The organism is Salinibacterium sp. SWN167 (assembly GCF_015864665.1).
In the GTDB taxonomy this organism is placed as follows: Bacteria; Actinomycetota; Actinomycetes; order Actinomycetales; family Microbacteriaceae; genus Rhodoglobus.
Genome location: NZ_JADYWU010000001.1, coordinates 1,254,890 through 1,716,262 on the forward strand (window position 1 = coordinate 1,254,890; position 461,373 = coordinate 1,716,262).

General features: G+C 60.6%; 430 protein-coding genes, 12 tRNA genes, 1 other RNA gene, 2 pseudogenes and 1 riboswitch (2 of these 446 only partly in view). Of the genes and pseudogenes, 282 read left to right on the top strand and 163 right to left on the bottom strand.

The window, feature by feature from the left end:
- Positions 1-123 carry the start of a 16S rRNA (guanine(966)-N(2))-methyltransferase RsmD gene (gene rsmD / locus I6E60_RS05975; RefSeq protein WP_197179286.1) on the bottom strand. Its footprint begins 450 nt before the window's first position, so 123 of the gene's 573 nt are visible here — the first part of the coding sequence; its start codon is at positions 121-123; its stop codon lies beyond the left edge, outside the window.
- Positions 124-239: 116 nt separating this feature from the next.
- Between rsmD and I6E60_RS05980 the strand changes: the two genes are divergently transcribed.
- The 3 genes from I6E60_RS05980 to fgd all read left to right on the top strand — a co-directional run bounded on the left by I6E60_RS05980 (position 240) and on the right by fgd (position 4,021).
- Positions 240-2,354, top strand: a complete 2,115-nt coding sequence (locus tag I6E60_RS05980) for an ATP-dependent DNA helicase RecG (RefSeq protein WP_231601352.1) — start codon at positions 240-242, stop codon at positions 2,352-2,354.
- 143 nt (positions 2,355-2,497) lie between these two features.
- Positions 2,498-2,986 carry a pantetheine-phosphate adenylyltransferase gene (coaD, locus tag I6E60_RS05985; protein ID WP_197123952.1) on the top strand — a complete coding sequence of 163 codons (489 nt, stop codon included), beginning with the start codon at positions 2,498-2,500 and terminating at the stop codon, positions 2,984-2,986.
- Positions 2,987-3,004: 18 nt separating this feature from the next.
- Positions 3,005-4,021, top strand: coding sequence for a glucose-6-phosphate dehydrogenase (coenzyme-F420) (fgd, locus tag I6E60_RS05990; protein ID WP_197179288.1), 1,017 nt, complete (start codon positions 3,005-3,007; stop codon positions 4,019-4,021).
- Between the two features lie 138 nt (positions 4,022-4,159).
- On the opposite strand, the gene I6E60_RS05995 is transcribed toward fgd, so the two are convergent.
- The 3 genes from I6E60_RS05995 to I6E60_RS06005 form a co-directional block, all read right to left on the bottom strand.
- Positions 4,160-4,600, bottom strand: a complete 441-nt coding sequence (locus I6E60_RS05995; RefSeq protein WP_197123956.1) for an Hsp20/alpha crystallin family protein — start codon at positions 4,598-4,600, stop codon at positions 4,160-4,162.
- A 153-nt stretch (positions 4,601-4,753) separates the two neighbouring features.
- A complete protein-coding gene (locus I6E60_RS06000; protein WP_197123958.1) occupies positions 4,754-5,032 on the bottom strand; it encodes a hypothetical protein in 279 nt (92 codons plus the stop codon).
- Positions 5,033-5,420: 388 nt separating this feature from the next.
- Positions 5,421-6,209 (bottom strand): alpha/beta hydrolase, encoded by a 789-nt coding sequence (locus tag I6E60_RS06005; RefSeq protein WP_307841784.1) that lies wholly within the window; start codon positions 6,207-6,209, stop codon positions 5,421-5,423.
- Between the two features lie 110 nt (positions 6,210-6,319).
- On the opposite strand from I6E60_RS06005, the gene I6E60_RS06010 reads away from it, so the two are divergent.
- The 6 genes from I6E60_RS06010 to I6E60_RS06035 are packed head-to-tail and all read left to right on the top strand — an operon-like array spanning position 6,320 to position 13,168.
- Positions 6,320-7,333, top strand: a complete 1,014-nt coding sequence (locus I6E60_RS06010) for a TIGR03557 family F420-dependent LLM class oxidoreductase (protein ID WP_197123959.1) — start codon at positions 6,320-6,322, stop codon at positions 7,331-7,333.
- A 38-nt stretch (positions 7,334-7,371) separates the two neighbouring features.
- A complete protein-coding gene (cofE, locus tag I6E60_RS06015; protein ID WP_197179290.1) occupies positions 7,372-8,160 on the top strand; it encodes a coenzyme F420-0:L-glutamate ligase in 789 nt (262 codons plus the stop codon).
- Positions 8,161-8,198: 38 nt separating this feature from the next.
- Entirely contained in the window at positions 8,199-8,558 is a 360-nt protein-coding gene (locus I6E60_RS06020; protein ID WP_197179292.1) for a PLD nuclease N-terminal domain-containing protein, read from the top strand.
- 26 nt (positions 8,559-8,584) lie between these two features.
- A complete protein-coding gene (locus I6E60_RS06025; protein WP_197123962.1) occupies positions 8,585-9,580 on the top strand; it encodes a MoxR family ATPase in 996 nt (331 codons plus the stop codon).
- A gap of 11 nt (positions 9,581-9,591) precedes the next feature.
- A complete protein-coding gene (locus I6E60_RS06030; protein ID WP_197179294.1) occupies positions 9,592-10,962 on the top strand; it encodes a DUF58 domain-containing protein in 1,371 nt (456 codons plus the stop codon).
- Positions 10,949-13,168 carry a DUF3488 and transglutaminase-like domain-containing protein gene (locus tag I6E60_RS06035; RefSeq protein WP_197179295.1) on the top strand — a complete coding sequence of 740 codons (2,220 nt, stop codon included), beginning with the start codon at positions 10,949-10,951 and terminating at the stop codon, positions 13,166-13,168. Before I6E60_RS06030 ends, I6E60_RS06035 begins: the two co-directional genes overlap by 14 nt.
- Positions 13,169-13,202: 34 nt before the next feature.
- Here I6E60_RS06035 and I6E60_RS06040 read toward each other — a convergent pair whose 3' ends face one another.
- Genes I6E60_RS06040 through I6E60_RS06050 form a run of 3 tightly spaced genes read right to left on the bottom strand, consistent with a single transcriptional unit; the run spans position 13,203 to position 15,992 of the window.
- Positions 13,203-13,988 carry an ABC transporter ATP-binding protein gene (locus I6E60_RS06040; RefSeq protein ID WP_197179296.1) on the bottom strand — a complete coding sequence of 262 codons (786 nt, stop codon included), beginning with the start codon at positions 13,986-13,988 and terminating at the stop codon, positions 13,203-13,205.
- On the bottom strand, positions 13,985-14,995 hold the full coding sequence (locus I6E60_RS06045) for a putative F420-0 ABC transporter permease subunit (protein WP_197123967.1): 1,011 nt from the start codon (positions 14,993-14,995) through the stop codon (positions 13,985-13,987). Before I6E60_RS06045 ends, I6E60_RS06040 begins: the two co-directional genes overlap by 4 nt.
- A complete protein-coding gene (locus I6E60_RS06050) occupies positions 14,988-15,992 on the bottom strand; it encodes a putative F420-0 ABC transporter substrate-binding protein (protein ID WP_197123969.1) in 1,005 nt (334 codons plus the stop codon). The genes I6E60_RS06045 and I6E60_RS06050 overlap by 8 nt, the downstream gene beginning before the upstream one ends.
- Positions 15,993-16,256: 264 nt before the next feature.
- On the opposite strand from I6E60_RS06050, the gene I6E60_RS06055 reads away from it, so the two are divergent.
- The 7 genes from I6E60_RS06055 to I6E60_RS06085 all read left to right on the top strand — a co-directional run bounded on the left by I6E60_RS06055 (position 16,257) and on the right by I6E60_RS06085 (position 24,895).
- A complete protein-coding gene (locus I6E60_RS06055) occupies positions 16,257-16,844 on the top strand; it encodes a YceD family protein (RefSeq protein WP_307841785.1) in 588 nt (195 codons plus the stop codon).
- A gap of 2 nt (positions 16,845-16,846) precedes the next feature.
- The gene (gene rpmF, locus I6E60_RS06060) at positions 16,847-17,050 is read left to right on the top strand and encodes a 50S ribosomal protein L32 (protein ID WP_009772721.1); all 204 of its coding nucleotides are present in this window, start codon (positions 16,847-16,849) and stop codon (positions 17,048-17,050) included.
- Between the two features lie 25 nt (positions 17,051-17,075).
- Complete coding sequence (gene rnc / locus I6E60_RS06065; protein WP_197123971.1) at positions 17,076-17,777, top strand: ribonuclease III; 702 nt, start codon at positions 17,076-17,078, stop codon at positions 17,775-17,777.
- A gap of 5 nt (positions 17,778-17,782) precedes the next feature.
- Positions 17,783-18,676, top strand: coding sequence for a bifunctional DNA-formamidopyrimidine glycosylase/DNA-(apurinic or apyrimidinic site) lyase (gene mutM / locus I6E60_RS06070; RefSeq protein ID WP_197179298.1), 894 nt, complete (start codon positions 17,783-17,785; stop codon positions 18,674-18,676).
- Between the two features lie 191 nt (positions 18,677-18,867).
- Positions 18,868-22,143: a type I restriction-modification system endonuclease gene (gene hsdR, locus I6E60_RS06075; RefSeq protein ID WP_197179299.1), complete on the top strand. Its 3,276-nt coding sequence runs from the start codon at positions 18,868-18,870 to the stop codon at positions 22,141-22,143.
- A complete protein-coding gene (locus I6E60_RS06080) occupies positions 22,143-23,564 on the top strand; it encodes an N-6 DNA methylase (RefSeq protein WP_197179300.1) in 1,422 nt (473 codons plus the stop codon). The genes hsdR and I6E60_RS06080 overlap by 1 nt, the downstream gene beginning before the upstream one ends.
- 2 nt (positions 23,565-23,566) lie before the next feature.
- Positions 23,567-24,895, top strand: coding sequence for a restriction endonuclease subunit S (locus I6E60_RS06085; RefSeq protein WP_197179301.1), 1,329 nt, complete (start codon positions 23,567-23,569; stop codon positions 24,893-24,895).
- A gap of 268 nt (positions 24,896-25,163) precedes the next feature.
- On the opposite strand, the gene I6E60_RS06090 is transcribed toward I6E60_RS06085, so the two are convergent.
- The 5 genes from I6E60_RS06090 to I6E60_RS06110 form a co-directional block, all read right to left on the bottom strand.
- On the bottom strand, positions 25,164-25,895 hold the full coding sequence (locus I6E60_RS06090; protein ID WP_197179302.1) for a hypothetical protein: 732 nt from the start codon (positions 25,893-25,895) through the stop codon (positions 25,164-25,166).
- Positions 25,896-25,926: 31 nt separating this feature from the next.
- Complete coding sequence (locus I6E60_RS06095; protein WP_197179304.1) at positions 25,927-26,916, bottom strand: relaxase/mobilization nuclease domain-containing protein; 990 nt, start codon at positions 26,914-26,916, stop codon at positions 25,927-25,929.
- A complete protein-coding gene (locus tag I6E60_RS06100) occupies positions 26,913-27,587 on the bottom strand; it encodes a hypothetical protein (RefSeq protein WP_197179306.1) in 675 nt (224 codons plus the stop codon). The genes I6E60_RS06095 and I6E60_RS06100 overlap by 4 nt, the downstream gene beginning before the upstream one ends.
- Positions 27,584-27,940, bottom strand: a complete 357-nt coding sequence (locus I6E60_RS06105) for a hypothetical protein (protein ID WP_197179308.1) — start codon at positions 27,938-27,940, stop codon at positions 27,584-27,586. The genes I6E60_RS06100 and I6E60_RS06105 overlap by 4 nt, the downstream gene beginning before the upstream one ends.
- A gap of 214 nt (positions 27,941-28,154) precedes the next feature.
- Complete coding sequence (locus tag I6E60_RS06110; RefSeq protein ID WP_197179310.1) at positions 28,155-29,630, bottom strand: recombinase family protein; 1,476 nt, start codon at positions 29,628-29,630, stop codon at positions 28,155-28,157.
- A 41-nt stretch (positions 29,631-29,671) separates the two neighbouring features.
- Here I6E60_RS06110 and I6E60_RS06115 point away from each other — a divergent pair.
- From I6E60_RS06115 to I6E60_RS06130, 4 genes and pseudogenes are all read left to right on the top strand, one after another.
- Positions 29,672-29,809: pseudogene (locus tag I6E60_RS06115) on the top strand (zinc finger domain-containing protein); the annotation flags it as partial.
- Positions 29,810-30,894: 1,085 nt separating this feature from the next.
- A complete protein-coding gene (locus tag I6E60_RS06120; protein WP_307841786.1) occupies positions 30,895-34,857 on the top strand; it encodes an RHS repeat-associated core domain-containing protein in 3,963 nt (1,320 codons plus the stop codon).
- Positions 34,854-35,291, top strand: coding sequence for a hypothetical protein (locus I6E60_RS06125; protein ID WP_197123976.1), 438 nt, complete (start codon positions 34,854-34,856; stop codon positions 35,289-35,291). Before I6E60_RS06120 ends, I6E60_RS06125 begins: the two co-directional genes overlap by 4 nt.
- Positions 35,292-35,316: 25 nt before the next feature.
- On the top strand, positions 35,317-35,640 hold the full coding sequence (locus I6E60_RS06130) for a hypothetical protein (protein WP_197123978.1): 324 nt from the start codon (positions 35,317-35,319) through the stop codon (positions 35,638-35,640).
- Positions 35,641-35,763: 123 nt separating this feature from the next.
- Here the strand turns inward: I6E60_RS06130 and I6E60_RS06135 are convergent, their stop codons facing one another.
- Positions 35,764-36,612 carry a hypothetical protein gene (locus tag I6E60_RS06135; RefSeq protein ID WP_231601137.1) on the bottom strand — a complete coding sequence of 283 codons (849 nt, stop codon included), beginning with the start codon at positions 36,610-36,612 and terminating at the stop codon, positions 35,764-35,766.
- 50 nt (positions 36,613-36,662) lie between these two features.
- The gene (locus tag I6E60_RS06140) at positions 36,663-37,733 is read right to left on the bottom strand and encodes a GNAT family N-acetyltransferase (RefSeq protein WP_197179315.1); all 1,071 of its coding nucleotides are present in this window, start codon (positions 37,731-37,733) and stop codon (positions 36,663-36,665) included.
- A gap of 242 nt (positions 37,734-37,975) precedes the next feature.
- Between I6E60_RS06140 and smc the strand changes: the two genes are divergently transcribed.
- Positions 37,976-41,608: a chromosome segregation protein SMC gene (gene smc, locus I6E60_RS06145; protein WP_197179317.1), complete on the top strand. Its 3,633-nt coding sequence runs from the start codon at positions 37,976-37,978 to the stop codon at positions 41,606-41,608.
- A gap of 64 nt (positions 41,609-41,672) precedes the next feature.
- On the opposite strand, the gene I6E60_RS06150 is transcribed toward smc, so the two are convergent.
- A complete protein-coding gene (locus I6E60_RS06150) occupies positions 41,673-42,236 on the bottom strand; it encodes a histidine phosphatase family protein (RefSeq protein WP_197123984.1) in 564 nt (187 codons plus the stop codon).
- A gap of 55 nt (positions 42,237-42,291) precedes the next feature.
- Here I6E60_RS06150 and ftsY point away from each other — a divergent pair, with 55 nt between their 5' ends.
- Positions 42,292-43,161: a signal recognition particle-docking protein FtsY gene (ftsY, locus tag I6E60_RS06155; protein ID WP_197179319.1), complete on the top strand. Its 870-nt coding sequence runs from the start codon at positions 42,292-42,294 to the stop codon at positions 43,159-43,161.
- A gap of 59 nt (positions 43,162-43,220) precedes the next feature.
- On the opposite strand, the gene I6E60_RS06160 is transcribed toward ftsY, so the two are convergent.
- Together I6E60_RS06160 and I6E60_RS06165 are read right to left on the bottom strand one after the other, a co-directional pair.
- Positions 43,221-43,742, bottom strand: coding sequence for a gamma carbonic anhydrase family protein (locus I6E60_RS06160; protein ID WP_197179321.1), 522 nt, complete (start codon positions 43,740-43,742; stop codon positions 43,221-43,223).
- A 56-nt stretch (positions 43,743-43,798) separates the two neighbouring features.
- On the bottom strand, positions 43,799-44,680 hold the full coding sequence (locus I6E60_RS06165) for an LLM class flavin-dependent oxidoreductase (protein WP_197179323.1): 882 nt from the start codon (positions 44,678-44,680) through the stop codon (positions 43,799-43,801).
- Between the two features lie 77 nt (positions 44,681-44,757).
- Between I6E60_RS06165 and ffh the strand changes: the two genes are divergently transcribed.
- The 7 genes from ffh (at position 44,758) to I6E60_RS06200 (ending at position 50,089) form a co-directional block, all read left to right on the top strand.
- Positions 44,758-46,326, top strand: coding sequence for a signal recognition particle protein (gene ffh / locus I6E60_RS06170; RefSeq protein WP_197179325.1), 1,569 nt, complete (start codon positions 44,758-44,760; stop codon positions 46,324-46,326).
- Between the two features lie 80 nt (positions 46,327-46,406).
- Positions 46,407-47,189, top strand: coding sequence for an LLM class F420-dependent oxidoreductase (locus I6E60_RS06175; RefSeq protein ID WP_197179326.1), 783 nt, complete (start codon positions 46,407-46,409; stop codon positions 47,187-47,189).
- A 194-nt stretch (positions 47,190-47,383) separates the two neighbouring features.
- Positions 47,384-47,833 carry a 30S ribosomal protein S16 gene (gene rpsP, locus I6E60_RS06180; RefSeq protein WP_197123996.1) on the top strand — a complete coding sequence of 150 codons (450 nt, stop codon included), beginning with the start codon at positions 47,384-47,386 and terminating at the stop codon, positions 47,831-47,833.
- A gap of 3 nt (positions 47,834-47,836) precedes the next feature.
- On the top strand, positions 47,837-48,073 hold the full coding sequence (locus tag I6E60_RS06185; protein ID WP_010203243.1) for an RNA-binding protein: 237 nt from the start codon (positions 47,837-47,839) through the stop codon (positions 48,071-48,073).
- Positions 48,074-48,121: 48 nt separating this feature from the next.
- Complete coding sequence (gene rimM / locus I6E60_RS06190) at positions 48,122-48,730, top strand: ribosome maturation factor RimM (RefSeq protein WP_197123998.1); 609 nt, start codon at positions 48,122-48,124, stop codon at positions 48,728-48,730.
- A 16-nt stretch (positions 48,731-48,746) separates the two neighbouring features.
- Positions 48,747-49,433, top strand: coding sequence for a tRNA (guanosine(37)-N1)-methyltransferase TrmD (gene trmD / locus I6E60_RS06195; RefSeq protein WP_197124000.1), 687 nt, complete (start codon positions 48,747-48,749; stop codon positions 49,431-49,433).
- Positions 49,434-49,477: 44 nt separating this feature from the next.
- Positions 49,478-50,089: a hypothetical protein gene (locus I6E60_RS06200; RefSeq protein WP_197179328.1), complete on the top strand. Its 612-nt coding sequence runs from the start codon at positions 49,478-49,480 to the stop codon at positions 50,087-50,089.
- Between the two features lie 67 nt (positions 50,090-50,156).
- Here the strand turns inward: I6E60_RS06200 and map (I6E60_RS06205) are convergent, their stop codons facing one another.
- A complete protein-coding gene (gene map / locus I6E60_RS06205) occupies positions 50,157-50,924 on the bottom strand; it encodes a type I methionyl aminopeptidase (protein WP_197124004.1) in 768 nt (255 codons plus the stop codon).
- Positions 50,921-51,586 (bottom strand): TetR/AcrR family transcriptional regulator, encoded by a 666-nt coding sequence (locus I6E60_RS06210; RefSeq protein ID WP_231601138.1) that lies wholly within the window; start codon positions 51,584-51,586, stop codon positions 50,921-50,923. Before I6E60_RS06210 ends, map (I6E60_RS06205) begins: the two co-directional genes overlap by 4 nt.
- 31 nt (positions 51,587-51,617) lie before the next feature.
- Here I6E60_RS06210 and I6E60_RS06215 point away from each other — a divergent pair, with 31 nt between their 5' ends.
- The 5 genes from I6E60_RS06215 to I6E60_RS06235 all read left to right on the top strand — a co-directional run bounded on the left by I6E60_RS06215 (position 51,618) and on the right by I6E60_RS06235 (position 54,388).
- Positions 51,618-52,103, top strand: a complete 486-nt coding sequence (locus I6E60_RS06215; protein WP_197124006.1) for an MFS transporter — start codon at positions 51,618-51,620, stop codon at positions 52,101-52,103.
- Positions 52,104-52,233: 130 nt separating this feature from the next.
- Positions 52,234-52,581: a 50S ribosomal protein L19 gene (gene rplS / locus I6E60_RS06220; RefSeq protein ID WP_197124008.1), complete on the top strand. Its 348-nt coding sequence runs from the start codon at positions 52,234-52,236 to the stop codon at positions 52,579-52,581.
- 66 nt (positions 52,582-52,647) lie between these two features.
- The gene (gene lepB, locus I6E60_RS06225) at positions 52,648-53,403 is read left to right on the top strand and encodes a signal peptidase I (RefSeq protein WP_197124010.1); all 756 of its coding nucleotides are present in this window, start codon (positions 52,648-52,650) and stop codon (positions 53,401-53,403) included.
- A gap of 3 nt (positions 53,404-53,406) precedes the next feature.
- Positions 53,407-54,042 (top strand): ribonuclease HII, encoded by a 636-nt coding sequence (locus tag I6E60_RS06230; protein WP_197124012.1) that lies wholly within the window; start codon positions 53,407-53,409, stop codon positions 54,040-54,042.
- A 22-nt stretch (positions 54,043-54,064) separates the two neighbouring features.
- Positions 54,065-54,388: a DUF2469 domain-containing protein gene (locus tag I6E60_RS06235; RefSeq protein WP_009772690.1), complete on the top strand. Its 324-nt coding sequence runs from the start codon at positions 54,065-54,067 to the stop codon at positions 54,386-54,388.
- A gap of 59 nt (positions 54,389-54,447) precedes the next feature.
- On the opposite strand, the gene I6E60_RS06240 is transcribed toward I6E60_RS06235, so the two are convergent.
- Positions 54,448-57,378 carry an FAD-binding and (Fe-S)-binding domain-containing protein gene (locus I6E60_RS06240; RefSeq protein WP_197179330.1) on the bottom strand — a complete coding sequence of 977 codons (2,931 nt, stop codon included), beginning with the start codon at positions 57,376-57,378 and terminating at the stop codon, positions 54,448-54,450.
- A gap of 28 nt (positions 57,379-57,406) precedes the next feature.
- On the opposite strand from I6E60_RS06240, the gene I6E60_RS06245 reads away from it, so the two are divergent.
- Entirely contained in the window at positions 57,407-58,021 is a 615-nt protein-coding gene (locus I6E60_RS06245; protein ID WP_197124016.1) for a LysE/ArgO family amino acid transporter, read from the top strand.
- On the opposite strand, the gene I6E60_RS06250 is transcribed toward I6E60_RS06245, so the two are convergent.
- Positions 57,981-58,529, bottom strand: coding sequence for a GNAT family N-acetyltransferase (locus I6E60_RS06250; protein WP_197124018.1), 549 nt, complete (start codon positions 58,527-58,529; stop codon positions 57,981-57,983). The genes I6E60_RS06245 and I6E60_RS06250 overlap by 41 nt on opposite strands.
- Before the next feature lie 102 nt (positions 58,530-58,631).
- Between I6E60_RS06250 and I6E60_RS06255 the strand changes: the two genes are divergently transcribed.
- The 4 genes from I6E60_RS06255 to dprA all read left to right on the top strand — a co-directional run bounded on the left by I6E60_RS06255 (position 58,632) and on the right by dprA (position 62,398).
- The gene (locus I6E60_RS06255; RefSeq protein WP_197124020.1) at positions 58,632-59,138 is read left to right on the top strand and encodes a hypothetical protein; all 507 of its coding nucleotides are present in this window, start codon (positions 58,632-58,634) and stop codon (positions 59,136-59,138) included.
- A 94-nt stretch (positions 59,139-59,232) separates the two neighbouring features.
- The gene (locus I6E60_RS06260; protein ID WP_197179332.1) at positions 59,233-59,589 is read left to right on the top strand and encodes a YraN family protein; all 357 of its coding nucleotides are present in this window, start codon (positions 59,233-59,235) and stop codon (positions 59,587-59,589) included.
- On the top strand, positions 59,586-61,118 hold the full coding sequence (locus I6E60_RS06265; protein ID WP_197179334.1) for a YifB family Mg chelatase-like AAA ATPase: 1,533 nt from the start codon (positions 59,586-59,588) through the stop codon (positions 61,116-61,118). The genes I6E60_RS06260 and I6E60_RS06265 overlap by 4 nt, the downstream gene beginning before the upstream one ends.
- A gap of 2 nt (positions 61,119-61,120) precedes the next feature.
- Entirely contained in the window at positions 61,121-62,398 is a 1,278-nt protein-coding gene (dprA, locus tag I6E60_RS06270) for a DNA-processing protein DprA (RefSeq protein WP_231601360.1), read from the top strand.
- A 50-nt stretch (positions 62,399-62,448) separates the two neighbouring features.
- Here dprA and I6E60_RS06275 read toward each other — a convergent pair whose 3' ends face one another.
- The 3 genes from I6E60_RS06275 to I6E60_RS06285 are packed head-to-tail and all read right to left on the bottom strand — an operon-like array spanning position 62,449 to position 65,233.
- On the bottom strand, positions 62,449-63,285 hold the full coding sequence (locus I6E60_RS06275) for an alpha/beta fold hydrolase (RefSeq protein ID WP_197179339.1): 837 nt from the start codon (positions 63,283-63,285) through the stop codon (positions 62,449-62,451).
- A gap of 14 nt (positions 63,286-63,299) precedes the next feature.
- On the bottom strand, positions 63,300-64,112 hold the full coding sequence (locus I6E60_RS06280; RefSeq protein WP_197179341.1) for an alpha/beta fold hydrolase: 813 nt from the start codon (positions 64,110-64,112) through the stop codon (positions 63,300-63,302).
- Between the two features lie 2 nt (positions 64,113-64,114).
- The gene (locus tag I6E60_RS06285; RefSeq protein ID WP_197179343.1) at positions 64,115-65,233 is read right to left on the bottom strand and encodes an alcohol dehydrogenase catalytic domain-containing protein; all 1,119 of its coding nucleotides are present in this window, start codon (positions 65,231-65,233) and stop codon (positions 64,115-64,117) included.
- A 94-nt stretch (positions 65,234-65,327) separates the two neighbouring features.
- Here I6E60_RS06285 and I6E60_RS06290 point away from each other — a divergent pair, with 94 nt between their 5' ends.
- From I6E60_RS06290 to I6E60_RS06305, 4 genes are all read left to right on the top strand, one after another.
- Positions 65,328-66,902, top strand: coding sequence for a helix-turn-helix domain-containing protein (locus I6E60_RS06290; protein ID WP_197179345.1), 1,575 nt, complete (start codon positions 65,328-65,330; stop codon positions 66,900-66,902).
- Positions 66,903-67,216: 314 nt separating this feature from the next.
- Positions 67,217-68,737 carry a sodium/proline symporter PutP gene (gene putP / locus I6E60_RS06295; protein WP_197124062.1) on the top strand — a complete coding sequence of 507 codons (1,521 nt, stop codon included), beginning with the start codon at positions 67,217-67,219 and terminating at the stop codon, positions 68,735-68,737.
- Between the two features lie 252 nt (positions 68,738-68,989).
- The gene (locus I6E60_RS06300) at positions 68,990-69,919 is read left to right on the top strand and encodes a phosphodiesterase (protein WP_197179348.1); all 930 of its coding nucleotides are present in this window, start codon (positions 68,990-68,992) and stop codon (positions 69,917-69,919) included.
- A 75-nt stretch (positions 69,920-69,994) separates the two neighbouring features.
- Entirely contained in the window at positions 69,995-70,867 is an 873-nt protein-coding gene (locus I6E60_RS06305; protein ID WP_197179349.1) for an NADPH-dependent oxidoreductase, read from the top strand.
- On the opposite strand, the gene I6E60_RS06310 is transcribed toward I6E60_RS06305, so the two are convergent.
- Positions 70,854-71,672: an SDR family oxidoreductase gene (locus tag I6E60_RS06310; protein ID WP_197179350.1), complete on the bottom strand. Its 819-nt coding sequence runs from the start codon at positions 71,670-71,672 to the stop codon at positions 70,854-70,856. The genes I6E60_RS06305 and I6E60_RS06310 overlap by 14 nt on opposite strands.
- A gap of 38 nt (positions 71,673-71,710) precedes the next feature.
- Here I6E60_RS06310 and I6E60_RS06315 point away from each other — a divergent pair, with 38 nt between their 5' ends.
- Positions 71,711-72,637: a tyrosine recombinase XerC gene (locus I6E60_RS06315; protein WP_197179351.1), complete on the top strand. Its 927-nt coding sequence runs from the start codon at positions 71,711-71,713 to the stop codon at positions 72,635-72,637.
- 41 nt (positions 72,638-72,678) lie between these two features.
- Here I6E60_RS06315 and I6E60_RS06320 read toward each other — a convergent pair whose 3' ends face one another.
- A complete protein-coding gene (locus tag I6E60_RS06320) occupies positions 72,679-73,257 on the bottom strand; it encodes a MarR family winged helix-turn-helix transcriptional regulator (protein ID WP_197124072.1) in 579 nt (192 codons plus the stop codon).
- Between the two features lie 77 nt (positions 73,258-73,334).
- Between I6E60_RS06320 and I6E60_RS06325 the strand changes: the two genes are divergently transcribed.
- Positions 73,335-75,506, top strand: coding sequence for an MMPL family transporter (locus tag I6E60_RS06325; RefSeq protein WP_231601140.1), 2,172 nt, complete (start codon positions 73,335-73,337; stop codon positions 75,504-75,506).
- A 62-nt stretch (positions 75,507-75,568) separates the two neighbouring features.
- Here I6E60_RS06325 and I6E60_RS06330 read toward each other — a convergent pair whose 3' ends face one another.
- Entirely contained in the window at positions 75,569-76,060 is a 492-nt protein-coding gene (locus tag I6E60_RS06330; RefSeq protein ID WP_197179352.1) for a M23 family metallopeptidase, read from the bottom strand.
- A gap of 321 nt (positions 76,061-76,381) precedes the next feature.
- On the opposite strand from I6E60_RS06330, the gene rpsB reads away from it, so the two are divergent.
- The 9 genes from rpsB to I6E60_RS06375 all read left to right on the top strand — a co-directional run bounded on the left by rpsB (position 76,382) and on the right by I6E60_RS06375 (position 82,966).
- Positions 76,382-77,359, top strand: coding sequence for a 30S ribosomal protein S2 (rpsB, locus tag I6E60_RS06335; RefSeq protein WP_197124076.1), 978 nt, complete (start codon positions 76,382-76,384; stop codon positions 77,357-77,359).
- A gap of 11 nt (positions 77,360-77,370) precedes the next feature.
- Positions 77,371-78,198: a translation elongation factor Ts gene (tsf, locus tag I6E60_RS06340; RefSeq protein WP_197124078.1), complete on the top strand. Its 828-nt coding sequence runs from the start codon at positions 77,371-77,373 to the stop codon at positions 78,196-78,198.
- A 167-nt stretch (positions 78,199-78,365) separates the two neighbouring features.
- Positions 78,366-79,079, top strand: a complete 714-nt coding sequence (gene pyrH / locus I6E60_RS06345; RefSeq protein ID WP_197124080.1) for a UMP kinase — start codon at positions 78,366-78,368, stop codon at positions 79,077-79,079.
- Between the two features lie 108 nt (positions 79,080-79,187).
- On the top strand, positions 79,188-79,739 hold the full coding sequence (frr, locus tag I6E60_RS06350; protein ID WP_197124082.1) for a ribosome recycling factor: 552 nt from the start codon (positions 79,188-79,190) through the stop codon (positions 79,737-79,739).
- On the top strand, positions 79,739-80,617 hold the full coding sequence (locus I6E60_RS06355) for a phosphatidate cytidylyltransferase (RefSeq protein WP_197124084.1): 879 nt from the start codon (positions 79,739-79,741) through the stop codon (positions 80,615-80,617). The genes frr and I6E60_RS06355 overlap by 1 nt, the downstream gene beginning before the upstream one ends.
- 14 nt (positions 80,618-80,631) lie before the next feature.
- On the top strand, positions 80,632-81,183 hold the full coding sequence (locus I6E60_RS06360) for a DivIVA domain-containing protein (protein WP_197179353.1): 552 nt from the start codon (positions 80,632-80,634) through the stop codon (positions 81,181-81,183).
- 43 nt (positions 81,184-81,226) lie between these two features.
- The gene (locus tag I6E60_RS06365; RefSeq protein ID WP_231601141.1) at positions 81,227-81,874 is read left to right on the top strand and encodes a transglycosylase SLT domain-containing protein; all 648 of its coding nucleotides are present in this window, start codon (positions 81,227-81,229) and stop codon (positions 81,872-81,874) included.
- Between the two features lie 31 nt (positions 81,875-81,905).
- Positions 81,906-82,205, top strand: a complete 300-nt coding sequence (locus I6E60_RS06370) for a hypothetical protein (protein WP_197179354.1) — start codon at positions 81,906-81,908, stop codon at positions 82,203-82,205.
- Between the two features lie 11 nt (positions 82,206-82,216).
- Complete coding sequence (locus I6E60_RS06375) at positions 82,217-82,966, top strand: alpha/beta hydrolase (protein WP_197124089.1); 750 nt, start codon at positions 82,217-82,219, stop codon at positions 82,964-82,966.
- A gap of 10 nt (positions 82,967-82,976) precedes the next feature.
- Here I6E60_RS06375 and I6E60_RS06380 read toward each other — a convergent pair whose 3' ends face one another.
- Together I6E60_RS06380 and I6E60_RS06385 are read right to left on the bottom strand one after the other, a co-directional pair.
- Positions 82,977-84,038: an AI-2E family transporter gene (locus I6E60_RS06380; RefSeq protein ID WP_197124092.1), complete on the bottom strand. Its 1,062-nt coding sequence runs from the start codon at positions 84,036-84,038 to the stop codon at positions 82,977-82,979.
- A gap of 71 nt (positions 84,039-84,109) precedes the next feature.
- The gene (locus I6E60_RS06385) at positions 84,110-86,449 is read right to left on the bottom strand and encodes a hypothetical protein (RefSeq protein ID WP_197179355.1); all 2,340 of its coding nucleotides are present in this window, start codon (positions 86,447-86,449) and stop codon (positions 84,110-84,112) included.
- Positions 86,450-86,731: 282 nt separating this feature from the next.
- On the opposite strand from I6E60_RS06385, the gene I6E60_RS06390 reads away from it, so the two are divergent.
- Together I6E60_RS06390 and I6E60_RS06395 are read left to right on the top strand one after the other, a co-directional pair.
- The gene (locus I6E60_RS06390) at positions 86,732-88,480 is read left to right on the top strand and encodes a hypothetical protein (protein WP_307841788.1); all 1,749 of its coding nucleotides are present in this window, start codon (positions 86,732-86,734) and stop codon (positions 88,478-88,480) included.
- Positions 88,477-89,421, top strand: coding sequence for a tetratricopeptide repeat protein (locus tag I6E60_RS06395; protein WP_197179359.1), 945 nt, complete (start codon positions 88,477-88,479; stop codon positions 89,419-89,421). The genes I6E60_RS06390 and I6E60_RS06395 overlap by 4 nt, the downstream gene beginning before the upstream one ends.
- Here the strand turns inward: I6E60_RS06395 and ybaK are convergent.
- Complete coding sequence (gene ybaK, locus I6E60_RS06400) at positions 89,418-89,894, bottom strand: Cys-tRNA(Pro) deacylase (RefSeq protein WP_197179361.1); 477 nt, start codon at positions 89,892-89,894, stop codon at positions 89,418-89,420. The two genes, I6E60_RS06395 and ybaK, sit on opposite strands and share 4 nt — an antisense overlap.
- Before the next feature lie 116 nt (positions 89,895-90,010).
- Here ybaK and I6E60_RS06405 point away from each other — a divergent pair, with 116 nt between their 5' ends.
- The 9 genes from I6E60_RS06405 to gatA all read left to right on the top strand — a co-directional run bounded on the left by I6E60_RS06405 (position 90,011) and on the right by gatA (position 99,873).
- Complete coding sequence (locus tag I6E60_RS06405; RefSeq protein ID WP_197124102.1) at positions 90,011-91,189, top strand: cysteine desulfurase family protein; 1,179 nt, start codon at positions 90,011-90,013, stop codon at positions 91,187-91,189.
- A gap of 93 nt (positions 91,190-91,282) precedes the next feature.
- Entirely contained in the window at positions 91,283-91,651 is a 369-nt protein-coding gene (locus tag I6E60_RS06410) for a winged helix-turn-helix domain-containing protein (RefSeq protein WP_307784404.1), read from the top strand.
- Positions 91,651-91,905 (top strand): hypothetical protein, encoded by a 255-nt coding sequence (locus I6E60_RS06415; RefSeq protein WP_197124104.1) that lies wholly within the window; start codon positions 91,651-91,653, stop codon positions 91,903-91,905. The genes I6E60_RS06410 and I6E60_RS06415 overlap by 1 nt, the downstream gene beginning before the upstream one ends.
- A gap of 36 nt (positions 91,906-91,941) precedes the next feature.
- Positions 91,942-93,105: a tRNA 2-thiouridine(34) synthase MnmA gene (gene mnmA / locus I6E60_RS06420; protein ID WP_197124106.1), complete on the top strand. Its 1,164-nt coding sequence runs from the start codon at positions 91,942-91,944 to the stop codon at positions 93,103-93,105.
- Positions 93,106-93,187: 82 nt separating this feature from the next.
- The gene (ligA, locus tag I6E60_RS06425) at positions 93,188-95,503 is read left to right on the top strand and encodes an NAD-dependent DNA ligase LigA (protein WP_374189216.1); all 2,316 of its coding nucleotides are present in this window, start codon (positions 93,188-93,190) and stop codon (positions 95,501-95,503) included.
- Between the two features lie 128 nt (positions 95,504-95,631).
- Positions 95,632-96,999, top strand: a complete 1,368-nt coding sequence (locus I6E60_RS06430; protein ID WP_197179364.1) for an alpha/beta hydrolase — start codon at positions 95,632-95,634, stop codon at positions 96,997-96,999.
- The gene (locus I6E60_RS06435) at positions 96,999-97,994 is read left to right on the top strand and encodes a serine hydrolase (protein WP_197179365.1); all 996 of its coding nucleotides are present in this window, start codon (positions 96,999-97,001) and stop codon (positions 97,992-97,994) included. The genes I6E60_RS06430 and I6E60_RS06435 overlap by 1 nt, the downstream gene beginning before the upstream one ends.
- Positions 97,995-98,044: 50 nt before the next feature.
- Positions 98,045-98,359 (top strand): Asp-tRNA(Asn)/Glu-tRNA(Gln) amidotransferase subunit GatC, encoded by a 315-nt coding sequence (gene gatC, locus I6E60_RS06440; protein WP_197124114.1) that lies wholly within the window; start codon positions 98,045-98,047, stop codon positions 98,357-98,359.
- The gene (gatA, locus tag I6E60_RS06445; protein WP_231601142.1) at positions 98,359-99,873 is read left to right on the top strand and encodes an Asp-tRNA(Asn)/Glu-tRNA(Gln) amidotransferase subunit GatA; all 1,515 of its coding nucleotides are present in this window, start codon (positions 98,359-98,361) and stop codon (positions 99,871-99,873) included. The genes gatC and gatA overlap by 1 nt, the downstream gene beginning before the upstream one ends.
- Here the strand turns inward: gatA and I6E60_RS06450 are convergent.
- Positions 99,870-100,424, bottom strand: coding sequence for a CGNR zinc finger domain-containing protein (locus I6E60_RS06450; protein WP_197124115.1), 555 nt, complete (start codon positions 100,422-100,424; stop codon positions 99,870-99,872). The genes gatA and I6E60_RS06450 overlap by 4 nt on opposite strands.
- Positions 100,425-100,495: 71 nt before the next feature.
- Between I6E60_RS06450 and I6E60_RS06455 the strand changes: the two genes are divergently transcribed.
- The 6 genes from I6E60_RS06455 (at position 100,496) to I6E60_RS06480 (ending at position 106,026) form a co-directional block, all read left to right on the top strand.
- Entirely contained in the window at positions 100,496-101,539 is a 1,044-nt protein-coding gene (locus tag I6E60_RS06455; protein ID WP_197124117.1) for a DMT family transporter, read from the top strand.
- Positions 101,532-103,049: an Asp-tRNA(Asn)/Glu-tRNA(Gln) amidotransferase subunit GatB gene (gene gatB, locus I6E60_RS06460; protein WP_197124119.1), complete on the top strand. Its 1,518-nt coding sequence runs from the start codon at positions 101,532-101,534 to the stop codon at positions 103,047-103,049. Before I6E60_RS06455 ends, gatB begins: the two co-directional genes overlap by 8 nt.
- A 42-nt stretch (positions 103,050-103,091) precedes the next feature.
- Positions 103,092-103,424, top strand: coding sequence for a glutamyl-tRNA amidotransferase (locus tag I6E60_RS06465; RefSeq protein ID WP_231599668.1), 333 nt, complete (start codon positions 103,092-103,094; stop codon positions 103,422-103,424).
- Positions 103,425-103,591: 167 nt separating this feature from the next.
- A complete protein-coding gene (locus tag I6E60_RS06470) occupies positions 103,592-104,977 on the top strand; it encodes an MFS transporter (RefSeq protein ID WP_197179366.1) in 1,386 nt (461 codons plus the stop codon).
- An 80-nt stretch (positions 104,978-105,057) separates the two neighbouring features.
- Complete coding sequence (locus I6E60_RS06475) at positions 105,058-105,609, top strand: OsmC family protein (protein WP_197124123.1); 552 nt, start codon at positions 105,058-105,060, stop codon at positions 105,607-105,609.
- A gap of 120 nt (positions 105,610-105,729) precedes the next feature.
- Entirely contained in the window at positions 105,730-106,026 is a 297-nt protein-coding gene (locus tag I6E60_RS06480; protein WP_197124125.1) for a DUF1905 domain-containing protein, read from the top strand.
- A gap of 62 nt (positions 106,027-106,088) precedes the next feature.
- On the opposite strand, the gene I6E60_RS06485 is transcribed toward I6E60_RS06480, so the two are convergent.
- The 4 genes from I6E60_RS06485 to I6E60_RS06500 are packed head-to-tail and all read right to left on the bottom strand — an operon-like array spanning position 106,089 to position 108,311.
- On the bottom strand, positions 106,089-106,508 hold the full coding sequence (locus tag I6E60_RS06485; protein ID WP_197124127.1) for a DUF1761 domain-containing protein: 420 nt from the start codon (positions 106,506-106,508) through the stop codon (positions 106,089-106,091).
- Between the two features lie 47 nt (positions 106,509-106,555).
- Positions 106,556-107,305, bottom strand: a complete 750-nt coding sequence (locus tag I6E60_RS06490) for a cytochrome c biogenesis CcdA family protein (protein WP_197123936.1) — start codon at positions 107,303-107,305, stop codon at positions 106,556-106,558.
- Between the two features lie 6 nt (positions 107,306-107,311).
- The gene (locus I6E60_RS06495) at positions 107,312-107,812 is read right to left on the bottom strand and encodes a thioredoxin family protein (protein ID WP_197124129.1); all 501 of its coding nucleotides are present in this window, start codon (positions 107,810-107,812) and stop codon (positions 107,312-107,314) included.
- A gap of 58 nt (positions 107,813-107,870) precedes the next feature.
- A complete protein-coding gene (locus I6E60_RS06500) occupies positions 107,871-108,311 on the bottom strand; it encodes a hypothetical protein (protein WP_197124131.1) in 441 nt (146 codons plus the stop codon).
- A gap of 146 nt (positions 108,312-108,457) precedes the next feature.
- On the opposite strand from I6E60_RS06500, the gene I6E60_RS06505 reads away from it, so the two are divergent.
- From I6E60_RS06505 to I6E60_RS06525, 5 genes are all read left to right on the top strand, one after another.
- Complete coding sequence (locus tag I6E60_RS06505; protein WP_197124133.1) at positions 108,458-109,084, top strand: hypothetical protein; 627 nt, start codon at positions 108,458-108,460, stop codon at positions 109,082-109,084.
- Positions 109,085-109,116: 32 nt separating this feature from the next.
- Positions 109,117-110,484: a glucose-6-phosphate dehydrogenase gene (locus tag I6E60_RS06510; protein WP_307841789.1), complete on the top strand. Its 1,368-nt coding sequence runs from the start codon at positions 109,117-109,119 to the stop codon at positions 110,482-110,484.
- Positions 110,481-110,975, top strand: a complete 495-nt coding sequence (locus tag I6E60_RS06515) for an SRPBCC family protein (RefSeq protein ID WP_197124135.1) — start codon at positions 110,481-110,483, stop codon at positions 110,973-110,975. The genes I6E60_RS06510 and I6E60_RS06515 overlap by 4 nt, the downstream gene beginning before the upstream one ends.
- Positions 110,976-111,077: 102 nt before the next feature.
- The gene (locus I6E60_RS06520; protein WP_197124137.1) at positions 111,078-111,521 is read left to right on the top strand and encodes a VanZ family protein; all 444 of its coding nucleotides are present in this window, start codon (positions 111,078-111,080) and stop codon (positions 111,519-111,521) included.
- Positions 111,518-112,363: a DUF3097 domain-containing protein gene (locus I6E60_RS06525; protein ID WP_197179367.1), complete on the top strand. Its 846-nt coding sequence runs from the start codon at positions 111,518-111,520 to the stop codon at positions 112,361-112,363. The genes I6E60_RS06520 and I6E60_RS06525 overlap by 4 nt, the downstream gene beginning before the upstream one ends.
- 12 nt (positions 112,364-112,375) lie before the next feature.
- Here the strand turns inward: I6E60_RS06525 and I6E60_RS06530 are convergent, their stop codons facing one another.
- On the bottom strand, positions 112,376-113,302 hold the full coding sequence (locus I6E60_RS06530; RefSeq protein WP_197179368.1) for an LLM class F420-dependent oxidoreductase: 927 nt from the start codon (positions 113,300-113,302) through the stop codon (positions 112,376-112,378).
- A gap of 26 nt (positions 113,303-113,328) precedes the next feature.
- Positions 113,329-113,437: riboswitch (TPP riboswitch) on the top strand.
- 33 nt (positions 113,438-113,470) lie between these two features.
- Between I6E60_RS06530 and I6E60_RS06535 the strand changes: the two genes are divergently transcribed.
- The 4 genes from I6E60_RS06535 to I6E60_RS06550 all read left to right on the top strand — a co-directional run bounded on the left by I6E60_RS06535 (position 113,471) and on the right by I6E60_RS06550 (position 116,805).
- Positions 113,471-114,097 carry an ECF transporter S component gene (locus I6E60_RS06535; RefSeq protein WP_197179369.1) on the top strand — a complete coding sequence of 209 codons (627 nt, stop codon included), beginning with the start codon at positions 113,471-113,473 and terminating at the stop codon, positions 114,095-114,097.
- 71 nt (positions 114,098-114,168) lie between these two features.
- Entirely contained in the window at positions 114,169-115,533 is a 1,365-nt protein-coding gene (locus I6E60_RS06540; protein ID WP_197179371.1) for an ABC transporter ATP-binding protein, read from the top strand.
- The gene (locus I6E60_RS06545; RefSeq protein ID WP_197179373.1) at positions 115,530-116,285 is read left to right on the top strand and encodes an energy-coupling factor transporter transmembrane protein EcfT; all 756 of its coding nucleotides are present in this window, start codon (positions 115,530-115,532) and stop codon (positions 116,283-116,285) included. Before I6E60_RS06540 ends, I6E60_RS06545 begins: the two co-directional genes overlap by 4 nt.
- A complete protein-coding gene (locus I6E60_RS06550; protein ID WP_231601143.1) occupies positions 116,278-116,805 on the top strand; it encodes an ATP-binding protein in 528 nt (175 codons plus the stop codon). Before I6E60_RS06545 ends, I6E60_RS06550 begins: the two co-directional genes overlap by 8 nt.
- Here I6E60_RS06550 and I6E60_RS06555 read toward each other — a convergent pair.
- Both I6E60_RS06555 and I6E60_RS06560 read right to left on the bottom strand, forming a co-directional pair.
- The gene (locus tag I6E60_RS06555) at positions 116,802-117,416 is read right to left on the bottom strand and encodes a hypothetical protein (RefSeq protein WP_307784406.1); all 615 of its coding nucleotides are present in this window, start codon (positions 117,414-117,416) and stop codon (positions 116,802-116,804) included. The two genes, I6E60_RS06550 and I6E60_RS06555, sit on opposite strands and share 4 nt — an antisense overlap.
- 46 nt (positions 117,417-117,462) lie before the next feature.
- Positions 117,463-117,813 carry a metallopeptidase family protein gene (locus tag I6E60_RS06560; protein WP_197124144.1) on the bottom strand — a complete coding sequence of 117 codons (351 nt, stop codon included), beginning with the start codon at positions 117,811-117,813 and terminating at the stop codon, positions 117,463-117,465.
- 107 nt (positions 117,814-117,920) lie between these two features.
- Here I6E60_RS06560 and I6E60_RS06565 point away from each other — a divergent pair, with 107 nt between their 5' ends.
- A complete protein-coding gene (locus I6E60_RS06565; RefSeq protein ID WP_197179376.1) occupies positions 117,921-119,414 on the top strand; it encodes a CotH kinase family protein in 1,494 nt (497 codons plus the stop codon).
- 100 nt (positions 119,415-119,514) lie between these two features.
- On the opposite strand, the gene I6E60_RS06570 is transcribed toward I6E60_RS06565, so the two are convergent.
- Both I6E60_RS06570 and orn read right to left on the bottom strand, forming a co-directional pair.
- Positions 119,515-119,590, bottom strand: a tRNA-His gene (locus tag I6E60_RS06570).
- 46 nt (positions 119,591-119,636) lie between these two features.
- The gene (gene orn, locus I6E60_RS06575) at positions 119,637-120,257 is read right to left on the bottom strand and encodes an oligoribonuclease (protein WP_197124146.1); all 621 of its coding nucleotides are present in this window, start codon (positions 120,255-120,257) and stop codon (positions 119,637-119,639) included.
- Positions 120,258-120,324: 67 nt separating this feature from the next.
- Here orn and I6E60_RS06580 point away from each other — a divergent pair, with 67 nt between their 5' ends.
- From I6E60_RS06580 to I6E60_RS06600, 5 genes are all read left to right on the top strand, one after another.
- Positions 120,325-120,603: an oligoribonuclease gene (locus I6E60_RS06580; RefSeq protein ID WP_197105993.1), complete on the top strand. Its 279-nt coding sequence runs from the start codon at positions 120,325-120,327 to the stop codon at positions 120,601-120,603.
- Positions 120,581-120,883 (top strand): co-chaperone YbbN, encoded by a 303-nt coding sequence (locus I6E60_RS06585; RefSeq protein WP_197179378.1) that lies wholly within the window; start codon positions 120,581-120,583, stop codon positions 120,881-120,883. Before I6E60_RS06580 ends, I6E60_RS06585 begins: the two co-directional genes overlap by 23 nt.
- Positions 120,884-120,974: 91 nt before the next feature.
- Positions 120,975-121,047 (top strand) — tRNA-Arg (locus I6E60_RS06590).
- A 25-nt stretch (positions 121,048-121,072) separates the two neighbouring features.
- Complete coding sequence (locus I6E60_RS06595) at positions 121,073-121,510, top strand: DUF1801 domain-containing protein (RefSeq protein ID WP_197124147.1); 438 nt, start codon at positions 121,073-121,075, stop codon at positions 121,508-121,510.
- A 9-nt stretch (positions 121,511-121,519) separates the two neighbouring features.
- Entirely contained in the window at positions 121,520-121,924 is a 405-nt protein-coding gene (locus I6E60_RS06600; protein WP_307784407.1) for a hypothetical protein, read from the top strand.
- Between the two features lie 21 nt (positions 121,925-121,945).
- Here the strand turns inward: I6E60_RS06600 and I6E60_RS06605 are convergent, their stop codons facing one another.
- The 3 genes from I6E60_RS06605 to I6E60_RS06615 form a co-directional block, all read right to left on the bottom strand.
- The gene (locus I6E60_RS06605) at positions 121,946-122,614 is read right to left on the bottom strand and encodes a hypothetical protein (RefSeq protein WP_197124149.1); all 669 of its coding nucleotides are present in this window, start codon (positions 122,612-122,614) and stop codon (positions 121,946-121,948) included.
- Positions 122,615-122,669: 55 nt separating this feature from the next.
- The gene (locus tag I6E60_RS06610; RefSeq protein WP_197124150.1) at positions 122,670-122,918 is read right to left on the bottom strand and encodes a hypothetical protein; all 249 of its coding nucleotides are present in this window, start codon (positions 122,916-122,918) and stop codon (positions 122,670-122,672) included.
- A 100-nt stretch (positions 122,919-123,018) separates the two neighbouring features.
- Positions 123,019-124,026, bottom strand: coding sequence for an aldo/keto reductase (locus tag I6E60_RS06615; RefSeq protein ID WP_197179381.1), 1,008 nt, complete (start codon positions 124,024-124,026; stop codon positions 123,019-123,021).
- Positions 124,027-124,116: 90 nt separating this feature from the next.
- On the opposite strand from I6E60_RS06615, the gene msrA reads away from it, so the two are divergent.
- The 6 genes from msrA to I6E60_RS06645 all read left to right on the top strand — a co-directional run bounded on the left by msrA (position 124,117) and on the right by I6E60_RS06645 (position 128,431).
- A complete protein-coding gene (gene msrA, locus I6E60_RS06620; RefSeq protein WP_197179383.1) occupies positions 124,117-124,638 on the top strand; it encodes a peptide-methionine (S)-S-oxide reductase MsrA in 522 nt (173 codons plus the stop codon).
- A 127-nt stretch (positions 124,639-124,765) separates the two neighbouring features.
- Positions 124,766-124,978, top strand: coding sequence for a methyltransferase (locus I6E60_RS06625; protein WP_197105985.1), 213 nt, complete (start codon positions 124,766-124,768; stop codon positions 124,976-124,978).
- Between the two features lie 202 nt (positions 124,979-125,180).
- A complete protein-coding gene (locus tag I6E60_RS06630; protein WP_231601144.1) occupies positions 125,181-125,681 on the top strand; it encodes a single-stranded DNA-binding protein in 501 nt (166 codons plus the stop codon).
- Between the two features lie 70 nt (positions 125,682-125,751).
- Positions 125,752-126,231: a hypothetical protein gene (locus I6E60_RS06635; protein ID WP_197179385.1), complete on the top strand. Its 480-nt coding sequence runs from the start codon at positions 125,752-125,754 to the stop codon at positions 126,229-126,231.
- Between the two features lie 47 nt (positions 126,232-126,278).
- Positions 126,279-127,961 carry an energy-dependent translational throttle protein EttA gene (gene ettA, locus I6E60_RS06640; RefSeq protein WP_197124158.1) on the top strand — a complete coding sequence of 561 codons (1,683 nt, stop codon included), beginning with the start codon at positions 126,279-126,281 and terminating at the stop codon, positions 127,959-127,961.
- A 2-nt stretch (positions 127,962-127,963) separates the two neighbouring features.
- On the top strand, positions 127,964-128,431 hold the full coding sequence (locus I6E60_RS06645; protein ID WP_197124160.1) for a thioesterase family protein: 468 nt from the start codon (positions 127,964-127,966) through the stop codon (positions 128,429-128,431).
- Positions 128,432-128,496: 65 nt separating this feature from the next.
- Here I6E60_RS06645 and I6E60_RS06650 read toward each other — a convergent pair whose 3' ends face one another.
- The 5 genes from I6E60_RS06650 to I6E60_RS06670 form a co-directional block, all read right to left on the bottom strand.
- The gene (locus I6E60_RS06650; protein ID WP_197179387.1) at positions 128,497-129,732 is read right to left on the bottom strand and encodes a glycerate kinase; all 1,236 of its coding nucleotides are present in this window, start codon (positions 129,730-129,732) and stop codon (positions 128,497-128,499) included.
- A gap of 111 nt (positions 129,733-129,843) precedes the next feature.
- Complete coding sequence (locus tag I6E60_RS06655; protein WP_197179389.1) at positions 129,844-130,737, bottom strand: glycine betaine ABC transporter substrate-binding protein; 894 nt, start codon at positions 130,735-130,737, stop codon at positions 129,844-129,846.
- A gap of 102 nt (positions 130,738-130,839) precedes the next feature.
- Positions 130,840-131,799 carry a proline/glycine betaine ABC transporter permease gene (locus tag I6E60_RS06660; RefSeq protein WP_197179391.1) on the bottom strand — a complete coding sequence of 320 codons (960 nt, stop codon included), beginning with the start codon at positions 131,797-131,799 and terminating at the stop codon, positions 130,840-130,842.
- Positions 131,796-133,094, bottom strand: a complete 1,299-nt coding sequence (locus I6E60_RS06665) for a glycine betaine/L-proline ABC transporter ATP-binding protein (protein WP_197179393.1) — start codon at positions 133,092-133,094, stop codon at positions 131,796-131,798. The genes I6E60_RS06660 and I6E60_RS06665 overlap by 4 nt, the downstream gene beginning before the upstream one ends.
- A 423-nt stretch (positions 133,095-133,517) precedes the next feature.
- Positions 133,518-134,384: an acyl-CoA thioesterase II gene (locus tag I6E60_RS06670; RefSeq protein WP_197124168.1), complete on the bottom strand. Its 867-nt coding sequence runs from the start codon at positions 134,382-134,384 to the stop codon at positions 133,518-133,520.
- Positions 134,385-134,403: 19 nt separating this feature from the next.
- Between I6E60_RS06670 and I6E60_RS06675 the strand changes: the two genes are divergently transcribed.
- Positions 134,404-135,084 (top strand): hypothetical protein, encoded by a 681-nt coding sequence (locus I6E60_RS06675; RefSeq protein ID WP_197124170.1) that lies wholly within the window; start codon positions 134,404-134,406, stop codon positions 135,082-135,084.
- Here I6E60_RS06675 and I6E60_RS06680 read toward each other — a convergent pair.
- The gene (locus I6E60_RS06680; RefSeq protein ID WP_197179395.1) at positions 135,081-135,887 is read right to left on the bottom strand and encodes a hypothetical protein; all 807 of its coding nucleotides are present in this window, start codon (positions 135,885-135,887) and stop codon (positions 135,081-135,083) included. The two genes, I6E60_RS06675 and I6E60_RS06680, sit on opposite strands and share 4 nt — an antisense overlap.
- Before the next feature lie 38 nt (positions 135,888-135,925).
- A pseudogene (locus I6E60_RS06685) lies at positions 135,926-137,600 on the bottom strand (FAD-binding dehydrogenase).
- A 241-nt stretch (positions 137,601-137,841) separates the two neighbouring features.
- Between I6E60_RS06685 and pdhA the strand changes: the two are divergent.
- The 5 genes from pdhA to I6E60_RS06710 are packed head-to-tail and all read left to right on the top strand — an operon-like array spanning position 137,842 to position 142,814.
- On the top strand, positions 137,842-138,960 hold the full coding sequence (gene pdhA, locus I6E60_RS06690; RefSeq protein ID WP_197179397.1) for a pyruvate dehydrogenase (acetyl-transferring) E1 component subunit alpha: 1,119 nt from the start codon (positions 137,842-137,844) through the stop codon (positions 138,958-138,960).
- Complete coding sequence (locus tag I6E60_RS06695; RefSeq protein ID WP_197179399.1) at positions 138,957-139,958, top strand: alpha-ketoacid dehydrogenase subunit beta; 1,002 nt, start codon at positions 138,957-138,959, stop codon at positions 139,956-139,958. Before pdhA ends, I6E60_RS06695 begins: the two co-directional genes overlap by 4 nt.
- A complete protein-coding gene (locus I6E60_RS06700; RefSeq protein ID WP_197179400.1) occupies positions 139,958-141,427 on the top strand; it encodes a dihydrolipoamide acetyltransferase family protein in 1,470 nt (489 codons plus the stop codon). Before I6E60_RS06695 ends, I6E60_RS06700 begins: the two co-directional genes overlap by 1 nt.
- 35 nt (positions 141,428-141,462) lie before the next feature.
- Positions 141,463-142,035 carry a signal peptidase II gene (locus I6E60_RS06705; RefSeq protein WP_231601145.1) on the top strand — a complete coding sequence of 191 codons (573 nt, stop codon included), beginning with the start codon at positions 141,463-141,465 and terminating at the stop codon, positions 142,033-142,035.
- On the top strand, positions 142,032-142,814 hold the full coding sequence (locus I6E60_RS06710; protein WP_197179402.1) for a hypothetical protein: 783 nt from the start codon (positions 142,032-142,034) through the stop codon (positions 142,812-142,814). The genes I6E60_RS06705 and I6E60_RS06710 overlap by 4 nt, the downstream gene beginning before the upstream one ends.
- Positions 142,815-142,823: 9 nt before the next feature.
- Here the strand turns inward: I6E60_RS06710 and I6E60_RS06715 are convergent, their stop codons facing one another.
- The 6 genes from I6E60_RS06715 to I6E60_RS06740 form a co-directional block, all read right to left on the bottom strand.
- Positions 142,824-143,768, bottom strand: coding sequence for a cation diffusion facilitator family transporter (locus I6E60_RS06715; RefSeq protein ID WP_197179404.1), 945 nt, complete (start codon positions 143,766-143,768; stop codon positions 142,824-142,826).
- 2 nt (positions 143,769-143,770) lie between these two features.
- The gene (locus I6E60_RS06720; RefSeq protein WP_197179406.1) at positions 143,771-144,889 is read right to left on the bottom strand and encodes a bifunctional glycosyltransferase family 2/GtrA family protein; all 1,119 of its coding nucleotides are present in this window, start codon (positions 144,887-144,889) and stop codon (positions 143,771-143,773) included.
- A complete protein-coding gene (locus I6E60_RS06725) occupies positions 144,886-145,845 on the bottom strand; it encodes a phosphodiester glycosidase family protein (protein ID WP_197179408.1) in 960 nt (319 codons plus the stop codon). Before I6E60_RS06725 ends, I6E60_RS06720 begins: the two co-directional genes overlap by 4 nt.
- A gap of 106 nt (positions 145,846-145,951) precedes the next feature.
- Positions 145,952-146,284, bottom strand: coding sequence for a YrhK family protein (locus tag I6E60_RS06730; RefSeq protein WP_197124190.1), 333 nt, complete (start codon positions 146,282-146,284; stop codon positions 145,952-145,954).
- A 199-nt stretch (positions 146,285-146,483) separates the two neighbouring features.
- Complete coding sequence (locus I6E60_RS06735) at positions 146,484-147,074, bottom strand: hypothetical protein (protein ID WP_197179410.1); 591 nt, start codon at positions 147,072-147,074, stop codon at positions 146,484-146,486.
- A gap of 204 nt (positions 147,075-147,278) precedes the next feature.
- A complete protein-coding gene (locus I6E60_RS06740) occupies positions 147,279-147,854 on the bottom strand; it encodes a TetR/AcrR family transcriptional regulator (protein ID WP_197124194.1) in 576 nt (191 codons plus the stop codon).
- Positions 147,855-147,953: 99 nt separating this feature from the next.
- Here I6E60_RS06740 and I6E60_RS06745 point away from each other — a divergent pair, with 99 nt between their 5' ends.
- The 5 genes from I6E60_RS06745 to I6E60_RS06765 are packed head-to-tail and all read left to right on the top strand — an operon-like array spanning position 147,954 to position 154,006.
- Complete coding sequence (locus tag I6E60_RS06745; protein ID WP_197179412.1) at positions 147,954-149,555, top strand: carboxyl transferase domain-containing protein; 1,602 nt, start codon at positions 147,954-147,956, stop codon at positions 149,553-149,555.
- On the top strand, positions 149,555-151,534 hold the full coding sequence (locus I6E60_RS06750) for a biotin carboxylase N-terminal domain-containing protein (protein ID WP_197124198.1): 1,980 nt from the start codon (positions 149,555-149,557) through the stop codon (positions 151,532-151,534). Before I6E60_RS06745 ends, I6E60_RS06750 begins: the two co-directional genes overlap by 1 nt.
- Positions 151,531-152,718 (top strand): acyl-CoA dehydrogenase family protein, encoded by a 1,188-nt coding sequence (locus I6E60_RS06755; RefSeq protein WP_197124200.1) that lies wholly within the window; start codon positions 151,531-151,533, stop codon positions 152,716-152,718. Before I6E60_RS06750 ends, I6E60_RS06755 begins: the two co-directional genes overlap by 4 nt.
- Positions 152,715-153,194 carry a MaoC family dehydratase gene (locus tag I6E60_RS06760; protein WP_100388689.1) on the top strand — a complete coding sequence of 160 codons (480 nt, stop codon included), beginning with the start codon at positions 152,715-152,717 and terminating at the stop codon, positions 153,192-153,194. Before I6E60_RS06755 ends, I6E60_RS06760 begins: the two co-directional genes overlap by 4 nt.
- A complete protein-coding gene (locus I6E60_RS06765; protein WP_197179414.1) occupies positions 153,191-154,006 on the top strand; it encodes a CoA ester lyase in 816 nt (271 codons plus the stop codon). Before I6E60_RS06760 ends, I6E60_RS06765 begins: the two co-directional genes overlap by 4 nt.
- A gap of 125 nt (positions 154,007-154,131) precedes the next feature.
- Here the strand turns inward: I6E60_RS06765 and I6E60_RS06770 are convergent, their stop codons facing one another.
- A complete protein-coding gene (locus I6E60_RS06770) occupies positions 154,132-155,925 on the bottom strand; it encodes a UvrD-helicase domain-containing protein (RefSeq protein ID WP_197179416.1) in 1,794 nt (597 codons plus the stop codon).
- Positions 155,922-158,015: an ATP-dependent endonuclease gene (locus I6E60_RS06775; protein WP_197179417.1), complete on the bottom strand. Its 2,094-nt coding sequence runs from the start codon at positions 158,013-158,015 to the stop codon at positions 155,922-155,924. Before I6E60_RS06775 ends, I6E60_RS06770 begins: the two co-directional genes overlap by 4 nt.
- Before the next feature lie 74 nt (positions 158,016-158,089).
- On the opposite strand from I6E60_RS06775, the gene I6E60_RS06780 reads away from it, so the two are divergent.
- The gene (locus I6E60_RS06780; protein WP_197179418.1) at positions 158,090-158,458 is read left to right on the top strand and encodes a GNAT family N-acetyltransferase; all 369 of its coding nucleotides are present in this window, start codon (positions 158,090-158,092) and stop codon (positions 158,456-158,458) included.
- 20 nt (positions 158,459-158,478) lie between these two features.
- On the opposite strand, the gene I6E60_RS06785 is transcribed toward I6E60_RS06780, so the two are convergent.
- Positions 158,479-158,778 (bottom strand): thioredoxin family protein, encoded by a 300-nt coding sequence (locus I6E60_RS06785; RefSeq protein ID WP_197180041.1) that lies wholly within the window; start codon positions 158,776-158,778, stop codon positions 158,479-158,481.
- 392 nt (positions 158,779-159,170) lie between these two features.
- On the opposite strand from I6E60_RS06785, the gene I6E60_RS06790 reads away from it, so the two are divergent.
- Both I6E60_RS06790 and I6E60_RS06795 read left to right on the top strand, forming a co-directional pair.
- On the top strand, positions 159,171-160,169 hold the full coding sequence (locus tag I6E60_RS06790; RefSeq protein WP_231601147.1) for a hypothetical protein: 999 nt from the start codon (positions 159,171-159,173) through the stop codon (positions 160,167-160,169).
- Complete coding sequence (locus tag I6E60_RS06795; RefSeq protein ID WP_197179420.1) at positions 160,169-160,546, top strand: GntR family transcriptional regulator; 378 nt, start codon at positions 160,169-160,171, stop codon at positions 160,544-160,546. The genes I6E60_RS06790 and I6E60_RS06795 overlap by 1 nt, the downstream gene beginning before the upstream one ends.
- Before the next feature lie 64 nt (positions 160,547-160,610).
- On the opposite strand, the gene I6E60_RS06800 is transcribed toward I6E60_RS06795, so the two are convergent.
- Positions 160,611-161,090 carry a hypothetical protein gene (locus tag I6E60_RS06800; protein WP_197179421.1) on the bottom strand — a complete coding sequence of 160 codons (480 nt, stop codon included), beginning with the start codon at positions 161,088-161,090 and terminating at the stop codon, positions 160,611-160,613.
- 135 nt (positions 161,091-161,225) lie between these two features.
- Between I6E60_RS06800 and I6E60_RS06805 the strand changes: the two genes are divergently transcribed.
- The 4 genes from I6E60_RS06805 (at position 161,226) to I6E60_RS06820 (ending at position 163,737) form a co-directional block, all read left to right on the top strand.
- Entirely contained in the window at positions 161,226-161,396 is a 171-nt protein-coding gene (locus I6E60_RS06805; RefSeq protein WP_197179422.1) for a hypothetical protein, read from the top strand.
- A 42-nt stretch (positions 161,397-161,438) separates the two neighbouring features.
- Positions 161,439-161,885 carry a hypothetical protein gene (locus I6E60_RS06810; RefSeq protein ID WP_197179424.1) on the top strand — a complete coding sequence of 149 codons (447 nt, stop codon included), beginning with the start codon at positions 161,439-161,441 and terminating at the stop codon, positions 161,883-161,885.
- 13 nt (positions 161,886-161,898) lie between these two features.
- A complete protein-coding gene (locus I6E60_RS06815; protein ID WP_197179426.1) occupies positions 161,899-162,960 on the top strand; it encodes a hypothetical protein in 1,062 nt (353 codons plus the stop codon).
- Positions 162,961-163,104: 144 nt separating this feature from the next.
- On the top strand, positions 163,105-163,737 hold the full coding sequence (locus tag I6E60_RS06820; protein ID WP_197179428.1) for a hypothetical protein: 633 nt from the start codon (positions 163,105-163,107) through the stop codon (positions 163,735-163,737).
- A gap of 14 nt (positions 163,738-163,751) precedes the next feature.
- On the opposite strand, the gene I6E60_RS06825 is transcribed toward I6E60_RS06820, so the two are convergent.
- The 3 genes from I6E60_RS06825 to pepN all read right to left on the bottom strand — a co-directional run bounded on the left by I6E60_RS06825 (position 163,752) and on the right by pepN (position 167,883).
- Complete coding sequence (locus tag I6E60_RS06825; RefSeq protein ID WP_197180042.1) at positions 163,752-164,123, bottom strand: globin; 372 nt, start codon at positions 164,121-164,123, stop codon at positions 163,752-163,754.
- Positions 164,124-164,275: 152 nt separating this feature from the next.
- Positions 164,276-165,265, bottom strand: coding sequence for a mechanosensitive ion channel family protein (locus I6E60_RS06830; RefSeq protein WP_197179430.1), 990 nt, complete (start codon positions 165,263-165,265; stop codon positions 164,276-164,278).
- Between the two features lie 77 nt (positions 165,266-165,342).
- Complete coding sequence (pepN, locus tag I6E60_RS06835) at positions 165,343-167,883, bottom strand: aminopeptidase N (protein ID WP_197179432.1); 2,541 nt, start codon at positions 167,881-167,883, stop codon at positions 165,343-165,345.
- Between the two features lie 106 nt (positions 167,884-167,989).
- On the opposite strand from pepN, the gene I6E60_RS06840 reads away from it, so the two are divergent.
- From I6E60_RS06840 to I6E60_RS06850, 3 genes are all read left to right on the top strand, one after another.
- Positions 167,990-168,478 carry a ribose-5-phosphate isomerase gene (locus I6E60_RS06840; protein ID WP_197124219.1) on the top strand — a complete coding sequence of 163 codons (489 nt, stop codon included), beginning with the start codon at positions 167,990-167,992 and terminating at the stop codon, positions 168,476-168,478.
- On the top strand, positions 168,478-169,545 hold the full coding sequence (locus tag I6E60_RS06845) for an Fpg/Nei family DNA glycosylase (protein ID WP_197179434.1): 1,068 nt from the start codon (positions 168,478-168,480) through the stop codon (positions 169,543-169,545). Before I6E60_RS06840 ends, I6E60_RS06845 begins: the two co-directional genes overlap by 1 nt.
- Before the next feature lie 74 nt (positions 169,546-169,619).
- On the top strand, positions 169,620-171,110 hold the full coding sequence (locus I6E60_RS06850) for an amidohydrolase (protein ID WP_197179436.1): 1,491 nt from the start codon (positions 169,620-169,622) through the stop codon (positions 171,108-171,110).
- A 53-nt stretch (positions 171,111-171,163) separates the two neighbouring features.
- Here I6E60_RS06850 and I6E60_RS06855 read toward each other — a convergent pair whose 3' ends face one another.
- Complete coding sequence (locus tag I6E60_RS06855) at positions 171,164-171,652, bottom strand: Dps family protein (protein WP_197179438.1); 489 nt, start codon at positions 171,650-171,652, stop codon at positions 171,164-171,166.
- A 264-nt stretch (positions 171,653-171,916) separates the two neighbouring features.
- On the opposite strand from I6E60_RS06855, the gene I6E60_RS06860 reads away from it, so the two are divergent.
- The gene (locus tag I6E60_RS06860; protein ID WP_197179441.1) at positions 171,917-173,287 is read left to right on the top strand and encodes a sensor histidine kinase; all 1,371 of its coding nucleotides are present in this window, start codon (positions 171,917-171,919) and stop codon (positions 173,285-173,287) included.
- Positions 173,288-173,297: 10 nt separating this feature from the next.
- The gene (locus I6E60_RS06865) at positions 173,298-173,945 is read left to right on the top strand and encodes a response regulator transcription factor (protein WP_231601149.1); all 648 of its coding nucleotides are present in this window, start codon (positions 173,298-173,300) and stop codon (positions 173,943-173,945) included.
- A 17-nt stretch (positions 173,946-173,962) separates the two neighbouring features.
- On the opposite strand, the gene I6E60_RS06870 is transcribed toward I6E60_RS06865, so the two are convergent.
- Both I6E60_RS06870 and I6E60_RS06875 read right to left on the bottom strand, forming a co-directional pair.
- On the bottom strand, positions 173,963-179,401 hold the full coding sequence (locus I6E60_RS06870) for an SCO7613 C-terminal domain-containing membrane protein (RefSeq protein WP_197179443.1): 5,439 nt from the start codon (positions 179,399-179,401) through the stop codon (positions 173,963-173,965).
- Positions 179,402-179,453: 52 nt separating this feature from the next.
- On the bottom strand, positions 179,454-179,639 hold the full coding sequence (locus I6E60_RS06875) for a DUF2510 domain-containing protein (protein ID WP_197105935.1): 186 nt from the start codon (positions 179,637-179,639) through the stop codon (positions 179,454-179,456).
- Positions 179,640-179,826: 187 nt separating this feature from the next.
- Here I6E60_RS06875 and I6E60_RS06880 point away from each other — a divergent pair, with 187 nt between their 5' ends.
- Both I6E60_RS06880 and I6E60_RS06885 read left to right on the top strand, forming a co-directional pair.
- Complete coding sequence (locus I6E60_RS06880; protein ID WP_197124231.1) at positions 179,827-180,000, top strand: hypothetical protein; 174 nt, start codon at positions 179,827-179,829, stop codon at positions 179,998-180,000.
- Positions 180,001-180,066: 66 nt separating this feature from the next.
- Positions 180,067-180,918: an alpha/beta hydrolase fold domain-containing protein gene (locus I6E60_RS06885; RefSeq protein WP_231601150.1), complete on the top strand. Its 852-nt coding sequence runs from the start codon at positions 180,067-180,069 to the stop codon at positions 180,916-180,918.
- Positions 180,919-181,027: 109 nt separating this feature from the next.
- Here the strand turns inward: I6E60_RS06885 and I6E60_RS06890 are convergent.
- Positions 181,028-181,101 (bottom strand) — tRNA-Gly (locus I6E60_RS06890).
- 257 nt (positions 181,102-181,358) lie between these two features.
- Here I6E60_RS06890 and I6E60_RS06895 point away from each other — a divergent pair.
- Both I6E60_RS06895 and tig read left to right on the top strand, forming a co-directional pair.
- Positions 181,359-181,432, top strand: a tRNA-Pro gene (locus tag I6E60_RS06895).
- A 35-nt stretch (positions 181,433-181,467) separates the two neighbouring features.
- Positions 181,468-182,799 (top strand): trigger factor, encoded by a 1,332-nt coding sequence (tig, locus tag I6E60_RS06900; RefSeq protein WP_197124234.1) that lies wholly within the window; start codon positions 181,468-181,470, stop codon positions 182,797-182,799.
- A 108-nt stretch (positions 182,800-182,907) separates the two neighbouring features.
- Here the strand turns inward: tig and I6E60_RS06905 are convergent, their stop codons facing one another.
- Positions 182,908-183,864 carry a nucleoside hydrolase gene (locus tag I6E60_RS06905; RefSeq protein WP_231601151.1) on the bottom strand — a complete coding sequence of 319 codons (957 nt, stop codon included), beginning with the start codon at positions 183,862-183,864 and terminating at the stop codon, positions 182,908-182,910.
- A 95-nt stretch (positions 183,865-183,959) separates the two neighbouring features.
- Positions 183,960-184,448 (bottom strand): tetratricopeptide repeat protein, encoded by a 489-nt coding sequence (locus tag I6E60_RS06910; protein WP_197179445.1) that lies wholly within the window; start codon positions 184,446-184,448, stop codon positions 183,960-183,962.
- 119 nt (positions 184,449-184,567) lie between these two features.
- On the opposite strand from I6E60_RS06910, the gene I6E60_RS06915 reads away from it, so the two are divergent.
- Both I6E60_RS06915 and I6E60_RS06920 read left to right on the top strand, forming a co-directional pair.
- Entirely contained in the window at positions 184,568-185,173 is a 606-nt protein-coding gene (locus I6E60_RS06915; protein WP_197124238.1) for an ATP-dependent Clp protease proteolytic subunit, read from the top strand.
- 2 nt (positions 185,174-185,175) lie between these two features.
- Complete coding sequence (locus I6E60_RS06920; protein WP_129071683.1) at positions 185,176-185,850, top strand: ATP-dependent Clp protease proteolytic subunit; 675 nt, start codon at positions 185,176-185,178, stop codon at positions 185,848-185,850.
- 56 nt (positions 185,851-185,906) lie between these two features.
- Here the strand turns inward: I6E60_RS06920 and I6E60_RS06925 are convergent, their stop codons facing one another.
- From I6E60_RS06925 to I6E60_RS06995, 15 genes are all read right to left on the bottom strand, one after another.
- On the bottom strand, positions 185,907-186,629 hold the full coding sequence (locus I6E60_RS06925) for an urease accessory protein UreD (RefSeq protein ID WP_197179446.1): 723 nt from the start codon (positions 186,627-186,629) through the stop codon (positions 185,907-185,909).
- A 9-nt stretch (positions 186,630-186,638) separates the two neighbouring features.
- The gene (gene ureG, locus I6E60_RS06930) at positions 186,639-187,406 is read right to left on the bottom strand and encodes an urease accessory protein UreG (protein WP_197179447.1); all 768 of its coding nucleotides are present in this window, start codon (positions 187,404-187,406) and stop codon (positions 186,639-186,641) included.
- A complete protein-coding gene (locus tag I6E60_RS06935) occupies positions 187,399-188,073 on the bottom strand; it encodes an urease accessory protein UreF (RefSeq protein WP_197179448.1) in 675 nt (224 codons plus the stop codon). Before I6E60_RS06935 ends, ureG begins: the two co-directional genes overlap by 8 nt.
- Complete coding sequence (locus I6E60_RS06940; RefSeq protein WP_197179449.1) at positions 188,073-189,776, bottom strand: urease subunit alpha; 1,704 nt, start codon at positions 189,774-189,776, stop codon at positions 188,073-188,075. The genes I6E60_RS06935 and I6E60_RS06940 overlap by 1 nt, the downstream gene beginning before the upstream one ends.
- Complete coding sequence (gene ureB, locus I6E60_RS06945; protein ID WP_197179450.1) at positions 189,763-190,113, bottom strand: urease subunit beta; 351 nt, start codon at positions 190,111-190,113, stop codon at positions 189,763-189,765. The genes I6E60_RS06940 and ureB overlap by 14 nt, the downstream gene beginning before the upstream one ends.
- A 14-nt stretch (positions 190,114-190,127) precedes the next feature.
- Positions 190,128-190,430, bottom strand: coding sequence for an urease subunit gamma (locus I6E60_RS06950; protein ID WP_197105924.1), 303 nt, complete (start codon positions 190,428-190,430; stop codon positions 190,128-190,130).
- Complete coding sequence (locus tag I6E60_RS06955; RefSeq protein WP_197179452.1) at positions 190,430-191,482, bottom strand: HoxN/HupN/NixA family nickel/cobalt transporter; 1,053 nt, start codon at positions 191,480-191,482, stop codon at positions 190,430-190,432. The genes I6E60_RS06950 and I6E60_RS06955 overlap by 1 nt, the downstream gene beginning before the upstream one ends.
- Before the next feature lie 3 nt (positions 191,483-191,485).
- Positions 191,486-192,382 carry a 2-hydroxy-3-oxopropionate reductase gene (locus tag I6E60_RS06960; protein WP_197105922.1) on the bottom strand — a complete coding sequence of 299 codons (897 nt, stop codon included), beginning with the start codon at positions 192,380-192,382 and terminating at the stop codon, positions 191,486-191,488.
- Positions 192,379-193,230, bottom strand: a complete 852-nt coding sequence (locus I6E60_RS06965; protein WP_197179453.1) for a hydroxypyruvate isomerase family protein — start codon at positions 193,228-193,230, stop codon at positions 192,379-192,381. The genes I6E60_RS06960 and I6E60_RS06965 overlap by 4 nt, the downstream gene beginning before the upstream one ends.
- A gap of 9 nt (positions 193,231-193,239) precedes the next feature.
- Complete coding sequence (locus I6E60_RS06970) at positions 193,240-194,118, bottom strand: carbohydrate ABC transporter permease (protein WP_197105920.1); 879 nt, start codon at positions 194,116-194,118, stop codon at positions 193,240-193,242.
- 9 nt (positions 194,119-194,127) lie between these two features.
- Entirely contained in the window at positions 194,128-194,994 is an 867-nt protein-coding gene (locus I6E60_RS06975) for a carbohydrate ABC transporter permease (RefSeq protein WP_197109780.1), read from the bottom strand.
- Positions 194,995-195,103: 109 nt separating this feature from the next.
- Entirely contained in the window at positions 195,104-196,426 is a 1,323-nt protein-coding gene (locus I6E60_RS06980) for an ABC transporter substrate-binding protein (protein ID WP_197109781.1), read from the bottom strand.
- 52 nt (positions 196,427-196,478) lie between these two features.
- Complete coding sequence (locus tag I6E60_RS06985) at positions 196,479-197,438, bottom strand: nucleoside hydrolase (RefSeq protein ID WP_197179454.1); 960 nt, start codon at positions 197,436-197,438, stop codon at positions 196,479-196,481.
- 35 nt (positions 197,439-197,473) lie between these two features.
- Positions 197,474-198,916 carry a dihydroorotase family protein gene (locus I6E60_RS06990; protein WP_231601152.1) on the bottom strand — a complete coding sequence of 481 codons (1,443 nt, stop codon included), beginning with the start codon at positions 198,914-198,916 and terminating at the stop codon, positions 197,474-197,476.
- Entirely contained in the window at positions 198,901-199,728 is an 828-nt protein-coding gene (locus I6E60_RS06995; RefSeq protein ID WP_197179456.1) for a hypothetical protein, read from the bottom strand. The genes I6E60_RS06990 and I6E60_RS06995 overlap by 16 nt, the downstream gene beginning before the upstream one ends.
- 353 nt (positions 199,729-200,081) lie before the next feature.
- On the opposite strand from I6E60_RS06995, the gene I6E60_RS07000 reads away from it, so the two are divergent.
- Complete coding sequence (locus I6E60_RS07000; protein WP_197109784.1) at positions 200,082-201,098, top strand: LacI family DNA-binding transcriptional regulator; 1,017 nt, start codon at positions 200,082-200,084, stop codon at positions 201,096-201,098.
- A 16-nt stretch (positions 201,099-201,114) separates the two neighbouring features.
- Here I6E60_RS07000 and I6E60_RS07005 read toward each other — a convergent pair whose 3' ends face one another.
- The 3 genes from I6E60_RS07005 to I6E60_RS07015 form a co-directional block, all read right to left on the bottom strand.
- Positions 201,115-201,750, bottom strand: coding sequence for a copper resistance CopC family protein (locus I6E60_RS07005; RefSeq protein ID WP_197179457.1), 636 nt, complete (start codon positions 201,748-201,750; stop codon positions 201,115-201,117).
- 8 nt (positions 201,751-201,758) lie between these two features.
- Positions 201,759-202,478 (bottom strand): YcnI family protein, encoded by a 720-nt coding sequence (locus I6E60_RS07010; protein ID WP_197179458.1) that lies wholly within the window; start codon positions 202,476-202,478, stop codon positions 201,759-201,761.
- Between the two features lie 65 nt (positions 202,479-202,543).
- The gene (locus tag I6E60_RS07015; protein ID WP_197179460.1) at positions 202,544-203,122 is read right to left on the bottom strand and encodes a hypothetical protein; all 579 of its coding nucleotides are present in this window, start codon (positions 203,120-203,122) and stop codon (positions 202,544-202,546) included.
- A gap of 189 nt (positions 203,123-203,311) precedes the next feature.
- Between I6E60_RS07015 and clpX the strand changes: the two genes are divergently transcribed.
- From clpX to I6E60_RS07045, 7 genes are all read left to right on the top strand, one after another.
- On the top strand, positions 203,312-204,589 hold the full coding sequence (clpX, locus tag I6E60_RS07020) for an ATP-dependent Clp protease ATP-binding subunit ClpX (RefSeq protein WP_197124245.1): 1,278 nt from the start codon (positions 203,312-203,314) through the stop codon (positions 204,587-204,589).
- Between the two features lie 202 nt (positions 204,590-204,791).
- Positions 204,792-206,009, top strand: coding sequence for an ROK family transcriptional regulator (locus I6E60_RS07025; RefSeq protein WP_197179462.1), 1,218 nt, complete (start codon positions 204,792-204,794; stop codon positions 206,007-206,009).
- A 92-nt stretch (positions 206,010-206,101) separates the two neighbouring features.
- Positions 206,102-206,956, top strand: coding sequence for a sugar ABC transporter permease (locus I6E60_RS07030; protein WP_307784410.1), 855 nt, complete (start codon positions 206,102-206,104; stop codon positions 206,954-206,956).
- Entirely contained in the window at positions 206,949-207,776 is an 828-nt protein-coding gene (locus I6E60_RS07035; protein WP_197124248.1) for a carbohydrate ABC transporter permease, read from the top strand. Before I6E60_RS07030 ends, I6E60_RS07035 begins: the two co-directional genes overlap by 8 nt.
- Positions 207,777-207,831: 55 nt before the next feature.
- Entirely contained in the window at positions 207,832-209,073 is a 1,242-nt protein-coding gene (locus tag I6E60_RS07040) for a sugar ABC transporter substrate-binding protein (RefSeq protein ID WP_197179464.1), read from the top strand.
- A 74-nt stretch (positions 209,074-209,147) separates the two neighbouring features.
- Complete coding sequence (locus I6E60_RS14375; protein ID WP_231601153.1) at positions 209,148-210,329, top strand: glycoside hydrolase family 15 protein; 1,182 nt, start codon at positions 209,148-209,150, stop codon at positions 210,327-210,329.
- Positions 210,329-212,563, top strand: coding sequence for a TIM-barrel domain-containing protein (locus tag I6E60_RS07045; RefSeq protein WP_307841791.1), 2,235 nt, complete (start codon positions 210,329-210,331; stop codon positions 212,561-212,563). The genes I6E60_RS14375 and I6E60_RS07045 overlap by 1 nt, the downstream gene beginning before the upstream one ends.
- Before the next feature lie 371 nt (positions 212,564-212,934).
- On the opposite strand, the gene I6E60_RS07050 is transcribed toward I6E60_RS07045, so the two are convergent.
- Positions 212,935-214,959 carry a M3 family metallopeptidase gene (locus I6E60_RS07050; protein ID WP_197179468.1) on the bottom strand — a complete coding sequence of 675 codons (2,025 nt, stop codon included), beginning with the start codon at positions 214,957-214,959 and terminating at the stop codon, positions 212,935-212,937.
- 23 nt (positions 214,960-214,982) lie between these two features.
- Between I6E60_RS07050 and I6E60_RS07055 the strand changes: the two genes are divergently transcribed.
- Positions 214,983-215,774, top strand: coding sequence for a class I SAM-dependent methyltransferase (locus I6E60_RS07055; RefSeq protein WP_197179470.1), 792 nt, complete (start codon positions 214,983-214,985; stop codon positions 215,772-215,774).
- 18 nt (positions 215,775-215,792) lie between these two features.
- Here I6E60_RS07055 and I6E60_RS07060 read toward each other — a convergent pair whose 3' ends face one another.
- The 13 genes from I6E60_RS07060 to I6E60_RS07120 all read right to left on the bottom strand — a co-directional run bounded on the left by I6E60_RS07060 (position 215,793) and on the right by I6E60_RS07120 (position 229,429).
- Positions 215,793-216,536, bottom strand: coding sequence for a PKD domain-containing protein (locus tag I6E60_RS07060; protein WP_231601154.1), 744 nt, complete (start codon positions 216,534-216,536; stop codon positions 215,793-215,795).
- A gap of 89 nt (positions 216,537-216,625) precedes the next feature.
- Entirely contained in the window at positions 216,626-217,177 is a 552-nt protein-coding gene (locus tag I6E60_RS07065) for a hypothetical protein (protein ID WP_197179472.1), read from the bottom strand.
- Between the two features lie 61 nt (positions 217,178-217,238).
- Positions 217,239-217,469 (bottom strand): hypothetical protein, encoded by a 231-nt coding sequence (locus tag I6E60_RS07070; protein ID WP_197179475.1) that lies wholly within the window; start codon positions 217,467-217,469, stop codon positions 217,239-217,241.
- Positions 217,469-217,948: a GNAT family N-acetyltransferase gene (locus tag I6E60_RS07075; RefSeq protein ID WP_197124097.1), complete on the bottom strand. Its 480-nt coding sequence runs from the start codon at positions 217,946-217,948 to the stop codon at positions 217,469-217,471. The genes I6E60_RS07070 and I6E60_RS07075 overlap by 1 nt, the downstream gene beginning before the upstream one ends.
- 64 nt (positions 217,949-218,012) lie before the next feature.
- Entirely contained in the window at positions 218,013-220,610 is a 2,598-nt protein-coding gene (gene valS, locus I6E60_RS07080) for a valine--tRNA ligase (RefSeq protein ID WP_197124257.1), read from the bottom strand.
- Positions 220,611-220,724: 114 nt separating this feature from the next.
- Positions 220,725-221,375, bottom strand: a complete 651-nt coding sequence (locus tag I6E60_RS07085) for a hypothetical protein (RefSeq protein ID WP_197124259.1) — start codon at positions 221,373-221,375, stop codon at positions 220,725-220,727.
- Between the two features lie 100 nt (positions 221,376-221,475).
- On the bottom strand, positions 221,476-222,090 hold the full coding sequence (locus tag I6E60_RS07090; protein ID WP_197124261.1) for a TetR/AcrR family transcriptional regulator: 615 nt from the start codon (positions 222,088-222,090) through the stop codon (positions 221,476-221,478).
- Positions 222,091-222,094: 4 nt separating this feature from the next.
- A complete protein-coding gene (gene nikE / locus I6E60_RS07095) occupies positions 222,095-223,768 on the bottom strand; it encodes an ABC transporter ATP-binding protein (protein ID WP_197179477.1) in 1,674 nt (557 codons plus the stop codon).
- Complete coding sequence (locus I6E60_RS07100) at positions 223,765-224,646, bottom strand: ABC transporter permease (RefSeq protein WP_197179479.1); 882 nt, start codon at positions 224,644-224,646, stop codon at positions 223,765-223,767. The genes nikE and I6E60_RS07100 overlap by 4 nt, the downstream gene beginning before the upstream one ends.
- Positions 224,643-225,641, bottom strand: a complete 999-nt coding sequence (locus tag I6E60_RS07105; protein WP_197124267.1) for an ABC transporter permease — start codon at positions 225,639-225,641, stop codon at positions 224,643-224,645. The genes I6E60_RS07100 and I6E60_RS07105 overlap by 4 nt, the downstream gene beginning before the upstream one ends.
- A gap of 13 nt (positions 225,642-225,654) precedes the next feature.
- Entirely contained in the window at positions 225,655-227,289 is a 1,635-nt protein-coding gene (locus tag I6E60_RS07110) for an ABC transporter substrate-binding protein (RefSeq protein WP_197179481.1), read from the bottom strand.
- Positions 227,290-227,447: 158 nt separating this feature from the next.
- Positions 227,448-228,047: a biotin transporter BioY gene (locus tag I6E60_RS07115; protein WP_197179483.1), complete on the bottom strand. Its 600-nt coding sequence runs from the start codon at positions 228,045-228,047 to the stop codon at positions 227,448-227,450.
- A gap of 152 nt (positions 228,048-228,199) precedes the next feature.
- Positions 228,200-229,429: a TDT family transporter gene (locus tag I6E60_RS07120; RefSeq protein ID WP_197179485.1), complete on the bottom strand. Its 1,230-nt coding sequence runs from the start codon at positions 229,427-229,429 to the stop codon at positions 228,200-228,202.
- Positions 229,430-229,589: 160 nt separating this feature from the next.
- On the opposite strand from I6E60_RS07120, the gene I6E60_RS07125 reads away from it, so the two are divergent.
- From I6E60_RS07125 to ndk, 7 genes are all read left to right on the top strand, one after another.
- A complete protein-coding gene (locus tag I6E60_RS07125) occupies positions 229,590-230,843 on the top strand; it encodes a sodium:proton antiporter (RefSeq protein WP_197179486.1) in 1,254 nt (417 codons plus the stop codon).
- Positions 230,844-230,907: 64 nt separating this feature from the next.
- Complete coding sequence (locus tag I6E60_RS07130) at positions 230,908-231,258, top strand: GntR family transcriptional regulator (RefSeq protein WP_197179487.1); 351 nt, start codon at positions 230,908-230,910, stop codon at positions 231,256-231,258.
- The gene (locus I6E60_RS07135; protein ID WP_197179488.1) at positions 231,255-232,259 is read left to right on the top strand and encodes a DUF1648 domain-containing protein; all 1,005 of its coding nucleotides are present in this window, start codon (positions 231,255-231,257) and stop codon (positions 232,257-232,259) included. The genes I6E60_RS07130 and I6E60_RS07135 overlap by 4 nt, the downstream gene beginning before the upstream one ends.
- Positions 232,260-232,520: 261 nt before the next feature.
- Complete coding sequence (gene ileS, locus I6E60_RS07140; RefSeq protein WP_197179489.1) at positions 232,521-235,811, top strand: isoleucine--tRNA ligase; 3,291 nt, start codon at positions 232,521-232,523, stop codon at positions 235,809-235,811.
- A complete protein-coding gene (locus I6E60_RS07145; protein WP_197124283.1) occupies positions 235,804-237,336 on the top strand; it encodes a folylpolyglutamate synthase/dihydrofolate synthase family protein in 1,533 nt (510 codons plus the stop codon). The genes ileS and I6E60_RS07145 overlap by 8 nt, the downstream gene beginning before the upstream one ends.
- Complete coding sequence (locus I6E60_RS07150) at positions 237,333-237,734, top strand: DUF4233 domain-containing protein (protein WP_197124285.1); 402 nt, start codon at positions 237,333-237,335, stop codon at positions 237,732-237,734. Before I6E60_RS07145 ends, I6E60_RS07150 begins: the two co-directional genes overlap by 4 nt.
- Complete coding sequence (gene ndk / locus I6E60_RS07155) at positions 237,731-238,147, top strand: nucleoside-diphosphate kinase (RefSeq protein ID WP_197154698.1); 417 nt, start codon at positions 237,731-237,733, stop codon at positions 238,145-238,147. The genes I6E60_RS07150 and ndk overlap by 4 nt, the downstream gene beginning before the upstream one ends.
- Positions 238,148-238,290: 143 nt before the next feature.
- On the opposite strand, the gene I6E60_RS07160 is transcribed toward ndk, so the two are convergent.
- Positions 238,291-238,890: a vitamin K epoxide reductase family protein gene (locus I6E60_RS07160; protein ID WP_197124289.1), complete on the bottom strand. Its 600-nt coding sequence runs from the start codon at positions 238,888-238,890 to the stop codon at positions 238,291-238,293.
- Between the two features lie 329 nt (positions 238,891-239,219).
- Here I6E60_RS07160 and I6E60_RS07165 point away from each other — a divergent pair, with 329 nt between their 5' ends.
- From I6E60_RS07165 to I6E60_RS07185, 5 genes are all read left to right on the top strand, one after another.
- Positions 239,220-242,030 carry an Rne/Rng family ribonuclease gene (locus tag I6E60_RS07165; protein WP_197179490.1) on the top strand — a complete coding sequence of 937 codons (2,811 nt, stop codon included), beginning with the start codon at positions 239,220-239,222 and terminating at the stop codon, positions 242,028-242,030.
- Between the two features lie 136 nt (positions 242,031-242,166).
- Positions 242,167-243,129: a permease gene (locus I6E60_RS07170; protein WP_197125222.1), complete on the top strand. Its 963-nt coding sequence runs from the start codon at positions 242,167-242,169 to the stop codon at positions 243,127-243,129.
- The gene (locus tag I6E60_RS07175; protein WP_197179491.1) at positions 243,119-243,868 is read left to right on the top strand and encodes a TIGR03943 family protein; all 750 of its coding nucleotides are present in this window, start codon (positions 243,119-243,121) and stop codon (positions 243,866-243,868) included. Before I6E60_RS07170 ends, I6E60_RS07175 begins: the two co-directional genes overlap by 11 nt.
- Positions 243,849-245,252, top strand: coding sequence for an Ig-like domain-containing protein (locus tag I6E60_RS07180; protein WP_307841792.1), 1,404 nt, complete (start codon positions 243,849-243,851; stop codon positions 245,250-245,252). The genes I6E60_RS07175 and I6E60_RS07180 overlap by 20 nt, the downstream gene beginning before the upstream one ends.
- Before the next feature lie 9 nt (positions 245,253-245,261).
- Positions 245,262-245,663 carry an ACT domain-containing protein gene (locus tag I6E60_RS07185; RefSeq protein ID WP_197179493.1) on the top strand — a complete coding sequence of 134 codons (402 nt, stop codon included), beginning with the start codon at positions 245,262-245,264 and terminating at the stop codon, positions 245,661-245,663.
- A gap of 43 nt (positions 245,664-245,706) precedes the next feature.
- Here I6E60_RS07185 and I6E60_RS07190 read toward each other — a convergent pair whose 3' ends face one another.
- Positions 245,707-245,979 (bottom strand): DUF4031 domain-containing protein, encoded by a 273-nt coding sequence (locus I6E60_RS07190; RefSeq protein WP_197124297.1) that lies wholly within the window; start codon positions 245,977-245,979, stop codon positions 245,707-245,709.
- A gap of 315 nt (positions 245,980-246,294) precedes the next feature.
- On the opposite strand from I6E60_RS07190, the gene rplU reads away from it, so the two are divergent.
- The 14 genes from rplU (at position 246,295) to I6E60_RS07260 (ending at position 258,329) form a co-directional block, all read left to right on the top strand.
- Entirely contained in the window at positions 246,295-246,603 is a 309-nt protein-coding gene (rplU, locus tag I6E60_RS07195; protein WP_009772527.1) for a 50S ribosomal protein L21, read from the top strand.
- A 31-nt stretch (positions 246,604-246,634) separates the two neighbouring features.
- Complete coding sequence (rpmA, locus tag I6E60_RS07200) at positions 246,635-246,886, top strand: 50S ribosomal protein L27 (RefSeq protein WP_197105879.1); 252 nt, start codon at positions 246,635-246,637, stop codon at positions 246,884-246,886.
- 131 nt (positions 246,887-247,017) lie between these two features.
- The gene (gene obgE, locus I6E60_RS07205; RefSeq protein WP_197179495.1) at positions 247,018-248,562 is read left to right on the top strand and encodes a GTPase ObgE; all 1,545 of its coding nucleotides are present in this window, start codon (positions 247,018-247,020) and stop codon (positions 248,560-248,562) included.
- A complete protein-coding gene (proB, locus tag I6E60_RS07210; protein ID WP_307841793.1) occupies positions 248,555-249,352 on the top strand; it encodes a glutamate 5-kinase in 798 nt (265 codons plus the stop codon). Before obgE ends, proB begins: the two co-directional genes overlap by 8 nt.
- 39 nt (positions 249,353-249,391) lie before the next feature.
- On the top strand, positions 249,392-250,660 hold the full coding sequence (locus I6E60_RS07215) for a glutamate-5-semialdehyde dehydrogenase (protein ID WP_197179497.1): 1,269 nt from the start codon (positions 249,392-249,394) through the stop codon (positions 250,658-250,660).
- Positions 250,661-250,690: 30 nt separating this feature from the next.
- The gene (locus tag I6E60_RS07220; RefSeq protein WP_197105876.1) at positions 250,691-250,885 is read left to right on the top strand and encodes a hypothetical protein; all 195 of its coding nucleotides are present in this window, start codon (positions 250,691-250,693) and stop codon (positions 250,883-250,885) included.
- Positions 250,886-250,894: 9 nt separating this feature from the next.
- Positions 250,895-251,500 (top strand): nicotinate-nucleotide adenylyltransferase, encoded by a 606-nt coding sequence (nadD, locus tag I6E60_RS07225; RefSeq protein WP_197124303.1) that lies wholly within the window; start codon positions 250,895-250,897, stop codon positions 251,498-251,500.
- On the top strand, positions 251,497-253,293 hold the full coding sequence (locus tag I6E60_RS07230) for a hypothetical protein (RefSeq protein WP_197179499.1): 1,797 nt from the start codon (positions 251,497-251,499) through the stop codon (positions 253,291-253,293). Before nadD ends, I6E60_RS07230 begins: the two co-directional genes overlap by 4 nt.
- Before the next feature lie 42 nt (positions 253,294-253,335).
- A complete protein-coding gene (gene rsfS, locus I6E60_RS07235; RefSeq protein WP_197154682.1) occupies positions 253,336-253,728 on the top strand; it encodes a ribosome silencing factor in 393 nt (130 codons plus the stop codon).
- Positions 253,729-253,847: 119 nt separating this feature from the next.
- Positions 253,848-254,837, top strand: a complete 990-nt coding sequence (locus I6E60_RS07240) for a methionine ABC transporter ATP-binding protein (protein WP_197179506.1) — start codon at positions 253,848-253,850, stop codon at positions 254,835-254,837.
- Complete coding sequence (locus tag I6E60_RS07245) at positions 254,834-255,535, top strand: methionine ABC transporter permease (RefSeq protein WP_197179508.1); 702 nt, start codon at positions 254,834-254,836, stop codon at positions 255,533-255,535. Before I6E60_RS07240 ends, I6E60_RS07245 begins: the two co-directional genes overlap by 4 nt.
- A gap of 72 nt (positions 255,536-255,607) precedes the next feature.
- A complete protein-coding gene (locus I6E60_RS07250; RefSeq protein WP_197179510.1) occupies positions 255,608-256,435 on the top strand; it encodes a MetQ/NlpA family ABC transporter substrate-binding protein in 828 nt (275 codons plus the stop codon).
- A 198-nt stretch (positions 256,436-256,633) separates the two neighbouring features.
- A tRNA-Ala gene (locus I6E60_RS07255) sits at positions 256,634-256,710 on the top strand.
- Positions 256,711-256,931: 221 nt separating this feature from the next.
- A complete protein-coding gene (locus I6E60_RS07260; RefSeq protein ID WP_197180051.1) occupies positions 256,932-258,329 on the top strand; it encodes a DUF2130 domain-containing protein in 1,398 nt (465 codons plus the stop codon).
- Positions 258,330-258,390: 61 nt separating this feature from the next.
- On the opposite strand, the gene I6E60_RS07265 is transcribed toward I6E60_RS07260, so the two are convergent.
- From I6E60_RS07265 to I6E60_RS07280, 4 genes are all read right to left on the bottom strand, one after another.
- Positions 258,391-259,590, bottom strand: a complete 1,200-nt coding sequence (locus I6E60_RS07265) for a cation:proton antiporter (protein ID WP_197124309.1) — start codon at positions 259,588-259,590, stop codon at positions 258,391-258,393.
- Positions 259,591-259,599: 9 nt separating this feature from the next.
- Positions 259,600-260,094 (bottom strand): cation:proton antiporter regulatory subunit, encoded by a 495-nt coding sequence (locus tag I6E60_RS14655; RefSeq protein ID WP_197124311.1) that lies wholly within the window; start codon positions 260,092-260,094, stop codon positions 259,600-259,602.
- A gap of 73 nt (positions 260,095-260,167) precedes the next feature.
- Entirely contained in the window at positions 260,168-260,407 is a 240-nt protein-coding gene (locus tag I6E60_RS07275; RefSeq protein ID WP_197124313.1) for a hypothetical protein, read from the bottom strand.
- A gap of 5 nt (positions 260,408-260,412) precedes the next feature.
- Positions 260,413-261,891, bottom strand: a complete 1,479-nt coding sequence (locus I6E60_RS07280) for an SDR family oxidoreductase (protein WP_197179512.1) — start codon at positions 261,889-261,891, stop codon at positions 260,413-260,415.
- Between the two features lie 69 nt (positions 261,892-261,960).
- Between I6E60_RS07280 and I6E60_RS07285 the strand changes: the two genes are divergently transcribed.
- From I6E60_RS07285 to I6E60_RS07295, 3 genes are read left to right on the top strand one after another with little or no spacing between them, the layout of a single operon-like run.
- Positions 261,961-262,854: an EamA family transporter gene (locus I6E60_RS07285; protein ID WP_197179514.1), complete on the top strand. Its 894-nt coding sequence runs from the start codon at positions 261,961-261,963 to the stop codon at positions 262,852-262,854.
- A gap of 38 nt (positions 262,855-262,892) precedes the next feature.
- Entirely contained in the window at positions 262,893-265,442 is a 2,550-nt protein-coding gene (locus I6E60_RS07290; protein WP_197179515.1) for an RNA helicase, read from the top strand.
- Positions 265,443-265,487: 45 nt separating this feature from the next.
- The gene (locus I6E60_RS07295; RefSeq protein WP_197179517.1) at positions 265,488-266,873 is read left to right on the top strand and encodes an MFS transporter; all 1,386 of its coding nucleotides are present in this window, start codon (positions 265,488-265,490) and stop codon (positions 266,871-266,873) included.
- A 38-nt stretch (positions 266,874-266,911) separates the two neighbouring features.
- Here the strand turns inward: I6E60_RS07295 and I6E60_RS07300 are convergent, their stop codons facing one another.
- A complete protein-coding gene (locus tag I6E60_RS07300) occupies positions 266,912-267,733 on the bottom strand; it encodes a UbiA family prenyltransferase (protein ID WP_231601155.1) in 822 nt (273 codons plus the stop codon).
- A gap of 67 nt (positions 267,734-267,800) precedes the next feature.
- On the opposite strand from I6E60_RS07300, the gene I6E60_RS07305 reads away from it, so the two are divergent.
- Positions 267,801-268,271, top strand: a complete 471-nt coding sequence (locus tag I6E60_RS07305; RefSeq protein WP_307784417.1) for a hypothetical protein — start codon at positions 267,801-267,803, stop codon at positions 268,269-268,271.
- 33 nt (positions 268,272-268,304) lie between these two features.
- Positions 268,305-269,495 (top strand): glycoside hydrolase family 3 N-terminal domain-containing protein, encoded by a 1,191-nt coding sequence (locus I6E60_RS07310; protein WP_197179518.1) that lies wholly within the window; start codon positions 268,305-268,307, stop codon positions 269,493-269,495.
- A gap of 25 nt (positions 269,496-269,520) precedes the next feature.
- Here I6E60_RS07310 and I6E60_RS07315 read toward each other — a convergent pair whose 3' ends face one another.
- From I6E60_RS07315 to I6E60_RS07330, 4 genes are all read right to left on the bottom strand, one after another.
- Complete coding sequence (locus tag I6E60_RS07315) at positions 269,521-270,564, bottom strand: FUSC family protein (protein ID WP_197124327.1); 1,044 nt, start codon at positions 270,562-270,564, stop codon at positions 269,521-269,523.
- Positions 270,561-272,357: a glycoside hydrolase family 15 protein gene (locus I6E60_RS07320; protein ID WP_197179519.1), complete on the bottom strand. Its 1,797-nt coding sequence runs from the start codon at positions 272,355-272,357 to the stop codon at positions 270,561-270,563. The genes I6E60_RS07315 and I6E60_RS07320 overlap by 4 nt, the downstream gene beginning before the upstream one ends.
- Before the next feature lie 79 nt (positions 272,358-272,436).
- Complete coding sequence (locus tag I6E60_RS07325) at positions 272,437-273,489, bottom strand: App1 family protein (protein WP_197179520.1); 1,053 nt, start codon at positions 273,487-273,489, stop codon at positions 272,437-272,439.
- A 59-nt stretch (positions 273,490-273,548) separates the two neighbouring features.
- The gene (locus tag I6E60_RS07330) at positions 273,549-274,232 is read right to left on the bottom strand and encodes an SOS response-associated peptidase (RefSeq protein ID WP_197179521.1); all 684 of its coding nucleotides are present in this window, start codon (positions 274,230-274,232) and stop codon (positions 273,549-273,551) included.
- 103 nt (positions 274,233-274,335) lie between these two features.
- Between I6E60_RS07330 and I6E60_RS14660 the strand changes: the two genes are divergently transcribed.
- The 5 genes from I6E60_RS14660 (at position 274,336) to I6E60_RS07355 (ending at position 278,286) form a co-directional block, all read left to right on the top strand.
- Positions 274,336-274,986, top strand: a complete 651-nt coding sequence (locus I6E60_RS14660) for a TetR/AcrR family transcriptional regulator (RefSeq protein WP_197154646.1) — start codon at positions 274,336-274,338, stop codon at positions 274,984-274,986.
- Between the two features lie 129 nt (positions 274,987-275,115).
- Positions 275,116-275,943 carry an ABC transporter ATP-binding protein gene (locus tag I6E60_RS07340; RefSeq protein WP_197124337.1) on the top strand — a complete coding sequence of 276 codons (828 nt, stop codon included), beginning with the start codon at positions 275,116-275,118 and terminating at the stop codon, positions 275,941-275,943.
- Entirely contained in the window at positions 275,940-276,623 is a 684-nt protein-coding gene (locus tag I6E60_RS07345) for an ABC transporter permease (RefSeq protein WP_197124339.1), read from the top strand. Before I6E60_RS07340 ends, I6E60_RS07345 begins: the two co-directional genes overlap by 4 nt.
- On the top strand, positions 276,620-277,372 hold the full coding sequence (locus tag I6E60_RS07350; RefSeq protein ID WP_197124341.1) for an ABC transporter permease: 753 nt from the start codon (positions 276,620-276,622) through the stop codon (positions 277,370-277,372). Before I6E60_RS07345 ends, I6E60_RS07350 begins: the two co-directional genes overlap by 4 nt.
- Positions 277,373-277,374: 2 nt before the next feature.
- Complete coding sequence (locus tag I6E60_RS07355; protein WP_197124343.1) at positions 277,375-278,286, top strand: ABC transporter substrate-binding protein; 912 nt, start codon at positions 277,375-277,377, stop codon at positions 278,284-278,286.
- Positions 278,287-278,387: 101 nt separating this feature from the next.
- Here the strand turns inward: I6E60_RS07355 and I6E60_RS07360 are convergent, their stop codons facing one another.
- Together I6E60_RS07360 and I6E60_RS07365 are read right to left on the bottom strand one after the other, a co-directional pair.
- Positions 278,388-279,050, bottom strand: a complete 663-nt coding sequence (locus I6E60_RS07360; RefSeq protein ID WP_197125227.1) for a DedA family protein — start codon at positions 279,048-279,050, stop codon at positions 278,388-278,390.
- Positions 279,051-279,141: 91 nt separating this feature from the next.
- Positions 279,142-279,906 (bottom strand): aminotransferase class IV, encoded by a 765-nt coding sequence (locus tag I6E60_RS07365; protein WP_197179522.1) that lies wholly within the window; start codon positions 279,904-279,906, stop codon positions 279,142-279,144.
- A gap of 11 nt (positions 279,907-279,917) precedes the next feature.
- Between I6E60_RS07365 and I6E60_RS07370 the strand changes: the two genes are divergently transcribed.
- From I6E60_RS07370 to holA, 6 genes are all read left to right on the top strand, one after another.
- Entirely contained in the window at positions 279,918-281,315 is a 1,398-nt protein-coding gene (locus I6E60_RS07370) for an anthranilate synthase component I family protein (RefSeq protein ID WP_197179523.1), read from the top strand.
- 175 nt (positions 281,316-281,490) lie between these two features.
- The gene (leuS, locus tag I6E60_RS07375) at positions 281,491-284,097 is read left to right on the top strand and encodes a leucine--tRNA ligase (protein WP_197179525.1); all 2,607 of its coding nucleotides are present in this window, start codon (positions 281,491-281,493) and stop codon (positions 284,095-284,097) included.
- Between the two features lie 204 nt (positions 284,098-284,301).
- Positions 284,302-285,624: a hypothetical protein gene (locus tag I6E60_RS07380; protein WP_197179527.1), complete on the top strand. Its 1,323-nt coding sequence runs from the start codon at positions 284,302-284,304 to the stop codon at positions 285,622-285,624.
- Positions 285,625-285,718: 94 nt separating this feature from the next.
- Complete coding sequence (locus I6E60_RS07385; RefSeq protein WP_307841794.1) at positions 285,719-286,309, top strand: ComEA family DNA-binding protein; 591 nt, start codon at positions 285,719-285,721, stop codon at positions 286,307-286,309.
- Positions 286,306-288,678 (top strand): ComEC/Rec2 family competence protein, encoded by a 2,373-nt coding sequence (locus I6E60_RS07390; protein ID WP_197179529.1) that lies wholly within the window; start codon positions 286,306-286,308, stop codon positions 288,676-288,678. Before I6E60_RS07385 ends, I6E60_RS07390 begins: the two co-directional genes overlap by 4 nt.
- A 31-nt stretch (positions 288,679-288,709) precedes the next feature.
- The gene (gene holA / locus I6E60_RS07395; protein WP_197179531.1) at positions 288,710-289,738 is read left to right on the top strand and encodes a DNA polymerase III subunit delta; all 1,029 of its coding nucleotides are present in this window, start codon (positions 288,710-288,712) and stop codon (positions 289,736-289,738) included.
- Between the two features lie 148 nt (positions 289,739-289,886).
- Here the strand turns inward: holA and rpsT are convergent, their stop codons facing one another.
- Positions 289,887-290,147 carry a 30S ribosomal protein S20 gene (gene rpsT, locus I6E60_RS07400; protein ID WP_197124355.1) on the bottom strand — a complete coding sequence of 87 codons (261 nt, stop codon included), beginning with the start codon at positions 290,145-290,147 and terminating at the stop codon, positions 289,887-289,889.
- 481 nt (positions 290,148-290,628) lie between these two features.
- Here rpsT and I6E60_RS07405 point away from each other — a divergent pair, with 481 nt between their 5' ends.
- The 3 genes from I6E60_RS07405 to I6E60_RS07415 all read left to right on the top strand — a co-directional run bounded on the left by I6E60_RS07405 (position 290,629) and on the right by I6E60_RS07415 (position 293,624).
- Positions 290,629-291,012, top strand: a complete 384-nt coding sequence (locus I6E60_RS07405) for a DUF4190 domain-containing protein (RefSeq protein WP_197179533.1) — start codon at positions 290,629-290,631, stop codon at positions 291,010-291,012.
- 100 nt (positions 291,013-291,112) lie between these two features.
- Entirely contained in the window at positions 291,113-292,981 is a 1,869-nt protein-coding gene (gene lepA, locus I6E60_RS07410; RefSeq protein ID WP_197124359.1) for a translation elongation factor 4, read from the top strand.
- A gap of 4 nt (positions 292,982-292,985) precedes the next feature.
- Positions 292,986-293,624 carry a DUF1990 family protein gene (locus tag I6E60_RS07415; RefSeq protein ID WP_197124361.1) on the top strand — a complete coding sequence of 213 codons (639 nt, stop codon included), beginning with the start codon at positions 292,986-292,988 and terminating at the stop codon, positions 293,622-293,624.
- A 48-nt stretch (positions 293,625-293,672) separates the two neighbouring features.
- On the opposite strand, the gene I6E60_RS07420 is transcribed toward I6E60_RS07415, so the two are convergent.
- Complete coding sequence (locus I6E60_RS07420) at positions 293,673-294,344, bottom strand: HAD family hydrolase (RefSeq protein WP_231601398.1); 672 nt, start codon at positions 294,342-294,344, stop codon at positions 293,673-293,675.
- A gap of 104 nt (positions 294,345-294,448) precedes the next feature.
- On the opposite strand from I6E60_RS07420, the gene hemW reads away from it, so the two are divergent.
- Positions 294,449-295,699, top strand: a complete 1,251-nt coding sequence (gene hemW / locus I6E60_RS07425; protein ID WP_197179537.1) for a radical SAM family heme chaperone HemW — start codon at positions 294,449-294,451, stop codon at positions 295,697-295,699.
- A 31-nt stretch (positions 295,700-295,730) separates the two neighbouring features.
- Here the strand turns inward: hemW and I6E60_RS07430 are convergent, their stop codons facing one another.
- Both I6E60_RS07430 and I6E60_RS07435 read right to left on the bottom strand, forming a co-directional pair.
- Positions 295,731-296,105 carry a DUF4870 domain-containing protein gene (locus I6E60_RS07430; protein WP_231601157.1) on the bottom strand — a complete coding sequence of 125 codons (375 nt, stop codon included), beginning with the start codon at positions 296,103-296,105 and terminating at the stop codon, positions 295,731-295,733.
- Between the two features lie 126 nt (positions 296,106-296,231).
- A complete protein-coding gene (locus tag I6E60_RS07435) occupies positions 296,232-296,600 on the bottom strand; it encodes a DUF4870 domain-containing protein (RefSeq protein ID WP_197124367.1) in 369 nt (122 codons plus the stop codon).
- A 211-nt stretch (positions 296,601-296,811) separates the two neighbouring features.
- Between I6E60_RS07435 and hrcA the strand changes: the two genes are divergently transcribed.
- From hrcA to leuA, 9 genes are all read left to right on the top strand, one after another.
- Positions 296,812-297,834: a heat-inducible transcriptional repressor HrcA gene (gene hrcA / locus I6E60_RS07440; protein WP_197124369.1), complete on the top strand. Its 1,023-nt coding sequence runs from the start codon at positions 296,812-296,814 to the stop codon at positions 297,832-297,834.
- Positions 297,835-297,857: 23 nt separating this feature from the next.
- Positions 297,858-298,958 (top strand): molecular chaperone DnaJ, encoded by a 1,101-nt coding sequence (gene dnaJ, locus I6E60_RS07445; RefSeq protein ID WP_197124371.1) that lies wholly within the window; start codon positions 297,858-297,860, stop codon positions 298,956-298,958.
- A gap of 6 nt (positions 298,959-298,964) precedes the next feature.
- The gene (locus I6E60_RS07450; protein WP_197124373.1) at positions 298,965-299,696 is read left to right on the top strand and encodes a 16S rRNA (uracil(1498)-N(3))-methyltransferase; all 732 of its coding nucleotides are present in this window, start codon (positions 298,965-298,967) and stop codon (positions 299,694-299,696) included.
- Between the two features lie 17 nt (positions 299,697-299,713).
- Positions 299,714-300,064, top strand: a complete 351-nt coding sequence (locus I6E60_RS07455) for a histidine triad nucleotide-binding protein (RefSeq protein ID WP_197124375.1) — start codon at positions 299,714-299,716, stop codon at positions 300,062-300,064.
- Positions 300,054-301,103, top strand: a complete 1,050-nt coding sequence (locus tag I6E60_RS07460; RefSeq protein WP_197124377.1) for a PhoH family protein — start codon at positions 300,054-300,056, stop codon at positions 301,101-301,103. The genes I6E60_RS07455 and I6E60_RS07460 overlap by 11 nt, the downstream gene beginning before the upstream one ends.
- Position 301,104: 1 nt before the next feature.
- A complete protein-coding gene (ybeY, locus tag I6E60_RS07465) occupies positions 301,105-301,566 on the top strand; it encodes an rRNA maturation RNase YbeY (protein ID WP_197124379.1) in 462 nt (153 codons plus the stop codon).
- A 6-nt stretch (positions 301,567-301,572) separates the two neighbouring features.
- Positions 301,573-302,883 carry a hemolysin family protein gene (locus tag I6E60_RS07470; protein WP_197179540.1) on the top strand — a complete coding sequence of 437 codons (1,311 nt, stop codon included), beginning with the start codon at positions 301,573-301,575 and terminating at the stop codon, positions 302,881-302,883.
- Complete coding sequence (gene era / locus I6E60_RS07475; RefSeq protein WP_197105828.1) at positions 302,880-303,779, top strand: GTPase Era; 900 nt, start codon at positions 302,880-302,882, stop codon at positions 303,777-303,779. The genes I6E60_RS07470 and era overlap by 4 nt, the downstream gene beginning before the upstream one ends.
- A 190-nt stretch (positions 303,780-303,969) precedes the next feature.
- Positions 303,970-305,748 carry a 2-isopropylmalate synthase gene (gene leuA, locus I6E60_RS07480; RefSeq protein ID WP_197124386.1) on the top strand — a complete coding sequence of 593 codons (1,779 nt, stop codon included), beginning with the start codon at positions 303,970-303,972 and terminating at the stop codon, positions 305,746-305,748.
- A 139-nt stretch (positions 305,749-305,887) separates the two neighbouring features.
- Here leuA and I6E60_RS07485 read toward each other — a convergent pair whose 3' ends face one another.
- Positions 305,888-306,550, bottom strand: coding sequence for a trimeric intracellular cation channel family protein (locus I6E60_RS07485; RefSeq protein ID WP_197179542.1), 663 nt, complete (start codon positions 306,548-306,550; stop codon positions 305,888-305,890).
- Between the two features lie 556 nt (positions 306,551-307,106).
- On the opposite strand from I6E60_RS07485, the gene recO reads away from it, so the two are divergent.
- The 7 genes from recO (at position 307,107) to I6E60_RS07520 (ending at position 314,355) form a co-directional block, all read left to right on the top strand.
- Entirely contained in the window at positions 307,107-307,835 is a 729-nt protein-coding gene (gene recO, locus I6E60_RS07490; protein ID WP_197105824.1) for a DNA repair protein RecO, read from the top strand.
- A complete protein-coding gene (locus I6E60_RS07495) occupies positions 307,832-308,644 on the top strand; it encodes an isoprenyl transferase (RefSeq protein WP_197124392.1) in 813 nt (270 codons plus the stop codon). The genes recO and I6E60_RS07495 overlap by 4 nt, the downstream gene beginning before the upstream one ends.
- 130 nt (positions 308,645-308,774) lie before the next feature.
- Complete coding sequence (locus I6E60_RS07500; RefSeq protein WP_197179544.1) at positions 308,775-309,491, top strand: NUDIX domain-containing protein; 717 nt, start codon at positions 308,775-308,777, stop codon at positions 309,489-309,491.
- On the top strand, positions 309,478-310,767 hold the full coding sequence (nadA, locus tag I6E60_RS07505) for a quinolinate synthase NadA (RefSeq protein WP_197179546.1): 1,290 nt from the start codon (positions 309,478-309,480) through the stop codon (positions 310,765-310,767). The genes I6E60_RS07500 and nadA overlap by 14 nt, the downstream gene beginning before the upstream one ends.
- Before the next feature lie 2 nt (positions 310,768-310,769).
- Entirely contained in the window at positions 310,770-312,335 is a 1,566-nt protein-coding gene (gene nadB / locus I6E60_RS07510; RefSeq protein WP_197179549.1) for an L-aspartate oxidase, read from the top strand.
- On the top strand, positions 312,332-313,192 hold the full coding sequence (gene nadC, locus I6E60_RS07515) for a carboxylating nicotinate-nucleotide diphosphorylase (RefSeq protein WP_197179551.1): 861 nt from the start codon (positions 312,332-312,334) through the stop codon (positions 313,190-313,192). The genes nadB and nadC overlap by 4 nt, the downstream gene beginning before the upstream one ends.
- On the top strand, positions 313,189-314,355 hold the full coding sequence (locus I6E60_RS07520; protein ID WP_197179553.1) for a cysteine desulfurase family protein: 1,167 nt from the start codon (positions 313,189-313,191) through the stop codon (positions 314,353-314,355). The genes nadC and I6E60_RS07520 overlap by 4 nt, the downstream gene beginning before the upstream one ends.
- Here I6E60_RS07520 and I6E60_RS07525 read toward each other — a convergent pair.
- On the bottom strand, positions 314,325-315,287 hold the full coding sequence (locus tag I6E60_RS07525; RefSeq protein ID WP_197124404.1) for a LysR family transcriptional regulator: 963 nt from the start codon (positions 315,285-315,287) through the stop codon (positions 314,325-314,327). The genes I6E60_RS07520 and I6E60_RS07525 overlap by 31 nt on opposite strands.
- 81 nt (positions 315,288-315,368) lie before the next feature.
- Here I6E60_RS07525 and I6E60_RS07530 point away from each other — a divergent pair, with 81 nt between their 5' ends.
- Together I6E60_RS07530 and I6E60_RS07535 are read left to right on the top strand one after the other, a co-directional pair.
- Positions 315,369-316,415 (top strand): aminotransferase class V-fold PLP-dependent enzyme, encoded by a 1,047-nt coding sequence (locus I6E60_RS07530; RefSeq protein WP_197179554.1) that lies wholly within the window; start codon positions 315,369-315,371, stop codon positions 316,413-316,415.
- 55 nt (positions 316,416-316,470) lie between these two features.
- The gene (locus tag I6E60_RS07535; RefSeq protein WP_197124408.1) at positions 316,471-317,856 is read left to right on the top strand and encodes a glycine--tRNA ligase; all 1,386 of its coding nucleotides are present in this window, start codon (positions 316,471-316,473) and stop codon (positions 317,854-317,856) included.
- 233 nt (positions 317,857-318,089) lie between these two features.
- Here I6E60_RS07535 and I6E60_RS07540 read toward each other — a convergent pair whose 3' ends face one another.
- Positions 318,090-318,260, bottom strand: coding sequence for a hypothetical protein (locus I6E60_RS07540; protein ID WP_197124409.1), 171 nt, complete (start codon positions 318,258-318,260; stop codon positions 318,090-318,092).
- 20 nt (positions 318,261-318,280) lie between these two features.
- Here I6E60_RS07540 and I6E60_RS07545 point away from each other — a divergent pair, with 20 nt between their 5' ends.
- From I6E60_RS07545 to I6E60_RS07555, 3 genes are all read left to right on the top strand, one after another.
- The gene (locus tag I6E60_RS07545) at positions 318,281-319,228 is read left to right on the top strand and encodes a hypothetical protein (RefSeq protein WP_197179557.1); all 948 of its coding nucleotides are present in this window, start codon (positions 318,281-318,283) and stop codon (positions 319,226-319,228) included.
- Positions 319,229-319,312: 84 nt separating this feature from the next.
- Positions 319,313-319,978: a DsbA family oxidoreductase gene (locus I6E60_RS07550; RefSeq protein WP_307841795.1), complete on the top strand. Its 666-nt coding sequence runs from the start codon at positions 319,313-319,315 to the stop codon at positions 319,976-319,978.
- Positions 319,979-319,981: 3 nt separating this feature from the next.
- On the top strand, positions 319,982-320,134 hold the full coding sequence (locus I6E60_RS07555; RefSeq protein WP_197124411.1) for a hypothetical protein: 153 nt from the start codon (positions 319,982-319,984) through the stop codon (positions 320,132-320,134).
- Between the two features lie 22 nt (positions 320,135-320,156).
- Here the strand turns inward: I6E60_RS07555 and I6E60_RS07560 are convergent, their stop codons facing one another.
- Positions 320,157-320,597, bottom strand: coding sequence for a hypothetical protein (locus I6E60_RS07560; protein ID WP_197179559.1), 441 nt, complete (start codon positions 320,595-320,597; stop codon positions 320,157-320,159).
- A complete protein-coding gene (locus I6E60_RS07565) occupies positions 320,597-321,076 on the bottom strand; it encodes an aminoacyl-tRNA deacylase (protein WP_197124413.1) in 480 nt (159 codons plus the stop codon). The genes I6E60_RS07560 and I6E60_RS07565 overlap by 1 nt, the downstream gene beginning before the upstream one ends.
- A gap of 15 nt (positions 321,077-321,091) precedes the next feature.
- On the opposite strand from I6E60_RS07565, the gene dusB reads away from it, so the two are divergent.
- The 14 genes from dusB (at position 321,092) to I6E60_RS07635 (ending at position 336,388) form a co-directional block, all read left to right on the top strand.
- Positions 321,092-322,300 carry a tRNA dihydrouridine synthase DusB gene (dusB, locus tag I6E60_RS07570; RefSeq protein ID WP_231601158.1) on the top strand — a complete coding sequence of 403 codons (1,209 nt, stop codon included), beginning with the start codon at positions 321,092-321,094 and terminating at the stop codon, positions 322,298-322,300.
- On the top strand, positions 322,290-323,534 hold the full coding sequence (locus I6E60_RS07575; RefSeq protein ID WP_197124415.1) for a deoxyguanosinetriphosphate triphosphohydrolase: 1,245 nt from the start codon (positions 322,290-322,292) through the stop codon (positions 323,532-323,534). The genes dusB and I6E60_RS07575 overlap by 11 nt, the downstream gene beginning before the upstream one ends.
- 32 nt (positions 323,535-323,566) lie before the next feature.
- The gene (gene dnaG / locus I6E60_RS07580; RefSeq protein WP_197124416.1) at positions 323,567-325,474 is read left to right on the top strand and encodes a DNA primase; all 1,908 of its coding nucleotides are present in this window, start codon (positions 323,567-323,569) and stop codon (positions 325,472-325,474) included.
- A 160-nt stretch (positions 325,475-325,634) separates the two neighbouring features.
- Positions 325,635-327,257, top strand: a complete 1,623-nt coding sequence (locus tag I6E60_RS07585) for an ABC transporter substrate-binding protein (RefSeq protein ID WP_197179561.1) — start codon at positions 325,635-325,637, stop codon at positions 327,255-327,257.
- Positions 327,258-327,365: 108 nt separating this feature from the next.
- The gene (locus tag I6E60_RS07590; RefSeq protein ID WP_197124420.1) at positions 327,366-328,460 is read left to right on the top strand and encodes an ABC transporter permease; all 1,095 of its coding nucleotides are present in this window, start codon (positions 327,366-327,368) and stop codon (positions 328,458-328,460) included.
- A 2-nt stretch (positions 328,461-328,462) separates the two neighbouring features.
- Positions 328,463-329,491, top strand: a complete 1,029-nt coding sequence (locus I6E60_RS07595; protein ID WP_197179563.1) for an ABC transporter permease — start codon at positions 328,463-328,465, stop codon at positions 329,489-329,491.
- Positions 329,488-331,167, top strand: coding sequence for an ABC transporter ATP-binding protein (locus I6E60_RS07600; RefSeq protein WP_197124424.1), 1,680 nt, complete (start codon positions 329,488-329,490; stop codon positions 331,165-331,167). Before I6E60_RS07595 ends, I6E60_RS07600 begins: the two co-directional genes overlap by 4 nt.
- A 1-nt stretch (position 331,168) precedes the next feature.
- Positions 331,169-331,990 carry an ABC transporter ATP-binding protein gene (locus I6E60_RS07605; RefSeq protein WP_307841796.1) on the top strand — a complete coding sequence of 274 codons (822 nt, stop codon included), beginning with the start codon at positions 331,169-331,171 and terminating at the stop codon, positions 331,988-331,990.
- Positions 331,977-333,014, top strand: a complete 1,038-nt coding sequence (locus I6E60_RS07610; protein WP_307841797.1) for a beta-propeller fold lactonase family protein — start codon at positions 331,977-331,979, stop codon at positions 333,012-333,014. The genes I6E60_RS07605 and I6E60_RS07610 overlap by 14 nt, the downstream gene beginning before the upstream one ends.
- A 51-nt stretch (positions 333,015-333,065) precedes the next feature.
- Positions 333,066-333,138: transfer RNA gene (locus tag I6E60_RS07615), tRNA-Asn, on the top strand.
- A 199-nt stretch (positions 333,139-333,337) separates the two neighbouring features.
- Entirely contained in the window at positions 333,338-334,642 is a 1,305-nt protein-coding gene (locus I6E60_RS07620; RefSeq protein ID WP_197179565.1) for a sensor histidine kinase, read from the top strand.
- Complete coding sequence (locus tag I6E60_RS07625; RefSeq protein ID WP_197179567.1) at positions 334,639-335,304, top strand: response regulator transcription factor; 666 nt, start codon at positions 334,639-334,641, stop codon at positions 335,302-335,304. Before I6E60_RS07620 ends, I6E60_RS07625 begins: the two co-directional genes overlap by 4 nt.
- Positions 335,305-335,312: 8 nt before the next feature.
- Complete coding sequence (locus I6E60_RS07630) at positions 335,313-336,086, top strand: AzlC family ABC transporter permease (RefSeq protein WP_231601159.1); 774 nt, start codon at positions 335,313-335,315, stop codon at positions 336,084-336,086.
- Entirely contained in the window at positions 336,083-336,388 is a 306-nt protein-coding gene (locus I6E60_RS07635; protein ID WP_197124430.1) for an AzlD domain-containing protein, read from the top strand. The genes I6E60_RS07630 and I6E60_RS07635 overlap by 4 nt, the downstream gene beginning before the upstream one ends.
- A gap of 30 nt (positions 336,389-336,418) precedes the next feature.
- On the opposite strand, the gene def is transcribed toward I6E60_RS07635, so the two are convergent.
- Entirely contained in the window at positions 336,419-336,982 is a 564-nt protein-coding gene (def, locus tag I6E60_RS07640) for a peptide deformylase (protein WP_197179569.1), read from the bottom strand.
- 40 nt (positions 336,983-337,022) lie between these two features.
- Here def and I6E60_RS07645 point away from each other — a divergent pair, with 40 nt between their 5' ends.
- Both I6E60_RS07645 and I6E60_RS07650 read left to right on the top strand, forming a co-directional pair.
- Positions 337,023-337,964 carry a multidrug DMT transporter permease gene (locus I6E60_RS07645; RefSeq protein WP_197124434.1) on the top strand — a complete coding sequence of 314 codons (942 nt, stop codon included), beginning with the start codon at positions 337,023-337,025 and terminating at the stop codon, positions 337,962-337,964.
- A gap of 130 nt (positions 337,965-338,094) precedes the next feature.
- Positions 338,095-339,339, top strand: coding sequence for a glycosyltransferase (locus I6E60_RS07650; RefSeq protein ID WP_197179571.1), 1,245 nt, complete (start codon positions 338,095-338,097; stop codon positions 339,337-339,339).
- A gap of 56 nt (positions 339,340-339,395) precedes the next feature.
- Here the strand turns inward: I6E60_RS07650 and I6E60_RS07655 are convergent, their stop codons facing one another.
- Positions 339,396-339,938, bottom strand: coding sequence for a Dps family protein (locus I6E60_RS07655; protein ID WP_197124438.1), 543 nt, complete (start codon positions 339,936-339,938; stop codon positions 339,396-339,398).
- Between the two features lie 166 nt (positions 339,939-340,104).
- Here I6E60_RS07655 and I6E60_RS07660 point away from each other — a divergent pair.
- Positions 340,105-340,178, top strand: a tRNA-Ile gene (locus I6E60_RS07660).
- Between the two features lie 1,024 nt (positions 340,179-341,202).
- Here I6E60_RS07660 and I6E60_RS07665 read toward each other — a convergent pair.
- Both I6E60_RS07665 and I6E60_RS07670 read right to left on the bottom strand, forming a co-directional pair.
- Positions 341,203-341,589 (bottom strand): hypothetical protein, encoded by a 387-nt coding sequence (locus tag I6E60_RS07665; protein ID WP_197179573.1) that lies wholly within the window; start codon positions 341,587-341,589, stop codon positions 341,203-341,205.
- A gap of 134 nt (positions 341,590-341,723) precedes the next feature.
- Complete coding sequence (locus tag I6E60_RS07670) at positions 341,724-343,178, bottom strand: competence protein CoiA family protein (RefSeq protein ID WP_197179575.1); 1,455 nt, start codon at positions 343,176-343,178, stop codon at positions 341,724-341,726.
- Positions 343,179-343,559: 381 nt separating this feature from the next.
- On the opposite strand from I6E60_RS07670, the gene I6E60_RS07675 reads away from it, so the two are divergent.
- Both I6E60_RS07675 and I6E60_RS07680 read left to right on the top strand, forming a co-directional pair.
- Positions 343,560-344,591, top strand: coding sequence for a hypothetical protein (locus tag I6E60_RS07675; protein WP_197179577.1), 1,032 nt, complete (start codon positions 343,560-343,562; stop codon positions 344,589-344,591).
- On the top strand, positions 344,588-345,058 hold the full coding sequence (locus I6E60_RS07680; RefSeq protein WP_197179579.1) for a hypothetical protein: 471 nt from the start codon (positions 344,588-344,590) through the stop codon (positions 345,056-345,058). The genes I6E60_RS07675 and I6E60_RS07680 overlap by 4 nt, the downstream gene beginning before the upstream one ends.
- A 410-nt stretch (positions 345,059-345,468) precedes the next feature.
- Here the strand turns inward: I6E60_RS07680 and I6E60_RS07685 are convergent, their stop codons facing one another.
- A complete protein-coding gene (locus tag I6E60_RS07685) occupies positions 345,469-346,146 on the bottom strand; it encodes a haloacid dehalogenase type II (protein ID WP_197179582.1) in 678 nt (225 codons plus the stop codon).
- Positions 346,147-346,663: 517 nt separating this feature from the next.
- A complete protein-coding gene (locus tag I6E60_RS07690) occupies positions 346,664-346,852 on the bottom strand; it encodes a PLDc N-terminal domain-containing protein (RefSeq protein WP_197124441.1) in 189 nt (62 codons plus the stop codon).
- A 34-nt stretch (positions 346,853-346,886) separates the two neighbouring features.
- On the opposite strand from I6E60_RS07690, the gene I6E60_RS07695 reads away from it, so the two are divergent.
- Positions 346,887-348,254: a CoA transferase gene (locus I6E60_RS07695; RefSeq protein ID WP_197179584.1), complete on the top strand. Its 1,368-nt coding sequence runs from the start codon at positions 346,887-346,889 to the stop codon at positions 348,252-348,254.
- Between the two features lie 90 nt (positions 348,255-348,344).
- Positions 348,345-349,172: a DUF1684 domain-containing protein gene (locus I6E60_RS07700; RefSeq protein WP_197124444.1), complete on the top strand. Its 828-nt coding sequence runs from the start codon at positions 348,345-348,347 to the stop codon at positions 349,170-349,172.
- Here the strand turns inward: I6E60_RS07700 and I6E60_RS07705 are convergent.
- The gene (locus tag I6E60_RS07705) at positions 349,169-350,638 is read right to left on the bottom strand and encodes a helix-turn-helix transcriptional regulator (protein WP_197154521.1); all 1,470 of its coding nucleotides are present in this window, start codon (positions 350,636-350,638) and stop codon (positions 349,169-349,171) included. The genes I6E60_RS07700 and I6E60_RS07705 overlap by 4 nt on opposite strands.
- 142 nt (positions 350,639-350,780) lie before the next feature.
- Between I6E60_RS07705 and aceA the strand changes: the two genes are divergently transcribed.
- The 6 genes from aceA to I6E60_RS07735 all read left to right on the top strand — a co-directional run bounded on the left by aceA (position 350,781) and on the right by I6E60_RS07735 (position 358,987).
- A complete protein-coding gene (gene aceA, locus I6E60_RS07710; protein WP_197124446.1) occupies positions 350,781-352,082 on the top strand; it encodes an isocitrate lyase in 1,302 nt (433 codons plus the stop codon).
- A gap of 63 nt (positions 352,083-352,145) precedes the next feature.
- Positions 352,146-353,765: a malate synthase A gene (gene aceB, locus I6E60_RS07715; protein ID WP_231601160.1), complete on the top strand. Its 1,620-nt coding sequence runs from the start codon at positions 352,146-352,148 to the stop codon at positions 353,763-353,765.
- A 60-nt stretch (positions 353,766-353,825) separates the two neighbouring features.
- Entirely contained in the window at positions 353,826-355,118 is a 1,293-nt protein-coding gene (locus I6E60_RS07720) for a helix-turn-helix domain-containing protein (protein WP_197179586.1), read from the top strand.
- 135 nt (positions 355,119-355,253) lie between these two features.
- Entirely contained in the window at positions 355,254-356,777 is a 1,524-nt protein-coding gene (locus tag I6E60_RS07725; RefSeq protein WP_197179588.1) for an aldehyde dehydrogenase family protein, read from the top strand.
- An 83-nt stretch (positions 356,778-356,860) separates the two neighbouring features.
- On the top strand, positions 356,861-357,268 hold the full coding sequence (locus I6E60_RS07730) for a DUF779 domain-containing protein (protein WP_197179590.1): 408 nt from the start codon (positions 356,861-356,863) through the stop codon (positions 357,266-357,268).
- Between the two features lie 36 nt (positions 357,269-357,304).
- On the top strand, positions 357,305-358,987 hold the full coding sequence (locus I6E60_RS07735) for a bifunctional 3'-5' exonuclease/DNA polymerase (protein ID WP_197179592.1): 1,683 nt from the start codon (positions 357,305-357,307) through the stop codon (positions 358,985-358,987).
- 50 nt (positions 358,988-359,037) lie between these two features.
- Here the strand turns inward: I6E60_RS07735 and I6E60_RS07740 are convergent, their stop codons facing one another.
- On the bottom strand, positions 359,038-359,676 hold the full coding sequence (locus I6E60_RS07740; protein WP_197179594.1) for a PadR family transcriptional regulator: 639 nt from the start codon (positions 359,674-359,676) through the stop codon (positions 359,038-359,040).
- A 273-nt stretch (positions 359,677-359,949) separates the two neighbouring features.
- Between I6E60_RS07740 and I6E60_RS07745 the strand changes: the two genes are divergently transcribed.
- Positions 359,950-360,699 (top strand): hypothetical protein, encoded by a 750-nt coding sequence (locus I6E60_RS07745; RefSeq protein ID WP_197179596.1) that lies wholly within the window; start codon positions 359,950-359,952, stop codon positions 360,697-360,699.
- Positions 360,700-360,702: 3 nt separating this feature from the next.
- Here the strand turns inward: I6E60_RS07745 and I6E60_RS07750 are convergent, their stop codons facing one another.
- On the bottom strand, positions 360,703-361,311 hold the full coding sequence (locus I6E60_RS07750) for an Lrp/AsnC family transcriptional regulator (protein WP_307841798.1): 609 nt from the start codon (positions 361,309-361,311) through the stop codon (positions 360,703-360,705).
- 113 nt (positions 361,312-361,424) lie between these two features.
- Here I6E60_RS07750 and I6E60_RS07755 point away from each other — a divergent pair, with 113 nt between their 5' ends.
- From I6E60_RS07755 to I6E60_RS07790, 8 genes are all read left to right on the top strand, one after another.
- Positions 361,425-362,987 carry an ABC transporter substrate-binding protein gene (locus tag I6E60_RS07755; protein WP_197179598.1) on the top strand — a complete coding sequence of 521 codons (1,563 nt, stop codon included), beginning with the start codon at positions 361,425-361,427 and terminating at the stop codon, positions 362,985-362,987.
- Between the two features lie 14 nt (positions 362,988-363,001).
- Positions 363,002-364,063 (top strand): ABC transporter permease, encoded by a 1,062-nt coding sequence (locus I6E60_RS07760; RefSeq protein WP_197124461.1) that lies wholly within the window; start codon positions 363,002-363,004, stop codon positions 364,061-364,063.
- The gene (locus I6E60_RS07765; protein WP_197179600.1) at positions 364,060-364,914 is read left to right on the top strand and encodes an ABC transporter permease; all 855 of its coding nucleotides are present in this window, start codon (positions 364,060-364,062) and stop codon (positions 364,912-364,914) included. Before I6E60_RS07760 ends, I6E60_RS07765 begins: the two co-directional genes overlap by 4 nt.
- Positions 364,911-365,765, top strand: a complete 855-nt coding sequence (locus I6E60_RS07770; RefSeq protein ID WP_197179602.1) for an ABC transporter ATP-binding protein — start codon at positions 364,911-364,913, stop codon at positions 365,763-365,765. The genes I6E60_RS07765 and I6E60_RS07770 overlap by 4 nt, the downstream gene beginning before the upstream one ends.
- A complete protein-coding gene (locus tag I6E60_RS07775; RefSeq protein ID WP_197124466.1) occupies positions 365,762-366,604 on the top strand; it encodes an ABC transporter ATP-binding protein in 843 nt (280 codons plus the stop codon). The genes I6E60_RS07770 and I6E60_RS07775 overlap by 4 nt, the downstream gene beginning before the upstream one ends.
- Before the next feature lie 195 nt (positions 366,605-366,799).
- On the top strand, positions 366,800-367,303 hold the full coding sequence (locus I6E60_RS07780) for a DUF3145 domain-containing protein (protein WP_197124467.1): 504 nt from the start codon (positions 366,800-366,802) through the stop codon (positions 367,301-367,303).
- 2 nt (positions 367,304-367,305) lie between these two features.
- A complete protein-coding gene (locus I6E60_RS07785) occupies positions 367,306-367,461 on the top strand; it encodes a hypothetical protein (RefSeq protein WP_197124468.1) in 156 nt (51 codons plus the stop codon).
- A 194-nt stretch (positions 367,462-367,655) separates the two neighbouring features.
- The gene (locus I6E60_RS07790) at positions 367,656-368,393 is read left to right on the top strand and encodes an SDR family oxidoreductase (RefSeq protein ID WP_197124469.1); all 738 of its coding nucleotides are present in this window, start codon (positions 367,656-367,658) and stop codon (positions 368,391-368,393) included.
- Positions 368,394-368,523: 130 nt separating this feature from the next.
- Here I6E60_RS07790 and I6E60_RS07795 read toward each other — a convergent pair whose 3' ends face one another.
- The 6 genes from I6E60_RS07795 to aceE all read right to left on the bottom strand — a co-directional run bounded on the left by I6E60_RS07795 (position 368,524) and on the right by aceE (position 376,129).
- The gene (locus tag I6E60_RS07795; protein ID WP_197124470.1) at positions 368,524-369,759 is read right to left on the bottom strand and encodes a beta-ketoacyl synthase; all 1,236 of its coding nucleotides are present in this window, start codon (positions 369,757-369,759) and stop codon (positions 368,524-368,526) included.
- A gap of 113 nt (positions 369,760-369,872) precedes the next feature.
- Positions 369,873-370,121: an acyl carrier protein gene (locus tag I6E60_RS07800; RefSeq protein ID WP_197124471.1), complete on the bottom strand. Its 249-nt coding sequence runs from the start codon at positions 370,119-370,121 to the stop codon at positions 369,873-369,875.
- Positions 370,122-370,188: 67 nt separating this feature from the next.
- On the bottom strand, positions 370,189-371,193 hold the full coding sequence (locus I6E60_RS07805) for a beta-ketoacyl-ACP synthase III (RefSeq protein WP_197179604.1): 1,005 nt from the start codon (positions 371,191-371,193) through the stop codon (positions 370,189-370,191).
- The gene (locus I6E60_RS07810) at positions 371,190-372,110 is read right to left on the bottom strand and encodes an ACP S-malonyltransferase (protein ID WP_197124474.1); all 921 of its coding nucleotides are present in this window, start codon (positions 372,108-372,110) and stop codon (positions 371,190-371,192) included. Before I6E60_RS07810 ends, I6E60_RS07805 begins: the two co-directional genes overlap by 4 nt.
- 92 nt (positions 372,111-372,202) lie before the next feature.
- Positions 372,203-373,276, bottom strand: a complete 1,074-nt coding sequence (locus I6E60_RS07815; protein WP_231601162.1) for a CdaR family transcriptional regulator — start codon at positions 373,274-373,276, stop codon at positions 372,203-372,205.
- Positions 373,277-373,402: 126 nt separating this feature from the next.
- On the bottom strand, positions 373,403-376,129 hold the full coding sequence (gene aceE, locus I6E60_RS07820; RefSeq protein WP_197124475.1) for a pyruvate dehydrogenase (acetyl-transferring), homodimeric type: 2,727 nt from the start codon (positions 376,127-376,129) through the stop codon (positions 373,403-373,405).
- A 178-nt stretch (positions 376,130-376,307) separates the two neighbouring features.
- Here aceE and I6E60_RS07825 point away from each other — a divergent pair, with 178 nt between their 5' ends.
- From I6E60_RS07825 to rnpB, 7 genes are all read left to right on the top strand, one after another.
- On the top strand, positions 376,308-376,784 hold the full coding sequence (locus I6E60_RS07825) for a redoxin domain-containing protein (RefSeq protein ID WP_197124476.1): 477 nt from the start codon (positions 376,308-376,310) through the stop codon (positions 376,782-376,784).
- A gap of 75 nt (positions 376,785-376,859) precedes the next feature.
- Positions 376,860-376,932, top strand: a tRNA-Val gene (locus tag I6E60_RS07830).
- Between the two features lie 126 nt (positions 376,933-377,058).
- Complete coding sequence (locus I6E60_RS07835) at positions 377,059-378,447, top strand: pyridoxal-dependent decarboxylase (RefSeq protein WP_197179606.1); 1,389 nt, start codon at positions 377,059-377,061, stop codon at positions 378,445-378,447.
- 208 nt (positions 378,448-378,655) lie between these two features.
- The gene (locus I6E60_RS07840; protein WP_197179608.1) at positions 378,656-384,670 is read left to right on the top strand and encodes a cytosine permease; all 6,015 of its coding nucleotides are present in this window, start codon (positions 378,656-378,658) and stop codon (positions 384,668-384,670) included.
- Between the two features lie 9 nt (positions 384,671-384,679).
- Positions 384,680-385,498 (top strand): Nif3-like dinuclear metal center hexameric protein, encoded by an 819-nt coding sequence (locus tag I6E60_RS07845; protein ID WP_197179610.1) that lies wholly within the window; start codon positions 384,680-384,682, stop codon positions 385,496-385,498.
- Positions 385,499-385,528: 30 nt separating this feature from the next.
- On the top strand, positions 385,529-386,269 hold the full coding sequence (locus tag I6E60_RS07850; protein ID WP_197125241.1) for a zinc ribbon domain-containing protein: 741 nt from the start codon (positions 385,529-385,531) through the stop codon (positions 386,267-386,269).
- A 31-nt stretch (positions 386,270-386,300) separates the two neighbouring features.
- Positions 386,301-386,671: RNase P RNA component class A (rnpB, locus tag I6E60_RS07855), an RNA gene on the top strand.
- A gap of 64 nt (positions 386,672-386,735) precedes the next feature.
- On the opposite strand, the gene I6E60_RS07860 is transcribed toward rnpB, so the two are convergent.
- Genes I6E60_RS07860 through map (I6E60_RS07870) form a run of 3 tightly spaced genes read right to left on the bottom strand, consistent with a single transcriptional unit; the run spans position 386,736 to position 389,099 of the window.
- Positions 386,736-387,446 carry a VIT family protein gene (locus I6E60_RS07860; protein WP_197124480.1) on the bottom strand — a complete coding sequence of 237 codons (711 nt, stop codon included), beginning with the start codon at positions 387,444-387,446 and terminating at the stop codon, positions 386,736-386,738.
- A 2-nt stretch (positions 387,447-387,448) separates the two neighbouring features.
- Entirely contained in the window at positions 387,449-388,195 is a 747-nt protein-coding gene (ppgK, locus tag I6E60_RS07865) for a polyphosphate--glucose phosphotransferase (RefSeq protein ID WP_197179612.1), read from the bottom strand.
- A 37-nt stretch (positions 388,196-388,232) separates the two neighbouring features.
- On the bottom strand, positions 388,233-389,099 hold the full coding sequence (gene map, locus I6E60_RS07870) for a type I methionyl aminopeptidase (protein WP_197179614.1): 867 nt from the start codon (positions 389,097-389,099) through the stop codon (positions 388,233-388,235).
- A gap of 49 nt (positions 389,100-389,148) precedes the next feature.
- Between map (I6E60_RS07870) and I6E60_RS07875 the strand changes: the two genes are divergently transcribed.
- Positions 389,149-389,316 carry a methionine aminopeptidase gene (locus tag I6E60_RS07875; protein WP_197105765.1) on the top strand — a complete coding sequence of 56 codons (168 nt, stop codon included), beginning with the start codon at positions 389,149-389,151 and terminating at the stop codon, positions 389,314-389,316.
- Between the two features lie 42 nt (positions 389,317-389,358).
- Here the strand turns inward: I6E60_RS07875 and panB are convergent, their stop codons facing one another.
- Positions 389,359-390,189, bottom strand: coding sequence for a 3-methyl-2-oxobutanoate hydroxymethyltransferase (gene panB, locus I6E60_RS07880; protein WP_197109873.1), 831 nt, complete (start codon positions 390,187-390,189; stop codon positions 389,359-389,361).
- Between the two features lie 152 nt (positions 390,190-390,341).
- Between panB and I6E60_RS07885 the strand changes: the two genes are divergently transcribed.
- From I6E60_RS07885 to I6E60_RS07905, 5 genes are all read left to right on the top strand, one after another.
- Positions 390,342-391,679, top strand: coding sequence for a glutamine synthetase family protein (locus I6E60_RS07885; RefSeq protein WP_197125243.1), 1,338 nt, complete (start codon positions 390,342-390,344; stop codon positions 391,677-391,679).
- A gap of 13 nt (positions 391,680-391,692) precedes the next feature.
- Positions 391,693-394,626, top strand: coding sequence for a bifunctional [glutamine synthetase] adenylyltransferase/[glutamine synthetase]-adenylyl-L-tyrosine phosphorylase (locus I6E60_RS07890; protein ID WP_197179616.1), 2,934 nt, complete (start codon positions 391,693-391,695; stop codon positions 394,624-394,626).
- Positions 394,627-395,171: 545 nt separating this feature from the next.
- The gene (locus I6E60_RS07895; protein WP_197125245.1) at positions 395,172-396,665 is read left to right on the top strand and encodes a glycosyltransferase family 2 protein; all 1,494 of its coding nucleotides are present in this window, start codon (positions 395,172-395,174) and stop codon (positions 396,663-396,665) included.
- Positions 396,649-398,115, top strand: coding sequence for a glycoside hydrolase family 26 protein (locus I6E60_RS07900; RefSeq protein ID WP_197179618.1), 1,467 nt, complete (start codon positions 396,649-396,651; stop codon positions 398,113-398,115). The genes I6E60_RS07895 and I6E60_RS07900 overlap by 17 nt, the downstream gene beginning before the upstream one ends.
- 22 nt (positions 398,116-398,137) lie before the next feature.
- On the top strand, positions 398,138-399,586 hold the full coding sequence (locus tag I6E60_RS07905; RefSeq protein WP_197124489.1) for a UDP-glucose/GDP-mannose dehydrogenase family protein: 1,449 nt from the start codon (positions 398,138-398,140) through the stop codon (positions 399,584-399,586).
- 69 nt (positions 399,587-399,655) lie between these two features.
- On the opposite strand, the gene glnA is transcribed toward I6E60_RS07905, so the two are convergent.
- Positions 399,656-401,092 (bottom strand): type I glutamate--ammonia ligase, encoded by a 1,437-nt coding sequence (gene glnA / locus I6E60_RS07910; RefSeq protein ID WP_197124491.1) that lies wholly within the window; start codon positions 401,090-401,092, stop codon positions 399,656-399,658.
- Positions 401,093-401,229: 137 nt separating this feature from the next.
- Between glnA and I6E60_RS07915 the strand changes: the two genes are divergently transcribed.
- The gene (locus I6E60_RS07915; RefSeq protein WP_197124493.1) at positions 401,230-401,634 is read left to right on the top strand and encodes an RDD family protein; all 405 of its coding nucleotides are present in this window, start codon (positions 401,230-401,232) and stop codon (positions 401,632-401,634) included.
- 77 nt (positions 401,635-401,711) lie between these two features.
- Here I6E60_RS07915 and I6E60_RS07920 read toward each other — a convergent pair whose 3' ends face one another.
- Positions 401,712-402,428, bottom strand: a complete 717-nt coding sequence (locus I6E60_RS07920) for a DUF4191 domain-containing protein (RefSeq protein WP_197124495.1) — start codon at positions 402,426-402,428, stop codon at positions 401,712-401,714.
- A gap of 177 nt (positions 402,429-402,605) precedes the next feature.
- Between I6E60_RS07920 and I6E60_RS07925 the strand changes: the two genes are divergently transcribed.
- Positions 402,606-404,099, top strand: coding sequence for a hypothetical protein (locus tag I6E60_RS07925; protein WP_197179620.1), 1,494 nt, complete (start codon positions 402,606-402,608; stop codon positions 404,097-404,099).
- 11 nt (positions 404,100-404,110) lie between these two features.
- On the opposite strand, the gene sucB is transcribed toward I6E60_RS07925, so the two are convergent.
- The 3 genes from sucB to I6E60_RS07940 form a co-directional block, all read right to left on the bottom strand.
- Entirely contained in the window at positions 404,111-405,670 is a 1,560-nt protein-coding gene (gene sucB / locus I6E60_RS07930; RefSeq protein WP_197179622.1) for a 2-oxoglutarate dehydrogenase, E2 component, dihydrolipoamide succinyltransferase, read from the bottom strand.
- A 59-nt stretch (positions 405,671-405,729) separates the two neighbouring features.
- Complete coding sequence (lpdA, locus tag I6E60_RS07935; protein WP_197124501.1) at positions 405,730-407,103, bottom strand: dihydrolipoyl dehydrogenase; 1,374 nt, start codon at positions 407,101-407,103, stop codon at positions 405,730-405,732.
- Positions 407,104-407,202: 99 nt separating this feature from the next.
- A complete protein-coding gene (locus I6E60_RS07940; protein ID WP_197179624.1) occupies positions 407,203-408,690 on the bottom strand; it encodes a leucyl aminopeptidase in 1,488 nt (495 codons plus the stop codon).
- A 101-nt stretch (positions 408,691-408,791) separates the two neighbouring features.
- On the opposite strand from I6E60_RS07940, the gene I6E60_RS07945 reads away from it, so the two are divergent.
- From I6E60_RS07945 to I6E60_RS07955, 3 genes are all read left to right on the top strand, one after another.
- Positions 408,792-409,727, top strand: coding sequence for a proteasome assembly chaperone family protein (locus I6E60_RS07945; RefSeq protein ID WP_197124505.1), 936 nt, complete (start codon positions 408,792-408,794; stop codon positions 409,725-409,727).
- Between the two features lie 213 nt (positions 409,728-409,940).
- The gene (locus I6E60_RS07950) at positions 409,941-411,281 is read left to right on the top strand and encodes an RNA polymerase sigma factor (RefSeq protein WP_197124508.1); all 1,341 of its coding nucleotides are present in this window, start codon (positions 409,941-409,943) and stop codon (positions 411,279-411,281) included.
- A 7-nt stretch (positions 411,282-411,288) separates the two neighbouring features.
- Positions 411,289-411,987: a coenzyme F420-0:L-glutamate ligase gene (locus I6E60_RS07955; protein WP_197124510.1), complete on the top strand. Its 699-nt coding sequence runs from the start codon at positions 411,289-411,291 to the stop codon at positions 411,985-411,987.
- Positions 411,988-412,043: 56 nt separating this feature from the next.
- Here I6E60_RS07955 and I6E60_RS07960 read toward each other — a convergent pair whose 3' ends face one another.
- The gene (locus tag I6E60_RS07960) at positions 412,044-413,045 is read right to left on the bottom strand and encodes a sugar-transfer associated ATP-grasp domain-containing protein (protein ID WP_197179626.1); all 1,002 of its coding nucleotides are present in this window, start codon (positions 413,043-413,045) and stop codon (positions 412,044-412,046) included.
- A 73-nt stretch (positions 413,046-413,118) separates the two neighbouring features.
- Complete coding sequence (locus tag I6E60_RS07965; RefSeq protein ID WP_197105747.1) at positions 413,119-413,337, bottom strand: hypothetical protein; 219 nt, start codon at positions 413,335-413,337, stop codon at positions 413,119-413,121.
- A gap of 215 nt (positions 413,338-413,552) precedes the next feature.
- Between I6E60_RS07965 and I6E60_RS07970 the strand changes: the two genes are divergently transcribed.
- Complete coding sequence (locus I6E60_RS07970; RefSeq protein ID WP_197124514.1) at positions 413,553-415,631, top strand: type IIA DNA topoisomerase subunit B; 2,079 nt, start codon at positions 413,553-413,555, stop codon at positions 415,629-415,631.
- A 140-nt stretch (positions 415,632-415,771) separates the two neighbouring features.
- On the opposite strand, the gene I6E60_RS07975 is transcribed toward I6E60_RS07970, so the two are convergent.
- The gene (locus I6E60_RS07975; protein ID WP_197179628.1) at positions 415,772-418,231 is read right to left on the bottom strand and encodes a DNA topoisomerase (ATP-hydrolyzing) subunit A; all 2,460 of its coding nucleotides are present in this window, start codon (positions 418,229-418,231) and stop codon (positions 415,772-415,774) included.
- 54 nt (positions 418,232-418,285) lie between these two features.
- Here I6E60_RS07975 and I6E60_RS07980 point away from each other — a divergent pair, with 54 nt between their 5' ends.
- A complete protein-coding gene (locus tag I6E60_RS07980) occupies positions 418,286-419,383 on the top strand; it encodes an alkaline phosphatase family protein (RefSeq protein WP_307784425.1) in 1,098 nt (365 codons plus the stop codon).
- On the opposite strand, the gene sepH is transcribed toward I6E60_RS07980, so the two are convergent.
- Positions 419,380-420,390, bottom strand: coding sequence for a septation protein SepH (gene sepH / locus I6E60_RS07985; RefSeq protein ID WP_197124520.1), 1,011 nt, complete (start codon positions 420,388-420,390; stop codon positions 419,380-419,382). The genes I6E60_RS07980 and sepH overlap by 4 nt on opposite strands.
- 199 nt (positions 420,391-420,589) lie before the next feature.
- Between sepH and I6E60_RS07990 the strand changes: the two genes are divergently transcribed.
- Positions 420,590-420,883: a DUF4193 domain-containing protein gene (locus I6E60_RS07990; RefSeq protein ID WP_100389298.1), complete on the top strand. Its 294-nt coding sequence runs from the start codon at positions 420,590-420,592 to the stop codon at positions 420,881-420,883.
- Here I6E60_RS07990 and I6E60_RS07995 read toward each other — a convergent pair.
- On the bottom strand, positions 420,858-421,313 hold the full coding sequence (locus I6E60_RS07995; RefSeq protein WP_197124522.1) for a DUF3093 domain-containing protein: 456 nt from the start codon (positions 421,311-421,313) through the stop codon (positions 420,858-420,860). The two genes, I6E60_RS07990 and I6E60_RS07995, sit on opposite strands and share 26 nt — an antisense overlap.
- Before the next feature lie 69 nt (positions 421,314-421,382).
- Between I6E60_RS07995 and dut the strand changes: the two genes are divergently transcribed.
- The 5 genes from dut (at position 421,383) to dxs (ending at position 428,266) form a co-directional block, all read left to right on the top strand.
- Positions 421,383-421,847, top strand: coding sequence for a dUTP diphosphatase (gene dut, locus I6E60_RS08000; RefSeq protein ID WP_197179630.1), 465 nt, complete (start codon positions 421,383-421,385; stop codon positions 421,845-421,847).
- Positions 421,844-422,452, top strand: a complete 609-nt coding sequence (locus I6E60_RS08005; protein ID WP_197124526.1) for a DUF3710 domain-containing protein — start codon at positions 421,844-421,846, stop codon at positions 422,450-422,452. Before dut ends, I6E60_RS08005 begins: the two co-directional genes overlap by 4 nt.
- Entirely contained in the window at positions 422,449-423,180 is a 732-nt protein-coding gene (locus I6E60_RS08010; protein WP_197179632.1) for a DUF3159 domain-containing protein, read from the top strand. The genes I6E60_RS08005 and I6E60_RS08010 overlap by 4 nt, the downstream gene beginning before the upstream one ends.
- A 181-nt stretch (positions 423,181-423,361) precedes the next feature.
- Complete coding sequence (gene acnA, locus I6E60_RS08015) at positions 423,362-426,178, top strand: aconitate hydratase AcnA (RefSeq protein ID WP_307841813.1); 2,817 nt, start codon at positions 423,362-423,364, stop codon at positions 426,176-426,178.
- Between the two features lie 141 nt (positions 426,179-426,319).
- Positions 426,320-428,266: a 1-deoxy-D-xylulose-5-phosphate synthase gene (dxs, locus tag I6E60_RS08020; RefSeq protein WP_197179636.1), complete on the top strand. Its 1,947-nt coding sequence runs from the start codon at positions 426,320-426,322 to the stop codon at positions 428,264-428,266.
- A gap of 126 nt (positions 428,267-428,392) precedes the next feature.
- On the opposite strand, the gene I6E60_RS08025 is transcribed toward dxs, so the two are convergent.
- The 4 genes from I6E60_RS08025 to I6E60_RS08040 form a co-directional block, all read right to left on the bottom strand.
- On the bottom strand, positions 428,393-430,516 hold the full coding sequence (locus I6E60_RS08025) for a 3-hydroxyacyl-CoA dehydrogenase NAD-binding domain-containing protein (RefSeq protein ID WP_197179638.1): 2,124 nt from the start codon (positions 430,514-430,516) through the stop codon (positions 428,393-428,395).
- Positions 430,517-430,518: 2 nt separating this feature from the next.
- Positions 430,519-431,715, bottom strand: a complete 1,197-nt coding sequence (locus tag I6E60_RS08030; RefSeq protein ID WP_197154456.1) for a thiolase family protein — start codon at positions 431,713-431,715, stop codon at positions 430,519-430,521.
- A gap of 77 nt (positions 431,716-431,792) precedes the next feature.
- Positions 431,793-433,049, bottom strand: coding sequence for an HRDC domain-containing protein (locus I6E60_RS08035; RefSeq protein WP_307784428.1), 1,257 nt, complete (start codon positions 433,047-433,049; stop codon positions 431,793-431,795).
- On the bottom strand, positions 433,042-433,638 hold the full coding sequence (locus I6E60_RS08040) for a DUF3000 domain-containing protein (protein WP_197124539.1): 597 nt from the start codon (positions 433,636-433,638) through the stop codon (positions 433,042-433,044). The genes I6E60_RS08035 and I6E60_RS08040 overlap by 8 nt, the downstream gene beginning before the upstream one ends.
- Before the next feature lie 79 nt (positions 433,639-433,717).
- Between I6E60_RS08040 and I6E60_RS08045 the strand changes: the two genes are divergently transcribed.
- A complete protein-coding gene (locus I6E60_RS08045) occupies positions 433,718-434,926 on the top strand; it encodes a S9 family peptidase (RefSeq protein ID WP_197179640.1) in 1,209 nt (402 codons plus the stop codon).
- Between the two features lie 62 nt (positions 434,927-434,988).
- On the opposite strand, the gene I6E60_RS08050 is transcribed toward I6E60_RS08045, so the two are convergent.
- The gene (locus I6E60_RS08050) at positions 434,989-435,426 is read right to left on the bottom strand and encodes a SufE family protein (RefSeq protein ID WP_197124543.1); all 438 of its coding nucleotides are present in this window, start codon (positions 435,424-435,426) and stop codon (positions 434,989-434,991) included.
- Between the two features lie 9 nt (positions 435,427-435,435).
- A complete protein-coding gene (locus tag I6E60_RS08055; RefSeq protein WP_197124545.1) occupies positions 435,436-436,335 on the bottom strand; it encodes a sulfurtransferase in 900 nt (299 codons plus the stop codon).
- A 138-nt stretch (positions 436,336-436,473) separates the two neighbouring features.
- Here I6E60_RS08055 and zapE point away from each other — a divergent pair, with 138 nt between their 5' ends.
- Positions 436,474-437,484 (top strand): cell division protein ZapE, encoded by a 1,011-nt coding sequence (zapE, locus tag I6E60_RS08060; RefSeq protein ID WP_197124547.1) that lies wholly within the window; start codon positions 436,474-436,476, stop codon positions 437,482-437,484.
- Between the two features lie 87 nt (positions 437,485-437,571).
- On the top strand, positions 437,572-438,651 hold the full coding sequence (locus I6E60_RS08065; RefSeq protein ID WP_197179642.1) for an ammonium transporter: 1,080 nt from the start codon (positions 437,572-437,574) through the stop codon (positions 438,649-438,651).
- Here I6E60_RS08065 and I6E60_RS08070 read toward each other — a convergent pair.
- Positions 438,592-439,404 (bottom strand): EI24 domain-containing protein, encoded by an 813-nt coding sequence (locus tag I6E60_RS08070; protein ID WP_197179644.1) that lies wholly within the window; start codon positions 439,402-439,404, stop codon positions 438,592-438,594. The two genes, I6E60_RS08065 and I6E60_RS08070, sit on opposite strands and share 60 nt — an antisense overlap.
- Before the next feature lie 80 nt (positions 439,405-439,484).
- A tRNA-Val gene (locus I6E60_RS08075) sits at positions 439,485-439,557 on the bottom strand.
- A gap of 115 nt (positions 439,558-439,672) precedes the next feature.
- On the opposite strand from I6E60_RS08075, the gene I6E60_RS08080 reads away from it, so the two are divergent.
- The 18 genes from I6E60_RS08080 to I6E60_RS08165 all read left to right on the top strand — a co-directional run bounded on the left by I6E60_RS08080 (position 439,673) and on the right by I6E60_RS08165 (position 456,624).
- Positions 439,673-439,744, top strand: a tRNA-Gly gene (locus tag I6E60_RS08080).
- 40 nt (positions 439,745-439,784) lie between these two features.
- Positions 439,785-439,855 (top strand) — tRNA-Cys (locus tag I6E60_RS08085).
- 32 nt (positions 439,856-439,887) lie between these two features.
- Positions 439,888-439,959: transfer RNA gene (locus I6E60_RS08090), tRNA-Val, on the top strand.
- Positions 439,960-440,064: 105 nt separating this feature from the next.
- Positions 440,065-441,924: a glycosyltransferase gene (locus I6E60_RS08095; protein ID WP_231601165.1), complete on the top strand. Its 1,860-nt coding sequence runs from the start codon at positions 440,065-440,067 to the stop codon at positions 441,922-441,924.
- Positions 441,917-443,071: a hypothetical protein gene (locus I6E60_RS08100; RefSeq protein ID WP_197124554.1), complete on the top strand. Its 1,155-nt coding sequence runs from the start codon at positions 441,917-441,919 to the stop codon at positions 443,069-443,071. The genes I6E60_RS08095 and I6E60_RS08100 overlap by 8 nt, the downstream gene beginning before the upstream one ends.
- A 95-nt stretch (positions 443,072-443,166) precedes the next feature.
- Positions 443,167-445,080, top strand: a complete 1,914-nt coding sequence (gene thrS, locus I6E60_RS08105) for a threonine--tRNA ligase (protein WP_231601417.1) — start codon at positions 443,167-443,169, stop codon at positions 445,078-445,080.
- A gap of 3 nt (positions 445,081-445,083) precedes the next feature.
- Complete coding sequence (locus tag I6E60_RS08110) at positions 445,084-445,647, top strand: HIT domain-containing protein (RefSeq protein ID WP_197179646.1); 564 nt, start codon at positions 445,084-445,086, stop codon at positions 445,645-445,647.
- Between the two features lie 50 nt (positions 445,648-445,697).
- The gene (pdxS, locus tag I6E60_RS08115; protein ID WP_197154443.1) at positions 445,698-446,600 is read left to right on the top strand and encodes a pyridoxal 5'-phosphate synthase lyase subunit PdxS; all 903 of its coding nucleotides are present in this window, start codon (positions 445,698-445,700) and stop codon (positions 446,598-446,600) included.
- Positions 446,590-447,201 (top strand): pyridoxal 5'-phosphate synthase glutaminase subunit PdxT, encoded by a 612-nt coding sequence (pdxT, locus tag I6E60_RS08120; protein WP_307841799.1) that lies wholly within the window; start codon positions 446,590-446,592, stop codon positions 447,199-447,201. The genes pdxS and pdxT overlap by 11 nt, the downstream gene beginning before the upstream one ends.
- Before the next feature lie 18 nt (positions 447,202-447,219).
- Positions 447,220-447,834 (top strand): hypothetical protein, encoded by a 615-nt coding sequence (locus I6E60_RS08125; RefSeq protein WP_197124563.1) that lies wholly within the window; start codon positions 447,220-447,222, stop codon positions 447,832-447,834.
- A 51-nt stretch (positions 447,835-447,885) separates the two neighbouring features.
- Positions 447,886-448,644: a YebC/PmpR family DNA-binding transcriptional regulator gene (locus I6E60_RS08130; RefSeq protein ID WP_197124565.1), complete on the top strand. Its 759-nt coding sequence runs from the start codon at positions 447,886-447,888 to the stop codon at positions 448,642-448,644.
- A 9-nt stretch (positions 448,645-448,653) separates the two neighbouring features.
- The gene (gene ruvC / locus I6E60_RS08135) at positions 448,654-449,271 is read left to right on the top strand and encodes a crossover junction endodeoxyribonuclease RuvC (RefSeq protein WP_197125249.1); all 618 of its coding nucleotides are present in this window, start codon (positions 448,654-448,656) and stop codon (positions 449,269-449,271) included.
- A complete protein-coding gene (ruvA, locus tag I6E60_RS08140) occupies positions 449,268-449,885 on the top strand; it encodes a Holliday junction branch migration protein RuvA (RefSeq protein ID WP_197179648.1) in 618 nt (205 codons plus the stop codon). The genes ruvC and ruvA overlap by 4 nt, the downstream gene beginning before the upstream one ends.
- Positions 449,885-450,913: a Holliday junction branch migration DNA helicase RuvB gene (ruvB, locus tag I6E60_RS08145; RefSeq protein ID WP_197124569.1), complete on the top strand. Its 1,029-nt coding sequence runs from the start codon at positions 449,885-449,887 to the stop codon at positions 450,911-450,913. The genes ruvA and ruvB overlap by 1 nt, the downstream gene beginning before the upstream one ends.
- A gap of 64 nt (positions 450,914-450,977) precedes the next feature.
- Complete coding sequence (gene yajC, locus I6E60_RS08150; RefSeq protein WP_197124571.1) at positions 450,978-451,397, top strand: preprotein translocase subunit YajC; 420 nt, start codon at positions 450,978-450,980, stop codon at positions 451,395-451,397.
- Positions 451,398-451,506: 109 nt separating this feature from the next.
- Entirely contained in the window at positions 451,507-453,249 is a 1,743-nt protein-coding gene (gene secD, locus I6E60_RS08155; protein WP_197124572.1) for a protein translocase subunit SecD, read from the top strand.
- Positions 453,249-454,265, top strand: coding sequence for a protein translocase subunit SecF (secF, locus tag I6E60_RS08160; protein WP_197124573.1), 1,017 nt, complete (start codon positions 453,249-453,251; stop codon positions 454,263-454,265). Before secD ends, secF begins: the two co-directional genes overlap by 1 nt.
- Positions 454,266-454,377: 112 nt before the next feature.
- Positions 454,378-456,624 (top strand): bifunctional (p)ppGpp synthetase/guanosine-3',5'-bis(diphosphate) 3'-pyrophosphohydrolase, encoded by a 2,247-nt coding sequence (locus tag I6E60_RS08165; protein ID WP_197124574.1) that lies wholly within the window; start codon positions 454,378-454,380, stop codon positions 456,622-456,624.
- Here the strand turns inward: I6E60_RS08165 and I6E60_RS08170 are convergent.
- The 3 genes from I6E60_RS08170 to I6E60_RS08180 all read right to left on the bottom strand — a co-directional run bounded on the left by I6E60_RS08170 (position 456,621) and on the right by I6E60_RS08180 (position 459,383).
- Complete coding sequence (locus I6E60_RS08170; RefSeq protein WP_197124575.1) at positions 456,621-457,193, bottom strand: hypothetical protein; 573 nt, start codon at positions 457,191-457,193, stop codon at positions 456,621-456,623. The two genes, I6E60_RS08165 and I6E60_RS08170, sit on opposite strands and share 4 nt — an antisense overlap.
- An 82-nt stretch (positions 457,194-457,275) precedes the next feature.
- On the bottom strand, positions 457,276-458,505 hold the full coding sequence (locus tag I6E60_RS08175) for a DUF349 domain-containing protein (RefSeq protein ID WP_197124576.1): 1,230 nt from the start codon (positions 458,503-458,505) through the stop codon (positions 457,276-457,278).
- An 83-nt stretch (positions 458,506-458,588) separates the two neighbouring features.
- Entirely contained in the window at positions 458,589-459,383 is a 795-nt protein-coding gene (locus tag I6E60_RS08180) for a peptidylprolyl isomerase (RefSeq protein ID WP_197124577.1), read from the bottom strand.
- Positions 459,384-459,535: 152 nt separating this feature from the next.
- Between I6E60_RS08180 and I6E60_RS08185 the strand changes: the two genes are divergently transcribed.
- Positions 459,536-460,867 (top strand): replication-associated recombination protein A, encoded by a 1,332-nt coding sequence (locus I6E60_RS08185; protein ID WP_197124578.1) that lies wholly within the window; start codon positions 459,536-459,538, stop codon positions 460,865-460,867.
- A gap of 252 nt (positions 460,868-461,119) precedes the next feature.
- Positions 461,120-461,373 carry the 5' end (the start) of a 30S ribosomal protein S4 gene (gene rpsD / locus I6E60_RS08190; protein WP_010202678.1) on the top strand. The gene runs 376 nt beyond the window's last position, so only the first 254 of its 630 coding nucleotides appear in the window; its start codon is at positions 461,120-461,122; its stop codon lies beyond the right edge, outside the window.

Consider the following 461,373-nt stretch of genomic DNA (forward strand, 5'->3'; position numbering starts at 1 on the left):
GGCGTCGCGGGCTTCGAGCGCCGAGAAGATCGCTTCGCGCAGGCGGTCGCTGGTGGGCCGTGTGCCCGCGCTCGGGACGGCAATGGTGAGGGAGCCGGCGTATCCGGCGATGATGCGTGTCATAGCATTCCGAGCCTAGCCGTCTGAAGAACGCCAGTGGTCCCCGGTACTCTTCTAGGGTGACCTCGCCCCTTGACCAGAAGCTCAGCGCCGTCTTGGGCGGGCGCACCGCTACTTCGATGCAGCGCGGTCTTGGCCTGCTCACGGTCGGCGATCTGATGACCCACTATCCGCGGCGGTACGCGAGACGGGGCGAACTCACTGCGCTGGCTCAATTGCCGTTGGATGAGGCAGTGACGATCGTGGCCGAAGTGCGCGAAGTGCGCAATCGTCCGATGCGCAACAAGCGCGGCTCGATTCTTGAGGTGTCGATCAGCGACGGCACGGGCATCCTGACTCTCACGTTCTTCAATCAGGCTTGGCGTGCCAATGAGTTGACGCCGGGGGTGCGCGGAATCTTTGCGGGCAAGGTCGGCCAATATCGCGGCACACGTCAGCTCGCGCACCCCGACTACGAACTCTTCGACCGGGATGCTCTTGAGCTCAAGAAGCCCGAGCAGGCCAAGTCGTGGGCCGAGCAGCCGATCCCCATTTATCCGGCGACGTCCACGGTCGCGAGTTGGCAAATTCAGAAAGCCGTCGAGGTTGTGCTCGATACGCTTGGCCCGCTTGATGACCCGGTTCCGGATGCCGTTCGTCGCGAACGCGAGTTACTTCCGTTTGCGAAGGCGCTTGAGCAGGTGCACCGCCCGAAGGTTGACTCGGACTGGCGGGCAGCTCGCGACACCCTGCGTTTTCAGGAAGCATTCGTTCTGCAGTCGGCGCTTCTGCAACAGCGTCAGAAGCAGCGCGAATCTGAAGCCATCGCACGCACGGCCGGCCCACTGCTCGAAGGCTTCGACGCAGCGTTGCCGTTCACTCTCACGGGTGATCAGCACACCGTGGGGGAGGAAATCTTCCACGACATGGCGCAGCCGGTTCCGATGAATCGACTCGTGCAGGGTGAGGTGGGTTCCGGTAAGACTCTGGTCGCGCTGCGGGCGATGCTCGCGGTCGCGCAGTCGGGTGGGCAATCAGCGTTGCTGGCTCCCACTGAGGTTTTGGCGCATCAACATTTCCGTTCGATCATCCGCACGCTGGGCCCCGATCTCGCGGCCGAACTGCGCCCGACCCTCATCACGGGCCAGCTGCCGACAGCAGAGCGCAAGAAGGCGCTGCTGGCGACCGTGTCGGGGGCGTCTCGCATCGTGATCGGCACGCACGCCCTCCTGGGCGACGCGGTCACGTTTGTCGATCTCGGTCTCGTCGTCGTTGATGAGCAGCACCGTTTTGGCGTCGACCAGCGCGAAGCGCTACGGCTCAAGGGCGCGAAGCCTCCCCACGTTCTCGTGCTCACGGCAACGCCCATCCCGCGTACGGTCGCGATGACCGTGTTCGGTGACCTCGATATTTCGTCGATCGCTGAGTTGCCCGCTGGCCGTCAGCCCATCAGCAGCCACGTCGTGCCGCTCGCCGAGAAACCGGGCTGGGTGTCGCGCGTCTGGCAACGGCTGGCAGAAGAACTCGCCATCGGTCGCCAGGGCTTCGTCGTGTGCCCCGCCATCGACGCCAAGACTGAAGAGCCCGGCAGCGAGCCGACGCCCGCTGTCTCCGATGACCCGGATGCCGGACCACCGCGCCCGATCGCCAACGTGACCGAGGTGCTGGCGTCGCTCCGCAGCAACGAGGTTCTCGCGGGCAAACGGATTGAGGCGCTCCACGGCAAGCTCTCGAGCGAGGAGAAAGACGAGCTCATGCGCGCCTTCGCCGCGGGCGACATCGATGTGCTCGTGGCGACAACAGTCATCGAGGTTGGTGTCGACGTACCCAACGCCTCGGTGATGGTGGTGCTCGACGCTGATCGTTTCGGGGTCTCTCAGTTGCACCAGTTGCGCGGCCGGGTTGGTCGAGGTGGCGTTCCGGGGCTGTGCCTGTTCGTCACGGCAGCCGAGGTGGAGTCGTTGGCACGCGAACGCGTCGAGGCTGTGGCATCCACTCTCGATGGTTTCGAACTCGCCAACAAAGACCTCGAACTGCGCCGCGAAGGCGATGTGCTTGGCGGCGTGCAGTCGGGTGGGCGTTCGAGCCTCAAGCTGCTGCGAGTTGCCAACGATGGTCAACTCATCACCGAAGCGCGCGAGGCGGCTCAGGCGCTGTTGGTCGCAGACCCGACCTTGGCGGAGCATCCGGCGCTCGCCGAAGCACTCAAGCGTCGTCTTGACGAAAGTGCCGAAGCGTTCCTCGGCAAGAACTAGCGCTTCCGCTCGCAAGCTTGCGCGCTCGAACGCCGGCCCGCGGCAGGCAGCGCTCCCACCGCGCACTTTGCTGTGTTGCGCCAGATTTCCCCACACAGCGAACTCCCACGCGCCAATGAGCACCGAGCGGCTATCGTGGGAGCATGAGTCGGATCGCTGTTGTTCCTGGGTCGTTTGACCCTGTCACCCTTGGCCACCTCGATGTGATTGAGCGGGCAGCGAAAACCTTTGACGAAGTGCACGTTCTGGTCGTGCACAACCCGGGCAAGACCGCGCTTTTGCCGATTGCGCAACGCGTCTCGCTCATCGAGCAGGCCGTTGCCGACGCCCACCTCGAGGGCAACATCCTTGTAACTAGCTGGAGTATGGGCCTTCTTGTGGACTATTGCACCGATGTCGGGGCGAGTGTCATCATCAAGGGCATCCGTTCTCAAGTGGATGTCGCGTACGAAACTCCTATGGCGATCGTCAACCGCGATCTCGCCGGGGTAGAGACGATTTTCATGCTGCCGAACCCCGCTCATGCGCACGTGTCTAGTTCGCTCGTGCGCCAGGTTGCCGCGCTCGGCGGAGACGTCGCGCCCTATGTTCCGCGTTCGGTTTCTGAGTTTTTGCAAGCGCCGCGCGACTAACACCGGCACAATGGGTTTATGACACTCACCCTCGGATACAAAGCGTCAGCAGAACAATTTGCCCCGCGTGAACTCGTTGAGATCGCAGTGGCCGCAGAAGCACACGGCATGGAGAGTGTTGCGGTTAGCGACCACTTCCAGCCGTGGCGTCACGAAGGCGGACATGCTCCGTTCTCGCTGACCTGGATGGCCGCGGTGGGGGAGCGCACCAGCACGATCCGGATCGGCACGAGCGTGATGACGCCGACGTTCCGTTACAACCCGGCTGTGCTTGCTCAAGCGTTCGCGACGATGGGTTGCCTCTACCCGGGGCGCATCATGTTGGGTGTTGGTTCTGGTGAGGCTCTCAATGAGATTGCCACCGGATTCCGTGGTGCCGGTGAGCAGGAGTGGCCCGAGTTCAAAGAGCGTTTCGCTCGCTTGCGCGAATCAGTCCGTCTCATGCGAGCGCTCTGGACCGAAGATCGCGTCTCCTTCGATGGCGAGTACTACTCCACCCACGACGCGAGCATTTATGACCGCCCTGACCAGCCCATCCCGATCTATATCGCTGCCGGTGGGCCGATGGTTGCACGCTACGCGGGCCGTGCCGGCGACGGTTTTATCTGCACCTCGGGTAAGGGCATGGAGCTCTACAACGACAAGCTGATTCCCGGTGTGAAGGAGGGCGCGGCCAAGATGGACCGCAAGTTCGAAGACATCGACCGGATGATCGAAATCAAGCTCTCCTACGACACCGATGCCGACGTTGCTCTCGAGAACACGCGTTTCTGGGCGCCACTTGCTCTCTCGAAGGATCAGAAGCACGACATCACTGACCCCATCGAGATGGAGCGTGCTGCTGATGCTCTGCCGATCGAGCAAATCGCTTCGCGGTGGATCGTGGGCAATGATCCCGACAAGATTGTGGAAGAGATTCGTCCCTACGTGGATGCGGGCCTCAACCACCTCGTCTTCCACGCGCCCGGCGACGATCAGCGCCGTTTCCTTGAGCTCTTCGAGCGCGACATTGCACCGCGATTGCGGGCGCTGTAACTCGCGTTCTGACCGCAGCGGGTCGCGCGAGAGCACGGTCCTAGTGCGACAGGCTTAACCAACGATGGGCGGATGCGTGAAGCATCCGCCCATCGTTGTTGTGCGCCACCGTTGAACGCGGCGACGTTCCGGTGTCGGCTAGCTCGTGACGGCGACTTTTTCGCTTGAACGAGCCTGGTTCGCCGAGTTGGTGCTGACCTCAATCTTTCGAGGTTTTGCCTTCTCGGAGACCGGAATAATGACGCTCAAGACGCCATTGTCGTAGCTGGCGCTGATGTTGTCGCGGTCGATGCCGGCGCCAATGCTGAACTGGCGCAAGTAAGAACCGTAACGACGTTCCTGAGAGAGCCACTTGGCTCCCTCGCGTTCGCCAGCGGTGCGTTCGGCGCGAATGGTGAGCAACTGGCCATCAACGTCGACGTCAACGGAGCCCGGATCGATGCCCGGGAGGTCGGCGGTGAGGACGTACTCGTCGGCCTGGCGGTACAGATCGACCGGCATCGGCTGGGCGCCGACGCGGGACTGGGCTGCTGCGGTGAGCCGGTCGAGTTCGGCAAAAGGATCAAATGACAGTGTCATGGGGAACCCCTTTCTCAAAGTTGAGTCACGGTGACTCAACAATCAAAAAATTAGCATTCTCGACCTGAGAGTGCCAAGAAATTTCGCTTCCTATTCGCTGAGAACGAAACGACCGCCGCCGGAGCGATCCAGCGGCGGTCGAGTGCGGCGAATTCAGCGGATGATGAACCGCGGATAGTTCTGCTCGGCGCGAGCTCTGGCGTGAGCCAGGCGCTCATCACGGAGCTGGTGTGCGGCCAGCAGCTCGGCCGACGCGATCAGTCGCGCACGGTGGGGCCGGCGGCTCCACGTGATGAGTGCGACGCCGAGATGCAGCGCAAGCCGGTCGATGACTCCCACGCGACGTGCTGCCGCTGGGCGCGGCTTCTCGACGGGGTCAGGTTCGGGCGGATGGGCGTGGCGGTCTTTCGAGGCCGCCAGTAGTTTGTTCATGATGGAAACTTTCGTGACAGAGAGAGGTTGCGGATGGCGCGCCAGAGCGCGCTGTTTCAGGTGGCGACCCAACGGCATCCTTCAGCGATCGCGAGTCGCCAGAGAAGGGGTGATCATCACTGTGAGTGCTGCGCAACCCTGGTGAGGGCGTGCCGACTCGTCAGTCGAACGCGGTCTCGTGATGATCGAGTTGGGTCGTGTGCTCCGTGAGCGCCGCCACCGTCAGAATCGGTGAGCGGAGAACGCTAACCGGTTAGGCGGTGAGGGCGCCGACGGAGCCGGCGGTAGTGGGGTTCTTGGTCGTAATGAACATAAACACGTCAGGCTCCTTTCAATAGTTGGCGTTTGCTCAGTGTAGGACGGGCGCTCGTAGAGGACAAGACCCTATTTAGCTGCGATGCACAGCCGTGATGATTGCTTCGGCAAGTTCAGCTGGCTTCGTGAACTGCGGCCAGTGCCCGGTGGGCAGGTCAACGAGCTCGAGGTCGTCGAGGCGTGCAAGCTCTGAGGCGAATGGCTCAGAGTCGTGCATCCATGACCGCAATTGTTCGCTCGTGAACTCACAACAAATCACTGTGGCGGGAACGCTAAACCGTGCCGGAGTCGACAGATTTTGCGGGTCGCTTGCCACGCGAGCGGGCTGCGGAATCGCCATCTCCCGAAATGTGGCCCGCAGCTCAGCGGTGAGATCAACAAGGTCTTCGTCGTCGAATACCGCCCAGGCGGGCAGCGGAATCTCACCATCGATTGTCGGAAGGTCGGCGTTGATCGGCATCCCGTGGGGGAGCGGCACCGTGTCGACGTGAACGATGCGCGCAAGGCAAGTGGGGCGAGCATCCGCAACAGCGTGGGCGATGGGGCCGCCACCGCTGTGGGCCACGAGCACAATGTGAGGCGCTGTTTGGTCGTGCGCTGCGTCATCCTCGCAGTCATAGTCGCGAGTGAGGCTATCGACGACGTCAACCACCGCGGCAACGTGGTTGGCCAGAGTGATGGTTGCTCGGTCGGTGTCGTTGCGGTGAAGACCGGGAAGCGTCAACGGGTGAACAGTGTAGCCAGCAGCGCGCAGCGACTGAGTGATGGGGGCCCACGACGCTTCGTCGAGCCAGAACCCTGGAATGAGGATGACGTGCATGAGCGGACTAGCGGTGCTGGTGGAAAACGCGCCCAGATTCATGCCGACTCCTCAGTGAGTAGGTCGCCCATTATCCGCTCGTCGCGACGGCAATTCAATACTCGGTAACCCTGGTGCAGCACGACGAGCGCAATGCACGCCACAATAGACGGATGCCCGTGACAGTTGCTGCACCCCACATCGGCTACGCCGCCATGCTCGAACGGTTTCATCCGCGCGATGTGATGGCGTTCGCGCAGCATGCCGAAGCGCAGGGATTTCGCGGCGTAATGGCCGCCGACCATTACCAGCCGTGGGTTCCCCAGCAGGGACAGGCGTCGTTCGTGTGGAACGTGCTGAGCGCTCTGGGTGAGACCACGACCGGCGATCTCGGCACGGGCGTCACGGCGCCGACATTCCGATGGCACCCCGCAATGGTCGCTCAAGCTTCCGCTACTTTGGCCGCCATGAACCCAGGCCGGCACTGGCTCGGGCTCGGCAGCGGCGAAGCCATTAACGAACACATCGTCGGCCAGTACTGGCCAGAAGCCCCCGAACGCATTAATCGCATGTTTGAAGCGGTCGAGATCATCAAGAAACTGTTTGCATCGGGTCTCGGCAACAAAGATGTGCGCCACGAAGGCCAGTTCTATCGGCTCGAATCGACACGCCTCTGGACAATGCCCGAAGTCGCGCCCGAGATCCTCGTTGCGACAGCAGGCCCCGTCGCCGCCAAGCGTGCGGGCAAAACCGTCGACGGTCTCATCACCGAAGCAGCACCCCTCGAGAAAGTCGACATGCTGCTCAAGCGATTCGCTGAAGGAGCACGCGAAGCAGGCCGCAAACCCGAAACTCAGAGCCGCGTACTGCGGTTGCACTTGAGCTGGGCCGAAACAGATGAGCAGGCCATGCGCAACGCGCTCACCGAATGGCCGAACGGCGGTTTGCGGTTTGCGAAGAACGACATCCGCTCACCGTTTGAGCTCGAACAGCTCGCCCGCATGGTCCGACCAGAAGACTTTGAGGGGCGGATGCCCGTGAGCGCCGATCCGGACGTGCACCGTGCCTACATCCAGAGCTACCTCGATCTCGGATTCGACCGTATCTACCTCCACAACGTTGGACGCAATCAGCGCGAGTTCCTCGACGTCTTCGGGCGCGACGTGCTGCCGGCTCTGCGCAAGTAGTGACCGCTCCCGAAATGCCGCAGACTAGACGCGTGAGAATGAGCGCATGGGCTGTGCCCGGCATCCCCGAAATTCAGTCCGGCGACAACCTTCTTGAGGCGATTGCGGCGGCTCTCGTTGCCGACTCTGACGACGTGAACTCTGGCGGGCTTGTCGACGGCGACATCCTCACTGTGACCTCCAAGATCGTCAGCAAGGCTGAGGGGCGTTCGGTGGAAGCCGCTGATCGCGAGCAAGCCATCACCAACGAAACCGTGCGGATCGTGGCATCCCGCGAGCACCCCAACGGCGTCACTCGCATTGTGGAGAACCGTCTCGGTCTCGTGATGGCGGCGGCGGGCGTCGACTCCAGCAATACCCCCGACGGCATCGTTTTGTTGCTCCCGCTCGATCCCGATGCGACGGCTCATGAGCTCTGCGCCGGGCTCCGCGAGCGATTCGGGGTGACGGTCGGCATCGTTATCACCGACACCGTGGGCAGGCCCTGGCGCAAGGGGCAGGCCGACATTGCAATTGGTGCGGCGGGCATCCACGTTCTTGATGATTTGCGTGGCACCGCGGATGCTTCGGGTCGTCCGCTTGCGGTGAGCGTCACGGCGCTCGCCGATGAAGTTGCTGCCGCGACAGATTTGGTCAAAGGCAAGGCCGGGGGATTACCCGTTGCGGTCCTTCGCGGGCTTGGCCAGCACGTCGCTGATCTTGACGCTCCCGGTGCGCGATCCCTCGTTCGGTCGGGCCCAGAGGACATGTTCAGTCTGGGCACAAAAGAAGCTTGGATGGCCGGCTTCGATGAGGCGCACACCTCAGCGGAATCTAAAGAGGACTAATACTCGACTGTACGTGAGATTACCTCTACGATGAGCGGATGGGGAGTCTCATTTCGCTCGCGTATTTCGCGTTGCTCATCTCGGTCCTGATCGACATCATCCTGATCGATGAATCGCGCATCAAGCATCTCGGCAAGGTCACCTGGATCTTTCTCGTGATCTTCATGCCTTTCATCGGCAGCATTCTCTGGTTTGCTATCGGCCGCGAGCACCAGTCCACCGCGCCGAGCTCTCTGCCCTTTGGCGCCCCCGAGCGTCGCGCACCCCTGCCATCACAGGAGGTGAGCACGACCGAAGCGGAGATAGCGAAGCTCGATGCGGAGATCGAATACTTTCAGCGCCAAGAAAAGATCCGTGCCCTTGAAGACGAACTGCGCAAGCGTAAGCAATTGCCGTAGTGGAAGACCGGTGTAAGACTCGAGACATGGATGCCCCTACCTCCGGGTCACTACCCGACGACGTGTTCCACGATCACTGTGACGCCATTGTGCGCAGTATTTCGACCGTGATCGATGGCAAGACGGAGGCTGTGCGCTTGGCACTCACTGTGCTCTTGGCGGAGGGTCATCTCCTCATCGAGGATGTGCCTGGTGTCGGAAAGACCATGCTGGCGCGAGCGCTGGCACGAACGGTCGACAGCACCGTTTCGCGCGTGCAATTCACCCCAGACTTGCTGCCGGCAGACATCACTGGTGTCTCGGTCTATAACCAAAACACCCGCGAGTTTGAATTCAAGAAGGGCCCTGTTTTCGCCAACATTGTGATTGGTGATGAAATCAATCGTGCGAGTCCCAAGACGCAGTCGGCGCTGCTCGAGTGCATGGCCGAGTCGAGTGTCACCGTCGATGGCACGACCTACGAACTTGAAAGCCCGTTCATTGTGGTGGCGACGCAGAACCCCATCGAGATGGAGGGCACCTATCCCTTGCCCGAAGCGCAGCGTGACCGGTTCATGGCCCGAATTTCGATGGGCTATCCGGATGCCGCAGCCGAGCTGGCCATGCTGCGGTCACGGGAGCTGACAAGTCCGCTGGATGCTCTCACCCCGGTGGTCTCGGTGTCGCAGTTGCGCGAGCTCATCGCGACCGTACGCCGCGTCTTCGTGAGCACTGCCGTGGAGGAATATGCGGTGGCGATCGCTCAAGCCACCCGCCGCGACCGTGAAGTGCGGGTGGGTGCGAGTCCCCGCGCGACGCTGCATTTGGTGCGCGCAGCGAAGGCGCGAGCCGCGATTGACGGCCGCGACTTTGTTCTTCCGGATGACATTGATGCGCTCGCTGTGACGGTGCTGGCCCATCGGATGATTCCTGCTCGTCACACCGGTGATACGTCAGCGCTGCTCTCCGGGCACTCAATCGCGGATGTCATCGAGCGCATCGTGGCCGAGATTCCGGTGCCGGTGCACGCGGCCGCATCCTAGAGACAGCTGTCATGGCCCGCGATATGATGCTGCGATCTATTCGTATTGTGATGGGTGGTGCCCGACTGACAAATCGCGGCGCGACCTTCTTGGTGGCGGGCGGAGTTGCACTGGGTGTGGGCTTTGGTGCCGGTATGCCGGTTTTGTTATATGTCGGATCTTTTGCTCTGGCTTTGCCGATGGTGGCGGCGTTTTTCGTGCGTAGGCACGCGGCGGCGATGACGGTTACTCGTCGTTTTTCGTTCCCGGTGGTCGAAGCGGCAAGCACGACCGCTGTGACGCTGCGCGTCGATAATCAATTGCGGCGTGCGACGGCCGCGATGCGGTGGCGCGATGGTCTTCCGTGGCACCCGTGGGTGACCGAGAGCGGTTGGCTTCCGCGGTTGTCGGTGAAGACGGGGGCGGGCAATGATCGCAGCGCTGCGCAATTGAGTTACACCCTCACCCCGACCGCCCGCGGAGTCTTCGATGTCGGGCCGCTCGTGGTCGAAGCGTCCGATCCTCTTCAACTGGCGTGGGGTGCGTGGAGCGTGGGCGCTGCAACACCGCTCATCGTGACGCCGCAAGTGGTGCAGTTCGCGCCGACAGCGCTGTTGGCGCAGTCCGGAGATGGCGAAGCGCGGGTCGTACAACGTCGTGCCGCCGGTGACGACGATGACGCGATGACGCGCGAGTATCGTCGGGGAGATGCCATGCGTCGCGTGCACTGGAAAGCATCCGCTCGCCACGGCAGTCTCATGGTGCGTCAAGAAGAGCAGCACAGTTATCCGCAGGCCCGCATCATTGTGGATACTCGGCTGGTCGGCTACCCCGATGCCAGCCGCGCCGCCGCGATTCGCACGCCTTCCGGTTCCGCTGTTGCACCAGCGCACAGTCCTCGATTCGAGTGGGTAGTGAGCATGCTCGCGTCGGCTGCCGTGCAGCTACGTCGCGAGGGTTTTCTCGTGAGCATTGTTGAAACGGGGCAGTCCCAACTGACGGATGCGGCTGTCTTGCACCGCAGGTCGGCGGCGGAGCAGGAGCTGCTGACTCGGCTCGCGGCGATAGCGCCCATCGATTCTCCCGCCGCGTGGTGGACAGATTCTGCAGCGCGCGCTGCTACGTCGGTGCCCACGATCGCCTTGGTCGCGAATCCTGATGCTGAGACCATTGACTTTCTCGCAGCGCAGACAACTGGCGCCGGGCTTGCCGTTGCGTTCGTAGTGGAATCTTCGTCCAGTTTCGGTGACCGTGAGCGTGGGGGCACCGAGAAACGTGCGCCGGTTACTGATCAGTTGAGCACCGCAGGGTGGAAGGTCATTTCTGTTCGTTCTTACGACGATGTCGCCGACGCCTGGAACCTGTTGGTTTCGGAATCTAAGGTGCTCCGTGAGCACGACTGAGGCGGCGAGGGTCGCGAGCGTAGCGAGGCACGATCGCCGAGTGCGACTGTGGTCGATTGCGGGCGTTCTAGCCTTAGCGACGGGCGTCGCGGCGAGCAGTCTCGGGGCAGTGCTGACCGAGGGTGCCTGGTGGTTCCCCTTGATGGCCGTGGTGGTTGCGGTTCTGGCGTCGGGCGCCGCCTTCCGCAGCGTGAACTCGCGAGCGTGGCTTGGCTCGGTGGTCGCGGCCGCCGGTGGGCTGGTCTCGCTCGTGCTGATGTTCGCGCCTCAGACGGCCATCCTTGGCATCATTCCGACAGCAGACACGGTCTCGCGGTTTGGTCAACTGGTGACGCAGGGGCAAGCCTCCATCGCGGTGCAGAGTTTTCCGGCTGATGCGTTTGTGGGGATCGTCTTCCTGATCTGTCTCGGTGCGGCGGCCGTGGCCGTGGCAATGGACGTCGCGGCGTTCGTGCTGCAGAAACCAGCGTTGACCGCCATCCCGCTCACTATTCTTCTTCTGGTGCCGAGCTTTGTGCGCACCGAATTGCACGATGCGTTTGTCTTCGCCGCAACCGCGATTGCCTATGTTGCGGTGCTTTTGGTGGCATCTCCGCAGAAGAGCACTCGCTCGGCGTGGCCGCTGATTTCGGCCGCCCTAGTGCTGTCTCTCATCGTGCCGGTGGTGCTGCCGAGCGTTGAACCAGCGGAGCAATTGGGGAGCGGGCAGGGTCTCATCTCCACCGGGGTGAACCCGATCATCAACCTCAGCACTGACCTCCGCCGAGGCGTACCGTTGCGAGCATTGACGTATGCCTCTGAAAGCGGCGGGGAATACCTTCGAGTGGCCGCGCTTGACGTGTTTTCCGAAGACACCTGGGAGCCATCGCAAAACGAGCCAACAGCCGCTGGCAGCGTCACCGAGTTTCCGATCGCACCCGGTCTGAGCGACGAAGTGCCGCGGGAGGAGAAAGTGCTGCAGGTCGAGATTGACCGCATCCGGGGAAAGCTCTTGCCCGTGCCTTATGCGACGGCCAACATTAGCGGGCTTGAGGGCGACTGGTCGTGGGAGCCAGACGGGCTCACGGTATCGACCGACGACTCGAACTCTCGTGGCCAAAACTACGAAGTCGCGTTCGTTTCGCCCGCGCCCTCGGTCGAGCAACTGGAGGCCGCCCCGACGACGCTGCCCGATAGTTTCGAGCGTTATCTTGAGCTGCCGGAGACCCTTCCGAGCATCGTGACCGAGACAGCCCACGCTGTGGCGGGCGGCGAAACGACTCGCTTCGATCAGGCGTTGGCGCTGCAATCCTTCTTTGCCGACGGTGACTTCACCTATTCAGAAGATGCACCCGTCGCCGAGGAATATGACGGTTCGGGCGCCGGTGTTCTTGGCGAGTTTCTCGCGGCGAAGAGCGGTTACTGCGTCCACTTCGCTTCTGCGATGGCCGCGATGGCGCGAAGCCTTGAGATCCCGTCGCGAGTGGTGGTCGGGTTCACGCCCGGTGAACGAATTGCGGATGACTCGGACGAGCGACGCTTCCTTGTGTCCACCGATAACTTGCACGCATGGCCGGAGCTCTATTTTCCGACCATCGGGTGGATCCGTTTCGAACCGACCGTCTCGGTGGGAAGCGCTCCACGGTTCGCCCAAAGTGTTGAAGACGACCCCAGCACCCCGGATGTCGATGAGTCGCAACCTGAGCCCGTTGCAACTCCAACTTCGACCTCTCCAGCGACGCCTGGTGCCCGCCCCGATCTGCCCCTCGATGAAGACTCGTCCGCGGCAACGCCCAACGGCGTCGAGATCTCACCGTGGTGGTGGCTCGTGCTCGCCTTGCCGGTGCTTCTGCTCATCCCTGCCCTCGTGCGGGTCACCCGTCGTGCTCTACGATTGGCCGCCGTGAGGCAAGGAGAGACCGGTGCGGCTTGGCGTGAAGTGCGCGACACCGCAATCGATCTCGGCTATCCGGTGAGCGCGACAGCAACCCCGCGGCAACAGTTCGAGCACCTCACCGAGCACCTCGGTGACTCCGGAACATCCGCGCTCAGCTCCTTGCTTGGCCAGGTTGAGGCGAGCGCTTTCAGCACGCGACCCGAAACCGTGCGTGTGGGAGCCGTGACGAATGTGCTCGCCGCGCTGCGAGCATCCGTTGGCTGGCGGGGGCGACTTCGGGCTGCACTGGCTCCGCGCACGGCGTTTAGCCCCCGAGACCGTCGTGGCTAGATCTCGGGTTGTCTAGATCTCTGGTGGGCTGGGGCTACGCCGGGCTGAACCCGATGACAGGCTTGCCCGTGACCGGATTGCGCAGAATGGATGCGGTCACTCCATACACGTCAGCGATCAGCTGTTCGGTCAGCACCGTTTCAGTCGCGCCCGCTGCCACGACGCGGCCCTGGGACAGCACGATGATGTGGTCGCAGTAGCTCGCCGCGAGGGAGAGGTCGTGCAGCGCGGCCAGCACCGTCACGCCCGTGGTGCGCAGGCTCGACAGCAGTTCGAGCACGGCGAGTTGGGCCGCGATGTCGAGGTGGTTGGTCGGTTCGTCGAGGGTGAGCAGTTGCGGTTCTTGGGCGAGGGCACGGGCGAGCATGACGCGTTGCTTCTCGCCACCAGAGAGGCTCTGGAATTCGCGTTCGCGGAACGCGGTCATTTCCACGGTCTCGAGGCTTGCCGTCACTACGGCAGCGGATTCGGGGGAGTCGGCCTCCCACAGCGATTGGTGCGGCAGGCGCCCGAGCTTCACGACCATGTCAACGGTGAGGGAGGAGTCGGTGGTGGCGTCTTGCTCCACAAACGCGGCGAGGCGCGCGCGTTGGCGACGCGGCATCCCGAGCAGGTCGGCGTTGCCGAACGTGACGGTTCCGGATGCCGGAGCCTGCACGGCGGTCAGTGCTCGCAGCAGGGTGGATTTTCCGGCACCGTTTGGGCCGACGAGCGCGCTGAGGGAGCCTCGCGCTACTGTGCAGTCGACGTTGTCGATGAGCAGGGTGCCGTCGATAGTGACCCGGATTCGTTCGGCGACAAGGCCGGTGTCGTCACTCATGTTGAGCTCTTTCGCCGGGTGAGGAGGAACGCGAAGATGGGGGCACCGATCATGGCGGTGACGATACCGACGGGAATCTCGCGCGGGTCAAAGAGTGTGCGCGCAAGGGTGTCGGCCCAAACGAGAAAGACGGCGCCGAGGAGGGCGCTCAGGGGGAGCAGGGCGCGGTTCCCGGGCCCGACGAGCAGTCGAACAGCATGCGGCAGGATGAGCCCGACGAAGCCGATCGATCCACTTACCGAGACCATGGCGCCGGTGACGAGGGCGGATGCCGCCAGTAGTCCCCAGCGGGTGGCACTGACGTTCACCCCGAGCGACGCTGCCTGCACGTCGCCGAAGGCAAAGGAATCGAGCAGTCGTCCCGTGAGCATCACGGGGATGCCGATCACGATGATGGCAACCATGGTGATGCCGACCGCGGGCCAGCGGGCTCCGCTGAGGGAGCCGAGCAGCCACGACAACACTTCCCGGTAGGAGTCGCCGTCGACGCTCCAGAAAATGACAAAGCTTGTGATTGCCGAGGCAAGCGCCGAGACGGCGATTCCCGCGAGCACCGTGCGCGACGGGGTGATCGCGCCGAGGGATCCCGCCAACAGCAACGTGAGGGTCAACGCGAGCAACGCTCCCACAAAGGCAGCCAACGGCAGCAATACGGCGGCGCCAAGCACGATCACAGACACAGCGCCCAACGCCGCGCCCGATGACAGCCCGAGCAAATACGGGTCGGCGAGCGGGTTGCGCGTAATCGCCTGCATCACCGCACCGCTCAGCGCGAGCCCTGCACCCACCGCCGCAGCGGTGAGCACTCGAGGCAAGCGCAACTGCCACACAATGCCATCCCGCAATTCCGTGAGCGGGCTCACTCCGATGCCGAGGTGGCTCCCAATCGAGCGCCACACCTCATCGAAGCGGATGTCGGCAGGGCCAATCGTCACCGCGATGGTGATCGACACGAGAAGTGCGATCCCCAGCGCGGTGCCGAAGGCGAGCGGAGAAACTTTAGCCATCGAGCTCCGCAATCTGGGCCGACAAGCTTTCGGCAGCTTCAACACTGCGCACGCCGGCCTCGCTCGCCGCGAACGGCACCACGAGGTAACGGCCAGCCTTCACAGCACTGAGGTTAGCGGTTGCGGGATTGGTCTCGAGAATGTCGATTTTGCCCTCGGCTGTGTTCCAGGCGGCATCCACGAGCACAATGAAGTCGGGGTCGGCGTCAACGACGGCTTCCCAGTTGAAGGGAGCCCACGTGGAGTCGATGTCGGCCGCGATGTTGGTCAGCCCGACGGTATCGAGCAACAGTTGCGGTGCTCCGATGCCGGCGCCCACATACGGGGTGTCGGACCCTGAAGAGAACCACAGAGCGGTGCGGGAGTCACCATTGGCATCGATCGCGGCCAGTTGTGCTCGCTGTTCATCGACGATCTCGGTGGCATCCACGCGGAAGATCGAGGCAACCGTCTCGATGTCGCTGAAGACGTTGTCGAAGCTGAGCTGTTCAGGCTGTTCTGCGCTTTGGCAGGCGGAGGGAGCCACGAAGGTGTTGATGCCGAGAGAAGTGAGGTCGGCGCGCTCGCCGGCGCCGTCAGCGCTGAACGTTGATTCCCACCCGGCAAAGACAAGGTCGGGCTCGAGATCGAGAACGGCTTCTTCGCTCGGCACGCGCTCAGCAATCGAGGTCAGGCCCGCAGCATCGGATGCCCACTGTTCGGGCACCGGGCCGTCCTGAAACGCGGTTCCAATGATGCGATCGCCGAGGCCGAGCGCCAGAAGCATCTCGGTTGTTGACGACTTGATCGTGATGACGCGCTCGGGGGCCGAGTCGAAGGTGACATCGAAGCCACAGTTGCTGAGTTCAACCGATTGCGTCGCAGCATCGGGCGACGTGGCGTCGGTCTCGTCAGCGGCAGCAGCGCATCCGCTCAACGCAAGAACAGAGACGCCTGCCAGCAGCGCGGTGCGGGAGAACGCGGAACGGGACAAAACGGAACGAGACAGTGCAGACATGGAGCCTTCCAAGAAACGGGTGAATGGGCGCGAGAATGCGCCACAAAGAACGAAAAGTGTTTCGAGAAGACCGGCAGCCCAATCCTGGGCAAACCAACCACGCCATACCAAGCGCACGGGTCTGTCGCACCAGTCTAGAGAGGTACAAAGCCTCATGCCTACACCGACCCACGCGGTCTGGCGTGCTCATCCGTGGGTTAGCTGACTGAGCGATTGCTGACCGGGGGCGACAGGGGAGCCGTTGCGGGGGTAGAATCGACGATCGTGTCTAGAATCAACGAGAGTCCGTATGCCGTGTTGGTGCGCGATCTCATTCACCGCCCCGGCGAGATGAGAGAGCACTCCATTCAGGTCGTCGTACCCGAAACCTTTGGTACCGCTGTTATTGGGGTAGAAAAGGGTTCGACACTGTCCGTCAAGGGCCGTTTTGAGTCACTCCACGACGGCATTCTTGTGGATGCTGTGGTGTCGGGCAAAGCCCAAGCGGAGTGCGTTCGCTGCCTCATTGACGTCACCCTGCCTGTCCGAGTCGAGTTTCAAGAACTTTTCGCGTATTCTGAGGACGAAGCTTTCGACTACACGGTTATCGACGAATACATCGATCTAGAACCTGTAGTGCGGGATTCGGTAGTGTTGTCACTGCCGTTCCAGCCGGTCTGTCAAAAGGATTGTCTTGGCCTGTGCCCCGAGTGTGGGGTTCGGTTGCTCGATAATCCAGGACACGAACACGAAGCGCCCATCGATGCTCGCTGGGCAGCGTTGGCCGGCCTCCAAGATTTCACGCAAAACTCGCATGACCAGAACTCGCACGACGCGAACGATTCACCTGAGACCCAAGAAGAAAAGAGTTAGCCATGGCAGTACCGAAGCGCAAGATGTCGCGGGCCAGCACCCGCATGCGCCGCGCCCAGTGGAAGGCAACCCCTCCCACCCTCGTCAAGACCGTTGAAAACGGCAAGACTGTTTACAGCCTGCCGCACCGCGCCAAGGTAGTCGAAGACTCCGCTGGCACGCCCCTGTACATGGAGTACAAGGGCCGCAAGGTCGCTGACGTTTAACTAGTCTTCACATTCTCGAGTCGAAATGGCGATGACGGGCTCTGCCTCACCGGTTGAGCTCTCCGCTGTGCTCGGGGTCGCTATTGACCCCGAGTTGCTCACGCTTGCGTTGACACACCGCTCTTTCGCGTACGAAAACGGCGGAATCGCGCACAACGAGCGACTCGAATTTCTTGGTGACTCAATTCTTGGCCAAGCAGTAACGGTCAAGCTGTATCGCGATAACCCGGAGCTTGACGAGGGAGACCTTGCCAAGCGTCGGGCTAGTCTCGTTTCTTCTGTAGCTCTTGCTGAAATTGCGCGCCTGATCGGCCTTGGCGCGTTCATTCGCCTCGGCAAGGGAGAAGAGCAGACGGGCGGCCGCGAAAAGCCGTCCATTTTGGCGGACACCGTTGAGGCAATCATCGGTGCCGCCTACCTCGACCTCGGCGGGGACGAAGCCACCGCGCTCGTCCTTCGCCTCGTCGCCCCGTTGCTTGCCGACCCTGAGCGGTTTGGCGCAGCGATGGATCCCAAGACGAGCCTTCAAGAACTCGCCGCCCAGATCGGGCGTGGGGCTCCTGACTATCGCATTCAAGATAGCGGCCCCGATCACTCCAAGCGTTTTCATGCGAGTGTCTGCCTCGACGATGAAGTTATCGCGACAGGTATCGGCTCCAGCAAGAAGCAGGCCGAAATGGCCGCAGCGCTCGAGGCCTGGACTAGCCTCCAAGCCGCAGCGAAGTAACTGGCGTGCCCGAACTTCCCGAGGTTGAAGTTGTGCGCGCGGGGCTCGAACCGGCCGTTACCGGCGCGACTGCGGCATCCGTCACCGTCTTCGACGAGCGCTCTCTGCGTCGCCATGAGGGGCCGAGTGAAGATTTTATCGACCGTCTGACCGGTCGCACGTTCCTCACCCCTCAACGCCGGGGCAAGTTCATGTGGCTTCCCCTCGCCGACAGCGACGCGGCTGACAGCGCGGAGGCTCACGGTGAAGCGCTCGTCACGCATCTTGGGATGAGCGGGCAAGTGCTTTTGCGCGATCGGAGCACGGATGACCGGCTCACGCGCATCCGCATCGAACTTGAACATCCTGACCACGGCGCACTGCGACTCAACTTCGTCGACCAACGTATCTTCGGCTCGATGGCGATCGACAGCATGCTGCCCACCGTTGATCAGCCCGCATTCGCGGTGCCGAGCCAAGTGGCGCACATCGCGCGTGACCCGCTCGACCCCTTCTTCGACGATGCCAAGTTCTTACGGTCGCTCAAAGCCAAGCGCACCACCGTGAAGCGGGCGCTGCTCGATCAGACCCTGATCAGCGGGGTCGGCAATATCTACGCCGACGAAGCGCTCTGGGCCGCGCGGGTGCACTACAACCAGCCCACCGAAACCCTCAGCCGCGCAAAAGCGGTGCAGTTGCTCGCTGAAGTGCGGGCGGTGTTCTCCAAGGCCCTCGCCGAAGGCGGCACCAGCTTCGATACGCAGTACCTCAACGTGAACGGTGAGTCCGGCTACTTCAGCAGATATCTACATTCATACGGCCGAACTGGTGAACCGTGTGACCGGTGCGGCACACCGATTTGTCGCGAGGCGTTCATGAATCGGTCGTCACACTTTTGCCCGAGATGCCAGCGTCTCTGATGAGAATCCCTTCACTTTCACGGTACTCTCGGCGAAGGCGTCATTCTCTGGGGGTATGACGGCTTTCGCAGAACGAGCTCGGGCGCAGCAAGATATTAAGTACGGAGCGCTCGCGCGGACCTGCTAAGTGTGGAGTAAGCAGCTCCATGAAGTCTAAGAACTAGGGTCGAACAAGAAAGCAGGAGCGCGGCATGGGATCGAACTTTGACTACTTGGAAGACGCTTTCCCATCGTTGGCGAATTTGGGGCGGCTAGCCGAGGCTTACCGGCAGTCAGATCCGAACTCGTCACTCCTCAAACAGGGGATGATCGGCGAGTCCATCGTGTCTATGATGTTCAAATTCGACAGCGTCACGAAACCTTACGATGACAGAGCGATCACACGGATCGACTCGCTCCAGAGCGAGGGCTTGCTGCCCAAAGATGTTTTGGACATTTTGCACCTGCTTAGAAAAGCTCGAAACCGAGCTGCGCACGATGGGTGGGGCGACGAAGAAACAGCGACCCAGTTCCTTTCGCCAATTCACTCAGTCACTGGCTGGTTCGCGACAACGTATGGCCCGGTAGATCTCACCATACCTACCTTCGTTCTTCAGACATCCGATACCGTCGCGGAGAATACGCAATCGCTGGAGCAAGATCAGCTGACGCTGATTGAAGCTGATGAAAAGAAAGCTGAGACGGCTCCAGCTGTGACGAAGTCAGTGCGCCGGGACCGCGCTGACAAGGCCGCGAACCAGCGCCCCCACACCGAAGCTGAAACTCGACTGCTTATCGATGAGCAACTGCGGCAAGTGGGTTGGGAGGCTGACAGTCAGGTGCTGCGCTACTCCAAAGGCGCACGGCCTGAAGCCTCAAGGAACTTGGCCATTGCTGAATGGCCAACCAACTCGGCGCTGCCTAACGGGGGTACGCGCGGTTTCGCCGATTACGCCCTCTTCGTCGGCAAGAAACTCGTTGCAGTAGTTGAAGCGAAAGCATCGCACAAAGACGTGCCTTCAGTCTTGGACTACCAGGCCAAGGATTATGCCCAGACGATTAGATCCGATCATCACGATCTGACGCTGGGCACCTGGGGCGTATATCGGGCGCCATTTATATTCGCTACCAACGGCCGCCCCTACCTTGACCAGTACAAAACGAAGTCGGGTGTGTGGTTCAGAGACGTGCGGAGTGCTGACAACATCCCGCGAGCTCTGCAAGGTTGGCACAGCCCCGGGGGTTTGATTGAACTTTTCGAATCCGACCCCGACAAGGCGGACAACGCACTTGCGAGTCTCAGCGATGATCTGCTTACCAATCCAAACGGCCTGAATCTTCGTAGCTACCAGATCGACGCAATCCACGCCGCCGAGGATGCGGTCACTGGCGGCAAAACACACGCTCTGCTCGCGATGGCAACCGGCACAGGCAAAACGCGCACTGTGCTTGGCATGATCTACCGATTTCTAAAAACCGATAGGTTCCGCAGAGTCCTGTTTCTGGTGGACCGCACCAGCCTGGGGGATCAGGCGGAAGACACGTTTAAAGATGTCAAACTCGAAGAACTGATGACTCTGAACGAGCTATACACGATCCAAGGCCTCGAAGACACAGAGATTGATCCGGACCTTCGCGTGCAGGTCTCGACCGTGCAGGGAATGGTCAAACGCCTTTTCCGTCCCGAAGGCGACACGAAACCCGCCGTGTCAGACTTCGATCTCATCATCATCGACGAAGCCCACCGAGGCTACTTACTCGACAAAGAGATGACCGACGACGAAGTACAGTACCGCGACCAATTCGACTATCAATCAGCCTATCGAAGCGCGATCGACTATTTCGATGCCGCGAAGATAGCGATAACGGCGACGCCTGCACTTCACACGACACAGATATTCGGGCAGCCGGTTTACACCTACACCTACCGTGAGGCCGTGATCGATGGATGGCTCGTGGACCATGACGCACCGCACCGTCTCACGACGAGACTGTCCAGTGACGGCATCAAATTCGCCAAGGGCGAAACCATACCGATCTATGATCCCGAAACGGGAGAAATTGCTAACAGCGCCGAGCTTGAAGATGAAGTCACCTTCGAGGTCGATCAGTTCAACCGAAAGGTGATCACCGAAGACTTCAATCGTGCGGTACTCGCCGAAATCGCCCAAGGCATTGACCCAACTTCGCCGGAGGAGTACGGCAAAACCTTGATCTATGCGGTCGATGACGCTCACGCTGACATGATCGTGAATCTGCTCAAAGGAATCTACGCAGAGTCCGGAGTAGATACCGATGCGATTATGAAGATCACCGGTAGCGTGGCTGGCGGCAACAAGAAAAAGATCAAAGAAGCGATCAAGCGGTTCAAAAACGAACGTTTCCCGTCAATCGTGGTCACCGTCGATCTGCTGACTACGGGAATTGATATACCCGAGCTGACTTCACTCGTATTCTTGCGCCGGGTTCGCTCTCGCATTTTGTTCGAGCAGATGCTCGGACGTGCGACCAGGCTTTGCCCTGAGATTGGTAAAGAGAAATTCGACATTTATGACCCGGTCGGCGTGTATGAGGCACTTGACCTCGTCAGCACGATGAAACCGCTCGCTGCGAACCCAAACACCTCTTTCGCGGATCTCCTCGAAGGCATCAACTTCACCGAGGAAGTCCCTGATAGCGAAGGTGACTCGTTGGCAGGAGTGATCACGCAGATCATAGCGAAGCTGCAACGCCGTGCTCACCGAGTGAAAGGCCAAGCCGCCGAACATGCGAACGACCTTGCTGGCGGGAAGGGTCTCAAGGGAGTCGCGGAAACTTTGAAGAACCTCAGCTCCGAAGACGCCGCCGAATGGGTCAAAGATCACGTCCATCTATTTGCCTACCTTGACGACAACACGTTTGATGGCCCCAGATCGCTCGTCATCTCCGACAAGTCAGACGAATTATTAACTCACACGAGAGATTATGGCGACACGAAACGCCCTGAGGACTACCTCGACGAGTTCACGACCTACCTGAAAACCAACCGAGATGAGATCGCAGCGCTCACCATTATCTGTACCAAACCTTCGGACCTCACGCGGGAACAGCTCAAGTCGCTTAAACTGGTCTTGGATCGCGCAGGGTTTACCCAGCAGAGACTTTCAAGCGCTGTCTCTGAGATGACCAATACCGATATCACTGCTGACATCATCTCCCTGATCCGCAGGTACACCATCGGTTCGCCCTTGCTCAGCCATGAAGAACGAGTAGAGCTAGCGGTGCAAAAGATCGAAAGCAAGTACGAGTTCAACAGGATGGAACAGAATTGGCTCAGACGAATTCAGGACTTCCTCGCCAACGAAGAGTTGATAAGTCAAGATACGTTTGACGAAGACGTCCGCTTCCGAAACAAGGGTGGGTTCGCGCAAATCGATAAGGCATTTCGAGGTCGCCTCAGCTCAGTCATCAATGACATCAACACCTACATGTACGAGGAAGCAGCTTAATGAACAACCAAGACATCGTCGCAAAACTGTGGAGACTTTCCGACGTTCTGCGTGATGACGGCATCACCTACCACCAGTACGTGACCGAACTGACATATATTCTCTTCCTCAAGATGGCCAAGGAGACTGGCACTGAAGGTCAGATCCCACGGGAGTACCGGTGGGACGTGCTGCGCACCAAATCCGGCATCGAGCTGAAGCGATACTACCGAGACCTGTTGCAACACCTCGGGGAGGCAGCCGCCGGACGCGTCCAAGAGATCTACGCTGGTGCGTCGACCAATATCGATGAGCCAGCCAACCTCAAGAAGATCATTTCTTCAATCGATGCCCTCGACTGGTTCTCAGCTCGAGAAGAAGGGCTCGGAAACCTCTACGAGGGGCTTCTTGAAAAGAACGCGAACGAGAAGAAGTCTGGGGCTGGGCAGTACTTTACCCCTCGTGTACTGATCGATGTGATGGTCAGAGTCATGGACCCCCAGCCGGGCGAGCGATGCAACGACCCCGCTTGCGGCACCTTTGGCTTCATGATCGCCGCGAACAAACATGTGCTTGAAGCAACGGACGACTTGTTCACCCTCGATCAAGACCAAGCAAAATTCCAAGTCAAACAGGCGTTCACCGGAGTCGAGTTGGTTCACGACACCCATCGACTCGCGCTCATGAACGCAATGTTGCACGGCATCGAGGCCCCGATCACGCTCGGTGACACTCTCTCGCCACTCGGCAAGAACCTGCGCGGGTATGACCTCGTGCTAACGAACCCGCCGTTCGGTACGAAAAAGGGTGGCGAACGCGCCAGCCGCGACGATCTCACATTCCCCTCCTCAAACAAACAGCTGAATTTTCTGCAGCACATCTACCGCAGCCTTAAACCCGGGGGACGCGCCGCCGTCGTGCTGCCAGACAACGTGCTCTTCGCCGACGGAGATGGCAAACGCATTCGTGAAGACCTCATGGATAAGTGCGACCTTCACACCATCCTTCGCCTGCCTACCGGCATCTTCTACGCGCAAGGTGTCAAAACCAACGTGCTCTTCTTCGAGCGCGGCGCGACTGACAAAAGCAACACCGGCGGAGTCTGGTTCTACGACCTGCGCAGTGGCATGCCGTCGTTCGGCAAGCGTACGCCCCTCACCACCCGTCACTTTGCTGAGTTCGAGGACGCGTACACGGCACCGGATCGAGTTGCGATCGAGGATGAGCGATGGAGCTATCTCACGCGCGAAGAGATCGCAGACAAAAATAATTCGCTCGACCGAGGCCTCATTCGTAGCACTGACGATGGGCAAGACCTCGTCAACCTAGACCCAGCTAGATTGGCAGCCGACGCGGCTGACTTGCTTGAAGAAGCAGTCGACTTGCTACGCTCCCTCTCAGCTGAACTAGGTTCCGAAGTCGTCCCAGACGAGGTCCGCTAGAGATGGCACGCAAACGCGCGACACCCCTCATCACTGACATCGAGGACATCCCCGACGAATTGCTGGTTCCCGAAGGCGAGCAGCCGTACGATATTCCGAACCACTGGACCTGGGTCCGGCTCAGTGCTATCTGTCTGGTGAACCCGCCGAAACCAGATGTCGAAGGAATCACCGACGACCGCGACGTGACATTTATCCCTATGTCTGCCATTTCCGAGACCACTGGGACTGTCATCGCGCCTGAAACTCGAGCTCTCGGAGCGGTAAAAGCAGGCTACACAGCGTTCCGTGCCGGGGACGTGCTCTTCGCCAAAATCACTCCATGCATGGAGAACGGAAAGGTCGCAGTAGTCGAATCGGATGCCGCCGGGCTTGCATACGGCTCTACAGAATTCCTAGTTCTGCGACCTAGCCCCCTACTCGATGAGAACTTCTTGCACACTTTCTTGCGCCAAGAGAGTTTTCGTGCTGAGGCTAAAGCTGTTATGTCTGGTGCAGTTGGGCAGCAGCGTGTTCCGCGTGGTTTTATCGAGACTCTAGCGTTTCCCCTGCCGCCGCTTGATGAGCAGCAAGCCATTGTCAAGAAAGTTCAGCAGACTATCCGAAGGCTAGACGACGTTCTCGAGCGCCTCGACCAGCTCCTCGACCAAGCGCCCGGACAGCGCGCCGCAATCCTTCAATCTGCAGTGACCGGGGCCCTCACTAAGTCGTGGCGAGTACGAAATAACACCACCTGGCCAGAACAGAGAAGCGGAGAGCTTTTCGACTTCGTCACAAGTGGCTCTCGTGGCTGGTCAAAGTACTACAAGGATGAGGGAACGGTGTTTCTGCGGATGGGCAACCTGACGCGCGATTCGATTGACTTCGATCTCTCTGATCTCCAGAGGGTTGCATTGCCGGATGAGGTCGAAGGCCGGAGAAGCCAGGTGTCCGACGGGGATCTGCTCATAACAATCACGGCTGACGTCGGGCACGTCGCACTCGTTCGTAATTTCATCGAAGACGCGTATATTAATCAGCACTTAGCTCTAGCCCGACCAGCCGGCCATGTGGTGCCAGAGTTCTTGGCCTGGTATCTCAGATCGCCAGTCGGCGCGGAGAACATTCGAGCTAAACAACGCGGAGCTACGAAGTCCGGGCTTGGACTGGACGACATAAGGTCGCTTGCGATTGTGTTGCCGCAGCCGGAAGAGCAGTTTGAGATTGTCCGTCGGCTGACGGTCGAACTTGAATGGCTCGATCGGGTACTCGCGCGCGTGCGGGACGCCAGAGACCAACTCGTTAGTGCGAGGAAAGTGGTTCGCAGTCAAGCAGTCCGTGGCGCGGCTTAGGCCCGGAACGTTAACCCGTCACTCCTATTCAGCGTCCGCCGAGCGGCGCTCCGGGCTCTGTCGTGACCTGCCCTGCGATATTTTGACGCAGGCGCAAGTCAGCGGGCGCAGCTAGTCTCGCGTGTGCCCAGCGAGCCCGAAATCGGATCAAAGTGAACTTATCAGTGTGAAAAATGAGCAAATAGTTTGCTGGGCAAGGTAAATGCGGGCGCCTTTTCAGGTGTGCCCCGCGATGATAGCCTCGCGGGGCACTGCCTTGTGCCGCACGCTATTCGAGTGCGCGGGCGCTCGCTTCCTTCGTCGGGACCTTATCCGGCGATGAGGAAGGTGAGTCCTGTTTCAGCGCCTCGCGCTCCTGAATGCGCGCTGCCTGATCGATGACCCGCTGCGCCTTCTTCGCAAGGTGGAGCAATTGCCGTGCGTCGAGTTTGGCTTTATCGCGGGCGCTCTCAGCCTCCGTCTTGCGAGTGAGGAGCTCGCGGAGACGGTTCTGCTCGAACGCGTTCTGCTCATGCAGCTCCTCGATGCGCTCGTGGGCCTCGTTCTTCTGGCGTTCTAGGTCACCGATTGAGACGCTGCGCTCGGCGAGCCCGCTGGCAGGGTTGTAGCGGTACGAAGGCTCGCGCCCGCCGTCACCGGCCTTGTGCAGGGCAACGAGATCGGCATGGTCGGCGAGCATCACAGCCAAATTCGCTGCGATCACGCGCTCGATTACCGCCTCAGTGAACTGCGCGCCGAGATCATCCTCGTGGATCGGCGAACCCAGCGACGAACCGTCAACGTCTAGCAGGGCATAGCTGGCACGACGCTTAAGGCCAGCGCGGAGCCGAAACTTCCGAGGCTTCAGGGCAAAACCGGACATGAAAGCGTGGCTGCGCTGGATGTTGAACTTCGCGAGCGTGGGGTCGATCAGCGTGGCGTCGTGAAGCAACTTGACTTCGCCGAGGCTCTGCTCAATGTAAGCAACGGTGAGGTCGTGGATCGTTTTGGTTGTATTCATAATGAGAGTCCTTTCTTGACTCATAGTTGGGTCAGTCGCCGTACTCGCGCTCTCGCTGAGGTTGACGCTGATTCCCGCGCATGAACCGTTCGCGCGCGGGAGTTTGGGGAGTTTTTGAGGTCATACGGTGCTTGAGACGCAGCGCAATCTGCTCGAACTCGTCGGGCTCAAGTTCGAGCCCGGCCATCGGCCGCGGAGCGGGCGCGATACCCGCGACTCGCTGCCGAAATAATTCGTTCACCGGCTCGGCCGTGAAGTCGGGAGTCAAAGCAGAGGCCTTCTTGCGCCCGATTCTGCCGTTATCGGTGCGGCGCATTTTGAAGGACCACCCGTCTCGGTGCGTTACCGCGAGGGTAACGCCCTGCTCGCCGAGCACCGTTTCGAACGAAGGCTGATCGATAGCACGAGGATCCTGCAGCGCGTCGAACACGGTATCGCCGAGGGTTTGCTCGAACCCCCGCGGTGCGAACGCCTCACGCCGCTGCTCCCAGCCCGGTTTTGGCTGCGCAGGATCGGGCAGCACTCGCAAGCCTTCATCACGCATCAAATCATCATTGAGCTGGTGCAGGCCGTGCCGCCAAGACGTGAACCGTTGCAAGCTCTTGCCCGTGAGGTTGTCATGGTTCAGCACAAGGATGTGAGCGTGACCATGCCCTCCTGCCGCGTCAGAGTGCACGACCACGAGATGATCAGCGCTGTGCATCCGTTCGACGAGTGCAGAGGCTATGTCGCGGATGCGCTCCATGTTCGCCCGCGAGGTCACATCGAACTCGTCGGGGTGAAAAGCGAGAACATACGAATATAGTTCGTTGCTGCGACCTGTGTTCTTCGCGAGGCGTTGGGCGCGAGCGACGAAATCGGCGGGAGAAGTGCTGCCGTTCGCCATCGAAACCATGAGGGCAGCGGCGCGGGTCTGACCTCGAGAACGCAGCCGCTCTCGGATCTTCTTGTCGTTGCCATACAGGACGTATGCAACCGAGGCAGCGGCATCCTTTGAGGGTTGAACATTGATCGTGCTCATGCGGATGTCCGATCTCCGAGGGCAGCGCGGACTTCACCCACTGCGGCGATCACCGCGCGTAGCGAATCGCCATCTACCGTCTGCCCCTTGCGAAGCGCCTGGTTGAGATTCACGCCGACGCGGCGCAACTGCTCGACCGCCCGGGCGAGCTCTAGGTCGGGTTTCTCGTGCGCGGTCTGTTGCATCGCGGTTTCGTGGGTTCCGCGAACATCGAGCGCGTCGCTCATCACCGCCCGCGCCCACGCCGACGGCTTCACCCCGAGCACCCGAGCACGGGCGCGGATCGCTTCGCGCTCTGTGTTCGTGAGCCGGACATCAAGCGACACATCGCGCCGCGCACGAGAGCTGACGCGGCGGACATGGCCACCGGTCGGCTCCATTACTTTTGCCGGAACTACGGCAAAAGTTTCGTCGCGCGGCTGCACGGATACCGGGGCACTACCCGGCACCGCTCCGCCGTGACCTACAACGCCCCGAGCCACAGAGCCACTGCGCTGCGACTCCCTCGGGGTGTTGTCGGTCTGGCCAGCAGGGTAACCGTCGGACAAAGCGCTGACGCGCTTTGTCTCCGGTTCTCGCTGGCCCGAGTCCTCGCGCGCTTCGCGCACTGCGGGCTGGGGTGGCCCGAGCACCCGACGGGGTGCCCGTGGCTGGGGGCTGATCGCGTTCACGCTCCTACCCCCTCACCGGCAGCAACCGCCATCGCGGCGGTCACGCCCGGTAGCGCCGGTGAGGGGGCAGTAGAAGTGAACACAGCGGCGATCCGCGAGCGCTGGGCCTCACTGAAGCGCGGCGCAGTGGCGATCAGATCGGCGATTATCCGGTCGGCCTCGTGCTCGGCGCGCTGCGGCGTGGTCAGGCCCTCAAGGCCCGCAGCAGTGAACAGCAGGCGACCGCGTAACTTTGCCGCGGACAAGTGGCCAGAATCGACGAGACGGCGCAAATGACGCTCGGAGTAGCCGCTGACGTCTACGGCGGCGGAGAGGGGGACAGAGTATTCAGAAGTAGGGGCAGAAATCACCATGACGGGGTCCAAACAGCAGTTACCTGCTGTCCTGACGCCAGTCGCCCGAGGGACAGATTTCTCGGACGCGTGGATGATTTCTAAGAAACCGAGGAGCGTAGACCCGGTGCCCTGATCGACTCGCCGTGCCGATCCTGAACTGGGGAGAAGGAACCAGGTTGCGATCTCCTGGCTGGACGGCTCCCCGTCGATTTTATTCTGTTATAACGTCAGCTTAGCCGATTTTCTCCGCCGATGTCCGGTCGCCTTTCAATTCAATCCTGACGAGCTCCGGGTCGAACCCCTTCGCTCCGCGTCTTGAAGGCAGCAATGTCACGGTCATCACCTCGGCTAAGATCAGCCGCCGGCGGGGGATGTCAAGACCTCGCCAGGCGGCTGCCACGTCAGTGGCATCAACCACTTGCAGCCCAGGGTTCGAGGGTGGGGGAGTGAGCAGCCCGTCGATCTCGTTCAAGCGGCCACGGAGGCGTGCGGATTGCTCGCGTACACCGTCGCCGTCGAGCACTCCGTCGGCGAACAGCGAGGCCAGGCCGTCGAGCCGATCTAGTACGGCGACCCGCTCGATCCGGAGTTCAGCACGGTCGACGCCGCGATCTTCTGGGCGCGCAAAGAGGTCGCGGGCATCGTCCCCCATGAGCCGTGCGAGCAGGGCACCCTCGACGAAGTCGTCGACGGGCCCAGCGTTTCGTGACAGGTGCTTGTGCGCGATGCACGCGTACAGACGTTTGGGCTCGTACTCGCGCCACTCACCGCTCTTGAGAGCGCCGGGGGCTCGCTGGTAGTAGCTCGTGTAGACCTTCGTCTCTCCGTCGTCGCAACGCCCGCACAGTGCAAGCCCGGTGAGTAGGTAACGGGGCTCGGTGCCCCATGCGCGCCGCCGGTCTGGAGCATGGAGCTTGGTCTGCACTGCATCGAACACGTCGGGCGACACGATGGCCTCGAACGCTCCGGGGTACTCCTGAGGTGACATCTTCGACAGCTTTCGCTTCTCAGGGTCTGGCTCCCACTTCGTGAGCACGCCCTTGTATCGCGCGTTGCTGAGCAGCGAGCGGATGTTCTCGTTCGACCACTCCCTGCTCCTCGTAGTCGTGAAGCCCAGCCGGGTCAGCTCTCGCGCTATGTGCGTGATCTTGACTCCGGCAAGGAAGTCCTCGAACGCCTTCTTTACCGCGTCGGCCTCGTCGTTGATCTGAGTGACGCCGTCCTCGTCGTAGCCAAGTATGCGACCCCTCATAATCGGAACGCCCTTGCGCCGCCGAGTTTCGTTCGCGCCGATGGCGCGCTCCGACTTTCGGCGGATCTCGAACCGGGCCACAGCCGCCAGCATCGTCGCGCGGAACTCACCGTCGGCGGTAGTGAGATCGATCTCGCCGTCCACAGTGGCGACCTTCGCGCCGAGGTCGATCAATTTCACGAGGTCTTGCAGCGTGCGGAGCAGTCGGTCGAGGTCGCGGGCGACGATCACATCGAATCGACCGGTGTCGACATGCGAGAGCATTCGAGCCCACTCGGTCTTGATGTCGCGGGCCTTCGTCGCCGAGACGCCCTCGTCGATGTACTCGGGGCCGTAATCCCATCCGCGTGCCTCGCACAGGGCGGAGATGCGCCGTCGCTGGGTTTCCAGAGTGAGCGACTCATCGTCGGTGTCGTCGGACTTCGAGACGCGGAGGTATACAGCTGCAACGGTCATAGTCGGATGCTATCGGACATCAACGTTAGAAAGTGTGGTTGTCGGGCTACTTCGCGCACTCGCTCAACGTCTACGGCCAGCAGGGGCGGGCGTGTCCGCGCTGCGGTCGTGAAGTCGTGCGCGAGAACTTTATGAACCGCGGCTCGCACTTCTGTAAGTTCTGCCAGCGTATTCGTTGAAGGTTGTTCGCGATCTATCGCGCTTGATTAGTGGCAGATATCACTGTCAGTTATGACTGACTGCTGAAGATTCCGGCGGCGTTGACCCCTGTAGTGGGGCAGAATAATCGATCCACAGCTATGTTGCAGAAGAAACTATTCTTGTATTTTTCTCATGTCGGGTGTTCGTATTCCCACAGACAGAGGGTTGAGCGAATACGCTGATGCGTCCGATAGTTCTCGCCACGGCGTTCTTACTTGTCATTGGTCAACTTGCCTTTGGGCTTACTGTGCCCGCACACGCAATTGCTACAGGCACCATCTCCGGGCATGTACTTATCGATGGGGCCCCGAACGTGTACCCGGGGAAACCAAACACCGTATCGCTGTATCAAGTGGTCGGAGTCGAAGACGTAGTGCCGGTGTACCGAACAGTTTCGCTGGACGTGAGCGGTAATTACGCAATTACTGGAATCTCACCCGGCACGTACACATTGGCCTTCCACTTTGGTTACGACTCGAGCAATGTCGGCGAAACGTACGCGCGGACCCAGTTTCTTGGTGGGGGCGCCGCTCCGCTTACTGGCACGAGATTCGCCCTGGCGGAAGGCCAGAACCTCGTACTGGACGACGAAGACGTGAGTCCATCTGGCGCAATAACTGGTCGAATGACAGACACCGCGGGAACGCCCCTCGCCGGATACGCCGTGCTGTACCAATCGGGCAATCGTGACAGCGAAAGTAGCTTAGTCGCAAGCGCTCGCATCTCCGCAGATGGAACTTGGGCCGCACGTGAACTTGTGACTGGCCCTTATTTCGTCGCCTTTACAACTTATGAGACACGCGGAGGCACGTACTCATATCGCGGATACAACGGCGTAGTAGCTCCGTCGACTCCCTTCCAAACCCAGTGGTGGGAAGAGGCCGATTCGATTCGGGCGTCAACTCCCGTCTCGTTGACATTCCAAGGGCAGACGATCAACGGGATCTCTGCGAAACTCGCGATACCCGGACCTCCGCGGGAACCTCAATGGGCAGGCGAAAAAGTTGGGGGGAACAATCCAGCTCAGAGTTCTTGAAGCCAGGCGTGCGGACAAGCTGACCCCGTGAATACGTCCAATGGTGAGTATTACGAGACCTTGACCGACCTTGCGATAAGCGGCATAGGGCCGGGGGTCGTCGTGGGTCGCAATTACTCATCGACGTTAGCAGCTGTTTCAAGCCCGTTCGGGTTCGGTTGGAATGCAAGCTTCTCAGCGCATCTGGTTGCAAGTTCTGAAAAGGCGTCGAACGGCCGGCCTGTTGCGGTGGATGTTATTCAGGAGAACGGTTCGATCGTCAAGTTTGCTCTCGATAGCACCAATTCTTACGTTGCTCCTGCTCGGATCAACGCTTCGTTGCTCTATAGCTTTGGCGATTGGGTCTATACACGCAATCAGAACGAAATTATCAACTTTGGCCCTGACGGTCTACTCGTGAATGTCAGCGACAGGCGAGGCAACACCGTTAGCTTTGAGCATGATCAGAATGGCGTTCTGACATCTCTGGTCGGCTCAGGAGATCGCCGGATTGACATCGGATGGTCTGGCTCGCGCGTGGCCAGTCTGACCGACCATGCGGGCAGGCAAGTTCAATACGGGTACGACATCGCGGGAAACCTCGTATCAGTCACGAGTATGGACGGCAGCGAGACCCACTACGTATATGACGGCGCGCATCGCTTGACTCAAGTCATCAAGCCCGGGGGTGCCACTACAACGAACACCTACGATACCAATTCACGCGTTGTGTCACAGAGTGACCCTGTCGGCAGAGTCACCACATTCGAATACACGCCTCCGACAACAACGGTTCAACATCCTGACGGATCCCTGACCGTCGATGAGTACTCGGAGGGCCTCCTCGTCGCGCAGACACTGGCCGCGGGGACGCCTGAAAGCGCTACCACCCGGATGTCATACAACAATGAAAACCGCCTGATCCGGCAGTCCGATGCACTGGGACGAGTCTCGTCGTACACGTACGACGAGCGCGGGAATCAGACGTCCATTAAGGATCCTCGCGGAGCCGTGGTTACGAGATGGTTTAGCTTCAATAGCGAGTTGATAAGTCAGCGAGATCAGCTGGGGAGGGAGGCCAGTTGGTCGTATGACGCAAACGGTGGAGTTGTAAGCGCTTCTAGCCCGAGCGGAAGAACCCAAAGTTGGACGCGCAATTCTGATGGTTCGATCGCGTCTTGGACAGACGCGAATGGAAATGTTTCGACGTACCTCTACGACGATGCAGGTCGCGTCGTTTCCGCGACAGATGCCAACTCGCATACTGAGGCGACCGCATATGATCTCGCCGGGCGAGTGGTGTCGACGGCAAACGGGCTCGACGAGTCCGTCACGTATACACGCGATGCGATGGACCGAGTTTTATCCATCACAGACCCCATCAATCGAACTACCGCATTCACCTATGATCAGCGTGGCAATTTAGTTTCAACGCTCGATGCAAAGCAGCAGGTGACGGGGACGATTTACAACCTTGCTGATGAGGCAGTCGCAGTAACCAATGCGCGGGGAAAGACCACCACCCTCCTGTACACCCCTCGTGGACAGGTTGCGTCTGTTGTGGACTCACTTAGTCGAACGACTAGTTTTGGCTACAACCTCAGAGGAGAGTTGGTCTCCACAACCGACCCCCTGGGGCGCACTGCAATCAACGCATACGATGCAGCTGGTCAACAGGTGTCCACTACGTCGCCTAGCGGCGCGATAACATCCCGCACGTTCGACCCGAACGGCAATATTGCCACGCAAACTGACGCCAACAGCAAAACAACGTTGCAAATATGGAACGCCGACGGAACACTTGAGTCTGTAACTGATCCGCTCGGTCGTTACACGGCCATGCGCTACACGCCTGACGGCGAACTCGCTGCGATTGAGTACCCCAATAACGCCTCCGAAACGTACACCTACGATTCTGCCGGGAATCGAATCTTGCTCATCAATGCTGATGGGGAACAGACTTCCTACGCCTATGACTCCGCGAATCTCATGGTTAGTCGCACAGAGCCTGGCGGGCTAGTCACTGGCTACGAATATGACGCCGCCAATCGCCCGTCGCGTGTGACTTCGCCTGATTCGTCTTCCATTACCTACACCTACGATGACGCCGGGCAGCGTACGCGAACACAGTTCAGCGAGACTGGATCAACTGATGTTGTTGTTGCCTACGACGAGCTTGGGCGCCGAACAAGCATGGTCGATGAGTCAGGAACTTCCACCTACGTTTACGACTCGTCGGGAAACCTCACCGAATACACCGCAGCAGGTAGATCGCTCAGCTATGCCTACGACGACGCAGATCAACTGAGCGCCCTCACCTATCCAGGGGTGAAGACTGTCGACTACACGTGGGACGCCGGTGGACAAATGTCCTCGATGACTGACTGGGAGAACAGAACAACTACGTTCGGTTGGTCGGCTGATTCACAACTCACCAGTCAGGCTCTTCCCAATGCTGTCACCGAATCACGAATATACGACCCTGCGGGCCAGACCAAAACGATTAAGACTGCAACCCCGTTAAAGACGTTGGGGACTTATACCTACAACTACGATGCTGCTGGGCAAATCACCTCGGATGTCAGCGCCGATGCGATTAAAGCGTCGCTAACTCGGGTATTCACCTACGATCCGATCTCTCAGCTCGCTTCCTCCAAGTCCGGCACCGCAGCGAAACTCACTTACACTGCCACTCCAGGAAAGAACCTCACCAAGGTCGCCGACGGTACCAAGTTCACCTATAACGCCGCTCAGCAAGTTATCGCTCAGAAGCCGGTCAGCGGTGCGAGCACCGCGTTCGCATATGACGCAAACGGAGCTCGAACATCCGCCATTGTTGCAGCTTCAGGCAGCACGCCTGCGCAGACGACGGGCTACGCATACAACGCGGCCGATGCGCTCGATTCTGTGACGTTGCCGGGCTCGGCAACGGCGGTCACTTACACGGCCGATGGGGACAATCTCCGACAGTCGCGTACGAAGGGTGCGGCGACTACACGATACCTGTGGGATGTCAGCGGCAGTCTGCCGCTCTTGGTCGAAGCAGGCTCGACTAGCTATCTGTACGGGCCATCGCACACTCCGCTCGCGCAGATTGATAGTGCTGGCGATATTGACTATTTGCATGCGGACCTTATCGGTTCGACCCGGATGACATCTAGTGGCTCGGGCGTGGTCACCTCGACTAATGCTTATGACCCGTTCGGTAAACGAACGCATACTGGAACTAGGGACTCAGCATTCGGGTTTTCCGGTAATTTGACCGATGTCGACACTGGTCTGATCTACATGCGCGCGAGGGACTATGACCCGAGGACGGGCCAGTTCCTTACAGTCGACCCCGCTCTGTACTTCACAGGTGACCCGTACGCGTATGTCTCGAATAATCCGCTGTTGAGAATTGATCCCACCGGTCTGTGGGACTTTGTGTCGGATGTCGTTGATCCTCTCGCGGTGAGCATGATGCGAGGCAGTCTGGCAGGCGCCACGAGCGCAATAGTGGGATTCGGGGATGGTGCAAGCCTTGGGTTCACCGACCTGTTCAGGGAATCCGTTGGGCTGAATTGCGTGGTCGATAAAGGCAGTTGGTACTTCGGTGGAAGCTTGGCAGGTTCGCTCGCGACCGATGTCGCGTTGGGCGCGGGTGTCGCGACCGCAGCAGCAAGAATCGGCAGAGTGGACAATATCCTTTCGATAGGAAACACAGCGGTGCGGTACGAAAGACTTTCCACTCGGCCCGTGGTGGTCAATTCGAAGCTTGACAACATCGTTGAAAACCTCTATTCAGCGAAACGAAATCCGCTAAGCGTGGGGAATGGGACGACGGCAGATGCGATTCGTAGCGAGGCGCTGACGGGGCTCGCCACTCAAGGGCGATTTCATAATTACAAGGGACAGGTTAGTCTCAACGGGCTCAATAACCTTATTGCGGGAGGTAATCTGAGCAGTTCTGACTACAGGGTCGCTACGATGCTGCGAAACGAGCTTCTCGATGTCCTAGTGGGGAAATGATGTTGTCAGACGATTCGATGAAGTGCGCTACTGCTGAGATCGCACCCTTTATCCACGAGCTCGTTCACGATGTTCCAGCCCTGCAAGCGGTCTTAGATCAGCACCTTCAGGATTTCGGTGAGTTGCTTACTCATCTTTTCATGGGCGACGTAGCGCGGTGGGCTGCGGCTCGAGCCGAAATTTCGTTGGACGACAAAGAGATCGACAAACTCCTGAGTTTTTTTGAGAGCCGTTACGCGACATCGAATATCTGGGTGAAAAACTTGATCAACGTGTCTTTCATAGAGTATCTCGGGTACGAATCTCCGCTTGCAACGCGGTTCGGGCCTCAAATGCGCGAGGCTTACGTCGAATTGTGGGAGTACTTGTCGCGTCTGGCAGTCGCCGCTAACGATGCAACTGTCCCGAGAAAGAAACCGTGGTGGCGAAAATAAATGGTAGTTGGAGGAAGAGTTCCTGGTGCGAGGCATCGACGACTGGGTGCACGCCGCTGAGGTAATCAGTTTCGTGGGGCGCTCGGGCGTTCATCTAGCTGAAGATCGTCGCGATCTTGCCCTAGGCCTCATCGCGCGCTTGATTCTTGCAGGATTGATAGTTCCGGGAGATATCGTTGGACAAAGCCACAGGCCTTGGACGTGCTCGCCTATCGAGTCAATTGGACGCATCACTCAGGAGTGGAGTGCCAAACCCGATCCATTCGTAATGCCAGGCGAGATTGTCTGGTTTGACCTGTCTCCCGAGGGAAAAATTGTCGGCGACGCCGTCTTGCGGAGGATCGGCTAGCACATCACCATTCCAAACCAAGTCGCTTTTCGAGAGTCTTCAGTGCGGCAGCAAACAAGCACGACACCATAATCGTGGTGCAGCTCGCTAGATCGCCAATGCCGGCAATCTAGCGAGCGCGTTTTAGCCCCAGGTGCGCGCGTCGCCGTTCTGGCGGTAGTCGGGCCAGGGGAGATCGATCGGCGGCTGGAAGTCCACCGGAAGCAGGGCGGGCATCGGTTCGTCAGCGACGCGCTGGTCGAACTCGCTCTTCGCTTCGGCGAGAAGCGCCGGGTCAACCAGCAGATCGATGAACGTTCCGGCGACGGTCTTGCCCGCGGTCTCGATGGTGGGGTCGATTGTCTCGGGGATGCCGCCGAGAGCGTTCATGACCCAGCCAGGGTAGGCGCCCTTGCCGGGGGCAGGCTTGAGAGCGGGGCGTGAGACGTAGAAGCGCACGGTCGGCGCGTAGTGCGTCATCTCGACGTAGTCGTCGCTCGTCCAGTTCTGCTGCCACGGAGCGAGGTGTTCCCGCAGTGCCTTCTCGGCATCCTGCGGGGTGATGAGCTGTTCGCACTCGTCAAGGAACGGCTTCTCCATGGCGTCGAGTCCAAGGTTGCGCTGAATCTCTTGTGCCACAGCGATCGCGTCAGCGCCGTAGCGGGGGGCGCCCACCGCTTCGAGGTTGTTGTAGAGAACGGTCGACATCGCATGGTTGGTGCGACCGGGGCGGCTACGAGCCACCCAGGTCGTCTCCACGTCGCAGTGCGCCATAGCGCCAGCGTGCTCAGCGTTACGGTCGAGCACAGCGAGCACGTGCTCCGCCATCTCGATGTTCGGCGTGCGCCACGAATACTGGATGCGGGCAACGCGCGCCGGCAGATTGTCGGCGGTCGCTTGACCGTCGAGCAAGATGGCGTCGCTGAGACTCCACCCTCCAAAGCTCGGGAGCATGGCATCCTGCATGATGCGTGACGAGGTGTACATCGACATCACTGCGGTCGCCGCGCCCTAAGCCTGAAGGCCGTTGGCGCTGCACCGCGCTAGCGCAACTCTTTCTTCCACGCGCCTTCGTACCCAATCGGCACGAAGCCGACGGCTTCGTTGACCGACAGCATGTGACGGTTCTCTTCGGCGTTGTAGGTGATGACCGAGGGATGCCCGGGAGCGACCCGTTCGAGGTGCGCCAAGTTCAGAACCTTCAGAAGGGTGCCAAGGCGGTGACCGCGGTGCTCGCTGAGTACAATCGTGGCGTCTTGGAGTACCGCGCGCTCGGTCTGCTCGGGCGCGGTGAGCGCGGTGTACGCCACTAGCTCTCCCGACGCGACGTGTTCGATCGCGGCATAGACGCCCGTCACCCCGCTCGCGAGCTCACGCTCGTCGTGGTCGACCACTCGTTCTGCGGTCCAGATATCTTCGGGAGGCTCAAGCCCCGCGCTGGGTTCGTCGGTACTCATGCGTGTGTAGAGGAGCGCGAGGTCGTCGCGCCACGGTTCTGGGCACAGCCCCACCCACTCGTGCACGGCATAGTCGCGGCTACACCGCGTGATGGCGTCGTCGACGAGGGAGTGCAGCCCAGGGACGGGGAGGGGGAGCCGGCTCACGCGCTCAACCTGCTCGAAGCTGTACTGCTGCGACTGCAGAAACTGGGTGCCGTCACCGTCGCGAGGAACGGCGCCAAAGCCGGTGGGGGAGTCCAGTAGCGCGCCATCAGTGGGCACGCTTGAGACGTAGACGTGAACTTTGCGCTTGCCCGCATCCGCCGCAATCGTTTCAAGCTCGGCGAGAAGGCGGGCCCCAATACCGCGGCGCCGATAGTCCGGATGCACGTACGCTTCGATCCACGCTGTGTCTGCCTCCTCGCCGACGTTGGTGCTGTAGTCGCCGCGGCCCACGATGCGTCCGCGATCGCGGGCGACGAGCATCCGCCGGTCTTCGAAGGCGCTGGGCTGCCAGGCTGCGAGGGAGACATGCGGGTCGTGCGCCAGCTCGGGGTAACGCTGCAATATCTCGTCGGTCTCATTGCGCAACGCGGTTGCCGCGGTGAAGTCATCCGACCCATCGAGGGAGAGGGCGAGGGGAATCTCGAGGGTCGTAATCTCAATCTCTGACATGAGCGCACCAATCTGCGGGGGTAAGCGCTACGGAGGTAGCCGACCAGAATACGCCGCGAGTTCGTAGCGCGCTAGAGGCGTGGCCAGTGTGCGCCTAGTGACATCGACGGCCGGGCGCAGCGCGACACCTGCGCGGCAGAACGGTGCAACCCCGCGCATCCGGTACCGTATAGCAAGGTTCTGACCAGCAACTTGGTCAGAGATTTGACCAACGCTGAGACCAGCAACGACCGGGCGGTGACGTGTACCTCAAGAGTTTGACCCTCAAAGGGTTCAAGTCGTTCGCTCAACCGACCACTTTTGCGTTCGAACAGGGCGTGACGTGTGTCGTCGGCCCCAACGGTTCGGGCAAGTCGAATGTGGTGGATGCTCTCGCGTGGGTCATGGGGGAGCAGGGTGCCAAAACCTTGCGCGGCGGCAAGATGGAAGACGTCATCTTTGCCGGAACCGCCACTAAGGGGCCGCTGGGTCGTGCCGAGGTTATTCTCACGATCGATAACGCGGATGGCGCGCTGCCGATTGAATACAGCGAAGTCACTATCAGCCGCACCCTGTTCCGCAATGGCGGCAGCGAGTACGCGATCAACGGCACTTCGTGCCGCCTGCTCGACGTTCAAGAACTCCTGAGCGACTCCGGTCTGGGCCGCGAAATGCACGTCATCGTTGGCCAGGGTCAGCTGGATGCGGTGCTGCATGCCAGCCCCGAAGACCGTCGCGGCTTCATCGAAGAAGCGGCCGGCATCCTCAAGCACCGTCGACGCAAAGAGAAGACGCTGCGCAAGCTCGACGCGATGCAAGCGAACCTCACGCGCCTTTCAGACTTGGCGGGGGAGATCCGTCGTCAGCTCAAGCCTCTCGGCCAGCAGGCTGAGATCGCGAAAGAAGCGGCCTCGATTGCCTCGATCGTGCGGGATGCCCGCGCCCGCCTCCTTGCCGACGAGGTTGTTGAACTGCGCTCGAGCATCAACGACTTCAGCCGCAGCGAGAGCGAACGCAAGACGCAGCGCATCGTGCTACAAGAGCAGCTCGACCAGAACAAGTTGCGCGAAGCCCGCCTCGAACAAGCCCAAGTCGGTGGCGAAGTAGACGAAGCCCGCCGCGTAGCTTTCGGCCTCGAGTCGGTGCAAGAACGTCTGCGCAGTCTCTACACGCTCGCGAACCAGCGACTGTCGTTGCTCGGCCAGCAGAGCGATGCGCCCGTCTCCAGCAATAGCGTCAGCCAAACTCTTGTCGACGAAGTTAAGGCCGGCGCTGATGAACTTGCGACCGGTGTTGAGGATGCGGAGAAGGCCGTCGCCGCAGCCGCTGCCGCAACCGCGACAGCGAAGGCCGCGCTCGACTCGCTCGACGAAGAAATTGCCGCGCAGAGCGCGCTCGTTTCCCGTCACGAGTTGGAGAGCGCTGGGCTCACCGCTCGCGTTGAAGTCGCCACCTCCACTCTGACCGCAGCCCAGGGCGAACTTGTTCGTCAGCAGCAGGCGCTCGCCGAAGCCCAGTCGCGTCGCGAAGCAGCCCAGGTTGAATTCGAAGCGCTCGAGACCCAGGCCAGCAATTCGACTGTCGAAAGCGACGGCTCGCTCGACACCGCCTATGAGGCCGCCGAAGCCACGGTTTCGAGCGTTCAGGCGGAGATCGAAGCCCTGCGCGAAGCCCTTCACACCTCCGAGCGCGAGCGCGATGCTTTGGCCGCCCGCAACTCGGCGCTATCCCTCGCGGTCGACCAGAAGGACGGCTCCAGCGCTCTCGTCGCGGCCAAGCTTTCGGGCATCCGCGGTCTCGTTGCCGAGCATGTAAAGATCACGCCCGGCTACGAAGCGGCCATCGCAGCCGCTCTCGGCACCCTTGCGGATGCCGTGCTTGCCGATGACCGCGATTCGGCCATTGATGCGCTGGCCGAGTCTGCTTCGCGCGATTTCGGTCGCGTCGAAGTGGTTGTCGCGAACGCCGCCAAGCAGTCGGTCTCGCTCGGAACGGCGCCCGGAACGGTTCCCGCCACCGACGTCGTCACGGCCCCCGACGGAGTGCACGGTCTCCTCACCCATGTGCTCATCGCCGACGACCTCGAGGCTGCGCGCGCCGCTTACGGCTCACTCGCGAACGCGGTCGATCTCACGTTCGTGACGCGCGACGGCGACGTGCTCACACAGTTCGTGCTGCGCGGCGGTTCGGGCGCCAAGCGTTCGCGCCTCGAGCTCGTTGCAGAGCGGGATGCCGCCGCTGACAAACTCGGCGTCGTCACCACGCAGATCGAGCGCACGAGCTTCGAACTCGACGAGAAGCGCCGCGAGTTGACCTCCGCGAAGACGGATGCTGAACAAGCCCTCGTGACTCTGCGCGAATACGACGCCCAGCTTGCCGCGCAATCCGAGTTGCTCGGTCGCCACCGCATCCAAGCCGAAGCGGCGCAAGCCGAGTGCGACCGTCTGGCCCGCGCCGTCGATGTTGCCGAAGAAGCCGTGGCCGACGCCACCACCGAAGTGACGCGCGCCCAGACTGCCGCCGACAAGTACCAGGCGGCTCCGCGCCCCATGCTCGACGTCTCCGAACGCGAACCGATGCTGGCCGAAGTGGATGCCGCGCGGGCCCATGAAGTTGAGCTGCGTATCCAAATGGAGACCATCCGCGAGCGAGTGCGCGCCGAGCGTGCCCGCGCCGAACAGCTGGCAGCCCAGCTGGTGCGCGAGCGCGAAGCAGCCCAAGAGCAGGCGCGACTGGCCGTTATTCGTCAACGTCAGATCGCCTCGGCGACCAAGGTCGTAGAGATGCTTCCCGCGGTGCTCGACTCGGTTGATCGTTCGCTCTCTGAGGCGCGCGTTGTTCTCGCCTCGAAGGAAGCGGCGCGCTCAGCCCAGAACGAAGAACTCTCCACCCTGCGCCGCGAAGAATCGGCACTGCGTGAACGCCTCTCGGTGGTCAGCGAAAGCGTCCACGGTCTCGAAATGCAGATTTACGAAAAGAAGCTGCATCTCTCCAGTCTCCTCGAACGCTCGGGCGAAGAACTCGGACTCGTCGAAGATGTACTCGTGGCGGAATATGGGCCCGCGGTGCCCGTTCCCGACGACCGCGTGAACGACGACGCGTCGGAGGACGCCGCAGTGGCGCAGGCCGGAGAGAACACGGCCGCCACCGAAGCCGACTCGAGCCCCGCAGCACCTGAGTCAGACGACAACGCTGAGCCCGTGGCATCCGGCCGACCGTTCGTGCGTGCCGAGCAAGAGGTTCGGCTGCAGAAGGCCGAACGCAAACTGGCGCGCCTTGGCCGGGTCAACCCGCTCGCTCTCGAAGAGTTCGATGCGCTCGAGCAGCGCCACAAGTTCTTGACCGAGCAGCTCACCGACCTCACGAACACCCGCAAGGACCTGCTGACGATCATCGAAGAACTCGATGGCAAGATGCAGACGATCTTCGCTAGTGCCTTCGAGGACACCAAAAACGCGTTCAACGATGTCTTCCCCGTGCTGTTCCCGGGCGGCACCGGCAGCATTTTCCTGACTAACCCGGATGACCTGCTCACCACTGGTATCGAAGTCACGGTCAAGCCTGCCGGTAAGAAGATCGAACGGCTGTCGCTGCTGAGCGGTGGTGAGCGATCGCTGGCCGCTGTCGCGCTGCTCATCGCGATCTTCAAGGCACGCCCCAGCCCTTTCTACATCATGGATGAGGTCGAGGCGGCGCTCGACGATGCCAACCTCGGGCGCTTGCTCGCGATCTTCGAAGACCTGCGTCAAACCAGTCAGCTCATCGTGATCACGCACCAAAAGCGCACGATGGAAATTGCGGATGCTCTCTACGGCGTCAGCATGCGTGCCGACGGTATTAGCGCCGTGGTCGGCCAGCGCGTCGCCAAGGAGACGGCGACGGCCGACGCGAGTTAGCAGCCGGCACTAGCGGTCGCGACTCCTGGCGTCGGGTCTTGGCCTGCGGCCGAACAGCCGCGACCTAGTCGATGCGCTTGAGCGGCTCGCCGTTCACCGTGTGCACGCACCAGCCGCTGTGCAGCTTTTCGACGGTGGAAACGGAACCGTTGACGATCTGATCGAAGTCACGCCCGGCCAGCTCAGACAGTGTGTAGCGAATGATCGTGCCGTGGCAGACGATGATTACTTTCTTACCGGGGTAGTCGAGCGTGACCTCGTTGAGGGCAGCGATGCCGCGCTCCACCACGTTGTGCAGTGATTCCAGACCGGGGTACACAGGACTGTTGGGCCAGCGCTCATCGATTTCGGCTTTGGTGAGGCCTTCACCTTCACCATAGTTGCGCTCGATGAGCAGGTCGTAGCTGCGACCGAGCTCGAGGCCCAAACCGTCGGCGATGATCTGGGCAGTTTCGCGAGCACGCTGCAGGGGAGAGCTGACGATGACGTCCCACTCGGAGCCCCGCAATACCTCGACGGCCTCTCGCGCCTGCTCGCGACCGGTGTCGTTGAGGGGAATGTCGCTGGAACCTTGCATGCGTCCGGCAGCGTTCCAGTCGGTTTGGCCATGGCGAATCAATGAGAGCATTCAAAAACCCTAGCGCGGTTAGGGAAGCAGCATGAACCTGCCTTAACCTGTAGTCATGGCAGCATCCTGGTCGCTCTCGGGCGCACTCAAATCTATGTTCGCGCGCGACACGATCGACGCCGAGACGTGGAGCGATCTCGAAGACGCAATGATCTCGGCCGACTTCGGCCCCGACATCACCGAGTCGGTCATCGACGAGCTACGGGCAAGTGTCGCGCGTTTTAAAACTGACGACCCTACAGACCTGAAGCGGATGTTGCGCGAAACCCTCGAGGAACGTCTCGCTCGCCTCGACCCGACTCTCACTCTCAGCGCCCGCCCCGCGGTCGTGCTCGTTGTGGGCGTCAATGGCGTCGGAAAGACCACCACGATTGGCAAGTTCACCAAGTTCCTCGTGGGCCATGGCCGCACGGTGGTCGTGGGCGCGGCTGACACGTTCCGTGCTGCTGCCGTTGAGCAGCTGGCGACGTGGGCCGAGCGTGGCGGAGCATCGATCGTGCGCCCGCAGCAGCAGGGCCAAGATCCGGCATCCGTCGCCTTCCAGACGGTCGAGCGCGCTCAGCGCGAGGGCATCGACATCGCGATCATCGACACCGCTGGTCGTTTGCAAACCAAGAGCGGTCTGATGGATGAGCTTGGCAAGATCCGTCGCGTTGTCGAAAAGCAGACGGAGATCGCTGAAGTGTTGCTCGTGCTTGACGCGACAACCGGCCAAAACGGTGTCGCTCAAGCAGAAGCGTTTATTCAGCACGCCGGGGTCACCGGCCTCGTCATTACGAAACTTGACGGCTCAGCCAAGGGTGGCTTCGTGCTCGCCGTTCAGGAGCGCACGGGCATCCCGATCAAGCTCGTTGGGCAGGGCGAGGGCATCAATGACCTCACCGGTTTCACGCCCCACGTATTCGTGCAGGGCCTCGTTGGCTAGCTGCTAGTTGCTGGTTGCTCGTTGCCGGCCGCCCAGGCTCGACGGGTAGGCGCCTCGCGCTAGTTGCTGGCCGCTTTGTGCGCCGCAGAGAGCTCGAGGTAGTGAGCGGCATTCTCGCGAACGCCCGCCTTCTCTTCGTCGCTGAGTTCGCGACGAACCTTGGCGGGCACTCCGGCCACGAGCGAGCCGGGCGGGATGATGGTGCCTTCGAGAACGACGGCGCCAGCGGCAACGAGCGATCCGGTTCCGATCACCGCACCGTTGAGCACGGTCGCGCTCATGCCGATGAGGCAGTCGTCTTCGACGGTGCAGCCGTGCAGCACAGCGCCGTGACCGACGCTCACTCCGGAACCGACGGTCGTCGGGATGCCCTCATCACAGTGCACGGAGACGTTGTCTTGCAGGTTCGACCCCTCGCCGATCGTGATGGCGTCGGTGTCGCCGCGCAGTACTGCACCGTAAAAGATGCCAACGCCCTCGGCGAGCGTGACCCGCCCGATGAGAGTGGCGTTGGGCGCTACGAAAGCGCTGTCGGCAACCTGGGGCGTGTGTCCGGCGAGAGTCACGATAAGAGCAGTCATGCCTCTAAGTTAGCGCGAGAGAAGCCGCAGCGAGAAGCAACCGGCGAGAGAAGCTGTTAGCGCGAGAAGCGCGAAGCGATCTCGACCATGACACTTTCGTCGCCGGCGTAGATGCCGTCGGCGCGGGGCCAGTGCCCGATCACGTCGGTGAAGCCGAGCGCGTCGGCGCGACCGACAGCGTCTTCCCACGTGTCGACGCTCTCCAGACTGAACTGGGGTGCGCCATCCAAGTTGAGGTAGCGATCAATGCTGCCGGATGCTCGGCCCACCTTCTCGAGGGCCTCCTCCATGCGCGCGGCAGTGTCAGCGACGATCTGCCACCACTCGTCGAGGGTGTCGGCGGTGCGACCGAGGGTGAGCCAGCCATCGGCGAGTTCGGCGGTGAGCCGGAGGCCGCGAGGGCCTTCGGCGGCGACCACGAAGGGCATGCGCGGTCGTTGGGCGGGGGCCCCGACCATCCGAGCGTTGACGGCCGTGAACCAGTCACCGCTAAAGCTGATGCCGCCGCTGCCGGGATCCTCGAAGCGCAGTAACTCGTCGAGCCCTCGCACAAATTCTTCGAAGCGAGCATGACGCTCGCGCGGAGTGAGCTCGTCTTGGCCGAGCACGGTCGCGTCAAAGCCGGTGCCACCCGAGCCGACGCCGAGCAGAAAGCGGCCAGCGCTCACGTCGTCGAGCGTTGCGAGTTCTTTGGCGAACGGAACCGGATGCCGGTAGTTGGGTGAGGCGACAAAGGTACCGAGCCCGATGCGGCTCGTGACGCTCGCGGCGGCCGTGAGCGTGGGAATGGTGGCGTACCACCGCTCGTCGGCGAGGGACCGCCACGACAGGTGGTCGTAAATCCACGCATGATCGAAGCCGAGTTCCTCTGCCTGAATCCAGCGATGCTTGGCTTCAGCCCAAGGCTGTTGGGGGAGTATGACGATGCCGTGTCTCACGTTCTCACCCTACTCGGAGCCTCTGTCGGCGTTGTGGGGTCGCAGCACGGCCAAAGACACCTTAAACTGGTGGCATCATGGCCACTTTTGGAAATCTCACCGACCGCCTCGCGGATACCTTCAAAAACCTGCGCGGCAAGGGCAAGCTCAGCGAGGCGGATGTCGATGGCACCGTTCGCGAGATTCGCCGTGCCCTCCTCGATGCTGACGTCGCGCTCGAGGTCGTCAAGGAGTTCACGGGTCGCGTTCGCGAACGTGCGCTCGGTCACGAGGTTTCTGCGGCGTTGAATCCGGCCCAGCAGGTGGTACAGATCGTCAACGACGAGCTCGTCACGATTCTGGGTGGCGAGGCTCGCCGCATCGAGTTCGCGAAGAACCCGCCGACGGTCATCATGCTCGCGGGTCTGCAGGGTGCCGGTAAGACGACCCTCGCCGGAAAGCTCGCGAAGTGGCTCGCAGCTGACGGCCACACGCCGCTGTTGGTCGCCGCTGACCTCCAGCGCCCGAACGCTGTCACCCAGTTGCAGGTTGTTGCCGAGCAGGCTGGCGTCGCCGTCTTCGCTCCCGAACCGGGCAATGGCAAGGGTGACCCGGTCAAGGTCTCCAAGCAAGCGATGAAGTTTGCCAAAGACAAGCAGCACGATGTTGTGATCATTGACACCGCTGGTCGTTTGGGTGTGGATGCCGAGCTGATGAAGCAGGCAGCGAACATCCGCAAGGCTGTCGACCCTGACGAAGTGCTCTTCGTTATTGACGCGATGATCGGTCAAGACGCCGTCAAGACCGCTCGCGCCTTCCAAGAGGCCGTGGACTTCACGGGTGTAGTGCTCACCAAGCTCGATGGTGACGCTCGCGGTGGTGCAGCGCTGTCCGTTGCCTCCATCACCGGTCGTCCGATCATGTTTGCGTCGACGGGTGAAGGTCTTGGCGACTTCGAGCCGTTCCACCCCGACCGCATGGCGAGCCGCATCCTTGACCTGGGTGACATCCTCACCCTCATCGAGACGGCGCAGAAAACCTTCGACGAAGAAGAGTCGCGCAAGGTTGCCGAAAAGTTTGCGACAGACACATTCACTCTTGATGACTTTCTGCAGCAGATGCAGCAGCTCAAGAACATGGGCTCGATCAAGAGCATGCTTGGCATGCTTCCCGGTGCGAAGGGCATGCGCGAGCAGCTCGACAACTTCGATGAGTCGGAGATCACGCGCACTGAGGCCATCATCCAGTCGATGACAAAGCAGGAGCGCACCACACCGAAGCTCCTCAATGGTTCGCGTCGCGTGCGTATTGCGCGTGGTTCGGGAACGACTGTCACCGAGGTGAACGCGCTCGTGAATCGCTTCGAGCAGGCCGCGAAGATGATGAAGACTGTCGCCAAGGGTGGCACGCCTCAGATTCCCGGCATGGGCCCAATCCCCGGCGGACATGGCGGCAAGTCAGCCAATGCGCGAAAGAACCAGAAGAAAAAGGGTTCCAAGTCTGGCAACCCCGCCAAGCGTGCTGCTGAGGATGCGGCGCGCGCTCAGGGCGCTGTCGAACCGTCAGCACCGTCCGGTTCCGGGTTCGGCCTTGGTGGATCAAAGCCTGCCGCTGGTGGGCCCTCACCTGAAGAGCTGGAGAGCCTGCAGAAGTTTCTCGGGCGCTAGTCCGCGATAGTTGTTGAGGCCTCCGGCGTCGGTGGCGAACCACTCTTCTGGGTGTGTGCGGGAGGGGATATTGTGGAGCTATGACACAGAGCCGCCCCGTTCGTATTGCCGTTCAGCTTCAACCTCAGCACGCCGAATATTCGGTCATTCGTGACCGCGTAAAAGAGCTTGAACAGCTGGGTGTTGACGTTCTCTTCAACTGGGATCACTTCTTCCCGCTCTACGGCGAGCCCGACGGGCTGCACTTTGAAGCGTGGACCGAGCTGGCATCGTGGGCTGAGATGACGAGCCGCGTCGAATTCGGCACGCTCGTGAACTGCAATAGCTACCGCAACCCCGATCTGCAGGCCGACATGGCTCGCACCCTCGACCACATCAGTGGTGGCCGCTTCATCTTCGGTACAGGCTCTGGCTGGTTCGAGCGCGACTACCAGGAGTACGGCTACGAGTTCGGCACGGCCGGCTCGCGGTTGGATGCTCTTGCTGAAGCACTGCCGCGCATCGAGTCGCGCTGGCAGAAGCTCAACCCGCCGCCCACGCGCAAGATCCCTGTTCTTATCGGTGGTGGGGGAGTGAAGAAGACTCTCAAGCTTGTCGCCAAGCACGCCGACATCTGGCACAGCTTCGCCACGGGCGAGGAGTTGGTGCACAAGCTCGAGGTGCTTGCCGGCCACTGCGAAACCGTCGGCCGCGACATCAACGAGATTGAGCTCTCGAATGAGTTGCGCGAGAAGAGCGTTGAAGATGCTGACAGCATGCGCGAGCAGGGCATCACCCTCTTCACGCTCGGTATTACCGGACCTGATTACGACCTCACGACCACCAAGCAGTGGCTTGCGTGGCGTGACTCTCAGAACGGCTAAAGGCACCTCTTTGGGGCTTTATTGGCGATCGGTTCCCCAAGCCATCAAAACTCTGGCAGAATAGGCGGTTGAGTCCTCCGTAGCCCGACCCTCTAATCAGGCCCGGATGGAATCCACTAGAGCTTTTCTGCCGAGTGTGCCCCCACGCTCACGGCTAGCGGTTCGCCACCAATAACATTTAAATCAGGAGAATTGTGGCTGTAAAGATTCGTTTGAAGCGCATGGGCAAGATCCGTGCACCCTACTACCGCATCGTCGTTGCCGACGCGCGCAAGAAGCGCGATGGTCGTGTCATCGAAGAAATCGGAAAGTACCACCCCACCGAGGAGCCCTCGTTCATCGAGGTCGAGTCCGAGCGTGCACAGTACTGGTTGAGCGTTGGCGCGCAGCCTAGCCCGCAGGTTGAGGCAATCCTCAAGCTGACCGGCGACTGGGGCCAGTTCAAGGGTGACAAGAACGCTGTAAGCACCGTCAAGGTCAAGGAAGCCAAGGCAGAGTTCCAGGCTGACGAGAAGAAGAAGCCTGTTCTCAAGCCCAAGGCTGAGAAGGCTGAGCCTAAGGCTGAAGAGGCACCTGCTGCCGAAGCTCCCGTCGCTGACGAGGCTCCTGCTGAAGCACCTGCCGCTGACGCAGACAAGGCTTAGCAATTGCTCGCTCCCGCGCTCGAACACCTCGTTAAAGGCATCGTCGATCACCCCGAAGACGTTCAGGTCGTTGCAAAGAACACGCAACGCGGCGAACTCCTCGAGGTTCGCGTGCACCCAGAAGATCTTGGCCGCGTAATCGGTCGCTCTGGTCGCACCGCGAAAGCACTGCGAACGCTGATCACGGCACTTGCCGATGGTCGCAAGGTTCGTGTCGACGTCGTCGACACTGACTTCTAAGCAGTGGGCGAAGTAAAGATTCCCCGAGAAGGTCGCACACAGCTGCGAGTGGGGCGTCTGACGAAGGCTCACGGGCTTAAGGGAGCCGTCAAAGTAGAGATGTACACGGATGCCCCGGAACGTCGTTTCGTTCCGGGCGCCGTGTTTTCTCTGCAAGTGCCGACAAGTTCGGCCTGGCATGGCAAGACACTGGAGCTCATTGAGCTCAAGTGGTTCAACGCACAACCGGTCGCGTTCTTTAAGGGCGTTCCTGACCGCAGTGCCGCTGAGAAGCTCGTTAAGGCAATTCTGTGGATCGATCACGATCCCAACGAAGCGCCAGAAGAAGACGCGTGGTTCAACCACCAGCTGATCGGCCTCACCGTTATCCGTGACGGTAAAAAGGTCGGCACTCTCGCTCAGGTAGATCATTTCCCCGGGCAAGACCTGCTGACGGTCACTACCGACAACGGTGACGTTCTGGTTCCCTTCGTGAAGTCCATCGTGGCTAGCGTCGACATTGACGCGGGCGAGATGGTGGTTACTCCACCTCCCGGACTCTTCGAGGAGATTGCGGAAGACGCATCCGAAGAGCCCACAGAAGCGGTCGCAGAAACGGTCGAAAAAGAGACGCCGAGCGCAGCTTCTGACGAGGCTGACGCGCCCGAGTGCGACTAGTAGCGAAGGTCACCGCGTGCGCATCGACATCGTGACGATCTTCCCCGATTTCTTCGGGGTGCTCGATATTTCTCTCCTGGGCAAGGCTCGCGAGCGGGGAATCATCGAGTTGGGTGTGCACGACCTGCGCGACTACACCCACGATCGTCATCGCACTGTCGATGACACTCCGTACGGTGGTGGCGCTGGCATGGTCATGCGCCCCGAGCCGTGGGGAGAAGCGCTGGATGCCGTTCTCACGCCCGAAACGGTAGTGATCGTTCCCACGCCTGCCGGCGTTCCGTTCACGCAGGCTGCAGCCCGCGAGTTGGCGCTCGAGAAGCATCTCGTCTTCACGTGCGGTCGCTATGAGGGCATCGATCAGCGAGTGATCGACTACGCGGCATCCACTGTTCGGGTTCGTGAGATAAGTCTCGGCGATTACGTGCTCAATGGCGGAGAAGTTGCCACGATGGCGATGATCGAGGCGATTGGCCGTCTCGTGCCAGGCGTGATCGGTAACCCTGAAAGTCTGACGGAGGAGAGCCACGAACAGGGCCTCCTCGAATACCCCAGCTACACCAAGCCATCGACGTGGCGTGAGCGTGCTGTACCTCCCGTGTTGCTCAGCGGCAACCACAAGGCAATTGCCGATTGGCGTCATGCGCAGCAGGTTGAGCGCACCAAGCGCGTTCGCCCCGATCTCTTGCCCGACGCGGAGTAGTACAACTTTCGTCGCGTCTCAGCCCCCTGTGTAAGCATGGAGCCATGACGCTCAGACTGATGCCCGGCTCCTTTTTCGCAGCGATTGCCGCAGTTGCTTTGCTGGCTGGCTGCACCGCGACTGACGTTGATTCTTCAGACTCGTCGTCGGCGGATGCCGCGACGCCAGCACCAGCATCAACGGCGAGCTCCGAAGGCGGCGCCGGTGAATCGAGCGACTCGACACTCACCACCCGACGGATGACCGTCGACGAGGTCACGATCGCCGATCTCAACGCGAGCCCGCTCCCGGATGGTTACGCGCAGTCGGCGGTGTCGGTGGATGCGTGGCCGGCCGTTGACGTGCTTGTCGACGCCACTGACGCCGAAGTCGTGCAGGCTCGGGGCGAGTTGGCGGCGACGCTCGGCGGAGCAGACATCGTCATCACTGCTGAGGTGGCGTCGTGCGAACTCATCGCCGTCTGGGTGCTCCCGCAGCCCGATAGCCTGCGCGTCGGCCATGAAACCAACCCGTCAGCGGTCGGATGCTCGGCTCCGACCACTTACGACGTGCTGTTTGCTATTCCGAAGGCAGGAACCAACAGCGAGGGCAGCTGGGACTACACCAGCACGGTTGCGCCGATTCAGCTCGAGCGTCGCGTCGGCACCCAAAGCTAGGGCTGCCGGCTAGCGAGAACGCTGGGGTGCGGTCTCGACGCGGTGAGGTTGAACGCGCGGACTGCCCCTACTTGCGAGCGGTAAGGACGAGCGGGCCGTCTGCGGTCACGGCAACGGTGTGCTCGAAGTGAGCCGCGCGCGAGCCGTCAGCACTGCGCAGCGTCCAGCCATCGTCATCCGTGTAAATGTCGTCGGTGCCGATCATGAGCCACGGCTCGATGGCAAAGACGAGACCTGGCTTGAGCGGCATTCCACGACGGGCTTTTCCATCGTTGGGGATGTGTGGGTCGCCGTGCATTTCGCGGCCAACGCCGTGCCCGCCAAAGTCCAAGTTCACTTCGTAGCCGGCACCGTAGGCGACGTCTCCGATAGCGGCCGAGATGGCACCGATGCGGTTGCCGACGACTGCGGCGGCGATTCCGGCGTCTAGGGCGCGCGACGTGGCATCCATGAGTTTGAGATCTTCGTCGCGGGGTGTGCCCACAGCGAAGGTGATTGCTGAGTCCGCGACCCAGCCATCAACTGCGACCGCAAAGTCGAGGCTCACGAGGTCGCCATCCTTCAGCGTGTAGTCGTGGGGAAGTCCGTGCAGAGCGGCATCGTTGACCGACGTGCAGATGACCTTGCCGAACGGTGAAGCGCCGAACGAGGGGTGGTAGTCGATGTAGCAGCTCTCGGCGCCGCGTTCGCGGATCATGCTGTGGGCGAGGGCATCGATCTCGAGCAGGTTGGTGCCCACCTTGGTTGCTGCCTGTGTAGCGGTCAGCACGCTGGCCACAAACTCGCCAGCGGCCTTCATCTCATTGATTTCGGCGGGGGTTCTCAACTCGATCATGCGGTAGCTGCCTCTTTCGTGTGCGGTGCCAGGAGTTGCGCAATGAACTCTCGGAGCTTGTCGATAAACGGTTCTTCACCGCGCGGGTCATACAAGAATGCACGCTCTAACAGCGAATCGGCGATTTCTACCGTCACTTCGATATCGAAAGCGAGCGCATCCGAGGCGGGAACCTTGTAGGTAGTGACAAGGAGATCGGTCAAAATCTCTGCCAACGCCGTGTTGTTGCTCTTGCGATCAACGTTGAAACGGCGGTCGATGATGTTGCCGAACGACAGCACTCGAAAACCTGGTTCGGTGCGGCAAAATTCAACGTAGAGATCGATGGCGGCGTTGAGGGCTTCGAGGCCCGTAGTGGCACGCTTCGCGAGGGTTGCCGAAAGCCCGGCGCGATACTTATCGAAGTTTCGCGACGCGAGGCCACGAAGAAGCGACTGGATGTTGGGAAAGTAGCGATAGATCACGCCAACCGAGGAGCGTGACCGCTTTGCGACTTCACTCGTGGTGAGGGCATCAATGCCTATTTCGTCGAGCAGTACAGCGGCCGCATCGAGGAGGACGTTGATTCGTTCTGCGCTTCGCTGCTGCACTGGTTCGGTGCGAACGATCGCGGTGTTGGGCACGGGGGACACCAAGTCTTTCGGTTCGATGCTTCTCAGCATTCCTGATCACATCGAAGATACCCTGAGAAGCATGATGATCAGGCGTGCGTTTTATTACTGGCAGTTCATCGCGGTACTGGTGTTGCCCGTGTGGGTGCTGATTGCGCGCGGAATCTACGGGTCGAGCGTGGGCTGGGACTTCGTTCTGTTCCTCATTCTGTGCCCGATATTGGCTTTCGCGCTGCTCGCCATCGCCGGTTTGACGGTCGCCCGCAAGAGTGTTCGCGACTCGAAGAGCGTCTCGTGGATTGATGCCGGGCTGCTCACGGTCTGGCATGCGGCCATCATCATCTATGGCTTTGTGGATGCCTCGTTCCCGGCCGCCCTCATTGTGATCGTCGCGATTGCGGCGTTCTGGATCGCCCTCTGGCAGCTGGTTACCGAGACGCGCAACCGCTTCACGAGCCTTGTTGAGGGCTTCGAGCGCGATGCTCAACGGCCGACCTACCCGGGGGAGAAGCTCGACAATGGACGCGTGATCATCCTCGAACCGGATGAGAATGGTAATTTCGACTAAATCTGTGGCAGAATTATCGATTGTGCTCGCGCACGACTCTGCCATGAGGGCGTCGTAACCGCTTGAAGCACAAACTTTCTTATCTAACTAAGTGCGTTCGACTCATGGCGGGCGCAGAGAGCGATCACTAATGCATATTCTCGATGACGTCGACAAGGCGTCTCTCAAAGACAACATTCCTGATTTCCGTGCCGGCGATAACGTCAAGGTTCACGTAAACATCATCGAAGGTACGCGCTCGCGTATTCAGGTGTTCCAGGGCGTAGTTATCGGTCGTTCGGGCCACGGCGTTCGCGAGACCTTCACGGTCCGCAAGATCAGCTTCCAGGTCGGCGTAGAGCGTACCTTCCCGGTTCACTCGCCTGTCATCGACCACATTGAGGTTGTATCGCGCGGACTCGTCCGTCGCGCCAAGCTGTACTACTTGCGCGATCTTCGCGGCAAGAAGGCAAAGATCAAAGAGAAGCGCGACAACTAACACGACTCGCAATTCACAAACCAACGGCTCCCAGCGGCATATGCTTGCTGGGAGCTTTGGGGTTAAATGACAAACGAAACTGTTGAAAACACGCTGCCGGGCAGCCGTGGCGGTACTCGCCATGCAGCCAAGAAGACCGGCGGGTGGAAGCTTTTCCTTCGCGACTTAGTCATCATCTTTGTTGCGGCAATTCTGATCTCCTTTCTGATCAAGACGTATTTGGTGCGGTCGTTCTACATTCCGTCGTCGTCGATGGAAAATACGCTCCAGATCGATGACCGCATCTTGGTCAACCAGCTTGAGCCTGACCTTTTCGCGATTGAGCACGGAGACGTCGTTGTCTTCACTGATCCCGGCGGCTGGCTCCCCGCTATCTCCACCGAACCGCAGAACTGGTTTGTCGGCGCAGTGGATGGCGTTCTCGCCTTCGTCGGCCTGAGCGCTCCCGACAGCAGCAATCACCTCATCAAGCGCGTCATCGGGCTCCCGGGCGACACCGTCGAATGCTGCAACGAATTTGGGCAAATTGTTGTCAACGGCATCCCGCTGGAAGAGCCGTACATCAAGCTTCCCGATGCGGTTACTAAGGCCACTCAAGAAGATTTCTCTGTCACCGTTCCCGATGACTCCATTTGGGTGATGGGTGACAATCGCTATAACTCTGCTGACTCCGCCTTTCACAAAGACGATCCCACTGGCGGTTTCGTGAAGATCGATTCTGTTGTCGGACGCGCCATGCTCATCAGCTGGCCGACCGAACGGTGGAGTGTCCTCGATAACTACTCCACGACATTCCAGCGGGTCACGCAGAACGCCGAGTAGACGATGGCGGTAGCAGACCCGAATAGCGACGTTGAGCTCGAACTCTTTCGGGCGGGCGCGCTGGCGGTTATTGGCTGCGACGAGGTAGGGCGCGGCGCGATTGCGGGCCCCGTCGGCGTCGGTATGACCGCCATGACGCCCGCACACGGCGTCTGGCCTGTGGGATTGCGTGATTCCAAGATGCTCAGCCAGAAACGTCGCGAACTCCTCGAGCCACTCACGCTCGAGTGGGCGCCGCTCTCCGCCGTGGGCTATGCGGATGCCACCGAGATCGATGCCATCGGCATCACCGCTGCCCTCGGGCTCGCCGGCAAGCGCGCGCTTATCCAGCTCCACGAAGCGGGGCTCGACATCATGGCGTCTATAGTCCTGTTGGACGGCAGCACCGACTGGCTCAGCGGCGCCCTGACTGTTGCGCCGCGAGTGCACACTCGCGTCAAGGCCGACCGTGATTGTGTATCGGTGGCTGCGGCATCCGTGGTGGCTAAAGTGCAACGCGACAAACTCATGATTGAGGCCGACGGGGAGTACCCCGGCTATGGCTGGCCGAGTAACAAAGGCTACGGTTCGGCGGCGCACTTCGAGGCAGTGCGAAGTTTGGGCGCGACCGAGCTTCATCGGCACACATGGTTGCGGTAGTGCGGCCTACAATAAAGGCAGCATGGATGAAGACGAGTTTGAAGACTACGACCGCGAGGTCGAGCTTGCGCTGTATCGCGAATACCGCGATGTAGTGAGCCAGTTCCGTTTTGTCATTGAAACGGAACGGCGGTTTTACCTCGCCAATGAGGTCGATTTGGTGCGCCGCGATACGGAGCACGACTTCTACTTTGAACTTTCGATGACCGATGTGTGGGTGTGGGATGTGTACCGTTCCGACCGCTTCGTGAAGAGCGTTCGCGTGCTCACGTTCAAAGACGTCAACATCGAAGAACTCAGCGCCAAGGATCTCGAACTGCCGAAGGAACTCGCGCTCGACGAATAGCGCGTGTCGCTGGTTGGCCCGCTGACACGTCGGTCGGGTGGCTGGCGTTCGCTGAACTTTTAGAGCTCGGGCAGCGCGGCGGCAAGTACCTCCGCGAGATGCTTGCCCTCGGTGTTCGCGAGTTGTGACGCTTGAGTGCGACACGAGAAGCCGTCCGCCACGAGCGTGCTGTCGGATGCCGCAGCCCGCAAGGCTGGCAAGATGCCGTTCTCGGCCACCGCGACAGAAACGTCGTAGTGGCCTTTCTCCATACCGAAGTTTCCGGCTAGCCCACAGCATCCGCTGATCTCGGTGACGGTGGCTCCCGTGGCGGCGAGCAGTGCGCGGTCGGCGTCGAAACCCATCACGGCGTGCTGGTGACAGTGCGGTTGAACGACGAAGGTCTGGTCGGTGAGGACCGGCGGTCGCCAGTCGGTCGGCCCTAGCGGCGCCGGCGCGGTGAGCAGCTCAGAGAGTGTGAACGTCGAACGAACGACGGCTGCGGCCGCAGGGTCGTCGGGCAGCAACTCAGTCAGGTCTGAGCGCAGCACCGCCGTGCACGACGGCTCGATGCCGACGATCGGGATGCCGCGGTCGACATAGCCGGAGAAATCGCTGACCAAGGCGGTGAGCTTTTGGCGCGCGCCCGCCAACTGCCCGGTCGTGATCCAGGTGAGGCCGCAACACACATCGCGCTCGGGAAGCAGAATCTCGTAGCCGGCCGCATCGAGCACACGAATCGTGGCGCGGGCGATGTCCGGCGCGAAGTTGTCGGTGAACGAATCGGCCCAGAGGAGGACTTGGGGGCGCGGGGTTGAGTCGCAGTCCGCGACGCGGTCGCGATCAGCGGGTGCTGTCACGGAGACGGCGGTGGCGTCCCGTCCTGCGGTGGCTGCCTCGGCCGGGGGTGCCGCGCGCAGGGCGCGAGCCTCGGAGCTCGAACGGAAGGGGTGACGGGCGAAGGCGGGGAGCGTGCGCCGAGCATCCATTCCTCCAGTCCAGAGGACGATGCGTCGCAGGGGCGGCACGCGCAGCAGGGCATTGGCGAGCGGGGCGATGGGCGACACAAGTCGTGCCCAGCGCGGTAGTTGGCCGAGCAGATAATGGCTGCGCGGGCGGAGCTTGCCCTCGTAGCGGCGGTGCAACACTTCGGCTTTGAGCGTGGCCATGTCGACGCCGGCGGGGCAGTCGCTGGCGCAGGCTTTGCAGGAGAGGCAGAGGTCGAGGGCGTCGTGCACTTCTGGCGAGTTCACGCCGCCCGTCACGAGGGTGCCGTTGGCCATTTCTTGCAGCACGCGGGCGCGACCGCGAGTGGAATCTTTCTCGTCGCCGGTCGCCAAGAACGAGGGGCACATGACGCCGTGGCTGGCTGAGTTGTCGGCGCGACATTTGCCGACTCCGACGCAGCGGTGGCTGGCCGTGGTGAGATCGCCATCGTTATCGCTGAACGCAAAACCGTTGACCTTGATCAGCGGGAGCGCGGCCGGCCGGCGCAGAGCAGCGTCGACCGGGGCCGGGTCAACGACGATGCCCGGGTTCAGCAGATTGTTCGGATCGAAGAGTCGCTTGAACTGCCCGAACAGGTCAATCGCGGCCGGCGAATACATGCGCGGCAGCAGTTCGCTGCGCGCCCGGCCGTCGCCGTGTTCGCCCGACAGCGAGCCGCCATGGGACGCGACAAGGGTGGCGGCGTCATCCACGAAGGCTCGCAGAACGGCGCCATCCGTCGCGAGGGGAATATCGAGACGAACATGAACGCAACCGTCGCCGAAATGGCCGTACGGCATCCCCTCAAGGTTGTAGTCGGCCAGCAGAGCATCGAAGTCGCGCAGGTAGGCGCCGAGGCGCTCGGGCGGCACGGCGGCGTCTTCAAAACCGGGCCACGCCTGTTTTCCGGATGCCGTGCGCCCGGCGAGCCCGGCACCATCTTCACGGATGCGCCACAGTTGCTTCGTGGCCGCCGCATCGGTGATGACGCGGGACTCGATTGCCCCAGCATCGGCGGCAAGACGGTTCGCGCGCTGGAGAGTCTCTGCGGGGTCGTTACCAGTGACCTCGACGAGCAGCCAGCCGGCGCCTGCGGGCAGGGCGGCAACGGCGCGGGCTCCGCGGGTGCGGCTGACGGCATCCACAATGCGAGCATCGAGACCCTCGATCGCGCTGGGATGGTGGGCGAGCAGAGCGGGCACGGCGTCGGCGGCGGTCGCCATGTCGGGATAGCCGAGAGCGACGAGCAGCGGATGTTGGGGCTCGGCCACCAGAGCAACGGTCGCCTCGAGCACCGTGACGAGACTGCCTTCGGTGCCCACGAGACTGCGGGCGAGGTTATTGCCGTGCTCCGGCAGCAGGTGTTCGAGACTGTAGCCCGACACCTGACGGCCGAAGCGCCCGAGCTCGGTGCGGATCGTCGCGAGGTTGCCGCTGACGAGGGCGGGGAGACCGTCAACGATGCTCGGGTCGTTAGCGGCGGTGAATCGCCGCCCGAGGCCATCGACCACGTCAAGGCTCTTCACGTTGTCGGCGGTTTTGCCGAACTGCAGGGAATGAGCTCCGCAGGCGTTGTTGCCAATCATGCCTCCGACGGTGCAGCGCGACCACGTAGAGGGATCGGGGCCGAAGCGCAGACCATGAGGCTGCGCGGCGGATTGGAGAGCCGCCAAGACGGTGCCGGGCTGCACGCGGGCGGTGCGAGCATCCGCGTCGATTTCAAGAACGTGGTTCAGATGGCGGGAGAAATCGAGCACGACGCCGGTGCCGATGGCGTTGCCCGCGACTGAGGTGCCGCCTCCGCGCGAGGTAAGGGGAGTGCCGCTGTCGCGAGAGACCGAGAGCGCCGCCAGCACGTCGTCGGTGTCACGCGGAAACACGACCACTTGCGGCACGACGCGATAGTTCGACGCATCGCTCGAGTATTCGGCACGGCGGCGCGTGGAGTCATCGACTTCGCCACCGACGGCGGATCGGAGCGCGTGAACGACTTCGCTGCGATGGTGCAGAGACGTGTCCGGCATCTTCCTATTGTGCCTCTAGAGTCATTTCATGCCCCTGATTGCCACCATCGTGCTTGCCGGATTCGGCTTTGGGCTCTCGCTGATCATCGCCATTGGTGCGCAGAACGCCTTCGTTCTGCGGCAAGGATTGCGCCGCGAACACGTCACCGCAGTGGTGCTGGTGTGCACGCTTTCTGACATCGTGCTGATCATCGCCGGTGTCGCGGGACTCGGCGCCCTCATCGAGCAAGCGGGGTGGCTGCTCGTGATCGCCCGCGTCGGTGGTGCGCTCTTCCTCCTCGTCTACGCGTTCTTGTCGCTTCGCCGGGCGGCCCGACCGCAAGCACTCACCGCAACAGCATCCGGGGCGGGGATGACGCTCGCTGCAGCCCTCTCGACAGCGCTCGCGCTCACCTGGCTCAACCCGCACGTGTATATCGATACCGTGCTGCTGCTCGGCTCCATCGGCGGCACCTATGGCGACAACCGGTGGTGGTTTGCCCTCGGAGCGTGTCTCGGCAGCGTGATCTGGTTCACGGCGATCGGCTACGGCAGCCGGTATCTACGACCGCTCTTCGCCAAGCCGGTGGCATGGCGGGTGCTCGACATCCTGATCGCCGTCATCATGGTTGTGCTGGCAGCGAGTTTGCTCGCCGGGCTGTGAGGTCGAACATCCACTCATTGACTCGAATGGGATGCCCCTTCGGATACTCGAAGTCAGCTTCGCCCACGAGCGTGAAACCAGTGCGGGCACACAGAGCATTGGATGCCGCGTTGTCGGTGCGAGGAAACGCAAAAACCTGATCCCGTTCGCCATGGTCTGCCGCGTGCTGCAGGCATTCGGAGAGGGCGGTGGACGCTATGCCGTGGCCCTGATGGGCGGAGTGCACGCTCCACCCGGTTTCGTAGACATCGCGGTCGCGCCACCGCTTCTTCCAGTACCCCACAGAACCCACCGGCTCTGGCGCCGAGGATGACCGGATGCGGAACATGCGCGCGTCGCCCGTCTCCCACAGATGCAAAAACTGGGCATGTCTGGTGACGATCTGTTGATCGCTTTCGGGCCCGCCGAGATAGACGGTCATCTCGGGAGTGTTGCTGCGTTCGAGCACGGGAAGATCGTCGACCTGCCACCGCTCAAGCCATACGTTGCGCTCCGAATCGCTCGTCATACCGGCACGATACCCCGAGTGCGGTGTCATCATCCATGAAGCTTTAATGAAAATTTATTACCTTCTCTGGGCAGTGGGGTCGCGGCGTGCTAGAAATCAACTATGCGCAGTTGTGAAGTCGCTCTTATCGGTATCGCGGTGGTGTTCGGCCTTGCCGGGTGCGTGTCAGCTGAGCCCCACGCAGCCGAATCATCGGGGCAGTCGGGCGAGTCTGGCGTCGTGACAGAGGGGAGCAAGTGGGAAATGCCACTGCTCAGCGCTGACTCTAACTTTCTGAACCCTGACTCTCCGTACTCGGTGCTCTTCGAGCAAGTGGATTCCGGCTCACACGAATACTCACTGCCTCCTCTCGGTGACTCCGTCGACCAACTCTTTCTCGCGATTGGCTGCGACAGGAGCACCCCGTATGAAGTGGCGTTGGTTTCTGGTGAAACGGTCGTGGATAGCACGTGGGCGAGTAACTGCGCCAGTGAGCGGGGCACACCAGCATCGACCTATCTCACTTCGTCTCTCGAGGGTGACCTGTCGACGTTGACGCTGAGGGTTACCGTTGACGACGGTGCTCGGTTCAGCGTCTCGGTGTTCGAAGCGGCGAGTGCTGCCGATTAGGTAACTAGTCCTCCCCAGTTCGTCACGCGGGGAAGTCTTCTCCCATTCGTGCTGGGCCACGTTCTTGGGCATGCTCAGGCGCGACTCTTGAGCCATGGCAGCAAAAGACGAACTAGGCGCGCACGGCGAGACCCTCGCCGCCGACCACCTCATCAGTGCAGGGCTCGAGATCCTCGATCGCAATTGGCGGTGCTCACAGGGCGAACTCGACATTGTGGCGCGCGAGCGCAACGAGCTCGTGTTCGTCGAGGTCAAGACTCGTTCGAGTGTGCTGTTCGGGCATCCGTTCGAATCGATCACTGCCACGAAACTCGCACGTCTGCGACGACTTGCTGCGGCTTGGTGTGACGATCATCCGGGATCTGGTACTTCCGTGCGCATCGATGCCGTTGCGGTGATTCTGCCCTCGCGCGGAGTCGTGGAGATCGAACACTTGAAGCGCATCTCGTGATCGGCAGAACCTACGCCGTCTCCCTACTCGGCCTCGAGGGTGCGATCGTCGAGATAGAAGCAGACCTCTCCAACAACCTTCCCGGATTCGTGCTCATCGGCTTGCCCGATACTGCGCTGGGCGAAGCGAAAGACCGCGTGCGGGCCGCAGCGACGAACTCCGGCTGCGGGCTGCCCAACCGCAAAATCACCGTCAACCTGTCGCCGGCTGCGTTGCCCAAACACGGCTCCGGTTTCGACCTGGGGATAGCCGTCGCGGCGCTCGCCGCCTCCGGAACTATCTCTGCAGAATCGATCGACCGGGTGCTTCATATTGGGGAGCTCGGTCTTGACGGGCGCTTGCGTCCAGTGAACGGTGTGCTGCCCGCAGTGCTCGCCGCATCGCGGGCCGGATTCACCACAGTGATGGTGCCGAGCGGTAATGCCGATGAAGCGTCGCTCGTGCCAGACATGCGAGTGATCGCAATGCCGTCACTGCGGGATGCCGCCATTTGGCATGGCGGAGAATTCGAGCCTGAGCCCGTTGAGGTGATTACACGACCCACCCCCGAGGCGGCCCCGGACACCGGTGGCGACCTTGCCGACATGATCGGCAGTAGCGATGCGATCGACGCAATGCTCGTCGCCGCCGCCGGTGGCCACCACGTGTTCCTGCTCGGCCCTCCCGGGGCTGGCAAAACCATGCTTGCCGCGCGACTGCCCGGGCTCTTGCCCGACCTCGACCCCCAAGCAGCTCTCGAAGTCTCCTCCATTCGCTCGTTAGCCGGGTTGCCGGTGGGGAGCAGCCTCACCACCCGACCACCCCTCGAAGCACCCCATCACACGGCGACGGCCGCGGCGCTCGTGGGAGGCGGCAGCTCGCAGATTCGTCCGGGGGCTGCCGCCCGAGCCTCCGACGGAGTGCTCTTTCTCGATGAAGCGCCCGAGTTTGCCCCGGCAGCGTTGGACGCGCTTCGGCAACCGCTCGAATCGGGGGTCATCAGCATCCATCGGGCCAATGCCATTGCCCACTTCCCCGGCCGCTTCCAGCTCGTGATGGCGGCCAACCCCTGCCCCTGCGGGCAGTGGGGTGCGCGCGACAGCGAATGCACGTGCCCGCCGAACAGTCGTCGCCGATACCTTGCCCGCCTGTCGGGTCCGCTTCTCGATCGCATCGACATTCAGTTCCGGGTTGAGCGAATCACCAGTGCTCAGCTGCGGCTAGCGGGAGAGCGGCCGTCTCTCTCGACGGCGGATGCTCGAGCCCGCGTCACAGTGGCCCGCCAGCGTGCAGCCGCTCGCCTCGAGACCACGCCGTGGCGGCTCAACTCGCACGTGCCGGGCTCCTATTTGCGCGGTCGCGAATTGCGACTGGCTCCCAAGGTCACAGCAGGGCTTGACCGTGCTCTTGAACGTGGAGGCATCACTATGCGTGGCTATGACCGTGTTCTGCGCGTCGCCTGGTCACTCGCTGACCTCGCCGACGTTTCCCGACCCGACGACACCCACGTCGGGCAAGCGCTTTACCTCAGAAAGGCCATGGCACAGTGAGCATGTTTGGACTCAAAGAATCAGAAGTTGCGACCCTCGTGAAAGCGGTCAGCGTCGACGGCGGTGTCGATCTCGATCGTGACGCGATCGAAGAAGGTTTCGCGCGAGCAACGTGGAGTGGCCTTGCGGAACCCGGCGATCGTCTTGCGGGTCGCGCCATTCAGCAACTCGGCGCTGTACGAGCGCTCGCCGGCGTTGTCGAACGGTGGGACCCGGAACGCTTCGCTGCTGCTCTGTCAACGGGGGGCGACACGGTGGCTGACGACGACATGGCCCAGGCAATCGATCGCTGGATGCCGCGGCTCAAGTCCAACACCGCGCTCATCGCTCTGAGGCAAGCCGCCCGTTTCGGCGCGCGACTGCTCACGCCCAGCGACCCCCTGTGGCCGTCGCGGCTCAATGATCTTGACTGGCACGCGCCCTCGGCGCTGTGGGTTCGCGGAACCGACGAAGCTCTCGCCGGAATCGATCGCGGCATCGCCCTCGTCGGTGCGCGCGCGGCTACCGGCTATGGCGAACACATCACGATGGAAGCTTCCGCCGGTCTCGTCGATCGTGGCTACACGATCGTGTCCGGTGCCGCCTACGGAATCGACGGCATGGCCCACCGCGCTGCTCTCGCCAGCCAAGGACTCACTGTCGCCTTTCTCGCCGGGGGAGTGGACCGTTTTTACCCGAGTGGCCACGACGCGCTGCTTGGTCGCATCGTCGAAAACGGCGTGGTGATCTCGGAGTTGCCGTGCGGCTCACCACCCACCAAGTGGAGATTTTTGCAGCGCAACAGGCTCATAGCTGCAGCGAGCATGGCGACGGTCGTTCTTGAGGCGGGCTGGCGTTCGGGGTCGCTCAACACGGCAGGTCATGCCGCTGCCCTTGGGCGCCCGCTCGGCGCAGTGCCCGGGCCGGTCACGAGCGCTGCCTCAGCAGGCTGCCACCGCCTCATCCGTGACTACGACGCCGTGTGCGTCACCAACCCCGACCAAATGGCTGAGCTCGCACCCCTCGAGCAAGCGCTCCTGCCGGTCGACGAGGCGACAGACTCCGGGGGCACTACAAGAACGCAGAGTGAGCATCCGGATGCTGGCAGCCCAGCCAACACCGAGACCACTCGCCTTCTCGACGCCCTCAGCGCTCGCAGCGCCCGCACCACCGATGACATTGCCGCGCGCAGCGGCCTCGCGATCTCCACGGTCCGCGCCCAGCTCGGGCTGCTCGAACTCGACGGTCGCGTCACCGAGACGGAGCGCGGGTGGAAACGCGCAGCGAAGAGCCGCGGCTAGCGGCGCTGAGTTACGCGGTAACCGCGCAGCCCAGCACCGAGCCAACTGACTTACTCTGCCGGCGCTACAGCCCCGGTCGATTCGGTGGGCGCACGCCCCTCGAGGATGTCGACGAGCGTTGCATTCCATTCGATCCGGTTCTCGATGAACGCCACGTGTCCGCTGTTTTCGAAATACGTCAACGTCGAGGTGGGGATCAAGCGGTGCGCTTCTTCGCTCCACCGCGGGTCCCAAATAGCGTCGTGCCGCCCCGAGAAAATGTGCACCGGAGTCTGCACCGAAGGGAGCACTCCACGCAGATCGTTGTCGAGCAGAGCCTGGAAGCTCGATACGCCAACGAATGCCGGAACCTTCCAACCTGTCTGAACGAACCAATCCCGAGTCGCCGTGAGATCAGTGCGGTGGAAGTTGTTTCCGTAAAGACCAGCGATGGTTTCGATGGGAGCGATCTTGATGGCATCCACAAGCCCCTGAACTTCGCCATCGGGCGTGCCGTAGGGGGCATCCTCCGTGCCAGAGAATCGCGGGCCACTTCCAGTGACAACCACACGCGCAAGCTTTTCAGGATGCTCATGAGCAAATTTGAGCGCAATATGCCCGCCCATCGACCATCCGACGAGGGTTACGCGCTCGAGGCCTAGTTCAGAAACGAGGACATTGAGATCACGAACGAAGAGATCGTAGTTGTAGTCTCCCCACGGTTTGTCAGAGCTGCCGTGTCCGCGGAGATCCACAGTGATGCAACGGTACGACGGGGCGAGATCTAAGACCTGCAGGTCCCACGCATCTCCACTACCTCCCCAGCCGTGAACGAAAACGATTACTTCACCGGTTCCACGGTCTTCGTAATGCATGGTGATTCCGGGCTCAACCTCGATGTAGGGCATGATTATTTCCTTTCTTAGTGCAGCTGATTGGTGATGAAAGCGGTGATCAGATCGGCGATGAGCTGTGGCTGCTCCAGCTGGAGCAAATGCCCCGCCTCCGAGATTTCGTGATACCCGGCTTGAGGCAGCTGACGGGCCAAGTGTCGCCCGTTGGCAACCGGCACAATGCGGTCGGCAGCGCCGTGAATAATCACCGTGGGAGAAACGAAGTCACACGGAGATCCGGTCGCCATGAACTGTTGCGCAGCATTGAACTGCCTCTGCCACACCGACGCACTGGTTGGGTGCACGGCTCGCTCGCTCAGGATTCTCTCGAACTCGTCAGGATGCTGGTCGGGCCAGTCTTCGCTGAACGACAGCGGCATGGTGCGCCTGGCGTACTCGGCGGGCGCGAGTCCGCGGGCGCTAGCCCACGCATCCACCGTCGATTCAGGAACCGGATCAGCGCCAGGGCCCCCGCAACTGGTACTGACGAGAACCAGACCGCGGACGAGATCCGGGCGAGACCGTGCAAGAGTCTGGGCGATGTAGCCCCCCATGGAATGGCCGACGATGATGAGCGGTCCGCCCAGAGACTCCACTGCCAGAGCAGCATCGGCTGCGAGGTCCGCGATTGATGTCGACGCCTCAGTGTTCTCAGAGACGCCCGTGCCGCGATTATCGAGACTCCAGAGCCCGAAGTCCTGGCCCAAAGCGGCCCGCAATCGCTGGGCTTCCCAGCTCGCGTACCCGAGCCCGTGGATAATGAGAATTCTCGGTGTCCCGGTGCCTTCGAGGTGAAGTTTCACATCGTCGGCGGTCTGTACCGAACGCGTGAGCAAGCTCACGGTCACACGCTCACTTCGGGAAACTCGATTATCTGCCGCACAGCATCGCCGTTCGCGAGAGTCTCGAATCCTTCATTAATATCTTTCAATTCGATGCGAGCGGTGATGAGGTTCTCAATAGGAAGCAGTCCCTGACGCCACAGATTTTCGTAGTAGGGAATGTCGCGTGACGGCACCGCTGAACCGAGGTAGCTGCCGACGATCTCGCGAGCTTCCGCTACGAGTTGCAGTGGTGAGATGCGCACTTCCGCTTCGGGCCCGGGCAGGCCGACGCTCACAGTGCGTCCACCGGGTGCGGTGAGCGCGACAGCGGTTTCGAACGCTCGCGCGACGCCCGCGCACTCAATGACGACGTCTGCGGTGAAACCAGCATCGACAGCTTGTTCGGGGGTGAACGTTGCGGAAGCACCGAGTTCCAGGCCCAAGCCGAGCTTGCCCACATTCGCATCGATGCCAACGACTGTCACCTCAGGAACGGATGCGGCAACCAGCAGCGCAGCCATGCCGACGCCGCCAAGCCCGACGACAGCGACGGTCTGTCCGGCAGTCGGCCGACCAGCATTGAGCACAGCGCCGCCTCCCGTAAGCACGGCGCAGCCCAAGACGGCCGCAATATCCGGGGGCACATCCGCTCCGACAGCGACGAGTGATCGCGCATCCATGACCGCATAAGTGGCGAATGCTGACACGCCAAGGTGATGAGCGACGGACTCATCGCCGGCGTGCAAGCGCCTGCCTCCGTCAAGAAGGGTTCCTTCGCCGTTCGCGTGTGACCCAGGCGTGCAGGGAAGGCGACCGCCGGTCTGACAAGCCGCGCACGTGCCGCAGCGGGGGAGGAATGCGGCAACAACACGTTGCCCGATAGAGAGGCCGGCGACAGCGGAACCGATTTCTTCGACGATCCCTGCGGCTTCGTGCCCCAGCAGCATAGGCAATGGCCGAAGGCGGGAGCCGTTGACGACGGAAAGGTCAGAGTGACAGATCCCTGCCGCTTCTATCCGGACCAGAACTTCGTGGGGGCCAGGCGGATCCAATTCGAGCTGCTCGATCGTGAGAGGGCTCGACGTTGAGTAGGGGCGAAGAGCATCGGATGTTCTCAACACTGCACCGAGGATTCTCATTTACCGGGTTCTCCCTTGAACATGTAGCAATTGTGCTGCCCTCGCCTGTGGCCTTCTATGTACTCAGAACACAAGTTGATGAAATAATATGTAAATGGCTCCACAAATTGGTTCGGAAGCTCCCTTACTGCGAGAAGTGGCGGAAGACATTTCTGCGCTTCATGACCCTGACTTGATTCTCACGGGACTTGTTCGACGGGTGCGTTCTGCGGTTGGCTGCGAACTCGCGTATCTCAGCTTGAACGAGAGCGCGACCCGCACTACTGAGATTCAGTTCTCCGATGGCATCCTGACGCCTGAATACGCTGCGATCCGTATGCCCATCGGCACGGGAGTGCTCGGGATGGCGGCGGCCGGCTTCATGACCGAGTCTGCCGATTATTTGCGCGATGTTTCAAGGCTGCACATCGAGTCAGTGGATGAGGCCGTGACGTCCGAAGGTGTGCGGGCAATCTTGAGTACGCCGCTTCGTGCCGGCGGCGATGTGGTTGGTGCGCTCACCGTCGCGAATCGTACCGCTGGAGCCTTCACGCAACGTCAAAAAGAGACCCTTGTCGAGGCCGCACTGATCGGCTCGATCGCGGTCGATGTTTATAACCTTCGGAGGCGGCTGAAAACCCAGACCGAAGTATCGAAGCGCGAGATTGACAATCTCATGTCGAGCTCTGAAGTCGAGGCCATCCAACTTCGGGCATCCGATCAGTTCTCGGCGGCGCTCGCTGCTGGCCAGGGCACGGTTGAGCTGCTCGAGATCGCGTCAACGGCGGTGAGAGGGCGCGTCACGATTGGCGACAGCGACGAAGGTTCCAGCCCGGCTGATAGTGCTAATTCGATCCCTCTCGATGCGGGAGGCGTAATCCAGGTGTCCGATGCTGATCCGCGGCTTGTTCAGGCGCTCGCACCGACCATGGCAACGTTTATCTCGATCGCGCTGTTGTACGAACGAGCGATCGAGGATGCGCGGCACTTCAGGGAATCCGAAGTGGTCGAACGTGTGATCGAACCAGCTCGTGACGGTTCTGGGCCTTCTGTGCGTTTAGGGCTGCAGGGAACAGGGAGTGTGGAGGTCACGGTCGTCGAGATCGAAGACCCGAATGCGCGTCGCGCGGCACTGGCGTCGCTGCGCAAAGGTATGGGAAGGGATGCGATCGCGGCCGAGCGGCGGGGATCGATCATCGTCATCGTTCGTAGTTTTCCGTCGATCGCGGAACACCTGTCCGAATGCATCGGTTCGTTCATCTATTTCGGGGGAATCGCAGCGGCGGTATCCGAAGCTGAGATTCCTACCGCGTACGCCGAGGCCGCGCGCTTGGCCAGATCAATGCGCGCTTTGCATCGGCCACGAGAACTGGCGGCAAAAGCATCTCTTGGTGTGGTCGCGTTTGCAGTCGAAGGCTCAGGAGACTCTGCGGAACTCTACGTCGCTGCTCAGTTGGGGCCGCTAATGGGTGGCACGTCCCGGGACCAGCGCTTGTTGGAAACCGCCTTGCGCTATCTCGACAGTCAGGGTTCCGTATCCGGCGTCGCTTCGAGTCTTTCTATTCACGAGAACACCGTGCGCCAAAGGCTGGAGAGGCTCGATCAGTTGCTCCCCGGATGGCGTGAAGGGTCTCGAAGTCTGGATGTGCACATCGCGTTGCGGACGCACGCAGTGTTGGAAGCCGAATAAGCGCTGTCCGCGAAGTGGGTATCGGGGGCCCGAGCACCCCCATCACACGCCCAAGCCACCCCAAGCATGCTGCCGATCGAAAAGAATAAGAATGGTATTCGGCGAAGCAGCACAAGGGGCGAAAGCTGTGAATGTCGCGCACGCCACGCAAGACTCCTGTGCACACGTGAGAATTGTGCGGCATCGCTGCGTTCTGATCAGTAATCATTAGATTTCATTACGCTTTATGTGTGACATTTTGGATTGTTACTAATCCTTATCTCTGCGAGGGTAGACAGGCTTAACCCACGCACATGCATGAGAAAGGCAACACTGTGAACGATCTAACCTTCCAAATTATTGCGATGGTCATTTATATGGCCGCGATGCTTGGCATTGGATGGTGGGCGTACAAGCGAACCACTGACCTTGACGACTACATGCTCGCTGGCCGCAAGCTCAGCCCCGGCGTCGCAGCCCTCAGCGCCGGCGCATCCGACATGTCCGGCTGGCTACTCCTCGGACTCCCGGGAGCGTTCTACGTCGGCGGCCTCGTCGAAGGCTGGATCGCCATCGGCCTCACGATCGGCGCTTGGCTCAACTGGAAGTTTGTCGCACCGCGCTTGCGCGCATATACCGAAGTTTCCAAAAACTCGATTACGGTGCCGAGCTTCTTCGAGAATCGCCTTCGCGATAAGTCTCACATTCTGCGCGTGACCGCCGGTGTCATCATCCTCGTCTTCTTCACTTTCTACGTTTCCTCCGGCATGGTCGCTGGCGGAAAGTTCTTCGAGAGCGCATTCAACTCTGAATACCTCATCGGCATGCTCCTCGTGGGTGGTGTCACTGTGCTGTACACCCTCTTTGGAGGCTTTATCGGCGCGACGTACACCGACGTGGTGCAGGGAATCATGATCTTCCTCGCCCTGATTTTTGTTCCCATCATCGGTATCTCGCAGGTCGGTGGCGTTGACGGCGCCATGGAATCGATCCGTGCGGTGAGTAGCGAAGAAGTCGACATGCTCAACCTCTTCGGTGGTTCTGCTATCGCTGCGATCTCTGCTGCCGCTTGGGGACTCGGTTATTTCGGTCAGCCGCACATTCTCGTGCGCTTCATGGCGCTTCGCTCGCCGGGAGACGCTGTAGCCGGTCGCCGTATCGGAATCAGCTGGATGGTTATTTCTGTTCTTGGTGCCATGGCATCCGCCCTCATCGGTGTCGCGTACTTCCAGCAGAACCCGGATCTCACGCTCGACGACCCGGAGAAGGTGTTCCTTGAGTTGTCTCAGGTCTTCTTCCACCCGTTGATTGCTGGCTTCGTTCTTGCCGCGGTGCTTGCTGCTGTGATGAGTACGATTTCTTCCCAGCTGATCGTGTCATCTTCGGCTCTCGTCGAAGACCTCTTCAAGATCGTTGCCAAGAAGGAAGCGACGCCCAAGGCTCAGGTCGTTCTTGGACGCATGGGTGTCTTGGTGGTCTCGATCATCGCCATCCTGCTCGCTCTGAACCCTGAATCATCGGTACTCGAACTGGTGTCGTATGCATGGGCCGGTTTCGGTGCAGCGTTCGGCCCGATCGTGCTTCTGTCTCTCTTCTGGCGCAAACTCACGGCGCCGGGAGCGATCGCCGGCATGATCGCGGGTGCCGTCACTGTGGTTATCTGGGGCAACGTCGACGCGCTCTCGGGAGTTATGTACGAAATCGTGCCCGGTTTCGCGCTCAACCTGATCGTCGCTGTAGTCGTGAGCTTGCTCACCTTCAAGCACAGCGACAACATCGTTACCGAGTTCGACTCTGCAGTCGAGGGTGTTCGCACCGGAACGGTCACGTTGCCCGTCTTCGACAAGGAGGACTAAAGCGGTGGCCTAGCGGCCCACGCTAGCTAGGTCGACAACATGAAATGCCCGCTCCCACAATTGTGGGAGCGGGCATTTTTCGTTAACGCTGCCGGAGTGACCCTCAGTCCGGGGCCGGGCGGATCGCGCGCGACGAGATCAGATCCCCACCGTCGGAGCTTCGTCAGGCTCAGTGCTCGGCCTGCAGGAGCGCGTCCCGCAAATTTCCAAGAATTCACGGCGGATGACAGGGGCGCGCCCTAGGCTTGGCTTGTGATTCAACTCGGCCAATATCCTGCCCCCAGCCACGTCATCGCGCATGTCAGCGACACTCATCTGCTCGCCGGCGGTCGACCGCTGTATGGCGCGGTCAATACGATCGCTCACCTCGAGCAGGCACTTGCTCAACTTGAGCGCTCAACCGCGAATCCTCAAGCCATCGTGTTCACGGGAGACCTCGCCGATCTGGGCGAGCCCGACGCTTACGTGCGTTTGCGTGCAATCGTCGAGCCGGCAGCGAAACGCATGAACGCCGAGATCATTTGGGTGATGGGTAATCACGACGAGCGCGCCCAGTACTCATCGCTGCTGTTCGACGAAAAATCGGATGCCCCACAAGACCGGGTCTACATGATTGACGGATTGCGCATCATCTCTTTCGACACCACGGTGCCGGGCTACCACCACGGCGAGATCGGCGACGAACAGCTGGACTGGCTGCGCAACGAACTGGCCACCCCGGCACCGCATGGCACGCTTTTGGCGGTGCATCATCCGCCCATCCCTACCCCGATGTTGGAGGCGATGGGGATGCTTGAGCTGCAGGGTCAAGACCGGCTCGCGGAGGTGCTGCAGGGCAGCGACGTTCGCGCGATTTTAGGCGGCCATTTGCACTATTCGACGCATTCGACTTTCGCTGGCATCCCTGTTTCCGTCGCGTCGGCGACGTGTTACACCCTCGACCTCAGTGCCCATGAACGACTGCTTTCCGGAGTCGACTACGGGCAGTCGGTCAACGTTGTGCACGTTTACGAGAAGCAGACCGTGCACTCGATCATTCCGGTCGGCGACACCACGGAGATCACGGGCCACTCTGCTGAAGCCTGGGCGCAAGTCGAAGCGATGACGCCAGAGCAGCGCCTCGAGACGTTCTCAGCCAAAAACTCTACGTTCAATGCGGTAGAAGTGGCGGCCTCCGACTAGCTCGGGTTTGCTGCACGCTTCTCGCTCGCGTCGCGTGTGCACGAAGCATCCAGTGCGCCGTGAAATCATTGAACTATGACTTTGGGCTCAACAAACACCGCACCCACATCTCGAATCGAACAAGAGCAGCGGGAGATTTCCCCCGAGTTCATCACGGACACGATTCGGGTGCTCACGAGCCACGAGTCGATTCGCAGCTTTGAGTCGACGCCGATTGCGGCGAAAGCGCTGGAAGCAATCTTGGTGTCTGCCCGCAGCGCCCCGACATCATCTAACTTGCAGGCGTTCAGCATCATCGTCGTTGAGGATGCAGAGCGCCGTGCTCGCCTGGCTCACCTAGTTGGCGACCAGCGCTACGTCGCTGAAGCCCCTGTCATGCTGATCTTCTGCGCCGATGTGTCCCGTTTTCACTACCTAGCCGAGCGACAGGGGCACACATTCGATGCTGACAACCTCGAAATGTTCCTCATGGCATCCGTCGATGCCGCTCTCGCGCTTGAGAACGCGCTAGTCGCCGCCGAGTCGCTCGGGCTTGGCGCTGTTCCTATCGGTTCGGTGCGCAATCAGCCTTCGGCGATTGCCGACGAGTTGGGCCTGCCCCAGGGAGTCTTTGCCGTCGCTGGTCTCACTCTCGGTCATCCGCGGGAGGGAGTGCGTCGGGGAACAAAGCCGCGTTTGTCGAGCGAGGCCGTTGTGCACCGGGAACAGTATTCAGGTGACGACATCGAGAAGCACGTCAGCGACTACGACGACGTCATGATTGCTAACGGTCTCTACTCGGGCCGTCAGGTCACCAGCGCAGGCGTGCAGATTCCTGACTCGGAATATGGTTGGGCCGAGCACACAGCCCGCCGCACCAGCAAGCCGGAGGGCGTAACGAGGCCGTCGGTTGCGATGCGCGACCACCTCAAAGACGAAGTCGAAGCGCGCGGTTTCAGGATCCGTTAGCGCTAGCGGCACGACTTGCGCGCGCGACGAAGACCATGATTAGTGGTTGCGTGACCTTCATCAGAGCCCAGATGAGTTTGTAGCGCACGCTAGGCACAGAGACGGCGCGACCGCGTGCCGCTGAGCGCAGGGCGGAGCGAACCACGAAGCTCGCATCGAGCCACATCCACTTCGGGGCCATGTCGGCGCGCTCAATGCCGAGTCGAGCATGGAATTCGGTGCGGACAAAACCCGGGGCCACTGCGGTGAATGTCAGCCCGCGATGGCGGTACTGGGCGTTCGCCCACCGGCTGAAGCTCAGTGGCCACGTCTTCGCCGCGCTATAGAGCCCGAGCGGGGCGCCCGCAGCGATGCTGGCGACAGTAAGTACGGTGCCGGATCCTCGGCTGAGCATGCCGCCGAGCACTGCGTGGCTGAGGCGGAGGGGCACGGTGGCGAGGATCTCCAGCATCCGCTCTTCGTCGTCGATGGAGTTCGATTCAAACTCTTGCGCTAATCCGTAGCCGGCGTTGTTCACCAGATAGCTGATGGGGGCATCCGCCGAGTGCAAACGCTGCTCGACAATCGCCCTCTCATCGACATTGGTGAGATCGGCCTTCAGCACTTCGGCGGTGACGCCATAGCGTGAGCGCAGGTCGGCTGCGACAGCCTCAAGCCTGGCTAGATCTCGCGCCACCAGAACAATGTTGTACCCACCAGAAGCGAGTTGATGGGCGAACTCCGCCCCGAGGCCGGAGGTCGCTCCTGTGACGAGTGCGGTGCCGCGGGCCGTGCTGGCAGAGGAGCGTGAAGGCTGAATGGTCATCCCGAAACGCTATCGCGTCGAGCCCCATTGTCGTCAGCATGCCGCACGATAGAGGGGTGAACCTGCCCCGCCTTGTGGATACGTTCGTCGAGTACCTCTCGGCAGACCGTGGCTTCAGCGTGCACACGATTCGTTCCTACCGTTCTGATCTCACTAACCTCGTCACCTTCGCGGCAGACCGGTTGGTGACAGAGCCCGCTGATCTCGATCTCGAACTCTTGCGCGAGTGGTTGTGGCAGTCCTCCCAAGAGGGGCTCGCAAAAGCTACGTTGGCGCGCCGGGCGGCAGCCTCGCGGGCGTTCAGCGCGTGGTTGGCCCAGAATAATTACACCGAGTTGGATGCCGCGGCTCGTCTTAAAGCGCCGAAGGCCGACCGGCACTTGCCTCGGGTTCTCAATCGCGATCAGATGTCCGAGATGTTGCAGAGTGTTGAGTCGCGGGCGTCCACGGCGGATCCAGTAGCGCTGCGGGACAGGGCCATTGTCGAGCTCCTCTATGCCTCGGCGTTGCGGGTGAGTGAGCTTGTGGGGCTCAGTGCGAATGACGTGGATGATTCCCGGCTCACGGTGCGCGTGATGGGTAAAGGATCGAAGGAGCGGGTGGTTCCGTTTGGAATTCCGGCTCAACGCGCGATCGCCGATTATCTCGAGCGTGGCCGACCTCAGCTCACCGCCGAAATCGGGGGAGCGGCACCGCTATTTGTGGGTGCCCGTGGCAAACGTGTCAGTGGGCGCACGGTGTACGAAGTGATCGCCCATTTGCTCGCCGACGTTCCTGGTTCGGGCGGATCCGGGCCGCACACGTTGAGACATACCGCTGCAACTCACCTCTTGGATGGCGGCGCCGATCTACGGGCGGTGCAGGAGCTTTTGGGGCATGCCAGTCTGGGCACTACCCAGCTGTACACCCATGTCTCGACGGAGCGTTTGCGCGAAAGCTACCGCACCGCGCATCCCCGCGCCTAAGCATTCGGCTCAACGGTCAGCGGCTAGGCTTCTGGTATCTCTCAGCCCATGAGCGGGCTGTCGCCCACGTGGGTTTCTGGTTTCCACGACGTGCGGCGCGGGCCTGGCGGGTCAATCTTGGGTGGCGCGACTGCTGGCTTGGGGGAGGGAACGTCAGTGGGCTCCGGGAGCTGCGCGCGATAGATAGAGACGACCTGATCGAGGTATCGCTCGATGACGTCTTTCTCGTTGTCGTCGAAGTTATCGAGCACGCGGTCAATGCCCATAATCATGGGCATTAGCGTGGCCATTGCTGTCGCGACCGAACTCGGGTTGGGCACAACAACGACGCTTCTGCGGTCGGTGGGATGTTGTTCCCGCGTCACATGGCCGACGTTGATGAGTCGGTCGATAGAGGCGGTCACGGCTGGCGTCGAGATATTGAGGCGACGAGACAGCTCAGTCGGTGGCAGCGGCCCGCTCATGATCAGGTGGTTCATCGCTTCGAGGTCGGTCGGGTTGACCGAGAGGGTTCGGCCGACGTGTTCCTCGAACTCTTCACTGATATCGAGGATGTCGCGCAACAGCTGGGTGGGGCGTCGCGCGTCGGGACGCTCCGGAGGGGATTCGGTGTGTTGCATGCCGCTCACTTTACCGCTATGTTTCTAACTTGTCTAATATCTAGTTAATCGAAGTACTTTTCTTCAGAAGGAGAGCGATGTCTCGCCTCAGGACATTCATCACCGCCCGGCGCACTTCGTGGATCGTATTGGTCGCCGCCTTTCTCGCGGCGGGCGCAATATTCGCTGCAGGTTCGGGCAACGAAGAGGGCGCCCTTCCCGGCGTCGGTCTTCCGGAGTCAGCCGAATCGGCACAGGCCGCCGCTGCAGCAGAAGACCTCCCTGGGGCTGACTCCACGGTTGCTCTTCTCGTCTTCACGCGTGACGGTGATGCACTCACCGACGGCGACACCGCTGCCATCACCGAGGCGGCTGGCACGCTGAGCGACCTCTCGGCCGAGGGATTCGTTCCACCACCAACATTCTCCGACGACGGCACGACCGCGATCGTCACGGTTCCGCTCGATTCCCTCTCCGAAGCTGGCGAACAAGCCGAGCGCGCGGATGAGATTCGCGAGGAAGTCAACGCTGACCTTCCGAGTGGCCTCACTGCATTGCTCAGTGGTCCCGAAGGATTTGCGGTCGACATCGCCGCCGTCTTTGAAGGTGCTGACTTCACCCTTCTCATCACCACCGTGATTGTTGTCGCAGTGCTCCTGCTCGTGACGTACCGCAGCCCCTGGTTGTGGCTTGTCCCGCTCATTGTCGTCGGTACTGCCGACGGTCTTGCCGGAATCGTCGCGGCTCGTGTCGCCGCGCTCGCTGGCATCCCCTTGGATGCCTCGGTCACGGGAATTCTCTCGGTGCTGGTCTTCGGTGCCGGAACCAACTACGCGCTGCTGCTCATCGCCCGTTACCGTGACGAATTACGCTTGGAAGAAGATCGTCGCGAGGCGATGTCGCGAGCACTGCGCGGAGCGGGCCCGGCGATCATCGCCAGCGGCAGCACAGTGGTGCTCGCCCTCCTCACGCTGGTATTCGCTGAGCTGCAGGGCAACCGTGCGCTCGGCATCGCGTGTGCCACGGGTGTCGTTATCGCCATGATCTTCGCGCTCGTCGTCTTGCCGGCGGCTCTCGTCTTGTTCGGTCGCGGTCTCTTCTGGCCGTACATCCCCAAGTTCGGCACTGAAGGCAGCGCAGAACGCGGTGTCTGGCACAAGCTGGGCGTTTTGGTCTCCAAGAAGCCCGTTGCCGTTGCCATTCTGGGCGCGATCGTGCTTGGCGCGCTCTCCTTGGGCGTTCCGCAAATCAAGATTGGTCTCTCCCAGACCGAGAGCTTTACGCAGGTTCCCGAAGCGGTTCAGGGCCAAGAACTTATTGCTGACGCCTTTCCTGCTGGCAGCGGTTCTCCGGCATCCGTCATTGTGAACTCTGACTATGCCGCTGAGGCTGCCCAAGCGGCCGAGGGCGTCGAGGGCGTGGACGCGGTCAGCATCGGCGAAAGCACGTCGACGATTACGCAGATCAGTGTGGTGTTGGATGACGCAGCCGAAACTGAGGGCTCGTTCGCCGCTATTGAGGCTCTCCGCGCTGAACTGTCCAGCATCGACGGTGCTGATGCGCTCGTCGGCGGGTTGGATGCGCAGGCTCTCGACGTGCAGCGCGCCCAACAGCATGACCAAGATCTGGTGATCCCGCTTATCTTGGGCCTGGTCTTCATCGTGTTGGTGCTGCTCTTGCGTTCGCTTGTTGCTCCGATTCTGTTGCTGCTCACGGTGCTTGCTTCGTTCTTTGCGAGTTTGGGTGCCAGTTGGTTGCTATTCCAGTCGGTCTTCGGATTCCCGGCTATCGACACCAATGTGGTGCTGTTTAGCTTCCTCTTCCTCGTGGCGCTAGGTGTGGATTACAACATCTTCTTGGTCACCCGGGCTCGAGAAGAAGCGGTCGAACACGGCACACGCCAGGGGATGATTCGCGCGCTCTCCTCGACCGGCGGCGTCATCACTAGTGCGGGTATTTTGCTCGCCGCCGTGTTCGCGGTACTGGGTGTTTTGCCGCTCATCACGCTCACGCAGATCGGAATCATCGTCTGCATCGGTGTGCTGCTCGACACGCTGCTGGTTCGCACCGTGATCGTGCCGTCGCTCGCGTTCATGCTTGGCGAGAAGTTCTGGTGGCCGGGTCGCGTGATTTCGGTTGGTGCAGAAGTTCGCACCCCGAAGCGTGGCGCTGCCGAGCACGTGCGCGAGCACGCTCCCGCTCACGCCGAAGATCACGCTCCGAAGCACGCGGAGGATGAGCGCTCACCGAAACACAGCATCGACGCTTAGTCGACGCCCAACTCGGATGCTCGCCCTAGTCGAGCCCGCAGGCGCTCTGCGCTCGGGCTCGACTAGGGCTTTCGTGTGGGCAGCAGTATCGCCCGCGGTATCGCTCCGAGGTAATTGAGCGGCGACACGTACTCGCCATCGAGCCGCACGCCAAAGTGGATGCACGCGACCGAACAGTGTCCGGGCTTCAGCTCGCCAATCACCTCTCCCTGCTGCACGGAGTCACCGCGGGCCAGCGTGGTGGTGACGGGCTCGTAGCTTGTGATGAGTCCGCCAGGGTGGCGCAGCGACAACACCGGGCGGTCCACCACGACTCCGGCGAAGTGCACGACACCCGCGGAGGGAGCTCGCACCTCAGTCGTGGTGCCAGCGCCAATGTCGATTCCACGATGTCCCGCCGAATACGCCGTCTCCGGCGCGATATAGGGGCGGATGATCGGATGCGGTATCGCCACTGGCCAGTCCCACTCGGTGGTCGTGGTCGCGTGTGCGCTCGCGCCGGTGACCGCCACCACGAGGAGCGCAAGAATCATGGATGCAGGGGTTCGAAACATCTATTCAGAGTGCTCGTCTGACCTTCCTTATTGCGGCCGAAATAGACATCAGGGGAAAACTGTTCCCTGTGATGCTGTTGTGGGGGAGCGATGGTATGATTTTGGCAGCACCGCGTGTATTCGCGGTGACTACGCGTGCCCCGTTGCAGTACAACTACCGCAGCACACGGCCGCTACCTCCACTCAGTCCCCTCTCGTGCACCATTGCGCTGGGGGCGGAGGTATGCCCGGGCACTAGGATTCGCGCCAACCGGTCGCGAGTATTAACTGAGAAGGCCATTGCCGCCACGCGCGCCAGTGAGCCAGAAAAGGAGAACGGCCATGGCCGTCGTAACCATCCGCCAGCTGCTCGACAGCGGCGTACACTTCGGACACCAGACTCGTCGTTGGAACCCGAAAATGAAGCGCTTTATTCTGACCGAGCGCTCGGGCAGCCACATCATCGACTTGCAGCAGTCGCTTGGTTACATCGACGCTGTCTATGACTACGTCAAGGAGACGGTCGCCCACGGCGGAACCATCCTCTTCGTCGGTACCAAGAAGCAGGCACAGGGAACGATCGCTGAGCAGGCACTGCGCGTAGGCCAGCCCTACGTCAACCAGCGCTGGCTCGGTGGACTCCTCACCAACTTCCAGACGGTTTCCAAGCGTCTTGCGCGCATGAAGGAACTCGAAGAGGTCGACTTCGATGACACCACACGTGGTTTCACCAAGAAGGAACTGCTCATTCAGAAGCGCGAGCTTGTGAAACTGCAGAAGAGCCTCGGCGGTATCCGTAACCTCACGAAGACCCCTTCGGCCATCTGGATCGTTGACACCAAGAAGGAGCACCTCGCCATTGACGAGGCTCACAAGCTTGGTATCCCCGTCATCGCCATCCTCGACACCAACTGCGACCCCGACGACGTTGCGTACCCGATCCCGGGTAACGACGACGCCATCCGCTCGGTTGGTCTCCTCACGCGCATCGTTGCTGACGCTGCTGCTGAGGGCCTCATTCAGCGTCACCAGAAGCCAGAAGAGGGCAAAGAAGTAGAGCCCATGGCTGCCTGGGAAGCTGAGCTTCTCGGCCAGGCTGACGCGGATGCCGCTGCAGCTAAGACCGAAGAGCCCAAGGCCGAAGAGCCCAAGGCTGAAGAGCCCAAGGCTGAAGAAGCTAAGGCTGAAGAGCCCAAGGCTGAAGAAGCTAAGGCTGAAGAGCCTGCCAAGGCAGAGGCAAAGGCTGAGAAGGCCGCCGCTAAGCCCGCAGCAAAGAAGACCCCCGCGAAGGCTGCAGACGCAGCTGACGACAAGAAGTAAGGATTCGAACAATGGCAGACTTCAGCCTCGAAGACCTCAAGACCCTGCGCGAGCGCCTCGGCACCGGCATGGTTGAAACCAAGAACGCTCTCGTTGAGGCGGGCGGTGACCTCGAAAAGGCCACCGAGCTCCTGCGTCTGCGCGGTGCCAAGAGCAACGCAAAGCGTTCTGACCGTTCCACCAGCGAAGGCCTCATCGCCGCGAAGACCGCTGGCGGAGCAACCACCATCATCGAGCTCGCCTGCGAGACCGACTTCGTTGCAAAGGGTGACAAGTTCGTTGCTCTCGGCGAGGCCGTTGCTACCGCAGTTGCTGAGTCCGGCGCGTCGACCGTGGAAGAGGGCCTCGCGGCCCCCGCTGGGTCGTCGACTGTCGAACAGCTCATCAACGATGAGGCTGCGATTCTCGGTGAGAAGTTCGAACTGCGTCGCCTGACCAAGGTAGAGGGTGACTCGTTCGAGGTCTACATGCACCGCACCAACAAGGACCTGCCTCCGCAGGTCGGCGTTGTTGTCGCATACACGGGTGACGATGCAGAGACCGCTCGCGGAATCGCGCAGCACATCTCGTTCGCTGCTCCGACCTACCTTTCGCGTGAAGACGTTCCGGCAGATGATGTCGAGAATGAGCGTCGTATCGTTGAAGAGATCAGTCGCGGAGAGGGCAAGCCTGACGCTGCTCTGCCCAAGATCGTTGAAGGCCGTCTCGGCGCGTTCTTCAAGCAGGTTGCCCTGCTTGACCAGGACTACGCTCGTGACAACAAGGTTTCGGTCGCCAAGGTTGCCGCTGACGCGGGCATCACCATCACTGGTTTTGCACGCTTCAAGGTAGGCGCCTAACACGCATATCGATGAAGGCCCGAGGCTCTATTGCCTCGGGCCTTTGTTGTGTGCCGCCGCGGATCAGGCGGCCCGGCACGGTCATTGCGGCGAATGTGCTGTGCGCCCGTGCTGAACTCTCCGCAACGCAATACCCTGTAATAGAGAACCGCTAGGGAAAGAAGACGATGACAATTCAACGCAAACGCCGAGTGCTGCTAAAACTGTCGGGAGAAGCATTCGGTGGTGGGCAGTTGGGCGTTAACCCCGATGTTGTCTCGGCCCTCGCTAAAGAAATTGCTGCTGCTGCGGCTGACGTGGAGATCGCTATCGTCGTTGGTGGCGGCAACTTCTTCCGCGGTGCTGAGCTCAGCCAGCGTGGAATGGATCGTGGCCGCGCCGACTACATGGGCATGTTGGGCACCGTCATGAATGCCCTTGCCCTTCAAGACTTCCTCGAGCAGGCCGGTACGGCTACGCGCGTGCAGTCCGCTATCGCTATGACGCAGGTCGCAGAACCCTATATTCCGTTGCGCGCTGAACGTCATCTCGAGAAGGGCCGAGTTGTTATCTTCGGTGCCGGTGCAGGCTTGCCGTACTTCTCCACCGACACTGTTGCAGCTCAGCGTGCCCTCGAGATCGGCGCCGAAGAAGTGCTCGTTGCTAAGAACGGCGTTGACGGCGTGTACGACGCTGACCCCCGCAGCAATCCGGATGCACGCAAGCTTGAATCAATCAGCTTTCAGGATGCGCTCGTGCAGGGCCTCAAGGTCGTCGATTCGACCGCGTTTAGCCTGTGCATGGACAATGCGATGCCGATGCTCGTGTTCGGCATGGAGCCAGCAGGAAACCTCACGCGCGCTATCGTGGGAGAGCAAATCGGCACTCGCGTGCACGGATAGCGTTCAGCGCACCAATTCCCGCCCCACCCAAACGATTTCCGAGTGCCGCACCGCAGTTGTTCATGCCTCTGCACGCTAAACTCGGGTGAGACCCAGAGGAGTGCCCCCGTGATCAGTGATGTTCTAGCCGAGGCTAGCGAAAAGATGAACAAGGCAGTAGAAGCTGCCAAAGATGACTTCGGCACGGTTCGTACCGGCCGCGCTAACCCGGCGTTGTTCCAAAAGGTCCTTGTGGACTACTACGGAACCCCCACACCGTTGCAGCAGCTTGCGTCCATGGTGAACCAAGAGGCTCGTACTCTCTTGATCACCCCGTTCGACAAGTCCGCGCTCAAAGACATTGAGAAGGCAATCGCAGGCGCTCACCACCTCGGTGCCAGCGTCGGCAACGATGGCAATGTCATCCGTGCCACGCTGCCGGAACTTACCGAAGAACGCCGCAAGGAGTTCGTCAAGGTTGTGCGCGACAAGGCTGAGCAGGCTCGTGTCTCGCTTCGCAACGTGCGCCGTAAGGCGAAAGACGACCTTGAAGCACTGACTGAGGTCGGCGAAGATGAGGTCGCGCGCGCTGAGAAAGAACTAGAAGCGAGCACGAAGGCTCACGTCGACACAATCGACGACGCCCTCAAGCGTAAAGAAGCTGAACTGCTCGAGGTCTAATGGTCTCCGAATTCGAAGCTCACGTTAGAGCTACAAACGACAAGATTAACGCCCGCACGGGGCGTCCTTTGGCGATGGCTCTCACTGTGGGGCTGGGCCTTGGTCTTGCATTGTTGTTCAGCCTGATCTTTGTCAAAGAGCTGTACATGCTCTTTGCCGGCGTGCTGGTTGCCTTCACGGCGTTCGAGCTTGCCAGCGCGCTTCGTTTTGCGGGCCTCAAGATTCCGCGAGTGGCAGCCGTCATCGCGGCGGTTGCTGTTGTTCCCGCGTCGTTCTATTGGCAGGCTGAAGGCCAGTGGTTTGTCACGCTCGGTGGCATTGTGTTCGTGTGGCTGTGGCGACTCGTTGAAGTAGTCGTGATGCCGAGTCACCGTGGCTCGGTGCGGTCGATCATGCGCGACCTTGGCGCCGGCGTCTTCGTGATGTTGTACGTCGCGTTCTTGGCAAGCTTCACGGTGCTGCTAACTGCTCAAGACGGCGGTCAGTGGTGGACGCTTGCAATGTTGATCGTTGTTGTTGTCAGTGACATCGGGGCGTATGCGAGCGGGCTTTCGTTTGGCAAACATAAGATGGCTCCCACCATCAGCCCCGGAAAAACCTGGGAAGGGTTTGCCGGAGCAGCGCTTTCGGCGATCACCGCTGGCATTCTGCTTGCCCTCTTCATGATCGATCAGCCCTGGTGGGTTGGACTCATCTTTGGTCTCGTTATCTTGGGTACCGCCACCATGGGAGATCTGGCGGAGTCACTCATCAAGCGTGACCTCGGGATCAAAGACATTAGTACCTGGCTTCCGGGCCACGGCGGCTTCTTGGATCGTGTAGATTCGTCGCTTTTGTCCGCCGCGGCGGGCTATGCACTCTTTCTTATCTTCTCGTAAGGCACAATAGAACCGTGAGCACCACATTTCCTCGTAGCCGAAAGTCAAAGCTCGGGTACAACGTCGACCAGGTCGAGGACTTCCTCGAGGAGGCGCGTCGTGCCTACACCGCCGATCGCGGTGACTCGTCTGTCGTGTCGTCTCGCACCATCCGCAAGCTAGCTTTTGCGATGCAAAAGGGTGGATATTCGCCGGTACACGTTGACTCCGCGTTGGAGCGCCTTGAAGACGCTTTTGCCGCTCGCGAGCGTGACCGTGCGATTGCAGAGCTGGGGGAGACCGCCTGGTACGCCAAGGCTCGCTCTGAGGCCCAAGAGATTCTCAATCGTCTTGCCCGACGGGATGGCAAGAAGTTTGCCCGCACAAGTTCGTTCACGATCGGCTACTCGATCAAAGATGTGGATGCCTTCGCCCAAGAGCTTGCGGACTACTTCCAGCACGGTGCCCCGCTCACGATCGATCGCGTGCGCACGGCGGCATTCCGAAGCGCCAAGGGCGGCTACCGCGAAGCACAGGTCGACTACTTGATCGACTCTGTTATCGACGTCATGCTTGCCGTTCGATAATTCCCTCTGTTTTTTCAGGTCTGTCCGTTAGCATCGGTTTACTTTGTTTATTAAATCTCATGCGGCAATCCTCCGCGCTCAGGCCAAGAGTCAGGGCGCGGATCTTTCTGGGCGCCACACCCGTGTCTCTTGGAGCCTGCCTATCTTTGCTTCTACCGTGAGCTTGGGCTTCATCGCGACGCTCATGATGGCCGTGCCCACTCCTGCCAGCACTGTCTCGGCGGCGCAGGTTCCTCTGAGCACCGTGCAGCGCGCAGAAGTGCAGTCGATCACGGTTGCCGAGGGTTTTGTTAATGAAGTCGAGCGCGACAAACTCACGATCAAGGAGCTCGTCGTTGAGCCTGTCGTGGTCGCCGCTCCCGCAGCACCGGCAGTGGGAACGCCTGACCCCGGCACAGCGCAGGCTGTTGCCTTGTCCATGCTGACAGCCCGTGGTTTGGGCTCGGGGGAGTACAGCTGCCTCGTCAGCCTGTGGAACCGTGAATCTGGCTGGAATGTGTACGCGCAGAATGCCTCTAGTGGTGCCTATGGCATCCCGCAGGCGCTTCCCGGTAGCAAGATGGCTACTGCCGGTGCCGACTGGGCTACAAACCCGGCAACTCAGATTTCCTGGGGTTTGAGCTACATCGAGGGCCGTTACGGAACCCCGTGTGGCGCGTGGGCTTATTCAGAGTCCAATGGCTGGTACTAGACCGCCTCGCATCTCCGCATAAGCTTGAGCTATGCCTCGTTCTAATCGCCCCCGCGGGCGGCGTCGCCCCGACGATGACGACAATGGCGACCTCAGGCAGGCACTGTTCGGCTCTCGCCGCACCGAAGTGAAGCGTGACGGCGAGTGGAACGTTCAGCCTGTATCGCCCGCTAACGCCCTCAAGAACTACACCTGCCCCGGATGCTCGCAAACGATCACTTCGGGCACTGCGCACACCGTCACGTGGCGCGCTGACGGCATCATGGGATCGGCAGACGACCTCGCCGCGCGCCGCCACTGGCATCAGCACTGCTGGAAGATCAGATTGTGAGTCAAACCTCCGTGAACACCACCCCCGCAAGCGAACCCATTCGAGGTGCCACCGAGCTCCCGGCGGTGCGTGAGAACATCGAGTTGCACACTGACGACGGTTTCACTTTGGTGGGGGAGTTGTCTTTGCCCGAGTCGGGCCATATCGCTGCCACCCTGGTCACGCTTCACCCCTTGCCGACGGCCGGTGGGTTCATGGATTCCCACATCATCCGCAAGGCTGCCGCTCGATTGCCGGCGCTGGCCGACATCGCAGTGCTGCGCTTTAACTTTCGCGGCGTGACCTCTCCACGGGGAACTTCGGAGGGATCATTCGGCGAGGGCGAACTCGAAGCGCATGACCTCGCCGCGGCTATGGACTTCGTGCGCGAGCGTGGGCTTCCCAACGTGTGGCTGCTCGGATGGTCGTTTGGCACCGAAGTCACGCTCAAGTATGGGTTGCAGCATCCGATTACGGGCGCCATTTTGCTTTCCCCGCCGCTGCATCGAGCGACGGCGGATGATGTAGCCGCGTGGGCAGCAACTGAGCGTCGCTTGGTCGCGGTGATTCCCGAACTCGATGACTACTTGCGGCCCGAAGAAGCCGCGCAGCGTTTTGCCTCGGTGCCGGAGCTGGAGTTCGTCGCCGTCGAGGGTGGCAAGCACCTGTGGGTGGGGGAGACACAGACCTATCGCGTGCTCAGCGAGGTTGTGGCGCGTCTCAACCCTGTGGCGCTTCCCTTGCCGCGCACGTGGCCGCCCGAGGCCACACCGGCGCTGTGACGCCTCGTCGCTAGAGGTCTGCTTGGCGTGGCACGACAACTTGCTGAACAATCAGCAGAATTGCGGCGGCCACGGGGATGGCGATAAGCGCCCCCAAGATACCGAGCAGTGTTCCGCCGGCGAGAGCTGCAATCACCACGAGGGCACCGGGAATCTTGACGGCTTTGTTCATGATGCGAGGGTTGAGCAGATAGGCCTCAACCTGCATGTAGATCAGGTAGTAGATTCCGACGGCGATCACGCTGGGCGGGCCGTTGAACAGCAGCACGAGCAAGGTGATCACGATGGAGCCGCTGAGCGTTCCTACCAGAGGGATGAGCGACCCGACGAAGGCGATGAAGGCCAGCAACGCTGAGTACTTCACGGGAAGCCCGAATGCCGGGAAAATCAGAGTCAGGACGAGGAACGAGAGCACGCCGTTGACGAGTGCGAGTGAGCCCTGGCCGATGACGTAGCGACCAACTGCAGCGCTGACTTGTTCAGCGAGGTCGATGAACTTCGCGCGCTTTGTCGCGGGCACGAGTTGGTACAGGCCGCCCTTGATGTTGTTGAGCGACGATACGAAGTAAATCGTGAGAATAAGCACGATGATGGCGCCGGTAATCCCCGTGGCGATACCGATTCCGACGGCAAATACTCCGCCACCGATCGTGGTGAAGTCGAGGTCTGCGATCCAGACGTTGAAGCCGTCAAGCAGATCTTGCACGTTGAGCCACGGGAACGCTGTCTCAACGCTCTCTCGAACGGTTCCGTCGAAGAAGGCTGTGACGAGTCGCGGAATGGCCTCCGATGCATTTCTGACCTGCTCGGCAATAACGGGAACGATCGCAAAAATGAGACCCGTGAAAACGCCGAGTACACCCACCAGCACCGTAAGGATGGCGGTCCACCGTGGAAACTTCTTAGTCTCGAGCCACGTGACGACCGGATCGAGGCCGAGCGCTAGAAAGAGTGCAGCCCCCACGTAGGTGAGGATCGTCGCGAGCGAAATGACTGTCTGGCCGATTCCGACCGCGACAAGAACCCCTAGACCGCCGAGAAGTCCGAGGCGGAATGGATTGAGGATCTTCATTGCATGGCTCCGTTCGGCCTAACGCAACTGTGTCAGGCTGAGCGTAATTCTAGGTGCCGTGCTGGCTGTTGCTAGCTAACTTCCTCGGCTTGGTTCAGAACTCCGCGAAGGTTTTCGAAGTATCCGGCAACGGTTTCGCGTTCTGCCTTGATCTTGGCGAGGCGATCTTCGGCCTCGCTGATGAGATCGTGAGAGCGCTTCTCGGCATCGGAGAGCAGCGCCTTGGCGCGCTCTTCGGCATCCGCGACTTCGTCAGTGGCGCGGGCGGAGGCATCGGCGAGCAGTGCCTTCGCTTCGGCTTGCGAGCTCTTGGTGAGTTCCTCTGCTTCGTTACGTTTGGCGTTGGCCTCACGCACGGCTTCGGCCAGTTGGGCTTGGGCTTCCTCGAGGTAGTTCTGTGTTTGAGCTGTTGCCTCTTTGTGCTGCGCCAAGAATTCCTTCTCGGCGTCATCGCGGCGTGCCGCAATCTCTTGCTCAAGTGAGATGCGAGCGTGTTCGGCCTCGCGTTCGATCGTGGTGCGAGTCTCCTCAAGCTGGTGCTTGATGGTGGCCCGCGTTGACTCAACCTCGTTGGCTAGCTCTGCGCGTTGGCGTGAAACATCCCGGTCGAGGTCGGTGGTCTGCTTTTCGACATCGTGAGCGAGAGTGGAACGGGTTTCTGACACGTAGCTTTCGAGTTCGGTGCGCTTGCTATCGATTTCGGCATCCAACTCTGCGTGGCGGCGAGCCATTTCTTCTTCGAGGCCGGCCGTTGCCGAGTTGATTTCGGCTTCCAGTTCGTTGCGACGGGTGCTCATTTCGGCCTCGAACTCGGCGCGAGCAGTGGTGCTCTCCTGTTCGAACGCGGCACGTGCACCCGTGATTTCTGCTTCGAGACCGGCCTGCGTGGTCTCTACATCGCTCTCCAAAGCAGCTCGGGTTGTCGAGACTTCCTTGGCAAGCGCCTTCTTGGTCGAAGTGACTTCTTTATTGAGCGCCTTTTTCTGGGCGGCGACATCGGCGGTGAGCTCGTTTCGAGTGGCCTTGACGTGAGCCTCGAGCTCAGCTCGGGTCGTGGTGACTTCGTCTTCGAGGGCAGCCTTTGCGGTTGCAACCTCTTTTTCGAGTCCCGCGCGAGTGGTCGTAACCTCTTGTTCGAGTGAAGCTTGGGTAACCTTCACCTCTTGCTCGAGTGCCGTCTTGGTGCTGGTCACTTCCTGTTCGAGCGCTGCCTTGGTGCTGGTAACTTCGTGCTCAAGCGCAGCCTTCGTTGTGGTCACTTCATCGTCGAGTGCCGCGCGAGTGGTTGTCACGTCGCTCTCAAGCAGCTGACGGGCTTCGCGCTCGTCGTTCTCCCACAGCTCGCGGGCTTCGGAGAGTTCGGCCTCGAGGGACGCCTGCGTCGAGAGAACGGTCTTCTCAAGTTCCGCGAGAGTGTTCGCTGCTTCTGTGGCGGCCGCGGTGCGAGTGGCTTCGGCTTCGGCCTCGAGAGTGGCGTAGGCGGCGTCGAGCTCTGCTTGGTGCTTGGCTTGGGCTGCCTTCGTTTCGTTAGCCAGCTTGGTGTGGGCTGCCTTCGTTTCGTTGGTGAGCTTGGTGTGGGCTGCCTTGGTCTCATTGGTGAGAGTTTCGCGCGCGGTCGTTGTCTCGGCTTCGAGCTCGGCGCGTGCCGTCTCAATCTCACGAGCAAGGTCGGTGCGGGCCTGTTCGATATCGCGCTGCAAATCCTCGCGCTGCTTCGTGTTCTCCGCCTCGAACGTCGCGCGGCCGAGCTCGGCATCGCGAGCCAAGGACTCTGCAGCTTCGCGGGCTTCAGCAACCTCGCTTGCGGTGCTGGCACGCAGCTCCGTCATGGCGCGTTCAGTCTCGGCACGCAGTGCTGCAGACTCACGCTTGGCGGAGGTGCGCGCATCCGCAGCTTCCGTGGCGACGGCACCGCGGATGGTGGCGGCTTCGCGGGAAGCATCGGCGACGAGCTGAGATGCTTCGTCTTTCGCGCGAGCGATCAGGGTGTCGGCTTCGTTGCGGGAAGATTTGGCGAGCGCAGCGGCTTCACTGTTTGTTTCAGCAAGGATGCGTTCTGATTCGCTCGCAGTGTCGGCGCGCAGCGCGGCGGTTTCAGACTGCACGGCCTTGCGCATTTTCTCGGCGTCGATATCAGCTTGGCTGATGAGCTGGGTGGAGTGCTCTTCAGCAACACGCAGCATGCTTTCGAGTTTGGAGCCGAGTCCGCTGTAGGTGGGGCTTCCCGATTCGTCGAGTTCAGCCTGAAGATCTTCGTTTACGGCGAGGAGTCGCTTGACCTCTTTAGTGGAGGCAGTGCGGTCTGCTTTGGCGGCTACAAGTTCACGACGAAGTTCGCCGATCAGTTTGTCGACGTCGTCTTTTTTGTAACCGCGCATCTCTGTGCCGAAATCGGTATCGTTCGCGGCCAAGATTTCTCCTCGATGTCAGCGGAATGAACCCTCTGAGTTTAGTGGGATGAAGAGGCCTCCTGTCATTTTGGTCTCATCCCCAATCTGGGGCGTTCACTCATCTCCCAGAGACTTCCCAGAAGAGTAACTAGGTCGGTAGAACACGATCGGCTATTCTTGAACGTCTTTGTTGTTGCCTACCCGCGTGGATGCGGCCCTTACCTCTAGTCCGACCGAGGTTCAGCCAGTGTGGCTAGGGCCCTCGCACGGCGAGTAATCCTGGGCAACACGAAAGGAGAGATAGTGAGATTCGTTCTCGCCATAGTTAGCTTCATGCTCGCAGCCGGACTCATCGGCTACGGCATTGCACAGCAGACCATTCTTGCGACCCCAGACGAAGTCTCGGTTTCCGCAGAAACGAGCGGCGCCGCGCCCCTCACCGTGATCAGCGGCGAAGCGTTCAATGCGTACTCGGGCAACCAAACCATTCGAATCGAGGGCGACCGCCGTGTCGTGGCCGCCTACGGTCGCACGACAGATGTGCTCGCGTGGGTCGGTGACGCCAGTTACAACATGGTCACTCTCGATCCTGAAACGGGCGACCTCGCCACTGAGAGTATTAGTGGCACAGAACAAGAGGTTCCGGACCCCTACAACTCCGACCTGTGGCTCGAAAGCTATGAAGCTGAGGACGAACTCGCCCTCACGGTGAAGATTCCGAGCGATGTGTCATTCATCGTCGCCGCTGACGGCATCGAAGCCGCTCCCAACGCGGTATCGATTTCGTGGCCGCTCGACAACACCACGCCGTGGGCCGGTCCGCTCATCCTTGGCGGAGCTGCTGTGCTGTTGCTCGGGCTCATTTTCTTGATGTGGGCTGTTCATCACATGCGACGCGCTGGTGGCCCTCGCCGCAAGCCGCAAAAGATGCCCAAGGTTCCCAAGAAGGCTCGCTACAAGCCTGCTAAGCGTGGTTCCAAGGCGAGCGAAAGCACCACTTTGCGTACGACCGTTCGGTTCGCCGTCCCAACCGTGCTGGTCAGCGTGCTCGTTCTGAGCGGATGCACGACCTCAACTTCACCCAATTCCGCTGCAGATGACGGTGTGCCGAGCCCCACTGCTACCTCCACCTCTGCGGCCGGTGCTGCTGCAGCTCCCGCGGTGGCCGTGCGTCAGATTGAGAAGATCGTTGCGCAAATCAGCGCCGTCTCTCAAGAAGCGGATGAGGAGCGCGACACCGATCTCATCAAAACGCGCTTTGCGGAGGCTGCGCTCGAATACCGTCTTGCGAACTACACGATGCGCGATGCAGACGATTCAATCGCTGCCCCTGCGGATATTCCCGATGGCCCGGTCCAGCTGACGTTGCCCCAACAGACGGAATCATGGCCGCGCACGGTGTTCACGATCATCCTCGACGAGACTGATTCGACCGTCGCTCCGATTGCGCTGTTCCTTGAGCAGGCAACCCCGCGCGATAACTACAAGGTCAGCTACGCGATGAACCTAGAGCCTTCTGTGGTATTCCCGGATGTTGCCGCAGCAAGCGTGGGAACATCACGTCTTCCTGCCGACAGCGGTCTTCTGCGTTCCTCGCCAACCGAGGTTGCTCTCAACTACGCAGAAATTCTTGAACAGGATGTCGAGAGCGATTCCTATCTTGACTTTGAGGCTGAGGGCGACAGCCTTCGCGTGAGCGTCGGTCTTGCCGTGAAGAAGAAGGAAAAGGCTGCGCTCTCCAGCACTGCCACGTTGACCTACGGTCACGACCTTGGCTCGGCCGATCCGATCGCAATGGCGACTATTGATGCGGGTGCGATTGTTGCCGTGCATCTCTATGAGACCAAGGTCGCTGCTCCTAAGGAAGAAGGCTCTGCCGTCACCTTTAGTGGTCAGACCAAGGCCCTTTCGGGAATCTCTATTACTGAAGAGGGCATCAAATCGACCTACGGCGATCAGCTACTCTTTTATGTCCCAGCAGCAGGCAGCGATGAGAAAATCGTCTTGCTTGGCTACACCCAAGGACTCGTCGCAGCATCGGAGTTGAAATGACTAACGCCCCCCTGAATGCCGCTAGCCTTCGTGGCGCAGTAGATCTCTCATCCCTCGTTCGCCAGCACAACACGCCTGCCCCTGCGGCCGGTGACGGTGCCGGTGCGACCCCTCCGGGAGAAGCACCGAAGCCCAGTGGTTTTGCCACCAGTGCGAATGATGCGTCGTTCACGCAGGTGCTTGAGCTGTCGAACACGGTTCCCGTTATCGTCGAGTTTTATGGGCAGGGCATCGAGCCAGCCCTTGAGCCAACGATCGCGCAGTACAAAGGCCGTTTTGCCCTGGTTGTGGTGGATGCCACGAGCAATCCGCAGCTGGTGCAGGCGTTCCAAGTGCAAGAGGTTCCGACCGTTGCCGCCGTTATTGGTGGGCGACCCGTGCAGCTCTTCAGCGGCATCATGCCCGAGAACGACCTCAAAGAGGTGCTTGAGCAGGTGTTGCAATTGGCGGCACAGAACAAAGTAACGGGCACGCTGCCGGCGCCGGAAGACGCTGACGAGGGCGACACAGAGCCCGTGGAAGAGCCGTTGCCGCCGTTGCATCAAGAAGCTTTCGACGCTATCTCGGCTGGCGACTATCCCGCGGCTATTGCTGCGTACCAGTCAGCCATCACCCAAAACCCGCGCGACCAGCAGGCAGTGGCCGGGCTCGCTCAGGTGTCGCTGCTTTCGCGCTTGGAAGGTCACACAGTCGATGCTGTGCGCAGCGCAGCGGCCCAAGAACCTCTCAGCGTAGACGCGCAGTTAGCGGTCGCCGATCTTGATGTGTCCGGTGGTCACCTCGGTGATGCCTTCGATCGTTTGCTTGAACTGTTTCCGTCGACCGATGCTGACGGCAAGAGCGCCATCCGCACCCGACTTCTTGAGTACTTCGAAATCGCCGGTGCTGAAGATCCTCGTGTTGCCGATGCTCGTCGTCGATTGACACTGCTGCTCTACTAGTCACGCGCAATCGGGGCAGTAATTGCCTCGGCAGCGCGAATGAGATCACGGGGCATCAGCTCGATGTCGAAGCCGCGCGTGCCGCCGCTGACAAAGACGGTGTCGAAGAGCTCGACAGTTTCGTCGATTACGGTGCGATGAGCTGTTCTCTGCCCGAGCGGACTGATTCCTCCCAGCACGTAGCCGGTGCGCCGTTGTGCGACTGCGGGATCAGCCATGCTGGCTTTTTTGCCTCCAACAGCGGAGGCCAACGCTTTGAGATCTAGTTTTCCGGAGACAGGCACCACGGCAACGACCATCTCGTCATCCACCATCGTCATCAATGTCTTGAAAACCTGTTCGGGATCAACCCCAAGAACGGTCGCCGCCTCACGACCGTATTCACTCGTGCCCGCATCGTGAGCGTAGGGGTGCGGGGTGAACGAGATACCGAGCGCGTCCAGCGCCACTGTCGCCGGAGTTCCGAGCGCCATCAGCGCGCTCCGGCGTTCGTGCGAATGAAGACGGGGTCGAAGCAACAGTGCATGCGATCTAGAGTAATGACACACAGGCATCCGATTGGATTCTGTGGGGGAGTAGCGGAGTTACGGTGACGATCTATCTTGACCATGCGGCAACAACGCCCATGCGCCCGTCGGTGGTGCAGGCATTCGCAGAAGCGTTGCCGGTCGTCGGTAATCCCTCGTCGATCCACTCTCAGGGGCAAGCAGCCAAGCGAATGCTCGAGGAAGCGCGCGAAGCCGTGGCAGCGAGTGTTGGCGCCGATTCGGTCGAGATCACTTTCACTTCTGGCGGCACCGAAGCGATCAATCTTGGCATCAAGGGTCTGTATTGGGCTCGCAATTCGTCTGGAGTGGAACGCCGCCGTATCGTGGTTGCGCAAGCTGAGCATCACGCCACTATTGACGCGGTCGAGTGGATGCGCACCCACGAGGGTGCAGTGCTTGATTGGATTCCCGTCGACGCTCTCGGTCGCATTGACGTGGACTATGTTCGTGAGGCGCTCGCCGACGATGTTGCGCTCGTCTCGATGCTGTGGGCCAACAATGAGGTCGGCACCCTCCAGCCCGTTTCCGAAGTCGCGGCGCTCGCGCAGGCTCAGGGCGTTCCGGTGCATGTCGACGCGGTATCCGCTCTCGGCTATGTGCCCATCGACTTCCATGCCGCGGGGGTGGCCGCGCTCAGCGTTTCGGCTCACAAAATTGGGGGACCGGTCGGAGTGGGCGCCCTCGTGATCGCACGTTCGGCATCCGTGACTCCGCTTATTCATGGGGGAAGCCAACAGCGGGCGCGCTCGGGAACGATGGATGCCCCCGGTGCTGTCGCTTTTGCGGCGGCAGCACGCGAAGCCACGGTTGCGCTCGCGGAGGAGGCTGCACGGCTCACTGTTCTGCGCGATGAGTTGATCGCGGGAGTGCAGGCGGCGGTTCCCGAAGCTGTCCTGCGGGGTGACGCCGAAGATCGTCTCCCGGGCAACGCGCATTTCACCTTCCCCGGTTGTGAGGGTGACTCTCTGTTGTTCTTGTTGGATGTCGCGGGCTTCAGCGTTTCAACCGGTTCTGCTTGTCAGGCTGGGGTGCCCGAAGCAAGCCATGTGCTGCTCGCGATGGGTCTCGACGAGCCCACTGCGCGCGGAGCGTTGCGAATCTCGCTCGGAGAGTCCACGACTGCCGACGAGGTTGCTCAGTTTGTGGCGGCGCTGCCGGGTGCGGTCGAGCAGGCTCGAGCCGCTGGCTATTCGGATCGCGTGACAGTCCTGGGACACTAGGACGTTTTTCTTCTCCCGCGTTGCCGGTTAACGCGGGGCTTGACGCTGCCGTCACCTATGTGTAAGTTTTTTATTACAGGTGAAAGGATTCTCGTGAATTCAGAAGAGCTCGGAGCGTGGTTGGCTGCAGTGGCTAACCCGCAGCGCATGCGCATTTTGGCCGAACTATCGACCGGCCAGAAGCACGTGAGCGAGCTCGCTCGTCGCGTCGGAATGTCCCGCCCGTTGCTCTACATGCACCTCGCCAAGCTTGAAGAAGCGGGCTTTGTTGCCGGGCATCACGAACTGAGCGACGACGGCAAAGCTCTGAAGCTCTTCGAGGTAGTTCCTTTTCGCGTCACGGTGACCCCCGCTCTCCTGGCGAGAGCGGTCGCGAAGTCGGCGGCAGCTACTGCGGCTCCTGAAATCGCCGATGGCGACGCTCACCCATCCCACAACAGCAACTCTCACGAAGGAAAATAATGGAAATCTTCTATACCCTCTGGTTTTGGCTCGCCACGGTTGCCGTAGTGGGCATCATCGCCGGCGTCATTACAAACGCCGTCAACAAGAAGGCCGAAACGGCAAAGCACGTTGCGGATGCGCAAGCGGGCGGCGATTATCGGGCGCTTGCCGAGCAGACGCTCGAAGCCAACCAGATGCTCATTCAGCGACTGGATGCCATTGAACTTCGGCTCGCTGGCGTCGAGAAGACGCTCACTGACATCCCGCAGTAAGAACTTGCCCAGCAACTCGTCTCGTACACTTGGGTGATGAAGGTTTTAGCGGCGATGAGTGGCGGAGTGGACTCCGCGGTTGCTGCCGCGCGTGCAGTCGAGGCGGGGCATGAGGTTGTTGGGGTGCATTTGGCGCTGAGCCGTCAGCCTGGAACCCTGCGCACTGGTGCTCGCGGTTGCTGCACGATTGAAGATTCTATGGATGCCCAACGGGCGGCCAATATGATTGGCATCCCGTATTACGTCTGGGACTTCTCCGAGCGTTTCAAGCTCGATGTCGTGGATGATTTCATTGCCGAGTATTCGGCTGGGCGCACCCCGAACCCCTGCATGCGTTGCAATGAGCGCATCAAGTTTGCGGCTCTCCTTGAGAAGGCGGTTGCTCTCGGGTTCGATGCGGTTGCGACAGGTCACTACGCCAACATCGTTGAAGATGAGAATGGCAATCGTGAGCTTCACCGTGCTGCGGCCTGGGCGAAAGACCAGTCCTATGTTCTTGGCGTGCTCACGACGGAGCAACTTGCGCACAGTATGTTCCCGCTTGGGTCTACGCCGTCGAAGGCAGAGATTCGTGCTGAGGCCGCAGAGCGTGGTTTCTCGGTAGCGAACAAGCCTGATTCTCACGACATTTGCTTTATCCCTGATGGCAACACTCGCGGCTGGTTGGCCGACAAAGTTGGTGCAGAGCAGGGCGAAATTCTTGACCGCAATGGCGAGGTTCTCGGCAAGCACGAGGGTGCTGTCGCGTTCACGATTGGCCAGCGCAAGGGCCTCAACGTTGGTTATCCCACGGATGACGGCAAGCCCCGTTTCGTGTTGGAGATTCGTCCCAAGACCAACGAGGTCGTTGTCGGCCCCCGCGAAGCTCTTGCCCTCTCCGAAGTCGCTGGCACCAAGTTTTCGTGGGCGGGGCTCGATCCGCTCGCCTCTGGCTTCATCAGCGAGCCCGGTGCAAGCTTTGAGTGCCACGTTCAAGTGCGCGCACACTCCGATCCGATGCCCGCTACCGCTCGCATTGCTCCGGCAACAGAGGGTGTCGACAACGTCGGCGATGCGAAGGGCCCCGAGCTCATCGTGCGGCCCCACGAGCCGCTCATTGGTGTCTCACCCGGCCAGACTGCGGTTCTTTACGTAGGCACACGAGTGCTCGGCCAGTGCACGATTGCACGCACGGTGTCTGCGGTTCCCGTCGGGGTCTAAACACCTCGCTCGACGCGTGCGCTTCGTTGGCGCATTTGCACACTCAGAAGTCAGTGCCGCTGTTTACACTTGACGAGTGGCTATTAGCACCGAGAACTCACGTTCCTCCCACTCGTCCGACGGTCAGGTCGCCGAGACCGTCGACCCGTCGCTTGCCGAGGCACGCGATGAGGCCGAAAGCCTCACCACGCGCATTCTTGAACTGCGCGATGCGTACTACGTGCGCGACGAAGTGTTGGTTGACGATGCCGAGTACGACCGCCTGCTTCAGCGCTTAGAGCAGCTGGAGGCGCTGCATCCAGAGCTCCAGGGCCAAGACAGCCCCACGCAGCGCGTTGGCGGCAAAGCGGCAACGCTCTTTGACCCCGTCGAGCACGCGGAACGAATGCTCAGCCTCGACAATGTGTTCTCCCTAGAAGAATTCGCTGAATGGGCGGCGAAGGTGCAGCGAGATTCAGCGCGCCACGTCGATTTCCTGTGCGAACTCAAGATCGACGGGCTTGCAATCAACTTGCGCTACCTCGATGGTGTGCTCGTCAGCGCTGCCACTCGCGGCGATGGGCGCGTCGGCGAAGACGTGACCGAAAATATCGTGCGTGTGGAAGGTATTCCGCAGCGGCTGGCCGGCAGCGGGCATCCGCCCATCGTTGAAGTGCGTGGAGAGGTGTTCATCCCACTTGAGCTGTTCCGCGAACTGAACGCTGAACAGGCCCGCATCGGCGAGAAGGTTTTTGCGAACCCACGCAACGCTGCGGCAGGGTCGCTTCGCCAAAAGTCTGAGGGCAAATCTGAAGAGAAACTTGCCCACATGCGTCGGCGATTGTCATCGCTGCGCATGCTCGTGCACGGCATCGGCGCGTGGAATGGGGAGCGCGAGGGGCACGAGCCCATTCGCACTCAGAGTGAGATCTACGGCGCACTGGCCAGCTGGGGTCTGCCCACGAGCAAGTACTTCCGGGTGGTGCCTACAGCGGGCGAGGTCGAAGAATTCATTCGCTACTACGGCGAACACCGTGACAGCGTCGAGCACGAGATCGACGGCATTGTGATCAAGGTCGATGAGCTCGCGCTTCACGACGAGCTCGGTGCCACTTCTCGGGCTCCGCGATGGGCTATCGCCTACAAATATCCGCCTGAGCAGGTCAACACAAAACTGCTCGACATCGTGGTCGGGGTCGGGCGCACAGGTCGAGCAACCCCCTATGCGGTCATGGAACCAGCGCTAGTCGCCGGGTCAGTTGTGCGGCAGGCGACTCTGCACAATCAGGATGTCGTCAAGCGCAAAGGCGTACTCATCGGCGACACCGTGGTGCTGCGCAAGGCGGGCGATGTGATTCCCGAAATTCTGGGCCCGGTCGAAGAGTTGCGCGACGGCAGCGAGTACGCGTTTGTGATGCCCACGAATTGCCCAGAATGTGGAACACCGCTGCGGGCGATGAAAGAGGGCGACATCGATCTGCGGTGTCCGAATGCCCGCAGTTGCCCCGCTCAAGTGCGCGGTCGTATCGAACATGCCGGCAGCCGCGGCGGTCTCGATATTGAGGTGCTTGGCGAAGTAATTGCCCGCGCTCTCACTCAACCTCGCGAACCCGAGGTGCCCCCGTTGATCAACGAGGCGGGGCTGTTCGATCTCACGGTGAAAGATATTTTCCCGATTGTCGTTGCGGTTCGTGACTCCGAGACGGGGGAGGTGCTCGTTAACGATGATGGCACCGAGCGACTCGTCACTCCGTTCCGCCGGGCCCGCAAGTTCACGGGCAAAGATGCTGACCCCGAGTTCGATGCCGACGCGACCGAGTTTGCGGGAACCCCCGACTGGGTGCCCTCGAGCAACGCCATTAAGCTCATCGCCAACCTTCAGGAAGCGAAAACCAAACCCCTCTGGCGACTTCTCGTGAGTTTGAGCATCCGCCACGTTGGGCCTGTCGCTGCGCGCGCTCTTGCGGACTATTTTGGTTCGCTCGCTGCTATTCGGGAGGCGACGCGAGAAGAGCTCGCTGCCGTGGATGGCGTTGGCGGAATCATCGCCGACTCTGTCGCTGACTGGTTCGAGGTGGATTGGCACCAGGAGATTGTTCAGCGCTGGACAGAGGCGGGCGTGCAGTGGTCAACTCCCGGTCACGCTGGCCCCGGTGCGGCTCAAGCCAGCGACGGAATTCTCGCTGGTTTGACGATTGTCGCCACCGGAAGCCTTGAGGGATTCACTCGCGAAGGGGCACAAGAGGCGATCATCGCGGCGGGTGCTAAAGCAGCCTCCAGCGTGAGCAAAAAGACCGACTACGTTGCCGCAGGGCCCGGTGCCGGTTCCAAACTCACCAAAGCGGAACAATTGGGCATCCCTGTACTCGACGCGGCACAATTTGCGCGTCTGCTCGACGGTGGCCCTGAAGCTATTTAAAACTATGCAAAACCACCGTATTGCCTTCGGTTTACCCCCGAACAGGGCGATACTGCCTTAGGATTAGCTGAACGTGTTCGTGTGCGGGGATGGCGCACGGTCAATGTTCCTGAGGGGAATACCCGTCGTTGCTGATTGAAATTGCACTCGTTTTAGCTACCTCGGTCGTCGGCTTACCCGCCACCGAGGCCTCTGGCGCGCCCGAAGTGCAGTTCAGTTCGATCGTCACGAGCGATGCGCCAGCCCCCTTCGTGGGCCCCGTTGTCGATACCACCGGTGCGGTGAGCGGTTCTGCAGTCGGCACTTCCACCTTCAGCGGTCGCACTCTGACAGCGCTCGCGAGCATTCCCGCCGGCGGCATTTCGGAGTACCTCGCAGCTCGCCCGGGCGCCGTCGAGCAAATTCTCCTTTCGCAACCGCCCGCGCAAGAAGTGGCATTGTGGTGGGGCGATTTGGCTACCGATCGCCGCGCCGCGCTCGAAGTGGCGAGTCCGCAACTGCTCGGCAACCTTGAGGGCGTGCCCTACACGATTCGCGACGTCAGCAACCGCACAGTGCTTGATGAGACGATCGCGGAACTTTCTTCGGTTGTAGATTCGGATGCCGGTCGTGCGGTGCAGCAGAGCGCACGCCAGCAACTCAGCATGTTGTCCTCCATTTCGGAGGCTCTCGTTTTCGATAGTGCGAGCCCTGAGCGCACTCTGGTCACCTTGGACGTCACCGGGCAGGGCCGCGCTGCCATCGTGCTGGGCGATCTGAACGATGCCGATTACGTGAGTTTCTTGGTGCCGGGCATGTTCTTCACCATCGAGGGTCAGATGTCGTATTGGGCGGATGCCGCCAACACGCTCTACACCGAGCAACAGGCGTGGCTTGAATACTTTGATTCTCAGTCGGTCTTCACGAGCAACGAGACGGTCGCGACGGTCGCGTGGATCGGCTACGACACCCCCAATCTCACTAACGTGGGGGCGATCGATAACGCCGTGCAAGGCCGTGACACCTTGGCAAATGCCATTCTCGGTCTGCAGGCGCAGCGAGGTGCCGATCAGCCCTATATTTCGGTAGTGGCCCATTCCTATGGAACAACGGCGGCAATGATGGCGTTGTCGGAGTACGACTTCCAGATCGATGCTTTGGCGATGGTGGGTTCGCCCGGCAGTCCCGCAGAGTCGGTCGCTGATTTGAATGTGCGCAACGGCAACGTGTTTGTGGGGGAGGCCGCGTGGGATCCGATTCCCAACAGCTCCTACTTTGGTGCAGATCCTGGCACCGCATCCTTCGGCGCTCAGTCGCTCGGAGTGAGCGGCAGCTTCGACGTGATTCAGAAGCAAGAACTCGCCGGTTCTATTGGTCACAACGAATACTTCACTCCTGGCACCGAAGCAATGCGCAACTTCGCTTTGATGTGCATCGGTCGCGGCGACCTCGTTATCCCTGAAGGTATCCCGGTTATCGAGCGGGCCTACGGCTCAACGACACACAATCAGAGTTGATGGCGCGACGCCCCAAGCACCAGCTCCGGCTGGCGGAGCCGATAGCTGGCGACCGTAAGCTGATCGAACTCGTTCAGCACCGCGTGCGCCCCCGAGGTCACAATGTGATGAGTGTGGCGTTGTGGAATGCGGGGCAGTGGCGCACTGCTCAGTTCGGTGCGGAGGACGAGCGCACTTTCGAAATCGGCTCCGTCACTAAAACCATCACGGCGTCGCTGTTCGCACTCGCGCTCGAGAACGGTGAAGTAACCACCGAAACGACCGCGGGCGAACTGCTGGAGCTGGGAGAATGCCCCGCAGCCGCTGTCACCTTAGAAAACATCGCTACTCAGCACAGCGGGCTACCGCGGCTGCCGGTGAGCTTCGCCGAGTTCCGTCGGGGCAACCGGGCGGTGAAGGCTGGCCGTGACCCGTATACGGCATCCGTTGCTGAGCTCGTCAGCCAGACAGCTGCCACTCCGCTAGGAAAGCCGGGAGTTTTTTCGTATTCGAATCTGGGGTTCGCTCTGCTGGGTCAGGCTCTTGCCGTAGCTGCCGGCCGGGTCTATTCCGAGCTCGTTGCCGAGCGCATAGCCGCTCCGTTGAGGCTCGCGCACACGGCTTCGTTCGCGACCGCCGCCGAACTTCCCATCGAAGCGCCAACGGGTTTCGACGCACGGGGCAGAGCCAGCGACGCGTGGACGATGAATGCGTATGGGCCGGCGGGCAACATCCGCTCTACCCTGCCCGACATGATGCGATACGTCGAGGCGCAACTCGACAGCAGTGCGCCTGGCGTCGCCGCTACAACCCCACGCATCGCCGTGCCGCGGCAGGGACGAATCGGCTACGCCTGGCTCACGAACCCCGACGGGATCACGTGGCACAACGGTATGACCGGCGGCTTCGCGAGCTTTGTCGGGTTCGAACGAGAGCGCTCGCGGGCAGTTGTCGTACTGAGTAATACGGCCGTGAGTGTCGATGCTCTCGCCCTGTCGCTCCTCGCCGCTCGCTAAGCCGAATACACTTATACGGTTCCCTGTCTGTTTCCCATCTTCGGAGCTCCATGACTGACACCAATCCTGGTGCGATCACCAGCGAGGTCGTTTCGCACCTCGCCTCGCTCGCCCGTATCGCCCTCACCACTGATGAAATCGAGAAGCTCACTGGCGAGCTCGGCGCAATCGTCAATTCTGTGGCCAAGGTCAGCGAAGTCGCTACCGATGATGTTCCGGCAACGAGTCATCCGATTCCGTTGAGCAATGTTTTCCGCGCCGATGTTCCCGGAGTCACGCTCACTACTGAGCAGGCGCTGGCAGGAGCACCCGAGCACGATGGTTCACGTTTTGCGGTTAGCGCGATTCTGGGAGAAGAGCAGTAATGGCAGATCTGAACGACCTCACCCGCCTGTCGGCATCCGAGCTGGCTACCAAGCTGAGCTCAGGCGAAGTCTCGTCCGTTGAAGCAACTCAAGCGCACCTCGACCGTATTGCTGCCGTCGATGACAAGGTTCACGCGTTCTTGCACGTATCAGCGGATGCTCTGGCCAACGCCAAGCGCATCGACGAGCGTCGTGCGGCAGGGGAGTCGCTGGGCGAGCTCGCCGGTGTGCCCGTTGCCGTCAAAGATGTGCTCTGCACGATCGATATGCCCACCACCGCTGGGTCCAAAATTCTTGAAGGCTGGGTTCCGCCCTACGACGCCACTCCCGTGGCGAAGCTGCGTGCGGCCGGCCTGATTCCGCTCGGCAAGACCAACATGGATGAGTTCGCCATGGGGTCGTCAACCGAGCACTCGGCGTATGGTCCGACTCATAACCCGTGGGATCTCGACCGGATCCCCGGTGGGTCCGGTGGTGGCTCGGCCGCGGCAGTGTCCGCGTTTGAAGCTCCGCTCGCCCTCGGTTCTGACACCGGTGGATCGATCCGTCAGCCGGCATCCGTCACGGGTTCTGTTGGTGTCAAGCCCACCTACGGTGGCGTATCGCGCTACGGTGCGATCGCGTTGGCGTCGTCGCTCGACCAGGTTGGCCCCGTTTCGCGCACCGTTCTCGACTCGGCGTTGCTGCACGATGTCATTGGTGGCTGGGACCCGCGCGACTCCACGTCGCTCAACGAGCAGTGGCCGTCGTTTGCTGCTGCCGCTCGTGCCGGTGCCGCCGCCGAAAGCCTCAAGGGCCTGCGCGTTGGTGTCATCAAGCAGCTCGACAGCCCCGGCTTCCAGGCCGGTGTCTCGCAACGCTTCCACGAAGCACTGCAGCTGCTCACCGATTTCGGTGCCGAGATCGTTGAAGTGGATGCTCCGCACTTTGAGTACGCCGTCGAGGCGTACTACCTCATCCTCCCCGCCGAGGCGTCGAGTAACCTCGCCAAATTTGACTCGGTGCGCTTCGGCCTCCGCGTCACGCCCGAAGGCGGCGGAACCGTCGAAGACGTGATGGCAGCGACCCGCGAAGCCGGTTTCGGTGATGAGGTCAAGCGCCGCATCATCCTCGGCACGTATGCGCTCAGTGCCGGCTATTACGACGCCTACTACGGCAGCGCGCAGAAGGTGCGCACGCTCATTCAGCGCGACTTTGCTGCAGCGTTCGAGAAGGCTGACGTTCTCGTCTCGCCCTCGGCGCCGACGACCGCGTTCAAGCTCGGTGAGAAGCTCGAAGACCCGATGGCGATGTACCTCAACGACGTCACGACGATTCCGGCTAACCTTGCGGGCATCCCCGGTATGGGTCTTCCGATGGGGCTCGCTCCCGAGGATGGTCTTCCCACTGGCTTCCAGATCATGGCTCCGGCTCGCGGCGATGCTCGTCTCTACGAGGTTGGCGCGACGCTCGAGCGCTTGCTGGAGCAGCAGTGGGGCCACACCCTGCCGAGTCAGGCTCCGTCGCTCGGCTAGTTGCCTTCTGCTTGCCGTTCGCGGTAGGCGATTTGATTCATCCGGTTTCCGCAACGGATGCTGCAGAAGCGGCGTGAGCCGTTGCGTGACAGGTCGGCCATGAGGCCTTCGCAATCGGGTGCTTGGCAGCGCCGCAAGCGCCACATGGCGTCGGAGCGCACGACGTCGACGAGGGCTAGGCCCACTTCTGCTTGAATACGCTCGGCAAGTGGGGCTTCGGGGTCATTGGCGTGCAGATGCCAGTCGAAGTCGCCGTGTCGTGCCAAGAAGGGGAGCGCTTTCGCTTCGGCGAGCATGGCATTGATTTCTGTAGCGGCATCGTCGCGCGTGAGCTTCCAGACGCCGCGGATGCGGTCGCGAACCGCCCGAACTTCGGCGGCCTCGTTGTCGTCGCGGTCGATCCGACCGCTGAAGCGGAACTGCATCACGAGGGAGTGCACTTGGTCGGTGGTTACGAGCTCATCAACACCGGATCTGCTCGCTAATTCGTGACTGTTGCCGAGCAATACGGCAAACTCGAGACTCTCCACCGTGTCAGGGGCAAATTGCAATTTGACTCCTTATTTGTTTCGAGACTAGCGTCAGCAGAAATACTCGTCAATCTCGTTCAAAGCAGTCGCCCATGAAACGTTCATCCACCACCCTCGGCATGCTCATTGCGCTAGTTGCCGCAGCTAGTTTCGGGCTCTCCGGAGCACTCGTGAAGCCCGTGCTCGAAGCCGGCTGGAGCCCAGCGGCTGCCGTGACACTTCGAGTGCTTATTGGTGGTGCGGTGCTGGCGCCGTTCGCGATTATCGCTCTCAAAGGTCGCTGGTTCGCACTCTGGTACGCGCGCAGTCGCATCCTTCTCATGGCGATCATTGGCGTGTCAGGAACCCAGTTGGTGTACTTCGCGGCGATCGAACGCATTCCGGTCGGCATCGCGATCCTTTTGGAATACATGGCGCCGCTGTTGCTCGTCGCGTTCGCGTGGGTGACGTCACGACGCACGCCCAAGGCCGTTGTTCTTATCGGCTCCGTTGTCGCCCTTGGTGGACTCATCCTGGTCGTCTCTCCCGAGGGGTCCGGCGCCCTCGATCCGCTCGGAATTATCTTTGGAGCGTGTGCCGCTGTCGGTGCGGCTGTGTATTACGTGGTTGCGGCGCGCACGAGCGAAGGGCTTCCGGCCGTCGCGCTGGCATCGGCTGGCCTGCTGCTCGGCGGGCTCATTCTCGGTCTTGTCGGTCTCGTGGGCATTGTGCCGTTCGATATGCCGATGGTGGATGTCACGGTGCTCGGCATCGTGGCTCCGTGGTGGGTTCCGCTGCTCATCGTGGGTATCGTCGCGACCGGTATCGCGTATTCGACGAGCATCATGGCGAGCGAAATGCTCGGTTCTCGTCTCGCGTCGTTCGTCGGATTGCTCGAGGTCGTCACGGCGGCGATTTACGCCTGGCTGTTGATCGGCGAGAACCTGTCGATCATGCAATTCATCGGGGGAGCCCTGATTTTGGCCGGGATCGCCTTCGTTCGCTCCGAGAAGTCTGAAGAGTTCAGCGACTTCACGATTGAGGCTGAAGCTATTCCGAGCGACGATGATGAACCAATTTTGGCCCCAGCATCCGCGCCGCTCGAACCGGGTACCGATACGGTGCCGCTGCGCCACGTACAATCATCTGGTGGCTAAAGCTGAATTGATGGACTACGACAAAGCACTCGAACTATTTGAGCCGACGCTCGGTTTCGAGGTGCACGTCGAGTTGAATACCCAGACCAAGATGTTCTCGGATGCGCCGAACCCGGCAGCATCCGGTGCTGAGCACGGCGAACCGAACACCATGATCACTCCGGTAGATCTCGGTTTGCCCGGCAGCTTGCCTGTCGTCAACGAAGAGGCGATCAAGTATTCGATCTCTCTCGGTCTGGCGCTCGGCTGCCAGATTGCGCCGAGTTCGCGCTTTGCCCGCAAGAACTATTTCTACCCCGACCTAGCGAAGAACTACCAGATCAGCCAGTTCGATGAGCCGATTGCATTCGAGGGTTCTGTCGACATTGAGCTCGAGAGCGGTCGCACGATCACGATTCCAATCGAGCGCGCGCACATGGAAGAAGATGCGGGCAAGCTTACGCACGTGGGTGGCGCTACCGGTCGTATCCAGGGTGCCGAGTATTCGCTCGTCGATTACAACCGTGCTGGCGTTCCCCTCGTCGAGATCGTCACGCACATGATCACGGGCGCCGAAGCGGATGCTCCCGAGGTTGGCAAGGCTTACGTCTCGGCTATTCGTGACATCGTTCGTTCGCTCGGTATTTCTGAAGCCCGCATGGAGCGCGGCAACTTGCGCTGTGACGCGAACATTTCGTTGAGCCCGCGGGGTTCTGGAAAGCTCGGCACGCGCACGGAGACCAAGAACGTGAACTCAATGCGCAGCGTTGAGCGCGCGGTTCGCTACGAAATTCAACGTCAGGCGGCCATTCTTCAGAAGGGTGGCACGATCACTCAGGAGACCCGCCACTGGCACGAAGACACCGGTGTTACCAGTGCTGGTCGCCCCAAGAGCGACGCTGATGACTACCGCTACTTCCCGGAGCCCGACCTTCTTCCGGTCGAACCTTCGCTTGAGCTTATTGAAGAGCTGCGTGCAGCGCTTCCCGAGCCTCCGGCCGAGCGTCGCAAGCGCCTGAAGGCCGCGTGGGGCTTCACTGACCTTGAATTCCGTGACGTCAACAACGCTGGGCTCTTCAGCGAGATTGAAGCGACGGTTGAGGCCGGAACGACGCCAGCTCAAGCGCGCAAGTGGTGGACGGGGGAGATCGCTCGCCTCGCCAACCTCCAGGGTGCTGACGCCAGCTCGTTGATTAGCCCCGCGGATGTCGCGGCTCTCGTTGCGCTCATGAACGACGGTGTTCTCAACGACAGTCTGGCCCGCCAGGTCCTCGAGGGTGTTGTCGCTGGCGAGGGTTCGCCCGCCGATGTTGTCGAGAGTCGTGGACTCAAGCTGGTGTCGGATGACGGCCCGCTCATTGCGGCGATCGATGAGGCACTTGCTGCTCAGCCTGACGTTCTTGCGAAGATTCGCGATGGCAAGGTTCAGGCTGCCGGTGCGGTTATTGGTGCGGTCATGAAGGCAATGAAGGGTCAGGCTGACGCCGCTCGCGTGCGTGAACTTGTCTTGGAGCGCGCTTCCGCCGAATAGGGCGAGCAGCACTTGTCGGCTGCAGGCAGTACCGTTGTGGTCATGTCTGATTCTGCTGAACTCGTTGTCGAAATCCACGTACCGCTTACCCCCGACGCCAATGCGGCCGAGGGCGAGTCGCGGTTCCCGTGGATCGAATCGCTCGTGGAGTTCACGAACGAGCTCGAAGAGGGCGGCGAGATTTTTGTTGTCGAAGAGGGCGACGTGTTCAACGACGCTTATGTCATCGTGATCACTGGTGCCGACGAGTCGACGCTCACCGGCGTGGCCAATCGTGTTGCGAACCTTCCCGGCATCCCGACCGGCGTTTTTGCTGTGGTCACGGATGCCGATGCCGACGAGTTGGGGCAGGGCACGGTCGTCGAGATTTCGTAGTCGCGCCAGCATCCAAACTTAGTCAAATTTGTTTGTTTTGGAGAGCGGGCGGCATACACTTGAATGGCACCGCAGCCGCCAGTGTGAGCGCGTGATCACCCGCCGCACCGACGAGGAACCATCCGTTCCGTCTGCAGTAGCTTCGCACTACTGAAGAGCTCAACACCATGACAAGCAACATCCCCGTGGGCGCAACCACCGGCCCCATCCCTATTCCGACGAGCATTTTTTCGGCCCACCTACTGTGGACAACGATCGGGGCCTTTGCTCTGATCTTTTTGGGCGCTTTTGAGACGCTCGCAGTCACCACGATCATGCCGACGATTAGTCGTGATCTCGACGGTCACGCGCTCTATTCGGTCGCGTTCTCGAGCACTCTTGCGGCGAGCGTGATCGGAATGGTTCTTGCCGGTCAGTGGTCAGACCGCACCGGGCCGGCCAAGCCGCTGATCGCGGCCATGGCAGTCTTCACGCTCGGTCTTCTGGCGGCGGGTTTCGCCGGCACGATGGGTATTTTCATCGCGGGCCGCTTTCTGCAGGGGCTTGGTTCCGGAGGGCTCATTGTCGCGCTGTATGTGGTTGTCGCGCGCCTCTATCCGGCGGCGTTGCATCCGAAAATCTTTGGGCTCTTCGCCTCGGCGTGGGTATTGCCCTCGCTGATCGGTCCGCCTCTTGCTGGCGTCGTTGCCGAACAGATCAGCTGGCACTGGGTTTTCTTCGGCGTCGTGTTTCTGGTGCTGGCGGCGGCATTCGCGATCCTGCCTGCTATTCGCATCTTGGTGAGTCAGCCGGTGGTGCCTGCCGAGAAGTCATCGGGCAGCCGCGCTGTGGTTTGGGCGATCATTGCCGCGCTGGCAGTGATGGGCATCAGCCTCGGTGGTGAACGAGAAGGTGCGCTGGCCTGGCCTCTCGCCGGGGGAGCGTTCGTGGTCGTCATCATTGCGCTGCGGCCGTTGCTGCCAACCGGTTCGTTGAGCGTTCGCCGCGGGCTGCCCGCCACGATCGTGTTGCGCGGTTTCTTTGCCGCCGCCTTCTTCTCGACCGAGGTCTATCTGCCGTACTTGCTGAACGAACGTTACGGTCTGCCCGCCTGGGCTGCGGGTCTCATCCTCACGGTCGGCGCCGTCTCGTGGGCGGTGGGCTCAGCGCTGCAGGGCCGCCTTCCGGAATCTGTTTCTCACGGGCGCGTGGTGGTTGCGGGCGCACTCTTGCTCAGCGTGGGAATCGCCACTCAGCTGATCACCGCGTATTTCATGCTCTCGTTGTGGGTCGCCGCGATCGGCTGGCTCGTCGCTGGCGCCGGCATGGGCATCACCTTTCCGCGGCTCTCGACCCTCGTGCTCAGTCATTCCAGCGCTCGAGACCAAGGTTTCAATAGTGCTGCGCTCTCGATTTCGGATGCCGCTGGTGGCGCCATAGCGATCGCCTTCAGCGGTCTTGTTTTCGCTGCCGTCGGCGGCCTCGCGGATGGGGTCGGTTTCGTAGCAGCACTCGGTCTGGCGACGGTTGTGGCAATCGCATCCGTGCCGGTCGCACTGCGAGTTCGCACGTAATAAATCTCTTTGTTAAGCACTATTTCGGTCTGTTACGGCGTGCTCTCGCGACCGCGGTGGAATGCGATTACCTTCGCCGCATGACACTTCTCACGAACGAAACCACGACCATTGATCTCGCTGCCGACCGTGCAGCCCGACTCACCGCTGCCGGCGCTGCCTGGAACTCGCGAATTGCCGCCAAGCCCGCCGCGGCCGAACTCACGTACGCCGTCACCGGTAAGGGCGTTGGCTCTGTCGGCACCGTACTCAAGGCGGGAAAGCACGTTTTCCACATCGACGAGCCCGAGGGACTCGCCGGTGATGACGTTGCCGCGAGCCCCGTCGAGATTGCTCTTGGCGCGCTGATCGCGTGTCAGGTAGTCGTCTTCCGTCTCTATGCCCAGGCGCTCGACATTCAGGTCGATGACATCTCGGTCAAAGCCGAGGGCGACCTCGACGTTCGCGGCCTCTTCGGAATCGACGAGACCGTGCGCAATGGCTTCGGCGCCATCCGCCTCTTCGCGACCATCACCGGTCCAGAGTCACAGGAACGCTACGACGAGTTGCGCGACGCCGTCGACGCCCACTGCCCCGTACTCGACCTGTTCGCGAACCCCACCTCGATCACCACTCAGGTGGTCAAAGGCTAAGGGCACCCCATGATGATGCCCTCTGACATGCTCGACCGGTAGCCCAGGCTACCGGTCGAGTTTTTTAACCGCAGTATTTGGCCAGCGCAGCCGCAGCCAGTGCCGGACTACGCTCAACGTATGAAACCCGAGTTCGAGTTCACGTCTGAGATCACGCCGTGGTCGTCGAAGCCGAGCGTCTATTTTGTGCAGGTGCCACCGGATGTCGGAGCCGACGTTAAAGAGATCCCGTCACCGCCGCGGGGGTTCGGTGCCGTCGCGGTAGAAGTCACTATTGGCTCCACCACGTGGACGACGTCGATCTTTCCTAACAGCAGCGTGGAGGACAGCTTCTTTCTCCCCGTCAAGGCCGCTGTGCGCCGCGCTGAGGGTTTAGAGCTCGGTGACACGGTGCAGGTGTCGATCCAGCTCATTTAACGGACTGCAGCGCGCGTGGGGCGGCTGCAGGGCTTTGGGACTGCCGCCGGTCCAGAGCGCAGTTACGCCGGCCACACCCCGATGATGATCGCCATCACCACAATCGTCACGAACTCGTGGCTCACGTTCAACACGGTGAGGCCGTTCGGGCGCCCATCGAATTGGTCGTGAGTAATGAAGCGGGCCGCGGTGAAGCCACCCCACAACACGATGCTTGTCAAGACCGTGTTGAGAAAGAAGCTTCCGCCATAAAAGTCAGAGGCGATGAAGGCGGCGCCGGCAAGAATCCAGGCCGTGAAGAAACTCACGATGACGGTGATCACAATGGGGCGAACGGCATCCGCAGTGTTGCCGCTAGGGGTGACGTTGGCTGCCTTCATCCAGTAGTTGCCAAATACGCGCGGGGAATACCAGATGGTGCCGACGATCATGCTCGATAGCGTCGCCAAGATGACGGCGATGTAGTTAATTTCGGGAACCATGACAACCTCCGGTCGATAACGGTCACCGAAGCCTACTCTCAGAGCGACTAGCCGGTAATGCTCTCTTCGAACCGTTGAATCGGGTCATACCAGCCCTGCTCGAGCACGTAGCTCTGGAACTGCTTATCGAGACCGAGGATGACGGCGAGACCCACGACCAACAGAATGATGCCGATCACGCGCTTGAAGACGCCGTTGGGGTTAGCGAGCCAGCCGAGTTTGCGAGCGAATGCCTGACCGAGAAACGCGATCATGAGCAGCGCGACGGCGAGACCGATGGCGTACACAACGATGTAGAGCAGTCCCTCGGCAAACGAGACAGGCAAGACGGTGGCCAAGATGAGTGCATAGGTGGGGGAGCAACTGCTGAAGGTCGGGCCGAGCGCGGCACCGAGCATTACATCGCCGCCAAGGCCGCCACGTGAATACGAGCGGTTCATTACGGCGTTTGCCCGATTTTGGATGCCCGTGGCGAGCATAAAGCGCTCCCAGAGCGCGGGGAATACCAGCGTGAGGCCGAAGATGATCAGGATGCCGCCGGCAATAATCTGCCACACCAGCTGCGGGATCCCCAGCAGGGCTGTCGTTGCTTTGAGCAGCAGGGTGAAGATGATCACTGACCCTGCGAGGCTCACCGCGATAACCACAGGGCGGAACCACTGGCGTTCAGCCACCGTGGAGTCACTACTGGTGCGCGCGATCGAGCCGCCAACGATGACCGGCAACAGCGGCAGCACGCAGGGCGCAGCAACCGTCAGAACTCCCGCCACAAACGAGAGCAGAATCAGGCTGAGCATCGGGGCTTAACCGAGGGCGGTGAGAACCGCATTCAACGTGGGTTCGACGGTCGCAACAAAGTTGTCTTGTACCTTTTCGCCGTTGGAATCGACCTCAACGAACGTCGTCTGCTGAGTAACACCGTATTCGGCCCGCAGGTCCTGATTGGTGTCGTAGTCGACCTTCACGATCGTGATGCCCGACGGAACTCCCGACGCCGTGATGTCACCATCGGCCGACACGCACTGGGGGCACCAAGTGGCGTGGAAGAACAGGATGACGCGACCATCGGCATCCGCAACAGCCGAGGGGCTGTAGTCGACGTAGGAGCCGCCACCGTCGTTCTCGACAGCAACAACGTCCTCGGCTTCGGCGCCGGAGTCGCTCGAGCTCTCAGCGCTCTGAGACGTGCTGTCGGTGGCCGTCGACTCGTCAGAGCTGTTCGGGTTCTGGGCTGCGACGATCGAGACTGCTGCAATAACAACGACGGCAAGAGCAACAATGACCGCGAGAATTCGCTTGTTCATGCCACCTAGTAACGCACGGAGCGTCTCAAAACTTCCGCGCTCGGCGAAATTTCTCTGGCTATACCCAGACTTCAGCGGTGTGCGAATACAGCTTGAGATCGCCGAAAGTTAGGGCACCCGTGAATCTGGCTCGCGTATACGGGAGCAAAACCATGAGTGCTGCGCCCGCTTTATGCTCGATTCGCACTTCGATCGCGTCGGACTTGAGCGACGCCACTCTCGTGTTCGAGACGATGGCACTGCAGCGAGAAATTGCGGCCATTTGGCGCAACTGAGTCACGGTTTGCGCGATAAGTTTTTCGGCATCCAAGTGCTTCTTCTTCAGCGCTTCGTCAGCGGTCATTTCAAGCACCCGGCCGCTGCCATCCGTCATGAGCGCGAACGTCATGAACTCACTCGCATGTCCCAAATGGCTTCGTGCCACATTGAGCGCAGAGTCGAGAATTCGATCAACGTCAGCCTGCTGCTCGGCGTTGAGCGCGTCCCTCCACGATTTCATATTCCAAACCGTAGCGACTCTCACCCCCGATTGTCGTGCAAAGCGCCCAAATCACCCGCGTTTTGGTGTCAAGACTGATTCTCACGTTGTGTCGTCGATTACGCGGATTCTCCACGTTCGTCGTACCGCTGCGCTAACGTCGAACCATGCAAAAAGCGCAGCTAACCAGTGCACAGCGGGGCCATTCTCTTGTTGCGGGAGCGGTATCGCACGCCTTCTTCTCTATCGGCTGGCTCATGTTGGGCTTCGTCGCCCTCGGTGGCGGGCTCACCTTGCTCGTAGGCGGCACCGCCTCCGGCGTCAGCGGTCTCTTCGGCGACGTTCCGGCGGTGCGCGATTTCGTGAGCGGCGCAGGCAGCGTGATCGGCACCGTGATCATCGTCGTCGGCATCGTCGCGGTGCTCCTAGTGGCGCTCGCCGCTTTCGCGAGCGTGTTCTTGCTCAAGCGTGGTTCTGTGCGCAAGCCGTGGCAGGTCACCTTCCAATCCCTCGGCATTGTCGCCCTGCTTGATGTTCCGCTCTTTGTGGCCTACCTCACGTTCGCCGCGAACGTCACAGACTCTGCTGTCGGTGGCACTGTTCTTCTCGGCCCCGTCGTCGGCATCCTTGGCTCCGCCGTCGTCGGCGCAATCGTCTGGTGGTGGATGACATGGTCGCGTCGCGGATCAGCGTCCACATTCGCTGGCGTCACGGCCACCGCATCCGCAACTGCTGTTCCGACTCAGCAACCGCCGAGCGTCGATAGTGATACTGGCAGTAGCGAAACGAAGTAGCACGACCTTCAGCAGTATCGAGCAGAGAGTGCATGATGACGGCACGGATTGAAACACTGATCATCTTGGGTGCCGGCGGCGACCTCACCTCCCGCCTGCTACTGCCTGGCCTCGCGTCGTATCTGGCCAGTGACGAAGCTGAAGAGCTCACTGTTATTGGCGTGGATCGTCAAGAAATGGATGACGCAGCCTGGCAGAAGCGCGTCTCGGCCTCCTTCGCTGCACACGCTTCGCCCACGTCTGATGCCGTTGCTGGTGCAGCGCACTACGTGCAGGCCGACGTCACCAACGCGCAGCAAGTGCGCCAGGTGATCGAATCGGCTACCGGCCGCGTCGCCTTGTATTTTGCGTTGCCTCCCGCGATCGCCCAACAGGTTGTTTCGGTGTTGGCGACATTCGATTTGCCCGCCGGGATCGTGCTTGCCCTCGAGAAGCCGTTCGGAAGCGATGAGGCTAGCGCCCGCGATTTGAACCGGGTGTTGCAGGCGATCGTGCCCGAGGAACAGGTCTTTCGTGTTGACCATTTCTTGGGCAAGTCGACGGTGCTGAACCTTATCGGATTGCGATTCGCGAACCGCATTTTTGAGCCACTGTTGGGGGCTCCGAACGTGGCGAAGGTTGAGCTCATTTTTGATGAGGCCCTCGCTCTCGAAGGTCGTGCCGGTTATTACGATCGCGCTGGCGCTGTTGTCGACATGATCCAAAGCCATTTGCTGCTGGTCTTGGCACTGACGGCAATGGAACCCCCGGCGAGTGTGAGCTCAGAGGATTTGCGGGGGTCGATGGCCCAGGTGCTTCGTGCAACGCGGGTGCAAACGCTCGACGGCACGTGCGCTCGGCGTGCACGCTACACGGCGGGCACCATCGGCGACCGCGAGCTTCCGGCCTACGTTGACGAAGATGGTGTGAATCCTGATTTCAGCACAGAGACTTTGGCTGAAGTGACGTTCGAGATCGATAACTGGCGCTGGGCTGGTGTGCCGTTTGTGTTGCGTTCAGGCAAGGCTCTGGGCAAAGCTCGCCAAGACATCGTGATCACGTTTGCGCCGGTGCCGCATCTTCCTTATGGCCTCACGGGCAGCGAAGATCCGGCGAAACTTACTATTTCGATCAAGCCAGCGACTCTCGAACTCGACCTCATCGTGAATGGTGCCGGCGACCCCTTCTCGCTCGACCGCACTCAACTGACGACAACCCTTGGCGATCCGGCCATGAGCGCCTATGGCGAGGTGATCGCCTCTCTCGTTGATGGGGATCCCGTGCTGTCGGTGCGCGGTGATATTGCCGAGCAGTGCTGGCGAATAGTCGCTCCCGTACTCGACGCTTTCCGCAACAATCAGGTTCCGCTTGAGGAGTATCCGGCAGGCTCGCCCGGCCCCGAATCGTGGGAATCCGAATGACTCGCGCCGGCCAGCGGGGAGTCACGGCGACCGCGCACGCCCGCACGCGAGCGAGTGCTCAGCAGGCTTACGATTTCTCGGGGCCGCTTGACCCTGCACAGTTCTATCCTCGCTTCGGCCCCTTGCCCGCCGTCGTCACGGTGCTCGAGCAGTCCGGAACGTGGGATGCCGTCGGTCACACCCGACGCCTCGTGCTCTCCGATGGCGGCCACGTGATCGAGACGATCACCGACGCCGCTGCGCCCGAATTGTTTGCTTACGAGCTCAGTGAATTTCAGAAACTCTTTGGGCTGCTCGTTTCTGGTGCCCGAGCCGAGTGGCGGTTCGACGACCGCACCACCGGTTCGCGCATCCGCTGGAGTTATACCTTCTTCGCTAAGCCGGCCCGCGGCTGGATCGTGTGGTTGATTATTCGACTGTGGTGGGGGCGTTACATGCGTCGTGTGCTGCCGCCGATCGCACGTGAAGTGGAGCGGCTGGCAGCCAACTAGGGGAGCGCAGTTATCGAATCGTTGCCATAAAAGGCGCTGTTCACATCCCGCTTCCACCCTTCTCACAACTTGCGCAAAGATGCGCTTGTGACAATGGCTGGTATGTTCCGATCGAGATTTGCCGTTGCGTTAGCCGCAGCGCTCTACTTCGCCGCCTTGGCGAGTCTCGCTTTCGTGATCGCTCCGGGCAGCAACGGTCGCTTTTGGATCTGGACCACCGTTGCGTTTATCCCCGTTGGCATTTTCTTGGTTGGCATGTTCGGTCGCCGCCGCTGGTGGGCAGCACTCGCCTTCAGCATCGTTGCCGCAGCATGGCTCGAAGCCGCCCAGACGGTGTGGATGCCCGTCGGCTACGCCGATGTCGTTGACATTCTGCTCTCGGCTATCGGTTCCGGAATTGGTGTTTCGGCCGCCGTGGGCGTCGCGCTCTGGCGGGAGCATGCTCAACGTCCGGCAGTCGCATTCGCTCAACCGTCGACGAACCTTGCGAGCTCTCGTCGCGCCTCCGCTAGCAACTCGGCGGCACCGCTTAACCTCGATCGGTGACTGACGACCGCTATTCCCACGACGTTCTCGCTGATTTCTCTATCAAGCGCGGGCCAGCAGTGCTCCCGAAAGTGCCCATCGAATCCGGGATGGTCGTCGAAGTCATCGCGGACGGCTACGTTGGTGCCCTGGTAGGTTTCGCCAACGGGCTCATGGAACTCGAAGACCGCCGGGGCTCCGCTCGCGCGTTCCCTCTCGGCAGCGGTTATCTCATCGACGGTGTGCCGGTAGAGCTCGTCAAGCCCGCGCCGAAAGCTGCTGCTGCCCGCAAAACCGCCTCCGGGTCGTTTGCTGCCCCCGAGCAGCGTGCCCGCACAGCGCTCGCGAGTCGCATCTATGTTGAAGGTCGCCATGACGCGGAACTCGTCGAAAAAGTGTGGGGTGATGACCTACGCGCCGAAGGTGTCGTCGTCGAGTTTCTAGGCGGAATTGACGATCTCGAGAAGATCGTCGCAGACTTTGCCCCCACCTCTGACCGCAAGTTGGGAATCTTGGTAGATCACCTTGTTCCCGGCTCGAAGGAGAGCCGAATTGCGGATGCCGTGGGGCGCGGCAAGTACGGCAAGCATGCGCTTGTGGTTGGTCATCCATTCGTCGATGTCTGGCAGGCCGTGAAGCCGCAAAGCCTCGGAATTGCTGCCTGGCCTACGGTGCCGCGCACGATCGAGTGGAAGCACGGCATCTGTGAAGCATTCGGCTGGCCGCATGAAGACCAAGCCGATATCGCCCGCGCGTGGCAGTTCATTCTGTCGAAGGTCACCAACTTCGGTGACCTTGAGCCAGCGCTCTTGGGGCGCGTTGAGCACCTCATCGACTTTGTCACGGTCGATCAGGATGCCTAGCGCCGAGCGCGCTTAGTCGAGTTGCGGCACGACCTCACGAGCGAGGAAGTCGAGCTGGTCGAGATCGTGGAAGTTCATGATCTGGAAGTACACGCGAGTGAATCCGAGGGCCTGCAGCTCTGAAATCTTGTCGACGACCTCGCTGGCAGTTCCCGCGAAGCCGCCAAGACGCAGGTCGGCGGAAGTTGAGTTGGCTGCGGTAGCACGCGCTTCGATCTGAGATTCGGTGGCGCCGACAGCGGTCGTGCCGGCGATGGAAAGCACGAGTGTGGCGGGGTCGCGGTCGAAGTGCTCGCACGCGGCACGCACGCGGTTGATGCGCTCCTTCAGCGGTGCGATGGTTGCGAAGCCCGCGTTGTATTCGGCGGCGAACTGAGCGGTGAGCGCCGGCGTACGGCTTGGACCGCTGCCGCCGATGATGATCGGTAACGGGTTCTGCACGGGCTTCGGCAGCGCGGGAGACTGGCTCAGCTGGTAGTGCTTGCCCTCATACGAGAAGGTCTTTCCCAGCTCCGTTGCCCAGATGCCGGTGATCACGTCGAGCTGCTCCTCGAGCATCCCGAACCGCTTCGCAGGAAAAGGGATGCCGTACGCAGCATGTTCACGTTCGAACCAGCCGGTGCCGAGCCCGAGCTCCACGCGGCCGCCCGACATGTCGTCGACTTGAGCTACCTGAATGGCCAAAACTCCCGGATGCCGAAACGTCGCCGAGGAGACGAGGGTCCCGAGTCGAATGGTCGAAGTCTCGCGCGCAAGCCCGGCCAGCGTCGTCCACGAATCGGTGGGGCCGGGCAGTCCGCCGTTGCGGTCATCCATCGTCACATAGTGGTCGGAGCGAAAGTAGCCATCGAAACCGAGCTTCTCTGCCGCTTGCGCCAGCACGAGCTGATCGGTGTAGCTGGCGCCGTTCTGAGGTTCGGTGAAAATGCGGAAGTCCATACCCCGAGCCTATTGATGATTAGACTGGGTGGCGAACACGGGAGTCCGGTGAGCCGGGCTGAGAGGGAGCTTCTCCAAGCTTCGACCGTCGAACCTGATCTGGATCATGCCAGCGCAGGGAGCAGACACTCTTGAAACCCGTGCCATTCACTAGTGAAAGGCACGAAAGTGACCACAACAGCACCATCCTCTTCCACGGCCGCACCGCTACGTTCACGTTTTCAGTGGCGGGTGATCGACATCGTCGTCGCGAGCGTTATCGGCGTCGCGAGCGGTTTGATCTTCGTCGTCTGGAACGTGGCCTCCACTCCAGCCTTGGCTCCGTTCGCGGCGCTCCTGCCTGGCCTGCAAGCCGTCGGTGGCGGGTTCTGGCTGTTCGCCGGTGTGCTTACGGCGCTCGTCATCCGCAAGCCTGGCGCTGCCATTTATGGTGAGATGGTCGCGGCGTCCGTCTCAGCGCTCATCGGTAACCAGTGGGGTGTACTCACCCTCGTGAGCGGGTTCACTCAGGGCATTGGCGCCGAGATCGTGTTCGCGGCCTTCCTCTACGCCAATTGGCGTGCCAGCGGTGCGATTCTTGCGGGCGCCGGTGCCGGCCTCGCGATGGCCATCACTGACCTGCTGCTCTGGTACCCCGGCTCCGCGCTTCCCTTCATCGTGATCTACACGATTGCCGCCATCGTCGGCGGAATGCTCATTGCCGGCCTCCTCTCGTGGCTCGCGACGCGCGGTATTGCCGCAACGGGAGCGCTCAACCGGTTCGGCGCTGGCCGCGAGATTGCGAAGCGGGTCTGACCCCCACCACGCCTGCTGGTGTCACTGTCGACGGATGGGGGTGGCGCCATTCCAGCAGGCTCGCCTGGGCGGTGCGTGGTCTCGACCTGCGCATTGACCCCGGCGAACGTGTATTGCTCCTCGGCGAATCCGGGGCGGGAAAGTCGACGTTTCTGCATGCCCTCGCCGGAGTAGTTGGCGACGACGAAGGCGAAACAGAGGGTTCGCTTCTCGTCGATGGCGAACATCCGGCCGCTCATCGTGGCCGCACGGGGTTGGTGATTCAAGACCCCGACAGTCAAGTGATCTTGGAGCGCGTCGGAGATGATGTTGCTTTCGGTTGCGAAAACTTGGGTGTACCGCGCGACGAGATCTGGTTGCGCGTGCGCGATAGTCTCGCTGCGGTCGGTCTCGACGTGTCCCTCGATCGCAACACCAGCGCTCTGTCAGGTGGTCAGAAACAACGGCTCGCGCTCGCCGGAGTGCTGGCTATGAGGCCCGGCCTGATTGTGCTCGACGAACCGACGGCGAACCTTGACCCTGAGGGGGTGACCGAGGTTCGGGATGCCGTCATCCGGGTCGCAGAATCGACCGGCGCCACGATCGTGGTTGTCGAACATCGCGTCTCCGTGTGGAGCGACGTTGTTGACCGCATCGTGGTACTCGCCGCCGGCGGGGGAGTCATCGCCGATGGCGCACCCGCCGACGTTCTCGCACGGCAGGGCAAGGAGCTCGCCGCTCGGGGCGTCTGGATCCCGCAGTATCCGCCGCCGCGCCCGGTGAGGGCAGAGCGGGGCCCGCAACACACTCTGCTCAGTGCTCGCCAGCTGACCGTTGGCCGGAGCAATCACGCGCTCGGCGCTCCTCTCGACCTGGAGATTCTGAGCAGCCATGCTCTTGCCATCACCGGTCCTAACGGGGTTGGAAAGTCCACACTCGCCCTCACCCTGGGTGGGCTCTTGCCACCCGTCGGTGGTGCCGTTGTGGCGAGCCCGGCGCTCGCCACTGGTGCGGGGGAGCATCCGATCCGCTGGAAGTCCCGCAAGCTGTTGACCCGCATCGGAACTGTCTTTCAGGACCCGGAACATCAATTGCTGACGAGCACGGTGCGTGCTGAGCTCGAAGTCGGACCGCGGGCGTTAAAACTTCCGGACTCTGAAGTGGATGCTCGCGTTGAGGAGTTGCTCACGAGACTCCGCCTAGACCGGTTAGCCGAAGCCAATCCGTTCACGCTCTCGGGGGGCGAAAAGCGTCGTCTGAGCGTCGCCACAGCCCTTGCTACGCGGCCGCAGGTGCTCGTGCTCGACGAACCCACGTTCGGGCAAGATTCGCGCACCTGGAGCGAACTGCTGGCTCTGCTGGCACGGCTCGTGGATGACGGCAGCAGCGTCATCGCTGTGAGCCACGATCTAGATTTCGTCGCTGCACTCGCCGACTCAACAGTGGTGCTCGAATGATCCCTATCGCGTCGGTGAATCCCGTGGCCAAACTTGGAGCGGGGCTCATCGTGAGCCTGTTCTTGCTCGCCACGATCGATTGGGTATCGGCGACGACCGCGCTGGTGCTCGAGCTTGCCATCATCGCGTTCTTCGGGATTGAGCCGAAACGCTTCTGGCTGCGCACCTTGCCGGTGTGGCTGGCCGCGCCGCTGACCGCTCTCACGATCCTGCTCTACGGCCGCTACGACGGCACCGTGTACTTCGAGTTCCTGTTGATAAGAATCAGCGATGGTTCGATCGAGCTCGCTCTAGCAACCTTCTTGCGCGTGCTCGCGATCGGCCTTCCCGCAGTTGTGCTGTTCATCTCGATCGATCCCACTGACTTTGCAGACGGTCTTGCCCAGCGACTCCGGTTGCCCGACCGCTTCGTTATTGGCGCTCTCGCCGCCGTGCGGATGGTTGGCCTCTTTCTTGAGGACTGGCGCTCGCTCGAACTCGCGCGTCGCGCTCGCGGTGTGGCAGACCGTGGCCGTGTGCGCCGCATTGCCGGTCAAGGTTTTGCGCTTCTCGTGCTCTCGATCCGTAGAGGCAGCAAGCTGTCTATCGCGATGGAAGCCCGCGGGTTTGGCGGCGATACTCCCCGCACCTGGGCCCGTAAGTCTCCGTGGGGGCGGGCCGAGTGGCTCACGCTGCTTGTGGGCCTTCTCATCGGCGTCACCGCTACAGTCGTTGCTGTGCTCACCGGAAGTTGGAATCTGATTGTTGGCTAACTCTCAGCAGCCTCCGCCTCTGCCTGCTCCGCGCTGGCGGTGCCTCATCGACGGCCGCTCAGGGTCGGGCAAGACAGAGTTGGGCCGCGCCATGGCCGCAGCCTGGCCAGAGGTGCAGCTGGTGAAGCTCGATGATTTCTATCCCGGCTGGGATGGGTTGGATGCCGCTAGCGCGCTCGTTCCCCGCATCCTCACCGAACTGCGGTGGCAAGAATGGAACTGGCTCACCGATTCGCCGGGGCCCTGGCGCGAACTCGACGGTGATCGGCCCATCATCCTCGAAGGAATCGGAGCGCTGAGTCGCGCATCCGCCCCTCTTGTCGACCACGGCATTTGGGTCGAGCTAGATGACGCCTCACGCAAGAAGCGGGCACTGGACCGTGACGGAGACTCCTACGCGCCGCACTGGGAGCGCTGGGCCCGCCAAGAACTTCGTTTTATGGCGCGCGAAAAACCTCAAGAACTGGCGGATGAGCTACTCGACGGCGCCGATATCTCCCGCTGGTTCGACAAGCGCTAGTTAGCTTTGTTCCAGACCTGAACGAGATCGGTTCCGCGTGGGTTGACCGTCATGACGTCAGCCTCACACGTGACCACGAGACCGAGCATGTCATCGAAGTCGCTGCGCGGAATCGTGTACGTCAGCTCTTCGACAGGCTCATCGGCGAGCGTGGCCGAGGTGTCAACGGTGTATTCCGACACATCCCAATCGCGAGGGATTGCGACATCCACATTGATCAGAGCCTTGCCCTTTACGGTGCCGGTGTAGGACTGCGTGATCGTCATGATCTGGTCCTTTTTCGGCTCCGCCGTGATCGTGAACACGAGGTCGGAATCAATCGTGACGGCGCCATCGCTGCCCCACGTGAGGGTCTGGCCACCGCTGGGCTCAACCGCCTTGGCAGGAACGTCTTCGGAGGGGAGCTCTGCGAGCAACTTCTCCGAGAGATCGACGGTGTCGAGCGTCCACGTGTGACCCATCGCGCACAATTCCATGGCCGTCGGCGGCTCGCTGGTATCGGCGGGTTCGATCAGTGCGCAACCAGACAGCACCAGCAGCACTGCGGGGGCCATCAACAACGCACTCGCGCGCTTGCTCGAAATCATCAATCCTCCTGAGGTTCGTGACACTCACGAAATCCTACGCGGTCATCGACCCTTGTCGGCTCAACGACGGTTAGGCCCAGCCGAGTTCGTGCAAATGTTGGTCATCGATGCCGTAGTAGTGCCCGATTTCATGAATCAGCGTGATGTTGATCTGCCTCTTCAAATCGTCGAGCGTCGGGCACATCGCTAGTAGTGGCTCGCGATAGAGAACAATGCGATCGGGCAGCTCGCCATAGCCATATTGGCCGCGACTGGTGATCGCGACCCCGTTGTAGAGGCCCAGAACGTTGAGGGAGCCGTCTTCTGGGCGATCCTCGGTGACAAACACCACATTCTCAAGACCATCGACAATTTCGTCGTCCAGCGCATCGAGCCCTTCGACCACAAGCGCTTCGAACTGTTTCTGGTCGAGATTTTCCATAGAGCCAGCTTGTCAGTGTCTGCTGGGAAGAATGAGAGTGCGGGTTCCCGAGGAACTCCCGTGGTGGTCTTAGCAAACCGATAGAAACTTTCTTTAGCGTCGCACTCATGCAAAGAAAAAAGTTATGGGGCGTAGTCAGCACTACCGTCGTTCTCACTCTCACTCTCACACTCGCGAGCTGCTCCGTGGGTTCGACGGACACCGCGGGCAGTACAGGGACCACCGACTTTGTGAACGTGAGTCTCACGACTGAAGCGGACTCGTTTTTCGACTCTGCTGTTGTCCACTCGATCGAAATTGACGTCGATAGCGACGAGGTTCTAGCGATGGTCGAGACGTATCTCGATTCCGGCGATAAGGAGTGGCTGGAAGCGACCGTGGTTATCGACGGCACGACCTACGAGCAGGTGGGAATCAAGCTCAAAGGAAACTCGAGTTTGCTTGGAGTAACCGCGGACACTCCCATTGAAGAATTGCCCTGGAGAATTCGTCTCGATAAGTATGTTGACGGACAAAGCATCGAGGGGGTCACCGATGTTGTGGTGCGCTCGAACAACACTGAGACCTCACTGAACGAGGCTGTTGCTCTTGAGACGTTGAGCGCTGCTGGGTTGGCGAGCGAAGAATCAGTTGCGACACGGTTCTCCGTGAACGGCAGCGAAGAGACGTTGCTTCTCACTGTCGCGGTGCCGAACCAATCGTGGATAGAACGAAACTACGAGGCGGGATTGCTGCCCTCGGATGATGGCATCCTGTGGAAGGCAGAGAGCGAAGGCGATTACTCCTGGTTAGGTGACGACCCGGAGCTCTACACGGACGTGTTTGATCGCGAGGCCGGAGATGATGACTACGAGCCCCTCGTCGACTTTCTCGATGTCGTAAACAACACGACAGACGAAGAGTTTGTCGCTCAACTTCCCGAGGTTCTCGACGTGGAATCCTTCGCGCGATACCTCGCGGTTGAAGATCTTATTGATAACTTTGACGACATTGATGGGCCTGGTAACAACTCGTACCTCTATTACGACCCAGATTCTGGGCTCATGTCAGTCCTCGCCTGGGACCATAACTTGGCGTTCGGCACGGTAAACGAAGCCGGCGGAGGCGCGGCGGGCGACGCAGCGCCAGAAGGTGCGCGTCCCGGCGGCGAGCTTCCCGAAGGCGAGCTTCCCGAAGGCGAGCTTCCCGAAGGTGCGCTTCCCGGCGACGACCTCCCCGAGGGCGAGCGTCCGAGCGGCGCCCCTGAGGGTGCTGCTCCCGGAGGCTTGCCTGCCGAAGGCGGCGGGGATGCCGCCGGCGGTGGACAGTCTCAGCAAGGCAACAACATTCTGACAACACGGTTCACAGAAACTCCGGAGTTTGCTGCGATGTACGAGGATGCGCTCGAAGAGTTGCAGGAGGAGATTTTCGAGAGCGGGCAATTTGCCAGCATCGTGGAGTCGCGCTCCGAAACGCTTGCTGATGAGGCAGCTGATCTCGTCGACAGCGCAGTGCTGGAATCCGAAACGGAAACGATACTTGCCTACTCATCCGGGGAAGTGCAAGAAACCACGGCAGGGCAAGGCGGTGCTCAAGAAGGCACACGACCGGGCGGTCGATGATTCGTAGGTCGCTCGCTGCAGGGCGCCGGCAAAAACAAAAATGAGGCCCAACCCCTCGAGACAAACATGATGTCTCGCGAGGGGTTGGGCCTCATTATCTTGGGGTGAACGACGGGGCTCGAACCCGCGACTTCCGGCTCCACAAGCCAGCGCTCTACCAACTGAGCTACGCCCACCAAGGTTGATTTTCGCCCTGCGACGATAAGCAACTGTATAAGTGTATTACAACCGCGGAGCGAATCCAGCCACTACGTCCGCAGAAATTGACTGAACCTGTTCTGTCGTCGGTCCTGGCTCGCCCACAAAGACCGCTTTGCGGTAGTAATCGAGTTCACGAATCGATTCGAGAATGTCGGCAAGAGCCCGGTGTCCGCCGTTTTTATCCGGCGCATTGAAGTACACGCGCGGGAACCAACGCTTCGAAAGCTCTTTGATCGACGACACATCGACGCTGCGGTAATGCAGGTGAGTGTCGACACGTGGCATGTACTTGGCCAAGAAGGTGCGGTCGGTGCCAATGGTGTTACCGGCCATGGGGGCGGTGCGGGCGTTCGGCACGTAGCGCACGATGTATTCGTTCACGGCGAACTCGGCATCCGCAAGAGAAACACCGTTGGGCATCTCTTCGATGAGTCCGCTCGAGGTGTGCATGGCGGTGACGAACTCGCCCATATTTTCGAGAGCGGCCTCACTGGGCTTGATGACAATCGTCATCCCCTCATCGACGGGAACGAGGTCGTAGTCGGTGATCACCACCGCAACTTCGACGAGTTCGTCGATTTCGACATCCAATCCCGTCATCTCGCAGTCGATCCAAACCAGATAATCAGCGTGTGATGCCATGTGCTGATTCTACCGCTCCCGAAATGTCACCAGCGTTCGCCCACTCTTGTCTGGTAAACCTATGGTCATGAGCGAATCAACCCCCACTCTCGCGCACGGCGACGAGTACATCGTGTTTTTTGTCGGCGGCCCGTACAACGGCCAGAACGATACGCGTATTGCAACCGAGGAGGGATGGGATGATTATGTGACCCTGATCGCTGCAGACGCTGTAGGTTCCGAGACGCAATTGCGGTACGAATCTCCGGTAGCGAAGCAGGTCGGCGACAAAGTCCACGTGACGTACACGTGGGATCAGGCCGATAGCGACCCTCTGGAAGACCTTGACGAACGAAACGACCTCTAACAGCAACACCTCTGAGCAGCCAACGGTGCTGTTCTTTTCGTCTGCATTCTGTGACCCGTGTGCGACGGCGCGCCGAACCCTCGACGAGGTGGCGCGCCTCGTACCAGCCGTGACCTATGCAGAATTGGATGTCGCACGTGAGGCAGAGCGTGCCGAGCAGGCTGGCATCACCTCGACTCCGACCATCGTGATTGTGTCTGCGCAGGGTGAAGAAGTTTTTCGCGCCCAGGGTGCGCCAACACTGAACCAGATGCTGGTAGCGCTCGCGAAAGCCGTATAGCGGCTGCTAGGCGATGGTCGCGCTGATAGGCCAGCGTGCGGCTGATACGTCATCGTGCGACTAACGCGCTATCGTTTAACACGTATACCCCGCCCTCGTAGCTCAGGGGATAGAGCAGGAGCCTTCTAATCTCTTGGCCGCAGGTTCGAATCCTGCCGAGGGCACCGCATCGAAGGGGACGGTCCTGACGTGAACACACCGAACAAAACGGCCCCCACCACGGTCACCGTTGCCGAGTTCATCGACTCCGTGCCGACCGAACGCCGGCGGGATGAGGCGCAGACTCTTCTGGACATCTTCGGGCGTGCCTCTGGCCAGCCTGCAGTGATGTGGGGCATCTCCATCATTGGGTTCGGCTCTAGTCACTATCGGTATGCCACCGGTCGTGAGGGCGATACGGCCACGATTGGTTTCTCTCCGCGCAAGGCCACAATCTCGCTGTACACGGCTCGCAATTTTCGGGAGTTCCCGGAGCTGCTGGAGCGACTGGGCACCCATGAACTGGCGGTGGGCTGTCTTTATATCAAGAAGTTGGCGGATGTCGATCTTGCGGTTCTTGAGGAGCTGTTGACGCGCAGCTATGAGGTCGCCCGTTTCGACTACGACGCCCTCGCCGAGAATGACTGAGGCTGCGGCGTGAGATATCGGCCTGTTCTCGCGGCGATTGTGATGGTGGGGGCGACCTCGATGGCGCTTTCGGGCTGCATTGCAGGGCCCGAGCCGACGGTCGCTGTTTTCGAGGTTTCCAGCGGTGGTCAGTTCACGATCGAGTTGGCAACCCCGGAACTCGTTGAGCACGCTCAAGCGCTGCTGGCGGGGGAGAACCTGGCCGCGGTGCCTCAGGGAGTCGTCGTGCGGGAAGCGTCGTCGGTAAACACACCGTGGTCGTGGCACATCGACCCTGCCACGCTTGAGTTCACGAACATCACGACCGAGGCATGCGATGGTATTCCGCAGTATGTCGAAGATGAGATTCTGACCTCAGACACTTTTTGTCCGTGGTCTGCCCGTGTTGTTGCGGTTGAAGGACCTGACGCCTAAGGCGTGTGGCGGTCCACTTCGTTAGTCCCGGTCGGGAGTGATGACGACGGTCGGGGTCGGCTCCGAGCCTGACGCGGTAGCGGAAGACGGCGGAGTGGACGAAGCCGTAGACGGTGTCGAGCTGCCTTCGGCGGCTTGACGCGACGCCCATTCTTGCTGCTTGACGACGAGTTCGTCTTCAGCTTCGCCGGTCTCGTACTTCCAGCTGGCGAGGTCTTGGGCGAAGAGCTTCTTGGCGCGGCCGGGACGGGCTTGCCAGTCGATGAGGCCGTCTTGAAGCTCTGCGAGGTCTTGTTCGGCTTGGAAGCTGTAATTGACGGAGTTCTTCTTCATAGCCGCGAGCTTGTGAGAAGCCCAGTCGGCGGCGATGTTTGCGCCCTTGAGGGGGAGAAGGCGCACTCGAACTTCGGCTTCGCTTGCCTGGTAGTCGACGTGCTCTTTTTCGCCAGCGGAGAGAGTGCTCCAGGCGGCAGCGCGACGGCCAGATGAAATGAGGGCAGCGACAGCGGCAGCCTTGGCTTGGCGGTCTTGGTGGCTGATGAGGCGACGCAGCGATGAGCGCGCAATGAGACCAACAATGATGCCTCCGACAACAATCGCGAGGAAGGGCACCAGAGCGTTCGTGATAAACGTCCAGCCCGCATCGGAGTTGAACCAGTCGACGATGTCGTTCCACCACTCAAGAATCATGTTGGCACTGTAACCCGGCTAGCGCGCGTGACCTGATAGCGACAGGCGCGTCACATCAAAACCGGAAGATATCGAGAGCATCGTCGATGGTCCAGAAATCTCCGAGAGGCAAGAAACGACGTTGGCGTTGCAGCATGCGCTTGGCTTGAAAGCGAAAACCTGCGGCGGATTGCCAGCGGTGCACATAGCCCAACACTTCGCCATCCTGGCGCGTAATGCGCCAGAGATCGTCGTTGAGTTGAACAGTCACAACGCTTGAGCGAATCGAGCGCGTGGTGCCAGCGAAATCGAGAGTGGTGGTCATGGGTGCTCCTGACAAATATCGAACGCAAATGTGTGTTGTTCGAATATATGTTCGAACACTGACATTCGTGCGTCAGGAGCACCTCAATGACGAGGTTGGGTTAGCGCAAAGCTGTACCGTCGACTGCGAGAGGCTCGATGGCGGCCAGTTCGGCATCCGTCAATGCTGGGCCTTCGAGGGCGGCAAAGTTGTTCTCCAATTGCGAGACGCTGCTGGCTCCGACGAGAGCTGACGTGATCTGCGGATGCCGCAGCACCCACGTCAGCGCGAGCTGAGCAAGGCTTTGTCCGCGGTTCTGGGCAATCTCATTGAGAGCGCGAACGCGCTGTAGGTACGTGTCGCTGAGGGGGCCGGGCTGAAGCCAGCGGCCCTCAGAAGCCCGGGATCCCTCGGGGATCGTGCCATCCATGTAGCGGTCGGTCAGTAGGCCCTGAGCAAGCGGCGAGAACACGATGCTGCCAGCACCGATCTGGTCGAGCACGGGGAACAGCCCGTCTTCGATATGGCGGTCAAACATGTTGTAGCGCGGCTGGTGAATCGTGAGAGGGATGCCGTATTCGGCGAGTGCTTCCTGGGCGGCGAGGGTCTGTTCGGGGCTGTAGCTAGAGACGCCGACGTAGAGCGCTTTGCCCGAGTTCACGGCAGTCGCGAGGGCGCCCATGGTTTCTTCGATGGGGGTCTCGGGGTCGGGGCGGTGGTGGTAGTAAATGTCGACGTAGTCGAGACCCATGCGGTCGAGGCTGGCGTCGAGCGAGGAGATCAAGTACTTGCGCGAACCGAAGTCTTGGTACGGGCCCGGGCCCATGTCGAAGCCGGCCTTCGTCGAGACGATCATTTCGTCGCGGTAGGGCGCAAAGTCGTCGGCGAAAATCTCGCCAAAGTTGCGCTCGGCGGCGCCGATTTCGGGGCCGTAGTTATTGGCCAGATCGAAGTGAGTGATGCCGAGATCGAAAGCGCGGCGAAGAATGGCGCGCTGTGTTGCGCGAGGGCGATCGTCACCAAAGTTGTTCCACAGTCCCAGTGAGATTGCGGGGAGCTTGAGGCCGCTATGGCCTACGCGGTGGTATTCGGCGGTGTCATATCTGGCGGGGGAGGCGTCGTAAGGCATTCGTTCAGCATATGCCCAGTGATTGAGGGAACACAGTACGTGCAGTGTGCGTTGTATGAGACATCCAGCCCAAGAAAGTAGGCTCAACTTATGCACACATTTCATCTCGCAGGCGGCTGTTTCTGGTGCCTCGACGCGGTTTATCGCACCCTCAACGGCGTGACCGATGTTGTCTCCGGCTACACCGGCGGCCACGTCGCGAACCCCAGCTATGAGCTGGTCTGCACTGAGACCACGGGCCACGCTGAAGCGGTTGCGGTCACCTTTGATCCTGAGGTTATCCCCGACGAAGTAATTCTTGACGTGTACTTCACGCTGCACGACCCGCGTCAGCTCAATCGTCAAGGCAACGACGTCGGCTCGTCGTACCGTTCGGCGATGTTTTACGAGGATGACGAGCAAAAGGCACTCTTCGAAGCGGCTCGCGATCGCGCATCCGGATATTGGGATGGTGGCATCGTGACCACGATCGAGCCGCTCAACACCTACTACAACGCCGAGGACTACCATCAGGACTTCTTCGCAAAGAACCCCGGTCAGGGTTATTGCATGGCGGTTGCATTGCCCAAGGTCAATAAAATTCGTTCATCGTTCTCGAGCTACATCAAGTAGTCCTCGGCAGCAACACAATCTGTGCGCCGTCTCGCACGAAGGTCTTTATCTTCGTCGCGAGGCGGCGTACGGTCGTTAACAAGCGACAGTGGCGTCGCTTTCTCACTAATTCGAAGGAGGTTCGGAAATGACAAACCACACTCTGACCGGACAAACCTGGGTGGCATTCACTCAGGCAGGGGCAGTTGGCTCGGTGCACCGGGTAACAGACGGGTTCACCTTCAAGTTATTGAAAGACGAAGATTATCGAGCGGTCTATCCGACTCTGGATGCCGCGAAGGCTGCCCTGCACGCAAACCTGCTTCCCGGCACGGCGTGGCCTGAGTTCCGCGAGCACTAGGCTGACCGCTCACTTCTCCTGATTGCGGGCGCGGTGTGTCCGGCATCCACAGATGCTGAGACGCAGCTCGCTCACTGTGGCGTGCTGACGAACACTGGTGTCAGACGGATGCCGGGTCGGCTTCCCGGCACGAGTGTCGGCCCGCATCTGTCTCCCACATCGGCCGCGTTGTTCGCTTCGTGGCCCAGACCAAGGAGCAGATATGTCAGACACCATTACCGTTTCGGGGCTCGTCGCGACGACCCCACGGCACATCGTCACGAGTGAAGGTTTGCCCATTACGTCATTCCGGCTCGCGTCTACGCAGCGTCGGTTTGACCGCAGCAATCAGCGGTGGATTGATGGCGAAACTAACTGGTACACGATCACGTCGTTCCGCCAGCTAGCGATCAACAGTGCTGCGTCGATCGGCAAGGGCGACCGTGTCGTGCTCAGCGGGCGGCTGAAGATTCGCGAATGGGAGAACGCTGACCGCAGCGGCACCAATATCGAAATCGAAGCTGACTCGCTCGGTCACGACCTTATGTGGGGAACGGCCCAGTTCTCCCGCACCATCTCCAGCGTGAGCTCAGCGAGTCACCAGGCCGAGAGCGACGATACGTTCCCCGCAGCTGACGCTGAAACTGAAACTGAAACTGAAACTGACGCCGCTGAAGAAGGCGAGCTCATTGCGGCAGGAAGCAGCGCAGTCACGCCCTTCTGAGCGGATCGTGCGCGCAAGCAATCTAGACTTGATGCGGCCCTGAAGTCTCGTGGCCGATGAAGGGAATGCAATGCGCGTACGACCCACTCGCCGACTCGGCGCAGTTCTTGCCCTCACCTTGGCGGCAGCAGTCGCGCTCAGCGGTTGCGTAGCGGAAACGCCAGAACCGACAGCAACCCCCACGGCATCAACGACGCCGGCTCCCGAAGCCAGCGAGACTGCCCCCATGTTGCGCCCCGGCGAGAATGCCGTCGCTAACCGTCAATTCTTCGACCAGATCAACACCGAATACTTCGAAGCAAATGGTCGCGGAGATGGTCGCACCATCGTTGACAACCTCATCGACAATGGCTTCGAGAAGCAAGACATGGAAATCACCGCCGACACCACCGCAATTGGCCTTGCCGCCGACTCCATCGTGGTCTCCGTGCGCATCAAGGGGGAGTGCCTACTCGGTCAGTTTGCTCCCGATAATTACGCCTCATCCATCGAACCGCTTTTGGGCACCGGTGGCTGTCTTGTCGGAAAGACCCGCGCAATCGACTGGTAGTCGCCAATCGGGTTCGACTCACGCCCGGCGCTCCGTAGAATGGTCACATGGCCGAATTCATTTATTCCATGGTGCGCGCGCGAAAAGCGGTCGGCGACAAACTCATTCTTGACGACGTCACGATGTCGTTCTATCCCGGCGCAAAGATCGGTGTGGTTGGCCCCAACGGTGCCGGTAAGTCCACCATCCTCAAGATCATGGCCGGGCTCGACACCCCGAGCAACGGTGAAGCTCGGCTGAGCCCCGGCTACAGCGTCGGCATCCTCATGCAGGAACCCGAGCTCGATGAGAGCAAGACTGTTCTCGAAAACGTGCAAGAAGGCGTTGGGCCGATCAAGGCCAAAGTCGACCGTCACGCGGCTATCGGCCTCGAGATGGCCGAACCTGACGCAGACTTTGACGCCCTTCTGGCCGAAATGGGCACGCTTCAAGAGGAGATCGACGCCGCCGACGCGTGGGACCTCGACTCCCAGCTCGAACAGGCAATGGATGCTCTTCGCACTCCTCCCGGAGACTGGCCCGTCAACAAACTTTCCGGTGGAGAAAAGCGCCGCGTTGCGCTCACCAAGCTGCTCCTTCAGAAGCCCGACCTGCTGCTTCTCGATGAGCCCACTAACCACCTCGACGCCGAAAGTGTTCTCTGGCTCGAGCAGCACCTCTCCAAGTACCCGGGCGCCGTACTGGCCGTAACCCACGATAGGTACTTCCTCGACCACGTCGCCGAGTGGATTGCTGAAGTTGACCGCGGCCACCTCTACCCCTACGAGGGCAACTACTCGACCTACCTCGAGAAGAAGCAAGAGCGTCTTCAAGTGCAGGGCAAGAAAGATGCCAAGCTCGCCAAGCGACTCTCGAGCGAACTCGAATGGGTGCGCTCAAACTCCAAAGGCCGCCAGACCAAGTCGAAGGCCCGCCTCGCACGCTACGAAGAAATGGCGAACGAGGCAGAGAAGACCAGAAAGTTGGACTTCGAGGAGATCGTTATCCCCATGGGTCCGCGTCTGGGTTCACAGGTTATCGATGCCAAGAACCTCAAGAAGGGCTTCGACGAGCGCATTCTCATCGACGGGCTGAGCTTCACTCTTCCGCGAAACGGAATCGTCGGCGTCATCGGCCCCAACGGTGTCGGAAAGACCACTCTCTTCAAGACCATCGTTGGTCTTGAGCCCCTCGACTCAGGAGATCTCAAGGTCGGCGAGACCGTCGACATCTCCTACGTCGACCAAAGCCGCGGCGGAATCGACCCCAATAAAACACTGTGGGAAGTTGTCTCCGACGGCCAGGACTACATCCAGGTCGGCAAGACTGAAATTCCGTCGCGCGGGTACGTGTCGCAGTTCGGCTTCAAGGGACCAGACCAGCAGAAGAAGGCTGGCGTTCTTTCCGGTGGTGAGCGCAACCGTTTGAACCTCGCGCTCACGCTCAAGCAGGGCGGAAACCTCTTGCTGCTCGACGAACCGACTAACGACCTCGACGTTGAAACTCTCGGAAGCCTCGAGAACGCATTGCTCGAATTCCCCGGCTGTGCTGTGGTGATCACTCACGATAGGTGGTTCCTCGACCGCATCGCGACCCACATCCTCGCCTACGAAGGCACGGAAGCGAACCCGGGCTACTGGCACTGGTTCGAGGGAAACTTCGACGCTTACGAAGAAAACAAGATCGAGCGCCTTGGACCCGACGCGGCCAAGCCTCACCGCAGCGCTTACCGCAAGCTCACGCGCGACTAGCCATGAGGTTGCACATTCCGCTCCCGCTGCGCTGGTCAGATGTAGACGCGTACCAACACGTCAACAACGCCGAAGTGTTTCGCCTGCTCGAAGAGGCGCGCATTCACGCATTCTGGCCAGTAGCGGGAGCGGATGCGCCCCTCACCGCCGTGCTCGATGGTCGCCCCGGCGGCGACACCATGACGCTCATTGCGCGGCAAGAAATCGAGTACCTGCTGCCGATCCCGTACATGCGCGAACCCATCGACATCCAGATGTGGATCGGGCGCGTCGGGGGAGCAAGCCTCGAAGTTTGCTACGAGATTTACAGCCCGGAGGGCGCTGAACCGCAGCTGCTTTTCGTTCGAGCATCCACGACATTGGTGCTTGTTGATGCTGCAACCTCACGGCCCATGCGCATCAGCCAAGCGCAACGGGCTGTATTCAACGACTACGCCGAAGAACCGCTTCAATTCGCCAAGCGGCGTTAGTTGCACGCGCTAATTCCCAGGTGCTAGCTGTCAGACGCTAGTTGCCACGCACTAGCTGCCAGACGCTAGTTGCCGAGCCTCGCGTCGTCGTCGCCCTCTTCGTCTCTGAATTCGGCGTCAAGGTCGGTGGGTTCGAACCATTCGGCAATCGCGTGAGCGCCCCGCGCCTCTAGTAGTGGAGCCGCCAGTTGAAAGAGCTCTTTGCGGCTCTCGATGCCTGAGCCCAGCGGAAGGGCTACGTCGATGCCGGCAGCCTTCGCCTCACTCGGGCTCATTCCCACGCTGCCTGCAATAACCGCAAGCCACCCGCTCGGGCCTTTAGCGCCGCGCAGGTAATCGACAACTTTGCCGTCGAGCGACTGCGAATCGAAGCGGCCCTCGCCGGTGAGAATAATGTCGGCGCTGGCGACGACCTTGCTCAGGCCAATGGCATCCGCCACAAGCTGGGCGCCGGGAACGAGCTCGGCACCGAATAGTGCCACGAGGGGAGCGGCCATTCCGCCGCCGGCACCGATGCCGGGCAACGCGCAGATTCCGGCGGCAGAGAAGCCGCGCTCGACAGCCAGCGGCGTCTCTGCCAGCACTTCGGCTAGGCGGGTGAGCCCGGCATCCAAGACAGCGACATCGGATGCCGAAGCCCCCTTCTGAGGCCCGAAGACGTGGGCTGCGCCCTGTTCTCCCACCAGTGGGTTGGTCACATCGACGGCGATGCGCCACTGCGTCTCCAGTGCGCCGGCAATGAGACCGCTGAGGTCGATCGTTGAGAGGGAGGCTAGCGCGCCCCCTCCGGGTGCCAGTTCGTCGCCCTCGGCGTCGAGGAATCGCGCACCGAGTGCGCGGAGGATGCCTGTGCCGCCGTCGGTGGTTGCTGAGCCGCCGAGAAAGAGCGTCACGTCGCGCGCGCCATTTTCAATGAGGCGTGCGGCGATGACGCCGACGCCGTAGCTGTCGGCGCGCAGTGCTTGCAGCGGAACATCGCTGACGTGGGGGAGCCCGTTGGACTGTGCTGCTTCAATGATCGCCCGGCGACCTTCGCTGTCGAGTCCGTAGCTGGCTTCGCGTTTGCGACCGATGGCATCGGTCGTCGTCATCGTGAGCGCTGGTTGGAGCCAGGCGGCCAGTACGGCGTCGAGGGAACCTTCTCCGCCGTCAGCCATGGGGAATGTGAGCACGGTGGCTGACTCGGGAAGCATTTCGCGGACTCCACGTTCGAGAGCCGCCGCGGCATCCGCAGCGCTCAGGCTGCCTTTGAACGAATCGGGAGCGATGACGACGACAGGATTATCAATTGCTGGCACCATTCGACCCTAGCGTGACACTGGATGGTTGCCGTGCGCACGCAAAAAGGGGCCGCCCGAAGGCGACCCCTTTTCGTGAGTTACAGCACCGAAGTGCTGAAAGCTACAACAGTATTAGCTGGTGAGGCCGTCTACGTAGTCCTGGTTCGCTGCAATCCAGTCAGCAACGATGGGCTCGAAGTCGGTTCCTTCGTACTCGTTGTACATGACGTTCTCGAGCGAGTAAAGAAGCTCGGAGTCCATCTTGAAGCTAGAGATCCACTCAGTGACCTCAGGCATGTCGTCGCTCAGGGTGTCGCGTGCGAAGGAGTGAATTTCTTCAACGTCTCCGAGCGTTCCCTCGGGGTCAGCAAGGTCCTTGATGTCGAATGCATCGTAGGCCCAGTGCGGACGCCAGAGAGTAACGGCAATGTTCTCGCCGTTATCGAGTGCAGCCTGCAGTTCAGCAAGCATGGCGGGTGTCGACGAGGTGAGAAGTTCCATGTCGTCGAGGCCGTAGGTCGGCATGGTGTTGTTCAGGACTGCTTCAGTGAGTCCTGCACCAGGCTCGATGCCCACGATGCGGTTGCCGAAAGCGTCAGCGTTAGCTGCAAGCTCGTCGAGCGAGTCGATCGGTGCGTCAGCGTTTACAGCGACGGTCAGTCCCGCTTCGCTGTTCCAAGCGCCGAGGTCCTCGATCGTGTCGCCGTATTCTTCCATCAGGCTGGCGTGAGTGATGGGGAGCCATCCGTCAAGCGCGATGTCGTAGTCACCGGTGCTGAGTCCCGAGAAGATCGGGGTTACGTCAGCGTATTCGAGCTCTACGTTGTAGCCCTTTTCCTCAAGGATTGCCTTCCAGAGGTACGAAACTGCTTCGCCCTCGGGCCATCCGTTGAATACGGCAATGCTGAGATCCTTGCTCTCAGCAGCGTCTCCGCTAGCCGTGTCGTCTCCGCCTGCAGCGCAAGCTGAGAGACCGAGGAGCGCAGCGGCTCCGATTGCAATTGCAGCGCGTGTCTGCTTCTTCATGGTGTCGTCCTTTTCTGTCGGCGCTAAAGCGCGACGATGTTGACGTCGATGCACACAGGGTTCTCTGCATGCGGGAAACGAGCGCGGGTGGGCGCCCGAAAATTAGCGAACGGGAGGAGTGTGTTCGGCTGGTTCGGTCGTTGCCGGTGCGGTGTCTGCGGTGGCGTTAGCCTCTGCAGATTCTTCACGACGGCTGCGAACCTTGAAGGACTCGATAATGAACTGGAAGTAACCCTTGCCCGATCCGAAGGATGCCGTGAGGCGGTCCAGGAAGATGGCCAAGATAACTACAGACAGTCCAGCCTCGAAGCCGAGTGCGACATCCGCTCGGCTCAAGCTCTGGATAACGGGCTGGCCGAGGCCGCCGGCACCAACCATGGACGCGATAACGACCATGGAGAGCGAGAGCATGATGACCTGGTTGATACCGGCCATGATTGACGGCAGAGCCAGCGGAAGCTGAATCTGACGAAGGATGCGGCCGGGCGATGCGCCGAAAGCCTGTCCGGCTTCAACAACTTCGCTATCCACACCGCGAATTCCGAGTTCAGTGAGGCGAACACCGGGTGCAAGAGCGAAGAGCACAGTTGCCACGATTCCGGGAACATCACCAATGCGGAACAGGATGAGCGCAGGAATCAGATAAACGAAGGCGGGCATCGTCTGCAGGAAGTCCAAGATCGGCTTCACGATGGTCGAGACCGTTCGGTATTTAGCCGCCAGAATTCCTAACGGAACACTGATAATGATGGCGAGGAAGGCCGCGACGAGCACGAGCGCCATGGTGTCCATCGCGTTTTCCCACTGGTCAAGCGTGAGAATGAGCAGAAAACCAAGGATGCTTCCTACCGAGAACATCCAACCGCGAGCCACAAAAGCAATGACGGCGAAGATGATCAGGATCACCCAGAAGGGTGGGGAGGTGAAGAGGAAGTTCATTCCGTCGGAGATCGACGCAATGATGAACTTGATGACGTCGAAGAACGCGCCAAAAGTGTCGGTGATGTAGTCAATGCCGTCTTCGACCCATTGGCCGAGGGGAATTCTGAGGAAGTCGTTCATCGTGCGTCCTCCTTCGCGTCGGAATTCGTATCGCTGGCGTCAAGGGCATCGGTAATAACCGAGGTCGAGACGGTAAGCGGGGGTTCGATGACCTGAAGTTCACCGGTGTCTGTGGTGACGTTGCCGAGAGCGGCAAGCAGAGTGACGCGAGGAACGACACCCTTCAAACGACCACGCTCGTCGATGACGGCCAGCGGTAGCGGGCTTTCCACCGAGGGAACGAAGAGCTCCGACAGGTAGGTGTCTTCGGTCACGGCGCTGTATTCGTCGCTCAGGATCGAGGTCATGTCGCTGATGCCCTTACGGACGAGCTTCATGGCATCGGCGTCACGAACAACACCCTGAAGGGTGCGGTCGCGGCTGATGACGAATGCGGTCGACGTCTGAAGGTCACGCATGATCTTCAGCGCTGCACGCGGTCCGCCGCTAGCGAAGACTGTCGCCCGGACAGGCTCCATCACGCTGGCTGCGGTGAGAACGCGAGAGCGGTCAACATCCTGAACAAACTGAGCAACGTAGTCGTTGGCCGGGTCGGTGAGGATGTCTTCTGGCGTGCCGATCTGAACGATGCGGCCATCGCGCATCACTGCGATGCGATCTCCGAGGAACATTGCCTCGTTGAGGTCGTGAGTGATGAAGATGATGGTCTTGCCGAGTTCGGTCTGAAGCTCAAGCAGTTGCTCCTGCATTTCACGACGAATCAGCGGGTCGAGAGCGCTGAACGCCTCGTCCATGAGGAGGATGTCGGTGTCGGCAGCGAGGGCGCGGGCGAGACCGACGCGCTGCTGCATTCCACCGGAAAGCTCGGAGGGCATCTTGGAGCCCCAACCCTTAAGACCAACGAGGTCGATGGTCTTCTGGGCGCGAGCGAGACGCTCAGCCTTCGGCATTCCCTGAACTTCAAGGGCGTAGGCGGCGTTCTCAAGAACGGTGCGGTGCGGGAACAGAGCGAAGTGCTGAAAGACCATTGAGATGTGGCGGCGGCGAACATCGCGAAGCTTGGGGCCAGAAATACCCGTGATCAGGTCGCCACCGACGGTGACGCTGCCCGAAGTGGTTTCCCAGAGGCCATTAAGCATGCGGATGAGGGTGGACTTTCCTGATCCGGAAAGGCCCATCACTACGAAAATTTCGCCCGGGAGAACATCGAAGCTTGCGTCGATGACAGCAGCAGTTCCGAGCTCTTTGATCTCATCGCGGGAGGCGCCGTGCTGGAGCCTCTCAACGGCTTCCTGGGGGCGGCGGCCGAACACCTTATAGATGTTCTTCGCGCTGACAGCAAATTTCTCGGTCACGTTCTCCTGATTACTCGGCACCTTTAGGGCTTCGCTTCTCTCGGTTACGGTCCGGGTTGAACGCAGGGCTCTGTCGAATCCGGAGTAGTTCTGATGGGAATCGATAGGGGAGCGCTTTCGGAGCAACTCCACTGCGAATCAACCGTACGAACGACATCCCAGTGACGGGGTGGCGCGCGCGGCCTGATTTCGTAGCACCTTGCCTACAGGGCCCAAAAAGGGGCACACTGGCAGCAAGGCCGATATCAACGGTAACGTTTTTTGGGTTTTTCCGCAGTTTCAGGTCCACCAGAGTGGGGACATCCAGTGACGGCGACCGGGCTCGATCCGCGGCACAGTAGGGATCGAGCGGGGTCATCTTTGTTACTTGTTCGTTACCTATCGGAACTAAAAGAGCCGTCCAATTTGACGAATCGAGGCCTGTCAGCGGGGAGGGCGCACCATTCCCTCTTGCGCAACGCTCGCGATCAAGCGGCCAGCGCGGTCGTAGATGCGGCCAAGCGAGAGGCCACGGCCACCGATCGCGTTGGGGGACTCTTGCACATAGAGGAGCCACTCATCGACACGGGCCTCTCGATGCCACCACATGGCGTGGTCGAGACTCGCCACCTTGATTCCGGGAGTGACCCACGCGAGGTCGTGGCGTCGCATGATCGATTCCAGAATCGAGTAGTCGCTAGCGTAGGCCAGTGCGGCCCGGTGCAGGTTCATATCGTCGGGCATGGGGCCGACCGACTTGAGCCACACTGCTTGATGGGGCACATTGCCGCCATCGACGCTCATAAAGATGGGCGAGGTTACGTACCTCATGTCGAACGGGCGTTGCGATGACCAATAACGGGCTACCGGATGATCGACGCTCGCCAGTGACTCAGCAGTCGTCGGCAGGGACTCCGGGTCAGGAAGGTCGGCGGGCATATCAATCTGGTGGTCGAGTCCTTCATCGTCATCCTGGAATGAGGCGATTGCCGACAAGATGGGCACGCCATCTTGATAGGCCTGAGTACGTCGCGTCGAGAACGAGCGACCATCGTGGATGCGGTCGACCGAGAACGTGATCGGAAGGTTCACGTCGCCCGGGCGCAAGAAATATCCATGCATCGAATGCACGACGCGATCCTCGGCGAGAGTGCGCTGCGCGGCAACGAGAGCCTGCGCTAACACTTGCCCGCCGAAGACGCGGCCCTGCGGCATCCACTGGCTGGGACCAGTAAAAATGTCTTCGCTTGTTCGCGCGCCGGTGTCGGTCAGATCGAGGGCAGTTAGAAGCCCAGCCATAGGGTCGCTCATGCCTGTAGTTTAGAGGCCTATGACTGGATCGTTTACTTTGGTGGATTCCCTCGCGCTGGGAGATCTACAGGTTTTCTTGGGCCGAGCTGCCCGAGTCGATGAGGGCTCTGTGCGACTCATCGGTGGCGCCGGCGTTCTCGCCGTCTATGTGTCTGTTCTTCACCCCGCCGGGCTCCTCGACCAGAGCCCCACCGTGCTTGGACTGCGCACCTTCGCTTTGTCATCAACGGATGACTTCGATGCCGTCGTTCCGGTTCGCTCCCTGCTTGGCCGCATTGAGAGCGCCGTCGAGGCTTCAGCCGCTAGCTTTTCTGAGCCGGTTGCCGTCAACTTGCCGATGAGCGTCAACACCGTCACGTGGGCCGCGATTTCGCCACCGCGCGGGGGATGGGTCGCGATCGATTCTGTTCCGAGTGCTGTGCTTGAAGAAGCAGCGCGGGCAGGAATCGAAGAAGTCGCCGCAGCTATTCCCACCGGAACCGGCGAAGCGATCGTGCACAAAGTGCGCACCGAAGTATGGGGGCGTCCGCTGGACGAACCCGACTACGTGCCGGCCGGTGCAGGGTTCGCCGCCGTTAGCTTGGGTTTTCTCGCCGACGATGAGGCGGCATCCGTCTTTGAATCTGGAGCGTGGACGCGACTATCGACCAAGCGTGGTCACATTCTCGTGAAGCGCCGCGCCTGGTCAGTGGCGCGCTAGAGGGTTTCTACTGCTCGGCTAAACAACATGCCCATGAACACGACCGTCGTCGCAAACATGATGGCCATGACGCCGAGCGCTGCCCACATCGGCGCTAGTCCTTGACCGGTGCGCTTCTTGACCACAACACAACGGCCGATGACGTAGATCAGCCAACCGAGGAAGATGAACGCCCAGTGGAAGGGGCGGTCAATGCCTCGATTATCAAGTTCGCGTCGGTCAAAAATCGCCAAGGGAATGTTGACCAAGAACAACAGCCAACCGGAAAGCATCATCCACAGGTAGCCGGGGTCAACGAGCAGACGTAGTTGGGCGTCGGTCGGAGTGTCGGTTGGGCGCGGCACAAGCGCATCAAGGTCGATGGCGAAAAGCCCGGGAAGCGAAATCAACGGCAAGAGTACGAATACCCAGATTTGCCAGGTGTTCGTTCCGGTATCGCTGACGTCGCTGGGGGCCGCGTAGGTGTAGTTGGCCGCAGGATTTACTGCTGACGGGGCGGCAACCGGTGTTGCTGCCGGTGCCGTTACTGCAGCGGGCGAAGCGGGGGTGATCGGCGGCACCGAATTGGCCGCTGCCGGCGCTGCTGCTGGCGCTGGCGCAGCCGGTGCCACTGGCGGTGTCGGCGCGGCTGGCGGTGTCGCCGGAGCTGCGGCGGCAGGAGCAGGAGTCGGCAACGGGGTCGCATCGGCGGGAACCGTGTTAGCGGCCGCCCAGGCCGTTCCGCTCCACCAGCGGGGTGCTGCTCCTCCGGCGGGATCGCGGTACCAACCGGCGGGAGGAAGGGGAGTCGATGCGTCGTTCACGCTGCGATTCTACTGGCGGTGCGGCACAAATCTGACACTTACTCGCTCGCGACACTCCGCCCCGCAACGCTTCGCCCGGCGGAGCGCCCGCTGAACAAGCACCCACCGAGGAAGGTGCCTTCGAGGGCGCGGTAGCCGTGCATGCCGCCGCCTCCGAATCCGCTAGCTTCGCCGGCTGCCCAGAGACCGGGAACGACCGTCCCCTCGGCATCCAGCGCACGCCCCGAGAGATCGGTCTGGATGCCGCCCAAACTTTTGCGCGTCAGAATGTTGAGCTTGACCGCAATCAGCGGTCCCGCTTTGGGATCGAGGATGCGGTGGGGCTTCGCCACGCGAATCAGCTTGTCTCCGAGATAGTGGCGCGCCTGGCGCAGCGCAGTGATTTGGGAATCCTTGGTGAATTTATTGGTGAGTTCGCGATCCCGAGCTTCGATCTCGCGGCGCACGTGAGCGGCGTCGATCGCAATGTCGGGGGGTGAGGTTCTGCATGCCGTCGAGTAGCTCGTCGAGAGTGTCAGCCACCACGAAGTCAGCGCCGTGCTTCTTGAACGCTTCGACGGGACCGGTGGCGCCCGTGCTGAGCCGTTGCTTGAGCAACTCGCGCATGCTTTTGCCCGTGAGGTCGGGGTTCTGCTCGCTGCCCGAGAGGGCGAACTCCTTCTCGATGATCGACTGTGTGAGCACGAACCAGGAGTGGTCGTAGCCGGTGGAGACGATGTGCTCGAGCGTTCCGAGGGTGTCGAAGCCGGGAAACAGGGGAGCGGGCAAGCGGTGACCGGTGGCATCGAGCCACACGCTCGAGGGGCCGGGCAAGATGCGGATGCCATGCTTCGGCCACACCGGATCCCAGTTCTGGATGCCCTCGACGTAGTGCCACATGCGGTCGCCGTTGATGAGGCGAGCTCCGGCGTTTTCGGCGATGCCGAGCATCCGGCCGTCGACGTGAGCGGGAACCCCGCTGAGAAGGTTCTGGGGCGCTGCGCCCATTCTGGCGGGCCACTGGGCGCGCACGAGATCGTGGTTGCCCCCGATTCCGCCCGAGGTCACGATGGTGGCGGGAGCACGGAGTTCGAAGTCGCCGACTACGGTGCGGTTGCTGGCCGCACCGCGGGCTGCGTCATCCGGGGCTAGCGTTACCCCGCGCACTCCGACAACCGTGCCGTTCTCCGTGACAAGCTCATCGACGCGGTGGCGCACATGCAATGTCGCGAGCCCCTCATCGATGCCGCGGCGGAGGGCCGCAACGAAAGGCTCAATGACGGCGGGGCCAGTGCCCCACGTGATGTGGAACCGCGGCACCGAGTTGCCGTGGCCCAGAGCGGTATAGCCGCCACGCTCGGCCCAGCCGACGACGGGGAAGAAACCAACACCGCGTTCGCGCAGCCATTCCCTCTTCTCCCCGGCAGCGAACTGGAGATAGGCCTCCGCCCACCGACGCGGCCATTCATCTTCGGCGCGGTCGAAACCAGCGGTGCCGAACCAATCTTGGCGGGCCAACTCAAGCGAATCTTTGATGCTGATGCGGCGCTGTTCGGGGGAGTCAATGAGGAAAAGGCCACCGAAAGACCACCACGCTTGGCCACCGAGACTCGCTTCGGGCTCCTGCTCAACAATCGCAACGCGCTTGCCGGCGTCAATCAATTCGGCGGCAGCGACGAGGCCAGACAGGCCAGCTCCGACAACGATGGCATCCAACTCGCGTGACTGCGGCATCCGTGACTCCTTCGACACTCGGTGCCGCCGACATTGGCGACCCCTGCGCTGACAGTATGCCGGTCATCCTCACAATCTGACGCAACTTTGGCGTGGAACCTTGTGCCCCGCCCACGGGGTGGGTACCGTCTGATTAACTCCCAGCGACGAGGCTCGGGTCAACCTGTGATTTACCAATCGCGGTTGTGAGGATCGCTAGAGCGCAGCACATCAGCAGGCGCAAAGGCGGATCGGAGAAACGATGAGTACCACCGTGCCCGTGAAAGCCCCGATGTCTGGAGCGAAGAAGCAAACTCCTGAGTTTGTGCAACTTCTTGACCCAGACGGAAAACGGTTAAGCGACGAACTCTACGACCCTTGGGTGTCAGACGTCACCGGTGATCAGCTCGCGAGTCTCTATGAAGACCTCATCATCGTGCGCCGTATCGATACGGAAGCAACCGCTCTGCAACGTCAGGGCGAACTCGGCCTCTGGCCACCACTCCTCGGGCAAGAAGCTGCGCAGGTCGGCTCTGCTCGCACGCTGCGCCCCGATGACTTTGTGTTCTCCAGCTATCGCGAAAATGCCGTGGCCTACTGCCGCGGTGTGAAGCTGCCCGACCTCGTGCGGGTCTGGCGCGGAACAGCGGCTTCAGGCTGGGACCCCTTCGAGATCGGCATGGCAACGCCCGCCGTCATCATCGGCGCCCAAACGCTGCATGCCACCGGCTATGCCGTCGGGTGCACATTTGATGGCGTCGACAGCGTCTCGGTGGCCTACTTTGGCGACGGCGCCACGAGCGAGGGGGATGTCAACGAGGCGATGGTTTTTGCTGCCTCCTTCAACGCTCCCGTAATTTTCTTCTGCCAGAACAACCAGTGGGCGATTTCTGAGCCCGTGGGGCTTCAAGCTCAGCGGCCGATTGCCGATCGTGCTCCGGGGTTCGGGATTCCGAGCATCCGAGTTGATGGCAACGACGTGCTGGCCGTCATGGCAGCAACACGAAGCGCCCTCGACCGCGCGCGCACCGGCGGCGGCCCGACCTTCATCGAGGCCGTCACGTATCGTCGCGGGCCCCACACCACCTCGGACGACCCGAGCCGCTATGTCGACCCGGTGGTCGCGAAAGAATGGGAAGCCAAAGACCCTATTGCGCGCGTGGAAGCGTTTTTGCGCAGCGAAGGGGTGCTGACCGACGAACTGGCGGCATCCATTCAGGCGCGAGCAGACGAGGTGGCGGCAGAATTCCGCGCCGGATGCTTGGCGCTCAAGAACCCCGAACCGCTCAGTGTGTTCGACAACGTCTATGCGACCGAGCACTCGGGGCTCGCGCGTCAAAGGAGCCAGTACACGGCCTACCTCGAGGGATTCGACAAATGACTGAACTCACTCTGGCGAAAGCTCTCGGCTCTGGGCTGCGTCGCGCCCTCAGCGACGACGACAAAGTGGTCTTGCTCGGTGAAGACATCGGAACTCTCGGTGGCGTTTTCCGCGTCACCGATGGCCTGCAGCGCGACTTCGGCAAGGACCGCGTGATCGACACCCCGCTCGCCGAGGCCGGCATCATCGGCATGGCAGTGGGCCTCGCGTTCCGTGGCTACCGCCCGGTCTGCGAAATTCAGTTCGACGGCTTTATCTACCCGGGCTTCGACCAGATCGTCGCCCAGGTCGCCAAGCTGCACTATCGCACCGGCGGAAATGTGCGGATGCCGCTGACGATTCGGGTTCCCTATGGTGGAGGTATCGGCGCGGTGGAGCACCACTCGGAGTCGCCCGAGGCGTACTTCGCCCATACTGCCGGCCTGCGCGTAGTCACGTGCTCGACCCCGCAAGATGCCCACAGCATGCTGCGCGAAGCGATCGCGAGCGATGACCCGGTGTTGTTCTTCGAACCCAAGCGGCGCTACTGGACCAAGGGCGAGGTCGACGAAGATGCCACCGGTCTGCCCATGGGTAAAGCCCGGGTGGTGACCGAGGGAACCGACGTCACGCTCGTGACCTACGGCCCGCTCGTCGCGACGGCTCTGGATGCCGCAGTCGCCGCCGCCGATGACGGAATTTCTATCGAGGTGATCGATCTTCGCTCGCTCTCGCCGGTCGACTTCGACACCGTGTCGGCGAGCGTGCAGAAGACGGGGCGGCTTGTGATTACCCACGAAGCCTCGGAGTCTGGCGGCCTCGGTGCCGAGATCGCTGCGACGCTCACCGATCGTTGTTTTTACTACTTGGAGGCAGCGCCAGTGCGCATCACGGGCTTCGATGTGCCGTACCCGGCCGCAAAGTTGGAGGACCACTTCTTGCCTGACCTTGACCGCATCCTTGACGGTGTTGACCGTGCGCTGGGTCGCGTGAATTCACTCACCGGTTGGAGCGCGTAATGGCTGTCAAAGAGTTTGCTCTGCCCGATTTGGGTGAGGGTCTGACCGAGTCTGAGATCGTTGAATGGCATGTTGCTGTTGGCGATCTCGTCACGCTCAACCAACCCATTGCTGAGGTCGAAACGGCGAAGGCCATTGTGTCGTTGCCGTCTCCTGTTGCGGGCATTATCTCGGCGCTGCACGCTGAGCCTGGCTCCACCGTGCAGGTCGGCACCCGCATTGTGACGTTCGAATTGGATGGTGGCGCTGGCGCCGAGAGTGGGCCGGAGGCCAGCAGCGCGTCAGCTGATGCTGGTACTGACGCCGGGGACGCAAACGCCAATGCTGGGGGAGCAAAGGATAGCGACGGTGTCGCTACGACCGTCGCTGAGGCTGCCCCCGAACGCAACGCGGTGCTCGTCGGCTACGGTCCTGCCGTGGAGAGCGGCAAGCGCCCCACGCGCAAGCCTCGTTCAGCAGCAGCAACGACTCCGTCGGCTGCTCTGGCAGCGACTCCGGCGGCGGACGCAGAAGTGGTCGCCGCCGCCCCAGAGCCCGCGTCCGAGCCTGCCGTCACACCCACCGACGCCCGCACCAAGACGACTCCGCCGGTGCGCAAGCTCGCGGCCGATCGCGGCGTCGATCTGACGCAACTGAGCGGCACAGGCCCCGAGGGCATCATCACGCGCGACGATGTGTTGAGCGCGGCAGAACAGTCGCCCGACGACACGCAGTCAGGCGAAGACGCTGCGGCGGGAGCATCCGCACCGCAGACGGCGGGAGCCTTCGCGGGCACACGTCCGCGCGAGACCCGCACGCCGATCAAGTCGGTGCGTAAGGCAACCGCGGCCGCGATGGTGGCGAGTGCGTTCACGGCCCCCCATGTCACCGAGTTCTTGACGATCGATGTGACGCGCACGGTGGAGCTAGTAGCGAAGCTGAAGGCGAAAGGCACCGCAGCATCCGTTCTCTCCGTTGTCGCGAAGGCGCTGTGCATCGGAGTGGCGCGTCATCCGTCACTGAATTCGCGGTGGGATGCCGAAGCTAATGAAATCGTCGAGTTCGGCTACATCAACCTCGGTATCGCGGTTGCGACGCCACGGGGCCTGATGGTGCCGAACCTCAAGGATGCCGGCACCATGAGCCTCGCCGAGCTCACCGACGCGATCGGTGACTTGGCGCGCAATGCACGAGCGAGCAAAGCAACTCCGGCATCGCTCAATGGGGGAACTATTTCGATCACCAACGTGGGCGTCTTCGGCATAGACGCGGGCACCCCCATCCTGAACCCGGGAGAAGCCGCGATTTTGGCGATGGGTGCTGTTCGCAGGATGCCGTGGGAACACCACGGCGACATCGCCCTGCGCGACGTCATGACCTTGAGCCTGTCGTTCGATCATCGCCTTGTTGACGGTGAGCAAGGGGCGCGTTTCTTGACCGATGTTGGTTCGATTCTGAACGACCCCGGCACCGTTTTGACGATGGTGTGAAAGCAGCGGTGGCCGCAACAGGTAAGAATGGTCTTATGACCGAGAATCTCGACCCTGCTGCGGCCACCACTTCTTCACGCGCTCCGCGTCGTTTGTTGGTTGGTGTTTTCGCGCTCGCTGCTTTTGTGATCGCGGCAGACCAGCTGAGCAAGTGGTGGGCTGAAACCAATCTCGGTGGCGGCATCAACATCCCGATCATTGGTGATCTGCTGTCGTTCCAGCTCGTCTACAACCCCGGCGCTGCCTTCTCGCTTGCCGAGGAATACACCTGGGTGCTCACGATCATTGCGGCGCTCGCCGTAGTCGCGATCACGTGGTACGCGTGGACGGTTCAGTCGCGCGCCTGGGCCATCGCGCTCGGCATGCTCCTCGGTGGTGCGATCACTCACCTTGGTGATCGCCTGTTCCGTGACCCCGGTTTTGCGCGCGGTCACGTCGTCGACTTCATTAACTACAACGGCTACTTCATCGGCAACATCGCCGACATTGCCCTTGTGGGCGGCGCGATCATGATCGTCATCATCTCTCTCATGGGAATCGCCGCTAAGCCCGAACCCGTCACGAGCAGCGACGCGGATGCTCCGGCGGAAGCAACGACCACCGAATGACCGACCTCAGCCTGCGCATGCCCAACACGCGATTGCGGGCAGTGCTCAACCTCGGAACGCAGCGCTCGCCGGCGCTCGACCTCCCGCCGGCGCTGAAAGCTCCCGAGCTCTTTGGCGACTGGGACGACGAAGCCCAGCTGAGTGATCTCTACGTCGAATATCCCGACGGGCAACTGCATTTCGAGACAACGAGCGCGGGCAGCGACCACCACTTCCACACTCCGGCCGGCGACCATCGCGGCTCGAGCCCGTGGTCGGCTAACGACACCCGCGTGCTCCTGCAGTGGGCAACGCAGCTTGCCAGCGCCTATCACGCTCTGCTGCCGAAGCTGCTCGACGACATCACCCAGGCTGCGGCTTGGCACGATGCGGGGCTGGATCTCTACATTTGCGAGGTCGAAGAGCCAGTGCAGCTCGATCTGCTCGAGATCGAGGTCGAGGGTGAGTTGCTCACGCTGCCCTGGCTCGGTGCGGGCACGGTGAGTCACGACCACATCGAGGGCGAGAATCATCCGATTGCGCTGTTGTGGGGTGCCGGTGAGTCAGAACCCGATCAGCCGATTGCTCAAGCGTGGACTGATCCGCGCACGGGGGAGCCGCGTTCTCAAGCGGTGCCCGGTATTGACTGGAACGTCATCGGGCTTGCTGCCGAAGAAGTGTTGCCGTGGCTTGAGGGCATTTACCTCAACCACCATGTGATTCCGGATGCTGCAGGAACGCTCCTGAGCGCTGTGCTGCGCCGCCTCGGCGGTCTGTCTTCAGACCGCGCCTCGTCGTAGCGCTCGTAGCTAGTCGAAGCTGATCGACGGCTCGTCGCTGACCGAGAGCGTAAGCACGGCCTTCTTGATCAGGTCGTTACCCTCGATCGAGCGTTCGAGCTCACGCAGCTGACGTGCGACTTCTTCTTCGCGGTGGTTGCCCTCCAGGTCGATGGCGGCCACGACGAACAGTTGTGACGGGCCCACGAATTCGAGGTGCAGATAGGTGACGCGACTGATTTCGGGATGCTCGGCGAGAGCCCGCCCCGCTACAGCGCGAGCAGCATCACCCGGCGTCTGACCGACGAGGAACCGACGATTGCGGTTGATGAGAACGATCGCAACCACACCGAGAAGGAGGCCGATCGCTAGCGAACCAACGGCATCCCACACTGAATTGCCCGTGAGCTGGTGCAGCAGGATGCCGAAGAAGGCGATGGTGAGGCCGATCAGGGCGGCAGCATCTTCGGCCAGCACCGCACGAAGGGTGGTGTTGGAACTGTTGAGCGCATATTCGAGGGTGCGGCGGCCGAAGCGCGCAGCTCCCTTTTTGGCTTGAACCATCGACTGCACGAAGGACACGCCTTCGAGCACAGCAGCGATCGCGAGCACGAGGTAGGCGATTCCGAAGTCACTGGCGGGTTCTGGGTCGATGAGCTCGGAGATTCCGTGCTGCACCGAGACCACAGCGCCCGCGGTGAACAAACCAACGGCCGCGAAGAGTGACCAGACGTAGGTCTCACGCCCGAATCCCAGTGGATGGCTCGCGTCGGCAGGTTGTACCGAGCGGCGTTCGGCAATGAGGAGAAAGATCTCATTGCCGGCGTCGGCCCACGAGTGTGCGGATTCGGCGAGCATCGAAGCCGAACCGGTGATCAATGCTGCGATCGATTTTGCAATTGCTACGAGAAGGTTGGCAACGAAGGCGACCACGACGGTGCGCACTTGTGCCGTTTTCTTGGGAGCGTCACTCATAGTTACACGCTAGTACCGTGGCTCCTAGCCGCGGTACGCAGGGCTGGTCGATCAGCACCGAGCGCTGCGTCAGTCTCCGACTGCACCGGTGATCCTGGTGTCGCCCCGGACTTGAAAACGAAGCGTCGCTGCACCTGGAAGCTGATGATGTACAGCGTGACGTCGGAGAAGACCTTGGCAATGACGAGCGGAACGCCCCAGTCGACGAGCACCGAGAGCCACACGTAACTGGAGGCGACGAGCGCGAGCGCGAGAATGACGTAGCGCAGTGCGTCCCGGGCCACATGGTCACGATTGTTGGCGTTGAACACGAGGTGGCGGTTGATGAGGAAGTTCACGGAGGCGCTCACGAGCCGTGCGCCGACGACTGACACGAGCAGCGACTGCGTGAAGGCAAAGAGGATGAAGAGGCCGATCGCGTCGATCAGGAATGCGGCCAGCGATGAGGAGATATAGCGCAGCAGTGGCGCAAACACTTTCACCGAATCGACGATCGGGCGAAAGTGTGAGGAGGCATTGTGCTGCAAGTAGACCGTCTCAATCTCGATTTCTTCGATCCGGATGCCGGCCGAGCGCGACCCGAGCAACACGTTCAGCTCGTACTGAAACCGTTCGCCCTTGATGCTCAGTAACCAGTCGAGCATCGAAGCGGGATAGCCGCGCAGCCCGGTTTGAGTATCGCGCACGGCAACACCGGTCGCGAACTTGAAAGCTGCGCGTGAGACGGCGTTGCCGAAACGGCTGCGGGTGGGAACATCGCCCGCAAAGGCGCGACCGCCGAGAACCATGGCGCCGTCGGACGCCTGCAGTTGGGCAACCACCCGCAGGATGTCTCCCACTGTGTGTTGTCCGTCGCTGTCAGCGCAGACAACGGCCTCACCGGCGTGATTTGTGCGGATGGAGCGAAAGCCGAATTTGAGAGCGTGACCTTTGCCGTGGTTGTCGTTGTAGCCGATCACGTCGGCGCCAACGCGCTGCACAGCAGCGAACAGGTCGGCATAGGCCGGGCCGCTGCCGTCATCCACGATGACGACGCGGAGCAGGGGTGCCGTCGCGCGCAGATCGCACACGAGTTGCACAAGGCGGTCATCCGGTTCGAAAGAGGGGATGAGGATGATCATGATGCGGCTCCCACGTAGAGGATGTCTGAGGTTTCGCGTTCTCCGCCGTTGGATGGTTGGTTGATGACGGTGCCGTTGAAGTACATGGTCGATGAGCCTCCACCGTCGAGGTTGTAGGCGGTGGTGGCGCCGAGATCTTGCATGATGACCGCGAGGTCGGGCAGAGTCACGCCAGAGCTGTAGCCGGGGTCGCGGCCGTCGACGACGACGAAGACGAGATGGTTGTCGTCGATCACCCCGACAGCGGTACGGGGTTGTTCGCCCTGAATGGAGTGGTTGCCAAAGTTGGTGTCGATCTCGACGTTTTCAATACCGGCAACAACGTCGCCGTCTTCGACGATTGCAGGCCCGAAAGAGAGCGTGTTCCAGACGCCGTCGGCGATCAGCTCGTCGGCAGAGGTGGTGGTTTCGTCATAGACCTCGACGCTGCCGTCGAGATAGAACGCGAGCCCATCGCGGGCAGGTTCGTCGCGGTAGGTGACGCCGTTGCGGATGACGATGCCGGTGTCTCGAAAGCCGTAGTAGTCGCCGTTGATGGCGAAGATCGCGTTGTGCTCGGCCGCGATTGACGAGGTGAGATCGATGATGTTCTCGCCGAAGCTGTTCTGGGCAAACGCCGACCGCAGGGCAGTGGCATCCGTCAGTTCGACGTCCGCGACGTAGTAGGTGACGGTTTCAGCACCGCTGCCGGTGACGACCGTGGAGATTGTGACGTTGGCGTCGTCGGAGGTATAGCTGGTGTCGGTAAGAACGGGCTCGGTCGTCGCTGCGGCAGTCGGCTCGGTACTCGTGGTGCTGGTGCTGTTGTCGGCTTCGTACTGGGCTACATCCGAAATCTCGACGTGCTCAATGACGAATCGATCGAGAGCCCACGCAGCGGTGCTGCCCAGACCGAGCACGAGCACCAGCACGGAGCCGATGACGATGTGCCGTTTTCGAAGAGGTTTCTTTCGCATACCTCAAGAAATACGCGCGGCAGCTATCACTCTCAAATGGGGACGCTGTGAGGTTGCCATGACGTTTGAGGGAGTCTTCGGTGAGCGCGCGCCGGGTGAGTGGCCGCTAAAAGTCGCGGCTGCTGGCGGGGTCTGTCGCTGACTGCGACGAGTACCGGCTGAGATGCACGCGCCGGGAGAAGCGAATGATCGGGCGAATAAGCATCTCAACACTGCCCAGAACGAAGAGCCACGTGCCAGCGTGGGTGAGTTCGGGCGTGAAAAAGAAGATGCTGCCCACGAGAAAGAGCAGCCCGATCAGGATGTCGTTGACGATGCTGATGACCTCGTAGCGTTGGCGAATCACCAGCTCTTCGCGCCCGACCCGCACGACAAGCGGGTGGGAGGTGCTGTCGCCGTTGCTCGTGCTGCTGTCAGTAGCGGGAGGGGAGTCGCCCATGCGTTTCATCCTTCGGTTGGTCAACGCGCGTGGCCCACAGTTTCGCAGTCTCAGTGATTCGATGCCACACGGGATGCATCACTGGGCGCCGCACGGGCCGCCTCGCCCACTGCCGCACAGCGACCTGGAGCGCACACGGAAGGGCCTGCGACCGATCGGTCGCAGGCCCTTCGTCCTCGGGGGAGGTGCTGGGTGGTGGTTAGTCGTCGGTAGGCGCTTCTTCGACGGCCTCAGCGTCACCATCACGGTTGGGTCGATCTGCGACGTCGCCGCGATCGCCGTGGCCTGCGCGGGCGCCCGGCGTGCCTTCGCCCTTGCCAGCGCCGACACGTTCGTCACCCGCAGCCTCCCTGGCAGCTTCGAGGTCGGTTCGAATGTCAGCAAGTGCGGTGGTTACCGCATCTTCGTCAACGTTGAGTTCGGCAGCGAGAGCCGTCACGAACGCAGCCTGGCGGGCATCCTTGGCGGCCATCTTTTCATCGGCGGTCGCGTCTTTATCGAGCTTTGTTTCGGATGGTTCGGTTGCGTCGCGCACGGCGGTCACCGCGTCGGAGACTTCGGTTTCGGTGAGTCCGAGTGCGGTCGCGAGAGTTGCAGCATCAATGTGGGCACCACCCTGGCCGTGACCACGGGGAGTGCGGTCGTCGGTGGCGGAAGTGCCCGATTCAGAGGCGCTTGAGCTGGAGGTGGCGGTTGTGAGCGTCTCGGCCTGAGCGGGCAGGGCCACTGCAAGTCCGACGCAGGAGGCCAAAACTACTCCGGCCGCTCCTGCAATCAGTGTCTTCTTCATGGTTGATCCTTTTCGTCATTTCCGGAATCTCCGGGGTGTGAAGACAACACTGCGGGCCGGGTCTATCAAGGCACTGTGCTGGCGCTGCACGCCCCGTGGGGAAGTGCTGATGTAACCCAATGAGGCGGCTATGCGCGGCGTTGAGTTCGGCCGCGGGATGCCGGCGGCTGGCGGCGAGCGAGTGATTAGGCGTTGAGCGCGCGGCTACGCGTCGAGGGCGGCCAGCGCCATCCGCTCGAGCACGTCGCGAGTCGCGCCCGCGCGCCCACTGTGGGGAGTGGAGTTGATGAGCCCGAAGGTGGCGTGGGCACGGGTGCGCAGCTCGGTGGTCGCGGCATCCGGATGAAGGCGAGCCAGCGTGGCAACCCACTGCTCGACGTAGCTGCGCTGCAGGGCGCGCACCTCGTGGCGGTCGTCGTCGGTGAGGCTGTCGAGGTCGCGATCTTGTACGCGGATGACGTTGGCATTGCGGAGCGCAAATTCAACGTGAAACTGAACAAGGTTTTCGAGCGCGGCTCGCGCTGTGGGGGCGTGTTCGATCACGGTTTGGGCTCCGGCGCACAGGCTGGAGCTGGCATCCACGAGTATCGCGGCGAGCACGTCTTGTTTGCCGTCGAAGTGGCGGTAGACGGCGGGGCCGCTCACGCCGGCGGCGGCTCCGAGTTCTTCGAGCGAGACGCGCGTGAAGCCGCGCTCGGCGAAGAGGCTGGCGGCGGCGTCGAGGAGCGCCTCGCGGCGGTCGGCCTTCGCTTGGCTTCGCAGAGTTGGCGTCTCGTTCATGTTCTGAGTCTAGACAGTTCGGTTAATGCTCGCTAACCTAAATTGAGTTAGTAGCGACTAACCCAAGTGGCCACAAGCTGCGCTGAACGAAGGTGTTCGATGGAGAAGATTTCCTCGGCCGCTCAACCGTCCCACCCGACGTTTGTGGCCAACGAAGAGTCAATGCGCGGCCTTGTCGAGCAATTGCGCGAACGACTCGCGACGACAGCCCTCGGTGGCTCAGAGAAATCTCGCGAACGCCACGTCTCCCGCGGCAAGCTGCTGCCTCGCGACCGAGTCGACGAACTGCTCGACGAGGGCAGCCCTTTCATCGAGATCGCCCCGCTCGCCGCGAATGGAATCTACGACGACCAGGCTCCCGGCGCTGGCGTTATTGCCGGTATTGGCCTCATCCACTCTCGCCCCGTGCTCGTGATCTCGAACGACGCGACGGTCAAGGGCGGCACCTACTTTCCCCTCACGGTCAAAAAGCACTTGCGGGCGCAAGAGATTGCGTTCGAGAACAAACTGCCGTGCGTCTACCTCGTGGACTCGGGCGGCGCGTTCTTGCCGATGCAGGATGAAGTCTTTCCCGACCGCGACCACTTCGGGCGCATCTTCTACAACCAGGCTCGGCTCTCGGCGGCCGGCATCCCGCAGATCGCGTCGGTCATGGGCTCGTGCACCGCGGGTGGCGCTTACGTTCCCGCAATGAGCGACGAGACGATCATCGTGCGCAATCAGGGCACGATATTCTTGGGCGGCCCGCCCCTCGTCAAGGCTGCTATCGGCGAGATCGTCACGGCCGAAGAACTCGGCGGGGGAGACGTGCACGCGCGCACCTCTGGCGTCACCGACCACCTGGCCGACGACGACCGCCATGCGCTCGAAATTGTGCGGGACATCATCAAGACAATCCCCAAGCCTGCGGCTCCCGCGTGGGATGTTGTCGCCTCGCGGCCTCCCGTAGTGAACCCCGACGAGCTCTACGGCGTCGTGCCCACCGACGTGCAGAGCCCGTACGAAGTGCGCGAAGTAATCGCGCGGATCGTCGATGGCAGTGAGTTCCACGAGTTCAAGAAGGAATACGGCACGACGCTCATCACCGGCTTCGCGACGCTGCACGGGCATCCGGTCGGCATCGTTGCCAACGCCGGGGTGCTGTTCAGCGAATCGGCGCTCAAGGGCGCTCACTTCATCGAACTGTGCGATCAGCGCGGCATCCCGCTGCTGTTCCTGCAGAACATTTCGGGCTTCATGGTCGGCAAGGAATATGAGGCCGGTGGCATCGCCAAGAACGGCGCCAAGATGGTCACTGCGGTGGCGACAACGCGCGTTCCTAAGTTCACGGTCGTGATCGGCGGCTCGTTCGGCGCCGGCAATTATTCGATGTGTGGCCGCTCGTATTCGCCACGTTTCTTGTGGATGTGGCCCAACGCCCGCATCTCGGTTATGGGTGGCCCGCAGGCTGCTGCCGTGCTCTCCACGGTGCGCCGCGATCAACTCGGCGAAGACGCCTTCACCGACGACGACAAGGTCGAGTTCGAAAAGCCCATCCGCGAGCAGTATGAACGCCAGGGCAGCCCCTACTATTCGACAGCTCGCCTCTGGGATGACGGAATCATTGACCCCAAGGACACGAGAGACGTGCTCGGCATGGCCCTCGATATCGCCGCGGCCACCCCGCTGCCCGACCCGGCCTTCGGCCTCTTCCGGATGTGATGGCGATGTTTTCTGCTGTTCTGGTCGCCAATCGTGGCGAAATTTCCTGTCGCATCACACGCACCCTGCACTCGATGGGCATCCGTTCGATCGCGGTCTACACCGAGCACGATCGGGACGCGAAGCACGTCCGAGTAGCGGATGCCGCGGTACTGATCGACAGCTACCTCTCGGTCGAATCGATCGTTGCTGCCGCTCATGCCGTTTCGGGCATGAATGCTGACGGGATCCACCCGGGCTATGGCTTCCTCTCCGAAAACGCGTCCCTCGCCGAGGCCTGTGCCGCCGGCGGAATCACGTTTATCGGCCCCGGCGTCGAAGCGCTTGAGATCATGGGCGACAAGATCGCGTCGAAGAAGCACGTGACCGAGCGCGGTGTCGCGGTGATCCCCGGAATCGCTGAACCGGGCATGACCAACGATGATCTGGTGGCCGCTGCGGCCGAGGTTGGGTTCCCCTTGCTGATCAAGCCGTCGGCCGGTGGTGGTGGCAAGGGCATGACGATCGTGCGCGAACCCGATGCCGTTGCCGGTGCGCTCGACTCTGCTCGTCGTGTGGCCAGTGCCGCGTTCGGCGATGACACTCTCTTTCTCGAGCGCCTCGTGGAGAAGCCGCGCCACATCGAGGTGCAGGTGTTGGCCGATAGCCACGGCACGACGATTCATCTGGGAGAGCGCGAATGTTCGCTGCAGCGTCGCCACCAGAAGATCATCGAAGAAGCACCATCGCCGCTGCTCGATGAGGCAACTCGTCAACGCATTGGTGAAGCAGCCTGCGAGGTCGCCCGCAGCGTGAACTACGTCGGTGCCGGAACTGTCGAGTTCCTCGTCTCCGACAATGCCCCCGACGAGTTCTTTTTCATGGAGATGAATACCCGCCTGCAAGTGGAGCACCCGGTCACCGAAATGGTCACCGGCATCGACCTCGTGGAGTGGCAAGTGCGAATTGCTGCCGGCGAGAAGCTCACGGTGGAGACTCCGGTGCTTACCGGCCATTCGGTCGAGGCTCGCATCTACTCCGAAGATCCCGCGAACGACTTCCTGCCCTCCGCCGGTCAGATCGTCGCGCTCCACGAAGCGAACGATGTGCGCGTCGACAGCTCGCTAGTCGAAGGCGGCACGGTCTCCGCCAACTACGACCCCATGCTCGCCAAGGTCATCTCTCACGCGGCGACCCGCGACGAAGCCCTCACGAAACTCGACCGTGCCCTCGCTGACACCGTCATCCTGGGCGTCACGACGAACATCGAATTCTTGCGAGCTCTTCTCAACCGCGATGACGTGCGTGCGGGCGACCTCGATACGGGCCTCATCGAGCGGGCTCTCGCCGAGATCGAGTTCGCCGCGCCAACTCCGGCGGTGCTCGCAGCGGCGGCTTTGAGCATCCATTCCGAGCGGTGGATGCCGGGCTCACCCTGGCAGCGCCCCTCCGGTTGGCGCGTGGGCCAGCATCGCCCGGCCCGCTACCGTCTCGCGTGTGCGGGGCAGGTGCACGAGGTTTTGGTGGCCGGCCCGCCCAGCGCAGCGGAAGTCACGATAGACGGCACGACAACCCCGGCTCGCCTGACGAGCACCGGTATCGAGTGGGGCACGCAGACCATCCGCCTCACTATCGAAACGGCCGACGCCACGGTGTGGATTGGGCAGGAGGGCACTTCCTGGGCTCTCACTGCGCAGTCCCGCGCCGAGTCGCTTGCGGCTCACCGCGCCACTCTCGCAAGAGTCGCTGGCGTTATCGATCCCGAACTGCGTTCGCCCATGCCCGGCACCGTCGTCGCGGTCGCCGTCGCCCACGGAGACGCCGTCACTGCAGGTCAGACGGTGCTCACGATTGAAGCCATGAAGATGGAACACCCCGTTGTCGCGACCCTCGATGGGGTTGTCGACATCAGCTTGAAGCCTGGCGATCTGGTCACACGCGATCAGATCGTTGCCCGAATCGAATCGCCACAAGCGAGCACTGAAGGAGAAACCTCATGAGTCACGACGCTACCCGCGGCGAAATCACCCACCTCGGCCTCACCGATGAGCAGCTGAAGTTGAGCGCTGACGTGCGCGATTTCGCGGACAAGGTTGTTGCTCCGGCAGCGTATGAGTACGACACGAAGCGTGAACTGCCCTACGGCATCATCGCTCAGATGGGGGAGATGGGGCTCTTCGGTTTGCCGTTCCCCACGGAGTTCGGCGGGCAGGGCAAGGATTACGTTTCGCTGTGTCTCGCCATTGAGCAGCTTGCTCGCGTTGACCAGTCGATCGCGGTGACGCTCGAGGCCGGTATCGGCCTTGGCGCAATGCCGATCTTCAAGCACGGTAGCGAAGAGCAGAAGCAGCAGTGGGTTCCGATGCTCGCGCGCGGTGAAGCTCTCGCCGGATTCGGGCTGACCGAAGCGGATGCCGGCTCCGATGCTGCGGGAACCAAGACCACTGCCGAGCTCGTCGATGGCGAATGGGTCATCAACGGCACGAAGCAGTTCATCACTAACTCGGGCAGTGAGATCACGAAGGTCGTGACGGTCACGGCGGTCACGGGGCGTCGCGAGAATGGCCGGCCTGAGTTGAGCGCCATCCTCGTTCCGAACGGTACGCCGGGCTTCACAGTGCACCCGCCCTACGACAAGGTCGGCTGGCACACGTCTGACACGCATCCGCTGTCGTTCGACAACGTGCGCGTTCCCGAAGCGAACCTGATGGGGGAGCGCGGCCGTGGTTTCGCGAACTTCATTGAGGCTTTGGATGAGGGTCGCGTCGCGTTCTCGGCACTCTGCACGGGTGCGGCTCAGGGTTGCCTCGAGGAGTCGATCCGCTACGCCAACGAGCGTCACGTCTTCGGCCGTTCGATCGGCTCGAACCAGCACATTGCGTTCAAGATTGCGCGGATGCAGGCCCGAGTTCACTCGGCACGCTTGGCAACGTACGACGCAGCCCGCAAACTGGTTGCCGGAGTTCCTTTCAAGATGGAGGCGAGCTTGGCGAAAATGATCAGCAGCGAGGCGGCCATGGATAACGCTCGGGATGCCACCCAAATCTTTGGTGGCTATGGCTTCATGAACGAGAACCCTGTCGCTCGCCACTACCGCGATTCCAAGGTGTTGGAACTCGGTGAGGGCACCACTGAGGTGCAGATGATGGTCATCGCTCGTGAGCTGGGATTCGCGACCCTATGACCGGCAAACGTATTCAGCAACGCGGCCTGTGGTTCGACGAGTTCGAGGAGGGCGCTGTCTATCTGCACGCGCCTGGCCGCACCGTCACTGAGGCCGACAACGTTCTCTTCACGACGATGACGATGAACACGCAGTCGTTGCATTTGGATGCCGCGTGGTCGGAGCAGCAGCCTTTTGGGCAGCGCTTGGTGAACTCGATGTTCACGCTTTCGACGATGGTGGGAGCATCCGTGGCTCAACTGACGCAGGGCACGATTGTGGCGAACTTGGGCTTCACAGAGGTCAACTTTCCGCATCCGCTGTATCACGGTGACACGATGTATTCCGAGAGTGAGGTGCTGGAAAAGCGACTCTCGAAGTCGCGGCCCGGCCAGGGAATCATTTCGTTGCGGCACACGGCCAAGAACCAGGATGGTGTTGTGGTGGCTGTCGCGACGCGTTCGGTGATGGTCTGGACTGAGGAGGGCGCACCGTGAGCTTCACGTTAGGGCCGTCGATTCTGTTTGTTCCGGGCGATCGCCCCGACCGTTATGCCAAGGCGCTGGAGCGCGCGGATGCCATCCTCATCGACCTTGAGGATGCTGTTGCCAGCGTTGATAAGGCCGCGGCCCGCGCTGCCCTGATCGCGAATCCGATGGATCCGGCCCGCACGATCGTGCGCCTGAATCCGGCGGGCACCGAGGATCACGATAGTGACCTCGAGGCGTTGGAGCAGACGGAGTACCGCACGGTGATGCTCTCGAAGTCGGAGTCGGTTGCTGACTTCGATGCGCTCACTGACCTTGACGTGATCGCCCTGTGCGAGACGGCGCGGGGTGTGCTGGCGGCCACAAGTTTGGCGGCGCTGGAGTGCGTGGTTGCCCTCATGTGGGGTGCCGAAGATTTGGTGGCATCGCTTGGCGGCTCGTCGTCGCGCGAAGATTCCGGCCCCTACCGTGGTGTCGCGTTGCATGCGCGGTCGTCGGTGCTGCTCGCGGCCGGTGCCTATTCGAAGGCGGTGATCGATGCGGTGCATCTCGACATTGCCGACACTGATGGTTTGGCTGCTGAAGCTCGGGATGCCGCAGCACTCGGGTTCACGGCAACGGCCTGCATCCATCCCTCTCAGGTCGCCATCGTGCGCGAAAGTTATGCGCCCACGGTCGAGCAAATCGCCTCAGCCCGGGCACTGCTCGCCGCAGCGGAATCGCAGCCCGGAGTCTTCAGCTTCGAGGGTCGCATGGTCGACGGCCCCATCCTGCGGCACGCGGAGCGCGTGGTCGCGCGGGCGGGGTTGCGCGAGGGTTAGTCCGACCTTTCTCGCCCGAAAGTGGTTTGACTATGGTGTTCCCCGTCGGTAGTTAAAAGACGGGTTTGATGGGCCGAAGCCCGCATTGCGCCTGATCGTCGAAAAGCTGGTCAGGATCACCTGGTTTAGTCTTCGATATGCGGTGAGTTCGAGTCCTCGAAGGTAATTCCTATGACGTTTTCGTCTCCCGCCCACTCGCGAAGACATATCAGAGCACTGGAATCTAGCTCTTGTGTGAATACCAGCACCAGATTGTGCTTAGCGCGCGACGCTGCGACGTAGAAGAGGTTGCGGGATTTTCTATAGCTAGACGTCTCCTTCTCATCCAGTTGAGATCGACGTGGGTGGACGGACAACATCTTTGCGTAATCGTAGGCAGTCCAGCCTCGCCCTAGAACAACAACGACATTGTCGAATTCGGCGCCTTTCACATTGTGCTTGGTCGAAAACACCGTCTTTTCGGCCACGTATCTGCTCAGCGCGATAATTTCGGTGTAATCGACGCGGCGAAGTTTCTCGAATTCCGAAGTGCGCCTAGCTATAGCGCTCGTGTCACCAGAATTCACAAGTCTTGTTGCCTCATCAAGGTCGCTTTGCCTCTTCACCACTCGGCTCGGAACGGAGAAAAGTTTCTGTCCGAAGACACGATCGAGCACATCGCCAACAGTTGCCCCTGTGCGCTTTGATTCAAGGTCGTCAAAGAACTTGGCCCACATAACCTTGTCGTTGTGACAACGGATCAGGGGCTTCGAACGTCCGAGGACATCGAATAGAGCACCGTAGCGTTTCGTCCTAAACGCCTCTGCTGCTGGCTCGAGAACGTCCAACAAGAAAGCGATCACTTCGTCTTCCTTCTTAGCAAACGCGTCGTTGTACTTAAAGACGCTTAGGAGCGAGCCGTAGCCTAGTTCGAGAGCGAGAGCTGAATGAGTCAGCATTAACGTCTTCGTGTCGTTGGTCGGGTTAGGCCATACGTTCTGCTTCGTATGTTCGGTTACAACCCGTAGGGCTTCTCCCGCCGCCTCGTGGGAGATGTCTCCTTTCCACGAGTGAGTCAGGCGGACTCCTGGCCACGCATTTGCGTGGTAAACCTTTACCGTTCCTTCCCCGGCTCCGACTGCGGGAGATTGGGGGAGCTCCGGGCGAAGCTTATTTAGGAAGTTGACAATCGAAGTGTCTGATCTGAAATTCGCATTCTTAGGAATTGCTCTAACGCTTGGGTGAACGATTGAACCAGATGATTTCTCATAAATTTGTTGCCAGTGGTCGCCGAAGAAGCCGAGTAAGGGGCCAACTTCGGCAGCGTTATCTGGGAGGAGGGCTTCGACCAGGCCCTTTGGGGTGTCCTGATATTCGTCGATGAAGATGATCGGGAAACGGTCCGTAATGAGCGAGCGGAATTTCGGAAGCTTCAGAAGTCCTATGGCCAACTGCGGTACATCGTCGTGGTGAAGACGAATAGCGGTTTCAGAGAGGCCTCGAATGCCGAGATCGTATTCGACGGATAGACCATCGAGGGAAGTCGCACCGTCCAAGGTTCCCGTCCACGATTCAAGTCCAAGCACCTCCCGCGTCAAAGCTCGTTGGTACGGCGAGATCATCTCCCATAGGAAACCGTGGATCGTGTCCGCGTAAACGCGCGGGCTGGAATCAGTACGCCGGATAATCTCGTCGCGGGCGACTTTCGTGTAGGTCAGGCACGCAACCTGCTGATCACCTCGGGGCAGATATTTTTCGGGCTGTTCAAGGATGTGCCTTAGCGCGGCGATCAATGAGTAGGTCTTTCCTGCTCCGGCTCCCGCCTCGAGGAGAAAATTCTGTCGATCATCTAGTGCCTCGAATACAGCGCTCAGAGCGGTATCGCTCTCCTGCTCAGCAGTTCGCGGTTCGCCTTCGCGTGATGGCTCCGTGATTGTCACTTGACCGCGGCCTTTGGCTCCGCGGCGGGCGCCCCTACCGATTTGATCGTGGGATTCGAAAGGAGCCACTCGAGACCGCGAGCTATGTAACGAGGGGTATCCCAATCGGTTTTCGAGATCGAGTAGGTGAGTGCAAATTCGCTCTTCTTCTGAGCTTTCGCGAGGTCAGCTGCCTTATTCTCCGTTTCGACGTCCCCGCTACTCGGAACGAATTCGAACATTGTCTGATTCGCGAGGATGAACGCATCTTCGAACGTGCGGCCGCATGCACTTTCCGATTCCTCAGGAACTTGATAAGCCAGATATCGGTTGCCTCTTACTATTTGATCAGTCTTAGCGAGTTCGATGAGTTCCGAAGGCGTCACGTCCTTGTTCGCAAACCAATTCTTGATAGTTGCGTTGCTCGTGCGGTCCCCAACATGTACCGGAGACGACGAGCGCGTGCCTTTGACTGCGGGCCCGACGCTGTCAATGTCAGTGATTACTAGGCTCGGCAGCCCGATGAAATCTAACAGTGGAAAGAAGAGGTGAGCATACGCTCCGCCAACTTCTAGAATCGTGACGTACTGGCTAGACGCGCTGGCTTCACCCTCGGCTGGCTCGGTCTTTTCGACGGCCCTTGGCACGATCAGTCGTTCGCTAGTACCTTCCACCAATATTGCTTTGTCCGCGAAAAAGAGATCTGACCTCGTGAGAGTGAGGTACTGATGCAGGAACTCGGCGTCCATGTCTTTTGCTTTGCTCAGGTCAAGTACGTCTGTGTGTCGCGCCGTCGATGCCTCAGCGCCACTATCAAGGCGAAAGTACCGGATCGCCGAGAAAGGAGCTCTGTTCGCAACATGCGATGAATGAGTGGACACCACGAACTGTGCAGCCCATTGCTCTTCTATGCGGTCGATCTCAGGGAAAAGTTTCTTAAGCGCCGAAAGCTGGTGAATGAACACTTCCTGCATTTGGGGGTGTAAATGAGCCTCGGGTTCTTCGACAAAGATCAGGTGGACGCCGGGCGCGCCGGCTCGCAAAGTGAATGCGCGGTAATAGCTGAGGAGGGTAAGCAAGATCAGAAGAAGATTTCTCGAGCCGAGTCCGCTATACGACTCCGGTAGCGAGATGCCAGCGACCCCTTCATAGTGGACGCTGGTGTAATTTGAGAGAATTTTCTCGATATCGAGCTTTGTTTGGGTTGCTAGGTTTTGGCTGCCTAAGCCGGGGTACCCGAATTCTTGCAGGGTCGGGATCACACCAGCGACCATGGTCTCGATCTCATCTCCAAGTCTCGACTCGATTTCGGAGACTGCACTTCGAAGGTTTTCAGCGGTATCACGACGTTCCGTTGACGCGTCTGCTTTGGAAGCTGCTGTGAAAAGCGACTCGAACAATGAGCCGATCAAATCCGTAGGGCGCTCCTTCTCATCGTCTAACCCACGTTGGGCATTCAGTAAGTCGACACTAATTAGACTTCGGACTGCGTCTAGAGAAACTGGGCGAGTATTCGTGGGGTCTGTTGGATCGACGGCGCTGATCGAGCGTTCGAACATCCCTGGTATCCGCGCACCGACCACACTGAGTAATTCAGTGATCGTGGGCGTCTTACCGTCTCCAAGAGGGGCGGTGTCGGCGAAGAAATCTGCAAGTAACCCTCCCTTTAGCTTGTAAGTAAACTCGACGATCGCAGTCGAAACAGTAGGGTCGAGATCCACAATCAGGGCGGCGAGAGGCCCAAATTCTTTTTGTTCGCGGCTATATGCGACCGTGATCGACAAGCGGATCGAAGGCAGAGCGTCCCTCGCTGCCGCTTCATCTTTGGCTATGAAGTGCCCATACGCTTCCAAGAAGCTGTCGTAAATCTCGGATGAAAAGTCTGCGATCGAGAGCCTCAGGTCTTTGGGGCTGAAGAATCGCGAGAGAACTTCGGCCAGCGATGTCTTGCCGGTATTGTTGCGGCCGACGAGCACGGTGGTGGTGTCATCGAGAGCGACTGAGACATTGCTTAGGAGCCGAAAATTCTCTACTTCTACTCGACTGACTCGCATTGGAGCAGGGACGGGCACGTCAGTGGATTCCTCGGTTGCTGCGGAACGGTCGACCATGGGGGCTGCCAATCTCGGTACGGGTCCAGAAAATGAGAGAACACCTCAAGAGTGCTTCAGCTGCTATCCATTGAATGGGCGACACGCGGGTGCCTCTATTCACCGAGCGTGGCCCGTCAGATGGCACCGATCATGCCGTTGGCCACATCGGGATGTTTTTCGTAGCGGGAGCAGGTGCGCGCGCCAGCATCGGGTATTGGGTGGTGCCCTCCGAGCGGCGCAAGGGTTACGCCGCAGAAGCACTCCGGGTGCTCACGGCGTGGGCGGTGAACCACGCCGATGTCGACCGGATCGAGCTATACGTTGAGCCGTGGAACGAGGGGTCATGGCGAGCGGCAGAGAGCGCTGGCTATGAGCGGGAAGGTCTGCTTCGGGCTTGGGAGCGAATAGACGGAGAGCCGCGCGACATGTTCATGTATGCCCGATTGACAGCTCGGGCATAAATCTTACGGAGCGCTGCGAGCTACAGACTGTTCAACTTCTCTCGCAGCTGGTCAACAGTCGGCGCGCCGGCAAAGCCATCCGGGGTTATGTAGCGACGGCAGGCGAGCCCGACCGGGGCATCCGGCTGGGCAAAGGGATCCACGCCATCGAAGAGGATGCTCGGTGACCCGCGGAACCCCACGCGCTCAGCTTCTTCGACCGTGTCGACCAGGTGTCGCGACACCGTGATCTGCGGGAACTCTTGTACGAGTTCGGTGATGTGCTGATCGGCAACCTTCCAGTTGGGGCAGCCCTCGAAGTATTGCAGCGTGATCTCCATGCCCTCACGGTAACCCCTGAAGTGCGCGAGAAGCTGAAGCACGGAAGCGATCAACATCGAGCCGGATGATCGAGCTGTCGCAGAGGCGCGGGCAGTGCGTCATCGTCGGGCTCAGGGGCGGACGCAAATTTTATGGAACCGTGCCACCGAGTTCCCGATGAACAACAGACCTGTCGCTGACGGCGTTGAGGGCTTGAACGGCAGGCGCCGCAGGATCGCAGTGCGTGCTGTGCACGGGGTGGTTCGGCGCCTAGCTTCCCTTCAACCGCAGTGTCAGCCCAAAACTTAGTTGTGCTACCGTTTTGCTACAAGTTGTACTAGATTGATGGAACAAGATAAGACAACGGAAAGAGGGCATCGTGTTTTGGGACCGATTGGATTCATTCAACATCATGGAAAACTTAGGCATGCTGTCGACAATGCCACTACTTGCCCCCATCCTGACAGTGCTGCTGCTCGTGGCGTACGGCCTGTTTCGTCGCTTCAGCCGAGGCAAAGGACAACTAGGTTCTCGCACAGATCACGCCCTCACCAGCCCGGCGGAATATGGCTTTGAGCGCCGCACCCTCGGCATCGGTGCGATCGCCGTTATCGTCCTTTATTTCGTCGAATTCGTGGTGCGCGGTTATGTGTTCAACTTCTATAACACCGTCGACTGGTGGCGCTACGCCACCCCGCTCATTGCCGCCGGCCTCACCCTCGGGGTGCTGCTGCTCCAGATCGCTTCGCGCAAAACCGTCGCTCCCGCTCGCCCGGTCGTCGCGACGGCCCGCCGAACGTGGCTGAGCTTCGGCCCTCGGGCAGGAATCGCCGGCACCGGCGTGCTCGTGGCGGCATTCGTCGCAACAACCCTCGCAGCGGGGGCGGCATCGTCGCCAGACGATCGCGGACGATACATCTACATCGAGTTGGCCGCGGCGAATACAACGATCGATCCATTGCGCTTCTGGTTCTATGGATGGGCCTACGGCATCCCGGTCATCATCTGCGTTGGCGTACTAGCCATAATGGCGTGGTTGACGCTTCGCGCGAATGCTCTACGCCCGTTTCGGGTGCCAGAAAACGCAGGCACGGAGCGACGTGCCCGTGGAGAAATCGCTGCTGGCATCACCAGTATCTCGAGTGCGGCGATGCTGCTCGCGTTAGGCGGTGCATTCCGGCTGATCAACAATGCCCGAGGTCCCTGGGGGCTCACGATCGATGGCGACCCTCGCAGCGAACCGTATGAAATGACGTGGCACTACGCCAACCTCGCTGCTGCGGCAGGGTGGCTAGCGCCGCTGCTCGAAGTCGCAGCGTTTATGCTCCTCCTTATTGCTGCGCGTCGGCTGCTTCCGGCTCACCAGCGTCGGCAACCGAGCGAGAACACCGTAACTGCCGAGGTGGTGTGATGGGCGAGCAGGCTGGCGCAGTGCCCGCCGATGAGGGCAGCCCTGCGCAGGAAATCTACCGGCAATTTCGCGGGCTAATCACCTCAGGCCAGCTCGGTTCCGGAGAACGCCTGCCCACCGTGCGCCAAACCGCGAATGATTTTGGGGTTGCTCCCGGCACTGCGGCAAAAGCCTACAAATTTCTCGAGCGCGACCAACTTGTCGTCACGCGCACCGCGGCAGGCACACGAGTCTCGGAAACAGCAGCAGTGCTGCCGGCATCCGTAGTTCGTCGCATTCGTGATCTCACCGTCGAAGCCGAAGCAGTAGGTTCCGACTTGGCCGACGTGATCGGCGTGCTCCGCGTCATCTGGAACAAAGAGGTTGACGTTTTGTGAACGGCGTCCAGCGGTAATCCCCGCGCCAGCGGTCAGGTGATGGTGCGCACCGCAGAAACAGCGCTCAGAACTCGTAAATCTCGGTGAGTTCATCCGACAGCAGTACCGTGTGGGGAAGTTCGCGCAGATCGTCGGCGTCGACAGAGATGCCTCGGAGCTGTGCGACCTCGGCATACGCTTCCCACGGGAAGGAATCGGGATTCTCGCGGTCGTCGTTGCGCACTAGAGCGAGAACCTCAGCGATCACGTCGGCTGCGGGCTGTTTCCACGACACCGCACCGCGGCGCCCATGATGAAAGCCAGTTACGCCGCGATCCATATCGAGCCGGATCATCGACTCATCCGACAGCCGCAGATACTGCGTCATCTTCATGCTCATGTGCGGCCGCGTGCTTTCTAGAACCGGATGATCGAGTTCACAGATAATGACGAGACCGGTCACCGTCAGCGTCGAGAGGTCGAAGGGGAGGCGCTGCGGCTGTTCGTTGAGTGACACGCCCTGATTGATTGGCGCATAGCTTCCTTGCTCATCGCTAACTGACATGGTGTGAAGTTTAGATCTTCGCCGTTGCGGACCGGGGCTGTTCGCTTTCGCGGCTGCCGACAGTCCCCAAACTGGTTAACCGCCGCCGCCCGAGAGTAGTGGAGTTTCTCTTACTTTTTCCGTAGGGTTGGGCACATGATGAGTTCAATCGGCGCGTTCGCAATGCTTCTCAATCTGCTCTTCGCCGCCGCGGTGATCGTCCTCTTTGTCTTACTTGTCTGGGCTCTGATCCTGTCGATCAAAGCGCTGCGAAAGTACCTCGGGCAACCGGGGTCGTCCGGCGCGAATGTGCACGGAAGTGAGTGAGCGGAATAGGTTCTCGCGGACACTCCTCGATTCGAAGAACGCATGAGTTCTCCCGCTAAGAACACCGCTGGGGCCGGCATTGCCAAACCCAGCGTGCTCGCACCCAGTGGCGGCTGGCGCTCAGGTGCCGGGCAACTCGCGTTCTGGCTTATCGCCGCTGTCGGAACGATCGTGCTCTGTGTCGCGTGGTTCTGGTACGGGTTGTCGTTCTCTGAAGAGATGACCGAGCAGTGCAAGTCGGTCGCGGCGAATTCATCCATGGCCGGGTTCGGACTAGCCTTCGGCGGAATCCCGCTCGTCATCATCCATGTTCTGATGCTGGTGCCCATGCTGGTGATCGGCGCGATGTACTACTCGAAACGAACTAGCGGCGTCGTGCTCGCCGTGGTGGTTGTTGTGGCCGCGAGTGGGTTCGGGATCGTCGTGAACGAACTGCTCTGGGAAGGGCAACTCTTCACCATGTCTGCGGCGAGTTCCGGATGCTTGTAAAGGGGGAGTGAACGTGGGGTTTAGTGAATTGAGCGCCGCTGATGCGGAGCTGTATCGGACGGTTCTCGAAGAGGACGGCCCGATTCGGCTGACCGAACTCGCGCAGTTGCTCCAGAGGGATGGCCAGGACCTCGTTCAGTTCGATGGCTCAGTCGACAGTCTTGTTCCGCTGTGGAGGTGGTTCATTTCATTTGCGCGCGCTGACTTTCCTGGAGTGCCACCGGATGCACGGTCACGGCGGGAGGCTGTCGAAGAGATCATCCCCGGATCATCGAGGCAAGATTATGCGTCTGAATTTCTCGTGCACTATCTATTTGAGGTTGCTAAGCGCGAACTGCGGGATGTTGTTTGGGCCTTGGATACTTGGAAGCCGGGCATGAGCTTTCAACGAACTGTGATGCAAAGTATTAACGATCGCGAAACCCAGATTCCCTACTCGCTGGACTCGTTCTGCTGGGGGCTCGTGCACCTCTTGACGTCCGGCAGGGGAGGAGCAGAGGCTCCTGAGAACTTGCTTCATCGCACCCTGCGGTCGATGCTCAACTTGCCACAAACCGCAGTCGCGGATGCCCTCACAAGGCAGCGCTCTGGAGACTCAATCCTTGAAGGTTCAGACGAGCCCGCTCCGCGTCGACCACCGTTATTGTTCGCGCCCGCTGCCGAACACTCGGTGTCGGACAGTTCTGAACCTGAGGACGACGAGCCTGTCGGCGATGAGCTCATTCTGGCGGCGCCCGATACTGATGTGGAGAATCTGGAAGACGCTCGTCCGCTCGACGCCGAGACGGTCGCCCAGACGCTGGCGCGTTTGGGATTCGTTTCTAGCGAGGGAGAACCGGTCACCGCGGCGGTCATCCTCGCTGAGGGGATGACCGAGTTCATGCGTACGGATCATGAGGTTGCCGTGATCGCTACCGCTGCGTACGGCGGCAGACTACGGGCCGTTCACGTCGACTCGATCAACCCCACAAAAGCTCAGTGGCAAGAAGTCATGACCGCACTGCAGACGCTCGCATCATCGCTCGACGCACGATTTGCGCGCGAAGACGAATTCGATTTCTTCGAAGAAGAGTAGACGGGGCGGGTAGCCGCACGGCTAATCCTCAAAGGTGTTGACCATGGCGTGCGCGGCACGGTCGAGGTACGCCCAGATCTCGGCGTCGTAGAGCGGCGGTAATTCGACCTAAGGTTGCGCTGTCGCCACGGTATCGTGCTCAGCATGAGAACCCTGCCGAAAACGGTCAGCACCGAGCATGGGCCGAGCGTCGAAGGTGCCGGGCCCGAACTCCTCACCGAATTGCTCGCAGAATTCGAGAGAGAACTGCGCGTAGTAGGTGCGCCAACGAGTCTTTTCAACCCCGGGTTAAATCCGGGCGACGTCGAACGGCAGTTTGAATCTCGGGTTCGGGCTGTCCCTCCAGAGCTACTTACCTGGTTCGAGTGGCACAACGGGGAACACCCCAGCTCGCCTGACACCGCACCGCAGGTTTTTTGGAGTGGACACACTTTCTGGGATATCGCGGGAGTCGTTCGCTTGCAAGATCTGGACATTGATGAAATCGCAGGCAACGAGCTGGATTGGGATCCCAACTGGCTTAGGCTCACCGGGCGTTGGGATAACGGCATTGCAATTCAGTGCTCAGACGCTGAGGCGTTGCCGTTGGTCAGGAAGGTCGCATTCGATACGAGAACCAATCCGGCTGATACTGACACCCAGCTCGTTTCGCTCTGCACGCCTATCGCATGGTGGATAGACGCTGTACGAAGTGGTCACTACCGCTGGAGCGATGCCGGGTGGACCCGCTACTTCGAACTGATCCCGCGTGAGAGGTCGTTCACCGGCTGGGTGTGAAGCGTACTCGCCAACTAATCCTCAAACGTATTAACCATGGCGTGCGCGGCACGATCGAGGTACGCCCAGATTTCGGCGTCGTAGAGCGGCGGCAACTCGAGAGTGTCGAGGGCGTTGCGCATGTGGTGCAACCAGCGGTCGCGAGCATCCGGGTTCACCTTGAAAGGCATGTGGCGTTGGCGTAGGCGGGGGTGCCCGCGTTCCTGGCTGTAGGTGTTCGGACCTCCCCAATACTGTTCCAAGAAACCCGTCAGGCGCTGGATGGCACCCTCAAGGTTGGGCTGCTCCGGGTACATCGGCAGCAAAACCTCATCCGTCGCTACGCCAACATAGAACTCGCGCACAAGCTTCTCGAACGTGTCGCGACCGCCGATGAGTTCCCACATCGAATCGGCCGGAGCATCCGGAGTCACCGCCGGCTTCGCGATGATGCGAATCTTCGGGCGCTTCGTGGGATCAGCCGTGTTCGCTGTCTCGGCAGCGTTCTCGGCACCAGCACCGGTCGCGCTCTCAGGGCCAGCCACGTTCTCAGGGTCGGTCATTTCTTGGGCTTCTCCTCGCCAAAGTTCACGGGCACCGGGCGCGTGCGGGGCGGTCGTGCACCGCGCACACTCGCAGCACCCTCAAAGCCACTCAACACGATCGAGTTCAATGCGGGAAGTTTGACACCCATCTCGTCCAAATCCTTCTTCAAACGGGCCCGCAGCTCGCGAGCAACATCATCCTTCGTCGCGGATGCCGTCTTCACCACCAGACGAACAACCACCGCCTCCGAGGAAATAGATTCAATGCCCCAAATCTCGGGCTGCTCCAAGATGCGAGTCGTCCATTTGGGAGTCTTATAGAGGTCAACGGCGGTCTTCAAGATGCGCTCCTGCACGGCATCCACATCAGAGTCATACGGCACAGCAAGATCGATGATCACGCGTGCCCAGCCCTGCGACATATTGCCCACCCTGGTGATCTCACCGTTGCGCACAAACCACAGGGTGCCGTTGACATCGCGAACCTGTGTGGTGCGGATGTCGACCGACTCGACAACACCAACAGCCGGCCCGAGGTCAACAATGTCGCCCACGCCCAGCTGGTCCTCGGCCACCATAAAGAGACCGTTCAGTACGTCTTTGACCACGTTTTGGGCACCGAAACCAAGACCAGCACCGGTGGCGGCGGTGATGAGCGCGAAGGCGCCCGTGGCATTCGGCGCGAAGAGATCGAATAGCAACAGCAGCACGACGATCACGATGGCGACCGTGACCAGACTAGAGAGAACCCCGCCGAGAGTGCGGGTGCGCTGAACAACACGCACAGCTGCCAGCGGAGAGGTCAGAAGAACTTGAGTGTCGTGGATGTTCTCCTTGTGCTTCACGCCGTTCACCACGCGGTCAACGACGCGCTTGATGACGAACAACAGAATGAAGCGAAGAACCCAGGCGCCGGCAATGATCACGGCACCTTGAAGAAGCGTCGAGTTCTCGTAAAACGCTCGCACCGCAGCCCAGAGGCCGCCGATCGTGAAATCTTCCATGCTCGGAGCCTAGCGAGTGACTTCTGTGTAGTCACCGCTAGGCCCCAGCATGCCCGCCGTGAGGCGGCTGAAAGGGGTTAGGAGTTGTCGCGAGCCTGCACGATCAGTGCACGCTCAACACCCGCAAGGTTTTCCACGATGATGCGGCGCAGCGCCGGCACATCGGGGTTCGCCTCGAGCCAGGCGTTCGTGGCATCCACGAGTTCCTGGCTAGCCAGCGGTGCCGGGTAGAGGCCACGGAGAACCGTCTCGGCAATCGCGTAGCTGCGGTTCGTCCACACATCGTTGATCGCCTCAAAGTACGGAGCCACAAAAGCTTCCAGCACAGCGGGGTCGTTCACGTGGGTGTAGCCCATGGTCACGTTGCGCACGATCGCGTTCGGAGCCTTGTCGCTCTTCACGAGGGAATCGAAGGCGGCCTGCTTGCCCGCCTCCGTGGTGATCGTGGCGCGAGCGCGGGCCGCGGCCTGCTGGCCGTTCGCCGTCTTGTCCTTGGCGAGAGCCTCATCCACTTCAGCATCACCGGCAGCACCGTTGAGCACGAGGCCCTCCAGAAGCTCCCAGCTCAGGTCAGTGTCAATTTCGAGACCGTCGAGCGTGGTCGAACCGCTGAGCAGAGCGTGCAGCACCGTGACATGCTGTTCGGTCGATGCCACATTCGCGAAGTACTTCACGAACTGGAACTGAGCATCCGATCCAGCCTCAGCACTCTGAGCGAGACCCCAGAGGGTGTCGCCGATCTTCTCGATCGTGGCCGCACGACGCTCCGGAGCAACGTACTGCTTAGCCACCAGAACCAGCTGCGCGAGCGTGGTGCGGATGGTGGTCGACTCGGTCTCCGACGCAATGTTGCCGAGAACCAGAGCGACATAATCGCTGGCCGGAGTCTCAGCATCACGAGCAGCATCCCACGCGGCACCCCACACGATGGCGCGAGCCAGCGGGTCAGTGATGTCAGAGAGATGCTTCATCGCGACAGCAAGCGACGAGTCATCGAGACGGATCTTCGCGTACGCGAGGTCGTCATCGTTGATCAGGATGAGGTCGGGGCGCGTGGTGCCGACGAGCTCGGGAACCTCGGTGCGCTCGCCCACAACATCGATCTCGATGCGGTGGTGGCGAACAAGCTTGCCGTCCTCCAGCGAGTAGTAACCGATAGCCAGACGGTGCGGGCGAATCGTGGGGTAGTCCTCGGTGGCGGTCTGAACGATCGCGAAGCTTTCGACGGTTCCGTCTTCGGCAGTCACGACATCCGGGCGCAGCGTGTTCACGCCAGCGGTCTCCAGCCAGAGCTTGCTCCACTCCATGAGCTCGCGGCCACTGGTCTTCTCCAGCTCGACCAGCAGATCCTTGAGCTCGGAGTTGCCGTAGGCGTGCTTCTTGAAGTACGCCGCAACGCCGGCCATGAACGCTTCGAGGCCAACCCAGGCAACGAGTTGCTTGAGAATCGAACCACCCTTGGCGTAGGTGATGCCGTCGAAGTTGACGAGAACATCATCGAGGTCGTTGATCGAGGCGTAGACGGGGTGCGTCGAGGGGAGCTGGTCCTGCTTGTAGGCCCAGCTCTTCTCCATGGCCGCGAACGTGGTCCACGCTTCGGTCCACTCGGTAGCTTCAGCGGTGGCGATAGTCGATGCCCATTCGGCGAATGACTCGTTGAGCCACAGGTCGTTCCACCACTTCATGGTGACGAGGTCGCCGAACCACATGTGAGCCAGCTCGTGCAGAATCGTGACAACGCGACGTTCCTTGATGGCGTCGGTCACCTTCGAACGGAACACATACGTCTCGGTGAACGTGACAGCGCCCGCGTTCTCCATGGCACCCGCGTTGAACTCGGGTACGAACATCTGGTCGTACTTCTCGAAGGGGTACGGGTACTGAAAGTGCTTCTCGAAGTACTCGAAGCCCTGCTTGGTCTTCTCGAAAATGTAGTCAGCATCGAGGTACTCGCTCAGCGAGGCACGCGTGAAGATTCCGAGGGGGATGACACGGCCATCGCTCGAGGTGAGCTCGTCGCGAACCTCGGCATACGGGCCCGCCACGATCGCGGTGATGTAGCTCGACATGATCTGAGTGGGCGGGAACTCCCACGTGGCGTTCTCGCCATCCACTACCGGAGTGGGCGTTGGCGAGTTGCTGATCAGAGCCCAGCGTGCCGGTGCCGTCACCGTGAACTGGAACGTGGCCTTGAGGTCAGGCTGCTCGAACACAGCGAAGACGCGACGCGAATCGGGCACCTCGAACTGCGAGTAGAGGTACACCTCGTCGTCAACGGGGTCAACGAAGCGGTGCAGGCCCTCACCGGTGTTGGTGTATTCGGCATCCGCTACAACTTCAAGAACGTTGTTCTCAGCAAGGTTGTCGAGCTGGATGCGCACACCATCGTTCACGGCAGCAACATCCAGTGCGGTGCCGTTGAGCGTGACCGAATCAACCGTGCGGGTGATCGAATCAATGAAAGTGGATGCGCCAGCAGTGGCAGTAAAGCGAACAGTCGTGCTGCTCTTAAACGTCTCAGGACCCGTAGTGAGGTCAAGCGCAATCTCATAGCTGTCAACGTTGACAATCGCTTTGCGTTCTTGCGCTTCAACTCGGGTGAGGTTCTCTCCGGGCACGTACAACTCCTTCGTGTTGGGGCGGTTTGTGACCGCACCTATCTACCTTATGCCGCGACCCCTCAAAGTAGGCACTAGCGGATGCTCGCGACCCTAGACTGGAGGAATGCGCATCCATATCGCCACCGATCACGCCGGCCTCGAGTTCAGTGCCACCCTGCAGCAGCACCTCATCGATGCTGGCCACGACGTGATCGATCACGGCCCCGTTGCCTACGACGCTCTCGACGATTACCCCGGGTTCTGCATCGCCGCAGCCCGTGGTGTTGCCGCCGACCAGGCTGCCGGTGTTGACGCCCTCGGTGTTGTGTTCGGCGGCTCGGGCAACGGTGAGCAAATGGCCGCCAACAAGGTCGTGGGCATCCGCGCCGCCCTCGTCTGGAACGACTCGACCGCCGTTCTGGCCCGCCAACACAACGACGCCAACGTCATCTCTATTGGTGCCCGCCAGCACACCGTCGACGAAGCCACGCGCTTTATCGACCTCTTCATTGCGGAGCCCTTCTCGGGCGACGAGCGTCACTCTCGCCGCATCGCCCAGCTTGCCGAATACGAAACCACCGGCGCCATCGCAGCGCACCCCTTCGCGCTCTAATGCCTGAGGGGCATTCCGTACATCGCATCGCGCGCCAGTTCGCGTTGCACTTCGTCGGCAAAACCGTCGCAGTGTCGTCTCCGCAAGGCCGCTTCGCCGCGGGAGCCGAACGCCTCGATGGACTTCGGATGCTCAGCGCCAAAGCCGTGGGCAAGCAGATGTTCCTCGAGTTTGAGCACGACCGCTGGTTGCGCGTGCACCTCGGGCTCTACGGAGCCTGGGACTTCGCGGGCAACTTCACCGCCGACGCGACGACGGCATCGGCCGCCGGTCGCATGGGGCAGACCAACCAGCACGGCACGTTTGTGGATGGTGCAGATGCTGACGGCTCGGGCGAGCTGAGCAGTGCCGCCGCTGGCGCGGGTAACTCGGTCGTCGGCGAGCACGAAGACTCGCTCGCGAGCATTGGTGCCCCGCGCCGCACTCGCTTGCGCATGTCGGAGCAAGAGAAAGCCTCCGACGACGTCTCAGACTTTCCGCCCGAGCCCATTGGTGCCGTGCGAGTGCGGCTCCTCACCACCGATACCTGCGCCGACTTGCGCGGGCCCACCGCGTGCGAAGTGCTGAATCCCGACGAGGTGCAGGTCGCGCTCAACAAGCTCGGGCCCGACCCTCTCGTCGACGACAATGGCGAAGGCGAAGAACGTTTTGTGGCGACCGTTCGAAAGAAGCAGACACCGATAGGCGTGCTGCTCATGGATCAGTCGGTCGTCAGCGGCATCGGCAACGTCTACCGCGCCGAGATTTTGTTCCGTGCTCGCCTCGACCCGCATACGCCGGGCAAGCTCATCCCTGAAGAGTTGCTGCGAGAACTCTGGCGCGACTGGGCCCACTTGCTCGAAACCGGTGTGCGTACCGGCCAGATGATGACGATGGATGGGCTCACTGGCGACGACTACACGGCGGCGCTCGCCAGCCGGGATGACCGCCACTGGGTGTATCACCGCGAAGGACTGCCGTGCCGCGTGTGTGGCACGAACATCGTCATGGAGATCGCTGCGGGTCGCAAGCTGTATTGGTGCCCCAGCTGCCAAGCACCGCTCGGCACGCGCCCGCGAAAAGGTTGACGTGCGTTACACGCCCCCGAACAACGCGTACGCTAGCTCAGAACTAGCCGCAGAAATGACAAGGGCACTGCCGAGTGAAACTGACTAACGCGCGCATCGTCGGCGACGATGCCTCTGCCCTGGTCGATGTCACCCTCGCCGAGGGACGCATCGTCGCTATCGAGCCGCACCGCGCGCCCGCGGCCGCTGACACCGCTCCCGGCGCGGACGCCGACTCCGCTCCCGACGCCGACCCCGAAACCGAAACCGTCGACCTCGACGGCCGCTGGATCATGCCCGGTCTCTGGGATCAGCACGTGCATTCCAGTATGTGGGCGCAGCAGTCGCAGCGTCTCGACCTCAGCCACACGACATCAGCAACCGAAGTCGCCGTCACTCTTGCGACCTCAGTTCTTCCCGAATCCGACGGCATCATCGTCGGTCAAGGTTTCCGCGATGCTCTCTGGCCCGACCAACCCACCCGCGAACTGCTTGACTCCGCGGTCTCCGACATCGCCGTCGTGCTCGTCAGCGGCGACCTGCACTCCTGCTGGCTCAACAGCCTCGCCCTCGAACGCTTCGGTTTTTACGACCACCCCACCGGGTTCCTGCGCGAAGAAGAAGCCTTCGCTGTCGGAAGCGCGCTCAGCCGAGTGGAACCCGACATTCTTGATGGCTGGATCCGTGACGGGGCTGCGGAAGCGGCATCCCGCGGTGTCGTTGGCATTGTCGACCTCGAAATGACGTGGGAGTTCGAGAACTGGCAGCGCCGTATGCTCGAAGGGTTCGACCTGTTTCGGGTGCGCGTCGGCGTCTACCCGCGCTTTCTCGAACGCGCCATCTTCGAAGGCCTCACCACCGGTCAACAGCTGGCACCGCTGCTCGAAGTGGGCCCATTCAAGATCATCACCGACGGGTCGCTCAACACCCGCACCGCGTACTGCGTCGAGCACTACCCGGGCGAACCACACAACAGGGGAGTGCTCAACATCCCCGCTGACGAACTCGTCGAGTGGATCCGCACTGCCAGTGGCGCTGGCCTCTCGCCCGCCGTGCACGCTATCGGCGATGACGCGAACACTCTTGCCCTCAATGCTTTTGAAATTGTCGGATGCCGTGGCCGCATCGAGCACGCGCAGTCGCTTTCTGAGTCGGACCTGCCTCGCTTCGCGGCTCTCGGCATTGCCGCGAGCGTGCAACCCGAACACGCCATGGACGACCGTGATGTAGCGGACGCTCTCTGGCCCGGACGCAACCACCGCACGATCGCGCTGCGCTCCATGCTCGACGCTGGCATCGAACTGCTGATGGGATCGGATGCTCCGGTTGCTCCGCTTGACCCGTGGGCAGCGATCGCGTCGGCTGTGAGTCGCAGTCGCGATGGGCGGGAGCCGTGGTATCCCGAACAGCGCATCACTGTAGCCGAAGCCCTCACGGCGTCAGCCCAGTCGACCATCGCCGTCGGCGAAGTGGCCGACATTGTCGTGACACGCAAAAACCCGCTCGACTGCAGCGGTGAAGAACTGCGGGCGATGCGGGTTGACGCGACAATCCTGGCCGGGCGCTTCACTCACAACCAGTTGTAGCTACGACGAATCGTAGGCGCAACTAGTGGCAGGCAAAGCGACCGCCAGAGACGTTACTTGGTGGCGAGGTGAGCGAAGAGGAACCAGCGGTCCTTCTCCAACCCACGAGCGATCTCAATTGCGACGTCTTCGCTGACCTTGTCGAGCTCACCGAGCTCATCAACCGCGGTGCGGACGGTCACGAGAGTGGCATCGATCGCAGCGATTACTTCAGCGATAACGTCATCAGCTTGCTGGAAGCCAGCGGTCATGCTGGGCGTGGTCGCGTTGGCGCCAACGGTCTGCGTGCGAGCGTCGATCGGGAGTCCGAGAGCAACAACGCGCTCTGCGGCTGTGTCAGCCCAGTCGCGGGCATGGTCGACGATGTCGTCGAGAAGTTCGTGGATGGCTTGGAAGTTCGCGCCGCGAACGTGCCAGTGTGCCTGCTTGCCGTCAATCGACAGCGCCGTGAGATCGGTGACCACGGGGGCCAAGAACTGGGCAACACCCGAGGTGACATCAGGGTCTGCTGAGGTCTGCGGAACTGCTTTAATTTCGGTCATTGTGTGCTCCTTCGTTGTTCTACAAAGACAACGCTACGCAGCCTCAAAAATTTCACAAGCAAGCTGAGGCAACGCTAACCCGCCGCAAAGCGGGGTTTCTGGCAGCGCCTAATGGATGCCAGCCCGCAACGCAGAGCACGCTCACGGGGGATATCCCCACCGCCGGTTTGTGTGCATCCACGCTGGGGAGTGTGTCTCGATTCCGCGATTCTGTAGGAGACGAACATCCGCCCCGCCAATGCGCGAGACTAAAGCGAGAGACCAATGACTACAGACACAGTGACGAAGCCCCACAATCCCTATTGGCAGCTCTGGCGCACCACGCCCAAAGAGCTGCTGTACCTGATCGTCGGCTTCCCGATTGCGATGACCGGATTCGGCGTGACAATCTCTCTCGTCGCCACCGGCATCGGCACGCTCGCGGTCTTCCTCATCGGCTTCTTCGTCATGATTCTGGCGTTGTATGTCGGCCGCGGCTTCGGGCTGGCTCACGTCAACCTCTTGGAATGGACTGGTCGTGCTCGGCTAGAGCGTCCCGACTGGCAAGACGATCGTGCCGCTACCGGATTCGGCGGCTGGCTCAGCGCCACCCTCGGCAACGCGCACTACTGGCTCTACCTGCTGCACACCACAATTCTTGGCTTCATTCTCACCATCATCACCTGGACGATCTCCTTCGTATGGCTCACCGTCGGACTCACTGGAATCTTCTCCTGGTTCCTCGACGGCGAAGTGCAAACCGGCGACCCCGACTGGTCACTCGGAGAGTGGTTCTTCGGACTCGTTGGCGTCAACACCACCGGCTGGAACCTCGAGATTGCCGACAACATTGTTGCTTTCGTTGTTGGCCTGATCTTCATCGCAACCCTCCCTTTCGTAACCCGCGGCCTTGTCATGACGCAGTGGTGGCTGGCTCGCGGCACCCTCACTGCATTCAAATCGGATGGCCTGCGCCGCGAAGTGCAGTCACTTGAGGAGTCGCGCGGCGCCGCTCTCTCGGCGGAAGGCCACTCGCTTCGTCGGCTCGAGCGCGACATCCACGATGGCCCGCAGCAGCGTCTAGTGCGACTGCAAATGGATCTTGCGGCCGCCGAGCGCCAGCTCGATACCAATCCAGACAAGGCTCGCCAGTTGCTCGCGGAAGCCCAAGCGCAGTCGGCTGAAGCGCTCGAAGAACTGCGGGCGCTGTCTCGCGGGTTCGCACCGCCACTTTTGCTCGACCGTGGCCTTGTGGCAGCCCTTGAATCAGTAGCGGCGCGCGCAGCTGTGCCAACGACGCTCACCTCCGAGCTTCCGACCCCGCTCGTTCTTCCAGGCGAAGTCGAGCGTGCGTCGTACTTCGTTGTCGCTGAATTGCTCACCAACGTCGCCAAGCACGCTCACGCTGGCCATGCCTCCGTTCAGCTTCTCACCGAGCAATCGGATGGCCGTCCCTGGCTCCTCGTTCAGGTCACGGATGATGGCCAGGGCGGCGCCGCGGTGCTCGCCGACCACGGTCTTGCTGGCATCGAAGAGCGTGTTCGCGGTGTCGGCGGACGCCTCGAGATCGAGAGCCCCGCTGGCGGACCAACGACGGTAACGGCGCGGCTGCCTTTGCCCAAGCTGAGTGCAGATCGGGCGCCCGTTGACCTCTAGTCTTAAGCGCATGAGCCCTTTGCGCGTCGCTGTTGCTGATGATTCGGTACTGCTGCGCGAAGGGCTCGTGCGTGTGCTCGTCGAAGCCGGCTTCGATGTTGTCGGTGCGTTCGGGGATGCGGATGAACTGCTCGCGAACCTCGATGACTGTGCTCCCGATCTTGTGGTGCTCGATGTGCGCATGCCGCCCACATTTCGGGATGAGGGAGTGCGCGCTGCTATTCGCTTGCGTGAATTGCGGCCCCAGCTCGGCATCCTCCTTCTCTCGCAGTATGTCGAGGTTGTGTACGCGCAAGAACTCTTGTCGTCAGGTCGCGGCGGGGTTGGCTACCTCTTGAAGGACCGCGTCGCGTCGCTGGATGAGCTGCAGGATGCGGTGGAGCGGATTTCTGCCGGTAGCACGGTGCTTGATCCCGAAGTTGTGGCCCAGCTAGTTGGCCGTCGGCAGGATCCGTTGATGTCATTGACGCCGCGGGAGCATGAGGTCATGACACTGGTGGCGGAGGGCCGCACGAATACGGCTATCGCCAAACAGCTCGTCATCGGTGTTGGCGCGGTCGAAAAGAACGTGACGGCAATTTTTCAGAAGCTGAATCTCGAAGATTCGGGCAGCGACCACCGCCGCGTTCTCGCGGTGCTCACCTGGCTCCAGCGCTAGCGTCGCCTTCTTCTTGCTTAGCGAAGGGCGCTGAACTTGGTGTTGAGCGTCTTGAGATCGCGGATGCGCCGCTCGAGCGTAATGCCGAGGAACAACACGATCGCGCCACCGACCACAGCCCACAGCCACCACGAGGTCAGCTGGTAGAAGCTGATGAGCGCGGGAGCAAAAGTGTGCGACGCGTGAATGAGAACGACAACGGTGGCAATGATGAGGGGCGCTTTGAGCTTCAGCCATGCTCCGAGCACGATGATCGTCACGGCGACGATACCGAGAGCAACAATGCGCCACTGAGTTCCCGCGCTATCGGTGTCAACAAACGTCGCGATGAGACTGGGGGCCAGCAGCACAACGAGGCCGCCGCTGAGCCACTGCATGCTGCGCGCATCCGGGTCGCTCACCATCCGCAGCCCTCCGTGGGCAAGCAGAGCCACCCCGAGAAGCGCGGACACCCACTCGAGTGGCTCCACGAGCGTTCCGAAATACCCGATCACACCAAGGATGCTGGCGAGAGTGAAAGCGAGGTAGCTCATGCGGTGGGTAAGCGGTCGTGTAGAGGCACGAGCCGCGAGCACGAGAAGAACGCTGCCGAGTGCCACCAGGCCAATGATGCGAACGGCGTCGACCGACGCGTTTCGCTGGTCTGTGCCGAGCAACGCCAGAATTTCTATTCCGTAGAGCAACACGAGGGCACTGCCGAGCAGCACTTCGCTCATGGCTGCCCATCCCGGGCGGTTTTCGTCACGAGAGAATCCACTGGCAGCGGCACCGAAGCTGGCGAGAGCCAGCAGCGCAACTGCGACCAGCAGACCGGAGTCGAGTTCGGGCAACAGTCCTCTATTTTCAGACAGCAGGATGAACGCCCGTGACGCGGTCGCGAGAATGAGCCCGGATGCGGACGCAATGATTGCGACGCCCCAGAAGTCGATGAGCTCGCTGCGTGGTTCTACGAAAGCGGCAGCGACTAAGAGAGCTCCGCAGAGCCCGGCAATGATGAGAGTGCGGAGTCCGTTGCCGTCCGCAGCATTGAGTGCGAGGGGAAGCGCTGCAATGAGGAGGCCGACGAGAGCGATCGCCGGTGCGGAAGCTAGCCGCGCCGCTCTCAGCTCTGCGCGTGCAATCAGTATCGAGAGGGCGATCACGACGGCGCTGAGAGGCAAAACGTACGCTTCAAGAGCGTCGACGCGGGCCTGATCGAGTCGAAGCCACAGTGCCCACGTGCCGAACGCCACCGCAGCCCACACCATGTGGCGGCGAAGCGATACCGACCCGAACACTCCGTCAGTCGAAATGGAACTGAGAAGCAGTGCGACCGACACAAACAATACGATCAGCCATGGTGTGCTCTGTGGCTCGATCACCGCACTCACCGTCGCGATTGCGGCAACCGTAAGGGCACTGATCTCGCTTGCTCGACGAACGGAACTACGGTGATCCCGCAGTCGCAGAATCATGCTGAATGCTGCCACGAGCACGGCTGCGGTTGCTGGAGCTAGTTCGATCACGACCACCGAGAGCTCGAGTAATCTACCGGTGCTATCGAACAGCCAGGCGGTCGCTGGGGCGAGAGCTGCCGCTGCGGCAACGTTCTCGGGCACAAACGTGTGTGCGCCTCGCGCGAAAATGGTGAAGCTCAACGCCACGACGAGGAGCGCGGCACCCAGGGTGTTGATGACGGCTACATCGAGCATGAAAGGAGCTGTGACTCCTGATCCGCCGACGACGTTTGCGTTCCAGAAGTGTGCTCCGGCGAATGCGGTCGCGCCGAAGCCCGTCCACCAGAGTGCTTGCGGTTCGAGCATCGCGACCTCACGCGATCGAATAATCAGTGCTCGTGCGATCATCCCGTAGCCAAGGATGGCGGCGATCAGCCAGAACTCGAGGTACTGCACAACGCCCAAGGCGTAGGTAGCGAGTGTGATGAACGACGCGAGAGCGAACGCAAGGTAGGTCACGTGGGGAGTGAGAGGCGGAGTCGTGAAGCGTGCGCCCACCACGAGAAGCACTGCGCCGAGAGCAACTAAGGCAAGCACCCGGATGTCAGTGAGCGGTGTCGACGAAGTGGACGGGTCGATCACGATGATGCCTTCAACCACATACAGCAGTGTCACGGCGGCGCCGAGCAGCACGGGCCCCGACCGCTGCCACAGGGTGGAGTGCGAGACACGCGCGAAACCAGCGGAGGCGAGCCCGAAACTCGCGATCGTCATGAGGGCTACAGCGCCGATGAGCCACACTTCAGCTTCGGGCAGCGCACTCGGTGCGGCGGTCACGGAATAGAGAACGCGCGCTGCTGTTGCGGTGATGAGTCCCGTGGCTGAGGCGACAACGGCGATTCCCCAGAAACTGAGCAACGACTCGCGCGGCGCAATGAACGACGCGGCCATCAGGAGCGCCGCACACAGGGCGGAGATGACGAGGGTGCTGGTGCCTGAGCCACTTGCGGAGTTCAGCGCGAGCGGCACAACGGCAATAAGGAGTCCAGCGAGAGCGATGAACGCGCCAGAACGCAGGCGGGATTCGCGTAGTTCTGCTCTGGCCGTAAAGATCGAGATTGCCACCACAACCGTGGCAAGCGGCAGCACATAGGCCTCGAGAGCTTCGACCCGATATTGCTCAAGGCGCAACCACAAGGCCCACGTGGAGAACGCGACCGCACCCCAGATAACAAAGCGCCGTGGCGAAGCTGAGCCTACGATTCCGTCGGCGGAGATCGATGCCAGCAGAAGGGTGATCGACACGAGAAGCGCGATCAGCCAGTGTGTCTCGTGGGGCTGAAGAATTGCACTCGCTGTGGTGAACAGTGCAACGGTGAGCGCGCTGAGTTCAGCGATACGTCGCACGAATGTGTGGCGGCCCCGCACACGCAGGGTCATCGTGAGCGCTCCGACGAGAACGGATGCCGTGGCCGGCGCTAACTCGATCGCTATAGCGCCGAGACCAGCCGTACGGCTCGCACTATCGAGTGCCCACACCAGCGCGGGCGCGAGCGCCGCAGCGGCAACGAAACTTTCGATAGAGCGCCCTGTCAGTGCACTCGTTCCGCTCGCAGCGTTCGTAGCACCCGTATTTGCTGATGCTCGGGCAAGCAGCGCGGTGTTATTCAGCATGGTGACGATAAGCACAGTGACAAACAGCACAGAGACGAGCAGGCTGATAGAGGTGAGGCTCAGGGCGAGTGGTGCGTTCGCGAAAGGGGCCCCGCTGCCTGTTGCTACCCAGAGAATGGTGCCCGCAACTGCGGTGCCGACAAACCCTATCCACCACAGAACCTGTCGTTCGAGGGCGGTCACTTCGCGGGTGCGGGGCCAGAGCGATCGCGCGCTGATGACGACGGCAAGAACGGAGACGGTCATCCAGGATTCGAGCGGATGGGGATCGAGGGGAGTGAGCGCAAACTGCAGCTGTTCTCCCACGCCCGCAGCCGCGAGCAACAGCACAAGCGTCGTTAAGGCCAGCATCGTCGTGCGAACTGAAACAACGGTCACGAGGTAGCGGGCAGCAAAGAGCACGGCCGCTGTGCCGAGGCTGGCGAGAAGCCACGTTCCGTAGCTCGACCATCCTGAACCGAAGGCAAGCGCTAAGGGTGTGAAGCCGCCCAGCGCAAGAATGGCTGTGCTGAGGCGCAGTCCGGGGCGGTGGCGTTGGCTCACACCGATCGCCACGACAGCCAGTACAGCTAGCGCAAGCCACACCGCGACAGCGAGCAGCAGTGTTCCGGCCAGCGGCGCTGCCAGGGCAAGCGCGGCACCTGCGCTCGCGAGCAGTAAAGAAAGCCGACCGCGGAGTTGGCGCGTGGCCCACCACGCCAACGCCATAATCGCTGGAACGCTGAGGATGGCAAGCTGAGGCCAGCCGTCGTCACTGATGGCGAACGGAGCGCTCGCCGCGGTAGTGCGGCGCAGTGACGTCTGAGAGAAATACTGCAGCGCTACAGAGAGCGACTCGCTGAGGGGCGCGATCAGCGCAATCGCGGTAATCGTCCACACGCCGAGCGATGCCCACAGGGTGGTACTCCGGCTTGTCGCGCCGTAGTGTCGCCCGCTCGCCTCGCTCAGCACCGCAAGGGTGGTGAGTGCAGCGACAATGGAGAACACCGCGATAGGGGAGTCGTTCGATAAGAGAGTCGACACTGCTGTCGCAATCGTGAGACCCGCGATCATTGCGAAGGTGTTGCGGATGATCGGATCGAAGGCCGCACGATGAGCCGCGACGCTGTGGATTGCCGCTACCGTGCCTAAGACGAGGAGCCAGATTCCCGTCGAGCGATTGCCAGCGGATTCTGACAAGACGAACAGAGAGATAATTGCGCTGAAGAACCCGATCGAGAGCCCCAAGTAGGCGAAAACGATCATGGTCGTGCGCTCTACTCGCCCCGAGTATTCTCCGTGCGCAGCCACGAGGTAGATCAGCGTTGCGGTGGTGAACGCCACCATAGGGAGCAGCACATTAGCCTCGTGGAAGCGTCCGTCGGCCACGCCGGCGACGACGAGGGCAGCTGCGGGCGGGAAAGCCACGAACGCCACCACATTGACGAGCCTGATTGTGCTTGCCCGATGCCACCATATGAATCCCAGCGCAGCGGCGATCATCGCTGAGCCCCAGTACGTGCGGCCGGCAGAGTCGCCGACGACAAGTAGTTCATTAGCGCGCACAGCGTAGATATCGAGCCCGACAAGCACGACGGCAAGCGCGGATAGCGCTTCAGCGGTAGCAGTGAGCCCACGCTTCTTCACCATGGTTGCGCCGACGATGCTGGCGATAGTGATGGTTGCGATGATCGCTGACCGCCAAATGAGCCCAAAGCTAATGAAGGCGTAGATAAGGAAGAAGATTGCGCCGACTGAGAGCAGCGACACTCCCACGATCAGCAGGATGACTTGGATGCCCGCGTGGGAGCGAGCAGCGGGGGCGTCGATCGTTGTCGGAGCTGTGGCTTCAGCATCGTGTGGAGCTGAAACGGGAGTCAGCGTCGCCGAAGCGGCCGGCGTGGATACTTGCGGCGCGGGAGCAGCGCTGGGCGTGGGCTGCGGGAACTGCGGATGCGCCGGAGCCTCGATCGGAGCCGGCGTTTCTTGGTCCGCAACGGTGTGATCGTTGGATTGCAACATGGCGGCCGCGCGGGCTGCGCGTTGTGCTGTCGCAGCTTCGAGCGCAGCGTATTCGGCATCCCGAGCTTCGTCACGAACGCGTTTGCGTTCGGCTGCGGTCTCGAAACGAATCTTGCCGATGAGCTCGAGCCGGGACTCGAGCAGTGCTGCGACGTCGAGCGATTCTTCGCGGAGAAGGGCGGCATCCGGGTGATTGAGATCAAGCCCACATTGCGAGCAAACTGCGGAAGGCGGGAGCGCGACAAAGCACGCCGGGCATCGCGAAGTATCTGTGAGGTCGAGCGGTCCACGAGGAAAAAGAACGTGACCGACGTGCTCTATGAACGAACGCGGTGCATCAACCATGTACTCGGGACTTCCTTTCGGGAGGAAGCCCCAGAGTATCGCTGACTAAAGCTTAAGAAGCGATAAGGCGCGAAAGTGTGGACTGATTGTGGTTGTAACCATTCGCAGCCTGGATCTCGGGACGAGGCTTTTCGAGACGGTTAGTCCACGCCTTGCCATCCCACCAGCGCAGCATGTGGCTGCCTGCGGGGTCCGGGTACCAGCCGAAGGGAGGAAGTTGGGTTGCAGTGTTAGACATCGGGGGAGTCCAAAGTTGCCCTGCCACGAGGGGCGATACGGGTGTGGCGTTCGATCCAGCCGCGGAGGATCAGTTCGGGGGTAACGGCTATCCCCAGTATAGGGGGCACGCGCGAGCCATGACAAGAGGTCACTTTCGGCGGCGCGGGCGACTTCGGAGTTCCGCCCCACATGAGTAAGATGGAGGCGTGAACATCTTCGGTTTCGTAATCTCCTTCGTGCTCTTTGTGGGCGGCATCTACATGATGGGCGAAGCTTTCTACGTGGAGGGCCTTGAGTCAGTCGTATTCATCGGCGGCCTGCTTGTTACCACGCTGGGCGTCTTCATCCCCATTCACGTCATGAAGCGCGTCGATAGCTAGCTCACCATGGCGAGCCTTCTTAGTCGGCTCGCTCCACTTGCGTTAACCCTGCGAGGGTCAAAACGCATGTTCAGCGATCCAGAGCGCACTCTTGCGCGGATCGATGAGCTTCGAAAGAACCCAGTTTCGTTCGAGCCTCCCGCATCGATTTCTCGGCACGTGAACGTGTCGTCCCGCGAAGTTGGCGGCTGGCCTGTGTTTACGATCGCGCCGAAGACGCCAACGAATGCCGGCCACGTCGTCTACCTTCACGGTGGGTCGTATGTATTTCAGATCAATCCGTTGCACTGGAAATTCATTGCCCGCCTCGTGCGTGCCACCGGAACAACGTTCGCGGTACCGATCATGCCGCTCGCGCCAGAAGGGCGTGCTGCCGTGATCGTCGATCGCGCAGCAACGATCGTTCAGTCGATTGTCCAAGACGTCGGTGCCGAGAACGTCAGCATCATGGGTGATTCCTCGGGCGGAGGGATGACGATGGCGGTGTCAATGGAGCTGCGAGACCGCAAGCTTCCGCCGCTCCACGCGATAGTGCTCATCGCACCCTGGCTCGACATCAGCGGCACGGATCCGATGCTCGCAGAGATTGCGCCGCGCGACCCTTGGCTTGCGGTTCCCGGCACTCATGCGGCTGGCGCCCTATATCGTGGCGAACTCGACGAGAGCGATTGGCGCGTCAGCCCCATCCATGGTGATCTCACCGGCCTCGGGCCGATCACCCTTTTCACGGGCACACGTGACCTTGTACACGCGGATGCGTTGCGCCTGCGTGAGCGCGCACAGCACGAAGGCATCGCCCTCGACTTCCACGTTGGCGAGGGCATGATTCACGATTACCCACTCCTGCCGATCCCTGAAGCTGCGCACGCCCGCACGATCGTTGAACGAGCAATCGTGTGCGGTGGCTCTGCGGTGTGACGAGCTAAGACCACCACGCTACGCATCCGGTCAAGGATGGCGCGGCCTGATGCTGTGGATCAGTTAACGAACGAAGGCCACCTCAACCGAGGTGGCCTTCGTTCTGTAGTGGAGGGGATACGGAGAATCGAACTCCGGTCATCAGTTTGGAAGACTGAGGCTTTACCATTAAGCTACATCCCCACTTGGCACCCGATCGTGCTGTGTACCGAGGATTACTGTACCCGAAACCTCGCAAAGTACGAAGTCGAGATCGCTGCCCGCGTAATCCGCCCCATATTTGCTGGGTTCTGGCCCGGTAAATGCTGTAAGCGCGGCCCGAAAAACATTGATCTTGGTATCTCGTCAACATTCGGTGCGCGCTCAGGCTAGACTTGCCGAGGTCAAATTTGTACCGGCATTTCTACGTGATGCCATGGCCGTAAGACAGCACGGCGCCCCGGGGCGTAGCTCAGCTTGGTAGAGCGCTCGGTTTGGGACCGAGAGGTCGCAGGTTCGAATCCTGTCGCCCCGACGAAATACACCATCGAATTACAGGAGATCCACGACGTGAAGACAACCGTTGAGAAACTGAGCCCGACCCGCGTCAAGCTCAACATCTCGGTCACCCCCGAAGAACTCAAGCCGAGCATCGATCACGCGTATGGCCACATCGCCTCGCAGATCAACATCCCCGGCTTCCGCAAGGGAAAGGTTCCGCCGCAGCTGGTTGACCAGCGTGTCGGTCGCGAAGAGATCCTGAACCACGCGGTCAGCGACGGACTTGACGGTTTCTACCGCCAGGCAGTCACCGAAGAAGAAATTCGCGTTCTCGGTCGCCCCGAGGCAGACATTGTCACGTGGCCCGAGGTCAAAGACTTCAGCGGAGACCTCGTTCTCGCTATTGAGGTAGACGTTCGCCCCGAGTTCGACATGCCCGCCTACGACGAGCTCACCCTCACGGTTGAAGAAGTCAAGGTTTCGGCAGACGATGTCAAGGACGAGCTCGACACCTTGCGTGCCCGCTTCGGCACGCTCGTTACCGTCGAACGCCCCGCCACGAAGGGCGACTTCGCTCAGCTCGACCTCGTCGCCAAGATCGGCGAGACCGAGGTTGACTCCGCAACCAGCATTTCCTACGAGCTCGGCTCGGGTGAACTGATCGAAGGCATCGACGAGGCACTTGACTCGCTCAGCGCCGGCGAATCGACCACCTTCGAGTCCGTACTGCTCGGTGGCGACCACGAGGGTGAAACCGCTGTAATCAGCGTTTCGCTCCTCACTGTCAAGGAGCGCGAGCTTCCTGAGGCAGACGACGACTTCGCTCAGATGGCTAGCGAGTTCGACACCATCAAGGAACTCAAGGCAGACCTCAAGGAGCAGATCAAGCGCTCCAAGTCGTTCGGCCAGGGTGCAGAAGCTCGCGACCAGATCGTTGACGAACTGCTCAAGAGCGTTGAGATTCCCGTTCCCGAGAAGCTCGTCGAAGACGAAGTTCACCGTCACCTCGAGAACGAGAACCGCCTCGAAGACGACGAGCACCGCGCCGAGGTCGTTATCGCAAGCGAGAAGACCTTCCGTTCGCAGATTCTGCTCGACTCCATTGTTGAGTCCGAAGAGATCAAGGTCAGCCAAGAAGAGCTCACCTCGTACCTCGTGCAGGGCGCACAGCAGTACGGCATGGAGCCCGGCGAGTTCATCCAGATCCTGGACAAGAACGGCCAGATCCCGGCCATGGTTGCTGAGGTCGCTCGCAGCAAGGCTCTCGCAGTCGTGCTCAGCAAGGCCAAGGTCGTTGACACCAAGGGCAAGGCGGTAGACGTTTCGGCATTCACGGCGATCGCTAACCCCGAAGCCGCTGAAGAAGTCGTTGTAGAAGACGACGCCAGCGACGAGTCCTAAACCACTTCGCTTTACCCTCACGGCCGACTAGTTATCTAGTTGGCCGTGAGGTCGTTAACGGGCTGTTTCGCTCGAGTTACCGAGTTACCGAGTTACCGAGTTACCGAGTTACCGAGTGATCGTGTCGAGGAACAGCTTCGCGTAACGAGCACTATCGATGCCAAGTGCCACATCAATTCGGCGGAAAAGGGGATCTCCTGCTCCGGCCTGTTCGTGGCCAGCCGTGCGATGATCCACGACCGTTTGCCCGCGAGTGAGAGGATCAGCCAGGCTTACTCGCACCGGCAGGTTTGTGGTGCTGAGTCCATCCGGATCGATCGCAGCACACACCGCGCCCGCATCGCCAATATCGCCGTGTCCATCACCGGCGACGCGCACCTCGCTGCCTTTTACCGTGACAATGTGCTGCAGAAGGCGCCCAGCGAGCTGCGTGCCGGGTTCGGAACTGGAGGCGAGCCGAACGATGTCCTCAGGCGGGATTGTCACGGCATAGAACACATCTAAGCCATACATGGTGATGGGGGCGCCAGAGGTCAACACGATTTCGGCGGCCTCGGGATCGTGCCACGTATTGAACTCGGCAACCGCAGTGGCATTGCCGACGGAGGCTGAACCTCCCATGAAGACGATTCGCTCCACGTTGTCTAATACTTCTGGGTACAGGCGCACGAGAAGTGCGATGTTGGTCATGGGGGCAAGCGGCACGAGCGTTACCGGCGTCGGGCTCGCCAGAATTTCTCGACGCAGCAATTCGACGGCGTGCAGTGGCACCACAGTGCGCGACGACTCGGGCAGACCGATGTCACCAAGACCGTCAGCTCCGTGCACGTGAGCGGCCGAATGAGCCTCCGAGAGCAACGGACGCTGAGCGCCAGCGGCAACCGGGATGTCGCCCGCCCCGGCAGCATCCAAGACTGTCAGAGTGTTGCGCACTACCTGCTCGAGACTCGCATTGCCAGCGACGCACGTGACAGCCCGCAGGTTGACTCCCGGATGCCGCACCGCCAACAGGAGCGCGAGCGCGTCATCAATGCCGGTGTCAACGTCGAGAATCATTTGCTGCATTCGGCAATGCTAATGGTCAGGGGGAGCCTGCCGACACCGAGGCGACTGAGGGGAGTGGGGCGCCATAGTGCTGCAGTGGCAAGCGGTGGGTGACGCTACTCGGCCACAAGCTCCGCTGCGTAGCCGCGCACCGAACGCTGATAAATCGGCAAATAGTTCGCCAACGCCATCAGCGCGACCGAGGCCCCCAGGGTGGGATCGCCGCGAGTGGTGAGGGCAAGGGCGAGAAATGCGGCGGTTGGACCTGTCCACTCATCGTCGGGATGCTCGTGCAACTGCTGCTCGAGCAAAGCAATCGACTCATCGACGCGATTGAGATTGCGCAGCGTGCTGGCCAACTGGATGATCGCGCGTGGCCGCAGGGCGGCATCCAACCCATTGTTAAGAGCACTGCGGTATAGCGGCTCAGCCTCAGTCTCGCGGCCCGCATAGTCGCGCGCGCCGGCTGCCTCGAACAACGCTTCGGCGTCATCAGGGGCACGTTCAGCGACGAGCTCATCAATTGCGGCGACAACATCTCCCTCGGCCATTGTCGCGGCGTGGGCCCAAATATCTGCGATTCGATCGCGCCAAGTCTGCTCCATTTGGCGAGCCTACAAGCAGCCTCTGGCGACGCGGTACTTTGCCTAGGGCGAACACGCCAGAATAGCGGCGCGTACTCGGATAGATTCGTATCACGCGATAACTGAAATGGAGCGCAACAATGGCCCAACCGGCATTGGTCTCGAGCATCTTCGACCAACTCCTCAAGGACCGCATCATCTGGCTCGGCTCAGAGGTGCGCGACGCAAACGCGAACGAGATCTGCGCAAAGATCTTGCTGCTCGCCGCAGAGGATCCCAAGCGCGACATCTACCTTTACATCAACTCACCCGGTGGATCCATCACCGCGGGAATGGCGATCTACGACACGATGAAGTTCGTGCCGAACGACATCGTCACCGTCGGCATTGGCCTTGCCGCCTCGATGGGGCAGTTCCTGCTCTCCTCGGGCACCAAGGGCAAGCGCTACATCACCCCCAACGCGCGCGTGCTCCTGCACCAGCCGTCGGGTGGATTCGGTGGAACGTCTGCTGACATCCAGACTCAGGCTGGCGTCATCCTCGATATGAAGAAGCGCATGGCCGAGCTCACCGCCGAGCAGACAGGCAAGAGCGTCGAGCAGGTTCTCATCGACAACGACCGTGACAACTGGTTCACGGCCAAAGAAGCCCTCGAATATGGCTTCGTCGATCACCTCCGCGAATTCGCCTCCGACGTAGTTGGCGGCGGCGGAACTGAAGACAACGCAACCGGCAAGAAGGACTAATTATGGAGAACTTTAACCTCGGAGCACAGGCTCCCGCCGGCATTGGTCGTCCGGATGCTGACGCTCGCTACATCTTGCCGACGTTCGAAGAGCGCACGGCCTATGGCTACAAGCGCCAAGACCCTTACGCCAAGCTGTTCGAAGACCGCATCATCTTCTTGGGCGTGCAGATCGACGACGCATCCGCTGACGACGTGATGGCTCAGCTTCTCGTTCTCGAGAGCCAGGACCCTGACCGCGACATCGTGATGTACATCAACTCACCCGGTGGATCGTTCACCGCAATGACGGCGATCTACGACACGATGCAGTACATTCGTCCGCAGATTCAGACCGTTGTTCTCGGCCAGGCTGCATCAGCGGCTGCCGTGATCACCGCCGGTGGAACCAAGGGAAAGCGTTTGGCTCTGCCCAACGCTCGCATCCTCATCCACCAGCCCAGCGGTGGGTCGGAAGGCTCGAGCCAGGCATCGGACATCGAGATTCAGGCACGCGAGATTCTTCGCATGCGTGGCTGGCTCGAAGAGACGCTGTCGCACCACTCGAACCGCACCCCAGAGCAGATCAACAAGGACATCGAGCGCGACAAGATCCTGAGCGCAGCTGAGGCAATGGAGTACGGTCTCATCGACCAAGTGCTCACGAGCCGCAAGACGCTGCCGGCGATCACGAGCTAGCACTCGCTTTCACGTAACTGAGGCGGTCACCCCGATGGGGTGACCGCCTCAACTCGTTACGCCAAGGCCCATTCTTGCCATACGGCGTCGAGCGGCGAGAGGTGGGTCTCTCTCCCCAGCCATCGCGCCAGACCACCCGGTTGTTCGAAATTGAGTACGACCGCACCACGGTCGGCGGACGACGCAGGTGCCCGAGCCCCCGCGAGTAAAACAGTATCCATCACCCGTTCGGTACCAAGGTGACCCCAGATCGGTGAGCCTCCGTCAAAGTCCTGCTGCTCGACCAACACAGGGACAGATTTGGATGAGACACAGGTGCGGGTGACGACCCGGCCGCCGCTTTCCCCTTCGCGCCCTAAGACGAGCGTTTCCCGGATCAGAGCGACAGCGCCGTCGTCCAAAGTGACGTCGAGAACTCGCTCGACGTGTGCGCCATCGGCGATGACGAACGGGAGCGTAGCCCACGACAGTTGCGCTCCAGCCTGCAGTCGGATCTGAATTCTCATGGAGGCGGACTGCCCCTCACCGTCGTATGCAACCATTCCGCCAATATCCTCGAGCGCGAGGCGGCAACCGGCACCGACCGTGATTTCGATGTTGATCGAGTCGCCGCCGAGTAACAGCGCGCCCCCGGCGACGAGCGCGACATCCGCCGACTGGTCCGTGCATGAGATGAGTCGCGGTATGAGTATTCCTGCCCTCAACTCCACGCGCGCGTTCCCGGACGCGTTCGCGTTTACCGAGACTCGCGTGACTCGCGACGCGGCGTTGGACTGCATACGTGCGCCTTATGCTCTCACTGGGTGGTCGTGGTCGTGGTCGTGGTCGTGCTCTGAACTGGGACTGTGGGTGTGAACCACAGCTTGGCCGCCCTCATCGAGGTGACTATGCGGCGCCATCGGACCGGGGTCTTGGGGGCTGTGGGTTCCGGAGCGATAGGCGGCGAGCATTTCGAGCACCCATAGCCGTAGCTGGGCAATCGAATTGTCATCCGTTCGCGACAGGGCAACAACAGGCCGACCTTCGCGCGCGTGAGTCGCGTCTGAGACCATCGTCTCCACATCAACGCCGACGTAGGGGGCGAGGTCTGTCTTGTTCACCACGAGTAGATCGGCGCGGGAGATGCCCGGGCCACCCTTGCGCGCGACGTCGCCGCCGCCGGCGACATCAAGCACGAAAATTTGCGCGTCGACGAGCGCAGGAGAGAACGTCGCGGTTAAGTTGTCACCGCCGGACTCGATGATGACGATGTCGAGGGGAGCGAAGTCGGCTTCAAGGTCTTCGGCAGCCAGCAGGTTCGCCGTCACGTCATCACGGATCGCTGTGTGTGGGCACGCGCCCGTCTCCACTGCGCGGATCCGTTCGGGATCCAGCACTCCAGCGGACCGTAGGAAGCGCGCATCCTCATCCGTGTAGATGTCGTTGGTGATGACACCGAGTCGCAGTTCCTCACCCAGAGAACGACACAGAAGTGCGATGAGCGACGACTTTCCGGTTCCCACGGGACCGGCTATTCCCAGGCGTAGAGCGCGGGAGGGGGCGTTGTTTTCAAGCACGGAACAACCTCTTCTTCATAACAGCGTGGGCCTCGGCCCACCCTTCGGCTTGCGGAGCGCCCAAGGCGGGGATCGCCTCAGGCGTGGTGATGAGCGAAAGCTGGTCGATAAACGGTTCGGCTGCCTCGCAGGCATTGAGCACCCATGTGACCACTGTGGCGGGGTCGATCGGGTCGAGCTTCAGCACAGCGGATGCCGCATTCTGAACCTCTTCGTAGACGACAAGACGAACCAGGTCGGCTGGCTTCATCTGGGTAGTTGCCGCGATCGCCCCGAGAACCACAGCCCGGGGCGGTTGCTTCAGCTGAGCGCAGAACGCAATCGACGCGCTGTGCGGCCACACGGTGCGGCCAATCCTTGTGTAGCCGCGTCCGAGGAGTCTGGACGCGTCGCGCAACGCCGGGCTCGGGGTTCTCGCCGCCCAGGCTGCGATTAGTGCGTCGATCTCCGACGGCGAGGCTTCGCTGATGAACTGATGCCGTGCCACCACCGCCGTTCCGGCTTCGACGAGTGTGGTCGACCGTGTTTTGCCGGCGAGGAACGAGGGGATGTCGTCTCGCTGAAGCCCGCCAAGCAAAGCAGGCTCCATTCCCGCCGAGTGAGTGTGCCCGCCGGTGGGCAGGCGCGCATCAGCGAGGAGCATCGCAAGCGTCCCCGAGTCGACCATTAGAACATCGTGTAGAGCTGAGCGAGAGGCAGAGTATCGACGGGAGCAGGCACGACAAGTTCGTCATCGATAGAAATCGCGAAGGTGTCTGGACGAATATCGATCTTCGGGAGCGTGTCATTGTTCTTCAGATCATGCTTGGTCACTTCCCGAGTGGACTGCACGGCGACAACGGTGCGCCCGAGGCCCATTCGTTCCTCAAAGCCGTCATCAATCGCAGCCTGCGCGAGGAACGAGAGTGAGAGCCGGTCTCCAATGGCATCCGCGAATGACGGTCGCATGAGCACCGGTTGCGGGGTGGGGATAGAGGCGTTGGGATCGCCGAGAGCGCCCCACGCTAAGCCGCCTCCCTTGATGACAACTTCGGGCCTAATGCCGAAGTATCGCGGATCCCACAGCACCAAGTCGGCCAGCTTGCCCGGCTCAATGCTCCCTACTTCTTTATCGATTCCGTGACCGATGGCGGGGTTGATTGTGTATTTAGCGATGTAGCGCCGTGCGCGCTCGTTGTCGGCCGGGTGCGCGGCGCCCAATGACCCACGCCGTGCCTTCATGACGTGGGCAACCTGCCACGTGCGGGAAACAACTTCACCGATTCGCCCCATTGCTTGGGAGTCAGACGACGTGATCGACAGTGCTCCGATGTCGTGGAGGATGTCTTCTGCCGCGATCGTTGTGGCACGGATTCTGGACTCCGCGAAAGCGAGATCCTCCGGAACCGACGCGTTCAAGTGATGGCACACCATCAGCATGTCGAGGTGTTCCGCCACAGTATTCGTGGTGTGGGGGAGCGTCGGGTTCGTTGATCCGGGGATGACATTGGGCAGAGAGGCGATCGACAAAATGTCCGGGGCGTGACCACCGCCAGCACCTTCAACATGAAAAGCATGGATGCCACGCCCGGCGATCGCATCGATCGTGGACTGAACATAGCCCGCTTCGTTGAGGGAATCGGAGTGCAGCGCGACCTGAAGACCGAAGGTATCGGCCGCCTCCAGAGCCGCATTGATCGCTGCAGGCGTTGCGCCCCAATCCTCATGAATCTTGAAACCACCAGCCCCGGCAAGGGCCTGTTCCTTGAGCGCCTCGGCTGAGACGGTGTTGCCTTTGCCCAATAGGAGCAAGTTGACTGGCAATCGATCCATTGCACGGTGCATGGTCTCGAGGTGCCACGCCCCCGGCGTGACAGTGGTTGCCTTTGATCCCTCGGACGGGCCCGTGCCACCGCCGACCACAGTGGTGATTCCGGTGGCGAGCGCTTCATGAATCTGAGAAGGGGAGATGAGGTGAACATGCGAATCAATACCGCCGGCGGTAAGGATGCGACCTTCTCCCGAGATCACGTCGGTCGACGGACCGATCACGAGAAGGGGATGGACACCGTCGGCGATGTCAGGATTTCCTGCACGACCAAGCGCGACGATCCGTCCATTCCTGATGCCGACATCCGCCCGCTGAATACCCCACCAGTCGAGCACGATGGCATTTGTGATCACGGTGTCTAGCGCACCCTCTGCACGAGTGCGCATGCCTTGAGCCATCGACTCACGAATCGATTTGCCGCCGCCGAATACCGCTTCTTCTCCGCCAACGGTCAGGTCTCGCTCGATTTCGATCCAGAGGTCGGTGTCGCCGAGGCGTATCTGGTCACCCGCAGTGGGACCATAGATTGCTGCGTAGCGCTGTCGGTCAATGGATACCATCGAGTTGCTCCTTGCCTGCATGCGAAATCTGGAGGCCGGGAATACGCCTCGCTCCTTGAATTGCCACCGCGTCGAGCTCTCGGGACGCGCCTGGTTCGAATCGTTGCGATGTGCCCGAGGGGATATCGAGCCGAAAGCCGTAGGCTGCGTCGCGGTCGAAGTGGAGGGCAGCATTGGCATCCGGCAGATGGAGATGAGATCCGATCTGGATTGGGCGATCGCCAGAATTGAGAAAGACAACGCGAATACGTTCCGCGTCCGTGCGGTCGGCGTTCAGCTCGATGCTTCCTGGGCGGACTCTAAAGGCGCCTGGCCCCTCGGAGCTTGCACTAGCCATGATTTATCTCCCTCTTACTGGATGGGGTGATGCAAGGTGACGAGCTTGCGACCGTCGGGAAAAGTTGCTTCGACTTGAACGTCGCGGATCATGTCGGCGACACCGGGCATCACTTGGGCGCGCGTGAGCACCTCCCGGCCTTCGTCCATGAGGTCGGCGACGAGCGCGCCGTCGCGGGCGCGTTCGATTACCCAGCTACTGAGCAACGCAATGCTCTCCGGGTAATTAAGGATGACCCCGCGGTCGAGTCGCTCCCGAGCGACCATCGCCGCAACGCTGAGCAATAGTTTTTCGGTATCGGCAGGTGTGAGATGCATCAGACGCCTTCTTTCATCATCGGCTGAGGAGTAACGAATGCAGAGGTGCGATCGCTGTGTGATCGTCCGATTGCCAGCACAACAAGCCAGCCAACAAGGATGAGCCCCGCTAGTACGAAGCCAAGAGATGACACTTCGGCACCCGAGATCCAATTCAGTACACCCGCAGTTCCTCCGGATGCAGTAACCGCCGAAGCGAGCTGCACGACACCGACAACAACCGCGACGGTGACAGCGACGACAGTCATTCCGACGCTGAAGGCTCGTTGGACGCGTGAGGAGCGCGAGCCTGGTCGGTAAACGCGGCTCGCCATGAGGCCTTGAAGGGTATCCATCGCGGTCATTCCTGCTGCGAACAGAATGGGAAGCGCGAGCACAGCCCACAGCGAAGTAGACGAGAGAGCGGCTGCGCCCAACAGGACGAGAAGCCAGATCTCTGTGGCGGTATCGAGGCCGAGTCCGAACAACAGACCGACTACGTACATTCGACTTGATCGATCCACAGCCTTATCGAAACGTCCGAGTAGCCAAGTGACGGGGCCACGAACTCCGTGACTATGGGAACGGGTGAGCGCAATAATGTTGGCAGCGGCGATGACGAGCAGGAAGACTCCTGAGATCGTGGGGCCGTAGACAGTCGTGGTGAACTGAACCGCTGAGCCGTCAGCTGCCATGGCGGTTTCCAGTGCCTGCCCGAATGCCATAAGAAGCACGCACAGGACCGTGACGATCGTCGAATGCCCCAGCGCGAACCAAAAACCGACGGTGCCGCGCGCTTCGCGGGGCGACGTCGCGAGTCGTCGGGTCGTGTTGTCGATGGCGGCGATGTGATCGGCATCAAAAGCGTGACGAACTCCCAACGCGTAGGCGGTGAGCCCGATTCCGAGAGCGACGGCCAACCCGCTCGCTGCGCCCGAGGAGTCCGCTGCTGACGGCGCGCTCGCGAGAACGAGCGCGCCGAACCCGACGACGTGGAGCGCAACGATGGCACCGAGAACGCCCCAGGGGCGGTTCATGCGTGTGGTCGTGGCAGACCGTGACGGCAGGCTCACGACTTATCCCTCGGTCTGATCGTCACTGCGACCGGAGAGTTCACTGACGAGGGTAAACAATGCCGAATGATCGAGGTCGCCGTCGCCGCGGGCTTTGAGCGAACCCATGAGCTGCGCCACCACGGCTCCGAGAGGAATAGCGACCCCCGCCTCCCGTGCCGCAGCCGTAACGATTCCCAAGTCTTTGTCGTGCAAGGTCACACGGAAGCCCGGTGCGAAGTTTCTGGAGAGCATGTTCGGAGCTTTCCGCGAGAGAACTGTGCTGCCGGCAAGACCTCCCGAAAGCACCTTCACTGCGGACTCCATGTCTACTCCGTGGGCTTCGAGGAAGACGAGAGCTTCGGCGACGAGTTCCATCGTGCCGGCCACGATGAGCTGATTTGCAGCCTTTACCGTCTGACCAGAACCTGACGGGCCCACGTGAACGATCGTTGATCCAACAGCGTCGAAGACGGTGGAAGCCTGAGCGAAAGCCTCGGCTGATCCTCCGACCATGACGGATAGTGCACCCTCCACAGCTCCCGCCTCACCACCCGAGACCGGCGCATCGAGCATATGAATCCCTGAGCTCGCTGCTTCTTCGGCCAACCGGATAGCAACATCCGGTCGGATCGTCGAAAAGTCGATGACGAGGGTGCCCTGCGGCACACGTGCGAACACGCCGCTTTCGCCGCTCAATACAGACTCGACATCGGGGGAGTCCGGCAGCATCGTCACCACAATTTCGGCGCCGGCGATCGCTTCTTCGACGCTCTGTGCGCCTGACCCGCCCTGCGCAATGAACGTGTCGACGGCGGCACGGCTGCGGTTAAACCCTGTGACGTCGTGGCCAGCGGCAACCAAGTTGGCCGCCATAGGCGCGCCCATGATGCCGAGACCGATGAATGCAATTTTTGTCATAGTGAAGAACCTCTCGTTACTGAAACTGTGATCGATGGGAAATCATTGAGATTGGCGATGCTGGCTTGAGTGTCGCCAGTGGACGGCTTGTACTCGAGCGCGACCGCCCCGGTATAGCCCTGCTCGGTCAATTCGCTGAGATAGCGGTCTAGATCGAGCGTTCCGGAGCCGGGTTCTCCTCGGCCAGGGAAGTCCGCGATTTGTACATGCGCAACGGATGAGGCGTGACTCTTGATAGCGGCTGAAACGTCATCCCCGTTCGCGGCTAAGTGGAAAATATCGAGCAAGAAAGCAACGTTGGAGTATCCGGATGCCCGGACGCGATCTACCACCGCGATAGCGTCCGCCGCGGTACGCAGCGGATAAGGCTTGGGGCCGCTCACGGCTTCGATGAGCACTGTCGCCCCGATGGTGGCGGCAGCGTCGGCGGCAAAGCCGAGGCTCTGGATCGCGAGCTCATCCTGTGCTTCCGGAGTCGAGGTCTCGACTCGGTTTCCATAGAGCGCGTTGAACGCTCCCACGTTGAGGCGCGAACCGATGGCCGTTGCGATTTCCACGCTGTCGCGAAATTCTGCTTGGCGGTCGGGAAGAGAGAGGACACCGCAATCGGGCCCGAAAAGGTCACCAGCAAAGTAGTTGAGTCCGACAAGCTTCGCTCCGGAATCGTCAATAGCCCCGACAAACTTGTCGACGTCGCTATCAGTGGGCGAAGCAGAATCGAACGGCCACCAATATTCGATCGAATCGAAACCAGCGTTATAGGCGGCGGCTGGCCGCTGGAGGAGGGGCAACTCCTGGAACAGCAGCGAGCAATTGGCGACGTAGGTGGAACGTTGGGGGGAGTTCATGCGATGTCCTTACTTGAGTCCGGAAGAAGCGAGGCCCTGCACGAAGAAGCGCTGAGCGAAGAGGAAGAGGAGGATCAGTGGCACTGTGGCCACAGCGGCGCCCGCGAACGTCAAGCCCCAGTTGGGCAGCTCACCCGCAGATACCGACTGGGCAATGGCGACCTGAATGACCTGATTCTGAGAACTTTGCACGACCGTCAACGGCCAGAGGAATGCGTTCCACGAGAACAAGAAGGTCACGAGGCACAGAGTTGCCAACGATGTGCGCACGTTGGGAAGGATGATCGACCAGAACACCCGGAAGTGTCCTGCACCATCGAGTCGTGCCGCCTCATCCAACTCCATCGGGATCTCTTCGAAGGCTTGCTTCAGAAGGAAGAGCCCGAAAACGCTCGAGACCCAGGGAAGCGCGACAGCGAGGAGTGTGTCTTGCAGGTTGAGGCCAGCAATTACCCCATACATCGGCACGACAAGCGCTTCTGCCGGAAGCATGAATGTTGCGAGGATCACCGCGAAGACCACGCCGCGGCCCTTGAACGAAATTCTCGTCAACGCATAGGCAGCGAGGGTGCAGACCACCAGGGTGCCGCCCACTTGGATGAACGCGACGATGAGCGAATTGACGAGAGCGAGACCGATTCCTTTTTCGAAAAGCGCCACAAAGTTGTCGATCGTTCCGCCGACGGGAAGAAATACCTTCCACGAGAGCGGGTTGAGATCATCGAAGATCGCGGTCTGATTTTTGAATGCAGACGACACCATCCAGAGGTAGGGCAGGAGGAATGCGCCCACGATGATGGCAATCACTACAAACGAGACGCCGAAGCGAGCGATAGTCATGGGGAGTCGGCGAAGCTGATGTGGTTCCGCTATGCGTTGAGTAGTCATGGCGTCCTCCTAATAGTTCCAACGAGTGCGAAGTAGCCGCATCTGGATCAAGCTGATGATGATGGCGAAAGCAAGCACGACGAGCGCCATTGCGGAGGCGTAGCCCGGCTGCTGAAGAATGAACGCCGTCTTGTAGATGTGATAAATGATGAGGTTCGTCGTGCCCTGAGGGGCGCCACCCGTCATGATGTACGCCGGCGCAAATGCTTGGAGTGCGAAGACAGTCATCACTACGACAATGAACAGGGTCGTGCGGGAGAGCAGCGGAAGAGTGATGCTGAGCGTGCGACGGAGGGGCCCGGCTCCATCCATATGTGCTGCCTCGCTGAGCTCGGCGGGAACTGCTTGCAGTCCACCGAGAAAGAGAACGGTTGCCAGGCCCACTTGTTGCCAGACGGTCATCACGATGATGGCGGGGAGTGCTTGGGTGGTGTCGGTGAGAAAACCTGCGGACGGAATTCCAACTGTCGCGAGCACCGAGTTGATCAACCCCGTCTCATTGAGCAGGAACGTCCAGAGTGTCGCGACGACAACCGACGAGGTGACAACGGGAAGAAAGATCATGGTGCGTACGAGAGCCCGAGCGGGCAGCTTGCCGTTGAGAAAAACCGCCAGTGCGAAGGACGCAGGGACGACAAGAACAAGGACACCGAGAATGAACGCGAACGTGATCAGCAGCGACTGGATTGTCTCTGCATCCGTGAAGATCCGGATGAAGTTGTCCGCACCGACGAAGGTTGCGTTGTCGGGGCTGAAAAGGCTGTAGTCGAGCACGCTGCTGCGAGCCATGACTGCCAGCGGAATGTATTGAAAGACCAGCAGAAGCAGAAGGAACGGGGTGAGGAAGGCAAGCGCAGGTAGTGCGCCCTTCCCCATCGCGCTCTTCGATCTGCGCCTGGGCGGAAGCGAAGTGCTTCCGCCCAGGTCTCTGACCGCGAGCGGCGTGGAATCGATCGGGCCAGAATGCATGACGATGTTTCCTGTTCTACTTCGAGAGGATCGGGTCGAGCTTGGCGACTGCCTGATCGAGCTCAGTCTTCGGATCCGCTCCGTAAGCGATGTTCTTCAGCGCTGCAGTCACGTAGAGGTCATACGCGTCGAAGTGCGGTCCGGGAGGACGCGGTACGCCCCACTCCTGGATCTCTTCGACGGGAATGTTCAACGGTGCTTCGCTGAGCGAAGGCAGTGCTTCGGTCGTCGACACCAACACTGGAATCCGGAGGTTGTTCTCAACCCAGTCGAGGTACTGGTCACCGGTGTCCATAGCGACAACGGCCGTGGCCGCGGCCTCCGCGTTGTTCGAACGTGCGGTGACGCCGAATGTCACAGCGCCGGTGTGCACAACAGGGGTAACGAGATACGGCGTCGGGCTCACACCGAAGTCCACTCCCGCGTTAGTAAGAGTCGTAGCGTTGGAGCTCACTTCGAGGTCGAAGCACGCCTTGCCATCGATCAGCGCATTGGGAAGACCAGTCTTCGACGTCACAGCATCCGGGCCTTCGAACAAGTTCTGGTAGAAGGTCGCACCCTCGATAGCTTCAGGCGTGTTCAGCCAGCCATCGACAGTGGTTCCGTCGTCAGAGATTGCATAGAACGTCTTGTACGCCGATGATGACTCAGGAGCAGTGGGGTCTCCCATGCTGCGCAAGAAGAGCTGATCGCGGTACGACGTTCCCGGGGTGCCGTCTCCGAGTCGTGACGGTGCGAGACCGTACACGGTCGACCCAGCAGCCTCGGTTGCCGATACCTGGCAGGTCAGCATTGCGGCTTGCGCCTCTGGCCATGTCCACGCGGTGTCAAGAGAGGTGGGAGGTGTGATGCCGGCTGCATCAGTCAGCTCCTTGTTGAAGTACAAGGAGAGAGTGTCTTGCTCGTTGCCGGGCGAGTAAACCTGGCCGTCCCACGAGTTCTCTGTCAACGTCGCTGACGTCACGTCGTCAAACCAGCCATCGGGCAGGTAATCGTCAAGGGGAAGCAAGAAGCCCTGCGATGCGTAGGACGCGGTGCTTGGAGCGTCGAATCCGACAATGTCTGGCGGGTTCGACGACGGCGCGAGTACCGCGATCTTTGCTGCCAAGTTGCCGAACGGAACTTCGTCCACGGTGAAAATGACGCATTTGTTGGCGGCTGTGTAGGCATCCAATTGCTCGTCAGTGGGGGAGTTGTTTTCTGCGCGGAGTACGGAGAGTTCCGTTACGCCGTCCTCGCAGCCTGCGATGGTGGGGGTGGAGCCGGCAGAACATCCGGCGAGAGCCATAATGGCTACCGTCCCGACCGCCGTGCTCAGTGTTGCGATGTTGCGTTTCATTGTTTTCCCTTGCTTAGGTGGAGCGAAATATTCGAAACGTGAAGAGCAGTGGTTATCGCTGGATAGAGACACACTCCTTCAGCAGTCGATAGAAGACGTCAGCGTTCGCCGTCAATGCGACGTAGGCGTTCGGTTCTTCTATGCCTCGGTGACGAACGTCGATAACAGTCCTGCCGAAGGTGCGCACTCCTGTTGTCTCGATGCCGACGTGAAGGTGGTTAAGAGGAAGGACAGCGGGGTCGAGCAGATACGCGATGCAGACGGCATCGTGAATGGGGGCGCTGTCGGGAATCGCCTGTGGCTGGCTTTCATCGTGGGCGACGATGCGCTGTTGGATACAGATCGCGGTCGCCAGACCAGCGGGGGTACTGAGAGCGTGAAGCTCGGATGCCTGTGCTCCGGTGACGAGTGCGTCGTGCGTCGCGTCGAGGGGAACCAGAACAACTCGCTTGAAGCCGGCTTTGAAAACGACGTCAGCAGCTACGGGGTCATGCCAGATGTTCGATTCTGCCGACGGCGTTGCGTTGCCGAAAGCGTGCGCGCCACCCATGATGACGATCTCGTCGACCTTCTCGATGATCGAGGGGTCGAGGGTGATCGCAGCCGCGATGTTTGTCAGTGGACCGACTGGCACCAGCGTGATGGGTTCAGTACGAGCTCGCAGCGTCTCGACTAACCACTCGACAGCGCCCTGCGTTTGAGCAACCGAGGTGGCGGGCGGGAGGTCGAGCTCCTTCGGGTGCATCTTTCCGCCGCTGTGATCGTCCGAAGGGCTGGGCTGCGGTACGCCGATAGGGCCGAATGGCTCATCGAGTCCCCGATAGACAGGGATGTCGGAGCGGTTGATGTAGTCGAGCACGCGAAGCGTGTTGTCAGTCGTATTCTCGACCGGACGATTGCCCCACACGGTGGTGCACGCAACGAGGTCGATCTCTGGCGATAGCGCTGCCATCATGATTGCAATCGCGTCGTCAGTTCCTGTGTCGACATCGAGGATGATTGACCGTGGCATGTAATGTGCTCCTTCTTGGTTGGTGATGATGAGGATCAGACCGCGAGTGCGGGGTCTGTCCGGAAGCGATCGTTCAGCATTTCTCCACGGAAGTCCTCGCGTGGGAACTCGCCGTCAGCGAAGACGACGACGCCGCCGCATACGGTCACGCTCGGCCACATCCGCAATGTCATGCCGGCGTAGGGCGAGTAATCGATGGGCGAGTGAAGATCTTCGATCCGTACGACTCGCTCACCTTCCTCAAGGATGACGAGGTCGGCATCCATACCGATTGCGACCTTGCCTTTGCCTTCGAGACCGAATCTCACGGCGGCATTGCGCGAGGTGAGTTCGATGAGGCTTTCCATGCTCATGCCGTTGTCCACGACAAGGTGCGTCAAGAGCAGCGGGAGCATGAGGCCGATACCGGGCAATCCAGGCTTGGAAGTTTCCCAGTCAGTTTTTGCGGCGCTTGGCCATTCGTTGTGGTCGGATCCGAAGAAATCGATCTCGCCCGCGAGAACTGCCTCGGTAATGGCGTCGGAAAGACTGCGGTCGCGGATGGGCGGGGCAACTTTGCCCTCCGGACCAATTGCCGACTCAGTGCTGAGCACCATGTAGTGGACGCATGATTCGAGCGCCGCTCCCGGGTACCCCAGAGCCCTCCGAGCTTTGATGGCTTCCAAGCTGGAGACGTGCACGATCGATACTTGGCAGCCTGCTTCTTCGGCAAGGTAGAGAGCAGTCCACGCGGCGTCCCCTTCGGCGATGGTGGGGCGCGAACGTTCCCACCCTGCGAGTGAGTCGAGCCCCGCGGTGCTCTCCGTTTGCATCGCCGCGTCGACGATGTCGCCGTCCTCGGCGTGTACCAACGCTTGAGCGCCGTTCGCGACGATCGCGGCGAAGGCTTCCCGCATTTGCGCGTGGTTGAGGCTTCCGATTCCGCCGAGGTTCTTGGCCTCTTCACCCCGGTAGGGCATGAAGATCTTGAAGGTGCGCATGCCTTCCTTGGTCGCCTGTTCGATTTCCGAAACCTGGCCCATATTCATGAGGCAGCCGTGGAACATCACATTGATCTGAGACTGAGCGCGTGCTGCGGCAAGACCATCGTGGAACGAGTCAAGAAGCGACGGGGTGCCGAACTGTACGTAGTTGAGCGCAGTCGTGCAGCCACCGGCCAGTGCGCCGCGCGACTCAGCGGAGAAGTTGTCGTCCGGACCAAGGCCGGGAATGTGGTTGTATTCGTCGGCGCGCTGGTTGATGTGAGCGTGGGAATCGATCGCGCCGGGAATCACCCAGCGGCCCGCAGCATCTGTGGTTTCGGCCGCGTAGCCCAGATCTTGCAGGTTGCTCGACATCGCGACGATGACGCCGCCCTTGATGCCGATGTTGTAAAGCGCGTCGTCGTCGGAACGAATCTTTGCGTTCGCGATGACGAGGTCAAGCTGCTCGGCAGGCGCGAAGGCGCTGTGATCGTGGGACATTACTGTGCCATCCATTCAGTCTTCAGATAATCGGTGTCTAGGTAACGTTCGGAAAGTTGCGTGCGGTACCACTCGTCTCGCTCTGCTTCATCGAGGGCTCGGTACTCCCGCCACAGGAGTCCGATGGCTACCCCGGCGTAAAGCTGGTAGTCGAGAACATGGGCGAGCGCCTCGTGGTCGTTCAGGAGTGCGTCGGCGCTTTCCGCGGTGAGCGTTTGAGGGGCCAACGTGACGAAGTCAGCGAAAGCTGCGCTCTCGACCGCTGCGAGTGAGTCAACGTGGGGTCGTCCTTCTGGGCGGGAATCGACGTACGTCACGAGATCGTCGTACAGGTCGAGCCATTGGCTCCGTTGAGGCTCATCGAGCCAGAGTGCAGAGCTGAAGAGCATGAGGGCGTGGTGTCGGATCATTGTGTAGTCGTCCACGAGCCCGTCGAGCTGAATCTGAAGAATGTCGTTTGTGATCGACATTTGGATGCGGCTGGTGTCGGTCAGCAATGTGCGGTACGACGGGTTCGCGTCGAGCACGGGAGCGTAAGCGATCTCGATGAGTCGGAGAAAGAATGCTGCATTGGGAAGATGCCAAATGCGGCGAACTTCTTGGCTCGAGTCCAACCACGTCAACATGAAGTTTCCGAAAGTCCAGTCAGCCTCGTCGTCGGCGAGGACACCGACGACCTCGGCGCGATGCGCAACGGGCCCCGCTAAGGAGAGCAGGTGATCAGAATGCGACTGGGCCTTCGCTACCCACGCTGGCACATCAGCCGTGACAACGGGGGCACAGGTTGGTGCGTGGTGGTGAGGCGAGGGGAGTGAGGAAAGAGCCACAGCCTTGGTTCCTTTCGAATCGCCGGATGAACGTGCGATGTGAGGTTTGTTTAGCGATCTACGCGGGTAGATTGTGGACTATACAAACAGACCGCTTTGTCAGGGTCAAGCACTAATTTTGAAAACGGACCACTGATTACGCAGATTTAACGTCTGAGAAACATGTAAATTTGCGTGAATTCTTTCTGCACGCATGTTTATTGCCTACCCGCGTAGATATTTTTCGGGTAAAGTGATTTTTCTTTAGCCATCCACCCTGGATTGCGACATGATCGTTTATGCGGCGTGTGCGCCGTCAACGTGCTTTGAACGGCACAGGGGAAAGCACTGCTGAACGGGGAATCGGATACACCGTGGTAACCAGAGACGATGTTGCTCGCGAAGCGGGAACCTCTACTGCCGTTGTCAGTTACGTCATGAACAACGGCCCCCGCAATGTTGCGGCGCCGACGAAACAGCGTGTGCTCGATGCGGTCGCTCGGCTCGGTTACCGCCCTAATGCCACTGCTCGTGCTTTGGCCTCAGCTTCCAGCACGGTATTGGGGCTGATCGCTTCGGACATCACCAACCCCTACTGCAGCGAGCTTGCCATCGAGGTGGAGAACTCCGCACTTGCCCGTGGCCATTCTCTGCTGCTCGGAAACGCCATGAATAGCGATGAGAGGCAAGCACGCCACCTTCGGTCGTTCATGGAGCACCAAGTGCGCGGGATTCTCTTCGTCGGAAGCACGGACGAGCGTCGTTCAAGTCATGAAGAGACGTCTAGTGTGCTTGAGGGCAACCACACACCACTCGTGTTTTTCGACCGCCCGGCAAGCGAGCTTGGAGCGACCGCGATACTGGTCGACAACCGTGGTGGAGGTTTCGCCGCCACCTCTCACCTACTCGACCACGGGTACGAATCCGTTGCGTGTTTCTCTGGCCCGGCGCACCTGTATGGAGTCAGCGACCGACTAGCCGGGTGGGGCGATGCTCTCAAGGCAAAGGGTATGAAGGTCGACGACCACGAGGTATTCGAGAGCGAATTCGATCGCTACAGCGCTTTCGCGCTCGCACGGGATATTTTTGCGCGACCCACGCGCCCGCGGGCAATCTTCGTCCATAGTGATGAGCAAGCGTTCGGAATCATGACCGCGGCGACGCAAGCGGGGCTCAGCATTCCCGAGGACCTGGCGCTCATTTCTTTCGATGGGCTCAAGGAATCGAGCATCGTCTTGCCCCGCCTCACGACCGTCCAGCAACCGTTCCACACTGCGGCCTCGCTCGGGGTGGATGTTCTTCTTGACGCAACTCCGGGTTCTCAAGAAGCGCCCCACAATCGTGTTCTTCCGCTGGACCTCACCATTCGTGAAAGTTGCGGCTGCAGATAATGGCTGGCTCGGCCTGCTAAGACTCGTCCTTCTCGTCCTTGTTGCGCTTCGCAGTAATCAAGAAGATCGCTACTCCCGCAACTAAGACCAAGGCGATTGCTCCGCCCACGAGCACGACCGTGCCGGCGTCTGCGGCAGCAGCGTCACTATCCGCTTCGTCCTGCGCTGGGTCGGTTGCATCTGCCGGGGGAGTGGACTCCTCAAGTGTTCCGCCGCCACAGACTGGAGGCCCGCTCAGTGGGTCGGAGATCGTCTGGTCGGCATCCGGTTTCCACGTGAAGTCGATTTCGTCTGACACGGTGTGGCCATCGGCGGAGACCAGTTGCCAGAGCATCCGGTAGTCGCCTGCTTCACCCAGGGTCGCGCCGGTCGACAGCGTTGCATCGCGGATGGTGAAGCAACCGTCACCGTAGTACCCGCCGCTCGAATCCAAGATCTGAATCGCGAACCCGCCGCCGTCACCCGCAAGGTCGAGCAGGGTGTCGTTTGTGGTGACCGAGAACTCGTCGGGGAGCACGGTGAGGGTGTCGCCCTCAAGCGGCGTGCTTTCGACGAGGTAGTTGTGCGCGTACGCGGGCGCGGCCACGAGCAGCGTGAGTGCTGCTAGCGTGGCCGCGCCGAACGCGGCGCCTCTGCGAATAGCTTGACGCATAGGGTGAACTACTTTGCGGTGGGGCGGCGGAAGGCGAAGGCTGCTACGAGACCGGCGAGGCCAGCGACGAGGCCGGCGATGCCGAGACCGCGGGCAACCGGGTCGCCGCTGCTTGCGGAATCGGCGGAGTGCATTTCCTCTTCGGTTTCGTCAGCGTCGTGGTCACCAGTGTCGCTGTCAGCTGCAGCGTCGTGGTGGTCGACCGCCTCGTCGTTGACGTAGAGGATCGGCGCCGGCTTCTCTGCATCCTCTTCGACACCGTTCCAGCTCACGACGCTGCCATCGGTGTAGCTCTGGTCTGCTGCGAGTACGACACTTCCGACATCAGGAACCGGGCCGAGGGAGACGGGCAGCAGCAAGAGTCCGCCATCACCGAGCTCTGAGCCGGGCTGAGCGGTCCACACGATCGAGGTCACCGCCTCCGTGATCTCGCTTTCGCCGATCATGACAGGCTCGGGCAGTTCGCTGCGCACGAGTTGAGCATCCCAGCCGGCTACCGGCACGAAACGTACGCTCGTGAAGGGAGTGTCGGTAGGCAAAAACAGCTCAACCCGGTTCGTCTTTTCGGTTTCAGATTCGTTGGGAACCTTGACCGTGATGAGGGCGTAGTCGCCAGGGTTTGCCTGACCGGGATCGATCGTGACGTGGGCCATGGCGGCGAGTGGTGCTGCAATGGCGAGGGCGGCTCCCGCCGAGAGCGCGAGTGCAGCTTTAGTGAAATTCTTCATTAGTTTCTTTCTCAAAAGGGGTCGCGAAAGTGCGACAAATATCGGGGATGCTGGGCGGCGTAGTGCTAAACCGCAGGCATGGTGGCTGGTGGGCCCCGATAACGCGTGATGGAGAGAACTCGTGCAACAAGCGGCGTTGCCGGCGCTGCGACAGGCACAACGCGGAACTCGAGAATGCGTGTTCCGGCGATGCTCGCGGATGAGAGAAGCCGCGACACAAAGACGCGGGCCGTTTCGAACAGCCCCCAGAAGGCAACCTCGGCGTAGCGGAACATCAGGATAGTGATCACGGCGGCCGCGAGATGCGAGAGTGACATGGCAGAATCCGCGGTTTGCGCCGCCGAGCTGAAGTCGAATGTCATGGCCGCCATGTCGTGTGGCGCGATGCCTTCCGGTGCCAGCATTGAGCTGAAGAGCGTGTGATACATCCCCTGGCTGGCAAGAATGGCGGCGCTCAGGCGAACCATTGAGACGGTGCGTCCGGCCAACAGGGTGCAAATGGCGACTGAGATCACCAGCGAGACGCCAATACCGAACAGTGACGGAGCGACACCGCCCGCGATTTGGTGAGAAATAGCTGCCGCAAACGTTGCGAACAGCGCCGCGAGACTGCCACGAAGCACGCGCATGGCACGGGTATGCATCGGGCTCCTTCTGATCGGCGGCGTTAGCTACTCAAGCCTAGTTCGTATTGCGGTGCTGCTAGATCGGGCGAGCACGGGCTGAGGGGATGAGGGAGACTCGCCGAAACGCCGCCGGTAATTGTGACGGAGACTGAACGAATATCGGGTTAGGCTCGTTATCAAGGTATTTACTCAAGGAGAGGAACCGGCATGGCCCGAATTGGGGAAAGCGCGGACCTGCTCAAGTGTTCCTTCTGCGGCAAAAGCCAAAAGCAGGTACAGCAATTGATCGCCGGTCCGGGCGTCTATATCTGCGACGAGTGCGTAGATCTGTGCAACGAGATCATTGAAGAGCGTCTTGCTGAAGCTGGCGAAGAAACGTCGAGCGAATTTGACCTGCCTAAGCCGCGTGAAATCTACGACTTCTTAGAGGAATACGTCATCGGCCAAGAAGCAGCTAAGCGCTCGCTTTCGGTAGCCGTCTATAACCACTACAAGCGTGTTCGTGCCCGCAATACCATCACTTCGGCAGATGCCGTGATTGATGATGTCGAGATCGCTAAGTCGAACATCCTGCTGATCGGTCCTACCGGTTGCGGAAAGACGTATCTCGCACAAACTCTCGCTAAGCGCCTCAATGTGCCCTTTGCCGTTGCGGATGCCACTGCGCTCACCGAGGCTGGCTACGTCGGCGAGGATGTCGAAAACATTCTCCTCAAGCTTCTGCAGGCTGCTGACTATGACGTCAAGCGTGCTGAGACGGGCATCATCTACATCGATGAGATCGACAAGATCGCTCGCAAGGCAGAGAACCCCTCCATCACCCGCGACGTGTCAGGCGAGGGTGTGCAGCAAGCGCTCCTCAAGATTCTTGAAGGCACTGTCGCTTCTGTTCCGCCGCAGGGCGGTCGCAAGCACCCGCACCAAGAGTTCATTCAGGTGGATACCACCAACGTGCTCTTCATCGTTGCCGGTGCATTCTCTGGTCTCGAAGAGATCATCTCGAACCGTGCGGGCAAAAAGGGCATCGGCTTCGGTGCTCCGCTGCACAGCAAGGGCGACGATGTGAACCTCTTCGGCGAAGTTCTGCCAGAAGATCTCCACAAGTTTGGTCTCATCCCTGAGTTCATTGGTCGTCTGCCTGTTGTAACCACGGTTACACAGCTCGACCAGGTGGCTCTTATGGACATTCTGACAACGCCAAAGAATGCGCTCGTACGCCAGTACCAGCGCATGTTCGAAATCGACGGCGTTGAGCTTGAGTTTGAACGCGATGCACTCGAGTCAATCGCTGATCTTGCCGTGCTGCGTCAGACAGGTGCTCGTGGCCTTCGCGCGATTCTCGAAGAAGTGCTCGGTCCAATCATGTTCGATGTTCCATCCGACGAAACTGTTGGCCGCGTCATTGTGACGAAGGCGGCCGTGCTGGAGAACGCAGCACCCACGATCATTCCTCGTGAACCCGTGCGTGCCGAGAAGTCGGCCTAACCGCACCGCATAAAAGCGCAGGCGACCCACTGGGTCGTCTGCGCTTTTTCGTTTTCGGGCACGCACGCGACCGCGAACACGCCCGAAGTGTGCCTTCTGTCGCGCCGAAACACTGGGTTGCCTGTGCCGGTGGTCTCGTGGCCATTGACAGAGAGACGCACTTAATTCTATGGTTTGTTTAGTCCTGAACTAAGGGGAACCAATGGCGATTCGTCCGATGGCACGTACCGATGTAAACCGGTCAGCAATCCTTGCTCACCTGGGTGCACACGGTCCGGCATCCCGTGCTGAGCTCGCTCGCACGCTGAGCCTCTCACCGGCGCTCATGACGCAACTCACTAAAGACCTGCTTCATGACGGACTTTTGCGAGAACTCGAACACCAGGCATCGCAGGGCGGACGACCGGCACGGATGCTCGGCCTCGTCTCGAGCGCTGGGCGCGCGGTTGGCGTGAAGGTGGCCTCCGATCACGTGGCATTCGTTGAGGTCGGAATCGATGGCACCGTGCTGCGAACGGCTAGCGAGCCCTTTGATGCCGCGGCGACCACCATGCTGATGTCACTCGCTGGGTTGCTTCGATCCTTCATCGCTGGCGGCTCATCCGCGCCGCTCCTCGGCATCGGAGTGGGCGTTCCCGGCTCCGTCGATTCTCAAGCCGCGGGGGTGGTGAGTTCCACGCAGCTGAAGTGGAACAACGTGCCGATCGGCGCAACTCTGCGTCGCGAACTGGGACTCCCCGTTCTCGTGGAAAACAACGTGAACGCTCTCGCGATGGCGGAGCGTCTCTACGGTCTCGGCCGTCGTCATCGCAACTTTCTCGCCGTGACGATTGGAACCGGTATCGGAGCCGCAATCGTGATTGACGGTCTCATCGTTCGCGGCTTCGGAGGTGGTGCTGGCGAAATCGGCCACATTCCGGTGCGTGAGGATGGTCCCCGCTGCACATGCGGAAACATCGGATGCCTTGAGACATTCGCGTCGGAGAGCGCGCTCGTGGCGACGGCTCGCGATCGCAACGTCATCGCTCCCGGTGCAGGAGTTGCGGCACTCCGTGACGCAGCAGATCGTGGAAATCCGGCTGCCATCGCCGTCTTTGGCGAGGCTGGCCACCTGCTGGGCCGAGCAATTGCGGGGCTTGTGCACGTGCTCGATCCTGAGGTCGTGATCCTACTGGGGGAGGGCACAGCCGACTGGGGACACTGGTCTTATGGTTTCGAACCGGCTTTCCGCGCTGCGCTCATTCCCGCGCGACGGGGCATCCCGGTTGCTGTCGAGACCTGGCAAGACGCCAGTTGGGCTCAGGGCGCTGCCACTCTCGTACTTGCGACTCCGTTCGACGCTGAGGGGATTGCGGGAGAACAGGGTGACCTCGTCCGTCAGCGTCTCGTGCAGCAGGCCTCCCCGCAGGAGCGCTCCTGATGGTTCTCCCGACCGTTCTCAGAGCGCCAGCGGCGCCACCACCGCGATACGCGCCCCTCAGCCGAAAGAAGAAACGCGCTAGCGCAGGCTATGTGCTTACCGTGCTCGCATTCCTGCTGCCGAGCGCAATCCCGCTGACCCTCTTCGTGCTTGGACCCATGGTCGCGGCCGCGTGGATTAGCTTCACCGAGTGGAACCTGATCACTCCGATGGAATTCATCGGATGGGAAAACTACCGTTCCCTTCTCGCCGACGAACGCACCGGGCAAGTCTTCCTGCACACCATCGGCTACATCGCCGGGTACCTGCCGCTCGTCTACATCGGGGGACTCGCGTTAGCGCTCGCGCTCAACCAAGCGCTCAAAGGGCGTTCGTTCTGGCGGGGCATCTACTTTCTGCCTGTCGTCACGAGTTGGATCGCCGTGGCCATTGTCTGGCGTTGGCTGCTTAACCCCAACAACGGTGTCGTCAACCTCGCGCTTGGCTGGTTCGGCATCGATGGCCCCGGTTGGTGGACCGACCCCGACTGGGCAATGGTCTCGATCATCCTTGCGAGCTCCTGGAAAGACCTCGGCTTCGTGATGGTCATCCTGCTCGCTGGGCTGCAGACGATCAACCCCGATCTGTATGACGCCGCCAAAGTCGATGGCGCTGGGGCGTGGAAGCGCTTCTTCAATGTCACGCTCCCGATGCTGAGCCCAAGCACGTTCTTTGTCATCGTGATCTCGCTGATCAATGGGTTCCAAGTCTTCGACCAGGTCTATGCAATGACGGGCGGCGGACCGGGCGGATCAACGCAGGTGGTCGTGCAGCAGATTTACGACCTCACATTCCGCTACGGCGCTGCGGGCGAAGCATCCGCCCTCTCCTGGTTGCTCTTCATCGTGATTCTCGCGGTTACCGTCATTCAAATTATTGGACAAAAGAGGTGGGTTCACTATGGCTAAGTCGCCGCGCACTCGCCCCCGGTCGATCGTCTTGCATGTCGTTGTCATCGCCGGCGCGATTGCGATGTTCTTCCCCTTCTTGTGGACGTTCATCACCTCGATCACTCCGGGCGCTGGGTTTTCCATCGCTCCACAGCTGTGGCCCGAAAACCCATCATTCGAGGCATACCAAACACTGTTTACGGAGCGACCATTCGGTCGGGTCGTCGCGAACAGTATTGGGCTCGCCCTCGTGACTACGCTGGCGCAACTTTTCACGAGTGCCACCGCTGCCTACGCCTTCAGTCGACTGCCGTTCCGCGGTCGCGGCGTTGTCTTCGCGGTCTACCTCGCCACCATGATGATTCCGCTCCAGGTGCTCATCGTGCCGCTCTTTGCTGAGCTCAAGGCATTCGGGTTGCTCGACACCTACCTCGGTGCGCTGCTCCCGACGTTTGCGAGCGCCTTTGGAATCTTCTTGCTTCGCCAGGCCGTGAATCAGGTTCCCCGAGAGCTTGATGAGGCGGCGAAGCTTGATGGTGCTGGTCACTTCCGAGTGTTTACCCAAATCATCATCCCGAACATCCGCCCCGCACTCGCAACGCTGACCGTATTCGCCTTCATGAGCAGTTGGAACGCGTTTTTGTGGCCACTCGTCGTGCTGCGCTCACCCGAGTTGCAGACACTGCCGATCGCTCTAGCGGGGCTTCAAGGTCAGTACACGACCGCGTGGGACGTCGTGATGGCCGGCTCGATCGTGAGCATCTTGCCGATGCTCGCGCTCTACATTTTCGCCCAAAAGTACATCATTCAGGGCGTCGCAAGCTCAGGGATCAAATAAGGCCCCGAGGCACCAGAGATCCATTCATAACCTGACATCAAAGGAGATATCTAGCATGAAACGTTCACTACTTGCTGCGGGAGGAATCGTCGGCGTCTCAGCACTGCTGTTGAGTGCCTGCGCCAGCGAACCTGCCGCCGAAGACGGCCCGGTCACGATCACCTACTCGAATTTCACCTCTTCGGGCGGCAACGAAGACAACCTTCAGACGATCGTTGACGCGTTCGAGGCAGAGAACCCCAACGTCACTGTTGACATCACGACGCTTCCCTACGGCGACTACTTCACAACCCTCCAAACCGACCTCGCGGCCGGGACAGTGGCGGATGTCGTCGACACCAACTACGACTTCTTTCCGCAGTTGGCTTCGAGCGGTTCACTCGCGCCTCTCGAAGTGACTAACCCCGAGTCCTACCGTGAGTCGCTCATCGACGCGTATGCCGTTGACGGCACCAGTTACGGGCTGCCCAGTTCATTCTCCGATGTTGTGCTGTATTACAACGCTGACCTCTTCGATGCGGCCGGACTCGACTACCCAACGAGTAGCTGGACCTGGGCTGACGAGCAAGCGGCAGCGGAAGCTCTCACCGATTCCGCTAGCGGAACCTGGGGTGACCACCAGCCGGTGTCGTTCTACGAGTTCTACAAGGTGCTCGACCAGAACGGTGCATCGTTCTTGAGTGACGACGGAACCTCCGTCGCGTTCAATACCGCGGCAGGCATCGAGGCAGCCGAGTGGCTCACAGACAAGAGCGGCACTGTAATGCCCACGATTGAAGAGGGTCAGGGCACAGCAGACTTCGACACTAACCTGTTCCTCGAGGGCAAGCTCGGCATGATGCACTCCGGCGTTTGGGTCTTCGGTGCACTTGCCGACGCACCATTCGCGTGGGACATCGCCGTTGAGCCTGGAAATACCCAACAGGCCAGCGCAGTGTTCTCTAACGCGGTCGGTGTGTCAGCAGCATCCGACCACATTGCCGAAGCAACCGCGTTTGCCGAATTCTTGACGTCGTCGCAGACAATGATCGATGTTCGTCTCGATAGCGGTTGGGAACTTCCTCCCACGAGCGACGAAGATCAACTCGCCGTCTACCTGACCAAGGACACTCCGGCTAACCGCCAGGCCGTCTTTGACTCGCTCGACACGATTGCGCTTACCCCACTGGTCGAGAACGGCCAGCAGGAGATGCAAGACATCGTCACCGAGGAACTGATCGAAGCACAGGCAGGACGCAAGTCAGTCGCCGACGCTCTGGCCAGTGCTGAAGAACGCATCAACGCCGTAATCGGATAGTACGTCTCCCGAGTGAGGCCCATCCCGTTGACGCGAGATGGGTCTCACTCCCAGCCGGCCCAGGAGGGCACTTCATGACTTCACGCCTGGACGACGAGTCACTCGCGTCGCTCGCAGCGCACAGCGTCGAGCTGATCTCCACGTTGCAGCACCCCAGCGGGGCGTACCCCGCCAGCCCTACCTTTTCGGCATACACCGGCTACTCCTGGTTTCGTGACGGTGCCTTCATCGCTGATGGCATGTCGAGCGCCAACGCCATTGAATCTGCCTCACGCTTCTTCGACTGGTGTGCGAGCATCCTTATCGCTCGCCGGGCCCAGATCGAGACCATCGAGCGAGCCGAAGCGGCAGGCACTCCGCTCGATAATTCCCAGATGCTTGCTACCCGTTTTACCTTCGATGGCGCCGAGGGCGACGACGACTGGTGGGACTTTCAAACCGACGGCTACGGCACGTGGATGTGGGCGGCAGTCGCGCACTCCCGGCGACACGGGCTCGGTCTTGAGCGGTGGCGTGAAGGCATCGAGCTTTCCGTCCGCTATCTGCTCGCGACGTGGGAGCGCCCCTGCTTTGACTGGTGGGAAGAGTTCGAGACCGAACGTCACGTGTCAACGCTCGGCTGCGTCATTGCGGGGCTGAGTGCTGCGGTATCCGCGGATGTGCTCCCCGCTGATATTGCCACCCGAGCGACGGTCGCCACGACCGCTGCCAGAGAGATCATCGAATTGGATGGTGTTCGCGACGGCCACCTAGTCAAATGGTTAGGGTCAGTTGCCGTCGACGGTTCCCTTGCCGCGCTCATCTCCCCGCTGGCCGTTGTGGATGGCGCGAGCGCTCTCGCCGCTGCTTCTACCGCGCGCATCGACCACGAACTCACGGTCGACGGTGGTGTGCATCGCTACCTCGGCGACACGTTCTATGGCGGTGGCCAATGGCCGCTACTGAGTTGCATGCTCGGATTGGCCTATGCGGCCGGCGGAGACACTGCACGCGCACGCAACCAACTGGAGTGGGCGGCCAGCACGGTGACTGCGGAGGGATTCCTGCCAGAACAAGTCGACGATGACCTGCTTGATCCCAGCCGTGTTGCCGAATGGCAGGAACGCTGGGGGAGTGTGGCTACACCGCTGCTTTGGAGTCACGCAATGTATGTGCGCCTCGCCGTCGAGATTGGCATGTACTCGCCACCAGCAGAGTGGCCGGCGTCAGTCGCGACCACCGAAAATCATTTCAGAAACGAAAGCGAGACCGACTAGTGCTGAGGCATAGACCACTGGGTTCGGGACATCCGTACTCTGTCGACACCGAACAACGTCACCCCGCCGTTCCGATTGCGGGCGAGGCCCTCCGGCTTGGCGTTCGTGCCACAGCGGATGTCGACGTTGTCACTCTCGAATGGGATGACGGACAGTCGGTCACCGACTTCGCCCTCGAGCGAGTGCAACAGCGCTCGCGGGGTCAGGCCGTCGACGGCGGCCACCTCGCCTCGGCGCAAGCGAAACTGGCACGAACGAGCACCGGTTTCGCTGTTGATGTTTCCCAGCTCCGAGCAACGGCCCGGTATCGCTATCGGTTCGTCGGTGGCCCCACGGCAGCACCGCGCTCGCAGTTCACCCGCTGGTTCGACGTGCGAGTGGCCGGATGGCGCGCTGCGCCCGATTCGATCGTTGCCGCTGACGAGACGGTTGGCCTTGTCGCCGGCAGCACCACTGTTCTCGACGACGGCGAACGCATCCACCGGGTTCGGTTCGCACTGCGGCTCGACGAGCGCGAGCACGTCTCCGGCTTCGGCGAACGGTTTGATGCCCTCGACCAGCGCGGTGCGAGCCTTGATTCGGTTGTTTTCGAGCAGTACAAGTCTCAGGGTGCGGAACGCAAGACGTACCTGCCGATGCCATTCGCTCACGTCATCGGCGCCCGCGGGTGGGGCTTTCATGTGCGCACCAGCAGACGTGTGTGGTTTGACGTAGCCGAGAGCAATGCCGGCCTGCTGCGGATCGAATCAGAGGTCGATTCGCCCAGTGACGCATCCGAAGTGCTGTCGGTTGGTGGCTATGCGGGAACGCCGGCGGAAGTTCTCGATCAGTTTCTCGGTGAGGTCGGGCGCCCCGAAGTGTTGCCGAGTTGGGTTCACCGTTTGTGGGCGAGCGGTAACGAATGGAACACTCAAGCCGAGGTCATGCGTCAAATGGATGCCCATCGGGAGCACGGCATCCCGGTCGGGTCTGTCGTTATCGAGGCATGGAGCGACGAAAGCACGTTCACGGTGTGGCGGGACGCGCACTACGCGCCGAACGACAGCGGTGGGCCGCTGCGGCTCAACGATTTCAGTTTTCCCGCGGAGGGTGCGTGGCCCGACCCGAAAGGCATGATCGACGAGCTGCATGATCGCGATGTGCGCGTGCTGCTGTGGCAGATCCCGCTCATCAAGATGCGCCCGCATCCGGTGGGGCAAGCGCGGTTCGATGCCGAGGGCGCGCAGCGAGACAACGTGCTCATTCAGGATGAGACGCCGCGCGGTGCGCTCAAGCCGTACCGCAATCGTGGCTGGTGGTTCCCGCTCTCGCTGATGCCAGATCTCACCGACGAACGTTCTGCGCAGTGGTGGACGGAGAAGCGTCGCTACCTCGTAGAGGACATGGGCGTCGACGGCTTCAAGACTGATGGTGGTGAGCACGCGTGGGGCTCTGAACTGCACTATCAGGATGGCCGCCGCGGCGACGAGAAGAACAACACCTTCCCGGTGCACTACGCCCGCGCCTACGGCGATCTCCTCAGGAGCGCTGGCAAAGCGCCGGTGACGTTCTCGCGCGCCGGGTATACGGGATCGCAAGCCCATGGAGCTTTCTGGGCCGGAGACGAGAATTCCACGTGGGATGCCTTCCGCTGGTCGCTGTTCGCCGGGCTCAACGCGAGCGCGTGCGGCATCCTTTATTGGGGCTGGGATCTCGCTGGTTTCAGTGGCGACGTGCCCACGGCAGAGCTCTACGTTCGTTCACTCGCTGCCGCGGCCTTCGTGCCGATCATGCAGTACCACTCGGAGTTCAATCACCATCGATCACCGAGTCGTGATCGAACGCCCTGGAACATCGCCGAGCAATCGGGGGACGCGCGCGTGCTCGAGATGAGCCGCAGCATCGTCGAATTGCGCGAGCGTCTCGTGCCGTACCTCACCGCCGAGAGCGAGTGGGCGGTTTCTGCTGGCACGAACGTCATGCGGCCGCTGTTCTTCGACTGGCCCGACGATGAACGCCTCTGGGGGCAACCGTTGCAGTGGATGCTCGGGCGCGACATTCTCGTATCGCCCGTGATCGACGAGGGCGCCACCGAACACACGGCGACTCTTCCTCGTGGCGGCTGGGTTTACGCGTTCACTGGCGAACGGGTCGCGGGCGGCGGCGTCGATACTCGCGCAGTGCCGTGGGATGAGGTGCCCGTGTATGTGCGGGCTGAGGCCTGGGATCGTCTGGCGCCTGTCTTTAAGAGCTAGACAGGAAGTGGTGTTCCTGAGGGCGATCGCACCGGGCAAGTGCATCGCAGCCGAATTCGGGGGAAGCTGCGAAGAGATCGCCCTCAGGACACCGTGCTAGGTGACGTCTAAGACTGAGGGGGGCGCGACAAGCGCGACCCGCACTATTGTGCACGACCACTGGGGGTTAGCGAAAGGTTTTCACGATTTTTTGTGAAGCGAGCACAATAAATCGTCCTCAGGTGCAGTTTTGGTAGGAGTTTCGGACAATGCGTCCCTTGAGTTCGCGCGGTTGTGGCGCAAAAAACGCGGCAGTCTCCGAAAAGACTGCCGCGTTTCTGGCGTGACTGGGCGCCCAGTTGGGGCGCCGAGCGCAGTGGCGGTGCTGCGGGCTAGTTCAGTCCGCGACGGTTCAGTAGGGGCTGCAACTCGGCATCACGGCCGCGGAAGTCACGGAACGCTTCGAGCGGGTTCTTCGACCCGCCAACGCCGAGGAGCCGTGTACGGAAGCGGTCGCCGTTCGCCCGGGTGAGTCCACCGTTTTCGGTGAACCACTCGACCGTGTCGGCATCCAACACTTCACTCCAAATGTAGGAGTAGTAGCCGGCGTCATAGGCCGAGTTCGCGAAGATGTGCTGAAAGTAGGTGCTCGAGTACCGGGGCGGCACCGCGGGGTTGTTGAGCCCGACCTCGGCCAACGCTTGCGCTTCGAACGCCGCGACATCCGTCACGTCGTCATCGGCGGTGATGCGGTGCCAAGCCTGGTCGATGAGGGCGGCAGCGAGGTATTCGCTCGTGAGGAACCCCTCGTTGAACGCGGCGCTGGCCTGGATGCGTTCCACAATCTCGCGGGGCATGGGGTCACCGGTCTCGTAGTGCTTGGCGTAGTTATCGAGAACCTCGGGCCAGAGCATCCACATCTCGTTGACTTGGCTGGGGAACTCAACAAAGTCGCGGTAGGTGTTGGTTCCCGCAAACTTCGGGTACGTCACGCGAGCGAACAGGCCGTGCAGTGCGTGTCCAAACTCGTGGAACAGCGTGTTGACCTCGTCGTAGGTGAGGAGCGTGGTCTCACCCGCGGCGGGCTTCGGCACGTTGAGGTTATTGGTGACGATCACTGGATGCCCGAGCAGGTCCGACTGCGAGATGAGCGAATTCATCCACGCTCCGCCGCGCTTCGAGTCGCGCGTGTAGAGGTCGAGAGTGTAGAGGCCGACCTCGCTGCCATCCTCGTTTGTGACCTCGAAGACACGAACGTCGGGGTGGTATGCCGGCAGGTCGCGACGTTCAGTAAAGGTGACGCCGTAGAGCTGGGTCGCCGCAAAGAACACTCCGTCGCGCAGCACGCGCTCGGCCTCAAAATAGGGGCGCATCTGGGTGGTGTCGACGTTGTACTGCTCGGCGCGCACCTTCTCGGCATAGAACGCCCAGTCAGCGGCGGTCACTTCGGTGCCCGCGAGCTTTTCTAACGCAGCGTGCTCTTCGCGAGCGTTGCGTGCCGCGGCAGGAGCGAGCTTGCCGAGCATGTCAGCGACTCGCTGCGGGTTTTGGGCTGTCTCGTCGGCGGTAACCCAGGCGGCATGACTTTCGTAGCCGAGAAGGGCGGCGCGCTGCGAACGCACCTTCGCAATCTCCAATACGAGTTCGCGGTTATCGAACTTGCCACCGCGGATGCCACGCGAACGTGACGACGCCATCACCCGGCCGCGAACATCAGCATTCTTCAGCACCGAAAGGTGGGGCTGGTTCGTGGGCAGAATCAAGGTGATGAGGTATTTGCCCGTGAGTCCACGATCGTTGGCTGCACCGGCAGCCGCAGAAATCTCTGACGGCTCGAGACCATCAAGCTCCTGGATGCTGTCTACAACAATCGCAAGATCGTTGGTGTCGGCAAGCAGGTTCTTCTCGAACTTCGTGGTGAGAGTGGAGAGGCGCGAGTTGTAGTCGCGCAGGGTCGCTTTGGCGTCTTCGGAGAGGCCGGCGCCGGCGAGGGTGAACTCGGTGAAATAGCGCTCAACAAGGTAGCGGGCTTCGGCATCCAACTCGGTGTCGTCGAGGCCTTCACGGATGCTGCGAATGCGTTCGTAGAGCGCGCTGTTGAGGCTGATGGCGTCATTGTGCGCGGCAAGTTGGGGAGCGATGACTTCTTCGAGTGCATCTGAGGCTGCATCGCCATCGGCTGACGTCTTGTTGAAGAACACGGTGGCAACCCGGTTGAGCAGCTGGCCGCTCTTTTCGAGCGGGATCATCGTGTTCTCGAACGTGGGCGCGTCTGCCTGCGAGGTGATCGCTTCAATCTCTGCGAGCTGCTCTGCCATGCCTTTGTCGAAGGCCGGTGCGAAGTGCTCATCTTCGATATCGGCAAAGGGGGGCATGCCGAAGGGCAGCGTGCTGGGCTCAAAGAAAGGATTGGTCATGCATCCACTCTATTCTCGTCAGTATGACTAGCGAGCGTTATACCCACGGCCATCATGAAAGTGTGTTGAAGTCGCACACCTGGCGCACGATCGCCAACTCCGCGGCGTACTTCGAGCCGCACCTTGAGGCAGGGCGTTCGTTGCTCGATATCGGCTGCGGGCCGGGCACGATCACAGCGGAGTTTGCCGACCGATTGGCCCCCGGCCGCGTTGTCGGGCTGGATGCCGCTCCCGCAGCGATAGAAAAAGCCTCGGCTTTCACCGCCGCCAACTTGAGTTTCATCGTGGGCGACGCCTATGCGTTGCCGTTCGAGGACAACACTTTTGATCTCGTGCATTCGCATCAGACTCTGCAGCATTTGGGTGATCCGGTCGCGGCTCTCGTGGAAATGAAGCGCGTCGCTAAACCGGGCGGACTCATTGCGGTGCGAGACGTCGATTATGCGGGCACCATTTGCTTCCCCGAGCTGCCGGGGCTGAAGGTCTGGGCCGACCTCTACGACGCGGTGCACCGCAGCAATGGGGGAGAACCTAATGCGGGCCGGCGGCTGAAGTCGTGGGCGATGCAGGCCGGGTTGGCTGACGTCACCACGTCGGCATCGATCTGGAACTTTTCCGACGACGTCGACCGGGAGTGGTGGGGAAGCATGTGGGAGGCGCGGGTGCTCCAATCGGCTTTTGCCGAGGATGCTCTGAGCAAGTCGTTGGCGACTCCGGATGTGTTGCAGGAGATTAGCGCTGCGTGGCGCGAGTGGGCTGATTCGGCTGAGGGATGGATGGCGATGCCGCACGGGGAGATCCTGGCGCGCGTTTAGCGCCAGCATCGGGCGCCTCTAGCAGCCGATGCCGGTGGGGTTGGCGATGCAGTCTTGGTCGACGAGCACTGTGGTGGCGTGCCCGGCGGTCGCTGTGAGGGGCGGCGCGATGATGGTGAGGGTGCCGACGACGTTCTGCCAGCTGCTGCCGGCGACACGGTATTCGGCGGCGTAGGTGACGGCGAGGGTGATCGTGTAGTTGCCGGGTTCTTCGTAGACGTGGCTGGCGGGCGTGGGATCGAACTCGGTGATCCGGTATTTGTCCCAGGTTTTGCCGGGGTTGCTCGTGGTGGCGGTGCTGCCGTCGCCGTAGTCCCAGTTGTAGGCGATGGGGGTGAATCTGACTTGCGCGGTGCCACCGAAAAGGGTGCCGTCGACAACATGGGCGGATGTCGTGGCGTAGAAGTTGGTGTCGAGGCCGACGATCATCCACTGGTTGGGTTGCATCCCTGCGGCGGGGGCTTGTGGGCGAAAGCTGGCGATGTCCGAGATCGTGATGGGGCCGGTCTCGCCGTCGGCGTCCTCGGCCGGCGGAGTCCACGGCACGCATTCGATGCGCTGGAGGTCGCACCACGCTTCCTCGACGCTGTCGAGCTCATCGTCGACGGGAATGTAGGCGACGCCGTCAGCGTCGTAGTCGGAGTCGTGGTTTCCGCCGCCAGAACCTGGCAGAACAGCGGAGCCTTCAATCTCTACAGCGCCTGTGTCGGACTCCGCCGTGGCACATTGGCCGGCGACATTCGCCTCGAAACTACAAGCCATAGCGGGCAGCGAACTCGCTACGCTGCCTATCAGCAAGCAACCGCCGAGCAAGGTGCCGCCAATTACTAGCAATAGCGCCCTGCGCGGGTTCAACATGCGTCGGTGCTCCATATGTCGCGAGCCGAGACGAGTAGCGTGTTCGAGTCGGGGCTGAGGTCGAAGACGACTTGCATTGTCATCGCCGACACCGGGGCTTTCGGCCCAATTTTTTCGCCTTCACGGTAAATCGACAACTTTGATAAGTCGTCGCAGAGGTACACCGCGATCACCTCATTTGGAGAAGAATCGCGCGAATAGCGCTGGAGAACGACTTGATTAAAGGATTCGTCGCCCACTAGGTAGCGACCATCGGCCACCCGCTCCTCAAACTCCTCAAGCAATTCAACCAAGTGCTCTCCGCTAGCAACGCTGGACAAAGCAGTCGGGTCAGTTACGCCTTCTCGATATGTTTCGAGCGTCACCCGCGTATATTCCGCATAGGCCTCTTCAGCCGCAGCCAGCGCTTCTTCGTCGGTCGCATAGGGCGCAACAAAGGTGGTGGTCGGCTCGGCTGGGGTGGGGGACTCAGAAGGCACGCATCCGCTCAACGTTGCGAGGAGGAGCGTGCCTATCGAGAGTCGGACGAGGTTCGGTAGCCGCATACAACGACGCTAAGCATTCAGCGCGAAGTGAGCGCTCAACTGTCCACAACAGCAGTCGAGGCTAGGAGGCAGCTTCTTCTACGGAAACGCTGCCGTTCGCACTCTGGCGCACGATGGTGCCGTCGTCGAGTTCGGCGACGGGACGCGATTCGAGCCACGTGAGGGTCCATCGCCACGCGCTCGTATCGAGGTGGGCGACATCCGCTTCAACGCCGGCGATCGCTTCGCGCATTTCTGCGGAAAGACGATCGGGCACAGCATCGCCGACCGACCATCGTGTGCCGAGCTGCACTACACGCTCTTTTCGTACAAGATCCACGACGTGCGGTCCGCGACCTTGTCGTAGAGGCGCTTGGCGCTGTCGTTCTCCTTGTTGGTGATCCAGCGGAGCTTTCCGCCACCATCTTCTGCGGCACGCGCAGCGATGTCGTCAATGATCGTTCCGGCAACTCCGGCACCACGGTGCTCAGGGTCGACGTAAAGGTCATCCATAAACCAGCCCCACGAAGCAGTGAAGGTGTCGGGCAGACGACGGTAGAGACCAAAGGCACACACAATTCCGGGATCGGGAGCGCCCTCAGGAGCTACAGCGACGACCGCATTGAGCTGTGCTGAGTCATCCATGAGCCATTCCCAGACGCCCTGAACGATGGCATCGGTGAACTCGGTTTCGTAGAACACTCCGTAGTTGACGAAGTGGTCTTTCCACACTTCGAAATCGGTTTCTTGAATATCGCGAACGGTGTACGAAGGCTTCTCTGAGTTCGTCATTTACTCAACAATACGCGGTTTTGGGGTTCGACGCCGAACTCAACGCCGAACCCTCGGTAGACCTTTAGACCGAAGCTTCGGGTGTCGCTTCAACCAAAACGATGTCGCGAACCTCAATCTCTTCCGCTTCAACAATCGTGAGGTCATGGATGCGACCCACAGCCTTCAAATCGTCGATGGCCGCAGCGATCAGGGCTGGTCCCGCGAGGGTAGCCGAGGTCACTTCGGTCTTCTGCGAAGCCTTCGCGTCTGTTTTAGCGCGTCGGATGCTGATGAGCGCTTGGCTAACCGCGTGGAACAGTCCGCTCGGCTCTGCCGTAACACCGAGTTCGTCGGCGGTAGGCCACGAAGCGGAATGCACTGAGGTGTCGTGCGTCCAGCGCCAGACCTCTTCCGTAGCGAACGGAAGGTACGGCGCGAACAAGCGCAAGAAAACATCGATCGCGGTGTGCAGGGCACGGTTAGCGCTGGCCTGAGCTTCGGGAGTTCCCGCCCCATAAGCGCGTTCTTTCACGAGCTCGAGGTAGTCATCGCAGAAGGTCCAGAAGAACTTCTCCGTGACTTCAAGTGCTTTGGCGTGATCGAAATTATCCAGAGCAGTGGTGGCCTGGTCAACGACCGACGCGAGTTCGGCGAGCATTTCGAGATCCAGAGCCTCGGTAACAACTGCATCCGACGCGGTCGCCGATGCTGCAGGCGCCGGGAACGAGTAAACGAACTTCGACGCGTTCAAGACCTTGATCGCGAGTCGGCGACCGATCTTGATCTGCTTCGGGTTCTGCGGGTCAAAGGCCGCGTCAGTACCGAGGCGACTGGATGCTGCCCAGTAGCGCACCGCATCCGAACCGTGGTCATCGAGCATGCCCTTGGGCGTCACAACGTTGCCCTTGGACTTCGACATCTTCTTGCGGTCGGGGTCAACGATGAAGCCAGAGATGCCGGCGTTGCGCCACGGCACAGTGCCGTGCTCGAGTTCAGAACGCAGCGCGGTCGAGAACAACCACGTGCGAATGATGTCTTGGCCTTGGCTGCGCAGCGAGTAGGGGAATACGAGGTTGAAGAGCTCGGGGTCGGTCTCCCAACCACCAGCAATCTGCGGGGTCAGGGATGACGTTGCCCACGTATCCATGATGTCGAGTTCGCCCTCGAAGCCACCGGGAACACCACGCTGGTCTTCCGTGTAGCCGGGAGCGGTGTCGGAGGACGGGTCGATCGGCAGCGAAGCCTCGCTGGGAACGATCGGGGCACCCTTTTCACCATCAGCGTCGAGCTCGTACCAGACGGGGATCGGCACACCGAAGAAGCGCTGGCGCGAAATGAGCCAGTCGCCCGTGAGGCCGCCAACCCAGTTGTCGTAGCGAACCCGCATGTGGTCGGGGACGAAATTGATCTGCTCGCCCGCCTCAAGTAGGCGGTTACGCAGCTTCTCGTCGCGCGCACCATTGGTGATGTACCACTGGCGCGTCGAAATAATCTCGAGAGGCTTGTCGCCCTTTTCGAAGAACTTCACCTGGTGCTGAATCGGCTTGGCATCGCCGATCATTTCGCCCGACTCCTTGAGCAGAGCAACCATGGCAGCCTTCGCGCTGAAGACCGTCTTGCCCGCGAGCTCGGCGTAGGCAGCCTGAGCGGCGTCGCCCACAATGACATCGGGAGCGTCGGCAATGATGCGACCGTCGGCACCGATGATGGTGCGGTTCGGAAGATCGAGTTCACGCCACCACACAACGTCGGTGACGTCACCGAACGTACAAATCATCGCGATGCCCGAACCCTTGTCTTGCTGAGCAAGGTGGTGGGCCAGAATCGGAACCTCAACACCGAAGATTGGCGTCGTGACCATCGTGCCGAAGAGGTGCTTGTAGCGCTCGTCATCGGGGTGAGCCACGAGAGCGACACAGGCCGGCAGAAGCTCGGGGCGGGTCGTCTCGATGTGGATGTCGTCGCCATCCGCCTGGTGGAAAGCAAGACGGTGGTAGGCGGCAGGCTGCTCTTTGTCTTCGAGCTCAGCCTGAGCAACAGCGGTGCGGAACGTGACATCCCACAGCGTCGGAGCGAACGCCTGGTAGGCCTCGCCGCGGTCAAGGTTGCGCAAGAATGCACGCTGAGCGGCACGCTGAGCGTCATCACCAATGGTGCGGTAGGTGAGGTTCCAGTCAACGCTCAGACCAAGCTGGCGCCAGAGGTCTTCGAACTGCTTTTCGTCTTCGGCGGTCAGCGTCTCGCACAGTTGAACGAAGTTGCGACGAGAAATCGGCAACTGCGCGGCAGCCTTCGTCGACTTGCCTTCGCCGCCTTGCTGAGGAGGCTCGAAGCCTTCGTCATAGGGGAGCGTGGGGTCGCAGCGCACACCGTAGTAGTTCTGAACCCGACGCTCGGTGGGCAGACCATTGTCATCCCACCCCATCGGATAGAAGATCTCTTTGCCGCGCATGCGCTGGAAGCGAGTAACCAGATCCATGTGGGTGTAGCTGAAGACGTGGCCAATGTGCAGGCTGCCGGATGCCGTTGGCGGGGGAGTGTCGACCGAGAATACGCAGTCAGACCCCTCAGCAAGCGCCTTCTGGCGATCGAACCGGTAGGTGCCCTCGTTCTCCCACACGGGAGCCCACTTGTCTTCGAGGCCTTCTAGGGCAGGTTTTTCGGGAACGCTCGACGACATAATTACTCCGGTTCGATATGTGCGGCACCGAGTCAAAGAAGAGGTGCCTGAGTGTGAGGTGTAGTACCAATCGTAACGGACAGCGTCGCATGAGGTCGCGCCGCGCGAGGACGTCTAGTTCTTTGTCACCGTGACTGTTTTGTGGGTGAGGTTTCCCGCACCATCCTCTAGCGTCACCGTATAAATCTCGGTCTCGTTGCTGCACTGGTAATCAAAGGTATACGTCGCGGTGGTGGGAACTTCTTCATACGGCTCCTCCTTCGCGTTGGTGGTGCGCACCCCAAACCACGCCATGGTCGCGTTGGCGCTACTCCACGCGAAAGTGAGCTGACTTGTTGGGTTCGCGTCGGTGCAGTTTGCACTGGTAGGCGCGCTGAAGGTGGCGAAGGACGGACTCGCGGTTGCGGGCGGCGGAGCAGTCGTCGGCTCAGCACTCGGCTCGGCTTCCTCCACGGCAGAAGCGCTGGGCGTGGGAGTCTCGCTCGGTGTGGCCGAAGGGCTTTCCGTTGGCACCGGCGTGATGTCGCCACCAGACCCGCGAGAGAACAGCAACGTCAGCATGATGACGACCGCGATCAGCAGCACCCCACCAATGATCGACAGGATAATGAGGAGCTTGCGAGACTTGGGCTGCGGAGATGTCGGAGGATCGATCGGTGGCTCCCCGCCACTAGGAGGTGGGGCTGCTCCCGCCGGCTCAAACCGCACCGTGGGCGCGTCACCATTTTGAGCATCGAAACGTTTGGTGGGTTGATCGTCACTCATGGCTTAGCTCCAGGATGGGGGATCATGCAAGCAGTCCAGCGTGGCTGAAGCCTAACCCCACGCCTCGCTCCTGTCGAGAGGATCTCAGCAATCGCGCAGCTCAGCGATCGTGTGGTGAGAAAGGCACGAGCGCGGTGTCGAACGCGCGGTCCACGAAGGGGGCGAGTCGTCCGCGCTGCGGGCCAGCGTTGGCCCACTCTTGGGCAGCCGAGACGACACACGCGATGAGAGCGTAGGCCTGCGTGCGCGCGGTCGCCGCACCCACCCCGTGGCGCTCGAGGAAGCCACTCAGTAGGCGAGCCTGAGTCGCAAAGCGGCTCATTGCAGACGCCTGCAGTTCCGTCGCGCTACCGATCAGGTCGTACTGGGTGAGCACAAAAGGCACGTGGCGCGATTCCAGCTCGGCCAGCGAACGCAACATCGCCTGACGGATAGCGAGCGGGGCGGATGACGCGTCGCCGGCGTCGGTCGGCTGATCAGCCAGCGCCGCCCTCAGTCGCTCGGTCGCGGCATCCAGCTCAACCCAAAATACTTCGCCTTTAGCGTCGAAATAGTTGAAGAACGTGTTGCGGCTCACCCCGGCGCGGGTAGCAATCTGATCGACGGTGGTGCCGGTGTAGCCGTTCTCGAGAAACAACTCGAAGGCAGCCTCTTGCAGGAGTTCGCGGGATGCGGCGGGCGGGCGGCCACGGGTGGGAGTGCGGGGAGGCGTCACCGCATCATCCTCTCACTCGCGGGAGGGCCGCAATCAACGACCGGGTATACGGATGCTGTGGTGCGAAAAAGATTTCATCCGTCGGGCCCGTCTCCACAATGCGGCCCTCGTTGATGACGGCGACGCGGTCACTCATGTGGCGAATCACGCCGAGATCGTGAGAGATGAAGAGGTAGCTAAGGTGCAGGTGGCGCTGCAGCTCGTCGAGCAGATTCAGCACGCGGGCCTGAGTGGAAACATCCAGTGACGACACTGGCTCGTCGCAGAGGATCGTCTGCGGCCCCGGCGCGAGCGCGCGAGCAATTGCTACCCGCTGGCGCTGGCCACCCGACAAGAGCAGCGGGCGACGGTTCTTCACCGCGCGAGGCAGCCCGACAGCATCGAGCAATTCGTCTGGAGTCGTCAGCGATTGGTGGTTTGCGGATGCTCCAGCGCTCAACGCATCGGTGAGAATGTGCTCGACGCTCAAGCGAGGATCGAACGAGCTCAAGGCATCCTGATAGATGGCACCCAGCGTTGGACGCAGCGGGCGGCGCTCGCGGGAACTCAGCGACCCCCACTCGTGGCCCGCGAGCAGCACTTCGCCGCTGTCGGCCGTCTCCAGTCCAAGGGCGATGCGCGCGATGGTGGTTTTGCCGGAGCCAGACTGACCGACAAGGCCCAGAGTGGTGCCGGAAGTGAGCGTGAGAGAAACGTTGTCGAGCGCCTGAATTGCCGCCCCGTGCGGGGTGGGATAGTGGCGAGATACCCCGCGCAGTTCGAGCGCGGGTAGCGGTGAACCAGCAGCGGTAGCCGTGGCAGCAGCCGCCGTGGTAGCAGCCCCGGCGCTCGCGGAAGTGTCGGGGAGTGTGACGGCCTCGGCATCCGACGGCAACGCCAGCAGCGTTCCCCGCGGCACGTCAACCGGAATCGCCGCCAACAGCTGCTGGGTTGCCGCCGTTGTGGGCGCTCGCAGCAACGCCTTCGTTGCGCCGGTCTCGACGATGCGGCCGGCGCTCATCACGGCCACGCGGTCGGCAATGCGCGAGACAACAGCGAGGTCGTGGGTGATGAGGATCATGGCGGTGCCGCTATTGCGCAGCGATGACAGCAGCTCGAGCACGCGCGCCTGCACCGTGACATCGAGAGCGGTCGTGGGCTCGTCGGCGATGATGAGGGCAGGGCCAGCGGCAATTCCGGCGGCGATGAGCGCGCGCTGGCGCAGTCCGCCCGAGAGCTCGCCGGAGCGCTGGCGGGCTCGCAGCGCAGGATCGGGAATGCCCACGGCATCCAGCAGTTCGAGCACCCGCGCCTGACGCTCACGCTGGCTGAGGGTGGTGTGCAGCCGCAGCACATCATCGATTTCACGGCCGACCGGGCGCAGAGGGTCGAGCGACACGAGCGCATCCTGCAGCACCAGCCCAATGGATGCTCCGCGAATCGTTCGCCACCGTCGAGCACCGGGTGCCGGAAGGCTTTCTCCCGCCAGACTCAACTCGCTGAAGCTCACGTGGGCTCCGGCGGGCGCAAGCCCGAGCAGGGAACGAGCCGTAACGCTCTTGCCCGAGCCCGACTCTCCGACGATGGCGAGGCATTCGCCGGCGGCTACCTCGAAGCTCACGCTATCAACGGCCGGGCGGGCGGTGCGGTCGAAGTGCACGCTGAGGTTGCTCACACGCAGGAGCGGGGTGGCGGTCATCCGCGGGCCTCCTGGCGGGTGCGGGCGTTGAGGGCGCGGCCGAGCACGGTGAACGATGCGGCGGTCGCGACGATGGCGAGACCGGGGAAGACCGTGAGCCACCAGGCGACATCGATGTAGGTGCGGCCACTCGAGAGCATCGCGCCCCATTCGGCGGCGGGCGGGGCGACTCCGAGCCCGAGGAAACCGAGCGATGACGCCCACACGATGGCTTGACCAACGCCGAGGGTGCCGAGCACGAAAATAGGGGAGAGCGCCCCGGGCAGAATGTGTTGCCACACGATGCGGGCTCGTGAGTGGCCCAGAACTGTCGCGGCCTCCACGTAGCTGGCGCTGCGCACGCTCCGAAGTTGGCTGCGGATAATGCGGGCGTAGCCGGGCGCGGTCGAGAGCCCAACCGCCACCGTTGAGGTGACAACGCCGGGGCCGGCAATCGCGATGAACACGAGCGCGAGCAGCAGGCCGGGAAGAGCGAACATCACCTCAACAATGCGCGTGCTCACGAAGTCGCCAAGCCTGCTGCCGAGGCCGCCGAGCAGCCCCAGGATGAGCGCGAGGCCGAGCCCGACGACGGTGGCGGCAATTCCGATGAGCAGGGAGTTTCCGGCTCCGAAAACGACACGGGTGTACACATCGCGACCGGACTCGTCGGTGCCGAAGAAGTGGGCAGCCGATGGTGATTGGAAGGCCTCGGCAGGGGCCACGGCATCCGGGTCAGCGGTCGTGATGAGCTGCGGCGCGAGAGCAGCGGTCAGAATAAGCGCAAGTACGGCCAGCGCGATGATGACGCCCGTGTTGCGCAGTAATCCGCGGCGACCCCGGATGCCGAGAGCGCGTCCCGAAGGCTGCGAGAGACGGCCAGCCAAGATTTCGGTCATCGTGCTGCCACCTCCGTCACGCGCGGATCGACGATGCGGTCAACGGCATCCGTCGCGATTGTCACCAGGATGAAGGTCAGCGCGGAGAGGAGGGCGACGGCGGTGACGACGGGGATGTCGCGAATGGTGACAGCGTTGAGGAGTGTTCGGCCGAGGCCGGGACGGGCAAAGATCGTTTCGACGACCACGGCGCCGCTCAGGAGCGAGCCGAAGGCCCAGCCGGAGAGCGAGATGCCGGGAAGGGCTGCGTGCCGCAGAACGTGCCGGAGTCGCACGCCCCACTCGCTCTCGCCGCGAGCGCGCGCTGACAGCACGAAGGGCTGCTCGTAGGCGTTCGCGAGAGACTCGCGCATCACTTGGCCGAGGAAGCCTGTGAGAGGCAGAGCAAGGGTGAGCACGGGCAGCACGAGCCCGAGCGGACCGGGCACGCTAATCGGCGGAAGCCAGTGCAACGTATTGCTCAGCAAAATGATGAGCAGCGATGCCAACCAGAAATGCGGAACGGCAGCGGCCAGCAGTTCGAGCCCGGAGCCCAACGCGCGTGCAACGCGACCGCGACCGCTCGTAGCCAGCGTGAGGGTAAGGGCACCAAGCCAGGCCACCACGAGAGAAACGATCGTGAGCACGAGCGTCGACCAGAGTTGCGTCAGCACATAGGGAGCCACCGCGACCTTGAGCGCGTAAGACGTGCCGAAGTCAGCAACGGCGAGCTTGCCCATCGCCAGAAAATACTGAACGATCAGCGGCTGGTCGAGGCCATAGTCGGCGCGAATCTGAGCCACCGCTTCGGCGGACGCTTGAGAACCAGGGCCGCCCAGAATTGCATCCACCGGATCGCCCGGAATCAACCGCAGCGCAAAGAAAATGACCGTCGCGACCGCCCATAAAACAAACACGCCGCCGCCCACCCGGCGCGCGATCCACCCCAGCGACCGCAATCGCGTCGCTGGGGTGGAGACACTCGCTGCTGCAGGAGCGTCAGTCGAAACCGTCACAGAGGGCGTTCCTTTAGTTGCTCAACCACGCATCGTAGAACGTCGGGGCGGCGACCGGCGGCAGAGCTCGGAAGCCCTTGACACTCGTGCTGTAGAGGTAGTGGTTCTGCTGGTCGTACAGGGGCAGAACGTAGAAGCCGCCAACAATGATCGACTGAGCCTCGGCGTATAGTTCTTGGCGCTCGCCGGCGTCCGAGACTTCGCTAGCGGTTGTCAGAATCTCATCGAGAGCGGGGTCGCTCAGCTGGGCGAGGTTCGCGTAGTACCCGCTCGGCGCCGGGATGATCGAGTCTGAGTGGTACAGGATGCGCAGCACGTCAGCGCCGACCTTCGTGTACGGAGCGCTCACGAGGTTGTACTCGTTCGTGAACAGAGCGCCGTACCAGGACGACAAATCTGTCGGCTGCAGGATGACCTCAAAACCGACGTCCTTCGCTGAGGCCTGAATCTGCTCAAACAGGGACTGCTCTGCCGGGATCGACTGGTTCGTGCTGATCGGGAACGTCAGGCTCAGGCGCTCGCCGTCTTTCGTGCGGTAACCGTCGGAGTCGATCGTGTCCCAGCCTGCCTCGTCGAGCAGCGTCTTCGCCGCGTCCGGGTCCGTAGTGAACACATCGGGCGTCGAGATGCCCGCAGGCTCGACACTCGAGAGCACGGAGTACGAACGCTCGGCCGTTCCGAAGAACAGGCTCTCGATGCCGGGGTTCACATCCACGGACCGGATGAAGGCTTCGCGCACCCGGATGTCGTCGAACGGTGCCTTGCCCGAGTTCAGTTCGATGCGGTTGGCGGCGCCGGGGCGCGGTGCATCGAGCTCTTCGATGGTCGCCACATCGGCGGCAGACGAGATGTTGTTGGGCTGCGCGTTGTCGATCACGTCAACGTCGCCCGACTGGAGGGCGGCATAGCGCGTGGCGGCATCCGGAATGAAACGCCATTCAATGGCGTCGAGACGGGCCGCACCGGTGTGCTCGGCGTCAGCGGGAGCCGAGTTGTAATCCTCGTTGCGTTCGAGGGTGACCGACTGCTGCTTGACCCAATCGGTCACGATGAAGGGACCGGTGCCGACCGGGCTTTCGCAGTTGGTGGCTTGGTCGCGTTCGAGCGCGGTGGGGGATTGGATGCTCACCCACGGCTGCGAGAACGATTCGAGTAGCGCGCTATCCGGTGCTGACAGGGTGAAGCGCACCTGATCGGCGGCGAGGGCTTTGATGCCGTCAATCTTGCCCACGGCGAGGTAGCCCGTTGAGGAAGCGGTGTCGGGGTCTTTCAAGTGCTCGATGTTCGCTTTGACGGCCTCTGCGTCGAAGGGGGTGCCGTCCGTGAAGTTCACATCGTCTCGCAGCGTGAAGTCCCACGTGAGCCCGTCGTCGCTCTCGATCCAATCGGTCGCGAGCCACGGAATGATCTCGCCGTCGCTGTTCTTCGAGACGAGCGATTCAAGGTACTGAGTGCTGATGAGTCCCTGCGGGTAGTTGCCGCCGACGTGCGGGTCGAGGCAGCCGGGCTCGGCATCGCCGGTCGCGTAAACGAGCGTACCGCCATCAACGGGCTCAGCAGTCGGTTCGCTGGCCGCTGTGCAGCCGGCAAGAAGTGCGGCACTGGCCGCAATCGAGAGGGGGACGAGCAGGATGCGGGGCGCGTTCACGGGGATCCTTTTGTGAGGGAGGAATGCTGCTCGGATGCGAGCCTCTCAATTATTGTTGAACTGAGTACATTAAGTCCAACTGGGCAAAAAACCGGGCCGGTGTGCCTGAGCACAACCGACCCGGTTGGTGAAGCTAAACGACCCTGAAGGGGTGTGCCTTAGTTCTGCTTGCGCGAGAACTTGGTGGCGATCTTCCACGTGGTGGGGATCACGGCTGCGGCGATGCCGGCCTTGATGAGTCCACCGATGATGAAGGGGTAGAGGCCCCACGCGAGAACCTGCTCGAGCGTGCCGCCGGTCACGAGGGCTAGCCACGTGAGGCCGAACGCGAAGGTGACGACGGTGCCCCCGACGAACGATAGCGCAGCGCCGAGGAACTTCTTGTCCCAGTCGCGCTGAGCGAGCCAGCCGGTGAAGGCAGCGGCGAAGATGAAACCGACGATGTAGCCACCGGTGGTGCCCGCGAGAACGTTGAGCCCAGAGGATGCTTCGCTGAAGACGGGGAGCCCAACCAGGCCGAGCAGTGCGTACAGCGCCATCGAGATCGCGCCACGCGTCGCGCCGAGCGACGCACCAACAAGCAGCACAGCAAGCGTCTGGCCCGTGATCGGTACGGGGTACAGCGGCACAACAACCTGGGCCATCACAGCAGTAAGAGCGGCGCCGGCGGCAACGAGCGTGATGTCAGTGGCGAGGCTACGAGAAAAGACGGTGTCGGCGAGCGTGGGCCGGCCGAGGGTCAAAGTGAGAGTCGACACGCGACGCTCCTTTCCTTTGTCTGCGAACTGTGAAGAGCCCTACCTGAATAGGCGGGTGCCTGAATAACCCTAGTCATAGTTCGCGGCGAGCTGTGTGCGCCTCGTGCTAACAAACCTGCTCAGATTTGTGGGATGCGTAACAATCGCGATTCTCACGCCGCCGGAGTGGCAGGCGCTGCAATGGCTGTCGCATCGCCCACTACCGGCGGAGCCAAGAACAATGTGCCCTGGATGACGCTCCCCGCAAACGTGCGCAGTGCCACGAGCACCCAGGCTCCCACAAGAGCTACGAAGCTCACGAGCGCCATCATCTCGAGCACCGCGGAACCGGTAGCCGCGGCGAGCACGCTCAGCGCCACCACCATGTTGCCCACCGGGAAGGTGAACGACCACCACGTGAGGCTGAACGGCATACCGCGGCGGGCAGTGTGCACGGTCATCGCGATTGCTAGCGCCGTCCAGAGAAGTGCAAAACCGAGCGTGGGGATGCCGTAGATGAACCCGAAGACGCGGAGCGCTTCGGCGAGTTCAGTCGCCACGGCGAACGGAGCAGCTGCTCCCAGCACGACTACAGCGGTAATTGACTGGCCGAGGGGGCCGAGCACAATCCACAGAGTGGGAACGGCTGCTGAGTTGCCAATGTTGTGTCGTGCTAGCCGGCCCCAGATCAGCGGAAGGATCACCGCGGTAGCGATCATACTGAGCCCGAACATCGCGTAGCAGGCGATCAGCATCGTCAATCGAGCTTCGCCCTCAGGTAAGAACGGGATCAGCGGTGCTCCGGCTGCTGCCGAGACCAGGGGCGGGACCACCGGCATGATCCAGCCTCCGAACGGCGATTGATCCGTGATGGCTGACGACGTGAAGGTCAAGAACGGCACAATCACGGCGGTCGCGAGGCCAAGCACGGTGCCGATCGACCAGAGCACAAGCGAGACGGTGAGCGCAGCATCCGCCCCCATGATGTCGGGGCCGAACAGCAATGCACCAGCCCCGATCGTCAGAATTGCCAGCGGCGGAGCCCCATAGAAATGAACCATTGCCGGATGCCGGTGGTGCGAAAGTGCGACCTCGCGGTGGGCGATCCAGTGCGCTGCGCTCGCAGCGATGAGCCCCACGAGCAAGACGGTCGCGATCACCCAGACGGTGCTCGCAAACACGTGGAGTTGTGGGGCGATCAAGGGAAGCGTTGCAGCAGCATTCGCGACGATTCCGGTGCCCATGACAGAGGCGAACCAGTTCGGGCTGATGTTCGAGATCACGAGGCGCGGGCTGCTGAGATCGCGCAAGAGCAGTCGGCGGCGCTCGCGCACGGCGGGGGCGTCGTTGGCGGTGCCGGTGCCGGGGCTCGCGGGGCGCAGGCGAGGGGTGTGGCGGCTCATGCGTCGTTTCTGAGTATCGAAGGGGCAACGGGTGTCGGTCCACCGGTGCAACCGCGTGCGTTCGCGCAACATTCCCGTAGCCTTGAGCCACCTCGGTGCCGCACCGTGTTGTCGCTTCGGCTGCGGGGGATTCTGCGCCTAGCCCCGCACTGGAGGAACCATGACAGAGCTCGTGATCATTGCCGTTGTGGTGTTCGCCTTCGCAATGGTCTCGCGACGGCTGGCTTTGTCTCCCGTTACCGCACCGATGGTCTTCACTGCCGTGGGTATCTTGCTCGGCACGGCGGGCGCGCAATGGTTTCACCTTGATCTCAAGAGCGACGTTGTGTCGATCTTGGTTGAGGCCACGCTGGTGCTGGTTCTCTTCACGGATGCGGTGCGCATCGATCTTCGGGCGTTGCGCAAGCAAGTCTTGCTTCCGCTGCGCTTGCTGGGCATAGGGCTTCCGCTCACGATTGTGCTCGGTGCAGTAGCGGCAGCGGCACTCTTCGACCAGCTCACTTTTATCGAAGCAGCGCTCATCGCTGCGATTCTTGCCCCGACGGATGCCGCGCTCGGTCAGGCGGTCGTCAGCGATAAACGGTTGCCGGTTCGGATTCGGCAAGCCCTCAACGTCGAGAGCGGACTGAACGACGGAATCATGGTTCCGGTTGTCACCGTTTTTCTCGCCGTTGCGGCGGCAGAGACCGGGGTGGCCTCGAGCGAAAGCTGGGGCGTTTTTGCCGCGCAGCAGATCGGTTTCGGGATCCTCGTGGGTGGTGGCGTCGGGGCTATTGGCGGGTGGCTGCTGAGCCGCGCGTCGAGCGCCGGGCAGGTGGACGGCATCTATCGCCAACTCGCGACCATTGCCATCGCCGTGGCGGCTTATGCGAGCGCCGGTGTTGTCGGAGGGAACGGGTTCATAGCCGCGTTCGTGGCTGGCCTCGCCTTCAGCGCGATCGCGCGTGACCATTGCAAAGACGTTCAGGATTTCACCGAAGACGAGGGCGAGCTCCTGAGCTCGATCACGTTCTTGGTATTCGGTGCGGTGCTCGCGGCTCCCATTCTGACATCCCTCACGTGGCAAATCGCGCTGTACGTCGTGTTGTCATTGACGGTGGTGCGGATGGTTCCCGTGCTCATCTCGATGGCGTGGTCGGGCACCCGCTTTGAAACCCGGCTCTTCATCGGATGGTTTGGACCGCGTGGGCTTGCCTCTATTCTGTTCGCGCTGTTGGTATTCGATGAGCTCAGTGGCTCCGTTGCCGACACCGTGTTCTCCGTAGCGGTCTGGACAATCCTCGTCAGCGTCTTTGCGCACGGCGCGACGGCTAGCCCGTGGACTGCCCAACTCGCGCGCCACCTGAGCTCGGCGCCGTCATCCGCGGCCGAATTGAAACATGTGCAGGAGATGCCGGCACGTCGTCGTTTCTAAGTCCCATCTTGATCCATCTAAAGCGCGCTTGTGCTAGTCCAACTAGAACAATTAGAATGCCGTCATGCTAGTTCGAGTGGATCCCGCGTCAGAGACGCCGCTCTTTGAGCAGCTCGCGGCGAGCATCCGCCAATCCGTCATCGACAGAACTGTCACGGCCGGGGATAGACTCCCCAGTGCGCGAGAATTGGCCAGTTCTCTCGGCGTTAATATGCACACGGTCTTGCATGCCTATCAAGAATTGCGCGATGAGGGATTCATCGAACTCCGCCGCGGCCGTGGGGCCATCGTTGCCACCACTGACCACAGCTACGATTCGCTTGCCGATGGCATCACCGCGATTGTTGCTGAAGCGCGCACCCACAACGTTTCACTCGCTACTCTTACCGCCCTCATCCGAGAGGAATACCAATGACCCTTCCCGCCGAGAACGTTTCACCCCAACTCACGCGAAACCGCCGGCTGATCATTGTGATCGGCGTGGTGATTCCCCTTGTGATTGCGTTGGCCGCTGCGTTCATCATGGCGTTGTGGATTCCCGAGCTTCCGAGCCCGGTTGCCTCGCACTGGGGAACCACGGGTCCAGACGGATACTCCACTGTGGGCAGCGTGATTGTGTTGCCGCTACTGATGACGCTGGTCTTCGCGGCGCTTGCCGCCTTTGCCAGCTGGAAGGGTGGCCCCAACGGCGGAATGCTCTGGGGGCACAAGATCATGGTGGCCGCATCCATGTTCCTGTCGATCACGCTCAGCGTCACAGCGGCGGGCTCACTTGCTGTTCAGCGAGGACTTGAGAACGCTGAGAATGCTCCTGCGATCGGGGGAATTGCCATTGCCGCATTCCCCATCGCGCTCGTCATGGCTCTGTTTGCGTGGCTCATGCTTCCTGCCGCGGAGTACATCACGTCGACCCCTGTTACCGCGAAGCCCATCGCGGGGGCTGCTACGCAGCGCGTGCACTTCTCGACTACAACGCGGGTTGGTCCCGGCGTCGTGATCATCGTCGGTGCTGCCCTCGCAGCATTAGCAATCGCGCTCGCAGTGCAGGCCGTCAGCAATCCCGAGCAACTTCTCTTACCCGCCGTCATCGGCCTCTTTGTGATTGCGCTGGCCGTCAGCACGCTTTCCTGGCGTGTGACGATCGATCAGCGCGGACTCAAAGTTCGCTCCGCTATCGGTTTTCCTCGCATCACCATTGCGCCCGACCAGATCGAGTCCGTCGCCGTCGTCGACGTGAACCCCATGGGTGAATTCGGTGGCTACGGCTGGCGTTGGGCGCCCGATGGCCGCAGCGGTATCGTGCTCTCCAAGGGCGACGCCATTGAAGTGACGCGGATGAACGGCAAAAAGTTCATCGTCACGATGCACGATGCCCAGCTCGGTGCCGAAACGCTCGCTACGGTCGCCAAGAAATAGCGCTCAGAAATAGCGCTCAGCGGTCAGCTAACTCGCGTATCATTGCTGCCACACGCTATGAACCGGCTATCACCGGGGAGCGTTCGGAAGAAACCATCTCAACTTCAGCTTCGGCAGGGGAGCGGGCGGCGGTAGAACCGAACGGGTAAGCCCGTTACAGCGATATGAGTGGTGTGCCTCTGGGTGCATAAGCGGGGTGGTACCGCGGCTGAAAGGTCGTCCTCGTGCAGATTATTCGCACCTACGTACCACTGGAGCCTCATGTCGTATCCCCGCCACAGCTCAGATGATTCCGTCGCGCCGTCCCCGAAGTTTCCGGCGATCGAAGAGCAAGTGCTCTCGTACTGGAAGGCAGACGGCACTTTTCAGGCATCCATTGATCAGCGTGAAGGCGCCGATGAATGGGTCTTCTACGACGGTCCGCCTTTCGCCAATGGCCTCCCGCACTACGGTCACCTGCTGACCGGCTACGCCAAAGACCTCTTTCCGCGCTTCCAGACCATGCGCGGCAAGCAAGTGCACCGCCGCTTCGGCTGGGACACCCACGGACTCCCCGCTGAGCTCGAAGCGATGCGCCAGCTCGGCATCACCGAGAAAAGCCAGATCGAAGAGATGGGCATCGACAAATTCAATGCCGCCGCTCGCGAATCGGTGCTCAAGTACACGGGAGAATGGCAAGAGTATGTAACCCGCATGGCGCGCTGGGTCGACTTCGAGAACGACTACAAAACCCTTGACGTCAACTTCATGGAAAGCGTCATCTGGGCGTTTAAGCAGTTGCACACGAAGAACCTCGCCTACGAAGGTTTTCGAGTGCTGCCGTACTGCTGGAATGACGAAACCCCGCTTTCTAACCACGAACTGCGCATGGATGACGATGTCTACAAGATGCGTCAAGACCAGACCGTCACGGTCACGTTCCCTCTCGATGGTGTGAAGGCAGAGGCGTTGGGTCTCACCGGCGTGAAGGCTCTTGCCTGGACGACCACCCCGTGGACGCTCCCCACCAACCTTGCTCTCGCTGTCGGTCCTGACATCGACTACGCGGTGCTGCCTGCTGGCCCGCTCGGTGCTGGCGACGGTTCGGAGCAGGGTTCTGCCCAGTTCATGCTTGCGGGCGACACCATCGCGGCCTACGCGAAAGAACTCGGCTACGAGACTTCTGAGGAAGCTCTTGCTGCAGTCACGCGCACCATCAAGGGTGCCGAACTCGCGGGCGTTCGCTATGACCGCCTCTGGGATTTTTATGCGGATGCCGAAACCTATGGCACCGAAAACGCGTGGCAGTTCTTAGTTGCCGACTACGTTGCCACCGGCGAAGGTACCGGCATCGTGCACCAGGCGCCCGCCTACGGTGAAGATGACCAAAATGTGTGTGCCGCTGCTGGCATCCCCGTTGTCATCTCGGTTGACGATGGTGGCAAGTTCTTGCCGTCGGTGCCGCCCGTTGAAGGCATGCAGGTGTTCGATGCCAACAAGCCGCTCACGAAGTTGTTGCGCGAAGAGGGTCGCCTGCTCAAGGTCGCCAGCTACGAGCACTCCTACCCGCACTGCTGGCGCTGCCGCAACCCGCTGATCTACAAGGCGGTGTCGAGCTGGTTCGTGAAGGTTCCTGAGTTCCGCGACCGCATGGGTGAACTCAACCAGGAGATCAACTGGGTTCCCGAGAACGTCAAGGAGGGCCAGTTCGGCAAGTGGGTGAGCAATGCCCGCGACTGGTCGATCAGCCGTAACCGCTATTGGGGTTCACCGATACCGATCTGGAAGAGCGACAACCCTGACTTCCCGCGCGTGGATGTCTACGGTTCGCTGGCTGAGATCCAAGCCGACTTCGGCCGCTTGCCTCTCAACCACGAGGGCGAACCCGACCTGCACCGCCCGTTTATCGACGAGTTGACGCGACCGAACCCCGACGACCCGAGTGGTCAGTCGACGATGCGCCGCATCGAAGACGTGCTCGACGTGTGGTTCGATTCGGGTTCGATGCCCTTCGCTCAGGTTCACTACCCGTTCGAGAACCAGGAGTGGTTCGACACCCACAGCCCTGCCGACTTCATCGTGGAGTACATCGGTCAGACTCGCGGATGGTTCTACACCCTCCACACGCTCTCGACGGCGTTGTTCGACCGCCCGGCCTTCTCTAACGTCATCAGCCACGGCATCGTGCTCGGCAATGACGGCCAAAAGATGTCGAAGAGCCTGCGTAACTACCCGGATGTCTCCGAGGTGTTCGAGCGTGACGGTGCTGACGCTATGCGCTGGTTCCTGATGTCCAGCTCGGTGATACGCGGCGGAAACCTCATGGTTACCGAAGAGGGCATCCGTGATGGTGTTCGCCAGATGCTGCTGCCGCTGTGGAGCACGTACTACTTCTTCACTCTTTACGCCAACGCTGCCGATAACTATGAGGCGAGTTGGCGCACCGATTCTACGAACGTTCTCGACCGCTACTTGCTCGCTAAGACGCGAGAGCTGATCGAGGATGTCACGGCGGAACTCGACGCGCTCGACAGTCCGATGGCAGCGGCCAAGCTTCGCGACTTCGCTGACGTGCTCACCAACTGGTACGTGCGTCGCAGCCGTGACCGCTTCTGGAGCGGTGATGACAAGGATGCCTTCGACACTCTCTACACGGTCTTGGAGACCGTGGCGCGAGTTGCCGCACCGTTGCTCCCGCTCATCTCGGAAGAGATGTGGCGCGGCCTCACCAATGGCCGCAGCGTGCACCTCACGGACTGGCCTGACGCCGCAGCTTTCCCTGCTGACCACGATCTGGTTGCTTCTATGGACCGCGTGCGTGAGATCGCCTCGAGCGGACTTGCTCTTCGCAAGGCGCGGAGCCTGCGCGTGCGACTGCCCTTGGCTTCGCTGACAGTCGTGAGCGAGACCCCCGCGGCTCTCGCACCGTTCAGTGACATCCTTCGCGATGAGCTCAACGTCAAGGCTGTGAAATTTGACGCTCTCGAAGAAGGTTCGTTGGAGAGTTTCGGCATCACCAAGAAGTTGACCGTCAACGCTCGTGCGCTCGGCCCCCGCGTCGGCAAGCAAGTGCAGCAGGTCATCAAGGAGGCCAAGGCCGGCAACTGGGAAACCACGGCCGACGGCGTTTCGGTCGACGGCATGCCGCTGGAAGCCGGCGAGTACGAGCTCCAGATGGAAGCCGCCGACGAGGCCAGCGCAATCGCGTTCCTCTCCGAGGGTGGCTTTGTGATCATCGACACCCAGCTCACTCCAGAACTCTCGGCGGAGGGCCTTGCTCGCGATGTCATCCGTGCGATTCAGGATGCCCGCAAGGCGGCAGGCTTCGACGTGAGCGACCGCATCTCTCTGACGATTGGTGCGCTAGACCCCGCCGACGAGGAAGCGATCACCTTCCACAACGCGATGATCGCTGCAGAAACGCTTGCAGCGCAATCCACCGTTCAGGCCTTCGCGAATGATCTCGAAGAGGGCACACTAGAGGTGCACCGCACGCAACTCGCGGCAGGAAAATACGCCAATAACGGCGCGCTGGTGATCGACATCACCAAGATGGGAACGACCAATGTCTGACCGCGATGATGAACTCGGCAATGACGGCCAATTCGACGAAAACGGTGACCCCATTGAGGCGTCGCTGACCGACGAAGAACGCGCCGAGCTTGGCCCGGAGCATCCCCTCGCCGACCTCAGCCCCTTTGCGGATGGTTTTGAGGGCACGAATATCGACGAGGATTCAGACTTTGAACTCGAAGACACTGAATACCTCTCGGATGCCAACAATGTGTTCGAAGAGCTGCTCGCGCGAGTGGGGGAGCAGGCGCCTCAACCGAGGCTCGAAGCAACTCGTCGCGCCGTCGAGTTGATCGGCGACCCGCAGCGCACTTACCCCGTTATTCACGTCACCGGCACCAACGGCAAGACCTCCACAAGTCGCATCATCGAAAGCATTCTTCGCGCCTATGGGCTGCGCACGGGGCTCATGACGAGTCCGCATCTGGTGCGCGTCAACGAGCGCATCGTGATTGACGGCCGGGCGATTTCGAACCGGGCACTGGCCGAGAACTGGGCTGACATCCGTCCGTTCCTGCTCATGGTCGATGCCGAGCTGATGGCCAAGGGCGAAGAAGCGCTCACCTACTTTGAGGCGCTGACGGTGCTGGCATTCGCGAGCTTTGCGGATGCCCCTATCGACGTCGCCATCCTTGAGGTCGGCATGGGCGGCGAGTGGGATTCCACGAACGTCGCTGACGGTCAAGTTGCCGTGTTCACGCCGATTGCGCTCGATCACACGCATCGTTTGGGTACGACAATCGCGCAGATTGCGCGCACCAAGGCGGGCATCATCAAGCCGGCTGCAGCGATCGTGTCGGCTATTCAGTCGTCGGATGCTCAGATCGAGTTGGAGCGCGCAGCAGACCTCACCGAGTCAACAATTGGTGTTGAGGGCGATGCGTTCGAGCTCCTCAGCAGCAATGTTGCCGTGGGCGGCCAACTTATTTCGGTGCGCGGCCTCGCCGGTACCTACTCTGACCTGTTTATGCCGCTGTTTGGGGAGTTCCAGGGGCACAACGCCGCGCTCGCTATCGCTGCCGTCGAGTCGTTCTTGGGCGCTGGCAGCCAGGCGCTCGTTCACGATGTGCTCGCTGAAGGGCTCGCTACCGTCGCGTCGCCGGGGCGACTGCAGGTTATTGGTGCAGAACCCACCGTGATTGTGGATGCCGCCCACAACCCTCATGGGGCAGCGGCTCTCGCCGCCGCACTCAAGGAATACTTCACCTTCGAAGACATCGCTTTTGTGATCGCGGTCGTTGACGACAAGGACGCTGCTGGCATTGTGGAGGCCCTCGCCCCCGTTGCTAATCGCTTCTACGTGACGGCATCACAATCTGACCGTGCCGTTCCTCCGGAGGAACTCGTTGAGACGGTTCGCGCGTTTACTGATGAGACCACCGATTTTGATTCCTTTGCCGAAGCGATGGAGTTGGCGCGCAGCTGGGCCGCAGAGAACGAACGCCGTGCTGTCGTCGTAACGGGCTCCATCACTCTTGTTGGCGAGGCACTCGCTCTCGCTGAGGCAGAAGGGTGGAAACCGTGACTTCCGCGCCCGCGGTTCGCCGAAAGCGCTCCGTCACCGAACTGCTGCTGAGCATCGTGTTGGTACTCGATGCCACCCTGATCTTCTTCGTCGCGCTCACGGCGTTCGGGCTCAAAGCTCTCGCTCCGGCACCGGCGTTTATCGGGGGAGCGGTTCTGATCCTCGTGTTCGTCGCTCTTGCCCGGATGCTGCACCGCCCGGGTGCCCTCTGGGTTGGTTGGGCGCTGCAGGTCGGTCTCGTTGCTCTTGGTTTCATCCTCACGCCGATGTTTTTCGTGGGGGCAGGTTTCGCTGGCATTTGGATCTATTGCTTCATCAAGGGCCAGCAACTCGACCGCGCCAAAGCCGAAATACTTAACACCCAGTCCATGACCACCACCTCTGAGGAGACACAATGAACATCGAAGAGACCCTTGTACTGATCAAGCCTGACGGCGTTGCTCGCAATCTGACGGGCGAAATCCTTCGCCGCATCGAAGCGAAGGGCTACCAGCTGGTAGACGTGCGTCTTGTGCAGGCGGATGTCGACCTTCTGTCGCAGCACTACGCCGAGCACGAAGGCAAGCCGTTCTACGAGCCGCTGCTCGACTTCATGCAGTCCGGCCCGACGGTCGCGCTTCGCATCACGGGCAACCGTGCAATCGAGGGCTTCCGTTCGCTCGCCGGCACCACTGACCCCACGACGGCAGCTCCCGGAACGATCCGCGGAGATCTCGGTCGTGATTGGGGCCTCGCTGTTCAGCAGAACCTTGTGCACGGCAGCGATTCGCCCGAGTCTGCAGCGCGTGAGCTCGCTCTGTGGTTCTCCTAAATCGCACCCTTTTTACCCTCACGGGTAGGTGACTGATCGGCTGCGTAGCCTCACCCGCAGTGCGTCTCAGGTCACGACACCATGGCGAGAGCCTGACCATCGTCAGGCTCTCGCCATTGTCGTGTTCCCGGTGGGGAATATGTTTAGAGGTAAGCCAGAACGTCGAGTCGATACTGAGCGACGATGGCGATGATGATGTACCCGACGATCGTAATCACCGGCACCCAGCTGTAGGCGGCGCCGGCAGCTTTGCGAAGCGCACGGGGAGCTGGGATCGCGCCGACTTTGAGGTTGCGAAGCGTGACGGCCCAGAACATGGGGATCGTAACGGACCACACAACCATGCACCACGGGCACAGCGTGCCGATGTTGAAAATGCTCTGATAGGCGAGCCACAGAATGAACGTGAAAGCGCCAGCTACGCCAAGGTTGAAGGTGACCCAGAACCAACTATTGAAGCGCGCTCCGGCGAGTATTGCGGCTCCGACAACGACCGGCGCCATGAACGCCACCAGACCAATGATGGGGTTAGGGAAGCCAAACAACGCGCCCTGCGCTGATTCGAGATTGGCCGCGCATTGCACGACGATGCTGAAGTCGCAGCTCAACGTGGCATCCGGGTTTTGGAGTACGTGGAGTTTCTCTAGTGTGAGCTGGAATGAGGCCCAGAGTCCCACTACCCCAGCAAAGATCAGAAAAATAGCGAGGGCGATGGGCCTGTTGCGAACCCCGGAAGCAGTCATGGAGGGATTATCGCACGCGCGCCCAGCTCACTTTCTGAGAATGCGTGCGATAATGAACCGTAGTTATTCCGAGCCGCGCTCGGAACAACACCAAGAAGTCTTCCCGGGCATAGCGACCGGACCAGTTGCGCAACGCTAGTTGCGTGAGTCGAATAGCCAGTTTCGAAGTGCTGTGAGAGAGCACAACTGCAACGCGAGCCACGGGCCCGTTGCAGGACCTGAAGAATTAGTAGCGGTTCCTGAACCATAGGTTTGGTGGGGGAATAGCGCACGAGAGAGTACCCGGTAGGTGGCGCGGTCGCCTACACAGGGCAAGGAGTACACCAGCAATGGTGAATGAAAGCAACAATTCGAAAGATGTTCCGAAGAAGAAAGGCCTTTTCGGTCGCATTCTTCCTTCTTCAAAGGCAGCGGTAGAGAAGCCAGTGGCACAGAAGCCGCAGGTCGAGCAACCCGCCGTTGAGGCTCCGGTTGCAGAGAGCGCACCCCGCGCAGCGAAGGCTGCTCAGCGTCCTGCTGCCAAGACCGCTAGCGAACACCTCGGGCTCGAAGTTCCGGATGCCGTTACCGGCATGAAAGCCACGGCAGTGACCGAGTCCAAGGCCGCGAGCTCCGCTGCGACCGCACCGGATGCCGCACAGGCAGACGCACAATCCGACACCACGTCGACTTCAACGGCATCCACTCGTTCGCGCTCACGCAAGAGCCCTGCCGCCAAGAAGACGACCGAGAAGGCCGCCACAGCGAAAGCCGCTCCGCTGACCCCGCCGTCGACGACGTCGCTGCTTTTTCAGGCACCTGATCTTCCCGACCTGCCCGAACTTCCGGCTCGTTCGTCGCGTTCGCGCAACGACAACGGCGCTGGTTCGGATAACCGCAACGGCGATAACCGCAACGGTGACAACCGCGATGGTCGAGACAACCGCAACAGTGACGGTCGCAAAAACGATAATGATGGCCAAGACGAAGCGGGCAACGTTCGCCGTCGTTCACGCCGTCGTTCCGGTGAGGACGCTCGCCCCGGCGACGAATCACCGAACACGGTTGTTCGGGTTCGCCAGCCGCGCAAGCAGGCAGAGCCCAGCAATGAACCCACTCGGGTCAAGGGCTCTACTCGCCTTGAAGCGAAGAAGCAGCGCCGCCGTGATGGCCGTGACGCTGGTCGTCGTCGTCCCGTAGTAACGGAGAGCGAGTTCCTCGCGCGCCGCGAAAGTGTTGACCGCGTCATGGTGGTCCGCTCGAAGTTTGATCGCATCCAGATTGGTGTTCTCGAAGACGGCGTTTTGGTTGAGCACTATGTAGCGAAGGCTCAAGACGCGAGCCTCATCGGCAACGTTTACCTTGGTCGCGTTCAAAACGTTTTGCCCAGCATGGAAGCAGCATTCGTTGACATCGGGCGCGGCCGCAACGCCGTGCTTTATTCCGGTGAAGTCGACTGGGATGCCGCTGCTGAGAACTCTGCCGATGGCAAGCCGCAGGCTCGTCGCATTGAGCTCGCACTCAAGCCAGGCGACCGTGTGCTTGTTCAGGTCACGAAGGATCCGGTAGGCCACAAGGGTGCCCGACTCACGAGTCAGGTGTCCTTGCCCGGTCGTTACCTCGTTTATGTTCCTAACGGTTCGATGAGCGGCATTAGCCGCAAGCTGCCCGACACGGAACGTTCGCGTCTCAAGAAGATCCTCAAGGGTGTTCTTCCGGAGAACGTCGGTGTCATCGTGCGCACCGCAGCCGAGGGCGCGACTGAAGAGCAGCTCACGCTCGACGTGAACCGTCTGACTAACCAGTGGGCTGACATCAGCGCGCAGGTTGATAACGCTCAAAACCAGGGCCCAGCATTGCTGCACTCGGAACCTGATCTTTTGATCAAGATCATTCGCGATGTCTTCAACGAAGACTTCCACAAGCTTGTCATCGAGGGTGACGACGCCCGCAAGACCATCGAGGGATACGTGCGTTCGGTCGCACCTGACCTGCTCGATCGTCTGCAGTCTCACGAGGGAACCGTTGACTCCTTCGAGGAGTACCGCATTTCTGAGCAGATCGAAAAGGCTCTCGACCGCAAGGTATGGCTGCCCTCGGGCGGTTCGCTTGTGATCGACCGCACCGAAGCGATGACTGTCGTCGACGTCAACACCGGCAAGTTTGTCGGTTCTGGCGGAAACCTCGAAGAGACCGTCACCAAGAACAACGTTGAAGCAGCGGAAGAAATCGTTCGCCAACTGCGCTTGCGTGACATCGGTGGAATCATCGTCGTCGACTTCATCGACATGGTGCTTGAGTCCAACCGTGACCTCGTGCTGCGTCGTCTCGTGGAGTGCTTGAGCCGTGACCGCACGAAGCACCAGGTTGCTGAGGTGACGTCTCTCGGTCTCGTGCAGATGACGCGTAAGAAGCTTGGTCTTGGCCTGCTTGAGACGTTTAGTGAGAACTGTGAAGTATGTGCCGGCCGCGGTGTCGTCGTTCATCACGACCCCGTCACCAAGCACCGCTCGCAGCCGACACAGAACGAGCAGGCTGGCGGCGGACGCCGTGGCCGCAATCGGGGAGGCAACAGCAACTCCGGTGGTTCGAACAACAACTCGGGCAACTCAAACGGCAACAACAACGGCAACGGTGGTGGATCGCAAGCGCAGCAGTCCAACAACTCCGCGAAGAATGCTGCTCCGGCTTCGGCTTCGGCTCCGAGCAATGGCACTCACGCGATCACTGAAGACGTGCGCAACGCGCTTGCTCGTGTTGCCGCGAGCACCGTGGTTCCTGCCGTCGAAAACCCAGCTAGTGAAGCGCCAGCAGTGGATGCCGCGGCATCCGCTCCTGCAGCGACCGAGACGGCGGAGGCTCCCGAGCCCAAGAAGTCACGACGCAGCAAGGGCGGAAACAAGTCAGCTCAGCCCGCTCAGCGCTCGAGTGATGCTGTCGAGCCGGCCGCTGAAGCTTCTGTGGCCATTTTCGACATTCCCATCACCAAGGCCGAGAGCTCGGCCCCCAAGATCAGCACGCAGGATGCGGAGCAGATTCTGGGTTCGGTTCTCGAGGCTCTTCCTGAGCCCAAGCAGCCTGGTCATGGCAAGGCTCGTGGTTCACGTCGCGCCAGCAGTCAGGGAAAGATCGTCAACGCAACGCCCGCCGACGACAACTAGCACGGTGGCACTCGGTACTTTTCGAGTTTCAACTTTGTAAGGTTTACTAGTGACCACGACTTTGCCTGCGAGCGTCGATGATCATGATCATCAGCACGATCATCGACCTCGCCGGTCACGTAACCGTCTGTTGTGGCTGGCGATTGGAACGATCGGCGTCGGGGCGATCTTCGCTCTGCGAGCGTTCACTGGCGAGCTAGGTGCTGTCGGCGTTCCGGGTCTCACCGCTGACCTCTTAACGCTGGCGACCAGCGTGATCATTGAATCGCTGCCATTCGTGGTCCTCGGTGTTTTGCTATCAATCGTGGTGCAGGCGTGGATTCCAGAAGACCTGTTGATGCGCTACCTGCCGAAGACCCCGGTGCTGAGACGCGCAGCGATCTCGCTCTTCGGTATTGCGTTGCCGGTGTGCGAATGCGGCAACGTGCCCTTGGCTCGCGGGCTTATTCTCAAGGGCTTCTCGGTGCCCGAGTCGATGACGTTCCTCTTGGCGGCACCGATCATTAATCCGATCACGATTGTGACGACCCATCAGGCTTTCGGCTTTGAGGACGGCATTCTGGTCGGGCGAATTCTTGGTGGACTTGCAATTGCCAACATCGTGGGCTGGCTCTTCAGCTTGCACCCGCAGCCGAATGCCATGCTCACTGGTCGTTTCGCTCAGCAGTGTGCAGTGGGGTCTCACGGGCCTCGTCAGTCGCGCACCGAGAAGAGCCTCGACATCTTCATGCGCGAATCCAGCGTGCTCATGCCCGCTGTGTTTATCGGCTCACTAATCGCTGGTGCAATCCAAGTGGCGGTTCCGCGAGATGTGCTGGTCACACTGGGCAGCAATCCGCTCTGGTCGATTCTCGCGATGATGTTGCTGGCGTTCGTGATCTCGGTTTGTTCCAGTGTCGATGCGTTCTTTATTTTGCCCTTTGCGAGCACGTTCATGCCGGGTTCGATCGTGACGTTCCTCGTGTTCGGACCGATCATCGACATCAAGATGCTGGCCATTATGCGCACTACCTTTACCGCCAAGGTGCTGCTGCAGCTATCGCTTGTTGTCGCCCTGATGAGTGCCTTTATCGGATTGGTGATCAACTATGTGGTCTAACCTGCAACGCTGGTGGGGCGTCATCCTGATTCTCGTGGCCGTGAGCGCCACGGTATGGCTCGGGGCGACTCAGCAGCTCGTTCTTTACATTCACCCCCGCTATGTGGTGTTCACGGTCGTGATGGCGGCTCTCGCGCTAGTGATGGGCGTGCTGAGCCTTGCGATCCGTCCGGCTAACACCGAAGAAGCGGTGGCTCCGCGCGGGTGGTCACGGGTTGTCGGGGGAGTAGCTCTGCTTCTTTCTGGTGCTGTCGCACTCTCTCTGGTGCTCGTGCCCCCCACAACGCTGTCGAGTGCCACGGCAAGTCAGCGCGATATTGTGGGCTCAACGGTGGGCAGCGATAGTCAGAACGCCGATGAGGTCGAGAACGCCGACGACGAATTAATCGCAAGTTTCACGGTCGTCGATTGGTCATCGCTGTTGCGTCAGACCAGCGACCCGAGCTTCTATTCCAATAAGACGGCGGATGTCGTGGGCTTCATCACGGCCAGCGAAGACGATCCTGCCAATATTTTCTATCTGTCGCGCTTCACGGTCACGTGCTGCGCGGTTGACGCGCAACCCACGGGTCTCGCCGTCTACGCCCCGGATTGGGCGAACGACTTTGAGGTTGATGCGTGGCTGGAGATCACCGGTTCGTTTGAGGTTAACCCGAGTTCGCGTAGCGATCTGCCGCTCGTGCTTGTTCCGGAGACTATGACGGTAGTGGAGCGGCCGAGTGAGCCCTATCTCTATTAGTCCGCGTCCTCCGGAGGGGGAGCACAGCATCCGCTCGTTCCGACGCACGTTCGCGTGGACGGTAGGCATTCTGCTTGTCCTCTGCGGCGTTTTCTTGGCACTGGGTTACCTGCAAGGGCCCAAATTGTCGAGCGCGCAAGTCGATGCGGATGCGGTGGTGTCGTCGTCAGATCAAACGTTGCGTCTTTTTGCGAACCAGACTCTCGCAGCGGTGGATGCCGGCGCAGTCTCGGTGGATCCGGCGGTTGCTGCCACGGTGTCGAGCGATGGCGATCTGATTTCTGTGCAATTTGCGGAGGCGCTGGACTACAACACCGAATACACGGTGTCGGTTGAGGGCGTCGTGAGCCCATCTGGTGGCTCTGAGTCGACTCTGACTTATTCGTTCACCACTGCTGAGCCGACGCTCTACTATCTCGACCGCGGCGAGCCGAACGACGAGATTGTTGAGACCGGGATGAGCTCGCAAGAGCGCACTGTTGTGTACTCGGGCGAAGGCATTGAAGAATTTGTTCCAGTGGGCGATGTGTTCGCGGTGAGTACCGCAGCCGCTGACCGCACGGGTACGCTCACGCTGGTGAACCCTGACACGGGCGTTACCGAACAGGTGTTGCTTCCCGAAGTTGGCGAGGTCGCCGATCTGGATGCCGCTCGCTCTAGTTCGCTCCTCGGATTCACCATTTCGAGTCTCGACCCTGGTCCTATCCCCTCGGTTTCGCACACGTTGTACACGCTGGACGTTAATCGGGGGCGAGATGTCGTCGCCGTCACTGGCTTGGACGGTGAGCCCATGCGCGTTGTGGGCTGGCAGTTCGTGCCTGGCACCACCACGATTGTGGCGCTCACGACGGAGAGCACTCTGGTGCGGGTTGATACGACATCCGGTTTGGTCGTTCCTCTTGGTGGCTACTTTGAGTTTGACCGAGTGTCTGCCGACGGTTCGACCGTGGTCGTCGTTGACGCGCGGGGCAGCGCGTCAGTCGCGTTGGTTGACGGCGAAGAGGTGCGCCTGAATCCCTCGCCCATCGATGGCGAGCAGCCATTCTTGGGTCAAACGGATGCGGATGCGGCGGGAAACCTTGTCGCCAAGATGGTGTTGGTCAGCCCCGACGGTGGTTCATTTAGCAGTGTGCTCGCCTACGACGATGGCGAACTTTCGCGCATCCTGTACCAAACGGTCGATGACAAGGGCGCGATTCTGGATTTCCACGTATCGCCGAACAATCAGTTTGTAGCGGTGGAAGTGCAGCCCAACGTGTCGAACTTTGACTCTGATGAGTATGTGATGAATCCACGGCCACAGAGTGTTACGACCTATCTGGTGGAGATTGCGACCGGAGCGGTGACGCGCAGTGTTGAAGGCTTCGGCCTCGTGTGGCGCTAGATTCGCTGTATGACAGCGATTTCTGACCTCAACGAGTTGCTTGCTTCGATGGAGCCCCATCTCAATGAGGGCGTCTTCGTCTTCGCGACGGTGGATTCGCTTGCGGAGGTTGATGCGTCGTCGATCGTGGCATTGATGCAGGAGCCTGAGGGACTTTCCGTGGTGATGACCGAGTCGGATGCTGTGCGCCAGGGCATCGCCCACGAGTTCCGCTCGTCGTGGATCACTCTCACTGTCACGTCTGCCCTCGAGGCCGTTGGCCTCACGGCGGCGTTCGCGCAGGCGCTCGGTGATGTTCAGATCAGCTGCAATGTGATCGCTGGCCATCACCATGACCACATCTTCGTTTCTGTCGAATCCACGGATGCCGCTCTGGCGGCGCTACGCGGCCTGCAGGCGTCCGCTCGTTAGTCAGGCTGCACATTGCCCAACGCGCGCCTCAGGCGTGCGTTGGCTACTTCGCTGGGCGGTCGCGTTGAGCGACGCGCAGCCCGCTCGCTTCGAGTCTGCGCACGAACTCGCGCACGCCAACGGGTTCCGCTCCGAGGCTGACAAGTTCAGTCCACATGCGGGCGGGGACGTCGTAGTGGTCGAGGTCAAATCCGCGGCGGGGGATGCCTGCCCTGCTCGCAAACTCGTGTAATTCCTCGAGAGACACATCGCTGACGATATGCGCCCACACCGTGTCATGGGCTGGCCAAATTGGCTGGTCGATCAACACGGTCATGCTGCGAGCCTAATTGACGACGAATCGCTGGGGGGAGGTTTTGACCCAATGCCCGTTCGCAACGTACTATGGACTCTGCTGCACCCGAGTTGTGGTTCCGATCGTTGAGATCGTGACCAATGTTGGTGTACACGTTCTCGTTTTCGTCGGGTCAAGATCATGATTGATTCAGTCGAAAGCTACTGCAGCGTGTCGTTTGACCGGGAGTGCCCACGTCGAGTATTGTTGATCCTTGGCGTGTGCTGGGCAAAGCCCGCAGAATTCGCCACAAGCTTCAGTAGTTCTAGCTATTCAATCGTTAAGTAAGGGTCAAAAGTGGTTTACGCAGTTGTGCGCGCCGGTGGGCGGCAGGAGAAGGTAGAGGTCGGCACGATTGTCGTTCTCGACCGCATCGCAGCCGACAAGAACGGCAATGTTGAGCTCGCTCCAGTTCTGTTCGTTGACGGCGACAAGATCACTCACGACGCCAAGGCGCTTGAGAAGATCAAGGTCGTTGCCGAGGTATTGAACGATGAGCGCGGTCCCAAGATCGTTATCCAGAAGTTCAAGAACAAGACCGGCTACAAGGTTCGCCAGGGTCACCGTCAAGAACTGACCCGTATCAAGATCACCAGCATCAAGTAACTGCTGACGGACGTAAAGGACTTCTAGACAGATGGCACATAAAAAGGGCGCAAGCTCCACCCGTAACGGCCGCGATTCCAACGCTCAGCGCCTCGGCGTAAAGCGCTTCGGCGGCCAAGAGGTTCTCGCCGGCGAAATCATCGTTCGCCAGCGTGGCACTCACTTCCACCCCGGCGTTAACGTCGGCCGTGGCGGCGACGACACTCTGTTCGCTCTCGCACCGGGCGCAGTTCAGTTCGGCGCAAAGGGCGGCCGCAAGGTCGTCAACATCGTTTCCGCGTAACTTTCCGCGGCATTTCCACGCAGCCTGCTTGCAGGCACGCGTTACAGCGAAGAGCGAGCTTCGGCTCGCTCTCGCCATTTAAGATGGCACTACAGGCCAGTCATTAGCTCACGAGAACAGGAGGAACCATTGTGGCATCGTTCGTCGACCAGGTAACCCTTCATCTCGTAGCAGGCCATGGTGGCAATGGTTGTGTTTCGGTCAAGCGCGAGAAGTTCAAGCCTCTCGCCGGCCCCGACGGTGGCAAGGGCGGTGACGGTGGAGACATCGTTCTCGTCAGTGACCCGCAGGTAACGACACTTCTCAACTACCACCGCTCACCTCACCGCAAGTCTCAGCACGGTCAGCCCGGTCAGGGTGACCACAAGGCTGGCACCGCTGGTGCAGAGCTGCTGCTTCCTGTTCCGGTTGGCACCGTCGTCCGTGATGCTTCAGGCGAAGTACTCATCGACATGGATGCCCCGGGAATGCGACTGATCGTTGCTCCCGGTGGTCAGGGCGGACTCGGCAACGCCGCACTGTCATCCACTAAGCGCAAGGCTCCCGGTTTTGCACTTCTCGGCACGCCCGGTTCCGAGGGGGATATTTATCTCGAACTCAAGACCGTCGCTGATATTGCCCTCGTGGGCTACCCCTCTGCGGGCAAATCGAGCTTGATCGCCGCTATGAGCGCCGCTAAGCCCAAGATTGCTGACTACCCCTTTACGACTCTGCACCCCAACCTCGGTGTGGTGGAGTCTGGTGAGGTTCGGTACACGATCGCTGACGTTCCCGGTCTCATCGAAGGTGCCAGCGAGGGCAAGGGGCTCGGCCTTGAGTTCCTGCGCCACGTTGAGCGCTGTACTGCTCTGCTGCACGTCCTTGACTGTGCAACGTTGGAGCCCGGCCGCGACCCGATCACTGACCTCGATGTCATTCTCGGAGAGCTTGCGGCGTATCCCGTTCCCGAGGGGCAGAAGCCTCTCCTTGAGCGCGAACAAATCATCGCTCTCAACAAGGTCGATGTTCCTGAGGGCAATGAGCTCGCTGACATGGTCAAGACTGAGCTTGAGGGGCGTGGCTACCGCGTCTTTGAAGTTTCGGCAGTCTCGCGTCACGGGCTCCGTGAACTTTCCTTCGCGCTGGCAGCACTCGTGCTCGCTGACCGCGAAGCCCGCATTTCTGAGCCCGTCAAGGAACGCATTGTCTTGCGTCCCCGCGCCGTGAACGCGAAAGACTTCGCGGTCAAGGTCGAGGGTGGCACCTACGGCAACATCTACCGCGTGGTGGGCGAGAAGCCTGAGCGTTGGGTTGCTCAGACCGACTTCGCTAACGAAGAAGCGGTGGGCTACCTCGCCGACCGCCTCGCACGCCTCGGCGTCGAAGACGACCTCTTCAAGGCTGGCGCCGTTCCCGGTTCTACCGTCATCATCGGTGCAGGCGGAGGTGTTGTCTTCGACTGGGAGCCGACATTGTCGTCTGCCGCAGAATTGATTGTTGCGCCGCGTGGTACTGACCCGCGACTCGACGACAACCCTCGCGAGACCAACCGCAGCCGTCGCCGCAACTACCTTGAGCGTATGGATGCCAAGGCCGCTGCCCGTGCAGAGCTTGAGGGTGAGCGCGAAGCTGGCGTGTGGCAAGACGATGAAGGTTTCGCTATTCAGCGTGACGATGAGCCGGAGGATCGTGACTAACAAGCCCACCGTGCGCGCCGAGATTCCTCGTGCGCGCCGCATCGTTGTCAAAGTCGGCTCTTCGTCGGTGAGCGGTGCCAACGTGGGCCAGATCGGTGCTCTAGTTGATGCTCTCGTGTCAGCTCATGCCACTGGTTCTGAAGTCATTCTTGTCTCGTCCGGCGCGATCGCTACCGGCATCCCTTTCTTGAAATTGGATGCTCGCCCCACCGACCTCGCGACTCAGCAAGCCGCGGCTGCCGTGGGCCAAAACGTTCTCATCTACCGTTACCAAGAGAGCTTCGACCGCTACGGCGTCGTCGCTGCGCAAATCTTGTTGACGGCGGGGGACATGGAAAACCCCACCCACCACAGCAATGCTCAGCGCGCGCTCGAACGATTGCTGGGGCTGAAAATCTTGCCCATTGTGAACGAGAACGACACTGTCGCCACCCACGAGATCCGCTTCGGTGACAACGACCGCCTTGCGGCCCTCGTCTCTGTTTTGGTGCGTGCTGACGTGCTCGTGTTGCTTTCCGATATCGACGCGCTCTATACCAAGCCGCCTTCTGAGCCAGGGGCTGAGCGCATAGATGTTGTCTCCTTTGCAAATGACCTCACCGATGTCACGTTTGGCGACATCGGTGAGGCCGGAGTCGGAACCGGAGGCGCGGGAACGAAGGTCGCTGCTGCCAAGCATGCTGCGGCCGCTGGCATCCCGGTATTGCTCGCCGAGACAGGCAGCGTCGCTGCCGCTCTGGCGGGGGCGTCCATCGGAACCTGGTTCGAGGCCGATCCCGCCGCTCTGTAACGTTCGATTGGCATCGCCGAGCGCCGCTACACTCTGATCATGGGTGATTCAGCCGCAACCGCGCTTTCTATTGACGACAAACTTCGCGCCGCACGCGCAGCATCGCGCACTCTTGCCACTGTGACAACGGTGCAGAAGAATGCCGCGCTCGAAGCTATTGCAGCCGGTGTGGTTGCTCACGCCGACCGCATCGTGGAAGCGAACGGCCGTGACCTCGAGCGTGGTCGCAGCACCGGGATGACGGTCGGGCTGCAAGACCGCCTCCGGCTTACTCCGGAACGAATCGCCCAGCTTTCCGCCGCGGTGCTCGAAATTGTTGAGCTTGCTGATCCTGTCGGTACCGTAGTGCGCGGCTCTGTATTGCCCAATGGCCTTTCTGTGGCGCAGACCCGAGTTCCATTTGGCGTCATCGGGGCGATCTACGAAGCTCGGCCCAATGTCACGATTGATATCGCTGCCCTCGCGCTCAAGAGCGGCAACGCGGTGCTCCTTCGTGGAGGCTCAGCAGCTGAAGACTCCAACCGTGTGCTCGTTGACGTAATTCAGTCAGCGTTGTCGAGCGTCGGGATTGATCCGGCATCCGTGCAAACGGTCGACGAGTTTGGCCGCGAGGGGGCGAAGGCGCTCATGCAAGCCCGTGGTTTTGTTGACGTGCTCATTCCTCGTGGCAGTGCCCAGCTCATCCAGACCGTCGTCACCGAGTCGACTGTTCCCGTGATTGAAACTGGCGCAGGAATCGTTCATATCTTCTTGGATGAGTCCGCCGACGAAACCACCGCCGTTGAAATCGTGTACAACTCGAAGGTTCAGCGACCGAGCGTCTGCAATGCGCTTGAGACGCTCCTTGTGCACGAGGCCGCCGCTGAACGACTGATTCCTGCGGTGCTGGCGCGATTGGCCGAGGCAGGCGTCACAATTCATGCGGATGAGCGCACGCGGCAGCTCTTTCCCGCAGCACAGATCGCTGACGCCGACGCTTGGTCTGTTGAGCACTTGAGTTTGGATGTCGCTGTGCGGGTCGTTGCCGACCTCGACGCTGCGATCGAACACATCGACACATACTCCACGAAGCACACGGAATCGATCATCACGAACGATCTCGCGAATGCGGATCGCTTCCTCGCAGAAGTGGATTCCGCGGTGGTCATGGTCAACGCCTCCACTCGCTTCACCGATGGTGCTGAGTTCGGTTTTGGTGCTGAAGTGGGCATCTCGACCCAAAAACTGCACGCTCGAGGCCCCATGGGGTTGCCGGAACTTACGAGTACCAAGTGGGTTGTGCGCGGCAGCGGTCAAGTCCGCGGCTAGACTGTTATCGGTTTTGTGAATGGAGATCTGATGTCGATTTTTCTGAACGTTCTTGCGTCGAGTGAAGAGCTTGCGCCTCTCGTGTTGCCCGCGCTTGCTTTCCCGCTCATTGCGGCGGTCGTGTTGACCACCCTCGGTTTTGTCACGTGGAGCTTCCGTGATGTGGCGAACCGTCACGTAGCTAAGCCGGCGAAGGCTGGCGACGCTCACGGCGCAGGCCACTAAGGCTTTTTTGTGACCGCCGAGACGGCGCCGCGCCGCGCCCGCATCGGCATCATGGGTGGAACCTTCGATCCCATCCACAATGGCCACCTTGTTGCGGCCAGTGAAGCTCAGCTTCAGTTCGACCTCGATCAGGTCGTGTTTGTTCCCACCGGCAAGCCGTGGATGAAAGACACCGCAACGTCGGGGGAGCACCGCTACCTCATGACGGTCATTGCGACCGCGGCCAACCCCGGGTTCGATGTCAGCAGAGCTGACCTTGAGCGTGAAGGGGCGACGTACACAATCGACACCCTGCGCGACATGCGCAAGACCTATCCTGACGCCGACCTTTTCTTCATTACGGGCGCGGATGCCGTGGCTCAAATCATGGAATGGAAGGACGTTGACGAGGTCTGGACACTCGCCCATTTCATAGCAGTTTCACGGCCAGGACACGCCTTAACCATTAGTGGATTGCCTGAGCAAGGCGTAAGCTCGTTGGAAGTGCCGGCGCTTGCGATCTCATCTACCGATTGCCGAAACAGGGTCAGTCGGGGTTACCCGGTCTGGTATCTGGTTCCGGATGGTGTCGTTCAGTACATCGCCAAGCACCACCTATATCGGAGTATTTCATGACCACTTTTCACGATCCGCCGCCGCAGTCGCGACGCGCGGCGCGTCAGAGTGAGCGCACACACTCGTCCGACGAGCAGCCCACAGTAGAAGGATTCACCACCTTCCCGTCGCAAAGCGACGACACGCACACTTCTGACGTTAACCAAGCACCTCGCAGTGCGCCCGCCACGCCTCCGGCAACCCCGGCTCAGGCTCCTGTCGCGCCGCCTGCCGCTTCGCAGCCCACCGCTGCCGCTGCCTATCTCACTGCGCCGCCACCCAACGTCAATGGTCAGAGCAATTCTGCTGTTGCGCCGCCGGCACCCGTCGTTCCTGCTGCTTCCGCCGTTCCTGCTGCTTCCGCCGTTCCGGCATCGGATGCGGGTACTGACGTGAGCCAGTTGACGCGCCGTGAGCTGCGCGAACTGCGTGCTCGCGAAGAAGCAGCCAGTCAAACAACTGCTGCTCCGGCAGCGCCCGCTCCGGCCGCTCCCGTTCAGGCCGCACCTGCTCAGCCAGCGCCTGCTCAGCCAGCGCCTGCTCAGCCAGCGCCTGCTCAGGTCGCTCCGGCGGCGGCCGCGCCAGTTGCTCCTGCTCAGCCTGCAGCATCCACTGCGCCTGCACCTGCACAGGCACCGGCTTCAACGCCTGCCGCTCGTCCGAGCTTGGCTGACCTTGCTGCGGCGGCATCCGCTGCGGCTCAGGTGAAGCCTGCGAGAACGGCCGAAGAACTGTCGTTCACGCCAGCAGCCCAGGCCTACATCGAGCCGCCAGCTCTAGTCGACCCTCTGGCTGTCGTTCCCGAAGCTGCGGCTACTGCGGCCGCTCCCACGGATGCCCTCAGCGCTTTTGAATCATTACTGGCTAACCCCGACGGTTCTGTCACGGGTGCGCCCGCTCCGGCAGCTCCGCGGTCACCGCTCGCAGATCTTCCTGCACCTAACGTTGCTGCCGTGCCGAGCGCGCGCACTACGGCTGACCCTGTCACCAAGGTGATTCCAGCGGCCAAGCCCGAACAAGGTGCGAAGTCTGATATGGCTGCCGCGCCTACAAAGCCTGAACAGTCGACGCGCCCCACCGTTGAAGGCCTTCTCGGGTTCGACCCGGCGCCAGCGGCTACGAAGCCGCAAGCGTCGTCGACGCCCACCGCTCCGGCTCAGACCACATTGAGTAATGCGCGAGCAGAGTTTGATGAGCTCGCGCGTAAACGCCTTGATGGCGAAGTCGCTGCCGCTCCCGCCGTGAAGCCTGCGAATGCACCCGTTGCTCCGGCTCCCGCTGCACAGGCTCCCGCTGCACCGAGTGCGTCACCGGCTCCCGCTGCGGCACCAGTTATTGCGGCATCCGGTATCTCGATCGGGCACTGGTCTAGCCAGACAAAGTCTGACGAAGAGGCGAACAACGCGATCGTCACGCGCACCATTGGCAGCGGAAGCAGCGCAACGAACGCTCTTGTCTTGCCAGCGATTCCGTTTGCTACCGACATCCGTGGTCCGCTGACCTCGAGTGGCGAAGCGATGCTTACCGGTTCAATCGACCTCCCGAGCACTCTCTCGGCAAGCGGAGTTTCTGACCGCTTCGACAAGGGCGACATTGACTCTCTCCTGGATCTCAACGACAGCGACATGGTGTCGACTGATTCGGCGCCCGTGCGCGCGGTTAAGGCCGTCAGCACCTTCTCCAACCAGTCCGTTACGCAGACGCAGAAACCCAAGGGCACGCGTGCTTTGACGGTACTGCTCATCTCAGCAGCGTCGATGGCTGTTGTCGTGGCTGGGTTGCTCGTGGCAGCCTTCGCCTTCAACATGTTGTAGGTTTAACTCTTTGCCTTCAGCTTTTTTCCGATTAAGGATCCTGTGACTGCTTCTCCTCGTGCCAACGAGCTACTTTCCATCGTCGCGAATGCCGCCGACGCCAAGCAGGCGACCGACATGGTTGCTCTCGACGTCACCGGTCCCATGCCTTACGCCGATATCTTCTTCCTCGCGACCGGTCGCAACGAACGTAACGTGCAGTCGATCGCCTCCGAGATCGAAGAGAAGATGATCGCCGCTGGCGCTAAGCCATTGCGTCGCGAAGGTCGTGCTGAGGGTCGCTGGATCCTGCTCGACTTCGGCCACGTCGTAGCGCACATCTTCCACGAAGAAGACCGCCTCTACTACTCGCTCGAGCGCCTCTGGAGCGACTGCCCCGTCATCCCGATCACCATCGCGCCTGTGGCAACAGACGTTGAGTCTGATTCGGAGTAACAAACTTCACACTTCGTAACCCAATTTGTGTGGGTTGCGCCGTGCTGGTTTGCTTGTTTTAGCCGGGCAGTTCGACCCCGGGGTGACCTTCACCAGTCACCTTCTCCCACTGGGGTTTCATGATTACGCTTTCTTCCGTCACCAAGACCTTTGGTGATGCCGCGAATCCAGTTCGCGCCCTGGACGACGTGACTCTCTCCGTCGCCAGTGGCGAGATCTTCGGGGTTATCGGCCAGAGTGGTGCGGGCAAGAGCACGCTCATCCGCACGGTTAATCTTCTTGAGCGTCCCGACTCGGGAACGGTTACCGTCGCTGACCGCGAACTCACCGCCCTGAGCGACCGCGAACTGCTTCAGGCCCGCCGCGAGATTGGCATGGTATTTCAGCAGTTCAACCTGCTCGATAGCCGTACCGTTCGCGGAAACGTTGAGCTCGCTCTTGAAATTGTGGGCGTAGAGCGTCGTCAGCGCACCGCACGCACGAATGAGATCCTCGAACTTGTTGGCCTTGAGCACAAAGCTCAGCAGTACCCGGCTCAGCTCTCGGGCGGTCAAAAGCAGCGCGTCGGTATTGCCCGGGCGTTGGCATCCCGCCCCCGGGTGTTGCTCAGCGATGAAGCAACGAGCGCGCTCGATCCTGAAACAACTGAGTCGATTCTGCAGCTTTTGCGCAGCATTAACAAAGAGCTTGGGCTCACAATCCTGTTGATTACCCACGAGATGGATGTCGTCAAGAGCATCTGCGATTCGGCAGCGCTCATGAGTGGTGGCCGCATTCTCGAGCAGGGCCGCTTGGTCGACTTGCTCTCACAGCCGGGCTCGCAGCTAGCTCGCGGACTGTTCCCGCTGGGGGAGTTGCCAGAAGGCAACTCCACCGTCATTGACGTCACGTTCGTCGGGTTGTCTTCTGGCCGCCCTGTGGTGTCTCAGCTGGCCCGCACTCACCAGATCGACGTGGGTCTTGTTGGGGCCGCCATCGAGACGATTGGCGGCGCGCAATCCGGTCGCACACGACTCGAATTGCCGGGAACTGCTGACGCTAACGCGGCAGCGATCAACGACTTGCGGGCTCAAGGGCTCGTTGTTGAGATTGTGAGGAGCGGACGATGATTGATTCCACTGCTCCCGGCTTCTGGTCGCAGCTGTTCGAAACGCTCCTGAAAGCAACGGGGGAGACCCTCTACCAAGTGGGCGTCACGATGATCATCACGCTCGTGATCGGGTTGGCGCTAGGAACGCTGCTCGTGGTCACCGACCGCGGTGGCATCCTTGAACGCCCGTTCGGAAGCATCGTGGCCGGCCGCATCATCAATGCGGTTACGCAAACCGTGGTGAACCTTGGTCGCTCGATTCCGTTCATCATCTTGATGATTGCGCTTATCCCGTTCACCCGGCTGCTGCTTGGCTCGGCGTTTGGTGTCACGGCCGCGATTGTTCCGCTGACCGTGGCGGCGATCCCGTTCTACGCCCGCATCGTCGAGATCTCGTTGCGCGAAGTAAACGAGGGTCTTGTTGAAGCCGGTCATTCGCTTGGTGCCACTCGCTGGCAACTCGTGTCGAAGGTCATCATTCCCGAGGCTGTTCCTGGCCTCATCCGTGGCTTTACGACGACAGTGGTGTCGATTGTGAACTACTCCGCCATTGTGGGCGCGATTGGTGGTGGAGGCCTGGGTGATGTTGCTATTCGCTACGGTCACCAGCGCTACAGCGTCATCCACATCGTGGCGGTCGTCATCGTGTTGGTGGCGATTGTGCAGATCGTTCAAGTGGTCGGCGCGCGCCTGGCCAACCGAATGTCTCACCGCTGACGCGGTCGGCGGCTTACCCCCACGTAGTTCTCTTTTATCCCATCTGTTTCGCCCTTCACCAAAGGATTCGTTATGTCACGCTCTAAGTTCTTCTCGCTCTCGACTGTTGCCGCCGCTGGCGTGCTCGCTCTTACCTTGGCTGGATGCTCGGCTCCCGCTGAGGAAGCTGCACCGACTGATGGCACGCTCGGCTCGTTGACTGTCGGTGCCACGGCAACGCCTGCGGGCGAAATCGTTCAGTTCGTTATCGACAGCGGACAGGCTGAGGCTGCTGGCCTCGAACTCGACATCGTTGAGTTCACCGACTACACCACGCCGAACCCCGCACTGAGCGAGGGCAGCCTCGACGTCAACCTGTTCCAGCACGCACCGTTCCTCGACCTCTACAACGAGAACACGGGTGACAACCTCGCTGTTGTCGGCCAGGTTTACCTCCCGCCGCTGGCGCTGTACTCGAAGACCGTTGACGAGCTCGCTGACCTGCCTAATGGCGCCAAGATCGCGCTACCTAACGACGCGAGCAACGAGGGCCGTGCACTTCTGCTGCTGGCGGATGCCGGACTCATCGAAACCACGGACGCCCCGTCGACTGTGTCGGACATCACCGCCAACCCCAACGACTACAACTTCATCGAGATTGACGCAGCAAGCCTGCCGTCCGCTCTCGATGACCAGGATGCGGCGATCGTGAACTTCAACTACGCCGGTGCTGCTGGCCTCTCGGGTGACCTGCAGTTGGTTACCGAGGGCACCTCGAGCTCGTACTACAACATCCTCGCCACGCGCGATGAGCTGAAGAGCGACCCTCGCGTGCTCAAGCTCTACGAGCTGTTGACCTCGGACGAGACGAAGGCTTACATCAACGACTTCTACAACGGACTCGTTATCCCCGTTTCCTAGTCGCGAAGCTGTCGCGCTCCGCGTGAACTGCACGTCGCTGTGAAAGGGCGGTCGTCATCCATTGGGATGTCGGCCGCCCCTTACTCTTTCCCCATAATTTTCGGAGACAATTGGCTGGGAATCGCTCAGATGGTTCTGGATGCGCCAAGCGTGTAGTAATCTTGACAAGTTGCGTTTTCGAAAGGAAACAAAACAGATGGGTCCATGGCGCAGCCCGGTAGCGCACCTGCATGGCATGCAGGGGGTCAGGGGTTCGAATCCCCTTGGATCCACCATCTAGCCCCGCAATCGTGAAGATTGCGGGGCTTTTTCGTGTCCGTTCCTCGGAGCGTTTATTTCCTCCGGCCGGGGTCGCCGTGCACCAACGCCGTGCGGCAACCCCCGCGGGCGCGGAGCAGCCATTAGCCTGAGCGAGAACGATCTGGAGTGCGCCGCGCGAAGTAACTGCAGCCGGCGTGCATCCATCTCCCAGTAGAGCTGAATGGAAGACGCGCCGATGCACGAAGTTACCTGCCCTCACTGTGGCAAAGCGTTCACGATCGATGAGGCGGGCTATGCCGACATCGTGAAGCAGATTCGTGACCGTGAGTTCGAGAGTGAGCTTCACGAGCGGCTTGAGTCGGCCGAGGCCACCAAGAAGGCCGAGATAGCGCTTGCCGAGGCGAAGATCGCGCGGGAGCTGCAGGCCGAAGCATCGAAGAAGGATGCCGCCATTCAGGAGCTGAAGGCGCAGCTGGAGTCCGGTGCTGTTGCCCAGAAGCTGGCAGTGTCGGAGGCTCTGAGTGCTGTGCAAACCGAGCGTGATGCCCTGGCTAACGAACTCGAGAAAGCCAAGCGTGAGAGGGAGTCTGCCGCCGAGCTGGCTGAAGCGAAGCGTGTGAGCGAGTTGCAAGCAGCCACCGCAGAGAAAGAAGCCGAGATCCAAGCGCTGAAGTCGAAGTTGCAGGCCGCAGGCTCAGAGCAGCAGCTGGCGCTCTCCGCAGCGGTGGGGGCCGTGGAGAAGGAGCGCGATGGTCTCAAGGGCACTCTTGAGCGCGTAGAGCTGGAGAAGAAGCTCGCCGAGACCTCGATGAAAGACAAGTACGAGACGCAGCTCAAAGATCGCGATGACGCGATTGAGCGACTACGTGACATGAAGGCGCGGCTCTCGACGAAGATGATCGGCGAGACGCTCGAAATTCATTGCGAAACCACGTTCAATCAGATTCGCGCCACCGCGTTTCCGCGCGCTTACTTCGAGAAAGACAACGACGCTCGCAGCGGCAGCAAGGGCGACTACATCTTCAAAGAAGCGGATGAGTCGGGCACCGAGATCGTCTCGATCATGTTCGAAATGAAGAACGAAGCTGACACGACAGCCACCAAGAAGCGCAACGAAGACTTCTTGAAAGAGCTCGACAAAGACCGGAACGAAAAGGGCTGCGAATACGCGGTGTTGGTATCGTTGCTCGAACCAGACAGCGAGCTGTACAACTCCGGGATCGTGGATGTCTCCCACCGGTATCCGAAAATGTACGTCGTGCGCCCCCAGTTCTTCATCCCCATCATTACGGTGCTCCGCAACGCGGCGCTCAACTCGCTCACCTACAAGAACGAGCTCGCGCTCGTGAAGGCGCAGAGCATCGATGTGACGAACTTTGAAGAGGAACTCGACTCGTTCAAGTCAGGTTTCGCGCGCAACTTTGACTTGGCGTCTCGCAAATTCCAGACGGCGATCGACGAGATCGACAAGTCGATCGACCACCTGCAGAAAACCAAGGATGCGCTGCTCGGCACCAACCGCAACCTGCGCCTCGCCAACGACAAGGCTCAAGACGTGACGATCAAGAAGCTGACGCGCGGTAACCCGACGATGGCCGAGAAGTTTTCCGACCTGAACAAGAGCGACGACTAACGTTCGAGCGGCCTCACGGTGTCGCCCCTGCTCTTCGATCCGTGGCTGAGCTGCCGGGCCGCTAGCGCGTAGCGATCGGCGTCGTCGGCGGCGCCGACGCGGGCTTGCGCACGCGCGCCTTGAACCACGCGGTGTCGGGCACACGAGCCAGCAGCGGGCCGGCGATGATCGTCATGAGCACGTAGGCGGTTGCCAGTGGCGCGAGCATCGGCTCGATGCCGGCACCGACGGCGAGGCCAGCAATGACGATGGAGAACTCGCCTCGGGGCGTGAGGGCCAAGCCCGTGCGCCAACGACCAGGGGCCGCGATACCAGCGTGTTTTGCGGCGCGGTATCCGGAGTACGTTTTGGTGCCGATGGTGAGCACAGCGAGGGCGAAGGCGGGCAGCAGCACCGGAATGATGTCGGCGGGCGAGGTCGAGATGCCGAAGAAGACGAAGAAGACGGCAGCGAAGAGGTCGCGCAGGGGAGTGATGAGTTGGGCCGACTGATGCGCTACGGGCCCCGAAATGGCGATGCCGACGAGGAACGCTCCTACGGCCGCTGAGACATTCACAGCCTCTGCAAGGCCCGCGACGAGCATCGTGAGCCCGACTACTCCGAGCAGCAAGGCTTCAGCGTTCTTCTGGGGGAGCAGGCGCGACAAGACACGACCATGGCGCAGCGCCACGTAGAGAATGGTGACGACAACCGCAACAGCAATCGCGACGGTAATAGAACCCTGCAGCAGCCCGGCACCGATCACGAGGGCTGACAGCACCGGCAGATAGAACGCCATGGCGAGGTCTTCCATCACCAGGATCGACAAAATCACTGGCGTCTCGCGGTTACCGAGTCGCCCGAGGTCGCGAATGACCTTGGCGATAACGCCGGATGACGACACCCACGTCACTCCAGCGAGAGCCACCACTGCGGCGGGTTCCCACCCGAGCAGAATGGCAAACAGTGCGCCGGGAAGCGCATTGAACACGCCATCCAGAATCCCTGACATCCGTGAAGTCTTGAGGTTCGCCATGAGCTCGTCAGCGGAGTACTCGAGCCCCAGCATAGCGAGCAGCAAGATCACGCCGATTTGCGAACCGACCTCGAAGAATTCTTCGCTGGCCTGAAGGGGCAGAAGCCCACCCTCGCCGACAGCGAGACCGGCGAGCAAGTAAAGAGGGATCGCTGAGAACCCGAAGCGTGCGGCAACTCTGCCGAGCACACTGAGCACGAGCAGGAGAGCGCCAACCTCAATGAGTAGCTGCGTCGTCTCATGCATACGCGGCTCTTAGCTGGGGCCGTTATTGATGAGCTTGCCGAGCGCGTCAAGACCCTGGCGCGTGCCGACAGCAACAATGACGTCACCCGACTCGAAAACTACCTCGGGGCCGGGCGAGGCGACGACGTCGTTGCCACGCACGATGGCAACGATAGAAGCACTCGTGCGGGTGCGGGCTTTCATGTCGCCCATGGGGTGACCGACAAAGCCGGATCCATTGGGCAGCGAGATCTCCTCGGTGAAGAGCCCTTCAGCTTTTTCTCCGAGCGCAGACAGGCGGCTGAGCGTAAGCGACGAGCCGAGAACTTCTGCGATGGCCGAGGCTTCATCATCGCTCAGCGAGATTGACGCCGCGTTGGAGTCGGGGTCATCCGCATTGAAGAAGGCGAGGTCGCGTTCACCCGAGCGCAGCGACACCACGCTGACGCGGCATCCTGAGTTCGTGATGACGTCGTTGCGTACGCCAAACCCGGGAAGGTCAATTCGTTCGATTCTTACGCCCACGGTTCCAACTTACCCATTCGATTGTGGCCAATAGTCCAGCGAGCAGCCTACGCCTGTTCGGGCGCATCCCCTACTATTCGGGCGACCCGGCCCGCGGGCGTGGCGCTGGCGGTGGCGGCACTTCTTTGGCCGCGATAACTTTCGCGAGCTCGATGGTCTCTAATCCGCGCTTGGTGGCAACAACACAGTGCGTATCGTCGGCCAGGTGAAAGTAGCCGAGGGCGTCGGTGGCCCGTCCGTCCTCGATGAGATGGCGCACCACCACACGGGTTCCACTCGCGGTTGCCTTCAGAAACTCTGCCGGGGTAGCCATCGGGGTCACCATGAGCTCTTGTCGTAGTCCTTCAAGAAGATGCCGAACAGGTCTTCGCCGTCCTCGCCGCGCACGATGGGGTCATAGACCCGAGCCGCACCGTCGACGAGGTCGAGCGGCGCATGAAAGCCCTCTTCTGCGAGTCGCACCTTGGTGGGGTGGGGGCGCTCATCCGTAATCCAGCCGGTGTCAACGCTCGTCATGAGAATGCCGTCGGTCTCGAACATTTCGCGAGAGCTGGTGCGCGTCAGCATGTTCACGGCAGCCTTGGCCATGTTGGTGTGCGGATGCCCGGGTCCCTTGTAACCGCGACCGAAAACGCCTTCCATTGCCGACACGTTGACAATGTATTTGCGTCGCGCAGTCGAGGCGGCCATCGAAGGACGCAGCATCGAGATCAGCACAAAGGGAGCAGTCGTGTTAGCGAGCTGAACTTCCAACATCTCGAGCGGATCAACCTGATCGACATGCTGGGTCCACGAGTTGATTGAGTCGAGATCGGGAACGAGCCCGCCAGCATCAATCGCCGTGCCCGCAGCGAGACGTTCGAGCGAACTCGAGCCGGCTGTCATGGCCTGTTCGGTCAGTTCTTCGGCGCGCGTGGCAGCGGCGGCCAAGATCGGATGCGCCGATACCGACTGCGCGAGGGCCTGCGGGTGCGGGTCGTTGGTGTGGCCAAAGGTCGTGAGCTCGGGCAACGGGCCATCGGGCAGCGGAGCAAGCTCACCATCCACGAGAGGCTGGTAAGCACCGGGGGAGCGGCGCACCGTCTGAGTCGCATTGTTGATGAGGATGTCGAGCGGCCCCTGCGCCGCAACGGACTCGGCCAGCCCGATCACCTGGGCGGGGTCGCGGAGGTCGATTCCGACCACGCGAAGGCGGTGCAGCCAGTCTGCCGAGTCGGGCAGGCTCGAAAAGCGACGAACGGCATCCCGCGGAAAGCGGGTCGTGATGGTGGTGTGCGCGCCATCCCGCAGCAAACGCAACGCGATGTACATGCCGATCTTGGCGCGACCACCCGTGAGCAACGCACGCTTTCCAGTGAGGTCAGTGCGGGCGTCACGCTTGGCGTGATTGAACGCCGCGCAGCTCGGGCAGAGCTGGTGATAGAACGAATCAACGGTCGTATAGGGCTGCTTGCAGATGTAGCAGGGGCGCGCCTTGATCAGTTCGCCCGCCGTCGGAGCTTCAGTGTTCGTCGAAATCGGGATGCCGCGAGTCTCGTCGTCGATGCGGTCGGCAGCGCCTGTGGCAGTTGCCGCAATCACTTCGCGGTCGGCGTCGGCGATGGCGGCGCGTTTCTCGAGGCGGCGCTCTTTCTTGACGGCCTTGAACATGGCGGCGGTAGCGCGGCGCACTGTCACAAAGTCGGGGTGCTCCTCGTCCATGCCTGCCATCTGGCTGAGCACTTTGAGAGTGGTTTCAAGCTCACCGGGATCCACAACGGCGGGGTCATGTTCAGGGAGATTGCTGGAATTAAGCACACCCGATTCTACCCGCGCCGGAAGCCCCGTTTGGCTCGTACGGGAGCGTACGAGCCGTATGCTGGCGGAATGATCCTCAGCGTCGTGCTCGCCCTCGCCGGCTCCGTGTTTTACGGTGTCTCAGACTTCTTCGGAGGCTTGAGCACTCGACGCTTGCAGGTCGTACCCGCGACCACGATCATCCACGTCTTCGCGACCGTGTCTCTCCTGATTGCGATGCTCTTTGTTCCCGTGCGTTTCGAACCGGGTGCCCTGCTCTGGGGCGGCGTCTCCGGCGTGGCCGCCATCGTGGGGTTGCTCACCTTCTACGCTGCCCTTGCGGATGGCCCGATGAGCTTGGTCGCGCCTTTGATTGCGGTCGTGGGCGCGGTGGTTCCGGTCGCGTTTGCGGTTATTGCGGGCGAGCAACTCCCAGCGCAAGCGTGGATCGCCATTGTGCTCGCGCTCGTCAGCGCTCTGTTGGTGTCGGTCACTCGATCAGATTCTGCTGCGCGGGTTCGCCCCCGCACCGTCGTGGTCAGCATTGTGTCCGGTGTCAGCCTCGGTGGTGCCCTCATTGCTCTCGACCATGCCCCGGAATCCGCGGGGCTCGCTACCGCGGTCGTCGAGATTGTGGTTGGGCTTGCCGTCATGCTCCTGCTGCTTGCTTTCACCCGGCTGAGTGCTCCGCTGCACGACTTCTTCGCCCAGTTCGATCACCAGCCCGAGGGCGGACCCGTCGTGAGTGTGAGCCGGGCACGCATTCTTGCCGCCGCCGGTGGTGTGCTCGTTGGGGCATCCAATGCGTTCATTCTTTTCGCTCTCCAGGCGGGAAGCTTGGCGGTTGTTTCGGTGCTCGTGAGCTTGTATCCGCTCGCCACAATTGTGCTCGCTCGCTTTACACTGCACGAGAAGGTCAGCCGTATTCAGCTTCTCGGAATGCTGCTCGCCCTCGTCGCTTCGGTGATGCTCGCGCTCAGCTAGCGTGCTCAGAGGGGTGCTGACCCGGCTACGGTGGAACAATGGCCTCACTTCTGGATGCGCTTCCGACGCCCTTTGACGCAGACGCAACCTATGACGCTTTCGTCGGGTGGGCATCCGATCGCGGATTGACTCTCTATCCTGCGCAGGATGAAGCTGTCATCGAGCTCGTCTCGGGCGCGAACGTGATCCTCTCGACCCCCACGGGCACCGGCAAGTCCCTCGTGGCTATTGCCGCTCACGCCATCGCGCTGGCCCAGGGCCAACGCACGTTCTATACAGCCCCGATCAAGGCGCTGGTGAGCGAGAAGTTTTTTGCCCTCGTCGAGGTATTCGGGGCCGAAAACGTCGGGATGGTCACGGGAGACTCGTCCGTCAACGCCGATGCGCCCATCATTTGCTGCACGGCAGAGATTCTTGCCAACCTTGCTCTTCGTGAAGGGGCGGATGCCCGGGTCGACCAGGTAGTGATGGACGAGTTCCACTTCTACGCCGACCCCGATCGCGGCTGGGCGTGGCAGGTGCCGCTGCTCATTCTGCCGAACGTGCAGTTCGTGTTGATGTCGGCCACGCTCGGCGACATGCAGCCGTTGGCGGATGATCTCAGCCGTCGCACGGGCCGCGAGACGAGCCTCATCACCGGTGTGGAACGTCCTGTTCCCCTGCACTACTCGTGGGCGCTCACGCCGATTCACGAGACGGTCGAAGATCTTCTCTCGACGGGCCAGACCCCGATTTACATTGTCCATTTCTCGCAGGCCGCAGCGTTGGAGCGTGCCCAAGCGATGACGAGCCTCAAGGTAGTGACGCGCGAGCAACGCGACGAGATCGCTGATGCCATCGGTGACTTCCGTTTCACGACAGTGTTCGGCAAGACGCTGTCACGCCTCATCCGCTCAGGCATCGGCGTGCACCACGCCGGCATGCTGCCTAAGTACCGTCGTCTCGTCGAACAACTGGCCCAGCGCGGGCTGCTACGCGTCATTTGCGGAACCGACACTTTGGGCGTCGGCATTAACGTGCCCATCCGCACCGTTCTGCTCACCCAGCTCACGAAGTACGACGGAACGCGGATGCGCCAGCTCACCGCTCGCGAATTCCACCAGATCGCGGGCCGAGCGGGTCGTGCCGGTTTTGACACCGCCGGTACGGTGGTTGCTCAAGCCCCCGAACACGAATCTGACAACGCCAAGATGGTGGCCAAAGCGGGAGACGACCCCAAGAAGCTGCGCAAGCTCGTGCGCAAGAAAGCTCCCGACGGGTTTGTGACCTGGAGCGAAGCGAGTTTCAACCGCATGATCGCCGCCGAGCCAGAACAGCTCACGAGCAACATGCGCATGAACCACGCCATGATCCTCAACGTGATCGCCCGCGGGGGAGACGTCTTCACCAACGTGCGCACTCTTGTAGAAGACAACCACGAACCCCGAACCAAGCAACGTGAACTGGCGAAGCAAGCGCTGGCGATCTACCGCACCCTGCGCACCGCTGAGATTGTCGAAGAACACCGCGTCTCCGACACCATGATTGTGGATGGCGAAGAGGTCGAGAGCTTCGACGAACGCATTGAGATTCGACTGACCGTTGACCTGCAGGCGAACTTCGCTCTCAACCAGCCGCTCTCGCCGTTTGCTGTAGCCTCCTTCGACCTGCTCGACAAGGAATCACCCACGTATGCGCTGGACATGATCTCGGTGCTTGAAGCGACGCTCGATAACCCGCGGCCGATTCTGTCGCAGCAACAGTTCATGGCGCGCGGCGAGGCTGTCGCAGCAATGAAGGCCGAAGGCATCGAGTACGACCAGCGCATGGAACTGCTCGAAGAGGTCACCTGGCCCAAGCCGCTTGAAGAACTGCTTACGGCCGCCTTTGAGATGTACAGCGCAAGCCAGCCCTGGATCGGCGATTTCGAACTCAGCCCCAAAACTGTCGTGCGCGACCTCTACGAGCGGGCCATGACCTTCGCTGACTTCGTCGGTTTCTACGGTCTTGCGCGCAGCGAAGGTCTCGTGCTGCGGTATCTCTCCGATGCCTACCGAGCGACCCGTCAAACGATTCCGGATGATGCCAAAACCGACGAACTTCTCGACCTCATCGAGTGGCTCGGCGAACTGGTGCGCCAGGTCGACTCGAGCCTCATCGACGAGTGGGAGGCCATGACGAACGGCGTCGACTCCGCTACCAGCGGCGAGCCAGTGCTGCCGCCAACTCCGGCATCCGTTGTCACCAATGGACGGGCCTTCCGCGTGCTTGTGCGTAACGAAATGTTCCGCCGAGTGCAGCTCGCCGCCCGCGACGATGCGGTCGCACTCGGTGAGTTGGATGCCGCAGCCGGCTTCGATGAGGAGGCATGGGGCGAGGCGCTCGACCGCTACTTCGACGAGCACGACACCATCTCTGTGGCGGGTGACGCGCGCGGCCCCGCCATGATCGCCATCACCGAGGAGCCAGGCCAATGGCATGTGCGTCAGATCATTGAAGACCCCGCGGGCAACCACGACTGGGCGATTACTGCGACGGTTGACCTCGCCGAATCTGCCGTTGAGGGTATTGCTGTGGTTCGCGTGACGGGATTCACCCGTCTTGATTAGCGGTGGCTCGGCATAATCGCGCCCAGTTCGGTGTTGAATTCTTCTATGCTCCGCAATCAGCGTTTCGTTCTCGTTGTCGCGATTCTCGCGTCCTTTGTAGCGTTTCTCGACGGCTCTGTCATTAACGTTGCCCTTCCGGCGATCAGTGCTGAGTTGGGCGGTGGGCTGAGCACGCAGCAGTGGGTTGTCGATGCGTATCTCATTACGCTCGGTTCCCTGATTTTGTTGGCTGGTTCGCTCTCTGATGTGTTCGGTCGCATTGTGATTCTGCGCGTCGGGCTCATTGGCTTCGGGGCCGCATCGCTGTTGATCGCCGTGGCGCCCACCGCTGAATTTTTGATTGCGTTCCGCGGGGTTCAGGGAATCGCGGGAGCTCTGCTGGTTCCGAGCTCGTTGGCACTCATCATGTCGTCATTCCGGGGTGCAGCCCAAGCCGCCGCAATTGGCCAATGGACCGCGTGGACGAGTGCCGCATTTCTTGTTGGCCCCGTTCTTGGTGGGCTCTTTGTTGACCTTCTGAGCTGGCGCCTCGTCTTCGCCATCAATGTGATTCCGATTGCTGTGACGCTGTGGATGATCGTGCTACTCGGCCACAAAGACGAACGTAAAGTGAACACCCGCATTGACTTTCTCGGTGCTGCTTTGGGAATCGTGGGTCTCGGCGGGCCCGTCTTCGCCCTCATCGAGCAAGGAAATTTCGGCTGGGACAGCCCTGTGGTCTTTGTGCCGTTCACGGTCGGCATCCTGAGCCTCGTTGCTTTTCTGTTGTGGCAGGGCAAAGCTCCGCATCCCATGTTGCCGCTCGAGCTCTTTCGCCACCGCAACTTCAGCTGGGGGAATATCGCCACGATGTTCATTTATGGCGGCCTCGCTCTTGGCGGTTTCATCGTCGTGATCTACCTGCAAGAGGTGGCCAACTATTCGGCGACCTTTGCCGCGCTCGCGTTTCTGCCGTCGTCGATCGGCATCATCCTGCTGTCCTCGTACTTTGGTCGGTTGAGTGGCCAGTATGGGCCTCGCTGGTTCATGACGCTCGGGCCGCTCTTGGGCGCCAGCGGCTACATCACGTTCCTGGGTATGGGAGAGACGGTCAATTACTTCACCGAGGTCTTGCCGGGCGTGCTTCTCTTCGCCGTGGGCATGTCGATGACCGTTGCTCCACTCACGTCAGCCATCTTGGGGGCGATCTCCGCGGAACAGGCGGGCATCGGTTCTGCCGTCAACAATGCCGTGTCCCGCATCGCCGGGCTCATCACCGTCGCCCTCGTCGGTGTGATCGTCGTGGGGCCGCTTGCCCCCGAAAACTTTCACCGGGTTGTCATCGTGATGGCATCGCTGCTGTTCGCCGGGGCGCTGGTGTCGTTCCTAGGCATCCGCAATCCTGCTCCGACGGAGACTCCCATTCCGGATGCTTCTCCGCCGCTGGCCTGAGCTGGCTTCGCCCACCCGAGCGGAGCGCGAGGCGCGTGTTAGCGGAGTTGCGGCGCTGAGAGCAGCAAAAGCACCACGCTGATCAGCGCGGCGACGATGCTGAGCCGAAACAGCATCCGCTTCATAACGTTGCGGATGATAAGCGTCAGGCTCACCATCGCAATCGCGAGTATCACGGCGGCGCCCAGGAGGCCGACCGCCGTGGGCGGGGTGCCAGGACCGAACACGATAGCGAGAGACGCTGCGACAAGGCTGACGGCAATAACGACTCCGGATGCAGCAGAGCCAAGGTAGTGTGGCAACCCTCGCACCCCGGTCTCTCGGTCGTCGTCAAGATCGGGCAGCACATTGCTGAAGTGAGCGGCAACACCGAGAAGGGCACCGGCGACAATTACCCACGCTGCGGCGAGTTGTGGCGGCTGGCCAGAGAGAGTCACGATGGCGGGCAGTGCGCCGAAACCGATGATGTACGGCACGACGGAGGCGATGGTTGATTTGAGCCCGAGGTTGTAAAGCCAGCCGCTCGCGAGAAACACCCCATGAGCCAGAGCCGCAAGGGGGCCAAGCGTCAACGACAGCCCGACGGATGTTGCGGCCGCGATGATCGCGATGGTCGCCACGAGTTGTGACGATACTTCGCCGCTCGCGATCGGCTTATCGGTGCGTCCCGTCCGGCGATCCCGTGCCGCATCAAGCCAGTCGTTCGAGAGGCCAACGGAGAGTTGGTTAGACAAGATCGTGACGGTCATTACAGCCACGCGCCATCCGTCAAGGCCGGCACCCCACGCTAACGCGCACGCGATGAGCGTCACCGCAACGGTTGGTCCCGGGTGGGTGGACCGGGCAAGGGCACGCAACATGAGGCAAGAGTAGCGTTTGGCAGAGTCGTGATGCTTACTCACAGACATTGTGACCTATGTTGATTCTGTGAGTGATGTTTTTGATGCTTCGGTGCTTGCCGCCAAGCTGCCAGGTACGTGGGCGATTGCCGCGACCAATTTTCCGATGTGGCTCGATGGCACCCGTCACAATCCTGAGTTCACTTATGAGCCTGCAGAGGGCGATGAGCTCACGCTTGCCGACACGGTGAGCTACACCACTCGCGCGGGCGAAACCAAGACCATCGTGGGCACAGACCGCCTCCAGGGAGACGAGTTTGTGTGGCGCGGTCAGGGCTGGCTCAAAGTGCTGACGAGCCGCTGGCAGGTTGTGGGGGCTGATGATGCCTTCGACACGGTTGTCTTGCGGTTCTCGCGTTCCCGGCTCACGCCTTCGGGAATCGACATCATTACGCGCAAAGACGTTGAAGTTCCTGACGTGCGCACGACGGTCGCGCACGCCACAGAAGAGTTTGGTCTGACTGCCGAAGACTTTGCCTCCCTCACGTGGCTTTCTTAACCCCGATTTTCTGATCCCGGGTACCATCGCAGCATGACGAGTGCGCGCCGAGTCCCCGCGTTTGCGGTCGCACTGGCTGTTTCGTTCACTCTCGTGGGCTGTACGGCGACGTCACCGTCTGCTGTGGTGCCAGCACCCACTTTTGCGCCACGCGTAACGCCCGTGCAGGTCGATCCAGTCGCGCAGTATGCGAGTGATCGACTGTCCACGATGTCACTGCGACAAAAAGTGTTGAGCATGCTCATGGTCCACATCCCCGGGGTTTCTCCGGCCGATCGCATCAGCTCTGATTTTGCGGATGTCGGCGGCTTTATTCTCATGGGCGATAACATCCCGAGCACGCTCAGCCAACTCACCGCAGATACCGCTGCTCTCAGTGACGAGTCGGGCTTGCCTGTTTTGGTGGCCACCGACCAGGAGGGCGGAATCGTGCGTCGCGTTCCGACGGATGACGCGGCATCTGCTCTCGAGCTGCGCGATCGTGACCCGCAAGCTACCTTCGACGCCTTCGCCCAACGTGGTGCCCTGCTCGAATCGGTGGGGGTATCGGTCAATTTCGGAATCGTCGCCGACGTTCCCAGCGATCAGTCGAGTTTCATCTACGAACGTTCATTTGGCAGTACTGGAGCGGAGGCGGGCGCGCGCGTTGCTGAGGCCGTTGAGGGTGAATCGCCCATCCTTTCTACGCTCAAACACTTTCCGGGGCATGGTGCAGCCGAAGGGGATTCGCACACGAGCATCCCGACAACGGCACTGTCGTATGACGACTGGAAATCCACTCACGCGGTGCCGTTCGAGGAGGGTATTGCTGCTGGCGCCCCCTTGGTCATGTTCGGGCATCTTGAATTCACCGCGGTCGACCAGGAACCGGCGACGTTCTCGGCTCGCTGGCACGAAATCTTGCGCGACGATCTCGGATTTGACGGGGTATCGATCACCGACGACATGGGCATGCTTGAGCGTTCAGGAGTAGCAGAATATTCGAATCAGGTCACCAACGCGGTGCGCGCGATCGAGGCGGGCAACACGATGCTGCTCTACGTCGGAGCTGTTGACGCCTCCGGTATCGTGACCGCCGTGTCGCACGCTATTGACGAGGGCGAACTCGATGAAGCCGTCATCGACGAGGCTGCGCTGAAGCTGCTTGAAATGCGCCGCGGCCTCTCCGGCGAGACCGGTCGCTTCGTGCACTGTCTAGCCGACTGCGTCACGATCGCAGGCTAACGAGCGACGCTCGCCTGCTCAGCTGCTAGCCGGTTGGCTTGTCGCCGACAATTTCTTCGTGAACGCGACGCACATCCTCCAGCAGCGAACCGATCAAGATCCAATGCTGCGGATGCGGCGTCAACACCGTGAGTGGAGCGGTGAGCGTGAGAAGTTCCCGCGTCGGCGGCGCGGTCTCCCGTTCGCTCGGTGAGCGGCCGCGCAGCCGCAAGTCGTGGGCGGCGCGTTCGAGTTCGCCCGCAATCGACAGCGCAACGGGGTCGGTTGCGAGGTCGGAATCGTAACGGTCGTGAATGGCACGCGCCATCCCGAGCGTTCGAGTGACGATCACAGTGAGCATTGCAAAGAGGTCGCGGTCGCGGCGCAGCATGCGGTGGTGTTTGCTGCGGCGGGGGTTCAACGTCAGGCTGTCTGTTCCCTTGCGAAGTGCCGCGGAGGCTGCGTCGCGAAGCTCTTTGAGGTGGCGCGAATCTGCCAACAACACCTCGAGTTCGGCATCCGTTTTGGGCACGCGAAGGGCGGAGGCTAAGGATTCGAGGGCCGCAGCGGTGTGCTTGGTCAGCAACGACACCGCGGTGTGGGCGGGGCTCACGATCACCGGGGCAACGATCGCGAGGTTCACGATGAGGCCGATCATGGCACCGATGATCGTCTCGATGATGCGGTCAACGGCATATTCAGCATTCTGGCCGCCGAGCGCGATCACGAGCATGGCGCTGATGGGAATCTGGTTGGCAGACCCCGCGCTGAGTTTCAACGCCCAAGCGACGACGACCGCGAGCACGATCACCATCAGAATGACCCAGGTTGAGTCTCCGAAGAGTTGCCCGGCCCCGAGAGCGATCACTACGCCCGCGACAACACCAATACTGCGCTCGAGGCCCTTTTCGATCGACTGCGTAACGCTCGGCTGCACCACGAGGAGTGCTGCGATCGCCGCAAAAATGGGCAGCGGTTGTTGCACGACGAAACCCGCGACGAGCCACGCGATTACGGCGGCAACAGATGTTTTGAGTACTTGCAGCAGCGGAGAACGACGCGCAATAACAAGCGTCGTTACGAACTTCACCGCGGTGTCTTTGCTTCCGAAATCGCATCGGCGGCGCGCACGAGTGCCAGGTGGCTGAGTGCTTGAGGGGTGTTTCCCGCCTGGCGATTGTTCACGGTGTCGTATTCCTCGCTAATGAGACCGACATCGTTTGCGAAGCCGACGAGACGATCCATGAGGGTGGTTGCGTCATCCATTCGGCCGGACGCAGCGTACTGCTCAACCAACCAGAAGGAACACGTGAGGAACGGATTCTCGCCATCAGGCAACCCGTCGACACCGCTTTCGGTGAGGTATCGCAACACGAGTCCGTCGGAGAGTAGTTCGTCTTCAATCGCCGCGACTGTTCCCAGCATGCGGGGGTCATCGGCGGCAAGGTAGCCGACCTGAGGGAGTTGCAGAAGTGAAGCGTCGACGCCGGTGCCACCGTAATACTGCGTGTAGGTGCCGCGCTCGGCATCCCACCCTTCGCGCTCGATTTCTTGGTAAATCTCTTCGCGGATCTCTTTCCACGTCTCGATGGGACCATCGAGTCCAAACTCTTCGACAGCGGTAATCGCACAGTCCATCGCCGCCCACAGCATCACGCGAGAGTGCGTGAAGTGACGTTCTGGCCCACGGATCTCCCAGATGCCGTTATCGGGGCGTTGCCAGTTGTCTTCGACGTGCGACATGAGCGCGCGCTGCAGGGGCCAAGAGAAGTCATTCTCGTGAACGCCAGAGCGTCGAGCGGCTTGGAGGGCCACCATGACTTCACCAAAGACATCGCCTTGAAACTGGTCGAAGGCGCCGTTGCCGACGCGCACGGGGGAAGCACCCTCGTAGCCGGGCAGGGAAGTGAGCTCGCGCTCCTCCAACCAGCGCTCGCCAGAGAGGCCGTACATGATTTGAACGTCGGCGGGGTCACCGGCGATGGCGCGGAGCAACCACCGGCGCCAGGCCTCGGCTTCGGAAACATAGCCGTGGTCAAGCAACACGTGCAGGGTGAGCGCCGCGTCGCGCAGCCAGACGTAGCGGTAATCCCAGTTGCGAGTGCCCCCGAACCATTCGGGAAGGCTGGTCGTGGCCGCAGCAACGATCCCTCCGGTGTCTTCGTGCGTGAGGACCCGCAGAACGAGAAGCGATCGTTTGACGATCTCGCGATACTGCTCAGTTGGTTCGCAGTGGGCAGACCAGTTGATCCACCACTGGCGTGTGGTCTCAAGCACGGAATCCACGTCGACGTCTGCCGGTGGATTGCGGTGCGCGGGGTACCACGTCATCGTCAGGTCGCGAATTTCGCCAGCACTCACGGTGAATTCACCGCGGTGAGTGTGGTCTGCGGAGTGCATCTCAACGCCGCGAGCGACAATGGCATCGGGGCCGGCAACGCCGATGATGGCGTGCCCGCCAGATTCGGGTGCCTGGTGCAACCACGGCAAAGCGGTGGCATAGCCAAAACGAATCAAGAGTTCGGCGTACATTTCTACACTGCCGCTGATTCCCCGCACACGGCGAATCACATCGGCCCGGCGGTTGCCGTGGGGCATGAAGTCGGTGACCTCAACTTCGCCGTCTTCTGTCACCCAGTTGGTGACGAGGATGAAGGTGTTGTCTTGGTACTTGCGCGTCGTTGTGACGGTGGCGGGGGCATCCACACTCGCTCGGGGAGCGACGAGCCAACGGCCATGGTCTTCGTTGCCGAGCAGGGCGCCAAACATCGACGCAGAGTCGAATCGCGGAAAGCACAGCCAGTCAATGCTGCCATCTTTTCCGATAAGGGCAGCAGTCTGACAGTCGCCGATGAGGGCATAGTCTTCGATTGGTAACGCCATTAGTCAATCATTGCAGCGTAGGGCGCCCTGTTCCTGCAGATCCACGCATCGTGCGTCAAAATTAACAAAGAATCTGACGCTAATCGTTGATGAGACCAAGTTCGCGTAGCTCAATAGCGAGGCGTGCACCGTCTGGCGCAAAACGCCACGGGATCGAGGAGGTTTCTTCGTCTTCGGCTGACCGGCTACGTCCACCGGCGAGAACTGCTTCACCGGCCGAGAGCTGGCGGATTGCGACGGCGGAAACGTTGTCGGGATGACTGCGAGCGAATTCGCCATAGATCTCTTCGTCATGTTGGCCGTCGTCGCCTACAAGGAGCCACTTCACGTTCGGAAACTCAGCGGCGAGCCGTCGCAGCTCGGCACGTTTGTGCTCAGCGCCGCTGCGGAACCATCGATCGTGGGTAGGGCCCCAGTCGGTGAGCAGCATTGCTCCCCGCGGGTAAAGATTACGACGCAAGAAACGGGTCAGTGTTGGAGCTACGTTCCATGCGCCCGTCGACAGATAGATCACGGGAGCAATCGGATTCGCCCGAGCAATCCGGTCATAGAGCACAGCCATCCCGGCAACGGGACGCCGGGCATGTTCATCGAGCACGAAAGTGTTCCATGCAGCAAGGAGCGGTCGGGGGAGCGCAGTCACCATGACGGTGTCATCAACGTCGGAGATCACGCCGAATGTCGACTTCGGGTCGACTATAAAAATGTGGGCGGTTGCTTGTTCCGCTCCGGACGAATCGAGAGTGGCCGTCTGCCAGCCAGGGCTGAGTGTTGCGTCTATCTGCACATCGATGACGCCGCCGCGACTGGGCGTGACCTCTATCTTGGTGCCGCCGATGGTCACCGTAACTACTTCGTCATCAACAGGGATGCTGAAGAAACTGCGCCAGCCGCGCACCTTCTCGGCACGCTTCTTGGACGTCTCCGTGCCCCGAGTCAATACAACGCGGCAGAGCACCCGAGCCCAACCGGGAGCACCATAGCTGCTGTACGGGATGATCGTGGTGGTTAGCCCGCGCTTGCGGCCACGACGTTCACGCCACCGGTGAAACGCATCCTCGATGCGGGCGGCTCGATGGAGAATCTCGCCCGCCTTGTTCGAGCGAGTGCTGGACGTGCTGGTACGAGCCATTAGTCCAGCCTAGGGTCACTCGTGAGGATCCGGAGTGCACCCGAGTTCTCGCGCTGTGCCTAATGCTGCGGCTCAGCCTGCAATTGTTCACTCAACGTTGCGGATGCGGTAACCACCGCGTCGACCAATAACCGGTCGCCGCGGGTGTGGGGGTCGATCCATTCGTCGATGGCGTCCTTGGCAACGATGACCGGCATCCGATCATGGATGTCGGCTAACGCGCCGGTTGCAGCCTGGGTCAACATGGTGGTCGTCAGGTGCCAGCGCGCGGGGTCGCTCGGGTCAGCAGTGGGATCTTTCCACCATGAGTAAAGGCCCGCGAAAAACAGGAGTCCTTCGCGGGGTGCAATGTAATAGGGAACGGGCTTCGCCCCGCTCTTCTGCGTTTCGAAGTATCCGATCGCCGGCAGCACGGCGCGCTGGCTGATCACCGCTGAGCGAAAAGTGGGTTTCTCGGACACTGTTTCGCTGCGAGCGTTGAAGGTCGGATACTTTCCGCGCAACACGGGGGAGAACGGGGGAGTGAGCCACCACTGCGCGAGCGCTGCACGGGCAATCACTTCTGACTCCGGGTCGTCACGGTCGCTCGCCGTCTTGAGGAGGATGGGGACCTGATCGGTCGGTCGCACAATCGGGGTGGCCAGCCAGTCAGCCTGCCATTCTTCAGGTGGTCTACCGGTCGACGAAACAAATTCGGTGATCATCTGGTTCACCGTGTCGTCCATCGCAAATCGACCGCACATATATGAATTTTACGGCTCTTTGCCAGAAAAAGTGAGCTTCTACCCCACGTAGAACAATCGTTCTAAAGGTTAGGATTGATCAGACACCGAGAAGGGGGCCATTGTGTCCGCACAAACAACCACCATTGAGATCGTGACTGAACCAGCAGTCTCGCTACGCAACGAGCCAGTGCAAGCACGCAGCACAGCTCGACTAACCGCACTACTTGATGCAGCAGCATCCATCGTCGACGAGGTCGGCATTGAGCGACTCACCACCGCTATGGTTGCCGAGCGCGCGGGAGCGTCGATCGGCACTGTTTACCGCTACTTCCCCGACCGCATCGTATTGCTGCAGGCTTTGGGATCACGCAACTTTGAGCGCGTGATGACTCGTATTACGGATGCGATCAACGACCCAGCCCACGCTGATTGGCGTGCAGCGCTGGGCACGGCGTTCGAATCCGTTATTTACACGTACCGCACCGAACCAGGTTTCCGCGGATTGCGCGTAGGAGACCAGCTCGACCTGCGCCCGCTGCCGAACGGCCGCACGCACAAGTCGCTGGTTGCTGAGCGCATCGTTGAAGCATTGTCTGCTCGTTTTGGCGTCGAGAACTCCGCGGCAACGCGCTTCACGCTTGAAGCGGCTCTCGAGATGAGCGATGCCCTCGTAGCGCGCGCATTCTTGATGAACCCGCAGGGCGATGATGAGTTCATCACGGTGAGCACGTCGTATGTTCGCGGCTTCATTGCGGAGAACATCGGCTGGTAGTTGCGTTCGCTTTATGCGAATTTGCCTTAGTTATGCCCAATCGGGAATGACAGCGGCTTCGAATACTGTTTAGCTAATAGTGCTGGCAAGTGTCGATCCGCGTAGAGGCGCGAGGAATGAGCCGAAATTATGATTGAATTTCGAGCAGTAACCAAGCGTTTCCCTGATGGGACCGTGGCCGTCGAGGACTTTAATCTCGTGATTCCGTCGCGAAAGATTACGGTCTTCGTCGGGTCATCGGGCAGTGGTAAAACAACGCTGTTGAGAATGATCAACCGCATGGTTGATCCCACGGATGGCGACATCGAAATCGATGGCGTCAGCATCATGAGCAAAGAACCGGTCGCTCTCCGGCGCAGCATTGGCTACGTCATGCAGAACTCCGGGCTCTTGCCGCACTTCAAGGTGATCGACAACGTCACCACGGTGCCGATGCTCAACGGAGTGCCCAAGAAGAAGGCACGAGAGCAGGCGCTCGAGCTCCTCGACACCGTCGGCCTGAGCCGCTCTTTGGCGGACCGTTACCCCAGCCAGCTTTCGGGCGGGCAGCAACAACGCGTCGGTGTGGCGCGCGGTCTTGCGGCCAACCCCAATATCCTGCTGATGGATGAGCCCTTCGGTGCGGTTGACCCGATCGTGCGTGCTGAGTTGCAGCAAGAAACCATTCGGTTGCAGCATGAGCTCGACAAGACGATCGTGTTCGTGACCCACGACATTGACGAAGCATTCTTGCTTGGCGATCAGGTCGTCATTCTTGAAAAGGGCGCCAAGATCGCGCAGGTCGGCAGCCCGACCGAGATCATGGCAGCACCGGCCAGCGAATTCGTCGCCAATTTCATCGGGACTGACCGTGGCAAGCGAGCGCTCACGCTCAAAAAGACCGCTAACGGAACAATTCTCGTCGACAGTGAAGGCCGCGGCGCCGGTGTTCTTGTAGGAGGGTCAGACCTAGCGTGACCTGGATCATCAATAATCTTGATCTGATCTGGGGCCTCACGCTCGAACACATTCGGTTGAGCATTCCGCCGATCGTTCTTGGGTTCCTCATTTCGATCCCCCTCGGGTGGCTCGCATATCGCTTCAAGCTCACGCGGGGCATCTTGCTGACCCTTGCCGGGCTGCTCTACACGATTCCCTCGCTCGCGCTCTTTGTGATCTTGCCACCGTTGTTGGGGATTCCTTTCTTGAGCGAGTACAACATCATGATTGCGCTCACGCTCTATGCGGTGGCCATCATGGCGCGGTCAGTAGCGGATGCTCTCGCCTCCGTCGATCCCGCAATTCGTCAATCTGCCACCGCCGTCGGTTTTGGCGGCTGGCGTAGATTCTGGACGGTCGACTTTCCGCTCGCCGGGCCCGTCGTGCTTGCCGGATTGCGCGTGGCAGCGGTCTCCACCGTCAGCCTTGTGACGGTCGGAATTCTGATCGGAGTCGAGAGCCTCGGTTATCTCTTCACCAACGGTTTTCAGCGTCGCATCATCGAGGAGATTTTCTCCGGCGTTGTCATGACTGTGGTGGTTGCTCTGCTTATCGACCGAGCCCTCGTGCTCCTCGGGCGCTTTCTCATGCCGTGGGCAACAGTGGCGAAGAAAAAGAAGCCTGTGCCTGAACCAGTGAAGGAAGGTGAACTCGTATGAACCTTCTAGTAGAAGCAATTCAGTGGCTCTTCTCACCGGAACGTCTTGGCGGCAGCAACCCCATTCCCGTTCGCGTCGAAGAGCACTTGTTCTATACCTTCCTCTCGGTAGTGATCGCCGCCTTGATCGCAGTGCCGTTGGGGTTCTACATCGGTCACACGGGGAAGGGACGCGAATTCGCTGTCGGGCTCTCTGGTGCGGCTCGCGCCCTGCCGTCCTTCGGTCTCATCCTGCTGCTGGTTCTGCTCTTCGGCGTGGCCCAGACTCAACTGCAAATTGCGGCCGTCACTGCATTCGTGTTGCTCGCCATCCCGTCGATTCTGGCTGGTGCCTATGCGGGCATCGAGGCTGTCGACCGCCGAGTCATAGATTCGGCCCGCGCTATCGGCATGACCGAGTGGCAAATCCTCTGGAAAGTGGAGGTTCCCCTGGGGCTTCCGCTGCTGATCGGCGGGCTGCGGGCGGCAACGCTGCAAGTCGTTGCCACTGCGACTCTGGCGGCCTACGTCGGCCTTGGCGGTCTCGGAATTTATATCTTCCGCGGCCTTCCCCTCCAGCGCTATGACGAGATGCTCGGCAGTGCCCTGCTGATTGCGGCGCTCGCGCTCGCTCTCGATGGAATATTCGCTCTGCTTCAACAATTCGCGGTTCCCCGCGGAGTTTCGGCTGGGCGTGCTAAAGATGTCCGAACGTCGTCACCTCGACGACGTCCGGTGGCAGCAAAAGTTGCCCAAGAAAGAAGAGGATAGAAATGTTCACAGCTAAGAACAAAGGCCGGCTCGCGCTTGGCGCCGCCGCGGTCGGGGTTGCAATTGCCCTGTCAGGGTGTGCAACTAGTGATCCCCTGGACACTGGATCGAGTGATGACAACGCCAGTAGCGACACCATCGTCGTAGGATCGCAGGCTTATTACTCCAACGAAATCATTGCGGAAATCTATTCGCAGGCACTCGAAAACGCCGGCTTCGACGTTGATCGTCAGTTCCAGATCGGCCAGCGCGACGCCTACCTTCCCGCTCTTGAAAGCGGCGAAGTCGACATCATGCCCGAGTACACGGGAAACCTTCTCCAGTTCTACAGCGCCGACACAACGGCTACCGCTTCAGACGAGGTCTATGCAGAGCTCGCTGACGCACTTCCTGAGAGTCTCACCGTTCTCGACCAAGCATCTGCTACCGACCAAGACTCCTACAACGTGACGGCTGACTTCGCCGCAGCGAACTCGCTCGTCACGCTCGCGGACTTGGCTGGCGTGAGCGACCTCAAGCTCGGCGGCAACGCTGAACTCGAAGAGCGCCCCTACGGACCTGCCGGTCTTCAAGACACGTACGGTGCAACCGTGAGCTTCACCGCCACCGGCGACACGACGGTTGATGCTCTCGTTGCGGGCACCATCAACATCGCAAACGTCTACAGCGCCGACCCGCGCATCCAAACCGAGAACCTCGTGAGCCTGACTGACCCTGAGGGGCTTTTCTTGGCATCCAACGTTGTTCCGCTGGTAAATGCAGATATCGCTGACTCTGTTGCTGACGTGCTCAACGCTGTGAGCGCCAAGCTCACGCCCGAAGGCCTCGTAGCCCTCAACGTTCAGAGCACCGTTGACAAGATGTCGTCTGACGACATCGCCAGCGCGTGGTTGAGCGAAAACGGTCTCAGCTAGCACTGGCCAAGCAACAACACCTAGCTGACTAGTTCAGCACTGCTGACTAGTTCAGCACTGAGGGGCGGATGCACGAGCATCCGTCCCTCTGCCGTTAACGATTATTCGCTGTCGTGATGTTCCATATGGCGTTGCTGAGAGCGGTGCAATAGTTTTTTGGCGACAAACGTGATGATGGCAAGCGCCGCCACAACGGCGACGAAAATATACCCCGCGTAATGCAACTGATCGAGGAGCTCCCGAAAGCTGCCAGCAGTGAGCGCGCCGACGGAGACGTAGCCGATTGACCAGATGCTGGTGGCAGGAACGGTCCACGCCATGAACGTGCGGTAACGCATGGTGCTCATGCCGACCGTTACCGGAATCAACGAGTGCAGCACGGGCAGAAAGCGGGAGATGAATACCGCGATACCGCCGCGGCGCCCAAGATAACGTTCGGCCTGAACCCAGTGCTGCTCGCCAATGCGCTTGCCGAGCTTCGAGTGCCTGATCTTTGGGCCGAAGAAGCGCCCAAGCGCGAACCCGACGCTCTCACCGATGAGGGCACCAACGATTACGACCGCGATGAGGATGGCACCCTCAAGAACGCTGCCCACTGCTGAGCTGGCGACTAAGACCACGGTATCGCCGGGCACGAGCAGCCCGACCAAGATCGAGGTCTCGAGCATGATCGCGACGCCCGCAAGGATGGTGCGCAGCACCGGATCAACCGACTGCACGGTGTCAAGAATGTAGCTCAGCGCATCGTTGACCCATTGGCCGATATCAACGCCGGCAGCGACGACTGCGGTGTTGAGGGCAAGGTAAGCAGGATCCACAGAATCAGCCTAGCGAGCCAAGCCGAAAGCAGACTGGCTATATGGTGCGAGCGAGGGCTACGAGCCGGGTGCGCCACTGCGCGAGACGGCCAGGCTTCTCCGCAACAGCTGGCCCTTCAACCCACTCGGAGACGATACGGATGCCGTGCAGAGCATTCACTACCCACACCTCGGTTTCGGCGAGTTCGGCCGGAGTCACGGCTTCTTCGTGGGTGTCGAGCCCGAGCGCCCGCGCCAGCGTGAGCACGCTGCGGGCGGTCACGCTGTCTACGCGGAGGAACTCCGCCGGGGGACCGCAGAGAATTTCGCCGCGCCACCACAAAATCGCACTGTACGCACCCTCGATAACGAAGCCTTCGTCGGTGAGAATGATCGCTTCGTCGGCGCCGTGAGCGCGAGCGCCAACCTGCAAGGCTCCGAGGGCGGGAATGTCCGGCCCTTTGACGCTGGGCTGGCTCCGAGGATCCTCCCCCGTGAAACTGATCGCCTTCGCTGAGCGGCGCAATTCGGGGTTGGCGCGCAAGCGCAGAAAGAGCTCGGCTCCGCGAAGCTCGACGCGCGGAAACCAGGCGCCAGCGCGGGGGAGAGCCGCGATCGCAGCCGTGAAGAATTTTGCAGCAGTTTCTTGCTGGGCAGCGGGCACGGCATCCAAGAATCGTTGCTGGTGAAGATTGAGGGCGAGCACTTTGCCGGAGTCGACGAGCCACGAATCGGCGACTGTCATGGGGGTTTCGGGCACGTCGTCGGGGGAAATTTCGAGGAGTTGGTCGTTCTGCCACCGGTAAATTGCGTCCGCACTCATAGGCTTAGGTTATGCGCTCTCGCGTTCTCATTGCTGACCTGCCGCGCTGGGTCGACCCCGCGGCGGTGTTTAGCGAACTCCTGAAGAGTGCCGATAGTGCGGCAGGCGCAATCTGGCTCGACAGCGGAGTGAGCGCGACGACCGGTCGCAGCTACCTTGCGCTCTCGCAGCGCGCCGTGCTCAGCACTGACCTCACGGAACCCGTTTTCGACTGGATGCAGCGCGAGTTCGCCGTGCCCGACGTCGATGTGTCTTCCGCACCAGAGGGTTTCTGTCTCGGCTGGGTTGGCTGGCTCGGCTACGAACTGCGGGGCGAGTCGCTCGGCGTTCCCATCACTCAACCAGCCGAGACCCCGGATGCCGCCTGGCTGTGGGTAGACCGCGCTCTGGTGTTCGACCACACGTCTCAGTCGCTCAGCCTGTTCGCTCTCGGCGAGAGCTGGACATCGGAGCTCGCGCAGTGGCGCGACGACATGGCGGCGCTTGTTGCCGCGGCGGGTGAAGCAGACCATCCCGCGGTGCCGGTAGTGCCTGCAACCGCACCGCAGGCACACTCACCACGCTCCGCGACACCGCCGCCGAGCGCCATCTGGCGCGATTCCGATGCTGACTATCTCGCCATGATCGCAGCCTGCCAGAGCGCAATAACTGAGGGCGATGCCTACCAGTTGTGTCTCACGACGAGTGTGCACGTCGATGAGGTCGCTGATCCTGCGGGCACTTATCTGGCGCTCCGCGCCGCGAACCCGAGCCACCATGGCGGATTTATGCGGGTGGGGGAGACCGCGCTGCTGAGTTCGACTCCCGAGCAGTTTCTCTCTATCGACCCGAGCGGGCTAATCGAGACTAAGCCAATTAAGGGCACGCGCGGCCGCGGCTCCGACCAGAGTGACGACGACCGGCTCGCCGCCGAGCTACTCGCGAGCGACAAAGAACGCGCCGAAAACCTCATGATTGTTGATCTCATGCGCAACGACCTTGGTCGCGTCTGTGAGGTCGGCTCGGTGACGGTGCCGAAGCTGTTCGACGTAGAAAGTTATGCGACCGTGCACCAGCTGGTGAGCACCATCCGGGGTCAATTGCGGCCTGATGTGAGCGCTGTCGATGCCATCAGGGCGTCGTTTCCGGCTGGATCGATGACGGGAGCGCCCAAACATTCGGCGACGCTCATTCTCGATTCTCTTGAGCGTGCCCCGCGCGGCATCTACTCGGGCGTCTTTGGGTACGTGGGGCTTGACGGTTCCGTTGACCTTGCTATGGTCATCCGCTCCATCGTGATGGATGCCCGAGGTTCCACGATCGGCGCCGGCGGTGGCATCACGGCTCTCTCGGTGCCAGCGGAGGAGCTGGCCGAGGTCAAGTTGAAGGCGGCTGCACTGCTACGAGTGCTCGGTGTTCCGGCCGACTGAGCGGCCGCGCATCCGCTCTCAACCACAGCGAACCACCGGTCTACCGTGGGGCTGTGTACTGTGAGAGACGTCAACTCATAGACAATGGAATTGCCCGACACTTTTTGGCCCCCTCGAGCGCGGCCGTGAGTTGGGTAATCTTAGATCTTCCCTGTAACGAATTGAGAGTGTTTACGTGACTGAGCAGCCCAACTTTGCTGGTGCACACGATGACCGCGATGGTGCCTCGGACTACGATGTAGCCGCCATCCACGCCAAGTGGCAAGCCAAGTGGGAAGAGCTTAAGCCGTTCGCGACGAGCGACCCGGAAGACAAGCGTCCGCGCAAGTACATTCTTGACATGTTCCCGTACCCCTCGGGCGATCTGCACATGGGTCATGCCGAGGCGTATGCCTTTGGTGACATCGCGGCACGCTACTGGCGTCAGCGTGGTTTCAACGTTCTGCACCCCATCGGCTGGGACTCCTTCGGTCTCCCCGCCGAGAACGCCGCCATCGAGCGCGGTATCGACCCTCGTGGCTGGACGTACGACAACATCGATCAGCAGAAGAAGAGCATGAAGCTCTATGGCGTTTCCTTTGACTGGGATCGCGTTCTGCACACGAGCGACCCCGAGTACTACAAGTGGAACCAGTGGCTGTTCCTCAAGATGTACGAAAAAGGTCTCGCGTACCGCAAGGATTCCTGGGTCAACTGGGACCCGGTAGATCAGACTGTTCTCGCGAACGAGCAGGTTCTGGCTGATGGCACGTCCGAGCGTTCCGGCGCCGTCGTTGTCAAGAAGAAGCTCACGCAGTGGTACTTGAAGATCACCGACTACGCCGACCGTCTGCTCGACGACCTCAACCAGCTTGAGGGCGCCTGGCCGTCGAAGGTTCTTACGATGCAGCGCAACTGGATAGGCCGCTCGGTCGGTGCGGATGTCGACTTCGAGATCGAAGGTCGTGACGGTAAGGTTACGGTCTTCACCACGCGCCCCGACACCCTCTACGGTGTGACCTTCTTGGTCGTCGCCCCTGACGGTGACTTGGCTGCTGAACTTGTGGAGAACGCCAGTGACGATGTGAAGGCGTCGTTTGCGAGCTACCTTGAGCAGACCCAGAAGCAGACTGAGATCGAGCGCAAGGATGCCGGTCGGGAGAAGACTGGTATTCCTCTCGATCGCTTTGCCATCAACCCGGTCACGGGCGAGCGCATCCCGATCTGGGCTGCCGACTATGTTCTGGCTGATTACGGTCATGGCGCGGTCATGGCTGTGCCTGCCCACGACCAGCGCGACCTTGAGTTTGCGATCAAGTTCGACCTGCCGGTGCGTGTCGTACTCGACACAAATGCGCCGATCACTGGCCTGATTCCCGTTCTCGAGCTCGATGAAAACGGCATGGCTATCCTCCCCGATGACCTGCCGCCGCTGAACCCGCGCGAGACGGGTAAGTCGCTGCAGGGCGATGGCCGCATGATCAACTCGGGCCCTCTCGATGGTCTGAGCAAGAACAATGCGATCAAGAAGATCGTGGAGCAGCTTGAGGCTGCTGGCACCGGTCGTGCTGCAAAGACGTACCGTCTGCGCGACTGGCTGATCAGCCGTCAGCGCTTCTGGGGAACCCCCATCCCGATCATCCACGGTTCGGATGGCGAGCTGATTCCGGTTCCCTTCGACCAGCTGCCTGTTGAACTGCCGTCGACGGAGGGTCTCGACCTGAAGCCGAAGGGCAAGTCGCCTCTCGCCGCAGCCGAAGACTGGATCAACGTTGAAGACCCGCGCGATGGCAGCCCTGCCCTTCGCGACGCTGACACGATGGACACGTTTGTGGACAGCTCGTGGTACTTTTTGCGGTTCTTGTCGCCGAATGACTCTGAGCAGGCCTTCGACCCGGCAGAAGCAGAAAAGTGGGCTCCGGTTGACCAGTATGTCGGTGGCGTTGAGCACGCGATCTTGCACTTGCTGTATTCGCGCTTCATCACCAAGGTGCTCTTCGACCTCGGCTACGTCAGCTTCACCGAGCCCTTCAGCGCGTTGCTGAACCAGGGCATGGTGCTCTCTGAGGGCAAGAAGATGTCGAAGCGCAGCCGCAAGGCTGTCACGTTCTCTGGCGAAATCGCCGAGCACGGTGCCGACGCTCTGCGACTGACGTTGGCCTTCGCTGGCCCGCCTGAGGAGAACATCAACTGGGAAGACGTGTCGCCTGCGGCATCACACAAGTTCCTGGCTCGCGCGTTCCGTGTCGTGCGGGATGTCACGAGTGCTCCCGAGATCGAGTGGAAGACCGGCGACACCACGCTGCGTCGCGCCACCCACCGCTTCCTCGCCGATGGCCCTGGTCTCGCCGAGTCGCTGAAGTTCAACGTGCTCGTCGCTCGCATCATGGACCTCGTCAACGTGACGCGCAAGACGATCGACACCGGTGCCGGCGGCGGCGACGCTGCAGTGCGCGAGGCTGCCGAAGTCATCACCATCGCGCTCAGCCTGTTCGCGCCCCACACGGCAGAAGAGATGTGGGAGAAGCTCGGCTACGAGCCCACCGTTGCACTCGCCGGCTGGCGCAAGGCCGACCCGTCTCTCCTCGTTGAGGACTCGGTCACGGCCGTGGTTCAGGTGGATGGCAAGGTGCGTGACCGCCTCGAAGTCTCGCCCAAGATCGATGGTGCCGATCTCGAAGCCCTCGCCATGGCGTCCGAAGCGGTCAAGCGCATCGTCGGCGACCGCGAGATCGTTAAGGTCATCGTGCGTGCTCCCAAGATCGTGAACATCGCGACTCGTCAACAGCCGACCGAAGGCTAAAAAGCTCCACACTTACCGCTAAGCGCGTCCCGAGAAATCGGGGCGCGTTTAGTTTTTGGGGGTGGAAGAGTTTGAGCAGATCCTGCGGAAGCACATCTTTGCGCCGTGCGGTGCCGCTGGTCTAAAATTCAACTATGACTCAGGTATCCCTTTGCGTTAGCAACGCCGAGGTGCAAACAGAGGAAAACAGAGTTCACGTGATCGGTGCTGAAAGAGCGCGGGGCACGCTTGGTTGTTGAGTTTTTGAAGCGTGGAACACTAGCAGCCCTTGGCGCCTTCATTCCCAGCGCTCAGCCGGCGATCATCCTCGCGATTCTCTTCGCCGCGTACGGCACTGAGGTGCAAACTGCAGTCGGGCTCTCCGCTACCTTCGTCGGCGTAGGACTTGTGTCTTCTGCCGGCTTCGCTATTCACGCAGTCTTCGCATTCACTGGGCGATCGCTTGATGATCGCGAATCGTATCTGCGCGAGGTTTCCGTCGAATTCAGACTGGCTGCGGTCGCTGCTGGGTTAACGCTTCTGGGAGCTGTTGTTGTGGGAGTCGTCGTGTCGCTTTCGCTCGCAGACAGCGGCGAGCTTTTCCGCAATTACTGGTTTGCCTCGCTCACCTCGCTCATTTTGCTCCCTTTTAGTGCAACCCTGAGCGGAATTTTCCAAGCGCAGAATCGCGATGGCGAGAATTTGGTGCTGACTCTTGCGGCGGCAGGAGTGCTGGTTTTCGCAGCAGCCGGACTCGCTTTCACTAATGTGTCGCCGCAGGTATTCGTTGTCGGGCTCGGAATGACATCGTCGGCGGTCAGCGTTGCGAACGTCCTTTATCGAACACGGAGGGTTACTCCTATCTATTCGTTCACGCTCCGTCAGTTGACATTCGGCTGGGTGCTAGATGGTGCGTTCATTCGCTCGGCGTTGAGAGCACTTCCAGGACGGGTTCGTGGGGCGTTGGATGGCGTCATTCTTATGACCGTTTTTTCCGTCGCCGCAACTATTGCCGCGCGCAACTCCGCTGCAGACGGTGCCATCGTGCTTGCTGTCGTCGCGATCCTTCGAATGATCGTGATTCCGCTCAAACAGTATGGGCTCGTTGGCGGCCGACTCATCAGGCAAAGATCGAAGAGTAATGCTGAAAAGAATCGCTTGTTGTGGCGGCTGATTGCGGTGACGAGCGTATGCCTGCTGGTGTGTTCAGTTGTCTTAGTCGGCTTAGGCGCATTTACCCCGTATCTTGGCGCAATCCCCACAGTGGTTATCGCGGCCATGGCATTCCAGCTGTTGCTTGAACCGATAACTGGTTTCGCCCTCGGGGCGCAGAAAGTGTTGGACTCGCCAGGGTTCGGATTGGGCTCTCTGGCGGTGATCAGCGTGGGATTGACCTTGCCAGCATTATTTCTTATCTCCTTTTGGGGAGAAGCAACAGCAGAGGCGGTGTGGTTGACCGTTGTCTCAGCGCGCTTTATCTATTTTCTGGTTCTGCTGGCGCGAGTGGTGCATCCGTACCGTCCGCTTCAGATCTCGGGAACGACTTAGCTCGCGACTCGTCAACAGCCCGCCGAAGGCTAAGACACTCCACACGTTCGACTAAGCGCGCTCCGAGCAATCGGGGCGCGCTTAGTTTGTGGGGGTGGAAGAGTTTGAGCAGGCCCGTAAGGCTCGGCTGCGGGTGCGCGTTGGCGCTGTAATCGTGGTGGTGCTTGTCGCGCTCGGCTGTGCGATTCTCGCGACCGCACTCACGGGCAGCCCTACTGCGGTAGAGATTGCGCGTGGCGAAGTGGGCTCAGGCGACGACGCGTTCGTGGTGGAGTCGCCGGCTCTGTTCGTGCACGTTACGGGGGCGGTGGAGCGCCCGGGGCTCTTCGAATTGGCCGAAGGATCACGCGTAATCGACGCGATCGCTGCCGCTGGAGGCTTCACCGAGGGGGCTAACCCTGATCAGCTCAACCTCGCGCGCGTGCTGAGTGATGGAGAGCAGTTCGCAGTACCTGCCGATGGCGACGAGGCTGCTGCGGCTACGGCATCCGATGGTCGAGTGAATCTGAACACCGCGGATGCCGCAGCCCTCGACACCCTGCCCCGTATCGGGCCGGCGATGGCCGCTCGTATTCTGGCTTGGCGTGAGGCAAATGGGCGCTTCGCGAGCATCGATGACCTGCGCAACGTCGCAGGAATTGGAGATGCCACGTTCGACGGACTTCGCGAATTGGTCACGATATGAGTCTTGACCTGCGGCTGAGTCTGCCCGTTGCAAGTGCCTGGCTTGTCGCGGTTCTCGTCATCGGCGTGCCAACGTGGGCGCCGGCGGTGTCTATTAGCCTGTGGTTTCTTACAGGTGTACTCATTGCGGGTGCGCTTCTTCGGGAGCGACGCCTTCTCGCGAGTGTCGCGCTGGGTTGCGCTCTGGCCGCGCTGTGTTCGACCTCCGTCGCACTCCACGCTAGTGAACGTCAGCCTGCGGTACTAGGCGAACTCGCTGCCGCGCACACAACGGTTACCGCCACTGCGACGACGACCTCCGCAGTTCGAGATGGCGCCGACTTTTTCTCCGCCACCATCACTCTGCTCGACGTTGACGGCGAGAAACTGCAACTCAATTCGCCCGCCCTCATCTTTACCGAGCGCGGCGGGTTTGGTGGTGTTGACGACGAACTCAGCGAGGAGTCAGGTTCTCTCGACTTGGCTATCACCGACGACGAACCGTGGGGGATCGGCGTCACTTTTACGGTGACCGGTACGTTAGCGAGTACCGAGCCCGGTGACGGCCGTGCTGTGTTGCTCTTCGCGACTGCAGCGCCGGAGTGGCAGGCCGATCCCGACTGGCAATTCGACTGGGCTAATCAGCTGAGACGCACGTTTGCAACGGCGACGGCACAGTTGCCGGGTGGTGGCGAGCTTCTGGGCGGGCTCGCGATCGGCGACACGAGCGCGGTGAGTGACGACTTGGATGCCGCGATGAAGACGAGCTCACTGAGCCACCTCACGGCGGTCTCCGGGGCAAACTGCGCGATCGTTGTCGGGCTGATTATGGCTCTTGGCGGCAGGGCTGGAGTTAGCCGGTCGGTAAGAATCGGCCTGTCCATCCTCGTGCTGTTTGCGTTTGTTGTCGTTGTTACCCCCGACCCCAGCGTGCTTCGGGCAGCTCTCATGGCGACCTTTGTTCTGGTCGCTCTGGGGAACGGGCGGCCGATCCGAGGAATGGCGGTGCTGTCACTCGCGACTATCGCACTTCTCGTTTTTGACCCTTGGCTATCGCGTAACTTCGCATTCGTGCTCTCGGTGTTCGCCACGGCAGGCCTCCTTCTCTTTGCCGAGCCGCTCGCGCAGTTTCTCGGGCACTGGATGCCGCGGTGGCTGTCACTCGTGATCGCCGTGCCCCTGGCCGCTCAGCTGGCCTGCCAGCCTGTGCTGCTCCTACTGCAGCCCTCGCTGCCGACGTATGGCGTGATCGCTAACGTACTGGCGGCACCAGCGGCACCGATTGCGACGGTCGTTGGCCTCGCGGCCTGCGTTGCGCTCTCTGTGTTTCCTGTGCTTGGACTAGGGCTGATGTGGGTGGCGTGGCTTCCGTCTGCATGGGTGGCAGCCGTGGCGGTTTTCTTTGCCGAGGCGCCGTGGGCGCGCATCCCGTGGTGGGAAGGGTGGATCGGGGTGCTGACGCTCAGCGTGCTCACGGTTCTGCTCCTCACCGCTCTCGTGGCCAGCGGGCTCTGGCGTACCGCTGCGCTCAGGTCTCTCGCAATCGCCTCCGCGCTCGCATTTGCGGTCGTGGCAGGCTCTGCGGTGAGCGCAGCATTGACCTGGCCGAAGGAGTGGCAATTTGCGCAGTGCGATGTGGGTCAGGGGGATGCGGTTGTTATGCGCAGCGGAGACGAGATTGCTCTTGTCGACACTGGTGCAGACCCGGAGCTCCTTGAGGCCTGCCTCGATCGTCTCTCGATAAGCCGCATCGACCTGCTCGTGTTGACGCACTTCGACCACGATCACGTCGGGGGAACCGGCGCTGTCATTGGCCGCGCGGATGCAGTGCTCGCCGGGCCAGCTGGCTCGCCCAGCGACACGCGTCTGCTTGAGGGGCTCACCGCCGGCGGTGCGCACGTCGTTCCCGTCAGCGCAGGGGATCGTGGCCAGCTCGGCGAACTGCAGTGGCGCATACTCTGGCCGCCCGCCCAACTTTCGGGCATCGATCCCGGAAACGACGCGAGCGTTGTCGTCGAGTTTCTGCCGCGCTCCGACTGCCAGCAGCACTGCCTTAGCTCAGTCTTCTTGGGCGACCTAGGAGAGAGCGCCCAAGCGCGGCTCACCGCAGGGCACACCGTGAGGCAAGTGGATGTCGTCAAAGTGAGCCATCACGGTTCCGGTGACCAATATCCAGCCCTCTATGCCGAACTGCAGGCCACTCTCGGACTCATCGGTGTTGGCGCAGACAACGGTTACGGGCATCCGACCGATTCCGCTCTTGCCATGCTCGAAGACGCGGGTACAGCGATAGCGCGTAGCGACCGTGATGGCCTCGTGCTGGTCTCGCCCACGAACAGGGCTGGCACAGTCTCCGTGTGGTCGGAGAAGGATGTGGGCGCTCGGCATTAGGCTGGGATCGCAGTTCGAATTGAGGAGTCTCGTGGCCGCCAGAACCCCCGCCCGATCGCCGGCGAAGTCCAAAGTCGCGATCCCACAGTTGGCCTGGAACAAGGTGCGTCCAGCGCCCATCGTTCTTGTCAGCGGCACGGAGGGATTTCTCGCCGATCGCGCCATCCGCATGTTGCGCGACACCCTCAAGGTCGAAGACCCCAGCCTCGAAGTCAACGACCTAGAAGCAGATCACTACGGGCCGGGCGAACTCATTAGCCTTGCGAGCCCGTCACTCTTCAGCGAACCGCGGATGATCCGCGTCACGAATGTAGAAAAGTGCACTGACGCGTTCATCACTGAAACGCTGTCCTACCTCGAAGCCCCCGCAGACGACACGTATCTCATCCTTCGGCATGCCGGGGGAGTGCGCGGCAAGAAACTGCTCGACGCCATCCGGGCTGGCAAGGGCGGTGGAATCGAAATCACGTGCCTCGAGATGAAGAAGGATGCCGAAAAGTACGACTTTGCCTCCGCAGAGTTCGCGGCGCAGCGTCGGCGGGTCACCCCAGGGGCGCTGCGAACGCTCGTCTCTGCCTTTTCTGCTGACTTGGCTGAACTTGCGGCAGCCTGCCAGCAGCTACTCGCCGATGATGCTGATGAGATCAACGAAGCTACTGTCGCCCGCTACTACTCGGGTCGAGTCGAAACGAGTGCGTTCAAGGTAGCGGATTCCGCGATCGCCGGTCGATCTGGTGAGGCTCTTGTGCTTTTGCGCCATGCGCTCGCTTCGGGCGCCGACCCGGTGCCAATTGTGGCGGCGTTCGCCTCGAAATTGCGCACTATGGCAAAGCTTTCGGGCGGCTCGATGTCGTCTGGGCAAGCAGCAAAGATGTTCGGCATGGCGCCGTGGCAGGCCGATCGGGCGATGAAAGATCTGCGGGGCTGGAGCGACGCGGGGCTCGGCACCGCCATCGAAGCAATCGCTGACACCGATGCTCAGGTAAAAGGTATGGGGCGCGACCCTGTCTTTGCCCTAGAACGCATGATCTCTGTGGTCGCTGCCCGCGGCAACAGCTAGCTCGTAGCTGCCACAGATGCGGCCGCTGTCCAGCCGCCAACGCGCACAGAATTATCGTGGCGTGGCTACTGAACGCTCTACGACAAAAGCCCCTCACCGCGAACGGTGAGGGGCTTTTGTGTGTTCGACGTTAAATCGAGCGAGGTATTTAGAGCGCTGCGACCTGCTTGGCCATTGCCGACTTGCGGTTGGCTGCCTGGTTCTTGTGAACTACGCCCTTGCCAGCTGCCTTGTCGAGTGACTTGGAAGCGACCTTCAGGTTCGCGAGAGCGGCGTCTTTGTCGCCAGCCTTGATCGCTGCGCGCGTTGCGCGGATAGCGGTCTTGATCTGGCTCTTGACCTGGCGGTTGCGGTCTTGTGCCTTTTTGTTGGTACCGATGCGCTTGATCTGCGACTTAATATTTGCCACGTGTATGTGCTTTCTTGTTTGTGGATCAGAGATGGTGGGCGGCCGTGGAAGAGAATCGACGTTCTGATTCCCGGCCGCGATGCGCATACTGTTCGACGAAGAACCTTATGCATAAGCCAACAGGCAACATTACCAGCGCGGTGGAGCTATGGCAATTGCGGAACGATTGCACGACCCCAGCGCCGTGCAAACTTGTTTGCGCGGTTCCAGTGAAGCTATGCCAATTGCGGAACGATTGCACGACCCCAGCGCCGAACAAACGGGGTTAGTTCGGACTTCTCGGTAAAGCTTCGGCAATTGCGGGACGCCGCTGCGCGATGTCCCCGTTGGCTTCTCCCAGAGTACTGACCTTGAGCGCTTCCCGTTTTATGCCACGCCTAAGTGGTGCAGGTGGGTTGCCGCAGAACATCTGGTCGCCCCACCCAGCATTTCGGGGGTTACCCCGCTACCCGCACCGCTGCAGTTTTTCTACCGTGGAGTCATGACTTCTTCAACCGATTCTTCGTCCACTATCGTTCTCCCCGAATCCGAATCCGAGCGTGATGGCGACACTCGGGACTCCCAGCCGGGTCCGGCGGAACCCCACGCCGCAACATCCGCTGCTCCTGCGAAGTCGAGTGCTCCCACAATGAGCATTCTCGCTCTCAGCTTGGGTATCGCTTCGTTGATTTTTGCCCAGACCGTTGTTGTGCCCTTGGCGGCCGTCATTCTTGGCGTATTTGGACTGCGCGATGAACCAGCAGGCCGCGGTTTCGCTATCTGGGGCATCGTCTTAGCATGCGTCGCAACGTTCGGTTGGGTTTTCATCGTTGTTGCTGGCGCCCTGTTTTCTTTGCCCTTTATCCTTCTGGGCGCTGCTTTTTAGGCGTCTTGGAGTCCAGCCCGCACCGGTAACGGTGCGGGCTTTGGCCTGTCGCAACGGTGGGTGCGCGCAGGATCGTCGGCTTCATGGGAGAATTGGGCGGATGTCTCCTCGCGCCTCTTACACACTTGAGCCTGCTTCGACCGATCCTGCGTTTATCCGCAACTTTTGCATCATTGCGCATATCGATCATGGCAAGTCCACCCTCGCTGACCGCATGCTGTCGGTCACAGGGGTCGTTAGCGACCGCGATATGCGAGCGCAGTACCTCGACCGTATGGATATCGAGCGTGAACGAGGCATCACGATCAAGAGCCAAGCGGTGCGCATGCCCTGGGCGCTCACTGATGAGAACGGTAAGGAGCAGTCCTACGCGCTCAACATGATCGACACACCCGGCCACGTTGACTTCACCTATGAGGTGTCACGTTCCTTGGCGGCGTGCGAGGGCGCAATTCTTTTGGTAGACGCAGCGCAGGGCATTGAGGCCCAGACGCTCGCCAACCTGTATTTAGCGATGGAGAACGATCTCACGATCATTCCCGTGCTGAACAAGATCGACCTGCCCGCTGCCGATCCCGACAAGTATGCCGAAGAAATCGCTGGCCTCATTGGTTGCGATCCGGCCTCTGTACTTCGCGTCTCCGGCAAGACCGGCGTCGGCGTGCCCGAGCTGCTCGATGAGGCAACACGACTCATCCCCGCACCGGTGGGAGACGCGGATGCTCCGGCCCGCGCCATGATTTTCGACTCCGTCTACGACGCCTACCGCGGTGTAATCACGTACGTCCGCATGATCGATGGCAAGCTCTCGCCGCGCGAGAAGGTCATGATGATGTCGACTAAGTCGGCTCACGAGTTGCTCGAAATTGGCGTGAGTGCGCCCGAGCCAACGCCCACTAAGGGCCTTGGTGTTGGAGAGGTGGGTTACCTCATCACTGGCGTGAAAGATGTACGCCTCAGCAAGGTTGGCGACACGGTCACCAACTTCGCGAAGCCATCGAGTGTGCCGCTTCAGGGGTATTCAGAACCGAAGCCGATGGTGTTCTCTGGTCTCTACCCGATCGATGGTTCCGATTATCCGGTGCTGCGTGAAGCTCTCGACAAGCTGAAGCTCTCGGATGCTGCGCTGGTTTACGAACCCGAAACGTCGGTGGCGTTGGGCTTTGGTTTCCGTTGTGGGTTTCTCGGCCTGCTGCACTTGGAGATTGTGCGCGAGCGTCTCGAGCGCGAGTTCAATCTCGATATGATCGCGACGGCTCCGTCGGTTATCTACGAAGTGATGGGCGACGACAAGAAGTTCACGACGGTCACGAACCCGAGCGAGTTCCCTGGCGGCAAGATCGCCAGTGTTTCTGAGCCGATGGTGAAGGCATCCATTCTGACGCCGAAAGACTTCGTCGGAACCGTGATGGAGCTCTGCCAGTCGCGTCGTGGCACCATGCAGGGTATGGAATACGTCGGAACCGACCGCGTTGAGCTGCACTACACAATGCCGCTTGGCGAGATCGTGTTCGACTTTTTCGACCACCTCAAGAGCCGCACTCAGGGCTACGCAAGCCTCGACTACGAGCCCAGTGGTGACCAAGAAGCTGACCTGGTGAAGGTCGACATTCTTCTTCAGGGCGAAGCCGTTGACGCGTTCAGCGCAATCGTGCACCGCGACAAGGCCTACGCCTATGGCGTGCTCATGACGGAGCGCTTGAAGAACCTGATTCCGCGCCAGCAGTTTGAGGTGCCCATTCAGGCCGCGATTGGTGCGCGCATTATTGCTCGCGAGTCGATCCGTGCCATGCGTAAAGATGTTCTTGCTAAGTGCTACGGCGGTGACATCAGCCGCAAGCGTAAACTCCTTGAGAAGCAGAAGGAGGGCAAGAAGCGTATGAAGATGGTCGGTCGCGTTGAAGTTCCTCAGTCTGCCTTCATTGCCGCACTTTCCGGTGAAGTTGAAGCCGGGAAAGAGAAGAAGTAGCCCTATGGATGCCCGCACCTATCCCAATGCTCCCGTCACGTACGGGGCGGTCGGTGCTACGCGCGGCAGCACTTTCACGGTGCTTCCTCCCGCGGGTTTCCGCCGCGTGCAGCGAAGTGCCCGCATTGGGCATGGTGAGCAGCGTTGGGCTTTTGCTCGCGAGCAAATTCTTACCTGGGGTGTGAAGCGTCGCAGCGGTTTCGGTGTCACTTTGTTGCCCCGTGATCCGCATGGCGAACTGCAGGACCTTTCTGCCGATAGCGCTGATCATCCTTTCGTGCGCCCCGGCGACACGATTGTGCTCTCGGTGGGCCGCGGCCGCTACACGGCGCACGAACCAGTGCGCGTTGTGTATGTCGTTGATGACACCACGGTTGCCGGCTTCGCTTACGGAACGCTCGAGGGGCATCCTCTGCGCGGCGAAGAGTCGTTCATGATCGAGCGTCGTGACGACAACTCGGTGTGGATGACGGTGCGTTCGTTCTCGCGGCCGGCATCCTTCAAGTGGATGTTGCTCTCACCTGCTTTGCGAATCTTCCAGTACCTCGTGGTGAGCCGCTACTTGCGCGCTCTCGCTGGAGCAATTCCCGCGAGCCTGCCGGGTGAGCACGGTGGCGCTGCTCCCATCGAGCCTGCAGAGTAGTTCTCGTTGCCTATGCGCACGATTAGCGCGCAACGCTGCCTCGCGCTGTTAGCCGCGCGTCGCTAGCCGGTCGATTGCCTCGAGCACATCGTCGAGGCCGCTCTCAAGGTTCTCGACCACAACGAGCGCACTGGTTTCGCGCAGGTCAGCGACGCTGTAGGCGCCGGTCGCTACCGCAATAAACGGGATCTTCGCCGAATCGGCGGCGAGGCCATCATTCGGGGTGTCGCCGACGATCACGCTGGGCTGGTCTCCGAGCACAGTCGCCACAAGGGACGTGAGGTGGTGGCGGTCGGGTGACCGATCACCGAAGAACGAGTTCTTCCAGTTGAAATCTTCGGCTGCGTAGCCCGCCGCGACGAGCTTGACGCGAGAATGCTGAAGTCCGTTGCCGGTGAGCAGCGCGTTTGTCCAGCGGCGGTCGGTGGCGGCGACAAGGGCGTGTTGCCCTCCGGCAACCGCGGAGCGCACATAGCCGTTGTCGTGCAGCGCTTGAGTGCGGATGTCGAGCTCGGCGAGGACATCCTCGAGCAGAGCGGCAGGATGCCCGTTGAGCACGAGCAGGTCGGTAAGGATCTGTCCTTCGGTTTTGCCGTGGGGATTCGTGATGAGCTTCTGTGGTGGGCCACCAGTGACGCGGGTGAATGCGTCGAGGTACACCGCAGCGCCGTCTGTCGAATTGTGGATGAGCGTTCCGTCGATGTCCCACAGGATGTGCATAGTCACGCATCCATGCTCCCATGTCCGAGGTGAGACAATTGACGTGTGCCCGCTGGTCATAGTGCTGGCACGCTTTCTTCACCGTTTGTTAAGGGGATTAGTTCGTGCCAGGTGCGTTGCCGATTGCTGATCCTGCTCCTCTCGACGGAGCGCTGCCCGCGAGTGTCGCGGTTGACTCTGCGAACCGGGATTGGAGCGTGTACATTCACGTGCCGTTCTGCCGGGTTCGTTGCGGGTACTGCGACTTCAATACCTACACGGGCGAAGAATTGCGCGGGGCAAAGCGCTCTGACTACGCGACCGAAGCGATCGCTGAAATTGAGCAGGCATCCGCGGTTCTCACCCAAGCGGGCGTTGCACCGCGCAAGGCTTCCACAGTCTTCTTCGGCGGCGGTACCCCAACCCTGCTGCCCGTGTCTGATCTGACTCGCATGCTCGCCGCCGCACGCGATACGTGGGGCTTTATGCCGGATGTTGAAGTCACGACAGAGGCAAATCCCGACTCTGTCGACCGCGATTACCTTCTCGCGCTCAAAGAGGCTGGCTTTACTCGAGTGTCGTTCGGCATGCAGTCCGCGGTGCCCCATGTGTTGGCCACGCTAGAACGCACCCACGATCCCGAGCGCGTGCCGTTCGTTGTCGAGTGGGCGCGCGATGTTGGTTTGGATGTCAGCCTCGACCTCATTTATGGAACTCCGGGGGAGTCGCTGGCCGATTGGGAGCGCTCGCTTGACTATGCGATCGCTCAGAATCCCGACCATATTTCTGCCTACGCGCTCATTATCGAGACCGGTACGAAGCTGGCTGCGCAGATCAAGCGTGGGGATGTTGCCCCGGTCAACGATGACCTGCAGGCCGACATGTACGAGTTGGCTGACGCGAAGCTCGCTGCGGCAGGTTATGACTGGTACGAGGTCAGCAACTGGGCCAAGCGCGACGAGAATCCCGAGATCAGTCACGCAAGCCGTCACAACCTCGGTTACTGGTTGGGCAATGACTGGTGGGGTGTTGGCCCCGGAGCCCACAGCCACGTTGGTGGTGTGCGCTGGTGGAATGTGAAGCATCCGGCGGCGTATGCGGATCGTATCGCGGCGGGCCATTCACCTGGCGCGGGGCGCGAAACACTCGCTGACTCGAGCAAATATCTTGAGCACGTGCTGTTGCGGGCGCGCGTTCGCAACGGTTTGACCACGGCGACGCTCGATGCAGACGGCCGTACGGCGGTTGCCGGCCTCATCGCTGATGAACTCGTGGATGCCCGGGCCGCGATCGGCGGAACCATCAATCTCACGCTCAAGGGGCGCCTGCTAGCGGATGCCGTAGTGCGACGTTTGCTAGCAGACGCCCCTGTCTAGAGCGAAACCGTGTGAGGGCGGTACCGTCGAGTTACTTGATGAACTCGATGGTCAGCGGGTACTTGTAGGCCTCGCCCTTGTTGGCGGCGACGGCGGCGATGATGCTGAAGATGATGATCACGATGCCGACACCGATGATCAAGAAGAGGCCGATAAAGATCGTGGTGAGGACGACACCGATCGCGTAAGCAATCGCCATCGTGATCTGGAAGTTAAGTGCGGTGCGAGTGTGGGCCCGCACGAACGGTCCGCGGTCCTTGAGCACGAGGTACCCGATAAGAGCGGGAATGAAGCTGAAGAAGATTCCGCCGACGTGAATCAGCGTCGACCAGAGCTTCTCGTCGCTCGGACTCATTGGTTGGATCGGCGCGTACGGCGAGTTGGTTGGTGGTGTGGAATCAGACATGACCCCATTAAACCCTGAATCTAGTCCGCAAGCCCCCGTTGGGCAAAAGAAAGCCCCGAGAGCCGAAGCTCTCGGGGCGAAACCCGTTCGGACTAGCCGATGTGGGCCATTACTGCGAAGAAGACCCTACTTGATGAGGCGCAGTGCAAAGGGGTAACGGTAGTTCGTGCCGTCCTTCGCCTTGGTGAAGCCGATGATCGAGAAGACTACCGACACGATGAAGACGATCGGGATCAAGATTGCACCGATAAATACAACCGTGAGGATGTTCGAGATGATGTAGGCGATCGCCATCGTGATCTGGAAGTTCAGTGCTTCTTTGGCTTCGGTGTTAGTGAAAGCACCGCGGTCCTTGAAGACCAACCAGATGATTAGCGAGGGAAGGAAGCCGATGATTCCGCCCAAGTGAGCGAATGATGCCCACTGGTTGTCCTCGGTAGCGGTCAGTTGTGCGGCCGGCTGGGGTGCTGCGGGCTGCGGATTTGCGTCAGTCATGTGTTCGTGCCTTTCAGGTGAACGAGGGAACTTCCCGGGTTTCATCAAAGTGCTCGGTGTCACACCTGAGCATTTCCACAAAAAGGTAGCGCTCAAGTACAAAGACACGCTAGCGGTATGACTCGCGCGGTGCAACGGGTGTGTCGCGGTGTGTCGAGTAAGATTGGCAGTCGAACGGATTGAGTGCCAATCAGGAAAGGTGGGTGGTGGCATGGTTTCCGCCCGCGGACTTGACGTACTTCGAGTCATCGTGCAGGACTACGTTGCTACGCGCGAGCCTGTCGGTTCTAAATCGATCGTTGAACGGCATTCTTTTGGAGTGTCCGCAGCGACGATTCGCAACGACATGGTTTTGCTCGAAGACGAAGAACTCATTACGGCGCCGCATACCTCGTCGGGGCGTGTGCCCACCGATAAGGGCTACCGCATGTTTGTCGACCAACTGGCTGACTTGCGACCTCTTACGAGTGCGCAGCGTCAAGCAATCGAGTCGTTCCTCGGCCAAGCCGACGATCTGGATGACGTGCTCGCGCGGTCAGTTCGCCTGCTGTCGCAGCTCACCAACAGTGTCGCACTCGTGCAGTACCCATCGCTGGCAACGGCCAGGGTGCGCCATGTGGAGCTAGTTCCGCTCACGGCGACGCGGATCATGACGGTGTTTATCACCGACGCTGGTCGGGTAGAGCAGCGACTTATTGATCTTCCAGAGGCGCTTGATGATGTGTTCTTGGGCGAGTTGCGGGCGAAACTCAACTCGGCTCTCAACGGGCAGTCATTGCCCGAGGCTGCTGAGCGACTTGCCAGTTTCGTTGAGGTTTTTCCTGTTGAACGTCGGCCTTTTGTCGCTTTAGTGACCTCGAGTTTGGTGGAACAGGTGTTGGCTAACCGTGCCGACAAGCTCGTTTTGGCTGGCACAGCAAATCTTGCACGAACCGAGCAAGACTTTACCGGCAGCATTTTTCCTGTACTTGAGGCAATAGAAGAGCAAGTAACGTTGTTGCGCCTCTTTGGGGAGATGGAAGTAGCAAATGGATCAGTTTCTACTCGCATCGGGCGAGAGAACGCAGAATTTGGATTAGAAGAGACATCGGTCGTCACAGGAGGGTATTCCTCCTCCGGCGGCGGACTTTCGCGGCTGGGAGTGCTTGGCCCAACACGCATGGACTATTCGAACAACATGGCAGCGGTTCGCGCGGTAGCGCGGTACCTGTCACGACTTTTGGAAGACAACTGAGCTCGTAAGGAGCAATCGGAACTTTGGCAGATCACTATGAAGCCCTCGGCGTTGCGCGCGAAGCGACACCGGAAGAAATCAAGAAGGCATACCGCCGGCTCGCTCGCGAGCTGCACCCCGACGTGAATCCGAGCGCGGATGCGTCGGAACGCTTCAAGTCGGTAACTCACGCGTATGACGTGTTGAGCGATCCGCAGCAGCGCCAGCAGTACGACATGGGTGGCAGCGGCGGAGGATTCGGCGGAGCCAACTTCGGATTCGGCGACATTTTCGAAACATTCTTTGGTGGCGGGGGTGGCGGCCAGACCGCTGGTCCTCGTTCGCGTCGTGAGCGTGGCCAGGATGCGCTACTCCGCGTTGAGGTGAGCCTGAAAGACACGATGTTCGGCGTCACGCGCGACATCGAGGTCAACACTGCTGAGCTCTGCGAAACGTGTGAGGGCAGCTGCACGGCACCCGGAACCTCGCCAATTCGTTGTGATATTTGTCAGGGCAGCGGCCAGATCCAGCGTCAGGTGCGCAGCCTTCTCGGCAACGTCATGACGTCAAGCCCGTGTGGCACGTGCCGCGGCTACGGAAACATCATTGTGAACCCGTGCGCGACGTGTGCAGGCCAGGGCCGCGTTCGGGCTCAGCGCACGATCTCAGTCGATATTCCCGCCGGAGTTGAGACGGGTCTGCGTTTGCAGATGCCTGGTCAAGGCGAAGTTGGCCCCGCTGGCGGACCGCACGGTGACTTGTTCTTGGAGATCAAGGTTCGCCATCACGATGTTTTCAGCCGCTCTGACGACGACTTGCTCGCGACCGTTGAGGTGCAGATGATCGATGCGATCATGGGCACCACAGTCATGCTTGACGGACTTGACGGTGAGGTTGAGGTGCAGATCAAGCCGGGAACGCAGAGCGGCGAAGTTCTTACCGTCAGGGATCGTGGAATCACGGCCCTTCGCGGTGGTGGCCGTGGTGACTTGCGACTGGGCATCCAGGTGGTCACTCCGACTAAGCTCAGCGGCGCCGAGCAGACCTTGTTCAAGCAGCTGGCTGCCGTACGCAAGAGCAAGCAACCGCACTTTGCTGAGTTCCAGCAGGGCTTGTTTGCAAAGCTCCGCGACCGGTTCCTCTAGGCCGCCGTGGCTCACCTCTATATCGATGAGGAGCTCGGTGACGCGAGTGTCGGCGATGCCGTTTCGCTCGGCAACGCCGAAGCGCGCCATGCAGTTACCGTTTCACGGTTGAAAGTTGGCGAAGTCATTGCCATCAGCAACGGTGCGGGTCTTGTGGTCTCGGGGCCGGTTGTCACGGCAGAACACACGCAACTCACGATTGAGGTTGCCGAAGTGCAGCAGTCGCCCCGGCGTACCCCCGCGGTATTCCTCGCCCAGGCTCTTGCTAAGGCCGACCGTGATGAGCTCGCGGTGCAAGTGGCCACTGAGCTCGGCGTCGATGGCGTGATTCCGTGGTCGGCCGCACGCAGTATTTCGCGGTGGCAGGGCCCCAAAGTTGCCAAGGGGCGCGACCGCTGGGCAGCAATTGTGCGCGAAGCGAGTAAGCAGTCGTTGCGCACGTGGCTTCCTGACGTGCTCGATCTTGTGACGACAAAGCAATTGGCGGCATTTGCGTCAACGACGCGGATGCTCGTGCTCGAGCCCACAGCCACGGAGACGCTCGCCGACCTTGAGGTTGACGACCGTGACATCGTTTTGGTCGTGGGGCCGGAGGGCGGTGTCGCGGATCACGAGCTAGCGCTCCTGACAGCGGCCGGTGCATCCACGATTCGGCTGGGCAGTGAAGTGTTGCGTACCTCAACAGCGGGCCCTGCAGCGTTGGCGGCTTTGAACGTCAAGCTTGGCCGTTGGAGCTAGAGGTTTAGGCTAGAGACATGTCTGATTCCCCCTCGATCTTCACGAAGATCATTGCTCGCGAAATTCCCGCCGATATTGTCTTCGAGTCAGATTCGGTGATCGCATTTCGCGACATCGCCCCGAAGGCGCCCGTGCACCTGCTCATTGTGCCGAAGACTGAAGAGTTCGCCAATGTGACAGAACTTGCTGCTGGCAACCCTGCACTCTTGGCCGACATCGTCGCGGTGGCGCAGAAGCTTGCCGACGATTACGCAGGCGGACAGTACAGACTGATTTTCAATACCGGCGAAAACGCTGGTCAAACTGTTTTCCATGTGCACGCTCATGTGCTCGGTGGAAACCTCGAGGAAGGCACCCTTGGTCACTAGTGACTCTGAGTCCGAACGTTCCACAGAGCGCGTCAGCGTTTCGATCGAAGTAGATGGTGTCGCCATGGTGCGACTGCTTGGTCCCCAAGACCGCCTGCTGCGTGTGGTGGAGAGCAAATTCTCCGACGTTGAAATGCATGTCCGCGGCAACGAAATCACTCTGAGTGGTCCACCGGCATCGGTAGAATCTGCTCAAGAACTCGTCGATGAATTGGTCACGATGGTGCGCGGTGGACACGACTTGGGCGAGATCGAGGTTGACTCCTCGGCGCGCATCTTGCGAAAGAACCAGGGCAGCCCGAAAACGCTCCTCGGGCAAACAATTCTCACGGCACGCGGCAAAGCGATTCGACCGAAAACACTCGGTCAGTCGCAGTATGTCGACGCGATGGACAACAATACGATCGTGTTTGGAATTGGCCCCGCCGGCACCGGTAAAACGTACTTGGCGATGGCCAAGGCCGTGCAGGCGTTGCAGCGCAAAGAAGTTGACCGCATCATCCTGAGCCGACCTGCCATTGAGGCGGGGGAGCGTTTGGGATTCTTGCCCGGTTCTTTGACCGACAAGATCGACCCGTATCTGCGTCCGCTCTACGACGCGCTCAACGACATGATGGATCCGGAACTTGTGCCTAAGTTGCTGGCGGCCGGCACCGTTGAGGTTGCCCCGCTCGCTTATATGCGCGGTCGTACCCTTAACAACTCGTTTGTCGTTCTTGATGAAGCTCAGAACACCACGCCAGAACAAATGAAGATGTTCCTCACGCGCCTCGGCTTCGATTCCCAGATGGTGATCACTGGCGACATCACTCAGGTCGACCTGCCCGAGGGCGCAAGTGGGCTTAAACTCGTCTCGAACGTGCTTCGAGACATCGACGATATTCACTTCGCTGAGCTGACGAGTGCCGATGTTGTTCGTCACAGCCTCGTCGGTCAAATTGTGGATGCCTATACAACCTATGACGCTGAAAAGCAGCGTGACGAATACAACCGCAAAAATCGGTCGCCGAAACGCAGCCGCAACCACGAGGGACGCTAGCGTGTCGATTGAAATCAACAACGAGTCGGGCGTCGACGTCGACGAGCACGCCTTCCAGCGCCTCTGCACTTTTGCCCTCGACCAGCTTCACGTGCACCCGGATGCCGAGCTCGGCATAGTCTTCGTCGACGAGGCCGCCATGGAACAGCTTCACGTGCAGTGGATGGACGAGCCGGGCCCCACCGACGTCTTGAGCTTCCCCATGGACGAACTGCGCCCCGGCACGGAAGACCGACAGACGCCTGCTGGATTACTCGGCGATATCGTCGTGTGCCCGCAAGTTGCGCTCTCCCAAGCCGAAACTGCCGGCCATTCGCCGCTGGACGAAATGCTTCTGCTGACGGCTCACGGTCTGCTTCACTTGCTCGGCTTCGATCACGCCGAGCCAGAAGAAGAAAAAGAAATGTTTGGCCTTCAGCGCGAAATCCTGGCGGGCTTTGCCCTGGCCGACCGAAATAAGTAGCCGGTCATGGTGATCGGCATATTCATCACCGCCGCGGTCCTGCTGGTGTCGCTCGGTGGTTTGCTCGCGGCCGCAGACGCGGCACTCGGTGTCATGAGCCGCACCGACCTCGTCGAACTTGCGGCTCGCAGTCGTGCCAAAAAGTCAATCACGGCGATTTCGCTCGACACCGGCGCGCACATCAACGCGCTCAACTTCATGCGCATTGTGGTGGAAACCACTGCAGCAGTATTGGTGACTCTCGTGTTTGCCTCTGCCTTCGAGCAGTGGTGGCTCGTGCTGCTGCTGAGCGCGCTCATTATGACCGGGGCATCGTTCGTGCTCGTCGGTTCCAGCCCCCGCAGTGTTGGACGCGCGCACTCTCGCAAGGTGATGCAGGTCTCAGCGACGCTGGTGCGCAGCATCCGCGTGATTCTTGGTCCGATTGCGGATGCGCTGGTGGCGCTCGGTAACCGAGTGACTCCTGGTCGGCCGCGTACGGCAACATTCTCGAGCGAAGAACAACTGCTCAGCATGGTGGATGAAGCCGCTGAACACGAAGTTCTTGATCAAGACGATCGTGACCTTATCCACTCAATCTTTGAGTTCAACAGCACTGTGGTGCGTGAGGTAATGATTCCACGCACCGACATGGTCACCGTTGAGGCGGAGGTCACGGCCAGCGCCGCCATGGGTCTCTTCTTGAGTCGTGGTGTATCTCGCGTGCCAGTCATTGGCGAAGACATCGACCAAGTGATGGGCGTGCTGTACCTGCGCGACGTTGCCCGAGTGGTCTACGAACAGCCGGCAGAAGCCGACAAGATGACGACTCAAGAGCTCGCACGACCAGCCCTCTTCGTGCCAGAGTCGCAGCGTGCTGATAGCTTGTTGCGGCAGATGCAGCTCGAATCGAACCACTTGGCCATGGTCGTCGATGAGTATGGTGGAATCGCGGGGTTAGTCTCGTTGGAAGACCTCATCGAAGAACTTGTTGGTGACATCTCTGACGAGTACGACCGTGAAGTTGCCGAGTTCGAAGAGTTGGCTGACGGAACGTTCCGCGTGAGCGCGCGACTACCGATCGACGAGCTGGGTGACCTGTTCGGCCTCGAACTCGACGATGACGAAGTTGACTCGGTTGGTGGACTCATCATGAAAACGCTGGGGCGACTGCCGGAGAGCGGTGCTGTTGCGCACTACTCCGGGCTCGTGCTCACCGCAGAACGTACCGAGGGGCGTCGCAAACGCATCAGCACAGTGCTGGTATCGCGAGACCCTTGGCTTGATAATCAGCAAGACCCACGCTCGAATGAACGAGAGAACGGTGAATCACAGTGACCGACGCCAGTGAATTCAGAGCAGGATTCGTGACCTTTGTAGGTCGACCCAACGTGGGAAAATCCACACTGACGAACGCGCTCGTGGGGGAGAAGGTGGCAATTACGTCATCGAAGCCGCAGACCACCCGCCGCGCCATCCGCGGGATCGTGCATCGTGAAGACGGCCAGCTCATCATCGTGGACACCCCCGGTATGCACCGTCCGCGCACGCTGCTCGGCGAGCGACTCAACTCAATCGTGCAAGACACTCTCGGCGAAGTTGACGTTATTGGCCTGTGCATTCCGGCCAACGAAAAGATCGGTCCGGGCGACCGCTACATCAACGAGCAGTTGGATTCCTTCCCTCGCGCCAAGAAGGTCGCGATCGTCACCAAGATCGATGCGTCATCGCGTCCCGGTGTCGCCGAGCAGCTGAAGGCCGTGGCGGAACTGCGCGACTGGGACGAGATCATTCCAATCTCGTCGTTCGACAGCATCCAGCTCGACATTCTCTCGACCGAGCTCGTGAAGCTCATGCCGGTCTCCAACGCTCTCTACCCGGATGATGCTGTCACCGACGAGTCGACGGAATCCCGAGTCGCGGAGCTCATCCGCGAAGCCGCGCTTGAGGGCGTTATGGATGAACTGCCGCACTCGATTGCCGTCACTATTGACGACATGATCGAGCGCGACGACAAAGACCTTCTCGAAGTCTTCGCCAACATTTTCGTCGAGCGCGATAGTCAAAAGGGCATCATTATCGGCAAGGGTGGCGAGCGCCTTCAGGATGTTGGGGCACGCGCTCGTGCGGAGATCGAGAAGCTCGTCGGCAAGCAGATCTTCCTCTCGCTGCGAGTCAAGGTTGCCAAAGAGTGGCAGCGTGACTCGAAGCAGCTAGGGCGCCTCGGCTTCTAAGTCGCGGTTCTGTAACCAATCACTCGTAGCGGCGTGGGCAGTGCTAGTCTGAAAATGTGTTGTTCGGTCTGCTCCTCCTTAGCTGCCGCGACGAGTCCTAATAAGGCCTCCCTCGTCGCGGTGTTTGTCATTGGCTGACCAGATCCGTAACGAGTGGCCCACAAGGCTTTGAGAACAGCAGGAGCACACCATGAAGAACAATCAGTCCGCATCATCGATGCCGATCCACAAGTACCGTCCGTATCACGAGATCATCCCCGTTGATCTGCCGGACCGCACGTGGCCGTCCAAGCACATCACTCAGGCACCCCGCTGGTGTGCCGTTGATCTGCGCGACGGTAACCAAGCTCTGATCGACCCGATGAGCCCCGAGCGCAAGCGGATCATGTTCGATCTGCTCGTGAAGATGGGCTACAAGGAGATCGAAGTCGGCTTCCCTTCGGCTAGCCAGACTGACTTCGACTTTGTTCGCTCGCTCATCGAGACGAACGCGATTCCAGATGACGTCACCATTCAGGTGCTGACGCAGGCGCGCGAAGAGCTCATCGTGCGCACCTACGAATCGATTAAGGGCGCCAAGCAGGCGATCGTTCATCTCTACAACTCCACGAGCGTGCTGCAGCGCGATGTCGTGTTCCGCAAAGACAAGCAGGGCATTGTCGACATCGCGCTCAACGGTGCTCGCATCTGCAAGGCGTCAGAAGCAATGGTCCCCGGCACCGAGGTTTACTACGAATACTCGCCCGAAAGCTACACCGGTACCGAGCTCGAGTTTGCGGTCGATATCTGCAACCAGATCCTCGAAGTCTTCCAGCCCACGCCCGAGCGCAAGGTAATCCTGAATCTGCCGGCCACGGTCGAAATGGCTACCCCCAACGTTTATGCCGACTCCATCGAATGGATGTCGCGCCACGTGAACCACCGCGAGAACGTCATCATTTCGCTACACCCGCACAACGACCGCGGAACCGGAATCGCTGCGGCGGAGCTTGGCTACATGGCCGGTGCCGACCGCATCGAGGGATGCCTGTTCGGCAACGGTGAGCGCACCGGAAACGTCGACCTCGTCGCTCTGGGCCTCAACCTCTTCACTCAGGGAATCGACCCTCAGATCGACTTCAGTGACCTTGACGAGATTCGCCGGACTGCAGAACACTGCAACCAGTTGAAGGTGCACGAACGCAGCCCCTGGGCCGGCGACCTCGTCTACACGGCCTTCAGCGGATCGCATCAAGACGCCATCAAGAAGGGCTTTGAGTCGATGGCGGCGCAGGCCGAACGTGAAGGCAAGCACGTCAACGATTTGGTCTGGGCTGTTCCGTACCTGCCGATCGACCCTAAGGATGTCGGGCGCGGTTACGAAGCCGTTGTTCGCGTGAACTCACAATCGGGCAAGGGTGGCGTTGCCTACCTGCTCAAGGCCGATCACAACCTAGATCTGCCGCGCAAGCTGCAGATTGAGTTCAGCGGTGTCGTGCAGTCGAAGACGGATTCCGAGGGTGGTGAGGTCTCAAGCGAGCAGATCTGGACCTCGTTCCAAGACGAATACCTGCCGGCATCCGCAGATCACGCAGACCAGAAGTGGGGGCGCTACGAATTGCTGGCGACCCGCACAACGAGCGCCAACGATGGCGAGGTGAGCCTTGAAGCTCGCCTGCGCGTCGATGACACCGAGACCGACGCCAGTCACAGCGGTAACGGCCCGATCGATGCCTTCTTGGGCATGCTTTCCGCCCAGGGCCAAGGCATCGCGGTCAAACTCTACGATTACGTTGAGCACACCATGAGCGCCGGAAGTAACGCGCAGGCTGCTGCCTACGTTGAGCTTGACATCAACGGCCAGCGCCTCTGGGGTGTCGGCATCGATGGCGACATTTCGCGGGCGTCTCTTAAAGCAATTGTGTCTGCGGTCAACCGTTGGGTGCGTGCCACTCAGGATGCTCCCGAGTCAGAACTCGTCGCAGGCTAAGTCTGAGCTTTACGAACGCCCTGCAGCTCTGTGCTGTGGGGCGTTCGTGCGTTAAGGGCGGCGGGGCTGCCGGGCTGCTGCGAGGCAGAGTTGCTGAGTGGGGGCTGTCACCGCGGGGGGAGGCGCCCGGTGGCGCTCGTTAGCGTGACGGGCGACGGAATTTGGGCATCCCGCTGATAGTGCGCTGTTCGGGCAGCGTCCAGTTGAAGAGCACTGCGAGAATCCGGACGCCCACGGTGATGCCCACGCAGATTGACGCCGCCAAGAGCACGGGCACGTCATAGTTGCGCATGATCACAAGACTTGTCGTGCCCGACACTGCGGCAACGGCATAGAGCGACCCCACGTGCATGAGGGAAATGGGCATCGAGAGCAGCATGTCGCGCAGGATCGAGCCGCCGACGGCCGAGATAACTCCAACGAAGATGGCAGGCACGTCGGGCAGACCCATGGCGAGAGCTTTCGTGGTGCCGATGGCACCGAACAGCCCAATGGTGAGAGCGTCGAGCAGAGTAATAAGAGGGCCCATTCGCGCGATGAGGCGTTCGAGAAGCATGCCGAAGAGCGCGGCACCGGTCGCGACCAAGAGATACCAGTTTGTCGTGAGAACGGCGGGGACTTCGGACAGCACGATGTCACGCACCATGCCGCCGCCAAACCCCGTAGAAATACCGATGATTGCAACGCCGAGGAGATCCAAGCGGCGGTCACGAAACTGGGCTGCAAACATCGCGCCCTGCATCGCGCCAACGCCGACCGCGAGGAGGCCAGCCCACAGTGGAATCTCAAAAGTCTCGTTCACGCACCATTCGTACCACGACCCGGGCGGGCGGCGCTGTTGTGCTCTGGGCAAGCCTGCGATCGCAGCCGCGGTTCGTGCTTTCCCGCGCCGTGTTGAGCCTTTTTCGATGCGCTGCCAGCGCCGTACCCGTACCCGCGTGCCGCGTGTGTTGGAAACTCAGGAGATCTGCGCCAGTGGGCGTTTAGCCTGCACGAGAATCGGCCTCGGAGATCTGCGCAGCGCAAAGACCTCCTGAATTTCCGGGGGGCTACGGTGTGCACTTCTGAGCGCGCGCACTGTGTGACCCGTCGTGGGGCGATGTGCGCTGCGTTATGTTGCGCCGAGCGGGACTCCGCGGGCGCAATCCCCGTGCTACCTTCTGGAAACTCAGGAGAATTAGCCCCGCCGTCACCTTCGGGGCGGGTAAACGGGTCGTTTTTCGTCCGACGCACGCGATTCTCCTGAGTTTCCGAATGAGTTTCCGAAGGTGAGACGCGACGGCGGAGTCGCTCAGCGAAACAGGCCGCGTGCGGGCCGTCGCTCAGCAAACTTGCGACAAGCGGAGGATACTTGTCGGGTGCCTACCTATCGTGATGAAGCCGTTGTGCTGCGCACCCATAAGCTGGGTGAAGCCGACCGCATCGTGACGATGCTCTCGCGTGAGCATGGCAAAATTCGTGCGGTAGCGAAAGGGGTGCGTCGAACGGCCTCCAAGTTTGGGGCGCGACTGGAACCGTTTATGGTCGCGGACATCCAGTGCTACATCGGGCGCAGCCTCGACATCATCCAGCAGGCCGAGTCTCTGGGGTCGTATGGCTCAGAGATTACGGCCGACTATGCGAGCTATACCGCGGCGAGTGTGATGGTCGAGACTGCAGACAAGGTCACGGATGATGATGGTTCCCTTCAGCAATATCTGTTGCTGGTGGGCGCGTTGCGGTCTCTGTCGCGGCGCGAGCACAACCCAAGTCTGACGCTCGACTCCTACCTCTTGCGCAGCCTGTCAATCGCAGGTTGGGCGCCCAGTTTTGTTGATTGTGCGGTGACCGGAGCGCCGGGCCCGCATTCGGTTTTCGTGGCGCAAATGGGTGGTGTGGTTGCCGATGAGGTTGCCCCGCCCGGTTCACCTCGACTCAGCCCGGATACGCTTGAATTGCTCGGCGCTTTGTTGGCAGGCCAGTGGGATGTCGCAGAAGCATCCGAGGAACGGTCTCGTTCCCAGGCCAGTGGCGTCGTTGCCGCCTATACCCAGTTTCATTTGGAACGCAGTCTTCGTTCCATTCAGCATGTGGATCGGAGCGCATGAGCCGCGTAGCAAAAACTCACAAAGATGCCGTCGAGTTTCGTCCGCTGGACTGGACGGGCATCCAGCCTCCGGCGATGCCGAAGGGTTCTGTTCCCGAGCACATTGCCATCGTCATGGACGGCAACGGTCGTTGGGCGAACGCTCGAGGTTTGACGCGCGTGGAGGGCCACAAAGCGGGCGAGGCGAGCCTGCTCGATGTGGTGGCTGGCGCCATCCAGATCGGGGTGAAGCATGTCAGCGTGTATGCCTTCTCGACGGAGAACTGGAGTCGTTCGCCCGAAGAGGTTCGTTTTCTCATGGGCTTCAACCGCGACGTGCTGCACCGTCGCCGCGATCAGCTCAATGAGTGGGGCGTGCGCGTTCGCTGGGCCGGCCGTCGGCCTCGACTCTGGACGTCGGTCATCAAAGAGTTGCAGTTCGCCGAGAAACTCACCGAGAAGAACAGCACGCTCACGCTCACGATGTGCGTCAACTATGGCGGACGCAATGAGATTGCGGATGCCGTGCGCTCGATTGCGGATGATGTGGCGGCAGGAAAACTGAAGCCGTCTGCGGTCTCAGAGAAGCTCATCCAGAAGCGGCTCTACCAACCACAATTGCCCGATGTTGACCTGTTTGTGCGGTCCTCGGGGGAACAGCGGATGAGTAACTTCATGCCCTGGCAGAGTGCCTATGCAGAGATGGTGTTTTTGGACACGCTGTGGCCTGATTTCACCCGCGAAGACCTGTGGCGGGCGATCGAGATTTACGCCGGCCGCTCGCGCCGGTTCGGTGGCGCCGTCGATGCTCCAACGGACGACTCTCAATAGACCGCACGCTTTCTCTCGTCGTTCGAGGCTGATCGCACCCAAAACTGAGGGTAGTACCTCTTTTGGTCGGGATGACTTTAAGGTGTATTCTGTGTTCAGGTCAGCATGACTCTTACCGAAGGGAGTGGCGATGCAACAGAGTGGGCAAGCAATTTCGCTCGCGGTATCCACCGTGATTTTTGCCCTGCGCCCGCTTCCGGAGTCGGGGGAGAGCGCGCTCTGGATTCCGCTCGTGCGTCGCACCCGCGAACCGTATGACGGTCAGTGGGCGTTGCCCGGTGGCTGGGTTGACAACCACGAGAGCCTCGAAGACGCGGCAGCCCGCAATCTGCTTGAGACGACCGCGCTCGAACCGGCCTACCTTGAACAGCTCTACGCCTTTGGTGAAGTTGAGCGTTCAATTGGTCCTCGCGCGGTGTCGATTGTCTATTGGGCTCTCGTGCGTCAAGAAGAGGCAGATCGAGCCACTGAGGGTGAGAATGTGCGCTGGTTCCCGGCAGATGACCTGCCCGAGTTGGCCTTTGACCACAATGTCATCGTCGACTACGCGCTCTGGCGACTGCGCACCAAGATGGAGTACTCGCGCATCGCCCGGGCATTCCTGGGCGAGACTTTTACCCTGAGCGAGCTGCGCATTGTGCACGAGGCTGTGTTGCAGAAGCAGCTCGATCCCGCCAATTTCCGTCGACAGATTGAGAACTCAGGTTCACTGGTTCCCACTGATCACGTGGTCTCGGGAGGGCGTCACCGGCCTCCGAGGTTGTACCGCTATGACGAGGGCGTTGAGCTCGTCGACAATGGCCCGCTCGGCCGCCTAAAGACAGGGAGCACTCGTGTCATCCATTGATTCGACTATTCAGCGCATCACCACAACGGGCGACGGGGAAACCTGTGCGCCTGAGCTAGCCGATGGTCCGTGGACCTTCGATCTGGGCGTTCCGAGCTATGGGCCAGGGGCTTCGATGGGCGACGTCATCCCGACGGGCGCGCCGCGTCAGGGTCAGCTTCCTGTTGAGTACCAGAAGGCCTCCAACGAAGACCTCCACGCTCGCATTGTTGCCGCTAAAGCGACCCTCGGCGACCGTGCGGTTATCTTGGGCCACTTCTATCAGCGCGATGAGGTTGTGGAGCACGCTGACTTCCTGGGCGATTCTTTCCAACTCGCCAACGCCGCCCAGACGGTGCCGAATGCCGAAGCGATTATCTTCTGCGGCGTGCACTTCATGGCCGAGACCGCTGACATCCTGGCTCGCTCCGATCAAGCCGTGATCCTGCCAAACCTTGCCGCTGGCTGCTCGATGGCCGACATGGCCGACATCGACTCGGTAGAAGAGTGCTGGGAACAGCTCACCGAGATCTACGGAACCGAGCCGGATGCTGATGGCCGCGTGCCGATCATCCCCGTGACCTACATGAACTCTTCGGCAGCGCTCAAGGGCTTCTGCGGTCGCAACGGCGGCATCGTCTGCACGAGCTCGAACGCGACGACAGTGCTGGAGTGGGCCTATGAGCGCGGCCAGCGCGTGCTGTTCTTTCCCGACCAGCACCTTGGCCGCAACACGGCAAAGAAAATGGGCATTTCGACCGATCTCATGCCGATGTGGAACCCGAACAAGCCCCTCGGCGGCAACGACGCTGAGACCCTCAACGAGGCAAAGGTTGTACTGTGGCACGGCTTCTGCAGCGTGCACAAGCGCTTCAACGTCGGCCAAATCGAGAAGGCTCGCGCTGAGCACCCCGGTGTTCGCGTGATCGTGCACCCCGAGTGCCCAATGCCCGTCGTGGATGCCGCGGATGAGGCGGGCTCGACCGACTACATTCAGAAGGCTGTTGCCGCCGCGACCGAGCCGACGACGTTCGCGATCGGCACCGAGATCAACATGGTCAACCGTCTCGCTGCCGAATATCCGCAGCACACGATCTTCTGTCTCGACCCCGTGGTGTGCCCCTGTTCGACGATGTACCGCATCCACCCCGGCTATTTGGCGTGGGTGCTCGAAGCGCTCGTCCGCGGCGAGGTGCTCAACCAGATCACTGTCTCCGACGATGTGGCAGAACCCGCGAGGATCGCTCTCGAGCGCATGCTCGCCGCGAAGCCTCCGGTAGCGACGAAAGAAGCGTAATCATGGCACGGGTCATTGTTGTCGGCACGGGAATTGCCGGTCTTATCACCGCCTACCGCGCGAGCGCGCACCACGATGTGGTTCTCGTGACGAAGGCGGAGATGGCGGAGAGCAATACGAAGTACGCTCAGGGTGGCGTGGCTGCCGTGCTGTTCCCCGATGACTCGGTCGCGAGCCATGTTTCCGACACGATGATTGCCGGTGCTGGCCTGTGCGAACGGGATGCCGTAGAGGTGCTCTGCAGCGAAGGTCCGTTGCGAGTACAAGAACTCATCTCTCTCGGGGTCGAGTTCGATCGGGTCGCCAATGGTGAGCTCGCTCGGGGACACGAAGCGGCGCACTCGTCGCGGCGCGTCATCCATGCCGGTGGAGACGCTACGGGGCTCGCGATCGAAGTGGCGCTCCTGCGGGCAGTCAAGGCGTTGGCGGTAGAGACCTACGCGTATACCTTCATGCGCGATTTGGTGACGGAGACGGATGACGACGGTACGCCTCGCGTCACCGGGATCGATGTGATTGCTCCCGACGGCAACTCGCGCGTGATCGACGGCGACATCGTCATTCTCGCGAGCGGTGGTGCCGGTCAGCTCTACAAGCACACCACCAACCCCTTTGTCACGACGGGGGATGGGGTGGCTGCGGCCTACCGTGCCGGTGCCGCCCTTGCCGATGTCGAATTTTTCCAGTTCCACCCCACGTCGCTCGCGGTGCCCGGCAACCCGCTGGTGTCAGAAGCTGTTCGCGGTGAAGGCGCCACGCTGCTCGATGAGCACGGCAAGCGCTTCATGTTCGACGTGCATCCCGATGGCGAGCTCGCCCCGCGCGATGTCGTTGCCCGCGGTATCGCTCGCGCCATGGAAAAGCAGGGCGGCCGGCCCATCATGCTCGATGCCACGGGCCTCGGTTCCGAGTTTCTCGCGAAGCGATTCCCCGGTATCACCGAGGTGTGCGAAGAGCACGGCTTCGACTGGGGCACTGAGCCGATTCCAGTGACGCCGGCGGCCCACTATTGGATGGGCGGCATCCGCACCGACATCGATGGCCGCACGAGCGTGCGTGGTCTCTATGCTGTGGGAGAAGCATCCTGCACCGGTGTGCATGGTGCTAACCGCCTGGCCTCCAACTCCCTGCTCGAGTCGCTCGTCTTCGCCTGGCGCGCTGCTGATGCTCTCAACGAGCCCCAGCGGGCCATCGAGGTTGACGCGCTCGAGCCGCAGTTCGAGATCACGGGTAAAGACGCCTTCACTCGCGATCAACTGCGCGAACTCATGTGGAGCCATGTCGGTCTTGAGCGTGACGCGACGCGCCTCGGCGAAGCCGCCGCAATTCTGGCCAGCTGGCACTCCGAGTCGAACACTGTCGAGGGCGCCGAGAACGCCAATCTTCTCGACCTTGCCCGTCTCGTGGTTGTTGCGGCCCTGCGCCGCGAAGAGTCTCGCGGTGCCCACGAACGCACCGACTTCCCCGAAACACGCGAAGAGCTTGCCTTCTCCACCAGGTGGGCCGCCGTGAACGTGGCCGGGGATTTCATCCCCGCCGAAGATCAAGCAGAGACGGTCAAGCGATGAATCAGCAACTCGTTGACAATGTCATCCTGATGGCGCTTGCCGAAGATGCACCGTGGGGTGACGTGACGAGCGACGCCTTTGTGCCCGACGACGCTGCGGCGACCGCTGTTCTCAACGCACGCGAGCCGGGGGTCGCGAGTGGGCTTGATGTCTTTGCCCGCACGTTCCAGTTGGTGGATGCTCAGGCCGAGGTCACGCTCCACACCCGTGACGGTGACACCTTCACCGCTGGCCAGCAACTGGCTACCGTCTCCGGCAATGCCCGTGGCGTGCTGCGGGCGGAGCGCATCGCTCTCAACCTCAGCCAGCGGATGTCAGGCATCGCTACCCAGACGGCGGCCTACGTCGCCGAGGTGGCGGGCACGCACGCCCGCATCGTTGACACTCGCAAGACGACTCCGGGGCTACGTGCGCTTGAGCGTCACTCTGTGCGCAGCGGCGGTGGCTATAACCACCGCTTTAGTCTCTCGGATGCCGTGATGGCGAAAGACAACCACCTCGCCGTGCTCGCGGCGTCCGGTATCGATCTCGGTGAAGCGATTCGTCGTGCCCGCGAACGTATTGGCCACACCACCCATCTTGAGGTGGAGGTCGATCGCCTCGACCAGGTTGAGACTGTAGTGGCCGCGGGCGTAGACACGATCATGCTCGATAACTTTTCGCTCGATGACCTGCGTGCCGGTGTTGCGCTGGTTGCTGGCCGGGCAATCGTCGAAGCCAGTGGAGGAGTGAACCTCGACACGGTTGCCGCTATTGCGGCCACCGGAGTCGATGTCATCTCCGTAGGGGCACTCACCCACAGTGTGCGTTCGCTTGACCTCGGTCTCGATATTGCGGTGAGCGCAGCAGCGCGATGATCTTTCTCGATTCAGCAGCAACCACGCCGGTGCGCCGAGAGGTGCTCGAAGCGATGTGGCCGCTGCTGACGGGAGACTTCGGCAACCCTTCTAGCCATCATGAGCTGGGGGAGTCCGCCAAGCGTGCCCTGGATGGTGCGCGCACGAGCGTTGCCGCGTCGATCGGGTGTCGGGCATCCGATGTTATCTTCACGTCGGGTGGCACAGAATCAGACAACCTCGCGATCAAAGGGCTCGCACTCGCTGACCCTCGCGGCCGCCACATCGTCACGAGTGCGGTTGAGCACGAGGCCGTCTTGGAGACCGTTGACTACCTGAAGCGCATCCACGGCTTCGAAGTGACGGTACTGCCGGTCGATAGCCACGGCCTAGTCGACCTTGACGAGGTGCGTCAGGCTCTTCGCCCCGACACCACCCTCTGCACGATCATGTACGCCAACAACGAGGTGGGCGTCGTGCAGCCCATTGCGGCAATCGCTGAACTCTGCCGCGTTCACGGAATACCCCTGCATACGGATGCCGTACAAGCAGCCGGCTGGCTTCCCCTCGACCCTGCAGTGTTGGGCGTCGATGCCCTTAGCCTGTCTGGACACAAGCTCGGAGCCCCGAAAGGCATCGGAGTACTCATCGTCAAAGGACGCCGAAGCCTCGAACCTGTGCTGCACGGGGGAGGTCAAGAACGCGGCAAGCGCTCCGGTACGGAGAATGTTGCCGGGGCTGTCGGTTTTGCACACGCTCTGGCGCTCGCCGAGAGCGACCGTGTCGAACGGGCAGAACGCATCGCTGCCTTGCGCACTGACTTCGTGGCCGACGTGCAGGCTCGAGTGCCGGGGGTGATCCTTACGGGGCCGGAGCTCGGCGAGACGACCGCTACTGCATCCGTTCGCCTTCCCAACAACGCGTCATTCTGTTTCCCCGGTACCAGCGGCGAATCACTCCTGCTTGAACTCGGCCGTGCCGGCATCATCTGCTCGGCGGGCTCTGCCTGCGCTGTGGGGAGTGATGACGCTTCTCACGTGCTGCTCGCCATGGGCGTTGATGAAGCCATCGCCCAGACCGCCGTTCGCTTCAGCCTCAACGGCGAAACCACGGCCGAAGAACTCGCCACGGTCGCCGCGGAGATCGAAACCGCCTACCGCGCGGTGCGCTCACTCTCGGGGTAGTCCCGCAAACCCCACGACGCGCCATCCAGAGCAGTCAACATCGCAATAGTGGCCGCCACGCTGGGAATGCGCGTCGCCCCCGGCTGAATCACGTACTGAATGGTGCGCTCACTCGACGGCTGCGGAGAATGGATACTCACGCCCTCCGGCAGAGTCAGCGACGACAGTGCCAACTGGGGGAGTAGAGCTACGCCGAGCCCCCGTGACACGAAATTCAACACCGCTAAGGCATTGTCGGTCTCCAGACCTATCTCGGGAGCGAAACCCTCGAGATTGCACAGTGCCAATAAATGACCTCGGCAGAGAGTGCAGCCCGCAATCCAGGCGTCATTGGCAAGATCTGCCAAGCCCACGTCATCCGCTGTCGCGAGCGCGTGACTATCGGGAAGCACCAAGACCACGGGCTCTGTGAAAAGGGGAACCGTCGTATGCCCGCCATCGCGAGACAAATGCGGGTCAGCCCGGTCTTCAGGGTAGGAGAACGTGATCGCGACATCCGCAGCGCCATCCCGCAGCAGCTGCAACGCCTGCGGAGGCTCGGCTTCGACATAATTCACCGTCAAATTCGGATGCTGCTGCCGCAACTGACGAATCAACCGCGGCACGAGCGTCGAGGACGCCGTCGGGAAGGCCGCGATGCGCACCGTTCCGCTCGAGAGGCCGGCGAGCTCAGCTAGTTCGGCGCTCGCGGCATCCACCGCATTGAGCACGGTGACGGCATGGCTGGCGAGGGCGCGGCCAGCTTCGGTGAGGCGCACTCCGCGGCCAGCGCGAACGACGAGCGCCAACCCCAAGCGGGTTTGAGCACGGGTGAGGTGTTGGCTGAGCGCGGGTTGGCTGTAGCCGAGGATGCGCGCTGCTTCACTGATGGTGCCGTGTTCGGAAATGGTGCGAACGATGCGCAGCGTGAGCAGATCGGGCGTGGTGTCCATGACTCAAGCATAACTAGACGTGATAGTTCATATCCCAATCATGCCCTTGTCGCATGAATAGCTCGAGAGCACTATGGAGGCATGACATCACCGGCCCTCACGAACGCTATCGAGAGTTTCGCGAACACTCGCGGCTACCTCTCCGCCGCCACCATGGGACTGCCGACGTGTGCGGCAGTCACCGAGATGACCCAGAAACTTCAACTGTGGGCCACCGCCACCTGCAACCCCATGAACTACGGCGACATCGTGGAGCGCACGCGCGGCCACTACGCCCGCCTTGTCGGCATCGACGTCGCGCGAGTTGCGATCGGCTCGCAAACTTCGGTCATGGCCTCGCTTATTGCGTGCTCGCTGCCGGCCGGCTCAGAAGTGCTTGTCGTCGAATCCGACTTCACCTCGATCGTGTACCCGTTTCTGCAACACCCCGACCTCGCGGTTCGCGCCGTGCCGCTGGCCGAACTTGCGGATGCCATCACCGACAGCACTGCGCTCGTCGCGTTCTCGCTCATCCAATCCTGTAACGGCAAAGTCGCCGACGTTGCGGCGATCACCGCAGCGGCAGCCACACACGGAACGCGAACTCTCTGCGACGTGACCCAAGCCGCCGGCGTTTACCCCGTGGATGCCACCCAATTCGACGCGACAGTCTGCCACGCCTACAAGTGGTTGTGTTCGCCTCGCGGCGTCGCGTTTCTCACGATCTCCGAGGATTTCGCCGAGCACGTCACGCCCGTGCAAGCGGGTTGGTATGCGGGAGAAGACGTGTGGTCGAGCGTGTACGGCACCGAGATGAACCTTGCGAAGGATGCTCGCCAGTTCGACGTATCGCCAGCGTGGCAGGCCTGGGTGGGGGCCGAGCATCCAATCGCCATGTTTGCCGACCTCGATATCGCCGAAGTCTGGGAGCACTGCACGGGCCTTGCGAACCAACTCTGCGATGCCCTCGGAATCGAGCGCCAGAATCAAGCCATCGTTACGTGGCCGGATGAATCGGGTGCCGATCTTGCCAAGCTCACGGCGGCAGGAATCACCGCCTCCGGTCGTGCCGGTCGCCTTCGCGCCGCATTCCATCTCTGGAATACCGAAGAGGACGTCGCGGCGGTTATCGCTGCGCTGCGCGTCTAGCTAAACTGGATGTCCGCCGACCGTGCATCCAGCTCGGCTGACTATTGGAGTTTCTGTGGCTACGCCTAACCCCCTCGACGCCGTTATCAACCTCGCCAAGCGCCGAGGTTTCGTCTTCCAATCGGGAGAGATCTACGGCGGTTCACGCTCAGCCTGGGACTACGGCCCGCTGGGAACCGCCCTCAAAGAGAACATCAAAAAGCAGTGGTGGCAGACCTTCGTTCAAGGTCGCGAAGACGTCGTCGGGCTCGACTCGGCCGTCATCCTGCCCCGCAAGGTGTGGGAAGCATCCGGGCACGTCGAGGTCTTCTCTGACCCGCTCGTCGAATCGCTGCACACCCACAAGCGTTACCGCGCCGACCACCTTCTCGAAGCCTACGAAGAGAAGCACGGTCACCCGCCCGTGAACGGGCTTGCCGACATCCGCGACCCTGACACCGGTCAGCCTGGATCGTGGACCGAACCGCAGAACTTCTCAGGCCTCCTTAAGACGTTCCTCGGCCCCGTCGACAACGAAGAGGGCATGCACTACCTGCGCCCCGAAACCGCTCAGGGTATCTTCACCAACTTCGCCAACGTCATGGGCGCTGCGCGCATGAAGCCGCCTTTCGGAATCGGCCAAGTCGGAAAGTCGTTCCGTAACGAAATCACACCCGGAAACTTCATCTTCCGCACCCGCGAGTTCGAGCAGATGGAGATGGAATTCTTCGTCGAGCCCGGTACTGACGAAGAGTGGCACCAGTACTGGATCGACGAATCCATGAAGTGGTACACCGATCTCGGCATCAACCCCGAAAACCTGCGCTTCTACGAGCACGCTCAAGAAAAGCTCTCGCACTACTCCAAGCGCACTGTGGATGTTGAATACCGTTTCCGCTTTGCCGGCGGCGAGTGGGGCGAGCTTATGGGTATAGCCAACCGCACCGACTTCGACCTGCGCACACACTCAGAGGCCTCGGGTTCCGACCTGTCGTACTTCGACCAGGCCAAGGATGAGCGTTGGACGCCCTTCGTGATCGAGCCCGCGTTCGGACTCACCCGTGCCCTCATGGCCTTCCTCATCGACGCCTATGCCGAAGACGAGGCGCCCAATGCCAAGGGTGGTGTCGACAAGCGCACCGTTCTGCGTCTTGACCGTCGCCTCTCGCCGGTGAAGGTTGCTGTGCTGCCGCTGTCGCGCAACGAGCGCCTCTCACCGATGGCTCGCGCTGTTGCTGCTGACCTGCGCAAGTACTGGAACGTCGACTTCGATGACGCCGGTGCCATTGGCCGTCGCTACCGTCGCCAGGACGAGATCGGTACCCCGTTCTGTGTCACGATCGACTTCGACTCGCTCGACGACAACGCCGTGACGATTCGCGAGCGTGACTCGATGGAGCAGAAGCGCATGCCGATCGAAGAGCTGCGGGGCTACCTCGCGCAGGAGCTCATCGGCTGCTAGCCACCGCGTTGAATTAGAACGTCCCGCGCGTCGGTCGCCGACAGGTGATCGTACTGCGGACAGAGGCGGGCCCGGACACAGTCCGGGCCCGCCTCTCTGCGTTTACTTCCATTTGCGCTCGCCTCGCGCCCGTGCCACGCCCGTGCCCACGCCCACGCCCGTGCCCACGCCCACGCCCGTGCCCACGCTCGCCTCCCGCCTCCTGCCCCTTTGCCACTACTGCCTTCGGAAACTCAGGAGATCTCTGCCGTACCAAGAGTTTTTGCCAAGGTAATCACGGAATCCCGGCCCTCAATCGTCACGAGTTCCGGGATCTCCTGAATTTCCGTGGCGGGCAAGTCATCCACAGCGCGAGATATGCGCGCTACTTCACCGATCGTTGCGTCGTAGCTTTCCGCAAGCACACGGCCACAATGCTGCTCTCATGGTCAATATCCGTGAAATGGTCGATGAGCTTGGTGGGCTCGCGCAAAAACGACAGCTGGTCGCACGAGGTGCCCAAGACTTCGATCTCACTCGCGCCGTTAAGCGTGGCGAGGTAGTGCGGGCGCGTCAGGGTTGGTACACGACCGCTGAGGAATCAGAGTCGAAAGTGAGAGCGGTGAGAGTTGGCGGTCGCCTTACTGGAATTTCTGCGATCGCAGACTGGGGCGGCTGGGTTCTAGACAAGCACCCTCTTCACGTTTCTTTGCCTCACAACGCAGCGCGACTGCGCAGCCCTTGGAATCGACGACGCCGCCTTGGCGTGCGTCGAGGGCTTCGCCTGCACTGGGATCCGCCGGCCATCAGCGAGACGGGAACAAACTGGCACGTGGGCTTTCTTGATGCGCTTCGACGGGTGATTCTCGATGAGGATCTTGAGACGGCAGTCGCGGCGATTGACTGGGCACTGCACGCTGGCCGCATCGACGCATTCGATTTCGAGCGGCTGTTCCTCGCCTTGCCCCGGCATAAGCGATGGATCCGTTCGTGGGTCGACGGACGGTGTGAAAGTCTGCCGGAGAGTCTCGCCCGCACCCGCCTCCGAAGAGAGGGACACCGGGTCGCTATTCAGGTCCCCGTGGGATTCAAACGCATCGATCTCGTGGTCAACGGGGTCGTGGGGCTGGAAATCGACGGCAGACAGTTCCACGCTCACACTTTTGAAGAGGACCGCCTCAAGGCTCTGGAGATAACCATCGCCGGATTTCACGCCATGAACGTAAGCGCCAAAATGGTTTTCACACAGTGGAATCTGTTTATGCACGCGCTCGACAGTGCGCTGTCCTCACGTTCAACTTCTGGTCTCGAAAACTCAGGAGATTCGGTGCAAATGGGAAGAGCTAGCCCGTTGCCTAGCGGCTTCACGCGTCCCCGATACGGATTCTCCTGAGTTTCCGAGGGGAGGGAGCCGAACACACCAGTCGCGGTCGCTTCAGAACGGGAATACCTAGGGCGTCAACGCGTTAACCCTGAGGTGAATGATTCAGCAAACCCGATTGCCCCCGTCAAAATCGACATCTGGTCTGATGTTCAGTGCCCTTGGTGCTACATCGGAAAGCGTCGCCTTGAAGCGGCCGTCGAAACCTCCGGCATTGCGGTCGATATCGAGTACCACTCTTTCGAGTTGGCTCCCGATACCCCGGTTGAATACGAAGGCACCCCGATTCAGTATCTGAGCGAAAGCAAGGGCCTGGCAGTCCCGCAGGTTGAAGAGATGCTCACGCGCGTCACCGACATCGCCACGAGCCTCGGTCTCGACTACGACTACGAGCACATTCACCAGACCAACACGATCAAGGCGCACGAGCTCCTGCACTTCGCGAAGGCTCAGGGCCGTCAGCTTGAGATGAAGGAACGCCTTCTCGAGGCCTACTTTGTGAAGACTGAGCACGTCGGACGCGTCGAAGACCTCGCCGATATCGCGGCATCCATCGGGTTTGATCGCGACGAAGTAGTGCGTGTTCTTGAGTCGAACGAGTACCTTCCCGCGGTGAAGGCCGACATGGAAACTGCCATGCAGTACGGCATCCAGGGCGTGCCGTTCTTCGTGATCGAGGGCAAGTATGGGGTTTCGGGCGCACAAGAAAGCGAAACGTTCGCTAACGTACTCACACAAGTACTTACCGAAAGAGACGTTTAGCACATGGATGCCGCAACGAAGCCAATCCCGACCTTCGCCCTTCAGCCACTCGGCGACCCGAATGCCGTAGCGTGCGAAGGTGATGCGTGTGTCGTCGTCGACGATCACCGCTCGCAAGCCTTCGTGAATCGGCAGATCGATGAAGGCCTCGTCTAGCCAGTCATCTGTTCCGCGTTAGTTAGCCCACAAAGCCGCGGTTCGACCACTCGATTATTTCGGCTGCGGTTGCGAACTCTGGCGCCGCTTTGGCGACCCTCGAGGGGATGAGTGTGAGCGGCACCGTGGTGGGGCGCGCTGGTAGCGATGCATGTTGTGCTTCGGGAGCGTTGAAGCGCTTGTTGATGAGGGCTCCGAGGATGGCGCCGCCGCCAAAGCCGAGAGGCAACAGCAGCAGGTAGAGGGTGGGATCGAGGTTCGATGCTGTTCCGACCGCCAAAATTCCGCCAACGCCAACCGCCGCACCAATGCCGAAGGAAACCCACCAGCGCTGAAGCCTCGCGTTCTCTTTGTCCCACGCCCGCTGGGCGCGCAGTTGCGCGAGGGCTTCTTCTCGCGGCGCCGGGCTCACCCAGAGGCGGGCTTCGAAACGAAAGACGTTGGGATGTTCCTCGAGGGCCATTAGTCGGTTCCTGTTTCGCTGGTGATGTCGGCGACGGTCGCCTCTAAGCCGGTGATGAGATCATTCGCATTGACCCAAGTGGTATACCCGTGATCTCCCGAGCCCATTGATACTCGCTTGCCCGCGATGCGTTCGTCGGCAAACACGGGCCAAGCGGTGCTGCTGCCGAGCGGGGTGATGGTGCCGCGCGCAAATCCGGTGGCCTCGAGCGCAAGGGCGGCTTCGGGCATCCGCAATTTATTGACACCGACGACGGCGCGCAGCTTGGGCCACGAAATCTGGCGGTCACCGGGAACAAGGGCAAAGAGGTAGCTGCCGTCGCTGCGTTTGACGACGAGTGACTTCACGATCTCGGCCGGGGTGATGCCGAGCAGTTCGGCGGCGTGTTCCAGGGAGGTCGCTGGTGCCCGTTCGACGATCTCGATCGGGATGCCGCGGCGCTCGGCGTCGTCGCGGACGCGGTCGGTTCCTGCCGTCATTCGGGGCCTCCCGGTATGTGCGGCGGCGGTTCAGGCGCGCCGTGGGACAATTGCTACGTGACTATTCTTGCCCCTGCCGACCCGCGTGTCGCGCCACAGCTCTCCATCGGGAACCTCGACCTTGATGTTCCTGTTGTTTTGGCGCCCATGGCCGGCATCACCAATACCGCGTTTCGTCGGCTTTGCCGCGAATACGGCGCTGGGCTGTACGTCAGCGAAATGATCACCAGCCGCGCCCTCGTCGAGCGCACGCCCGAAAGCATGCGCCTCATCACGCACCATGAGTCGGAGACGACCCGCAGCATCCAGCTCTATGGGGTTGACCCTAAGACGGTGTCTGAAGCGGTCACGATGTTGGTGGCCGAAGACCGCGCTGACCACATTGACTTGAACTTCGGATGCCCCGTTCCCAAGGTCACTCGCAAGGGTGGGGGAGCAGCGCTCCCGTGGAAGATCGATCTGTTCCGCGACATCGTCGAAGGTGCGGTGAAAGCTGCCGGCGATGTTCCACTGACGATCAAGATGCGCAAGGGCATCGACTCTGACCACTTGACCTACCTTGAGGCTGCTCGTGTTGGTGCTGGTGCCGGGGTTGCCAGCATCGCTTTGCACGCCCGCACGGCTGCGGAGTTCTACTCGGGGCACGCCGACTGGTCCGCGATCGAAAAGCTCAAGAACACGATCACCGATACTCCGATTCTCGGTAACGGTGACATTTGGAGTGCCGCCGATGCTCTGCGCATGGTCGACGAGACCGGATGCGACGGAGTCGTGGTCGGTCGCGGTTGCCTCGGCCGCCCGTGGTTGTTCGGTGACCTTGCTGCCGCCTTCCGAGGAGAGTCTCTCAAGGCGGAGCCAACACTCGGCGAAGTCGCCATTGCGTTTAAGCGTCATGCCGAACTGCTGGTGGAATTCTTCGGCGATGAAGATCGTGCGTGCCGCGACATCCGCAAGCATGTTGCTTGGTATTTCAAGGGCTATGCGGTCGGCGGAGAGTTGCGCGCAGCAATGGCGACCGTGCACGACCTCGCTCAGCTCGACGAACTGTTGGCTCAGCTCGACTGGAGCCAGCAGTACCCGGGTGCCGACGCTGAAGGCCAACGTGGTCGCGCGGGAACCCCGAAGAAGCCATCACTTCCGCAGGGGTGGCTCGATAGCCGCGAACTGCAGGAGACTCACCGTAGTGAACTCAACCAAGCAGAATTGAGCACCAGTGGCGGCTAATGGCTATACCGAGGCTGACGCCGAGCGTTGGTTTCCCGAGCAGCATTCGAGTCGTCGGAGCGATTTTGCGCGCGACCGTGCACGAGTGCTTCATTCGAGCGCGCTGCGCCGTCTAGCCGCCAAGACTCAGGTCTTGAGCCCCACGATGGGAACCGATTTTGCCCGCAACCGTCTCACCCACTCGCTTGAGGTCGCTCAAGTGGGCCGCGAGCTTGCCGACAGCCTCGGCCTTGATCCTGATGTTGTCGACACAGCGTGTCTCTCGCACGACCTCGGGCATCCGCCCTTTGGCCACAATGGCGAGCGTGCGCTCAATGAGTGGGCGGCTGACATTGGCGGCTTCGAGGGCAACGCACAGACGCTGCGCCTGCTGACGCGCATCGAGCCGAAGGTATTTGGTCCCGATGGCAAGAGCTACGGTCTCAACCTCACACGGGCCAGTTTGGACGCGAGCACGAAGTACCCCTGGCCGAGTGCCCAGGGGATTCCTGATCCGAGCGGTCGCAGCAAGTACGGCTTCTTCGACGATGACACGGCTGCCTTCGAGTGGCTACGCGCCGGTGCGCCCGACCGCCAGCGTTGCATTGAAGCGCAAGTGATGGATCTCTCTGACGACATCGCCTATTCGGTGCACGACTTCGAAGACGCCATCGTTGGTGACTTTATTGATGTCACCGCGCTCGGTGCCCGCGTCAACCACGACGACCTTGTGAAGTCGATGTTTGAGTGGATCGGTGGCGAGTTCACGCACGACGAACTCATTGCGGCCTTTGATCGTCTCGATCTTCTCGACCCGTGGCTCGATCAGTGGGATGGCTCCCGTGCCGCCCACGGTCGCCTCAAGAACCTCACGAGTCAGCTCATCGGCCGCTTCGCCGGTGCCGCCGTTCAGGCCACGCGCGAAGCTCATCCCACCGATGCGCTCGCTCGCTTCGGCGGCAGCCTCGTGATCCCGGCTGAGATCCAAGCGGAGATCGCCGTGCTTAAGGGCATCGTTGCTGCATTCGTGATGTCGACAAACGCTCGCCGCCCGATCTATCAGCAGCAGCGTGATGTTCTCACTGAGCTTGCCGATGTGTTGCTGTGGACGGCTCCGGTGAACCTCGATTCCGGGTTCACAGCCGATTGGAATTCCGCTGAGAACGATCACCAGCGCAAGCGGGCCGTAGTAGATCAGGTGGCTAGCCTCACCGATCAGTCCGCGATTGCGTGGCATACACGTCTGGTTGGCTAGAGTCCCACCGCGGTGAGCCTAGAATTACGGTTGTGGCTGGCCTGATCAAAAGAAGTGATATCGACGAGGTGCGTTCGCGCACGAACCTCGCCGATATTGTGGGCGACTACGTCACTCTCAAGAGCGCTGGTTCTGGCTCGATGAAGGGCCTCTGTCCCTTCCACGAAGAACGCAGCCCTAGCTTCCATGTGCGACCCCAGGTCGGTTTCTATCACTGCTTCGGATGCGGTGAGGGCGGCGATGTCTACACGTTCCTGCAGCGCATGGATCACGTTTCTTTCTCCGAGGCCGTTGAGCGCTTGGCTGGGCGCCTCGGCTACGAACTTCACTATGAGGATGGCGGCGCGGCAACCGATCACGGCAATCGCGCCCGCATCTTGGCTGCTAATCAGGCGGCATCCGACTTCTTCGTTGCTCAACTGGCGACGCCAGAAGCAGCGCCGGGTCGTAGCTTTCTTGGAGAACGCGGTTTTGACCAGTCGGCCGCCGAGCGTTTTGGCATTGGCTTTGCGCCGCGCGGTGGCGTTCTCATGAAGCACCTCAACACCCTCGGCTTTTCGTCGGAAGAGCTGGTTGTTGCCGGCCTCATCGGCAAGGGGGAGCGAGGCGATTATTACGATCGTTTCCGTGGCCGGCTGGTGTGGCCCATCCGTGATGTCACGGGTCAGACGCTCGGCTTCGGTGCCCGCCGGTTGCTCGATGACGACAAAGGCCCCAAGTACCTGAACACTCCCGAGACCCCGGTTTATCACAAGAGCCAAGTGCTCTACGGGCTCGACCTGGCCAAGAAAGACATTTCCCGCGGCAAGCAGATCGTGGTGGTCGAGGGCTACACGGATGTCATGGCCTGCCACCTTGCGGGAGTCACGACCGCTGTCGCTACCTGTGGAACCGCGTTTGGCGTCGACCACATCAAGATTGTTCGTCGGATGATCGGCGACTATGACAACGCAGACACCACCGCCACGGGCGAAGTGATCTTCACGTTCGACCCGGATGAGGCGGGCCAGAAGGCCGCGAACCGTGCGTTCGCCGAGGAGCACCGTTTTGCCGCGCAGACCTTCGTTGCGGTGGCCTCTGACGGTCTCGACCCGTGCGATTTGCGACTCAAGAAGGGTGACGGAGCCGTGCGTCGTCTCGTCACTACACGCAAGCCGATGTTCGAGTTCAAGATTCGTCGTGAGTTGGCGGTGCACGATCTCGAAACAGTTGAGGGTCGTGTTGCTGCCTTGCGCGCTGCGGCCCCCGTGGTTGCCGGTATTCGTGACTCGGCGCTCGGTATTGGCTACGTCCGCAGTGTGGCGGGCTGGCTCGGTATGGAGCCCACTGAGGTTCAGGCTGCTGTCACCGAGGCGAAGCGTCACGTTGCACCGTCTGGGCCCTCGAAGGCACCGCAGCAGTCACAGTCTGCATCGTCGTCACAGGTGCCGCCGGAGGGCTTTGGGGAGGCTCCAGCGCAACCGGGGCCGTCGATCATGAACCTGCGCGTTGATGCCATCACACGACTGGAGCGCGACGCCCTTATGGCGGTGTTGCAGCATCCGGATGTCGTGGGCGCCGAGCTGATCGGCAAGCTCACCCAGATTTCTATTGCTGAGCCTTCGCTTGCTGTGGTTCGCGATGCGATCGCTTCTCTCGCCGACCGAGCACTTGAGCCAGGCTGGGCGTCGGCGATTGCCGATGAAGTGCCGTCGTCGTTCTCTACCTTCGTGAAGCAACTGAGTGTTGCGCCGATTCCGGAGCGCGAAGAACGAATCCCGGTGTATTGCGTTCAGGTGACGACCGACCTGATTGAGCGTGATTTCTTGAGGCAAAAGCGTGAACTTCTTGGGGTGCTCCAGCGCATGGATCGCGAGAGTGATCCCGAGCGTTATGTGCAGACTCAGCGCGACCTCATGCGGATCGAAGCGGAGCGTCGTGCGCTCCGCGATGACGCCTAACTACTGCTCTTTGGTTGCGTTCGTGTAAATATCCCTTGTTCGGGGGCGGACGACCTAGTCTCGAAGGTTCCTCGTGTGTTACTACTGAGGAACTAGGATGTGCGGCGCCTACAAACGCGCCGTCGCATTTTCTGCACGCAACAGGAAGAGGTAGACGGATATGACATCCGCATCCAAGAGCAGCAAGCGAGTCCTTGCTGTAGTTGCCGGCACAGCAGCGTTCGCGCTCGCTTTGACCGGTTGCCAAGCTGGAGATGACTCCAGCTCTGGCGGTTCCGAGTCGCTTATCGTGGGCACGACTGACAAAGTCACGTTCCTCGACCCGGCCGGTTCGTACGACAACGGTTCCTTTGCCCTGATGAACCAGGTGTTCCCGTTCCTGCTCAACTCGCCGCTCGGCACCTCTGATGTTGAACCTGACATTGCCGAGTCTGCGGAGTACACGAGCGACGATGAATACACCGTTGTACTCAAATCGGGCCTCACGTTCGCCAACGGCAACGACCTTACGTCGTCAGACGTGAAGTTCAGCTTTGACCGTCAGGTTGCGATTAACGACGAGAACGGCCCATCCGTTCTTCTCGGAAACATTGACAGCGTTGAAGCCGTCGATGACACCACCGTTATCTTCCACTTGAAGAACGGCAACGACCAGACGTTCGCTCAGATTCTGTCGAGCCCCGCTGCCCCGATTGTTGACGAAGAAGTATTCTCTGCTGACTCGGTTACCCCCGATGAAGAGATCGTTGACGGCATGGCTTTCGCTGGCCAGTACGTCATCGACAGCTACGACTTCAACAACATCGTGTCGTTCACGGCCAACCCTGACTACCAGGGTGTTCTTGGCGCTGCCGCTACTGACAGCATCACGCTGAAGTACTACACCGATGCCTCGAACTTGAAGCTCGATGTTCAAGAGGGCAACATCGATGTCGCGCACCGCAGCCTGTCTGCAACCGACGTCGCTGACCTCGAGACCAACGACAACGTCAATGTGATCGTTGGCCCCGGCGGAGAAATCCGTTACATCGTGTTCAACTTCGACACGCAGCCCTACGGCGCGAAGACTCCCGAGGCTGACGCCGAGAAGTCGCTCGCTGTTCGTGGTGCTGTTGCTGACCTCATCGACCGCCAGGAAATCTCTGACCAGGTTTACAAGGGCACCTACCTGCCGCTGTACTCCTACGTTCCCGACGGACTGACCGGCGCTACCGAGGTTCTCAAGGACCTTTACGGCGACGGCGACGGCGGCCCGAGCGTTGAAGCAGCGCAAAAGCGTCTCGCGGATGCCGGTGTCGAGACTCCGGTAGCTCTTAACCTCCAGTACAACCCAGACCACTACGGTGAGTCTTCGGGTGACGAGTACGCGTTGGTCAAGAGCCAGCTTGAGGCTGACGGAATCTTCGAAGTCAACCTGCAGTCGACCGAGTGGGTTACGTACGCGAGTGAGCGTACGGCCGATGCTTACCCGGCTTACCAGCTGGGTTGGTTCCCGGACTACTCCGATGCTGACAACTACCTCACCCCGTTCTTCGGTGATGGCAACTTCCTCGGCAACCACTACGCGGATGCTGAAGTCAACGATCTAATCGTGGCTCAAGCAACCGAACTCGACCCTGCTACGCGTGAGGGAATGATCGAGGACATCCAGGCGAAGGTTGCGGCTCAGCTGTCGACCGTGCCGTTCCTTCAGGGAGCACAGATCGCCGTGACGGGCAAGGACGTTACCGGAGCTACGCTCGACGGTTCGTTCAAGTTCCGCTACGGCAGCTTGGCCAAGTAGGAGCAATTCGCTCTAGTTAGGCCTTGGCCTAGCAAAATGACTCAAGGGGGTGGCCCACACACGATGTGGGTCACCTCCTCGTCTTCGTTCTCTGCACGATAGGTAGGTATGTCGCAGTCCGCTCCCGCCGTGATCAATCCGGCACAGTCAGAACCGCCCACCCGGCGTTTTCGGGGGATCACAAATCCTCTCGCTCGTTTTCTTATAGTCCGTTTTCTTCTGATTTTCCCGACCGTGTTCATCCTCGTGACGATGGTGTTCTTGTTGATGCGCTCGATCGGTGACCCCATCACGGCTGCTCTGGGCGACCGGCTCACGGCAGCCCAGCTTGCGGAACGTATTAGCGCTGCAGGCTACGATCGCCCGCTCGTGGTGCAGTATTTTGAGTACCTCGGTCAGGTCTTCACCGGCAACTTCGGCACCGCCATCACTGATGGCCGTCCCGTCTCTGAATTGCTGGTCACTTACGGCAGCGCCACCCTTGAGCTCGCGTTCTACGCGGTGCTGGTGGCTCTCATCGTGGGTATTCCGCTCGGCATGGTCGCGGCGTACTACCGCGACAAGTGGCCGGATGCCGTGCTGCGGGTTGCCGCGATCCTCGCCTACGCGACTCCGGTTTTCTTCGCGGGGCTGCTTCTCAAGCTCGTGTTTGCCGTCTGGCTGAAGGTACTGCCGGTGGCAGGCCGAGCATCCACTCGCACAGAGTTGCAACTGACATCGCTCGACAACAAGTCGGGTATCTATTTGATTGACGCGTTCCGTCTGGGCAGCCCGGCAGCAATCGGCGATGTGCTCTCGCACGCCGTGCTTCCTGGTCTCGCGCTCGGGCTGCTCACGGCCGGAATCTTCTTGCGGCTCGTGCGCACCAACGTCATTGGTTCACTGTCGATGGACTACGTGGATGCTGCGCGCTCCCGTGGAGTGAGCGAATACCGTCTCGTGCGCAAGCACGCCTACAAACCCGCGCTTATTCCGATCATCACGGTTATCGGCTTGCAGATCGCCCTCCTGCTGGGAGGCGCGGTGCTGACCGAAACCACCTTCGAGTGGAAGGGCCTCGGATTCAAGCTCGTCGAGTACTTGGGTGCTCGTGACTTCGTGGCGGTACAGGGCATTGTGGTGCTGCTCGCGGTGATCGTGGCACTGACCAACTTCATCGTCGACATCATTGCGGCGATTATCGACCCGAGGGTGAGGTACTAATCATGACAACGACACCCTCACGTTTTGTGGCTGTGTGGCGCAAACTGCCTATTGTTCACCAGGTTCGCCAGTCGGTAGGACTCCAGCGCGGCATGCTCGTTGCCGGGCTCATTCTGACCGGCATCTTCTTGCTGACGGCACTTTTTGCTCCGCTGCTTGCTCCCTACGGTTTCTCGCAGTTGCGAGACGAAGAGGGTTCCTTTGGTGCGCAGGTTCCTCCGGGCGGTCAACACATTTTGGGCACCACCGTTGGTGGCTACGATGTGCTCTCGCGCGTGATTTGGGGTTCGCGTACCGCGCTGCTCGTGATCGTCGTTGCCGTTGCGCTGTCGATCTTCGCCGGAGTGCTTCTCGGTCTGGTCTCGGGTTACCTTGGCAGCTGGATCGACCGCGTTCTCGTGGTCATCTCCGACGCGGTATACGCGTTCCCGACGCTCCTGCTAGCGATCGTCGCGGCTATTGCGATTAGCGGTGGCCAGTCGAGTTTCTGGGGTGGAGTGTTTGCGGCGGCAGTATCGATCACCGTGGTCTATATCCCGCAGTATTTCCGTGTCATCCGTGCTGAAACGGTGCGAATCAAGTCGGAGGCCTACGTCGAATCGGCGAAGGTCATTGGCTCGAGCACGCCGCGGATTATGTTCCGCCACGTGTTCCGCAACGCTACGCGCACTCTGCCGTTGATCTTCACACTCAACAGCTCTGAGGCCATCCTGACTCTCGCGGGTCTTGGCTTCCTCGGCTTCGGTATTGAGCCATCCGCTGCGGCTGAGTGGGGTTACGACCTCAACAAGTCGATTTCGGATGTCACGAGCGGCATCTGGTGGACGTCACTGTTCCCCGGGCTCGCGATCGTTCTCGTGGTCCTCGGGATCACTCTGGTGGGGGAGTCGCTCAATGACCTCGCTGATCCTCGCTTGCGCACGCGTCGTCGTGCCGACCAGTCGGCGCCAGCGTTAGAAACCGCTCCCATCTCGACGCTCGCCCTCAACGACGATATCGACTCTATTGACCCGCTGGAGGCTCGCTCATGAGCAACATCGTTGAGATCAGGAATCTCGAAGTAACGTTCGCGACCGATGGCGGAGACGTCAAAGCTGTCGATGATGTGTCGCTGACTCTCGCCCCGGGCGAGGTTCTGGCGATCGTCGGCGAGAGTGGCAGTGGCAAGAGTGTGACGGCCAAGTCTGTTCTCGGGCTGTTGCCCGAGACTGCGGTGTCACGCGGTGCCATCGTGCTTAACGGCAAAGAAGTTATTGGAATGTCCGGCAAGCGTTTGCGTGAGCTTCGCGGCGTAGATGTGGCGATGGTTTTCCAAGAGCCATCCACCGCGCTCAATCCCGTGTTCACGGTGGGCTGGCAGATCGCAGAAGGGCTTCGCGCCCACGGCAATGTGAGCAAGCGCGAGGCTCGAACGAAAGCGATCGAGATCCTGCGCAAGGTGGGCATTCCGGAGCCAGAGTCGCGCGTTGACTACTACCCGCACCAGTTCTCGGGTGGACAGAAGCAGCGTGTCGTCATCGCCATGGCGCTCGTGCTCGAGCCAGAGCTCATCGTGGCCGACGAGCCAACAACCGCTCTGGATGTCACCGTTCAGGCGGAAATCCTCGATCTGCTGCGCCGGTGCCGTGATGAGTTCGGTGCCGCGATCATCCTGATCACCCACAACATGGGTATCGTCGCCGATCTCTCCGATCGTGTTGCCGTGATGTATCAGGGCAAGCTGGTTGAAGAAGCCCCAGCTCAGCAGTTGTTTGATTCGGCCAAGCACCCTTACACGCAGAAGTTGCTTGCCGCCGTTCCCCGTATCGGTTCGGGTGCGTCGCGGGCAGCAGCACGTGTATCTGATCGTGCGGCCGCGGGCGGCGAAAAGAATGTCGAACCTGTCGTCATTGCTGACAACCTCGAGATCGAGTTCCCTGGCCGTTTCGGTCGCGCGCCGTTCCGTGCTGTCGATCGCGTGAGCTTCACAATCTCACCCGGCGAAGTCCTCGGGCTGGTCGGCGAGAGCGGTTCGGGCAAAACCACGATCGGTCGTGCCATTGGTGGGCTCAACAAAATCACCGGTGGTTCGTTGTCTGTTCTCGGCCACGAAATGCTGGGCTTCAAAGAACGTCAGTTCCGGCCGCTGCGCAGCGACATCGGGTTTGTCTTCCAAGACCCTGCCTCCAGCTTCAACCCGCTGCTCACCATCGCTCAGTGCGTTGCTGAGCCGCTGATCGTGCACGGCAAGGCCGAAGACCCGAATGATGCGCGCGGACGTGTTGATGAGCTTCTCGAGGCCGTTCAGTTGCCGAAAGCCTTTGGGGATCGCTTTCCGCACGAGTTGAGCGGCGGACAGCGCCAACGCGCCAGCCTTGCGCGTTCACTCGCGTTGCGACCTCGACTGCTGATCGCCGACGAACCGACAAGTGCACTTGACGTTTCGGTGCAAGCGAAGGTGCTTGAACTGTTCGCGGACCTACAACGGGATCTCGGCTTCGCGGCCTTGTTCATTAGTCACGATCTTGCGGTTGTCGACATGCTGTCGGATCGCATTGCGGTGCTCTACAAGGGGCAGCTCGTGGAGGAGGGTGTTGGCTCTGAGGTGCTCGGCAATCCGCAGCATCCGTACACTCAACGACTGTTGGCCTCGCTGCCCGTACCGGATCCTCGCGAGCAGACCGAGCGCCGTGAAGCACTGAGGGCGCTGACTGACGTAGATTATTGAGGTGACTTCTACTCAGCCCACCGTGAGCGCCCGCGACTTGTCGCTGCGCTACCCGTCACGCAACCCTGAAACGCGTTCGATTGCTGTCAATGGTTTGAGTTTTGAGATCGCCGCTGGCGAAGTATTGACCGTTGTGGGCGAGAGTGGCTCGGGCAAGAGCACTCTTGCCAAAGCGGTTGCACTTCATGCTGAGACGGGCGCCTACGGTTCGCCGCTATTTAGCGGGGGAGAGCTCGCGGTGCTCGGCACCGAACTGCGCTCGGTGAGTCGACGCAAGCGCGATCGATTGAGCTTGCGCGTGGGCTATCTGCCTCAGGATGCGGGCAACCACCTCAATAGTCGGCTCACGGTCGGCGAGAACATTGCTGAACCGATTTTTGTGCGGGATCGTCGTTTCAACCAGCGGGAAGCCGCCGAAGCTGTTGCGACCCTCATCGACACTGTGCGTTTGCCGCTCTCGGTCATGAACCGGTACCCGTACGAGTTGAGCAAGGGGCAGCGTCAGCGCGTTGCGATTGCACGTGCCATGATCCTTGAGCCGCAACTGCTCGTGGCCGACGACCCCACCGCCGGTATTGACGTCAACGTGCGCGCAGCCATCCTCGACCTCATCGTTGATCTGCAAGCGCAACGCGAATTCTCGGCACTGCTGGTCACCGCTGACCTGGCCGCGGTCCGCCGGGTCGCCACGAATGTTGCGATCATGCATCGCGGCATCCTCGTTGGTTCTGGTGAACTTTCAGAAGTCCTTTCCGACCCGTGGCACCCCTATGTGAAGGGGCTCGCCCACTCACTTGTGGAGCTCGAACGTGAACAGCACTAACGAAATAACGCCCGACGTAAACCCCGTGCCCGCCTCGACCTGGTTGGTGGGCGGCTGGGGTGCGGATATGGAGTGCGAGTCCGAAGGCATCTCTGTCCTGCGCAGTAGGCCGGATGGGTCGCTCGAGCTCGCGCAACGCGTTGCGGAGGTGCCCTCGGCATCCTTTATCGTGGTCGATGGTGACCGCGTGTATTCGACGCTCGAAGGATCAGGCCAGGTCGCAGCATTCGACCGCGACGGCGAGACCCTCAGCACTCCAACGTTCACCGCCAGCGGAGGCCAATACCCCTGCCACATTGCGGTCCATGGCTCCACGATCATTGCCGCAAACTATGGCACCGGCACGCTCGGAGTCATCGAGGCGTCGGCGGAACCCACGGCGCTCGACACGCGTCAGGTCGTCGAGACTGTCGGGCTCGGTCCACGACCGCAACAGGAGGGCCCGCACGCGCACTCCTCAGTTTTCGTCGATGACAGCACGCTCTTCACTCTCGATTTGGGCGCCGACCTCATCCGCGTTTTCAGCTACGTCGATTTCGCGATCGAACAGATCGCCGAGGTCGCTACGCCGGCAGGGTTTGGTCCGCGCGATATCGTCGCCCGCCCCGGCAATCTGTTCTATGTGCTCGGAGAACACGGATGCGGCTTGCTCGTTTTCGAGTGGAAGAACCGTGCACTGCAGCAACTGTGCTCCATCGCGCTGCCTGGTGCTGTGGAAGGCGACCAAGCGTCCGCCATCGCAATCTCAGCCGACGGCCGCTTCGCCTACGCTGGGGTGCGCCACAGCAATCAGATTGCGGTCATGACGATTGCTGACGATGGCCGAAGCGTTGCACCGCTTACTTCTGTGTCGTGCGAGGGGAACTGGCCGCGCCACATCATCATGAGCGACGACATTCTTCACGTCTGCAACCAGTATTCGCACGAAGTGGCTAGCTTCAGAATTGATCTCAACGGTATTCCGCAGCTGATTGCCCCACCAACCCGGGTGCTTTCGCCAACATACCTCGCCAGAATCGCCTGATGGTTTTTCAAGTGCGAAATCATTTGCTAAAGTAATTGAGTCGCACAGCGATCCTCGATAGCTCAATTGGCAGAGCAACGCACTGTTAATGCGTAGGTTCTTGGTTCAAGTCCAAGTCGAGGAGCTTATAAGTCCCGGTCACTTCGGTGGCCGGGACTTCGTGCTTTCCGCGAGGTGCTTTTCCCGCGAAGTGGTGGGCGAGTTTTCTCGCGTTGTCGCGACTGCAGCCTGGCACCGAGAATCTTTCCCTACTCCGCCGGGAGTAGCGCACGCTGCACCGCCGAGCCGACGCGGTAATACCCCGCGGCAACTACCATCAAGGCATGTCTTCGTCACCTCGTCGCTCGATGCCGCGCGCATCGAAGGCGATGCTCGACGCCGTCGTGAACGGCACGGGTGTCAGCGCATCGCAGTCTCCGCGGTCGCGTCGTTTGCGGCGGTGGATTCCCGTCGTTATTTCGCTACTGGTGCAGGTGCCCATCACGATCGTGGGGGTGATCTGGACGGGTGCTTATGCGGAGTACGGTGATGCGGCATCCGAACTGCCGTTCACTACTGTTCTTGAGTTGAGCAGTATTGGTGCCGGCGCGATTGTCGCCATCGCGCTGTCGATCGTGGGCCCGCTGCTGCTGCTGTGGATTCGGCGTTATCCCGGGCCCATCATCGCTGTGATTTCGGCGTTGGCGGCGGCAGACTTTCTCATCGGCTACTCGGTGCTCTCTGCGCCGTATCTCGCACTAGCATTCGCGATTGTCATTGCGATCTCCCACGGTGCTCGCACCTGGACGTGGGTGTCGATGATTGTCGTGTGGGAGGCAACGCTTCTTGCCGCTCTGGTCGTGGGCATCGAGCTCGACCCGTATCGCATTGTCCCCACCACGATCGGTCTGTTGGTGGTGCTCGGGTTTGCTGAAGTGAATCGTCGTCGGCGTGAACAGCTCGAGCAGTTCCACGCCGCTTTTGCGAGTCGTCGTGAAGAAGAGCTGCGCGCCGAGCGTACGAGAATCGCGCGTGAGTTGCACGACGTCTTGGCACACTCCCTGAGCCAGATAAACGTGCAGGCCGGCGTCGGTCTTCACCTCATGCACAAGCAGCCAGAACAGGCCGAGGAAGCTCTCGCGAGCATCAAAATCTCGAGCAGAGAAGCGCTTAACGAAGTGCGATCGCTGCTGGGGATGCTGCGTAGTGAGGACTCTGGCACCGCGGAGGGTGCTGCCGATAATGCGCCGCTCGTCCCTGAGCCAGATCTCTCTCGCCTCACGAGCCTCGCCGATTCTGTGCGTGCGCAAGGCGTTGAGGTTGATCTCACTTCAGAGATCTCAGAGCACACTGCCGCGGCCGTTCAGCTGGCGCTGTATCGCATCGTGCAAGAGTCACTCACGAACGTGGTGCGGCATGCATCGGCGACCTCTGCGGTGGTCTCGCTGGTGGTCGAGGGCGACGACTATCTCGTTACTATTACCGATGACGGTGTCGGTATCGATACCGATGGTCACACGGAGGGGCGAGGGCTGCTGGGCATGCGAGAGCGAGCTGAACTACTCGGGGGAGCGATGACGGTGCGCGATCGTGCGCCGCGCGGCACCGTGGTGACGGCTCGAATTCCGCGCCGTTCGGCATCCGCATGATCCGGATTGTTATTGCCGATGACCAGCAGCTGATCCGGGCCGGCTTCAGCAGCCTCCTCAACGCCGAAGATGGCATCGAAGTGGTGGGCGCAGCGGCAACCGGCACCGAGGTCATTGAGGTGGTTCGTCGTGAGCGCCCCGACGTTGTCTTGATGGACATTCGGATGCCCGAAGGCGACGGTTTGTGGGCGACCGAACAGATCGCGACTTATCCCGAACTCGCTGATACGCGCATCGTTGTTGTGACCACCTTCGAAGTGGACGAGTACGTCGCTCGGGCTATCCGTGCTGGCGCCAGCGGTTTTCTTGTGAAAGACACCGAGCCTGTTGAACTGATTCGAGCGGTTCGTGTTGTGGCCTCAGGCGATGCACTCTTGAGTCCCGGCGTCACCAAACGACTCCTCGAACGCTTTGCTCGCGGCTCTCATGCGGCCGTCGATGATGCCATCTTGTCGGCCATTACCGATCGTGAACGTGAGGTGCTGGCTCTTGTCGGCCAGGGGCTCACCAACGCAGAGATCGGTACCAAACTCTTCCTGAGCCCGCTCACGGCCAAAACTCACGTCTCGCGCATCATGTCGAAGCTTGCCGCCCGAGACCGCGTGCAACTCGTCGTGATCGCGTATGAGACCGGGCTTGTCTCGCTGGGGCGGGCGGTGTGACGAGCAGCATGACGGATGGCATTGCAGACGGTGTCGCACACAGAAAACGGCACCCGGCACGGTCTCCCGAAGTCTCGGCGGCTATCCGCTCCAGCTTTGCGGTGGGCCTTGCTGTTGCCGCGTACGGAATTTCCTTTGGCGCACTGGCAGTAGCGGCGGGGCTGGATGTCTGGCAAGCCTGCGTGCTCAGCCTGTTGATGTTTTCGGGCGGCTCCCAATTCGCTCTCGTTGGTGTGCTCGCGACGGGTGGCACAGCGGCCGGCGGTGCAGCGATCGCTAGTGCGGTGCTGTTGGGTGCGCGCAACTCGTTGTACGCCCTGCGCGTGGCTCCCATGATCGGCCCCGGGGTTGCCAAACGACTGTTGGCGGGCCACTGGACTATCGACGAGAGTACCGCCGTCTCCACAGCACAGCCCACCCTGACAAGCCAGCGTGCGGGCTTCTGGTGGACCGGCGCCATCATCTACGTCGGTTGGAACCTGACGACCCTCCTCGGGGCCCTCATTGGCGATCAACTCGGCGACGTGAGCCAGTACGGATTAGATGCCGCTGCCGCAGCAGCATTCTTGGGGCTCCTGTGGCCGCGATTGAAGCAGCTGCAACCCATTGTGGTGGCGGTCGGTGCCGCAGTCGTTGCCGCGGTGCTCATGCCCGTTCTGCCCGCGGGGCTGCCGGTGCTCGCCGCGACGCTCGTAGCTGTCGCCGTGGGCCTGACAAACTGGCTGGGAACCCGCGAGAGCGACCTCGCCGAAGCTGAACCCGATCCGATGGGGGAGCGATGACGGTCTGGCACATCATTCTGATCGCCTCGATCGCCGTGCTCGCCCTCAAGCTCGCGGGCTTCACGATCCCCGCGGCGTGGGCCGAGAAACCCACGGTGGCGAGGCTCGCCAATCTGCTCACGGTCTCGCTATTGGCGGCACTCATCGTTGTTCAGACGTTCGGTTCAGCGCGCGGCTTTGAAGTGGATGCCCGGCTGCCGGCCGTCGCCGTCGCCGCCATGCTTTTCTCGCTGCGAGTGCCCTTTATCGTCGTGATCATCGCGGCCGCTCTCGTGGCCGCCGGTATTCGGGCGCTGACGTAGAGCGCTTTTCCGTGCGGGGGTTGCGCTGACTTAGGCGTCGAGCTGTTCCTCGGTGGGCAACCACGAGAGCCCAGGCTGACCCCAGCCCTGCTTGCGAATCGCTTTCGCGGCCGCCTTGGCATCCGGAGCCTGCAGGCGGTCGGCGTAGAGCACGCCGTCGAGGTGATCGTATTCATGTTGGAAGATGCGGGCGAGCCAGCCCGACGCTTCAATTTCGAACGGCTGTTGCTGCAGGTCGAAGGCGCGCAGGATGACGCGGTCGGCACGGGCAAGCGGGTAGCGTTCGCCGGGAATCGAGAGGCAACCCTCTTCATCCGCGTCGTCGGAGTCGAGCACGGGGGTGGGGCTTTGCCAAAGTTCGGGATTGATGGCGACACCGTGCCAGTGCGTGTCGTCGTCGTCGGTCCAGTCGTAGACAAAGATGCGTAAGCCGACGCCGACCTGCGGCGCGGCCAAGCCGACGCCCGGTGCTTCTTCCATCGTCTCGATCATGTCGTTGACGAGAGTCGTGAGCTCGCTATCGAAGGCCGTCACCGGGTTCGCTGGAGTGTGGAGCACCGGATCGCCGGTGATAATGATGGGAAGAACGGCCATGTACCCAGAATATCCCGTGCGAACCGAGTACATTTGACGAGTGCCGCCGGACATCCTTGACCTCAGCGATCAGATAAGCCTGACGCCGCTGCAAGCGGTGGGTATTCCGTTGGCCCTCATCGGCGCGATCCTGTTGTCGCTGGGAGCGCAGTTTCAACATCGTGGCGTTGCCCGCATGGAGCAGCACCATGGCAGCGAAGCCAGCGCAGGCCTCAACTTTTCCCAGATCAAGGCGCTGCTTGCCCGTCCGTCGTGGGTAATCGGCACGGCGTTTCTCGGGCTCGCCATCGTTTTTCAGCTTTCGAGCCTGTCGCTTTCCCCGCTCATGGTGGTGCAACCCCTCGGCGCCGTTGCGCTCGTGATGACCGCGATCATGAATTCCCGCGTCGCGAAGGTGCGCTTGGATGCCATTTCCATTCGAGCGATCGTGATGTGCGTTGTCGGTGTTGGTGTGTTTGTCGGAATCGCCGCGATGTTCGCCAAGTCCACGGTTATCACCCAGCGTGAGCTGTCAATTGTGCTCATCGTCTTGGCGATCGTCTTGGCACTCTGGATCGTGCTGTTCCTGGTCTTCCGCACGAACGCGTCCCCTGTTTTTTATATCTTGGGTGCCGGCATGCTGTTTGGTTTCGTCGCGACGCTCGCCAAGGTTGTCATCGACCGCATCAAGACGATCATGATTTCGGGTTCTGGATTTGAGAGCACGGATTTCCTTACGATCCTGTGCATTGTTGGGCTCATCGCTGCGTCCCTTCTCGGTTCGTACTTCGTGCAGACCGCATACGCCTCCGGCCCGCCAGACCTCGTGGTGGCGGGACTCACCGTTATCGACCCGCTCGTTGCGGTGACGGTCGGCATCCTCGTTCTGGGAGAAGCAGCCGATGCGCCGCTCTGGGCAATCATTGCGTTTGTGATTACGGGTGCCGTGGCCATTTTCGGTGTGTTCTCGCTGTCGAAGCACCACCCGCAACTGAAGTCGTAGTATTTCGAGGCGCTCGGTCGAGCAGCCCGTGCGTGCAGGCCGCGTGAGGTACGTTATTAGATGCCGTTGACCTGACTGGGTCGTAAACGCACTGGCTCGTGACGCACAACTGTTAAGGAACTCTTCGACTGTGACTTCCGCTGTGAGACGCTCGCCCCACGAGGGCAAACCGCGACTTCGCATTCTGATCGGTGCCGACACTTTCTGGCCACAAATTAATGGTGCAGCGACCTTCATTGCTCGATTGGCCGCTGGTCTCGCTGAGCGCGGCCATGATGTGCACATTGTGGCTCCCTCGTACTCCAACAAGAAGTTGGGCACGATGGTCGAGGAGCATGAGGGGCAGAAAATGACCCTGCATCGCCTCTACTCGTGGCGCTGGCTCGGCCACCCGTGGCTTCGGTTCATGATGCCGTGGCGGGTCAGGCAAAATTCGGCACGCATTCTTGATCAGGTGAAGCCCGATGTCATCCACTTTCAGTCGCACATCATCGTCGGCCGCGGCATGACGATCGAGGGCGAAAAGCGAGGAATTCGTCTCGTCGGCACTAATCACTTCATGCCCGAGAATTTGCTCGATCACGCCTACATCATCCCCAAATTCTTGCGCCGAAAAGCTATTCAGGCGGGGTGGGCTGCTGCCGGACGTTCCTTCTTGCGTGCCGCGTGGGTAACCACTCCGACCCGGCGCGCCGCCGAATATCTCGAAGCAAACACGAACGTGCGCAACGTCGTTGCGGTGTCATGTGGGATCAATGCCGATGGTTACAACGGCAATCTTGAGCCCAAGCCGGAGAACCTCATTGTGTTCTTGGGGCGCCTCTCCGACGAGAAGCAGATCGATAAACTCATTCGCGCTCTCGCGATTCTTGACCCTGCGCTCGACGCGAAGCTCGAGATCGTGGGCGGGGGAGAGCTCGAAGGAAAACTTCGTGCCCTTGCAGCCTCTTTGGGCGTCGCGGATCGTGTGACCCTCACCGGATTTGTCGAGCAAGATCAACTGCGTGATGCGCTTCAGCGTGGTTCAGTGTTCGCGATGCCATCGATCGCGGAGCTGCAAAGCATCTCAACAATGGAAGCGATGGCGTCTGGGCTGCCCGTCGTTGCTGCTGACGCCATGGCTCTGCCTCACCTTGTGCACGATGGGGAGAACGGGTTCCTGTTCGAGCCCGGCAACGTCGAGGATCTGGCCGCAAAACTCACCCGAGTGCTGTCGATGCCAGCGGATGAGGTGCTGAAGTTCAAGAAAGAAAGCTTGGCCATCGTGGCCGCCCACGACATCCAGCGCACCCTCGACACGTTCGAGAGCATGTATCGCGGCGAAGACGTCGCGGTCGCGGCATCAGCGGCCAGCAAAAACGAGAGCGCCTCCTAAACGGAGACGCTCTCGTGGGAGCCACAGCAATCGGCTCGTGACTGTAGGCGTGGAGCCTACTTCTTTGCGGGGGTGCGGTTTTCGGCCGATACCATCCAGGCGTACTGTTCGAGCGTCTCGAGGATGCCGTGTAGCAGATCCGCGCTCGTGGGGTCTTCCTCGTCGATGGGATCGTGCACTTCGCGAATCGTTTCGATTGTTGCTTCGAGGCGTTCTGTCAGAAGGTCAATCGTGTGGGCAGTGTCCACCTCGCCAGCCGGAAATGCGGGAAGAGTCGTGGTCTCGGCCACGGTGTCGCTGCGCCCATCAGGGGTGGCGTGGAGTGCGCGCATCCGTTCGGCGATCGTGTCGCTGAAGCCGCGTGCGGCATCAATGATTTCGTCAAGCACGAGATGAGTGTCGCGGAAGTTCTTGCCAACGACGTTCCAGTGAGCCTGCTTGCCCTGAAGCTGAAGTTCGAGCAGCTCTACGAGAACCTGCTGAAGACGATCTGCCAAGCCCTTGGAGGCGGTGAAGCCGCGCTCAGCATTCTGCTGGCGAGTTTTGCGAGCCCCAGATTTGGCTGGACTTGTGGTCTGCGCTTTCTGTGAATCAGTCATACCTCGACCGTACGAGGGTTGGTTTGATGCTGGCTCAACGTTGCGTGAGAGGAAGCTGAGTGTGCGGTGGTCGCTTTCGTGCACGGCACGTGTTGCGCGCAGTGGCGTGCCCTTCGTAGTCCGAATTGCCGGTAACGTAGATACGCGCCTGCAGCAGTGCAGGCACGGGGCGGTAGCTCAGCTGGTTAGAGCAGCGGACTCATAATCCGTCGGTCACGGGTTCAAGTCCCGTCCGCCCTACAAATACTCTCGTTTACCAGTGATTTCCGAGTGTAATTCCGTTTTAGATCGAATAACTACGGTTAAAACTACGGTTTAGAAAGCGAAAACCTGTCTATCTGAGGTTGTTTCTAGCCAGCCGAAGGCGCCGAGCATCGGGTTAGTGAGGTGCTTATCGTCCTGGTCCCATCTGCTCTCCATTCTCGAGCGGTCTGCGAAGTCCTGCGGGCCGATGTCATCGCCGCTCAGAGCGTTGTAGGTTGTGCACACCGATTAGGACAGGACTACCGGAGCCTCCGCAAGCATTGGGAGTCGCTCGGCTTCCGGACGCTTACTGGAACGCGCTTGTATGAGACGCATCAGGGGAGAATTCAGGCCGATAGCTCCACAGCCCCGTTGGCACCGCGAGAGCGGTACGGTTCCAGTTATCCCAGCAGACCTGGTACCGATCTCAAGTCGCCTGAAACGCCGCGGCCGATTGCTGTTTCCACCAGGTATCTTCGCGCTACGATTTCGTCCTCTCGAAGCACCAGGATCCGAGAGTGAGCAACGAGTAGATTTTGGGGGATTCAGACGGCCAGATGATGCTTGGCTTTCTAATGGGCGTCCTCGGGCTCGTTGCAGGTTCCGCAGACGCCAGGGTTTAAAACTGGTTGCCAGTATTTGTGGAAGAAAGTGCCGGGTCCTGAGTAGTTGACCTGTGCTTCTCTCAGGTGACTGCGACCTCGGGTGCAGCGGCCACAGCACTGGTGGTCAACAACCGAGGGAGTCGCCTTCTTATGGCAGTGATCGCAGACGAGATACGAGCCTCCGCCGGGGACGTTCATCAAAGTCATCTCCCGATAGTACGGGTGTTAGTAGTTTCGGGCGTAGGCGATCTGGGTCCAGATGAATTTGACGCGCCGGATTCGATGAAAAATTAGACAGGGCGAAGCGCCTGATCGCGCGGACAGCCTGGCGCTCGTGGCGCGATGAGAGATGCATACGCCAAGAGCGATGCGTCGACCACGGTCTGGTGCTTCATCGCCGCAGCGCTAGTGTCCGATCATCCGCCCGCTGCAAAGGCTCGCGCGGCGATCATTACTTTGCGCAACTGATCGCCAGCTATTGCCTCGGCCGGCGAGACGTCGTCTAGTTCTGAGTTCATGCCCATGAACCTCGCCCGGATGGTGCGATCGTCTTCCTCGGCGCGGAGCAACGCATAGACCTCGTAGGCACTACGAAGCCGACGTTCGCCTCCAGCTGATGACATTGATTCGCCAGTAATCCACTCCGGGAGCATGCCCCCACCCGCGCCAACGATGAAGCTGAGCAACTCTCGGCCAAGAACGTTTTCGAGAGCCCCGCTGATGTCGTGGATACTGATCTGCGCGCAGTCGTCCGCCGCGCTTGTTCGAGTGCTGCTGCCTGCTGGGGCAATAGGTTTCGTCACAGCCGCCTTCTCTCCTTCTTTCAGATGAGTGATGTGGGAGTCACACAGACCTGAGTATCGAACTGTCGGTCCTGCTCGTGTCACTGTATCTGTGGGTACTATTTCGCTGCCCTGCACCACGGCATCTACCGGATTCAACGCCCGGCATATCCCGGCGCGCACCTCATGTGATAGCCCGTTCGGGCGAACGGAACAGCGACAATCTTTCGGCACCGTTTGCAGGTCACAGTCTCCGGCTCGGAAAGCTGCGTCCTAGCCTCCGGGTCTTGTTGATCACTCGAGACGCTTCGGTCAGGGATAGCCGGAATGTAGACTGCCGGATTCGCGGTAGGTACCAGCCCGGGCTCTTGCACCTTGAAGTATTTGAGCATCGGCCGGCCAACAGGGTATCGAGATACCTCACAACTAAGGAGATTGTGTTTCACCAACGCCGTGTACCAAGCGGTGACCATAGCTGCGGCATCGTCCTTGGATAGGTCGAGTCCGAACTCGCTTCGTAGCTCTTGTGCCGCAAGATCCCGACGCACGCGGCTGGACCTGACGTTCGGAGCAATATGAACACGCCATAGATGCCACTGCCACAAGACGTTGGCAACTGGGATGTCTACTTTCACGTGAACATCTAGCCATTCTGGGATCTCCCAGTCAAACAGCTCAAGCACTCGCTGCCCAGCGGGGCTCGCTAACCAAGCCTCCCGCATGGCTGTCCGCCGAGAGGCGTTGTATTCCCGGTCCTTGCGTTTCGCCTCTGCGATGCGTTCGGCCTTCGCCTGGCGCTCGGCAGCAATCCTCTGCTTTTCTATCTCCGCGATTCTCTGCTTCTCTTCCTCTGCTGCGCAGTAAGCCTTGTAGCGGAGGGTGTTCGTCTTGATCTGATCAGTTCGAATGCTTGAAAAGCGGTCGGGGTGCAGCTGGAATCTGACTAGCGGTTCGGTGCTGAAGCTGCCGCGTGCCTCCGGATAGATTCCAATCTCCTGCCGGTTGATGCTCTGGTTGCTGGTTGCGATCCCGATGTCCATAAGCAGCGGATTGAACCATAGAGGAACGTCGCCTGCAGTGCGTACTGCAGCCTGCGCTGAGGTGAAGGTAATCCGGTTGTCACTTTCAGTACGCATTTGAGGGCCTGTATGCCCGAATAGCCACACGTCGACGATGTTTTGACGCCGGTACGAGTCATGCCGAACTTGCCATTCCTCGGCGGTCAGCGCGGAGTACTGAATCTCAATCGCCACCCGAGCCCCGTCGGCGAAGGTAACCATTACGTCGGCGATCCGTTCACGTTCGCTGTTAGATGCTTGCTCCATCATGACCTGGGCTGAGGGATGCTGTGCTTTCAGAAATCGTGTGATCTGCGCTTTAGCTTCCAAGTGGAACAGCGACTCAGGCGCATGTTTGAAGTTGCCGTTGAGGTGACGGAAGCCGTCCCGGCGGTTGAATCGCGATCGATCAACAGTCGTAAATTCTGGAGTTGGACAATCACCCACCGGGCATCGGAGCTCAGTTCGTGCCAGCTCTCTGTGCTCGGCTGCGCCGCCTTCAGGCAGGTAGAAAAGGCCGGCATCACCAGACTTCCTGCTCGCAAAGATCATCCGGGACTCACCACGTTGGAACGCGGCGAGGATGGGCGGTCCATGAGGCATGATCAAATCTTATGACTCGGGTCTGACATCGATCCAGAACTGTGAAAGAAATGCTGCAGAAATGCTGCAGAAATGTTGCATAAGTGTGTAAGAGTGCAACAGAAATCTGTCTGCGCAGAGACGTGAAAGAAGTGCAAAGGCTCACGTCGACGTAAATTGGCTCTACCGGTGGCTCAGCTCGCCTACCGATAGCATTGCGATGTGACTGACGAGCAGAGACATGACCTCAAGCGGGTTCGTTTGAAGGGCGCGCGCTTCGATGGAGGACGGCTGCCTATCGATTCGCTAGTCGAGCTGCAGAACTATCAGGCTGTCGTCCGCATCGCTGCGGTGGCCGAATGGCGACTTGAGCACCCAGGAGAAGAAGTCCCGTCAGACTTCAAAAGCTCCGTCAGCCTCGCTATCGAGAGCATTGACGACGGAAGCGCAGATGTATTCCTGGCTTTCGAGCAGCATCAGGTCTACGTGCACTACCAGGCCGAGGCGCAGGACGTAGCTGACGCCGTAATCGTTGCCGCTTATTCGGATGCCGAGATACCCATCCTCCCCGCTCTTTCAGCGAGCGAGGACACGGAGTTTCGTGAAGCCGTGGCGCAGTTCGGCGAGACTCTCCGACCAGAGCAGTCAATCGAGTTCTACCCTGGTGGAGTTGGCTCCGTGCCGGTAACGATTACCGTGGAGACTCGCGTAAACGCGGTTGACCGGCTGTCGCGGATCGAGGACTTTCTCGTCCCCCCGGATCAAGTGCCCCAGCCGACCGAGCTTGATAAGGAAGAGCAAAGTCTCGTTGGGAGGATCACCGCGCTCGACGCCGAGAAGAAGAAGTTCACGCTTGTGCTTTCGGACGGCGAGGAGCTCCACGGGCGATACCCAAAGCACCCCGGCTTGCTCGATGATTTTCGTAAGGTGCTTAATTCAGCGGCTGAAGGTCCTCTCACGCGCGTCACGGGGGCGCTGCAGATGAAGAACGGCATTCTGTACCGATTCTGGGAGACAAGCAGGGTCGAACAGGTGCACTTTGACGAGACAGCTTGGGGTGCCCGGCTCTCGAAGATGGCGACCTTGATGTCGCGATGGGATGGCGCCGCGGCTGCTCAGATCTCTTCTGAATCGCTGGAGAAGGCACAGATGATCCTTAGAGCCGTCGATCGAGCAGAGATTGCGAGCCCCGGCGTGTTCCCAACCGAAGACGGGGGAGTCCTCATCGAGTGGGCTGACGCAACAGGCGTTCGCAGCATTGAAATATTGGAAGGCGGAAATTTCGAGACCTTCTCGATGAAGTTTGGCGAGCAGGAGGGCGCGCACTCGTCAACGCACGACCTCAGCGTTGCCATCCGGTTTGTTGAGGCGGAGAAGGCATGACTGACATCGACGTCGAGCTGCTCGAAGGCGAGCAGCTAATGAGCGACTCTGACGAGCTGGCCTATCGGCAGGTCGCCCCTCATATGCTGGAAGACGACGGCAAGATCGCGACTACGGCGTTCGGCCCAAATTCCTCGGATAACAACAAGCCCTCCTTTTCGCGCCAGCGCGAAGTGTCGCCGCAGGCCGCCCGCGATTGGCACGACGAGTATGCGAATAGCCCCTCTCGGGGCGTATGGGCGGTTTCGGTCGGTGAGGTGGTCGCGTCAGGTCGATACGTCGTTGACGACTCGAAATGCGCTCTGGACCCCGGAGCGCTTCGGGCCCCTGGTCATTGTTTCGTTGATTTTAGAGGTCTATCTAAACTCCAGCGCAAGGAGCTTAGAGCAATGCTCCACATGCACGCGATGCGGAGGGGTGAGATCCCGACAGAGGCGGCCAAAGAGGACGGGCAGCTGTTCTCTTGAGCTGCCAACGAGCCTTGCCAACTGAAGAACAGATGCTGGTGCGTTTCGTGTCGCTACTGTTGAATGCGGGGACACGCTTGGGTCCGGCCCTGAACCTTGATAGCGCGCCACGATCCCGTATCGCGAGCCCAGTCGATGTCAGGTGCAGGACCGATGATTCTGCCCGGTTGGCTGAGCCTGCGTGTCCTCTGCCAATAGTTGGCGCCATCAAATCAGTTCGCTCCAACCTACGGTTAAACCTACGGTATACATCTGGGATGCGACGGTGTCACGCGGGCTGTTCCGGGAGGTGATCGGCCAGATAATGCTGGCATTTCAGCGAACAATCAGCACTCGCCTCGAATAGTGCAAGCGATCAATCAGTAATCCGTCGGTCATGGGTTCAAGTCCCATCCGCCCTACTTCTGTTTCTATTCAAGGCGTGGGCGAAGTTGGTCGAGCTGCTCCACTGTCATGGTCGGTGCGGTGAAGTGCTCGGGGTAGTTTGCGCCGCTGCGGTTTACCCACACCGTCGAAAGCCCTGCTGCGGCGGCACCGTGGATGTCCCAAGGGTGCACTGCCACGAGGTAGACAGCGGTCGTGTCCAGGGCAGTGCCGGCGCGGGCCAGCGCGGTCTCGTAGGACGCGCGCGCGGGTTTCCAAGAGGAATGCTCTTCCACTGACAAAAAGCCGGCCATGACATCCGCGACTCCGGCCTCCGTGAGCATGCGTTCGGCATTGCTCGCGGGCCCGTTTGAGAGCGTGAAGAGTCGGTGGCCGGCCTCGTGCAGTGAACGGATGCCGGGGACCACGTCGCTGTGGAGGCTCACGTTCGAGAACGCGGCGATCACCGCATCCACGGCGTCATCGATCGGCAAGCTCAGCGCGGAACTGCTGAGGGCGTTTCGCGCGTTCGTCGCAGCGATGTCGAGAAAGCGGGCCTCGCTGCCGACCGCGGTGAGTGCGAAGCCATCCCGCAGGATGCTGGCAAACCATGACGACGCGAGTTCGCGGGCTGCACCGACGGTTTCGAATGCGTCTCCGACGGGCGAAAGATCGGAGAGGGTCTCGTTGACGTCGAAGAAGAGTGTCGCTCGTGTGCTCGTCATGGCATCCCCACTAGTTCGGCTGATCCGGCCGTCAATGGCGGATGCTCAGCGTGTGACTCCCTACGGTACGCGCAGTACCGAGCGCCCGCCTGATAACGGCAGCACTAGTCTGCTGGGGTCGCTATCTGACTGTGGTGCGCTAGCGTTTTCGGGCGATAAAAAAGCCGGTCAGAGGTAAAGTGCTTTCCGCTGAGGAATGGGCTATGGTCAGGGTTAGCACGCCAACTGAGACAAGGGGAAGCGGAGTAATCATGGCTGGAAAATCGCCTAGAGGAAGTACGAAAAAGGAAGCCAAGCTGTCGATCAAAGACAAGCGGGCGCAGAAGCGGGCCAAGCTCGAAGACACCGGCTTTATCAAGCCACGTAAGGGCCAATAACGGCCCACCCCTCGAACTCATCGGATTCCACACCCAATTTCGATGAGTTCAGCGTGGCGGCATGCAGTCGCAGGCACGGAAATCCCGTGTCCCTTCAGTGCGCCTGCGCCGCCACGCCCATCATGATGCCGCGCGAGAGGTTAGCTGCGCACCTTGCCGCGACCGAAGATGAGCCACAAGATCGAGCCGAAGATCGACAGGAAGAACGCCACCAAGATCCAGAGGAACTTGCCGACGACACCATGGTTGGTGCTCTTGGCGATCGAGACCACGGTGATGATGAAGACGACGAGTCCGACGATGCCAAAACTGAAGCTAATAGGTTCCATGGTCTAAATCTACTGGGCATGGCACTATCAAGTTATGAGTTTGCTGGATGCTGCGTGGCAGTCCCTGGGGGAAGATGCTGCCGCCCTCGCCTTAGTGCGTGACAATGGCACGGCTGTGCCCCTCGCTGGAGCCCTCCCGTCGGGCCGCTTTGTTCATGATGCGATCGCCGCGGCATCGTTTTCTGCCTCGCTGCTTGCCGCGAGGAGGGTCGGATGCGCGGTTCCTTCGGTTGAACTCAATCCGCTGAAAGTGGCGACAGCGGTCACGAGCGACAAGCATTTCCGCCTGAATGGTGAACCCATGGCGGCCTGGGCGGAGCTTTCTGGTTTCTGGCCCTGCAGCGATGGCTGGGTTCGCACACATGCGAACTATCCGCACCACCGCGCAGCCCTTCTTCGCGCCCTTGAACTTGCCGAAGAGACGGGCGCTGACGAATTCATGCTCGCTCTCCACTCGATGCGTGCGGCCGACGTCGAGGACAAGGTCGTTGCCGCCGGGGGAGTCGCGACCGTCGTGCGCACCGCAGAGGAATGGTCCGAGCATCCACAGGCCCGTGCGCTGGCCGAACTGTCGGTAATCGAGTTGACGTCGCTCGGCGATACTGAACCGGCTCAACTGACCGAAACAACCGTCGATGCGCCTCTAGCGGGGCTCCGGGTGCTCGACCTCACTCGGGTGATTGCGGGACCCGTCGCCGGCCGCACCCTCGCCCTGTGGGGTGCAGACGTTCTGCGCATCGACAGTCCACAGCATCCCGAAATCCCCTGGCAGCATCTCGACACCGGCGCCGGAAAGCGCTCGGCCTTGCTCGACCTTGAGGTCGACGCCGACCGAGCAACCTTCGAGAAACTGCTCGAGACCGCGGATGTCGTACTCACCGCGTATCGCCCCGGTTCCTTAGATAAGTTCGGTCTTTCGCCCGCGGCTCTCGCCGAGCGTCGCCCGGGAATCATCGTGGGCCGCCTTTCAGCGTGGGGAACAGTCGGACCGTTGGCGGAGCGCCGTGGCTTCGACAGCATTGTTCAGGCTGCGACGGGAATCGCGCTGGTAGAAGGCGAAGGCAAGGGAACGCCGGGCGCTCTACCTGCTCAAGCTCTGGACCATGCCGCTGGTTATCTGCTTGCGGCAGGCATCACGACGGCAGTACGCCGCCGGATCGATGCGGGCCACTCGTGGCTAGTCGAGGTATCGCTCGCGCGACTGGCGACCGAATTGCTGCAGCAGCGCCGTCCGCGGCACGCGCCGACGGCATCCGCTGGTTTCACCCCGACGGTGACGATTCACGACGGGGTGACTAGTGCCGTTCCTGCGCCGGCCTACGCGGGCGGGCCTGGACGCTTCAGCGCCCCTGCGGTCGAGTGGGGTTCGAGCGAAGCGGCGTGGCTTTCCCGACCAAGCTGATCTAGCTTGGTCGCGCGACCGATCTGGCTTTCCTGAAATAATCCCGTGTCGGCGGTGGTTGGCATCATGGACTTCAACAAGGATGGACTTATGACTGACACTGCTGCGCCCACACTCACGCCCGAAGCCAAGCTCGCCATCTTCCGCGAACGTCGCGACCAGGCGGTCGTGCAGCAGAACGGCAACCTTGCTCTCACCAATACCCAGTGGGTGGACGCTGAGCAGACCATTTGGGGCGTGCCTGGCACGTGGGCTCCCCACGAGGATGGGCTCACGGTCACGGCCACCGCAGAAGACAACATCGTGGTTGACGGCACCCTCGTGGAAGGCAGCGCCGTAGTGCGCAGCAAGAGCCACGAGAACCCCAGCGCGGTTGTCTTCGGTGAAACGGTCACGGGCTTTGTCATCAAGGCGCCTGAGGGAAACCACGCCCTGCGTGTGTGGGACAGCAACTCGCCCGCCATCCAAGAATTCGGCACGATTGATGCCTACGCCTACAACCCGGACTGGGTGATCACCGCCGCCTTCACGCCTAACCCTGAAGGCACCACGCTCGGGTTCGAACACCTCAAGGATGACGGCCAGGAGCGCGAGCAGCCGATTCCCGGTGACATCTCCTTCACGAAGGATGGCGTCGACTACAACCTCGCTGCGTTCAAGTCGGGTCGTGCCCTTCAGCTCGTTTTTGCGGATGCCACCAGCGGCGTCGACACCTATAGCGTTGGTCGCTTTCTCTTTGTCGCCCCCAACCCCGACGGCACCATCGTTCTCGACTTCAACCTCGCGATCCTGCCGCCCTGCGCCTTCAGCTACAACTTCAACTGCCCCATGCCGCCCAAACAGAACCGTTTCGCGGTCGCCATTGAGGCCGGAGAAAAGAACGTTCTGAAGAAGGACGGCTCGCTGCTTCACGACTAGCCGCGCGGCGAGTGCGACTCCAAGAATTCAAATACTTCGGTGGTGTCAACCCCGGGATACATTCCGGTGGGCATTGCCGCGAGCAGCGAACTGTTGAGCCGCGCGCTCGGGATCGAATGTTGCGCCCAGCGCGACGACAGGTTCTCGGGTGCGCTGCGGCAGCATCCCTCATCAGGACACGTTGAGACGGCACGATTCGTGGTGTCGCGCCCACGGAACCACTTTGCTGACGCAAACGGCGTGCCCAGGCTCACCGAGAAATCACCGCGTCGGCCCGACTGGATGCGCGACGTGCACCAGTAAGTACCGCCTGGCTTGTCGGTGTACTGGTGGTACGGGCTGAAGCGGTCCTCGACGTCAAAGACTTGGCGCGCACTCCATTGCCGGCACACGATTTGTCCCTCGATTGCGCCAAGCGCATCAGTCGGAAACGCTGCACTGTCGTTTTCGTAGGCCTTGGAAATTGTGCCGCCCTCGTGCACCTTCAAGAAGTGCACCGGAACGCCCAAATGTTCGGTCGCCAAGTTGGTGAAGCGGTGGGCTGCCGTCTCGTACGGCACCGCGAATGCATCGCGCAGATCTTCGACGGAAAGTTCTCGCTGCGCTTTCGCCGCAGTGAGAAAGTCGACCGCGGTCTTCTCCGGCACCATGAGGGCCGCCGCCAGATAGTTGGTTTCCACGCGCTGATACAGAAACTCGGAGTAGTCAGCAGGCTCCCGGATGCCCAACACATGCCCCGCAAGTGCCTGCAGCAGCGTCGAGCGTGGGTCGGTTCCCTCGCCCTGCGCCACCGGCAAGTAGATACGGCCATTGCGCAGATCCGTCACGCTGCGAGTGGTGGCGGGCAGATCGGGCACGTAGTGCAGTGAAAACCCGAGGTGGGAGGCAAGGTCAGAGGCAACCCGTTGGGAGAGCGGTCCGCCGGTGTGGCCGACGGCATCCAACAGTTCTCGGGCTGTCGTCTCAAGTTCACCAAAGTAGTTGTTGCGCCTGCGCATCATGCGCCGCAGTTCGGTATTAGCGCGGCGGGCTTCCTCAGGCGTTGCCGCACGCTCACGGTGCAAGCGCTGCAGCTCGTCGTGCAAGCCGAGCACGGTTTCGATTGCCTCATCGCTGAGGGTCTTGCGCACCGGCAGTTCGGGCAGCGCGAGCGAGTTGTAGAGCGGACCGCGCTGCGCGCGTTCGAGAGCGATCTCGAGGGCAGCACGCCGAGAAGGCGGCTCTGAGCTCAGCAGTTCATCCACCGACACCTCAAAGAAGCGGGCGATCTTCTGCAACTCGCTGAGTTTGAGCTCTCGCTTGCCGTTCTCGATAACGGAGACCTGAGAGGCCGCACGCTCGAGTGCGGCACCCAGGTCATCGAGGGTGAGACCGCGATCGGTGCGGAGTTGACGGATGCGGCGGCCAACAGTGAGGGAATCGAACATGTCCTCATCGTCTGCCTGCGTACGCGTGCGTGGGGTCATCCGAACATCCTCCTTGATGGTCTTCTATCGAAAAACAGAAGAATCATGATAATTCTGCAACAAATCGTGGTGAAGAACTAGTGCAGGGGTACCAGAGTCGAAGAAACGAAGTACCGATGAACCACTGACGAAGGAGCCAGCAATGACGAACAACCGCCCCGGCGACCAAAACCAGACAGCAGCCGAACTCGAAACTGAGTGGAAGACGGATGCACGCTGGAACGGAATCGAACGCGATTTCAGCGCCGAAGACGTCATTGCCCTCCGCGGAAGTGTTAGGGAAGACCGCACGCTTGCTCGTCGCGGCGCCGAGAACCTCTGGAACCTCCTGCAGCGCGACAACACCGAATGGGTCGCCGCGCTTGGCGCGCTCACCGGCAACCAGGCCGTGCAGCAAGTGCGCGCCGGCCTCGAAGCGATTTACCTCAGCGGCTGGCAAGTCGCCGCCGACGCGAACCTGTCGGGCCAGACCTACCCCGACCAGAGCCTCTACCCAGCCAACAGCGTTCCGGCCGTTGTGCGTCGCATTAACAACGCGCTGATGCGGGCCGACCAGATTGAGACCGCCGAGGATGGCGCTCCAAAAATTGATTGGATGGCGCCGATTGTGGCCGACGCAGAAGCCGGCTTTGGTGGGCCTCTGAACTCCTACGAGCTCATGTCCTCCATGATCGAAGCCGGAGCGGCTGGCGTTCACTGGGAAGATCAGCTCGCGTCAGAGAAGAAGTGTGGCCACATGGGCGGCAAGGTTCTCATCCCGACCGCACAGCACGTTCGCACACTCAACGCTGCTCGACTCGCTGCTGACGTTGCCGGGGTATCGAGCATCATCATTGCTCGCACCGACTCGCTTGCTGCCGACCTCATTACCAACGATGTGGATGACCGCGACAAGCCATTCTTGACGGGGGAGCGCACCAGTGACGGCTTCTACCGCACCACTCCGGGCATTGAAACAGTCCTCAGTCGCGGCCACGCTTACGCGCCCTACGCAGATCTGCTCTGGGTGGAAAGTGCGAAGCCCGATCTTGAGCTGGCGCGCACCTTTGCGGAGAGCATCCACAAGGAGTTCCCCGGCAAGAAGCTCGCCTACAACTGCTCGCCATCGTTCAACTGGAAGCGTCACCTCGACGATGACCAGATCGCGAGCTTCCAGCGCGAGTTGGCGGCGATGGGTTACGCCTTCCAGTTCATCACTCTTGCCGGGTTCCACGCCCTTAACCACTCGATGTACACCCTTGCTCGGGGCTACAGCGAGCGTCACATGAGTGCGTATGTGGAACTGCAAGAGGCAGAGTTCGCGTCTGAAGCAGACGGCTACACGGCAACGCGCCACCAGCGCGAGGTCGGAACAGGGTACTTCGATCGCATCGCGACGGCCCTCAACCCCACGAGCGAAACCCTCGCCCTCGTCGGCAGCACCGAAACGGCGCAATTCCACTAAATAGGCACCGCCACTAAATCGGCACCGCCACCCCTCGACTACACAACTTTCTAAGGACAGATTATGACTACTCGCAGAATGGAACCGATCGCTGAATCGGAGGAACGATTCGACGAAATTTTGACCCCGGATGCGCTGCATTTCCTCACTCGGCTGCATGACCAGTTCGCTGGTCGCCGCCATGACCGCCTCGCGGCTCGCATGGAATCGCGCAAGCACATCACGAACGGGCGCAACCTGCGCTTTTTGCCGGAGACGGCAGCGATTCGGGAGGATGACAGCTGGCGCGTTGCCGGTGCCGGTCCTGGACTCGATGACCGTCGGGTGGAGATCACAGGGCCGACAGATCGCAAGATGACCGTCAACGCCATGAACTCGGGGGCGAAGGTATGGCTTGCCGATCAGGAAGACGCGACAAGCCCGACCTGGCACAACGTCATCGGCGGCCAGATCAACCTGTACGACGCGATCCGTCGCCAGATTGACTTCACTACTGACGAGGGCAAGACCTATGCTCTCGGCGAAGAGACGCCAACGATCGTGATGCGACCGCGCGGATGGCATCTGGTAGAAAAGCACCTCCGGTACACCGACCGAGCAGGGTTGCGCACGCCGGCATCCGGCTCCCTCGTAGACTTCGGGCTCTATATATTCCATAACGCGCACGAACTCATCGAGCGCGGCAGTGGCCCGTACTTCTACATCGCTAAAATCGAGAATCACCTTGAAGCGCGCCTGTGGGATGACGTGTTCACGTTCGCCGAAAACGCTCTGAACATTCCGCACGGCACGATCCGCGCGACGGTACTGATCGAGACGATTCCTGCGGCGTTCGAGATGGAAGAGATCCTCTACGAGCTGCGCGAGCACTGCGCTGGGCTCAACGCAGGGCGCTGGGATTACATCTTCTCGATCATCAAGAACTTCCGTGGTCGCGGGGCGAGCTTTGTGCTCCCCGACCGCTCCGCCATCACGATGACGGTGCCGTTCATGCGGGCCTACACGGAACTACTGGTTGCGACCTGCCACAAGCGGGGAGCACATGCCATCGGAGGCATGAGCGCGTTCATCCCGAACCGTCGTGACCCCGAAGTGACTGCTCGCGCCCTCGACGCCGTGACGCGAGACAAGCGCCGCGAGGCCACCGATGGCTTCGATGGCACTTGGGTCGCGCATCCGGATCTCATCCCCACTGCTCGCGCCGAGTTTGACGCGGTACTGGGGGAGCGTCCCAACCAGGTCGACCGCCTGCGCGACGACGTTCACGTGACCGCCGACGATTTGCTCGACCTGCGCATCGATGGTGCGGTAACGGATGCCGGAGTGCGTTCCAACGTCTCCATCGCGTTGCGCTACATCGAGAGCTGGCTCCGCGGAGTCGGCGCCGCTGCCATCGACAACTTGATGGAAGACGCTGCTACCGCTGAGATTAGCCGCAGCCAACTGTGGCAGTGGATGCACCAGCGCGTCGTGACCGCCGAGGGTACACCCATCACGCACCGGCGCATTGAGGAAGAACTCGCCCACGTGTTCGCGACGCTCGAGCGCACCCCGGCCGACCGCTTCGATGATGCTGCGGCAGTGTTCCGCGAAGTGACGCTTGAGGATGATTTCCCCACCTTCCTCACGCTCAGCGCCTACAGCAGCTATCTCGTAGAACAGCCCCGCGAGACTGCTGCCTGACCCGTCCATGGGCTAGCCGCGTATTATGAGGGCACTCGACCAACGTTGATCGGAGTGCCAGTGGCTAGCCCGTGGATGTCCACCGCTGAATCCAGCGCGCGTGCCCTCGTAGAGCAAGCGCACAACACTGCGATCGGTGATCGTTCGGTCGCCACCGGCGTTCGCCGTTTGGTACATGAATCGTGGCAACGATCGCTGCAACTCGAACTTGATCCCGATCAGCCGCTCGACTCGCGACAACTCACCGACCACGACCTGCGCGAGTATCGAGACTCTCACCCGCTGTCACTTGCTCTTCCCACGATTCACCGCCTCCTTATTCGTCACACCCTCGACGCCGGCCTCATCGTCGCGATCGGCGACCAAGATGGCCGCCTCCTGTGGATCGACGGAGATCGCACGCTCCGCCGCCGCGCGGAGGGCATGCTATTCGTCGAAGGCGCGGACTGGAGCGAGAAAGCCGTGGGAACAAGCGCTCCCGGCACAGCGCTCGCTCTCGACCACGGCATCCAAATTCATGGAGCCGAACACTTCAATCGGATTGTGCATCCCTGGAGTTGCACCGCTGTTCCCGTCCATGATCCGTCAACTGGCGCAATGCTCGGCGTTATCGATATCACGGGTGGCGATGACGCTGTCGCGCCTGCGACACTCCCACTCATGGAAGCCGCCGTCGCCGCTGTCGAGTCTGAGCTGCGCATTCAAACGCTCGATGCCGAGCGAGCTCGTCCGCGGCGCACCATTCACCGCGCGGTTGTGCGGCCTGAAGCGCTGCCGGCACTCTCTGTGCTCGGCCTCGAGGGAGGTGCTCTCGAACTCTCAGGCACGGTAATCGAACTGAGCGTGCGCCATGCCGAGATTTTGGTGTTGTTGGCCTGGCATCACGCGGGGCTCTCTGCTGAGCGGCTCGCTGAACTAGTGGGGTGCTCAGTCGATACGGTTCGCCCCGAAATGGTCAGACTGCGTCGGGTGCTCGGGAAAGCTGATCCGAGCCTTGTCCCGACCTCGCGCCCCTATAAGCTCGCGCGAGCCCTCGATCTTGATGCTCGTCGGGTGCTCTCTTTTCTCGATCGCGGCGCGCATCGTGTGGCGTTAGCCGGGTACTCGGGGCCGGTGCTGCCCCGCTCTGTCGCTCCCGGTATTCGTTCGATTCGGGATGAAGTCTGCTCCCGGGTGCGCGACGCGATGTTGACCGACGCCTCGCTCGACACGCTGCTGACCTATGCCCGCAGCGATGAGGCCGCCTACGACGTTGAAGTGTGGACGGCCTGCCTCACCCGATTGCCCGCCAAATCTCCGAAACGGGCCTCGGTCGTCTCGCGCCTCGAACGTATCAACGCCGAGCTCGCCTAACTTCCTCGCTGCCTCGCCGCCGACTGCTTCGCAAGAAGTTGCAACGTTGCGGCAACCTGCCCGCACCTAGAGTTCAGGCCACGGCACGAGTTGTGCCGTCGCATCCCAGACAATGACGTCGACAGGAGTCAGCTCATGACCATCTATGCAGCCCCCGGCACACCCGAATCTCTCATGACTTTCAAACCACGCTACGAGAACTGGATTGGCGGTGAGTGGGTCGCTCCGGTCAAGGGGCAGTACTTCGAAAACCTCTCCCCGGTCAATGGACGCCCGTTCACCGAGGTAGCCCGCGGCACTGCGGAAGATATCGAGTTGGCTCTCGATGCAGCCCACAAGGCGGCCCCTGCGTGGGGCAAGACCTCCACCACCGAGCGCGCAGCGGTTCTTCACAAGATCGCGGATGTCATTGATGCGAATCTCGAGATGCTGGCTGTCGCCGAAAGCTGGGATAACGGCAAGCCGATTCGGGAGCCACTTAACGCTGACCTTCCGCTCGCGGCTGATCACTTCCGCTACTTTGCTGCCGCCATTCGGGCGCAAGAGGGCCACTTCGCCGAAATGGACGGCGACATGACGGCGTATCACTACAAGGAACCGCTCGGAGTGGTTGGGCAGATCATTCCGTGGAACTTCCCGATCCTGATGGCCGTGTGGAAGCTCGCTCCAGCGTTGGCCGCGGGTAACGCGGTAGTCCTGAAGCCGGCGGAGCAGACGCCCGCCTCGATCTTGGTCCTCATCGAACTCATCGGGGATATCCTCCCGCCCGGTGTCCTCAACATCGTGAACGGATTCGGCGTCGAAGCCGGGAAGCCGCTCGCCTCAAGCCCGCGCATCCGCAAAATCGCGTTCACGGGGGAGACCACCACTGGCCGACTGATTCTGCAGTACGCCAGTGCCAACATCATCCCGGCGACTCTGGAACTGGGCGGAAAGAGCCCGAACATGTTCTTCGAGGATGTTGCGGACCGCGACGATGCTTACTACGACAAAGCGCAAGAGGGCTTTGCGCTCTTTGCTTTCAACCAGGGTGAGGTGTGCACGAGCCCGAGCCGGGCTCTGATCCAGAAGTCGATCTACGACTCTTTCTTGGGCGATGCCGTGGAGCGGACGAGCCGTGCGATTCAGGGCAACCCTCTCGACACCGCCACGCAGGTGGGTGCTCAGGCCTCGAACGACCAGCTTGAGAAGATTCTGAGCTACATCGACATCGGTCAGCAGGAGGGCGCGAAACTAGCGCTCGGCGGCGAACGGGTTGATCTGGGTGGCGATCTGAGTGGCGGCTTTTATGTGCAGCCGACAATCTTCGAAGGTCACAACAAGATGCGCCTGTTCCAGGAGGAGATCTTCGGGCCGGTCGTTGCGGTAACAAGCTTCGACGACTACGCCGACGGTATCTCCATCGCCAACGACACGCTCTACGGCTTGGGTGCCGGTGTCTGGTCACGTAATGGCAACATTGCCTACCGGGCCGGACGCGACCTGCAGGCGGGTCGCGTGTGGATCAACAACTATCACGCCTATCCCGCTGGCGCCGCGTTCGGCGGCTACAAGAGCTCGGGAATCGGCCGCGAAAATAGTGCCCTCGCCCTTGACCACTACCAACAGACCAAGAACCTGCTGGTCTCATACTCCGAGAACGCGCTCGGATTCTTCTAAACCAGGGATCGCATGAGGAAGTGGCGGCCAGTGCAGACGTGCTGGCCGCCGCTCCGCTATCTACCGCGGCGAGGAGCCAGGAAATGATTAATGCAAGCGTTGTAATCCCGGGAGAAACCCAACCCCGCCTAGCCATGACGGCCGAAAGCATCGACTTGCTTCGAGCACTGTGGCGCACACACGGCCCGCTCATGTTTCATCAGTCTGGCGGTTGCTGCGATGGCAGCTCGCCGATGTGTTTTGCCGCAGGCGAGTTCGTCACTGGAGCGAGCGATGTTCTTCTGGGGGTGTTCGATATTGCGCCCGAGGGCCAGCCTGAGCAGCCGATCGAATTCTGGATGTCGGTCGAACAGTTCGCCTACTGGAGCCACACGTTTTTGACGGTTGATGTTGTCAAAGGTCGCGGCAGCGGATTCTCTCTTGAGGCGCCGGAGGGAGTGCGTTTCTTGATTCGCTCGACGCTCATGGAGACTGCCGAACCGTTTAGTTAGGCAATTGCTGTCGGCGGCGCAGGGCAGACTAGTCATGTGTACCTCGTGCTCGCGACTAGCGGCCGCACCCTCACCGCCACCCGAGTGGCTGCAGACGGCGCGGTCATTGCCGAGCACGCGATTGAGGATGTGGCGGCGTTCGTGGTGCAGTCCCAACGCGCTGAGCCCGACATTCGCTGGGTATGGCACGACACTGCAGCCTGGTACCCGGGGCTTTTGGCTGCCCACGTCAGAGTGAACCGGTGCTTCGACCTTCGGCTCTGTCACGCGATTCTCCGTAACTCCGCTTTCACTCGTGAGTCAACGCTGGCACAGGCACCGCCAAGCCGCTGGGATGCGCTTATTCAAGCCGGAGTCGAAGCTCCCATCGAGCACCGTGCCCCGCAACATTCGACGCTCTTCGACTTTGACGATGACCAGGCGCAGGTTGCCGACACAGAACTCGACGTACTCGCTGAATTTTTACGTCAGCTCGATGCCGTGGCAACTTCAACCGAATCTGGCCGGCTGCAACGCCTACTCTCGGCGGAGTCTGCGGGCGCGCTCATCGCAGCCGAGATGCGTTTTGCTGGCCTCCCGTGGAGTGCCGAAGCTCATGACGAGATTCTGACCGAGATGTTGGGGTCGCGACCGAGTGTTGAGGGTGAACGCCCGGTGAAGCTCCAGATGCTCGTTGATCAGATCCGCCTCCTGCTCGACTCGCCGCGACTCACACCTGAATCTCCCGCCGAGCTCTTACGTGCACTCAGCGTTGCAGGAATTCAAGCCACAACAACACGTTCATGGGAACTCAAACAGCTGAAGCATCCGGTGATCGAACCGCTTCTCGAGTTCAAGAAGTTGCAACGTCTCATGACGGCCAATGGATGGTCGTGGCTCGACTCGTGGGTGGTCGACGGGCGCTTCCGTCCCGACTATCTTCCCGGCGGCGTCGTTACCGGCCGGTGGGCGACGAGTGGCGGAGGGGCCTTGCAGCTACCGCACCTCATCCGCGGCGCTGTGAAGGCCGACCCGGGGTGGAAGTTTGTGGTCGCCGATGCGTCTCAACTCGAGCCACGCATTCTGGCAGCTCTGGCCGGTGACCGCGGAATGGTTGCTGCTGGGGCTTCTGGGGACCTCTACGAGGGCATTGTGGCCAGTGGTGCGGTCGACACTCGTGCTCACGCGAAGCTTGCGATGCTCGGCGCGATGTACGGAGCGACTTCGGGGGAGAGCGGCCGATTGATGCCTCGGCTAGCGCGGGCTTACCCGCAGGCGATTGCCCTCGTCGAGCGGGCGGCTCGGGCAGGCGAGCGCGGCGAAGTCGTGAGCACTCAACTGGGTCGCAGTTCCCCTCCCGGTACCCACGCGGCAACTTACGACGATTCGCAGTCGCCCGCTCAACGTGCGGCGTCTCAAGAACGGGGGCGGTCGTGGGGCCGCTTCACGCGAAACTTCATCGTGCAGGGAACCGCTGCCGAGTGGGCGCTCTGCTGGATGGCGAGCATCCGCAATCGCCTTGGTCAGCTTTCGGATGCCGCGTGGTTTACCGATGCGCCCCACCTCGTTTTTTTCTTGCACGACGAGGTCGTGGTGCACGCTCCGGACCACCTCGCAGACAGGGTCGCCGAGCACATTACGGTGGCAGCGGCAGATGCTGGACGCCTTGTGTTTGGCGATATTCCGGTCACGTTTCCGCTCACGACCGCCATCGTCGATCGCTACGATCAAGCTAAATAGCGGCGCGCACGGAGCCGCGGCACTTTAGCGGGCAGCGTCCCTCGGATCGGTCATACGTTCGCCGCTTCGTTCGCCGGGGAATCCGTGGCCGGGCGGCCCCGTTTGGGCTTGATGAGGTTCAGGGGAAACGCGTCAACGAGGCCATGCGATTGGGCGGTCGTCAGTGCCGCCTCAACGTGGTCTAGCCAGCGCAACTCGGCCTCGGCGTGGGCGAAAAGTGAATCGGTGACGAGTTGCTCAGCGAACTGACTGGCGTCGCGGGCATCCTCACGTACTGCGGCGGTAAGGGAGAGCGCGTCAACAGCGCCTCGCGTCGCCTCGCGTTGGTGTTCGATCACGGCGTGCGCATCGACGCCGGGAAGAGTTACGGCAATTGCGAGTTTGATTGCTAGTTCGTCGCGGCTCACGGAGTAGCTGTCAACCGGGGTGGTGAGCCAGTGTTCCGCTTCGATCTTTCCGGCATCCGTGATCGTGTAATACGTCTGTTGCGAGGAGTCAGGGTCTGCGTCGTGGGGTGCGCTCGCTTTGGTCACGAGATCATCGCGCACGAGGCGATCGAGCGTGTTGTAGATCTGTCCGACGTTGAGCGGCCAAGTCGATCCGGTGCGCCGGTCGAATTCTGAACGCAACTGATAGCCATAACAGGGGCCCTGCGCCAGAATTATCAGCAGGCTGTGGCGGATTGACATGCCAGACCTTCCGGGTAAGTCGATACTGAGTATGTACTAAACGACGATAGCCACGAGGCGGATGCGCGGCCGTTGTTCCGCGGTGTGTCGAGTTCTTCACGCCGCCGAATTCGCGGCTTTGTCGTGGCGATGCTCATTTTCTCCGGTGGATTAATCGCATCGACAAGCCCTCGGCTGCACGAGAATGTCCATCCATCTAGCGCAACGGCAAGATGAACTGGACTCTTCGTGCCGGATTTCGCGCAGACCGACTCACGGCCCATACTCATCTGCGTGAGTGATGCATCAGTGGCCCCAGCAGAGGCGCAACCCGTTCCCGAGTCGATCAATGATCGCGAATTCGTCTTAGTTTCGTCATCGGGCAGCGCTGTGTCTACCGAATCACCGACACGGTTTCGGTATCACCAAGACGGCCACATGATTTGGGGCCAGTACTACGGAGACACTGTCTCAGTGGGACGTTTTGTCGGGCGTCGAAGCGGAAACGTCGTGTCGATTAGCTTCGCGCACCGGCTCGTTTCTGGTGGCGAGGTCGTGCTCGGCCACGCCGAGAGCACCATCCAATGGAACGCTGAGGGCACGCTCGAGCTCTACGAAACTTTTGACAAGGATGGCCAACCTCAGGTCAGCATTTGTGTCGAAGCGGATCGTTGCGCCGCGTGGCCAGAACTTGACCCGGCTCTGCGCACGCAACCGCAGCTCGATGGCACGACCTTCATCCTCGAAGAGTCGAGCGCGAGCACCGTTGCAGCGGAACCCACTCGGTTCGAATTCTCTGAGAACTCGGGAGTGCTGTGGGGTTTCTACTACGGGGACACGGTGACGTCAGGCCACTGCGTAGGGCGCTACCGCGATGGCGTGCTCGATGAGTTTTTCGTGCACCACGTCATCGCTAGTGACGCCACGCTTCTGGGCGACAGCAGCACCACGCTGGGGTCGCGTGCTGATGGCCGATTCGAACTTGTTGAAGAGTTTGTTCTCGACGGTGTTCCAGGCAAGAGTGTCTGCGTGCAGGCCGTCTAGGGACTAGTTGTTGAGCCCGGCGCGGTTTGGGTCGGCGCGGGTGAATCGGGTAAGTCCCAACTGCGCGGATTCTTGCGGCCGTTCCGGAAGATCTGTCGGCAGCAGGTAGGGGCGCTGAAAGACTTCATCGAGCACCAGCACCGTCTCAAGTGACTTCACTTCGGGCAGCACGGAAAGCACTCCAACAATGAAATCGTGGATGGCCCCAACTTCGTGTCCACGAATCAGCAGCATGGCGTCATGCTCACCGGTGGTGATGCGGCAGGACTCGATCTCGGTCATGTCGGTGATGCGGTCGCGGAAGCTTGCCCAGGTCTGCGGATGCACAGAGAGAAACACGAGCGCGCAAATTCCTAGCCCGGTTTTTGCCGGATCGACTCGGGCGCTGAATCCCGTAATCACGCCATCAGACATGAGCTGCTCGACGCGCGTGTACACATTGGCGCGCGAGACATTTACCTTCTCCGCAAGAGCCGACATTGATATTCGTCCGTTATAGCGGAGTTCGCTCAATATCTTCAGGTTGATCTCGTCCAATACGGGCTGTGATTGTCCAGTGCTGGACGAGCCGGTAGGGGCTTTGGTGGACATATTGAGTGAAATCTCCCTCATGTTTGAGCCATGGTCTGAATGATTAGGCCATTGATTGGACAGACTAGCTGGAATTGTGCCAATCTCAAGCACAGCCGTCCAGAGGCTGTTCTATAACCACAAGGAGTTTCCCTTTGCGCACTAAGTTCCGCTACGTAGCGGCCGCATTCGGACTGACTGCATCACTGGCACTCGCCGGTTGCGCTGCAGCAGCACCCGAAGCAAGCGACAGCATCGTTATTGACACCGCTTTCACACTCGAGACCAGCGACCCGGGACGCAACTACGTTCCGACCGGTTACATGGTGTCGAAGGCTCTCTACGAGACGCTCCTCGACTTTGCCGGCTCCGACGAGTCGACCCCCGTTAACGGCCTCGCCTCGTACGAGTCCAACGACGATGCGACGGTCTTCACCTTCACCCTCGAAGACGGTCGCGTCTTCTCCGACGGCTCGGCGATTACTGCTGATGACGTCGTGTTCTCGCTCAACCGCGTTGCGGGAATGACCGAGAGCAAGGCGAACTTCTTGATGAACGGCATCACCGTCACCAAGATCGACGACATGACCGTTGAGCTCAGCACAGAAACCCCGTCGCTTAAGCTCCCGGCCCTCATGACGAACCCGTCGCTCGCCATCCTCAACTCGGCCCTCGTGATCGAAAACGGTGGAACGACTGATGACTCGGATGCTGCTGAAGCATTCTTGAACGAGACGTCGGCTGGCTCCGGCCCGTACATCCTCGACTCGATCAACTTCGAGTCACAGGTAGTGCTCACCGAGAACGAGAACTACAACGGTGAGGAAGACATCGACTTCACTCGCGTTGTTATCCGCAACGTTTCTGAGGCCGCAACCCAGAAGATCAACCTTGAGGGCGATGACTCGCAGGTAGCCGTTGACCTCAGCGGTGACCAGGTCGCGAGCCTGAGCGATGGCATCAACATCTTCTCGACCCCGTCGGCTCAGACGATCTTCCTTCTGATCAACCAGAGCGAAGAGGTAGGAGGCGTTACCGCCAACGCCGACTTCGCGAATGCGGTTCGTTACGCACTCGACTACCCGGCCCTGCTCGAACTTGCTGGTGCCGGCTCTGAGCAGGCAACCGGTGTTATCCCGCCGTCATTCCTCGGCGCGCTGGAGAACGGTGTGGAGCAGGACCTCGACGTTGCAGCAGCATCGCTCGAAGCGTCCGGCTACGACGGTGAGAGCATCACGCTCGAATACCCGAACGACTACCCGGTTGGTGGCGTGAACTTCACTCCTCTCGCCGAGCGCGTTCAGTCGCAGCTTGCCGATGCCGGCATCACCATCGAGCTCGCTCCGGCGCCGTTCACCACTCAGATCGACAGCTACGTCAACGGAACCGAAGCCTTCAGCATCTGGTTCTGGGGCCCTGACTACGCTGACTCCGCCAACTTCCTGCCGTTCTCGGCTGGACAGAAGGTCGGACTGCGCGCCGGTTGGACCGCCGAGCAGGACACTGACGTAGTAAACCTCGCTGCGGCAGCAGAGAACGCTACGAACTTCGACGAGCGTGAGACTGCTTTCAGCAACTTTGCTGAGGCCCTCCAGCAGAGCGGACCGTATGTTCCGTTGATCGTTCCTGGCTCGAACATTGCGACCGCCTCGTACATTGATGGAGTCGCGTATAACTCCACCTGGACGATGGACATCGCTGAACTGCAAGCTAAGTAGAAAGAATCTCTAGCGTGGGAAATACACCCCGCGCGACCCGCAGGTACTCGGCCAGATCACCTCTGGTCGGGTACCTGCTTCGTCGCCTCGGAACCTCAGTCCTGCTCCTCTTCGGAGTCACTATTGTCACGTTCGCTCTCGCGAACCTGGTGCCGGGTGACCCCATTGCGGCAGCGCTCGGTGAAGGGGCGGCGAGCAACCCCGCCACCGTCGAGGCGTACATCAAGGAGCGCGGCCTCGACCAGCCGCTCCCGGTGCAGTATGCCAACTACATCAGCGGCCTGTTCCACGGCGACATGGGTATCTCCCTGCGCACTACCCAGCCGGTGGCTGACGACCTTGCTCAGGCTGTTCCCGCCACGGTCGAGATTGCGCTGCTGGCCATCGTCGTGAGTCTCGGTGTTGGTGTTGCGCTCGGTTCGCTTGCGGCCTACCGCCGCGGCAAGATCAGCGACCAACTGGTTCGCGTGTTTTCGCTCATCGGCCTCAGCATCCCCACATTCTGGATGGCACTGGTCAGCTTCAACTTCTTCTTCCTGCAACTGCGCATCGCGCCCGGTTCGGGGCGTCTCTCGCCGGCTCTCGCGCCGCCGCCTACCGTGACTGGTTTTTACACGGTCGATGCGCTGCTGGCCGGCCAGTGGGTGACATTCACTGATGCGCTCGCGCACCTTATGCTTCCCGTCTTTGTGTTGTCGCTCTTCACGATTGGGCTCCTGACGCGCTTCGTTCGCACTTCTGTGCTCGAGGTGTTGGATGCCGATTATGTGCGTGCCGGCCGTGCCAAGGGGCTCAGCGGTCCCCGCCTACTCTTCGGGTACGTGCTTCGCGGAGCATCGCTGCCCATCCTCACGATCGTGGGTCTTGCGTTTGGAACGCTGCTCTCGGGCACTGTGCTCGTCGAGGCAGTGTTCGCGTGGCCCGGCCTCGGCAGCTACGCCTACAACTCGGCAACCAGCCTCGATCTGCCCGGCGTCATGGGCGTCGGTCTCGTCGTTGGCGTTGTTTACCTGTCTATCAACTTCGCCGTCGACCTTCTTTACGGTGTACTCGACCCGAGGGTGAGGCTCGCATGAGAAAGCGTCGGCTAAAGATTCCCGCCGCGTGGATTACTCCGCTCGGCGTCATTGGTGCCGTTATCGCCATCGCATGGGTGGGCATCGCCTTCACTGCGCGGTTGTGGGTTCCTTTCGATCCGCTGTCGCAAGACTTGCCGCGACTGCAGGCCCCCGGCATCGACACTTTGATGGGTACGGATGCTCTCGGCCGTGACATTTTCTCGCGCCTGATGACCGGTGCCAGCGTCACGATCCCGCTGGCGCTCATGCTCGTGCTGATGTCGCTCGTCGTGGGAACCCTCATTGGTGCCATTGCCGGCTACTTCGGCAAGTGGGTCGATGAGTTGCTCATGCGCCTGACGGACCTCGTCATGGCGTTCCCCACGGTCATCCTCGCAATGGTCGTTGCGGCCGCTCTTGGCCCGTCGCTTTTCAACGCCGTCATCGCCGCGTTTGTGGTCTCGTGGCCGCAATATGCCCGAATGACGCGAAGTATCGTGTTGGGGTTGCGAACGCAGAACTACGTCATGGCTGGCCGCCTTATGGGCTTCTCGCCGTTCAAAACTTTGCGCGTCGATATCGCGCCCAACGTGGTTGGTCCGATTCTGGTTCTCGCGAGCCTCGATGTGGGAACCGCGATCCTGTTGCTTTCTGGTCTTTCGTTCCTGGGTCTCGGCGCTCAGCCGCCGACGGCCGAGTGGGGCTCCATGATTTCTGCCGCCATCCAAAACTTCGACAGCTGGTGGATCGGGTTGTTCCCTGGACTGGCCATCCTCACCGTCGTTATGGCGTTCAACTTCGTGGGTGACTCACTGCGAGACATCTTCGATCCCACCTCCCAGGTATCGCGAGCGGGGGCACGCTCATGAGCGACATCACCACACCTCAGACTGCGGATGCCGCAGCCGCAAGCACCACGCCGGTGCTCACGGTCGACGGCCTCACGATCGGCATCGGCTCGCGTAAGAACGTGAAGTCCATCGTTAAAGGCATCAGCCTCGCGCTTACCCCCGGACGCATCCAAGGTCTCGCGGGGGAGTCGGGCTCGGGCAAGACCGTCACGTCGCTCGCGATGTTGGGCCTGTTGCCGAGCAACGCCGTTGTCGGGGGCTCAATTCGTTTGGGAGATACCGAGCTCGTCGGGATGACTCATCGGCAGCTGAACGAAATTCGTGGGCGTCGTATTGCGATGATCTTCCAAGACCCCTCATCGAGTCTGCACCCGCAGTTAACGGTGGGCACACAGCTCACTGACCACGTCAAGCGGCATATGAAGATGTCTAGCAAGCAGGCCCGAGCTCACGCTATCGAGCTGCTTGACCGGGTTCGAGTCCCGAATCCGGCCGAAGCCCTTGCCCGCTACCCGCACCAGTTTTCGGGCGGCCAGCGTCAGCGCATCGCTATCGCCATTGCCTTGGCGTGCGACCCTATCGTGTTGCTCGCGGATGAACCGACTACGGCTCTTGACGTGACCGTTCAGGCGGGCATCCTTCACCTTCTGCGCGACTTGGCCGATGAGCGCCAGCTCGCAGTGTTGCTCGTAACCCACGATCTTGGTGTGATGAGCGCGATCGCCGACGATATTGCGGTGATGCGTCATGGCGAGATTGTGGAATCGAATGTGCGAAGCGAAATCTTCGTGAACCCGCAGCACGCGTACACGCGCGAGCTGCTTGCGTCACTACCGGGCGCTGCTGGCTTCGAGGAGGCAAGCGAATGAGTGAACTGCTTGAGGTTTCAGACCTCGTTATCGAGTACCACGGTGCGACTGTCGTGCGCGCGGTCGACCACGTTTCGCTCACGATTGCTCCCGGCGAAGTGCTGGCACTCGTGGGGGAGAGCGGTTGTGGCAAGTCGAGTTTGGCCCGCGCTGTTGTGGGAATGGAAAAGCCTCGTGCGGGCGCTGTGACCTATCGCGGTTCTGAAGTTCCGTTGTTGGGTGTTCGCCGTCGTCGCGCACAGTTCACGTCGATCCAGATGGTCTTCCAAGATCCCAACTCATCCCTGAACCCGCGGATTCGCGTGGGGCAGCAGATCTCAGAAGGCATCCGCGCTGCCGTTGAACGTGGCGATGAAGGCTCGCAGCCTGAAGAGTGGCTCGAACGTGTCGGGCTCCCTATCGAGATGGTGGCGCGCTACGCTCACGAACTCTCGGGTGGGCAACGTCAACGTGTCGCTATCGCTCGCGCCTTGGCTGCGCGACCCGATCTCTTGGTCGCCGACGAACCGATTTCTGCTCTGGATGCGTCGAGCCAGGCATCCGTCGCTGACATGATGCGCAAGCTCGCGCTCGATGCTGGCGCCGGGTTGCTCTTTATCTCCCACGACCTCGCTATCGTGCGCCTCATTGCCGACCGCACCGTGGTGATGTACCGCGGCAAGATCGTCGAATCTGGCGTTTCGGATCTGATCTGGAATGACCCAGTGCATCCGTACACGCGAGCGCTCATCTCGGCGATTCCCGAGCCTGACGGCAAGGGCAACCTGCCTGCTGCACCGGCGGCAGACGCTCCAGAAGAGTGGCGGATGACGCTTCCCGAGGCCCTCGACCGCGCATAATCCGCGTCAGCGGTTCCTCTCGCGTGGGTACGATTGCGCCCAAATTGCGTAAATGTAACTACACGCTTGTGTTTTGGCGGATTATTCGGGGATAATGTCCCCAAGCGGTTCGCCGCACAATTTAACAGCTCCGTGCCGTCACAGGCACCGTTCGTGGGTCGATGGGGAAGTCGCATCCAACGGAACGGAGATATCGTGACTGCACAAAACGCTCGCGGAGTGCTCTACGTGCACTCTGCTCCTCGCGCGCTCTGCCCACACATCGAGTGGGCTGCTGGTCGCGCTCTTGAACGTGCCGTGAACTTTGACTGGGACGATCAACCCGTGCTCAAAGGTTCTCAGCGTGCTGAGTTCTATTGGGAGGGACCGCAGGGCTCCGGTGCCACGCTTGCATCCTCCCTGCGTGGATGGGAACACCTCCGTTTCGAAGTCACCGAAGACCCGAGTCCGGGTTCGGACGGCGGACGCTGGATGCACACGCCCGACCTCGGCATCTTCTTCGCGCAGACCGACAGCGTCGGCAACATGGTGATTCCGGAAGACCGCTTGCGCTACGCGATGGAAGCTGCGGGTTCCGATGCTTTCGAGCTGCACCGCGAACTTCGCCTTGCTCTCGGCCAGGCGTGGGACGACGAACTTGAGTCGTTCCGTCACGCCAGTCAAGATTCTGCAGTTGTGTGGCTTCACAAGGTAGGTTGACGATGATTTCCGAACGCACGGCTCTCTCAGAAGTTGCGGTTGACACTCGGATTCCGCTCATCGAATGGCGTGACTGCGTTGACGTCGTGCTCGATTCCGTCGATTCCACTTTCGATGGAGAGTGCTCTCTCCATGATGGATGTCGTTCCATCCTCTAGTTCCCGCGGTCTGCACATTTGTGTGACTGTTTGTTCGCTGCGAGCGTGCCGTTCAGGTGGCTTCCAGTAGACTCCCGGCGTAGCGTTGAGACGTGGCCGGAAGTTTTCGGGCACGGTTGCCACAACGGACCGTTCCCGGGTCCTCGGACTTTGTTCTTCCGGCTGAAACTATTTCAGGATTTGGAAGGAACATCATGTCTCGTTTTGACGGAAAAGTAGTTCTCATTAGCGGTGGTGCCCGCGGGATGGGTGAGTCCCACAGTCGTGCCATTGTCGCCGAGGGCGGCAAGGTTGTCATCACCGACGTTCTGGATGCTGAGGGTCAGACTCTCGCGGACGAACTTGGTGAGAGTGCCGTCTATGCCCACCTCGATGTCACGAACGAGGAAGAGTGGCTTGCGGCAGTGAAGCTTGCGGTCGACACCTTCGGCGGACTGAACGTCTTGATCAATAACGCCGGAATCGCCAACTTCGGTACTCTCGACACCTATACCGCTAAGGACTGGTCGCTCATCATCGGGATTAACCTCACCGGCGCCTTCCTCGGCATCAAGTCGGCGGCACCCGAATTGGTCAAGAACGAGACCTCCTCGATCGTGAACATCTCGTCGACTGCCGGCATGCAGGGCTTCGCCGCCCTCCACGGCTACACAGCCTCCAAGTTTGGCCTTCGCGGCTTGACGAAGTCTGTCGCTATGGAACTCGGCCACCAGGGTGTGCGAGTCAACTCTGTTCACCCCGGTAACATCCGCACTCCCATGACTGATGGCTTGGAGATCGACGACTCAAGCACGCCGATTCCTCGTCTGGGAGAGCCGGAAGAAGTCACCAAAATGGTTCTCTTCCTCGCCAGCGAGGACGCAAGTTACTCGACCGGATCTGAATTCATCATTGACGGCGGCGTTCTCGCGGGAGACGGCGCGGTGAACTAGCGCTCGAACCTCACGGAGCGTGTTCACGCACTGACAACGCTTAACGAGAAATCGCCCGTCCGATCATTGATCGGACGGGCGATTCTTCGTTAACACTCAACTCGCTAAAGCGGCCGAGCCAACTCCGAGGCTAAACCGAACGGAATGCGGCGACAGCGTTGTGTCCACCAAAGCCGAACGAGTTGCTGATGGCCAGCTGGGGGCCCGAGCCGAGGTCGCGGGGCGACGTGACGACGTCCAGCGGAATCGCGGGGTCCTGGTTGGTGAGGTTGATCGTCGGGGGAGCCGTGCGGTGGTGGAGAGCCAAGACCGTGAAGATGGCCTCGAGTGCTCCGGTGCCGCCCAAGAGGTGCCCGGTGGCGCCCTTAGTGGCGGAGACGGGAATATTCGGCAGGTGGTCGCCGAAGATTCGCAGAAGCGCCTTGTACTCGGCAATGTCACCGACGGGCGTGCTCGTCGCGTGCGCGTTGATGTGGGTAACGTCTTCTGGTGTTGCTCCGGCCGCTTCGAGAGCGTCGCGAACAGCGCGGGCTGCAGCGGTTCCCTCGGGGTCGGGAGCAGTGATGTGGAACGAGTCACTCGTCACAGCGCCACCAGCGAGTTCAGCGTAGATGCGAGCACCACGGGCAAGAGCGTGCTCTTCGGTCTCGAGAACGAGCGTTGCTGCTCCTTCGCCGAGTACAAAGCCGTCCCGCGAGATGTCGTAGGGGCGCGAGGCAGTTGCCGGGTCGTCATTGCGCTTCGAGAGTGCCTGCATCGACGCGAAGGCGGCGATGGGAAGCGGGTGAACCACTGCTTCCGTTCCGCCGGCGATCACGACATCCGCAAGCCCTGCCTGAAGGTGAGCGTAGGCGTTGGCGAGAGCCTCGGTGCTGGAGGCACACGCTGAAACGTCAGTGCGAGCATAGGCACGTGACGGGATCGCCATGCTGATGGCGGCAGCTGCCGCGTTCGGCATGAGCATAGGAATCGTCATCGGCAAGACGCGACGCGGTCCCTTTTCGCGCAGAGTGTCCCACGCGTCCAGGAGCGTCCAGAGTCCGCCGATACCGGTGGAATAGTCAACACCAATACGCTCAGGGTCGACGTCAGGTGAGCCCGCATCGGCCCACGCTTCGCGCGCCGAGATGAGGGCGAACTGGCTGGAGGGATCGAGTCGCTTGTACTCGACGCGCTCCAAAACCTCTTCGGGGCGCACTTTTGCCTGGGCCGCGAACGTTACGGGGAGAGAATACTTTTCAACCCAGTCCTGCTCGAGAGAGCGGGCTCCGGATTCGCCAGCGAGAAGGGCGTTCCACGACTCGGTCGCGGTTCCGCCGATGGGCGTAGTGGCACCGATACCGGTGACAACGATCTTTTTGGTCATTTCACGTTCCTTTTGAGTGCATGGCTCAGAAAGCCCGCCAACGGCAGACTTCTGCAGTGCTGCGCGGAGGCCAACCGCATCCAGTGCGGTTGGCCATCCACGTCGAGCGGGTGTTACGCCTGAGCGTTGGTGATGAAGTTCACTGCGTCACCGACGGTCTTGAGGTTCTTTACCTCTTCGTCGGGGATCTTGACGTCGAACTTCTCTTCGGCGTTGACAACGATCGTCATCATCGAGATGGAGTCGATGTCGAGGTCATCGGTGAACGACTTGCCCATCTCAACAGTGTCGGTCGCAATGCCGGTCTCGTCGTTGATGAGCTCAGCCAATCCGGCCATAACTTCTTCAGTGGACAGTGCCATGTTTTTCTCCTTGGGATGTAAATTGACCGTTAGCCAGTGTAGGCCAGCAGCCGCGTCGAGCGGGGTACTACGGCAGAACGATTACTTGCGCGCCGAAGACGAGACCAGCGCCAAAACCGATCTGAAGGGCGAGGCCGCCGCTCAATTCGGGGTGTTCTTCGAGCAGACGGTGTGTCGCGAGCGGGATGGATGCTGCCGACGAGTTGCCCATGTCGGCAACGTCGCGAGCGATCACTACAGACTCGGGCAGCTTCAGTTGCTTCGCGAACTCGTCGATGATGCGCATGTTGGCCTGGTGAGGGATAAACGCAGCGAGGTCATCTGCGGTGATTCCCGCGACATCCAAAGCTTCCTTGGCGACCTTTGCCATGTCCCAGACTGCCCAACGGAAAACGGTCTGGCCCTCTTGGCGGAGGGTCGGCCACGCTGCTTCGCCCTCGCGGAAGTCGACGAGGGTTGCGTTCATTTTGATCGCGTCAGCCTTCGAGCCATCCGAGCCCCAGACCGGAGCCGAGATGCCAGGGGTGTCGCTCGGGCCAATAACGACAGCGCCGGCACCATCAGCCAGAAGGAACGAGATGCTGCGGTCGGTGGGATCGACAAGATCAGAGAGCTTCTCGGCGCCGATCACGAGGGCGTATTTGGCCGCTCCCGCGCGAATCAAAGCATCAGCCTGAGTGACCGCGTAGCTGAAGCCTGCGCAGGCAGCATTCACGTCGTACGCCGCGGCGGGGTTGGCTCCCACGCGGTCGGCGACAACTGCAGACATCGAGGGTGTCTGCAGAACATTGCTGATCGTCGCGATGATGACGAGGTCGATCTCCGACGGGTCGACGCCAGACTTCTCAATCGCTTCGCGAGCGGCATCTGTGGCGAGATCGACCGCGAGGATGCCCGCTGACGCGCGACGGCGGGTGATCATGCCGGTGCGCTGCTGAATCCACTCATCGCTCGAGTCGATTGCTTCGACGAGCTGATTGTTGTCCACAATCAGGTCACCGCGGGCAGCGCCATAACTGTAAATCTTGGTGAACTGTGACCCGGCGGACTGGGTGAGGGTGGGTGCGGTCATGCGTTGGCCTCCATCAGGTCAAATGCTGCGGATAAATCGTCTGGTGTCTTCACGGCGACGGCCGGGATGCCCCGGAGTCCCCGCTTGGCGAGGCCCACAAGAGCGCCAGCGGGCGCAAGTTCAATAATTCCGGTGACGCCGGCATCCGCCAGTGAGTTCATCGTGAGATCCCAACGAACCGGCGACGACACCTGCCCCACGAGGAGATCGACGAAGTGTGACCCGCTCTCGATGAGCGAACCGTCGCGGTTGGTGTAGATCGGCACTGTGGGGTCGTGTGCCGTGAGGGTCGCAGCGAATGTCTCGAGGTGGGCGACAGCTGGTTGCATGTAGCGGGTGTGGAAGGCTCCCGCGACCTGAAGCGGAATAACCCGCGTTCCCTTGAGGGGGTCTTCGGAGAGCTTCGCGAGAGCATCCAGCGCTCCGGCAACAACAATTTGTCCGCCACCGTTGAAGTTCGCTGGCTGCAGTCCCAGCTCGGCAAGACGCTCAAGCAGCGCCTCTTCGTCTCCGCCGATGACGGCGGACATGCCCGTGGATTCCAGCGCGGCGGCAGAAGCCATTGCCGCACCACGCTCGACGACAAAGCGCATCGCGTCGCTTTCGGAGAGGATTCCGGATGCCGCGGCAGCCGTGATCTCGCCGACCGAGTGTCCAGCGACCGCACCGATGTGCTTGCGGCGATCGCCTGCCGTCAGTGCGCTCAACGTGAGTAGTCCAGCGGCGACGATGAGCGGCTGAGCGACTGCGGTGTCACGGATGGTGTCGGCATCCGACGTCGTTCCGTGGGCGATCAGGTCGATGCCGGCGGCTTCTGAGATCGCGCCGAGTTGGTCGCGCAGAGAGGAATCTTCGAGCCATGGCTCGAGAAAACCGGGGGTCTGGGAGCCCTGTCCGGGCGCTACTACAACAATCACTTAGCTAGTCTGCCAATCTTTCGTCGGAATCGCTTGGATAAGCCCACCAAAGCTTGGAGGGATCGTTGTGTGAACTCACCAAAGCCGGATAGTTAGCGGGCGCGTCCCGGCTCGGGATCAGAAATGGACCCCACGATGAGGGCCGCTTGCAGAATCAACGCCTCCCGTGCACCAGTCGCATCCCAGCCAATCACTTCGCTGACTCGCTTCAAGCGATAGCGCACCGTGTTGGGGTGCACAAAGAGTTCGCGAGCAGTGGCTTCAAGAGAGCGACCATTGTCGAGGTAGCACCACAGAGTCGTCAGTAGATCGGTCGAGTGTGCCTGAAGCGGTTTGTAGATCTTGTTGATGAGAGTCGACCGTGCCAACGGGTCGCCCGCGAACGCGCGCTCCGGCAGCAGGTCGTCGGCCATAGTCGGTCGAGGCGCATTGCGCCAGGAGCGCGCTACCGCAAAGCCGGCAAGAGCAGCTTTTGCGCTCTTGGAGGCGTCGACCAAGCTCGGCACTTCTGGCCCGAGCACAAGGTGCCCGCTTCCGAATCCCGGCTCGAGCTGCTCGGCGATCGTGATGAACGGCAGGGGCTCAGCATCTTCCGCCTTTTCTGAACGGGGAGCTGCGCGACCAATAACGAGCACGAGTCGACTGCCCTGCACCCCGATGAGAACGTCAGCGTCGAGATGACGAGCTGTTCGCCGAAGCTGATCGACGTCGAGCTGGCGTGGAGACGTTCCGACGAGGACACAGACCTCGCCGTGACCATTCCATCCCAGCGCCGCGATGCGACTCGGAAGTTCGTTGTCGTACTCGCCACTCAGAATCGAGTCCACGACGAGGGCTTCAAGGCGGGCATCCCAGAGTCCACGAGCTTCTGCCGCACGAGCGTAGACATCTGCCGAGGCAAACGCGATTTCCCGCGAGTACAACAGGATCGCTTCCCGCAAGACGTCGTCATCCGCTTTCACGCGCGCTTCAACAACTTCGACGGCGATCCGAATCAGTTGAAGCGTTTGCTGCAGTGAAACTGAACGCAAAAGTTCTCGCGGGGCAGCCCCAAACACGTCCGCCGCAATCCACGGCGTCGTCGTCGGGTCTTCAAACCAGCTAATGAAGCTCGTGATGCCAGCCTGAGCAACTAAGCCGACAGCGGAACGCCGCCCTGGTGGCATTTTGCTATACCAGGGCAGCGTGTCCTCAAGCCGCTTGAGCGTTGCTGTCGAGAGTTCGCCCGTGATGACACGTAACCAGGCGAGTGTTTGCGCCTTAGTTTTTTGTACCGGGGGAATGGTTGCGACCTAGCTTTCGCCGCCGGCAGAACCGGTGGTGCCTTCGTTGACGTCGTGAAGGCTGTACTTCTCAATCGCTTGAGCCGGAACAGCAGGATCCATCTCGCCGCGCTTCACGAGCATCTCCAAAGTACGAACGACCATCGAGTGGCTGTCGATCTTGAAGAAGCGGCGTGCAGCAGCTCGTGTGTCTGAGAAACCGAAGTCATCAGCACCCAAAGTCGCGAACTCGCCGGGAACGAACGCCCGGATCTGATCGGGGACCGCGTGCATGAAGTCGGTGACGGCAACAAACGGGCCCTTGGCATCCGCGAGCTTTGTCGTGACGTAGGGAACGTGAGGTTCTTCGTTGGGGTAAAGGAAGTTGTGCTCTTCAGCAGCAATTCCATCGCGACGAAGCTCGGTCCAGGATGTAACCGACCAGACATCGGCTGCAACGCCCCACTCTGAGGCCAGAATCTGCTGAGCCTCGAGCGCCCACGGCACTGCGACACCGGATGCCATCAATTGAGCCTTAGGGCCAGTGATAGTCGGCGACGACAGGTGGTAAATACCCTTCAGCGCACCCTCGACATCGAAGTTCTCCGGCTCAGCAGGCTGAACAAGTGGCTCGTTGTACAAGGTCAGGTAGTACATGACGTTGGGGTCTTCGTGCTTGCCGCCGTACATCCGCTCGATACCCGCGCGCACTATGTGCCCGAGCTCGTAGCCGTACGCAGCGTCGTAGCTCACCACTGCGGGGTTGGTGGATGCCAACAGGATCGAGTGTCCGTCAGCGTGCTGCAGTCCCTCACCCGTCAGTGTCGTGCGACCGGCAGTGGCGCCCATGATGAAACCGCGCGCCATCTGGTCGCCGGCAGCCCACATGGCATCGCCCGTGCGCTGGAACCCGAACATCGAGTAGAAGACGTAGACCGGGATAAGCGGCTCACCGTTGGTGGCGTAGGAAGTGCCGACGGCCGTGAAAGCAGCAAATGCTCCTGCTTCGTTGATGCCAACGTGCACGATCTGGCCCTGCGGACTCTCCTTATAGGCCAGCAACTGCTCGCGGTCTACCGAGGTGTAGTGCTGCCCGGCGGGGTTGTAGATCTTCGCTGTGGGGAAGTAGGCGTCCATGCCGAATGTGCGTGCCTCATCCGGGATGATCGGCACAATGCGGTTACCGATGGACTTGTCGCGCAGGAGGTCCTTGAGCAGACGGGCGAAGGCCATGGTGGTGGCGATCTCCTGCTTGCCGGAGCCCTTCTTGACGACGTCATAGGTCTTTGCTTCGGGAAGCTCGAGCTGCGTGTACTTAGTGCGACGCTCAGGCACATAGCCGCCAAGTTCGCGCCGGCGCTCTTGCATGTACTGAATGGCCTCATCGTCTTCACCCGGGTGGTAGAACGGGGGCTGGTACGGATCTGCTTCGAGCGCGGCATCCGTAATCGGGATGTGCATTTCATCGCGGAACTTTTTGAGGTTGTCGAGCGTGAGCTTCTTCATCTGGTGGGTCGCATTGCGGCCCTCGAAGCTGGGGCCGAGGCCGTAGCCCTTGACCGTCTTCGCGAGGATGACCGTCGGCTGGCCCTTGTGCTCACTGGCTGCCTTGAACGCGGCGTAGACCTTGCGGTAGTCGTGGCCACCACGCTTGAGGTTCCACACATCGTCGTCCGAGAGGTGTTCAACCATCTTGAGCGTGCGCGGGTCGCGACCGAAGAAGTTCTCGCGAACGTAAGCGCCAGACTCTGCCTTGTAGGTCTGGTAGTCGCCGTCGGGAGTGCGGTTCATGAGGTCGCGTAGTGCGCCCTCAGTGTCGTTGGCGAGCAGGTCATCCCACTCGCGGCCCCAGACAACCTTGATGACGTTCCAGCCGGCACCCCGGAAGAAGCTCTCGAGCTCCTGAATGATTTTGCCGTTACCGCGAACGGGGCCGTCAAGTCGCTGCAGGTTGCAGTTGATGACAAAGTTGAGGTTGTCGAGCTTCTCGTTGGCTGCCCACTGAAGGGCGCCACGGCTTTCGACCTCGTCCATCTCACCGTCACCGAGGAATGCCCAGACCTGCTTCTCTGACACATCCTTGATGCCACGGTTGCTGATGTACTTGTTGTTCTGGGCCTGATAGATCGCGTTGATCGGACCGAGACCCATCGAGACTGTGGGGAACTGCCAGAATTCCGGCATGAGGCGCGGGTGCGGGTAGCTCGAGATGCCATTCGGTGCCTGTGACTTCTCTTGACGGAAGCCCTTCAGCTGGTCTTCGCTCATGCGACCTTCGAGGAAGGCGCGAGCATACATGCCGGGGGAGGCGTGACCCTGGTAGAAGATTTGGTCTCCACCAGATTCGTGGTCTGCACCACGGAAGAAGTGGTTGTGTCCTACTTCGTAGAGGGCAGCAGACGACGCGTACGTCGAGATGTGTCCGCCAACGCCGACACCGGGACGCTGTGCGCGGTGCACAGTGATCGCGGCATTCCAGCGAATCCACGCACGGTAGCGTCGTTCGAGTTTTTCATCACCCGGAAAGTCGGGCTCATCTTCTTTGGCGATGGTGTTGATGTAGTCCGTTGTCGGAACCATCGGCACACCAAGGTGCAAGTCTTTAGAACGCTTGAGAAGGCTGAGCATGATCTCGCGACCGCGCTCGTGGCCTTGTGCTGCAACGAGGGAGTCGAGTGATTCGTTCCACTCGGCGGTCTCCTCCGGGTCCTTATCGGTGTTGGTTACCGAGTATGGGTCCTGGTCGTTTACCGTCACCGTTGACCTCTTTCGTGTAGAGAACAGAGTCGTGCGAGTCGAGGCACTACCGGGTTGCGGATGTGATGGGATCGACTACGCCCATCGATTCTAGTTGTCGAATGCGGCAAGATTCGAACCGGGCCAATTTCTCCCGCAATTGTGGGGAATTTGAACGGTTTTCTGGGGAGGGTTTCGTATGACAATCACGCGAGGGGCTGTTGCGCCCGATTTCGAGTTGCGCAATCAGCACGGGCAGACGGTCAGTTTGCAGGAGTTGCTTTCGCGGCGTGCGGTGCTCGTTGTCTTCATTCCTCTCGCATTTTCGCCGGTCTGTGCCGCTGAGGTCGCCCAGCTTAACGACTGGCATGACATCGCAGCCAGCGCGGGAGTCGAAGTTGTGGTGATTTCGGTTGACTCTGTGGCTACGCTGCGGGCGTGGTCGGATGACACGGGCTTCCGCCTCTCGCTGCTGTCGGATTTTTGGCCTCATGGCGCGGTCGCGAAGCAGTTCGAGGTATTTTTGGAGGACAAGGGATTTGCTCGTCGAGCGAGTTTTCTCATCGATCACAACGGTGTAGTGCAGAGCGTTATCGAGTCTGCGTTGGGGGAGCCGCGAGCGTTTTCTGACTACGAGCACGCAATTGTGGCGCTCACTTCCGCCGCCGATTCATAGATTTTGTGGGTGTGTGTAATCGGTCGTCAAAAGCCGTGTAACATTATCGAGCGCTGCTTCGCACTGCGTCGCTGCGGGCCTTTAGCTCAGCTGGTAGAGCGCCACGTTTACACCGTGGATGTCATCGGTTCGATCCCGGTAGGGCCCACCGCAACAGAAAACCCCCGTCACTGACGGGGGTTTTCTTCGTTTTCCGGTCGTTTTCAGCGGTATGCTCCGTGCACGATTGACGTCGATACACTCGGGTCGACGTCGCCTTGCGAGGTGGGACATCATGTCGAATGAGTCACTGGATCCTGTGCTGGACACGGCACGCAATCACGCCGCCCGGTATCTCCACGGACTAGCCACGCGACATGTCGGAAGTCGGCACGGTCGCGACGAGATGATGGCGAACTTGCGCACACCGCTTGCGGTGTCGGGAGAGGACCCCTCGGCCGTCATCGATCTGCTGGCGAGTCAGGCTGATGTCGGCATGACGGCATGTAGCTCACCGCGGTACTTCGGCTTCGTGATCGGTGGCACGCAACCGGTCGCCCTCGCCGCAGACTGGCTCGTGTCGACCTGGGATCAGAATGCCGGCATCCATGTGATCTCACCGTTCTCGGCAGCGATAGAAGAAATTGCTGCCGAATGGATGCTGGAGCTGCTCGATCTCCCGCGTGAATCCTCTGTCGGTTTTGTTACCGGCGGCCAAATGGCGAACTTCACGTGTCTTGCAGCGGCGCGACACAACGTGTTGAGGCGCGTCGGGTGGGATGTCGAACTCGACGGCGTTGCGGGGGCGCCGCACGTGAATCTGGTGGTGGGGGCAGGGGCTCACATCACCATTGATGTTGCATTTCGTTATCTCGGGTACGGCACTCGTTCACTGAATGTCGTTGAATCTGATGGTCAAGGACGGATGCGTGCGGATCGTCTGCGCGATCTTGTGGCGACGCTCGACGGGCCGACGATCATTTGTGCCCAAGTCGGCAATGTCAATAGCGGGTGCTTCGACCCGGTGAGAGAAATTGCACAGATTGCTCGGGATGCCGGCGCGTGGCTGCACGTCGATGGAGCATTCGGTTTGTGGGCACGAGCGAGCGCAGAGCTCGCCCCGTTCGCGGATGGAATCGATCTCGCAGATTCTTGGTCGACGGATGCGCATAAGTGGTTGAACGTTCCCTACGACAGCGGGCTCGCGATTGTGAGGCACTCGGCGGATCATCGTGCCTCGATGACGTCGTCGGCTGAATACCTCATCCAAACTCACGGAGTTGAGCGGGATGCGATCGATTGGGTTCCTGAACTTTCGCGACGGGCGAGAGCGATCCCCATTTATGCGGCTCTGCGCACACTCGGGCTCGACGGTATTGCCGATCTCATTAATCGTGGCTGCGCACGAGCTCGGCAAATGGCTGCGTTGTTGGGGCAGGATGCCGGAGTGCTGATACTGAACGATGTTGTTCTGAACCAGGTGCTCGTGCGTTTCGCCAACGATGATGACATCACGCGGGCGGTGGTGGCGGGAGTTCAAAAAGAAGGAACCTGCTGGGTGAGCGGAACAACGTGGAACGGCCACGCCGCGATGCGCGTATCGGTCACCAACTGGGCTACTTCAGCAGAAGACGTTTCGCGAAGCGCTTCCGCGATTCTGTCTCTTTTTCGCGGCCTGCACTGACGCTCGGTTCCGTGGCCATGCGCGCGCACCATGTCGACAACTGCAGCATTCAGAGTCGGGCCGTTTGCGTTCATCGGCGCGGCCACAGCGGGGAGAGGGGCAAACCGCAGTCTTCTGGATCGGCGTATCCCTCATATTTGTTGCAGTATCTGTTCTGAGTACGGCTCGGCATACCCGCAAAACATTGGTATCGCCTTAGAATTTGTGCATGGCATTCCACGACGACGTTGACGACGCGAACGATGCGAACGACAAAACGTCTTCAGAGCATGAGTTCGAACTACCTTTCCCGAAGCCTGCAACCGGTACTTCTTCCGGTTCAGATTCGGCACCCGACACGACCGCTGACGGTCTTGTCGACCTGAGCGAAGCATCCACTGAGGGCATATTTAATCTGGATGCTGCGCTCAACGCAGACGCGTCCCGGCCGGTTGTGCCGCCCGCAGACTCTGTCTCGCCGCCCACGCCGCCCGTAGGCACGTCGGGTTTTGCGCCGATTGATCTCAATGAAGAGTTCCAGCGCTCCGACGTCGCAGACGCACTCGACCAAGGCATGCCCCCGTGGGCAATGGCGCCTGCTCCTGACCCAACGCAGGCCGTTTCGCAACTTGATGCGCCGAGCGGTAGCGATGCAGAACAGCCCGCTTCACCGTCCGCTGCGTCTCACGACGACGACGACGATGACCCGTACCAAATTCCGGCCGATTACACGACACCCGATTTCTTTGCTTCGCGTATTTCGCGACGACGCACACCTGAGGAGATGGAAGCTCAGGCTGCGGCAGTAGACGCAGAGAACGATGCACTAGCCGCCGCTCTCGCAGCGGGCGAAGCCGCAGCTGCCGGTGAGCCCACGCCGATCGAGCCTTCAGTGGTCGAGGCGGAGGCCGTCGAGAACGAGATCGTGGCTCCGGCACCGGTTGATTTCGCGCCGGATGAGTCTGCGCCGGTTGAGTCTGCCCCGATCGAGTCTGCTCCCATTGTTTCTGAGCCCGTCATGCCAGCGGCAACTGACTACGATCACGATCTCGGTGCCTTTGATCTCGGCGCAGTTGACTCTGAAGACGATTCCGAAGAATTCAGCTTCGAATCGCTCTTTGGTACGCAAGAACCAGAGCCGCAAGCAACTAACGCAGCCACGGACGACTCACCGTTTGGAGACGCACCCTGGGCTGAAGTGTCCCCGGTTGCCGGTGACAGCTCCGACCCGATTTCAGCTGAATCGGATGCGCCCGCGAACCACATTTGGAAGCTCGGACCACTCGAACCCAACGTGCAGGGTTCTGCTCCTGAACCCACGCCCGTCGAACCGCAGGCTGCGGCAGAAGCTCCGCTTCCAGTGGAGGACGTCATCGATGGTGCCCCGATGTGGAACCTCGATGGCCAGGATGCACCGGCAGTCGTAGACGCGCCGAGCCTCGGCAGCGACGGATTCCTTTCGCTCGATGACGTGCTCCCTGCCGCGACCAACGATTCGGATGTCGAGAGCGACGACTCTGTCACTGATGTCGGCACCGACACCGATACCGACACCGACACCGACAGCGATGCTGGCGCTGATACTGCGGCACCTGTTGCGGACGCACCTATCGGTCGCGAAGCTGACACCACAGAAGCACCGGAGGCCGCAAGTGCGCCACCGGTCGAGAGCGTTGCTGCTTTTGATCTTGACGCAGCTTTTCGAGAGGCCGTCGTTGCTCCCGAGACTTCGGCTGAGCCTACGACGAGCGAGTTTCTTGCACCGCCCGCTCCCGAATCTGCGATCGAGCCCGACTCCGCTGCGGCACCAGAACTGCCGGCAGAGTCGGAAACGACGAGCGAACACGCTAGCGCGCTCGATTCTGAGCCCGTTGAGCCTGCTCAGCGAGTAGAGCCCGCCGAGCCTGCTCAGCGAGTAGAGTCCGCCGAGTCCGCTCAGCCAGTAGAGTCCGCCGAGCCTTTTGCTCCGGTTGGGCTCAACGAGCCCGCTGCTCCGGTCGAGACCACCGCAACGGCGTCCGAGCCAGTCGCCGAACAGCCTCTCGACGATTTCTTCCCCGCTCCGGCAGCAGACTCTGTTCTCGAGTCGCCTGCTCGGACCTTCTCCGACGAGGCAGCGACCGACGATTCTGCGGAACCAGCCGAATCAGCCGAATCAGCCGAATCAGCCGAACCAGCCGAACCAGCCGTCGCAGAATCGCTCTTCGGTCACCGTGAATCATTCATCGCGCCGTCAGAAGAGCTGGCAGCACCGGCCGAGTTCCCGGTACCAGTAGAGCAGCCTGCCCCGGTTTCGGATGAAGCCGAAGAGACATTCGACAACTTTGTTCCTGCGACTCCAGAGGTTCCTGCGACTGCAGAAGTTCGAGCTGCTCCTGAGCCGCTGGATGCCCCCATCATCTCCGAGGCGGTTGCTGACATAGCCGCCCCCGCGTCAGATGTCGCGGTGGAGCCGGTCGCTGAGTTCCCTCAGTCAGAAGAACCCGCCGCGTCAGAAGAATCTGCCACGCCGGAAGAATCTGCAACGCCAGAAGAACCCGCCGCGTCAGAAGAATCTGCCGCGCCAGAAGAATCTGCAACGCCAGAAGAGCCGGCCGAAACAGTCGAGGCAAGTCCCGCTCCCGCAGCACCGTTCGTCTCGAGCTTCGCTCCGGAAGCGTCCTTCACACCGGTCGCGGAACCAGCTCCCGCGGCGGATGAGATCCCCGCGGCCCCAATCGCTCCTCTGGCGGATCAGGCGATAGTTTCCGAAGAACACTCTGCTGCCGAAGAACAGCCAGCGGCTGCAGAAACTGCGACAGAGGATGACGTTCCTACGCCTCCCACCCGCCGTTCGATGGCTGACAAAGACATTCTTAACTGGGCTGATAGCCCCGAGAGTCAGTCAACGGGAACGCTGAGCGTCATTGAGGTTCTCGAAGCTCAGTTGCGTTTGCGTGAAGAAGAAGCTCGCGAATACCGTGAGTGGGAAACCACGTTCCGCTCTCGAGGTGGCCCTGTCGCCGATCAGGTTATCGAGCAAGTTCGGTCTGAATTTGCTGATGTCGTGGAGCGAGATGAAGCTGCCGCAGCAGCGGATGTGACTCCCGCACCAGTCGCGCCTCAGGCAGAGTCCGCAGATCAGGCGGTAGCTCAGCCCGAGCCTGAAACGCCCGAAACCGCGAGCGCGACACCGGATGCTCTCGCCGAGGTGCCGGAAGATTCGACCCCAGCACCAGCACCTGCTGCGGCCGCAGCACAATTGCCCGCGTGGGATGTTCCGCCACCCAGCGAATCGTGGTCGCCTCCGGCTGACTTCGACGACGAAATTCCCTTCGCCGCTCACGCAGATCCGACCGAGTCACTCAGCCTTCCTGCGGTGGGCGATGTCCCTGAGCAGCCTTCGGTTCCCGCTGCGCCGGCCGCAGAATCATTCGCCGCTCCCGCAGTCGAGTCCGAAACACCCGCTGCTCCCGCTGCGCCTGAAGCGCACGTAACCCCAGAAGCACCTGCTGCTGAAGTGCCGGCAGAACCTGACGCTGCAGCAGAACCTGCTGAGCTAGCATCCGAGCCAGCACCTTCTGAGTCCGATGCCAACTCCGGCTTCCTTCGCTTGGGTGATAGTCCTGAGGTTCCCGAAGCCGCAGCCGAAGCCCCTTCAGTTCCAGAGGTTCCCGCAGCTCCGGCCGTGCCTGAAGTCTTCGCGGCGCCGACTGCTTTCGATATTCAGTCAGCACCCGAGTTCCCGGCTGATGAAGATGGCGACTACGACGAGGTCGAGTTTGCTCCGCCAGCCCTTGTAGAGCCGGATGTTGCGCCAAGCGTTCCACGTGCAAATTTGGATGAGCATGTCTCCTTCGGTGACTTCGGATTTGCCCCGCCGCCGGCAGAGGTCACCTCCGGTGACACTGGCGCTGCTGATTCTGCGGCTTCGGCTGCCGAGCCGGCCGCCCCGGAAAACGACGCACCCTTCGCGTTCGATCTCCAAGCGGACGCTCCGATCGCCCCTGAAACATCGTTTGCTTCGGCTGCAACTGAGGAATCGCCCGACCAGGATTTCTCAGAAATGTCTGCTGTGACACCCGAGCCGGTTGTTGAAACTAGTCCTGATGACACGGCCGCTGACGTCGCCGTCGAGGCAGCCCCAGCGGATTCTGCTGCAGCGTTCAGCTTTGCCTCGAGCGAAACACCCAAGTATGTTGCCCCCGAGGCCATCAGCTTTGATGATCTACTGAAGACCGACGACATTGTCGACGCGGACATCGATTCCGACGCTGATGAAGCTGATGTTGACCCGTTGCAGGCACTTCTCGCCAACGCAGCGCCGCCGCTGCAAGGCGATCCACTCTCGGAGGTGCAGACCGGCTCGATGCCCGTCGCCCAGGCCGCATTCGAAGCTGGAGTAGAAGATTCAGAGTCGGATGAGGCTGTCGACGACAGCGACCGTCTGTCGTACCCGGCTGAGCTTTCCACTGCTGCACTCGGTGCTGATGTCAGTACTGCGCCCGCGGACGCTGCCGTTCTCGATAGTGATGACGACGATGACAGTGAAGACGATGTGATTCCCTTCGCTGCTGGAGCGACGGGCGCCGCGATTCTTGGCGGTGCCGCTGTTGCTGGCGCTTCGCTCGCGTCTCAGCCAGCGCCGACCGGCGCTCCGGCACCTCTCGCTGCACCTGTTGCATCCGAAACGAGCGCTGCGGCTGCTTCTGCTCCTGTCGACTCGATGCCGCAGCCTGTTGCTCATTCGACCGCTGTGGTGGCTCAGCAGCCGCTCGGTCTAGATGAGGTTGCTCCCACCGCTCAGCGCGTGTTCAGCCTCGAAGAGAGCGGCCTTGAGCCGACTCCGGTAGACCGTCGCATCGGTCATGCTGCACGTCTCTTCTGGCTCTGGTTTGCTGCAAACTCGTCCATTGTGAGCCTCGGTCTTGGTGCTGCAGTGTTCGCCGTGGGGATGAGCCTTCGCCAGTCGATCGTCGCCATTCTCGCCGGTGTTGCGCTCTCATTCATTCCTTTGGGCCTCACGACTCTTGCCGGCAAGCGCAGTGGTCAGCCAACAATGGTGGTTTCGCGATCAACGTTTGGTCTCCTCGGCAACATTGCGCCCTCGGTCGTCGCTCTCGTGGCGCGACTCTTCTGGGGAGCAGTGCTGTTGTGGGTATTGGCTTCGTCGGTCGCGATTGTGCTGGTCGGCTCTGACCTCAATGGTGGTCTCGGTGACCGGCAACTGCTTCTCATCGCTCTGGCTTTGTCCTTCCTTATTGCACTCGTGATTGCGTTCGCTGGTTACCCGCTGTTTGCGCGCATCCAGTTGATCTTGAGCATCATTTCGGGAGTACTGATTGTTGGCCTCATTGGCTTCACTGCTCAGTACATCGACGTGTCGCAGGCGCTCACGACTCCTGATGGTTCGTGGTTGCTGACGGTAACCGGTGCCGTGCTTGTCTTCAGTTTCCTCGGTTTGGTCTGGGCCTACAGCGGTGCCGACATTGCTCGCTACCAGCGTCCGTCGTCGAGCGGCCCCGCGTCGATGCTGTCTGCAACGTTCGGTGCGGCGCTTCCCGCCTTCGTGCTGATCGCATACGGTGCACTTCTTGCCGCATCCGACCCGGCGATTGCTCGCGGGTTCCTCGCTTCTCCGCTCGACACGCTGCTGCTTCTACTGCCGAGCTGGTACCCCATTCCGCTGCTGTTGGCTGCCGCACTGAGCCTGCTTTCAGGTATCACGCTGAGCCTCTACTCCGGTGGGTTCGCGCTCCAGGCGATTGGGGTGCGCGTGCCGCGCCAATGGTCGATCGTGATCGTTGGAGTCGTGCTGGGTGCTCTTGGCATCCTGTTCGCGTTCGGTGTTGACGGTGGCATCAATGAACTGTTCCGGGATGTCGCAACCACGCTCGCTGTGCCTACCGCTGCGTGGGCTGGCATCTTCGCCTCTGAAACGATGATTCGCACTCGCAAGCTCGACAGCGCTGGGCTCCTAGCCCGCGGTGGCGTCTATGCCGATGTTCGTTGGGTCAACCTGGGCGCTTACATCGTGATCTCGGTGATCGGCTTCGCTCTGACGAGTGCGACGATCAGCTGGCTTTCGTGGCAGGGTTACGGCTTCACAGCACTCGGCATTGATCTGGGTTCTGACCTCGCAGGAACCGACCTCGGTGTGCTCGTCGCGCTTGGCCTCGGAATCCTGACGCCGCTGGTGGCAGGTATTCCCGCGATTCGCCGTCAAGAGGCCGAGCAGCCTGAGCGCGCACCGCGTCCCGCCTAGACTGAACGCGTGTCTACTACTGTCGCTCATGTCCTTGCCGCGGCCGAACGGCTCTGGCCCGCATCCGGTGCCGAGTCGTGGGATGCCGTGGGGTTAGTCGCAGGAGACCTCGACGCCCCGGTGTCCACGATTTCTCTCGCCGTAGATGCCGTGATGGACACCGTTGACGAGGCGATCGATAGTGGCGCGGACATGCTCATCACGCACCATCCGTTGCTCTTACGCGGGGTTACTTCGATTGCCAGCGACCGCTACAAAGGAGCGGTGTTGACCAAGCTTGTGCGTGCTGAGTGCGCTCTCTTGGCCGCACACACGAACGCGGATGTCGTAGAAAATGGAACGTCGGGTCGCTTCGCCACCAAGCTCGGCTTGTCGTCGATCGCCCCCATCGTCGCCGGTCAGACTCCGGATCGCGGCATTGGCCGCACGGGGCAACTGCCGGAGCCGATAACGCTCGGGCGTCTTGCTCGCCTCATCGCAGAAATTCTCCCGCCTACCGCTACCGGCGTGCGTGTTGCTGGCGATTTTGATCAACTCGTTCAATCGGTGGCGTTGTGCGGGGGAGCGGGTGACGCATACTTGAACGAGCCTGCCGTGTTGGCGTCGGATGTCTACATCACGAGTGATCTGCGGCATCATCCGGCGTCTGAAGCTCGTGAGAATGCTCGGCTTCTGAATGGCCCGGCGTTGATCGATGTCTCGCATTGGGCGAGTGAATGGTTGTGGCTCGACGCTGCAGCCGAAGAGTTGCGGGCATTGCTACCAGACGTAACGATTACGGTGAGCGAATTGCGCACCGACCCTTGGGATTTTGCGGTTGTGCAGTAAGCACACCGGTATACAGAGAGAAACATGACTATGGCATTGACCGCTAGCCCCGCTGACCAAGCGCTGCTCCTCGACCTGCAGGCCTTTGACACAAAGATTGCCCAGTTGGAGTACCGTGCGAAGAAGCTTCCTGAGCACGAAAAACTTACCGAACTGAAGCAGCACCGCGACAAGCTTCAGCTGACGATGCTCGAAGAGCGTGGGATCAAAGAAGATATTGAGCTCGAGATGAGCCGTATTGAGTCGGATGTCACCGTGGTAGAAGCTCGCATTGCTCGGGACACTTCGCGCCTGGACGCTAGTTCGTCGGCGAAGGATGTCGCTGCGCTCGAGCAGGAACTTACCGCGCTGCGCACCCGGTTGAGCAACCTCGAAGACATTGAGCTCGCGGTTATGGAGAAGCTCGAAGCGCAGCAGAAGGTCGTCGATAACCTTGCGGAACAGGCCGACAATCTTCGGACTCAGGCTGCTGAGCTGGAGGCAAGCCGCGATGAGGCTCTTGTCGTGATCGAGACGGAGCTGGGCGCGACGCGCACCGGTCGTACCGCTTTGCAGACCACCATCCCCGACGATCTTTTGGCGCTCTACGAACGCCAGCGTGAGCGTTATGGCGTCGGTGCTTCGTTGTTGCGTGGCGGAGTCTCACTGGCGTCCGGTGTAAAGCTGCTCGAGAACGAAATGCAAGAGATCCGTGCCGCAGCGCCCGACGCCGTAATCATGTGCGCCAGCAGCGAGGGCATTCTCGTGCGCACGAACGAGTCGGGACTCTAAGCCCTTTCTGAAGGCTAAGCTTGAGGTCGAATGGGTCGGCAAGACGGTCGCGTTATCCGTAAGGGTACCGAGGAACGTCCGGGCTCCAGAGAGCAGGATGGTGGGTAACACCCACCCGGGGCAACCCGCGAGAACAGTGCAACAGAAAGCAGACCGCCACGGGCTTTGGCCTGGGGTAAGGGTGAAACGGTGGTGTAAGAGACCACCAGCGGCCGGGGTGACTCGGTCGGCTAGGTAAACCTCGTCCGGAGCAAGATCAGACAGAAGACGCTAAGGCTGCTCGCCGAGTCTTCGGGTAGATCGCTAGAGGTGTGCGGCAACGTACATCGTAGATAGATGACCGTCCAGCATGAGATTTCGATTTCGTGTGAACAGAACCCGGCGTACTAGCCGGCCCATTCCTCAGTCTTAGGCTTCGCTCCACGAGCGGCGCTCGGCTCACACTGGTGTTCCTAGAGCAGCAGCTCTAGACGACTCCCGACGTGCCCAACAGGGTACCGATGAGGAACGTTGTGGCGAGCGCGAGCGCTCCGCCGATCACAATTCGTAGCGTCGGTCGCACCCAACTGTTGCCGCCGACACGGGCCGACAGCGCTCCGGTGATCACCAAGGCGGTCAACACGGCGATGAAGGTCGCAAGCACGCGGACGGGTTCAGGCGCGAGCAAGATGGCGGCGAGGGGCAACACTCCACCGATCGTGAACGCTAGGGCGGATGCGCCCGCCGCTTCCCACGGGCTCACGACGGCGTGCTCGGTAATGCCGAGTTCTGCTTCAAGGTGCGCTGCGAGAACGTCGTGTTCTGTGAGTTCCTCGGCTACACGTTGGGCTGTTTCCGCACTGATTCCTTTGGCTTCGTAAATAGCCGCAAGCTCGGCGAGTTCCTCTTCTGGCATCTCGGCGAGTTCGCGACGCTCTTTCTCAATGAGCGCCCGCTGGCTATCACTCTGGCTGCTCACAGAGACGTATTCTCCCAGCGCCATCGAGATGGCACCGCCGACGAGTCCGGCGACTCCGGCAGTGATCAGGGGAGCGATAGCGGATGTTGCTCCCGCTACACCGACGACGATGGCGGCAACCGAGACGATGCCGTCATTCGCGCCAAGAACCCCGGCACGGAGCCAGTTCAGACGTCCGGCGATATCACCGGAGTGCGGTTCATTCGTATGGAAGCTCATTGCTATTCCTTCACCGCGAGTGCTGCAGCGCCGAGGATGCCAGCGTTGTTGCGTAGTTTGGCTGGCACGATAGGGGTCTTTAGCTTGAGCAGCGGCAAAAACTTCTCGTAGCTCTTTGAAACACCGCCACCGACCAGAAAGAGGTCGGGCGAGAAGAGCAGTTCAAGGTGCGTGTAATAGCGCTGGAGGCGCTTTGCCCAGGCTTTCCAGCTGAGGCGCTGCCGTTCCTTTGCCGAGAAAGAGGCACCCTTTTCCGCATCCCGCCGCCCGATAGTGAGATGACCAAGCTCAGAGTTCGGCACGAGGGTTCCGTTGTAAATGAGCGCGCTGCCTATGCCCGTGCCGAGCGTGGTCAGCAGAATCAGACCGGGAACGCCTTTCGCGGCGCCGTAGCGCACTTCAGCAACGCCAGCGGCATCCGCATCGTTGACGAAATGGATGTCGCGGCCGAGAGCCTTCTCGAAGAGAGCCTCAGCCTCCAGGCCGATCCATTCTTTGGAGATGTTCGCGGCGGACATTGTTTTACCGTTACGAACGATTGCCGGAAAACATACGCCTACTGGCATGGATTCCGGAATCCCGCCGAGCTTCTCGATGAGTTCGATGACGACCTTCACGATTGCGTCAGGCTTGCCCGATTTGGGCGTCGCGATCTTCATGCGTTCGCTCACGAGCTTGCCGGTGTCCGTGTCGACGATGGCGCCCTTAATGCCAGTGCCACCGATGTCGATTCCTAGAGCCTGAGTCATGCTGTCCTCTTTCGCGTGGTTAGGGAGCGTCAGGGTATTACGGGAGGGTCAAAATTTCGGTGCCACGTTCGGTGACAACCATGGTGTGTTCGAACTGAGCGGTCAGGCTCTTGTCGCGGGTGGTGACGGTCCAGTCGTCAGCCCACAAATCCCAATCGTGGGAGCCGAGCGTGAGCATAGGTTCGATCGTGAAGACCATGCCTACCTCGATAACATCGTCGAACTGTGGCGCAGAGTCGTAGTGGGGGATGATCAGACCGGTGTGGAAGGCACGGCCAACGCCGTGCCCGGTGAAGTCGCGAACCACGCCATACCCAAACCGCTTCGCATAGGACTCAATGGCTCGCCCAATAACGTTGACTTGGCGGCCGGGGGCAACGGCCTTGATTCCCCGGTTGAGGGCTTCCTGGGTGCGCTCAACCAGATTGTGAGCCTCTTCCGACACGTTGCCGACAAGGAAAGTCTTGTTGAGGTCGCCGTGCATACCGTCTTTGTAGGCGGTGATATCAATGTTGATGATGTCGCCGTCGTGGAGCACGGTGTCATCAGGAATGCCGTGGCAAATTACTTCGTTGACGCTCGTGCAACACGACTTGGGGAAGCCCCGGTAGCCGAGGGTCGAGGGGTATGCGCCGCGGGAAACCATGTACTCGTGAGCGATCTGATCCAGTTGCGCGGTGGTGACGCCCGGTGCGATCGCCGCACCAACCGCTTCGACGGCGCCAGCCGCAATCTTTCCTGCCGCGCGGATGCGGTCGACTTCTTCGGCGGTGTAGACATCCGAACCAGTGAAGGTGCGCGGCGCCTTCTTGCCCACGTATTCGGGGCGGGTTATAGCCGAGGGAACGGCAAGTTGAGGTGGGATTACTCCCGGAACGAGGTGACCAGAGTTATTCCGAGGCATTTCAGCAGTCTAACGGCGTAGCCTTGCTCACGACGAAGGGACGAACCGCATGGAGCAATGGTGGTACAACCACAAGACCGGCGAAGTCGAAGAAGGACCGCAGTCGCTAGCCGTAGATCGTGATGGCCCATTCGATACTCGGGCTCAAGCAGAACACGCGCCGCAAATTATCGCGGAGCGCGCACGCAAGTGGGCAAGCGAAGATTCTGAAGACTAAAGGCTCGGAGTATTCCGGGACCGTTCCCGGCCGAGGGGACTCCTAGTAGGAGTGCTCCTCTGTCGGGTATGTACCCGCAGCGACATCGGCGCGGTACTCGTCAACAGCGCCCGCGAGCGTTGCACGCAAATCGGCGTACTGCTTAACGAACTTCGGGATGCGTCCTTTGGTAAGGCCCGCCCAGTCAGTCCAGACCAGAAGCTGCCCATCAACGTGTGGGCCTGCGCCAACGCCGATCGTCGGAATCGACAGTGCTTCAGTGATCTTGGCGGCGGCATCCGCTGGCACCATCTCGAGCACGACAGCAAAGGCGCCGGCCTCTTGAACGGCGAGAGCGTCGGCGAGCAGTTGCTCAAACCCTTCTCCGCGACCTTGAATGACGTGGCCACCGAGGCCGTGCTCGCTCTGGGGAGTGAACCCGATGTGAGCCATCAAGGGGATACCGGCGTCCACGATGCGTCGGATCTGTTCGGCACTGCGCACACCGCCTTCAAGTTTCACGGCGTGTGCCCCCGTTTCCTTCATGAAGCGGAACGCGGTGTGTAGGGCCTCCTCGGAGCCTGTTTCGTAGGATCCGAAGGGCATATCAGCCACAACAAAGGCTCGCGTGACAGCGCCGGCAACGGCGCGCGTCAGGGGGATCAGGTCATCGATGCTCACGGGCAGGGTGGTGTCGTAGCCATAGACATTGTTGCCAGCGGAATCGCCAACCAGTAGGAAGTCGATACCTGACTCGTCGAAGATTCCCGCAGTCAGCTGGTCATAACTGGTGAGTCCAACAATCTTGATTCCGTTCTCTTTCGCCGTCTGAAAATGGCGAGTGCGAACTCGTTTGAGCTTGGCTTGGGCTTCAGCAGCGGCAGAGTCAGTCATGTCCGCCAGTCTAATGACACCGACGCAGGGTTCAATTGGGCTACTGCGGCGGCGAGTGCGCTGCAGAGACCCTAAGGAACAAGTACCCTTAGAGCGGCAGAATCGATGTCGCACTCTCGCGGCAAAGCACGGATCGAGGAACACTAATGTCAATGGACAAGCAGCGCGATTTCGTTCTTCGCACAATTGAAGAACGTGGCATCAAATTTGTTCGACTCTGGTTCACGGATGTTGTAGGAACGCTCAAGAGCGTTGCCGTTGCTCCCGCGGAGATCGAAGGTGCATTCGCTGAGGGCCTCGGCTTCGACGGTTCCGCCATTGAGGGATTCACTCGTGCGTACGAGGCAGACATGCTCGCGCACCCAGATCCCACCACTTTTCAGATTCTGCCGTGGCGTGGAGAGATCGATCCCACTGCCCGCATGTTCTGCGACATCACTACGCCCGACGGCCAGCCCGCAGCATCCGACCCTCGCAATGTGCTCAAGCGCACCCTCGAGAAGGCGGCCGAGCGCGGCTTCACGTTCTACACTCACCCTGAGATCGAGTTCTACCTTCTCAAGTCGAGCAAGCTCAAGAATGGCAGCCCGCAGCCAGTTGATTCCGCTGGCTTCTTTGACAACGTTCCTGGCGGCACGGCGCACGACTTCCGTCGCCGTTCGGTGCGGATGCTCGAAGACCTCGGTATCTCGGTGGAGTTCAGCCACCACGAGTCTGGCCCTGGCCAGAACGAGATTGACCTTCGCTACGCCGACGCCCTCACCACGGCAGACAACATCATGACGTTCCGCACCGTGATCAAAGAGGTCGCCATCGAGCAGGGTGTTTACGCGACATTCATGCCGAAGCCGATGTCTGGCCAGCCCGGTTCGGGAATGCACACCCATATGTCGCTTTTCGAAGGCGACCAGAATGCGTTTTACGATGCGAGCGGTCACTACCAGCTGTCTAAGGTCGGCCGCCAGTTCATGGCTGGCGTTCTCAAGCATGCCCCCGAGATCACGGCGGTGACGAACCAGTTCGTGAACTCCTACAAGCGCCTCTGGGGCGGCGACGAAGCGCCCAGTTTCGTTACCTGGGGCCACAACAACCGCTCGGCACTCGTGCGCGTTCCGTTGTACAAGCCGGGCAAGGGGCAGAGCGCACGTATCGAATATCGTGCTCTCGACTCGGCGGCGAACCCCTACTTGGCATACTCTCTGTTGCTCGCTGCGGGGCTCAAGGGCATCGAGGAAGGCTATGAGCTCCCGCTCGAAGCCGAAGATGCTGTGGGTGACCTCTCGGAGCACGAACGCCGTGCGCTTGGCTACGAGCAGCTTCCGTCGAACCTCAACCACGCGCTGAGCATCATGGAAAACTCCGAGCTTGTTGCGGAGACGCTCGGCGAGCAGGTATTCAACTTCGTGCTGCTGAACAAGCGTCGCGAGTGGAAGGCCTACCGCGCACAGGTCACCCCTTACGAACTGGAGAGCAGCCTAGAGATCCTCTAGACCCTCCGTCACCATGTCGACGTCGCCATACACTCTCACCGAACTCGCCAAACTGGGCTTCTTGGAACTCAGCGAGGCCCGAGAGCGTCTTCTCGCGCTCGACCGCACCGAAGTGCCTGCAGCGCTATTTTCGTGCGCCGCGGACCCCGATCAAGCCCTCTGGTTTGTCGTGGAGCTCTCTGAGGGGTCCCCGCAGCAGCTCAACCCGGTGTTGGCTAATGACGAGGCGGCCGTGCGACTGGTGCGGGTGCTTGGCGCGTCTTCAGGGCTTGGCGACTTCTTCGTACGGCATCCGCAAGAACTCGACGCGATGTGTTCACCCATTGCGCAGCCCTACTCGCCCGAAGAATACGTTGAGCTCCTCACCGAAGTCACCAACGGTCTCGAGGGCGAAGACGCCTGGGTTGCTTTGCGGGTGCGCTACCGCCGAGAGCTCGCGAAACTGACTGCGTGGGATCTTGCGCAAGAAGATCCGCTTGCAGCCGTCGACCGAGTGGCGATGGCGTTGGCTGATTTGGCGGGTGCCGCACTTGAAGCATCACTCTCCGTCGCTCGCCGCTCGGTGAATTATCCGGCAGCCGATATCGCCGCAACCCGAATTGCCATCATCGGTATGGGCAAGGCCGGCGCGCGTGAACTGAATTATGTGTCGGATGTTGACGTCATCTTCGTCACGGAACCCGACGGCATAAGTGCCGACCGTGCCGTGACGATCGCTACGCCTCTGGCGGTGCAAACCATCCGCGGCATCCAGGACCTCACGGTTGAACCAGCGCTGTGGGAAGTTGACACCAACCTTCGCCCCGAAGGCAAAGACGGTGCTCTTGTGCGCACGCTTGAGTCACATCTGGCGTATTACGACCGTTGGGCAGAGAGCTGGGAGTTTCAAGCTCTCCTGAAGGCGCGACCGCTTGCGGGCGACCGTGAACTGGGTGGCCGCTACATTGAGGGCGTTGCCCCGCTGGTCTGGTCGAGCGCGTCCCGCGAAAACTTCGTGGCATCGGTGCAGAGGATGCGCGAGCGCGTCACCGAAAACATTCCGCCGCAGGAACGAGATGTGCAACTCAAGCTTGGCCCTGGTGGGCTTCGCGATATTGAATTCACTGTGCAATTGCTGCAACTTGTTCATGGGCAAAGCGACGAAGGCGTGCGTCAAACCTCGAGTCTCCGCGCTCTCATCGCGCTTGCTGAGCACGGCTACATCGGCCGTACCGAAGCCGGCGAGTTCGCGCGCGATTATCGTTTTCTCCGGCTGCTGGAGCACCGCATCCAATTGTCCCGACTGCGCCGCACTCACCTCATGCCGCGCGATCCAGATGAACTTCGGGTACTTGCGCGTGCGACCGGTATCGCCACGAGTGCGAAAGACCTCACCGAACAGTGGCAGCGCACCAAGATTGCGGTCCGCAGACTGCATGAGCGCCTCTTCTACCGACCCTTGCTTTCGGCTGTGGCCGCACTGCCCGAGGAAGGGCTCGCACTCTCTAGCGAGCAAGCAGTCGCTCGACTGGCCGCCATTGGCTTCCTCGACCCCAAGGGGGCGTTAGCGCACATTGCGGCGCTCACCGGGGGAGTCTCGCGCCGGGCCACCATCCAGAAAGCTCTGCTCCCCGTGATGCTGCAGTGGTTCTCCGATGGCGCGGATCCTGACTACGGCCTCCTCGCGTTCCGCCGGCTCAGCGAAGCACTCGGTGAGGCGTACTGGTTCCTGCGCATGCTTCGCGATTCTTCTGGGGCTGCAGAGCGGCTTACTCATGTGCTCTCGGCCTCCAAATATGTGGGCGGGCTTTTCGAGCGGATTCCTGAAGCCGCTGCGTGGCTGGAACACGACAAAGAGCTCAAGCCGCGTTCTCTTGCGGTGTTGCAAGACGAAGCCCGGGCCATTGTGGCGAGGCATAAAGGGCACGAGGATGCCGCGGCCAAGGCGTTGCGCACAGCACGTCGCCGTGAGATATTACGTTTGGCCATCGGCTCAATCGTGGGGATGACCACGATTCAAGAGCTGGGGCGCGGACTCAGCGATGTCACGACGATGATGCTCGAAGGAGCGTTGGCAATTCTCCGTCCAGAACCTGACGGAATCGAGTTCGGGATTATTGCCATGGGCCGTTACGGGGGAGCCGAAGCAGGTTTCGGTTCCGATACCGATGTCATGTATGTCTACCGAGCGACGGACGGTACTAACGAAGAAGCTGCCAAACGAGCCGACAAGCTCGCCAAGGGACTCACTCGCATCACTGAGGACGTAAAGCTTCCGCTCGACCTCGATCTCGACCTCCGCCCCGAGGGCAAGAATGGCGCCATCGTGCGATCCCTCGATTCGTATGCCGCGTACTACGCCCGCTGGTCGCTCACGTGGGAAGCCCAGGCGCTCTTGCGTGCCCGTGGCGTTGCCGGCGACGCGGCATTGCTCACCGATTTCGAAGCACTCGCCAACCGCGTGCGCTACCCCTCCGTGATTTCGCCGCAGGACGTGCGTGAGGTCAAAAGGATTAAGGCGCGCGTGGAGTCTGAGCGTCTTCCTCAGGCCGCCGATCCGTCCCGCCACCTCAAACTTGGCCGGGGTTCGCTCAGCGACGTCGAATGGTTCGTGCAGCTCTTGCAACTCCAGCACGGTGCCAGAGTCGAGGGACTGCGCACGACCTCGACTCTCGATGCTTTGGATGCCGCTGTCGCTGAGAAGCTCGTGACCGCCTCTGACGCGGCTCGCCTCCGTGAAGCGTGGGTTCTCGCTTCCCGCGCACGGTCGGCAATCACGCTGTGGACCTCGAAGACCTCGGATGTCTTACCCACAGATCGACTTCAACTTGAAGGCGTCGCCCGCATGCTCGAATATCCACCGGGCTCAGCGAGCAAGCTCGAAGAGGACTATTTGCGTGCCACACGGCGTGCTCGACGCGTCTTCGAACGCCGCTTTTACGGCGTCGCTAATGTGCCGCGGTCGTAACGCCTGAGGCATATTCGCGCTGTTCCTGCCAGAGGCACAGGCTGCCCTGAAACCACTGCGAATGTTACGGGCGTGTTAAACCTGTAACCACTTGTGGTGCCACTGAGCGTCCCCCGGTGGTCGAAAAAGCGTGTACCCCATTGTGGGGCAGCGGGTGCATGCATCGTCGGGAACCGTCACCCCGAGCGCTAGAGGCAGACGACCCATTCTACCCTCGTCGGTGCCGCCAGACTGCCTATAAAAGCGATTCTGACGTGCATTTTTCCGAATCCAGACGAACTCAGCGTTGGCTCTGTTCGCACCGTGATCCGAGCAGCTCGCTGCCGCGTGGTGGGGTACAAAATTCGGCGCAAAATGCGACAGCCTTAGTGCCGACACGCTCGTCGAACTCCTGACCCAAGTGAGACCACCTCGCGCCGCAATGCGGCGAATTGCACGTATTGCGGTGGGCAAATCCATCGGGCAATAATCAAGCAACTCACCGCTGAGAAGCATCCTCAGCGTGGCGGATGATCACCTTTCCAATCACAATGTCGGGGGCATCCGTGTTCATATTTATTCTGCAACTTCGCCACATGATCGAGGGTCACCCCGAGATCTACATGTTCGCAATCTACTCGTCGCTCATCTGGGCGCTGTGGTTGCTCAAAGTCGTGTTGTCGTCGCGCTACCGTCCGTATACGGGCACGTTCACCGGAACGACGAGCGTAGTGGTGCCCGTGCTCGACGAGCCTGAGGATCTCTTTCGGGATGTACTCGCTCGGATGGTCGAACAGCAACCGTCGGAGATCATCGTCGTCATCAACGGTGCGCCGAACCCCACGCTGGAACGCATCAGTGAAGAGTTTGCTCCGTTGGTGCGCTGGGTGCACACGCCGATTCCCGGTAAGCGCAATGCGGTAATGATCGGTACAGAGCTGTCGACGGGCGACATCACCGTTCTCGTCGATTCCGACACCGTGTGGACCGAAAACACTCTCTCGGAGCTGGTGCGGCCCTTCGCTGATGCGAAGGTCGGTGGCGTCACGACACGACAGCGCATTCTGGAACCAGAGCGAAGCTGGATCACTCGTTGGGCTGACTGGCTGGAGAACTCGCGCGCTCTCTACTCGATGCCCGCTCAAAGCGTGCTCGGACAGGTCGGCTGCTTGCCGGGGCGCACCATTGCCTTCCGTCGCTCGATCATGACGCGGGTAATGGATCGCTTTATGAACGAACGTTTCATGGGGGTGTTTCTTGAAGTCAGCGACGATCGCACTCTCACCAACCTCGCTCTTCAAGAAGGTCACCGCACGGTGTACCAGCACACCTCACTCGTCTACACGGATGCGCCGCTCGAGGTCAAGAAGCTCTACAAGCAACAACTGCGCTGGGCTCGTGGCAGCCAGTACAACACGCTTCGCATGCTGCCGTGGATGCTGGGGCACGCTCCCGTGCTCGCCGTCTTCTTTCTGATGGACATCATCCTTCCGTTCCTTTTGGCCGGAGTTATCGCCGGTTGGATCTATCGAGCCATTAGCGGTCAGGGGTACAACTTCTACGAAGGATTCCTCTCGGAATATGGCGTTCAAAGCGGAGTGCTTCTCGTGCTGGCGCTCATGGTGGTGTCTTCGGTGTTGAGTATGGCAATCCGTCAGATCCGGCATCTCTCCGAAAAGCCGATGGACTTCTTCCGGTTACCGGCCTTCATCATCGTGTCGACGGCTTTCCTGATGCCTATCCGACTCATCGGCTTCTTCAGAATGGGCCATGCCAGCGGCTGGGGCACCCGGGCTGGTGCCTATGCGGGAGGCAGTTCCAACGATCTCATCGTCGGACAGCTCGACCAAGACAGCGCGACGATCGCTGACCTGGACTTCGAACCAAGCACACCTACGGGAGCTGTTGCCGTGCTGGAAGCACCTCCGAGGCGGTCAACGCGAGCAGCTACAGCTCCGACGCCGCAGCGACGTCGGCTCAACCCCAAGGCCGCCTGGCCTTACGTGATCGGTTTTTCAATTTTTGCAGTAGAGGCGGTTTCCATTGTTTTCTTCTCGTAGTTCCCATGTTCGAAACGGTGCAGCAGCATGGTGGGCGGTCAGCAACAGTCGAACCCGCTGGACGGGCGTCGGCAGTGCCGTGCTCGTGCTCACGCTCGGCGCTACAAGCGCATTTGTCTGGATTTCGCCCAGCAGCACGGTGAACCAAACGCTCACCACCGCGGCTAAGACAGTTCTCGAAGCCGATAGCTTGGCCGAGGAGCGTGCCGAGTGGGAGGCAGAAAAAGAGAATCTGCTCTCGGAGATAGACGAGCTTGAGTCGTCGATTGATGTCGCCAAAGACAATCTCAAAGAAACGAACGCGCAATCAGCAGCGATTCAACAAGAACTGTGGTCTGTCGAAGGCACTTCGAAGGCTCTCCAGGCCAGCCGCGCTGAAAGCTCGACTGTTGCTGCTCCCTCTCCTGCGAGTAAACCGAACACCTCGTCCGGCCCCACGGTAATCACCGCTCCGTCGAAGGCAGAAATTGTCAATCCCGCCTCGACGTATTTCGGTCTTTATACCGAGCAGGCACCGTTTAACTGGGCAACCTATGACTCGACCGCGACCAAGTTGGGCAGCAACCCGAACGTGGTCGGCTACTTCGGCGGCTGGGATGAGGACTTCCGAGCAAATGCGGTTACGCGTTCGTGGGAGAAGGAGATACTTCCGATTCTTACTTGGGAGTCACGACCAATCGGTTCTGGCAACGATCAGGTAGAAGAGCCCGACTACACGTTGCCGGCTATCATCGGCGATCCTGAGACGAACACCCCGGGAACCTTCGACGACTACTTGCATCAGTACGCGAAGGACATCGTGGCGACTGGCCTACCTCTTGGCATCCGACTGGACCACGAGATGAACGGTGTCTGGTACCCATGGTCCGAGACAGACGGGCAAGGTAATTCGATTAACGAGAACCGCGTTGGTGACTTCGTCACGATGTGGCAGCGCGTTCACGACATCTTCGCCGAGGAGGGCGCCAACGATCTCGTGATCTGGATCTGGGCACCCAACATCATCAACAACCTTCCTGCGACCCATCAATCGTCGGACTTCCTCGACGGACTGTACCCGGGCGACGATTACGTGGACTGGGTGGGACTGTCGGGCTACCTTCGCCCCGCGTACAAGCCGGAGAACGATTTCACCTTCAGCTACACGTTTGACGCAAGTTTGGACGAGTTGCGCCGGATCACCAACAAGCCAATCTTCCTGACGGAAATTGGAGCATCCGAGACGGGTGGCCACAAAGCCGACTGGGTAACCAGTCTCTTCGAATCGCTGGCGAAGCCAGAGAACGACGACATCATCGGGATCTCGTGGTTCAACCTAGCGGTGACCACCTATGTCGAGGGTGAGCGCTCGACCAATGACTGGCGCATCGACTCTCGCGCAGATTCTTTAGCCGCCTTCATCGAGGGCTTGGCACGACCTGACAGCGATTTCACCCTCACCGCACGCTGAACCGATGAATAAGGAGCACAACATGAACAGCACAGCACCTTCAGCCCAGAACACCATCGGTCAGTATGGAGACGCAGAACGTCCCCGACTGAGCGTCGTCGGCACCGGATACCTTGGTGCAACTCACGCCGCAGCTATGGCAGAAATGGGGTTCGATGTTATCGGCGTCGACACCGATCCGGCCAAAGTGAAACAGCTCAGCGAAGGAAAGGTTCCCTTTTTCGAACCAGGACTCCCGGAGCTCATCCGTACCCACGTTGCGAGCGGGCGATTACGGTTCACCACCGACCTTGCTGAAGCGACCGCGAATTCCGACATCCACTTCATCTGTGTCGGTACTCCCCAGCAGCGGGGGAGTAACGCCGCAAACCTCGATTACGTGGAGGAAGCTACGCGACAGGTCGCGCGCTATCTGACCCATGACGGCCTGATCGTCGGCAAGTCGACAGTGCCGGTAGGCACCGGAGCTCGCTTGCGATCCATCATCGCCGATTCTGCCCCGGCAGAGGTAAACGTCGAGTTGGTGTGGAACCCCGAGTTCCTGCGAGAGGGCAAAGCAGTCGAAGATACGCTGCGCCCCGATCGAATTGTTCTTGGCGGAGTATCACCGCGTTCTGAAACAGCGATGCGTGCGGTCTACGCCATTCCCATCGAGACGGGAACCCCGGTGATCGTGTGCGATCTGCCGACCGCGGAGCTTGTCAAAGTGAGCGCGAATGCCTTCTTAGCGACAAAGATCTCCTTCATCAACGCGATCGCCGAAGTGTGTGACGCCTCGGGCGCTGATGTAGCAGTCCTGGCTGACGCACTCGGTCACGACGTGCGCATTGGGCGGCAGTTCCTCAACGCAGGGCTGGGGTTCGGGGGCGGATGCCTTCCCAAGGACATCCGGGCGCTCATCCACCGTTCGAGTGAGCTCGGTGCTACCAAAGCTGCGGCATTGCTGCAGCAGGTCGATGAGATCAACATGTCCCAACGCTTGCAAGTCATCGGTCTGGCGATCGATGCCTGTGGTGGTTCGGTTCTCAACCGCAGAATCGGCATCCTTGGCGCGGCCTTCAAGCCGTTGACTGATGATGTGCGGGATTCTCCAGCGCTTAACGTTGCGGCCGCGCTGCATCTCAGGGGAGCTCAGGTCGTCGTCTACGACCCCGAAGCATCCGCAACGGCTCAGCGGATGTTCCCCACGCTCACCTATGTCGACTCGGTCGACGAGGCTGCCGCAGGATCGGACGCCCTCTTGGTCTTGACGGAGTGGGATGAGTTCAAGGCCAGCGACCCTGTGGCGCTAGGGCAAATTGTCAGCCGCCGCGTCATGATCGATGCCCGTAATTGCCTCAATGCAGCAACGTGGCGTGCTGCTGGTTGGGCGTTCAGCGGGCTAGGGGCGTCGTCGTCGAGTGCTCCTGTAATCGATGGCACTGGGCTGGACTTGACTCGTCGCACGCCCCAGCTCGTGAGTGCCTACTGACTCGGCTGGCACAAATAATAAGGGCCACATCCAGAAGGATGCGGCCCTTATTGCGTGCTGTGTTAGCGCTTAGACTCCGAAGTACAGTTCGTACTCGTACGGGTGCGGGCGCTGTGCGAACGGAAGCAGTTCGTTCGTACGCTTGTAGTCGATCCAAGTCTCGATGAGGTCCTTGGTGAAGACGTTGCCTTCCATGAGGAACTCGTGGTCAGCTTCGAGAGCAACGAGTGCGTCCTCGAGCGAGGCGGGAACCTGAGGAATCAGGCGTGCTTCCTCGGGAGGCAACTCGTACAGGTCCTTGTCAACGGGCTCGTGGGGCTCAGTCTTGTTCTTGATGCCGTCGAGGCCAGCCATGAGCTGAGCAGCAAACGCGAGGTAAGGGTTACCCGATGCGTCTGGTGCGCGGAACTCGATGCGCTTTGCCTTGGGGTTCGTTCCGGTGATCGGGATACGGATGGAAGCCGAACGGTTTCCAGCCGAGTACACGAGGTTCACGGGAGCTTCGAATCCGGGGATCAAGCGGCGGTACGAGTTGACCGTCGGGTTGGTGAATGCGAGCACAGCAGGTGCGTGCTTGAGCAGTCCACCGATGTACCAGCGAGCAGTGTCGCTGAGTCCGCCGTAGCCCTTTTCGTCGTAGAACAACGGGGTTCCGTCGTTCCACAGCGACTGGTGCGTGTGCATTCCCGAACCGTTGTCACCGAAGAGCGGCTTCGGCATGAACGTTGCCGTCTTGCCCCACTCGTTGGCGGTGTTCTTGACGATGTACTTGAACTTGAGGATGTCATCGCCGGCGTGAACGAGAGTGTCGAACTTGTAGTTGATCTCGCCCTGGCCTGCGGTGCCGACCTCGTGGTGGCTGCGCTCAACGTCGAGTCCAACATCGATGAGCTTCATGACGATGTCGTCACGGATGTCAGCGTGCTGGTCAACGGGGGAGACGGGGAAGTAGCCGCCCTTGAAGGGCGTCTTGTTGGCGAGGTTTCCGCCGGCTTCCGTGCGTCCGCTGTTCCAAGCACCTTCGCTGGAGTCAACTTCGTAGAAGCTCTTGTTGGCCGAGACTTCGTAGCGAACGTCGTCGAAGATATAGAACTCTGCTTCGGAGGCGAAGAACGCGGTGTCGGCGATGCCGGTCGACGTGAGGTACTTTTCGGCCTTCTTGGCAACCTGGCGCGGGTCGCGAGCGTAGATCTCGCCGTTGCGAGGGTTGTAGATGTCGAAGATGATAACGAGCGTGCGCTCGACGCGGAAGGGATCGACGTAGGCGGTGCTGACGTCAGGAATCAACTGGAGGTCGGACTCGTGGATCGACTGGAAACCGCGGATCGATGAACCATCGAAGAGCTGGCCTACGGCGAAGAAGTCTTCGTCAACTGAGGCGGCGGGGATGTTGAAGTGCTGCTGGATACCGGGAAGATCGGTAAACCGGATGTCGACGAACTTCACGTCTGTGTCCTTGATAAAATCAAGAACCTCAGACGAATTGGAAAACTTCGGATGAGACATTGAGTGGAACTCCAAGGGGTTCATTTGATGATCGGCTGTCGTTACAACCATCTCTTAGGGTACAGAAGATGGATTTCGCAATCATCTCCGAATTGTTTCCGGCATGTTACGGAGCCACGATTCGTTAGGCTGAACCAGTGAATCAGCAACAATCAGCTCCCGACGAATGGCCAGGCAAGCGCATTGGACTCCCAGCGGAAGGCCCGCGTTCGATCGGTCGACTGGGACGCAGGCTTGTTGCCCTTGCTATCGACTGGGGTTTCGCAGTTCTCGTATCGATCGCGTTCTTCGACTACGACGCATTCGCCACTCTTGGCGTATTTGTTGCAGCTCAGATTGTTGTGCTGATCACCACAAACGGCAGCTTCGGACATCTGATCACGGGGATGCGCGTCGTTCCCCTTGCTGGGGGCTACCTCGGTATCTGGCGGCCCATCGTGCGCACTCTGTTGATGGCACTCGTCATTCCCGCCGTCATTTGGGATGCCGACCAACGAGGAATGCACGACCGCATTGCGGGAACACTGCTCGTTCGACGCTAATCCGCGGGTGTAACGCAACAGAGTCGACGAGCCAAGTGGCTCGTCGACTCTGAAGGTCCAACGATTGTTGCGAATGCCTAAGCGCGCTGTGAGCGCTGTGCGCGCGCTTTCATCGGGTCGACGCCCTTGGGAATCGGGAGACCGTTCTTGTCGAGCGACGTCAGCCGGTTGGAGATTGCGAGGATCTCGGGCTTACGAAGAACGTTCTTCAGGCGGCCAAGCGTCGGCGCGAGTTTGTGCAACGCGACGGAGTCGGCGTCGGGGCCGACATAAATGAAGTGCACGGGAACGTTGGGCAGGAAGCGATTCATCTTGCGGCGCTCATCTTCCAACATCTTTTGTGTGCGGCTGCGCGGGCCCTCACCGATGAGTGCGATGCCGCCCTTGCCGATTGCGCGGTAGACCGCATCTTGCGTCTTAGGGCTAATCGCGACAGGCATTTCGCTCGCGGTCCATCCGCGACGGAGCGAACTCTTGAGCACGGCGCCGACGGCACCAGGCTGACCGGCGATCTGCGAGTAGGCAGCGCGTTCAGCGCGACGTCCCAAAACGATGAGGAACGCGAGAAGGCCAGCCATCACACCGGCGACGATGTAGAGGACAAAGCCGAAAACGTTGTCTCCGGATAGCACGAAAGCGAGGACGAGCCCGATCACGATGGGCAGCAGGAATGCTAGGAGGAAGAACCAGATTGCGAGGTTGTCGTAGCGCCTCGTCATCTGGAAAACCTGGTACATCTGCTTGATGCGACCGGGTTCTTTTTGAGCCTTCGGAGTCTTTTCGCTGCGTGCCATGCATCTAGGATACGGCCTCTTGCGCTTCTGTGGATTCGCAGTTTTTCGGCTAGGCGCTCGGCAGCATGTCTTGCGCGGTCTCCAGCGTCTTGTCCTAAGCGAATTTTTGCTGTTGCGCTTCTCCACAACTGGTCGCAGCGTGAGCGGAACTTTGTGCGTGCGACGAAGGATAGAGCTGTGAATGACGACTCAATAGCTGGCTACCTCAGCATTCGGACGCTCGCCGAATCTTTCTCCTCGCGACTTGTTCTCGCCCGCGCCCACAGCGATGGGGAGCGAGATGAATCGTCGAGCGTGTACGCGATCAAGCGTTTCTCACCTGACACCCTCGCCCTCAGGACGCTTACTGAGATCGAGTGCTTGGCATTAGCCCAGGGCGATCACACCGTCCCTGTGGAAGATGTAGGGGCAGCCCCGGATGGTGTGCCCGCACTCATTACACAGTGGCAGACTGCGAGCACGTTAAGGCGAGTCATGCGTGAACGACAAACGCTGCGTCCGGGGGAAGCGATCACGATCCTTGCGCCGTTGGCTACGGCCTTGAACCGAGTGCACCACGCTGGGGTCACGCTCGGCAACGTGACGATGGATGCTGTGCACTTCGATAGCGCCGGTGCGCCGTTCTTTGTCGACTTCAGCTCCGCGCGGTTGCACGGGAGCGTTCCGACGCCAGCCGAGCTGTGCGACTCCGCGTGGTTCCACCAAGATCGCCAGGCATATGCCGTCGTGGCGAGTGGTGTTCTTGCTGCCGTCTCGCTCGAACATAACGTTCGCACACCCCTGGCGGAGCTTCTGTCCTGGCTTTCCAGCGACACTCATTTCCGCACCACCGACTGGCAGCGCGAATGTGAACGCCGCCTGTTCGCCTTGGGCGCCCCAGAACCGGTGCGTTTGGGTGTCATCGAGGCAACGGAAGCACTCAACCCTGCGCAGCTCACACGAAGCAGTGGAGCGCTTGCGGATGCTGCTCTCCTTCAGCCCCGAACCGAACTCGATTCAGTGCTGGCTCTTCCTCCGTGGCTTCAGGGCCGGTTGGTGGAACTTATGGCTGAAATCAAACACCGCGCAGCAAACGGCATCGTGGGGCTTCGCGACTGGTGTCGCCCGATCCGAAAGCGCACGTGGGCGCTGGCCTCAGCCGGCGCACTGTGCGTGGTGCTGGCAGTCGTGGTTGCATCTCTGGAGAACACGGAAACATCGACTGCCGTTGCGTCTACAGGCGGGGAATCTTCGGTGGTGGCGCCCGGGGACGAAAGCGAGCCAATGGGGGCAGCGCCAGACGCCGTGCGATCGCCAGAAACGGACCCGGAAGCTGCACACCCGGAAGCCACACAGGACACCCTCCTAGCAGACCCAGCCCAGGCTCTTGAATTGTTGTTGACCACCCGTAACTTGTGCTTGCGGGATCTGTCAATTGAGTGCCTTGCCGCGGTTGCTCGTGCCGATTCTCCGGCCTTCGCCGCAGATTCTGCTCTGATTACGAACGTGCTGAACGGTGCGGAACTCTCCCCGGAGGTGCTCATAACTGCGGAGGATGCCGTTGAGATTCAACGGTTGGGCGATAGCGTGCTCTTCGAATTTTCTGCTGCAGACGAAAGCAAACCGGCCTCGCTTCTTCTAGTGAAGGGCGAGGCCGGTTGGCGAATCAGAAGCTATACGCTTCCGGAGTGAATTGCGTGTGCTTAGATTCCGAGCTTGTCAGCGAAGTCTCCGCCTTCGAGGCGGTTCTTCACATCAACGAGGAAGCCAGCAGCGTCCGCGCCGTCGACGATGCGGTGATCGTAGCTGAGCGCAAGGTAGACCATCGAACGGATGCCGATGGAATCACCGTTGGCGTCGCTGATCACCACAGGCTTTTTGGTGACGATTCCGGTTCCGAGAATTGCCGATTGGGGCAAGAACACGATTGGAGTGTCAAAGAGAGCGCCACGTGAACCAGTGTTGGTCAGCGTGAACGTTCCGCCCGAGAGCTCATCAGGAGTCAACTTGTTGTCGCGGGTGCGCTGCGCAAGATCTGCGATCTCGCCAGCAAGTCCTGCAATGTCAAGTGACGCAGCGTCGCGGATAACGGGCGTGAGCAATCCACGCTCGGTGTCCACGGCGATGCTCATGTTCTCCTGAGCGGGGTAAACGATGGCGTTGTCTTCGATCGTTGCATTGACGATCGGGTGAACGGTCAGCGCTTCCGCGGCAGCGAGAGCAAAGAACGGCAGGAACGACAGCTTCGTGCCGGTCTTAGCCAGGAACTCGTCCTTTACAGCGTTGCGGTAGTTTGCAACGGCAGTGACGTCAACTTCAACGACGGATGTCAGTTGAGCAGACGACTGCATCGAGAGCACGGCACGCTCGGCAATAACCTTGCGCAGTCGCGACATCGGAACAGTGGTTCCGCGCAGAGGCGACACTTCGCGAGCTGCAGGCGCGGGAGCGGATGCTTCCGGTGCAACCTCAGTCGCAGCTTCGCTAGCGGCAAGAACGTCCTGCTTGCGGATGCGTCCGCCTACACCGGTGCCGGTGAGAGTGCTGACGTCAACGCCGCGCTCGTTCGCAAGTTTGCGTACGAGAGGGGTGAGGTAACCGGCTTGCGAGTCATCGCTGTCGGTCGCAGTAGGTGCTTCTTCTGCAACAGGTGCTTCTTCTACAGCAGGTGCTTCAACTGCGGCCTGAGCAACCGGCTCAGCTTCAACTGCAGGAGCAGCTTCAGCTTCGGGCGCGGCTTCAGCGGCAGGGGCGGCTTCAACTGCAGGAGCAGCTTCAGCAACAGGTGTTTCAGTCGGCGCAGCCGGAGTTTCAGCGGCCGGAGCTGCGGGCTCGGCAGCGGGCGCTTCGGTCGTAGCAGGTGCTTCGGCTACAGCAGCTGCAGGCGCCGCGGCAGCGGGTGCTGCTTCAGTCGCAGGGGCTTCAGCAGCAGGAGCGGCCGGCTCTTCCGCAGGAGTTTCTGCTGCAGCGGGAGCCGCTTCAGCAGGTGCTTCCTCAGCGGCGGGAGCAGCATCTGCGCCACCCGATCCGTCGCCGATTTTTACCAGCGCGGTGCCAACTTCAACTGTTTCGTCTTCGGCAACCAAGATCTCTTCGATGACACCGGCGACGGGAGAAGGAATCTCCGTGTCGACCTTGTCCGTGGAGACCTCGAGCAGGGGCTCGTCAACCTCTACACGCTCGCCGACTTGCTTCAGCCAGCGGGTCACCGTGCCCTCGGTGACACTCTCGCCGAGTGCCGGAAGGTTAACGGATTCGCTCATCAGTACTGCTCCTTTGTGATGCTTGTCATCAATAGCTTAGTTCCGTGGTTAGGCGGAGCCTAGACCGCGTGCAGCGGCTTGCCGGCCAAAGCGAGGAATGCCTCGCCGAGAGCCTCGTTTTGGGTGGGGTGTGCGTGAAGCAACGGGGTGATGTCTTCGGGGTGTGCTTCCCAGTTGACGATCAGTTGTGCTTCACCGATCAGTTCGCCAACGCGAGCTCCGATCATGTGAACTCCGATGACTGGACCGTCGACTACGCGAACAACCTTGATGGAACCAGCAGTGCCGATGATGGCGCTCTTGCCGTTTCCGCTGAGGTTGTAGTCGTAGGCCTTGACGTTGTCAGCACCGTGGGCTTCGATCGCCTTAGCTTCGCTGAGGCCGATGGACGCTACCTCGGGGTCGCTGTAGGTGACCTTCGGAATGTGGAGGTCATCGATCACGATGGGCTTCAGGCCAGCGATTTCTTCGACAACGAAGATTCCCTGCTGGAATCCACGGTGAGCGAGCTGGAGGCCGGGAACGATGTCTCCGACGGCGTAGACGCCAGGAACGTTGGTGGCGAGGCGCTCGTTCGTGAGAACGAAGCCGCGGTCCATCTCAACGCCGACTTCTTCGAAGCCGAGTCCAGCGGTCGACGGGCCACGGCCGACTGCAACGAGCAGAAGCTCCGCTTCGACTGTCTCGCCGTTTTCCAAAGTAACGACGACGCCGTCGTCGTTCTGCTCGACGCTCTTGAAGCGAACGCCGGTGTGGAAGTTGATGCCACGACGGCGGAATGCTCGTTCGAACTGCTTGCTGACCGACTCGTCTTCCATGGGAACGAGGTGGGGGAGACCTTCAATAATGGTGACGTCGGCTCCCCAGCTCTTCCAGACGCTCGAGAATTCGACGCCGATGACGCCGCCACCGAGCACGGCGACCTTCTTCGGAACGAAGTCGAGTTCGAGTGCCTGCTCGGAGGTGATGACGCGGCCACCGATTTCGAGTCCCGGAAGCGAGCGAGAGTAGGAGCCAGTCGCCAAAATGACGTTCTTGCCTACTACGGTGTCTTCGCCGACCTGAACGGTGTTGGGCGCGACGAGCTTGCCTTCGCCCTCGATGACGGTGATACCGCGCATCTTGATGAGGCCCTGCAGCCCCTTGTATTTGCTCGCGACGATGTCTTGGCGGTATTTGGTTACCGCAGAGATGTCAATGCCGTCGAGCGTGGCGGTAACGCCATATTTCGCTGCTTCGCGCGTCACGTCAGCGACTTCTGCGGAGTGCAAGAGTGCCTTGGTCGGGATGCAGCCCACGTGCAGGCAAGTGCCACCGAGCTTGTTCTTTTCGATCAAGCCAACGGTCATCCCTAGTTCGGCGGCGCGCAACGCAGCTGCGTAACCACCGCTTCCTCCACCAAGAACGACAAGGTCAAAATTGTGCTCAGCCAATACAGCAGCTCCTCTGTAAGGAAATTATTCGTCGGCACGCACGATGTGTAGTCAGTGCGACCGGATGGTGCGGAAAGATCCCGCGTTTAAAAAACCTTACTACGGACGAGAAAATTCCTCGGCCAGTTCAATGAGTGTTCGAACACCGATTCCGGTTGCACCCTTGCCGACGTAACCCCAGCCTCCGCCGCGGTTGTCTGATGGGCCCGCAATATCAATATGGGCCCAGGGGATGGTTTCGGTGCTGTTGGGGCGTTTGCCGACGAAGTCCTTGAGGAACGCGGCGGCGATAAGCATGCCTCCAGCGGTGTTTCCCGGCTTGATATTGGCGATGTCGGCAATATCGGAGGCGAGCAGCGGGCGGAGCTCAGGACTGATGGGCATCGCCCAGAAAGGCTCGCCAACACGGTCGGCGACTGCAACCACTTGATTGACGAGTTCCTTATCGCCCATAGTGCCGGCGTAGCGGTTGCCGAGGGCAACAACGGCGGCACCGGTCAGTGTCGCGATGTCTACGATGGCGTCGGGGTTTTCTTCGCTGGCGGCGACCAAACCGTCCGCCATGACGAGTCGTCCCTCAGCATCCGTATTCAGTACCTCAACTGTCTTGCCGCCGCGGATCGTCAATACGTCATTCGGGCGAATTGCGCTGCCAGAAGGCATGTTCTCGGCGAGGCAGAGCCACGCGGTCAATCGCACGTTTGTGCCGAGCTTGGCACATGCCTCGACAACCGCCATCACGGTGGCTGCTCCGCTCATGTCGAACTTCATGCCGATCATGCCGAGTCCCGGCTTGAGGGAGAGCCCGCCCGAATCGAAAGTGATTCCCTTGCCGACGAGCGCCAAGTGCTTCGCGGCGTTAGAAGGGGTGTAACTGATCTTGACGAGGCGCGGACCGCGAGTGGAGCCTTGGCCGACACCGAGGATGCCGCCGAAGCCGCCCTCTTCGAGTTCCTTTTCCGCGTAAACCTCGACCTCAACGTTGTCGAGCGATGCGAGCTCGGTCGCGCGGTCGGCGAAGGTAGCGGGATAGAGCTCTTTCGGTGCCTCATTAACCATGTCACGCGTCACGTGGGTGGCGTAGGCGATCACGTTTGCTCGCTCGATCAGCGCCGCATCGTCGATTGGGCTAACTATGGTGATATCGCTTGCGAGTTTTTTGCTGGCGTCGGGAGCAGTAGAGCGGTAGGCGTCGTACGAGTAGGCGCCAATAGCTGCGCCTTCGAGAACCGCGAGCGTTTCGTCGCTCGACTCGGCTCCGAGGGAAAGAGTGATGTGCGGCGCACCGCGCAGTTGGCGAGCGGCAGAACCGGCGGCATAGCGCAACGATTCGGCCGTCGGGATAGCGTCCCCGAGGCCGATGAAGGCGACTGCGGGAGCAGCGATTCCGATCGCAGGAATGCGGTGAAGTTCGTCAGCCGCTCCAGTCGCGCCAATGAGACTCAGTGCTTGCTCGAAGGTTGCAAGTTGCGACGACGTGTCCACGAGCTTCGGCCCGGTGTCGGTTTTCACCACCCCGATAACGAGAACATCGGATTCAACTTCGGAGGCGGGCGCGGTGGACAAGTGCAACGTAGCAACGGTCATGTCCTCATGATAACCAGCATCCGCCTTCATGTTCGCTAGGAGCTTGACGCTGTGGAGCCGAAACAGGGGGATGCCTCCGCGGCCGCGATTAGAGTGGAGTCATGCGAGATCCAGCCGGCCTATATGACATCGCCACCGATGTTGCTGGGGTACCGCGCGGTCTCCCTCTTGTAGCGGGACTCACGGGCTTTGCGGATGCCGGTGGTGCCGTCAGTCAAGTAAGCCAGTATCTGCTCGACACCCTTGAGCGCACCGTTGTTGCGTCCTTCGACAATGACGCTCTCTTGGATTACCGAGCACGTCGCCCCATGATCTATTTCGATCAGGACCATTTGAGCGACTACCGTCCAGCCAAGCTTGAACTCTATTTGGCCAAGGATGAGTTGGGGCAACCCTTCTTGCTTCTCACCGGTTACGAACCTGACTTCCAGTGGGAGCGCTTCTCGGCAGCAGTGTTGAGACTCATTTCGAAGCTTGAGGTCAAGTCGACGACGTGGCTCAGTTCCATCCCGATGCCGGTGCCGCACACTCGCAGCATCGGAGTGACCGTGAGCGGCAATCGATCGGAACTTATCGACTCGCTCTCCGTCTGGAAGCCACACACCCAAGTGCCTGCCAACGCAATGCACGTCATCGAGTACCGCTTGCAGGAGCTCGAGCATCCTGTTGCTGGTTTCGTCCTCCTGATTCCGCATTACCTAGCTGATACTGAATGGCCCACTGCTGCTGTCACGGCACTCGAGAGTGTGAGCGCTGCAACCGGGCTTATTTTCCCCACCGACCGTCTTCGCGAAGAAGGTCGGGAATTCGTCGCGAAGATTGATGGTCAAGTTGACAGCAATCAAGAGCTCGCTCGCCTCGTAGGAACGTTGGAAGAGCGGCACGACAACTACATGGAAGAAAACCCCATGCGGTCGCCGTTGACCGATGAAGCCGGCGAATTGCCCTCGGCAGACGAAATTGCCGCGGAGTTGCAGAAGTTCCTCGCTATCAAGCGAGCTGGAGATGCCGACGGCACCTCTGAACTTCCTTTGTAATAGTCGCGGTTCTGCAACAACAGTGCGTCTCAGTGCGATCCTCACGCCCAGTGCTGTGGTCGTTCGCCCTCATGGTGCGAAGCAGGAGAAAAGCGTGGCATAATAGGAGTAAGACCCGGTCTTGTTTCTAGATCTGTTTCGCCATGCGGTGAGATGGGCCAGAGACTTGACATGGGTCTTAGTACTGCCCGAAAACCTCAGAAAGGTGTTCAGATGGCGACCCGAACGAAGGCTGCAGAGTCCACACCCGCAGCAAAGAAGGCTCCTGCTAAAGCAGCAGCAAAGGCTGGCACGCGCAGTAAAGCTGCCGCTGCAGTCGAAGAAATAGCGACTGACGCCGAAGGCGCCGAGAGCACTCCAGCCAAGGCAACGACCAGGAAGGCTGCGACGACGAAGTCGACTGCCGCTGCGTCAACTGCCAAGAAGCCGGCAGCAAAAAAGCCAGCGACTAGGACCAAGAAGGCCGCTGCAGCAGCAGCCGCCGAGATCGTTGAGGCAGACGGCGAAGAGTCAAAAGCCGAAGACGAGCAAGAAGAAAAGTCAACGAGCAAAGATGAAGCATTGCCCACGGGCGCGCTCGTGCTTTCGCTTGTTGATGATGAAGACGAAGTTCCTGTCTATTCAGCAGCCATCACCGGCGCTACAGCTGACCCGGTCAAGGACTACTTGAAGCAAATCGGTAAGGTCGCGCTGCTTAACGCTGCTCAAGAAGTTGAGCTTGCAATGCGTATTGAGGCTGGCCTGTTTGCTGAAGACAAGCTTTCCCAGATGGCCCCCGGCGAAGTGCGCTCGACGCTCGGTCGTGAACTTCAGTGGGTAGCAAAAGATGGTCAGCGCGCCAAGAGCCACTTGCTCGGCGCCAACCTCCGCCTTGTTGTATCGCTTGCGAAGCGCTACACCGGTCGCGGCATGCAATTCCTTGACCTCATTCAAGAGGGCAACCTGGGCCTGATCCGTGCAGTCGAGAAGTTCGACTACACCAAGGGCTTCAAGTTCTCTACCTACGCAACGTGGTGGATCCGTCAGGCCATCACCCGCGCAATGGCCGACCAAGCTCGCACGATTCGTATTCCTGTTCACATGGTTGAAGTCATCAACAAGCTCGCTCGTGTACAGCGCCAGATGCTTCAGGACCTCGGCCGTGAGCCCACACCTGAAGAGCTGTCCCGCGAACTCGACATGACGCCAGAAAAGGTTGTCGAGGTTCAGAAGTACGGTCGCGAACCTATTTCACTGCACACACCGCTTGGTGAAGACGGCGACAGCGAATTCGGTGATCTCATCGAAGACACCGAAGCAGTCGTACCAGCGGATGCTGTGGGCTTTACCATGCTGCAGAAGCAGCTTGAGAGCCTCCTCGATTCCCTTTCGGAGCGCGAAGCCGGAGTAATCCGCATGCGCTTCGGTCTCGGCGACGGAATGCCGAAAACTCTCGACCAGATCGGTGACACGTTCGGCGTAACTCGCGAGCGCATCCGTCAGATCGAGTCCAAGACGATGGCGAAATTGCGCCACCCGTCACGCTCGCAGTCACTACGCGACTACCTCGAATAGGCCAATAATGGGTGCTGAAGCGAACACGGGAAAGAGTCTCACCGTCGAGGTTGATGGAGCCGTCTATGAACGGCTTGCCATTAAGACTCGGTTGGTGGTTCGTGAAGACGACATCGTTCAGGTGGTGTCGGAGTACGCCGCGGATGTCGTGCAGGATGGCGATCTTCTCTTTGTGACCGAAAAGATTGTGGGAATCACTCAGGGGCGGGCATACCCGATCTCCGAGGTGGAGCCGCGCAAGCTTGCCACATTCCTCTCGAAGTACGTCACGAAGACGTCGCACGGCATCGGTTTAGGTATGCCCGAAACGATGGAAATGGCGTTGCGGGAGTGCGGTACGCCGCGGATACTGTTCGCTGCTGCTGTTGCAGCGGTGACGAAGCTTGTGGGGCGTCGTGGCGACTTCTATCGCATTGCCGGGCCCAAGGCTCGTGCAATCGATGGTCCGACGAAGAACACGATTCCGCCGTATAACTCGCACGTCGTGCTCGGCCCGGCCCGTCCAGACGGCGTCGCTCAGGATATTAAGACCGCACTTGGCCACGACATTGAGGTTCTCGTTGTCGACATTAATGACTTCGGCGGCAACATCCTGGGCTCGACGTCAAACAAGGCCACCAGCGAGCTCGCGCTGAAAGTATTGAAAGATAACCCACTGGGGCAAGATCACCAGAGCACCCCGCTCGGCGTCATCCGCCGGGCTTAGTTCCACTTCGGCCCCAGCCGGCCACCGCAAGGTGAACTGGCCGGGGGAGTAGTGCCCTAGAAGTCGATGACTTCGCGGAACTTGGGCAACAGGCCTGTCTTGATTCCCGTAAGGCTCGGCTTCATCTGAAAGACGCCCGTGTTGTAGTTGCCCTCGATGATCGCCGGTCCGTTCGGCGTAATCGCGACGTCCCACCCGACATAGGGGATTTCTGGGATGATGCGGCTGACAGTGTTGAGCATGGCGAGCACTTCGTCGTACAGCGGAACCTGAAATCCTACGATCGGTGTGCCGGTTTGGGGATGCACGGTGAAAGTGTTGGCGAACTTGTCGAAGGCACCGTAGCTCGCGATTCCGGTGTTTTCATCCAGCACGGTGTACATGCCACCGCGGCCGTAGTTGTCGACCTCGGCGCCATTGCCCATGCGCAGGACCGCTTCCATCACATGCACGTCGGCGCCGTCGAAGAAGGTGATCATTCGCAGTGAGTTGACGCTTGTAGGGCAGAGCGCAGACATGCCGGAATGCTGTTCGAGGAACGCTTCAACGAGAAATTGGCGTTTGTCCATCAACTGGCGGTACAGGGCCGGTGCGTCAGCAAGATCACTGCCGCCGTGCTTTTCGATACCGGCGCCACTCATGCTGTCGACAACCTTCACCATGATGGGGTCATGGTGCGCGACGAACTCGACGAAGTCTGCTTCGGAAGCTGTTCGCAAGTCGAGCCAGGCGCGACCGAGCCACTTGTCAAAAGTGGTGTTGAACGTCGGCTTGTCGTAGAAACGTTCGCGGTACTCGCGCTGGTTGTACTTCACCACGATGGAGTTGGCGTTGCCGCTCGTAATCCACGTGCGGCGCTCAGCACGACTGAGAACGTTGAACTCGAACTCTTCATAGTCGAGGTAGCCCGCTTGGTAGACAAGGGAACACCAGACCATGTCCAGCAAGATCGCGATCACGGGCGTACCGTTGCGTTTGCTGATTGCTCGCGCGACGGCGAGCATGTTTGATACGTCGAGCGAGATAAGTCGCGACACGTAGTGCCGGATGCGCTTCACAGTTCTCCTACGAAGGTCATACCGACACACGTGTCGGCGGCGAGCAAACTATCTGATGATGCTCAACGCTACGTTATGCATTCAGACGGCTGGACTCGTCGTGCCACTTGATCGCTGTCGGGAACAGCTTGTCTTTGAATTTGGCACCGTGGTGGGCACAAAAGAGAAGATCGCCACTGGCGAGCGTCGCGCGGATGTATGCCTGCGCGCCACAACTGTCACAGCGGTCAGCCGCCGTGAGGGTGTAGTCCATCTCATCGACTGGGGTGTCTTCGGTTGCAATGTTTGACATGGCCTACTCCTTCTTGCTTGCGGTTGTTATTCCGTACGCCTATACAAGCATGGGTGCCTGAAGATTCTTCCTACATTGCGGGTATTTCGCTCAGCGCGTAGCGCTTCTGGCGGCGAGCGACGTGCGTGCGGCCGCGGGTGTCGGTGAGCGGCAATGTCAGGCGGAGAACGTACTCTAGAAGATGGCCTTCCGTCGTCAAACCCTAGGAGATCACTATGGCGAGCTCTGACTACTCAGCCCGTCACCTGTCCGTACTCGAAGGGCTTGAAGCCGTTCGTAAACGTCCGGGTATGTACATCGGTTCTACCGACTCACGCGGGCTCATGCATTGCCTGTGGGAGATCATCGACAACTCGGTTGATGAGGCGCTCGACGGCCACGGTTCAGAGATCAGCGTCATCTTGCACGCTGACGAGAGCGTTGAGGTTCGCGACAAGGCTCGTGGCATCCCGGTCGATGTGGAGCCCAAGACAGGTCTCACCGGCGTGGAAGTTGTGTTCACCAAGTTGCACGCGGGCGGAAAATTCGGTTCGGGCTCCTATGCCGCGTCGGGTGGACTCCACGGCGTAGGTGCGTCAGTCGTAAACGCGCTGTCGGAGCGACTCGACGTTGAGGTTGACCGCAACGGCAAAACGTACGCGATGTCCTTTCATCGCGGCGAGCCAGGAACTTTCGCCGATAAAGGGGAGCCGACTCCGGATGCTCCCTTCAGCCCATACGTGTCGGGCAGCGAGTTGCGGGTTATCGGCAAGGTGCCCAAGGGGCGCACCGGCACCCGGGTTCGGTATTGGGCAGACCGCCAGATCTTTACGAAGGGTGCGAGTTTTCAATCTGACGGGCTTATTGACCGTCTGCGTCAGACCGCGTTCTTGGTGCCCAACCTCACGCTAAACGTGACGGATGAGCGTGGCGATGAGCCGCGCCACGAATCGTTCGCCTTTGAGGGTGGTATCTCTGAGTTCGTCGAGCACCTGGCTGTCGATCCGCCCATCACCGACATTTGGCGCCTCACCGGATCCGGCGGATTCACTGAGAGCGTTCCGGTGCTGCAAGACAACGGCCACATGGTTTCCACCGAGGTTTCCCGTGACTGTGTCGTGGATGTTGCACTGCGCTGGGGCACCGGCTACGACACCGTGATCAAAAGCTTCGTCAACATTATTGCCACGCCCAAGGGCGGAACGCACCTCGCAGGGTTCGAGCAAAGCCTGCTCAAGTTTCTGCGTGCGGAGACAGAGAAGAACTCGCGCCGGCTCAAGCTGGGTAACGACAAGCTCGACAAAGACGATGTGCTTGCGGGCCTCACTGTTGTGCTGACCGTTCGCGTTCCGGAGCCTCAATTTGAAGGTCAAACCAAGGAGATCTTGGGTACACCAGCGGTGCGTGCGATTGTGGCCAAGGTCGTAGCGACCGCGCTCTCAGAGCGCTTCACGTCAACCAAGCGCGATGACAAGTCGCAAGCGGCGCTCGTGCTCGACAAGGTCGTCGCCGAAATGAAGTCGCGGATTTCTGCCCGCGCTCACAAGGAAACGCAGCGTCGCAAGAACGCGCTCGAAAGTTCGAGCCTTCCCGCGAAGTTGGTTGATTGCCGCTCGAACGACGTGGCGAACAGCGAATTGTTCATCGTCGAGGGCGACTCGGCTCTCGGTACGGCAAAGCTCGGCCGCGATAGCGAGTACCAAGCTCTCTTGCCGATCCGTGGCAAGATCCTCAACGTTCAGAAGGCATCTATCAGCGACATGCTGTCGAATGCAGAGTGTGCGTCGATCATTCAAGTCATCGGGGCTGGTTCAGGGCGCAGTTTCGATTTGTCGACAGCACGGTACGGCAAGGTCATCATCATGGCTGATGCTGACGTCGACGGTGCTCATATCCGCACCTTGCTGCTCACGCTCTTCTTCCGGTACATGCCTGACATGATTCGTGATGGCCGTGTATATGCCGCAGTGCCACCGTTGCATCGAGTCGTCGTCATGAACCCTGGGTCGAAGCCCAATGAGACCATCTACACCTATTCCGAAAAGGAACTCAACGGCGTGCTCGCCGGGCTCAAGAAGTCGGGAAAGCGTTATCAAGATCCGATCCAGCGTTACAAGGGCCTCGGAGAGATGGACGCCGACCAATTGGCAACCACCACAATGGACCGCAACAACCGTGTACTCCGCCGCGTGAATATTTCGGATGCCGAAAGCGCCGGAACCGTGTTCGAGCTGCTGATGGGCAACGAGGTTGCGCCGCGCAAGGAATTCATCATTCAAGGTCAGGGTCTCGACCGCGACCGTATTGACATTTAGCTGCCAAGCGGATGCGGGGCGTCGTTGACGCCGCGGCACCGATGGTGACTGAAGCAGCGAGAGGGCTGCCATCTGAATCGATCAGGTGGCAGCCCTCTCGGCTGTGCAGCTGTGTTCTGTGCCGCCGGAAGTCCGCGGTCCTACGGCGTAGAGCCGATGGATCCGATGGCGCTGTCGAGCGGCATGCCCGAACCGTCTCGCTTGGTACGTTCGGTCGGCAGCTGGCGCACGGCACCATCCGGTCCGACGGCCGTCGCTGGCACAGCGCCAACCCACGCGAGAGTGAGGACGTCCTCGCCCTTCAGTAGCGAATGAGCGCGAACTCCACCGGTGCCGCGACCCTTGGCCGGGAACTGGGAAAATTCGCTGAGCTTCACCCGACCAGGATCTGTGCCCGGAATGGTGACGCTCGAACCTGAGATCGTGACCGCGACGTTTTCGGAGTCAGCATCCAGTGCGTCGAAGAAAATTACTTCGGCACCAGAACTGACCCGCACCCCTGCCATGCCGCCCGCGCTGAGCCCCTGCGGGCGCACAGCGGAAGCCGCAAAGTGCAGCAGTTGGGTGTCGGAGGTGACAAAGGTGAGTTCAGCGTCGTCGGCGCTGTGAGCCGCCCCGACGAGTTCGTCACCTGGCTTGAGCGAGATGATCTCGAAGTCCGGTTTTGAGGGCCAGACGCCTGGTGTGACGCGTTTGACAGTGCCTTGGCGGGTAGCGAGAGCAATGGGCTGATCACTTTCGAGCGACACAATCGCCAACACACGCTCTTTCTTGTCGAGCGTTAAGTACTCGCTAATCTTGGCGCCGGCACCGAGCTGCACAGAACTCGTCGGCACATTGGGCAGGTCTATTGCAGTGAAGCGGATGAGTCGGCCGCGGTTCGTGATCGCACCGATCTCAGTGCGGCTTGTCGTTGTCACGCGTGAACGGATTGCGTCGTGCTTTGATCGACGCGACCCGGCCAATACGGTGTCGCCCTCGCTGATTCCGACTCGAATGATTCGACCTGTTGTCGAGAGCAGCACCACGCAGGGCTCGTCGGCGATCTCAAGCACAGGCTGGTTCTTGCGCGCAGCTGCACGTGATGTTGTGGCGATGGAGGCAGGAGCTTCTGTCAGCAGCGTGCGTCGCGGTGTTCCAAATTTCTCCGCCACGGCGTCGAGTTCGTTTCCGACGAGTGCTCGGATGAGAGTGTCATCGGCGAGCAAGGCCTGAAGTCGAGCGATCTCGGCCCGAAGCTTCTCTGCCTCGGCTTCCAGCTCGATGCGGCTGAATTTGGTGAGTCGACGCAGTCGCAGCTCAAGAATGTACTCGGCTTGTAATTCGCTCAGATCGAATACTTCGCGCAGGCGCGTGCGAGCCTGATCGCTGTCGTCACTCTGGCGAATGACCTGAATAACTTCGTCGATATCGACGATTGCAATGAGCAAGCCTTCAACCAAGTGCAGGCGTTCAAGGTGACGAGCAAGACGGAACTTGCTGCGGCGAGTGACGACCTGCAAGCGGTGCTTCAAGAAGACTTCTAAGAGCGCCTTCAGGCCGAGGGTCTGAGGGCGACCGTCGACGAGTGTCACGGCGTTAATGCTGAAGTTGTCTTCGAGCGGAGTCAGGCGGTAAAGCTGCTCGAGTACGGCATCCGGACTGAAGCCAGTTTTGATGCCGATAACCAGGCGCAGCCCGTGATTTCGGTCAGTGAGGTCAGTAACGTCAGAGATTCCAACGATCTTCTTGTTATTGACGCCGTCTTTGATTTTCTCTATAACGCGTTCGGGACCGACCAAGTATGGCAACTCGGTGACCACGAGACCCATCTTGCGGGCCGTGATCGACTCCACCGCCACAGTCGCGCGGGTCTTGAAGGCACCACGGCCATTAGCGTAGGCGTCTTTTACGCCGCTGAGGCCAATGATTCTGCCGCCAGTGGGGAGGTCGGGGCCGGGCACGAACTGCATGAGTTCTTCGAGCGTTGCGTCGGGGTGAGCCAGCAGGTGCCGCGCTGCCCCCACGACCTCGATGAGGTTGTGCGGAGCCATGTTGGTGGCCATACCGACAGCGATACCGCTCGCGCCATTCACCAAAAGATTCGGGAAGGCCGCAGGGAGGACCTCGGGCTGGGTCGTGGAATTGTCGTAGTTCGGCACGAAGTCGACAACATCTTCATCGAGATCGTCCGTCATCGCGATCGCGGACGCCTGCAGGCGGGCTTCGGTGTACCGCGGTGCGGCAGGGCCGTCATCCAGCGAACCGAAGTTTCCGTGGCCGTCGATGAGCGGCACACGGAGGATGAAGCTCTGGGTCAGGCGCACCATGGCGTCGTAAATGGAGGCGTCACCGTGGGGGTGAAGCTTTCCCATAACGTCGCCGACGACGCGCGACGACTTGACGTGACCCTTTTCGGGCCGCAGTCCCATTTCGCTCATCTGGTAGAGAATGCGGCGTTGAACGGGCTTCAGGCCGTCGCGGGCATCGGGGAGTGCGCGCGAATAGATGACGGAGTACGCGTACTCCAGGAACGAGCCCTGCATCTCGGTCGTGACATCGATGTCTTCAATGCGTTCGCCGGCAGGGGAGTCTGGGGTGGGTTTAGTGGGAGTAGCCATAGGATTGCCCTAATGTTACCGGCGCTCAACCCAGACTCAGCGAACCTAACCGATGTGTTGTCAAGTTCCTTTCAGGCAATTGCGGGCGAGGAGAATCGACTGAGCTTGCCTCCCGTTCGTCACGCTGTCGTGTTGCTTGTTGACGGACTGGGGGCCCACAACCTTAAGGCGCGATTGGGGCATGCCAGAACTTTGGCCGGAGCCTTCTCCAAGAACACCGTGATTCAGTCGGGATTTCCCACCACTACAGCAGTGGCGATCGCGAGTCTCACCACGGGAGCGAGAGCGGGACAGCATGGTCTTGTGGGCTACAGCGTTCTCGATCCGCTCAACGATCGCGTGCTCAACCAACTTTCCGGATGGGATTCCCGCATGCAGCCGTCGACCTGGCAGCGGGTTCCGACGATCTTCGAGCGCGCAACCGAACGTGGCTTTTCTGCGGTGGCGGTAGGAGCGGCTCGCTATCGAGACTCTGGCTTTACACAGGCGGTGCTGCGCGGCGCTAGGTACGTCGCTGCAGGTTCTCTTGCAGAACGGCTTCGTGTGGCGGTGGCGGTTGGACAGTCCAGCGCTGAACCTTCGCTCACCTACGTCTATGCGCCAGAGCTCGATATGGCTGGTCATGCGAATGGTTGGCAGTCGTCCCAGTGGACGCACGCACTTGAATCTCTCGATTCCGCGGTGGGCAGCGTGGTGGGCGAACTTGCTGACGACCAGGGGCTTCTCGTCACTGCCGATCACGGAATGATTGACGTTCTTCCTGAATCGCACGTGCTCTTCGATACGGCGCCGGAACTTATTGAGGGAATCGCGCATGTTGCGGGGGAGCCACGCTGCCTCCAGCTGCATCTCGCGCCTGAACTGACGGCTGCCGAGCGGGAAGCGGTCCTTGAGCGTTGGCAGCACGCAGAAGGTCAGCGTTCGTGGGTAGCAAGCCGTGACGCTGCAATTGCTGCTGGCTGGTTTGGCGAGGTCGCCCCAGATGTCGGGGCGCGCATTGGCGACATTATCGTCGCCGCACGCAAGGGGATCGCTTACTACGACTCCCGCGTTACCAATAACTCCGGCAGAAAAATGATCGGCCAGCACGGATCCTGGTCAGACGAAGAACTTCGTGTTCCCCTTCTGAAGTTCGGTGCCTTCGCTCGCTAAGCGGGGTCTTCGTCTGGCTTCGTTCCGAAGACGATGTCGTCCCAGCTCGGCATTGCAACCCGACGGCGACGCGATTTCGCTGTCGGCTGTGGTGCGGTCGCTTGCGGCGGCGCTGGTGCATCGCGGCGTTGCTCTGCGGCGGGAGGATCGAGAAGGCGCATCGACGGCTCGGCACCGGTCGTGGTGTCAGTCTCATCCTCGTCTGCCGCAAAGTTCGCGGGCTCCCGCTCGCCGCGACGACGACGAAGAGCGTCGAGCAAATCTGCGGTCTGGTTGCCAACACCCGCTTCTGCGCTGCGATCGCGCATAACAGGAAGTTCCGCCGGTTTGATCGGCGCGGGCTCGTCGTGAAGTTCATCGACATCGAACGCTCCGCTGTCGAAGCGTGCGGCGTCCGCAGTTCCTTCGGCGGGCGCAACGGCGCGGAGTCGGGGGATAAGCGCGCCGGTCGTTTCACCCTGTTGGGAGAGAGTCTTGGCTTCGTTGTTGAGCGGAACAAGAGATTGGCGCTTGGGGTCATATTGCCAACGTGCATCATGGTCGATGCTGTTTGAGTTGAACGAGAGCTTGACCGTCCACCCATTCTCAGGATCTTTCCAGCTAGCCCACCGCTCATTGGCAGCATTCACGTCGACGAGTCGTTCGCGAATAGCGGATCCGAAGGTGCGCGACGACGTCAGCGAGTCCGTTTCACCCGCAACATGCACCGGCACACCGAGCGCAGATTTGACGACGAATTCGCGTTCAGCGACGACAGGCCCCTCGAAACGCTCGATGTAGTCGATGTCAGCGCCGGTGAGATTCGCGACGTCCTGAGCGGACATTCCTGCCCGGATATGTGCCTGAATCTCCCGGGGAGCAAGCTTGGGGCCGCTGCCTGTTTGCGCTCGGCTCTGTCGCAAACGCGACTGCAACACGTTATCAACGGCGAGACGGAAGCGCGTTCCATCATTGCTCGACACGATCAGCGCACCGTCTTGTACTTCGATTACCCGAAGGTCTTCCATAGTGAACTTCTCCAGCCCTCACGATTCCCTTTAGGGTCGCACGCATTGGGTGGTTTCTTTGGGAATAACACGCCTCCATCAACAGTTATCACAGGCGCTGCACAGTGATGCAGAATCGGCGGTTTGCAATTCGCCTCGCTTTCATGGAGACTGTGCCCGCCGATTCCGGTGATTCAACGTAAAACAGAAGTGGATGGGCATGGCCACCGACTACGACGCACCTCGTAAGACCGACGACGACTCCGAGTCGATCGAGGCTCTTAAAGAGCGTGTTCCTGACAAAATGTCGGGCTCGGTTGACGTCGACGATTCAGACAACCCGGCGAACTTTGAGCTCGCCGGCGCAGACCTTTCTGACCTGGACCTCGATGTGGTCGTTCTGCCTCCTCAGGCGGACGAATTCACTTGCGTGAGCTGCTTCCTTGTGAAGCACCGCTCGCAGGTAGACCACACAACCAAGCTGGGCGCTATTTGCCTGGAGTGTGCAGCCTAGACTGCGCGATCGCTCCAGCAAGCAATTCGGGAGTGCGACTCGACAACAACCAATACGGTGTCGGGTCGCTCTCATCGAGTACCTCAAGTTTGACAACCGGCGAGACCCATCCTCGGATCATCAGCCAAGCACGCGCATCCAGTCGCTGCCCGCGTTCGAGAGTCGCTTCATCCCCGTTGTAGCTCGTCACGTCGCCGATGATAGCGATCGGCAGTCGCGCGCTTCCCGCACGAAGTTCTTTGTCGTCTACCGTGATTGTCGGTGCAGACCACAGCAGGAACAGCACGATCCCGATATAGAGCACTGCTGCGGTGATGTATCCCACGAAGATATTGATCGGCAGGAACACCAAGATGCTCGCGGGAATGATGAGTGCGGTGCTGATGTAGAGCCACGCTGTGGGCCACAAGCGTTCACGGTAGTAAGTCACTCGTCCATTACACACTGATTTTGCGCCGGGCGTTTCGGGCTGACGCCTTATCTGCACTAACCTCGACTCGTGATTGACAACGTAGAGGTGCTCATCTCAGCCGGCCAGACGCCTGCGTACGCGCATCCGGGTGACGCTGGGGCTGATCTGTATTCTGCAGGCAGTTACTCTCTCGCGCCCGGCCAACGGGACACCATCGCGACGGGGGTGTCGATTGCACTGCCCGACGGTTACGTAGCGTTCGTGGTACCTCGCAGCGGGCTGGCAGCCCGTCACGGCATCACTATCGTCAATAGCCCTGGAACTGTGGATGCTGGCTACCGAGGCGAAATTCGCGTTACGTTGTTGAACACTGATAGTTCATCCACTTTTGAGATCGCGCCGGGCGATAGGATCGCGCAAATGATCGTTATGCCCGTTTCTCGGGCTAGGTTCATTCCCGTTTCCACCCTTCCGGGCAGTCATCGTGGTGAGTCGGGCTTCGGTTCGACCGGATACCGCGCAGAGTCAACACAACAAGGAGCCACTTCGTGAGCGACACCACTGAAACCGACCAGCCGCAGGATCACCCCAAGTCGGCACCGGAGAATCGTGCGAGCGATGGTCCTCTCGACGAGAGCGAAGCAAATGCTGTTCGTCCGTATGTTGACCTTGGTGGAGTGAAGATTCTTCCGCGTCAAGAGTTGCACTTGCGCCTTGAAATTGAAGAAGCAAGCAAGCGCGTCGTTGCGGTTGGGCTTGACTACGCTGGTTCGACGCTTCAAATCCAACCCTTTGCGGCCCCGCGGTCGAGCGGGCTTTGGCACGAGATTCGTCAGCAGATCATTGATCAGGTTCACTCGCAGGGCGGGACTACAAAGGTCTCGGACGGCCCGTTTGGCCCTGAGGTTTTTGCCGAAATTCCTGTTGCAGGCAAGCCCGGCGAGAAGCGCATCGCGCGCTTCGTTGGCGTAGACGGTCCGCGCTGGTTCCTGCGGGGAGTAATCGCCGGTGAAGCTCTGACGAGCCAGGAAGCAGCAACCAAGATCGAGGATCTGTTCCGTTCGATCGTTGTCATCCGTGGCACGACTCCGATGCCCCCTCGCGACCTCATCCCGCTGCACATGCCTGCAACGGGTGAGAAGGAACCTCAGGCGTGAGTTCAGTCGACGGGCCGTCGAGCGAATCTGAAGATGATCAGGTGACCGCGGATCCGACAGTTCGTGAAGCACTCGCGGCTGCGGCTCGTCGTTCCGCCGTCGGCCATGTGGCGCCAGGGGAGGCTCCTACTTCGGGCGCTCTACTCGAAGCAATGGGTGGTGTGCGCGGCTTGGTGGAGTCCATTCTGCCCGGGCTCGCGTTCTTGGTAATTTTCACGATTACTCAAGAACTGGTCGCATCCGTCGTGGCGCCCGTTGTGGTCGCGCTGGGCTTCGTCGCTGTTCGTCTTGCGACGAGAACTCCAGTGTCGTCTGCGCTGGTCGGCGTCGTTGGTGTCGCTCTCTCCGCCGGCCTTGCGCTCTTTACCGGGCGCGCCGAAGACAACTTTCTGTTGGGTTTCGTTATCAACGCAGTTTTCTTGGTAGCGATAGTGGTGAGCGTCATCGCGAGGCGTCCGCTCGTCGGCCTCATCGCGGCGTTGCTGGTGCCGACAGCTGCCGATTGGCGTGAAGACAAGGCAAAGTTCCGTGTTGCGTTGATCGCCACCGTGCTGTGGGCAGGCTTGTTCTCGGTACGGCTTGGGATTGAACTTCCGCTTTACTTCGCCGAGGCAACTCAGGCGCTGGCGACGATGAAGCTCTTGCTCGGTGTTCCGCTTTACGCGGGAGTGCTCTGGGTCACCTGGCTTCTTATGCGCACTGCTTACGGGCGCACAACCACCGAGTAGTTCTTCGTCATCGCCGTGGCGTCGAGGCGACCGGACGACGATGGTGTATATTTATCTCGACGTCAAGATACTTTTGGCCGCGATCGCAGCGCGTTATTTGCGATTCAGCCTTAGGCTTGCCTTGCTGGATGCAGCGCACGCTCCGCGCAAGGATTGAAGAACCGTAGCAAGGGAGATGACAGTGTCGACAGTCAATAGTTTTGGGTCGAAAGACACCCTCACAGTCGGTTCGTCCGACTATGAAGTGTTCCGCATCGACAAGGTAGCAGGATACGAAAAGCTGCCGTTTAGCCTCAAGGTTCTGCTCGAGAACCTGTTGCGCACAGAAGACGGCAAGAACGTCACGAAGTCGCAAATCGAGTCCCTCGGGTCGTGGGTGCCTAGTGCAGACCCCGACACCGAGATCCAGTTCACTCCTGCACGCGTTGTCATGCAGGACTTCACTGGCGTTCCGTGCATCGTTGACCTCGCCACCATGCGTGAGGCCGTTGCCGAACTTGGGGGAGACCCCACCAAGATCAACCCGCTCGCCCCCGCAGAGCTCGTGATCGACCATTCGGTCATTGCCGACCTCTTTGGTTCGGACAATGCGCTTGAGCGCAACGTTGAGCTTGAGTACGAGCGCAACGGAGAGCGTTACCAGTTCCTTCGCTGGGGCCAGAGCGCGTTCGACGATTTCAAGGTTGTTCCTCCCGGAACCGGAATCGTTCACCAAGTCAACATTGAGCACCTCGCTCGTGTCACGTACACCCGTGAAGTTGACGGCAAGACTCGGGCATTCCCCGACACCCTCGTCGGCACCGACTCGCACACCACGATGGTCAACGGCCTCGGAGTGCTTGGGTGGGGCGTCGGCGGAATCGAAGCCGAGGCAGCAATGCTCGGCCAGCCCGTTTCGATGCTCATCCCCAAAGTCGTCGGTTTCAAGCTCAACGGCACGATCCCTGCCGGAGTCACCGCGACCGACGTTGTTCTCACAATCACGCAGATGCTGCGCCAGCACGGCGTCGTCGGCAAGTTTGTCGAGTTCTACGGAGAGGGAGTCGGCGCAGTGCCGCTCGCCAACCGCGCAACCATCGGAAACATGAGCCCCGAGTTCGGCTCCACCGCTGCGATGTTCCCCATCGACGACGTGACCCTTGACTACCTGCGCCTCACCGGCCGCAGCGAAGAGCAGGTCGAACTCGTCGAGGCATATGCCAAGCTTCAGAAGCTCTGGCACGACCCGAGCGTCGAGCCCAACTACAGCGAGTACATCGAAATGGACCTCGGTACCGTTGTTCCCTCGATCGCTGGACCGAAGCGTCCCCAGGACCGGATCGAGCTCACCAAGGCTAAGAGCCAGTTCGAGATCGATCTCTGCAACTACGCGGCGACGGACCACACCAAGGTTGACGCTGCCGTTGAAGGTTCTTTCCCGGCCTCTGATCCCAGTGGGACCACCCCGCAGGACGAGGACTGGGCTCACGTGCCCTCGACCGTCCACGCCAGCCACCCACCGGTGGCCGTATCGCAGCCGACCGCAGTAAATGTTGAAGGTGGAGAGTCGTTCACGATCGACCACGGTTCAGTTGCCATCGCCGCGATCACGTCGTGCACCAACACCTCGAACCCATCCGTCATGCTCGCGGCAGGCCTTTTGGCTCGCAACGCGGCTGCAAAGGGATTGAAATCGAAGCCGTGGGTCAAGACCACCCTGGCTCCCGGTTCCAAGGTCGTCACTGACTACTACGCCAAGTCGGGACTCGATGAGTCGCTTGAAGCTCTCGGCTTCTACACCGTCGGTTATGGCTGCACCACGTGTATCGGTAACTCCGGTCCGTTGGAAGACGAAATCTCCACCGCGATCAACGAGAACGATCTTGCGGTCACCGCGGTTCTTTCCGGTAACCGTAACTTCGAGGGTCGCATCAACCCCGACGTGAAGATGAACTACCTCGCGAGCCCGCCGCTGGTTATCGCGTACGCCCTTGCCGGAACGATGAACTTCGACTTCGACAACGACGCACTCGGCCAAGACCAGGAGGGCAAGGATGTCTTCTTGAAGGACATTTGGCCCGACGCGGCTGAAGTTCAGGCAACGATCGACTCGTCGATCGACCGTGAGATGTTCACCCACGAATATGCGGGTGTCTTCGACGGCGACGAGCGTTGGCAGAACCTGCCCACGCCCACCGGTTCCACTTTCGAGTGGGATGACGAGTCGACCTACGTGCGCAAGCCCCCGTACTTCGAGGGAATGACCATGGAGATCACTCCGGTCAGCTCGATCACGGGTGCCCGTGTTCTCGCCAAGTTGGGTGACTCGGTTACGACCGACCACATCAGCCCTGCCGGTTCGATCAAGGGTGACAGCCCCGCCGGAATTTACCTCGCTGAGCACGGCATCGACCGCAAGGACTTCAACTCCTACGGTTCGCGTCGCGGAAACCACGAAGTGATGATTCGCGGAACCTTCGCGAACATCCGCCTTCGTAACCAGCTTCTTGATGGAGTCGAGGGTGGCTACACTCGCGACTTCACCACGCCGGATGCCGCGCAGTCGTTCATCTACGACGCGGCGCAGAGCTACGCAGCGCAGGAGACTCCGCTCGTCGTTCTTGGTGGCAAAGAGTACGGTTCCGGTTCGTCGCGTGACTGGGCAGCCAAGGGAACAAGCTTGCTCGGTGTGAAGGCCGTCATCTGCGAGAGCTTCGAGCGTATTCACCGCTCTAACCTCATCGGAATGGGCGTTCTGCCGCTGCAGTTCCCTGAGGGCCAGAGCTGGGAGTCGCTGGGACTCGACGGCACCGAGAGCATCAGCATCTCGGGCGTCGAAGAACTCAACGACGACCGCATCCCGAGCACTCTGCACGTAGTCGCCGAACCGACCGCGCACTCGACCGAGGGCAAGGCGACGATCGAGTTCGATGCGAAGCTGCGTATCGATACTCCTGGTGAAGCTGATTACTACCGCAACGGTGGCATCCTTCAGTACGTATTGCGTTCGCTGGTCTAACTAGCGCGTGCGCCGAAGGCGCGCGGCAGGGAGCTTTGCTCTCGCCGCGCGCCTTTTGTGTGTCGTGTAGAGGCTGTGGGTCGCCTCAGAACCTCATGCACATTTGTTCAAAATGGGGAAGAAGAAGCCTAGACTGAAGGCATGAATTTACTCGAGGGAATCAACGGTCCCCGAGATCTTGATGGTCTCTCCACGGCGCAACTTACTCAACTAGCCCAAGAGATTCGTGAGTTTTTGATCGAGAATGTCTCGCGCACCGGTGGACATTTGGGCCCAAATCTCGGTGTTGTCGAACTCACGACCGCTATCCACCGCGTATTCGATTCGCCGCGGGATGCCGTTGTGTTCGACACAGGACATCAGAGCTACGTTCACAAAATTTTGACGGGCCGCAAGGACTTCGCGAAACTTCGGTCGCAAGGGGGTCTCGCGGGGTATCCGCAGCGTTCTGAGTCAGAACACGACATCGTTGAAAGCTCGCACGCGTCGAGCTCGCTCTCGTGGGCTGACGGTATTTCTCGTGCTTTCGAGATGACTGGGCAGGGTGACCGACATGTGGTCGCCGTGGTGGGCGATGGCGCTCTCACTGGCGGTATGACTTGGGAGGCGCTCAATAACATCAGCGACGACAACAGTCGCAATCTGGTCATCGTTGTCAACGACAACGGTCGCTCCTACGCGCCAACTATCGGTGGAATGGCGCACTTCCTCAACAGCGTGCGTACGCGCCGTTCCTACCGTTCGTTGCACGGTTCAAGCGAGGGTTTCTTCGGTGCATTCGGCGGTCCCGGTCGCGCACTCTATCGCGGCATCCGTGGTGGTACCCACGGTTTCCTCTCACGTGTCAGCAATAACGAGGCGCTGTATTCCAACCTCGATATCAAGTACTTAGGCCCGGTTCACGGTCACGACATCGGCGCGCTCACCGAGGCTCTGCAGCAGGCGAAGTCATACGGTGCGCCTGTGATTGTGCACGCGATCACCGAAAAGGGTCGCGGCTATGAGCCGGCTCTGATGGATGTCGCCGATCAGTTCCATGCGGTGGGGCAGATTGATCCCGCAACGGGCGAACCGATTGAACCCAGTGGCGCGGAATCGTGGACGTCTGTGTTCTCTGAGGAGATCGTGAAGCTTGCTGACGAGAATCCTCGACTCGTCGGTATCACCGCGGCGATGCTGAGGCCTACGGGACTCCACCGTTTCGCAGAGAAGTACCCGAAGCGCGTTCACGACGTCGGCATCGCCGAGCAGCACGCGGTCACGTCGGCGGCCGGACTCGCGTTCGGTGGCTTGCATCCCGTAGTCGCGCTCTATGCCACCTTTATGAACCGGGCATTTGATCAGGTTTTGATGGATGTCGCGCTCCATCGCGCAGGCGTGACTTTCGTTCTCGACCGGGCAGGCGTGACCGGTCCAGACGGCGCTAGCCATCACGGCATGTGGGACCTCGCGCTGCTGCAGGTCGTACCCAACATCCGTATTGCTGCGCCCCGCGACGCTGCGCGCCTCCGTGAGGAGTTGGGGGAGGCCGTAGCGGTTGACGATGCACCCACGGTCGTTCGCTTCGCGAAGGGCACCGTAGGCACCGAATACGACGCCGTACGCCGCACCGACGACGGTGTTGATGTGTTGCGAGAAGACGATCAGCGCGATGTTCTCATCGTCACGGTCGGTTCGATGGCTAAGACTGGTCTGCAAGTTGCCGAGCTTCTGGCAGCTCAAGGCATTGGCGCCACTGTGATTGACCCACGCTGGGTTGTTCCGGTGCCCACGAGCGTCATTGATTTTGCTGCTGACCATCGGATCGTGATCACGATTGAAGACGGCGTGCGCGTGGGGGGAATTGGAACGCGAATCCGACAAGACATGCGTGCCAGTGGCGTGGATACCGCTGTGAACGAATTGGGGCTGCCCGACAGTTTCCTCGACCACGGCAGCCGCGACTACATCCTCAACCAGGTCGGTTTGACTCCACAACACATCGCTCGCGATGTTGTTGCGCAAGTACTGGGAAGCAAGATCCCTGTCGCGCGTCCGCTTGCACAGCAGGATTCAGAAGAGTTCCGCCTGCCCGCAGAGCACGGCTAGCTCGCAGTCTCGACACCGCCGCGAACATCCCCAACGCGCTGTCGAGATTGAGCGTCTAACGACAGAGGCCCGGCTCAGAGATAATCTGAACCGGGCCTTTGTCGTGTGCTAACTAAGGGCGAAGGATTACTGCACTCCGCGGATGGGCGGGTTGTGGAACGTGCCACCGAAAGCTCGCTCTGACGCGCCAGCGCGATCGAGGTAAGGCGTAACACCACCCATTTGGAACGGGTATCCCGCACCGAGGATGAGACACAGGTCGATGTCTTCTGCTGCGGCAACTACGCCGTCTTCGAGCATCCGGTGAATCTCATCGGCCAGGCCATCTTCGATGCGGATCTGAAGTTCCTCAGCCGTCATTGGGGATGTTCCACCCTTGACAATCTCTACGGCTTTCTTGGAGACGCCCTTCGACTTGCCCTTGCTGTCGCGGTCGAAAATGAATCCGAGCTCGGCTAGTTTGTGCAAGTTTTTGCTCTCGAAGAAACGCTCAGGGAACGCCGCGTGGTGAGTATCGAGCACGTGGGCTCCCACCTTGAGGCCAACCAACTCGAGCAGCTCAAACGGTGTCATCGGCAGGCCGAATGGGCGAGTCGATTCTTCGACAACCTCAAACGGGGTTCCGGTGTCGACAGCGTGCATGGCCTCGCCGAGAACCTTGGCGAGAATACGGTTCACCACAAAACCAGGAGTATCCGTCGTGATTACTGCATTTTTGCGCAGATTCTTTGCGGTAACCATAGCTGTCGCGAGCGTCTCGTCGTTGGTGTGCGGCGTTTTCACAACCTCAATCAGCGGCATTACGGCCACGGGGTTGAAGAAGTGGAAGCCCACGACACGCTCAGGATGCTTGAGCTTGGCGCCGATCTGCTCCACGGAGAGTGAAGAGGTGTTTGTGGCCAAAATGGTTTCGTCAGAGATGAATTGTTCTACCTCGGCGAAGACGGCCTGCTTGGCGCCGAGTTCTTCGTAGATTGCTTCGATCACCCAGTCGCAGTCAGCGAAGTCAGCCTTGTTGGTTGTTCCCGTGACGAGTGCCTTGAGACGGTTGGTGTCGTCGGAGGAGAGGCGACCCTTCTCGTGCAGCTTGTCGATCTCTGCGTGGATCGCTGTGACGCCGGCATCCGTCGCGGTCTGGTCGAGGTCAGTAATGACCACCGGAACCTGCAGACGACGGACGAACAGCAACGCAAATTGACGCGCCATGAGACCTGCGCCGATGACGCCCACCTTGGTGACGGGGCGAGCGAGCTCCTTGTCGGGGGCTCCCGCCGGACGCTTGGCGCGCTTCTGCACCAGGTTGAACGCGTAGATGCTGGCCTGGAATTGGTCACCCGAGATCATGTCGGCCAGAGCATTGTCTTCTGCCTCGAAACCCGTCTTCTTGTCGGTGTTCTTGGCGGCTTTCAGCAGCGCGAGAGCGGCGTAGGGAGACTTAGCAACGCGGCCGATGCGGTTAGCCAACATCTTGTCGGCGATGCCGATAGCGACATCCCACTTCACCGTGCGTTCGATCTTGCCCGGCTCGTTCTTGCGCTTAACCTTCGTGGTGCCGGCGATGACTCCGTCGGCCCAGCGGATTGAGTCTTCCAGGAAGTTTGCGGGGCCAAACATGGCGTCCGCGATGCCGAGCTCAAAAGCCTCAGGACCCTTGAGCATCCGGTTGTTCTTCAGTGGGTTCTCAATTACAACCTTGAGGGCGTTTTCGATGCCAATCAGGTTGGGCAACAACCATGCGCCACCCCAGCCGGGAATCAGGCCGAGGAAGACCTCAGGAAGAGCGAAGGCGGGAACCGAGCTATCGATGGTGCGGTAGTCAGCATTGAGGGGGATCTCAACACCACCACCAAGTGCAAGTCCGTTGACGAATACGAATGATGGCACGCCAAGCTCGCTGAGCTTACCGAGCGCCCAGTGGCCCAACTGAGCCATCTGCTTGCCGGTCTCGCGGTCAGGAATCTCGCTGACCTTCGAGAGATCAGCCCCGGCCGCGAAAATGAAGGGCTTGCCCGTGACGGCGACACCGTGGATTTCGCCAGCAGCGGCGCGTTCTTTTTGCTCGTCGAGCACCTTCGCAAACTCGAGCAGAGTTGCCGGGCCGAGTGTATTCGGGCGGGTGTGGTCTTTGCCGTTGTCGAGAGTGATGAGGGCGAGCGTGCGGCCAGCGGAGAGCGGCACATCGCGAACGAAGGAGTGGGTAATTACCTCGTCTTTAGCGAGGTCCGAAAGACGTGCAAACTGTTCGGTCATGGCTACTTTGCTCCCTTGTAGTTCGGGTTTTCCCAAATGACGGATCCACCCTGGCCGAGACCAACGCACATCGCGGTGAGGCCGAACTGCACCTCAGGGTGCTGCTCGAATTGGGCGGCAAGCTGGATCATCAGGCGAACACCTGACGATGCGAGGGGGTGGCCCATGGCGATAGCGCCGCCCCACTGGTTGACGCGAGGATCTTCGTCGTCAATTCCGAAGTGATCGAGCAACGACAGCACCTGAACCGCGAAAGCTTCGTTGAGTTCGAAAAGGCCGATGTCGTTGATCGTCAAGCCGGCCTTGCGGAGCGCCTTCTCTGTTGAAGGGATCGGGCCGATTCCCATGATCTCTGGTTCCACGCCGGCGTAGGCGAAACTCACCATGCGCATCTTGGGCTTTAAGCCGAACTCGCGTGCGGCATCCCCGCTGGCGATGATGCTGGCGGTTGCACCGTCGTTCAGGCCGGACGCGTTGCCGGCGGTGATGCGTCCGTGTGAACGGAAGGGCGTCTTGAGCGCTGCGAGGCCCTCAAGAGTTGTTTCGGGGCGCAGGCCCTCGTCGCGGGTCGCCAATCCCCAGCCAGCTTCGCTCTTAGTGGCGACCGAGATGAGGTCGGGCTGGATGTTGTTGGCTTCGTACGCCGCATTGGCTCGCTGCTGGCTGCGCAGTGCGAATGCGTCGGAGCGCTCCTTGGTGAGCTGCGGGAAACGGTCGTGCAGTTTCTCGGCCGTGTTGCCCATGTTGAGGGCTTCGGGATCAACGAGCTTCTCAGAGAGGAAGCGGGGGTTGGGGTCAACGCCCGAACCCATCGGGTGATGACCCATGTGCTCCACGCCTCCGGCGATGGCGAGGTCGTACGCGCCGAACGCGATTCCACCAGCCACATTCGTGACGGCCGTCATAGCGCCGGCGCACATGCGATCGATCGCATAGCCGGGAACGGACTTCGGTAGACCGGCTAGCATCGCGGCGCTGCGACCGATCGTGAGACCTTGATCTCCGGTCTGAGTTGTTGCCGCAATGGCTACTTCGTCGAAGCGATCCTTGGGGATCTGGGGATTCCGCTCCAGCACGCCGATCATCGCCTTGACGACGAGGTCATCGGCTCTGGTATTCCAGAACATGCCCTTCTCGCCTGCACGTCCAAACGGAGTACGGACTCCATCTACGAATACAATCTCAGTTTCCTTGGCCACAATGCCTCCACTAAATCCTTGGATGTAGAACTGATCCTAGGTGGGGGAGATTAGCGTGGGGAATCCTTTGATTGTTCCTACGACTTGGTGTCGTTCGAGTCCTCAGGAGTTTGGTTGGCTTCGACAAAGGCTTCGGCGATTGACTGTGCAGATACGTCAAGTTGCCACTGGCGAGCGCCGAGCGCTGTGAGAGCGTCCGAGATGCTTTCGAGCGTGATTTCTGCGGGCGGATTCCACGCCACCCGCCGCAAGTGATCAGGGGTCAGCAGATTCTCAATAGGGATAGACATCTCTTCGGAGAACTCCGCCATGATGGCGCGAGCAGCCTTGAGGCGACGATCTGCTGCGGGATTCTTGTCCGACCACACCCGCGGTGGCGGAAGCGTGTCGCTGGCTACTCGCGATGCAGGAACGTCAGTAGACGCCAGCCCTGCCAAAATGGCCTGCCACCAGCGATCAATCTGCGTCCGGCTTGCGCGACCGCTGAATTCTCGAAGGCTCGACAATTCGCGCTTTGACTCGGGCAATAGCTTGGCGGCGGCCAACAGGGCGCCGTCGGGCACGAGCCGTCCTGGGGCGGTATCGACTTCTTGAGCGTAAGCATCCCGTGCAAGCCACAACTCTCGTGCCACAGCCAAGTTTTTACCGCCGCGAATTGAATGAACCCCGCTGAGGCGGCGCCACGGTTCGGCGCGCACATGGCTCAAGTCGCGAGCAAGAACTGATTCGAACTCTTGACGCGCAATGTCGCCCTTGCCATCGCCTTCCAGAACATCGCCGAGCGCTTCGCGGAGATCAACGAGCAACTCAACATCGAGGGCGGCATAGACGAGCCACGACTGAGGAAGGGGCCGTGTAGACCAGTCCGCTGACGAATGCTCCTTCGCGAGATGGATGCCTAACAGATGTTCAACGACAGTGCCGAGTCCCACGCGGGGGAGGCCGGCGATGCGCGCACCCAGTTCGGTGTCGAACAAGCGCGTCGGATGGAGGCCAACTTCACGCAAGCAGGTGAGGTCTTGCGTGGCCGCGTGCAGAATCCACTCTTCCGCTGCAATGACGTCGTTCAGTTCGCTGAAGTCACCAATGGCGGGGGGATCGAAGAGGAAGGTGCCAGCCCCGCGGCGGAAAATCTGGATGAGGTACGCGCGCTGAGAGTAGCGGTAACCGCTTGCTCGTTCGGCATCGATTCCGATGGGGCCGTGACCGGCAGCAATGGCTGCCACGGCGGCAAGATATTCGTCCCGATCGTCAATGACGTCAACGGGAACATGAGGGGCTTGGGTAGCGTGCGACTCGCCCTCAGGGGCTGCACTGTCGGTGGCGCTACTCACGTCCAGCTCTACGGGCCGACAACATAGTGACTCCTTCATTCGTGGGAGGAAGTCCGGCAAGCATGCAGACTAACTCGCTCCAGCCTTCCACATGTGCGGCAATATCGAGGTCTTGGGGGCTCCATGACGCTCGAAGTTCGATTTGTGCGCCATCCGGCTGGGACTCGAGTTCACCAAATCCGGTGGACAGGATGCGGGTTGCTGTTCCCGATACTTGGTCGTACTGTGCGTTTCGACTATCGAGCGCATCCACGAGCCACGACCACGTGACTTCGCTGAGGAACTGGTCGACACCGATCTCCGGCTCGAGCGGAGCTTGAGCGAAACAGATGATGCGAAATTCGCCGTCCCAGGCCTCGGGAGACGCCGGGTCATACAGAAGTACGAAGCGGCCAGTGCCGAGATCGGAGTCTTCGCCATGGCGGGAAGGCGTAACATCCGCAGCAAGAGCAAACGACCAAGGAGCGATCTGCGTTGGTGCTGAAATCTCAGTAATCGCGAGCTCAGGGCGCAAAGTCGCAGCACGAAGCGACTCAACCGCTGAAGCAAATGCCGCGGGTGGTGTTGGTCCAGCTGGCGAATCGGGCACGACTGAAGATTAGGCTTTACGAGAACGATCGCTAGTGAGGCACGCCGCGCTAGGGCGGCTGCGAGACGGAGGTTTTGATATGCGGGCACGGGATCGCTTGCGCATTGTTGCCGGAGTCGCCGGCGGAGTCGCGATCGGTGCGGCCGCTATCGCCGCACTCGGTCTCGTGGCTGGGGCGGTACTCTCGGTCTTTGTCGCCCGTCGCGTGGTAACTCCTCCCGGACGAGCCGACAGCAATCTGCGGATTCTTGCGGTCGGGGAGTCGACGATTGTGTTGTCCTCAGCGGAAGAGAGTCGAGCACCAGGGCGCTTCAGCCTATGGTTTGCCGACGAAACGGGTCTCGCCCGCATCGGGCCTGTGGTTTCTCAGGGAGCGCAGTGGGTTGCGCGGGAGCTGATCGACGTTGAAACCGGTGTCCCGCATCCGGGAGACAACGCGCGCACGAGCGGATGGTTTTATCTGACGCCGGCTGGACTGGGACTTGAATTCTCTGAGGTGCAGATTCAGACAGAGTTGGGATTCGCGCCGGCCTGGCTCATTCCCGCACCTTCCCCGAGCACGACGTGGGCCATCCACATTCACGGTCGAGGTGTGCAGCGGCCAGAAACGGTTCGGGCGCTTGGCGAGTTTTACGATGCCGGAATCACTTCTCTGTCGATTTCGTACCGCAACGACACTGAGGCGCCGGATTCGCTGGACGGGCGCTACGGGTTGGGTTCTACCGAGTATCGCGATGTCGACGCAGCGATCGCGTACGCCCGCTCTGCGGGTGCCGAGCGCATTATTCTCATGGGCTGGTCGATGGGTGGTGCAACCGCGCTTCACACTCTGATCCGCTCTCGCTTCCGCGACATGATTATCGGGCTAGTGCTCGACTCTCCAGTGATTGCGTGGGGGCCGACCATCAAGTTGCAAGGCGATTTGAATCGAATTCCCGCAATGATTCCCCGGGCTGCGGTGGCAGTACTGGGCAGCGACCAAGCTCAACTTCTCGTGGGCACGGCACACCCGCTCGACTTCGACACACTCAACTTTGTTGATCGTGCAGAAGAATTAGACCGCCCCATTTTGCTCATGCACAGCGACGACGACGGATATGTTCCGGTTGACCCCTCGCGAGCGCTAGCCGAAGCTCGGCCCGATATTGTCACTTACGAAGAGTTTGACACCGCGGGCCACACGAGACTGTGGAACTACGACAGCGAGCGGTGGCTCTTAGCGATTCGCACGTGGCTTGCGCTCCAATTGAGCACGGATGCCGGCCCCGAAGAGTCCGACGTCGCCTAGAGCTCGCAAACCGCAGGAGGTCGAGCAATCCCCGGCGACTCTCGAGAATCGATAAAGCAGGCTTAGACGACGCTCTTCAGGCGGATCTGTCGTTTCGCACGCGCCAGCATGCCCGTCATTCCGCGCAGTCGCAGTGGGCTCACGGCCTTAGCGAGACCCAGCGATTGGGGGTAGTCGTCGGAGAGTTCAAGTACTTCGTTGCTGCTGAGCCCGGACAATCCTTGCGCCAAGATCGACGCGAAGCCACGAGTAGTCGGCGCTTCCGGTGGCGCCGTCGCATACATATGAACGATGTCGTTCTCGACTTCAATAAAGATGAAAACGGGAGACTGACATTCCTCAACCCGCTCAAAGAGATCGGGGTGGTCACGGTACCGCTCAGGCAGCTCAGGGAGCTCGTTAGCGAACTCAAGCAGGAGTTGCAGCCGATCCCTCAGCTCAAGCTCCAGAAAGTCGTCACGAATCTCGGCCAACTGGGTAGGGATCTGCTGCTCACTCACCACTTCAGTCTAACGGGACGGTACGTCACCGGGTTCAGTGCCCACGGTGATCGGAACAGCGACCAAGGAACCCCACTCGGTCCACGATCCGTCGTAGTTGCGCACGTTCTCAAAGCCCATCAAGTAGTTCAGTACGAACCAAGTGTGGCTCGAACGCTCACCGATGCGGCAATAAGCCACTACTTGGTCGCCGTCCTTGAGCCCAGCGCCATCACGGTAGATCGCGTTGAGTTCATCGAGAGGGCGGAAGGTGCCATCTTCTGCAACGGCCTTTGACCACGGCACACTCTGTGCGCTCGGGATGTGACCGGCACGCAGAGCGCCTTCTTCAGGGTAGGCAGGAGCGCTTGTGCGTTCTCCGCTGTACTCCTCGGGAGAGCGGACATCGATCAGTGGGTTTCCCAAGTGGGCGAGCACGTCGTCACGGAATGCACGAATCACGGAATCGTCGCGCTCAATGATCGGGTACTCGGTGGGCGTCGGAGTGGGGACCTCAAGCGTGTACTCGCGACCATCCGCTTCCCACTTGGCGCGGCCTCCATCCAAGAGTCGTACGTCTTCGTGGCCAAACAGGGTGAATACCCACAGTGCGTAGGCTGCCCACCAGTTGGTTTTGTCGCCATAGATGACGACCGTGGTGTCGCGAGCAATGCCGCTGCGTGACATGAGCTCGGCAAATTCTTCGCCATTGATGTAATCGCGGGTGACCGGGTCGTTGAGGTCCGTGTGCCAGTCGATCTTGACGGCGGTGCGAATATGACCGGTTTCATAGAGCAGCACGTCTTCGTCAGATTCCACTACAACGAGACCGGGCTTGCCGAGTCGTTCTTCAAGCCAGTCTGCAGTGACCAATCGTTCCGGGTGCGAGAACTCAGCAAATTGCGGGGCTGGGTCGTTTTCGATAGTCATAGCTACCTCCGATTGTGGGTGGAAAAACTGGTGTGGGCTTCAAACTAAGCTTGATGGGTCCCTTGCCCAAGAAATTACGCATTCGCCGCTGATTACACCGCGTTGCCGTAAGACTGCGAAAAATAACCGAGGCTGAGAATGAGCGCTACTGCGCCTACGACTCCTGAGCGTCTAGTCGATCGTATCCCGTCGTTGACCGGAGCGCAGATGCTTGCCGAACTTGTGCCACCCCGCCAGTTCACCGGTGCGACTTTGGAGTCGTATCGTCCCGACCGCGACTACCCGTCACAGGGGGCTGCCGTAGCAGCGATGCGGCACTTTCTGACCAGTGCGCAGAAGGCAAAACTCTTCTCGCGGAAGAAAATACCGGTGGCAAAGCCGGGTGTCTACCTCGACGGTGGATTTGGCGTAGGCAAGACCCACTTGCTGGCAGCGCTCTGGCATCAGACGGCGGGCCGAAAGTACTTTGGTACGTTCATCGAGTACACGGCTTTGGTCGGCGCCGTCGGCTACGCACCGGCTGTTCAGCTTCTCAAAGGGGCAACGCTTGTCTGCATTGACGAGTTCGAACTAGACGATCCGGGCGATACACGTCTTATTTCTCGACTGCTTTCAGAGCTTGTTGCATCCGGAACCAAAATTGCGGCAACATCTAATACTCCGCCCAATGCCCTTGGCGAGGGGCGTTTTGCGGCCCAAGACTTCATGCGCGAAATTGACTCCCTCGCAGCCAAGTTTGAGACGATCCGAATTGATGGCCTCGACTACCGCCGACGCGATACTGGTGCGCATGCCGTAGCGGTCGACGATGCGGCTGCTGCAATCTCTGCTGTGTCGGGCGTCGTCACCCTGGACTCATTCGATGGTGTGCTCAAGCACTTGGCCGGCGTGCATCCCTCGCGCTACGTCAAGCTGATCGAAGGTATCGACGCGATTGCGCTGACCGGCGTGCATGAGTTCACAAATCAGACCGATGCGTTGCGTTTCGTGGCCTTTGTCGACCGCCTCTACGACGCCCAGATCCCGGTGTACGCCGAGGGAACCCCGCTGGATGCGGTTTTCCCCGAGGATATGCTCAACGGGGGATACAGCAAGAAGTATCTCCGAGCAGTTTCGCGCCTTATCGCTCTCACCTCTAACAACGCCTAGTACGATTCGCTGTATCGCGGCGGCATGTCACGATCCGGGCGGTTTAGGGGAATCTGAGCGGTAACTGTCGAGCTGGGGAGGCTAGCGGTGGTCGGAGATGGAACAGCAGCAGCCATCGGTGTCGTAGCGCTCGTCCTGCTGTTTTTCTCGCTCGTTCTTCTGTACTCGAGCACTCTTCCGGCGGTCACATGGCGGCGTCTCGTTCTGGAGTCTCTGGCTTGCGCCGTGCCCGGAGCCGTGGCGTGGACATTGATCATTCCGGCATTGGGCATAAGTCTTCGACTGGTCATGATGCCTTCGCTGGCAGCCTTGGGCGCCGTGTGTTGTTTTCTCGTCACGCTCGTCTCCCGAAGCTCGGGAGCCTCTCTCGTCCGAAGCGTCATCTTCAGCTGTTTCTGGGCGGTAGGCGTCTACGTTCCGATCGCCGTGCGCACTTTCGAGCCATTCGGCACGATTACCCCGTTCGGGTTGAATCCCATCGACCACGGTGGCGCTCTCGTCATGAGCGTTGCTGTAGGCGCGAGCATGTTGGCGGTGCTGGTCGTAGAACGACACTCTCTCATCCGTGGTGCTCGAATGACCCTGCCGGTGCCCCTCGGGGTCGCCGCCCTTGTCGGGGTTGTCTTCTCCTGGCTCCTGTGGCTCGTAGGCGCCGAATTTGCGCTCGATGATGTTGTCGGTCTCATCGTCACCAACGGCGCTGTCAGCGCGGTTTTTGGCGTGATCGGGTGGGTGACGGTACAGCTGATCAACCATGGGGTTGTCGCGCTCAGGTCCTTGGCGGGGGGTGGCGTCAGCGGTCTCATCGCTGTCAGCGCCGGCGCTCCGCTTTTCACGCCGGTTTCAGCTGCGGTTGCGGGGTTGATCGCTGGAGCTGTTGCGTGCGCGTTCACGGTTCGAAAGGGTTCGCCGCTGGGGAACCAACTTCGTTTTCTGGTCAACGCTCATTTGATGGGCGGGAGCATTGGCGTGGTTTCGCTTGGCGTGCTCGCGACCGGGTCGGGGTTTCTGTTCACGGGGCAGACCTACATCGTCGAGCAACAGTTCCTGAGTGTTATTGCCACTGCCAGCTACGCCTTCGTGGTGTCGTCAGTCTTCTGGTGGTTGCTAGGCCGGATCAGGAGTGGCGTTGGCGGACGTCGGCCGCGCATCCTCTCCCAGCGCTGAACGCGTCAGGAGTGTTGCGCCAGCGAGTGCGGCAGGCATCGCTACGACCGCACCTAGAGGGATCAGAAACACCAGATAGGTGGCAGCTCCGAAGCCCACTGCGCGGGCGCGAGTGCCGCGAAGAGCGCGCCGCCGTGCAGTGAGGTGTATGCCACGGGCCTCAAACGGGATGTTGCCCAATTCGACGACGAGAAGCCAGCCACCGAGAAGGGCGCCGGCGGTCGCGGCGACAGCAGAGCCAACTACGGGGATGAAGCCGAGCGCAAGGACAAGAATGGCCAACCCGACTGTGGGGATCAGTACTCGAATACCTTCCCCGATACCGCGCCGAAAGTCCTTCCAGAAGCCGAGGGGCTGCTGCGCTGGGGGAGCGCCGTTGATAGCGTCGACGTGCGCGGAGATCTTTCGGTAGAACGCGTCCCCCACCATCAGCGTCGTTGTCGTATACGTATTGACAACAATCAAGATGCTGGCAAGCACCACCGCTAAACCCGCAGCGAGCTGAGTTGCAGTCTGCGCGAGCTCTCCCCAGTCATTGGCGAACGGCGTCAAAAAGCTGGCCACCGACTGGATGTTCGCAAACAACGTGACGAGCACGGCAATCGCGATGACACCGACGATTGCTGCTGGCACCATGCCAAGCAACATGAGGCGAGGTGCCGTAATCCAAATTCGGAAACCTCGAAACAGAAAACTTGCACCAACGAAGAACTCGCGGATGACTGAAGGGCGTCTCTGCGAGGGAATGGCCATGAACCAAGGTTACTGGGCGAACGGTGCCAATTCGCCCGTCACAACAGGCTTGTTGGCTACCCTGATGGGGCATTATTCGGTGGGCGATACCGGACTCGAACCGATGACCTCTTCCGTGTGAAGGAAGCGCGCTACCAACTGCGCCAATCGCCCGCAGATCAATCTTCGCATATCTCGACGACACGCTCGCCACCGAATTGGAACTTCGCGCACTCTTCGTATACAGTCATCTAGCACGCGAAAACGGGTAACCGAATAGCTTGTAAATGCGGATGTGGCGCAGTGGTAGCGCATAACCTTGCCAAGGTTAGGGTCGCGAGTTCGAATCTCGTCATCCGCTCAAGTGGGAAGTGTCAGCCTCGCTGGCACTTTCCATGTGCGGTGGAGTGGCCGAGAGGCGAGGCAGCGGCCTGCAAAGCCGTATACGCGGGTTCAAATCCCGTCTCCACCTCGTAATGAGTGTTTTACGTAACTAAATAGCATGAGCGATTGGCGCAGCGGTAGCGCGCTTCCCTGACACGGAAGAGGTCGCTGGTTCGATCCCAGTATCGCTCACAGATGAAGCCCCGGTTCGCCGGGGCTTCTGCTTTTTAACCCGTTAGGCGTGCGGGTTTCAGCGTGGCACCCCCTAGCGGCCAGAGAATGCGCGACGATAGGGCCATGGGGAAAATCGGGGAACCATCGCAGCAAAGTGAAGCTTTTGTCCAGCTCTTGCTCGATGAAGGGCTCGCAACCCACAGCCAAATCGCGGAAGCACGCGCTGTTAAAGCCCGCTCGGGTGTTCACATCGACCAAACGCTCGCCAGTCGCGGCCACCTCGATGACGCAACATTGGTGGACGTGATATCGCGAGTGTGGAACATTGAGCGAGCGCCGATGTCTGAGGTAGATGGTGACTTCGCCCGCCAATGGAGTGGACAGCTCTACATTGCCGAGAACTGGATGCCACTCCGCGAGCTGACTGACGGTCGTGCGCTTGTTGCGACGGCCCGTGTTCCGGATGAGGAGCGCAGCGAGCGGATCGCAGCCGCACTGGGGCGAGACGTCGTTTTTGTCGCGGCGACATCCGCCCAGATTTGGCACACGATCCTCGACGTTTTTGGGCCGCTGATCGCTGATCAGGCCGCGAATGAGTTGTGGAACCGCAACCCGGTGTTGTCGGCCCGCACGGTTGCGTCACGTGGCCAAAAAATTGGGTTCATCCTTTTGCTGATCGTCTTTGTGGTTGCTTTGGTTCTCTGGCCGGCGATCACAGTGATCTCGCTCATCGCAATAACGAGCCTGGTATTTCTCGCCGGCACAGCTTTCAAGTTCTTTATCTCTTTGCGCGGAGCACGTTTCGATCTAGTCGAACGAGTCTCCGATCGCGAGGTCGAAGAACTCAATGACGATGACCTGCCGCGATACACGGTGCTTGTGCCGGTCTTCAAAGAGGCAAATATCGTCGCTCAGCTCGTCAAGAATCTCGGCGATATCGATTGGCCGACAAATCGGCTTGAGGTTTTCGTGTTGATTGAAGAATCGGACGATGAGACGAGGGCCGCGTTCGAAGCCAGTTCCCCTCCCGATCATTTTCAGATCATCACGATTCCCGCAGGCCATCCCCAGACGAAGCCGCGTGCGTGCAACGTCGGGCTATTTTTTGCCACGGGGGACTACCTCGTCATTTTTGATGCCGAAGATACTCCGGAACCTGACCAGCTCAAGAAGGCGTATATCTCCTTCCAGCGTGGCGGAGAGAAGACGGTCTGTGTTCAGGCCGCGTTGAACTATTTCAACTCGCGCGAAAATATTTTGACCCGGATGTTCTCGCTCGAGTACGGCTACTGGTTCGACTACATGTTGTCTGGCCTTGATTCGCTCGACCTTCCCATCCCACTTGGCGGCACCTCGAATCATTTCCGCACTGAGGCCCTCAAGAGCCTGGGCGGGTGGGATCCGTACAACGTCACCGAAGACGCCGATCTGGGCATTCGGGCGAGTGCCCTCGGCTACCGGGTCGGTGTGGTTAATTCAGCAACGATGGAAGAAGCCAACAAGTCGATTCCCAACTTTATCCGGCAGCGTAGTCGGTGGATCAAGGGCTACATGCAGACGACTCTCGTGCATGCGCGTCGGCCCGTAGCCCTCTTGAGGGAGATCGGCTTCTGGCGTTTCTGCAGTTTCGTCTTGCTCATCGCGGGCACTCCAGCAACCTTCTTGGGGGTGCTGCCGTTTTATATCCTCACGGTGCTTTCGCTCGTGCTCCCCACCGAGCTTGTCGGGCAGTTCTTTCCTGTCTGGTTGCTGTGGGTGTGCTTCCTTAACTTCATCATCGGCAGCTCGATCATGGTGTATTTGTCGATGATGGGGCCCTATAAACGGGGAACATTCGCGCTCGTTCCTTGGGCGCTACTGAATCCCTTGTACTGGATTCTGCACTCGATCGCGTCCTACAAGGCGCTCTGGCAGCTCATCACGAAACCGCACTACTGGGAGAAGACGGAGCATGGCCTGACGAGCCAGACCAATCATGAGTGAGCCGCTGACGAACACGCGGGCGCTTCGTATCGCGACCCGACCTCCACGGACTCGCCTCGATGTTTGGCCGCGACGAACTCATCGCCGCTGGCTGCTCCGTGGCATCTTCGCTCTTCCCTACGTCATCTTCGCGGTCGTCGTGTCAGCGCTGGGAGCGACGGACTCCCCGAACGCCACGCTTGTTGCGCGAGCTACCCAGATCGATTGGGAGCGGGCAGATGCCCAATGGTTGGGAGAGATCTTCCCGCCCATCAGCACCTTGCTCGCGGCATTTGTGCCTGGTGGGGCGCTGACGCTTTCGATTATCGGAGCGCTGAGCGCCGGAGTCTTCCTGCAGAAGCTCATTGAGATCATGGTGCAGCGGCGCTTCGCGCGATCGACGATCGTTATTCTCATGATGGCCCTCGCGCTTAACCCCCTCTTTTTCTACAACGCGACGCAAAACTACGCAGCCTTTCTGGGGCTTCTTCTTTTCGGGCTTGGACTGTCACACATCGTGAGATTTGTGACGTGGGGTAACACAGAGTCTGGTTTTCGCGTCGGAATCTACTTCATGGTCGCGGTGCTCACCGATGTGACAGCACTCGTTTACGTCACTGCTGCGGCGCTCTCCGCGCCTATCCTTCGCCATCGTCGAGTGGGAGTAGTTGGCGCTCGACGGGCAAACGCGCTCGTCATCCTTTATCCCGCCGTCTCCGCGCTCATTTCCCTCGCCGTTCTCAACGCTCTCTTTCTTGGGCGTCCTTTCGCCGGGGCCACTCAGTCGGCGTTTACTGGATTCGGCGATCGACTCGTTGTCGTTGGCCAATTCTTTAGCACTACTGAGGGCCTATTCGTGATTGCACCCCTCGTCAGTGCATGGCTGGTTGCGCTCATTGTTCGCAGGCCCGGTGCGATCATTATTTCGACCCTTGTTTTTGCTGCCTTTATCGTCGGGTTCGCCCTCGGACTCTTGCCTAACGGCTCCACTGGAAATATTTTCATGGCGATGACGCTTCTCGCTATCGCCCTTATCCCCACTGCTCGAAGCGCCAGGGGAACGCTGATGATCTCGCTCGTGGGGGTTTTGCAACTCCTGATTGGGTGGGCCAACGCGCTTACCAGTACGGCGCTTGCTCTGTGGGCGAGCCAAATCTTTGGCGGCTAGAGCATTTAGTGACGCGGGGTTGTCGGTATCGCCACTAAAGTTATTGTGTGAGTAAGACTGGATTCGACCTATTTACCGACCGCAACGTCGTCGCCATGCGCGTCAACGGTGAGTTGAAAGACCTCGCCTCGACGGTGACCGACACGGATGAGGTCGACGCCGTCACTATCGACTCGCCCGACGGACTCAACATCCTTCGCCATTCAGCGGCACACGTCGCAGCGCAGGCTGTTCAGACGATCAATCCTGCGGCGAAGCTGGGTATCGGCCCGCCGGTGACTGACGGTTTCTACTACGACTTTGATGTCGAAGAACCGTTTACGCCCGAAGACCTGAAGGCGATCAGCAAGGCGATGGATCGCATCATTCGTCAGGGGCAGCGCTTTCAGCGACGCGTTGTAACAGAAGCTGAAGCTCGTGCAGAGCTCGCGGACGAGCCATACAAACTTGAACTCATTGGTCTTAAAGGCGCCGTCGCCGAGGGTGATGCGGATGCCGACAACGAATCGGTCGAGGTCGGCGGTGCCGAACTCACCATCTATGACAACGTCGACGGCAAAACGGGCGAGGTTTACTGGAAAGACCTCTGCCGCGGACCGCACCTGCCGAATACCCGCATGATCGGTAACGGCTGGTCGCTCACGCGTACCGCCGCAGCCTACTGGCGTGGTTCTGAGAAGAACAAACAGCTCCAGCGTGTGTATGGCACTGCGTGGCCGACGAAAGACGAGCTTCGTGAATACCAAGCTCGTCAAGAGGAAGCGCTCAAGCGCGACCATCGCAAGCTTGGTGCTGAGCTAGACCTGTTCTCCTTCCCCGACGAAATCGGTTCGGGTCTCGCTGTGTTCCACCCCAAGGGCGGAATCATTCGTCACGAGATGGAGAACTATTCGCGCACGCGTCACCTGCAGGAGGGCTACTCGTTCGTCAACACTCCTCACATCACCAAGGCGGCGTTGTTCGAGACCTCCGGTCACTTGGGTTGGTACAAGGACGGCATGTTCCCGCCGATGCACCTCGATGAGGGCCGCAACGAAGAGGGCGAGATCACTCGTCAGGGCGCTGACTACTACCTCAAGCCCATGAACTGCCCAATGCACATCCTGATTTACAAGTCGAGCGGACGCTCGTACCGTGACTTGCCGATGCGCCTCTTTGAGTTCGGCACCGTGTACCGCAATGAAAAGTCTGGTGTTATTCACGGCCTCACGCGTGTTCGCGGCCTCACTATGGACGACGCGCACATTTTCACTACCAAGGAGGGGATGAAGGAGGAGCTGACCAACACCCTCAACTTCGTTCTTTCCTTGCTGCGCGACTACGGTCTCACCGACTTCTATCTCGAACTGTCAACGAAAGATCCTGAGAAGTACGTCGGTGATGACGACGTGTGGGACGAAGCGACGCAAACCCTCGCTGAGGTTGCAGCCGAGTCCGGTCTGGAACTTGTTCCTGACCCGGGTGGTGCGGCCTTCTATGGCCCCAAGATCTCTGTTCAGGCTCGCGACGCCATCGGACGTACGTGGCAGATGTCTACCGTGCAGCTCGACTTCAACCTTCCGGAGCGTTTCGAGCTCGAATACACGGCGGCGGATGGTTCACGCCAACGCCCCGTGATGATCCACCGTGCACTGTTCGGCTCGATTGAGCGCTTCTTTGGAGTGCTCACCGAGCACTATGCCGGCGCGTTCCCTGTCTGGCTGTCGCCGGTCCAGGTTGTCGGCATCCCGGTTGCTGAAGCTTATGAAGAGTACCTGGGCGGCGTTATCGATCAGCTCAAGGCGCTCGGCGTTCGCGCCGAGCTAGATGACTCGAGTGAGCGCATGCAGAAGAAGATCCGCACTCACACGAAGTCGAAGATCCCGTTCCAGCTCATTGCTGGAGAACAGGATCAGGCTGCCGGTTCAGTGAGCTTCCGCTTCCGTGATGGAACTCAGGAGAATGGCATTCCAATTGCGGATGCGGTTACGCGCATCACTGACGCGATCGCGACGCGAGCGCAGGTTTAGTTCGTGCGCGACTACGACGGTTCGGAGTTGCCTGCGGGGGAGTCGAGTTCTGACTTCGCCGCGGTGCCCGACGCCTTTCAGCGACTCTGGACACCGCATCGTATCGCCTACATCCTGGATCAGTCGCAGCCTGACAAGGACGACTGCCCCTTCTGCGTTGCGCCGACCCTTGACGACGAGAAGGCGCTTATTGTCGCGCGCGGTGAGCACGCTTTCGTTCTGCTCAACCTCTTCCCCTATAACAGCGGCCATCTCTTGGTGTGCCCCTATCGGCACGTGCCCTTGTACGACGAGGCGACGAATGAGGAGACTGCCGAGATCGCGTCACTCACTCAGACAGCGATGCGAGTGCTCCGTGAAACGTCGAAGGCTCACGGTTTCAATATCGGGATGAATCAGGGTGCGCTAGCTGGCGCCGGCATCGCCAACCACCTCCATCAGCATGTTGTTCCGCGGTGGGCAACTGACTCGAACTTCTTCCCGATTGTGGCCGGCACCAAAGCAATTCCGCGCCTGCTCGGTGAGGTTCGAGATGAGCTCGCGAAGGCGTGGCCGACGAACCACTGAGTTCAAATTGGCTGCATTCTTTTGATGTCCCCGGTCGTAGCGTTGAAGCTATGAGCGAGAACACTTCATCCAACGAATCGGGTACGAGCCGCGTCAAGCGCGGACTGGCAGAAATGCTCAAGGGCGGCGTCATCATGGATGTCGTCAACGCTGAGCAGGCAAAGATCGCGGAGGATGCCGGCGCCGTTGCCGTCATGGCTCTCGAGCGCGTTCCTGCCGACATCCGTTCGCAGGGTGGCGTTGCTCGCATGAGTGACCCCGACCTCATTGACGGAATCATCGACGCAGTGTCTATCCCCGTGATGGCCAAGGCCCGAATCGGACACTTCGTTGAAGCTCAGGTTCTTCAGGCGCTCAAGGTCGACTACATCGACGAGTCCGAGGTGCTGAGCCCCGCCGACTACGTCAACCACATCGATAAGTGGAACTTCGACGTTCCTTTCGTGTGTGGCGCAACCAACCTTGGCGAGGCGCTTCGTCGCATCACCGAGGGCGCTGCGATGATCCGCTCGAAGGGCGAGGCAGGCACGGGCGACGTCTCTGAGGCGACCAAACACATCCGCACCATCAAGGGTCAGATCAACGAACTGCGCTCGAAGTCTGCTGACGAACTGTACGTTGCGGCCAAGGAACTTCAGGCTCCCTATGAGCTCGTGCGTGAAATCGCGGAGTCGGGAAAGCTTCCCGTTGTACTCTTCACTGCTGGCGGCGTAGCGACTCCCGCCGATGCTGCTCTCATGATGCAACTCGGTGCCGATGGAGTGTTCGTCGGGTCCGGAATCTTCAAGTCGGGTAACCCGGCTCAGCGCGCTGCCGCAATTGTGAAGGCGACGACCTTCTTCGACGACCCGAGCGTGATCGCTGCTGCTTCGCGCGGACTTGGTGAGGCCATGGTTGGCATCAACGTGTCTGACCTTGCTGCTCCCCACCGTCTCTCTGAGCGTGGCTGGTAGTCAGCTGGTCGATCAGCTCCCTATCGGAGTACTAGCTCTTCAAGGTGACTTTCGTGAACACCTCGCTGTGCTTGAGTTGCTGGGCGAAACCGCAATCGCGGTCAAAACCCCTCAGCAGCTTGAGCATATTGCTGGACTCATCATTCCCGGCGGAGAGTCGAGCGTGATCGACAAGCTCTCTCGTCTCTATGGGCTGTATGACCCGATACGCGAAGCGATTGCGGGCGGACTTCCGGTCTATGGCACGTGTGCGGGGCTGATCATGCTGGCTGACACTGTGCTCGATTCGATCGACGGGCAACGGTCTTTTGGCGGGCTGGATGTCGTGGTGCGCCGTAACGCGTTCGGGTCACAGACTGACTCCTTCGAGACAGACATCCGCGTTCCAGAGTTGGGCGATGTGCCCGTGCACGCGATATTCATTCGGGCCCCGGTAGTGGAATCCGTGGGGGCGAAAGCACGAGCAATTGCCACGCTCGACGACGGCAGAATTGTGGCTGTTGAGCAGGGGAACGTTCTCGGAACGTCATTTCATCCAGAGATCACCGGCGACACTCGTTTTCACGAGTACTTTATTTCTCGCGTGCGCGCCAGCGGATAGATCCTGCATCATGGGGGAATGCAACTGTATGCAGATCACCCCGCCCGCAGAGCTCGCCAGGTCACGGTCGACGTGCTTTCGCTTGCTTTTATCGTTGTGTGGATTGCGATTGCCGTGTGGATCTATCAACTCATCGCAGCCTTCCAGCAGCTTGGTGTCCAGATGCAGGATGCCGGTGCCGGTTTTCGGTCGACGATGGTGGAACTAGGGGACACCCTCGGCGCCGTTCCCTTGATCGGATCCGGCATCCGCACCCCATTTGATGGCGCGAGCGATGCCGGAGCTGCATTGGAGGCCGCAGGCCAGAGTCAGCAGGAGACCGTTCTGGCTGCGGCAACGTTAGTTGGAGTGTTTATCGGTGTGGTTCCGGTTGTGCTGATTTTGCTCGTCTGGTTGCTGCCGCGGGCTCGCTTCGCGGTACGCGCTAATGAAGCTAGGAAGCTTCTCGCCACTCCCGGTGGCGCCGATTTGCTTGCGCTTCGGGCGCTCGGCTCGCAGAATTTGACGGCTTTGTCTCAGGTCTCTGCGCACCCGGCCGCCGAGTGGCGGGCAGGAAATACCACGACCGTTGCGCTGCTAGCCCAACTCCAATTGAGCGAGCTCGGCGTGCGCACGAGAGTCGATCGGTCGTAGGGCGGGGATTCGCGCACGCGAGACTGCTCAAGGCCGGATAGAATAGCCGTCATGTCAGGGCATTCTAAATGGGCAACTACCAAGCACAAGAAGGCGATTACTGATTCTCGCCGCGCGAAGTCATTCGCGAAATTGATCAAGAATATCGAGGTCGCTGCCAAGATTGGCGGAGCGGATCTTGCGGGCAACCCGACTCTTGTCGACGCTATTCAAAAGGCTAAAAAGACGTCGGTTCCCAATGACAACATCGATCGTGCGGTCAAGCGTGGCTCCGGCCAGCTTGGCGACGCCATCGAGTATCTCAACATCATGTACGAGGGCTACGGTCCCAACGGTGTTGCTCTCCTGGTCGAATGTCTTACCGACAACAAGAACCGCGCCGCGGCCGATGTTCGCACGATCATGAGCCGCAACGGTGGCTCGTTGGCCGATCCCGGCAGCGTTGCTTACAACTTTGAACGCAAGGGCGTCATCTCGATCACCAAGACTGAGGGCGTCACTGAAGACGACATTCTCATGGCAGTACTCGACGCCGGTGCTGAAGAAGTTATGAACCACGGTCAAGGCTTTGAAGTCATCACCGATACAGCTCACCTTGTTGAGTCGCGTAACGCGCTTCAAGAGGCTGGCATCGACTATGACGCCTCGGAGGCCGAGTTCGTTCCGAACGTCAAGGTCGAAGTTGATGCAGACACGGCGCGCAAAGTGTTCAAGTTGATTGATGCGCTTGAAGAGTCGGACGACGTTCAGAACATCTACTCTAACTTTGACATCACGCCTGAGGTTCAAGCCGAGCTTGACGAGGACTAGTCGGTGACGCTGCGTGTGATCGGGATCGATCCCGGGCTCACGCGGTGCGGCATCGGCGTGGTCGATGTTGCGCCCAATCGTCGTGCGACTTTGGTGTACGTCGGGGTAGTCCGTACTCCGCCAGCGATGGCATTGGAAGAGCGGTTGCGCGAGATCGGTGACGGTATTGACGCCATCATCGCCGAGTTCGCTCCGCAGCAGCTCGCCCTTGAGCGAGTCTTCGCCCAAAACAATGTGAGCACAGTGATGGGCACGGCCCAGGCCAGTGGCGTCGCGATGTATGTCGCCGCACGTCACGGCATCCCGGTGACGTTGCATACGCCTACCGAAGTGAAGCTTGCCATCACGGGATATGGCGGTGCGGAGAAAAAGCAAGTAGGCGCCATGGTCGCGCGAGTGCTCGGTCTTGCCGAAGCGCCGAAACCAGCAGATGCCGCAGACGCGTGTGCTCTGGCAATCTGTGGTGCGTGGAAGAGCGGCCCTGGTTTCGCGGCAGCACCTGTCCCAGCTGGCCGCGGCGCGAGGGACGCAACGCCGGCATCGTCACGCTCAACCGGGCTCACCCCCGCTCAGGAGGCGTGGCGGTCAGCAGAGAAGTCAGCGGGTGCTCGTAGGCTGAACCTATGATTTCTTCCCTTCGTGGCACCGTTCTCGCCGCGGTCGGAACTTCGCTGGTTGTTGAGGTCGGGGGAGTCGGCCTGAGCGTGAGCGTAACTCCCGAACACGCCCAGTCCGTGCGTGTAGGCGCTGAAGCCCAACTCAACACAGCGTTAATCGTGCGAGAAGACGATTTAGCCCTCTATGGTTTTCGCACGACTGACGAGCTCGAGGTATTCAACTTGTTGCGTGGTGTCACCGGCGTGGGGCCCAAGAGCGCGATGGGCGTGTTGGCGGCGTTGGCCCCCGACGATGTGGCGCGCGCGGTTGCTGAAGAAAACGACTCCGCATTCCGCAAAGTGTCGGGTATCGGGCCCAAGACCGCCAAGCTCATCGTGCTGAACTTGGCAGGCAAGCTCATCGTGTCCGCACGCCGACCCGCTGCTGCCGCGCCGCGTTCCACCTCTGTGTCCGAACAGGTGTCATTGGCGCTCCAAGGTTTAGGCTGGGCAGAGAAACTTGCGCAACCCGCAGCGGAGGGTGCCGTTCAGGATGCCGACGAGTCGGAGCAGAGTGATGTGCAGGCCATTCTTCGTCGTGCACTGCTGCTCGTTGGTTCGCAGACCGGCAAGGCTGGTCTCTAATGCTGAATAACGACGACGTCGTCACTTCAGGCGTCGAGTCGGATGCCGAACTCGCTTTCGAGGGTGCCTTGCGCCCCAAGTCTCTTGACGAGTTTGTCGGGCAGACCAAAGTGCGCGGACAACTTCAATTGCTCTTGCGTGCGGCTGCGATGCAGAATCGCACCGCAGACCACATTCTTCTTGCCGGCCCTCCTGGGCTCGGCAAGACTACGTTGGCGATGATCGTCGCCCATGAGAGCGACCGCCCGCTGCGCATGTCGAGCGGCCCTGCAATTCAACATGCTGGTGATCTGGCGGCGGTGTTGTCGTCGCTGCTTCCCGGCGAAGTACTGTTCATTGACGAGATCCACCGCATGGCACGCTCCGCAGAGGAGATGCTCTACCTCGCGATGGAAGACTTCCGCATCGACATCATGGTGGGCAAGGGGGCGGGAGCGACATCCATCCCGCTCGATATCGCGCCCTTTACTCTGGTCGGTGCCACGACGCGGTCGGGTCTTTTGCCGAACCCGTTGCGCGACCGGTTTGGTTTTACAGCCCACCTCGAGTTTTATGACGAGGGCGAACTTGAGCGAGTGCTGGCTCGAGCTGCGACGATGTTGGAGCTGGATATCGACAAAGAGGCGATTGCAGAGATCGCCGGGCGCTGTCGCGGCACACCTCGAATCGCAAATCGTTTACTACGCCGGGTTCGCGACTACGCGCTTGTTAACGGTATTCCCGCCAGCACGGATGCGGTCCGTGCGGCGCTCGAACTCTATGACGTTGACGAACGTGGTCTCGATCGCCTTGACCGCGCCGTCATGCACACGGTCCTCAGTCGTTTCGACGGGGGACCAGTCGGTCTCAGCACGTTGGCTGTTTCTGTCGGCGAAGAAGCGGAGACAGTGGAATCCGTTGTCGAGCCGTTCCTCGTTCGGATCGGATTGCTGTCTCGCACGCCGCGGGGCCGAGTGGCGACGCGCGCAGCGTGGGAACACTTTGGAATGGCTGACAGGAATTCGTCGCTGTTCAGTGATGAACTATAGTTTTACTGGCTTAACACGCGCATCAGCTTGAGCGCCAGGCCCACAGACCACCGAAAGGTACCTCATGGATCCTCTTTCTATTGCGATGCTCGCCATCCTCGGCGTGCTCATCTTCTTTATGTTCCGCAACAGTCGCAAGCGCAAAGCTCAGATGGAAGAGTTGCGTGAGCAGATGGTTCCTGGCGTCGAGGTTATGACCAACTTTGGTCTCTTCGGAACTCTCATCACTATGGACACTGTCAAGAACGAAGCTGAGATCGAAATCAGCAAGGGTGTCATCGTTAAGGTTCACAGCCAGACTCTTGCGAAGGTTGTCGCTGAAGACGCCGTCGAAGATGGCGCTCCTCGCTCGGTCGAGGAAGCAATGGAGATCGCTAACCGCGAAGCGGAAGAACGCGAAGCCGCTGGCGAAGCTGCTGTGTCCGAGACCGACCCAGAGTTCGGCGAGCTTTCCGACTCCAAAGACGACAAGTCCTCCAAATAGAAGTACCAGTCCTGGTAACCCACTAGTGTTGAGAGTCGTCCTCCCCGGGGGCGACTGTCCAACGGCGTGCGATCCTGCACTGCTCTGTCAAGAAAGCTGAGTCAAATAGGTGGCAAGAACAACCCCTGTGAAAAACGCGTGGCGAGCCATCGTCTGGCTCACAGCACTCACGGTGGGGCTCACCGTTTTGATCGGTGCTGGCTCCATGTTTGGCTCGGCCTCATGGGCCCCGAAGCTAGCGCTTGACCTTGAGGGCGGAACGCAAATTGTTCTCGCTCCTCAACTCGAGAGTGGCCAGACGGTAACCGGCGAGCAACTCGCGCAGGCCGTATCGATCATTCGTGATCGAGTCGATGCGAGTGGTGTTGCTGAAGCAGAGGTGACTACTCAAGGCGCCAGCAACGTTGTGGTGTCGATCCCCGGCATTCCGGATGAAGAGACGCTCAAGCGCATTCAATCGTCCGCAAAGCTCGAGTTCCGCCCGGTTCTCTACACGGATGTCGCTCCTACGGCGACGGCGACAGAAACGCCCGATCCCACAGACACCGCTACCGCTGACGGCGAAACGGCAACTCCTACTCCCGAGCCCACGCTCGCGACTACGCCGACTGCAGTTCCTACCGACGCCAGTGACCTCAACTGGATTACTGAGGCGCTGTTCGACGATTTCACCAACTTCGATTGTGCGTCGCTCGACAACTTCAGCGTTGCGCCCGCTGCCGAGCCGCTCATCACGTGTGACTCTGACGGGCTCTACAAGTACATCCTCGGCCCCGTAGAGGTTGAAGGAAGCACGATCACAGACGCCTCCAGTGGACTTGTGACAAGCTCGCAGGGCGTCAGCACCGGGCAATGGGGCGTATTCCCCACGTTCAACGCTGAAGGCACTGCGGACGTCGCCGAGATGACGACCCGCCTCTTCGGCTTCGATGAGACAGACCCCCGCAACCGTTTCGGAATCGTTCTTGATGGTCAGGTCATTTCGGCTCCGACCACGCAGGGAATCATCACGGGCGGTAACCCACAGATCTCCGGAAGCTTTACGCAAGAGTCTGCCGAGATCCTTGCTGACCAGCTCAAGTTCGGTGCGTTACCTATCGGCTTCGAAGTTCAGAGCAGCGAAAACATTTCGGCAACCTTGGGTAGCAACCAGTTGAACTCTGGTTTGATCGCCGGACTCATCGGTCTCCTTCTCGTTGTCATCTACTCGCTCTTCCAATACCGACTTCTTGGTCTGGTCACGGTGGCGTCGCTCATCGTCGCTGGAGTACTCACGTACCTGGTGATTGCGTACCTGTCGTGGCGTCACGGCTACCGCCTCTCGCTCGCTGGTGTTGCTGGGCTTATCGTGGCCATCGGATTCACTGCGGACTCCTTCATCGTCTACTTCGAGCGGATTCGAGACGAACTCCGTGATGGACGTTCGTTGACTGGTGCGGTCGAGGCAGGCTGGAAGCGCGCATTGCGCACGATCTTCGCTGCTAAGGCTGTCAACCTGCTTTCCGCTGTGGTGCTCTTTGTTCTTGCCGTGGGCAACGTTCGAGGTTTCGCGCTCACCCTGGGAATTACGACAGTCATCGACGTTCTGGTTGTAGTGCTGTTTACGCACCCGGTCTTGCAATTACTTGCGACCACCCGGTTCTTCTCGAGCGGTCACCGCTTGAGCGGGCTCGATCCCAACGCGCTCGGGGCCATCTATCGTGGGCGAGCACAATTCCGCACCCCGGTCGCCTCGAAGAACAAGACGGGCGCCAGCCGTGAAGCTGCGCGTCGACAGACTATTGCCGAACGTAAGGCTGCTGAGCTGACAGGCACTTCATCTGATGCCAGCTCAGATGGAAAGGACTCCTGATGGCTAGCTTCTCTAAATTCGGCAACGACCTCTACACCGGCGATGTATCGATCAACTTCATCGGTCGCCGCAAGGTTTGGTACACGCTCGCAGCGGTATTGCTTGCAATTTCTATCGTCGTGCCAGCGCTGCGCGGCGGTTATGTCTTCGGTATCGAGTTCACCGGTGGATCGCAGTTTCAGATTGACTCCGTTGAGCAGCTTTCGGATCCGGACGCCAACGCGGAAGCGCAGACGCTGGCAACCGACACTGTTATTGATGTTGTAGCGGATGCTGACCCCAAGGTCACAGTTATCGGCACTGGCTCGCTTCGTATTCAGACGGAGCAGCTCGAGACCGACGAGTCGAACGCCGTGCGCGATGCGCTTGCTGATGCCTTCGGCGTTGATAACGACCTTGTAGCTGCGTCCTTTGTCGGCCCCTCGTGGGGTGCTGACATCACGAGTTCAGCCCTTCGTGCACTCATCGTCTTTATCGCTCTCGCAGCTGTCATGATGGCGATCTATTTCCGAACCTGGAAGATGTCGATCGCTGCAATGATCGCTTTGCTTCACGACATCGTGATCACTGCTGGTGTGTATGGCGTGTTCGGTTTCGAGATCACGCCGTCGGCGGTGATCGGATTCCTTACGATCCTGGGCTTCTCGCTGTATGACACGGTTGTGGTGTTCGACAAGATCCGAGAGAACACGTCAGAAGACGGCTCCGAGTCTCGCCGCACCTTCGCAGAATCGGTGAACCTCGCGGTAAACCAGACTCTCGTGCGTTCCATTAACACGGGTGTCGTTGCTGCGCTGCCTGTCGCCGCCATCTTGTTCATCGGTGCGTATGTGCTGGGAGCAGGAACGCTTCGTGACATCGCTCTCGCGCTGTTCATTGGAATTATTGTCGGCACCTATTCCACGATCTTTATCGCGGCTCCGCTCTATGCCCAGTTCCGCCAGAACGAGCCAGCGATCCTTAGCCGCACCAAGCGGCTAACCGCTGCCCGTGCTGCAGACAAGGGCGGCAAGTAGCCACTGTGTGCGAACGAACGGTTGTTCGTGCGCAAGCAAAAACGCCCGCTCGTTGCGGTCGTGAACTTCGTGCCATCAAACGCGTCCTAGAATCGATTTAGGAGGTAGCGGAATGAGCGATTCGCAGCAGTCATCAGCTTCTTTTCGCGCGCTCCTTCCGCGTCTATTCTCGCGAGCTCAACCGGCGGGTTCGGTCGAGAAGCTTCTGCGCACCGTCAAGGCGAGTCACCCCAAGGCAAACCTTGCTCTGATCGAGCGAGCATATGCTGCAGCATTTAGGGCGCATGACGGCCAGAAGCGTAAGAGCGGTGAGCCGTACATTACCCACCCCATCGCCGTTGCGCAGATTCTTGCGGAGCTGGGTATTGGTGAGAAGACGATTGCTGCTGCGCTCCTGCATGACACGGTAGAAGACACCGAGTATTCTCTCGACGAGCTTCGCCTCGAGTTCGGCGATGAGATCGCCATGCTCGTTGATGGAGTCACCAAGCTCGACAAGGTCAAATACGGTGATAGCGCTCAGGCGGAAACTGTTCGCAAGATGATCGTCGCGATGTCGAAAGACATTCGCGTACTCGTAATTAAGCTTGCCGACCGTCTCCACAATGCGCGTACGTGGGGCTTTGTTCCCCGGGAGTCTGCCTCGCGCAAGGCGCAAGAGACCCTTGAGATTTACGCGCCACTCGCGCACCGGCTTGGTATTCAGGCGATGAAAACTGAGCTTGAGGATCTTTCCTTCGCGGTATTGCATCCCAAGATCTATGTCGAGATTGAAAGCTTGGTCTCCAAGCGAACCCCGCAACGTGACCAATTCGTCAAGCAGGTTATCGCGTCGGTAAAAGACGACCTCAGAACTTCACGGATCAAGGGAACCGTCGCCGGCAGGCCCAAACAGTATTACTCGATTTACCAAAAGATGATTTTGCGTGGTCGCGAGTTTGACGAGATTTACGATCTCGTCGGTATCCGAGTGCTCGTGAATTCGGTACGCGATTGCTATGCAGTGCTCGGATCGATCCACGCGCGCTGGAATCCGATTCCGGGTCGTTTCAAGGACTACATCGCAACTCCCAAGTTCAACCTGTATCAGTCACTTCACACCACAGTCATCGGTCCAGATGGCCGTGCCGTCGAGATCCAAATTCGTACGAACGAGATGCACCATCGAGCTGAATTTGGCGTCGCTGCGCACTGGAAGTACAAGGACCGCGCTGCGGGTAAGGCGATCGAGTCGGGTCCTGCAGACAATGACATGGCGTGGCTCGCGCACATCACTGACTGGCAGGCAGAAACCTCTGACCCCAGTGAGTTCCTTGAGTCGCTTCGCTTCGAAATTGGCGCCAAAGAGGTGTACGTCTTCACGCCTCAGGGCAAGGTGATTGGCCTACCCGCAGGCGCTACCCCTGTCGACTTTGCCTACGCAGTGCACACGGAAATTGGCCACCGCACCATGGGCGCCAAGGTCAACGGCCGTCTGGTTCCTCTGGAGACGGAACTCAACAGCGGGGACTCCGTCGAAGTCTTCACATCGAAGAGTCCGGATGCGGCACCAAGCCAGGACTGGCTTGGCTTCGTGAAGAGCACGCGTGCGCGCAATAAAATCCGCGCCTGGTTCACGAAGGAACGCCGAGACGAGGCTATCGAGCAAGGCAAAGATGCCATCGCTCGAGCGATGCGCAAGCAGAATATGCCGCTTCAGAAGCTCATGAGCCAGGAGTCCTTCGCGGAACTGGCTGCGAACATGCGCTACGAAGACGTCTCCGCGCTGTACGCAGCGGTTGGCGAGGGGCATATCTCGACCCAATCGGTTATCGAGAAGCTAGTCGGTTCTCTCAGTTCCGGAACTGAAGAAGACGATGGCGAACTAACCTTCCCCGCAGCCGGCAAGTTGCGACCGTACAAGCATTCAGATTCCGGAATTCTGGTGCGCGGTGCCCCGGACATTCTGGTGAAGTTGGCGCGCTGTTGCACTCCCGTTCCTGGCGATGAGGTTGTCGGTTTCGTCACTCGTGGAGCCGGCGTTTCAGTTCACCGAGCGGACTGCAAGAACGTGCAGTCGCTTCTCGACGAGCCAGAGCGCATGATCGAGGTCGAGTGGGCCCCGACGTCAAAGAGTTTGTTCCTCGTCCAAATCCAAGTTGAGGCTCTCGACCGGGCCGGACTGCTCTCCGACATCACCAAAGTGCTCAGCGAGACCCATGTGAACATCCTCTCCGCGACCGTGAATACGTCAACGGCCCGACTCGCGATCAGCAAATTCGTATTCGAGATGGGCGACACCACTCACTTGGACCGCGTGCTCAATGCCGTACGGCGCGTAGATGCCGTCTACGACGTCTACAGGGTCAATAGCGGCTAACTCGCTGAGGCCAGCGGTGCGGGGGACTCGAGTGCCGCCAATCGCGCAAGAGCGATGCGCTTCTGCGGCAAGTTTCGGCGCGCAGTGAGGGAATCGACGCAGTGCTCGAAGTTGAGTTTGCCCTCCGTCATTAGCACTCTGACCGCTGCCTCTTGTCGTGGCCCGAACGGTTCGCTAAAGCGGACAAGATCGAGCACAGTACGCAGCCGTGAAGTGACGCTGACGCCAGACACCGTATCGATGTCGTCGTCGGTGATCACGACTTCTCTGAGCACTGCGTTCAAACTAGGGTGCGGGCGAGTGCGTGCGCCGATAGCGACGCACAACTGATGGCGAGGTGGGGGATTTAGGGCAGCACCCCATACCCACGCAGCGGTCATCTGTTCCGCAATGATTCGGGCGTCGAGGACCACCCCGAGCGCTCGCGCCCGCAGATGAATCGTGTCGAACTCATCAATGGGGCAGAAGCACTGGTCGAGAGCGAACAGCTCACCGTCGAGCGCGGCACATTGCAGTTCCGCTAGCGGCAAATCGATCGAGCTCAACACTGGGGGGAGTCGTGGTGTCATGTCTCTATCGTGCGGTCGGAAGCAACCGCACGAGAGCCAGACCTGCGATTCGGTGGAGAACTAATCGCCTGTGGAGAACAAGCTACTTGAGGGCGCCCAACCATGCCTTGCGAGCATCGAGTGCGTCTTGTGCTGCAGCAATCTTCTTCGCATTGCCGGTCGCCTGGGCGTCGGCGAGTTCGGCCTCAAGCTTGGCAATAGCTTCGTTGAGTTGACCCAAGAAGCCCTCTGACCGTTCTTGACGTTCGGGGTTGTTCTTGTGCCAGTGATCCTCGTCGAGCTTGCGAACGGCAGCCTCAACCTTGCGGAGACGCTCTTCGGCAGTCTTGATCTTGTCGCGGGGAACTTTGCCAATCTCATCCCAGCGCTTTTGGATCGAGAGCAGAGTCTTCTTCGCGTGCACGCGATCTGTGGCTTTCAGCAGCGGCTCAGCTTCCTCGAGCAGCGCTTTCTTCAGTTCCCAATTTGCGGTGAACTCGACGTTGTCTTGTGCTTCAACCTCTGACTTGGCAGCGTAGAGCACGTCGCCAGCCTGCTTGAATTTGGCCCAGAGGGCGTCGTCAAACTTCTTGCCTGCGCGGCCGGCAGCCTTCCAGCTATCGAGGAGTCGACGATATGTATGGATGCCCTCGACGCCCTGCGCCGCGAGAGATTCTGCTTCATCGACGAGAGCTTGCTTGTCGGCGCGAGCCTTTTTGTGGGCGGAATCTAGTTCTGCGAAAAACGCGCGGCGGTGGGTATCGATCGTGCTGCGTGCCGCACGGAATCGTTTCCACAGCTCATTAGCTTCGTTCTTGGGCAGGCGAGGGCCGTCGGCTTGGTGAGCCTTCCAGCGCGCAAAAATGTCGTCCATTTGCGCGGTGACTTGCTTCCACTGCGCTTTGGCCGGATCGCCAGCAGCGAGTGTCTCTGCTTCAACAACGAGTGCGCTACGGGCAGCAATTGCCTCCGTGAGGGCAGCTTTTGCTTCTTCGCTCTGCTGTTCGGTGAGCTTTGATACAGAACCGCCAAGCGCCTGCACTCGCGTCAGCAGCGCTGCGAGGTCGCCGACGGCGTTCGCTGTGGCAATCGACTCGTTGAGGGCTGTAACAGCTTTCGCAACGTCAGAGGCGGGAGCGCCGTTCTTGACCCGCTGTTCAAGTAACGTCACTTGTCCAGCAAGTTCGTGATACTTGCGGGTGAAGTAGGCCAATGCCTCTTCGGGAGTTCCGTCAGGGTACTGGCCGACGGCACGTTCGCCGTCCGCCTCGCGGACGAATACGGTGCCGGTCTCGTCGACGCGGCCCCACTCGTTCTGGTTCTCTGTAGCCAATTACTTCACCTTGCTGCTTATGCCGGAAGTTGCTGCCGGGTTACCCAAGCTTAGGACAACCGTGCTCACGGTCGCTGACGCTGTTATTGGATCGTGAAGCCCGTGATGCTCGTGGCAGTCACCGGAGCCCCGTCTTGGGCATCGTCAACGATGCCGCCAGCGACGATCTCTGATTGGAGAGCGTCGAGTCCAGAGGTGACCTGACCCACGATGCTGTAGCCGCCAGCAGTGTCATCAGGAATGATCGCGTCGTCGAAGACGATGAAGAACTGGCGACCATTCGAGAACGCGTTGTCGCCAGTTCGTGCCATGGCGATTGTGCCAGCGGGGTAGAAACCGCCAACGCCAGAGTTCTCAACGGGGCCGTAGGCGTAGTCGGGGTCACTGGCACCCGTGCCATCGAGCGAGCCACACTGAATCAAGCCTGCATTGTCGGTGACGACCATCCGGTGACACGTGGTGCCGATGTAATAATCGGACGCCGCGGAGTCTACGAGGGATGCCACGGCTTGCGGTGCTGCTGCACCATCGAGTTCGATGCCGAGTGCGACATCGTTGAGAATGAGTTCGCCGGTCCACATGCGGGCTTCGGCGAGAGCAGGATCCGGAACATCCCCGACGTTGCCGGATTCAGTGGCTTCAGGCTCTTCGGTAAACGACGGTGCTGGCTCGGGAGTACCCGGGCCGGCGGAGAAGTAGAAGACCTGAGCGGTGGCTACGAGCGCGATGATGACGAGCCCGACACCCACAGCGAGAACGTTGTCGCGCTTGCGACGGGCTACGGTTTGTTCGTGAACGGACCCACGCGCAGTGTAGAGGCGCAGCCGTTCTCGAGCCTCTCGTTGCTCGCGTGAATGCTTCTTGCTGGATGCCACCATTACTCCTTGAAGAATCGCGGACGTCGCCGCTGTCGTAGGAACGCCACAATGAACCTTACGGTCTCGCGGGAATCTCAGCCAAACGCCACGACGCCGGAACGTAATGAAGCTGTGCTGTGCAGACGGTCAGTGCTGGCGATTACCATTGAGGTATGGATGCTTCCGCAACTCTGCACAGCGGAGCAACGCCTCTCGCAGTGCGCATGCGGCCGCTGACTCTCGATGAGATCGTCGGTCAGAAGCATTTGTTGCAGCGTGGATCGCCGCTGATGAGCCTCGCGAACGACGCTGAAGGCAGTCATGGTTCGGCATCCATCATTTTGTGGGGGCCTCCCGGCACGGGAAAGACCACCATCGCTAAGGCGATTGCGCGCGGTTCTCAACGCAAGTTCGTTGAGCTTTCTGCGGTCACCGCCGGCGTGAAAGATGTACGTCAAACCATGGAGGAGGCGCTCACGGCGCGCGATCTTTATGGTGTGTCTACTGTTCTCTTCCTTGATGAGATTCACCGTTTCACTAAGGCGCAACAGGATGCGTTGCTTCCTGGGGTAGAAAACGGCTGGGTCATTCTGATCGCGGCGACGACTGAGAACCCATCGTTCTCCGTAATTTCACCGCTGCTGTCGCGGTCTCTGTTGCTGACGCTCAACCAACTCGATGACAACGATCTGGGGGACTTGGTTGATCGTGCGGTCTCAGACCCTCGAGGACTTCGGGATGCGGTGGTGCTCGAGCCTGAGGCGCGCGCGCTCCTTATCCGCTTGTCATCCGGAGATGCGCGCCGGGTGCTGACTGCGCTCGAAGCCTCCGCTGTTTCCGCATCGAATGACGAAGACGCAGCAACGCCAGCCGTAGTGACGGCGGAACATGTCGCGAATGCTGTTGACCGCGCCCTATTGCGCTACGACAGAAACGGTGATGAACACTACGACGTGATCAGCGCCTTCATTAAGTCTGTGCGTGGTTCCGATGTCGATGCCGCACTCCATTACTTGGCACGCATGATCGAAGCGGGAGAGGATCCCCGTTTCATTGCGCGGCGCGTGATTATTAGCGCCGCAGAAGATGTGGGCGTTGCCGACCCTCAAGCGCTTGTGATTGCCGTAGCGGCCGCGGATGCGGTGCAGCTCATCGGAATGCCCGAAGGGCGCATCCCGCTGGCAGAAGCTGTTGTCTATCTCGCAACGGCTCCCAAATCGAATGCTGCCTATACCGCTTTGGATGCAGCGATCGCCGATGTGCGTGCTGGCAAGATTGGCCGGGTGCCTAAGCCGCTGCGCGATGCCCACTACCCGGGTGCCAAGCGGTTAGGTCACGGAAAGGGCTATCGCTATTCTCACGACTCAGAGTTCGGAGTGGTGAAGCAGGAGTACCTTCCCGATGTGCTGAAAGGTACCGAGTATTACACTCCGACGAACAACGGCAACGAGCGCGAAGTGTCTGCCCGGCTCGCGAAACTGCGAGAGATTATTCGCGGCGAATAACTGCCTCAACTCGCTCTTTGGCTCGGTGTGGCGAGTCGTGGTTCACGGGGGACTGACGTGATAGAGTTACACGTCCCAACGATACGGTTTCGGCGCGCGGCTGCAATGAAATCGAATATCGCGGAACACCGGTCTGTAGCCGACCAGGTTCCCTAGGGTCATCCCTCTACTTCGTCTGGTGTGTTGTGTACGCGCGTTCGCGTGCGAGTGATCGCCAGATTGTTCTTACTTGAATCAATCGAAAAGGATCCTGTGTCTACTAAGTCACGTACCCGTAGCAAGACTCGCCTGTCGCGCGCGTTGGGCATTGCCCTCACGCCGAAGGCTGCCAAGTACCTCGAAAAGCGCCCCTATGCTCCCGGTGAGCACGGCCGCACCAAGCGCAAGCAGGACAGTGACTATGCTGTTCGCCTTCGCGAGAAGCAGCGTCTGCGTGCCCAGTACGGCATCCGTGAAGCTCAGCTGAAGATTCAGTTCGAGGAAGCTCGCAAGACCGCTGGCCTGAC

Coding starts and splice junctions, on each gene's coding strand:
- I6E60_RS07890 (WP_197179616.1), top strand. CDS start 391,693: ATGTCGACGTCGCCATACACTCTCACCGAACTCGCCAAACTGGGCTTC.
- I6E60_RS07025 (WP_197179462.1), top strand. CDS start 204,792: ATGGCGATTCGTCCGATGGCACGTACCGATGTAAACCGGTCAGCAATC.
- I6E60_RS07245 (WP_197179508.1), top strand. CDS start 254,834: ATGATTGATTCCACTGCTCCCGGCTTCTGGTCGCAGCTGTTCGAAACG.
- I6E60_RS14375 (WP_231601153.1), top strand. CDS start 209,148: ATGACTTCACGCCTGGACGACGAGTCACTCGCGTCGCTCGCAGCGCAC.
- I6E60_RS06395 (WP_197179359.1), top strand. CDS start 88,477: ATGACTAACGCCCCCCTGAATGCCGCTAGCCTTCGTGGCGCAGTAGAT.
- I6E60_RS06045 (WP_197123967.1), bottom strand. CDS start 14,995: ATGGCTAAAGTTTCTCCGCTCGCCTTCGGCACCGCGCTGGGGATCGCA.
- I6E60_RS07725 (WP_197179588.1), top strand. CDS start 355,254: ATGACCATCTATGCAGCCCCCGGCACACCCGAATCTCTCATGACTTTC.
- I6E60_RS07325 (WP_197179520.1), bottom strand. CDS start 273,489: ATGGCTCGTACCAGCACGTCCAGCACTCGCTCGAACAAGGCGGGCGAG.
- coaD (WP_197123952.1), top strand. CDS start 2,498: ATGAGTCGGATCGCTGTTGTTCCTGGGTCGTTTGACCCTGTCACCCTT.
- I6E60_RS07420 (WP_231601398.1), bottom strand. CDS start 294,344: ATGCACATCCTGTGGGACATCGACGGAACGCTCATCCACAATTCGACA.
- dprA (WP_231601360.1), top strand. CDS start 61,121: ATGTTTGGACTCAAAGAATCAGAAGTTGCGACCCTCGTGAAAGCGGTC.
- I6E60_RS06700 (WP_197179400.1), top strand. CDS start 139,958: ATGGCTGTCAAAGAGTTTGCTCTGCCCGATTTGGGTGAGGGTCTGACC.
- I6E60_RS06310 (WP_197179350.1), bottom strand. CDS start 71,672: ATGACCATTCAGCCTTCACGCTCCTCTGCCAGCACGGCCCGCGGCACC.
- thrS (WP_231601417.1), top strand. CDS start 443,167: ATGCGCGTCAACGGTGAGTTGAAAGACCTCGCCTCGACGGTGACCGAC.
- I6E60_RS06645 (WP_197124160.1), top strand. CDS start 127,964: ATGAGGTTGCACATTCCGCTCCCGCTGCGCTGGTCAGATGTAGACGCG.
- zapE (WP_197124547.1), top strand. CDS start 436,474: ATGAGCGCTACTGCGCCTACGACTCCTGAGCGTCTAGTCGATCGTATC.
- I6E60_RS07700 (WP_197124444.1), top strand. CDS start 348,345: ATGACTGACACTGCTGCGCCCACACTCACGCCCGAAGCCAAGCTCGCC.
- I6E60_RS07295 (WP_197179517.1), top strand. CDS start 265,488: ATGCTCCGCAATCAGCGTTTCGTTCTCGTTGTCGCGATTCTCGCGTCC.
- aceA (WP_197124446.1), top strand. CDS start 350,781: ATGACGAACAACCGCCCCGGCGACCAAAACCAGACAGCAGCCGAACTC.
- I6E60_RS06740 (WP_197124194.1), bottom strand. CDS start 147,854: ATGAACGAGACGCCAACTCTGCGAAGCCAAGCGAAGGCCGACCGCCGC.
- I6E60_RS07370 (WP_197179523.1), top strand. CDS start 279,918: ATGCGCTCTCGCGTTCTCATTGCTGACCTGCCGCGCTGGGTCGACCCC.
- I6E60_RS07165 (WP_197179490.1), top strand. CDS start 239,220: ATGGTGAATGAAAGCAACAATTCGAAAGATGTTCCGAAGAAGAAAGGC.
- cofE (WP_197179290.1), top strand. CDS start 7,372: ATGAGCGCATGGGCTGTGCCCGGCATCCCCGAAATTCAGTCCGGCGAC.
- pyrH (WP_197124080.1), top strand. CDS start 78,366: ATGACAATTCAACGCAAACGCCGAGTGCTGCTAAAACTGTCGGGAGAA.
- I6E60_RS07940 (WP_197179624.1), bottom strand. CDS start 408,690: ATGACCGTTGCTACGTTGCACTTGTCCACCGCGCCCGCCTCCGAAGTT.
- ruvB (WP_197124569.1), top strand. CDS start 449,885: ATGCTGAATAACGACGACGTCGTCACTTCAGGCGTCGAGTCGGATGCC.
- I6E60_RS07075 (WP_197124097.1), bottom strand. CDS start 217,948: ATGACGAACTCAGAGAAGCCTTCGTACACCGTTCGCGATATTCAAGAA.
- ffh (WP_197179325.1), top strand. CDS start 44,758: ATGGCCACTTTTGGAAATCTCACCGACCGCCTCGCGGATACCTTCAAA.
- I6E60_RS08070 (WP_197179644.1), bottom strand. CDS start 439,404: ATGGCCATTCCCTCGCAGAGACGCCCTTCAGTCATCCGCGAGTTCTTC.
- I6E60_RS06825 (WP_197180042.1), bottom strand. CDS start 164,123: ATGTGGGAACTCATCGGCGGTCGCGACACGTTCGAGAAGCTTGTGCGC.
- I6E60_RS06565 (WP_197179376.1), top strand. CDS start 117,921: ATGCAAAGAAAAAAGTTATGGGGCGTAGTCAGCACTACCGTCGTTCTC.
- I6E60_RS07670 (WP_197179575.1), bottom strand. CDS start 343,178: ATGATCTTTGCGAGCAGGAAGTCTGGTGATGCCGGCCTTTTCTACCTG.
- I6E60_RS06940 (WP_197179449.1), bottom strand. CDS start 189,776: ATGGTATCCATTGACCGACAGCGCTACGCAGCAATCTATGGTCCCACT.
- I6E60_RS06915 (WP_197124238.1), top strand. CDS start 184,568: ATGGCCCAACCGGCATTGGTCTCGAGCATCTTCGACCAACTCCTCAAG.
- I6E60_RS06730 (WP_197124190.1), bottom strand. CDS start 146,284: ATGGGCGACTCCCCTCCCGCTACTGACAGCAGCACGAGCAACGGCGAC.
- I6E60_RS07285 (WP_197179514.1), top strand. CDS start 261,961: ATGATCCTCAGCGTCGTGCTCGCCCTCGCCGGCTCCGTGTTTTACGGT.
- I6E60_RS06785 (WP_197180041.1), bottom strand. CDS start 158,778: ATGGAGATCACGCTGCAATACTTCGAGGGCTGCCCCAACTGGAAGGTT.
- I6E60_RS06135 (WP_231601137.1), bottom strand. CDS start 36,612: ATGTCGATGTACACCTCGTCACGCATCATGCAGGATGCCATGCTCCCG.
- I6E60_RS07500 (WP_197179544.1), top strand. CDS start 308,775: ATGCAACAGAGTGGGCAAGCAATTTCGCTCGCGGTATCCACCGTGATT.
- I6E60_RS06245 (WP_197124016.1), top strand. CDS start 57,407: ATGCCCCTGATTGCCACCATCGTGCTTGCCGGATTCGGCTTTGGGCTC.
- nadB (WP_197179549.1), top strand. CDS start 310,770: ATGGCACGGGTCATTGTTGTCGGCACGGGAATTGCCGGTCTTATCACC.
- I6E60_RS06125 (WP_197123976.1), top strand. CDS start 34,854: ATGATGTTGTCAGACGATTCGATGAAGTGCGCTACTGCTGAGATCGCA.
- I6E60_RS07260 (WP_197180051.1), top strand. CDS start 256,932: ATGCACGAAGTTACCTGCCCTCACTGTGGCAAAGCGTTCACGATCGAT.
- I6E60_RS06240 (WP_197179330.1), bottom strand. CDS start 57,378: ATGCCGGACACGTCTCTGCACCATCGCAGCGAAGTCGTTCACGCGCTC.
- I6E60_RS06610 (WP_197124150.1), bottom strand. CDS start 122,918: ATGACCACCACTCTCGATTTCGCTGGCACCACGCGCTCGATTCGCTCA.
- I6E60_RS07275 (WP_197124313.1), bottom strand. CDS start 260,407: ATGGCTACCCCGGCAGAGTTTCTGAAGGCAACCGCGAGTGGAACCCGT.
- clpX (WP_197124245.1), top strand. CDS start 203,312: ATGGCCCGAATTGGGGAAAGCGCGGACCTGCTCAAGTGTTCCTTCTGC.
- I6E60_RS06925 (WP_197179446.1), bottom strand. CDS start 186,629: ATGCAGTCCAACGCCGCGTCGCGAGTCACGCGAGTCTCGGTAAACGCG.
- I6E60_RS06980 (WP_197109781.1), bottom strand. CDS start 196,426: ATGAAACGCAACATCGCAACACTGAGCACGGCGGTCGGGACGGTAGCC.
- I6E60_RS06470 (WP_197179366.1), top strand. CDS start 103,592: ATGACAAGCAACATCCCCGTGGGCGCAACCACCGGCCCCATCCCTATT.
- orn (WP_197124146.1), bottom strand. CDS start 120,257: ATGGCATCACACGCTGATTATCTGGTTTGGATCGACTGCGAGATGACG.
- I6E60_RS07350 (WP_197124341.1), top strand. CDS start 276,620: ATGAACCTTCTAGTAGAAGCAATTCAGTGGCTCTTCTCACCGGAACGT.
- fgd (WP_197179288.1), top strand. CDS start 3,005: ATGACACTCACCCTCGGATACAAAGCGTCAGCAGAACAATTTGCCCCG.
- I6E60_RS07530 (WP_197179554.1), top strand. CDS start 315,369: ATGACATCACCGGCCCTCACGAACGCTATCGAGAGTTTCGCGAACACT.
- rpsB (WP_197124076.1), top strand. CDS start 76,382: ATGGCCGTCGTAACCATCCGCCAGCTGCTCGACAGCGGCGTACACTTC.
- I6E60_RS07290 (WP_197179515.1), top strand. CDS start 262,893: ATGGCCTCACTTCTGGATGCGCTTCCGACGCCCTTTGACGCAGACGCA.
- I6E60_RS06935 (WP_197179448.1), bottom strand. CDS start 188,073: ATGGTCGACTCGGGGACGCTTGCGATGCTCCTCGCTGATGCGCGCCTG.
- I6E60_RS08125 (WP_197124563.1), top strand. CDS start 447,220: ATGCAACTGTATGCAGATCACCCCGCCCGCAGAGCTCGCCAGGTCACG.
- lepA (WP_197124359.1), top strand. CDS start 291,113: ATGTCTCCTCGCGCCTCTTACACACTTGAGCCTGCTTCGACCGATCCT.
- I6E60_RS06800 (WP_197179421.1), bottom strand. CDS start 161,090: ATGTCAGTTAGCGATGAGCAAGGAAGCTATGCGCCAATCAATCAGGGC.
- I6E60_RS07840 (WP_197179608.1), top strand. CDS start 378,656: ATGGCATTCCACGACGACGTTGACGACGCGAACGATGCGAACGACAAA.
- I6E60_RS07310 (WP_197179518.1), top strand. CDS start 268,305: ATGACGAGTGCGCGCCGAGTCCCCGCGTTTGCGGTCGCACTGGCTGTT.
- I6E60_RS07265 (WP_197124309.1), bottom strand. CDS start 259,590: ATGCATGAGACGACGCAGCTACTCATTGAGGTTGGCGCTCTCCTGCTC.
- I6E60_RS07495 (WP_197124392.1), top strand. CDS start 307,832: ATGAGCCGCGTAGCAAAAACTCACAAAGATGCCGTCGAGTTTCGTCCG.
- I6E60_RS07955 (WP_197124510.1), top strand. CDS start 411,289: ATGGGTGCTGAAGCGAACACGGGAAAGAGTCTCACCGTCGAGGTTGAT.
- I6E60_RS06865 (WP_231601149.1), top strand. CDS start 173,298: ATGAGCCCTTTGCGCGTCGCTGTTGCTGATGATTCGGTACTGCTGCGC.
- I6E60_RS06370 (WP_197179354.1), top strand. CDS start 81,906: ATGCCTCGTTCTAATCGCCCCCGCGGGCGGCGTCGCCCCGACGATGAC.
- I6E60_RS07805 (WP_197179604.1), bottom strand. CDS start 371,193: ATGACCGCACCCACCCTCACCCAGTCCGCCGGGTCACAGTTCACCAAG.
- I6E60_RS07850 (WP_197125241.1), top strand. CDS start 385,529: ATGGCATTGACCGCTAGCCCCGCTGACCAAGCGCTGCTCCTCGACCTG.
- I6E60_RS07630 (WP_231601159.1), top strand. CDS start 335,313: ATGACGGATGGCATTGCAGACGGTGTCGCACACAGAAAACGGCACCCG.
- I6E60_RS08100 (WP_197124554.1), top strand. CDS start 441,917: ATGAGTGAGCCGCTGACGAACACGCGGGCGCTTCGTATCGCGACCCGA.
- I6E60_RS06475 (WP_197124123.1), top strand. CDS start 105,058: ATGACACTTCTCACGAACGAAACCACGACCATTGATCTCGCTGCCGAC.
- I6E60_RS06790 (WP_231601147.1), top strand. CDS start 159,171: ATGGAAAACTTAGGCATGCTGTCGACAATGCCACTACTTGCCCCCATC.
- I6E60_RS06845 (WP_197179434.1), top strand. CDS start 168,478: ATGCCTGAGGGGCATTCCGTACATCGCATCGCGCGCCAGTTCGCGTTG.
- I6E60_RS07055 (WP_197179470.1), top strand. CDS start 214,983: ATGACTAGCGAGCGTTATACCCACGGCCATCATGAAAGTGTGTTGAAG.
- I6E60_RS07750 (WP_307841798.1), bottom strand. CDS start 361,311: ATGAGGGAGATTTCACTCAATATGTCCACCAAAGCCCCTACCGGCTCG.
- I6E60_RS06675 (WP_197124170.1), top strand. CDS start 134,404: ATGACTGGATCGTTTACTTTGGTGGATTCCCTCGCGCTGGGAGATCTA.
- I6E60_RS07520 (WP_197179553.1), top strand. CDS start 313,189: ATGATCTTTCTCGATTCAGCAGCAACCACGCCGGTGCGCCGAGAGGTG.
- I6E60_RS07040 (WP_197179464.1), top strand. CDS start 207,832: ATGAAACGTTCACTACTTGCTGCGGGAGGAATCGTCGGCGTCTCAGCA.
- I6E60_RS06150 (WP_197123984.1), bottom strand. CDS start 42,236: ATGCTCTCATTGATTCGCCATGGCCAAACCGACTGGAACGCTGCCGGA.
- I6E60_RS06000 (WP_197123958.1), bottom strand. CDS start 5,032: ATGAACAAACTACTGGCGGCCTCGAAAGACCGCCACGCCCATCCGCCC.
- I6E60_RS07545 (WP_197179557.1), top strand. CDS start 318,281: ATGGTCAATATCCGTGAAATGGTCGATGAGCTTGGTGGGCTCGCGCAA.
- I6E60_RS06085 (WP_197179301.1), top strand. CDS start 23,567: ATGGCACGCAAACGCGCGACACCCCTCATCACTGACATCGAGGACATC.
- I6E60_RS07885 (WP_197125243.1), top strand. CDS start 390,342: ATGGACAAGCAGCGCGATTTCGTTCTTCGCACAATTGAAGAACGTGGC.
- I6E60_RS07590 (WP_197124420.1), top strand. CDS start 327,366: ATGTCGCAGTCCGCTCCCGCCGTGATCAATCCGGCACAGTCAGAACCG.
- I6E60_RS07795 (WP_197124470.1), bottom strand. CDS start 369,759: ATGACCAAAAAGATCGTTGTCACCGGTATCGGTGCCACTACGCCCATC.
- I6E60_RS06705 (WP_231601145.1), top strand. CDS start 141,463: ATGACCGAGAATCTCGACCCTGCTGCGGCCACCACTTCTTCACGCGCT.
- I6E60_RS07015 (WP_197179460.1), bottom strand. CDS start 203,122: ATGCATACCCGTGCCATGCGCGTGCTTCGTGGCAGTCTCGCGGCGCTG.
- ftsY (WP_197179319.1), top strand. CDS start 42,292: ATGGCAGCATCCTGGTCGCTCTCGGGCGCACTCAAATCTATGTTCGCG.
- I6E60_RS06495 (WP_197124129.1), bottom strand. CDS start 107,812: ATGAACAAGCGAATTCTCGCGGTCATTGTTGCTCTTGCCGTCGTTGTT.
- I6E60_RS06090 (WP_197179302.1), bottom strand. CDS start 25,895: ATGAATACAACCAAAACGATCCACGACCTCACCGTTGCTTACATTGAG.
- I6E60_RS06235 (WP_009772690.1), top strand. CDS start 54,065: ATGGATGAAGACGAGTTTGAAGACTACGACCGCGAGGTCGAGCTTGCG.
- I6E60_RS06110 (WP_197179310.1), bottom strand. CDS start 29,630: ATGACCGTTGCAGCTGTATACCTCCGCGTCTCGAAGTCCGACGACACC.
- I6E60_RS06030 (WP_197179294.1), top strand. CDS start 9,592: ATGGCCCGCGATATGATGCTGCGATCTATTCGTATTGTGATGGGTGGT.
- I6E60_RS07815 (WP_231601162.1), bottom strand. CDS start 373,276: ATGCCACCAGGGCGGCGTTCCGCTGTCGGCTTAGTTGCTCAGGCTGGC.
- I6E60_RS07740 (WP_197179594.1), bottom strand. CDS start 359,676: ATGTCAATCCGCCACAGCCTGCTGATAATTCTGGCGCAGGGCCCCTGT.
- I6E60_RS07765 (WP_197179600.1), top strand. CDS start 364,060: ATGAGAAAGCGTCGGCTAAAGATTCCCGCCGCGTGGATTACTCCGCTC.
- I6E60_RS06290 (WP_197179345.1), top strand. CDS start 65,328: ATGGCTCCACAAATTGGTTCGGAAGCTCCCTTACTGCGAGAAGTGGCG.
- I6E60_RS06480 (WP_197124125.1), top strand. CDS start 105,730: ATGAAACCCGAGTTCGAGTTCACGTCTGAGATCACGCCGTGGTCGTCG.
- nikE (WP_197179477.1), bottom strand. CDS start 223,768: ATGACCGCCACCCCGCTCCTGCGTGTGAGCAACCTCAGCGTGCACTTC.
- I6E60_RS07975 (WP_197179628.1), bottom strand. CDS start 418,231: ATGGCTACTCCCACTAAACCCACCCCAGACTCCCCTGCCGGCGAACGC.
- I6E60_RS06415 (WP_197124104.1), top strand. CDS start 91,651: ATGGAAATCTTCTATACCCTCTGGTTTTGGCTCGCCACGGTTGCCGTA.
- I6E60_RS08165 (WP_197124574.1), top strand. CDS start 454,378: ATGAGCGATTCGCAGCAGTCATCAGCTTCTTTTCGCGCGCTCCTTCCG.
- I6E60_RS07085 (WP_197124259.1), bottom strand. CDS start 221,375: ATGAGTGACGATCAACCCACCAAACGTTTCGATGCTCAAAATGGTGAC.
- I6E60_RS07120 (WP_197179485.1), bottom strand. CDS start 229,429: ATGAGCCGCCACACCCCTCGCCTGCGCCCCGCGAGCCCCGGCACCGGC.
- I6E60_RS06455 (WP_197124117.1), top strand. CDS start 100,496: ATGAAACGTTCATCCACCACCCTCGGCATGCTCATTGCGCTAGTTGCC.
- I6E60_RS07050 (WP_197179468.1), bottom strand. CDS start 214,959: ATGACCAATCCTTTCTTTGAGCCCAGCACGCTGCCCTTCGGCATGCCC.
- I6E60_RS07240 (WP_197179506.1), top strand. CDS start 253,848: ATGATTACGCTTTCTTCCGTCACCAAGACCTTTGGTGATGCCGCGAAT.
- ureB (WP_197179450.1), bottom strand. CDS start 190,113: ATGGCTAGTGCAAGCTCCGAGGGGCCAGGCGCCTTTAGAGTCCGCCCA.
- I6E60_RS07190 (WP_197124297.1), bottom strand. CDS start 245,979: ATGACCGTGTTGATCGACCAGCCAATTTGGCCAGCCCATGACACGGTG.
- I6E60_RS07320 (WP_197179519.1), bottom strand. CDS start 272,357: ATGGCGTTACCAATCGAAGACTATGCCCTCATCGGCGACTGTCAGACT.
- I6E60_RS07585 (WP_197179561.1), top strand. CDS start 325,635: ATGACATCCGCATCCAAGAGCAGCAAGCGAGTCCTTGCTGTAGTTGCC.
- I6E60_RS06105 (WP_197179308.1), bottom strand. CDS start 27,940: ATGGTGATTTCTGCCCCTACTTCTGAATACTCTGTCCCCCTCTCCGCC.
- I6E60_RS06950 (WP_197105924.1), bottom strand. CDS start 190,430: ATGCATCTCACACCTGCCGATACCGAAAAACTATTGCTCAGCGTTGCG.
- map (WP_197179614.1), bottom strand. CDS start 389,099: ATGCCTCGGAATAACTCTGGTCACCTCGTTCCGGGAGTAATCCCACCT.
- I6E60_RS06750 (WP_197124198.1), top strand. CDS start 149,555: ATGGCGATGTTTTCTGCTGTTCTGGTCGCCAATCGTGGCGAAATTTCC.
- I6E60_RS07160 (WP_197124289.1), bottom strand. CDS start 238,890: ATGACTGCTTCCGGGGTTCGCAACAGGCCCATCGCCCTCGCTATTTTT.
- I6E60_RS06330 (WP_197179352.1), bottom strand. CDS start 76,060: ATGTTTCGAACCCCTGCATCCATGATTCTTGCGCTCCTCGTGGTGGCG.
- ndk (WP_197154698.1), top strand. CDS start 237,731: ATGAACATCGAAGAGACCCTTGTACTGATCAAGCCTGACGGCGTTGCT.
- I6E60_RS06715 (WP_197179404.1), bottom strand. CDS start 143,768: ATGAGTGACGCTCCCAAGAAAACGGCACAAGTGCGCACCGTCGTGGTC.
- I6E60_RS08045 (WP_197179640.1), top strand. CDS start 433,718: ATGCGGGCACGGGATCGCTTGCGCATTGTTGCCGGAGTCGCCGGCGGA.
- tsf (WP_197124078.1), top strand. CDS start 77,371: ATGGCAGACTTCAGCCTCGAAGACCTCAAGACCCTGCGCGAGCGCCTC.
- I6E60_RS07405 (WP_197179533.1), top strand. CDS start 290,629: ATGACTTCTTCAACCGATTCTTCGTCCACTATCGTTCTCCCCGAATCC.
- I6E60_RS07175 (WP_197179491.1), top strand. CDS start 243,119: ATGTGGTCTAACCTGCAACGCTGGTGGGGCGTCATCCTGATTCTCGTG.
- I6E60_RS06250 (WP_197124018.1), bottom strand. CDS start 58,529: ATGACGAGCGATTCGGAGCGCAACGTATGGCTTGAGCGGTGGCAGGTC.
- I6E60_RS07340 (WP_197124337.1), top strand. CDS start 275,116: ATGATTGAATTTCGAGCAGTAACCAAGCGTTTCCCTGATGGGACCGTG.
- pdxS (WP_197154443.1), top strand. CDS start 445,698: ATGAGCGAGAACACTTCATCCAACGAATCGGGTACGAGCCGCGTCAAG.
- mnmA (WP_197124106.1), top strand. CDS start 91,942: ATGAAGGTTTTAGCGGCGATGAGTGGCGGAGTGGACTCCGCGGTTGCT.
- I6E60_RS06745 (WP_197179412.1), top strand. CDS start 147,954: ATGGAGAAGATTTCCTCGGCCGCTCAACCGTCCCACCCGACGTTTGTG.
- I6E60_RS06175 (WP_197179326.1), top strand. CDS start 46,407: ATGACACAGAGCCGCCCCGTTCGTATTGCCGTTCAGCTTCAACCTCAG.
- I6E60_RS06655 (WP_197179389.1), bottom strand. CDS start 130,737: ATGAAGAAGCAGACACGCGCTGCAATTGCAATCGGAGCCGCTGCGCTC.
- I6E60_RS06780 (WP_197179418.1), top strand. CDS start 158,090: ATGGGCGACACGCGGGTGCCTCTATTCACCGAGCGTGGCCCGTCAGAT.
- I6E60_RS06025 (WP_197123962.1), top strand. CDS start 8,585: ATGGATGCCCCTACCTCCGGGTCACTACCCGACGACGTGTTCCACGAT.
- glnA (WP_197124491.1), bottom strand. CDS start 401,092: ATGTCTCATCCGAAGTTTTCCAATTCGTCTGAGGTTCTTGATTTTATC.
- I6E60_RS06605 (WP_197124149.1), bottom strand. CDS start 122,614: ATGATTCTTGAGTGGTGGAACGACATCGTCGACTGGTTCAACTCCGAT.
- leuA (WP_197124386.1), top strand. CDS start 303,970: ATGAAGAACAATCAGTCCGCATCATCGATGCCGATCCACAAGTACCGT.
- I6E60_RS06320 (WP_197124072.1), bottom strand. CDS start 73,257: ATGCAACACACCGAATCCCCTCCGGAGCGTCCCGACGCGCGACGCCCC.
- I6E60_RS06970 (WP_197105920.1), bottom strand. CDS start 194,118: ATGACTACTCAACGCATAGCGGAACCACATCAGCTTCGCCGACTCCCC.
- I6E60_RS07835 (WP_197179606.1), top strand. CDS start 377,059: ATGTCGAATGAGTCACTGGATCCTGTGCTGGACACGGCACGCAATCAC.
- pdhA (WP_197179397.1), top strand. CDS start 137,842: ATGAGTACCACCGTGCCCGTGAAAGCCCCGATGTCTGGAGCGAAGAAG.
- I6E60_RS07965 (WP_197105747.1), bottom strand. CDS start 413,337: ATGTCAAACATTGCAACCGAAGACACCCCAGTCGATGAGATGGACTAC.
- I6E60_RS07825 (WP_197124476.1), top strand. CDS start 376,308: ATGACAATCACGCGAGGGGCTGTTGCGCCCGATTTCGAGTTGCGCAAT.
- I6E60_RS06325 (WP_231601140.1), top strand. CDS start 73,335: ATGTCTCGCCTCAGGACATTCATCACCGCCCGGCGCACTTCGTGGATC.
- msrA (WP_197179383.1), top strand. CDS start 124,117: ATGCACACATTTCATCTCGCAGGCGGCTGTTTCTGGTGCCTCGACGCG.
- hsdR (WP_197179299.1), top strand. CDS start 18,868: ATGGGATCGAACTTTGACTACTTGGAAGACGCTTTCCCATCGTTGGCG.
- yajC (WP_197124571.1), top strand. CDS start 450,978: ATGGATCCTCTTTCTATTGCGATGCTCGCCATCCTCGGCGTGCTCATC.
- I6E60_RS06625 (WP_197105985.1), top strand. CDS start 124,766: ATGACAAACCACACTCTGACCGGACAAACCTGGGTGGCATTCACTCAG.
- I6E60_RS06805 (WP_197179422.1), top strand. CDS start 161,226: ATGATGAGTTCAATCGGCGCGTTCGCAATGCTTCTCAATCTGCTCTTC.
- I6E60_RS06725 (WP_197179408.1), bottom strand. CDS start 145,845: ATGCGAAAGAAACCTCTTCGAAAACGGCACATCGTCATCGGCTCCGTG.
- I6E60_RS07130 (WP_197179487.1), top strand. CDS start 230,908: ATGCTAGTTCGAGTGGATCCCGCGTCAGAGACGCCGCTCTTTGAGCAG.
- I6E60_RS06820 (WP_197179428.1), top strand. CDS start 163,105: ATGAGAACCCTGCCGAAAACGGTCAGCACCGAGCATGGGCCGAGCGTC.
- ybaK (WP_197179361.1), bottom strand. CDS start 89,894: ATGGCGCTCGGAACTCCGGCGACAGTGGCGCTGGACGCGCTCGGTATC.
- I6E60_RS06215 (WP_197124006.1), top strand. CDS start 51,618: ATGATGATCAGGCGTGCGTTTTATTACTGGCAGTTCATCGCGGTACTG.
- I6E60_RS08185 (WP_197124578.1), top strand. CDS start 459,536: ATGGATGCTTCCGCAACTCTGCACAGCGGAGCAACGCCTCTCGCAGTG.
- I6E60_RS07470 (WP_197179540.1), top strand. CDS start 301,573: ATGGTGATCGGCATATTCATCACCGCCGCGGTCCTGCTGGTGTCGCTC.
- I6E60_RS07800 (WP_197124471.1), bottom strand. CDS start 370,121: ATGGCACTGTCCACTGAAGAAGTTATGGCCGGATTGGCTGAGCTCATC.
- I6E60_RS07250 (WP_197179510.1), top strand. CDS start 255,608: ATGTCACGCTCTAAGTTCTTCTCGCTCTCGACTGTTGCCGCCGCTGGC.
- I6E60_RS07680 (WP_197179579.1), top strand. CDS start 344,588: ATGACTGACATCGACGTCGAGCTGCTCGAAGGCGAGCAGCTAATGAGC.
- I6E60_RS08180 (WP_197124577.1), bottom strand. CDS start 459,383: ATGGTGGCATCCAGCAAGAAGCATTCACGCGAGCAACGAGAGGCTCGA.
- I6E60_RS06920 (WP_129071683.1), top strand. CDS start 185,176: ATGGAGAACTTTAACCTCGGAGCACAGGCTCCCGCCGGCATTGGTCGT.
- I6E60_RS06960 (WP_197105922.1), bottom strand. CDS start 192,382: ATGACAAAAATTGCATTCATCGGTCTCGGCATCATGGGCGCGCCTATG.
- I6E60_RS06560 (WP_197124144.1), bottom strand. CDS start 117,813: ATGGAAAATCTCGACCAGAAACAGTTCGAAGCGCTTGTGGTCGAAGGG.
- ileS (WP_197179489.1), top strand. CDS start 232,521: ATGTCGTATCCCCGCCACAGCTCAGATGATTCCGTCGCGCCGTCCCCG.
- I6E60_RS07355 (WP_197124343.1), top strand. CDS start 277,375: ATGTTCACAGCTAAGAACAAAGGCCGGCTCGCGCTTGGCGCCGCCGCG.
- I6E60_RS06020 (WP_197179292.1), top strand. CDS start 8,199: ATGGGGAGTCTCATTTCGCTCGCGTATTTCGCGTTGCTCATCTCGGTC.
- I6E60_RS07365 (WP_197179522.1), bottom strand. CDS start 279,906: ATGAGTGCGGACGCAATTTACCGGTGGCAGAACGACCAACTCCTCGAA.
- I6E60_RS08170 (WP_197124575.1), bottom strand. CDS start 457,193: ATGACACCACGACTCCCCCCAGTGTTGAGCTCGATCGATTTGCCGCTA.
- I6E60_RS07860 (WP_197124480.1), bottom strand. CDS start 387,446: ATGAGCTTCCATACGAATGAACCGCACTCCGGTGATATCGCCGGACGT.
- I6E60_RS08095 (WP_231601165.1), top strand. CDS start 440,065: ATGGGGAAAATCGGGGAACCATCGCAGCAAAGTGAAGCTTTTGTCCAG.
- I6E60_RS06910 (WP_197179445.1), bottom strand. CDS start 184,448: ATGGAGCAGACTTGGCGCGATCGAATCGCAGATATTTGGGCCCACGCC.
- I6E60_RS06810 (WP_197179424.1), top strand. CDS start 161,439: ATGAGTTCTCCCGCTAAGAACACCGCTGGGGCCGGCATTGCCAAACCC.
- I6E60_RS06885 (WP_231601150.1), top strand. CDS start 180,067: ATGTTCAGCGATCCAGAGCGCACTCTTGCGCGGATCGATGAGCTTCGA.
- I6E60_RS06545 (WP_197179373.1), top strand. CDS start 115,530: ATGATCCCTATCGCGTCGGTGAATCCCGTGGCCAAACTTGGAGCGGGG.
- sucB (WP_197179622.1), bottom strand. CDS start 405,670: ATGAGCGAATCCGTTAACCTTCCGGCACTCGGCGAGAGTGTCACCGAG.
- gatC (WP_197124114.1), top strand. CDS start 98,045: ATGACTGACACCAATCCTGGTGCGATCACCAGCGAGGTCGTTTCGCAC.
- I6E60_RS06670 (WP_197124168.1), bottom strand. CDS start 134,384: ATGAGCGACCCTATGGCTGGGCTTCTAACTGCCCTCGATCTGACCGAC.
- I6E60_RS07730 (WP_197179590.1), top strand. CDS start 356,861: ATGATTAATGCAAGCGTTGTAATCCCGGGAGAAACCCAACCCCGCCTA.
- I6E60_RS05995 (WP_197123956.1), bottom strand. CDS start 4,600: ATGACACTGTCATTTGATCCTTTTGCCGAACTCGACCGGCTCACCGCA.
- I6E60_RS06305 (WP_197179349.1), top strand. CDS start 69,995: ATGACTTTGGGCTCAACAAACACCGCACCCACATCTCGAATCGAACAA.
- I6E60_RS07035 (WP_197124248.1), top strand. CDS start 206,949: ATGGCTAAGTCGCCGCGCACTCGCCCCCGGTCGATCGTCTTGCATGTC.
- I6E60_RS07300 (WP_231601155.1), bottom strand. CDS start 267,733: ATGTTGCGTGCCCTTGCCCGGTCCACCCACCCGGGACCAACCGTTGCG.
- I6E60_RS07185 (WP_197179493.1), top strand. CDS start 245,262: ATGACAGCGATTTCTGACCTCAACGAGTTGCTTGCTTCGATGGAGCCC.
- I6E60_RS06080 (WP_197179300.1), top strand. CDS start 22,143: ATGAACAACCAAGACATCGTCGCAAAACTGTGGAGACTTTCCGACGTT.
- I6E60_RS07415 (WP_197124361.1), top strand. CDS start 292,986: ATGGATGCCCGCACCTATCCCAATGCTCCCGTCACGTACGGGGCGGTC.
- I6E60_RS05980 (WP_231601352.1), top strand. CDS start 240: ATGCAGCGCGGTCTTGGCCTGCTCACGGTCGGCGATCTGATGACCCAC.
- I6E60_RS06490 (WP_197123936.1), bottom strand. CDS start 107,305: ATGCTCAGCCTGATTCTGCTCTCGTTTGTGGCGGGAGTTCTGACGGTT.
- I6E60_RS07620 (WP_197179565.1), top strand. CDS start 333,338: ATGTCTTCGTCACCTCGTCGCTCGATGCCGCGCGCATCGAAGGCGATG.
- ruvA (WP_197179648.1), top strand. CDS start 449,268: ATGATTTCTTCCCTTCGTGGCACCGTTCTCGCCGCGGTCGGAACTTCG.
- I6E60_RS06500 (WP_197124131.1), bottom strand. CDS start 108,311: ATGAAATCGTGGAGGGACGCGCTCAACGCCGAGCAGCAGGCTGACGTT.
- I6E60_RS06875 (WP_197105935.1), bottom strand. CDS start 179,639: ATGTCTAACACTGCAACCCAACTTCCTCCCTTCGGCTGGTACCCGGAC.
- I6E60_RS06635 (WP_197179385.1), top strand. CDS start 125,752: ATGCGCGTACGACCCACTCGCCGACTCGGCGCAGTTCTTGCCCTCACC.
- I6E60_RS07690 (WP_197124441.1), bottom strand. CDS start 346,852: ATGGAACCTATTAGCTTCAGTTTTGGCATCGTCGGACTCGTCGTCTTC.
- rnc (WP_197123971.1), top strand. CDS start 17,076: ATGGCGATGACGGGCTCTGCCTCACCGGTTGAGCTCTCCGCTGTGCTC.
- I6E60_RS06260 (WP_197179332.1), top strand. CDS start 59,233: ATGGCAGCAAAAGACGAACTAGGCGCGCACGGCGAGACCCTCGCCGCC.
- I6E60_RS07770 (WP_197179602.1), top strand. CDS start 364,911: ATGAGCGACATCACCACACCTCAGACTGCGGATGCCGCAGCCGCAAGC.
- ettA (WP_197124158.1), top strand. CDS start 126,279: ATGGCCGAATTCATTTATTCCATGGTGCGCGCGCGAAAAGCGGTCGGC.
- I6E60_RS07945 (WP_197124505.1), top strand. CDS start 408,792: ATGCGAGATCCAGCCGGCCTATATGACATCGCCACCGATGTTGCTGGG.
- lepB (WP_197124010.1), top strand. CDS start 52,648: ATGACAAACGAAACTGTTGAAAACACGCTGCCGGGCAGCCGTGGCGGT.
- I6E60_RS07390 (WP_197179529.1), top strand. CDS start 286,306: ATGAGTCTTGACCTGCGGCTGAGTCTGCCCGTTGCAAGTGCCTGGCTT.
- gatA (WP_231601142.1), top strand. CDS start 98,359: ATGGCAGATCTGAACGACCTCACCCGCCTGTCGGCATCCGAGCTGGCT.
- I6E60_RS07695 (WP_197179584.1), top strand. CDS start 346,887: ATGAGTTTGCTGGATGCTGCGTGGCAGTCCCTGGGGGAAGATGCTGCC.
- I6E60_RS07100 (WP_197179479.1), bottom strand. CDS start 224,646: ATGACCGAAATCTTGGCTGGCCGTCTCTCGCAGCCTTCGGGACGCGCT.
- I6E60_RS06010 (WP_197123959.1), top strand. CDS start 6,320: ATGCCCGTGACAGTTGCTGCACCCCACATCGGCTACGCCGCCATGCTC.
- I6E60_RS06775 (WP_197179417.1), bottom strand. CDS start 158,015: ATGGTCGACCGTTCCGCAGCAACCGAGGAATCCACTGACGTGCCCGTC.
- I6E60_RS07635 (WP_197124430.1), top strand. CDS start 336,083: ATGACGGTCTGGCACATCATTCTGATCGCCTCGATCGCCGTGCTCGCC.
- I6E60_RS07600 (WP_197124424.1), top strand. CDS start 329,488: ATGAGCAACATCGTTGAGATCAGGAATCTCGAAGTAACGTTCGCGACC.
- I6E60_RS07135 (WP_197179488.1), top strand. CDS start 231,255: ATGACCCTTCCCGCCGAGAACGTTTCACCCCAACTCACGCGAAACCGC.
- I6E60_RS07625 (WP_197179567.1), top strand. CDS start 334,639: ATGATCCGGATTGTTATTGCCGATGACCAGCAGCTGATCCGGGCCGGC.
- I6E60_RS06695 (WP_197179399.1), top strand. CDS start 138,957: ATGACTGAACTCACTCTGGCGAAAGCTCTCGGCTCTGGGCTGCGTCGC.
- I6E60_RS06005 (WP_307841784.1), bottom strand. CDS start 6,209: ATGAATCTGGGCGCGTTTTCCACCAGCACCGCTAGTCCGCTCATGCAC.
- I6E60_RS07920 (WP_197124495.1), bottom strand. CDS start 402,428: ATGGCACGCAGCGAAAAGACTCCGAAGGCTCAAAAAGAACCCGGTCGC.
- I6E60_RS06485 (WP_197124127.1), bottom strand. CDS start 106,508: ATGGTTCCCGAAATTAACTACATCGCCGTCATCTTGGCGACGCTATCG.
- dusB (WP_231601158.1), top strand. CDS start 321,092: ATGTGCGGCGGCGGTTCAGGCGCGCCGTGGGACAATTGCTACGTGACT.
- I6E60_RS06860 (WP_197179441.1), top strand. CDS start 171,917: ATGACTACAGACACAGTGACGAAGCCCCACAATCCCTATTGGCAGCTC.
- I6E60_RS07595 (WP_197179563.1), top strand. CDS start 328,463: ATGACAACGACACCCTCACGTTTTGTGGCTGTGTGGCGCAAACTGCCT.
- I6E60_RS07435 (WP_197124367.1), bottom strand. CDS start 296,600: ATGACTGACGCAAATCCGCAGCCCGCAGCACCCCAGCCGGCCGCACAA.
- I6E60_RS06465 (WP_231599668.1), top strand. CDS start 103,092: ATGTCTGATTCTGCTGAACTCGTTGTCGAAATCCACGTACCGCTTACC.
- I6E60_RS06520 (WP_197124137.1), top strand. CDS start 111,078: ATGTTCCGATCGAGATTTGCCGTTGCGTTAGCCGCAGCGCTCTACTTC.
- I6E60_RS06210 (WP_231601138.1), bottom strand. CDS start 51,586: ATGCTGAGAAGCATCGAACCGAAAGACTTGGTGTCCCCCGTGCCCAAC.
- I6E60_RS07705 (WP_197154521.1), bottom strand. CDS start 350,638: ATGACCCCACGCACGCGTACGCAGGCAGACGATGAGGACATGTTCGAT.
- I6E60_RS06355 (WP_197124084.1), top strand. CDS start 79,739: ATGGTCTCCGAATTCGAAGCTCACGTTAGAGCTACAAACGACAAGATT.
- I6E60_RS07655 (WP_197124438.1), bottom strand. CDS start 339,938: ATGACTGATTCACAGAAAGCGCAGACCACAAGTCCAGCCAAATCTGGG.
- I6E60_RS06990 (WP_231601152.1), bottom strand. CDS start 198,916: ATGGATGGCACAGTAATGTCCCACGATCACAGCGCCTTCGCGCCTGCC.
- I6E60_RS06840 (WP_197124219.1), top strand. CDS start 167,990: ATGCGCATCCATATCGCCACCGATCACGCCGGCCTCGAGTTCAGTGCC.
- I6E60_RS06435 (WP_197179365.1), top strand. CDS start 96,999: ATGGCGCGACGCCCCAAGCACCAGCTCCGGCTGGCGGAGCCGATAGCT.
- I6E60_RS08055 (WP_197124545.1), bottom strand. CDS start 436,335: ATGACTATCGAAAACGACCCAGCCCCGCAATTTGCTGAGTTCTCGCAC.
- rpmA (WP_197105879.1), top strand. CDS start 246,635: ATGGCACATAAAAAGGGCGCAAGCTCCACCCGTAACGGCCGCGATTCC.
- I6E60_RS06580 (WP_197105993.1), top strand. CDS start 120,325: ATGAGCGAATCAACCCCCACTCTCGCGCACGGCGACGAGTACATCGTG.
- panB (WP_197109873.1), bottom strand. CDS start 390,189: ATGACTGACTCTGCCGCTGCTGAAGCCCAAGCCAAGCTCAAACGAGTT.
- dxs (WP_197179636.1), top strand. CDS start 426,320: ATGAATTTACTCGAGGGAATCAACGGTCCCCGAGATCTTGATGGTCTC.
- sepH (WP_197124520.1), bottom strand. CDS start 420,390: ATGGAAGACCTTCGGGTAATCGAAGTACAAGACGGTGCGCTGATCGTG.
- secF (WP_197124573.1), top strand. CDS start 453,249: ATGGCTAGCTTCTCTAAATTCGGCAACGACCTCTACACCGGCGATGTA.
- I6E60_RS06855 (WP_197179438.1), bottom strand. CDS start 171,652: ATGACCGAAATTAAAGCAGTTCCGCAGACCTCAGCAGACCCTGATGTC.
- I6E60_RS07005 (WP_197179457.1), bottom strand. CDS start 201,750: ATGCGTCAAGCTATTCGCAGAGGCGCCGCGTTCGGCGCGGCCACGCTA.
- rpmF (WP_009772721.1), top strand. CDS start 16,847: ATGGCAGTACCGAAGCGCAAGATGTCGCGGGCCAGCACCCGCATGCGC.
- map (WP_197124004.1), bottom strand. CDS start 50,924: ATGATCGAGTTGAGAACCCCCGCCGAAATCAATGAGATGAAGGCCGCT.
- I6E60_RS06315 (WP_197179351.1), top strand. CDS start 71,711: ATGCCGCACGATAGAGGGGTGAACCTGCCCCGCCTTGTGGATACGTTC.
- I6E60_RS07220 (WP_197105876.1), top strand. CDS start 250,691: ATGTCGATTTTTCTGAACGTTCTTGCGTCGAGTGAAGAGCTTGCGCCT.
- I6E60_RS06285 (WP_197179343.1), bottom strand. CDS start 65,233: ATGAGAATCCTCGGTGCAGTGTTGAGAACATCCGATGCTCTTCGCCCC.
- I6E60_RS06735 (WP_197179410.1), bottom strand. CDS start 147,074: ATGAAGAAGACACTGATTGCAGGAGCGGCCGGAGTAGTTTTGGCCTCC.
- I6E60_RS06660 (WP_197179391.1), bottom strand. CDS start 131,799: ATGAACGACTTCCTCAGAATTCCCCTCGGCCAATGGGTCGAAGACGGC.
- I6E60_RS07950 (WP_197124508.1), top strand. CDS start 409,941: ATGGCGACCCGAACGAAGGCTGCAGAGTCCACACCCGCAGCAAAGAAG.
- valS (WP_197124257.1), bottom strand. CDS start 220,610: ATGTCGTCGAGCGTTCCCGAAAAACCTGCCCTAGAAGGCCTCGAAGAC.
- I6E60_RS07010 (WP_197179458.1), bottom strand. CDS start 202,478: ATGAAGAATTTCACTAAAGCTGCACTCGCGCTCTCGGCGGGAGCCGCC.
- I6E60_RS06965 (WP_197179453.1), bottom strand. CDS start 193,230: ATGAACTCCCCCCAACGTTCCACCTACGTCGCCAATTGCTCGCTGCTG.
- I6E60_RS07565 (WP_197124413.1), bottom strand. CDS start 321,076: ATGACGGCAGGAACCGACCGCGTCCGCGACGACGCCGAGCGCCGCGGC.
- I6E60_RS06255 (WP_197124020.1), top strand. CDS start 58,632: ATGCGCAGTTGTGAAGTCGCTCTTATCGGTATCGCGGTGGTGTTCGGC.
- I6E60_RS07060 (WP_231601154.1), bottom strand. CDS start 216,536: ATGGCTTGTAGTTTCGAGGCGAATGTCGCCGGCCAATGTGCCACGGCG.
- nadC (WP_197179551.1), top strand. CDS start 312,332: ATGAATCAGCAACTCGTTGACAATGTCATCCTGATGGCGCTTGCCGAA.
- I6E60_RS06760 (WP_100388689.1), top strand. CDS start 152,715: ATGACCGGCAAACGTATTCAGCAACGCGGCCTGTGGTTCGACGAGTTC.
- aceB (WP_231601160.1), top strand. CDS start 352,146: ATGACTACTCGCAGAATGGAACCGATCGCTGAATCGGAGGAACGATTC.
- I6E60_RS08025 (WP_197179638.1), bottom strand. CDS start 430,516: ATGACCGAACAGTTTGCACGTCTTTCGGACCTCGCTAAAGACGAGGTA.
- I6E60_RS07905 (WP_197124489.1), top strand. CDS start 398,138: ATGAACAGCACAGCACCTTCAGCCCAGAACACCATCGGTCAGTATGGA.
- I6E60_RS06710 (WP_197179402.1), top strand. CDS start 142,032: ATGACCGACCTCAGCCTGCGCATGCCCAACACGCGATTGCGGGCAGTG.
- I6E60_RS06870 (WP_197179443.1), bottom strand. CDS start 179,401: ATGGTTGATGCACCGCGTTCGTTCATAGAGCACGTCGGTCACGTTCTT.
- I6E60_RS06510 (WP_307841789.1), top strand. CDS start 109,117: ATGATGACGGCACGGATTGAAACACTGATCATCTTGGGTGCCGGCGGC.
- I6E60_RS07145 (WP_197124283.1), top strand. CDS start 235,804: ATGTCTGACCGCGATGATGAACTCGGCAATGACGGCCAATTCGACGAA.
- I6E60_RS06040 (WP_197179296.1), bottom strand. CDS start 13,988: ATGAGTGACGACACCGGCCTTGTCGCCGAACGAATCCGGGTCACTATC.
- I6E60_RS06975 (WP_197109780.1), bottom strand. CDS start 194,994: ATGGGGAAGGGCGCACTACCTGCGCTTGCCTTCCTCACCCCGTTCCTT.
- I6E60_RS06230 (WP_197124012.1), top strand. CDS start 53,407: ATGGCGGTAGCAGACCCGAATAGCGACGTTGAGCTCGAACTCTTTCGG.
- I6E60_RS06650 (WP_197179387.1), bottom strand. CDS start 129,732: ATGGTGCCAGCAATTGATAATCCTGTCGTCGTCATCGCTCCCGATTCG.
- I6E60_RS07330 (WP_197179521.1), bottom strand. CDS start 274,232: ATGTGCGGTCGATTTGCGATGGACGACACGGTGAACCAGATGATCACC.
- ppgK (WP_197179612.1), bottom strand. CDS start 388,195: ATGACTCAGGCTCTAGGAATCGACATCGGTGGCACTGGCATTAAGGGC.
- I6E60_RS06050 (WP_197123969.1), bottom strand. CDS start 15,992: ATGTCTGCACTGTCTCGTTCCGTTTTGTCCCGTTCCGCGTTCTCCCGC.
- I6E60_RS06755 (WP_197124200.1), top strand. CDS start 151,531: ATGAGTCACGACGCTACCCGCGGCGAAATCACCCACCTCGGCCTCACC.
- I6E60_RS06985 (WP_197179454.1), bottom strand. CDS start 197,438: ATGCCACGGTCAATCATCCTCGATGTCGACACAGGAACTGACGACGCG.
- I6E60_RS07790 (WP_197124469.1), top strand. CDS start 367,656: ATGTCTCGTTTTGACGGAAAAGTAGTTCTCATTAGCGGTGGTGCCCGC.
- def (WP_197179569.1), bottom strand. CDS start 336,982: ATGGCCGTTCTTCCCATCATTATCACCGGCGATCCGGTGCTCCACACT.
- I6E60_RS06380 (WP_197124092.1), bottom strand. CDS start 84,038: ATGAAGATCCTCAATCCATTCCGCCTCGGACTTCTCGGCGGTCTAGGG.
- I6E60_RS07990 (WP_100389298.1), top strand. CDS start 420,590: ATGGCCACCGACTACGACGCACCTCGTAAGACCGACGACGACTCCGAG.
- I6E60_RS07455 (WP_197124375.1), top strand. CDS start 299,714: ATGTCTGATTCCCCCTCGATCTTCACGAAGATCATTGCTCGCGAAATT.
- rplS (WP_197124008.1), top strand. CDS start 52,234: ATGCATATTCTCGATGACGTCGACAAGGCGTCTCTCAAAGACAACATT.
- I6E60_RS06160 (WP_197179321.1), bottom strand. CDS start 43,742: ATGACTGCTCTTATCGTGACTCTCGCCGGACACACGCCCCAGGTTGCC.
- I6E60_RS07065 (WP_197179472.1), bottom strand. CDS start 217,177: ATGCGGCTACCGAACCTCGTCCGACTCTCGATAGGCACGCTCCTCCTC.
- I6E60_RS06830 (WP_197179430.1), bottom strand. CDS start 165,265: ATGGAAGATTTCACGATCGGCGGCCTCTGGGCTGCGGTGCGAGCGTTT.
- I6E60_RS07555 (WP_197124411.1), top strand. CDS start 319,982: ATGGATGCCGCAACGAAGCCAATCCCGACCTTCGCCCTTCAGCCACTC.
- I6E60_RS08130 (WP_197124565.1), top strand. CDS start 447,886: ATGTCAGGGCATTCTAAATGGGCAACTACCAAGCACAAGAAGGCGATT.
- I6E60_RS07875 (WP_197105765.1), top strand. CDS start 389,149: ATGGAGCAATGGTGGTACAACCACAAGACCGGCGAAGTCGAAGAAGGA.
- I6E60_RS07125 (WP_197179486.1), top strand. CDS start 229,590: ATGACAGAGCTCGTGATCATTGCCGTTGTGGTGTTCGCCTTCGCAATG.
- hrcA (WP_197124369.1), top strand. CDS start 296,812: ATGGTTTCCGCCCGCGGACTTGACGTACTTCGAGTCATCGTGCAGGAC.
- I6E60_RS06095 (WP_197179304.1), bottom strand. CDS start 26,916: ATGAGCACGATCAATGTTCAACCCTCAAAGGATGCCGCTGCCTCGGTT.
- I6E60_RS06530 (WP_197179368.1), bottom strand. CDS start 113,302: ATGGACTTCCGCATTTTCACCGAACCTCAGAACGGCGCCAGCTACACC.
- I6E60_RS07785 (WP_197124468.1), top strand. CDS start 367,306: ATGATTTCCGAACGCACGGCTCTCTCAGAAGTTGCGGTTGACACTCGG.
- I6E60_RS06795 (WP_197179420.1), top strand. CDS start 160,169: ATGGGCGAGCAGGCTGGCGCAGTGCCCGCCGATGAGGGCAGCCCTGCG.
- I6E60_RS06515 (WP_197124135.1), top strand. CDS start 110,481: ATGACTCGCGCCGGCCAGCGGGGAGTCACGGCGACCGCGCACGCCCGC.
- I6E60_RS06720 (WP_197179406.1), bottom strand. CDS start 144,889: ATGATCATCCTCATCCCCTCTTTCGAACCGGATGACCGCCTTGTGCAA.
- I6E60_RS06140 (WP_197179315.1), bottom strand. CDS start 37,733: ATGTCAGAGATTGAGATTACGACCCTCGAGATTCCCCTCGCCCTCTCC.
- I6E60_RS07430 (WP_231601157.1), bottom strand. CDS start 296,105: ATGTCTGATTCCACACCACCAACCAACTCGCCGTACGCGCCGATCCAA.
- I6E60_RS07685 (WP_197179582.1), bottom strand. CDS start 346,146: ATGACGAGCACACGAGCGACACTCTTCTTCGACGTCAACGAGACCCTC.
- I6E60_RS07230 (WP_197179499.1), top strand. CDS start 251,497: ATGACCACTTTTCACGATCCGCCGCCGCAGTCGCGACGCGCGGCGCGT.
- I6E60_RS07560 (WP_197179559.1), bottom strand. CDS start 320,597: ATGGCCCTCGAGGAACATCCCAACGTCTTTCGTTTCGAAGCCCGCCTC.
- I6E60_RS07215 (WP_197179497.1), top strand. CDS start 249,392: ATGGGTGATTCAGCCGCAACCGCGCTTTCTATTGACGACAAACTTCGC.
- I6E60_RS06615 (WP_197179381.1), bottom strand. CDS start 124,026: ATGCCTTACGACGCCTCCCCCGCCAGATATGACACCGCCGAATACCAC.
- I6E60_RS06275 (WP_197179339.1), bottom strand. CDS start 63,285: ATGCCCTACATCGAGGTTGAGCCCGGAATCACCATGCATTACGAAGAC.
- I6E60_RS06200 (WP_197179328.1), top strand. CDS start 49,478: ATGACGCTCAGACTGATGCCCGGCTCCTTTTTCGCAGCGATTGCCGCA.
- I6E60_RS07775 (WP_197124466.1), top strand. CDS start 365,762: ATGAGTGAACTGCTTGAGGTTTCAGACCTCGTTATCGAGTACCACGGT.
- I6E60_RS07970 (WP_197124514.1), top strand. CDS start 413,553: ATGGCGAGCTCTGACTACTCAGCCCGTCACCTGTCCGTACTCGAAGGG.
- I6E60_RS07525 (WP_197124404.1), bottom strand. CDS start 315,287: ATGGACACCACGCCCGATCTGCTCACGCTGCGCATCGTTCGCACCATT.
- I6E60_RS06505 (WP_197124133.1), top strand. CDS start 108,458: ATGCAAAAAGCGCAGCTAACCAGTGCACAGCGGGGCCATTCTCTTGTT.
- I6E60_RS06905 (WP_231601151.1), bottom strand. CDS start 183,864: ATGCAGCAAATGATTCTCGACGTTGACACCGGCATTGATGACGCGCTC.
- I6E60_RS06630 (WP_231601144.1), top strand. CDS start 125,181: ATGTCAGACACCATTACCGTTTCGGGGCTCGTCGCGACGACCCCACGG.